Raw genomic sequence first — 461,373 nt, forward strand, 5'->3', positions numbered from 1 at the left:
CGGAACAACAGGGTAGTCAATCTCTCTGGGCAGAGGATCCAAATCTATTGTTTTTTTGCCGAACGGATTCATTTCTATAGTAAAACTGATTGGAAAAGAAATGCGTCTGGTAAGAAATTCGACGACGGCGGTTGCTTTGTATTTGTTTATATAATAAATATAACCGTCCTCTTTTGAAATGGACTTTAGCTCCAGAACTTTCATATTTTTTAATGATAATCCTATTTTAATAAAAAAACAATATCGGACGGTACTTCATTAAGTGCACCCGATTCCGCATAAAGTCTGTTAAGCCCCAAGATATTTTGAAATAGATTCTGCAAGCGACATAAGACGCGGGGAAATTTCATATTCGCACAAATCGCCTATGGTAACAGTATCTTTTGAAGACATGGCCTGTTCCAAGTCTGCAATTATCGGTGCAAAATCTTCAAAAAACTCGCCGGCAGATTTTCCGTCAAATTTGATTTTTTCGTATTCTTCGGGGAACAGCGCGCACAGTGTCGTTGTGTGGCAGAAAGAGTCAATTCCGTCTGCAAGATTTGTTATGATTTGGTCTGCATACTTGTCGTCGCCTGACTGAAGTTTTGCTGGAATTTCCAGAAGCTGTTCAGAAAGGGATTTGAGATTGTTTTGAGAGACTGATAATGCATCACGTATTTCTGCAAGACTTATAACACGCAGTTCAATGAGTGTGTCTTCTTTTATCGGATTTTTTGCCGCTTCGTCAAATTCTTCTGCGCTTACCGGCATTCCGTCTATTTTTATAGAAACAGTTGTTGCATTGTTTTTTGCGGCTTCTGCTTCAAAAGATGCAAGTACGTCCCCAATGGTTTTTTCGTTTTCTAGAGTTATGTCAACATCCTGTCCGTTTACTTTGAGTTGCATTTTTTTACCTCATTCAGATTATCGGCTAGCGAGAGCCGTTTTGGTTAGCGAAATTCTTAAGGCTTGACTGCTGTCCTTCCAGACTGTTCAATGTTCCTTCCATAGAAGCATATTTTCTTCTGAGTTCAGCTTCCTTTTGGTCCAGCTGTGTCTGAAGCCTTGAAATCTTTGAGTCAGAAGCCTTTATTCTTGTATCAAGAGAGCTTGTTTTTGAAGAAATTATTCCGCCTGACTGAACCCATGACGTGAGCTGTTTGTCCATTTTGAGTGCGATTCCGTCATCTATGATCAAATCACCGTCGCTGTCATAGCCGAAAAGATTTTTTATGCTGTCAAGATTGTTTTCTATTGCTTCGTCCAGTTTTTTTTCATCAACTTCAAGATAGCCGCGCATTTGTGAAGCTCTGTAGCCGCCTGTTCCTGTGCTTGCGTTTGTAGAAATTCCAATCTGGGAAAGAAGGGTAATAGCAGCTTCTTCTGAACTTCTGTATGGTGAAGTAACAATTCTCTGGAGGGAAGCTTTTCCGTTTGTAAGGGTAAAATCTCCCTGGAATATACCCAGTTTTTCCATTGCAGCCTCACGCTCTGTGTCTGTTAGGTAGTCAAGTTCAGTTACGACTTCGGGCTTGTTTGTAGAAAGAATCGTCATTTCTGCTACAGCCTGATTGTATTTTCCTACAAAAGTGATAATGGCGTCTTTTGCGGTTTCCTTGTCGGGTTCAATTTTTACAGTAGCCGTTTTTTCTGTCTTGTCATGAAGATGCAGCGTTATGTGCGGAACAACGTCGTCTATGTCATTTTCAGGACGTGTGAGTGTAATTCCTTCATATTTAATTTTTGCATCATCGGCTGTCGTAATTGCGTGAACAGGTGCAAAACCAAGATTTTTTGAAGAATCGAACGACTCGGGAACAGAAACTGTAATATTTTTGCCTGTAGAAGAATTTCTTACAACAAGGGACTGTGCACCTGGAAAGTCTGAAAGTTTTATTGCAGCCTTTGTTGTTCCGTCTTCGTTTTCAGAAAAATATTCTTTTCCTACTGCAGTTTCGGTTCCGTCGGCATTTTTTATAAAAAACAGATTTTCACTGTCAGAAGGAATGGGTTCAAGAACTGTTTTTTGCTGCTGCGGAATTTTCGGAAGGGAAGTGAGGCTCTGGTTGTTTTCTATGGTAATTCCGCCAAGTCTGGCTTCTCCTGGCGAAGGAAGAACAGGCTCTGAACTGCGGCTGTTTATTTCTTTTGTTATGTCTTCTGTTTCCTGCGAAGAAAAGTTGAATTCAATTGTGTCAGAAGGGCCTGTTTTGTCAGGAAATTTTATTCCAAACCCGCTTCGTGGGGGAACGGTTATGTTTTTGCCGTCAGATTTTACGCTGTTTTTTGAGATTTGCGGCATTCCGTTCTGAACAACTGTGTCTTTTGTTTCTGCGTTAAAAAAAGAAGATTCCCGCGAACTGAATTTTGTTTCTTCGGACTTAACTGCGGTAACCATTTTGATTTCTTTTGCAAAGTCGAGCGCTTCGTTTTCAAACTTAAGGCGGTTCTGTGCACCGGTTTTGAGGCTTTCTATAAGAAGTGATTTTTTATTGGCGCTTATTCCTATAAGGCTTGCTTTTATTGTTTCACCGCCACGTCTGTTGAGGGCTGTTACAAAGTCAGAAAGTTTGCCGCCTTTCCAGTTGAATTCAATTTTTTTTTCGCCTGCAGAAAATGTGTATTTACCGGCCTTTACTTTTGTGTCCGAATCAATGTCTGCACTCAAAAAACGGTCTGCTGTTGCCGGCTGAATAACGTCAATTTTAAAGGAACCGTATTCTGCTTCACGCCCTGCGTCTACTGTTACGGCGTTTTCTTCAGAAGAAGAGGCCAGTTTGTTGTTGAACGGGTTTTCAAATGAATAAAGGTTTTTTACGCTTTCCCTAAGTGTGGACATTTTCTGGTTAACATCCCGCCATGCTCCCTGTTGCTTTTTGTAGCCTTCCAGAGCCTCTTCTTCCCTTTTGAGCGGAATACGTTCCACTTCCATAAGGGAATTTACGAGATCGTTTGTCTTGTACCTGTCTGTTACTCCGGGTATAGTTAGTCCGTCTGCCAATTTAAATCATTTCATCGAAGAGCAGACCGATAGCCTGCTTCATGTGGATCTGGATTTTCTGCAGATCCTCCGATGGTATTTCCCTTATTATTTCGTTCGTCGAACTGTCAATTACCGTTACGACGACTTTGTCAAGTTCATTGTTTACGTTGAACCTGAGTTTGTGACCTTTTACAATGTCGGACAGTCTCTGAAGATCCTGTGCCATAGCCTGTGTGTCTGCAATTTTGCTTTCGATGTTTGCAGAAACTTCCGCCGCGCTGTTGGGCATGTTTCCTATCTGTGCCGCAACTTTTGGTGCCTGTTTCTGCTTGTCAAGAGCGTTAAAGTAGCCGTCCATGGCTTGTGTCTGCCCAATCGTACTTATTGTATTCATGGTATTTTCCTCCTGAACAAAGAAAAAAGAGAGGGGAAGGGGGCGCACCCCTCCTCACTCTACGTACGTGCTGTCAAAAGAAGACATCCAGATTTCTCTTGCCGGTACGCACGGTTTAATCTACTGAAGCAGAGCAAGAACGTTCTGTGACTGGCTGTTTGCCTGTGCAAGCATGGCCGTTCCTGACTGTGAGAGAATCGCGTTCTTAGTATACTCGACCATCTCTGCAGCCATATCAGTATCACGAATGCCTGACTCGGCTCCCTGCATGTTTTCTGCAGCCACATTGATTCCTTTTGAAGCCATTTCGAAACGATTCTGATAAGCACCAAGATCCGCTCTCTGGCGTGAAACCATCTTGAGTGCACTGTCAATTGTTCCGATAGCCATGTTGGCCTGGTCTGGGCTTGCAATGCTGATCTGTTCATCAGAACCCTGTGTTCCGCGGAGTCCGAGAGACTGTGCGGTCATTGTTCCGATAAATGCTGTTACGCTCTGATCCATGTTTGCGCCAACCTGGAATGTCATTACCTGATTTGTTACAGAATTCTGTGCAAAACGACCGGTAAGAATGTTCATTCCGTTGAACTGTGCCTGTGAAGCAATGCGGTCTACTTCAGCAACAAGCTGGGAAACTTCAACCTGAATCTGCATGCGGTCTTCTTCGCTGTAGATGCCGTTAGCGGACTGAACGGAAAGTTCGCGAACTCTCTGAAGAATATCTGTAGTTTCCTGAAGATATCCTTCTGTTGCCTGAATAAAAGAAATTCCGTTCTGGATATTTCTGTTGGCCTGATTAAGTCCGCGGATCTGGCTGCGCATCTTTTCAGATACTGCAAGTCCCGAAGCGTCGTCACCGGCACGGTTGATTCTTTCGCCTGAGCTGAGCTTTTCAATGCTGCCCATAAGCTGGGAGTTTGAAACTCCGAGTGTTCTGTTTGCAAACATTGAACTCATGTTGTGATTAATAACCATAAAATTGTCCTCCATGATTCTGTACAAATGCATCATGCATTCGTCCTTTCCGTACGGGCAGTTACAGGTTTTTGCGCCCCCTGGAACCGTCTTAGACCCTTACGGCAGGAACCGTTATTCTTACCTTGATATGAATAACCGTCCACGCCGTTTACGTGATATGGAGAACTTTTGTCAAAGAGCATTCTGCAGATTGCAGTTACCATGTCTAAAAATCATGGTTGAATGCCGACTGAAAAAACGGATTGATTTGAAGAGGATTTTATGAAAAGCAATAAATCGTCCGCACAACCGGCAGAAAATAAAGCACACACTTTATTTTCTGCCGATAATTATACTACACTATTGAAGCAAAGACAAGACGCTCTGTGACTGGCTGTTGGCCTGTGCGAGCATAGCTGTTCCTGCCTGAGTGAGTACCTGGTTCTTGGTGAATTCAACCATCTGTGATGCCATGTCTGTATCGCGGATTCTTGATTCTGAAGCCTGTGTATTTTCGGCTGCAATATCAAGTCCCTTTACTGCATAGTCAAGACGGTTCTGGTATCCTCCAAGATCCGCACGCTGTTTGTTGATCTTCTTGAGAGCTTCGTCAAGCGTACCAATTGCGCGGTTGGCTTCATCCGGTGTCGCAATGCTCATGACTTCTTCAGTGCCTACGTTTCTCATTCCGAGGGCCTGTGCTGTCATGGTTCCAATGTAAACGCTCATTCTCTGATCCATGTTTGCGCCGATGTGGAGCCACATAGATGCAGTGGGAACGTTCTCTCCGGTTGCCTGTGCGAATCTTCCGGTAAGCATATTCATTCCGTTGAACTGAGCCTGTGATGCGATGCGGTCTACTTCCGCAACGAGCTGGCTTACTTCAACCTGAATCTGCATGCGGTCTTCGTCGCTGTAGATACCGTTTGAACTCTGAACGGCAAGTTCCCTGATGCGCTGAACGATGTCTGTAGTTTCCTGCAGATATCCTTCAGTTGTCTGGATAAAACTGATTCCGTTTGAAGCATTCTTTGATGCCTGATTCAAACCGCGTATCTGTGAGCGCATCTTTTCGGAAACTGCAAGTCCCGAGGCGTCGTCACCTGCACGGTTGATTCTTTCTCCTGAAGAGAGTTTTTCCATATCCTTCTGAAGAGATCCGTTTGTTACTCCCAGAGCGCGATTAGAAAACATTGCGGACATGTTGTGGTTGATAACCATAGTTTGTTCCTCCGTGGAATTGTAGAAAGACAGAATCCTTTCCGTCTTTTTGTAAAAGATTACATCTGAGTTACAAGGCTACATCTGCAATCTTTTACATGAAGAGTCTGACTGTTATCTTCATCGAAGTAGAGCGGTCATGGTTCTTCAATTTGTTTATCGGTACACGTAGCAGCAGACTTTAGTTTTTTTTAGATTTTTTTTTCGGTTTTCCCGAATTATTTTTCCAGAAGTTCAGTTACTATCTTCTTTATTATTACCGAAGCCTTTCCCCTGTGACTTATGGCATTTTTCTGTCCTTCTGTAAGTTCTGCCGCGGTCTTTTTTAACTCGGGAAGGTAAAAAAGCGGGTCGTAGCCGAATCCTCCTGTTCCGCGAGCCTGGGCGGTTGTTTCTACAAGGGCACCTTCCATGGTTTCTTGGGCTACATAAAGTCTTTCAGGGCCAAGATAGAGTACCATTGCGCATACATATCTTGCACTTCTGGGACCGTTGGGGTAGGTACCTGGGGGAAGAGGTTTTCCTGAAGAAAGTGCTTTGTTTGTCTGTTCGATGATAAACCTGTTCTGTTCACTCTGCGGCGTTTTTGTTCCGTCAGCTCGTCCTTTCGGAAAGTCGGGGCCTGCATATCTTGAAGAATAAATGCCGGGTATTCCGCCGAGTGCGTCTACGCATATTCCCGAGTCGTCTGCCAGAACGGGGGAGTGAACTATATTCCACAGGGCACTGGCCTTTATGAGGCTGTTTTCGTAAAAGGTTGTGCCTGTTTCTTCGGGGTCAAATTCAATTCCCTCGTCCTTTGGAATTACAATTGTGTGGTTCGGAAAAAGTTCCGACATCTCGCGTTTTTTATTCAGATTTCCTGTTGCCAAGTATATTTTCATGCGGGACAGAATACCATTTTAGCGATATGTTGTCTATGTTTTTGGCTGCTCTGCGGATTATGTACGAAATCTGCCTTTCATCCATTCCGGTTATTTGTGCTATGGCTTTGTTGCTTGGGGAAAAAAAGCATTTCTTTTTATTGAGCATTTCCAGTGAACGTTCCCATGTGCTATTCTTGTTTTCAATTTTTTTTGCAAGAAGTTCACATTTGTATTTGTCGCCGCGTACTTTGAGTTTTTGAAGCATGTATTTCCTTCTGAAAAAAAATGCGCTGTTTCTCCTGAGTGTGAGCTTGTAAAGACTTTCCCGTTTTTCTTCCAGACTCTGGTGCGCTTTTGCAAGCATTCGGCAGAGTTCGGTACGTTTTATTCCAGTAATGAGGGCAACACGGTCGATCATCCTTTCGTTAAGGTACAGGCACGATTTAAGCGCCAGAATAAGAACAGCCATTTTCCTGTGTTTTCTTTCCTGAAGTTTTTTTGACAGAATAAGTCTGTATTTTATGGGTTGCCCTGATTTTTTATCATCATCCAGAAACAGCTCTTCTTTGACAAGTTCTTCAAGCGTGTGTTCGTCTGTTTCTGCATTTACTTCCAGAGAACTTTCGCTGCATTCATACCGGTGTTTTTCTTCTTCATAATCCAGTCTGGAAATATCGTCAAAGCAGACTTCGCTGTCTTTTTTCCTGTAACTTTGTTTTATCCGGTAGCGCATTGTATTTTTCAGTACCGTAAGAAAATAAGTCATAAAAGAACCTTCATGGCAGTTGTAGTTCCTGAGAATTTTTTCGAGTTTTGAGTGAAGGAAAATAAGGAATTCCGAAAATGAGTCTTCGTCAATCCATCCGAATCCAATGTAATTTTTGTTGACAAATACATATTCCATAAGTCTTGAGACTGTTTGTTCTGTTCCTGCAGTTCCGTTTGAAAAATCTTTGTAGATTTCTTCGATTTCTTTCATTTTTTGTTGCTCCGGTAAATTGGTTTTGACACCACCGTTGCCTGCAGTTTCCCGGTGAAGTCATGCTGAATTAATAGCAAATACCGTGCCAAGCCTTTAGAAATGTTGAAAATGGATAAAACAAGGCTGTTTATGCAAAAAAAATGCTGATTTATGAAAGTTTATACAGAAAGCCGTTTTTGTAACTGAAAAAACTAGTCAATACTAGTTGGAATTTGACTAGATTCAGTTAGTTTCTATTCAAAACTAGTCAAAAACTGATTAGTTTTAGTTAGTTTCTAGTCAAATCTAGTTAAAAATTGACTAGATTTGACTAGATTTTTTTAACGTAAGAGGCAGTGTTCAATGTGACAGAGCGTTCGTGTAGGGAACAGAACGTCGTTTGCGGTGACATGATGGGAACTGACGTTTTCGCGCTAGTGTGTGTGGGTGGGGAAGAAGAAGTTTTTTTGGGAAAATAATTTTAGAGGACTTTTGCGAATTCTTTAAGAATTGCAGGAACCAGAGTTTCTATTTTGCCTTCAGTGCTGGCACCTGCTGCGTTTTTGTGTCCGCCGCCGCCGAATTTTGCGGCAATGGCACTTACGTCACAGTCTTCACGGGAACGTAAACCAAGTGTGCATGAATGTTCTGTTTCCTGTCTTACAAAAAGTACGGCTTCTATTCCTTCTACATCAAGCATAAGGCTGTAAAGGGAGTCGCTGTCCCTTCCGTCCTGACCGTATTTTTTTGTATCTTCCATGGTTTCCCATGTGACTGCAAGTTTGCCGTTATAGTAGCGTTCTGCGCGTTCAAGCATAATGCCCAGAAGTTTTCTTGTATTCCAGGCTTTTCCGCCGGTCATCATCTGGTATGTTACTCTTGGGTTTGCACCGTCTTCTACGAGTCTTGCGGCTCCACGGAATACTTCGGCACTGTCTTCCTTAAGGAATTTAAAATAGCCGGTGTCAGTTGCAATTCCGAAGAAAAGGGTTTCTGCCTGTTCTTTGTTTGGTTTTCCTGCTACGGTTTCAAAAAGCTGCTGTACAAGACATGCTGCTGCAGGTGCCGTCGGGTCAATTATAGTGTTTTTACCGCTTGCGTCTGCAGTTTTGTGATGGTCGATTATAAAAGTGTCAAATCCCTTAAGGTCGCCGTCTATGTCACCAAGCCGTTCAAGTTCCGAACAGTCGGCAATGATAAGACCGCATTCATCCCTTTCTCCCTGTGTCATAAAAGGAAGGGCAGAAGAAAACTTTTCGGAAAAACGCTTTATTTCGTTTCTTTTGAAAGGGCCGGCACTCAGAAGAATGTATGGCTTTTTAAGGTAATCCAGAATATATGAAATTCCCATGCAGCTGGAAATACAGTCCCCGTCAGGCTCTTTGTGTCCTGCAATAAGAAATGTTTTGTGCTGTTTAACAAAATCAAGAAAATTCTGTACTTTTTCCCTGCTGATGAGAGTCATATATTCCGCCTGAAGATTTTATTTAGAGATGTCCTTTAGTATTCTATTGAAAGAGTTTCTGCGTCTGCCCCGGAAACGGTGGTTCCGTTTGGAGCTACTCCCCAGACAGGATCATTTCTGTTGAGAGGAAGCGTCATGCGTACAAGAAGAAATTCTCCGTTCTTTTTGATTACTGTCATATAGGGGCTCAGTCCCTTGGGCTTGTTGCGGATGTCAAGTTTTCTTGGTGTCTGTGCTGACCAGGATTTTGGCACGATTGTTGTTCCGACTTTCATTCCCTGTTTTGCATACATGACAATATATGCGTCTTTGTGGTCGAGAACCTTGTAAATAAATACGTTCTGGTACGATAGGTCAGAAACGTTGTCTCCGTGGTCCCAAACCGGTTTTGCAGCCTGTGCGTCCTGTGCCATAACCGAAGCAGCCGTAAGTGCGGCTAGAATGACAGATATAAGGAATTTCTTCATGATTGCCTCCTGATTTTTCTATGCTTTAGATAAGAGCCAGCATTATGGCTTTTATCGTATGCTTTCTGTTTTCGGCCTGATCCCAAACTCTGCTTGCAGGTCCTTCAAACACTTCTTCTGTTACTTCCTGACCTGTTACGGCCGGCAGACAGTGAAGGAATATTGCGTTTTCCTTGCCTGTAGCCTTCATGAGTGCAGCGTTGACCTGATAGGGCTTGAGCAGCCTTGTGCGTTCTTCCTTGAGTGATTCTTCGCCCATGGAAACCCAGACATCAGTATAAAGACAATCGGCGCCTTTTACAACAGACTGGTCGTCAGAAATTGAAATTTTTGCTCCGGTGGCTGCTGCGAACGGTTCGCAGATTTTTATAATGTCCTGTGCCGGCTGCAGTTCCTTTGGTGCATATACAGAAAAGTTGATGCCGAATTTTGAACAGATGAGCATGAGTGAGCGGGCCATGTTATTGCGTCCGTCACCGCAGAAACAGAGTGTAAGTCCCTTGAGAGTGCCGAACTGTTCTTTTAATGTCATTATGTCTGCAAGAACCTGGGTAGGGTGGTAGTCGTCCGTAAGGCCGTTTATTACCGGAATGCCCGAATACTGAGCCAGCTGTTCCACATGACTCTGCTTGAACCCGCGGAATTCAATTGCACTGAACATTCTGCCCAGAACCCTTGCCGTGTCCTTTACACTTTCTTTTCCGCCAAGCTGGATATCCTGTGTTGACATAAAAACAGGGTGGCCGCCTTCTTCGCCGAAAGATGTTTCAAATGAAGATCTTGTTCTTGTGGATCTTTTTTCAAATATTAGGGCAATTGTTTTTCCTACAAAGCGCTGGTGGATTTCGCCTGCATGTGATTCAGCCTTTACCTGAATTGCCCAGTCAAGAATCTGGCTTATTTCTTCACTTTTCCAGTCAATCCAGTTTAACAGACTTCTGCCTTTGAAAGGACTATCAAATTTTTCTGCTACCATAAAGTTTTTCCCCGGATCTGAAGCGATCCTCTGCTTTGTGAAATAAAAAACATTCAGAAGTATACTGACTGGCCTTTGCTTTGTCAAAGCAGGTCTTTTTAAAGGCAAGCCGTTCTTCGCAAATAAAAAAAGCACCTTCTTGCGAAAGTGCTTTTATAGTGGCAAGTGGGATCGAACCACTGACATACGGAATATGAGTCCGTTGTTCTACCATCTGGACTATGCCACCGTTTGAATGATTGGATAATAACAGTTTGCACCGTTTGTGTCAACAGGAAAAGTCCAAAAACTTAAAAAATTTCTGAAGATTTTATCATATCTTTTATTTCTTCTTCTGATGCTGCCCTGCAGATTTCTGTTCCGTCGGAATCAGACAGAATAAGTGTCGGTGTAAGAATAATGCATTTTGAGGCTGCAAAGGTTCTTCCTGTTTTTGATGAGGCATCAACTTCTTTGAACTGAAGGCCGGCCTGCTTGAGCATTTCTTCTGCTTTGCGGCATTTGCTGCAGTTTTTCTGGGTAACAAGGGTAAGAAAGCCTTTAGTCACTGTTTTTTGCCTCAAGACGGTTTACTTCATTTACAAATTCATCCAGGTCGTTAAAATGTTTGTAAACACTTGCAAATCTTATGTATGCGACTTTGTCTACATCGTGCAGTCTGTCAAGAACAAGTTCCCCCAGATCGGTGGTTGAAATTTCGCGCGTAGACTTGCCCTTTGTATAAGCCTGGTCTTCTATTTCATTTACAATCTGTTCAATCATTCCTGTAGAAACAGGACGTTTTTCAAGGGCTCTTTCTATTCCCTTCGAGAGTTTTTCAAGATCAAACGGTTCCCTGCGGCCGTCTCTCTTTATTACCATAAATGGTTTTTCTTCAATCCGTTCGTAGCTTGTAAAACGGTATCCGCAGCTTAGACATTCGCGTCTTCTTCTTATGCTTTCGCCGTTTGCCATTGTTCTGGACTCTATAACCTTGTCGTCAAGGCTTCCGCAGTATGGACAACGCATTTTGTACCTCGTAGATCAGGGTAGCCTATAAGGCCACCTTCCATAAAAAGTCAATGAGTAAATCTTCAGACACTTATTTTACTTGAGTTTTATATAACAATCAACCTGTGCTTTTGTGGCTTTCTTTTACTTCTTTTGACGCGCGGTTTTCTTTTGTTTGAGTCTCTGTACAGCTTCGTCTGCTTCTTTTTCAAGGGATTCGCTCGGGTAAAGGAGTGAGGCTGCCGCAGGGCGCAGTAAAAGTGCCAGAAGTGAAGTTGCTGCCGTCATTGCCGTGAAAATGAACGGTCCGGAACGGGCGGCCTGGGAAACAAGGCCTGTTCTGAAACATATGTACAGTGTAAGAAAAGCCGCGGCATAACCTGCAGCTGATGCAAGTACTGTTCTGGCAAATCTTTTTGTGCTGAATTTTTTTTCTGTAACATAGGGCGTTCCGGCACCCAGTCCTGAAACAAATGCGGCTGTAAAGGCTGCAAGAACGCAGGCGCAGTAGTCCTGTGAAAAGAATTTCAGTCCCGTAAGCGTACCTGTTCCAAGGACTGGAAGGCCTGCGCACTGTAATATTACCAAAAGCCCCAGCGCACCGGACCCCGTAAGTCTTCCAAGAACTGCGGCAACAGTTACTGCCGCCGGAACAAGAAATTCCGTACCGTAAACAGGCTGTATTTTTGAAGCCAGTGCACAAAGTACTGCAGCACCTGCCGTGGCCGAACTTCTTGCGAGTGTCATTTTTGCCGTCTGGTTCATTTTTTACTGTCCTTTTTTCCTATGGTTACCGTTATCTGTACAAAATGCGGCAGCGAAAGTTTTTTCTGTTCAAAAACGTTTTTTGCGGCTGACCATGCAAGGTACAAAAGAACTGCCGCCGCAGCAATGTACACAAGCCAGTCTCCTGCAACGGAATAAAGAGTCTTTGTGTATTTGTAGATGGGTACGCTGAATCCTACAGAAGCTTCTTCAAAAAGCGGAAGGTCTGCAATTATTTTGCCGTTAGGCGCAACTACCGCAGAATAGCCCGAGTTTGTGCATCTTACAAGAGTCGTCCTGTATTCGACTGAAAGAAAGCTTGCAATGATAAAATGCTGGTATTCGGCGGAGTCTGTCTTGGACCAAGAGTCGTTCGTAATGTTCATGAAGACTTCGCTTCCCATATTGTGCAGGCGACTGCTTACTGAGGGGAATGAGTCTTCAAAGCAGATTGGTGTTGTGAAACTTATAAAGTTTTTTGGGTTTTCGGCTTCGTTTACCGTGTATTCCTTTGTTTTTTTGGGGTCTGATCTTCCGTTTTTGTCCAGTTCAATTAACGATTCCTCTGGTCGGGCATAACTGAACGGTGCAGGCGTGTTTTTATTTTCCTTGATGGGAACTTTGAACAGCACGTACTGGAAGCCCGATGTAAGCCCCGAGTACATTCCCACTACGTCTTTCATAAATTTTTCCATAAGCGGGTTATCTGAATAGGGAATTTTTTCTGCAAAGGGAACCAGCTGTATCTTGCTGTAGTAACCCGAATATTTTCCGTCAGAGTCAAAAAGAATTGCGCTGTTTGCATATTTGTGCTTATCCCTGTCAAAAGTCGTTGTTCCGCCTATGATGAAGGGAGTGTCTGTCTTTTTTATAAAGTCAGAAAGGCTTTCATCCTGCGGGAATGTTTCGTACCTGAATCTTGCGCCGGGGAATGTTTTTGAAAGAACGCCTTCGCTCCAGAGTACAAGGTCTGTTTCGAGTCCGCGGTCGGAAAAGCTTTTTATTCCTTCGAGCGTGAGTTTTTTTGAGATTTCTATCGATTTCTGTTCTCCGCCTTCCCACGGGTCAATGTTCTGCTGGACAATTACTGTATTGAGTTTTTTTTCTGGAATGCGCGGCATAAAATACTGTACTGTTCCGTATGCAAAAACTGCCGCAAAGACAAGTGCCAGTGATTTTGCTTCGGTGCGGACTGTTCTGTGTTCCGTAATTGAAGTGACTGCTTCTGCGGCAAGGGATGATGAAAGTGCAAAAAGAAGCGTTATTCCCCAGACGCCTGTAAGGTCTGCTATCTGGATTACAGGTTTCAATGCGTATGAAGACATGAAAAGTGTTCCCCACGGATAGCCGAGTGCTCCTGTTGACTTTATATATTCGTAGAGTGTCCAGACGGCCGAAAACCACAGCATTCTTTTTGTTGCGCCCGTTTTGTTTAAGCCGGAACATTCTGCCATTTTTTGTGTTTCTGTAAGAGAAGCGGGGTATGCGTGCATTATTATTCCCATTAAGGCGCCTTCAATGGCTGTTCCCAGTGCGCTTGCCCCGAGTGTAAAGACTGCAAAACCGTGGAAATTTGCCAGCCAGTAGCTTGAAAGCAGGTGTGTCACAAGAATCTGCAGCCCCATGATATAAAAGGATTCTCTGTAACTTTTTGCCCGATATACGGCTATATATAGTGGAAGAAGGCAAAACAGTCCAAGAAGAGGGGATCCTGCGTTTGTTATTTCGTTGGATATAGACAGCGCTTCCATAAAAGCGGAAAAAATTGCGCAAAAAACTTGTAAAATAACTCGAATCATTATATTATTCTATTATCTTATATAGAAAAATTCAACATTGCTTTTTATGAATGTATTTTTAAAAGGTCGGGAAGGGGAATAGTATGGACGAAATTATCAGTGCCCACGAGGCTGAATATGGTGTAAAACCGGAATGCATTGCGAGTGCTCCGGGGCGCTTTCACCTTGTGGGGGAACATACTTGGTTTTTCAAGGACAAGACGCTTTCAATGGCCGTTAATATCCCCGTTTATGTAGCGGTATCTTCAAGAAGCGATTCCAACTTTCGGTTTGAATTTGCACAACTCAAGGAACGCAAACGTTCTGCAATATCTACACTTAAGTTTAAGAAAGAAGACAAATGGGCAAATGCGGTAAAGGCTGTTCTCTACGGATTTTCTGCAGGCGGCTTTACTCTCAAGGGCATGAACTTTACCATCTGGTCAGAAACTCTCCCTTCTGCAGGCTTCGGAATAACAACCGCGGTAAAGGTAGCTTCTGCCTGGGCAATAAGGGAACTGTGCGGTTTCAGGTGCACGCAGGAACAGATGCTTCAGATTCTTGACCGCGCAAACAAGCTTTTTCTTGGTACAGACACACACCGCGCCGACAGTTATGCTGCCATTTATTCAAAGGAAAATTCACTGCTTCTTACGGACTATTCTTTAAATACCTTTGACATTATTCCGTTCAAGCTCAAGAACAGGTCTGTCATTCTTACTGACGCTCGTGTTCCCCGCATTGTGACATGGAACGAAGAAAGCCTGCAGCAGCCAGAAAACGTACTTCTTCTTGGTGAACTCAAGGAGCGCAAGGCAAATGTATACGGGGGCTGGCAGTATGAGGAAAACCACGCAGAAGTCAACGAAGTTCTGAGTGTTGTAAGCGAAGATACAAAACGCCGCCTTATATGCATAATGCAGGAACACAAAAATGTTCTTGATGCCGTTACAGCAATAAACAAGGCAGACTTTGCTTCTTTTGCGCGTGCCGTAAACAGAAGCCATGAAATAATGCGTGACATGTACGATATTTCATGCCCCGAAATTGACTGGATTCTTAAGCGCGTGCAGGAACTTGACGAAAACCCCGATGACTACCGCAACCCCGTAAACTGCGGGCGCATTACCGGCAAGGGATTCGGACGTTGTGTGTATACAATCATCAGGGACTGCGATATAGAAAAATACAGGGCAAAACTTGCTGAATACGAACGTATCTTCGGCTTTAAGCCCGAATGCCATATTGTAAAGCCGGCAAAGGGAGTCAGGCTTATATGAGAATCCTACTTACGAATGACGACGGAATAGACGCCAGGGGTATCTGCATTCTTGAAGAAGTCCTTTCTGAATCGCACGAAGTATGTGTAGTGGCTCCCTGTGCAAACCGTTCGGGTTCATCGTCATCAATAAGCATGTATTCCGACCAGAAACTTGTAAAAAAAAGTGAAAAAAAATTTTCCCTTGACGGAAGCCCCGTTGACTGTGTTATTTCTGCACTGCGCGGCGGGTATATCCCGTTTGTTCCTGAAGTTGTCATTTCGGGAATAAACAGCGGTGCAAATCTTGGAACTGACATTATCTATTCTGGAACTTGCGGTGCTGCAAGACAGGCAAGCCTTTACGGGGTCCCGGGTCTGGCACTGAGCATTGACTTTTCATACGGCGAGTGTTCCTTTACCGGTTCACTTTCAGGAGAATCAGAAAAAAAAGATTCTGCCTACCGTTCCCTTTCTTATTATGTCAGGGACAACATGCGCTCTCTTTTGCCTCTGTGCGGAACAAAGGACAGTCGCTCGGGGTCACTTGAGTGCTTTGTAAATGTAAATGCACCTTTTTCTGACGAAATACGCGGTACAAGGCAGGCTTCTGTCTGTTCAAGGGTATACGGTGACAGGGTAGACGTAAGTTGTGGTTGCGGTACACTTTACAGCAGCTGCCGCGGCGGCGGGAAAATTGCTTCTCTCGGAGATGCCTGCGGTGACGGAATTCTTGTGGAAAACGGGTTTGTTTCGGTAAGTGCTGTTTATGCGCAGCCTGTTGCCAAATATTTTTCCTCGTTTTCTCTGAATTGACTTTATGGAGGCGCAGATGGCGGACTCAAATCTGATTGGCGAAGGAATAAATCTTTACAGACAGGGAAACTATACCGGAGCCCTGACATATTTTCTGTCACTTCCCGAAGACTGCGGTGTAAGTACCGTGAAACTTGCCTATTACCTTGGCCTGTGCTATGCAAAACTGGGCCGTTATGATGATTCGCTCCTCTACCTTGAGCAGGTTGTTACTTCTTCTGACATGGACGACAGCGAGTCCTCAGAAAGAATTCTGCAGTGCCGCTATCTTCTTGCTATAATATACTGTCTGAGCGGCCGCAAAAAGCTGGCAGACTTTGAACTAAACAAACTTCTGGAAACAGGATACAAAAAGGCTTCGGTCTATGCTTCAATGGCCTATGTTGCGTGGGAGCAGGGAGACTCTTCGGGCAGCAAGGAACTTTATACACGCGCTCTGGACGAAGATCCGCAGAACCCCACGGCTCTTAACGGACTTGGCTATGTGCTTGCCTGCGAGGGAACCGATCTTGCAAAGGCTCTGGGCTGCTGCAAGCGTGCAGTGGGTATGTGTCCCGAAAGTGCTGCCTGTCTGGACAGCCTTGGCTGGGTATACTACAGAATGGGGCTGTTCAGCGAAGCAAGAAAATTTCTGGAACGGGCACTCAAAATTGCCCCTGACAATGCTCTTATTTCTGAACATCTTAAGAGCGCGCAAAAGGATTACGAATGAGACGTTTTTTTTATTCAGTTATGGCTGGAGTCCTTGCCATTTCGACGGTTACCGCAGCTTTTTCACAGACAAATCTGACCGATACGGTAAGAAAGCCTGAAGATACAGTAAGGTCTGCAAATTCTGGTTTTGCAGAAGAGGAATTTCGCAGGGGAGTTCAAAGCTATTACCGCGGTGCATTTAACGAAAGTATTCTTGAGTTTGAAAAGGCACTTTCATATCTTCCCGGGGAACCGCTTATACTGGACTGGCTGGGAAAGGCCTATTACCGTTCTGGAATAGAAGGTGCGGCGTTGCAGCAGTGGAAATTTGCTGCGGATCTTGGCTATGGCGGAATGCTTCTCCAGAACAGAATAGAAATTGTAGGCGACAGGCGCATTGTAGACGGCGGTTACGGATTTACGCAGCGCTTTACAGAGTCGGGTTCGATTCCGCCGGTAGAAGGTGACATACTTATTTACAGACAGCCTGTTTCTTCACTGGCAAATTCTGACGGAAGCATCTGGGTTGTCGCTTACGGTTCCAACGAGCTTTTGAAATTTGATGTAAACGGCGTGGTTACAAGAAGACTGCGCGGGCCGCTAAACGGTTTTGACAGGCCTATGGACATTATAAGGCTTACTGACGGTACTCTTCTGGTAAGCGAAAGTGCAGGTGACAGGCTTGCACACTTGGACAGTGAAGGAAGTTTTCTTGGCTATTACGGAACAAAAGGCCGAGGTCCGGGGCAGGTTATTGGCCCGCAGTACCTGGCACAGGACAGCTTTGGCAATATTTACGTTACCGACTTTGGAAACGCACGTGTTGTTGTTTTTGACGCTGCAGGAACACCGCTGCTAGAATTCGGGCAGCAAAACGGGGCTTTCCGGGGCTTTAAGTCACCTACGGGAATTGCCTGCATTGAAGACAGAATTTTTGTTGCAGACAGCGTTTACGGCGCAATTTATGAATTTGACCGTGCAGGAAACTATATTGGAATTCTGGTAGAAGAAGGAACTTTTTTAAGACCGGAATGTCTTAAGAACTGGAACGGATATCTTCTTCTTACAGATTCAAATACCGTATCTACAGTGGATATTTCTACAGGTGCGGTTTACGAAAATGCCAGAACAGGAAACGCCGGATCGCTTATTACAAGTGCCGTGCCTGATGCAAACGGAAACCTCGTTGTAACTGACTTTAAGGCAGATGAAATTTATGTCATGGCAAAAATGACCGAGCTTGTAGGCGGCTTCTTTGTTCAGATTGAACGCGCAGATGCTTCTGCCTTTCCCGAAGTTGTGCTTGAAGTGCGCGTGGAAAACCGCAAAAGACAGCAGGTTGTGGGGCTTAAGAAGGAAAATTTTCTTGTTACAGAAAAAAAGCGTCCCGTGCTCAATATGGAACTTACAGGTTCTGCTTCGAACAATGACGTGGCGGACATTACAATTCTTATTGACAGAAGTGAGGGCATGAGAGCTTCTGCTGCAAAAACAGAGACTGCCGTAAGGGAAATTGCCGCTTCCATGAATGGAAAAGGAAGTGTAAAAATAATTTCTTCGGGCAGTATTCCTGTAACAGAGTTTGAAGGCTCCCCTCTGGAACTGGCTGAATTTTCTGTTTTGTCCCTTAAGTGCCCGTATACTGACAAACCTGCTCTGGATCTTGGAATAAGGCTTGCTGCAAACGGACTTATCAATGCCGAGTGCAAGAGGGGAATTGTTTATGTTACCGAAGGAAAGTCGGGATTCGGATCGTTTGACAGATATGCTCTTTCTGATCTGACTGCTTTTCTGAACAACAATGCTGTTTCATTCAGTACCGTGCTTCTTTCTGAAGGAACGGCAGACAGCGGCATTTCTTATATTACAGACAGTACGCCGGGGAAAAGCTATTACGTTTACCGGAGTGAAGGACTTTCTGCCGTTGTGCGTGACATAACAGGAATTCCGTCTGGACTTTACCAGTTGAAGTATACGTCTTCTCTGCAGACCGAATACGGAAGAAAATATCTTCCTGTAGAAGTGGAAGCCTATCTTCTTAACCGTTCCGGCCGTGATGAGACAGGGTATTTTGCTCCGCTTCAATAAGCCTTGCCTTTCTTAGCTTTAAGGCAGGGTTTTTGCTTTCCATTTCAAAAATGGCTTTTTCTACAATGCTGAGTTTTTCATTTCTGGAATTAAAGAGTTCGCCCTGTGAGGGAAGGTCTTTGCTTTCTACTTTTTCGCATGCAATTCCCAGAAGCCTTATTCCGCGGCCGTCCTGGTATTTTTTTTGCAGCAGCCGCCGGCATCTCTCGTAAAGGTCATCTGCGTTTGCCACTGGGGAATCTGAAGTTTCCTGAACCGAAACTGTAGTAAAGTCTTCATAACGTATTTTAAGCGAAACTGTTTTTGAACGCACGCCGGCTCTGTGCATTCTCCAGATTACAGTCTGCGCAAGTTGCATAAGGGCTGTTTCTATTGTATATCTGTCGGTAAGGTCAAATTCGTATGTTGACTCTGCGCTGAGCGAGCGGTTTTGTGGATCATCGCCGAATTTCATTTCCTTGTTGCCGCGCATTGCGTTGTAAAGAAAAGTTCCTGTGCAGTTTCCGAAAATCGTTGTAAGCGAAGCAAGACTTTTGTCCCTGAGCTGTGCGGTTGTACGTATGCCTGCATTTTTTATGTGCGCGATTGTTTTTGTTCCGGCTCCCCAGACTTTTTCGAGCGGAAGGGAAGTCATAAACTTTTCTTCATCACCGGACGGAATGAGCGTAAGGCCGTTTGGCTTTCTGAAGCCTGACGCAATCTTTGCAACATACATTGTAGAAGCAATTCCTATGCTTACTGTAAGGCCGGTTGCCTGCATTACACGCTCTTTTATTTTTGCTGCAAGAACTTGTGGCGGGCCAAAGAGCCGTTCGGTTCCGGTTGCGTCTATAAATGCTTCGTCAATTGACATCTGTATTACGGTGGGTGAATAGTCTGCAAAAATGTCCATTATTGTTTGAGAAACTTCTGAATAACGTTTCATGTTGCCGCGTACAAATACTGCATTGGGACAAAGACTTACGGCTTTAAAAAGAGGCATGGCCGAATGTACACCGAATCTGCGTGCTTCATACGAGGCTGTTGAAACTACTGCTCGTCTGTCACCGGGAAGTCCTCCTACAATTACAGGTTTTCCGCGGTATTCGGGATGATCATGCTGTTCAACCGAAGCAAAGAAAGCGTCCATGTCTATGTGCATAAAAACCGGAACTGTATTTTCACTCATTGCGGTTTCCTGTATCAAGAATTTTTGTTTCTGCTATTATGTAGTTTCTTTCACTCTGAATGTATGCGGTAATTATAACCTGTTCGCTTTTGTTTTTGTCTGTTGTGTAAACAATGTCAATTTTTTGCGGAGGAAAGTCAGGAATCTGTATTACGGCGTTTTCGTTGTTTTCTATGGAATAATTGTAGTTGCATTCATAAAGCGGAATAGTTTCGCGGGATTTTACGGTAACAGTATACCTGATAACATTTCTTGACGAAGTTATGCGCACGGTTTTTGTGTTCATGTCCATCAGGTCAGACTCTGTGATTTGTGCTTCAAAAGCATTTGTTCCGCTACTGTTGATTACAGCAGGAAGAGATGCTTTGTCTGTTGAAGAAGAAGAAGCTTTTGCGCAAAGAATTATAAATGCGATTAAAAGAACTGCCGCCGCCGTGTATGAAGCAACAGAAACTGCGCATTTTGAAAGAAGTGTTTTTTTTGGGTCGGATTTTTTGATTGCTTTAAGTGAAATTACTACGCGTGTCGTCTGGATAAGAATCGGGAACATGATTGAAGAAATAGTGACGTTTCCCCAGAAGCCGGTTTTCATTGTTTTTGCAAGGTTTTCATAATCTGAATAACGCAGGATATCGTACATAAATGATGCCAGCGGAATGACCAGCAGAACAAGACAGACAATATTTGCAGCAAGTGACTTGCGCTTTCTGAAAAAGAAAATGATGATATACTGAACAAAAAAAATGAACATAAACGACAAATCTGCTGCCGTCATGATAAAAATATTAAGCGCTGCAACTATAAGAATCTGGTAGCTTGTAGAAACCAGCGTGAGCCTTGTCCTGAATGCCAGCTGGTATACAAGAAAAATAGATGCAAGAAAAGTAACTGCAGTAATTTTTATTGCAAAGAAAAGCTGCGCCCCGGCATTAAACGCAGAAAGAGCTGCCTGAACAAGTATAAGAGCGACTGATGTACCCAGAATAAAAGCCGGAATAAAATACCACGTGCGGGAAAGTTCGCGCAGAAGTTTTTTGTTGCCTTCTGAATTTGTAAAAGAAGAAAAGCAGAGTGACAGAAGCGTTATGAATGCAAAGGCAATGAAGGTTGCCGCAAAGAAAAATTCGTCCGTCCATATTCCGTTTTTTCCTGTCGGAATATAACTGTAATGCCTGTCCCAAAGACCGCCCCTGCTGTCAGAAAAATCCTGAGCCAGTGTCTTTAATACCATAAGGTCGCTTTCTTCGTGTCCCAGATACAATCCGGCCGCAGGAATTCCGTGTTCAAGAAAAGCGGCAACCCTTTGGTTTTCTTTTATTGCCTTCTGTCTGTAAAGGTACATGAATGCAACGGGAAGCCTGGCACTTTTTTTGTAAGAAGCGCATGCAGCCTTTATTTTCTGCACAAGCCATTTTGGCGAAATATCACCGGCTCCGCCTGCCGTAATTGTTCCGTCATTATATTTTGAATCGGTAACAACAACTGAACAGATTTTGTCTGCTTCATAACATGACTGGGCAAACACACGGGTACTGCCGGAAACAGAAGGTTTTTGCGGAACAGTGTCATAGTCAGAGTCGGCAGAAAGCAGAATTACAGTCGTGAAGGGCAGTTTTTTTTGGGTAAGATAGTCTGCAAATTCAAAGATAAATTCCGGGGAAGCGGCAAAAAAGTCTTGGGTAAAGGCAAAATTGACCGTTGTTATTCTGTTTGTTGATACTTTGCTTTTGTCTGAAGGAATTTCTATGAGAATGTTTTCTTCAAATTCATCCTGTACCGTCGGAACTATGGGCTGAAGCTCGCAGTTAAAGTTTCTGCTGCTGATTGATTCATAGAATGACAGTGTGCGCGCGAAACTGCGTCTTTTTGCGGTTGCGGCTGTAAGTTGTGGCTGGCCCGCAAGGGAGGTGGCAATAAATAAAAGTGCGCCTAATAAACTGACTGTTTTTTTTGCAGGTAATGCGAGCATAATGTATAGTATAAAAAAATCAGATTTTCAGCAAGGATAGCGGGGCAAAGATTCCTTCGGAATGGCATGCAGCAATTACATAGAATTACAAAAGGGACTGTACATTTAGACAAATCTTGCTTATAATAGAAAATATATATAGGAGTTCGGCCCGGCAATGTGTGCGGAAAAAAAGAAATTTATATTGGATCTTCCGTTAAAGGTTATTCTTACAGAAGAAGGCACGTCCCATTTTCTTAGCCATAAGAAACAGTTGCTGAACCTTAGACTTGCAGATAATCGTTCCGCCCACGGAATCAGTATGGAGCATTTTTCACCCAGTTCCGTTCAAAGCATGATTCTGCTGGATTATATTTCTAAGATTGAAATTTCCATGCCGGAATTCGTAACCCACCGCCAGGAAGTTATGGATCTTTCCAAACTCATTGTTTTTTCTATACTTTACAAACAGTTTGACCGTGAAATTTTTGCCGCCCTTATTCAGTGTGATTGTGTAAGAAGACACAACCGCCTTAACCCGTCTTCACTTCTTGACGAAAAGACCCAGATTCCCGAAAAACACTTGCGGGCACAGCTTTCAATGAAAGACAATGTTATTCAGCAAGCGCGCCAGGCAATTCTGGATCCTGTCTGGAAAAGCATTATGGCAAACACCGACTATTCTCCTGAAGAAAAAAATATTTATCTTCTTATGACAGAAAAGTTCCTTAACCGTCTGAGCCTTATGAACTGGTATATTATAACAAAGTTTTATAAAGCCGACGGATTTTCCGAGATTGTTACAATGTTGCGTCAGGAACTTGCATCTTATATGAACAAGTCAAAGGTTGCCGAATATATTTCTGTTATGGTTATGGAACTTGCCCTTAACTGCGAAAACAACAACATCAGAAAAGAGACAAAAATTCTTTACCAGGGAATAGAAAATTCAGATACACTTATTTTTGATCCCGAAATCAGGGCAAAAATTGTTCAGGAACTCGAAAAAAAACATGAACTTGTGTTCCTTTCGTGGACTTTGGGAGGAGGTTCTACTGCAATAGGAAAGCAGGGGCTTCTGCAGATTACGCTTTACAACAAGGATGACGAGTTCCAGGAAGTCAAGGAAAATATAGAAAGTAAAATGGCCGCCAATTTAAGCAAAAAGTCCCTTATTGACTTTTATCGCCAGATGCCCGACGGTCAGGAAGGAACTGATCTTGGTCTTTACTATCTTTCTTATCTTGAAGATGCGTGCAAAAAGGTTAACGTCAAATTTGAATCTATTGTAAACCAGTCTTCTGCCAGTGACCTTACCGTTATTAACCTTAAATTTAACTTTTAATATATGAAGCATTTGCTAAGTCTGGCAGCCGTTTTCTGCGGAATTTGTGTTCTCGTGTCCTGTTCTAACAGTGTGCCTTCTGTTTCGTCTGTTTCTTCTAGTGTGGTGTTTGATTACGCTTCTGAAGATGCACAGCCGTCTGTAAGGCTTTCTTTATTTGCCCTTGCCGAAAGCGATTTTTTGAGGGCTTCAAAGATTAACGTTTACAATGAAAATACAGGCCTTGAATGGGAATGCAGTTCCTTAAGAAAAATTTCTGATGAAGGCAAAAACAACTGGGCAGGCTATTCCAATTTTGTATCTTCTGACGGTGTTCAGATTCCAAAGGGTCGGTATTCACTGGTTTATGAGGATGCTTCGGAGCGTGAATGTGAAGTTCCGTTTTATGTAAATTATGACAGTGCCCTGTATGAAAGTCGGCCTAAAGATTTTCCCGGGGTATTGAGCGGTAACAGAATGCAGCGGCTTGCCGTTTACGACAAAGACGGAATGTTGCTTTATTTTGGGGAACGCAAAAACAACTGGTCTGATGACAAAAAAATTCTTTTGGATTTTGCAAATGCAGACACTTTCAGAATATGCTGGCTTTATGCCGGGAATACCGTTATCTGCATGATGCCGTACCAGAGTTTAAAGTAGCATACACTTTTAATATTTTTCATAATGAAGATTCAGGAATAAATTTTTATAGGAGTTTAAATGCCTGCAGATTTTAATGATGAACAGAACTTCGCAGAAAGCAGCGATGTTCCTCAGACAGATGATCCTGTTCCGGTTGCGGGAAAGGAAGACGGTGTATCACTTTTTCGCCGTACAATAAAAACTTATGTAATCCGTGCAGGACGCATGACAGAAAGCGAGCGACGCAGTTATGACGAACTGCATCAGGTCTGGTGCGTACCTTTTGAGCACAGAACACTTAACTTTACCGAGTTGTTCAATAACACAAATCCCGTTATAATGGAAATTGGCTTTGGCATGGGACAGGCTACCGCACAGATTGCACAGGATAACCCTGGAATGAATTACATTGGCAGTGAAGTGCATGTTCCGGGAGTAGGCCGTCTTTTGAGTGACATAAAGAAAAGACAGCTCAAAAATCTTTACATAATAGAATACGATGCACTCGAAATTTTAAGGACAATGATTCCCGACGACTCGATTGCAGGCTTTCATGTATTCTTTGCCGATCCCTGGCCTAAAAAGAAGCACCACAAAAGACGCCTTATGCAGCGACCCAATACAGATCTTCTTGTAAGCAAACTTTCGCCCGGCGGATACATTTATTTTGCAACCGACTGGGAAGAATATGCCGAAAACGCACTTGAAGAACTGGAGTCAACACCGGGACTCCATAACAAATACGAAAAATTTGCCCCGCACCAGCAATGGCGCCCAAGGACAAAATTTGAACAGAAGGGAATAGATGCCGGCCGTGAAATTTTTGAGCTATATTTTGTAAAGGACGACCCGGATCATTCAGATATGCCGCAGGAAAACAGGAGCCTTTAATATGGATCTTTTTGATATTGCAGAAGCAGAAGAAAAAAACAAACGCATTAAGTATCTTGTGCCTCTGATAAAAAAATATCAGAAATCATATTATGACGGTGAAGGTGAAGTGTCAGATGCAGAATTTGATGCGCTCTGGGATGAACTCAAAAGCCTTGACCCGTCAAATCCTGTTCTTCAGAAAGTGGGTGCAGACAGCGCAAACTTTGAAAAAGCCCTTCATGTCATGCCAATGGGAAGCCAGGCAAAAGCAGCCTCACCAGAGGAATTTCTTGAGTGGGCGCAGAAACACGTTTACCCTGAATATCTTGTTGAATATAAACTTGACGGTGCCAGCCTTGAACTTCAGTATGAAAAAGGCCGTCTTGTAAGAGCCGTAACGCGCGGTGATGGTACAACAGGCGATGTAATTACACAGAATGCCATAAAGATGAGCGGTGTTCTAAAAGAAATTTATTCTGCTAAAGGAAAACCCGTTGACTTTACAGGTGGTGTGCGCGGCGAAGTTATAATGACCCATGAGGTTCACAAAGAAAAATTTTCTGACAAAGCCAACTGCAGGAACGCTGCCAACGGTCTTATGAAACGAAAAGACGGCAACGGCTGCGAAAACCTTACTTTAATAACATACGATGTCTGGGCAACAGAAGGAAACCAACCCTTTACAGACGAAGAGTCAAAGATAAACTGGCTTGTTTCATGCGGTTTCAATTCTGTTCCGCTCAAAATATGCCGTTCTCCTTCAGAAGTAATAGAATACCGCGCCGAAGTAATGGAACTGCGGCCTTCTCTGGAATATGACATTGACGGTCTTGTAATAAAAGAGCGCACGGTAAACCACGAAGACGCAAGCCGTGCAAGACCCGACAGACAGATTGCATTTAAATTCAGTCTGGAAGAAGCAGTATCTATTGTACGCTCTGTGGAATGGAACGAAGCGGGTGCCACATACACGCCGGTTGCAGTTTTTGATCCGGTAGACCTTAACGGAACAACCGTCCGCCGCGCAAGTCTTGTAAACCCCAATCTTATACGCTCGCTGGGACTCAAAATAGGAAGCCACGTTGTTGTTGTAAAGCGCGGCGAAATTATTCCAAAGATAGAGTCTGTCGTACAGGAGGCCGGCGTTCAGTCTTTAAAGGACATAGAGTTTCCTGTAAAGTGTTCTTCATGCGGAACAGAACTTGTAGACGAAGGAACAAGGCTTTACTGTCCGCAAAAATCGTGCCCAAAACGCATTCTGCACCGCCTTTTAAAATGGGTTTCGGTAATAGACATACGCGATTTGGGAGAAACACTTGTAAAGTCACTCTTTGAAAGTGGAACAGTCAGGTCTGTGAGTGATATTTACAAACTTGACGAACAAACACTTGCGCCGTTTTTCCTTAATGAAGAAAGCTTAAGTCAGGAAAAAAAGTCTTTAGGCGCGCATAAAGTTGCCCTTTCTATACAAAACCACAGAACGGTTACGCTCCAGAAATTTATTGCCGGCTTTGACATAGAGGGAATAGGCGAGACTGTTGTAGAAAAACTTATAGACGCCGGTTTTGACACTTTTGAAAAAATTACTGCAGCCACAGCAGAACAGATTGCCGGTGTTTACGGCTTTGCAGAAATTCTTGCCGCAACCTTTGTTGAGGGAATGAAAGAAAATGAAGATGAAATGCGCTACCTGCTTGAGGGCGGAACAATAGAAATTTTAAGCACAAAGAGCGGGCCTCTTGCAGGAAAATCCTTCTGTTTTACTGGAGAACTTTATGCTTTAAAGAGAGCCGACGCGCAGAATATGGTAAAAGCTGCAGGCGGTTCTGTAAAATCTTCTGTTGTCAAAGGCCTGGATTATCTTGTAACAAACGACACTTCGAGCGGTTCATCCAAAAACCTTAAAGCCGCAAAACTTGGAATTCCTGTAATTAATGAAAAGGAATTTCTTGCAATGGTAGGAAAATGAAAATAAAAACAAGAGACAGTGCCGTTCATATTATTGCAGCCTCTGTTCTTGCAGCATTTTTTATTGCCGTCCTTGTGTTTGCATACAAATATTTTATCTGTTATTATGCAGCTTCCAATCTTGAGTCATCCCTGTACTATGACTGCGCAAAAGTGCTGGTTTACGGGTCGGGTGATGATTCTGTAAGTGCTTCAATAACATTTACAGACAGCGACTCAAACATTGTGGCAGAATTTGAACGCTCGTGGAATGCGCCTTCTGTTTCTGTAGATTTTGCCTGCGTTACATTCCTTGGAAAAAAATCTTATTTTCCGTACAGAATATATGCGTCAGACAGTCCCGGTGTAAATTCAGGCGTAATGTTAAGAAAACATCTGTTTTCAAAAGGACGCTTTGAACTTCTTGGAAGCAGTTGGACTGATGAACAGAAAAAATATGCGGGAATGATTGCAGATTTTGCACTTACTCCCGCATTTTCTATTTTTTCATCACACCTTACATATTATTCAGTAAACCTTGGCGGCTGTGTTCCGGGTAAAGAATACAGACTTTTTGTAGGAAGCCGCGGACCTGGGATTTCTGCCTACTGAAGGCTTTCAAAGGCAAAATTGTTCAAAAAGAAATCAGGGCTAACGGCTGCCATATTGAGCCTTACTTCCCAGTGAAGATGAGGTCCTGTTGCAAGTCCCGTAGAACCGCTCAGCCCAATAAGGTCTCCCTGTTTAACGGTGTCGCCTTCTTTTACATTAAGCGAACTCATGTGGTAGTAAAGGCTGTAAAGCCCCGGAAGATGTTCTATTACAACGCTCCAGCCCGTAGAAATTCTTGACTTGGCAAGAACAACTTTTCCGGCTGCACATGAAAGAACATTTGTTCCTTCGGGAATGCCGTAGTCTATGCCGTTGTGAAGGCTTGTTGAAGATTTACCGTTTGTATAGGCATAAACACGCCTGTCTGCAAAAAATGATGTTCTTCTTGTTGAATCAGTCGGGGCGGCAAACGAAGTTGTCTGGTAAACGGACTGCATATCTGTTGTGGCAAGAATGTCATTGAGTTCTGCTATCTGCCTCATGCGTTCGGGACTTGTGTCTGTTTTGATCATCGTGTTGTTTTCGTCAAGATCCAGAGTTTCGCTAACAAAAGTTTTTGGTTCAATTTTGACTGGAAGGCTGAATTCATACTTTTTCTGTCCGTAAAGACTGTATGTTATTTTAACGGAATATTTTTCTTCGCTGTCAAGCCACGACGAAAGCGGAATCCCAGAGAGCATTGTCAGAACCGTGCGCGAACTGCTTTTCGGAAGTTGGTAGAACTGTGACTGCGAAAGTTTATTTTCACCTGCAAAAAATTCCATAGAAGCTTCTGTCGAGCCGAATTCGGTGCGGGAAACTTTGTTTTTGCGGCTGGTCTGCGTAAATTTCATTCTTACAAAAACAGCATCTCCAGGACACGCGCTGTCATTGTAGCTGAGTTCAATGCTGTAGTCTTCGCCTTCGAAAACCGCTTCTTTTGAAAATGCGCATGCAATTCCCGCTATAAAAACTGCCACAAAGAGCGCTGCTTTTTTTATACAAAATCTCATATTGTCCCCCGGTTTATTCATTTTAGAGATTGTCACTTTTTTTAATATCCACAAGATTTATCTGCGGAGTTTCTATTCTGTTGAACACATTGCGTTCGACCCTAAAAATAAAGTCAACCCTGTCGCCAACGTTAAAGTCCCTTCCAAGCCGCTCGCCTTCGTTCCAGAAGATGCACGGCCATTTGTATTTGCCGCAGTCGACTGTAATTTTCAGATGCATTTTTTCGCCTTTTCCCATGCGCTGGCCCGAAGCAACCCTTATGTTTTTTGCCATAAAAAGCAGCTGAGGGTTTTCTTCACCGTACGGCTCGAATCTGTCAGAAATATCAAGAAGGGCAGGTGTAAGGTATTGGGCCGGAATTTCTGCATCTATGTCGCCGCCAGTATCTTTTGTGTCACCGAGTTTAATTTCTGAAGAAAGGGTTTTTATTCTTTCTTCGAATTCTGCAAGCCGTTCCCTTTTAAAGCTGAATCCTGCTGCAAAATTGTGCCCGCCGTGATTTATAAATAGATCGTCCATTTTGTTAAGAAACTGCGTTACATCATAATCTCGGCAGCTTCTCATTGAACCGATTGCAATTCCGTCTACAATAGTAACGGTCATGGCAGGAACATTGTATGTAGAAACAAGACGTCCTGCAAGAATTCCGCTTACGCCCCTGTTTATTCTTTCATCTATTACGACACAAAGTTTGTTGCTGTGAAGTGGGATTGACGCTTTTGCCTGAATGCCGGCATAGTTCCACGCGTCTACACAAAGCTGCTTGCGTTCTGCGTTAAGTTCAATAATCTGTTTTGCGGTTTCGAGGCGTTCATTCTGACTGTCTGTAATAAAAAGTTTTGCCGCAAGTTCCGGCTGGCCAAGTCTTCCTGCTGCGTTAAGGTGTGCTACAACAACCCAGCTTAAGTCAATTGAATTAATGCGTTTGCCGGTAAGATTGAGTTCTGCCATAAGTTCACGCAGACCCGGTCTTATTCTTCCCGAATTGATTGACTTGAGGCCGTTTTTTACGAAGATTCTGTTTTCGTTTTTCATAGGCATAATGTCTGCAAGAGCCGCCAGTGCCACAAGCTGCAGATCTTTTTCTTCGGCCTTTGCAAAGGAAGGAAAGTCTTTTGCAAGCGACTTCTGTACCCATGTTACAAAAATATTGTAAAAACCGCCTATTTCTGTTGGCTCGTGGTCGCCGTACTTTGCCATTTTTGACATGCCCTTAAGCTGGGTAAGTGTCATTGACGCAAATTTTGGAAAAAGTTTAGCCGCCTCTTCCCTTATGTCTACCAGGTTGAACTGCGCACCGTCACCAAAAAGAGACTGCAAATCCTGTGACAAAGTTTTTGCATCCCATGCCAGAAGAAGCTGCCCCTGCAAATAGGAAGGAAGATTTGTGTCAGAAAGAGAAGCCGTGTTTTGGTCAATGGTTTGTGTAAGGCGGCTTACCGGAACAAGATTGCGCACTTTGACGCATTCTACGGCAGAATTTTCTTTATTTACGTTAAGAAGGGTTACGTCCTGCTTGTACCAACTGCTTTGGCTAAAGCGGATTGCGCTTACAAGTTTATATACAACCGCGCAGCCCGAAATGTCGGGGAACGGGTAGCCTGAATTTTCTGTCTTTGGATCAATGATTATGGCCGGTGAGGGCAGTGTCTCTGGAGCATTGTGATGGTCAACAACAATTACGTCCAGTCCAAGTTCTGCAGCTTTTGCAATTTCTGCGTTGTTCGAGATTCCGCAGTCCACGGTAATAATGAGCGAACCGTAATTTGCCGCAAATTCTTCTACAGCCTGTATTGAAAGTCCGTAAGCATCATCGCCGCCCGGCAGTTTGTACGAAACATCAATTCCCATAGAAGAAAGACAGTCGTACAAAACAGTAGTAGAAGTAACGCCGTCTACGTCTCTGTCTCCAAAGATAAGCACCTTTTCGTTTTCTTCCTTTGCGTCAAGAATTCTGTCTACGGCATCTTCCATGGCGGCAAACATAAAGGGACTGTGCTGAAACCGCAAATCGTCTTCTATATAATAGAGAATATCGCTGCCGCTCGTTATTCCCCTTCTGACCATTATGCTTGCAGTGATGGGGTCAAGTGAATATTTTTTAGAAACAGATTCTACCTGAGTTTTTGAAATTTGTTTTTTGAACCATTCAGACACTATTTTATTTCCTTTAATATCAATTTGTTTTGTGTAATTGTTGTTTTTGAATATGAAACGGCTTTTTTAAGGGCTGCAACGCCTTCTTCAAGGGATTTTTCATCCTTTGCGTAAACGTCCATAATTTTTTGACCCGCTTTAACGGCTTCACCCTGAACTTTTGAAAGAATTATTCCAGAGTCGGCATCTACCTTGTCAGAAGTTTTGTTTCTTCCGACGCCAAGATTAATGCATGCAATTCCCGTTTTGTAAGCGTCTATTTTAAGGTAACCGTCACTTTCTGCATTAAGCTGTGCGTGGAAAGGAGAACGGCGTTTACCCTGCTGTTCAAGAAGTTTTTTGCTGTCACCGCCCTGGTCATCTACGTTTTTAAGGAATTTTTCAAGTGCACGGCCGGAATTTACTGCTTGTTTGCAAAGTTCAAGTCCTTCTTCTATAGAAGCGACTTTGCCTGCAAGAAGTGCCATGCGTGAAGCAAGAGCGTATGTAAGTTCCATTACGTCTTTTGGCCCGTTACCCTGAAGGCATTCAAGCGACTCTTCGATTTCGAGGTAGTTGCCGGTTTTTAGACCAAGCGGGGTTTCCATGTCTGTAAGAAGCGCCACGGCTTTTTTGCCCATAGCCTGCGCGGTTTTTACAAGGGATGTGGCAAGATTTTCTGCTGCGGCCGGTGTTTTCATGAATGCACCCGAACCATATTTTACATCAAAAACAAGAGCGTCACTTCCTTCTGCGACTTTTTTTGAAAGAATGCTTGCTGTAATCAAAGGAATGCTTTCTACGGTACCGGTCACGTCCCTGAGCGCATACATAAGACGGTCAGCCGGAACAATTTTCTGTGTCTGGCCAGTCATGGCGTAACCGTTCTGTGCAATGAGCTGTTCAAACTCTTGTGGCGAAAGGGCAACTTTGTAACCGGTAATTGACTCCAGCTTGTCCAAAGTGCCGCCTGTGTGTCCCAAACCCCGGCCGCTCATCATGGGAATCTGTACTCCAAGACATGCTGCAATTGGCGCAAGCGGAATACTTATTTTGTCTCCTACACCGCCGGTTGAATGTTTGTCTACAAAAGGTCCTTTTAAACCAAGGTTTTCCTTTCCGTGAAGGTTTATAATTTCTCCTGAATGAAGCATGCAGTCGGTAAGGGCAGCAGTTTCTTCAAAAGACATTCCGTTAAAATATATTGCCATAAGAAAGGCAGACATCTGGTAGTCGGGAATTGTCTTTGCAACATAACCGTCTACCATAAATTGAATTTCTTCTTTTGTAAGGGGTTGCGGAGTGGGGTTTCCTCTTTTTTTTATGATAATGTCAGCAGCTCTCATGACCCGTAACCTCCTGTTTTTTTATAAGACTTAATTTGAAGACTTTATTATAGCACATTATGCCGTTGTTTTCTATAATAAATGTATTTCTACAAGATACCGGCACCTGTTTCGAGTGTACGCAGTTTTGTTCCGGAGGCTTTTTCTATAAGATAGAAGACAAGGCGCTTCATCTGGTAAAGGCTTTCTTCTTTTATTTTAATCTGCCGAACTTTTCCTGGGGCAAGTTCATTTACTGCTGCAAGATAGGTGAGTGCATCGCCGTCTGCATAAATTGTTTTTGATTCTGCATGGGAAGTACAGTCTTTGCATGTAAAGGAAGAAAGTTCGGGGGAATAATAGGAGAGTGCATTTTTTGCAAGAAGATTTGCACCGCATGAAGCGCATTCGTGAAGGGGTGGCTGTACTCCAAGAAGTCCCAGGTAGCGCCACAAAAAGCGTATTGTTCCAAGCCGCGCACCGTCTTCGTCACTTGCGTCTGTTCCGTCTGCAAATGCTGTAAGAAGGCGGAATGTCTGGAACGGGTCTCCGGCGCATTTTGTTGTTATTGCTAGTTCGCATGCAAGGTTTACGGCCCAGAGTTTGTAAAGGCTTGTTCTTAAAGAAAGATGGCAGTTTTTTGCGTCAAAGTCGGTAATCTTTTTTGAATGCCGCGCCTCATCGTTGTAGATGTACATTGTTCCGCTGTAAAAGGGCTGAACCATTGCGCGCAGTCTGCTTTTTGGGCCGCCGTAAAGTGTTGCATAAAAAATACCCAGGTCAGGTGAAAGCGCGCGCACACTGCGGTTGTTTTCACCCTGCGCCGTAACGCTCAGAATAATTGCCTGTGTTTTTAAATTGCGCTCACCCATGATTTAATAGTAATATTTTTGGAGCGCAACGGCAACTGGAATCTTAAGGGAAAGACTATGGTATTTTAAAGTAAAAACCATTGAAAAGTAATATGAATCGTGTTATTCTTAAGTAAGAAATTCTTACTTTTGGAGGTTGATATGGGTGTAGAGGTTTTAACAGTTTCATCAAAAGGCCAGATTGTACTTCCAGTCAAAATGAGAAGAACTATTGGTATTACAGATGGTGATAAACTTGCAGCCTTTGCTTCTGACGATGGAGTAATAATGCTTAAGGTCGTAAAGGTTCCGACTGTTCAGGATTTTAAGGTACGCCTGGACGAAGCCAAAGATTGGGCTGAATCTGTCGGTTATAAAGAAGAAGATATCAGTGATATTATCAAATCTGTAAGGCTGGCAAAGCGTGAAAATAGTAATTGACACTAATGTGGTTATATCCGGAACTTTCTTTGGAGGTAATCCAAGGAAAATTCTTGAATCTGTAGTATCACATGATTTGGATGCCTCTGCCACAACAGAAATTATTGATGAATATCAGGAAATCGTTGACGAGATGATTGTACGAAAACAAGGTCATCTTCGTAAAGATTTGCTGGTTCCTTTTATCAATAGTCTTGATTTGATTGAACCTGTTACAACAACTGATGTTTGCCGGGATCTGGATGACAACAAGTTTCTCTCGTGTGCCAAAGATTCTGATTCCCTTTATATTGTTAGTGGCGATAAAGATTTACTTGAGTTGCATACATTTGAAGGTATTCAAATAATTACCGCAAAGAATTTTGTGGAAATGTATCTGAATACTTGAAAATAGTTTTTTGTGCAGTGTTAAGTACAAAATTGACAGAATAAAACAGATTTGGTATATTGAATGAAGGAAATGCCCGAGCATTTGGTCATCTCCACTATGTACGATAAGCCGTCCAAGCTTCGAAAACTAATGGGCGGCTATTTTTTTACTCTTTACTTTTTAAGGTAGGTGAGTATTGCTATAACTGTGGTAATTATTGTGGCAACGCAGGTTACCAGTGAAATAACTACTTCTATAGTCATAGACAAGCCTCCCAAAATCAAATTTCGGTAAAAACCGATTGAGTATGGGAGATAACCGCCTGTTCAGGCATTTCCTATATATTAAATATAACATATTTTAATAAGTTTGCAAAGTGGTTTTGCTGCATGGGTTCTCGCTTACACTCGGGGGATTACTCTTTTTAGAGGTAATGCGACGCTACGCACTTGCAACCGCCTTAATATGGATATTGAATAAACTGATATTTTTGAGTATTCTAAGAGAAAAACATGATTGAACACATTTATATTGATAATTTTAAGGCTTTTAATGAAGCTGACATATACTTTTCTCCCGTAAATATTATTGTAGGAAATAATGGTGCTGGGAAAAGTACGCTTCTGCAGATTTTAAGTTTTTTATCATCAGTGACGCATGAAGATTTTTCCAGTGTTCTAAGCAGAAGACAGCTTAAGGTGGAAAATATCAGATCAAAACTTAGTACAAAAAAAAAGATTAAGTTTGTAACCGATTTTAGTTTGGATGTAGACGGGAAAAATAAAAAACTCCGATGGGGACTTTATCTTACTCCAAACAGTGGTAAAAATATCCTAGAGTTGACAGAAGAGTGGGTAGAGGATAATCCAGATGTATACGATTCTGGAAAAGATTATCTGCGCTTTAAATTTGCTTCAAAAGAAGCATACAGACTTAAAAAAAGTGGAGAGACGGAAAACATTACTGTATTTAATTACACTTCATCAATTCTTAAACTTATAGATACAGACAATAATGACTTTCCTGAACTTGCATCTGTTAAAAGATTTTTAGATTACTCATATTCATATGACTTGCTTAATCCTGATGAAATGAGAAAAAGTGGACGTGGAACAGCGGAAATGATTGGTGAAAAAGGAAGATTTTTAACTTCCTTTATAAAAGGACTTTCCGAAACTCAAAAGGCAGATTTAAACAAACGGGTTAACATTCTTACAAATACAATAAAGGAAGTAGACACAAAAACATCAGGACAGCCGGGCTGGACTACAATTGTTACGACAGAAAATTACGGCGGAAAGAATATAAAATTTGATTCAAAAGACATTAGTGACGGAGATTTAAGGCTTATAGCCTTTGCTTCTTTGGCAGAAGTAGAAAGTTCACAGGGCTTTATTTTGCTGGATGAAATAGAGAATGGCATAAATACTCAAAAAGCAAAACTCCTTATGGAATGGCTTTTGAATTATTCAGTCAAATATAATAAACAAATGTTTGTTACGACCCACAGTACAGTTTTTGTTGATTATGTTCCGCCGGAAAGTATTTCTTATATTTACAGAAATAAAGATAATGGTTGGGTAGTTTGTGAAAAATTATTTGAAACAGATGCCATGAAAAATAAGCTTGAAGACTTTTATCCCGGTGAAGTTTTATTAAATATGAGTGAAAGTCAGATAATTGATGCTCTGCTTAAAAAGGACTAAAAATGACAGTTGTAATTACAGGAGAAGGTGTAACTGATTATGGCTGGAAAGATTTTGGAAGCGATGTTTGGAATGAAGGTTCTGCGGCAAAGTTTTGACAGCTTTTGCAGGAAGATAGAAAAATACTTTGAAGGCTCTAGTCACAAAATGACAGAATAAGATAGATTTGGTATATTGAATGAAGGAAATGCCCGAGCATTTGGTCATCTCCACTATGGATTATAAGCCGTCCAAAGCGTCGAAAACTAATGGGCGGCTATTTTTTTTACTTTCATAAAAAGTCAATGAGTAAATCTTCAGATTATTGTAGACTTATAATGGCAGGTTTAGTATACTTTTAATGCGTGGAGGTAAATTATGGAACTGGCATTAGATAATATGTATGATTCTCTTTCTTTACCCATGAAAAAAAAGGTTATGGGGTATGTTTCAAAATTGTACAAACGTTCTATTGCTGATTCTGACAAAGGTCTTTTAACAGATGAAATTCAGAAAATGGTAGAGTTTTCCCGTGTTTTACCTCATGCAACCTGCCATGAGTCCTGGACAAGGGAAGATATGCACCGTGGATAGAGTTTTCATTGATACAAATATACTTTGCTACACAGTTGATGCAGCTGATATTACAAAACAGAACTTTTGTGCTAAAATTTTAAGCAAGTTAAGTCGCTCAGGAACTGGAAGAATTTCTACTCAATCTTTGCAGGAGTTCAGTAATGTGGTTATTAAAAAATTAAAATTTCCTCCAGAAGTAACAGTTGAATTTTTATCTTCATTGATTAAATCATTCAAAATTTATAACAATAAGCCCAAAAATGTTCAGGAAGCTGTTCGAATTTGTGGAAGGTATCAACTTTCTTTTTGGGATTCTTTGATTATTTCTGCTGCAAAGGCAAGCAGATGCAAGATTGTTTATTCAGAAGATTTGACTGACGGTCAGATTATAGACGGCGTAAAAATAGTAAATCCTTTTAAACTAAATGATTTATAACGAAAGGGATTATCCGTGCAAATACTGTAATGCTTGAAAATGACGATTTGCAGAAATATAACGGCTCAGAAGTTGTAGTGACTGTTCTTGATAAACAAATGCCAAAAGAACAGGCCCTTGAAAAAAAAATTTCCAAACTAGAAGAAGGCAGAAAGTCAGCAGAAGAGCAGGGATGGATTTCTTCCGAGAAAGTACGTGAAATGCTTGCGATATGACAGTCAAAGTAAATAGGTAATGTGGCTCTAGTCACAAAATGACAGAATAAGATAGATTTGGTATATTAAATTAAGGAAGTGCCATAACATTTGGTCTTCTCCACTATGTATGATAAGCTGTCCAAGCTTCGAAAACTATTGGGCGGCTATTTTTTTACTTTCATAAAAAGTCAATGAGTAAATCTTCAGATTTTGGAATGACTTTTTAAGTACATTAGCAACAAAGTGAGAATGTACAATTTGATCAGAACGTTTGCAAAGTGGTTTTGCTGCATGGGTTCTCGCTTTCGCTCGGGGGATTACTCTTTTTAGAGGTAATGCGACGCTACGCACTTGCTTGCGTCTTATGTTTTAATAGTGAACATTTTTTTTGTAAACAACTTGACGGCACTCTTTTACAATAGTATAATCTTTTTTACATTAGTTGTAACTGTTTACGAGGGGCGAGGTTGGCCCATAAATAAGTACTTCGATCCGGTGTCTTGTTCTGCAGATGAGAGAGCTGCAGATGGTATGGAAGCCATGCTTACCAGAAAGGGCGAAAGCGTAGAATTGGGGGAATGTAAACGGTGGTTCTGGAATAATTCTCTTCTTTTGGAATAGTAATTAAATTTCTTCAAGTCCAATAGACGGTCGCAAGCTGCATTACATGCTCACCGCCGAAGGTTTTACTGTTTTGACAAAAAGAAGCATTTCATTCATGCAGCGAAACTTTACACAGTTTTACAATTATAAGAAAAATATCGACAACCACATAGAACAGGCCAAACAAGCCGGAAAATCAAAAGTAGTTTTTTATAATGGAAGAAAGTTGTCAGGCAGTCGGAGTTTGCGCTGGCGAGAGGGCGAGGGGAATAGTATTTCTGAAAAAAAACATAAAATGATATTAATCAACATATAAAATCTATGTATTATTTTTGAAATAACGTTATGAAAAAAGAGGAGATGTGTAAATGATAGTAGAACAGGATAATGAATCACAAAAAATTTAAAAAAAAGAATCGGAAGAATTTTTGAGAATTGTGCTGGGGCAAAAAAATAAAAGGAGATGTAAAAGTATGAATGGAAATCAAGTTCGACCAGAAAAATGGACAAATGTTATTGATTTATATGATAACGGTTGGTATTCATATATTTGGGGAAATTATGACGGTGGCTCTGATAAAAGTCTTGGAGCTAGATGGAACGGCGGAAAAAACGTTGGATATCCAAATCAAGGTGCTTATCCAACTTGGTATGTCGAACCTGATTTTGTAACAAATGATATTTTGTTTTCTATTTATAGAGATGTTCAAATTAATCCTCAAAATGGAAATTTAAATAATATAAAAACAGCAATTATGGAGAATATTTAATGTTTGATAATTATGATGAAACTCCAAAAATCTCATGCATTGTTCCTGTATACAATGTAGAAAAGTATCTTCGTCGTTGCGTTGACTCAATACTGATGCAGATATTTATATAGTAGGAAGTGATCAGGTTTGGAACCCGGCTTGTTGTGGGGGAAGTACTCTAGAACAAGCAAAGCTTCCTCTTCATGCTTACTTCTTGGATTTTGGAAAAGATTCTACAAAAAGAATATCCAAGTGATTAAAAGACTATAAATAGCCTTGTATTGGAAGAGGAGGAGAGAGATGGAAACAAAAATTTATTATGGCGAATATTCTTTGTTTCATTGGATAGAACTGATTGTTACAAAAAATATAATTCTGCCACCTTATCAACGAAGTTTTGTCTGGGCAGAGGAACAGGTAAAACATTTGATTTCGTCTTTTAATGAGAATAATTTTATTCCTCCGGTTACTATTGGTGCTTTTAAAGAAAATAATAAAGTAGTAAATTATATTCTTGAATATGAATTAACTCATAATACAGAACCTGGAGAGCACTTATTCAATTACTGCGATGAACCAGCTTATGATATGAATAATTTGGTCTTTGGCGTAAATACATTCTTGGGTCATCCGAAGAAACAACTTTTTCATTGGCGTATGCAGTGTAGTTCGTTTTTTATTTTAAATAAATTTACAGCAAATCCTAGAGTTATGTTTGGAGATTTAAAATGCTAACTTTTAAAGAATTAAAGCAAAATATAAAAAAAGATAATTCCTCCTTGCCAACATTGAAAGTTGCTTTGCTTGGTGACACCGCAACTCAATTCCTGAGTACTGCAATCAAAGGTCTGGGAGTTGAGTATGGATATAATATAGATTTGTTTGAGGCTGAATATAATCAGATTGAGCAGCAGGTATTTAATCCTTCTAGTGATTTAAATTCTTTTAATTCTCAGTTTGTCGTCATTTTTCAATCTACCCACAAACTTTGTGAAAAATATAGCCTAATGAAGGCCGAGAATTGGGATTATCTGGCAGATGAGCGAATTGACTTTATAAAATCAATATGTGAAGTAATTAAAGTTCCTGTTATCTATTTCAACTATCCGGAAATAGATGACTCTGTATTCGGAAACTATGCCAATAAACTTTCAATTTCTTTTTTGTATCAAGTGAGGAAACTGAATTATGAGTTAATGAATTTAACCCAGAAATATTCAAACTTGTATATCTGTGATTTAGCAGCTTTACAAAATAAAGTCGGAAGAGACTTTATGTTTAATCCAGCGGTTTATACGAGTACAGAGATGGTTTTGTCCTTGGATGCTGTTCCCATTGTGGCATCAAGAGTAATGGAAACCATTGCTTCCTTGCAGGGTAAGATTAAGAAATGCTTGATTCTTGACTTGGACAATACGCTTTGGGGTGGTGTCATTGGAGATGATGGTATTGAGGGGATTCAGTTAGGGCATGGACTCGGCATCGGGAAAGCATTTGTTGAATTCCAAATGTGGATAAAGAAACTTAAAAACAGGGGAATAATAATTTGCATTTGTAGCAAAAATGATGAGCAGAAAGCAAAGGAGCCGTTTTTAAAACACCCGGATATGGTTCTTAAACTAGAAGACATTTCTGTGTTTATGGCAAACTGGGAGTCAAAAGTTGATAATATCCGAATGATTCAGAAGATATTGAATATTGGCTTTGATTCTATGGTATTTATTGATGACAATCCTTTTGAACGTAATGTCATTCGTGAAAACATTAGCGGAATAACAGTTCCAGAATTGCCTGAAGATCCGGCTTACTATCTGGAATACTTATATTCTCTCAATCTTTTTGAGACGGCTTCATATAGCATCACCGATAAAGACCGAACGAAACAATATCAGGTTCAGGCAGAACGTGTTGCATTTTCCAAAACATTCGAGAACGAAGATGATTATTTAAAATCACTGAACATGATTTCTACGGTTGGAGGCTTTAACAAGTTCAATATTCCTCGTGTCGCACAGTTATCTCAAAGAAGCAACCAATTTAATCTTAGAACCGTCAGGTATTCTGATTCTGACATTAAGTTATTATCAGAAAATCCCGACTACATTTGCCTTGCGTTTTCGCTCAGCGATAAATTTGGAGATAACGGCCTTATTGCTGTTGTAATCTTAAAAAAACAAGATGCAGAAACACTTTTTATAGATACATGGCTTATGAGCTGCCGCGTATTAAAGCGTGGTATGGAAAATTTTACGCTAAACAAGATAGTTTCGCTTGCAAAAGGAAAAGGATTTAAAAAAATAATCGGCGAATATTTACCGACTGCAAAAAATGAAATGGTGAGAGAACATTATTCAAACCTTGGTTTTGTAAGACTCGATAATTCTGCAACAGCGAGATTTATTCTTGATGTTGAGAATTATGAAAGCAAAACTTGTTTTATTGTGGAGAAATAGAAATGGCAAAAATTGACTTGTTCAAGGATTTTGAAAAAAATATTTCCTTTGTAATTTTAGAGGAAACTTATAAGACTTTTCAATTGTGTTCTAAGGATTTGAACCCGCTTCATACTGACGAGAAGTTTGCAAAAGAAAAAGGGTTTTCTGGATGTGTAATGTACGGAAATATTCTAAATGCCTTTATTTCTTATGCTATCGGAATGGAATTACCGACCAAAGATGTGATGCTTCAAACTCAAGATATACAATACAAGAAACCTGTTTTCTTGAATGACAAGTTGGTGTTGAATTTACGGACAGAGGAAATCCACGAGGGAGTTCATGTCGTCATATTTGTTTATAAGTTCTTGAATGAACAAAGCAAAGTCGTTGCAAAAGGTCGTGTCCAGATAGGGATTTTTGAATGAATATTTTGATAACAGGCGGGTCGTCCGGACTGGGAAAATCTATTGTTGAAATGGCGGCAAAAGAGAACCACACTGTATATTTTACATACAGGAATCATAAAGAAAATGCTGATTCGATTTGTTCTCAATATTCAAATTCAATCTCATTGAATTGTGATTTTGCAAATTCGAAAAACCTCAAAGAGTTTTTAAATAAAATACCAGATTTTAATCTCGATGTCTTGGTGAACAATGCATATTCTGGAATTACGCTTGGTCAGCATTTTCATAAAACTTCTATAACGGAGTTTCAAGAGGCATTTCAGAACAACATATTGCCTCTTATTTCTATAACTCAAAAATGCCTTGAAACCTTTAGAAAGAAAAAATCAGGAAAAATAATTACTGTCTTAACATCAGCTTTGGTAGGTACGCCGCCAATGGGTTATTCAGTTTATGCTGCAACAAAGGCATATATTGCCCAGCTTGTAAAATCATGGAGTAGGGAATATATAAAACTTGGAATTACGAGCAATGCTGTTGCGCCGGACTTTATGGAAACCGCTTTGACAGAAGAAACAAATGATTTTGTGAAAGATCAGATAAAGGATGGCAACCCCTTAAAAAACATCTTGACAACAGATGAAGTGGCAAAAGTTGTAATGAATTTAATGGATGCTTCGCCGCAACTTAATGGTGTGATTATTCCTGTGAATGCAGGCATAAATATTTTATAAAACTTGGAGGAACTGATTTATGGAAAAGCCAGAAATCTTAAAAGAGATGCAGGACATCTTCATTGATGTTCTTGACAATGATGAAATTGTGCTGACGGAAGACACTTCTGCAGAAGACATAGAGGAGTGGGATTCACTTTCTCATATTCAGCTGGTTGTAGGAATTGAAAAGCATTTTAACATCAAGCTTACCTCCAAAGAAATTATGGAATGCTCAAATGTCGGAGATATGGCTGATTGTATAAAGGGGAAACTTGCATGATTAAAATTCTGGACAAGAAGAACTGCACGGGGTGTTGTGCCTGTGTAGATATTTGTGCAAAGTCTGCAATAACATTGCAAACTGATAATGAAGGTTTTTGGTATCCTTCAATTAATGAGTCTCTGTGCGTAAATTGCGGTCTGTGCAACAAGGTTTGTCCAGTAGAAAACATTCCAAAGGCAAAACAGGAAAATTTTGAAAAGCCTGCTTGCTTTGCGGGTATAAACAAGAATCTCTATGTGCGTTTTGACAGTACTTCTGGCGGATTGTTCTCTGCTTTAGCAGATAGAACTTTCCGTGAAGGAGGTCTCGTTGGTGGAGCAATAACTGATGAAGATTTTAATGCCACTCAGGTTCTTATTGACAAAAAGAGCGACCTCGAAAAACTCCGTAGCTCCAAATATTATCAGAGTAATGCCAGTGGCTTTTATAAGAGCGTAAAAGCTGCCTTGCTCTCCGGGAAAAAAGTCCTTGTTTGTGGTATGCCTTGCCAGATGGCGGCCCTCAGAAATTTTTTGGGAAAAGATTATGAAAATTTAATTATTGTTGATTTGATTTGTCTTTGTATTCCATCCCCGAAGGTCTTTAAGAAATATATTGAAGATGTAGGCGAAAAATATGGTTCGCCTGTTGTGGCAACGAAGGCGAAATGCAAGGAACTTGGATGGCGAAAATTAACTCAACTTTTCATACTTGAAGACGGCAGACATATCTATCAGCCCCATGATGAGAATCCGTTCCAGTTTTTCTATATGAACACAAAAACAAGTTGCCGCCCATCTTGCTATGACTGTAAATTCAAGGGATTTCCCCGTATTGCTGATATTACAATTGGCGATTTCTGGGGTGGTAAGAATAACCATGTATATACAAAAGAATTCAAGAAAGAATTTGACAATGACTTAGGAACTTCCGTTGTTATAGTCAACTCGCAGAAGGGGCTTGATTATTTGAATGCTTGTCGAAGTTCCTTGAAAATTAAGGAAATACCTTTTGAGACAGTATTGCCAGGTAATGTTGCCTTGTTACATTCAATCCCGTCCTCAACAATAAATCGAGAGGAATTTTATGAGAATTTGGACAAACATACCTTCACAGAACTTTTTAATATCTACAATAAGAAAAATTTGTCGGGTAAACAACGGCTAAAGAAAATACTAAAACGATATTATGGTTTATTTAAACATTATAAATTTAATGTGTTTTCGTATTTTAGGTTGATAGTTTTTAACGGTTTTGTAAAGACTTTCTTCTCTGACAAAAATTTGATTATTCCCCTAAAAAAGTCAATTTGTCGCTTCGCAAACAAAAAGAACATCAATCTCAATGGTGGTGATTTAATAATCGGAACGAAAAGGGTGAAAGGATCAAATCTGGAAACAAGGTTTATAGTTGAAGGTTCTGGAAAAGTTGATGTAAAGGGAAAAGTATCTGTTGGCTATGGTGCTGACATAGAAGTATTCGATGGCGGACATCTTGAGATGGGCTACTGCTGGTCTAATATAAACAACGAGATTATTTGTGCGAATAGCATAAAAATTGGTAATTATGTTGGAATGGGACGCAATGTCTGTATTCGGGACAATAATGGTGGGCATTTTATAAACAGACCTTTCTATAAAGATTCAAGGCCTGTCATGATTGAGGACAAGGCTTGGATTTGCTCAAATGTCACCATTATGCCAGGAGTTACTATCGGGGAGGGCGCGATTGTGGGGGAGAATTCTTTTGTTACAGAGAATGTTCCGCCTTATACAATGGTTTCTGGAAATCCTGCAAAAATTGTAGATACGGATGTTCTGTATAAAATGTGAGCGATAATACTATGATCGAAAAAAAGAGAATTGCAATAAATACTCTGATGTTGTACTTTCGCATGGTTCTGATTATGGGAGTTGCCTTGTATACCTCCCGAATCGTGCTAAAAGTATTAGGGGCCGCCGACTATGGACTTTATAATGTCGTTGGCGGTGTTGTTTCAATGTTTTCATTCTTGAATGGTTCTTTGAGTTCTGGAACTTCACGATTCATCACTTATGACATTGGAATAGGCAATGAAGAAAGATTAAGAGAAACCTTTAACGTGGCATTCATGTCTCATTTGATTTTGGCATTTATAATATTGCTATTGACAGAAACCATAGGACTTTGGTTTGTAAACAACAAGCTGGTTTTTGATGAAAGCCGAAGATTTGCGGTGAACATTGTCTATCAATTCTCTGTTCTGACGCTGATGTTACAATTAACGCAAGTGCCTTTCGCTGCGGACATAATAGCGCATGAAAAGATGAATGTTTATGCTTATGTCAGCATTGTGGAAGTTTTATTAAGGTTGGCTATGATATTCTTATTGCAGTTAAACAGCTCTATAGACAACTTGATTTTTTATAGTTCCATTTTATTCTTTGTTCAATTCATAATTTTAGGAATATACAGGCTTTATTGCAGAAAATATTTTTCAGAGTCCAGGTTTCAGTTCTGTAAAGATAAGACTCGCTATAAAGAAATTTTTTCGTTCTCAGGTTGGGATGTAATTGGCTCTTTGAGTGTTCTGTCACAAGGGCAGGGGATAAATATTCTACTGAATATGTTTTTTGGACCTGTCGTAAATGCGGCGCGGGCAATAACATATCAATTGGAAGGTGCGGTTTCACAGCTCACAAATAATTTTATGACAGCTGTAAATCCCCAGATTGTAAAAAGTTTTGCCGCAAAAAAATACGATGAGATGATTGATTTAATAGAGGATGCTTCTAAATTTGGTTTCTTTTTATTATCAGTGTTTCTTATTCCGATTCTGTTTAAACTCGATTACATATTGCAATTATGGTTAAAGGATGTTCCTGAGCAAACTGAGATTTTTGCTAAAATAATTCTTACAATGCTGATGATTAGAATTATTGCTCGCCCCGTTATACATGGTATTCATGCGACCGGTCATATAAAGCGGCTTAATCTTATTGCCGGTTTGGTAGGGCTTTTGCCTCTTCCAGTGACTTATATTCTTTTTAAATTGGACTTTCCCGCTGTATGGGCATTCTTGACACTTTTTATTTGGGGTGTGACTGCAAACATACTGGAAACGATTATTTTCAAGATGGAGATGAAAACATTTAAGCTTGTTAAATATTTTATGGAAGTATACTTCAGATGTTTTGTTGTCGGCCTTGTTTGTTTTGCCCTTGATTATTTGTTGGCAAAATATATAGTTGGAAACTTCTTTATATTTTTATTATTTTATGGTCTTTCTGTATTGATGAATGCAGTAATCGTATTTTGTCTGGGCTTTGATAAAAACAAGCAAAAGAAAATTATTGGTTTTATAAGGGGTAAGTTTCATGCAAAGACGAATGCTCAATAACGGGGTTGAAATTCCGTCAATTATTTTAGGAACGTCGATTTGTGACAGGCAGTGTTTTTCTCGCTTTGGAAATTATGTATCCGACAAAGTGTTGTTCAAGCAGATGTCAGATGGAATGATATATGCCATAAAGAACGGTGTGACAGGAATAGATACTGGACGCGATTATAACAATGAGTCATTGCTCGGTAAAATTTTTAATGAACTTTTTAGGAATAATATTGCAAAGCGCGAAGAATTGTTTATTACAACAAAAGTTGGGAATGGGCAGCAACGGTTGAGAGATATGGAAAAGGAAATAGACATTTCCCTAAAGGCGATGAATCTGGATTATGTAGACCTTTGGATGCTTCACTGGCCTTTGCCCGATTTTTATATTGAAAATTGGAAACAGCTCTGTAAGATTTATAAATCGGGAAAGGTAAAGTCTATTGGAATGGCAAATATCCGTGAACGACATTTGCTGGAATTAGAACAAGCTGGTGTAGAATTAATGCCGCAAGTTGTTCAAGTTGAATGTCACCCATTTAGGACAATAACTGGATTAAGAGAAATGTGTAAAACTCGCAATATTCAAGTTGAGGCTTATACTGCAAACTGCGCGATGCTTCCGTTTGTCCGTGAGAATCTTGTCTTACAGCAGCTTGCTCAAAAGTATGGAAAAAGCATTACTCAAATAATTATGAGATGGCATGTGCAACAGGGGGTGGTTCCGATTTTTAGCTCAAATAATCCCTCCCATATTAAAGAAAATGTTGATGTCTTTGATTTTTCTTTAAGTGAAGAAGATATGCAGCTTATATTTGGGTTGAACATTGACTATAAGTATCATCCAGAATCTGTAAACTGTCCGGGGTATTAATATGAAAAAGAAATTAAAAATTTTGTCAGTTTTATATATTGGCTGTGCAATTGCGCTTATTCCGTTCTGCTATTTATTGAGCATTTTGATGCTGGCTTTATTTTCTATTTTTTGCATCGTGTCAGGATGTGTGTTGGTCACAAATAAAATGTATAAAAAGACAAATCACTGGAAGAACCAGTTTTTGTTTGAAAAGAGTTTTATAAGCAATGCAGGTTATCGCGACAATCTAGGAAGAAATTTTGATGTGGTGAACCTGGGCAGTAATCCGGCTTTGTTTGGCTTCTTTTACGAGAATGTGAGGGGGCAGAACTGGGCGACAGGCTCGCAGGGATTCCCGATGGATTTTGAAATCCTAAAATATTATCACAGCTATGTAAAAGAGGGGGGGTATGTCCTTATACCTATAATGCCATTTTCTTCAATCTCAAATTTCCTTGAAACAAGACCCGCATATTGGTCTGATGGCTATTATATGAAGTTTGCTAGAATTCTTGATTCCTCTCAGATCGTGAAACTTCCAAATTATAATAAATTTCGCTTAAAGATGCGGTTTCCTGTTATTTTTAATCCTAAATTGATATTTTATATTTTTCATGATGTCCCTGTAGATACAAGGTTGAATGTAGCGGAGCAGACGATGCAAAAAGCAGAACTTGAATATGATGCAAAACTATGGATTAATAATTGGAAAAAGGAGTTTGATGTAAAAAATTATGAGGATTTCTGGGGTGAAAAATTTACCCTGTATTATGAATCTGGAATAAAGATGCTTTCGGAAATGATTGACTATTGTCAGATAAGAAATTTAAGGCCTGTCATCGTCACTATACCAATATCCTCATGCCTAGCAAGGGAATTTACACCAGAATTCAGGCAGAAAATGATTACAGACTTTGTAAATGCGGCGAATATAAAAGGCGTGAAATTCTTAGACTATATGTTTGACGAAAGATTCTCAAAATCAGAGCTTTTCAATGGTAGTTTTTTCTTGAATCTGCAAGGACGCAAGATTTTTTCTAGACAAGTTATGTCAGATTTGGGACTGTAGTTTACTGACAGTTTTTTATCATTGTTTGACGGGATTTTCTTGGATTTTGATTTTTCAAAACAACTGATAAATGTTACAATGTTCAAAAGATGAACGAAACGCAGATAAACAGGTTATAATGAGTTTGTTTTTCAGTATAAGGCGGTAAACACTAGATGAAAATAGGAATCCTTACATTCTGGTGGAGTGAAGACAATTACGGGCAGCAGCTCCAGGCTTATGCTTTGCAAAGATATTTACGGGACGCAGGGCATGATGCGTTTTTGATTAGGTATAATTCGTTGGGAGACTTTCCAAAAAATAATCCAATAAAAAAAATATATAAGGCATTTAATCCGGTTAAGTTGGTAAGATTTTTCATAAATTTGCGAAATAAAGCAAAACTTAAGGCCGAATATAATGAACATTCACGTCATTTTGATGAGTTCCGTTCAAAATATATAAATATGTCTGAACATGTATACAACAATTTTTCGGAATTGCAACAAAATCCACCTGAAGCAGATATCTATATAGTAGGAAGTGATCAGGTATGGAATCCGGCTTGTTGCGGGGGAAGTACTCTGGAACAATCAAAGCTTCCTCTTCATGCTTACTTCTTGGATTTTGGAAAAGAATCTACAAAAAGAATGTCATATGCTGCAAGCTGGGGTATTAAAGATTTGGATGAATCTTTTGTAACAGAAATAACTCCTATGCTTAAAAGATTTAACGCTATAACAGTTCGCGAAAAATCGGGTACAGAATTGTGTGCTAAATGCGGACGCAATGATTCAAAATGGGTATGTGATCCAACGCTTCTACTAAATGCAGAGGAATATAGAAGTTTATATAAATCAGAAAATATAACTCAAAGGCAAAAACCATATTTGGTCTTTTATTATTTGAATAATGGGAAATTCAATGCCCAATCTGTTTACGATTTTGCCACTTCAAAAGGATTGGATGTTGTTTATATTACAGGAAACGGTGTCGTTGACAAGTTTGAAAAAACTTATGCAACTGTTCCTGAATGGCTTTCTTTAATTGATAATGCTCAATATGTAATTACAAACTCATTCCATTGTTGTGTATTTTCAATTTTATTCCACAAGCAGTTTGCTTCAATTAAATTGCAGGGGCAGAATGCCGGAATGAATGAACGACTTACAAGTTTGTTTGAGTTATGCAAAATGGAAGAAAGATACTGTACGGATAGGAATTTTGCGGTATTGGAAAAGTATTACGAGAGTGTATTGCCGGATGGACAGGCTGTTCTGAACGAGATTTTGACGAAGATTTAAATAAAGAAAATAAAAGATATTATGAAAAAGCAGAAAATTTTCAATAAAAATAAAACTTCTCACGATAACAGTGTTAATCATTTATTCTTTTTATCTGAGTATATTAATTTAAATAAAAGTCAAAATTAAGCTATGAAAGTAAAAACTCTAGATTCGATAAAAGCATTCTTTTTAATTTTTCTTCTCGTTTTTAATATTAAAATTAGATTTATTCCTGTTTTTACCTCAAATATTCTGTTGGGATTGTTAGGAGCTGCATTAGCAGTTGTTTTATTAAGTCATAATTTTAGAAATATTTTTATATCTAAGAGATTGTACTTACATTTATTATTTTTTACTTTTTTACTCTTTTATGCAAATGCAACATTAATGGTAAACCTTTCAACTGATTTATCTTTAATTAAACTTTTAGTAATAAATAATACAATAAGTATTTTAGCCGCGAACTTTGTTGCATTTTATTTATATAAGAAAAATATACCATTACGCAGATTTTTTAAAATATTTGTATATGTGTACTTTATACAAATGATTATTGTCGCAGTTTTTTTCTTTAATAGAGATATTTGTCGTACTGCATATACAATAATAGATATGGGGGATCGTATTAATGGTAAGTTAGAGGATTTAATAGCATACCGTGCGTTCGGTATCTCTTTTGGGTTCGATATGGGTACAGCTGATTTAACAGTAGCAATGATATTTTGTGTTTATCTATATCTTACTGAAGAGAACCATTATAAACATTGGCTTATTATTTATGTATTTTGTTGTGCTATGGGTATCTTGGTTGCCCGAACAATGTTCCTGGGAATTGGAGTTTCTGGATTGTTTTATATATTTTTCCCTAATGCAAAGGGTAAAAGAAAAAGAGAAACTTTGTTTTCCTTAATTTTGTTGATTGCAATTGTTGTAGTTATATTTTTTTTATTTTTTGATGTTGAAAAATATATGAGAACCATTTGGTGGGTAACAGACATTTTCGTTCAAATGTTTTCTTCTAAAGGGTTGAATCATGGAAGTTTATATGAGCTTACTAAAGGGGATTTTGTGTTTGTTCCAGAAACAAGAACTTTAATTTTCGGTGAAGGGAAGTTTGCTGATAATTTAGTTTCCCGTTATACAGATGTTGGCTATATTAGATTGTTAATGTATTTTGGAATTTTAGGATTTATTATTTATTTTTTATATATTTTTTCAAGAACTACTTTGTTTTTTAGAGAGAAGAAAGATACTCAATTAAAATACATGAGTTTTTTCCTCTTCCTTTTCCAGTTTATTTTCTTTTGGAAGATTTATTATCCGATTACATCTTATCCATTACTTATGTTGTATGGCCTTATGCCATATTTAAATTCCAAAATAAGAATTAGGAATAACTCAAATGTTACGTCAGTTTATTAAATTTTGTATATCAGTATTAAAAAAAATGACCTTTTCATTTAGAAAGACTAACTTTCATATTTCTTCCTATTTTGGAAAGAATGTTTTAGCAAATCATTGCAATGTTGGTCGTTATAATTATATTGCTTGTAACTGCGTTTTGAATAATGTGGATATAGGAAATTACTGTTCGATAGGTCCGGCTGTTCAAATAGGGGGCATGGAGCATCCTTATTGGGAAATTTCTACATCTGCTTGGTTAGGTAGATGCATTTCAAAACGAACGTTATTGGGAGATGATGTTTGGATAGGTGCTGGTTCTATTATAAAACAAGGCATAACCATAGGAAATGGAGCCGTAATTGGAGCAAATTCATTTGTTAATAAGGATGTTCCTCCCTATGCAATTGTTTTTGGAAGTCCAGCTAAAGTGTGGAAATATCGTTTTAAGGAAGAAAAGAAAGAATATATAGAGGAAAATATTGTCCCGCTATACACTTGTACCCCCCCCCCTATTGTTGCGGCGTAAAATTTTAGAATGTTTAGAGGATTTGAAATTACTAGATGATTAGCATAGCAATGACTTCCTATAATGGAGAGAAATATATTTCTTCTCAATTAGATTCAATTATTGGTCAGACAGTCAAGGATTTTGAATTGTTTGTTTGCGATGATTGTTCACAAGACAACACCTATTCCATTTTAAAAGGATATGAAAAAAAAGATTCTCGTATTCACGCTTTTCAGAATATAAGTAATTTAGGTTTTGCAAAGAACTTTGAGCATGCGATTCAGCTGTGCAAAGGCGATTATGTTGCACTTTGTGACCAGGATGATATCTGGCGGCCTAATCATCTAGAAATTTTATTGAATGGAATAAAAAATAAAGACGCATCTGTTGGTAATTCTCAAATTATGGACGGAACTGGAACGTTGAAAGAGAATTTATTATCTGACGGTGACGGATATTTTGTAGATGGGAACGATAATGATAAAATGTTCCGTGTTTTGTTTTATGGAAATCCATTTCAGGGAACATCTGCTATGTATACGAGGGAACTCTTAGAAAAGGCTCTTCCTATCCCTGCTGGAGTGGAGTATCACGATGCATGGTTTGCAGTTTGTGCTTTAGCGTCAAAGGGAATTAATTATACTTTTGAGACGATAACTAATTACCGGATTCATGGAAATAATGCTTCAGGAAATCATAAGACATCTTTTATTGATCGCTTGAAAATTACGTTGAAGCGAAATGGTTTTAAAACAGACAGACTTATATTTTGTGAAGAACTTCTTGAAAGATTTCCTGGTGCGAATGAAGATATAAAAGATATCATATATAAAGCTAAAGATTTCTTTGAAGCCAGAAAGGCAGGAAATAAAATAAAAGTTCTTGGTTATTCTATAAAATATTATAAAAAAATTTATGCAACAAATAGTCTAAAATACCTCTTTCCTCGATGTTTGGGGATTTTGATAAAAGGGTAAAATAATGAATAATGTATTAATTTTTGCCGGTGGTTCCGGCACTCGTATGAACAGCCGTGCAAAACCTAAGCAGTTTTTGCAGCTTTATGGAAAAGAGATCATAATTCACACTTTGGAGAATTTTCAAAATCATCCTGAAATTGACAATATTGTTGTTGTCTGCAAGGAAGATTGGATCAAAATTCTTTGGAAATTATTGGACAAATATGATTTGGACAAAGTAAAATGGGTCGTCCCTGGCGGAGAAACCGGCCAGATATCTATTTACAATGGGCTTGCAGAACTTGAAAAGCACTGCCCGGCAGATTCTATTGTTTTGGTCCATGACGGAGTTCGGCCTTTTGTAAATGATGATCTTATTTCAAATTGTATAAAATCTGTAAAAGAATATGGTTCTGGTATTACAGTTGTTCCCGCTATTGAGACCATTGTTACTACAGAAGACAATAAAATCAAAACAATTACAGACCGTTCAAAATGTTCTTTAGCCCGAGCTCCTCAGAGTTTTTATTTGGGAGAACTTTTGGAAGCTCACAGAAAAGCACAAAAAGAAGGCAAAATCAACATGATAGATTCTGCCTGTCTTATGCAGTATTACGGACATGAACTTTATACAGTTCCTGGCAATTTCGACAACATAAAAATTACAACCCCCGCTGATTTTTATACTTCACGAGCTTTATATGAAGTGCGTGAGAATCAGCAGATTTTTGGTTTATAGGAAAAAATTATGTGGACAGAAAATAAAGTATTCAAAGAAGATTTAGATTATTGCGTAAACGCTTCTTTTATTCCGTGGGCAGATTTCAATGATAAAACTTTTCTTGTAACCGGAGCAACAGGTTTAATCGGATATACATTCACTTGCGCTTTGTTATACCAATCGATTACAAAGGAATCCAGAATAAAAGTGCTTGCTTTGGTTCGTGATTTGGAAAAAGCAAAGGCACAGTATAAAGAAGTTCTTGCAGATGGAGTTCCTTTAACTTTTGTTCAAGGTTCTGTGGATAAATTGCCTGAAATCAATGAAAAAATTGATTACATTATGCACGGAGCCTGTCCTACAGCGTCTGCTTTCTTTACAGAACATCCGGTAGAAACTATTAAGACAATAATTGACGGCACTGACAACATGTTAAATCTTGCTAAAGATAAAAAGGTGAACGCAATGGTTCATCTTTCAAGTATGGAAGTCTTTGGTGAAATTACAGATAAAAGAAAACTTTCAGAAGATGATTTGGGCAAGATAGATTTAACTTCGTCTCGTTCAAGTTATCCTGAAGCAAAACGTCTGGCAGAAAATCTTTGTGCCAGCTATGCAAGTGAATACAAAGTTCCTGTCCGTGTAGCACGTTTGGTTCAAACTTTTGGTCCTGGCGTAAAATATGAAGATAATCGTGTATTCGCTTACATGATGCGTTGTGCTTTGGAAAATAAAAATATCGAGCTTAAAACAGCCGGAACAAAAGAAAATTCTTATTTGTATACAATGGACGCTGTAACAGCTATTCTTACTCTTTTAGCGAAAGGTGAGATTGGAAAAACTTATAATGTTGCAAATGAAGACACTTACTGTTCTGTAAAAGATATGGGTATGTTAGTACTTAAAACTTTTGGTAAGGATAATTTAGAGGTAAAAACAAATGTCGGTAACGAAACAACTACACAAATATACTCCCTCCCTAAGTTTAATGAATCTGGAAACAGATGCAATAAAGAATCTGTCATGAACGGTAAAAACATCACTTGCTCAAATGTATTCAAAGATGCATTAAGCGCAAATACAGGATTCCGTCCAGATGGGTATTTAAATGTAGATACTGCTATTCTGAAAGATTTAGGTTGGAAAGCTGTAATTAACTTGTCGACTGCTTATAAAAACACTGCAGAATCTTTGGAGAAATAATAATGAATCTTACAGAGTTGCTTTTGCAATCTGATATCCCACTTAGGGAATTAAAAGAAGATGAAGCTCAAAAACTTAAAACTACTCTTCTAGGAATGTTTCTTGATATTCAGGAAGCCTGTGAAAAAGAAGGTTTATCTGTAATGTTGGGAGGTGGTTCTTGTTTAGGTGCTGTGCGCCACAAGGGTTTCATTCCTTGGGATGACGACTTGGATCTAAATATGCTTCGAAGTGACTATGATAAGTTTCCTGCAGCATTAGAAAAACATTTTCCTGGAAAATATAATCTTGTAGGACCAGGTGTAAGTGAAAACTATAATCTTCCTTTTATTAAAATAGAAAAGAAAGGCACTGTAATTAAAACAGTTTATGAATTCTCTGAAGAAAATCCAGCTATTGGTATTGATTTGTTTCCGTTAGAAAATGTTCCCAATGGAAAAATTGCCAGACTTTGGCATGGTTTTTGGAATAATTTTTATCAGTTTGTAGGAGTTTGTACAAAACTTTATCAGCGGAGAAACTGCCCTGTAACAAAACTTCTAACTTCAACTAAAGAAGGAAAGAAGTCTATGAGTAAAAGACTTTTTATTGGCCGTCTTTTTTCTTACAAATCATACCAAAAATGGTATGAGAAATGTGATAAAGTAGCGAAAAAATATTCTAAAAAAGAAACAAAATATATTACTGTTCCGACAGGACGTGCCCACTATTTTGGAGAGATTCAAAATAGAGACGATATAGTTCCTCCGGCTGAATGCACATTTGAAGGACATAAAGCCTTTATTTGTAAGAATTACGATAAGTATCTTTCTTCTTTGTATGGAGACTATATGCAGATTCCACCAGTAGATAAAAGAGAAAAGCATTTTATAGTTGACTTAAATTTCGGAGAATAGAATGAGTGAAAAAAAAATAAATTATCCAAAGTTTTCAGCTACTATTGGTTGTTATAAAAATGACAATCCTGAAGATTTTGAAAAAGCTTTCTTAAGCATATATAACCAGACTGTAAAACCGAACGAAATTATAATTACAGTTGATGGTCCAATACCAAAAGAACTTGATAAAAAAGTTACGCGCTTTGAGCGCGAATTCCAGGCCGTTATTTTGCGCAGTGCGCAAAATAACGGCCAGGGCATGGCACATGCCCTGGCCGTTGATCATGCGAAATATGAATATATTGCAATAATGGATGCAGATGATATTAGTGTTCCTGACCGTTTTGAAAAGCAATTAAAAGTAGCGATGGAACATCCGGAATACGATGTAATTGGCGGTCAAATTGAAGAGTTTATTGACAATCCAAAAAATGTAGTTGGCAAAAGAGAAGTCCCTCTTGAAGATCACATGGTTAAAAGGTACCTCCGAAGGAGGTGTCCTTTTAACCATATGACTATACTGTTGCATAGTCATATGGTTAAAAAAGCCGGGAATTATCAGGATTGGCATTATAACGAAGATTATTTTTTGTATTGCCGAATGCTTTTACAAGGCGCTGTTTTTTGTAATATTCCAGACACTTTGGTTTATGTACGAGTTGGTAAGGAAATGTACAAACGCCGTGGTGGTTGGAAATATTTTAAAAGTGAAGCAAAACTTCAAAAATGGATGCTTAATCACAAAATAATTTCATTCCCAATGTATTTGGAAAATGTCTTTATCCGTTTGTGTGTTCAAGCACTTATGCCAAATTGGTTAAGAGGTTTTATGTTCCAAAAATTATTTCGTAGTAAAGGTAATAAGTAGCGATGCCAGAGTTTGTCTATTATAACCATGCTTATATTCTAAAAAATCCAGAAGTTCCGGTAAAAGAAAATCTGACTTTTAAGAAAATAAAAAATACTTTACAAACGAACGGGGGGGGGCAGCAGTCCTTGTTTGCATCCTATATTACTGATTTTGATGTAGGAAAAGAAACTTCCTGGTGGTTTACAGTAAAAACAGATGCTTATGATTTGTCTTTGTTGCCATCAAAAAAACGCTACGAAATTACTAAAGCCAATAAGTTCTGTTACGCAAAGTCAATAAATCCTGCCGATGAACTTGATGCTATGTTCGAAGTTTACAAAGCATCTTTTGATGGATATGACGAGAAGGAAAGACCTAAAGATGTTAATAAAGAATCATTTGAATCATATATTCAAAGTCTTTTATTAAGTGGCAATCATGAATTTTACGCCTGTTATTTAAAAGAAAATGACCAAATGGCAGGTTGGACTATTCTAGAAATTCGGGGAAAAGTTATAGGGCTTATGCAGCAAAAGACAATCCCGTACTTTGAAAAATACAATACAAATGCAAGTTTGATAGATTTTTTTTTAACAAAGTGGAATGACCGTTTAAGTGCTGGAGATGTCATAATTTCCAACGGTTCAAGAAACATTAGACACATTACTAATTTTAATGCCTATCTTGAAAAATATTTTGGTTTCAGGAAGGCCTATTCAAATCTTAAAATTGCTTATCGTTTTCCTATAGGAATAATAGTAAAGCTATTAATGCCATTTAAATGGATTTTGGGTAAATGCTCAAATCCTTTTTTATATAATGTTTATTGCATGTTAAAAATGCAGGAATTCAGTTCTTAAAGGAGTAACAAAATTATGTCAGAAGAACATAAAAAGTTTATACCTCTTTCAGTTCCAAATTTTGAGGGGAATGAACAAAAGTACGTTGATGAAGCTGTAAAAACCGAATGGGTTTCTACCGGCGGTGCTTATATCACAAAAATGGAAGAGCAGCTTGGAAAATTTCTTCATGTAGAAAATGTTGCATGCGTTCAGAGTGGTACTTCAGCTCTTCATTTGAGTCTTGTTGATGCCGGTGTAAAACCTGGAGATATGGTGCTCGTTCCGCCGGTAACTTTTATTGCGGCGGTAAACCCTGTTAAATATCAGTTTGCAACACCTCTTTTTATTGACTGTGATGATACATTGACAATGGATCCAATCAAACTTCGTTCTTTCTGTGAAGAAGAATGTAATTTTACAAACGGAAAATTAGTTCATAAGAAAACTAATAAAATTGTAAAGGCAATTGTTGTTGTTCACGTCTTTGGTAATATGGCTGATATGGAATCTATTATGGATACAGCAGCCAAATACAATCTTAAAGTAATTGAAGATTCTACAGAAGCTCTTGGAACACACTATACGGAAGGCAAATATAAGGGCAAGTTTGCAGGAACTATTGGTGACTACGGCTGCTATTCCTTCAACGGTAATAAAATTATAACAACAGGTGGTGGTGGAGCTATTACTTGTCGTGAACCTAAAATGGTAGACCATCTGCGCTATCTTTCAACACAGGCAAAAGATGATCCGCATTATTATATCCATAATGAAATCGGGTATAACTACCGTATGACAAATCTTCAGGCTGCCCTTGGTGTTGCCCAGATGGAAGAACTTTCGGACTTCATTGAAAGAAAGCATAAGAACTATGACCGGTATGTAGAACTTTTTAGGGATTATGAATACGGTTATTTATTGGGATTTCGCAAAGGAACATATTCAAATCAGTGGTTTTATTCTTTGGTTCTTGATATGGATAAACTCCACAATGTTGAAATGCGTACAGTAATTACAAAACTTGGTGACAAGGGGATTCAGACCCGTGCAATCTGGGGCTTGATTAATGAACAGAAACCCTACCTTGGTGAAGAAACATACAAAATGGAAAAATCTGTTTATTACGCCCGTCGCGTTTTGAATATTCCGGCTACAACGCAGCTTACTAAAACGGATATTGAATACACGGTTCAAACTATAAAAGAAGTTTTATCTGAAATTGCTAATCAATAAAATATACTCTTAAAAGGAAGTTCTATGACTCGATTCTTTGACATTTTATTTTCATTTTTTGCAATTGTAATTTTATTTCCATTCATGATTCCGATTATGATTGGTTTAAAACTTACCGGTGAGCATGATATATTTTATGGTCAGACTAGAATAGGAAAGGGTAATAAACCTTTTAAAGTTTTAAAATTTGCAACAATGCTTCGCAACAGTCCCAATATGGCTGGCGGTTTGATTACTGCAGATCATGACCCTCGTATCTTGCCAATGGGTAATTTTCTACGTAAAACAAAGATAAATGAACTCCCGCAGTTGATAAATATTTTTATCGGACAAATGAGTGTAATTGGGTACAGACCTTTCGTTCCAAAGCATTTTGCACTTTATAATGAAGAAGTTCAAAATACTATGGCAAGAACAGTTCCCGGGCTTTCTGGTATTGGTTCAGTAGTATTTCGTGATGAAGAAGATATACTTCATAAAGTAGATAATCCGGAATATTTTCATGACAAAGTAATTACTCCATATAAAGGCCAGCTTGAATGCTGGTATGTTGAACACAAGACCCTTGGTAATTACTTCAAACTAATCTTAGCAACAGTTATTGCGGTATTAAAACCAAAATCAAGTGTATGGCAAAAATGGTTTAAGGGACTTCCTCCTGTACCCGAAGAACTTAAACCATGGATTTGCTAAATCGGGGATATGAATATGTATTTATACTACAAGAAATCCGCTAAAGACGTGGTTCCATGTACTCTGTTATCAGATTTTGAGATTAGAAGAACTTCTTGTAAATTGTGGGGGGGGGTACAAAAATATAGCATTTGTTATTCTGCATAAGATTTTATGCGGAAAAGAATTTAAGCGTTATGGCTTATTCAATAAAAATGGAATTGAAGTTTCTTATTGCTATCAAATGACTAAGAATCTTAGATTTCCATATATGGAAAAAAATACATTACAATTTGGTCCTTGTTTTACACAAAAAGAATATAGAGGAAATGGATTCTATCCATTAATGCTAAATTATTTAATGTGTAAGCAGGTTGATATGTATAAAGTCTTTTATATTTTTTGTTGTGATGATAATACAGCTTCAATGAGAGGAATCTCCAAAGCAGGTTTTTCTCTCTTTGGAAAAGGAAAGAAAAAGTTTTGTAAGTATATCATCACGGAATATCTCTGTAAGGAAAATAAATTATGATTGATAACATTCTCCCTTTTATTGGACGTACAGCTCCTTTATTGGAAGCAGACATTAAAACTAACGAAAAAGTTCTTTCTGAAATTGTAAAGAATTCAAAGTTCCTGGTAATCGGTGGAGCCGGCACAATAGGTTCTGCAATTTGTCGTGAAATCTTTGTCCGCAATCCTAAAGTTCTGCATGTTGTAGATATTTCAGAAAACAACATGGTTGAACTGGTTCGCGATATCCGTTCATCCGTGGGATATGGTGACGGAGAGTTTGCGACCTTTGCACTTGACTGCGGTTCTGATATTTTTAAGGCTTTTATTGAAAATCAGAAAAAACGAATCGGCGGTTATGATTATGTTTTTAATACATCAGCCTTAAAGCATGTGCGTTCTGAAAAGGATCCCTTTACTTTAATGCGAATGATAGACACAAACATCTTCAATACAGATTCCACAATGAAGATGGCTCACGAAATGGATGCAAAAAAATATTTCTGTGTTTCTACCGACAAGGCTGCAAACCCAGTAAATATGATGGGTGCTTCAAAACGTATTATGGAGTTTTACCTGAATCGCCGTTCAGTAGAAATGCCGGTTTCAACAGCACGCTTTGCAAATGTTGCATTCAGTGACGGTTCTTTGCTTTACGGATTTAACCGCCGCTTGGAAAAGAATCAACCACTTTCTGCTCCTAATGATGTCCGCCGTTATTTTGTAACTCCTAAGGAAGCTGGTGAACTTTGTATGATGTCATGTCTGCTTGGAGAAAACCGCGATTTGTTCTTTCCGAAGTTGGACCATGATTTGAATCTTGTTACATTCAGCTCAATTGCAGAAAAATATCTAAAGAATCTTGGATATGAACCTGTTCAGTGCGCAACCGAAGATGAAGCCCGTGCAAGTGTTTTAGAACTTAAGGCAAAACATAAGTATCCGGTTTATTTTTTTAAAAGCGATACAACCGGTGAAAAAGATTTTGAAGAGTTCTACACAGCAAACGAAACAATTGTATTGAACCGCTTCGAATCACTTGGCGTAATCAAGAATGGAGTAAACTATGACGAAAAGTTACTTCAGCATTTTACAGACACAATAGTCTCAATGAAAAAGAAAGGTGAGTGGACCCGCGGGGACCTGATTGATTTGTTCAATGAAATGATTCCGAATTTTAATCATAAGGAAACTGGAAAGTTTCTTGACGGAAGGATGTAATAGATTATGGTTACAGAGTCTCTTATTTCTATTATTATTCCTGTTTACAAGGTAGAAAAATATATTGATCGATGTATGAATAGTCTTGTTAATCAAACATGGAAAAATATAGAAATTATTCTTATCGATGATGGAAGTCCAGACAAAAGTGGTATACTTTGCGATAAATGGGCTGAGAAAGATAAACGAGTAAAAGTTCTTCACAAGCTAAATGGTGGAGTTTCTTCTGCGCGAAATGAAGGCTTAAAAATTGCTCAAGGGCAATATGTAGGTTTTATAGACCCTGATGATTTTGTCGAAATTGATACATATGAATTTTTATATAAGACTTTAACTGATAATGATGCTCTAATCTCTGTTGTTGGTTGGGATAATTATTTAGAATCTGATAATGATAGATTAGATCTTCTGTCTTGGAAACCAGTTTCTTTTTTTGATACTATAGACTGTATTAATGCAATTAACAGAGAAATTTATAATCGAATATCTCTTACATGGAATAAACTTTTTAGTAGAACTGTAATAGATGGACTTTTTTATGATGAAAATTATATTAATGGAGAGGATAGACTTTATTGTATAAAAGCTATAGCAAAAGGAGCTGAACTTGGCGGTAAAATTGCCTACAATATGCTTCCTAAATATCACTATTTACAAAGAAAAAATTCTGCTGGAAATAAAAATTTTACTCCAAAAGACGCAACTTTAATACCGCTTTGTGAAGAAATTATTGAAATAGTTAAGCGTTATGCTCCTAGTGCGGTTTCTGTAGCAAATGCACAACTTAGCAATTCCTATTTTCAATTAATAAATATGCTTGATAAAACGCCGAATGCGTATCCTGAAATTCGGGATGAATTGATGAAAAATTTTCGAAAGCGTTTTCCGAGATTTTTATTAGAAAAAAATAATTTTAGAAGAAAAATTGCATTGCTTTTATTTTTTATTAATCCGACTATCTATTCTAGTTTGGGTAAAATATACAGAAAAATTAAAGGCATTAAGAGTTTCTAAAAAAGTTACTTAATGTCTTGCAATTATTAGTTAATATAAAAATATGTTTATTTTTATATTAATCACTCAATTAGTTCTTGTATTGAAATAATCTGGAAAGATATACAGAGTTATTGTCAATTGTTGTGGATTGAAAAAAAGTGTCTTTTTCATCAGGCAGCCTTCATTTGTTCACCGTCCACAAAAATTATATTTTTGGCGACAAGTTCAAGTTGTTTAAATCCCCTGAGCCGTCGCCAGTTTTTCTCTGCCTGAAGACAAAGCTTGAAAGCCATTGCAACAGAAGCAGCGGAAGAGCCGTTTCCTTTTGTTGACTTGTGGAACCAACATCTCTGAATTTTTAGCTGGCCCCAGATTTCATCAACTGCATTTTGAAACCCAAGCGCTCCGTCGCAGACTGCCAATTTTGGCGCTTTTGTCAGTCCGCGGAATTTCAAATCAAGCAAAACTCCACGCCAACTTTCCGTTGACTCACGAATTCCGGCCTGTACAGCCACAAGTTCTTTTTTGCCTTCAACAGTTACGCCAATTATTACCAGAAGGCAGGTCTTTTCACCGTCAAGCCGGGACTTTACGTAAATTCCTGCAAGGTAGGCAGCGGAAAGTATTGCTTCTACTGTCGGAGTTTTTCTTGCAAACGGAGGAAGGACTTTGCTTACAAAGCGATCCTTTTCTTCAAGTGCACGGTCATCAACTCTGGGAAGCCTGACTGTAACGTAACCGTTTGTAGTAAGAATTGTCCGTTCTTTGTGAAAGCCGTTTCTTACTACAAGTTTGTTTCCGGTTTTGTCTACGATAGAAGAAGTTTTATTAAGAAAACGCTGAACTTCATCCTCGTAAAGACTTTCAATTACTTCACGTGCTCTTGCGCGGATTGCTTCTTCAAGCAAATCAATCGTTGGACTATTGGAATTTTCTTCAATTTCCAGTATTCTTTTCATAAGAGGTCTCCTTCGGTGTTTATTTTTTTTCCAAAGAAAACTATACCTTAGACAGACCTCTTTTTCTATGCCTTCTCAGGCAATCCACAACTTTTGATTATAACTCTCAATACCTCTTGCCTGATGATATTCTAAGAAAAAGTTCTGTTTCATCACTCCCCAATCAGATTCAATGATGTCCCGTTTTTTTAGAATATTCCATTCTTCTTGAGATATCCCGCATCTGCAAAAAATCTTCCTGTCATCTTTTCAGTAAGTTTTTCAACTGTCTTACTGTCATTTGCATTGCCACTTGTAAAATAAACCGATTCAAGAAGTCCATTTTCACTGCAAACTTCATGAAGTTTCAGTCCGTAAAACCATCCTTTTGTGGATTTTCCACGAGAAGTAATGATTTTTGTCACTTCATGATTGAAAATTCGTCTGTTTAAACATGTTGTCAGCAGTGTTGAATCCAAAAATGAACATCCGTTTCATTCAAAGCCCTGTTTTGGGCAAGTAGAGCCTGCAGAAACAGAACCATTACCGGCAAAGCTTTATTTGAAGCTTTCAGGAAGTTTTCATAATTTGTAAAAGTCAGATAAATAAGGTTGAAGTTGGATATAAAAAATGAGCAATATTGAAGAAATTGTAAATAATGAAATTAATAAAATAAAAAAATCATACTTTGATTCGGTAGATAGAATTATAAGTGATTATCAAACTTCGCAAGCATTTACGACCGATTATAAAGGCCGCCAATTATATGAATTAATTCAAAATGCAGAAGACCAGGCCACCGAAGAACAGGGGCAAATAAAAATTGAATTAAATGCCAATGTTTTAAGAATATCGAATACTGGCAAGCCTTTCTCGTCAAAAGGCGTAAAATCAATTCTTTATGTTTGTAACAGTTCCAAATTTCATGGCGGAGGAACTATTGGTTATAAAGGAATTGGTTTCCGCTCCCTGTTGAATTGGACTAATGAAATAAAAATAATTTCAAATGATTTTACCTTGTCATTTTCTGAAAAAATAACGAATGGTTGGTTGAACGATATTTTGGCCAAACATCCAGAATATGAAGATGAATTAAAAAACATTGCACCTTGCCCAATTGCAGTTCTTTCATGTCCTGATACAGCGAATAAACTGTCTCCTGAAAAAGGCTTTACTACCACAATTGAACTAACAGTTAATACAGATATTGCTGATTCTATAAAAGAGCAGATTAATTCTTTAGAGCCAGAAGTATTATTATTTTTGAGAAAAACTCGAAAGATAGAATTAATTGAAAACGGTAGAATTAAGATATTTGAGAAAAACAAAAAGAATAATTTAATTACGCTATCTGAAACGAAGGATGGAACTACTACAAATACTGTTTGGACTTTATATTCAACTCCAGCTGGAAGTAAAACTGAAAAAACTGATAAAGAATACGAAATTACTATTGCCTACGATAAAGCCAATAAGAAAGCAGCAAATGTTTTATATACATATTTTAAAACAGATGTAAAAATTTCATTTCCGGCTTTTATACATGCTACTTTTGAATTGACTTCAAACCGTAATGAACTTGTAAAAGATGATGAATACAACAGAGAATTAGTAGAATTGTTGGCAAAATTCTTAGCTTCTACGGCTGTAGAAATTGCAAAAGAAAAAGAAAATGGAATTGCAACGTATGACCCTTTAAAACTATTACTTACAAATGAAATAGACACCTCTTTGGAAGCTTATAAATTTAATGGAAAAGTATATGAAGAATTAAAAACTGCAAAAGTTTTCCCAACAATAAACGATGAGTACATTTCATTAACTGATGGACCAAAGTTTTCAGCATTGATAAAAGATAATTGTACTTATGCGAAATTACTTGATAAGAATACTTTTAGCACATTATTAAAGGATAGCCAGAATGAAAAAGTAATTTCAGATTATATTACTGGTATAGCAAATCTAAAATTCTATGATAAAGCAGATTTTCAAGAAAAATTAAATTCTGCAATTGATTCTGACACAAATCATCAAGTTTATACAATTGAGAAAAAAAGTTACTTGATTAGACTTATAAACTCTGATTCTCAGGTCTCAGGTGAAGGTTATAAGCTCCTTTCTGATGAAGATGAAAATCCGATACCCCTTGGTATTCAAACTTTTGCTCGGCCTAAAGAAAAAGCTAATTTTATCGAGCCAAATTTTCCATGGCTAAAACTGCGTTTCTTAAATAGAAAAATGCAAAATATCCTATTGCAAGATGTCAGTCAAGATGTACAAGAAACTACATATAAAAGTTTTTCATTGTTTAGATACAGGTTTGTTAATTTAGTTCGAAACGTAGTAAGAGATTTAAATGATAATCTTACAGAAAATAATGTAATTCTTGTTCTAAGATGGCTTTATACTTTCTATACTACACCTTCAAAAAATGATGAAGAAACAGAAGAACGTGAATTGGGAGAAGTAAAAGTACCTGTAATTTCTCGGGATAATAAATTTGTAAAAGCCACAGAATGTTATTTTGGAAAGGAATATGGTAATGAATCTCTTGAAAATATTATTTCTATTTATACAGATAACTTCTTAAAGTATGATTTAGAATTATTTGGTGATGATGATAAAAATAAAGTTATAACATTTTATGAATGGCTTAAAGTTTCATGGTTTCCTAGAGAAGAATCAAAGAAACTTACTATAAATTCTGAAGAATCCAGAAAATATATTAATTTCTGCTTTACCAAAAGACAATACTTTGTATCTGAAGGATATTATTCAAGAAGTGACCTTTATGATTATGGATTCCGTTTAATTCAAGTTTCTACGATAGAAAATTATAAAAAAATTATCGAAGAAGGTAATATCGATGACTTGATAATCTATTTTTTAAAAGATTCTAAAATCCGAGAATTAATAAGTTCTGAACATGAATTAAATCCAGAATCAAAAATTACTTATGCTCATGGAAATATGTATCTTAGAACATTTAACAAAGAACAAATGGCACCATATTTCCTTTACCAGTTGAAAAATACACCTTGGCTTCTTACCGAGAAAGGCAAAAAAGATGTCTCACATTGTTGTTTAGAAAAATTATCCGTTGATGATGTTATATTTATGCCAAAAATCAATTATGACTATATAAAATCAAAATGTAATACTTCGGACAGTGAAATTAATGGACTGCTAGTTAAGCTTGGTGTTGCCGAAACCTTTTCTGACATACCAACAGATATCAAATATGAATTGTTCATGGAATTACCTAGACTTGACTCTGAGCATGTTATTGGTAAATCAATATACAATAAAATGAAGGGCACAGCATCAAGAGTTTTATTGGAAAAAGGTTCTAATTATACGAATTTTATAAAAAATGGTAGTGTTTTAGTCAAATATCAAGGTAGTTATGATTATAAACCAATAAAAGAAGCCAGGTATTTATATGCAAAAGTATTCAGCGATAAAATTTTAGCAAATTACAAGATATTTTGTTTTGATACTAAAGAAGGAAGAGTTGATGATTTATTTGGTATTAAGAATTTGGAATTAACAGATTCTCATATTTCAGCAAAATACCAGATAAATGATGAAAAAATAAATACGGATTTTTCAGCTGCTTTACAGGAATATAAACCTTATATTCTTGCTTGTAGATTGCTTTCAAGCGAAAAAACAAATGACGCAAGTAAATTAAATAATACCCAAATTATATTAGGCAATAATATTCACGTGACTTATTATGTGAATGATGTTAAACATGAAGATGACTTAAATGATTTTGATACTGTTTATTTAGGGCTAGGAAATGAAAATGAAGAAACAGATCAAAAGAAAAAAATCGCCTATGTAAAAATATCTGACTATTGTAACGATTTCTCAACATTAAGATTTGACTCACATTTTGCAGATGCCATCGCTGATATCATAACTATAATATTGAATGTATACAAAGAAAAGCAGTTCTTTAGTCAAATATTTGAAGCAACATCAGAAAGACGTGATGAATTATTGTCTGATTATAAGGGAGGAGCTGCAAAAGAAACAATAAAAAAAGCCCGGGAATTATTAAATAAAGACTTTGATCCCTGTTTAGACTTTTGGTTAGCTATTACAGAATGCAAAAAAAAGACTTTTGAAGAAGACTATACTGCCTCTCAAATCGCTGACTATTGGGGAATTGATAAAGAATACTTTAATAAATTGAACTATGACAATATTAATGAAGAGAAGAATTTTGAATTAATTATTGTTCTGTTTGGTAAATTGAAAATCGACATTGAAGACTTCAATTCTTATTCAGCCATTAATCTAAATATCCAAAAATATTGGAAAAATAAATTTGATGTTCGTAAAAGAGAATTACGGTCTCTGTATAATGTTTATTTGTATAATAAGTATAAAGAGTCAAAAGACATTAAAAATTATGAATTGAAGAGAACTGGATTTTTATCAACTCAGCCTATAATTCAGAACTCAATTTCTGTCGATGTCGATAAACTATTTGAAGAAAGCTTTTCTGTTACGATTTCAGAATTAAACAGCTTTAAGCCTAATGACTTGGAAGAAATTATAGCTGGTAAAAAGCAAAATAATAAATTTTATGAATCATTAAAAGATAAGCTACCTGAAGAAAAATTAAATTTGTACTTGTTATTTGACTCATTAGATAAACTCGAAGAAAGACAAACTGAAAATCAAACTCCTAAATTCAAACCAAAAAGTCAGCAAGAAATTAATGAAGAAGCAAAAAAACTTGCAGAAGGTGCAGAGTACGAGGAAGGAATTCAGACTGAGAAAGTTGATGTATCAGAAAGTCACAGCCATGTGAAGACACAAAATGGTCATAATTCTTTCGATAGAAATTATCAGACTGAAGACGAAATCAAACAAATTAATGGTCGGGCAGCAGAGCTTGCTGTTTATGATAATTTATGTAAGAAATACGGAAAAACTAATGTAGATTGGTTATCAAAAAATGCAGAATATTTTGGAGTAACTGAAGTCGGTAATGATAATTTAGGCTACGATATAACATATACAAATAGCAATAATCAGCAAATCAATGTTGAAGTAAAATCCGTTCAAGATAAAATTGAATTTAATTTATCTCGAAATGAACTTGATACTGGTATGCAAAATCCAAACAACTATGAAATTATCGTTTATTCTTTACCACAGAAAAAAGTAAAAAACTTAGGAAAAATATTTAAATTTGAAAAGCCTGACGAAACACCCTTCAATAATTCAAAATTTACAATTCATTACGATACATATTTGGTAAGTGCTAAAGAGGTCGGAAAAGAAAATGATAATTAATACTTTAGCAATTTTAACTAAGAAAAATATTCTCGGTCCTTTCTTCTTTAATTTACAATGAAATTCACCTATGCTGATTTGATGTTTGATATTTTTTTTAGCGGTGACACTCCCTGTTATGTCAATTTTTATATTTTGTTGGTAAACTTGGCAAAAATAATTTACAAAAAAATTAATTTTTTAGACAACAAATCGGAACAACTAAAATTCCATCTTCTCTTTTATACGCATAATCTCCAACAGCCGTAAGAACCATTAAAAATGAAGGTTCTTTCATTTTTGTTGTGCCAATTTTTTGAGAAAGAGATTTTAGTGTTTTTATTCCTTCAGAAATTAAATGTTGAGTTATTGTCAATTGTTGTGGATTGAAAAAAAGTGTCTTTTTCATCAGGCAGCCTTCATTTGTTCACCGTCCACAAAAATTATATTTTTGGCGACAAGTTCAAGTTGTTTAAATCCCCTGAGCCGTCGCCAGTTTTTCTCTGCCTGAAGACAAAGCTTGAAAGCCATTGCAACAGAAGCAGCGGAAGAGCCGTTTCCTTTTGTTGACTTGTGGCGCAACCTGACTGTTGCAAATGTCGATTCAATCGGATTCGACGTTCTAATGTGAGCCCAATGTTCCGCCGGATAATCATAAAAGCGGAACAAATCTTCCTTGTCTTTTTCAAGACATTCCGTTGCCTTCGGATATTTTTTTCCGAAAGTTTCTATAAATAAGTCGCAGGCTTTCAAGGCGTTTGCACGTTTGTCTGCCTGCCACATATCCCGAATCATTTTTGTGGCCTGAGTCTGCACACAGTCAGGCAATTTGTCCAGAATGTTCATGGACTTGTGGAACCAGCATCTCTGAATTTTTAGCTGGCCCCAGATTTCATCAACTGCATTTTGAAACCCAAGCGCTCCGTCGCAGACTGCCAATTTTGGCGCTTTTGTCAGTCCGCGGAATTTCAAATCAAGCAAAACTCCACGCCAACTTTCCGTTGACTCGCGAATTCCGGCCTGTACAGCCACAAGTTCTTTTTTGCCTTCAACAGTTACGCCAATTATTACCAGAAGGCAGGTCTTTTCACCGTCAAGCCGGGACTTTACGTAAATTCCGTCTGCCCAAACATAAACGTATCCCTTTCCGGAAAGATCACGTTTGCGCCATTCGTCATATTCAGCCTGCCATTTTACAGTAAGCTTTGTTATGACTGACGGACTCAGGCCCTTTGCTTCTTCACCAAGAACATCATGGAGCATGGCTGAGAACTTGTTTGAAGAAATTCCTGCAAGGTAGGCAGCGGAAAGTATTGCTTCTACTGTCGGAGTTTTTCTTGCAAACGGAGGAAGGACTTTGCTTACAAAGCGATCCTTTTCTTCAAGTGCACGGTCATCAACTCTGGGAAGCCTGACTGTAACGTAACCGTTTGTAGTAAGAATTGTCCGTTCTTTGTGAAAGCCGTTTCTTACTACAAGTTTGTTTCCGGTTTTGTCTACGATAGAAGAAGTTTTATTAAGAAAACGCTGAACTTCATCCTCGTAAAGACTTTCAATTACTTCACGTGCTCTTGCGCGGATTGCTTTTTCAAGCAAATCAATCGTTGGACTATTGGAATTTTCTTCAATTTCCAGTATTCTTTTCATAAGAGGTCTCCTTCGGTGTTTATTTTTTTTTCCAAAGAAAACTATACCTTAGACAGACCTCTTTTTCTATGCCTTCTCAGGCAATCCACAACTTTTGATTATAACTCGTGTTTTTGACAGAGATACAATTGTCGAAAAAGGTATGTCTGAAGATTTAAAAAAGCAGTACGAAAAAGCTTTGTCTAAAGGTATTCATTTTGCTGATTCAATGCCGGCTTTTGAGGTTTGGTTTTTGCTTCATTTTGCTATGCCCGAACAGTTTTATTCTTCTCAAGATGGTGTTATCAAAGAATTACGAAAGTATATTCCTTATTATGAAAAAGACCAGAAATGGCTTTCGTCTGTAAATCTTTATACAACGCTTAAACCTCATTTTGACGAGGCAATGAAAAAAGCTGCAGAATTGGATAAGAAAAAAGAAGATACTGGAAACGAGAATACTACAATCAGCCATGTATATAAACTTTTCGAAGAATTATGGAAAGAAACAAAAAAATAATTTTTCCAGTGTCGCTCAATGATACCGGAATGCCTTATACTATATAGAAGATAAAACTGGAGAAAATAAATTGAAACTTTCACTTTCGGCATTAGAAACATTTTTGAAATCACAGTGCGATGCACTCCGTACAAGTATGGATGCTGCAGAATATAAAGATTACATCATTGCCATGATTTTTTATTAAATGGGCAAATGACAATTTTGCTATTCAGCAGCAGAAATATGCTGAAAAACTCTGTTCTGAATATCCCGATATGGAGCAGTCAACAATCCTATCTGAAGTGGAAGAGAACAACTTTGATGTTTACAGTTTTTATGTTCCTGTTGAAGCACGTTGGAAGATTGATTCTTTGCATGGGGATTATGAACTTGAAAAAATCAAAGAAACTTCCGGAAATTGTAGAAAAAGATGAATTTGCAGTTGTTGGCGACAGTGTTTGGACTGGCTAGAGGATTTTAAAGAAGTAGATAAATTATAATTTCTGCTATATAATAGAGTTATGAATATTCGAAAGCTCCCGATAGGGATTCAATCATTTGAAAGTCTCAGAAAAGAAAATTATCTTTATGTTGATAAGACTGAATTTATTTGGAATCTTGTAAACCTTGGAAAAACTTATTTTTTATCTCGTCCACGTAGATTTGGAAAAAGTCTTTTAATTTCAACATTTAAGGCATATTTTGAAGGAAAAAAAGAATTATTTGAAGGCTTAAAAATTAGCGAACTTGAAACTGAATGGAAAAAATATCCTGTATTTCATTTTGATTTTAATGGAAAAGATTATTCAGGTTCTTCTTCACTTGCAGCTGTAATAAATTCTCACCTTGAGTCTTGGGAAAAACTTTATGGTGATGAAAAAAAAGAACGTTCACTAGAAGAAAGATTTGCATATTTACTTGAAAAAGCTTACGAAAAAACAGGACTTGGATGCGTTGTTTTAGTTGATGAATATGATAAATCTTTGCTTGAAAGCGAATCTGAAATTCTAGAAAGTAATCGCCGTCTTTTTAAAGGATTTTTTGGAAATTTAAAAAAATGCGATGAGTTTTTAAAATTTACTTTTATTACTGGTGTTACAAAGTTTAGTAAAGTTTCAATTTTTAGTGATTTAAATCAACTTCAAGATATTTCTCTTTATGATCAATATTCTTCAATTTGTGGAATTACTCAGGAAGAGATGGAAAAAACTTTTGTTCCAGAAATTCAATTGATGGCACAAAAAAATGATTTAACTTTTGAAGGTTGCTTAGAAAAATTAAAAGAAATGTATGACGGTTATCATTTTTCTCGGATTTCAGAAGGAATGTATAATCCGTTTAGTTTAATTCATGCATTTGCTTCTTGTGAGTTTGAGTGTTATTGGTTTTCAACAGGAACGCCGACTTTTTTAGTTGAAAAAATTAAATCTGTAAATTTTGAACCAAAACTTTTAACTTCAGATGAACTTGCAATTGATACAAATTCAATTTCAGATTACAGAAGTGACAATCTCGATCCGCTTCCGCTTTTGTATCAAACCGGATATTTAACAATAAAAAAATATGATAAAGAATATCAACAGTATTACTTAGGTTATCCAAATAAGGAAGTAAAATATGCTTTTTTAAAAAGCTTGGTTCCAATTTTTTATTCTCCCGCTGATACTTGTGATGCTCTTTTCATTGTAAATTTTGTAAAAGATTTACGGCTTGCAAAAATAGATGAAGTTTTAAATCGATTAAAATCGCTTTTTGCACGGCTCCCATATTCAACAAAAAATGACGATTCAGTAATAGAACAGAATTTTCAGAATGTGATTTACATTGTTTTTATGCTTATGGGACAATTTGTAAATGTTGAAGAACATTATTCATTTGGTAGGGCAGATTGCGTAGTTCAAACAAAGGATTATATTTTTATTTTTGAATTTAAACGCGACAAATCAGCTCAAGAAGCATTAAATCAAATTAACGAAAAAAAATACGCTGAAAGTTTTAATTGTGATAAAAGAAAATTATTTAAAATCGGCGTTAATTTTTCTAGTGTAGAAAAGAATATTTGTGAATGGATTGTTGAGTAAGGGTTAGGTGTGATAGTTATGCGACAAATGAAAATAAAAAATTTTGGTCCAATAAAAAATGGATTTAATGATAATAACGGCTATTTTGAAGTAAAAAGAGTAACAATTTTTATTGGTGATCAAGGAACGGGAAAAATTACTGTTGCAAAATTATTTTCAACATTTTCTTGGTTAGAAAAAGCAATTTATCGTGGTCAATATTCGCAGTTTATAAAATGCGCTATTTAGTCAACACAAAAATTTTACAGGTTTAAGGTGTAAAAATTTATGCAGCCCGTTTTCTTTCCAGTTCATTGTACTGGAAGCATTTATACATTTCATCAGGCACGTTGTAATCCAGAGACTGATGAAACCTCGCTGTGTTGTAGAAGTTGAAGTAGGCATCAATGCCGGCCTTCAAGTCTTTCATTGTCTCATAGCGTTTAAGGTAGATGTCCTCGTACTTGAGGCTTCTCCAAAGACGCTCAATTCTGATGTTGTCCAAAGCCCGGTCTTTTCCGTCCATGCTGATCTGGATGTCGTAATCGACAAGAACTTTGATAAAAACATCAGATGTAAACTGGCTTCCCTGGTCTGTGTTGAAGATTGCAGGACAGCCGTATTCTTCGATTGTTTCCCTCAGAAGATTTGCATACTGCATCGCATCCATCGTGTTGAATACGCGCCAGCTCAAGACCTTCCTCGAGAACCAGTCGATTATTGCCATCAGGTAAACATTCCCTGTCGGCAGCTTTATGTAAGTGATATCCGTTGACCATACCTGATTCGGATATCTGATTATCTTGTTTTTCAGAAGATACGGATACTTCTTGTGATATTTACAGGCCTTGGAAAGATTCTTGCCCGGAAATACCGCCGTAATCCCGAATCTTCGCATTACACGGCGTACAGTTGTTTCTGTAGTGTCTCCGCCGTTTTTGTTTATTTCTCTCCAGATTCTGCGGTAGCCGTAATACGGATGCTCAATCTGGACTTCCTTGATTTTCACAAGCAGATTGAAATCTTTTTTCATCATGCCCTGGACCCGGTTCGTAATAATACCGGCTCCGTGAAATCCCAAGCAGCCTGCACTGCCTTGAAATGCTTAAAACCTTGTAAGCAGGTTCTACAAGATTGGATCGTAGCCGTATATCTGCTTGTACTTTTTTTTTAGAAAATCAATTTCGACTTTCTGTTCACCGATTGTTTTCAGAAGACTGTCTTTTTCCTCTTCCTGCTTTCTCGTTTCTTCTGACTTCTTGTTCGGCCGTTCAAAAATGTCAGCCATTCCGGCAATCGCCTGCGCTTTCCATTGGGAAATCTGATTCGGATGAACGCCGTACTTTACTGCAATTTCCTGAATCGTAGATTCTTCTCGTAATGCTTCAAGTGTAACTTTTGCCTTGAAATCCTTGCTGAATGACTGTCGTTTCTTTACCATGTGCTAACCGCCTTGCTTAATTTATCGGCTGTTTGCACCTTAAATCTGCTCCTTTTTCTGTGTCGTTTTACACACTCATTTTAGTCTCATTCCGTTTACAAATTCAGGCATTAACAGTCACTCCTTTTGCATTAAGGAATCTTTCTACATCTTCATAGACGCCTTCATCTCCTTCTAAATGAAGAGAATCAAAACATTGGCGTATAAAATTTAAGGCACCGTTTTCGTAAAGTAAAGAAGCGGCCTGGGAGATTGAATTATTCATTTTTTGTGCAAACATCCTTATTATGCGAAGCTGCATAAAAGTAATCTGCATAGATTCGTTCATATAGTTTAATATACTATAAAACACAGTAGCAGTCTATATTTTCTCCCTCATACACCGCATCATCGTGTGTATTTAAGTTCCACCACTTTGAGGTCATGAGAGTTGGTTGTCAATAAAATTATAGACAATTTGTTTTTTGTATAGTATATTAGAGAATGTAAGGAGGTAACTATTATGTATATTTCTGTTGGAAGTGATTTTGTTCAGCCTAAGATTTTGTTGCATGGTTGCAAAGGTCGCGAGGTATATGAACGTATTATGACAGAAAAACTTGTTCCTACCTCTGCTATGTTGTCTTATTCAAAACGCCGAGAACAGGCTTTAAAAAAATTAAAAGCTGTTAGAAGGCAAGCTGCAAGTAAGTAATGAAGGCAACAATTAAAACTCATCCAATTATTGAAACAGAGATTTTTTATTGTGAAAGTGTTTCTTACGCTTCAGATTATGAACTTGGCAGATTCATTCCGCAGTATGATGAAAAAGTCTTAAGTGGATATTTGACAAAAAAAGCTAAAATTCACGAATCAGAAAAACTTTCAAGGACATATATTGTTCGTGATAAAGAGGATGCTGTTCTTGCAGGTTGGTTCAGTTTAGCAGCTGCAACCTTGCCTTATCAGGAAAATGATGTTGAATTTCAAATTCCAGCAATTAATCTGTCAAATTTTGCAGTCGATAAAAAATACAAACAGTTGCATGGAAAAGATTTTCAACCCGCAACAATTGGCGAGTTTATATTCAATGATTTTATAATTCCTATTTCAACTGTAGTTTCAAAACTTTGTGGTGCTAAAGAAATTTATATTTTTTCTTTAAAAGAAGACAGTTTGATTGAACATTATAAAAGCACATTCGGTTTTATAGAAGAAAATGACATGGAATCAATGATTCTTCTTCCGCAGCCGCATTATTACAATAATAATTCTGTTTTGTTTTTGCACCGTCCGTTAGCAGAGGAACTTTCAGTAATCCCGGGAAAAATCAATCTTCATGATGAACAAGTCACTATGGAAGTTATTGTGTAACATGTCCGCTATGCAAACAAAAGATTGACAGTATCTCAATAGCACCCATTCTCCCTCATACACCGCATCATCCCGCATCCCGCCCTTAACATTCCTCACGTTTTTAGCTATAATGTTTGTAAATTAAACAATCTGTAGAGGTATTGTATGCAGCCTGATCTGGCACTTTTACAAAATATTTCTGATACTCTCGAACAGGACTCGCTTGCCAGTCAGAGAAAGCTTGCAGAAGGTTCGGGTATTACCGTTGGCTCAATGAATGCTGTTCTAAAGCGTTTTGTTGAACGCGGCTGGATTATGTTTACGAATGTAAATAAGAGAAAACTTGCATACGCTCTGACTCCAGCAGGACTTGAAGAACTTGCACGCCGGGGCAAAACATTTGCTTTGCGTACGTTGCAGATTGCAAACAATTATTCCAATTCAGTTGTACATTTGTTCAATAAAGTTCGCGCAGAAGGGAAAAATGAAGTTATCCTTTACGGAACAAGTTACATAAAATTTGTATTTTCATATGCGGCAGGTGAAGTAGGGCTTAAGTTTTCGCAGGTTTCAGCAGATGCAGAAGTTGAACAAGACGCATATTGTATTGCAGGTGAACTTAACGCAGAAGACGTGCAGAAAGATTTGGTCAATAAAGGCTGCGTAAGTGTTTATGACATTATAGAAGATGACCGGAATTTGATTTCAAAGGCAGGGAATTAGACCATGGAATTTTATTGTTTAATGGTTCTGACCGGTCAGGAAGAGTCATTTAAGAAAGAAGCTGCAGATAAACTTTCAGAAGAATTTGCCGGAGCAAAATTTTATTTTTTTAAGCGCAAGTTAAGAACAAACCAGGGCAAATATTTTGACCAGCCGCTGTTTCCCGGTTATTTGTTTTTTGAAGTAGAGGAACTTTCTGAAAAATTTTTTGACATTATAAAACGCGTTAAAGGTTTTGTTAAGGTTCTCTTAAAGAATGACCAGCCGACAAAAATTTGTGGAGTTTCACTTGAAGAACTTAAAACTTATATCAGAAACGGTGAAACCTGGGGCATTTCAAAAGTTCTGTTTTTGCCCGGTCAGAATATCCGGGTAATTTCGGGCCCGCTCAAAGGTCTTGAAGGAAATATTTACAAAATAAACAAAAAGAAAAAGCATATTACGGTTATTTCGTCCCTGAGTCCCGACGGAAAAAAGTTCGACCTTCTGTACGAAGACGCCGTTGTAGTAGAATAAATTCTGTCAGTTAAGAGATGTCCCGCTTTTGCTCGGATTTCATCTTTTTAGAGGTAATGCGGTGCTACGCACTTGCTTGCACCTTATAATTTGACAGAATTAGATAGATTTGGTATATTGAATCAAGGAAATGCCCGAACATTGGGTTATCTCCACTTTATTGCGATTAGCCGCCTAGTGTCGAAAACTTAAAGGCGGCTATTTTTTTACTCTTTACTTATGTTTAAAGTAGGTGAGCGTTGTTATAACTGTGCTGATTATCGTGGCAACGCAAGTTACCAGTGCAATAATTGTATCACAAGTCATAGACAAGCCTCCCAAAATCAAATTTCGGTGAAAACCGATTGAGTATGGGAGATAACCGCCTGTTCAGGCATTTCCTGTATGATAAATATAACATAATTTAATATATTTGCAAAGTTTTTTCGCAGTTTTTTTCGCTTCCTATACTACAGCATTTAAGTACCCACAAAACTTTTTTCTGCACATTCTGCAAAGTCATGGTATAATTAAATTTACTCATGAACATTTATAGGAGTGAGTATAAAAAATCCGCCAAAATGGCGTCGGCTTTTTTAACTTAAAGTTTGCGTTGCAAACTTTTTTATTAACTGTACATTCTCACTTTGTTGCGAATGTACGTAAATGTTCATTCCTAAATCTGAAGATTTACTCATGAACATTTATAGGAGTAAAAAAAATGGACGAACTTAAAAACTATGATCCCACTGCTTTTTTGGATGAATTCCGCGGAAAATACTTTGAAGGCGAGTGGCCCACACTGCCGCAGATGTTTGACATAACCGTTGCCCGCTATCCAAAGCGCCCTTGTTTTACTGACTGGGACACAGATGACGGTTCAAAGCGCACTTACACGTACGAACAGTCCCATAAAATGATACTTACTCTTGCAAACTGGATGTGCTTTGCTGGAGTAAAGCCCGGCGACCGTATTGCAGTTTCGGGCAAAAACTCACCGGAATGGGCTGTAGTTTATCTTGCCGCCCTTTATGCCGGAGCAATTGTATGCCCGCTTGATTACGCGCTTCACAACGAAGAACTGGACAATCTTTTGGCAACTGCTCAGCCTGTAATGTTTTTTGTAGATGAAGAAAAATATTCTTATTTTTCCGGCCGCAAAAGCAAGTACAAAGTCTATTCTCTCTGCAGAAGACAGGGCGACACTTACGTATTCAATCTTGTTTCAGAAAAAAAAGTGCAGAATACACAGCCTAGTATAGAAGACACTGCGGCAATTCTTTTTACAAGCGGAACAACCGGTACACCAAAGGGCGTTATGCTCAGCCACAAAAATCTTGTAAGCGACTGCTATATTGCCCAGACCCACATGAAAATCTATTCAACAGACGTATTTTATGCACTTCTTCCAATCCACCACGCCTATACAATGCTTGCAGTATTTATAGAAGCAATTTCTGTAGGTGCCGAAGTTGTATTCGGTAAGAGCATGGCCGTATCGCGTCTTATGAAAGAGCTTAAGGAAGGCGAAATAACAATGCTTCTGGGAGTTCCGCTTCTGTTCAATAAGCTTGCAGCAGGAATTCTTAAGGGAATAAAATCAAAAGGTCCTTTTGTCTACGGAATTATGAAATTCCTTATGGGACTTTCGTTTATGATAAAAAAGACTTTCGGTGTTAACCCTGGCAAGCACATCTTTAAGGCTGTACTCAAGCAGGCAAATATTTACACTATAAGAATTGCAATCTGCGGCGGCGGTCCTCTTGCAAAGAGTGTGTTCAGGTTTTACAACGAAATGGGCATAGATTTTGTTCAGGGTTACGGCCTTACAGAGACTTCACCTATTATCACGCTTAATCCCATACACCACTTTAAGATAGAAAGTGTAGGCAAATACTTTGTCGGAAAAATGCAGATGAAAATTGACAGCCCCGACAAAAACGGAATAGGCGAAATTCTTGTCAAAGGTCCCATGGTTATGCAGGGGTACTACAAAATGAGCGAAGAAACTGCAAAAGTGTTTACAGAAGACGGCTGGTTCAAAACAGGAGACCTCGGCTGGATAGATGACGAAAATTACCTTATGCTGAGCGGTCGTGTCAAAAACATGATTGTTACCGAAGGCGGAAAAAACGTCTACCCCGAAGAAATAGAAGACGCCTTCCAGCTCGAAACCGACATCCAGCAGATTACGGTACAGGGCTACATTGCAGACACAGAGCACCAGTCCGAAGAACTCGAAGCGCTTGTTTATCCTTCTGACGATCTTTATTCAAGGCTGAATATAAAACGCGAAGACTGTTCAGAAGAAGAACTTTCTTCTATAAAGAAGGCTGTCAGCGAAATTGTAGACAAAATCAACAAAAAACTGCAGCCATACCAGAGAATTACAAAAGTCACTGTTCTTGAACAGCCGCTCGAAATGACCACCACGATGAAAGTAAAGCGCAATTACAGCAAATAGTCCGCGTGTGGACAAAAAACGCTGATTTGTGTTAAATTAAGGCTCTAAATTTTTTGCAAGAGGTAATTTAAAATTATGTCAGAAATAGATTATGACTCAAACAAGACTTTTGCTGCAGCCGTTGAACGCAGTAAAAAAATAGAAGAAGATATTGCCGTAAACCCAACAAAATACAGGGTTCTTACTGGAGACAGACCTACAGGAAGACTCCACATAGGCCATTATTTTGGCTCTCTGCAGAACCGCGTAAGGCTTTCAAAGATGGGTGTTCCCACAATGATTCTTATTGCCGACTATCAGGTTCTTACAGACCATGATGCATTCCAGGAGATAAGCCAGAATACAAAGCAACTTGTAATAGATTATCTTTCTGCCGGAATTGAACCTTCAGAAAACGTAATAATCTACCCGCACAGTTATGTTCCGGAGTGCAACCAACTTATGCTTCCGTTCCTTACTCTTGTAAGCAATGCCGAACTTTCAAGAAACCCGACCGTCAAAGAAGAAATCCAGAGTGCGGGTCTCAAGAATGTAAATGCAGGAATGTATACGTACCCCATTCACCAGGCATGTGACATTCTTTTCTGTAAGGGTAACGTTGTTCCTGTAGGAAAAGACCAGCTTCCGCACCTTGAGCTTACAAGAACAATTGCCCGTCGTTTTAACGAAAAATTCTGCAAAGACCGCGATCCTGTTTTTCCCATGCCGCAGGCTCTTTTGTCAAAGACACCAAGCATTCTTGGCCTTGACGGAAGCCAGAAGATGAGCAAAAGCCGCGGAAACGCAATATTCCTTAGCGCAACAGAAGATGAAACCGCCGCTCTTATCAAAAAGGCAAAGACAGACGCAGACCGCAACATTACATACGATCCTGTAAACAGACCTGAAGTTGCCAATATTCTTATGCTCATTTCGCTGTGCACAAAAGAAGCTCCCGAAGCAATTGCACAAAGAATAGGTGACGGCGGCGGCGGAATGCTCAAGAAAATGCTTACAGAAGCCCTTAATGAAGAACTCAGACCTTTGCGCCAGAAACGTGCAGAACTCGAAAAGAACCCCGACTACATAAGACAGGTTCTTCTTGACGGTTCCGAACGTGCACGCGCCATTGCGGTAAAAACACTTTCAGAAGTGCGCGAAGCCATGAATATGGTAATATGATTCAACAAGATTTATGACAAAGAATTTAACTGAAGGAAACCCGTTAAAGCTTATTCTGCTTTTTTCACTGCCGCTTCTTGCAGGAAACCTGTTCCAGCAGGCTTACAACCTTGTGGATGCTGCAATTGTAGGCCGCTATCTTGGAACAATGGCTTTGGCCGGGGTAGGGGCTTCGGGTTCCGTTAACTTTTTGGTTCTTGGATTCTGCATGGGAATCTGCGCCGGTTTTACAATTCCTGTTGCACAGAAATTCGGAGCCGGTGATTATTCAGCCATGCGCTCCTACATTTTTATTGGTGCTGTATCGCTTGCACTGTTTTCTGTAGTTGTTACCGTAGTCTGTTCCCTTTTATGCCGCTGGGTTTTGGGGTTTATGTCTACTCCGGCCGACATCTTTGATAACGCGTATATTTATCTTCTGATTATTTTTCTTGGAAGTCCTTTTACGCTTATGTACAATTTTTTGTCGGGAATTCTTCGCGCTATAGGAAACTCAAAGACACCGTTTATATTCCTGGTTGTTGCTACAATAGTAAATATTGTGCTTGACCTGACTTTTATTATTGTATTCAACATGGGCGTTGCGGGTGCTGCTCTTGCAACAGTTGCGGCACAGGCTGTGAGTGGCATTCTCTGTCTTGTCCACATAATGCGCAGGTATGAAATACTCAGGTTCAGAAAAGAAGATCTTGTCTGGAACTGGAAGAAACTTTCTGTTCTGTTCGGAATGGGTATTCCCATGGGACTGCAGTTTTCAATTACCGCAATAGGAAGCATGGCTCTTCAGGCTGCAAACAATTCTTTGGGAAGTGTATGTGTTTCGGGTTTTACTGCCGGAAGCAAACTCAAAATTCTGTTTATAAGCCCCTATGATGCCATAGGAACAGCGGTGTCTACTTACGCAGGGCAGAATCTTGGCGCACAGAAATTTGACAGAATCAAACAGGGTATTCTTCTTGGAACCGCAATCTCTGTTCTTTACGGAATAGCGGCAAGTATTTCCCTTATTGCATTCGGACGGCCGCTTTCGCTTATGTTCATTGACTCTTCTGAAACAGAAGTACTTAATGCTTCTGTACAGTATGCGGCCACAATAGGAATCTTTTACTGGGTTCTTGGAATACTGAATGTTGTACGGCCATCTCTTCAGGGGCTCGGGTTTACCAGCCGCGCAATTTTTTCTGGCGTTATAGAAATGTTTGCAAGGTGTATCGTAAGTTTTGGTCTTGTTCCAGTAATCGGTTATAAAGCCGTTTGTTTTGCAGACCCGTGTGCGTGGGTATGTGCTGTAATCTATGTTTCAATAACAATGGTCTGGTGCCTGTCAAAAATAAAAAAAGCGCCCGACTCTGTCTGCTAGAATAAAGGGCTGTTCGCAGACCGTACGTTTTCACGGCTTTAAGAACACCACTGTTTGTTTATGTCCTGAATTTTTCGCGAAAAATATTTTTTGCAAGTGCCAGAAGTTTTTCTTTTTCATTCATTGCCGGTGATTCCGTAACGGTTTCAAACAGTTCATTCAGAATCATGCCCATGGCTTTTCCCGAAGGTATTCCTTCCTGTATCAAGTCCCGCCCGTTAACGGCAAGGTCTTTTATTCCCAGAGCCGACTTTTTTTCAAGAACAGATTCAATTCTTTTTCTGAACTCCAGCAGAATATTCCATGCAGGGCTTCCTTCTTTAAGAGGCGTTCTGTGCATTCCGTAAATGTCTGCAAGCCTTAAGGCAAACAGGTTTTCGATATTTTCGGGTTTGACTCTTATAATGAATCTTCTTACGGCAGCGTCTGACCACGAGTGTTCGTAGTAAAACATATGTTCCTGAACAAGGTGAACAACATTTTTTATTGTTTCATTGGGGAACTTGAGGGCCGTCATAGATGCAAGTGCTTTCTGTGCAGACTTTGTTTCGTGCCCGTGGAAGTGTACGCGTTCTTCTCCATCAACAATTTCTGTAGTGCGGCATTCTGGCTTGCCTATGTCGTGGTAAAAGGCTGCAAGTTTTACTTCGAGATTTCCTTTCTGAGCCCCGTCGCAGGCATATAAAATGTGGTCGGCAACATCAAATTCGTGGAAGCCCCTTGAATCTTTCTGCGAACAGTTTCTGCATATGGCAAATTCCGGTATAAAAATATTCAGAATTCCGGTTTTTTCCAGAAGTTTAAGACTGTCCGACGGTCTTTCACAAAGTAGCATCTTGCAGAACTCGTCCCTGAATCTTTCTACAGAAATAGAAGCCGTTTTTTTTAATACTTCAGGCTCTGAAAGGGCAGCAAGGGTTTTTTCTTCTATACTGAACCCAAGCTGGCCCGAAAATCTAACTGCACGCACCGGCCTAAGCCCGTCTTCAGCAAACCGTTCCTGCGGTTCTCCTACAGTGCGTATTATTTTGTTTCTTATGTCTTTCTGCCCGTCGAAAGGATCTGTCAGTTCACCGCTTTCCAAATCTGCCGCAATTGCATTCATTGTAAAGTCACGGCGCGAAAGATCTTCTTCTATTGTTGTTGCAAATTTTATGCTGTCGGGGTGTCTTCCGTCTGTGTAGTCTGCTTCGGTACGGAATGTCGTGGTTTCTATCTGCATTCCGAAGATGTGTATTGTTACCGTTCCGTGTGCAATTCCTGTAGGAATAACTTTTTTGAATATTCCCATTACCTGCTTAGGCGTGGCATTTGTTGCAAGGTCGTAGTCGTGGCCTTTTTTACCCAGAATCATGTCGCGGACAGCCCCTCCCACAAGATAAGCTTTGAATCCGTTTTTTCTGAAAATTCCGCCGATTTTTACCAATTCTTCAGGTATTTTTACACATTTTATTAAAGACATGATATAATAATTGTATCAACTTTTTAAGGAAAAATCTATTATGCATGCAGTTATTTTTACAGGCGGCGAGGCACCTCTCCCGCAGAATACAGCATATTATTTTGCAGGAACTCCGCCGATTGACTACATTGTTGCTGCAGATTCCGGTCTGGACACTCTTGAAGCCTACCGCCATTTTTACGGCAGTACCGTTAATTTTAAACCAAATTTTATTCTGGGAGACATGGACAGTTTAAAAGACAAATCGCTTCTCGAAAAATACAGTGGCGTAAAATCCGAGATTTACAACCGCGATAAAGACTATACCGACACAGAACTTGCCCTTATGCAGGCAGTAAAAGTAGCACCGGACAGGGACAACGATACAGTTACACTCATTGGCGGTTCGGGCGGCCTTATGGATCATTGTCTTGGCGTTTTTGAAACATTTGCACAGAATTACCATGCCGACGTGTGGCTTACAAAAGAGCAGGTTGTCTGCTGCCTTGAAGAAACTTTTGCAATAGAAATGTCAAATCTTACTCCCAAAGACAGAATTTCTATTGCGCGTGCACCGTATTTTTTTACCGGAGGAAAGCTCAAGTCAGAAGGGCTTGCGTGGGAATCACCGGGATTCAGGGAAAGCGGAATGCCCAGCATTTCAAACAGAATTGCACTGGACTATTACCAGGAAAAACGTCCCGTTAAGCTTATGGCCCAGGAAGGAAGATTTCTTGTATTTATTCCGTTCCACACACACGTTCATCATCCCGAGCGTCTGCGTACAGAAAAAAAGATTGTTCCGGGAGTAGTGGATTTTTAACCCGTTTTGAGCTGAATTCGGGCGCATTTTTTCTTATGTTGAATTTTTCAGCTGTAAACTTCAGATTCCGTCGGCAAGAAAGGCTGCAGTGCGCATAAATAAAAATACTGCTGCCGACGGAAGTGCCGTAAAAATGCAGAGAGTAAAGTAAATCCAGTACCGGCGGCCTCCGTGAATAAAAAAAAGCGCAACACTTTCAATCATTCCGGCCAGACAGAAAAATATCAGTATAATTGAAGTTATTGAACACAAAAGCATTATAAAACGCTGTGTTCTGTCCAAAAAAAGCTGGAAGTTTCCGCAGGCATAAAAAAGAAAAAGAACAACCGTCATCATTGCAAGAAAAAGAATTGACCGTCCTATAAGCCTGTACAAAACGGAACTGTCTATTTTGGTAAGGTCTGTTTCTTTTTTCTTCATAAAATCCCCGGTGAAAGCTTCAGATTGAACAGTCTATTGAAAATCAAGGTTAATTTAGTATACAATATCTTTGGGTTTTTGTTAATCAGACTCAAATCAGACTTGAATTCAACAAGGTAAGTGTATGACTGTAAAACGATTTTTTGCAAACATTATAGTTCTTGCCGTTTTTGCGGCCGCAGTTTTTTTTATAGGCTGGGTTCAGTTTTTTGTAAAACCCAGGCATTGTGCCGTAATGCAGTCAAAAACAGGCGGAATCTATTCAAAACCGATTGTTCCGGGAAGTTTTGAGTGGAGATGGGAACGTCTTCTGCCTACAAACGTAACGCTTACTGCGTTCAGCACGGAGCCGGTAAACTCTGTGCTGGCAGTTTCTGGAACTTTGCCCGGCGGAGAAACTTATTCTTCACTTCTCGAAGGAAACCCCAGTTTTTCTTATTCCATGACTTTGCAAATTACGGCTTCTGTTGCCCCCGAAGACATTCTTGAACTTTTTTCGGACAATAAAATTTCTTCGCAGAAAGATCTTGACGCTTATATACAGGCAGCTGCAAAAGCCGCAGCATCTTCACTTGCAGAAAAGGCCCTCAAAAGCAGCACTTATGTTTCTTCTTATTCTGTTTCGCCTGCCGATGTAAGTTCTGCAATGACAAAGGCCGGCTTTGGCGGAATCACTGTTTTGTCTGCTTCGGTAACAGAACAGAATATTCCTGACATGCAATCTTATGAAAATGCACGCGCTCTTTATGCTCAGTATTCAGAAACCCTTTCTGCGGAACTTGCAAAAAAAGCTCAGGAACAGGCTGCTATAATAGCAGAAGAAGACCGTTCCATGCAGAAACTCGAAAAGTTTGCGGAACTTCTAAAAAAGTATCCCGAACTTCAGGAAATTTCCAAAAGCGGTGATATTACAAAAATTATGGATGCACTCGGTGCTTTGCGCTGATTATGCTTAATAAACAGAACAAAATATTTTCAGGATTTTTTTATGAAAGACAAAAGACTTTTTGCAATACGCGGGGCAACCACTTCAGAAAATACAGCTGAATCAATACGCCTTGCCGTAGAAGAAATGTGCCGTGAGATTTTTATGCTCAATTCTGTAAAGGCACAGGATATTGTTTCTGTCCAGTTTACAATGACACCCGATCTTGACGAGCTTAACCCCGCCGCTGCCCTCAGAAAAAGCGATACAGGCCTTGATACATCAAAAATTGCTCTCTTTGCTATGCCCGAACTTTATATAAAGGGAATGCCGCCAAAAACAATACGTGTTCTTGTAACAACTTACTTGGACTGTGACGCAGCGGTTAAGCCTGTTTATCTTAACGGTGCAAAATCGTTAAGGCCGGAATTTGCCTTGGGGAACTGAATATGACAGTCTGGCTTGTTTCAAGGGAATACGCCGGAATTGCAGAGGCGGGCGGTGTAAAAAATGTTGCATGTTCACTTTCTGAAAGTCTTGTAAGGCTCGGTAACCGCGTAATTCTTTTTATTCCGCTTTATGCGTGCACCGATATGTCTTCTGTAAAAGACTTCAGGTGTCTGTGGCACAAGCCTGTAAAATTCACTGTCTGCGGTAAAGGTATAACGATAACTTATAGTCACGGAATGTGTGGCGGTGTAGAAGTTGTTTTTGTAGGCAACCGCGCTTTTTCTGAAAAACGTGCTGTCTATACCTATACGCCTGCTGACGAACAGGAAAACCCTTCCCATAAAACCGGCTGCGGTCATGAAGATGCACCTTATCTGAATACTCTTTTTCAAAAAGCCGTGGCCTATTACTGTGCTGTCTGCGAAGAAAGTGAACGGCCGCACATAATCCACTCGCAGGACGCAACCGCAGCACTTGTTCCTGTTTTTGTACATAACCTCATGTCTTTTAACGGACTGGCCGCCTCTTTTTATAAAAATACAAAATGCGTAGTTACAATACATAACGCAGGCCCCGGTTACCACCATGAATTTTCTTCGGTAGAAGAGGCGGCGCGCTTTACTTCGCTTCCTTTAGATGTACTGCGGCGGGGGCTTTGCGGCAGATATGTTGAACCGTTCCTTCTTGCTTCTGAATATGCCTGTATTACAACTGTCTCGCCTGAATATGCGCGTGAAATACAGGAAGGCAGAACAGATACAGCCGGTCTTTCGCAGGAATTCAATGCCCGCGGAATAAGCATAATCGGTATTACAAACGGAATAGACTTTTCAAAATATGACCCGTCAGACACAAAAAAATCGCTGCTTCCCTATGCCTTTGACCCTCAGAAAAAGGACCTTGACGGAAAGTATGCGTGCAGGACTTTTCTGCTGGAAAACGCGGACACTTACGGAACAAAGCGCTTTGGCAGAATATGCGGCGAGGGAGGGGCATTTGTAGTTTACCACGGCCGCGTTGTAAGACAGAAGGGAATTGATGTCATGGTAAGGGCAGCAGATGCACTTCTGTCAAAAAATCTTCCCGTCAAGTTTATTTTTATGGGACAGGGAGAGCGTGCCCTTGAAGAAGACCTTGCCCGCTGTGCCCAAAAGTATGAAGGAAAATGTGTCTACTACAAAGGGTACAACCGCAAACTTGCAAGGCTTGTTGTAGCGGCTTCTGACTTTTCATTGCACCCGAGTAATTTTGAACCGTGTGGCCTTGAAGATTTTATTTCGCAGACTTTCGGAACTCTTCCCGTTGCACACAGAACTGGCGGTCTTTCCAAAATTATAGATGATGAAACAGGTTTCCTTTATTCCCCCAATTCTTCAGAAGTTCTGGAAAAGACCCTTTATTCTCTTTTGAAAATCATGGCTGCTGCAGGAAACTCAATATTTTCGGGAATGATTTCTTACGCAAGCCGTTATATCCACAAAAAATATTCGTGGGATCTCGTTGCGCGTGAAAGCTATATGAAACTGTATGCGGCTCTTTTGAACGGACAGAGTTTCACTGATTTATGATTGGGTTGCCGTTTACAAAAAAAATAAAAAAAATTATTAAAAAATGAAGATTTGTTGTTGACACAATTTTATGTTTATTATATAGTCTAACACATCAGCAGCAGTACACAACACTTCTTCTGATACAAAATAAAAAAAATGCTGCCTTAGCTCAGCTGGTAGAGCACGTGATTTGTAATCTCGGGGTCGTGGGTCCAAATCCTACAGGCAGCTTTTCACGGGGAGTTTCCCGAGTGGTCAAAGGGGACAGACTGTAAATCTGCTGGCTCCGCCTTCGTAGGTTCGAATCCTTCACTCCCCAGAAGAGCATTGGTTTTTCCCGATGCTCTTTTTTTTTGCCTTAGTGGTAAACTTGTCAAGAACGCATTCTTTGTGTTAAACTTATAGTAACGAATCCTTTGTTTTGGGGAGGAACACAACGTGCTGATACATTTTTGGGGTGTAAGAGGATCCCTGCCGTCGCCCCTGACAGGAGATCAGATTCAGGCAAAAATTTCTGCAGCAATTGCAAGAATGTCGCCCAAAGATGCACGGGACGAAGATTCCAAAATGCGTTTTTTGTCTTCCCTTCCAGACTGGATTTACGGAACGGCAGGCGGTAATACTCCCTGTGTTGAACTCAAGGCGTCAGACGGCAACTCTTTTTTGCTGGACTGCGGGTCCGGTATACGCATGATGGCAAAATACGGTGTCCAGCCCAAAGATTCTGTTTATAATATTTTTCTTTCACACTTTCACTGGGACCACATACAGGGGCTTCCGTTTTTTGACCCTATATTCCGTCCTGCATCAAAAATAAACGTCTATTCAGTCTACCCCGATATGGAATTTTATGTCAGCGGCCAGAGTTCGCTTCCTTATTTTCCTGAAAATGCCTGTTACCCGGCTATGCGTGAAAGATTCAGTTTTCATCTTCTGGATGAAGATTCAGAGATAAGTATTGGTAATGTAAAAATCCGCTGTCATAAGATGACTCATCCGGGCGGTTCCTGTGCATTCAGGTTTACCGAAAACGGGCGTTCTGTAGTTTACTGTACCGATGCCGAACTTCAGGGTTCTGACTTTGACGAAACTGCTGCCAATTCAGCATTTTTTTCGGATACCGACGTTATAATTATTGACAGCCAGTATACAAGTACAGAAGCCGTAAGCAAGGAATACTGGGGGCATTCGGCTTACAGTACGGCCATTGATTTTGCAGAAAGGTGGAAGGTGCGCAATCTGTATATGTTCCACTACGATCCCACGTATGATGACAGAAAGCTTGACTCCATGCTTCGGGCCGGTATTGTCTACCAGAAATACAATTCTGACAGTTCTACAAAAATTTATCTGGCAAAAGAGGGGCAGGAAATTCAAGTATGAAAACTAAACATATTTTCGCAAAAGTTATTGCCTGGTTTTTTGCTGTCCTGGCTTTGTGTGTTACAGCCGGAATTTCTGTCTTTTTTGCAGCAGTACGTCCTGTTTCTGACAGCAAAGATGCAGCTTCCGTAAAAATACGTGTTCCCTCCGGAATGAGCGTAAAAGAAGTGGCTCTTGAACTAAAAAACTCGGGTGTTATCCGTTCTGACAGGCTTTTTTACCTTGCGGCAAGATTCGGTATTTTTGACGGTGGACGCCCTTTTGCCCTTAAAAGCGGTGTTTACAGCGTAAATGCTTCCATGTCCATGGGCGAAATTTATGGGCTGCTTCAGTCCGGAATGCAGGAATATATTACCGTTTCTGTTCCGGAAGGGCTTACTGTTTCAAAAATAGCCGCTCTTCTTGAAAGAGAAGGTGTCTGCAAAGCGTCAGATTTTATACGCGAATGCCGTTCTTCACAAACTGCGGCAAAATATAATATTCCGGCTTCTTCACTTGAAGGCTTTCTTTTTCCCGACACATATTTTCTTATTCCCGAAATGGATGCCGCGGCTGTTGTTCAGAAAATGGCAGACACTTTTTTTGAAAAGGTTTCAGAAATTCCGTCACTTAAGGACAAGTCGCCGGCTCAGCTTTTTGACACCGTTATTCTTGCTTCCATTGTAGAAAGAGAATACCGCATAGAAGATGAAGCGCCTGTAATTGCAGGTGTTTTTGCAAACAGACTGCGCTATAATATTGGGCTTCAGTCCTGTGCTACAATTGAATATATAATTTCAGAAATAAACGGCAAGCCCCATCCAGAACGCATTACTTACGATGACCTTAAGATAGACAGCCCTTACAATACATACAAATGGGCAGGGCTTCCGCCTGGACCTATTTCAAACCCAGGGATGGTTGCACTTAAGGCTGCCGCTGATCCTGCAGAAACACCGTATTATTATTTTGTGCTTTCTGACCCCAAAACCGGACGCCATACATTTACAAAAAATTTTGACCAGCACCGTGCGGCGGAGAATATAGAAAAATGGCAAGCTTTATAACACAGGAGTCCATTGACGAAGTTTCTGACAAGACAGACATTGTGCGTGTTGTGGGTGAATATGTTCCTCTTGTCCAGAAAGGCGGCGACTGGTGGGGTTGCTGTCCGTTCCACAATGAAAAAACACCTTCGTTTTCTGTAAGTTCATCAAAAAAATTCTATTACTGTTTTGGCTGTCATGCAAGCGGCACCGTATTCAATTTTATCATGAATATGGAAAAACTCAGTTACCCCGAATCAGTGGAATTTCTTGCAAAAAGGGCAGGTGTAAGGCTTTCGTATACAGACGGCGGTTCAGAAACGCAGCGCACCGACCCGAATGCAAAGCTTAAGGATGAATACAAAAATCTCTATACAAGGGTTGCCGGTTCTTTTCATTACATGCTTACCCAGACTGAAGGCGGAAAATTTGCTCTTGATTACATTTGCAAACGCGGCATAACGGCAGAAACGATAGAAAAGTTCAAGTTGGGCTACAGTCCGGCAGACAGAAAGTGGCTGCGCAAATTTCTTGAGTCAAAGAATTATACAAAAGATTTTCTTGACAACTCTGGTCTGTTTAGTAAAAAGTACCCTGAATTTGCCTTTTTTTCGGACAGACTCATGTTTCCTATTTTTGACAGAAAGGGCGATGTTGTGGCAATGGGCGGGCGCTTTTTAAGGGGAGACGCGTCAAAGTCACCGAAGTATCTTAATTCAGGCGACCTTATACAGTACCATAAGGGCGAAACGCTGTATGCGTTCAACTTTGCCAGACAGGCAGTCCGCGAAAAAAAAGCTGTAATTTTCTGCGAAGGCTACATGGACTGCATTGCCTACCATCAGTGCGGAATAGAATGGGCTGTTGCACCGCTTGGAACGGCTCTTACCGAAGAACAGGTGCGTATGGTCAAACCCTTTGTAGAAACAGTTTATCTTTCTTTTGATGCAGACGGCGCCGGTCAGAATGCTACAAAAAGGGCAATTCTCATGTGCCGCAGAATGGATATTACCGTAAAAGTAATCCGTCTTCACGGCGGAAAAGATCCTGCAGAAATTATGCTGAATTTTGGCGCTGATTACTTGACAAATGATGTAAATAATGCTATTATTGACAATGATTATCTGTTATCTAAACTGCAGGAAATGTTCCCGAAAGATACTCCGGAGGGAAAGACAAAAGCTTCACTTGCATTTTTTGCTTACATAGATGCGCTGCAGTCAGATGTACAGAAGCAGGCGTGCCTTGACCAGTTGTGTCAGGTTTACGGCATAGAAAAGGAGGCTGTCAGAAAGGATTACGGCAACCGTGAGCAGCTTTCACGGCGCTACAAAAAGATGACTGAACAGCAGACTGAACCTTCTGAAAAACAGCCGGTTAAAGTTGATGCAGAACTTAAGGCTGTAATTACCGCAGTTGCTGACAATGTCTCTCTTTTTCAGAATATGCGCAATGAGATTTCTGCGGACGACCTGGATAATCCCGATGCCAAGGAATTGTTTAAAATCATGGAAGAATGTCTTGATGGCGGTAATTTTTCCGTGAGTGCCATACTGAACAGAATTGGTTCCGACGAACTTAAAGCTCTTGTTATAGAAGCAACGAATATCTATTCAAATTGCGCCGAGTTATCAGTTTCAGACAGTATAAAGCTTCTCAAATTTCATGCCATGGAAAAAAGGCGTGCACGTGTTCTTGAGAGAATCTCGGAACTGTCAAAAAGCGCCTTGAGCGAAGATGTTGCCCAGCTTAACGAGGCTATTCAGCTTAAGATGCAGTTGGACAATGACATAAAAAATATAAAGGATCGATAATGACCAAAAAGTCACCTGAAAAGAAAGAGTCAGTTAAAAATGAAGATGTTAAAAAGACCGCCACTGCAGAACCGCGTGCCGAATATACCGAAAGCGATGTTGCTGATGATCCTCTTGTAAAAAAACTTCTGGATGTCGCCTCTCAGAAACCCTTTGTTTCATGGGAAGAAATAACTGATGTCCTTACGCAGGATTTTGTAAATTCGCCAAAAATGGAGCCTGTTCTTTCTATTCTTCAGAAAAACAATATTCAGATTCTGAGTGAAGATGAACCGTTTGATGAAGATGAAGACGATGAGAATTTGGACGATGATGACGAAGAATCTGCAGGAATTGCAGAAGAGTTAAAGGATGAAGACTCCGGAAAACATCGCCTTGTGGCAAATGACAAAGACAGTTCAATTGACGATCCTATAAGACTTTATCTTCGCGAAATAGGAAAGGAAAATCTTCTTACCGCAGAACAGGAAGTTTCTCTTTCAAAGAAGATGGAAGACGGCCAGAATATTATAAAGAATGTTATCAAAAACTCCGGAATGATGGTTCCTGAATTTTATAAGATTGGTCTTAAAATTTTCAAACGCTTTGACCAGCATGAACCCGGAAAGGCACGCAAAGAAATAAATGAAGAAATGGCCGAACGCCGCAGACTGCGATCAGCTTACCTTGAATGCATGAAACCTGTAAAAGAGCAGATGAGTGAATATATTGCCCTCAAGAAAAAGCTTCACGGCGATGATCCTACTGTAAATATTTTTAAGGATGTACAGCTTCAGAATCTCAGAACCGTTATTCTTGCCAGTTTTGAGAATATGGATATCAAGACAGAAGAAATTGAATACTTTAGTTCTAAATTTATTGAAGCTTCCAAAAAGATAAATGAGTATCACCTTGTTCAGGAAAAGCGCATGAAAAAACTGCACATTACAGATGCAGCAGGTCTTCGCGGAATAGGCCGCCGTCTTGCCATGCATAAGGAATGCGTAAAGCTTGAAAATGAACTTGGGCTTACTGCAGATGAAATAAGAACTGACTATACAGAAATCCAGAAAATTGAACGCAAGCTGCGCGAACTTGAATATAACTTTGAAAATTCTGTAGACGAAATAATTGCAATGAAAAAAGAAATAGAAGACGGACGCCTTCAGATGGAACAGGCCAAAAACCGTCTTATCAATGCAAACCTTCGTCTTGTAGTTTCCATTGCAAAAAAATACACAAACCGCGGTCTTCAGCTTTTTGATCTTATTCAGGAAGGAAACATTGGTCTTATCAAGGCTGTAGAAAAATTTGAATACCGCAAGGGATACAAGTTTTCTACTTATGCTACTTGGTGGATTCGTCAGGCTATTACAAGATCTATTTCTGATCAGGCAAGAACAATCCGTGTTCCGGTTCATATGATTGAACAGATTAACAAGGTTGTGCGCGAAAGCCGCCAGCTTGTACAGAAACTTGGCCGCGAACCAACTGACGAAGAAATTGCACAGCAACTTTCATGGCCGGTGCTCAGAGTAAAGCAGGTTAAGAATGTTGCAAGGGAACCTATTTCTTTGGAAACTCCTATCGGAGAAGAAGAAGACAGTTCACTCGGAGATTTTATCGAAGACAAGGAAGTTGAAAATCCGGCAAACCAGACCGCCTATACTCTTCTTCAGGAACAGCTTCACACTGTTCTGAGTTCCCTTCCTCCAAGAGAACAGGAAGTTCTTAAAATGAGATTCGGTCTTGATGACGGTTATTCCCTTACCCTTGAAGAAGTCGGACTTTTCTTTAACGTCACAAGGGAAAGAATCCGTCAGATAGAAGCCAAGGCACTCAGAAGACTGCGCCACCCAAGACGTGCTTCTGGTCTTAAGGATTTTATGGATTTTTAGTCCGCTGGATTCCAATCCTTTGCGGGTGAGGGGTCTGTGGTTATAGACACAAGACTTTAATTCGTGTATATTGTTACTTTAGAGCAAAATACGTATGCTATGCGTGTTTGTATTTTTTAACGAGGTTGTTACCAATGCAGATGTCAGAAGAACTGGACAAACTTAAGAGTTTGCAGGAAGTGCTTGCCGAAAAGTACGAAATTGAGGCCAAGGTAGAGGAATTACCAAAGACTCTTGACGGAAGTACAGAAAGTCTTGAGCGCTTCAAGAAAGAATATATAGAAAAAAACAGTGAGTACGAAGCCGAAAAGGCAAAGGTTGCCGAACTGCGTACACAGCTTGACGAGGCTCAGAAATTACGCGAAGAAGGTGAGAAGGGAATGGATTCTATTACTACCCACCGCGAGTATGAGATTCTTGACAAGCAGATCAACGAAGCCCAGGAAAAAGAAAATTCAATCCGCAAGGAACTTCAGAAAGAAGAAAAGGTTCTTGCAGAACTTAATGATATTCTCAAAAGCGAAGAAGAGCTTATTGCTTCTACAGAAAAAGATGTGCAGGACTCAAAAGAAAACCTTGACAAAGAAATTGATTCCTACAAAGAAAAGCTTGCGTCCCTTTCTGCACAGGAAGAGCAGATGTCAGAAGGTATTGATGCCGAAACAATCATCAAGTTCCAGCGAATCATACGCAGAAACCACAAAGGTATTGTTGCTGTTAAGGGAAACGTTTGTGACGGATGCCATATGATTCTTCCTGCACAGTTTGCAAACGAAGTACACCGCGGAACAAAAATTCTTTTCTGCCCGTACTGCAGTCGCATTCTTTATTACGAAGAATCAGAAGCTGGTGCATCAAATTACTTTACTCTTGACGATGCAGGCAGTCTTTCTGATCTTGATGATGAAGACCTCCTTGATGAAGACGGAATCGATTCAATGTCAGATGAAGATGACGATTCTTCAGATGTAAAGTCAATGGATTTTGACGATTAATTTGTAATTATTAAAGGATATATGGCCGCGCGCATATTTTCTGATGATAGATTGTATGCGTGAGGTAAAGTCCGGGCTCCACCGGAAAAGATGCCGGGTAATAACCGGGCGGAAAATGTAAGTTGTCTTAGTTGGATTTTTCCAGACCTGGCATAACACATTCTTCCGACAGAAAGTGCTACAGAAAATAACCGCCTGTATGGGTAAGGGTGAAAAGGCAGGGTAAGAGCCTACCGCGTGTCCGGCAACGGGGACGGCATAAGTAAACCTCATCTGGAGCAAGAGCGTATAGCAGTTTGGTTTCCGGCCTTATGCTGCGGGTAGCTCGCTGGAAAAGACAGGCGACTGTCTTTGCGGATAGATGACCATGCGCTTCTTTGGAGCGTACCAGAACCCGGCTTACTGTATCCTTTTTTTTATTTTAAATAGTTTTGTGGCAGGTTGTTTGTTAAATGAAGGCGAAGCGAGTTTCAGAAAAAATTGTCCGCAGAAAGAATATGATTGTTGTGCGGATTATTCTGCTTGCCGGCATTTTGTCTGCCGTTGTTTTGGTTTCATTCTTTTCTTATAAAGCAATCCACCGTTATCTTTTTGCTTCTTCTTCTGTTTCGGCAATGTACGACAACTGGGAACTTCACAGCCGCCAAGGATATGAAAAGGTTTACGAGATTTCAGAAAATATTATTCAAAAAAAGAATTTCCACAATTCTGCACGTACTTTTCGCGGTTACAGTGCCTTTATGTTGGCCGAGTACGAAACAGACAATGCAAAGTCACAGACTTATCTTGACGAAGCCGTTTATAACCTTAGAATAGCCCTTCAGAACTGCAGCAAGGATGCTTTGCCGCAGATAGAATACATGCTGGGCCGCACCTATTTTTACAAAAACAAGCTTTCTTCATACCATTACTATTCCGACCTTGCAGTAAAATATCTGAACCTTGCCCTGGACCACGGCTACAAGTCAGATGACATTCCGCTTCTTCTGGGACTGAGCTATGCTTCACTGGGGCAGACCGACGAAAGTATTGCTGCTTTTACCGAAGCTCTCCTTGTAAGGGAAACGGACACACTTCTTTTTGACATAGCAAAGCAGTATTATAATAACGGACAGGGTTCTGCTTCAAAACAGTATCTGTACCGCGTTATTTCTACCACTCGGAATGAAAGTCTTCTTGAAGAAAGTCGCATTCTTCTTGGGCAGATTTATACTGACGAAGGCGCACTTTACGATGCAGAAAAAGAATTTACGGCAATTCTTGAAAAAAACGAAAATTCTGCTGACGCGCACTATGGACTTGGTGTATTATATGAAAAGCGCGGTGACGCTGTAAGGGCAAGAGCTGAATGGCGCAAATGCCTTAAAATAAAATTTGATCATCCCGGTGCATTACAAAAAATGTCCGAAGCAAAATAAAAAACAGAAAACAAAATGGAGGATTCTTTATGAGTTTCTTTGATAATTTTACGACAGATATTGGTATAGATTTAGGAACCTGTAATACGTTGATTTTTGTACGCGGGCAGGGAATCGTTATTGATGAACCTTCTGTAGTTGCAGTAGAAAAGGGTACAGGAAAGGTTGTCGCCGTCGGAGCAGAAGCAAAAAGAATGCTTTGGAAAACTCCTGGAAACATCGAAGCCATTCGCCCGCTAGCAGACGGTGTTATTTCTGACAGCGATTCTACAGAGAAAATGATTAAATATTTCATTTCAAAAGTTGTTCCCAAACACCATCTGTTCAAGTCCATAAGAATGAAAATCGGTATTCCTTCATGCATTACTCAGGTTGAACGAGATGCAGTTATGGCTGCTGCTCTTAAAGCCGGTGCAAAGGAAGTTGAAGTTATAGAAGAAAGTCTTGCTGCTGCCATAGGAGCCGAAATTCCTATCTACGAACCGGCAGGACACATGGTCTGTGATATTGGCGGCGGTACAACTGAAGTTTCTGTTATTTCTTTGGGAGGCATGGTTATTACAAGTTCTATCCGCACAGGTGGAAACGAATTTGATGAAGCCATAATGAAGCATATTCGTGCCGTACACAATCTTATTATAGGACAGCAGACTGCCGAGCGACTTAAGGTAGAAATAGGCAATGCTACTGCAGACAAAAATATAGAAAAAATGGAAATCAAGGGAACAGATGCAATTACAGGTCTTCCAAGAAGACTTGAAGTAGACTCTGTAGAAGTACGCGAAGCCCTTAAGGAACCTATTACAAAGATTGTAGAAGAAATCAAAAAGACACTCGGACGCACACCGCCTGAACTTGGTGCAGATATTGTTGAGCGCGGAATTGTTATGTCCGGTGGCGGTTCCATGCTTAAAGGACTTCAGAAACTTATTTCTAAAGAAACAGGTGTTCCTGTTATTCTTGTTGAAAAACCGCTTGAATGTGTTGCAAGGGGTGCAGGTGAGGCATTTGAACTGTTCCGCAATATGTCGTCCAACCGTTCAATTTACGATAATCTTAACGACTAGACGGTTTTTGTCCTATGGGTGGAAGAGTAAAGTCACCGCTTCATTTCAGACTTTCTGAGTGTGTCCTTGTTCTCATGATTGCCTTCAGCGGAATTTCTCTGGGATTTTCTGGGGGCGGCTTTATTGTTAATTTTGACAAACTTGGTTTTACAGTTTTCTCTTCTCTGCAGAAAGCCGTGCATGCTGTTGAAAATGTGTTTACGGGAACAGTTACTGCTGTCCGTGATATGGCGCATCTTCGCAGCGAGTACCAGCAGCTTACCGAAAAACTCAAGGATTACGAATTCCTTCAGCGCAACAATACAGAAATCCGCAAGGAAAACGAGCGCCTTAAAGAACAGCTGGACTTTGCGACAGAAATCAAGTACAGGAATATACCTGCCCAGATTATAGGCCGCAACCCCGACAGCCAGTATTCGGGTATAACGCTCAATAAGGGCGCACGTAACGGAATAAAAAAAGGAATGCCTGTTATTGCCGTGCAGGCAGGAAACGTTGGTGTTGTAGGAAGAATTATTACTGTTGGTGTCGGAACAAGCATGATGATGCCTGTTTATGACGTGAGATGTAATATTTCATCGCGCATTCAGAATACAAGGGATCTTGGTATTGTTTCTGGAAACGGTTCTTCGGACGGCGCACTGAGCCTTAAGTATATTCGTAAGCGTGTAATGGATGATTTTAACTATGGTGACATTGTGGTTACCAGCGGTGAAAACGGAAACTACATGCGCGATATTCCGGTTGGAAGAATTTCAAAAATTACTGTTTTGGACTATGATTCTTCTTTAAATATTGAACTTGATCCTATTATAGATTTTAACCGTCTTGAAAACGTTCTTGTTATAGACCAGTACAATGAAAATGACAGGGAGGCACAAAAATGATACGCTCCTTTTTTTCAAGTGCACTTGTTCTTTTGTGTACAGCACTGGTCGAAACGGCGGTTTTTTCAAACATTACTTCGCTTCCGGCTATTCCGGATCTTTCTTTAATCTGCGTGCTTTATCTTTCGCTGAGCAATGGAAAACTTTTGGGAGAGACTACGGGTTTTGTTTCGGGGTTGCTCCTTGATTTTTTAAGTGCAGGTCCGTTCGGTCTCAACTGTCTTTTAAGAACAATAATCGGGTATCTGGGCGGAATGTTCAATAAACTTCTTAATACTGAAGGTTTTTTTATTCCGCTGGTTCTGGGACTGTGTACAACTCTTGTAAAGGGAATTCTTCTGTGGATAATTTCGATGCTTTATCCGTCTTCAGTTATTCTTCCTTACAGTCCGTTTACTTTTCAGTTTCTTTTTGAACTGGGAATCAACAGTATTCTGACTCCTTTTGTGTTCAGATTTCTTCATCTTTTCAAGAACTCACTGATTATTGGTCCGGAGAGCACAATCTGATGAATTCTGAAAATTTTCAAAATCACGGTGAAGATTCCTTAAGAAAGAATTATAAGCTTGCATTTCTTGTTGCGCTTCTTATTGCTATGCTTGCCATTTATACGCTCAAACTTTTTTCAATGCAGATTGTTGAAGGCGCAAAATACAGAAGCCAGTCGGTTTCTATTTCAAGTACGGTAACTGTTATTCCTGCTCAGCGCGGAGAAATTTTTGACCGCAATGCAAATTTGCCTCTTGTTATCAACACTGACTCTTTTGCCATTGATATTATTCCGGGTGAAATTCCTGAGGGGTATTATGACACTGTTGTACTCAAACTTTCGGAATATCTTGGAATTGACAAATCGGTTATTGATAAAAAAATCCCCAAAAGACTGAGACGTACTTTTTCTTCAATAGAGGTTCGAACGAATGTTCCGTTTAATATAATCAGCAATATTGCAGAAAATGCAGCAGACCTTCCGGGGGTTTCATGGCGGAACAAGCCTGTTCGAAACTATGTAGAAACAGGTTCGATGAGCCATATTATCGGTTACGTAGGTGACATTACAAGTGAAGAACTTAATCTTATGTACAACCGCGGTTACAGCCGCAATTCTATTATTGGAAAAACTGGAATTGAAAAGCAGTATGATGAACTTTTGCAGGGAAAGCCGGGAAGAGAAAGCCGCACTGTTGATGTCCACGGACGAATTCTGAGCGATACTCCTATTCTTGAGCCTCCTCAGAGCGGAAAAAATCTTGTCCTTACGGTAGATACTACAATTCAGAAACTTGTAGAAGAAGCACTTGGCGAGCGTGTAGGAGCAGCAGTTGTTCTTAAGCCTGCAACGGGTGAAATTCTTGCAATGGTTTCTTACCCTTACTTTGACTCGAATATTTTTTCTACTGCTGAATATTCCGCAGCGTATACCAGGCTTACAAATGATCCCAACAAGCCACTTCTTAACAGAGCTGTCAATGCCGTTTACCCGCCTGCGTCTACATTTAAGACGATTATGGTAACTTCGATTTTGAGTGAACACGCAATTGCTGCTGAAAAGAAAATAGAATGTCCTGGACGCATTCTTTACGGAGACCGTGTATTCCGTTGCCATGTTGGTTATCCCGGACACGGAAACCTTGACTTAAAGAACGCTCTTGCACAGTCCTGCGATGTTTATTTCTGGGTTGTCGGTCGTGATAATCTTGGTGTCGAAACAATTTCGAGTTATGCAAAGGAATTTGGTTTTGGCCAGAGCCTTGAAGTGGATCTTCCTGCACAGAGTGACGGTTTTGTTCCGACTGCGCAATGGAAAGAAAGGCGCTTTCATGAAAAATGGCTTGGCGGTGATACGATGAATATGTCTATCGGTCAGGGTTATACTCTTGTTACTCCGCTTCATGTAGCGAACATGATGGCTATGGTATGCAACAGCGGTAAAATTTACAAGCCTCATCTTCTTAAGGAAGTAAGGGATCCTGCCGCGGGAAATGCCGTAATTCAGAAAGTAGAGCCCGAGGTTCTGCATGAGTCCACTGTTTCTCCTGAAGTATGGAAAGAAGTGCAGGCTGACTTAAGATATACAATTACCGACGGAACTGCAATTTATCCTATGCATAACAAAACTGTTCAGATTGCAGGAAAAACAGGTACTGCCGAAGTTGCAGGTTATGCAAAGGACCACTGGCATTCGTGGATGGTTGCTTACGCTCCTTACGATGCACCGCCTGAAAATCAGGTTGTAGTTGCAACACTTGTCGAAGCCGTAAACAAGTGGGAATGGTGGGCTCCGTATGCTACAAATATAATAATTCAGGGTATATTCAATGACCAGACATACGAAGAAGCCGTTAATGCACTTGGATTCCGCTACCTTATGAAGCAGAGAGGACGCCGCGAATGAAAAACAGGATTCTCAGCAAATTTGATTTTATTCTCATTGCCTGTGTGCTTATTCTTACTTCAATAGGAATAACTTTTATTTACTCTTCGGGAATCAATTCTGACGGAATTCTTGTTTCGAACGAATATATAAAGCAGAGTATCTGGACTGGAATTGGCCTTGTAATAATGCTTTCAGTTGCACTCATAGACTACCGCAAAATTTATCGTTACACACCATATCTTTTTGCGGCAGCACTTGCAGTTCTTGTTTATACACGCTTTTTCGGGCGCTATGTCAACGGAGCACGCAGTTGGATTGGTATCGGTGATCTTGGAATTCAGCCTTCTGAAATTACAAAAATAATTTTTATTTTATTTCTTGCATCTTTTCTTGACAAAAATTACAACGAAAACCAGCGTAAACGGTTTTTCTTTTCCCTTTTGATTCTTATTCTTCCCATGGGAATAATTTTGCTCCAGCCTGATTTGGGAACAGCGAGTGTTTTTCTTCCTATTTTTATCTTTATGTGTTTTATGGCAAATGTTCCGGTCAGATACATAATGATTGTTATTCTTTCGGGATTTCTTACAATTTTTTTTACGGTTCTTCCTATTTGGGAAACAGAAATTTACCACGGCTCAATCCCAATAATCCGGGCTTTGACAAATTTCCGCTTAAGAATGCTTATTATTGCGGCGTCACTTGCGGTAACTGTTGCCGGTATTCTGGGCCAGATTTTTTTTAAGAAAAAATATTTCTACTGGATTACATACGTCTTCGGAATAATTTCTTTTTCACTGCTGGCGTCGGCCGGTGCAGGCAAGGTGCTTAAACCCTACCAGATTCAGCGTCTTATTGTTTTTATTGATCCTTCAAGTGACCCCAGAGGTGCAGGCTGGAACATCATCCAGTCAAAGATTGCCATTGGTTCGGGGCTTTTGCGTGGGCGTGGTTTTATGCAGGGAACACAGAGCCATTACCGTTTTCTTCCGCAGCAGAGTACCGACTTTATTTTCAGTATTTTTGCCGAAGAAACAGGTTTTATAGGCGGAATTTTACTGTTTGCGGTTTTCTTTTGTATTTTGTTCAGAATTGTATACATAATGAAACAAACAACCAACAGGTTCGGATACCTTATTGCGTCAGGAATACTGGGGATGTTTTTCTTTCATTTTATTGTCAATGTCGGAATGGTTATGGGTATTATGCCTATAACCGGAATTCCTCTTCCGTTCCTTTCTTACGGGGGGTCGGCACTTTTGACAAATATGCTTGCCGTTGGCATCTTGATGAGCATAAACAACAGACGGCTGGATTTTAAAGTTGCCCTATGATGAAATTAATTGATCCCCTTAAGCAGTTTGGCAGTGAGCTGAACAGTGTACAGTCACCTTCGCGTTATATTGGCGGCGAATATGCACTTACTGTAAAACCACATTCCGGGCAGGATGATTTTTTTAATGTAGGAATTGCATTTCCCGATTTGTACGAAATTGCAATGTCCAATCTTGCCGTTAAGATAATTTATAACGGACTTAACGCACTTGACGGGATTCGCTGCGAACGCGTCTTTGCTCCCGACACAGATTTTGAAGCTTTTCTTAAGCACCGCAAAGTTCCGCTTTATACTCTTGAGACAGGTATGCCTTTAAAAAATCTTGACATGCTTGCTTTTTCAATAGGATATGAACTTGGAATTACCGAAGTGCTTGCTATGCTTGAAACCGGCGGAATTTCCCTTACCGTTCAGGAACGAACTGAAGATGAACCTCTTGTAATTGCAGGCGGCTGCGGTGTAACAAACCCGGCTCCGTTTGCAGATTTTTTTGATGCAGTAATGATCGGTGAAGCAGAAGACGAACTTTTTAATCTTACAAAAGAACTGCGTGACTTAAAGAAAAACGGGGCTTCCCGTAAGCAGCTTCTGGCCCATATTGAATCAAAACCCTATATGTGGACACGAAACAGTTGCTCTGAAGGAAAAAAAATTGCCCGACGTTCAGTTCAGGGAAACTTTGGTCTTGTTCCATCTGTTCCGTCGTGGTATCCAATTCCGTCAATAAAACCTGTTCAGGATCACGGCGTTGTAGAAATTATGCGCGGATGTCCCAACGGCTGCCGGTTCTGTCATGCAGGAATTTATTACAGACCAACGCGCGTAAAAAACCTTAAACTTATTATTGATGAAATTGATCATCTTGTTTTTGACGCAGGTTACAGGGAAATAAGCCTTAACTCGCTCAGCAGTGCAGACTTTCCTGATGTAGAAGGACTTTTGGATCTTCTTAACAAAAGATACGAAGGATACAATGTTTCCTTCCAGCTTCCGTCACTTAAAGTAAACAGTATGTCGCTGGGAATCCTTGAAAAACTTTCTGCAGTACGTAAAAGCGGGCTTACCTTTGCTGTTGAAACTCCTGAAGAACTCTGGCAGTTGAGTCTTAATAAGGAAGTTTATGCACAGCATCTCGAAGATATTGTGCGCCAGGCAAAGGCAGCAGGCTGGACAACTGCAAAATTCTACTTTATGATAGGTCTTCCTTTGGGCGATTATTTTGCAGAAAACAAAGACTCTCTTGCGGTGGGTTCTGAAGGAAGCGAAGAAAAAGTCATCGTGGACTTTCTGCTGAATCTTCAGGCCAGAACAAGAATCCAGTGCAATGTTAACGTTGGTATTTTTATTCCAAAACCGCATACGGCATACCAGTGGGTTACCCAGATAACACCGGAGCGCGCCCAGAAGAAGATGGAATGGATTTTCCAGAACCTTCCGCGGGGTAAATTCAGGCTTGGCAGACACAATTATGATGCTACAATTCTTGAAGGTCTCATAAGCCGCGGAAACTTTGACACTGGTAAAGTAATTCTTGATGCATACAAAAGGGGCGCACGTTTTGATGCATGGGATGATCATTTGAGAGAAAATATGCAGTTCTGGAATGAAGCCTTTGACAATGCAGTCTGGGACGTCAAAAAATGGATTTTCAGAAAATGGGATTTGGATGAAAGTCTTCCCTGGGACGGTGTTTCGCTTGGTACATCAAAAGCATTTTTTAAGAATGAATGGAAAAAATCCCTGTCCCACGAGCTTACAAAAAGATGTGCTTCTGACTGTGACCACAAATGCGGAATCTGTAATTCCAAAGAAAAGGTAAGCGTACATACAAAAGAAGAAATAGAAAGTGTATCAACATGTATAAAAAATAAGACAGTTGCTGTTCCTGAACAACATCCCGAGAGCAATATACCTATTCTTTACAGAGTTGTTTTTAATTTTACACGGACCGGCGGCGGTGAATATATTGCTTACCTTGCGCAGGTAGAAAGTTTTCACAAAGCAATTTTGCGTAGCGGACTTCCGTTTGTTTTTTCTTCGGGCTTTAATCCGCTTCCGAGAATTGAATTTGCCACTGCAATGACACTGGGCATTCCTTCAGAAGAAGAAACTGCTTCGTGCTGTCTTTATTCCCCGGTGGATGAAGATCGTTTTAAGGAAGTAATGAATTCGGTACTTCCGCAGTCTTTTAGGGTTACAGATGTAATGATATTTCCTGTTACAACTCTTAGAAAAAGGGAATCATTAAGTCAGGGGTTATGGGGGTGTATATATAAGTATACATCTTTAGAAAGTTTCGATTTACGCGCCTTCCTTTCTTCGCAAGAATACAAAACTCTTCGTGAACAGAATCCTCAGATAAAGACTGAGTGGAAGGAAGACTCGCTTTTTGTAACGTCCCCTTCGAGTGACAAAGCTTTTAGAACGGCACTCGAAGCTTTCTGTCAAAAAAAATGGTATGAAGTCTGCCGTATCGTCAAGACAGCAACTCTTGCCAAACCGCAGATTTCGGGCTGGACTGTACGTGACGAACAAAACTGGCGCTGTGACAACAAAAACTTCAAAAAAGACGAAACTCTTTTGACCCCGGCAGACTCAAGTCCTGTTCCGTTTATGGAGCTTTATGCAAAAATTGCCGCAATAAACGCTGAACTCATTGACCAGCGCGAACAAATGGATGAACTTAAAAATGCCAACACCCTTGACGACAATAACTTACCTCATTAAAATGGTTTCATTGTGTTGATTCGTTATTCGGCAGACAGCAAAGGAAAGCCGGTTCAAAAAGCTGTAATATATACTAAGACAGAACATAACATTTCTCTAAAATCAATTGACCCTGATGCGCTTTACGTAATAAGTCGCCTGCGTGAAAATTGTTTTGATGCATATATTGTTGGCGGTGCAGTAAGAGATTTGATAATCGGCAGGACGCCCAAAGATTTTGATATTGTTACTGACGCCACACCCAGTAGAATAAAAAAGATATTCAGAAATTCACGCATTATAGGCAAAAGATTCCGTCTTGTGCACATTTTCTTCGGACAAAAGATTTTTGAAGTAAGCACATTCCGCTCTACGGTAGACGGTTCTGTAGGCAATGCTTTCGGAACAATGGATGAAGACGTTATGCGCCGTGATTTTTCACTGAACGCGCTTTACTATGATCCAATCAAAGAACACGTCATAGATTATGTCGGTGGAGTAAAAGACATCAGAAAGGGGATTGTGCGCCCGGTAATTCCCCTTAACCGCATTTTTATAGAAGATCCGGTCAGAATGCTCAGGGCTGTAAAATACGGTGCTACTACCGGATGTAAAATTCCGCATTCGCTCAAAAAAAAGATACGCAGTTCTGCACCTCTTTTGGCACCTGTTTCCCCGTCACGCCTTACCGAAGAGCTGCTTAAAATAATCAACAGTGGACATTCTTATGACATTGTTTCGGGAACACTGGATACAAATCTGTTCGAATACCTGCAGCCTTCAGCTACAAACATGATGATAGAAGACCGCAAGTTTGAAAAAGCATATCTTCATAGTTTAAAAGAACTGGATGCGGCCGCTGCGGCAAATCCCGGAATGAGGCTTGGGGACAGGCTTTTCTATATTTTGAGGGATTTTGTCACAAATCTAACGGACTGGAGCAGGGAAGAAAAAATTACTTCAATTGCCGCGGAACTTTACAAAAGAACCTGGGCCAGCTGCAGAAATTTCATTCTTCCCATGAACCCGCAGAGAACTGAACTGGATTATGCAGTAAGAAAAATTCTTCTTTCTCTGGGAGTCCAGCTCAAGCAGAGAAAACCCCGCAAAGTCCAGCCAAAAAATTAAACCGAACAGGCAGTGCACTAGGCATTTTGATTCAGAAAGTCAGTACATCCCTGGCGGCTTATTTTTGCTTAGTTTCTTTTGGGGCAACACCGGTTATCTTGTCTATGATAATGCTTACTTCTTCTACAAGAATACCGGTAAAGCGCTCGATATTTTCTATAATGTACTGTTGTAGATTGTGAATTTCACCTGTAAGCTGCTTTCCGAAAGGAACGTCGATTGTAATTATGAGTCTGTAACCGTGGCTGTCTGTTTTTATCGTAAGTTTTTTTACCCTTATATCAGAATCAAATTCACTTACGCAGTGCATGGCCATCTGGCTTAAGGCGGCTTCTGAAATTTCTATGCGTCCTTTTTTGCTGAATTCCGGGGTAACAATTGATTTTTCAGAAAGGGAACCGTCTTTTTTAAGGATTTTAATTTTGCTCTGACCCTTTGAAAGAATTTCGCGTATTGATTTATAGAAAATCTGTGAATAACTCTTTTTAACTTCAATTGCCGGAACGGGAATAACGTGTTTTCCTTCTATCTGGCGGCTTCTTATTGCTTTTTCTATTTCTTCCCGTGTAGAAATGTCTTCTATCTTGATTATTTTGGAAGGAGGAGGCAGCTGAAGTCTCATTGCTATCTTTCCGACCATTTTTTCACTTGTTCCAAGAATAAGTATTTTTTTGATTTTGTTTTTCTGAAGAACACGCGCCACTTCATCTCTGTGCTGCTTGTCGTCAAAAAGAGCAATGCGTACAGCACCCATATAGGTCTTTTCGTGCTTTGCTGTCCTTCCGGCAAGAATTTTGTCATCTTGAATGAGAAGTCCGTCATCTATAAGGGCGTTTATTCCGTATTTCTGTGCAAGAAGTTTTGCTCTGAAACTTTTGCCTGTTCCGCTTTCGCCGACAAGTGCAAATACTGTTATTCCGTGGTTTGATAATTTAGAAAAAATATTCATATATATTATTAAATTATAAGTTGTCTGTCCCAATTTATCAAGGCTGAATGCATAAAATCGTTGAATTCGGCAGGAGGGTCTGCTTTTATTATCTGGGGAAGTCCAAGCGGATTATCTTTCGGGAAGACAAGTGCCGCTGCATGAAGAAAAAAACGGCCGTTTGTGCGGCTTTTGTACGCACTGTCCCCATAAAGCGGGTGTCCGTGCAGACTGCTCTGGGCGCGGATCTGGTGTTTTCTTCCTGTTTGTATGTTGAACTGAACCAGTGTTACCTTAGTGTTGCCGGCTGTTCCGTATGCGAGTGGAATAACAGAAGTTACCGCTTCCTTTGAAGTGCTGCCTTTTTTTTCAGAAGCTGCAGTTACCGTGTGGAAGGCTTTGCCGTTTGTGGTTTCATCACATTCAATATAGTCTGTCCAGAGTTCACTTCTGGAAATCTGACCTTCAACTATTCCTATATATATTTTTTTTATAAGATGCGTTTTTATTCCTTCTGAAAACCATCTGGCTCCTTCTGAACTGACTGGAAAAGCAATCATTCCTGAAGTTCCGCGGTCAAGACGGTGCAGGGGGCCCGGCTTGAACGAAAGGGACTTTTGTACTCCCGACGCTTTGTATTCTTTAAGAAAAGCCTCAGCAAGAGATGTTCCGCCGCCGCTTCCTGGCTGGACATTTATGCCGGCGTCTTTGTATACAATCTGCAGGTGTTCGTTTTTGAATATTGTGTTTACTGCAGGGTACCCGGCATTGTTTTTTTGAAGCGGTGTCTGCTGCCTTGTGTTCTGTTGCGGCGCTTTCAGTAAAAAAGATGCAACTGTTATTTTGTCACCGCATGAAACTTTTGTATCTGCAGAAGTTTTTTTTCCGTTAAGGCGTATAAGATTTTTTCGGATTGCAGAATGTGCGTCTGGAATTCTGCCGTTGGATACAGTTTTTATTATTCTGTCAAGTCTTCTTCCGGCGTCATCCTGTGATGCAGTAAAATCAGTGAAATCCATGCGCAGATTATAGAACAATTTTGCATCATGTGCTATACTGGAGAATATGGCAAACGCAAAAGAACAGTTGAACTTATTTCTTTCACAGCCGGTTTTAATGTCGTGCATTTTCAGTTGGCTTTCGGCCCAGCTTATAAAGACTCTCATAAAGCTTTTTTCAGGCAAAGTCCACAGTATCAGGGAACTTTTTGAACTTCTTTTCTGGAGAACAGGAAGTATGCCTTCAAGTCATTCGGCTCTTGTTGCAACTCTTTGTACTACAATAGGCTTCCGTTCTGGAATTGACAGCGATGTTTTTATTCTTTCGCTCGGATTTTTTCTCATAACAATCAGGGATGCCGTAGGTGTAAGGCGCGCCAACGGAATTCAGGCCAGAATGCTCAACAAAATTGGCCGGGCTCTTGGCGACAAGGGTATTATAGATTTTAAACCAATAAAGGAAGTGCAGGGACATACTCCGGCAGAAGTTTTTATGGGATGTCTTCTCGGATTTTTTATAGGTCTTGCATTCAGCGTATTAAAATAAATGAAGACTCAGAAATCTCTTCTTTTTTGTGCGCTTACTGTTCTGGCGTCTTTTTCTTTTCTTTTTGTTCTCAGAACCATTCCTATAACACGTATATGGAACGATTATGCTGTGGTTTATGCAGACAAGTCTCTTTCCGAAGATTACGTGGCTTCAGTTTTGGAAGATTCAGGCTGCTCGGGTATTGTAAGGCTTGGTGTACAGCAGGTTCCTGTCAAAACAGATTTTCTCAATGTGATTCCAGATTACGAAGATTCGTATATTTCAAAAAGAGCCGGCTATTTTTATGACAAAACCGGAGCATTCCGCGTTTTTTATGTTCCGTCTTCCTGTGATGACGCGGCGGTAAAAGCTGTTTCCAAAATAATCCGCGAGACCGGAAAAACTGTGGGTCTTGACGGAAAGGGGCAGTTTCCGTGGCTTGTTCCTGTTATTGCACTCTCTGTTGCTGCATTTTTTCTTGTATTTACTGTTTCAAAAGGTGTTTTTGCAGCCGCCGCTGTTCCTTTTTTGCTGCTGTGTTTTTCTGCACCGTTTTATACTGTTGCTGCAGCTTCCGTTCTTTTTATGCTCTCTGTTTTTCTGATTGTTCCGCTTTTGGGTCGGCGTAATTTTATTAAGGCTGTTTCAAAAAGCGCATATATTCTTGTGCCAGCCGCGATGTCTCTGGTTATACTTGCGGTTAACTCCTGGCGTACATGTATTCTGGGAATATTGTGTGCGTCATCTTCTGTTGCACTTGTTTGTCTTGTACTTAATGCACCCCGGCGTTCTTATGCCGCAGTTTGTTTTTCCTATATTTTTTCTGCAACACAGATTTCTGTAGTAAACGCAAAAAATTCAATGAGGGTTCTGTTTTGTGCAGTACCGCTTTTTCTTATTTTTATTTCATTTATTCTTTCATCAAGAATTTCTGTTCCGGCGGCAAAAATGTCTGCCCTGCTTCCTGTTCCGGTTTCTTCTGACAAAGAGTCCGAACTGCCGCTTTTGGATGATTTTTACAAGTGGTCGTGGTATGCAAAGTCCCTGCCTTATGTAAGCATGAATGATGTTTCAAAAGCTCTTTCTGTCAGGGACGGGGACACAATTTCTGTTCCGCGTTTTTCCTATGCAGACGGCCATATATCCGAAAGTGAGTCTGTTGTAATGGAATACGGGCCAAAGTTCCGCAGCGGTATTGACGAAGAAGTTTCAGACTTGTCTTACGCTTCTTTGGAAAAGTTTTTGCTCAAACAGGATGACGGTATTTCTGTTGTATACGGAAGTTACGGTTCAAAGGGTCAGCGTCCCGACATTCTTTCACTTTTGCTTATTGCTGCAGGTCTTGCTGTTCCTGTAGTTCTGTTTTTATATTATAATCTGTTCGGAAGAAAAAACTATGAGATATGTTAGTAATTTTGTGCGTTCTGAAAGGCAGATGTTCAAAACGTGTGTAAGGGCTTTTCTGCCTCCATTTCCTGTTGTTGCATTCAGACAGGGTAAAGGTTCTGACTGCAGTGCTGTTGTTTCAGAAGGTGATGCCGTAAGGGAAGGTCAGCTTATTGCCGTTTTGCCTGATGGTGACAGTGTACATTCTCCTGTTCCCGGAACGGTCGATTCAATTTTTCAGACTACGCTTCCTGACGGTAAACTTGGTACTTCTGTAAAAATACGAACCGGCGGCTCTTTTTCTTTTTTGGGAAAAAAGGATGTTGTAACAAACTGGCACACTCTATTAAAGTCAGAAATTCTTGACGCAATAAAGTCGTGCGGGGTAGTAAATACTTTTTTTGAACCGGAGCCTCTTTTTGAAATTATAGAAAAATCTTCAGAAATAAAGAATAATTTTCTTGTTGTAAGAATGTTCGACGAAGACCCGGGAAGACTTACTGACTCTTTTGTTGCACAGTTCTGTCTTTCAAAAGTGACGGAAGGTGCGTGTATTACAGCAAGGGCAATGGGAGCTGCAGGAATTGTTTTTGTTCTTGACAAGAACCAGGAATTCAATCCCTCCCTTTTGAATGATTCTGTTCCTTTCTGTGCAGTAAGAGTTGACGCTTCAAAATATCCGGCAGGCTTCAGGGAAAATATAATCACTGCTGTAAGAAAAAATGCACGGCTTCCTGAGTACAAGTTCTTTTCGGCAATGAGCAGAAAGAGCATTTTTATTGACCCCGAGACAGCACTTTCTGTATATGAAGCGGTTGTTCTTGGAAAACCTGTTATAGAAAGATTTGTGCATGTTACCGGAAACTGTCTGCGTTCTGCGGCGATGATGAAGGTAAGAATTGGAACATCAATTTCATCTCTTGCAGAACAGTGCGGCGGTTTTAAAATTGCGCCTGCAAAAATTGCCGTTAACGGTCTTATTACAGGAAAAACTGTTGCCGACCCCGAAGTCTGCATTACCAAATCCATAAAGTCAGTTTCTTTTATTCCGTCATCAGAACTGTTCAACCAGGTTTTGAGCCCGTGTATACGTTGCGGTAAATGTCGTTCTGTCTGTCCGGAACATCTTTATCCCGACTTAATGTACAGAAGCGCAACAGAAGGTCTTGCCACAGGAAATGAACTTAAGAAAACTGCAGCCCTTTGTTCACTTTGCAATCTCTGCAGCAGTGCATGTCCGGCAAGACTTCCGTTAAGCATTGGCGTACGTCTTCTTCAGGAGAAATAAATGAATACAAATATATTGAAAAAATCATGCCGTGAAAGTGTTCCGCACCCTTTGTGCTATATAACAAATTCTGTCGGAACAGTTGCTGTCGCGGTTCTTTCTGCGCTTGTTGTTCAGGTAATAATGCTTTGCGTTACAAAAAGTTTTCAGTCCCTTGTAATTGTGCTGTGCGCAACGGTTGCTTCTGTTCTTTCAGAATTTCTTTACAGGCTTGTCCGCGAAAAATTTTCCTATTCATGGATTACTTCCTGCATACAGGGAATTCTTCTGGGACTTCTTGTTCCGTCTCAGTACCCGCCGGCGGCAGTTTTTATCACAGCGTTTGCAGTTTTTTTTATTACCAAATATGCATTCGGGGGATTCGCCGGCTCATGGGTTAATTCTGTTGCACTTTGTGTAATTATCCTTTACTTCATGAACGCAGATTTTTTTCCGGCATTTATTCTGGAGGCAGAAGATTTTCAGGTAAGAAATGCAGCACAAACTCTTATTTCAGGCGGAAGCGTTTCTATTCTGCCGTGCGATTCATCTGTTACGGCCTTTTTGAACAGAACTGTATTCAGGCTTATGGGAATTTCTATTCCTGAAGGTTATGTTTCCCTTTTCTGGGACAACGGTGCTTCAATTCCTGCATTCAGGTTCAATCTTATTACACTTATTTCTTCTATAGTGCTTCTTTCGCTTGATGTTGTAAACTATGAGATTCCCCTTTGTTTCCTTGCCGTGTATGCCGTGCTTGTACGCTTTGTTTCACCGTTCTTTACGGGATGTGCACCAATGCAGGGCGATATGCTTCTTGCTTTTCTTACAAGCGGAACCCTGTTTTATTCACTGTTTATGCTGCAGTGGTACGGTACTGTTCCCATGACTAAGGCCGGAAGAATTACTTACGGAATTATTTCAGGTCTGTTCGGTTTTCTTCTGCTTGGACCGGGAACATCATCGTCTGGATTTATGTTTGTAATTCTTGTCATGAATCTTATCTCTACGGTAATTCAGTTTGCAGAAGATGCAGCGGTAAAAAAATACGTTAACAAAAATCTGATTCCTGCAATGGAGGAACCCAATGTCTGACTCTTTTGACAATGAAAGCAAAGTTTTTTACAAAAAGCTGTTGATAAAATATGGAATTCTTACCGGAATAATTGCGGTTATGTTTGGACTTCTGGTTTTGTTTTGCCTTATTTCACGCGGTTCATGGAAAAGGGGTCTTTCTGCTCAGGTAAATTCTGTTTTGGAACGCTGCGGTGAAGAATACAGAACTTTTGAATGGATACCCTCTGACAACGGATTTTCTGACAGTGCTTCTTTTTACTCACTTTCAGCCGGAGAACAGGGCAGAGAAAAGGATATGTATGCTGTAATTATACGTGTTACAACAATTTACGGTCCCCTGCCGGCAGTTTTTGTATATAATGCAAAGTCAGACAGTTCAAGTTTTGCAGGGTTTGCAGACCTTGAAGGACCTGTTGCAGACAAGATGACAGCCATTGCAGAACCGTCAGTAATTGAATTCTGGAAAAAAAGAATTCCTTCTATTGCCCAAACATTGAAGCATGAAAAAGCGGAGCGTTTGTAAAATGAAAAAAAACAGTCTTTATACATACATTGCATCTTCACTTATAATTTTGGTTCCGGTGCCGGGACGTCTTTCATACGGAATAATTCTCATTCTTGCCCTTAATGCATTGACAGCCCTCGGAATTTTATTCAGGCATCTGACAAAAAAACTTTCAGTCGACGAATACATGCCGGCTTTGATGACAGTTTTTCTTATAGGCCTTTGCATTATTTTAAAGCAGCTTCTGATTCTGTATTCACCGCTTACAGCTCTTACGCTGAGTTTTGTAATTTATGCACCGGTTCTTTCTTCTTTGATGATTTCTTCGCTCTATGAAAATACAGATATGTCTCTTTCCAGGGATTTGTCTTACAATATGAAGAAAACGGCATATTTTTCTATCTTTGCTTTTATAATATTTTTGTTCAGGGATATTTTCGGCTACGGAACAATTTCTTTTCCTGTTCCCTCGGGAATACATGAAATTGCACTGTTCAAGAATCTTCCTTCTGCCTTTATGGGTTCATTCTGGGCTTCTGTACCCGGCGCACTCGTTATTCTGGCGGTTGCATTTGTTGTAAATTACAATGCGATAAAAAAAATAAAAATCGCAGAAGCAGTGTTTAAGGAGGAAGAAAACTAATATGATTGGAATGCTTTTGTACTATCTTATATTTGCTTCTCCTCTTTTGGTTTATGGAATCGGGCTTAACAGAGCTTTGGTTCTCGGAGACTCAGATAAGGGTGTTGCCTTAAGTTGTCTCAAGATGCTTATCTGTGTAGTTTCTTCTGCAACTTTGACTTATCTTTTAAATGTGAATCTTCTAGCAAAGGTTTCTCTTCACGGAATTTATCCTTTTATGGCTGTCCTTATTTTTGTAGTTATTTCTATTTTTATAGAATCAATTTTCAGAATTACGGCAAAATCCGGTACATCAGAATTTTCAGTTTCAATACTGATTATAATTCTGACAGTCAACGAAAGCATAAGTCTTTATGAATGCGTTTTCTTTTCATGTGTTGCAGTGTTGTCTTTTTATCTTTTTATTCCTGTTTTGCGTTCTGTTGTCCGCAGAATGGATTATAACAAGCCTGAAGTAAAATCTGCAAATACCGGATTCATCCTGATAAGCATAGCAGTTATTGTACTTGCACTGCTTTCGTGGAATGTTACATGGCTTAACGGGGAGGCTTTCAAATGGTAGCCACAATAATTTTTACTCTGCTTTTTATAATTATTTTAAGCGCATTGATAGTTTTTATATTCAACATACTCATTCCGGCTTTAAAACAGAGACAGGTTAATTTTTCAGAACCGCTTTTTTCTCCTTCTGAAGTTGAACTTCTAAAAACACGCCCCGAAAAACTTGCTGTTTCAGGTAAAAGGGCTGTTGTAAAATGCTCGCCCCACAGAACTTCCGGTGCCAGAAGATTCTTATATAACGGTCCAAAAAACTGTGCACTTTTTTCTGAAGTCTGTGACTGCGAAGATGACTGCCGCTGGGGTTGCTGCGGATTCGGCAACTGTGCAAAAGCATGTCCTCAGGAGGCAATTTCCATCCAGAATGCAACAGCTGTTATAAATGAACTTTGCATCGGCTGCGGAAAATGTATAGACGCGTGTCCAAGAAATCTTATTGTTCTGGTAGATGCCGAATGCAAAAAAAGCGTATTGTGTTCGGCCCCGAACCCCTTGCCGCCAAATTGTTCTGTTTCCTGTGACAGACTGGCAAAAGAAGAAATAATTGAAATAAAATCAAAGAAACTCTTTCAATTATGGAAAAAGTGCTATACAATACTTAGATAGTCTTTATGCGTATGACAAATGTTTGTCTGATTTTATCTGCCGATGAAGAAGGAAACTGCAGCCCGCAGACCTTTGAGAAAAACTACGAGGCAGTTTTCAGACCTTTGCTGACATTTTTATATTCTCATCCAAAATTTCCTCTTGCGGTTTCCTTTTCAGGACTGCAGCTTGAATGGTACGCTTCAAAACATCCCGAAGCAATTCAGGTTATGCGTGACCTTACTTCGCGCAAACAGGTAGAAGTTCTTGGAGGAGGCTATTATTCTCCTATTTTTCCAATACTTTTCCCGGTAGACAGAAGCGGTCAGATAGAAAAAATGACGTCACTTCTTCGTTCCACTGTCGGCAAGCGTCCGTGCGGTATGTCTCTGTACGGCAGCATCTGGGATCCCACACTTGTAACAACGTTTCAGTCCTGCGGAATGGAATATGCGCTTCTTGACAGTACTCTGATTCCTGCCAAAAACCTGTGTGCCCATCCTCTTATTACAAGCGAACAGGGTAAAACCTTAAAAATTCTTCCGACATACAAAAATCTGATTCCCGAAGAAGACGAATCTCCTGAATCCTGGATTGAGAGAATAAATAATTTTGCAAAAAAGAAACGTTCCCAGGCAGAATTTTTTGATTCAGAAAAAGTAGTTTCAATATGCTTTTCATTTGAAAAATTTGCTTCTTTTGTAAAAAGCCGCTGTTTTGCATACATTGCTTCATGCTTTGACATCTCAATGGAGTCAACATCCGGAGTGAATTTCGTTTTACCCCAGACTGTTGCCAAAAATTCCGACTATTTTGAGCGTACCTATATTCCGGCTGGAATGGACTGGCAGATAGCAAGGCGCGCAGTTACTCCTTTTGAAACTGTAGAAAACAAAAGCCGTTTTCCCCTGACAATACATGATTATTTGAATGCTTATCCGCAGAACAGACGCCTTTACCAGCGTATGATGTACATAAGCATGCTTGTAACCCAGTGCAAGGGCGGCGATAAAATGCGTAAGCTTTCTGCTTCTGAAAAGCTTTGGGAAGCCCAGAGCGGATTCAACTTTGTTACAATGCCCTGCGGAATTCCGCCTACGGAACAAAAAGTGCAGGAATCTTACCGCGCTCTTAACGAAGCAGAACGTCTGATCCGTGATGCAAAAGAATTCAAAGAATCGCTTACCAGTTTTGACTATAACGGTGACGGCAAAAATGAGTACATCTGCCAAATGGAAAAATATCACGCGGTAATTTCACTTAATGCCGGTCAGATTACAGAATTTGATATTATACGTTCATGTGCAAATTATGCGGCCAACCTGTCAAGAATAGCCAAATTTGACGGCTCGAACGACCTTTACCAGCGCGGAATGTTTATTGAACATCTGATTGAACCTTCAGAAATTGAAAATTTTAAAAGCAGCGGCACTTCTTCAGGGCTTTTGTTTTCAAACATGCATTTTTCTGAAAAAAAGTTTGACAGCAAGCGCAATGAAATACAAATGGAAAGCAGGGGAGAGTTCTCTTCAATTAAACTTCCCGTGCAGTTAAGAAAAAATTATATTGCCTTTTCAAGCGGAATCACAATCCAGTATATCTTAAAAAACGAAAGTCCCATGGAGCTTGATGCATATTTTGTTGTGGAACTGAATTTTGCAAAAACAAAATTTTCTTCACTTAAATCTGCATCACAGTATTCTGTTGAACTTATCCACGGCGAAAACAGAGAACAGGTTCCCGAAAGCGGAATTTTTTCTGCCGCAGACGGTGTATCCTTTTTTCAGATTACAGACAATTCGGACAAAAAAACATTTGTTGTCGAGCCCAATGAAGACTCAGGTCTTTGTACCAGGGAAATTGTCTTTTACAGACCTGATGAATATGAAAAAACGACAGAAAGTTCAAGGACTATGTGCGTAAGTCTTTACTGGCATGTTCAGCTAGCACCCGGAATGGAAAAAGAAAAGACCATAAATCTGAGTGTAGTGCAGGCAAAGAAGAAGAACTGATAACAAATGCCGATTAGCGGCCAATGAGTTTCTTAAGGAACTTTTTGTGCCACCACGCACGTATTTTTTCTGCTGCAGAATACAGCGAATACATTACAGACCTTAAAGGAACATCTATACTGCCTATTCTGTGTATCTCCTGTCCGCCGAATCCTGTTTTAAATAGATAAAGACCGTGCATCGGGTGATTTTCTGCATCTGTCGGGGGAATACCGTAAAAATCATATTCCGGGCAGCCATATTTCTTTGCATCCTGAATGGCAGTCCACTGAAGAAGATATGCCGGCATTAGATTGCGCTTGAGGTTTCCGCTTGCTCCGTAAAGATAAACAGCTTCCCTTTTGCAAAAGAGAGTAATAATTCCGGCTAAATAATCATCTTCATGTTTTGCCAGGTACAGCCGGATTTGTGGTCCGTCTGAGCAAACAGAAGGTTTTCCGCGTTCAAGCAGGTCTTTATAGTAACTTTTTGCATGAAAATTTACACCGTCACGCTTTCCGGTAATTTCAAACAACGAATAGAACTGGTCGAATACAGTTTCAAATTCAGGGTTGTCGGCCGTGTAATAACTGACTTCTACACCTTTTTTCTGAGAGAGACGAATATTGTATCTCCACTTGCTTTTCATTGCGGCAAGAAGTTCATCACAGGACTTGTTAAGACCAAGAATTGTTGTATCAGGCGGCTGCACACAAACAGAGGCCGGCCGGGCTTTTGTATTGCGGTTGTGCCTTAATTTTTCTACAGCTTCATCGCGTTCTGTTGCTGTTGCAAAACCGACAGGAGGATCAAATCTTATATAAACCGTATTCTTCGGAAGATATTTCTTTAGGTTTGCAGAGACAGTTTCAATAAATTCAAGATTAGCGCATTCCGGTGCCATGGGAACATATGCTATATAAAATGCAGTAAACTTAAGAGAAAACTTTCTTACAAGAACAGAAAGAATAGTCCTGTCTGGTGCACACTGGTTTTCACTGTTCCTCTCACTTACCGTTCCGTCGGGTGATAAAATGAAACTGTATTTTTTCCAGCCGTGTGCCGTCTTAAAGTCAGCCCAAAAATCTGTCTGAAGAAATCTTTGGGCCTGTTCCTGTCCGTTCATTTTACTGAACATCCCCATTTTGAGCATGTACAGACCTGATGTTCTTTCCTTCGGCTGTCATTTTTGTTCCACAGACAGAAAGACAACCGTCTTCTATTTTTAGTGCAACCTTAAAGAATTCATCTGCTGTAATTGAATCTGGCTTTTTGAAGTTTGCATCTGCTCCTTCAAGTATTACTTTTGTTCCTGGTTTTGCCCATGGAGCTTCGAGCGGTTCAACGCAGTTTTTTCCTTCACTGTCTTTGTAATGTACAGCAAGAAGCATACCACGGCTTTCTATTCCGCGCATTAGTCTTGGTGCAAGATTAGAAGCCAGAATAATATGCTTTCCAAGAAGTTCATCTGCAGATAGATAATCCCTTAACGCACTTTGAATTACACGTTCCTGACCGCTTCCGTCATCAAGTGTTTCTACATAAAGCTTTTCGCCTTCGGGGTTTGTGTCTACTTTTGTAATTTTTGCAACAGTAAGCTCTATGTTTTTATTGTAGAATTCAATCTGGTTTTCGGCGAGTTCTATTTTTTTTGGCTCTTTTTTTGATTTTTTCTGCTCTTTTTCCTTACGAGCTTTCTGGCTTCCTGAAAACTTTTCGCGGAATGCATTGGCTGTGTTCACATCAAGCGGTGTAAAATAAACGGAAGGATTCTTGACATCATAAAGTCCTTCTGTTTCACCAAGATTTTTCCATGAAAGACCTGTTTCTGTAAAACTTTCACCCAGTTTTGGTTCGGAAATTGTTTTGCCAAAATAAGACATGATTGTTTCTGTAAACTGAGGCATGTAGGGGTGTGCCATTATCATAAGATCCTTAATCATGTAGCACAGGTTGTGAATTAGTTTTGCAGCTTTTTTCGGGTCAGTGGTTCTTGTCTTCCACGGCTCGCAGTCCTGGAAAGCCTTGTTTCCAATGTCAGAAATGGCAAAAATTTCATGGAAGGCATCTTTGAGGTCTGCCCATTCAAGTGATTTTGTAATCTTGTCTTCATGGGCGCGGATATTTGCCCACATTTCTTCATCAACTTCTGAATCGGGAATTATTCCGTCATAGTACTTTGTAACAAAAAGAAGTGTTCTGTTTACAAGATTTCCCAGATTACCTATGAGTTCTCCATTGTACTTTTCACGGAATTCTTTCCATGTAAACTGGTAGTCCTGCTTTTCGGGTCTGTTGTAGAAAATATAGAATCTCCATGCATCAGCCTTAATACCGGAATCTTTTGCATCTGTTCCGAATACACCAACACCGCGGCTCTTGCTGAATTTTCCGTCTTCGTAGTTAAGATATTCTGTAGACGACATATGGAAGAGTTTTGTCCAGTTATGTCCACTTCCAATTTCACTGCAGGGGAACACGACTGTATGGAACGGAATGTTATCTTTTCCAATAAACTGGAATAAATCTACCGGAGCTTTGCCTTTTGCTTCTTCGCTTTCTTCGGGTAGCCACCAGCTTTTCCAGTCAAAGGATTTTTTTCCTGCAGCAGTAAGTTCGTTGGCAAATTGTTTTGTAATGGACATATATCCGATCGGGGCATTGAACCATACGTAGAATACTTTGTTTTCATATCCTTCTTTTGGAACAGGAATTCCCCACTTCAAATCCCTTGTAATTGCCCTTTCGTTAAGACCGTCACGAATCCAGGCTTTTGTTATGTTTATGGCATTGTCGGACCATTTTCCTTCTATACTGGCTTTTTTCATCCAGTCATCAAGTTTGCCGCTGATTGCAGGTAAATTAATATAAAGATGCTTTGTTTCGCGGACTTCAGGTGTGCTTCCGCAGGTATGGCAACGCGGTGCTTTAAGTTCAATAGGGTCAAGAAGCGATCCGCATTTGTCGCACTGGTCTCCGCGGGCATCTTCGTAGCCGCATTTTGGGCAGGTTCCTTCTACAAAGCGGTCAGCCAGATACATATTGCATTTGGGGCAGAAAAGCTGCTTGTTTGTATGCTCTGTTATGTAGCCGTTTTTGTCCAGGTCTTTGAAAATTGACTGGGTTATTTCGGTACATTCCTGGTTTGAAGTTCGGCCAAACTTGTCAAAAGCTATGTCAAACCATTTGTAGATTTCATCATGCTGCTTGTAGTAATAGTCGCAGAGTTCGCGCGGAGTCTTTTTTTCTTCTATTGCACGCGTTTCTGTTGCAGTTCCATATTCGTCTGTTCCGCAGACATAAAGTGTATCATACCCGCGGCTGCGGCAAAAACGTGCGAAAACATCCGCACTGAGCATTTGTATAAGGTTTCCCAAGTGGGGAATATTGTTTACATAAGGAAGGGCTGAGGTAATTAATCTTCTGTTCATAATTAACCATTATAGATTTTTACAGCCCAATAGTCAACGCAAGTATAGGCACAATAACAAACATGCACCGGCTTATGTCTGTTATTTTTCTTCCAAAACTTTCTGCTTTTGAATAACTGCCCTGTTTGCATAGTGAATTGCGCAGAAAAATACATTTACTCCTGCAAATGTACAGATAAGCAGAACAAGTGCTGCTGTTCCTTTTAGAGCCATTGCAATTCCGCACATTATGCATATTACAGACTGAAGTCCAAGCAGAATAAGCAGAATTTGTCCTACGCTGCAACCCATATTCATAAGCTTGTGGTGAAGGTGGGAACGATCCGGACTCATTATTCCTCTGTGATCACGGATTCTTCTCCAGATAGCAGCAATGCAGTCAATAAGCGGAATTGAAACCAGGTTTATGACGATAAAAAACTTGTTTGTTTCGAAAGTAGCCGTTGTCTGGTAAAGGGGAAGGGCGGCTATCATAAACCCAAGAAACTGACTTCCGCCGTCTCCCATAAAAATCTTTGCCTTTGGTTTGTTGTAAAGAAGAAAACCGCAGATTGCAGCAATCAGAATAAAACAGGCCGCAGCGGTATCTGTTACTGACCTTGAATAAATAATCCCGAGTGCAAGAAGGGTTATGGCGGAAAGTCCACCGCACAGACCATCTACTCCGTCAATAAGATTGTATGCGTTGATTATGCCTATTATCCAGCAGAATGTAATCAGGTAACCCAGGGGAGCTGGGATTGTCCAGATATAAAACTGCTTGAACCTGAATCCACCGATCAGAACTATAAGAGCTGCTATTATTTGAATAAAAAGTTTGACTATTGCCCTTAGATCAAGAAAGTCATCAATAATTCCAAAGACAAAAATTACAAATCCCGCAATAACAAACGGAATCATTGTTTTACTGGAATCCCTTACAATAAGAACATATACAGCCATCATTATTGTAAAAGCAGGAACAAAACCCATGCTTCCAAGTCGCGGTATGTTTCCTTTGTGAACTTTTCTTGCATTTACGCTGTCATACCAGCCGTGTTTTTTGCAAAGTTTTATTATAATAGGAATAAAAACTGAAGAAAGTACAAAAGATGCAAGACAGCAAATCCAGATAAGGGGATTTTTTACTATAAAATCTGACAGCATAAGAAAAAAATCTTTAAGCATTTGCATTAGATTTTCTCCTTAATCTGTTTGACAACTTCCCTCATCATTCCGCTGGAACCTTTTTTCATTACAAGTGCGTTTCCGTTCTTTATTACAACAACAAGATCGTCAACTCCGCACAGAGCTACAGGTATATCGGAATATATAAAGTTATTTTTACTTGCGATCTGAACCGTTTTTCCTACATTTTCAGAGAACAGCCGTTCAAAGGCGTCCCAGCTGCCTACATCATCCCAGTTGAATGTGGCGCGTACGGCAACAGCGCGTTCTGTACGTTCTGCAATGGCATTGTCTACAGCAATTGCTTTTACTGTAGCATAAGCTTCTTCCATTGGCTTCCATTCGCTTACATATTTTACCGAGTTAAGTGTTTTCTCAGGAGGAAGAACCGCTTTGTCAAAGGATTTGAAACTGTCTGCTATTTTGGGCTCGAACCTGTTTATTTCTTCTTCAAAGAAACTGGCCGTAAATCCGAACATTCCGCTGTTCCACCAGTAATTGCCAGAAGCAAGATAGGATTTTGCAGTTTCAAGATCAGGTTTTTCCTTGAACATATCAATTTTGAATACACCGTCCTGATTTTCCAAAGGTGCACCGGATTTGATGTAACCGTATCCTGTTGAAGGTTCTGTAGGAGCAATTGCAAAGCAGACAAAGTTACCGTCAAGTGAAACTTTTGCGGCTTTTTCACAGTCAGAAACAAATCTGTCTGCAGGGCTTATTACATGGTCGCTTGCAAGTACCAGAATATTGTTTTTTTGTGTTTTGGAGGTTAGTTTGAGAAACTTGCAGGCAAGAAGAAGCGGTGCACAGGTATGGCGTGCACATGGTTCCGCAAGTATATACAAATCTTCTGAAATTTTATCTGCATCTTTCTGGTTAAGTGTAAGCTTAAGAGAATGAACCTGTTCCGCTACAGAAGCAAGGAGGTCTTTTCTTGTAATTATAAGTATTTTTCCTGCAGGTTTGACTGCAATTGCACGCAATATTGAAGTCTGCATAAAGGAAAGGCCACCCTCAAGCGAGATAAACTGCTTTGGATAATCGGGTCTTGAAGCAGGCCAGAGTCTTTCTCCGAATCCGCCGGCAAGAATAACAACGTCAGTAAAATTTGTAGAATCCATACGGGTAAAATACCCCCCCCCTCTAGACAAAATACAAGTGTTTATGACTTAAACACACATATTTATATTATAGTTTAAGAATAAATATTTGTCAAATGAAAAAAAATATTTTGTTATTTTCTTATTCAGTCTGAATTTTGTCAAAGAAATAGAGGCAGAATGTTTTGATTCTGTTCATAAACGAAACTTCTATTCTCTCACGCAGAAAAAATATGCTCGGAGCCTTTACTGCACCTATTCCGTATAAAACCCACCTGTCGCCGTCTTTGAATACACAGATCAAAGACTTCATCTTGCGCGGTGAAACACAGTCAAATTTGTCATAATATCTGAGTTTTGAAAGATTTGTTGACTCATAGTAAAGGGATTCCGGGTTATTTTTAAGAATAATTTCAGTTTCAATAAGATCAAAGGGTTCCATTACAAGGTCTGCCCTGATTTTCTGGCCGCCTTCAATTTTTTGTGCAGAAAGAATTTTTGCTTCGGAATACAGATCATACCATTTTTCGGCACGTTCCGAATAATAAGGAATTCCAGCATAGGAAGGAACATCTACAAGCAGGGATTCAAGCTGCTGCGGAAAATCTTCATTGCCTTCAACAGGGTAAAATTTAATGATTTCGGCAATATAAGCGGGCTTAAGTTCCCTGGCGGTTTCAAGTACGCTGTCCAGAACAGGGTTTCCGCCTTCTGCACAAAGTTTTTTTATTGAAGAAAGGTTTTTTATAACTGTTCCGCCGTTTTCAAGGTTTTTAACATCTTCGGCCGTCAGGTTTTCGTTAAAGACAGAACCAGCACAGGCTGGGGAAATGGCAAATGCAACTGTACAAAAAAATATTGAAATCATCCTAAAAAATTTGTGGTTTATGTTCATATTTTACTCCAGAGTTTCCGCATTGTAGCGGATTTTTTTACAAGTTACAACATTCTCATTTGTGTAAACCATTAAACAGTGATATAATTACAAAAAATATTTCCTAGAGGAGTATGTATAAAAAAACCGTCGGAATAGCGCCGGCTTTTTTAACTTAAAGTTTGCGTTGCAAACTTTTCAATTTAACTGCGTTTTTCACGTTGTTGCAAAACGCAATAAAAACCTTTTCGACTGTTGAAACAGTCTTCAAATGTTTTTATGAGGAGTATGTATAAAAAATCCGTCGGAATGGCGCCGGCTTTTTTAACTTAAAGTTTGCGTTGCAAACTTTTCAATTTAACTGCGTTTTTCACGTTGTTGCAAAACGCAATAAAAACCTTTTCGACTGTTGAAACAGTCTTCAAATGTTTTTATGAGGAGTATGTATGGCGATTTCAACATATATTAAGGAAACAATGACCAGCAGGGCTTCGGGCGTTATTCGAAAGATGTTCGAAGAAGGAATTCAGCTTAAGGCAAAGTACGGTGCAGAAAATGTATTTGACTTCAGCCTCGGAAACCCCGATCTTGACCCGCCTGAAAGCGTATTCAAAGCCGCTGAAGAACTGGCAGAAGTTCGGGAAAGCAATTTTCACGGTTATATGCCCAATGCAGGTTATCCGTTTGCAAGAAAAGCCATGGCAGAAAAGACTTCGGCAGAACAGGGCGTTCCCGTTGATGCAGACTGCGTTGTTATGAGTGTAGGGGCTGCCGGTGCACTTAACAGCCTTTTAAAAGCCATTCTTAATGAAGGAGATGAAGTTGTTGTTCCGGCTCCTTTTTTTACAGAATACAGACATTATGTAAAAAACTTTGGCGGCAAACTCATCGAAGTTCCTGCGGCAAAAGATTTTTCAATCGATGTAAATGCCATTGCTGCTTCCCTTACAGACAAAACAGCCGCAGTTATCATAAACAGCCCCAATAATCCTACTGGCCGGGTTTATCCAGAAGAAAATATTCGTGACCTTGTCTCTGTTCTAAATGCACATGCAGCTTCGGGCAAAAGAAAGCCTTATCTTATATGTGATGAACCTTACCGGGCAATAATTTATGACAATAAAAAAGTGCCTGCGATTTTTCCGCTTTATGACAGTGCAGTTGTTGTAACTTCTTTTGCAAAGAATTTAAGTCTTCCTGGTGAAAGAATAGGCTATATCTGCGTAAACCCAGTGTGCCCGGACAAAGATGATGTAGTTGCAGCCTGTACGTTTACAACACGCATTCTTGGTTACGTTAATGCACCTGCGTTTTTTCAGCGCGTTGTAAGCAAATGCTGGAATGCCTATGTTGACTATTCACTTTATGAAAAGCGGCGCAACGAACTTATGGAAGTTTTGGACGCAGCCGGAATAGAACATCTGGTTCCAGAAGGTGCATTCTATATGTGGTGCAAAGTACCAGACAATTTTGACGGTGACGATATGGAATTCTGCGATTATTTGAAAAAATATCTTATTCTCGCAGCTCCAGGCAGCGGTTTTGGAGGAAAGGGCTGGTTCAGGCTGGCATATTGTGTTGCTGAAAGCTGTATTTTGAATTCACGTTCCGCATTTAAAAAAGCGGTAGAGGATTTAAAGAAATAAATCCAAGTCATTCATATCAGAAGGCAATTTGTCTTCGGGAGGAAGTATGAAAATTCTAATGGTTTCTGCAGAGGCTGTACCTTTTGCAAAGACTGGCGGGCTAGCAGACATGGTCAGTGCTCTGGCCATTCAACTTTCAAAGATGGGACATGACGTAAAGATTGTAATGCCGCGCTATTATAAAATAGACCGTGCCAAACTTCAGAAACTTGAAGGACCAATGGCAATTTCGGCAGGCATCCAGGAAACATGGTCTGCCGTTTATACTACAGCAATGCCCGGTTGCGAATCTCTCAAAGTTTATTTTATTGACCATGAAGCCTGTTTCGGAAGGGACGGTGTTTATGGTGTTGCCGGTGAAACCGATTTCCATGATAATCCGTACAGATTTGCCGTTCTATGCCACGGAGCGTTCCAGCTGTGCAGAAAACTCGGCTGGTTTCCTGATATAATACATGCCCACGACTGGTCTGCCTGTCTTGCGCCTGTTCTTCTGAAACATGTCTGCCGTTACTGCGGTTTTGAAAAAACAGCCAGTGTACTTACAATCCACAACCTGGGCTATCAGGGACAGTATTCCAAAGATTCATTCCCGGCGCTTGGAATTGACTGGGGACTTTTCTACGGTGCAAGCTTTGAACACAACGGAGGAATCAATTTTCTTCAGGCAGGAATTTCTTCTTCAGACATGATAACTACTGTTTCTCCGACTTATGCGCGTGAAATCCAAACTCCCGAAGGAGGATTTGGAATGGACGGTCTTTTAAGAGAACGTTCTGCAGTGGTTCGTGGCATTCTTAACGGAGCCGACTTAACGCAGTGGAATCCTGCTACTGATAAAAAAATTCCCTTCCGCTATTCTGCAAAGGATATGTCCGGTAAAGCAAAATGCAAGGCCGAACTTCAGAAAAAAATGGGGCTTCCTGTAAGGGAAGATGTTCCGGTCATTGGAATTGTAACCCGGCTTGCCGAACAGAAGGGTATAGCAGAAATTTTTGCTCCCGGCTATGGTTCAATGTACGATATGTGTACAAAGATGGACGTACAGTTTGCAGTTTTGGGAAGCGGTGAAAGCTGGTGTGAAAATGAGATAAATGTTCTTCAGTCCAAGCTCCCCAACATGCGTGCTTATATCGGGTACGATGACGCTTTAAGTCATCTTATTGAAGCAGGAAGTGACTTTTTCCTTATGCCTTCAAAATATGAACCGTGCGGATTAAATCAGATTTATTCAATGCTTTACGGAACTCTTCCTATTGTAAGAAGAACCGGCGGTCTTGCTGATACAGTCGCAAACTACAATGAAAACAATGCAGACGGAACAGGTTTTGTTTTTGACAACCTTACACCGCGTGCAGTCTTTGACACTGTAGGCTGGGCGGTTTGGGCGTACTACAACAAAAAGCAGGATATACGCAAAATGCAGCTTCGTGGTATGGATACAACGTTCAGCTGGGATTCTGCGGCAAACGGATATCTGGAAGTATACAAAGAAGCTCTTTCACGCGGTTGCGGAATATAAAAAAACAACCACCCGTCTTGCGGGTGGTTGTTTTTTTATATCTATCTTCAGTATAGACTGGAAAGAGACTTAGAGTTTTTTTAGAATTCAAACCAATCGCCGTCAACAGTAAGATACCAGTCTTTAAGGATGGTCTGTGAATTCGGTGCGTACCAGGAAATGCTTCCGTTGTGGTTAAGGACAGCAACTCTTTGTGAAGTACATTCAGCCTTAACCGGCATGGAAGCAGAGCGCCTGAGTGTCATATTCTGCCTTGTATTGATGTTGCAGACATAAACCTGGTTGCGCCCGATGTTTGTATAAAGATAAGGTGCATAAAGCGAAGTAAATGCAGAAGTGTCTTCATCTGAAAGTCTGAGCATTGCCTTATAGAGTTTTGAAGAAGGACTGTAAGAAAAAACTTCTGTAGACGGGCGGCCGTTAAGTGTCTTGATTGCAATTCCGTATACAGGGGAATTAGGTCTTTCATAGTCATAGCTTAAAGAAAATGCTACGTTGCCGGTAAATTTAAGCGGAACAGTTTCCTTTGTCTGAATATTTACAGAAATAAGCGGGGAATCATTGCTACCGGTACTTGTCTTTGCAACATAAAGTGTGTTGTCATCAATAAGAGCCGCATCCTGAATGGATGTTCCTGAATAAACTTCAGCGTTTGTGCGGGAATCAATGTCAAAAATTCCGACAGAAGATGTTCCGAGAATATAAACTATTTTATTTCCAAATACCCTGAGTGTTCTTATTTCATTTTGCGGGGTAAGAAGCGTTTCTGAAGGAGCCGTACTGTCAGAAAGATTTGCAAGCTGCACAGTTTTTTTTGTGTTTTTTGACCAGAGAATTGCATAGTCATTGTATTTAATCAGATTTGTATAACCTGAATTTCTGGAAAGCCTTTCAATAGTTTTTGAATATGACGTTCTGAAAATAGAGTCACGTGTAAGAATATAAAAATCGGTTCCGTCGGTGTCCAAATCATATATTTTTTCATACATTTTTTCTGTAATAGGAAAAAGTGAATATGTTTCGGATTCGGGAATATCTGTCATTGTATAAATGTTTCCGGACTGAGTTCCAAGAATTACCGAACCTGAATTTTTTGTTCCGCAGGTAAAAGTATCACGGCTTTTTAGTCCCGTAAAATACTTTACAAGAAGAGCCGCCGGCGGGTTAAATATCTGTGAAGAACCCGCGCCAATCTGTCCTACAAGCGTTTGGGCATTTACCATCATCAGCGAATAGTTGCGTCCGTTGTTTGTGGTAAAATAAAGTCCCTGATCATCTTCGCCGTCCATGGGTGAAGAAAAAATAATTGGATCTTTGGCCGAATACTGGGCAATTGTTTTTCCGTTGGTTGCATCAATTATATAAATGGCATTATCTCTGACGCCGGCAAAAAATCTGTTCTGGAGTTTTCCTGAACCAAACAGAACCGGCTGCTGAAGTTTGCTTTCAGTAGAAAACTTTCTGATAAATCGCATTCTTGTCAAATCGTAATAAATCAAAGAACCTGTAGGCGAGTACATGACGGCTGTTTTTTCAGAAGGACCTGTCTTTGCCATAGTTACAACACCGGTAATGTCATTTGCCCTTTTTGAAATTGAACCTGTACGTGCATTGATTATATATGTTCCGTTTACAGAAGCTGTTCCGACAATAAGGTATGTACCTTTTTCTGAAAATGAAATCGATGTAACAGAGTCGGTAAAACGTTTTGTGTAGCGTCTTGCAAACGTTTTTGAATTCAAAACACTCACACGGTGAACTGAAATTCCGTCAGTGTCATATACTGCAATATCACCTGTTGCAGGATTGCGAACAACCATCTGAAGCTGCATGTCAGTAATCTGGTAGTGTTCGCCCATTCCGTCGTCGGCCCATTTAATAATAAAGCCGTCATTTCCTATTGAATAAAATGACTTGTCCTGTGACGTTTCGCTTTCAAAGGGAAAAAGCATATTTACTTTTCCTTCATGCGACTGCGTTGAAGTGTATGGTTGTGCAACTATATTTGCAAAAAAAGCACAAAATAAAACCAGGGCAGACAGAATTTTTTTCACTTGGAGCCTCCTGTAAAGTAGAAAATGTCGCCTGCCAGAGCAAAAACTACAAGAGAGCCTACAATGACAAGACCGACAAACTGTATATAATATAAGAACTTGGGATGCAGTTTTTTTCCTGAAACCCATTCAATAAAGGCAAAAAGAATGAGTCCGCCGTCAAGAACCGGAACAGGGAGAAGATTCGTTAGAAAAAGGGAAATGCTTATAAGAGATAAAAGTTCAAATGTGCTGGCAAGTCCTTCCCGAAATCCTGCGGAAAAGCCTTCTTTTATTCCGTCACCAAGAATTGTTGTAATTCTGACAGGACCTGACACGGCATTTGTTACATCGACGCCTTTGAAAAGTGTTGAAACCGACTTTACTGTCAGAATAAGAATATCTGCGGTTCTTGAAAAACCTTCTGCAAACGCCTTGAAAATATTTCTTGGCGGATATTCCCGTTTGACTACAGAATCGGGGTCCGAAACAATTCCTATTTTACCGCCGCCTGAAGTTTTATCAAGTTCAGATTTTACGTCAAAAAACAATGTAGTGCCGTTGCGGTTTACTTCTATCCTAAGCACTTTGTCCGGACTGGAACCGACAATTTCATAAATCTGTGAAAAGTCTTCAGTTTTCTTTCCGTCTATAGAAATAATTTCGTCACCGGACTGCATGCCGGCAATATGTGCAGGCGAAACAGTTCCTTCAAAAACTTCATCTGCCATGCTCACTTTTGTTCCTGCACTGTAATAGGAATACCCCACGCAGGCAACAACGGTAAGTGCAAGAAAAGAAAACAGTACATTTGCAAAAGGGCCGGCAAATGCAATTGCAAGCCGCTTAAGAGGATGAACACCGTAAAAAGAGTCCGGAGCTCCGTTTATGCAGGAAGACTTGGATTCGATTGCATCCTGAAAATCTTTTTCACCCTTCATGGAACAGTATCCGCCAAGTGGAATAAGTGAAATCCTGTAGTCGGTGCCGCCATTTTCTTTATGAAAAAGAACCGGTCCCATTCCTATAGAAAAAGCTTCTACAGTAACACCGCAAATTCTTGCAGCAATATAGTGCCCCAGTTCATGAAAGAAAACAAGAAAACCAAGTCCTAGAATTCCCCATAAAACAGACATCAAAAGCCTCCGTTAACCGAAAGCAGAATTCCGCGTGCCGTTTTCCGGGCCAGTTTGTCGGCTTCAAAAACATCATTTACAGAAAGCGGAACAGCCGACCAGTCTTTCTGTAGCGTAAGTTCCGTAATTTGTGCAAGCTGCCTGAACGAACATTTTTTTTCTATAAAAGCCTGAACAGCAATTTCGTTTGAGGCATTGAATGCTATAGGGTAGGAATTGCCTTTTTTTGCACATTCATAGGCATATTTCAAAAGCGGAAAAGATTCTGTCCGTGGCTTAAAGAAAGACATTTCGTTTCCAGCCAGATCAAACGGCTCAAGATAATTTTGTGCATATTCAGGCCAGACCAAAGCGCCAAAAATAGGATGCCTCATATCCGGATTTGAAATCTGCGCATAAAGTACGCCGTCTTTTGTTCTTACAAGTGAATGAATAAGGCTCTGCGGGTGAACCACAACCTTTACATTCTCTGCGTCAAATCCAAAAAGTCTGCAAGCTTCAATTACTTCAAGGCCTTTGTTTGCAAGTGAAGCACTGTCAATTGTAATTTTGGGGCCCATGTTCCAAGTAGGGTGCTTTAACGCCTGCTCAACGGTAACATTTGCCAGCTGTTCATCTGTAAAATTCCTGAATGGACCACCGCTTGCAGTTATTACAAGTTCCGAAATATTTTCAGAACCAATTTTTTGCGTAAGATTGAATACAGCTGAATGTTCACTGTCAACCGGAATTATAGAAGCGCGTGATTTTCTTGCAATACCAAGAATTACAGGCCATGCCATTACAACAGTCTCTTTGTTTGCAAGGGCAAGATCTATTCCAGCTTCAAGAACCATAACAGACGGTTCCAAACCTGCAGCACCGGCTATTCCGTTAACAGCAATATCAGCATTTGAAGATTCAATAAGGTTTTTAAGACCTTCTGTTCCGTCAGAAGAAAAAACAGTCCCCTTACAGCCGAATTCCGAACACAGTTTTTCTACTGCCCTTGCATTATGACCTGCTGCAACGCCGCAAAGTTCAAAGCGTTCAGGCATATTCCTTATAATATCAATAGTCTGCGAACCGATAGAACCTGTGCAACCTAAAACAAGAACTCTTTTTTTCATTAAATACCGTACAAAATAGAAATCATCAGATAGAAAACAGGGGCAGACATAAGAATAGAATCTATCGAATCCAAAACACCGCCTCTACCCGGAATAACATGTCCCGAATCCTTTACGCCCGCAGAACGTTTGAAAATAGATTCCGTAAGGTCACCTACAATAGAAGAGAATGCAATACATATTCCCATAAAAATTATTTTTAAAATTGAACCATGAAAAATATTCGGCCAGAGAATATATCCCAGAACACCGGCCGCAATTGAACCTGCAAAGCCGCCTATAAATCCCATAACACTTTTATTTGGACTAGCCTTTACGACCCCGCGGTTGTTTTTTCCAAGAAGCACACCGAATAGCCATGCCAGACTGTCGCACATAAAAACCATAAGCAGAAAAACAGAAACCAGTGGTGTAGTAATATTATTACCGCCAATTTCAATAACAGTCATTCTTGAAATAAATGTAATAATATAACCTGAATAAAGTACAATAAAAACAGAAGACGCTATTCGGGTATTTGAAGTTTCAAATGTTTTTGCCGTAATCACTTCTGAAAAAAGCAGAAGAAGAAAGTCAACTATAAGCGCGTATGTAATAATTTCCTGTCCAACAGGGAAAGACTTTCCCGTAACAGCAGGAAGAACAGCATAAATCATTCCGATAACCGGAATAAAAACAGAGCATCCGACAATCAGTTTTTTTGACAAAAGCGGATGATTTATCTTATAAATATCATAAAGTTCTGTTGCAGCAATAAAAGTAATCGCACAAATCAAAACATGAAGTGCAAGATGATTAAAATAGGGAAGGCAAACAATTAGAATAACAAGAGGAATGCCGACAAAAAAAACAAATAACCGAGATAATATTTTATTCATACCGGTACGGCTCCAAATCTTCTGCTACGTTTTTGAAATTCTTCTATATTGATAATAAACTCTTTTTCAAAATAATCAGGCCATAATGTATCTGTAAAAACCAGTTCAGCATAGGCCGCATGCCACATTAGAAAATTACTAAGACGCTTTTCTCCGCCAGTACGGATAAGCAAGTCAGCATCAGGAAGTTCCGGAATATCCATTTTTTCAGAAATGAAAGCATCATTAATTGCATCTGACTTACAGCCTGAATCAACAATTTTTTTTACAGCCCTGACAATTTCATCCCTTCCACCATAATTAATTGCAAGCGAAAGAGTCAAACCATTAAAAACTCTGGTGTCGTTTTGGGCAGCAGTAATATCAGTCTGAATATCAGAAGGAAGTCCAGTAATATCACCAAGAAGACGTACTCTGATATTATTTTCTTTATAGAACTTAAGTTCCTGCCTTAGATGAGTGTGAATCAGGCCCATTAAAAACCCGACTTCCTGCTGGGTACGCTTCCAGTTTTCAGTAGAAAAAACATAAAGCGTAAGGTACTTTATACCCATGTCAGCAGCAGCCTTCGCAATTTCTTTTGCACGCTTTAAGCCTTCAAGATGACCGTTTGTGCGAGGTAAATTACGATTTTTAGCCCAGCGCCCGTTTCCGTCCATAATAATTCCCACATGAACAGGTACGGCCGCTGAATTGTTTATTAATGAGCCGTCCACAGAATTATTCCATTATTTCTTTTTCTTTGGCTTCGTAGGCCTTATTTATTTCTTCTATATACTTGTCTGTAAGTTTCTGAAGTTTATCTGACTCAAGCTTAAGCTGGTCTTCTGTAATTTCGCCGGCTTTCTGCTGCTTCTTCAGATCTTCGTTTCCGTCTCTTCTTACATTGCGGATTGTTGTACGATAATTTTCAGCAGTAGCTTTTGCCTGTTTTACAAGATCCTTTCTGCGTTCAGCTGTAAGTGGCGGAATAGCGATGCGGATTACTTTTCCGTCATTACTTGGATTGAGTCCAAGTTCGGCTTTCTGGATTGCCTTTTCAATAGCGCCAATAAGAGATTTGTCAAAAGGAGAAACAACAATCATGCGCGCTTCAGGAATAGAAATTGTTCCAACCTGGTTTAGAGGTGTAGGGGTTCCGTAATAATCAACACGAACCTTGTCAAAAATAGAGGCGCTTGCTCTTCCTGTACGAATTGAATTGTATTCTTCCTTTAATGCGTTAACCGTTTTTTCCATGCGGCTTTCGTTATCGCCTGCCATATTTTCCCCCTGTGGAATTTAAAATAAGGAACAGGATGTTAAAAAACTTTTGTACCACAAAATATGCGCTTCAAAAAACTTTTTAACAAACCTGTTCCTAAAATGGAATTATTTTCCCAAAAGCAAAAGATCTATTTCACCGAATTCAAGCTTGGCTCCGACATCTTTACCGACTTCTGCGAGCTTTTCTGTAACTGACTTTTTGTCATCCTTTACGAACATCTGGTCTACAAAACAGATTTCTGCAAGATGCTTGTTGATCTTACCCTGAAGAATTCCGTCCTTAACATTCTGTGGCTTTGATGCCATCTTCGGATCCTGATCCATCTGAGCCTTAAAGATATCCTTCTGCTCATCGATGTAAGACTGAGGAACATCTTCCTGCTTAATGTAAGAAGGTGTGAATGCTGCAAGGTGCATACAACAGTCGCGTGCAAATTCCTTAACCTTGTCGTCTGTAGAACCCTTAACGATTGTAACTGCTGCTGTCTTAAAGTCTGTATGAATGTAGATTCCGGCAACTGAGTTTTCAGGAACATCGATTACCTTAATCTTTGCAAGAGACATGTTTTCGCGTGTACGTGTTGCAAAGTCAAGAAGTGTATCAGAAAGTTCCTTCTCGATTGTTGTGTATCCCTTTTCGAAAATTTCATCAAGAATCTTTTCACCACAGGCAATGAATTCCTGATTTTTGGCAACAAAGTCTGTTTCGCAAACAAGTTCAACAACTGCAACTTTATTTCCGTTCTGGCGGATAAAGATGCGTCCTTCACTGGTTGCACGCTCTGCACGCTTGGCAACTGCTGCAAGTCCCTTTTCCTTGAGAAGTTTTGCAGCTGCGTCAAAGTCACCGTTTGTGTCAACAAGTGCCTTTTTGCAATCCATCATGCCAGCGCCGGTCTGTTCGCGCAGGTCTTTTACCATAGCTGCTGTAATAGCCATATTTTACTCCAAAAAGAATTAAAAATTCCGGCCAGAAAAAACTTTGACAGGCCGGATAGGGGAGACAAATTTATTTGTTATAAACTTTGTCTTCGTCGATAAGATCTTGCTCGTCTTTCTTGTCTGCTTCAGCATCCTCTTCTTTTGTTTCAGTAGGAGTGTAGTTTGAATAATCGACGATTTCTTCATCTTCTTTCTTTGTAGAAGCATCTGTTGTAATGTCTTCTTCGTCACCGAGAGTCTCAATAATCTTGAGTCCCTGTTCGTTGTCTGCTTCAATAACTGCATTTGCAATGATAGAAGTAAAGAGACTGATTGCACGGATAGCATCATCGTTACCAGGAATAGGATAATCAATTCCTTCTGGGTTGCAGTTTGTATCTACAATAGCAATAATAGGAATACCCATGCGGTGAGCTTCTGCTACAGCGATCTGCTCTTTGTGTGTGTCAATAATGAAGATTGCTCCTGGGAGTTCCTTCATATCTTTCATTCCGCCGTAATTCTTTGTAAGCTTTTCTTTTTCCTTAAGAAGACCGGCAACTTCTTTCTTTGTAAGATTGTCGAATGTACCGTCAATCTCCATTTTTTCGATTTTCTTAAGTCTGAGAAGTGATTTCTTTATAGTAGAGAAGTTTGTGAGAGTACCGCCAAGCCAGCGGTTATTTACGTAGAACATTCCGCAGCGCTCTGCTTCCTTCTGGATAGCCTGCTGTGCCTGTTTCTTTGTTCCTACGAAAAGAACTGATTTTCCTGATGCTGCGACCTTGCGAATCTGATCATAACTGTCTTTAATAGCAGTGATGGTCTTCTGAAGATCAATAATATGGATTCCGTTGCGTTCTGCGAAGATATACTTCTTCATGCGGGGATCCCAACGCTTTACCTGATGTCCGAAATGTACGCCGGACTCAAGCAGACTTTTCATGGTTACAACTGCCATGAGTAACTCCTTCACCGGAAAAACAATTAAGTTTTTCCACCTAGCCTTTTTTCTCGTGACCGACCCCTTAAAGCCGGTCCGGAAGATTTCGTAACAGATTACTGCAACTAACGGTCCGCAATCTGCCCGACAGAACTTCATTTATAAAAATGGGTAGCCCTGTTCCTTGAGAATATCATAAAGCTCATAAATAGGCAACCCCATGACAGAACTTTCAGTTCCTTCAATCTTCTCAATAAAGCACGAAGCCAGACCCTGTATCCTGTATCCACCGGCGGCACCGTGCCATTCCGCTGTTCTTACGTACCAGTCTATTTCCTTTTCTGACATTGGGGCAAATGTAACCTTATTTATACTTGTTCTGGTACTTATGTCATGAATTTTTCCATTAAAAAGGGCAATTCCTGAAATAACTTTGTGGGTTGAACCCTGAAGATCTGTTATAAACTTTTTGGCTTCATTCTGGTCAGAAGGCTTGCCGTAAATTCTGCCTCTGTAAAGAATGAGTGTATCTGCCCCAAGAATCCATCCGGGATTCTGTTCCTGCTGAAGACGGTGTGCAACTGCGTCAATTTTTCTTGATGCAAGATATTCTGCCGCATTTTCTTTTTTGATGTCTTCAGGAATTGTTTCGTCAATTTCTGCCGGGTTTACAATAAACGGAATATTAAGGCTGCGAAGAATTTCCTGCCGTCTTGGTGATGATGATGCTAATATAATTGGATCCATAATGTTGACAATTTTGATGTTAAACTATATTCTTTTTTTCATTAAAGGGAAGTTCTGGAAACAGAAGTTTTCAGAGATTACCAAAAGAAAAAACTTAAACTGAGAGATTGGCTCAATTGGATAGAGCATCGGCCTCCGGAGCCGAAGGTTGTGGGTTCGAGTCCCGTATCTCTCAAAAAAAACAGAGCGGCGCAGGTTAAGCAAGTACTTGCGCCGCTTTTTTTGATTACTGTAATTGTATATTATTTTGCAGCAGCAGTAGAGTTTGACTTTGAACCGCCACCCTGCATATCACGCAACAGCTGCAGAGCCTTTGTTCTGACAGGTGTTACATAATGATAATTTGTTCCTATTTCACTTATTGACTGAATCATTGCACTCTTGTCCTGAACTGTAGGAGCAAGTTTTTCATATGCATTGAGAACTTCAAGGGCAAGTGAACTGGTAGGGTTGAGTGCAGCATACTTTTTGTGAACAAACTGAATCATACTTACAACTTCGTCATTGTCATTGATACCGATGTTTCCGAGTGCACGGATTGCTGATGTAACAACCATAGGTTCTTTGTCGTCAAGGGCAATGGTAACAAGAGTATTCTTTGACTCTTCTGACGGAAGTTCACCAAGAAGGTCACAGGCTTTTGCACGGATATCGGGGTAATTGTTCATTACACGGCCGTTTGTACGTGACTGTTTTGTTATTCCTTCACCTGCAAGTCCGTTAAGGGCTGTAATCATATCGGGAGAAGAACGTCCGTTTTCAATTGCGTTTTCAAGATACTGAAGCGCCACAAGTTTGTTGTCATATTCATCGGAGGCAGAAAGCTCCTTTATAATAACATCTTCAACACTGCTCAGATACTCATCTTCAACGGTTGTTTCGGAACGCTGCTCTGAAGTCTGCGCAAATAAAATTCCTGTAAACAACGCGCAGAATGCGGCTCCCGTTATAAGCTTTCTAAAATTCATTATTTTATTCCTCCTGATGGAATCTTCATTATATTCTAATATAAAGTATACAAAAAATCAATCTGTTATAAAAACAGGAATCAGTTGTCAATCGGTGGCAGTGAAAGTTTCCATTTTCCGTCAATCTTGTGAAAATTATAATAAACAACATCAGTTTCATCAGAAACCTGGACTGCCTTTACAAGACTTTCCGTTTCGTAACGGATTTCGTCAACTGTATGTCCTGCCCTTGATGGAACAAAGACAAACTTAAAGTAATCCTGAAGGGAGTTCAGCTTGAGACCTTTTACAGGAAGACGAGATGCTGCTTTCTGAAGGTTGGCGCGTCTTGACCAGTAAGCGGCACTTTCTTCATCCAGGTAGGTAACCCATGCCCCGTAATCCATTTCCTTCATTATTACATCAAGATCTGCAATTATATCGAGAATTTTCTTTTTGTCATCTGTAAAAACTTCTTTACTTACGCTGACATTGGAAGTAGAGCGGGTGTATTCATCATCTTCCGAAACAGAACCGATAACTTCTTCATCTATTATGACATCTATAGAAGATTCTTCTTCTGTTTTCTGTACGGGAGCCGGCTGAGGTTCAACTTTCGCAGATTCACATCCTGTAAGACCTGCAGCTGCCGCGACAAAAAGTCCTGCAATTTTAATTAATTTATTTGTTTTCATGAAAATTATTTTAATACGATTATCAACTTTGGTCAATTTTTTATTGTTTAAATTGCTGAATTCTGATAAACTTTTCCCATGACAACTGCTGTTTTTCCCGGATCTTTTGATCCTCCAACATACGGTCACCTTAATATTATAGAAAGAGCAAGCCGGCTTTTTGACAAAATTGACGTTCTTATTTCTGTAAATCCCGACAAAAAATGCCTTTTTACCGAAAAGGAACGTTTTAACATGATTTCTGAACTTACAAAAAACTACAAAAATGTTACAGTTCACTGCTGGAACAAACTTGTCGTAGACTACTGCAAGCAGACGGGTGCAAAAGTTCTCCTGCGCGGAATAAGAAATTCAATGGATTTTTCATATGAATTTGATCTTTCCCTGCTGAATAAATCCCTGGACAGTGACGTGGAAACACTTTTTGTTCCGACTGAACAGAAATTCTTTTTGATACGTTCCAGCAGTATAAAAGAAGTTGCAAGATATAACGGTGACGTAAGTGCCATGGTTCCACCAGTTGTTGCCGAAGAATTAAGAAAAAAGTATTGTCAAAAGGCTGATTAACCAGGAAAACAGCTTAAAATCAATTATTTTGACAAATTCTGTGATTTTGTCAGATTTTTTTATTGACATTTAGCACAAAATGGCTATATAATTCTTGACATGAAATAGGAATCTGTAGTAATATAAGCAACGTTATACAGACGACTAAAAATTATAGCGAGGTTATATATTATGGCAGTACCTAGATCGAAAACTTCAAAGGCCGTAACAAAAAGAAGACGCGGTGTTAATATGCATCTCGACACACCACACCTTGTTGCTTGCAGCAATTGTGGAAACCTTGTTCTTCAGCATCATGTTTGCCAGAAGTGCGGTTTCTATCGTGGACGTCAGGTGATTACACCGGAAGTTAACGGCTAATAATTCAGGAGAATAAAATGGACGAACTTTTTGAGAAAATTCAGAAGCTTATTGCAGAGAAACTTGATCTTGACCCAGCTAAGGTAACAATGGAATCTTCATTCCGCGGAGACCTCGGAGCTGACAGTCTTGATACATACGAGCTTGTTTATGCCATCGAAGAGGAAATGGGAGTCCAGATTCCGGATGACAAGGCTAACGAGTTTGAAACTGTAAAGGATGCTTACGACTTTATCCGCTCACAGCAGCAGTAATTTTCGTAGTTTCTTTAAGGGAGGCACTGTATTAAAAGTACAGTGCTTTTTTTTATTTAAATAATTGGGCAAAAAGAATGAATTTAAGAGACATATTTTACGAATCAAAAAAACTGGACGGCAAAAGACGCCGTATGCTTGAGGAATTCTGCAGAAATCTTAACCTTAAATTCAAAAGTCTTAACCTGCTTGACCTGGCTTTTCACCACAGATCCTTTTCCAACGAAAACAGCGAATACAAATGCTACAATAACGAACGGCTTGAGTTTCTTGGAGACAGTGTTCTGGGGCTTGCAACTGCTGCGTTTTTATATGAAGACATGATGGACAACCCTGAAGGGGACCTTGCAAAAATCAAGGCAAATGTTGTAAGCGAAAAAACTCTTGCCCCGATTGGTCTTGAAAAAATGCATATTGACCGTTACCTGATTATGGGACGGGGAGAGGAACTTTCGGGCGGAAGGACAAAAAAGGCAATTCTTGCAGATGCAGTTGAAGCGGTTATAGGTGCGCTATATCTTGATTCGGGATATGAAGCGGCAGAAAAATTTGTACTTGAATTCATTGTTCCTGAAATCCGCAAAGTGCAGAATGACCGTGGAACAAAGGATTACAAAACAATTCTTCAGGAATTTTACCAGAAAAAAATGCGTTCCTGTCCATTGTACAAGCTGGAGCGTACTTCAGGCCCTGATCACGACAGAACATTTTATATTTCTGTAAGGCTTGGAGATGTTGTTTACGGTCCTGCTGCAGGAAAAAACAAAAAGTCCGCAGAACAGGCAGCGGCAGAACAGGCATGTATGGCACTGGGACTGGAGTGATTTTTGCAGATTCCAATATAAGTTGCAATTAATGAATAAAAATAGTATAATTATTGAAATTTATTTTAGGATTTGCAAATGATTTACACCGATACCCGTGATAAAAAAGTAGCCGTTGATTTTAGAACGGCAGTGATGAACGGAATGAACTCCGAAACCGGGGGACTTTATATTCCGGTTGAATTTCCAAAGCTTGATTCAGCATTCTTAAATAGAACACCTGAGCCTTCGTTCAGGGAAATTGCCTTTGAAATGGCAAAACCGTATGTAAAAGGTGAAATTCCGGATTCAGATTTGGAATCAATTATCCAAGATGCATATCCTTTTTCTGCACAGATTGTTCCGATTGATCCTGTTACATATGTTCTTGAACTGTTTCACGGACCTACATGTGCATTCAAGGATTTTGGTGCCAGATTCATGGCCCGCGTAATGTCTTATTTTAACAGGGGTGAAGACACAAACCTGCATATTCTTGTTGCTACAAGCGGCGATACAGGATCGGCTGTTGGAAGTGCTTTTCATAATGTTCCAGGAATTGATGTAACCATTCTTTACCCCGACGGAAAAATTTCTCCTCTCCAGGAAAAGCAGCTTTCTACATTTGACGGAAACGTGCGTGCTCTTAAGGTAAAGGGGACTTTTGACGACTGCCAGAAACTTGTCAAAACAGCATTTACCGATACCGAACTCAGAAGCAAATTCAGGCTTTCATCTGCCAATTCAATCAACATTTCACGACTTTTGCCTCAGAGTTTTTACTATATGTATTCTTCTCTGGTTGTAAAGAACAGAATTCCGCATGACAGCAAAATTGACAACGCATCTATAATTGCTGTTGTTCCGAGCGGAAACTTCGGAAATCTTACAAGCGGTCTTATTGCTGCAGAAATGGGTGCTCCTATAGACGGTTTTGTTGCGGCTACAAATTCAAACCACACTGTTCCTGACTGGATTTCTACAGGTGAATACAAGGCACGTCCTTCTGTTGCAACACTGAGCAACGCTATGGATGTAGGTGCACCGAGTAACTATGAACGAATCAGTTCTCTTTATACACTTGAGCAGGTAAGGGCTAAATTTGCTTCTTACTGGACTGACGATGCAGGTACACTTGAAGCCATCAGAGCCTGTCACGACAAAACCGGTTATATTATTGACCCGCACGGTGCTGTTGCATGGAAGGCATGGAATGACATTCGTAGCGGTGATATGGAAAAACTTATGGAAGGCAAGCTGGATACTGACCCTGCAAAACCTGGTCTCAGCAACAATGTTCCGGAATGGGCACAGAGCGTTGCTGATAAAAAAGCAGTCGGAATTGTTCTTGAGACGGCACATCCTGCGAAATTCGGTGCAACTGTAGTAAATGCGATTGGCCGCGAACCGGGAATTCCTGACAGACTTGCAAGGGTTATGTCTCTTCCTGACCATGCAATTCCTATGGGAAAAGATTACGAAAGCTTCAAGTCATGGCTTTGTGAAAATCTGTAGTTTGGAATCAAGTTGACAAAAGCGGCTGTCCGGTAAGAAGACAGCCGTTTTTTTTATAGAATTAAAGAATAACATCTATGCTTTTCAAATAGGTTTCGGTAACTGTTATATTTGCGTGGTTAAGAAGTTTTGATACCCTGTAAATATCATGATCCTTTGCATATTCTGTTGCGGCAAAGTAGTGGCGGAAGTCATGTGCCGAGTAGGGTGCATTTATTTCGCCTGCAAGATACATTTTTTCTACTTCATATTTTATCTTTGACTTAAGGCTTACGGTATCAAGATCTGCAAATGGTGCAGTAAGAGGCAGTTTCTGCGCTTTAATCATTTGGATTATCTGAGGCGAAAAAGTTCCTTTGTATTCTTTTCCTTTGCTGACAGTCTTGAAATTGCATTCACGTATTGAAATACCCTGAAAAGCACCGATTCTGAGTCCGCGGTGTGCAATAATGTAGACAATCAGAGAAAGTTTCTTGTCTTTCAAATGGGAAATTATGTATTCAACTTCTTTTTCGGTAGGGTAAGCGCTTGGCCTGACAGGTGTTTTTTTTGGTCTGGCACGTGTTCCGCGGAACGGGTTTGAAATTCCCTTGTGGCGCCGCTCAAGAAATGTAAAAAAACTTGATACAGCCGCAACATCACGTCTTATTGATGCAGGAGCACGGTTTTTCTGTGAATAGATGAAATCGTCGGCTTCGGCAGGTGTAAATTCCAAAAGCGACTTATCCAGGGTTGCTGCATATTCTTCTGCAAAATTTATTGACCTGCAGTATGCGTCGCGTGTGTCATCACTTTTGAATGTATCCAGAAACAAATCTTTTTCGCCGTCGTATTCAAGTTTGGAAAGTTTGATTTTGCGGTTGAATGCTTCCTGCCGTTCAGCTTCTGTGTATTTTTGGAAACGCTCCAGAAATTCCTGTGCAGATATATTAGTTAAATCTGTCGCCTTGTCTGACTGGGATTGAATAAATTCCCTGAGAGAATCCTGTGTCTGTGCAAGGGAATGCAATGCTTTTTCTTCCATAAATTGTATTATCGGCAGAAACGGCAGGTTATATTACATATCTTCCACATAATCGTTCTGTTTCAAAACGTAACAATTTTTTTCGTATAAATCCGTAATTTTAATAATAGCAGCAAAATAAAAAGAACAATAAGCCTTATATATGTTATGATAAACATATCAACTTAAAGACGGATGTTATCAGAGATGAAAAAAAGTACAACTCAATAATTATTGTCTTTGGAAAAGTTGCCTGAAAAACTTGTGCTGATTGGAGCCGGCTATATCGGAATGGAATTTGCTTCACTTTACGCTGCTTTCGGTTCAAAAGTATTGGATTACGGAGTATTCAGAATTTTATAATTACAGACTGCAGGTTCAGAATGTGCATTTTCGTGAAGGTGAATTCCGTTTCCAAGGCAGTTGTTCCAGTTGCGGCATTTTTTACAGCGTCCGGTTTTTGCCCACGAATGATCTCTCATGTTACAGAATTTTTTGTTCCAGATATCCATAAAATTATCTTTGTAAATGTTGCCCTGGATAAAATCTTTTGCACGGACAGAAAGACAGGCGCTTATATCACCGTTGCACATTACCGAACCAATTGAAATTCCAGCCTGGCAGAAAAAGAAATAATCGCGTACTTTGAGTTCGTATTTTCCAAGATATCCTTCACAGGAATAATTTACATGGATTCTTTTATTCTGCTGGGTTTTAAATTTTCTCGTAGAAGAAATAAATTCTATCAGTTGCTTGTATTGTTCTGCAGAAAGAAAAAGTTCATTGTTTTTTGCACGCCCTTCAGGAAAAATAGAAAAAATCCTCCAGCGTTTTACATTTTCTGAAATCAAAAAATCACGCACTTCATTAAGTGAATTTATATTGCCCGGATGCACGCATGTTATTACATCAAAAATAAATGACGGAAATTTTTTTTGAAAAGTAACTGCTGTACGGATTGCATTGACGACTTTTTCAAAACTATGTTTGTTCCGGCGCAAGTAATTGTGTTCGGCTTCAAGCCCGTCCATATCAAAACTGATTGAAGACATTCCGGCTTTTACAAGAGAAACAAATCGCTCATTGGTAAGCAGCATTCCGTTTGTGACGATTCCCCAGTTGTAACCGCGTTTGATAATTTCCTGTCCTGCCTGTTCCAGATCATTTCTAAGTAAAGGTTCGCCGCCTGTAATGCAGATAAATAAATTTTTAATTCCACCGGCTTTAATTTCATCAAGAACTTTTACAAAATCTTTTAAAGGTGTGTCAGGAGTTTGGGAATTCTTTAAGCAGTCGCTTCCACAGTGAAGGCAATCCAAATTACAGCGCAAGGTACATTCCCAAAAGAGATAATTCAATTTGTGATTTTTAATCTGAATATTTCGCCATATTCTGAATACTGACTGACGGAAACTTTTCAGGAACATTTTAATTATCTTTTTCCATTTTGATCAAATCGCCGTCATAAACGGATCTTTTGATTTTTTTTGTTTTAAATTTTCCGCCGTTTTCTTCGCCGTCGGTATCTTCAATTAAAAGTGTTCCTTCTTCCATATTTTGCGATACAATAAAATAGAAGTCTCCGTTTTCATCTGTTAGGATAGTTTCTGAAGTATCTTCAAGTTTAACAGATAGTCCTTTTATTTCTTCACCCTCATCATAACTTGAGTTATTGTTTTCATCAAAAAAAATTCTTCCGCCAATTGCATTAATTGGAACACCGTAGCAGGCTACAAATGTTGAGGAAATTCCGAAAAAACCAAGTATGGTTGCGATGATTCTCAAAATACGTGCTTTTAAACTCTGCATAATAAAATTATATCATGGTGTTATCATGTTTGTCCAGTAAATGTTATGAGAGTTATATTTTCAGAATTCAGCAAAATCTCTTCCACATGATACGGTGTTGTAGTAAAATTGTAACAATAATAATTTCACAAATACAAAAAATTATGGGAGAAAATATGGCAGTACAAATATTCGGAACAAGCAAATCTTTTGAGACAAAAAAAGCGGAACGTTATTTTAGTGAACGGCGAATTGCGTTTCAGAAAATCGATCTTAAGGAAAAGGGACTTTCAAAAGGTGAACTCGAAAGCGTAATTTCTTCTATTGCAAAAAGGGCAGGGGACAGGCAGGCCGCGATTGATTCTCTTGCCGACAAAAAAAACAAAGACTACGCTTCATTTGCATATCTTGACGACAGTGAAAAAGAAGAAAAACTTTTGGACAATCCGCTGCTTTTGGTTCAGCCGATTGTCCGTAACGGAAAGACTGATGCAACTATCGGGTATCAGCCGGACATCTGGAAAAACTGGAATTAATTTTTTTAGCAAAGAGGATTTTTATGAAAAGCATTCTGATTAAAGACACCACAAAAGAAGAGCGCGCAAAAATTGTAGCCGACTCCCTTGGTGATGATTACGAACTGGGTTGCGGTTACGAGTCTGCGGGAATAAACTATGACTTGTATATAGAAGGAAAAAAGGAACTGCGCGAACTCAACAGTGAAGCCCGCTGCGGATTTGAAGTAGCATACCCCGAAGAAAGTTACAGTTCGAGCTGCATGAAGTTTTAGTTTTTTGGATTTATGATGTTGATTCAAAGCGGTCATTACGCAATCGCAGTGCTATATATGTTTTTGTCTTTTGCCGTATTGTCTTGTCTGGCAGGCTGTTTTGGCGGCTTTGAAATCGCAGGCAAGTTGTGGTAACCTGCACAAACTATTGTGGGTTGTACAGCCTGATTCATTTCCCTCAAAGACATTCAAGTAAACTGCCTTGGGATTTCCACATAAGACACTATTATGTGGAAAAATGACATGTATAAGTCTGCGGGCTGGTCCTGTTTGATGGGTTCTGCCACATTCCCATGCTTTTTACATAACGCACATTATTTGTATGATTTGTAAAATCAGTGTCGCTGGCAAAAATTTTCTGTGAATAAACACAATCATTTTCTTCAAACTCAGTTTTAAATTTTGCAAATTTATATTCGTGTATCTTTTTTTTCCCTGCTTGAATCATGTAATCATTATAGGAAATTTCAACGTAAATTAAAAGAGTACGGATTGGGAAACCTATGAAAATAAGTATAACAAAATTATATATCAAAATGTCAATACAGCCTGCTGTAATTACTATGTCAAGTAACTACAGCAGGCTGTCAGATTATGTTTTTAAGAAAAATACCGTTTCAAATATGTTTATTCTTCGTAAACTGAAATAGATGTTATTTCTTTTAGTAACGTACCAGGAGTATTGATTGCTTTTAATATTCCTTTTACCTCAAGTTTATCACCTTTGTTCATGTCAATATATTTATCATCATTTGAATATAATTTAATAAAAACAGATTTTCTAAAATTAGATTTATACGAGTTATATGATTTTTCACGCAATTCTTTTGTACTGTAGAACTCTCCAAACGACTCACTCATTAATTCCTTGTAGCCTTCCATCAGGTCTACAAAACCATCGCCAGGGAAATAACTAAAACCTGCTAAACACTCAATGAGGTATTTATATTCCGGAATATTACTTTCTTTTACAGCACAAACTTCAAAAGTGTTATCAAATTTTGCATCTGTTACCGTTTCTTTATATTTGTTGAACCATATTTCACTTTTATCTTTGTTTAATTTCCATACCAGTGAAGGAACACTGCAAAGCATCGGATAATTCATAGCAAGTTTTCCCAAAGCATCTGCATCAAAATAAGTGATATTTACGTCATCTGAAAAGAATGCAACCAGAGATTTTGAAAGCTCATCATCAGTCTTGTTTAATTCAGCAATCAAATCTTTTTCAACCTGTTCAGAAACAGAGTCTAAAATCTTTTTTTTATTTAAAATAGCAGCCTTTGTCCATTCATACGAAACACCTTTAACATTAGGTGTGCGCCGAATTTCTGATCCATCAGCATTTACCGATCTAAAATAAATTTCATTTTCGATATTCGTAACAAGCTTTTTTGCTCCGTTCTCTTCAGAACTTGTAATATTCAAGAAGCATTTATACTGTGTATAAGTTTTTGACAATAAAATTTTTGTTTCCTGCATCTAAGTATAAGTAAAGTAGGTCAAATCGTTACTTACTTCATAATCAGTTAATTCATAACTGACATCTTTTCTGTTTTGCTGAAGTGAAATAACTCCTTCAACTGCAAGTTTTTTTGAATCAAAAGTTTGTGCAAATAAAGATCCTGCCATTAAACTTGCACAGATAAAAGTAAAAAGCTTTTTCATTTTTTTATAACTCCTTTAATAAAGTAGTTAATTTTACCCCCCCCTTCACTTTGTCAATATTTTTATTTACATTTATAAAAGTTATTTTTTCAGAAATATTTTTTTTCAATAAAAAAAATCCCGAAACAAGTTCGGGATGGCAATCTGGGGCTTACTCGCAATCTGGTAACTCCTGCAAGTTTTTCTTCATGCAAGGAGCTGTTCCAGTTTTTCTTTGATAAAGTCACTTTTGGACTTTAGGTCTATGGACTTAGCTTCAAGAATAATTTTGTTGGGCTGGGCAGGATCCAGTTTTACACGTCCGGCGCTTGTCTGAATGAGTTTTAATATTTTATTTACGCTTATCTTTGACACATCAGAAAATTCTACATAGACAACACCGCGTTTTTCTTTAAGCGAACTTATTGAAAGCCTGTTGCAGATTATTCTGATTTTGGCCAGATTCAAAAGACTTGCCACTTCGTCGGGAACAGGACCGAATCTGTCCGAAAGTTCATCCCAGACTGAATCAAGATCGGCCTGTGTCTGAACGCCGGCAATTTTTTTGTACATTTCCATTTTTGTTTCGGCTTCACGGATATATGTGTCCGGAATAAAACCGGAATATTCAAGTTCAAGAAGGACTTCATCAGGTGCATGCCAATTGCTGTTTGAAAGACGCTCGATTGCAGAATTAAGCAGACTCAGATACATTTCGAACCCGACGGCATAAACTTCACCGCTCTGGTCTCTTCCCAAAAGGTTTCCTGCACCGCGTATTTCCATATCTTTCATGGCAATTTTAAAGCCCGAGCCCAGTTCTGTAAAATCGCTTATTACCTGAAGGCGTTTCATTGCAACTTCACTCAAAGCCTTGTTTTCGGGATAGAACAGATATGCATAGGCTTTTCTGTCGCTACGGCCTACTCTTCCCCTGAGCTGGTAAAGCTGGCTTACACCGTACATATCTGCGCGGTCAATGATTATTGTGTTTACGTTGGGAATATCTATTCCGTTTTCGATTATTGTAGTTGCAACAAGTACATGAAAGCCGCCCATCTTGAATCTTCTGAAAATATCATCCAGTTCTTCACTTGTCATCTGGCCGTGTGCTACATCTACAAGCATTTCAGGAACGAGGTTTTCTATTTTTCTGCGGGTATCTTCAAGTGTTTCGACACGGTTATGAAGATAAAAAACCTGCCCGCCCCTTTTTACTTCTGCACGGATTGCCATTGCAACTTTTTCGTCGCTGTATTCTTCTATTGCAGTTTCTATGGGCTGACGGTTCTGGGGCGGTGTTGTCAAAAGCGACATGTCTCTTATCTTGAGCATACTCATGTGAAGTGTACGCGGGATAGGTGTTGCACTCATGGCAAGACAGTCTATGTTTGTCTTCATTTCCTTGAGTTTTTCCTTGTCTTTTACACCAAAGCGCTGTTCCTCATCAATTATGAGAAGCCCCAGATCCTTGTACTTAACATCTTTCTGAAGAATCCTGTGCGTTCCGACAAGAATATCGACTCCTCCGGCAGAAAGACTTGCAATAATTTTTTTCTGTTCTGCAGGCGGAACAAATCTTGAAAGCTGTGCTATTCTTACCGGAAAATTTCTGAAGCGTTCAATGCAGTTTTCATAATGCTGTTCGGCAAGAATTGTTGTAGGCGCAAGAAAAGCAACCTGTTTTCCGCCCATGACGGCCTTGAAGGCTGCTCGCATAGCTATTTCTGTCTTTCCGTAACCTACATCGCCGCAGACAAGCCTGTCCATTGGAACGGGTTTTTCCATGTCTTCCTTGATTTCCTGTGTTGCAGAAAACTGGTCGGCGGTGTCTTCGTAAGGAAATGCAGCCTCGAATGCAGCGTTCCATTCAGTGTCTTTTGGAAAAGCATATCCGCGTGAAGCCTGTCTTTTTGAATAAAGGTCAATGAGCTTTTCTGCCATCTCCTCTACTTTCTGCTGAACTTTTGCCTTTCTTGCACTCCAGCTTTTTGAACCTATTCTGTCCAGCCTCGGGTGTTCGCTTTCACTTCCGATATAGCGCTGAACCATGTTTACCTGCTCAATCGGAACAAAGGCAAATTCTTCGTCGGCATATTCAAGTTTTATGTAGTCACGTTCGGTTCCCATCGCCTTAACGCGCTCAATGCCTTTGAACAAACCTATTCCGTAGTTAACGTGAACAACATAATCACCGGGGTTCAGTTCAACAAAAGTATCTATTGCCTTGGAACGGGCTTTTCTTATTGACTTTGGTGCGTTTCTCTTGCGTCCGAAAATTTCGTTTTCCTGAATGACAAGAATTTTTTCATCGGCAACAGAAAATCCCTGTGAAATGGAAAGCGGAAAAACTCTTACAGGAAAAACAGAAGTATCTGAAGGTTCTGTATAGTCTTTGATAATTTCATTTATTCTTAAAGCCTGATTGGGGTTGTCTGCAAAAACATAGATATTCCATCCTTCTTTTTGCAGTGTCGAAATGCGTTCCTTAAGATAATTGATGTTGCCGAAATAACTCTGCGGTGATTCAGAAGAAAGATGCAGTGAACTTTTGAAATAGTCATTGCCCAGAACTTCTGAATCCTGAACTTCATTTTCCATTCCACCGAGTTCTGATATTCCGTCAAGACTCTTGAATGCAAACGAACGTTCGTGTGTTTTTGCCAAAGAGAAAAAGTCAAAGAGCATGTAAGCAGGCATAAGAACCGGAATTGTCTGTCTGGCTGCCCTGTATGACTTGGAATATTCGTTTTCCATAAGACGCATTGCATTTACAAGGCGGTCCCAGTCATAAAAAAAGACGTAAGAAGAGTTTCCTGCGTAGTCCAAAAGCGAATACTGTCTGTTCCAGAGAACTCCGTAGAATAACTCTTCGCCTTCTGTCTGGCGTGCTACCGAAAGTTCGGTAAGAATATGGTCTTTTTGGGCACGAGACATATCTGTAAGCGCCAAATGAACGCTTGTACTACCAACTGTTCGTAAGTTATTTACACCGGCAAAATCACCAAAAGCATTTTCTAAACTATCGTTAGTTAATTCCAACGACCGTTCGTTAGTATATAAACTACCGTTCGTTTGACATTCTGTCCCTAGAACAACGGCTCTTCCCTTTCTGCGCTGTTCATCAAAGCCTGCAAAATCATTGATTATTCCGTCTTTGTCTTCCTGGTCAAGTATGTTTTCGAGCTTTTGGGTAAGTTCATCTGTCCATACAACTTCCTTCATGGGATAAACCAGAAGATAATCTATGTTTTCTTTTGAAGACTGCGACTCAAAATCAAATACTTTAATCTGGTCAATCACATCAAAGTCAAATACGACTCTGTGCGGGAACTGTTCACCCGGCATGAAAAAGTCCAGAACTTCACCGCGTACGGCAAATTCACCCTTCATTCCAACTCTGGGAACTCTTGTATAACCCAGGGCCGACAGCTGTTCGGCAAGTTTTTCTATATCGTATTCACCGCCTTTCCTTAAGCTTATGCTCAGAGAACGCATATATTCAGGCGGCGGAACAGGTGTAAGAAAAGAACGCTCGGGTACAATAAAAATGCGCGGCTTTTGCGACCGGCTGTTTTTGCATGCCATTTTTGACAGAACACCTGCACGTTCACCAAAAACAGACGAACCTTTTGCGGCCGGCCTGTAAGGAAGTGTTCCCCACCACGGAAGCTTGTGTATTTCAAATTTTGATTCGGTTATAGTCTGAAGATCCGACTCGCACTCATCTGCTTCTTTCTGCGTGGAAACAACAATATACATATCTCTGACATCCGCTTTTCCGCCGCCCGAATACTGCTGGTCGTGTATTGCGTTAAGTACAGTTCTGTCCATAAACTGCGAGACAAAAAATCCCGGAAGGCTTCCGCGCAGTCCGTTTATCTGTACCGGTGACTGAACTGTTCCGTCTGCAGCTGCAATTACTGCATCATGCATTTCTTTCCATGCAGAGACAAGCGCTATAAGAGAATTTGTGGATTTTGCAGATAATGAATTCATGTTAATATTCCGATATAATAGAAAAGCCGGCTTAAAATTCCAGCGGCTCTTACAGGAGATTTTACCGTGAAACGCACAGTTCTTGCCATTATAGCCATTTTTAGTATTTTTGCCCATAGCGTAAGTGCACAAAACAATATTCCGCCGGACGCGGATGTTTCGATAAAATTTTACGACAGAACAATGTATTACCCCGGAGAAGTAGAATCAAATCCTGTTTATATACACGTAACCGTAGCAAACAACGGCTCTGATACCTTAAGGTTCAAACTAGCCGATGACCGTATGTTTTCCATAGATTTTTCTGTTTTTAACGTAAGAAATTCACGTCTTTCAGATACCGAAGCGCTGACAAGAAAAAGAACAACAAACAGAACAGTATACTTCCGCGAGATTTCACTGGAACCGGGTGAATCCTACTCTTTTGTAGAAAACCTCAAGCATTATGTTCAGATAGACAATCCTTCGGTCTACTATGTTGAAATGAATTTCTACCCTGAACTTTACCGCAACAAAACAAATTATGTTTCTTCAAACCGCCTGAGTCTTGAAATAAGACCCTCGCCTTCTGCTGCTGCTTCTACGGCAATTCCCGTACACTCTTCAAGTGCTGCCGTTCTGCGTCCGGAAGAAATCGGCCCAGACAAGGTTGTTGAACAGACGATTATTGCAAGACAGAAAAGTCTCTGGGACCAGTTTTTCCTGTATATAAACCTTGAAGAAATACTCAAAAGGGATCCTTCAAGACGCCGCAGGTACAACAACGTAAGCGCCGATGAACGTGAAAGAATGATTGCTTCATACAAGGCAGATCTTATGCAGCAGCGCATTGATCACGACATTGTTGCCATTCCGTCACGGTTTGAAATTGAAACTACAATGTATTCCAAAACAGATGGTTCTGTCAAAGTTCTGGAATGGTTTGACAACAATACCTTTACCGAAAAAAAACGCTATACCTATTATGTAAGGCAGCGTGACGGAATCTGGGAAATTTACGATTACACAGTTGACAATCTTGGAACAGAATAATGGCTTCAAAAAAGAATGATTCTGCAAAAAAAGCCAAATATTTCTGCGAAAACTGCGGTTCTGAAGTAGCTGCAAAAGCAAGATTCTGCCCTTCGTGCGGAAAATTTTTTGCGGCAGTCAGATGCCCTTCATGCGGCCACACTGGAACTGTAAAAGACTTTGCTTTGGGCTGTCCTGTATGTCACTATGCAATGAGCCATTCTGAAATTTACGGAGACGGCGACAGTGAAACTTCCCTTGATGCAAGAAAACACAGACTTTCGGGAAAGTCGCGCCGCGCAATAGACAGGGCATTTTCTGAACATGAAAAAAGAACCGGTGGAAACACAGACAGCGGCGCTCCAGCATGGCTTTTTGTAGTAACTATTGCCGTTCTTATAATAATGTTTGTGCTTTTGTTTTTTAGATGCAAAGAATTTTAATTTTCTGATGCGGAATAAGGCGACGGTTATTGACAGACAAATGCATTTTGTGTTAAAATAAACGCACTTGCCCGGATGGTGGAATTGGTAGACACGCTAGTTTCAGGTACTAGTGCCTCACGGCATGCCTGTTCAAGTCAGGTTCCGGGCAGATTCAAGACTCCGAAAGGAGTCTTTTTTTTTATGTCTGCGTGTTTTTTTATTTACCCAGCATCGTGGATTTGGATTTAAACAAGGGAAAATATTTCTTTTTTACCTGTTACCGGATTGGGAAATTCAATTTTTACCGCACTAAAATCAAAGCTTTCTTCTGGGGTACAGTCCGGGTTATAACAGGGGTCGTACAATGGGTCGTTTCTGACGGGAATCCCCAGCCATGCAAGGTGACAGCGTACCTGGTGTCTGTAACCGCTTGTAATTGAACAGAATATCTCTGCAGTATCTGAAGCCAGGCATTTCTTTGCACAAATTACGGTACTGTATTCTTTGCCGGACGCTTTTTTTCTTGCGGCTTCACCAGAGTATTCTGTAACAGGGCGCACCTGCTTTGAGCCGGCAGAATAAGGACGAAATTTTGATTTCACCGTATAATTTTGTTTACATGTTAAGAAACTTTCTATATTAAAATCATGCGGTAAAGGCGCAAAACCGCACTGCTCCTGTCCTTTAAGCTGACGGCAGACTGCCCTGTATGTTTTTACAAAAAGACCGCTGTCCTGGGCCGTAGAAAGACTTTCGTATGCAGCCTGTGTCGACGCAACAAGAAGCAACCCACTTGTAAGAGTGTCAATTCTGTGCAGAAGGCCGTGTTCGCAGGGCTTTTTTCCATTTACACCAAGTAGAAAAGGATAAACCGCCGCTGCCCGTGTAAACGCGCTGTCATCACCTTCGTAAAGAGGCGCTGAGGGTAAAAAACGAGGTTTGTCTATTACTGCGAAAGGTTCATCGTCTGAAGGCACATGTATAATTCTTATATCACCCATCATTTTATTTTTCTTCTGGAATTATTGCCTTTTTGAAATCCCTATGCAGGACTTTCAGAACTTCTATAAATCTTTTTGGAGTCGGTGATTTGAAGAATGAAAGTTTTTTCTGGCCGGGAAGTCTTATTCCAAGCAGGGCTGCATTAAGCATGAGCGTTGCCTTTGGAAACTTTTTGTCGGGTTTTGAATAGATTCCGTCTCCAAGGATGGGACAGTTAAGGTACTTCATGTGTACCCTTATCTGGTGCGTGCGGCCTGTAGCAAGGCGTACTCTTATGAGCGAATATTCCCCGTAACAGCAGATGCATCTGTATGCTGTCTCGGCATATTTTCCTTCACCGGTTGCAGTAACCGCTTTGAAACGCCGCCTGTTTTTTGGATCCCTTATAATCTGTGTTTTGATTACACCCTGTCTGTGGGCGGGACGGCCGGTACAGATGGCAATGTATTCCTTGACCATATGGCGGTGGTCACGGAACTGGGCAGAAAGCCATTCTTCACTGTCGCGGTTTTTTGCAGTAATGATAATGCCCGATGTTTCTTTGTCCAAGCGGTGTACAATACCGGGACGGCGGTTTGCAAGAATAGCCGAAGGGGGGCCTTCCAGAAGTTCAGGGATTTTCTGGCGGCCCCAGTGGAATAAAAGTGCGTTTACAAGTGTTTCTGTCCAGTTTCCGCAGGCGGGATGTGTTACCATGCCCTGCTCTTTGTTAACGACACAGACATTTTCATCTTCGTATACAATATTAAGGGGAATATCCTGCGGTTCTATATCGTCCGGAATCTGGTCTTCCCATTCTATGTCTATCTGGTCAGAGGCCTTTATTTTGAACGAAATTTTCTGTTTTTTTCCGTTTACAAGAATGTTTGTAAGACCGCTTTTAAGACGGCTTCTGTTCATTCCGTTGGGAAGAGAAGCTATATATTTGTCAAGACGCTCACCGCCCGTGTAGTCAGGGGGAACTTTTGCAGAAAAATACGGCATTATTCAGACAATTCCCCGCTGTCCTGTGGCTGTGGCGGTTCATCAGGTGGCGGCAGCTCTAAAGGCGGCGGGTCAACAGGCTGTTCCAAAACCGGGTACACAGGTGTAACTGTAATGGAAGATCCGTTCAGTTCTGCATTGCGGCGGCTGTTATTGATATTGATTATTCTGTTTATAATAAAATCGACAATTCCGATAACGCAACTGATTCCGAGTGACATTCCGAAAATTTTAAGTTGCTCTTCCGAAGAAAATGAGTTGCCGCTTTTGTCCAAGGGATTCGGAAAAGAAGATGTTGAGCCCGTAAAATAAAGGTAGGAACCATAACCCATGGTAACACCGATTGTAACAAAAGGGAGCGAACCGAACGAGACTATTTCTGCACGGCGCAAATCCTTTGACCACTGGGGAAACTCATTTTTATCATAAGGGACAGGCTCCGTAGAAGAAGCTGAATCAGGGAAAACAGGTACATTAATTAAAAGAAGAATAGCCGCCACAATGACAGCAGTTCGCTTTATCATGCGCTGTACTCCCTCTCGCCAAAAAGTGCCGTACCTATTCTGACCATAGTACTTCCTTCTTCGATGGCAATTTTATAGTCACCGCTCATTCCCATGCTCAGTTCATTGATATTAAGTGCGGGAAAAAGAGATGCGAGTTTTTCTTTTAACAGCCTGAGTCTTTCAAACGATTTTCCTATAAGAATTTTATCTTCTGTAAAAGGAGCCATCGTCATAAGCCCAGCCGGAACAATATGGGAAAAGTCTCCGTCGGCAATTTTCTGCACAGACTCAATAAGTTCGTCTTCCGAACCGTAACCCGACTTTGAGTCTTCGGCCGTGTGAAGTTCAAAAAAAACATTAATTTTTTTGTCCAGCTTGGAACACTGCTTTTCTATTTCTGAAAGAAGTTCTTCGCGGTCAACAGACTGAATGCACGAGGCAATCTGAACGGCTTTTTTTACTTTGTTAAGCTGAAGGCTTCCTATTATGTGAAGCTGCGGCTGCAAAAGGGTCCCGTCTGTAACCTGGGGCAGACTCCGGATCGAATTGAATTTTTCAAAAGCTTCCTGAACACGGTTTTCGCCAAAAAGTGTCTGGTGACATTCGAGGGCATCAACTACACTTTCCAAAGGGTGGAATTTGCTTACTGCACAAAGCTTTACACTTCCTGGAGCCCTGCCTGAGTTAAGCTCGGCATTTTTTATGTCTTCTCTGATTTTTGAAAAATTATCTGCAATCTGCTGTTTTGTCATTCTGCACTCCGGCTGTCAATTATAGCAGAAGCGACAGTGTCGGACAAGCGAATAAAATCCTGCGCCGAAAGATTTTCTGCCCTGTCCGAACCTTTGACACCTGCTGCTGCAAAAAGCGGTTCACTGTCCATTCCTTTTGGAAGAACGGCTTTTATGTTGTTTGCAATGGTTTTTCTTCTGCTGGCAAAAAGTGCGTGAACAAGTTTTGTAAACATTTTGGGATCTTTGCACTCATACGGAACGGCCTTTTTTGTCATGATAACAGACTGCGAAGCAACATTCGGACGCGGCCAGAAGTTACCTGGAGCGAGTTCTATTCCGCATCTGACGTCGTACCCCCACTGGCAGAGCACGCTGAACGAAGAATAGTTTTCTGTTCCCGGAGCGGCAGCCATTCTCTGTGCCACTTCTTTCTGTACTGTAAAGACGCATCTGTCAAAAACAAGTCCGCCGGTAATTGTGTCTGCAATAAAAGTTGCGGCAATATTATACGGAAGATTTCCCGAAAGTTTAACCGGCCGTTCAGATTCCTGAAGCTGCTTTTTCCATGTTTTAAGAACATCACCTTCAACTATTCTGAAAGTATTTTTCTTTGCATAGTCCGAAAAGAATTCCCTAAGCATTCCTATAAAACCGCGGTCAATTTCGAATACAGTAAGATTTGAACCGCGCTTAAGTATATCTTCTGTCATGCAACCGAGGCCGGGCCCTATTTCCCATACAACTTCCCCTTCTGACGGAGAAAGTTCGTCAATAATTCTTTTTCTTGCGGCAGGATTTACCATGAAATTCTGGCCGAATTTTTTTTGCATTGCCATTCCGTTTTCATCAAGCAGCTTCTTGAGGGCGGAAGGTGAATTGTAGTCAGGACGGTTCATATTTTTTCCAACTTAATCAGATTTCAGGTAATCTCTACAGGCGGAACCATGGCAAAAAAGCGTACCATTCCGCAGATTACAGCATATATAAGTCTTATTATAGCGCCAAATGGGTATGAAAGAAAAGGCATTAAAAGGCATAAAAGTACCGCCGCTACAGATACTGTCAAAAAAACACTTACTGCCGGAGTCACCGCAACCGAAGCGATTATTCCTACAGGCATGAACATACCAAAAAGGCTTATGCTTACAGGAATTGTCGCAGTCTGGGCTCCGACAGAAGCAGAAAGAGAGTCTGCGATTGGCACTGGAAGAAACCACCTTACAAAACAGGACAAACAGTCTGCTGCCAGAAGTATTCCCGCAAGTGCACCGTATGAAAGCATAAAGGCCGCAGAATGTACGTCAGACGGAACAGCAACCGTGTGGACAAGAAAAGATGCACCAAGAACGGCAAGAGAGTCTACAGGTCCGCAAAAAACAGCACTGCATAAAAGCGTCAGAAGCGAACACAAAAGAGCCCTGAAAAGCGACGGTGAAAGTCCTGCAAACCACACAAAAAAAAGAATACCTGCAAGACGAGCAAAAAGCAGATATCTTTTTCCGAAAACCCGGCGGCCGCTCCCACCCGTAAGTCCTGCAAAAAATGAAAGATGCATTCCGCTCAGGGCAAGAACATGTGAAAGACCTGCAAGCTTAAAGTCATCACCGACACTTTTATTTACATATTCCCGCGAACCCGACAGAAGTGAGAGCACAAGGCCGCCGGCATCTCCCCACGAAAACAAAAGTCTTTTTAAGGCAAGACGGCACAGCGAGCGGAATCTGAGGATTTTTCCCTTAAGCCCCGGAGAATGTCCCAGAGAAGCAGCTTCTTTTACAAGAAACATTCCTGAAGAAGAAAGCCATTTTCCAGAACACGCAATTTTTTCACCGGACTCAAGCAGAACGCTTTTGTTTGAAAGTGAATAAAGTTTTCCGGGGTAAACGGCTTCTGCGATTTTTGAAGGAACAAGAAGCTTGATTTTTCCGCGGGCACAAAGCTGAATGTCTGTTTGTGAAACGGCGGCCGTGGCACTGTCTGCGCAGAGCATCACGGAATAATACTTTCCTGACGAAACAACAGAAGCATTCGAAGCAACAGTTCCGCAAAGGGAAGTAACACTTTCCATTCGGGCAGGAACGTAAAAAGGCGGCGTAAGCGGGCTTTTTACAAAGCCTGAATAGATGAAAACGGCACAAACAAATGCCGCAATTATCAAAGGATTGGCGAATCTTGCTTTTAGTTTTTCTACCACTTAAGCTTGGCTAGGGCTTCTCTTGCTGCCGTCGTTACAGTTTCAGGATAATCAAGATACGTTACATAAAGCAGATAGTCGAAGGCAGATTTGTCGCCCAGACCTCCCAGAGCATTGATTACGGAAAGCACAACGGCTTCAACAGGAGCTTTATTCTGTTCTGTGCTCTTGTTAAGAAAATCCAGATAGGACGAAAGAACCTGGCCGGTATCGCTTGTAGCAACCGCAGCAATATTTGTGATTGCCATGGCAAATTCCTGTGCCGTAACAAGATTCTTTTCGTATTCCATTCTTATTGCAGAAAAACTGTCTGTTGCAAGCTTTGCAGCCCTTGTCCACTTTGTCTGTGCTATTGTAGAAAGCGAAAGAAGCTGCAGTGCAATCTGCTCTGAAGAAATTTCTGAATCTTCCCCTAAATTATATATAGCCTCTGAAAGTGCATTTTCGGCAACTTCTCCGCAAATTTTTTTTGAAATCTGCGGATTTGTATTCATTTTGTCAAGAACAACAAGTTTTTTTTCTACCGGAACAGCAGAAAGTATGTTAAGTATTTCTTTTTCACTGTCTTTTGCCAGTGCGCCGTAAGAATCAGAAAGTGTGTCCTTAAGTTCGGGCCAGACATCAAGAATATCTGCTATAAAAAGAATATTAAAGGAGTTTCCGTTGCCCAGTATTTTAAGGGATTCAACGGCTTTTACAAGAACAGCATCAGAAGGAGAGCCGTCCTGCATTTTTTGCGAAACATAGGCATTTACCATAGAAACATTCGCTGCAGAAGGAAACATCGGCAGTGTTTCAAGAACAGCTGTCTTTATTGCGGCAGAAGAAAATGTCCTGAACGCGTCACCAAGTTTAAGTGATATTTCCTTGTCAAAAGAAAGCCCTATTCCCGTAGAAAACACGCGCACACATTCCCCGGCAAGAAGATTAAGTTCTTCATCATCACCAAGGGTTTTATGTGATTCAAGTGCAAAATCCATTGCAGAAAGAACAAAAGCGCAGTCACCGACAGATGCAGCTTCTTTTACGCTGTGAGTTTTTGCCGCAAGATCACCGCGCACAAATTCAATCCTGTAGGAAGGAATTTTCTGTACAGCATCCTGCGCAAATGCAGAAAAAACAGTACAGGCGGCTGACAAAAGAAAAACTGCAACTTTTTTGGAAAATATAATAATTCTTTTCATCTGCTGTAAATATTACTCCAGGTCTTTACAAAAGTCTATATCAAATCAGGACTGAGCCGAATCAGGTTTTTCAGAAGGATTGTCTTCTTCCTCTGTCGCAAGTTCAAGGGCATCATGAACGTCTTTCTGTTCCTGCGGAATAATATTGTAAACGTAAGTCAGAATTGAATTGCGCATCGAAGGGTCTATGTGGGTACATTCAAAATGAAGCCGCGACTGGTTCAATGCCGCATTGTATTCAACATCACGGACTACCCCATACATCATTATAAGTATTCCTTCAAGCTGGAACTGAAGTTTTATTCTTACGTTCTTGTGTCCTTTTCCACCGGTTCTGATGAGTGCACCGTCTTCGCTTATGTCTTCAAGAAGGCACTTGAATCCATCCTGGGTATCTACAGCACTGTAGTCAGTAACTTCGCTCTTTATTATAAAAAGCTGCGCATATATTTCGCATTTACACCTTATTGACTGGCGTTTCTGCGAGCGTACAAGATCTGACGACTGTTTCAGAAAAAGGACACTTTCGCTTCTGAAAAATCCAGACCCCAGAACTGTAGTCGTAAACGAATAGGCTGCATCTTCCTTTCGCCAAAGGTATACGGAAATGTCTGCAAGCTCCCAGTCTTTTCCGGGAATAACCACCGGAACACCGCTGCCCTTTATTCTCTGTGACGGAAGGGTTACGGCGAGTTCGCGTGCACTGTTTACTACTTTTGAATTGAATACGCCCTTTCCCTTGAGGATTATACTGAGCCGCTGTCCCGGAACCAGATATTTTGTGCTTTCAAGGCCGTGCTTTTTGTCGGAAGCAAGGGCTATCCTTGTACGGAATTTATAGAGATTTTCAAGAAGTTTCTGAACCTTGAAGGTATTTTCTGTTCCGTCGCGGCGTGATTTTGCTATAAGCAAGGAGATGCATCTGTTCATAAGCGGAATGGAAACAAACAGGGACTGCGGATCTTTGATTTTGCACTTTTTTGCCAGCTTCCACATGGTTGAAATTTCTACATGGAGAAAACCGTAGTCATAGCCTTTTGCAAAAAATTTAATCTTGTCGCTGAATAAAACACATATTCTTGCAAGAACCGCTACGACAGAGAGTGTAACGATGATAGGAACAAAAATATTCAATTTGACGTCTCCAACACTTTATTGTATCATATTCCGCATGAAAAAAAAATATCTTGCCGCTGAATTTGCCGCAATTTTTATACTTTTTGCACTCCCGCCGCTGTTTGCAAAACAACCTTCATCTGCTGTAATTCCATGGAAAACCGGGCTCAACACGCTTGTCCAGCTTGCAGTGGCTGCACTTCTTGACGTTCAGTGCGGCCGTACAAAGGCTTTTTTCAAAACAAGAGGCTTCAAAAGTGCTGTTTCACTTCTTGTCTGGTGGCCGCTTTCTTTAGGAACAATGATGCTGGTCTATGCCGCCGTATGCCTGGTCTGCGCGCTTGTTCCGGGTGGAAAAATGTTTTATGCAGCACAGTCTGTTCCTTCGGCTGCACTCCAGTGGGGTATGCTTGCGGTAAACCTTGCGGCCGGTGCTTTTTATGAGGAAGTTCTTTACCGCGAATTTCTTCCCGAAACTGCCATTTTGCTTGGAGCCGGCGGCAGGTTAAGAATTGCGGCTGAAGTTACGGTAATTGCTGTTTTTGCGTTTTCACACCTTTATATGGGAATTCCGGCCGTGGTCAATGCGGCACTCTGCGGTACGGTTTTGCGACTGTGCTTTGTAAAAACAGGTTCTGTTGCCGCGGGATTTCTGGCACACTTTACATACAATATGCTTGTTATGGTTTTCTGCGCCCTTGTCTAAAAGCCGCTGAAGGTACAGAAAGGCCGTTTTTTACAAACGCGGATTTTTTTTTGTTGTTGCATAATTTGTGCATTTGTCTAAAATGTAAATTATTATGAGAGCAACAAAAGCAATTATTCATCTTGACAACCTTAAAAGCAATATAAAGAACATAAAGTCCTTTACAGATCCGTCGCATACAAAAATGTGTGTTGCAGTCAAAGCCGATGCATACGGTCACGGTGCCGTACAATGCGCAAAGGCAGTACTTGAAGCAGGAGCTGACTTTCTTGCGGTTGCTACAGTCGATGAAGGTGCAGAACTCAGGCAGGCAGGAATAAAAGCCCCTGTTCTTATGCTGAGTCTGTGCTGTCCCGAAGAAGTACCGCAAGCCGTAAAAAATGACATTACCCCGCTGGTGTTTGACACGGACTATGCAGAGCTTTTTTCAAAAGAAGCGGTGGCACAGGGAAAAGACAATTATGCCGTTCACCTTGCTGTAGATACAGGAATGGGCAGAATAGGCGTTCTTCCTGAAGATGCGGGAAAAGCGGCAGAAGCAATCCTTTCATACAAAAATCTTTCACTCGGCGGAATGTGCACGCATTTTGCGGTAAGTGACTGTACTGACGAAGAAAGCCGCAGGTACACAAAGCTTCAGTTTTCGCGTTTTGAGGAAGCTGTCGGCAATGTAAAAAAAAGCGGTATTGACCCCGGAATAAGACACTGTTGCAACAGCGCGGCTACCCTTGACCTTAGGGAATGCCACCTGGACATGGTAAGACCCGGAATCATTGCGTACGGATACTACCCCGGAGACATGAACAGCGATTATTTTACACAAAAAGGAACACCGGTAGAACTAAAACCCGTAATGACCCTTGAAAGCAAAGTCTGTGCCGTAAGGCCTTTCACCAGCGGAAAAAGCGTCGGTTACGGAAGAACATGGACGTCGGACAGCGAAACAGACATCGGTGTCCTTACGCTTGGATACGCAGACGGTATGCTCAGAAAATTCTCTTCAGCCGGAATATGCGTGGCTGTAGACGGAAAGGTATACCCTGTAAGAGGAAGAATATGCATGGATCAGTGCATGATAGATCTGGGACTGAACTCCGGTGTAAAAAGATGGGACAGGGCCGTAATCTTCGGGGACAGGCGCGACGGTGCTTTACAGACAGCAGACGACATTGCCCGCCTTACCGGAACAATTTCCTACGAAATCACATCATGCATCACAAAACGTGTTCCGCGGGTTTATACTGAATAAAACAGGTTTTCTGTTCCTGAAAAAAAATTGTCTAGCAGGTGCACTTAAGGCCCGAAAGGTATTTTTTGACTTCGGCAACAAGATAAAAAGAGCCGGTAACCAAAAGGGTTGCGCCTGAATGACAGGCCTTTTCCAGGGCAAGTTTTATGGCTCTGTTGTAGTCCGAACAGACCGTACACTCTTCATTTGCCGCATTAAAGGCAAGTTCGGCTCTCTTGACGTCAGAAGCCTTTGCATCGCCCGGTTTTGTTATGATAATGTCAGAAAATTTTCCTGAAAAAAGAGGCGCGATGTCTTCAACATCCTTGTCGGCGGCACATGCAAAAAGAAGATGTGCAGTACTGCCGCTTTTGTTTCCGAACAGTTTTTCAAACGTATCCACGGTAAACGAAACACTTTTTACGGTATGAGCCCCGTCCAGAATAATCTGCGGTATGCGTGAATAACATTCCGGGGCGTGTGTAATTTCAAATCTTCCGGGAAGAACAGCTTCTGAAAGACCTTTTTCTATAACAGATTCGTCCAGTTCGGGAATAACGTATTTTACTGCAAGGGCAGCAAGTGCTGCATTCTGTGCCTGGAATTCACCCAAAAGCCTTAAATCTACAGAAAGCGGCCTTTTGAATTTGTCAGAAGAGATTACATTGTGCATGAAAGTATGGGTTTTGCCGTTTTCCTGTCTGGTTTTATAGACGACTTCAGAAACTTTCGATACTTCATCAACAAATTCTATTTCTGCATTTTTTTCACGGGCAATCTTTCTGAATACATCCTTTACAGAATCTTTCTGGCCTGCAACAATTACCGGTATCCCATTTTTAATTATTCCGCCTTTTTCGAAGGCAATTTTTTCTACCGTATCGCCAAGGAATTCCGTGTGTTCCAGTTCTATAGCAGAAATACAGGAACAGACGGGTGTGATAATGTTTGTAGAGTCAAGTCTTCCGCCAAGACCTACTTCGTAAACTGAATAATCTGTACCCGCGTTTTTAAAGCAAACCATTGCAAACAGAGTAACTATCTCAAACCATGTCAGAGACCTTTCACCGGGCAAATCAGTTTTCATGATGGAATCAATTCCGCCCATTACTTCTGAAGCAGACTTTGCGTATATTTCTTCTGGAAAAACACCCTGTACTGTTCTTATGCGCTCTGAAAAATCGACAATATGCGGTGAAGAATAAACACCCGTGTATTTTCCAGCGGCTGTGAGTATTGACGCAATCATTGCAGAAACAGAACCTTTGCCTTTGGAACCGGCTACATGAAAAGACGGGCAACTGTTCTGCGGATTACCGAATCTTTTACACAGAAACTGCATTGTATCAAGCCAAAAGATGTTTTTTTGCGGCGTTTTTTCAAAATTCAGGTAACCGTCAACCCATTCGCAAAAAACAGACAATGCCGATTTGTTTACCATATTCAACGAAGCTCCAGAATTTTTGCACAAGTCCATGCGCTAACACTGTACCTGTAATTAAAGGATGAAAGCAGTTTTTTCATTTTCTCTGAGTCGGATGGATCTGCTGCAAAAACCGGAATGATTACAAACTCATCATTTTTGGGGTACACCGCAAGGGCTGCCGTTCTGCCGCTGTCGGAACGGACTTTTACAACTTCCTGCGGTTTGTTTGATTCACCGGGTGAAATAGCCAGAAGTTTTCCTCTTCTTAATTCAACGGATGTTCCGTCTTTTGCAGTATAGGTACCAAGACATTCAGGTATTATAAGAGGATCTGCCCAGAAGGAGGGGTCAGAAGAAAGATACAGTTCTATACCTGAATCTGCATCCCAGACTGTCTGTTCTTCCCAGGTTCTGAACGGAGTCCGGCGCGTAATAGGATCCATTGTTCCGAAATAAAGAGACGAAAAGATTTCTCCTTCAGGGCCGTAAAAACTGATGCTTCGGGCATTTTTTTCATCAAGTGCAAAAGACTTCCATACGCGGGCACTGTCTGATTTTTTATACATGCTCTGAACTTTTATAGCATAATCAATAAGATTCTGAACAGTTTTGGAATCTGCCGGCCACAAAAACATATCATTGGAGTCAGAATCTGTACCCGTCCATATTCCAGACTGCTTTGTCAAAGTAACAACGGACCTTATTCCATGCTCTGGGGTAGAAACCACGATTTTTGAAACTGTCTGCACGTATTTAGGATTCAAAAGAGCACTCTGCTGTGACTGTGGCCCCTTTTCTTTTTTTGCAAACGGAAGAAAAGAAAGCGCCAGTACAACCAAAAGTATGATGTCAAAAGAATAGAATAACAGAAGGGCTTTACCCCTGCTTAACTGTTTCATTTGTTGAACCTCCGTCTTTTAATAATGAATATAACTGCGGCTGCAATAATTACTGCAAGCGGTATAAGAACTGACGACGCAACTGCTTTTTTTGCCGTTTCTGCAAGATTTTCTGCAGGAATTTTATACAGTGTTTTGTTAAAACTGTTTTTGTTTTTAAGAGCTGCAAGCGCCTCTTCTGCATTCAGTTTAAGGACGCTGTCAGAAAGGAATTCAAGACTTCTCATGTCTACAACAGAAGACGAACTATACGCAATCATTCCTGAATGAAGCGCATACTGGTCTCCAAAAACAATAAGCGACGGCACACTGTCTCCGCGTTTTACGGCCTGTACAGCTACAGTAAACGAAGATTTGGGCTGGTCTTTTCCTGCCGCTTTTGCTGCAAAGAAAGGATTTGTTGTAAACGTCTGCGATTTTATGTCTTCCTGCCAGGACGCGTGTGAAGTGACAAGAAGCGGTGACAGACTGTACCCTTCCATTGCACCCGTTTCTGTATCCATAACTGAAGCTGACGGCCAGAAAAGTGTCATTCCGCGGGGAGCACAAGTCTGCGACAGAAGAACCGGCCACTGTGAGTAATTTACGTATTCTGTTCTGGACTCAGTGCCTGTTCCGCCTGCCCTGGTGTCACTTGTCATCGTGAGCCTGAAGTTTGAAACATCAGATGTTACGCTGTCCATAAGGTTTATTCCGAATATGCCGAGCATCTGCGAAAAATAACCGTTGTCCTGTGTAATCTGCCAGTCATTTTTTATGTCAACAGTATATGGCTGGACTGCCGCAAATGCCCTTCCGCCTTCAAGAACAAAATCGCGGAATGCATCACAGTCGCTTTCTGTTGCTTCTGATGCGCCAATAACTACAAGAGGAATATTGGGATAAGAAACAAAAGACGAAACATAAGCTGACGACATGGAAGGAAAAGCCGTTCTCAAAACAGAAAATCCCTGTGACTCAAGCCACGGAATTATATAGGAATAATCTTCATCAAGCGAAAGTCCGTTACCGCATGCAACCTGAACGATACGTACTTTTTCATCTGCGAGAGCCGAAATTCTTCCACCAAGATCATATTCCAGGGTATCTGTTCCCATAACAAACGGAATTATTTCTGTACGACCAAGGTAAGATAAGGTTACTGCCGAATATACAGTTTCAAAAGAAGTTCCGGTTTCTCCTGCAGTCTGAATAGTTCTTCCGGCAATTCCCGCGGACTCAAGCTTCTGTGCCGTACCGTTTTTTGACGGATTGTGTACAAGAAAAGAAATTTTCGGATTAAGCGAACAGTACGATGCAAGATAGTCTGTTACATCACGAACCTGCGGGTAAAGGGATGTAAGGCGCGGGCTTAAATAATAGTCTACAGAAAGAGGTTCAGTAACACGCGATACAAGGCTTTTACTGTATGCGCTTATGCTGAATTTCTTGGACGCTGTTGTATCTGTACGGAAGTAAACGCGGGGAGAAACTGCAAGAACAAGTACGAGACCTGCAAAAATAAGGTTGCGCTCTTTTTTGAAGAAAGGACTTGCGCCGCCCCTCCGTGATTCCTGCACGCAGACAGAAAACAGGTACAAAAGGCCCGAAACCGCCGCATAAAACAGAACGTCACGGCTGTCAATTATTCCTTTACCGAATGTGTCAAACCTCCATGCAAAGGAAATACTTCTTAAAAGCGAAGATGCAAACGAAGGAAGCCTTACGTAAAGAGGCAGAAGATGTGCATAGTTTGCGGCGGCAAGAAAGAGTGCGCAGACCGGAAAAGCCGCAGCCCCGCTTTTGAAAAACGAAAGCGTAAATACACAAAGGGAGACAGCGCAGATTAAATAAAGGCATATTCCGAGGTAACCGCAAAGAACCTGGGCACATTCCACGTCTCCGAAAAAAGATGCCGCTACAGGAATTGCACAGGACAGTACAAGCGGAACAGAAAGCACTGCAAGCACAGAAAGTATTCTTGCAAAAACAGGAGTCCATTCACCGTAAGGCAGTCCCAGGTCTTTGTTCCACGAAGGAAGAACCGCCGCAAGAGCCGGAACTGCAAGAACACAGGCCTTTGGTATGGAAGCAAAAAAAGCGCGCATATCTGTTGTTCCCGCAGAAGAAAAAAAACGTCCCGCGGCAAAAAAGTCAAAGGAAAAGTAAAGGCACGAGACTGCGCAGACAATGTATGAAAGCGGGTTTGAAAGCAGTGAAAATACATATCTTTTGAAAAGAGCTTTCATTCTTCAGAACCTCCGCCGGCATTTGTTCCACAAAGCTTCAGATAGGCTTCTTCCAGGGTTGAACAGCCACATGATGTAGAAATTTCTGCTGCAGTTCCCGAAGCAAGAACTGTTCCGGCTGAAAGAATGTATATTTTTGAACACAAACGTTCTGCTTCTTCTATTCTGTGCGTAGAAAGAATTACCGCATTTTTTTTTGCATAACAGGCAATCGTTTTTCTTACCGACGCAGCCTGGGCCGGGTCAAGTCCGCCTGAAAATTCATCCAGAATCAAAAGACGCGGATTATGGCACAAAGCCTTTGCAAGACTTACGCGCTGGCAGTAACCCTTTGACAGGGAAGATATCCGTTTTGAAAATACGTCACCGAGCGAACATTCTTCCGTAACTTTTTCTACAGACCGAACTGCTTCATCTTTTTCAAGACCGTACAACGCGGCTTCAAAAAACAGCGTTTCTTTTACGGTAAGAGAACGGTCCAACTGCGGCACTTCGGGAACAAAACCGGCAGTTTTTCTAATCTGAGCGGGTTCTGAAAGTCCGAATACAGACACAAAACCCGACGTTGGGTAATGAACACCTGACAATGCTTTAAGAAGAGTTGACTTCCCTGCCCCGTTCGGTCCGAGAATTCCTGTTACCGAACCCGTGTCCGCGCTGAAGTCAAGATTATCGCAGGCAGGACGTGTCTTTGCGGAATAGATTTTTGTAAATGAAGAAACGCAGATGCTCTCATTCAACATAGGGAATCTCGAATCTCATCCTGTCTTTTGTAAGTTCTGCGGCAGGATAAACTTTTTTTGCCTGTGAAAGAAGAGTTTCAAGTTCCCTGTCATTGTATCTTGGGCTGTAATGTATCATTGCAAAACGTTTTACTTTGGCATCTCTGGCAATTGTGGCAGACTGGCGTGCAGTCATATGTTTTTTTTCTTTTGCCTGGTCAGAACAGTCGTCGGCAAACATTCCTTCACAGATAAGAAGGTCGCTGCCCATAACTTCCTTTGCAATGGAAGGAAGATAAAGCGTGTCCGTAACAAAACTGAATTTGCGGCCACTGCGGTTTTTACCTACAACCTGTTCCGGCGAAACGGTTATCCCGTCTGCGTTGACAACAGATTCACCGTGCTGAAGCTTTCCCCAAAGCGGTCCCCTTGGAACATTGAGTTTTTGTGCCTGTTCCGGATTGAATTCACCGGGGCGGTCAAGTTCTTCGAGTGTATATCCTACACATGTCTTTGTATGCTCAAGGGGAAAAGCCCTTACGTAAAAGCCGTCACCGGAATAAACTGCACCTGGTTCTGTAATTTCTTTTACTATAATGGGATAATTGATGTACATATCCAAAACGCGGCGGCTTGTTTCTATATATTCTGCAATTTTTGGCGGACCGAATATGTAAAGGGGCTCCGTACGTTCAACCTGAGATGAAAGCATAAGAATTCCGGGAAGACCGGTTACGTGGTCTGCATGCGTGTGTGAAACAAAAATGGCATTTATTTTCTTCCATTTTAAGTTGAGCCGCCTTAAAGAAACCTGGGTTCCTTCACCACCGTCGAATAAAAACAAATCACCGTCCCTTCTCAAAAGAACCGATGTAAGATGTCTGTAAGGAAGAGGCATCATGCCGCCGCATCCGAGTACAAAAGCTTCCATATTCATATCTTTAAAGTATAACGCAAAACAGCCCTATTATGGAAGTAGCTGGCAAATGCACATATCTAAAGTAATATATATTCTACAAATGTAAAAAAATTGGCGCGCAAAACAGACTGTACCATTGAACATGACAGAAATTTCATTTATAATGAAACATTATGAATGAAGAGATACAGTCACAGAACACAACCGATGACGAAATCAGCCTGATTGACCTTTTTGCAGTTCTTCTGCACTACAAGCTGCTCATTATTATTACAACAGTTGCTGCAATGATTTTTGCGGTTACAATTTCGGTTATTTCACTTAAGCTTCCGGCAGAAAAATCCTTTTTACCGAATGAATACACGCCGAAAGCCCTGCTTCTTATAAATGACACAACCGGGGGCGGAGTGAGTTCTTCTATGTCAAGCCTTGCAAGCCTTGCGGGAATCAATCTTTCTTCTTCAGGCGGAGGAATTTCCTATTCAAGCCTTGCAACTTATCTTGCTGGAACAGATTCTTTTTTGGACTCGATTGTTGATGAATTTAACCTTATAAACAAGTGGAAAATCGAAAAACACGTAAGGACCGAAAGCCGTAAAGTCCTCAAGAAAAAGCTGGTTGCCAGTTTTGACGAAGACAGCGGTGTTTTTTCAATAAGTTTTACCGACATTGACCCGAACTTTGCATGCGAGGTCGTGGAATATGCTGTTTCCTACATGGAAAAAAGATTCCGTGAACTGGGCGTAGACAAAAATGAAATCAAAAAGGAAAACCTTGAAAAAAATATTACTTCCACCTATTCAGAAATTGAACGTCTGCGTTCACAGATAATGAATCTTGAAACAGAAGCACAGGGTTATTCAGGCTTTAATATTCCGTCAATTACAATGGAAACAACCAGAATTGAAATGGAAATTACCGCTCAGACAGAAGTTTACAAGCAGATGAAAACCCAGTATGAACTTCTTAAAGTAGAAATGCAGAGCGAAACACCCATTCTGCAGGTTCTCGAGCATGCATCCGTTCCCGACCAGAAATCTGGACCAAGCCGCGGTACACTGTGCATAATCATTACTTTTGCAGCAGCGTTTATTTCTGTGTTCCTGGCGTTCCTTTTGAATGCACTCAAAAACATAAGAAATGATCCTGAAGCAATGGCAAAACTCCGGTCTGGAAAATAACAGACACAGTAATCTTATTTTATACCTTTACCTTACATTGGAGAAATTTTATGAAAGGAATTATTCTTGCAGGTGGTTCTGGAACCCGTCTATACCCTATAACAAAGGCTGTTTCAAAGCAGATTCTTCCGCTTTATGACAAGCCCATGATTTACTACCCGATGAGCGTACTCATGCTTTCGGAGATAAAGGAAGTTCTTGTTATTTCTACCCCGCGCGACATTACGCTTTTCAAGGAACTTTTTGGTGACGGTTCATGGCTTGGAATGAAAATAGAATATGCTGTTCAGGATAAGCCGCGCGGACTTGCAGACGCATTTATTGTAGGTGAAAAATTCATCGGAAATAACAGCGTGGCTCTTGTTCTGGGAGACAATATTTTCTACGGCCAGTCTTTTACAAGCACACTCAAGTCTGCTGTAAAGAAAGTAAACACTGATGGCGGCGCCGTTATTTTCGGATATTTTGTAAAAGACCCGACTGCTTACGGTGTTGTTGAATTTGACAAAAACGGAACTGCACTCGGAATTGAAGAAAAGCCAGCAAAGCCAAAGTCAAATTACGCTGTTCCGGGACTTTATTTTTATGACAATTCGGTAATCAATATTGCAAAAAATGTTAAACCTTCTGCACGCGGTGAAATAGAAATTACTGCGGTAAACAATGCTTACCTTGACGAAAAAAAGCTTAAGGTAGAACTTATGGGACGCGGAATGGCTTGGCTTGACACGGGAACATACGACGGGCTTCTTGAAGCATCAAACTTTATTGCCACAATACAGAAGCGCCAGGGTATGTACGTAAGCTGCCTTGAAGAAATTGCATACAGAAACGGCTGGATAAACAAAGAACAGCTTCTGGAACTTGCAGCCGGTTACAAAACCAGTTACGGTGAATATCTTAAATTTATTGCGGAGCAGAACTAAAATGGCTTTTGAATTCAGAAAATGTTTTATTGAAGGACTTTACGAAGTACAGCCCAAAGTATTTGGTGACAACCGCGGTTACTTTTTTGAAGTATACAGCGAAAAGGATTTTTTTGAAGCAGGCCTTTGCATGAAATTCGTGCAAGACAACCAGTCTTCAAGTTCCAAAGGTGTTCTGAGAGGACTTCACTTTCAGACAAAACATCCGCAGGGAAAATTAGTGCGCGCAGTTGAAGGCAAGGTTTATGATGTTGCTGTAGATCTCAGAAACGGTTCACCGACTTTTGGAAAATATTACGGTGTCGTACTCGATGCAGAAAAGCAGAACCAGTTCTATATTCCTGAAGGATTCGCGCACGGTTTTTATGTTTTGAGTGAACATGCAGTGTTTGCATACAAGTGCACGGACTTTTACCATCCAGAAGATGAAGGCGGAATAATGTGGAACGATGCCACTGTTGGAATTGAATGGGACAAGATTGCACCGGGACTGGAACCGCTTCTTTCTGAAAAAGACAAGAAACATCCTTCATTCAATACAAGTGAAAAATATTTTGATTTGAACGCAAAATGGATTGGCAAATAAGAGGTTTACTATGATTTGGCTTATCGGAAGCAAAGGTATGCTCGGAAGCGAAATAGCCCGACAGCTTACCGAAAAACATATTTCCTGGGTGGGAAGTGACCGCGATGTAGATATAAGCGACCCCCAGGCTCTGCTGAACTTTGCAGACAGTCACGACACTTCTGCCGGTTGCACCGGACGCACTGCAAGCAACGGAAAGGTTCCTGAAAAAATTACATGGGTAATCAACTGTGCAGCCTACACTGCCGTAGACAAGGCAGAATCAGATGCGGAACTTGCAAAAATTCTTAACGAAGACGGTCCGCGCAATATTGCCCGTGCCACAAGAAAAATCGGTGCAAAGCTTATCCACATTTCTACTGACTACGTGTTTGACGGAACAGGTTCTGTTCCATATACAGAAACTATGGAAAAAAAGCCTCTGGGCGTGTACGGTGTTACAAAAGCTGCAGGTGAAGATGCTGTAGAAAAGGAAATGACGCAGTATTATATTCTAAGAACAGCGTGGCTTTACGGGTTTGACGGCAAAAACTTTGTCTACACAATGACAAAACTTATGAATGACCGCGATGCCCTTAATGTAGTTTCTGACCAGAAGGGAACTCCGACATGCGCTATGGATCTTGCTGCAGCTATCATTAAAATAATAGAAACTTCTGACAAAGCACCGGGACTTTTTGGAAAAAAATCTGCAATTCCGTATGGAGTGTATCATTTTACAAACCTGGGCGAAACTACGTGGTTCGAATTTGCACGCAGAATTTATGAACTTGGAAAAAGATTCGGACGCATTCAGTCTGACTGTTCAGTTAACCCCTGCACTACAGAAGAATACCCGACTCCGGCAAAACGCCCGGCATATTCTGTTCTTGACAAAAGCAAAATTCAGAATGCACTCAGGATAAAGATTCCGTCATGGGAAGAAAGCCTTGAGAAATTCATCAAAAGCCCGCGCTTTGAAATAAAGTAAGGCTCTAAAATAAACTGTTCTTTGGAGGAATTTATGTCTGACAGAAAACTTAAGAATATACTTGTTACAGGTGGATGCGGATTTATCGGAAGCAATTTCATTAACTATATGTTCGGCCAGAGTGCTACCGGCAGCAGGGAATTTATGGATTCAGGATTTGACGGACGCATCGTTAACGTTGACTGCCTTACATACGCAGGAAATCCAGATAATCTTTCAGGTGTGCAAAAGGCATTCGGCGGAACAAGATATTTCTTTGAAAAAGCCGACATCTGTGACAGAAGTGCCATTGAGCGCATCTTCAAACAGTATGATATAGACACCGTAATTCATTTTGCGGCAGAAAGCCATGTTGACCGTTCAATTCTGGGACCTGAAGCATTTATTAAAACCAACATTATGGGAACATATACACTTCTGGATGTTGCCAGAAAATTCTGGAACGTGTCTTTGGACAACCAGCGTGACGATGTTCTTTTTCACCATATTTCTACTGATGAAGTTTACGGTTCCCTCGGAGAAACTGGATATTTTACAGAAACAACTCCTTATGATCCGCGCTCACCGTATTCGGCAAGCAAGGCTTCCAGTGATCATATTGTTATGGCATACTACCACACTTACGGACTTCCTATTACGCTTTCTAACTGTACAAACAATTACGGTCCGTACCAGTTCCCCGAAAAGCTTATTCCGCTTATGATTCTGAACATGCAGGAAGGAAAGAATCTTCCTGTTTACGGTGAAGGCAAGAATATACGCGACTGGATTTATGTAGAAGATCACAACCGCGCTGTCTGGCAGATTGTCAAAGACGGAATTACAGGTCAGAAATACAATATCGGTGGCGAAAACGAATGGCAGAACATTAAGCTTTTGGACAAACTCATTGAGCTTACAGCCAAAGAAGCAGGCCTTAACGCTGATGATGTAAGAAAAACAATTGTTCATGTAAAGGACAGACCCGGCCACGATGCAAGATATGCAATTGACTGCGCAAAGATAAAGAAAGAACTCGGTTGGGAAAGAAAAATGACTTTTGAAGAAGGCCTTACCCTTACCGTAAAATGGTATCTTTCACATAAGGAATGGATTGAACGCGTTCAGTCCGGGGAATACCTTAAGTGGATTGACAGCAATTACGCAGGAAGAAAATAATTAATAAATTCTGACTGACAAAACAAATAGGCTTCCCCGCAGGGAAGCCTATTTGTTTTGTTGTAAATATTTATTTGACAGATGGAACGGTGTTGGTTGCCTAAATGGTCTATTGGTTCTTGTTACGACCTTTACAGAAAGAGAGCGAATAATAATTATCTCAGTTCAAAAAGCAGACAATAACTTAAAGGAAGTTTATTATGATTACATCAAAAAAATTAACGGCTGAACGAATTGCAGAAATTGAAAAGACCCCAATAGTATACGATGAGGATTCTCCTGAATTTTCAAAAGAAGAATTACAGGAATTTGTTCCATACCATAAAGAATATTTTGATATTACTCCAAAAAAAATTTTAATATCCATAAAACTTGATGCCGATCTTTTGGCAATGATGAAAGCAACAGGAAAAGGATACCAGACCCGCATCAATAAATGCCTTCGTGAAGCAGTAATATCAGGAAAATTCTGACTGACAAAACAAACAAACAAGGGGTTGTATCACTTTTGAGACAGCCCCCTTGTTATTACACTTCTGTTCCGCGGCCGATGAAACAGGCGATTCCTTCTGTTATGAAAAGTTTTCTTAACTTTACTACAATATCCTGAATCTTTTTTGCCTCGTCGTCGTCACAGTATATTATGTACATTAAGTTGAGCTGTGGCCAGACTGCATCTCCAAGATGAGGATTACTGTAGCCGGCGCCCATTACCGGCGAAATTTTTGTGTAACGTTTTGCAACACCTGCGTTTTTGAATTCCTCATTAAAGTCTTCCTCCAGCGCCTGCGAGCAGATAATTTCTATGCGAACAAGATTTTTTGAACTTGAATCATTTACATTTTCCTGCATAACCTACTCCGTTTTCTGTGAATGAGCCTTGTCATAGGCTTCTATCTTTCTCTGGTCAGCTTCTGCTTTCTTTGCAGCCTTCTTCTGTGCACTCTTCATGCGGCGTGAATTTACTATGCAGTAAATAGCGGGCATAAGAAAAAGTGTCATAAAGGAACCGAACGTCATTCCGCCAAAAACCGTAAGGCTTATGGGCTGCATCATTGACGAACCTTCACCCGGGAAGAAAGCCATTGGTGCAAGGGAAATAACTGTTGTAAGCGTACTCATAAGAATCGGGCGCAATCTGTTTCTTGCGGCTTCAACACACGCTTCTTCGAGATTGTAGCCTCTCTTTCTTAAAAGATTCGTGTAGTCAACCAGAACAATTCCGTTATTGACTATTGTTCCGACAAGAACAAGCATTCCCATTACGGTAATAATGTTAAGCTGTTCACCGGTAATTGCATAAATTGCTATAACACCGATGAACGAAAGCGGTATTGTAAGAATAACAATAAATGGATCTACAAGAGATTCAAACTGACTTGCCATGACAACAAATACGAGTGCCGCCGCCATAAGGATAATTAGCGAAAAGTTAGAAACGGCATCAATCATATCTTCATAGTCACCGCTGAATGAAATTGTAACTCCTTCATCCTTAGGAATATTGTCATTTATAAGTTTCATTACCTGCGACTGAACTTTATCAAGCGAAAGACCCGAAACAGGTTTTGCAGTAACATGGGCAATACGCGCTTGGTCTTCACGCAAAATAGAAACCGGAGCAAGATTTTCTTCATAACGTGCAAAGCTTGAAAGCGGAATGCGCTGTCCCTGTGCGTTAACGACAGAAATCTGGTCAAGGTCTGCCAGTTTGTTTTTGTCCTTTTCGGAAAGACGGACTATTACATCGATGTCATCGCCTTTTTCTGTATAGCGGCTGGCAGTTGTTCCGTTAATGGCCGCGTTGATTTCTGCACCAACGTTGTAAATATTCAGTCCAAGTTCATACATTCTTTCGCGGTCAACAATAATTTCGGCCTGCGGAAGTCCGCTTTCTATATCACTTGAAGCTTCTGTTACGACATCCTGGCCTTTTGTTTTCAAGACTTCTTCTATCTGGGCAGCCGTTGAGCGTACAAGATCAAGATCATCACTGCGGATATTAATGCTTAGTCCGCCGCTGGAAGCACTGTTCATATTGCTTCCAAAACTGAGCGTTGCGCCAGGGAACGAATTAAAGTATTTTCTGAGTTTTGCCTTTGCAGACTTTTCGTTATCCCAGCCTTCCTGTCTTTCTTCTGAAGAATAAAGAGAGAATGTAATTGAACCCTGGTTTGTGTCAGAACTTGAAGAGAACAGGCCGCCGCCACCGACAGTAACCGAAGTATACTTAACACCTTTAAGTTCCTGTCCTGCAATCTGCTCCATTTCGCGTACGGTTTCTTCTGTAATTTCAAGAGGTGTTCCCTTCGGAAGTTCAAAGTTCAGTGTAACAGAATTCGATGCTGATTCCGGCATAAAAATAAAGCCGATAAATTTTATTGAGAAAACCGAAACTACAAACAAAACAACCAGCGTAAGAATAAACGGCTTTTTGTGCCTGAGCACGAACTTAACGCCGCGTGCATAAGCATTGTCCAGATTATAGAAGAACTTATTGAATGCACGGTTAATTCCGTAAGCAAAGCCTTTCTTTCCGTCGTCAACAATTTTATCTATAGGAAGATATGTTGAACACAAAACAGGAACAAGTGCAATGGCAACAACCAGAGAACAAAGCAGAGAGAAAATAATTGTATAAGCAAGGTTATTGAACAGCTGTCCCATCATGCCCAGTTTTTTCTGGAACAAAAGCATAGGAAGGAAGATACAGACTGATGTCAGCGTACTTGAAGTGATAGATGAAATCATTTCCTGCGAGCCAAGAATTGCAGCAACCTTGGGCTTTGCATCGCGCTGTCTGTAAGAATAAATATTTTCAAGAACAACAATTGAGTTGTCAACAAGCATTCCTATTCCAAGAAGAAGACCTGCCATAGAAATTATGTTGATTGAAATTCCCTTGAAGTACATGAGCATAAGGGTTATGAAAACCGAAATCGGAATTGAAAGTCCGATAATAAACGTACTCTTGAGGGATCTTAGGAATATGAACAGAACAGCAACTGCAAGAAGCGCACCCTGAATAACGGATGTTACAACTTCAGAAATTGTCTGTTCAATAATGTCAGTAGTATTGTTTGTTTCTATAATCTGAATATCACCCGGAAGTTCTTTGCGGATTTTATCAATAGCCTTGCGTGCATTTTTTGCAGCAGTTACAGAATTCTTTCCGCTCTGTTTCTGAATATTGAGCATAACACTCGGCTGTCCGTTAAGATAAGCAAGAGTACTCTGGTCTTTGTAGCCTTCATAGACGTCCGCTATGTCCCGAAGGCGCACTGTAAGAAGAGCCGGTACGCTGAATCCGTCAGAAGCCGCGGCTTTGTAAGTAATTACAGTATTTTTAATATCTTCAAGGCTCTTGTACTTGCCGTTTGTTTTTATCGTATAGTTTGTGTCGCCGCTTGTAATTACACCGCCCGAACTCTGAATATTCTGAGCACCAATCATCTGTGCAACAGTAGAAATTGAAAGTCCGTAAGCTTCAAGTCTGTCACGCGGAATATCAACATTGATTGACTTTTCGCGGCCGCCTATTACGTTTGCAGAAGCAACACCGTCTACCTGTTCCAGTTTTGGCTGGACAACATCTTCTGCAAATTTTCTGAGTTCCTCCGGAGTACGCTCACCCTGAACACTGAGCATCATGATAGGCATCATGGAAGGATCCATTTTAATGGTAATAGGCGCTTCTGCATCATCAGGAAGATAACCGCGCACAAGATCTATTTTGTCCCTTATCTCGTTGGAAGCACTGTCCAGGTTTGTTCCGTAATCAAATTCAAGAAAGACAAGGCTTAAACCGGAATGAGACTGTGACTGCATTGTTTTGAGTCCGCTCAGTCCCGAAAGAGTGCTTTCCATTGTTCTTGTAACACTCTGCTCTACTTCTTCAGGACCGGCGTTTCTGTAATTTGTATAAACAACCATGTACGGAAGCGTCATGTCAGGAAACATATCAACCGGAAGACTGAACGTACAGAATATTCCGAGTGCGATCATTATAATAAACGTAAGCAAAGTCGTTGTAGGCTTATTTACGCATTTTTCAGAAAAAGTCATTTATTCTCCTTAAAAAAGTCATGAGTAAATCTTCAGATTTAGGAATGACTTTTTTTGTACATTCGCAACAAAGTGAGAATGTACAGTTAATAAGAACGTTTGCAAAGCGAACGTTAAGTTAAAAAAGCCGACGCCATTTCGGCGGATTTTTTATACTCTCCTGTAAAAAAGTCATGAGTAAATCTTCAAAGACTGTCAGAAACAGAAATTATATTTACGGTAGAGCCGTCATTGAGAAGGCCCTGTCCTTTAACGACAATTTCGTCTCCGGCAGTAATTCCGGAAATTACTTCTGTGCGGCCGTCAACAGAAATTCCGCGCGTAATTTCTGATATCCTAACAGTAGGTTTTTCTGATTCTGATACTGCAGGTACAATTATAAATACATTGTCTTTTGCGTTACGTGTAACAACAGATGCTTCAGGAATTACAATTGCATTTTTGCGGGTATTTGTAACAAGCCTTACGCGCGCATACATTCCCACGCGTATTCTGGGGTCTGCAGGTTCAACACGGAGTTTTATTGCCATGGTTCTTGTTGTAGTATCAAGTACAGGGCTTACTTCAAAAACCTTTGCAGTAAAGGAAACACCCGGGTAAGCATCGAATGTAACGACTGCAGTCTGACCGTCTGATATGCGGCTTATGAAACGCTCGGCAACATTTACTTTTATCTGAAGTTCGTCAGTGTCTGCAATCTTTGCAATTGACATGGACTGCGATACCATTGTTCCTACCGTAGGAGCAAAAGACGTAATCCTTCCGGAAATCGGTGCCTTGACCGGACTTGCGCTGTAGTTCATTCCTGGACGGCTTGCATCTACGTAAGCGATGATCTGGTCTTTCTGAACCATATCTCCTACAGAAACAAGAATCCTTGCAATTTTTCCGGCCATGTCAGGCAGAACGTCTACTGATGAAACAGAAGAAACATCACCGCCGAATTCAAGATATTCATCAAGACTTCCTTCCGAAGTTTTATAAGTGTTTACGGCAAACATTGTTTCTGTTTCTTCTGCTGCTGCAGGGGCTGCCTGTTTTTGTTTGCATGATACGGCCGAAGCACAGAAGATTATTCCGGCTGCACTTAATACGGTAATCAAAGCCGCATTTTTTTTATCAGAGTATTTCATTTATTGCCTCCCTCATTTTTTGCGGATGTCAAATTTATGTTAAGCGTTTTCTCAAGATCAAGAAGCGCGCTTATATAATTGAATTTCTGGTTTGCAAGTCCCAGTTTTGCCTGGTCAAGCTGTGACTCTGCATCCCTAACGTCAAGAAGTTCTGTTGTTCCGTTTCTGTAGGAACGCATTGTCATTTCGTACGAACGCTGGGCAAGTTTGATATTGCGTCCCATTGCGTCTATCTGCTGTCTGGCCTGTGTAAGAGTGTCAACGGCTTTTCTTACTTCCACCTTCTGATTTTCTACAGCCATCTCGCGGCTGAGTTCAAGTTTTTTAATATTGGACTCAATATTCTTTGCATTTTGTCTGTTTGACGACCACGGCAGAAGATTTGTAAGATTCCACGCAAGTGTTATAGAAAAAGAATTGCTGTCATTCCAGTTGTCTGCATCTGTGTATCTGTCAAAGTCCAGTCCGTAAATAAGTGCAGGCTGAAGCGAATAGTTCAGTGCAAGTGCCGGTGTATACGAACTCAAATTTATTGCAGAAAGATTGTCTTTTAACGAACTGATTGTTGCGTCAAGGTTTTTTATATCAAGGCTTGAAGCTGAATATTTTTGGATAAGTGTGTCTACATCCACATCAACGTATTCAGGCTCAATGCTTCCGTCAAGGACTATGTTTGTTCCTACGGGAAGTCCTATGATAAACGCAAAGGTGTCCAGCTGCTGCCTTAAAAGACGGTCGGCCTGTTCTACTTCGGGACGCTTGTTTTCGTAGGAGACCTGAGCCTGAAGCATTGACAGTTCGGGAACAAGACCGTTTTTGAAATTTGTTTCTGTCTGGACAGCGCGCAGTCTTGCATTTTCCAAAGAAGCCTTTTGTATGCGGATATTTTCCTGCTGCAATAGAAGCCCGTAAAATAATTTTCTTACATTGACTTCAGTTTCACGCACTGACTTTTCGTAAGTGATTTTTCCGCCTTCGTAGTCTGCCTTTGCCGCTTTTATCTGGCCAATGTAAGCAAGACTTAAGTTCCAGCTTACACCAAGGTTTCCTACTGTTGTCCAGTGGCCGCTTTCAGTGTCTTCGTAACCCATTCCGCCAAGAATCTGGTTGTACAAGGCTGCCTGATCACCAACAGAAAGAGGGCGGCTTCCTTCTTTTTCCAAAGCATTTTCCAAAGCACCGACTCTTGCAGAAAGAAGTGCGCTCTGTGCTGCGGCTTCCATAGAAGAATAGCTTGAAGTTCCTGAACGCGACAAGGTTCCGCTTGCCTGAACAGTTGGCAGAAGAACATTCCACGCATTGTCGCCTGCACGTTTTTTTATTTCAAGATCTATTGCGGAACTTTTTATTGAAAGACTGTTTTCAAGTGCATATGCCACGGCAGAATCTTCTGTAAGAGTTACAGTCTGTTCATCTTTGTCTGACTGAGCCTGGCACAAACAAACTGCAGCTGCAAACAGAGCCGCCGTTAAAATACATTTTTTCATTTTAACCCCCTATTTTATTTAATCTCACCAATTATATCTGTATTAAAATTACTATTTCTGGATTCAACACCGCCACAGACAAGGGAAAACAAAATCCTTAAAATACCGCACATCGTTTCTTTTGAAAACCTGTGTATGCGCCCCTGCACAACAACAAAAACCGGCATGGAAAAAAGCCACGGAATATAAAAAGGCGACATATCAGAACATACAACTTTTCTGTTTTTTTCTATTAATCTGGAAAGCCTGACCAGATTTTCAACTCCCTCACAAATATGACCTTCAGGAAATATTTTTATATTCTGAAGCTGAATCCACTTGAATACATCAAGGGTTTCTGGGCGTGCAATAAGATATTCCAGACAGGTTTTCAAAAGAACATATATTTTTTCCTGCGGCTCATTTACAAAAGACAAATTGCGGTTAACAAAAGAAATCATAGAACCCATTTCATTGCGGATAAGCGTAATAATCATTTCAGATTTATTGCTGAACCATGTATACAGGCTGCTTTTTGCCATTCCAAGTTCCTGTGCAATTGCTTCTACTGTCACTCCAGTAAATCCATTTTTTGCAATAACACCGGACAAAGCCTTTAATATTCTGTCTACCGGTGCAAGACCGCCAATATCTTTTATACAAAGTTCATCAAGTTCGACAAGTCTTTTTTCATCCGATGGAATAAACCCTGCGCCCCTGTATACAAGATCTGCAAGCCCTGAAGAAAATGAACGGTCATCCTGCGAACACGAATTAACACGTCCACCTTTTCTGCCAAGAATAAAAGGCACAAAGGTTGTGCAGACAAAAATGCATGTAATGTATTTGGGCATGCTTTTGATGAAACAGTCTGCGCCGATAACATCATCGAGTCCTTCTACACCATGCCGCTTGAATTCCAAGAGAAGTGTGTCTACAGAAATGCAGGGCGAACTCATTATAAAAAATGACAGGAATTCAATATGCGATACAAAAAATTCTGCAATTGCCGCCATTGATTCCCTTGAAAGAAGGTCGGGATCTTTTTTTCTGAGGGCTGCCAGTTCGGCCTGGGTTGTGTCATAAATATAGTCAGACATTGCGCGTTCAAGATCTTCCCTGCCCGAAAAATGTTTGTAAATTGCAGCCTTTGTTATTCCCACACGTGCAGCTATTTTTGACAGGGACACTTTTTCCATAGACGGATTTTTATAAAATGAGAAAGCTGCTAGAATAATTTTTTCTTTTGTGTCTGTCTTTTTTGACATAAAAAAATACCGTCCGAAAGCAACCGAAGTCACCGGAAAATTACTTTAAGGTTACCGATTGTTCGGAAACCTTAAAATCAATATAAATATTACGTCACTTCAAGTCAATAGAATATGAAAAAAAAATGTTGACAGCAATGTCAGTAAGCTAATGGTTCAAGATTGAAAAAAAAGCCTTTATGTACTATTCTATGTGCATGGAGGCTTTTATGAAAATCGCAGTCGCCGGAACAGGATACGTCGGACTTTCAAACGCAATACTTCTTGCACAGAACAATACTGTTTTTGCAGTAGACATAATCAAAGAAAAAGTTGAATTAATCAATTCAAAAAAATCACCAATAGCAGACAAAGAAATAGAAGAATACCTTTCAGAAAAAAAACTTGACCTTACTGCCCTTACCGACGGAAAGGCTGCATACAAACAGGCAGATTTCGTAATTATTTCCACACCCACAAACTACGACCACGAAAAAAATTATTTTGACACTTCTTCTGTAGAAGCAGTTCTCAAAGAAGTGATTGAATGCGGTTCAAAAGCAACTGTCGTAATAAAATCAACAGTCCCTGTCGGATACACAGAAAAACTCATTAAAGCAACCGGATACAAAAGCATTCTCTTTTCACCGGAATTTCTGCGCGAAGGACATGCTCTTTACGACAATCTTTACCCGTCACGCATAGTTGTAAGTTATTCAAAAGATGATGAAAAAATGAAAGAAAAAGCAAAGATATTTGCCGGTCTTCTGCAGTCAGGTGCAATCAAAAAAGAAATACAGGTTCTTTACCCTCACTGCACTGAAGCCGAAGCAATAAAGCTTTTTGCAAACACATACTTGGCGTTAAGGGTCGCATACTTCAACGAACTTGACACCTATGCCGAAACACGCGGACTTGACACAAAGTCCATCATAGAAGGTGTAAGCCTTGACCCACGAATAGGAAACTTCTACAATAACCCGTCGTTCGGTTACGGCGGATACTGCCTGCCAAAAGACACAAAACAGCTTCTTGCAAATTACAGTGATGTTCCGCAGAATCTTATACAGGCAATCGTAGACTCAAATATAACCAGAAAAGATTTCATTGCTTCACAGGTAATTGCAAAAAAACCGTCCACAGTCGGAATCTACAGGCTTACAATGAAGGCAAACAGCGACAACTTCAGACAGAGTTCAATTCAGGGTGTAATGAAAAGAATAAAGGCACGCGGTATTCCTGTTATAGTTTACGAACCCACATGCAAAGAAGACACATTCTTCAATTCAAAAATTGAACGCAGCCTGGACGCTTTCAAAAAAACATGCGACGTTATTATTGCAAACAGAATGACAGAAGATCTGCTTGATGTAAAAGACAAAGTTTACACACGCGACCTCTACAGCAGGGACTGAATGGAATGAACAGAATTTTAATCAACGGAAACTTTCTGTGCCGCAATCTTACCGGAATAGAACGCTTTGCATGGGAAGTTCTTGCAAGAATGGATAAGTGTATAAAAGACGAAGATATTTCCATTTATATTCCAGCAAATGCAAAAGTTTTCCCTGAATACAAAAATATTCACATTGTGATTTCAGAAAAACAGATTCGCTCTTTTCCTCTCTGGGACCTTTTTTATTTTAAGGGTGCATGCAAAAAACTTAAGGCAATCGGGCTTAATTTTTCAAACACGGCTCCGTTGGGCAAATACTGCGGCTTTGCATTTTTACATGATATTTACGCAAAGGACTATCCGAAAGATTTTGCCGGTTTTAAAGACAAACTCATTAAAATTTACTGCAGGCTCAACTACAGGAACATTGCAAAAAATGCAAAAAAAGTTCTGACAGTTTCAGAATTCAGCGCCGCAAGAATAAAAAAAGCTTACAAGGTTCCGGATGAAAAAATTAAAATTATTCCAAACGGCTGGGAACATTTCAAAGACATAATTCCTGACGGAACAGTATTTGAAAAATTCCCTTCGCTTAAAAAAGGCAGCTATTATTTTACACTGGGCAGCCTTTCCAAAAGAAAAAATCTCAGGTGGATTGCTGAATATGCAAAAGAACATCCCGAAGAACATTTTGCAGTTTCGGGTAAAGCAATATCGGGTCTTGTTCCGCCTGAACTAAAAGACCTCCAGACACTCAAAAACGTTACACTTCTGGGATACGTTTCTGACGCGCAGGTAAAATGCCTTATGCAGAATGCCGCGGCTTTTATTTTCCCGTCATACTACGAAGGCTTCGGAATTCCGCCTCTTGAAGCCCTTTGCTGCGGAACTCCAGCTGTAATTTCAAAATCTGCAAGTCTTCCCGGAATTTACGGAACAGCAGCCCATTATATAGACGCAGACAGCACTAACTGCAGCATTTCTGATCTTCTAAAAGAACCGGTATCTTCACCTGATGAAGTTCTTGAAACTTACACTTATGAAAATGCAGCAAAAAAACTGCTTGACATTTTACAATCTTGTTAAGATGTTAAAAATGTGTTAAAATAATTTAATATCGTCCTTAAAATACGTTCGTTAAAATTGAACGATTGAGCAAGTATCAACTTGCGATTGAGTTCAATTAGTGCGCTTGAGCGCACACGTAAATAAAACCAGTTGCGTAGCAACTGAAGTTTTCAGGAACGATGGAATCTCCAGCGTTCCTGAAATACGTTCGTAAAAAAAAGACCGCCAATTACACTGGTCTGAATCAGGAGAATTTAATGTCCTTTGCAAATATACTTTATTCGGTAATCCTGTACCCGCTTGTTCAGGTTATAGAAATTGCATTCAAACTTTTTGACAAAGCTTTTTCCAACACAGGAATTGCAGTTATCGGAGTAAGCCTTACTGTAACGCTTTTGTGCCTTCCGCTCTACATTGTTGCAGAACGCTGGCAGGAAACAGAACGCAAAATCCAGCTTAAACTTAAACCCGGAATAAAAAGAATCAAGGAAGCCTTCACTGGTGACGAGCAGTACATGATACTGAGTACTTTTTACGCACAGAATCATTACCACCCTATGATGGCCCTGCGTTCCAGTTTTGGTCTTCTTATCCAGATTCCGTTTTTTATGGCGGCCTATTCATGTCTGTCTTCACTGCCGGCCCTTCAGGGAATGCCGTTTCTTTTTATAAAAGACATGGGAAAGCCAGACGCTGTTTTTTCAATAGGTTCGTTCAACATAAATATTCTTCCTATAGCAATGACTGTAATAAACTGCATTGCCGGAGCCATTTATTCAAAAGGTCACGAACCGCGCGAAAAAGTTCAGATTTACGGAATGGCGCTTCTCTTTCTTGTAATTCTTTATAACAGTCCCGCAGGCCTTGTTCTTTACTGGACGATGAACAACGTTTTTTCACTTGTAAAAAATGTTTTCTATAAACTCAAAAACCCGCTCAAAATACTTTACATTCTTATGTGCTCGGCGATTGTTTTTGTTTCTGTATTCATTATGTTCATCTATGACGGCGGGGCTTCCTTAAAGAAACGTCTGCTGGTCACGATGGCTCTTCTAGCGCTCATTCCTCTTCCAATTTACATAAAGTTTATAAATTTTATTTACAACCGCTTTATGACACCGATTGCGCAGAATTCAGCCCTAAGAATAAAAACATTTATTTTTACAGCCGCAGCACTTTGCATACTGTTTGGTCTTGCAGTTCCTTCGGCCATTATATCTTCTTCTGTTCAGGAATTTTCAAACATTGACTCTTATACAAACCCTGCAGCATTTTTACAGACTTCCTTTTGGCAGAGTTTCGGCGTTTTTATTTTCTGGTCACTTTGTATTTTCTTTCTTTTTGGAAAAAGAATTCAGACTATACTTTGTGCAGTGTATTCAGTTTTACTTTACTGCGGAATAGCTGACGCCTATATTTTTGTAGGAGATTATGGTTCAATGGACGCAACACTTACGTTCATTGAGGGACTTGTTTCTCCTTCAAAAATGTTTATTCTTGCAAACCTTGCTGTTCTTGCAGTTCTGTCCGTTGCGGCAGTATTTGTAATGACACTCAAAAAGAAAAAACTTTGTTCAAGCATTGCGTGCGTTTCCGTTATTGCACTTTCTGTTTTGACATGCATTAATGTATTCAAAATAAATTCAGATTACGCTGACTTTAAAAGAATAAGTGAATCAGGACAATCAGGCGAAACTTTCGGAACAAAATTCAATCTGTCAAAAGAAAAGCAGAATGTAATTATCTTAATGCTGGACCGCGCAGAAAGTTCTTACTTCAACGACATCTGCAAAGATCTGCCGCAGATTGCTTCTGCAATGGAAGGTTTTGTCTTCTACCCAAATACAGTTTCTTTCAACGGGCATACTCTTATGGGTTCCCCTCCACTTTACGGCGGCTACGAATATACACCGGCTGCAATTAACGAGCGCAGTGAGGTTACGCTTAAAGACAAACACAATGAAGCCCTTCTCACACTGCCGCGAATCTTTACCGAACAGGCCGATTTTACAGCAACGCTTTCTGACACTTCATGGGGAAACTACAGTTATGTTTCTGACATGTCATTTACAAAAAAGTACGATAAAATAAACGGAATCAAACTTCTGGGACGCTACACGGGCGACTTCAAGAAAAACTGTCCGGAACTCGAAAGCACTGCAAGTCTTTCAAAAAGCATAGAAAGAAATTTAATCTGGGTTTCAATTTTCAAGGCAGTACCGGCAGCACTCCGCCCTGTTGTCTATTACAAGGGAAGCTGGTGGGCAAGTGAAACTGCGGCTGACTTTGACGAAGTCCTCAACTGGTATTCTGAACTTTACTATCTGCCAAAGATTACAGGTTTTGATTCCCCTACAGGAACACTTTCTGTCATTACAAATGAAGTAACACACAGCAACGAAGACCTTTCTTTCCTTAATCTTGTAGACAAGTCACGTCTCTCATACAAAGAAGAAGCATACTATATAAACTGCGCGGCATTAAGTTCAGTCTGCGACACACTTTCTTACCTTAAGGAAAACGGTGTTTATGACAACACAAGAATTATTATTGTTGCAGATCACGGCGTAGGTTACGGCTCTACGACAAACAAATACTACACAAAGAAAACACAGGTCGCAGGTTACGCAATGGATCACCTTAACCCGCTGCTTCTGGTAAAAGACTTCAACAGCCGCGAACATCTAAAAACAGACAGCACGTTTATGACAAACGCAGATGTCCCGTCTATCGCACTTGAAGGAATTGCAGACAACGCGGTTAACCCGTTTACAGGAAAGCCAGTCAACAGACAGGTCAGTGCAGAAGAAAAGAAAAAAGGAGTGCTTGTTACGGTCGACAACATTTTTATGCCGCACCACAGTTCAAGCAAAAACACATTTACAGTATCAAAAGATTCCTGGTTCAGGGTAAAAGAAAATATCTTTGACTCCGACAACTGGACTCAGGAACAGGCAAAGGAATAAACCAAAAGTGATTGGATAAGAGGTACACAAACAGTGCTGCTTTTATTCAATTAAAGTTTGCGTTGCAAACTAATTTATATTTTTTTAATCAGGACTGATTATGTTACTTTATATAGATCCCGGTACGGGAAGCATGCTTTTTTCTGTTCTCATTGGTGCAGCGGCCACTTTGTTTTTTCTGGCAAAAGCTCTGGTATTAAAACTCAAGCTTATTTTTTCAGGAAGAAAAGGTGAACTTGTAGTCGACAAATCCTATAAGCCGTATGTAATCTACTGCGAAGACAAGCGCTACTGGACTGTTTTTAAAAATATTCTGGATGAATTTGAAAAAAGGCAGACCGAAGTTACATACCTGGTTTCAAAAGAAGATGATCCTGTATTTGCACAGAACTACAAATATGTAAAAACAGAAGTTATCGGAGAAGGAAACAGAGCCTTTGCAAAACTCAATATGATGAGTGCCGGAATAATTCTTATGACAACACCGGGGCTTCAGGTTTACCAGCTTAAAAGAAGCAAAAATGTAAAACATTACTGCCACATACTTCACGCTTCAACAGATGCCACAATGTACAGACTGTTCGGGCTGGACTATTTTGATTCTGTTTTGTGTACCGGCGACTATCAGTTTGAAGATATACGTGCACTTGAAAAAATGCGCGGTCTTCCCCAAAAAGAGCTTGTCACCGTAGGCAGCCCTTATCTGGACACACTGAAAGAAAAAATGAAAAGTATTCCGGAAGAAAAAAAAGAAGCATTTACTGTTCTTGTTTCACCAAGCTGGGGAAAGAGCGCACTTCTTTCACTTTACGGGGAAAAGCTTTTGGACCCGCTTTCACAGTCAGGATTTAAAATTATTGTACGTCCGCACCCGCAGAGCAGAATCTCAGAAAATGATGTTCTTGAAAGACTTCAGAAAAGATATGAGTCAAACAAAAATGTTGAATGGGATTTTGAACGCGACAACATTTATTCCATGAAAAAGTCAGACATAATGATTTCTGATTTTTCGGGAATTATTTTTGACTACACATTCCTCTGCGACAAACCTGTAATGTATGCAGCCGCAGATTTGGATTTAAAGCCTTACGATGCATACGATCTTGACCACGAAATATGGCAGTTCCGCATGCTTAAAAAAATGGGAATAGAAATAAAAGAAAGCGACTTTGCAGACATAAAAAACGTAATCCAAAATGCTACAGACAGTGCAGAACTTTCACACGCACGCGCACAGGCAAAAGCAGAAGCGTGGCAGCATGAAGGAGAAGCAGGAAAGCTTACTGCAGACTTTATGATAAATAAGCTTAACTCCCTTAACGGGGGCAGTCTATGAAAACAGCAATTGTGCATGACTGGCTGGTAAACTACGGCGGGGCTGAACGCGTTGTTGAACAGATGCTTCTTCTCTACCCCGATGCCGACATTTACACACTTGTATATGATGAAAAAAAGATGGGAAAGATTTTTCCAAAAGAAAAAGTCCATACGTCATCGCTTCAGAAAATTCCTATGGCTGAAAAATTATATACAAAGTTTCTAAGCCTTATGCCAAAAGCATTTGAAGAGTTTGACCTTACTGGATACGATCTTGTCATTGCAAGTTCTTCATGTTGTGCAAAAGGTGTAATAACATCTCCTACAACTCCTTTTATTGCATACATTCACAGCCCTATGCGCTATGCATGGGATCTTTACTACGACTATCTTAAAAATTCAGGCCGACTTACAAAGTTTTTCATGAAGCGCTGGATGCCTGACATACGCAAATGGGATTACATCTCAAGCCAGAGAATAGATACTCTTGTTGCCAACTCCTCATACATTGCACGCCGTATAAAAAAATTCTGGAACCGTGACGCGGCTGTAGTTTACCCTCCAGTAGATACAGACAGACTTTCTGTTTCTGATGAAGCCGCAGGTGACTACTTTGTCGTCTTCAGTAGATTTGTTCCCTATAAAAGAATTGATCTCGCAATTTCTGCCTGCGCGCGGCTTAACAAAAAGCTTATAGTAATAGGTTCAGGCTCGCAGGAAAAAGAACTCAAATTACTTGCAGCATCCTGTAAAAATGCAGACATAAAATTTACAGGAAGAATAAGCGACAGTGAAGTTAAGGCATATTTACAGAAATGCCGCGCCCTCATTTTCTGTGCAGAAGAAGACTTCGGCATAATTCCGGTAGAAGCACAGGCCTGCGGAAGACCGATAATAGCTTTCGGTAAAGGCGGTGCACTTGAAACCGTAGTCAATGAAAAAACAGGAGTTTTCTTTGAAGAACAGTCAGTCGAAAGTCTTGTAAAAGCGATTGAAGAATTTGAAAAGCTCGACAAAGAAAACACTTTCAATCCCAAAAAAATCCGTGAACACGCAGAGAAATTTTCTGCAGAAAACTTCAGAAAAAATCTTTCGGAACAAATCAGGTTAACAGAAGATAAAGTCAGGAACTATATATGAAGACCGGCAGAATAGTGCCGTCCTTCAATTTCGAGGAATGTATTTTGAGGATTGTATTTTAAGGATTGTATTTTAAGGATTGTATATGAAAATTGCAGTTGACTGCAGGATGAGCGGTAAAAGCGGAATAGGTACTTTTCTTGACGGAATACTTCCCTACCTTCTCGCAACAGACAATGAGTTTCTGCTTCTTGGCGCGGACAGCAGATATTTTTCCAAAAAGAATGTAAGCTGCATTCCCTGCCCGGTAAATGCATTTTCACTTTCAGAAACATTTTTCTTTCCTAAAAAAATCTCCAGTGAAATAAACAGATGTGATATTTATTTTTCACCTTACTGCAACGTTCCTTCCGGAATCAAAATTCCTGTTTACACAACAATCCACGACATAGTATTTCTGGACATAAAGGGGCTTTCTGGAAAAGCCGGAACCTTCGCAAGAAAAATGTTTTACAAAAGAGCCGTAAAAAAATCCCGTGCAGTGTTCACTGTTTCACAGTTCAGCCGTGAACGCATAATAGAAAAACTTTCATGCAAAAAACCGATTTTTGTAGTCTACAACGGAATTCCTTCCTATCTTCAAAACATATCCAAAGTTCCGCAGGAACAAAAAGATGCGTCAATTATCTTTATAGGCAACATAAAAAAACACAAAGGACTCGGCTGCCTTCTTGACGCACATTTACTTATGCTCAAATCCGGCGAATTTACAGGAAAAGAAAGCCCAAGACTTCTCATTGTAGGTGCACGCGACAACTTCAGAACACAGGATTCATCAATAGAAAAGAAAATCGCGCTTATTGACAGTCTTTACCCCAGCAGCATAGAATTTACAGGTTTTGTAGAAAACGAACGCCTTAAACAGCTTCTGGCAAAAGCACGCGTACTTGTTCAGCCTTCACTGTACGAAGGGTTCGGTATTCCGCCGCTGCAGGCTCTTTTATGCGGAACACATGCAGTTATCTCTGACATTCCCGTCTTTAAGGAAATATACAAAGATTTTCCTGTAAGCTATTTCAGAACAGGGGACAGCAGTGATTTGTACGAAAAACTCAGAAAAGAATGGCTTTCAAAAGAAGAAGTCGGTCCTGTTCCTGACATATATTCTTACAAAAAAACTGCACAACTTGTTTTAAGAGGATTGGCACAATTCAATTAATTGAACATATTAACCGCATTTCATAGACAACAGGCGAAATTTATTATATAATAAATAAAATGTCAGAAACTAATTTCCAGCAGGCTATCCGTGCACAGTATAAATCAACAAGTTCTTTTCTTTCAGGTTTTGCGCTGATGTTCGTAGACGCAGCCGCACTGATTATCTCAATCGGTGCAGGTTTTTTCATAATAAACGCTATTGACCCAAGTTGCATAAACTTCAAGTCTTTTATAAAGTATACCATTTTCTTTCCGTTTATCTTCATTATATTTTACATTTCTAACCTTTATCCCGGAATTCTTATTGCTCCAGAAGAAGAAATAAAACGCTTTTCATTATGCACATTCTGTTCGTTTATGGGTGCTGCAATATGCATGACAACAATAAAAGCAACGCGCGACTTTATTCCAATCGCACTTGCACTTGCAGCGGCATGGCCTGTAGCAACTTTTCTGCTTCCTGTAGGACGCGAAATCGGCAGAAGAATGTTCAGCCGTCGGAAATGGTGGGGTGTTCCGGCAGTAATTTACAGCAAGGGAACAAGGGCAAATGTAATTGTAGACAGACTTCTTTCGCGGCCAAATCTTGGTTACAAGCCTGTTCTTATCATAACAGACTCCCCGCTTCATCAGGAAACATACAACGGTGTTCCGGTAAGGGAAAGAACCCCTGAAGTTCTTGAAACAATCAAAAACCTCAATATCAAAGTTGCAATACTCTGCGGCTATGACAGCAATGTAGAAAAAATCCATACTTATTACAGATACGTTATCCGTGTTCCGCACAACCAGTTGAACACAAACATGTCCCTGCACATGAAAAACTTCGGCGGAATTCTGGGCTTTTCGTTAACAAACTACCTTACAAAACGTAGCTCACTTTTGCTCAAAAGATGCCTGGACATCTTCCTTTGCCTTATTGCAGCCCCTATAGTTCTGCCAGTTTCGCTTGTAATAGCCGTTGCAATAAAAATAACTTCACCGGGACCAATTTTTTACGGGCACAAACGAATCGGAAAAAACCATACCCAGCTCAAATGCTGGAAGTTCAGATCAATGTGCATTGACGCAGACAAAAAACTCAAGGAAATTCTTGCGACAGATCCGGTACGTGCGGCAGAATGGGAAAAAGACAGAAAATTTACCGATGACCCCCGCGTCACAAAACTGGGCAAATTCTTAAGAAAAACAAGCCTGGACGAACTTCCGCAGCTGTGGAACATATTCATAGGTCAAATGTCCTTTGTAGGCCCGCGTCCTGTTACCGAACCAGAGCTTTCAAAATACGGCCAGTTTGCAGACTACGTTCTTTCTGTAAAACCAGGACTCAGCGGAATGTGGCAGATTTCGGGAAGAAGTGACACCGGCTATGAAGAAAGAATTACGCTTGACACATACTATATTCAAAACTGGTCCATGTGGCTTGATATATGGATTATTATAAAAACTATATGGGTAGTAATTAACGGCAAGGGAGCCTACTAAATGATTTGTTCAAAAAAAATCGCTGCAATAATTGCTTTTTTAATGACAGCATGTTATTCCTTCGCACAGGAAGCAACCCCAGAGGAAAGCAAAAACTACAAAATCCGGTCAGTTGAATTCAATTCGCAGGATAAAACAAAAGTTTCGGCATTAAAGAAGAACATAGCAGACATTAACTACGAAAAAATCTTTGCTACAAAGGCTGAATTTGAAACTTATCTTGAAGAAATAAAGCAGGAACTTATAAACACAAGAACTCTCGAAAATATCTCATACAACTATTCCGCCGAATATAATTCTGAATCAGATACAACGCCGGCAGATGTTACCTACACCTTCTCTGATTCAACATCAATTCTAGTATTCCCGAAGCCGTCCTTTGACTCAAACTCCGGTATAGAAGTAAAACTAAAACTCAAGGACACAAATTTTCTGGGACTCTTGAATACACTTGATGCGGATTTCAACATAAATCTTGGAAATGAAGATGCCCCGACTGATTTTTCCAAAGTTACAACAGGAATTAATTATGCCTACGACTACCCTTTTGACATAGGAATTACACAGAACAGCTGGAACAATGACTTCACGTTCAACTGGACAATCGGCAGCGATTCCCCTGAATTTTCTTACGATACCGGCATTACTGTAGGAATCCCGTTCAAGCACAACAAAATAAATTTTTCGCTCACCCAGTCAGTTGTCAAAGAAAATGACTATGCACAATACGGCGACAGCCTCTACTTTACAGAAAAAGCCGCTGTTTCAATGCCTCTTACTCTGGGCTATCTTGGAAACACGACAGAAGTTTCTTACACACCGACCATTCAGATTCTGCAAAGATGGGACAAAGACGGCATAAATGAAGACAACAAGGACTTAAGGCAGACACCGTTCCTTCAGTTAAGCCAGACAATCGGTGTAAGCAAAATAGACTGGAGAAACGACAACAGTTTCAGAAACGGATACTCACTTTCCACAACACAGACAATAGGATGGGACTTTCACTCGACAAGTGTAGATGACATTGTTGTACCGACAGTAGAAGGAACAGCACAGTTTTTCAAAGGCTGGAAATATGCCGGAATCGCCGCACGCGCCACTTTCTATGCAGGAACCAACTCCAATACAAAAATTGGCGGTAAACTAAGGGGCGCTCTTGACAACCAAACTTTTGCAGAAAGCATAACACCTGTAGACGCAGACAATTATGCCCTTGAAACACCAACAGCAGTTGTATTCAATATTGATGTTCCTGTCCACATAATTACAACACACTGGCTTGACTGGAGCCGCGCGCTTTTTGGTCCGTATGAAGAAAAGTCCAAATTTGTCCAGACACTGGCTTACGTACCGCGTAAACTGTTCAAATACCTGGACTTTGAACTGCAGCTAAACCCGTTTATGGACATTGCACTCCTTAAAAACCGCGGAACAGATACTTTCTATGACTACAAGGAAGGCATTTACACGGCAGGACTTGAAGTTCTGGTATATCCTCTAAAATGGAGAAGCTTTGTAGTAAGAATGAGTCTGGGAACAGACATCGGAAGCAAAGTTCTGGACGGAAAGTTCGGAATAGACAACTCATGGCGCAACCCGTCATCCCTTACAGAAATATACTTTGGACTGGGGTTGCAGTTCTAGTCAACAAGTCTTTTCGCTGCTACCTTGCGCCAGTATGGTTCGGGAACACAAACAGAAAGTTCACCATACATTTTTCTGGCAAACAAAAGGTAGCCGGCAGAAGCGGCAGAATCTGCCAGATTAACAAATGCATTCCATACACCGCTCTCATTCCCCCAATTTACAATATCTTCAAAATCAGCACAGCGTACAAATGCATCAGAAAAAGTTGTAAAAGAATAGTCCGTAACCCTTCTTTCCAGAACTTCTTCGAGTTTTGTAACAGAAATAATAGCAGCAAGTGCATTACATCTGAGTGCTTTGACTCCTTCACCCTTTTTTAAATAAAAATCACCAAGTTCAACAAAAGCCCTGAGAGTCTGCGGCTGGCCGGCTCTGTAAAGTTCAAAGAATTTTTTTACGGCAACATCAGTATCTTCAGAAATAATCCTGAGCATGGAACGCATAAAGTTTTCGTCCATAAAGCGTTTGTTGTCTCCTGCAGCAAGAAGAAGATAAGCTTCATAGTCGTCAAAATTACCGGTATCTTTTGAAAGAGATGCCAAATCATACAGAATACCATATTTTTCATCGGGAATATCAAGATTTATGCTGTTTTTTAAGGCACGCTTCAGATAATCAGAAGCAATCGTATATTCCCCCTCGTGAATATAGATATTACCTATAAGAGAGTCGGCTTCGGGATACTGAATGTAGGAAACAACAAATTCAATAAGGGCAGAATATGAATTTTTAAATAAACCTTCACCGAATTTGTCAAAGTAGCGTCTGACAATCTGCAATTCGTCAGTCATTCCGTCTTTTTTGAATACGGCAATAATGTTCGTCAGATTGTCATTTGCCAGGCGCACGGCCTTCTTTTTAAGCGCATTTTCAAGAACATAAGCCTGCCAGGTACATTCCTGTTGTCTTGAAGCTCTGCTTTTTTCTGCATAATTCAGGGCTCCGCCAAAGTCCTGTGCATAAAACAAATCTTTGGCTTCGTTCAAAAGCCGCCAGTCTTCTTCCCCGACCGCAATTCTTCTGGGAACCGACTGGGAAAAAAGAGAATATGCTGTAAAAACTCCAAGAGCAAGAAATAGTAAAATCTTTTTCATAAAAATAGCGCCACCCACACACCTACAGGGATTCAAGTTCCTCCCTGAATACTTTATCGGCATCTTTGGAGTCGACTGTGCGCACTATTTTTCCTTTTTTAAAGATTATGACTTTGTCTTTACCGCCCGCAATACCAAGGTCAGCGTGTTTTCCTTCGCCGGGACCGTTAACGACACAACCCATTACGGCAACTGTAATATTCTTTTTCATACCAAGCAGTTCATTCTGCCATCTGTCTACAAAAGAATGCACGTCAAACCCGATTCTTCCGCAGCGGGGACAGCTTACAATAGAAACACCGCCTTCACGCTTTCCGCATTCATGCAGAATTTCCCTTCCTGCAATAATCTCATTTTCAGGAGAAGAAGAAAGGCTTACCCTGATTGTAGAACCAATCCCTTCGTTCAAAAGTGTACTGAATGCAAGAGTAGACTTTACAATACCGCCAATAAGAGGACCGGCTTCAGTAACTCCAATGTGCAACGGAATATCAGAAACTTTTGCAAATGCTTCATTTGCATCTACAGTCTCTTTTACAGAAGAAGCTTTCATGCTTACAACAACATTTGCAAAATCAAGGGAATCAAAAACTTCTGCTTCCCTTAAAGCAGTCTGTGCAAGAGCTTCTGCACGTGTAAGTTCCTTAAGTTCAACCTTATGTTCCAGATCAGACGGAAGGCTTCCGGTATTTACACCGATTCTTATCGCGCATCCTTTTTCTTTACAGCCGTTAACTACAGCTTCTACACGTTCCCTGCTTCCTATATTACCGGGATTAATTCTTATTGCAGCAACAGGCCCTTTAAGGCATTCAAGTGCAAGACGATAGTCAAAGTGAATGTCTGCAACCAAAGGCATTTCTGTATTGGCAGCAATAAGACAAAGAGAGCGTGCACTTTCCATATCGGGAACGGCAAATCTTATTATATCACATCCGAGATTGCGCATTACGGATATACGCTCCAAAACAGAACGAAGGGCACCGCTATCCCCTGTAAGGTTAGCAATGCCCTCCTTCCACATTGTCTGTATAGTTACGGGATTATTGCCTCCCATAACTACAGAACGTACACCGCAGGCTCCTCCCAGTGTTACAATTCGGGGAGTCCTGTACATAATTTTAGCAGGCAATCATTCCGAATACCATGCTGAACAAAGCGATTGTTTCGCAAAGTCCGACTACCATGATATACTGTGCAAATCCCTTTCCTGTTTCTGCAAGAGCGTCAGAACCTGCAGCTCCGGCTTTTCCCTGAGCAACGGCAGACATACACATAGACAAACCACAGGCAAGTCCCAGTCCAAGAAGGAACAGAGGATCAGCAGTTGAAGTTCTCATTGTATTCATCAAAAGAAAACCGTAAATTGTCTGTGTAAGAGGTGCACCGGCAAAAACAACAAGAAGGAAAGGAGCAGGCTTATTGTTAAGATAACATCTTTTCCATGCTCCGATAGCACCCTGTCCGGCAATACCGATACCAATTGCGCTTCCCATAGCAGCAATACCCATTACAATACCAGCACCAATCATTCCCCAGTTCATAATTACTCCTTACGGAATTTTCCGCAATATTAAATTCTTTTTTTTAAGGCAGACAAAGCCGCCGTATTCACATTTTATTTTTCGCTGAACGGACTGTATTTTGTTCCGCTCCAAGACATACCAAGATGCTGCGAAAATTCCAGCGTATTAAGACGCACACCGTGTACAATAACAGACAGAAGATTCAGAATAATATTGAGTCCGTGTCCGAAACACAAAAGTACAACTCCAAACACAACAATTGTAAGCTTTCCGAACATAGGTCCGGCCATTGTGTTTATGGTACTGCTTATTGCGGCACCGGCAAGTGCGACTGCCCAAAGTCTTATGTAAGATACGATGTCACTGAACACATTTACAATGCCCAGAAGAACGCTGATTATATTCCTGCAACTTTCCAGAACAGAGTCTTTAATACTTCCGCTGTAGTTCGAGAAAATGAAGTTCAGCGCAAAGCCTGCAAGAAGAACAGCAATAGCCACGTAAGGTACAGGCAGGTAATCAACACCAAAGAAATACAGTGTCTCGGGCGTAATTCCAAGCGGATACTTTACTGCGTCTACAACCATATCCATTACAACATAGAACATTCCCCACAATTCCAGCATGGAACCAAGTTCACCAAGACACCTCAGCGAATGCCTGTAACGGATTACGCCTTTAAGATGCGCAATGCTCAGCTGGATAATTGCAAGAATAAAACAGAAAATCTGCTGGTTGGTATTTGCGGCATCAGAACCAATCTTTGCAGCCGAAATTGGGGCAAACGAAATGTCCACCATCCATGAAGGAAGCTTTGAAGATTCTATGCCGAACCATGTGCAGGTAAGGACACCCCATGCCATTGTACATAATCCAAGAAGAAGTACAAGAACGTTAATGGGAGCCAGAGCCTTGCCTGACTTTGCACCCTTTGCCATCATGATAAATGCGATAATGCTTACAAGTGCACCGTAACCCGCATCACCAAAAATCATCGCAAAGAAAATGCAGAAAAACAGAAGGAACCAGCCCGAAATATCATACTCGTTGTATCCCGGTGTAACGTCAAGAAAGTTCGTAAGCGGGTAAATAAGACTTACAACCTTATTGTTCTTAAGCTTAGTCGGAACAGGATCATCTTCGGCAGGATCACAGGATGCCATTGCCCAGCCATACTCAGAGCAGGCTTTCTTAAGGCTGTCCATAGAATCTACCGGAACATAACCTGTAAGCCATGCCAGATTGCAGTCACCGGGTTTTTCAGAAGACTCATGTTCCATTCCGCTACAGACATTTTCAAATTCAATATCAGAAGCAAGCAGGGATCTGTAATTACGGAGTGCATCTTCATACTTTTTTGCAGTAAGAATATCGTGGTCAATTCTGGAAATTTCCTGTTCTGCACTGCGTATACCGTCTGCAAGAGCCTGAGTAGATTCAGCAGGCAGAGGAACAGCGTATGCTTCAGGCGGAAGTCCGGCCGGTCTTTCTTCTACAGGTTTTTCGCTTACCAGAAGAAAACGTGCAGTTTTTGAAACGGTATTCACCAGAACAGTTTTGCACTCTGAACCAATAAGCAAATACTTTTCTGCAGGAATTTCGTACATATAAAGGTACATTCCCTGCGGAACAAAAGACTGCAGCCAGGCAGGATCGACAGCCCCCCATCCGTCAAAGCGCGAAAGTTCAACAGAATCCTGTGACATTGAATCAAACAGGGACTTTTTGCGTTCAGTCAAAGCAACAATTTCTTTTGCCTTTGCAGCCGCTTCTGCCTTGTCAAGCGTTACCTGGGCAACAGGATGCTTTTTTGAAGTCTTTGTTTCTTCAAGAATTGCTATAGCCTTGTCGGTTTCAGAAGAAGACTCCCTGTAGGCAGAAAGAACTGCACTGTTGCCTTCCATCTTTTCCAGATGAACAACACCAAGCTTTCTGAGTTTTTTAAGGGAATCCTTCTTTGTCGAGTCAACAACAACCAGGGAAACCTTTTTCATCTTAACTATCATTGGTCGGCCTCCCCTGAAACGACAGCCGCAGCCTGAAGTTTCTTCTTTGAAATCTTGGAACGGACAACGGCGTTAACCTGCTCATCACCAAGAAAAATTCCTATGCGTTTGATATTCGCTTTTGTTTCAGGAATCTTAACCTTTTCAAAAAGATTTACACGCTGAGTAGTAGTCCTGAGCTCTTTTGACAAAAGTCTGACCTGTTCGTCAAGAACCTCTGCCTCAAGATCAAGTTCAAGGGCTTTTTCCATTCTGTCGGCAGCAAGATCAATCCACAGAGGGGTTGAATACAGATTGTAGTCTCCGCGGCTAAAATCTGCCCCTTCATAAACAGGAATCTTTACTCCGGCAATGTTACCCCAGCCTTTGCGAATATTTTTTACAGTAACCATATCGGGCCTGAATACATCTTTTTCGCCAAAGACAGAAATCCATTTGCGGAAATCTTCTTCGAGCGCAAGTTTGCGGGCCCTGACAGCCTTAGCCTTTTCATCTATAATACGGATTTCGGACTGTAGCTGCTGTTTTTTGAGAGTAAGAGTCGGAAGATAGCGCTGGTACATTTTAAGCGCATCTTTTTGAGTCTTCTGCTCATTTTTTGTCAGCTTTATCTTTGCCATTAAAATCCCCGTCAGTCAGCAGGCCAGAACTGCTCTACCAGTTCAGACTTAAGTCCGGTTTCCTGTTTTTCAAAACATTCAGCCAGAATCTTCCATCCGTTATCAAGTGCTTCTTCGAGCGGAATATTTACACTAAGATCCATCATCTGCTCTTCGAACTTTGCACCGTATTTAAGGAGTTTTTCATCCCATGCGCTCATGTTGAATCCCATGCTCTTCTTTTCAAGTGTATCCTTGTACTGGGCATAAAGACGGATCATGGCATCCATAAGTGCGCGGTGGTCCTTTCTTGTTTTTGAGTTAACCTGCTGCTTAAGGCGTGAAAGAGAACCGAAAGGCTCAATGTGACCGCCCTTAAGATAGAACTGGCCTTCTGTAATGTATCCTGTATTGTCAGGAACAGGATGTGTAACGTCATCACCAGGCATTGTAGTAACTGCAAGAATTGTTACAGAACCCTGGTCAGCAAAGTCAACGGCTTTTTCATAGCGTGATGCAAGCTGTGAATAAAGGTCTCCAGGGTAACCGCGGTTTGAAGGAACCTGTTCCTGTGTAATGGCAATTTCCTTCATTGAGTCAGCAAAGTTTGTCATATCTGTAAGAAGAACAAGAACATCCTTTCCCTGAAGAGCAAACTGCTCTGCTACTGCAAGGGAAAGATCCGGAATCTTCATACATTCTACTGTAGGATCAGCTGCAGTATGAATAAACATAACAGTCTTGCTCAAAGCACCACCTTCTTCAAGAGTCTTCTTAAAGTAAAGGTAGTCATCGTATTTAAGACCCATTCCGCCAAGAACAATAACGTCAGCCTGAGCCTGCATTGCTATGCGTGCAAGAAGCTGGTTGTACGGTTCACCTGAAATTGAAAAAATAGGAATTTTCTGGCTTACAACAAGAGTGTTGAACACGTCAATCATAGGAATATTCGTGCGCATCATTCTGTTGGGAAGAATACGCTTTGAAGGGTTTACAGAAGGTCCGCCGATTGCAACAAGATTGTCTGTCAGCGAAGGACCGTGGTCGCGTGGCTCTGCAGAACCGTTGAAGATTCTTCCAAGAAGATTTTCGCTGAATGAAACACGCATATCGTGTCCCAGAAAGCGGATCTGGTCATTTGTAGCAACACCGCGCCCGCCTGCAAATACCTGCAGTGAAACAAGGTCACCGTCAATTTTGTTTACTTCGGCAAGTGACCGTCCAAAGCGTGTGGTTATCTCTGCAAGTTCGTTAAGTTTTACGCCCTTTGCACGAACTGTAATAACGCTTCCGTTAATGCTCTCTATTTTACTGTATACTTTGTTCATTACTCACCATCCTTAAGAAGGGCCTTTACATCAGAATCTACAGAAGCTCCCTTTTCGGCAAGGATTCCGTCGATTTTCTTTTCTGCATCATAGAAATCCTTTGAACCGAACGTTTTGTAGTTCATATCAATAAAGTTCTGTCTGAGCATGTTAAAGAATCCGCGGGCTTCTTCCTTTTCTGAAATTTTGAATGAAGAGCCAAGAATTGAAATTATCTTGCTGAATACGTACTTCTGGCGGTCAACACCGGTTGCACCTTCAACATCATCAAAACTGTCCTGCTGCATGTAAACGGCATCAAGGAATTCGCTCTTAAGATAAAGAATAAAGTCATCAAGACTTGTTCCTTCTTCACCGACAACCTTCATCATCTGATTGACTTCTGCACCTCTCTTGTAGATTTCGCGTGCATATTCAACCAGGTTTCTGCTGATAATTGATTTATACTTTGACCATGAATCAAGAGGGTCAATAGAAGGATAGCGGCGTGCATCGGATCTCTCTCTTGAAAGACCGTGGAATGCGCCGACAACCTTAAGTGTAGCCTGTGTAACAGGTTCTTCAAAGTTACCGCCGGCAGGAGAAACTGTTCCACCGATTGTAACAGAACCTACATTGCCGTCCCTTAGGCGTACAATACCCGCACGCTCATAGAAAGAAGCGATTGTAGATTCAAGGTAAGCAGGGAATGCTTCTTCACCCGGAATCTCTTCAAGACGGCCTGACATTTCGCGCATAGCCTGGGCCCAGCGTGATGTAGAGTCAGCAAGAAGAAGAACGTTAAGTCCCATCTGGCGGTAATATTCTGCAAGTGTAACACCCGTATAAACAGAAGCTTCACGGGATGCAACAGGCATTGAAGAAGTATTGCAGATGATAATTGTTCTTTCCATAAGAGAACGGCCCGTTCTGGGGTCCTTGAGTTCGGGGAATTCCTTGAGTGTTTCTACAACTTCACCGGCACGCTCACCGCAGGCAGCAACAATAACAATGTCAACGTCTGCATTGCGGCTGGTTGTATGCTGAAGAACAGTCTTTCCTGCACCGAACGGTCCCGGAATACAGTAAGTACCACCCTTTGCAACAGGGAAGAATGTATCAATAAGGCGAACTTTTGTAACCATAGGCTCTTCAGGACTCAAACGCTCTGCATAACAGTTTACGGCGCGCTTTACCGGCCACTTGAAACTCATGCAGATATTGTGTGATTTACCCTTTTCGTCAACCAGTGTTGCAATTGTGTCATGAATTTTATAGCTTCCGGCTTTTGCAATCTTTTTTACAGTATAGCTTCCTAGGAAACCGTAGGGAACCTGAATTTTGTGTGTAAAAGGACCTTCTGGAACAGTTCCCACGCTGTCACCGGCAAAAACTACATCACCTTCTTTTGCTGTAGGAGTAAAATCCCACTTTGTATTTTCATCAAGTGCAGAAAGGTAAACACCGCGTTCAAGGAAGTATCCTGAATGTTCTGCAAGAAGAGGAAGCGGATTCTGGAGTCCGTCATAAACCTGACCCAAAAGTCCCGGTCCTACCTCTACGCTAAGAAGATCTCCAGTAAATTCAACATTACAGTCAGTAGAGATTCCGTTTGTCATCTCATAGATCTGCATCTGTGCCGTATTTCCGCGGATTCTGATAACCTCACCTTTAAGGCTCTGTCCTCCGACCTTAACATATCCTACTTCGTTCAGGGAAACTTTTCCGTCGAATTCAACGGAAACCATGTTTCCATTAACGGCAACAACCTTGCCTTTTGTATCTGTCATTTGTCTTCTCCAAGAATCTCATCATAAATTTTATGGTAAGAAGCCAGACCTTCGTCTTTATCAAACTTCTTCATTCTTTCTGCCAGCATAAGCCTAAGCCCGTAATTGTATACGGAATCAGCCGAAAACATATCCAGCGGAGTCATTCTGTCCAGCACGCCCAATCTGTACTGGTTAAGAAACTGTTCGGCTCCTAGCGGATTTTCCATTCCAACAGCGGTTCTTGCAGCCTGAACCACATCACCGTCATTGGGCAACGGAAGATTCTTTGTTTCCTTCTTCATTTTAAGGGCGCGAAGCTGTGCCAAAGCAAGCCTTAAGTTTCTTTCCTTATCATACCAGGCATCCAGAAAAACAGATCCTGTAGGCTTAACTTCAAGAGGAGGTTCCAAAGAAAGGTTTCTGGCTGTTTCTGCAGATTTTGCCGACATAAAGCGCCCGCACAAATCCTTGAAATAGTCCGTTGTTATGGGAAGCTTGTAATTCGCGTCATCACTGGAAGAGAATGCCGGAAGCTGCGCCATAAGATAGTAAAGATGTTCCACTATTTATTGTCCTTTGCGGCGGAAGTTCTTTTTGCGGCTGTTTTTTTAGGGGCAGCCTTTTTAGCTGAAGTCTTCGCAGCAGTTGTTTTTGCAGAAGTTCTTTTTACCGGAGTCTTTTTTTCAGCGGCAGGTTTTATTTTAGGTGCTGCTGCTTCTTTTTCAGAAAAATCTTCTTCTGTTGTCTTTACGCTAAGGGCTGCAACTTTCATAAGCTCAGTCGTGCGCGGATTAAGATATGAACTGAACAGAGAAGCAACTTCTTCTGCACTGAAGTCATAGAATGAACTTCCGTTCTTTGTACCGATTCTGAAGCCTGCAGAAAGTGAAGAATCACCCTTTATCTCAAGGCCCTTTGAAATTCTTGCCTTAAGGGCAGTTCTAAAACCTGTTTCGAGAGCCTTCAAATCTTTTGCAGGGAGAATAACTGAAAGTTCCCCCTCTTCGGGATTTGCAGCCCAGGCTTTTACAGTCTCGGGGACAAGTTTCTTTAACATATCCTTGTCATAGGCCTTTTCTGTTTCTGCATTTACAAGTGCAGAAAGTTCCCTGTTTATTCCGTCACGGAAAGAAATAATAAGATTGCGTCCGGCCTGAGTAATGGAATCTTTGCTTGCGGCTTCCATTCTTTCTGTTTCAGACTTTGCATTTCTTATGATAGAGTCAGCCTTTAATTCAGCCTCTTTTATTATAGATGCTGCTTTTTTTTCGGCCTCTGCAATAATTGACCGGGCAGAAACCTCTGCACTAGCCACTCCGTCCTTTTTAATTCTGTCGATTAATTCCTGCAACTGGACGTCCATTATAACCTCCGTATTTTTACTTTTATGGGAAAACCTTTTTAAATATTCGGCTTTCGGAAAAATTCATTCATAAAAAACAGGCCTCCCGTTTTTTTACGAAAGGTCGATCTGTTTATTAGAAACCAAACTTATAGACAGTAGTCTCGTGATAGGGCTTTTCGGGGCGCACTATGCAGCTCGGGAAAGACTCCTTGTTCGGTGCATCAGGGTAAGCTTCTGTTTCAAGACAGACGGCATCATGCACATGGTGAATATGTCCGTTCTTTCCAATCTGTCCTTCAATAAAGTTTGCCGTATATACCTGGCATGCGGGAAGAGTAGTAGAAACAGTCATTGTGCGGCCGCTTACAGGATCTTTCATTACGGCAAATTTTCTTACCTTGCCGTCAACCGGGGCATCAATACAGAATGCATGGTCATAGCCGAATTCAGTATTCTTCATGTCCTTTCCGAAAGTTTTTGCCTTGCGGAAGTCAAATGCCGGGGCACTGCTTACGTCAACAAGTTTTCCTGTCGGAATAAGGGCTTTGTCTACTTCAAGGAAGTGGCTGCAGTCAAGCTGAAGTTCCTGATCTTCAATTGTTCCGCCGTCATAACCCTTGAGGTTAAAATATGCATGGTTTGTAAGATTTATTGGAGTTGCTGCATCTGTTTTTGCAGAATAATCAAGGGTAAGTTCATTGTCTTCGTTAAGGGTGTAAACTACCTTAAGCTTAACGTTACCAGGCATTCCCTGTTCACCGGCAGGACTTGTTCTTGTAAATTCAATTCCAATGCCGTTATTGGTTCTGATTTTTTTTGCATTCCAGACTTTTTTTTCGTAACGGTCAAAGCCGCCATGAAGACAGTTTTCACCGTCATTTTTGTCAAGGCTGTATGACTTTCCGTCAAGAGTAAACGAAGCATTGCCTATACGGTTTGCAAATCTGCCTACTACAGTGCCAAAACAGCAAGAACTGCTTGCATAACCGTCCAGAGTTGAACAACCGAGCAGCGCGTCAATACATTTTCCATCTGAAGAAGGAAGCAGAATACTTGTAATAGTGCAACCGTAGTCTGTGGTGGAAAAACTCATTTTACCGTTGGAAACAGTATAAATGTGAATCTTAGTTCCGTCGTACAATGTGCCGAACTTAGCTTTTGATATCTTTAAATTTCCCATACTAAAAATATACTCGCTATCAAATGAAATTTCAAGAATTACTTTCAATATATGAAAAAAAACAGATTAAAATTCAGCGTAATTCCAGTGCAAGTTTTACTTCCTGAATACTGCGACCTGTTTTTGCAACAATTTCAAAAACGTTGAACCCCAGCCCTGAAAGTTCTTTGACCTGCTCGTTAAAATCCTTTTTGGGAACAACTGGCTTTTCGGCCATAAAAACTTTGGGTTCAAAAACAGGAACTTTTACAGTAGAATTTGATGAAGATGATGAAACTGCAGCCGGTTTTTCTTCCTGCGCGGTAAAAAGATCTCCCTGTACGCTGTCTTGCGGTCTTGAAGGATAAGGGGAACGTATATCGCCGATTGAAGAATTTGAGCGGGTATGCTTTTTTTTGTCGGCAAGTTTTTCCTTAAAGACGGCCCCGGCCTGTAGTGAATTGAGTTCCTTCTGCAGAATAAGAAGATGTCTGTCTGCTTCTGCGCTTACTGCCTTTATCTGTCTTATGCGGTCATCCATAAGCGTAATGTTTCTGTCTGCATTACGGTTAAGCTCAGTGAGCATTGAATTAAGAGAGTCCCTTGTTTTTTTAATTATGTCTTCAGTAGAAAAAAAACTGTTGAATCTGGCAAGAAGAACAAGCCACATCGCCACGTTGAATATGATAAGAACAGATACGGTAATGAGAATTCCCATGTCTACCCCATTATGTCAATAAAATTTCCGGTACGCGGGTCTTTGAGTTCAGTCTGGCGCGGTTTATCCCCGGCATCCTGTTCATCTTCCTTTTTATGCTGTTCACCCGCATCCGTAAAGTCAGAAGAACCACCGCCTTCATCTTTTATTCCGTCTGCAAAAGAGTCGTCAGAAGGTGTTTTGTTAACGGTACGCGTCTTTGCAAGATCTGCACGTGCTTCTCCTGCAAGGTTCTGCTGTGCTGCAAGCTGGGCCGACTGGTTCTGCATTGCACTGAATTTTCCTATATTGTCCAGCTGGGAATAGATTGTGGAAAGATCAATTGGTTGTATAGCCATCAGCTCCTTCCTCCCCGTCGTTCTGGGACGGGCTGTATTTGTCCATTCTCACAAATCCCTTGTCATAGAAAAAACTGACAGCCTTGTATTCATTGGGCGGTTCCAGAATGGCATCCCTGACCGTAATTTTTACCCCAGGATACACTGTTCCGGAAGCACTTACCCTGCCTACTACCTTGAGTTCATGCAGGTGACTCTGAATCTTCTGGATTTCTTCATCCTTGTCACCAATCTGCTGCTTGAGTTCTTCATTTTTGGACTTGAATTCGTTGAGCTTTTCTTCTTTTTCTGCCGGAAGTGAACGCCGTATCTTCTTTTGGTTTTCAAGCGTTTCTATATTGAGTTTAATTTCTTCCTGTTCTTTTTCAAAGTTGGTTTTCATTGCAGAAAGTTCGAGAAGACGCTTTTTGGCTTCGGGGTCAAATCCTACTTCAAGAAGGGTTTCGTTTCCGCCGCCGGCAGAACCAATGTCTTTGGCAAGAATTTCTTCTGTTGCAAAAAGATGGCCGCCTTTTATAGAAGCACGCTTTCCCTTAAGGATAATTTTCTTTTTTGCAGACACTTCACTGTTGATTATACTGTCATTTACGACGACATTTTCACCGGCTTCAACTTTTGCATTCTGAATGAAACGCGCCCAGAGAGTTTTTCCGCAGATGATTTCACCTTCGTCACGGCCCATAACTCCCTGCGAAATAACAATATCACCGTCGGCTTCAAGATGGCACTTCTCTACGGAACCGTACACTTCTATATTTCCTGCAGCCTTTATGCTGTAACCGTCCTGAACATCACCCTTGCAGACAACAGTACCCATAAAGTCAATGTTACCTGTCTTGCTGCCGACACTTTTGACTTCATAAACCTGCTCAACCGTAATCTTTCCAGAAACCAGCATTACGTGTCCTGCACATTCTGCAACAATGGTGCGTCCATCAGAGTCAAGTTTTACATTCTGTCCGAGGGGAATATTTATGTCCTTTCCGTTCTTTGCTTCGAGGTAGCGTCCCAAAACTGTTTTGCCGCCTTTACCGCGCTGTGGAAGCATTTTTGTGGCAAGAGGCTGCCCGGCCACAACGTTCTGGATAAGATTGAGTTCCTTGAAGTCAACCTGTCCGTTACCTGTTTCCTTAAGCTTGAGCTTTGACCTGTCAGTTTCAAAATTGTATGCAATATAAGCATCGCGGCCGTTTACAGGCTGAATTGCAGATGCCACAACATAAGGCTCGTCATAAACAGGTGTATCTACATAAGCGTTTATTCTTTCTTCGTCAATGCCTGCCTGTACACCCTGAATGCGCAGAGCGTTGTGTATATTTTCTGCAGTAATTTCAGAACCCTGAGGCTGCGGGGCAGAAACACATATTGTAGCTTCCATTTCATCCTTTGAAATATCAACCGCAAGAATAGCGTCGCAGGCATCCCGATGATCATAGGAACCAATTTCAGAATACTTGCCGTCAGTTCCATTCGGAGCCATGCACAGGCTTTTTACAAGAGACTCGTCGAATTTTGCACTTTCACAGTAATTTATGACAGAAAGCACATCTTTTTCGGCAACACTCTTTCCCTTTCCGACGGGAGGAACAATTTTAAGGTACAGATGGGAACCAAAGCGGTGAACATAAAATGCGCCGTCAGTATCAACAACAACAGGAGCGATCTCAAGTTCATTGTCGTCAATTCCAAGTTCACCCTGTTCTTCTTTCTTTTGCCGCACAATTTCAGGATTTTCGTAAACAAGGATTTTCCATGGTTTTTTCATAAGACCGATGATTCCGACAGAACCTTTTTCAAGAACTTCATATTCAAGATTGAGCGTTTTTGTTTCGAGCTGAACAGAAGCATCTGCAAGGCATTCTTCAAGAGTGTCGGCCCTGACTTCTATGGCATGGATATTCTTGTCCTCGGTGAGTTTTTTTTTCATAAAAGGACGAATGCCGTCTAATGTAACCAACGCTGGCCTCCGTAAAGCAGTGTCTAGAAAATACCCTTTCTAAGGCTTGTAAGTTTGGCGCGCAACCTGAGGTTTGCCTTTGTGTGAAGCTGGCTTATACGGCTTTCGCTTACATTCAGAACCTGTCCTATTTCCTTAAAGGTAAGATCTTCATGGTAATAAAGAACAATAACCATCTTTTCATTTTTGGGAAGTTCGTTGATAGACTGAATAATTACACGGCGTATTTCTTCGCGCTCTACAATTACATCGGGGTTAAGGCTGTTGGGTGCTTCTATGCTGTCACCAATCGAAATATGCTCGCTGTCATCTCCGGAATACCATACGTCATTAAGTGAAAGCACACTGGTTCCGCTTACCTTCATTACCGTTGTCTGGTACTCGTTTTCTGTCATGTTCATTGACTTTGCAATTTCTGCGTCAGTGGCAGTTCTTCCGAGACGTGCTTCGAGTTCAACAATGGCATCTTCTATTTCTTTTGATTTTTGTCTTACCGAACGCGGAACCCAGTCAAGTTCACGGAGCTCATCAAAAATAGCACCGCGGATTCTTGTTACGGCATAAGTCTTGAACTTAACATTCTTGTCGGGATCAAATTTATTGATGGCGTCCAAAAGTCCAAACTGACCAAACCCGACCAAATCATCAAATTCCACGCTTTCCGGCATGCCTGTAGATACCTTTCCTGCGACATACTTTACAAGAGGCATATACTGCCTTATAAATTTGTCTCGAATCGCTGAGGACTTTGTTTTTTTGAACTCATTCCAAAGTTTTTCTTCTTCTTTTTCGTCTAATCCCAGACTTGCCATTCTCCACACCCTTTTTAAAATGAACCGGCAGTTTTGACCGCCCGTCCGTTATTTTAAATTTACCTATTCTTCTCTCTTTAAAAGCGTTCTTATTGCGCTTGCTATTGTAGTTGCATCGGTTCCTTTTACGGCAGCCTCTGTTTTTGAAGAAACACCTTCGACAGAAGGCAGACTTCCCCCGCCGACAAATTCCGTATCTTCAAGAACAGAATCATCATATTTACCCTGTTCAGTGCCTGTCGGGGTAAAATCAGGAAGATCTTCTATTTCCTGTACTTCCTGCATCTGTGTCATGGAGGAAGCTGCACCGGCCTGGTTTTCGGCAGCTATCTTTTCGGCAGCACTCTGGCCTGAACCTGCGGCAGTACCTGAATCAGGGCTGCTTTTTGCAACAGGAGCGGCTGTTTGTACAGCAGTAGACGGTTCGGGAACTGAAGTTTCCTCTTCTGAAAGCCTGTGCACGTTGTCAGACACAGAAAAACTCGGCGCATCATTATCCTGGGTAAGATTTTCATCGTCTATTGTAATATCAACGACACTTCCAGCCGGTTTTGAAGGATTTTTGGAAGACTCCTCCAGAACATCAGATACACCGTCATTCAGAAAACGGCTGTCCAGAAAACTGAACACGATTCCCAGAACAGAAAAAACCCCGCCGAACACAAGCGCACGCAATAATGAACTGGAAAATTTTCCTGTTGAGACAATGCTTATAAAAAAAGACAGCACAAAGCCCGCCGTAAACGGAAAAATTATGTTTTTAGGCTTGAGCATGTACAGTCCTCCACGTCTGTCCTATAAGAGTACGGCAAAAAAGCATTACGGTCAAGGTCAATCACTGGTTTTTTTTGAACCCAAGAAATTTCCCGAGAAAATTCATTACGCTAGAACTTTCTACAGGTGCAGTATTTTCTATTCTGCCTACAATATGGCTCAGACAAACAGAAGGCTTTGATGTAGGATTTACTACAAAAAACGGCTTCTGTCTTATAACCGCAGCCTGGACTACAGGATCATCGTAAACGAATCCCAGAAATTCAACCTTGTAATTAAGAAACTGTCCTACAATAGTAATAATTCTTTCTGAAATGCGCTTGCTTTCTTCTGCTGAATGAACCTTGTTTACAAGAAGCTTTATGTTTATCTGCCTGTCTACAAGTTCAGTTGTAATTATCTTGATCATTCCGTATGCATCGGTTATTGCGGTAGGTTCCGGTGTTGTAACTACATAAACCTCATCGGCAGCCGCAACAAACTGAAGAACATTATTTGAAATACCGGCGCCAGTATCGATAATGATTATATCTGCATCTGAAAGGGACGCAAATTCCTTTGCAAAATATTCAAGTTCTTCCTTTGAAAGATTGGCTATCTTTGAAAACCCGTTTGCACCGGCTATAAACTTGATTCCGTATTCAGAGTCAAGAATTATTTCTTTCATTGTCTTCTGGCGGTTTATTACCTGCATGAGATTGTACTGCGGAACTACTCCAAGAAGGACATTTACGTTTGCCATTCCAAGGTCCCCGTCTATAAGAATGACCTTTTTTCCGACTTTTGCGTATGCGATTGCCATATTTACGGCAATATTGGTTTTGCCTACACCGCCTTTTCCGCTTGTAATTGCAATAATTCTTGTCTTATGCTTCGGCGCTTTTTCTGCAACCCTGTTCATAATGTTACGAAGCTCTTTTGCCTGTTCTTCCATATTATTTGCTCCTTGGGTTTGCCCTTCTATCTGTTTTCTATATCGTCCGTCGTTTCGCCGAACTTTTCTCTAAGATGATCCATGTCTACGTTAAAGCCCCTGAGTCCACGCAGAAAACGGATGCGGTTTCCACGCTCTATTGTGTGCAGAACTTCCTGGCCGCTGGTAATCCAGGCTATGCTCTTGTTCTTTTCTGAAAGCACGCTCAGTACGTTGCCGTAAGTTGAAGTTTCGTCACACTTTGTTATTATGACGCTTTTGAAATTAAAGCCTTCATAATTTCTGATGATGTTTTCAAGATCGCGCGCATTTATTCCAGCTACGATTGCAAGATAAACAGTTTCCTGCATGTTTTCTACATTGAGTATTTTTCTCATGCGGGCAATGTTCTCAAAATCGTTGGGACTGTATCCCGAAGTATCTATAAAAATGTAGTCCGCATTCCCGCTGTAATTGCGGTATAGAGTCTGAAGGTCAGAAGAACTTTCGGCCTGGTCTACATTGACGCCTATAATTTCGGCCCAGTGCGACAGCTGTTCAACCGCGGCGACACGCATCGTATCTATTGTAATCATGCGGATTTTTGGAGGAACTGCATCCGGCGAATTGTTCTTTGAAGAAACGGCTATTCTTGCGGCCATTTTTGCAACAGTTGTTGTCTTTCCTACACCGGTTGGTCCTACAATGACAATAACTTTTGGTGTTCTGCGGGAATTGTCACGGTCAATGAGGATTCCTTCCCCAATCCAGTCAACAACCAGAGACTGAACTTTTTCAAAGTCATCCAGTTCGTCAAGACTCAGTTCATTCTTAAGACGCGCACACATTTTTTCTATATAAGTGCGGGTAAATCCGTTGTCATCAAGAAGATCCTGAATTTTTTTTATATTCTTGTGCTCTTCACCGGACATTGTTGCCTGCTTGATGGAGTCAAGATTTTTTGACATGTTCTCTATCTGGTTAAAGAGTTTTTTAAATTGAATGTTGCTTGTGTCAGGAGCATTGTTCAATATTTCTGCCCTGGAACGCATAAAGTCTGCAGAAGAAGGACTGCCGCTGCGCTGCGGTGCTGAATATGCATTGGCGTACTGACCCGAAAGAGACATTCCGTAAGGAGAAGAGCGCAGTTCGGGAAGATTTTCGGCATGATACTTTATCTCGACATAGTCTTTCTGGATACCCAAAAATCCCTTGCGCAAAACAGTACGCATTCCGTCTATGGTATAGTTTTTCCCGTATTTGTCAAAGATTTTCTTAATACATTCATCTCTTGTACGTCCGAGAACCGTTTCTATTATTCCCGGAGGAGTAATACTTTTACTGCTCATTTATTTCTCCTAGAGCCTCAACTTTTATATCAGGACCGGCGGCCATTACTTCACCTATCGAAAGAACTACCAGACCGGGAATTTCTCTTTCCGTTGCCGATTTTACAAGAAGCCTTACTTCGTCAGGGCACAGCACAATGGGAAGAAAATTTCTGTCTCTTACTGCAGATATATATTTTCCCATTGCCGAAATAAAGCGTCTGGCATCTACAGGGTCAAAGGCAACAAACGGCTTTTTACCTGGAACTTCTGCCCTGTGTTCCAGAATCTTCTGTGAAAGTTCCTGCGAAAGGTTCATTACATGAAGCACTTTGTTTTCGTCAACGTACTGGCTGCAGATCTGTGCACCCAAAGCTTCGCGTACCTTTTCTGAAAGTTGCCATATATCGCGCGTAATCTTTCCGTAGTCGCCGAGTGTCTCAAGTATAGTAACCATATTGCGTATGCTCACCTGTTCGGCAAGAAGGTTCTTGAGAACGGCTTCGATTTCACCGTAAGTAAACTTGTGTTCACCGGACATGACTTCGTCAACAACAACAGGATTTGATTCCCTGATTTTTTCGACAATGTTCTTGACTTCCTGGCGGGTAAGAATATTTGCCGCATGCCTTTTTATAAGTTCGGTAAGATGCGTTGCAAGAATTGTGGGAAGATCAATAACGGCATAACCGGCTTTTTCTGCCTCAAGCTTTCTTGACTCGGGAAGCCATATTGCTTCCATACCAAAAGCCGGATCCCGCGTCTGTTCACCTACAATAATTTTGTCTTTCGGAACATTGCCGGTGTTAAGACACATGTAGTAACCTATCTTAAGCCGGCTGCGTCCTACTTCGATTCCCCTTATCTTGAACGAATATTCTTCGGGTTCAAGTTCCATCTGGTCAATGATGTGAATGGGCGGAACTACAAGTCCAAGATCATGCGCTTCTTCACGGCGGATTTTTGTAATGCGCTCAAGGATTTCTGCCCCCTTTTCTTTGTCTACCAGAGGAAACAGCGCGTATCCTATTTCGAGCGAAAGTTCATCAAGTTTGACTACAGGTGACAAATCTTCCGGACCGCCGCCTGTCTGTTTTTTGAAACGGGACTCTGCTTCTGCCGCTTTTTTTGCCACAGCCTGGGTTTCCTGGCTTTTTTTGATGCGCGCACCGAAAATAACAAGCACAGCACCAATTCCGACAAGATAAAATGTAGAACCGTTATGGAACGCAAACCCAAGAACCGCAAGGGCGGCACCGACAATGCAGTAAATTGTACCGTCAAGCGAGAACTGCTTTTTGAGCTGGTCCGAAAGAAATTCCTCGGAACTGCTTCCTGTAACAAGAAGTCCTGTAGAAAAAGAAAGCAGAAGAGCCGGCAGCTGTGACATAAGACCGTCACCAATTGTAAGCTTTGCATAGCTGTTGAGCGCGACCATCGGGGAAAGTCCGGCCATAATTCCGGTAATCATTCCTCCCACAAGATTTACTACTGTAATGAAGATTCCGGCTTTTACGTTGCCGCTTACGAACTTTGAAGAACCGTCCATTGCAGAATAGAAATCTATTTCCTGCCTGAGCTGTGCTATTTTAAGGTTGGCTTCGTCTTCTGTAATTGAGCCTGACTGCATCTGGTTCTGGATTACAAACATCTTGCTGTTCATACTGTCGAGTGTGAATCTTGCAGAAACTTCTGAAACACGGTCGGCACCTTTTGTAACTACAAGAACCTGGACAACAATCAGAATAATAAAAATTATGAAACCGATAATGACATTGTCACCTGCAACGATATTTGCAAAAGCCTGGACCATCTCGCTCTGGCCGGTCATTATTCCCGAAGGAGAAACCGGATTCATAAGAATGTTTCTGGTAGAGGCGACATTTATTGCAAGGCCGAAAAGCGTAACAAGAAGAACAACTCGCGGGAACGAAGAAAAGTCCGCCGCCCGCTTCATGTAAACTACAGTAAGAAGAATTACAAAAGAGACCGCCAGATTGAGCACCATCATAATGTCAATTACAGTCTTTCCCAGCGGAATAAACATGAACATAACGACAACAAGTGCCGCAACCGGCAGAATGTTTGACGTAATAAACGAGAATATTGTTTTTCCTAGAGTTTGTTTTTCCGGCATTGAGTCCCCACCCACCGAATCAACAGTCCAACTGCAGGCAGCAGATTTGTTGCTTCATTAACTATTTTTTATTTTGATTCTTGTCCATATAACCGATCTGTGCATAAACGGTCGCAATGGCGCGAAGATAATCTTGGGGTATTATATCACCAACTTCGGTATCTGTATAGAGACCTCTGGCAAGCGGACGGTTCTCTACAACGGGAACATCATTTTCTGCAGCGATTTTTTTCATTCTCATTGCGGTAAGATCTTCACCTTTTGCAGTAACCTGTGGAGCGTCGGAATTTTCCCTTACCCACTGGAGCGAAACGGCATAATGCGTAGGGTTTGTAATAACCACGTCGGCTTCTTTTACCGCGCGGGGCATACTCTGCTTTAGCATATCACGCTGGGCAGTTTCGAGATGGCTTTTAACTTCGGGGTCTCCTTCCATCTCCTTGAATTCCTGCTTTACTTCCTGCTTTGACATTTTCATGCTTTCCAAAAACTGCCGGCGCTGCACAACATAGTCAACAATGCCTATCGCAAGAAGAACAAGAGCTGTAACAACAAGAAGCTTTGCTGTCATGGAACCTATCTGACGCAATGCAAGTTCCGGGCCGCCTGTTCTGAGCATGGCAAGCGTATCATCCAGATCGGAACGTATCATTGTCCATGCAATAACAGCAATAAGTACTACTTTAAGAATGGACTTGGCCACATTGAAAAGCCCTTCACGCGAAAAAAGAGTCTTTTTGAAATACTCGCCGAATTTTGGAACGATCTTTGAAAACTTGGGCTCAATAGTTTTTGTAGTAAAAAGAAATCCCCTGTTCTGGACAAGATTAACCGCAACGCCCGCAACAATTCCCGCAATGCTTATAGGAAGGACCATCATTAAAAGATAGCGAAAAAAAATCATATAAAGAGCAGCACCTGAAACATTGTCAGAAGAAGCCCTGGTAAAATAAAACAGAAGTATTTCCCTGAATTTTCTTTCCATCCAGGGTGCTGCAATAATCAGAACAACAATTGCAAAAAGATAAACGACAATTCCGTTAAGTTCCTGACTTTTTGCAACACGCCCCTCTTCACGTGCCTTGCGGAGTTTATACTCTGAAGGTTCCTCTGTGCGCCCTTCATCTTCGGCGGCAAACCACTGCAGGTCAATCATACACTTCCGCCCAGCTTAAGAAAAAATTTTTCGAGTTCGCGGAAACCTTCTGCAAAACACGACACAAAGAATTCGCACAACTGCGGAACAAGGGTCACAATAATATAGAAAGCTGTAAGAATAAGAATTGGAAAACCTTCTGACAGAAGATTCATCTGCGGTGCGGCTTTTGAAAGAATACCCATCGTTACGTTTATAAGAAAAAGTGTTGCCATAATGGGCAGGGCTATAACAAGCGCATCCCTAAACAAAAGGGTAAGTCCGCGTGTCATAAAAAGTGCAATTGTGTTTCCGCTTTCTATAATAGAAAAAACATTCAGGCTTTTGAAGCTTGTCTCGAGTGCACCGGCAAAAAGTGTTGCAAACCACCTGTTTTGCAAAAAAATAAGCATTGCAACAAAGTTAAGAAACTGTCCCATAAGAGGATTTTCAACCTGGCTCAAAGCATCATAAACTTCACTGGCACTGAATCCCATCTGAAAGGCAAAAAACTGTCCGGCTGTACTGAAGGCAGCAAAAATAATCTGAATAAAAAAACCCATCACAATACCGATGAGCGCTTCCCCAAGAAGAAGAAAAACATATTCAAGGCTAAAGTTCCCTGAAGAGGAAATATATGTTGAATAGGAACTATATGCACCCGAAGCAAGTGACATCCGCGGAAAAATAAAACAAGCCAGACCGCCTGCAAGTGCAATCTTTGCCATTTTTGGAACAGTTTTTGAAGAAAAAAGCGGAAGAGTCATTATAAGCGCAAAGCACCTGGCTGCAACAAGAAGAAAAACGGGCGCTCCAGCAACAATATCATTCAGCATAGATTACAGCCCGGAAAGTCAACCTGTCACACGCGGAATTGCACGCAGAATATCGGCAAAATAATCACCCGCCTGTGAAAGCATCCATGCACCAAGAAGTGCAATTACAAGAAGAATAGTTACAAGCTTCGGAAGAAAAGTAAGAGTCTGTTCCTGAATAGAAGTCGTAGCCTGAAAAATGGCAACAATAAGTCCTATAACAAGGGCCGCACCAAGAACAGGGGCACAGAGTTTAAGAACAAGAAAAATTCCCTGCTGGATAAGCATAAACATTTCGCCGTTACTCATCTATTCCTCCTGCACTACTGAAGAATGGGCCTTATACTGCTGAAAAGATTCTGTGTAAGAAGACCCCAGCCGTCCACAAGAACAAACAAAAGCAGCTTGAACGGCATGGAAATCTGTACAGGCGGAAGCATCATCATACCCATACTCATAAGAATACTGGCAACAACCATATCAATTACAATAAAAGGTAGATAAAGCATTATTCCGATTTTAAAGGCAACTGTAAGTTCATTGAGAATATAAGCCGGAATCAGAACGTATGTCGGAACAGTACTCAAATCGTTAGGACGCCCAAGACCGGCCATTTTCATAAACGAACCGATATAGCCGCCGTCGGAAGGCAGCTGCCTGTACATAAACTGGCGCATTGGGGTTTCGGCATTGGTAACGGCCTGTTCCAAAGTAATTGCATTGTCGGAAAGCGGCTTGAACGAATTGTCATAAACAAGTCTGAACGTAGGCCACATGCAAAAAAGAGTCATGAACAAAGCTATTCCATTAAGAACTGCCGTAGGAGGAACCTGCTGGAGTGAAAGAGCCCTCTTTATAAAGTCAAGAACAATTGAAAACCGCAAAAAACAGGTCGTCAGAATAAGAATGCTGGGTGCCAGTGTCAGAAGCGTAAGCAAAAGTAGAAGCTGAACGCTGAACGCAACTTCACTTCCCGACCTGGGGGCTGTGGCACTGAAGGTTATATTAGGAAAATCAAGGCCTGTCATGCGCCTGTCCATTTCTGTACGCCCGGATGTACTGCCTTCGGGAAAACCGCTGTTCTGTGAAGACTGGGCAGAAACGGTCATTGAGCACATAAAACCTACAAGAACGGCTGCAAACACGCGCAGCAGATTTTTTCGCATTCTGTTATTCCCCGTCCCTTTTTTTTTCTTCTTTTGGAAGATGTTTACTTCCGAGTGAATCTATCATGTCATCTGTAGAAGAATCAAATACAGAAGCATTTTTTTCTTTTCTTGAACTTGAACCGGGCATAAAAATATCAAGAACTTCGGCAAAATTACGCGGCTTTTTTGAAGAAGTCTTTTTGTCATTATAAAGGTTCATTGCATCAACAAGGTCTTTGTCATCAATTTTGTCTATAAGATTTACACCGGACTCAGAAACGCCCAGCATATAGGCCTTGTCAACAAGAGTTACAATATGAACGGACTTGCCCGGAGACAATGTAACGCCTGCAACATTTCTTAGAAAAGTATCATCATCAGCAGCCGGCGCACCGCTTTTTCTGAGGAATTTAAAAACAAACCAGACAGCGGCCACAACCAGGGCAAGTACCAGAACCATGCGCACCAGTACCCATGCACCTGAAGAAGAAGATTCATTCTGTGCCAAAGCTGAAGTTCCGTTGTAATCAAAAGTAAGTGTCGTCTCATCGGCAGGAACTCTTTCTGCGGAACCTGTCTCCTGCGCAAAACAGAAGGCAAATCCCGACAGAAGAAGCAGAAGTACAATTTTTTTTACATTTTTAACAAAGAAAAATTTCATTGAATTCCGCACCTGCCTTGACTCAGATTGAAGACGCAACATGATCCATTGCCGGAAGAATCTCTGTAACACGTACGCCGAAACTTTCGTCAATAACTACGACTTCTCCCCTGGCTATGGTTTTATGGTTTACAAGAATATCAACAGGTTCACCGGCAAGTTTGTCAAGCTCAATAATTGTTCCTTCGCCGAGTCCAAGTATATCTTTTATTGTCTTTTTGGTGCGGCCAAGTTCTACGGTCATTTCCATGAAAACGTCCATGATAAGACCAATATTGCCCTGCTCGCCACTCGGAACCGACTGCTGGAAGTTGGGGAACTGAAGTGCCTGTACGCTTGGAGGAGTCTGCATCTGCTGCATTCCCATCATTGGCTGCTGCATACCCATCATCGCATTCTGCTGCATTCCCATATTGGGCTGCCCCATTCCCATCATAGGATTCTGCTGCATTCCCATATTAGGCTGTCCCATACCCATCATCGCACTCTGCTGCATTCCGGCCGGATTCTGTGCACCCATCATAGGCTGCTGTGAGAAACCTGCCGCAGCTGCCATAGAAGCCGCAGACATGTCAGGAGAAGCTGCCTTCTGTGTTCCGCCGCCAAGAGCCTTTGCCATTCCTTCTGCAACAGAACCGCCGACTGCTTCCCACAAAGTAAAGGGCTCACCGTCAAGGGTTCCGGAATAAGTAAACAGGGCAAATGTCCCCTGCGGTATTCTGATCATTGCCTTGGGCTGGTTGACTGCTTCTGGCGGGTTTGTTGCAAGACCGGGAAGTTTTCCATCTTTGCTGAGTTCAGTAATTTCTGCACCTGAATGTGAAGATATAACTTCTGAAACAACAGAAAGTCCCATGTCATCAAGGGCAGGATTTTCTTCCTGATTGATAAGTGAAACAAGCTTTGTTGCAAATTCAGTAGACATCAAAAAGAGGTGGTCACCCGTAAGCCCTGCAGAATAGTCGGCCATTACCGCAACAACAACTTCAGGCAGGCGAGCCAAAAGCTCATCCCTTCCGAGTGCGTCAACAGTTGCACCGTCTACAATGACATCTTTCTGTGTCATGCTCTTTATGATTTCTGCCAGTTTTCCCTTCATTCCGTCAGAAAATTTCTGAAGGGTTGCTGTATCTATGTTCGTATCCGGTACAGAGGAAAATGAACCTCCCGAACCGAGACCGCCCATGTCAACACCGGACAACAATGCGTCAATTTCTTCCTGAGATATAGATCCTTCGCTCATATGGTTTCGTCTCCTTCTGGGGTTAATTCCTCAAAGTCTTCATTTTCATGCTCTTCGATTTTGCCTATTATTTGTACGGCCATTTTTTTGCCCACAACTCCGGGCTGGCAGTAGAATTTCTTTTTGCTGCCTACGCTCAGAGTCAGCGGCTCTCCGACCCTAATATTATCAAGTCTTACAACGTCCCCTATGCGCAGTGCAAGAACATCCCTGATGGGAACGTTGATTGAACCTATGTCTGCCACAAGTTCCATTTCTACATCGGCAAGCTTTTCTTTAAGGGTTCCAAGATACTGTGTAGTAGAACTTCTTCTTACCGAACTGAACCAGAACTGCGATGACAGTTTTGAAACAATCGGCTCTATTGTAATGTAAGGAATACATATGTTCATCATTCCTGCTTCCTCACCGATTTTGATTTCGAGGGTTACAAGAATGACCATTTCGTTGGGCGGAACAATCTGCGCAAACTGAGGGTTTGTTTCTATCTGCTGCAGACGCGGTCTGAGGTCAATAACCTGTGTCCACGCTTCCCTCATATTTGCAAGAATTCTTACGATAATACCTTCCATAACGGACTGTTCAATATCTGTAAGGTCACGGTTTACTTTTCCGCCGGTATCTCCCGAGCCGCCAAAAAGACGGTCAATGATTATAAACGTAATTTCAGGCGCAATCTCAAGAACTGCATTACCCTTAAGAGGGTCCATATTGATTACTGCCAGCGTTGTAGGCGTTGGTATGGAACGGATAAATTCCTCGTAGGTAAGCTGGTCAACTGACGCAACATGAACGTGAACAAGTGTACGAAGCTGTGCAGAAAGGCTGGTTGTAGTAAGACGCGCAAAAGTTTCGTGCATATTCGAAACAGTACGTATCTGTTCCTTTGAGAACTTGTCAGGTCTGCGGAAATCATAAATTTTTATTCGACGGGTGTCATTAACCGGCTTATAGTCATCGGCTTCACTGTCACCGGAACTTATAGCCTGAAGCAGCTGGTCAATTTCATCCTGGGAAAGAACTTCGTTCATGCCTTAAATCCACCCTGCATCACTGTTGAACAATATCCTTCGCCGTAAACCTTACGTCGCGGATCCGCGAACTGCTTAAAATATCATCATTTATCTGGTCACGTATCTGCTGGCGCAAAACTTCTTCATTTTGCGGTCTGAGTTCTACAGCAAGTTTTTCAGAGAAAAATCTTCTTAAAAAATCTATAATCTCTATTCTTCTTGCCGTTATTTCTGCAGATGCAGCCTTGTCATCCTTTTTGTAACCAAGTGCAATTGTAACACTTACGCTTGCAGGTACAGGGTCGCTTGTAGAAGTTCTTATCTGGTCAAGTGAAGTATACCAGTCGTAAGTTTCCCTCTGTACCGTATATTCTTCACTGTAGGGAATAACAGTCTGTGACCTACCGCCTTTGTTAAGGACAATGGTTGTAATAACAACAATTGTAACGATAAGAATTACGGCAGCAATTCCGATAAGTATAAACTTCAGAAGCTGGGTAAAAGCACCCTTTGCGCCACTGTTTTTTGTTGCTGTGCCGCCACCAAGGTCTTCTCCACCCAAATCATCAGCTGCGTTTTCATCTGCCATAGATTCCTCCGTATATTATTTAAATCCTTACTTTTTTATCGGTATTTTTAAATTTTACCTTAGCATTGAATTGCAGTCAAACTAAAAATGACCGTCATCCAGAATAATGACATCCACACGGCGGTTGTATGCCCGTCCTTCTTCGGTGTCATTACTGAGTTTTGGCCTTGTGTTGGCATAACCGGCTATTGAAAACTGATTTTCGTCAACGCCAAAGTCGCACAGGTAATGCAGAACATTTGCGGCTCTTGCTGCAGAAAGTTCCCAGTTGCTTGCATAAGGACCTCCTGCCGCAACAGGAGTATTGTCTGTATGTCCCTCTATGCGCCAGCGCTTTCCCTTGACTTCGGGAGCCGAAAAAAACGATGCCAGTTTCATGAGCATATCACGGGATGCTGCTATATTAAGTTCTGCACTGCCGCGCTCAAAGAAAGTGTCCGAAGCAAGCGAAATAATCAGACCGCGTTCGTCACTTGTAATTGTAATTTTGTTTGACTTTACCTCGGGCGCAAAACTGCTTATGGCTTTTTTCATTGCAGGTCCTAAAGCCTTGCCCTTTTCTATAGAAGGAAGAGCACTCACTATATTGCCGAGGTCTGCAAGAGTTCCGGGACTTACAGAGATTCCGCCGCCGGGATTATTGTTTGAAAGCGAAGCTGCGAGTGCTGCCATCTGAACGGCATCTGACTCTGAAGGATCGTAAAGCATAACAAAGAAGCAGAGCATGAGTGTAATCATGTCTCCGTAGGTTCCCTGCCACGCGGTTGATGGTTTTGCAGGCTCTTTCTTTTCTCTTTTTCCCATCTAAAACACCTCAGTCTTTAAGAACGTCAGCCTCAATGGACTTGCGCGTTTTGGGATCAAGATAGGTAAGAAGCTTTTGTGCCAGAATACGCGGGTTGTCTCCCGACTGGATTGAAAGTATTCCCTCAAGAATCATCTCTTTTGAATTCATCTCGCATGAATTCTGCCAGATGAGTTTCGCAGCAAGAGGACCAAACAGCCAGTTTGCAAGCATTGATCCGTAAAGTGTCGTAATAAGGGCAACAGCCATGTTGGGACCAAGAGAACTTTTATCTTCAAGGTTATTCAACATACCGATAAGACCGATAACTGTACCCATCATACCAAAACCAGGAGCGTATCCGGCCCATTGTATAACAATATTTGCCCATTCCATGTGGCGGCTTTCTGCCTGTGCCATTTCGTTTTCAAGGATTGCCCTTATCTGCGAGCCGTCGTTTCCGTCGACCATAAGTCTGAGCCCCTCCTTAAGGAACGGGTCATCAAGATCATCAAGACCTTCTTCAAGGGCAAGGATTCCTTCACGGCGGGCCTTTTCACTCAGTGCAACCATATTCTGCACGGCATTCTTTTCACCGTAATCGTATGTTTTGAAACACCTTCTGATAATACCGAAAATTCCCACAGCCTCATTCATAGGCGCACAAATCCAGAGCGAAAAATAAGATCCTCCGATTGTAACGAATATTGACGGAATATCAATAATACCCATGATGGATCCACCTGAAGTGAAAACACCGACCATCATCATGGCAAGTCCGCCGACGAAACCTATAATTGTTGCTATATCCATTCAACGCTCCTGAACAAATTACCCAAAAACCCTTAGTCATCCTGCGAGTTTATGCCGATTTTTTTACGGTATTCAACTATGCGGGAAATTATCTCTTCGGGGGTTTCCTTCACGACAACACTCTTTCCTGAAAGCATTGTCAGAGTAAGATCCGGCCTGCACTCCATTGTTTCAATCTGATGCGGATTAACCCAATATTTTTTTCCGTTTAGCCGGGTAACTTCTATCATATCTTTATATAATGTACGGTATTGGCATAACCGTCAAGTAGGTTTAGCGCAATTTCCAATTAATTTGTTCAACATAAAATTCTGTTATTAAACGTTGAATATAACAAGAATAATATTGTTTTTACATCAAAATGGGATTAACCTTGAAAATATGAAGAATGAGATATTGATTATTGAAGACGTTCCTGAAATGTCACAGCTTATATGCATGTATCTGGAAAACTCCGGTTTTTCTACAACAGCCTGTGAAAATGCAGAAGCAGCACTTGAAAAGCTTTCTACCGGCTACCTTCCCGACCTTGTACTTCTGGACCTGAATCTTCCCGGAATGAGCGGTTTTGACTTTCTCAAAAAGTTCAGGGGTGAATACAAAGCTTCAATTCCTGTAATAATCGTTTCGGCAAGAGACGCAGATGAAGATATAATTGCCGGTCTTGGTTTCGGAGCGGACGAATTTGTTACAAAGCCGTTCAGTCCCAAAGTTCTTGTGGCAAGGGTACAGGCAAAACTCAGCAGACTGAGCGCAACAGAGGCTACAGTAGAAGAAACGCTCCAGTTTGGCCCGTACATGCTTTTCTGCAACAGTTGCGTACTTAAAAAAGGAAACCAGAAGATTCCTCTTTCTGCAAGGGAATACGATGTTCTGGAATACCTTGTTCGCCATGCAGGAGAGCCTGTAAGTCCCGAAGTAATTTACAACAATGTCTGGAAAACACAGTACGGTGACATAACTGCCGTTGCAGTTTACATCCAGAGACTCAGAAAAAAGATTGAAGACGATCCTTCAAGACCAAGATACATTACAACAATGTTCGGAATGGGATACAGATTCGATAAATGAAAATAAATTCGCAGTTCACGATTCTTATTGCAGGAATTCTATGCCTGCCGCTTCTGTGCATGCTGGTGCTTCCGGTTTACATGTACATGACTTCATCGCAGCGCTACCTTATGCAGAATTACAACGAAATGAGAAACGTGAACCTGCAGAATTTAAGCGACAATGACTGGAACGAGATGAAAAAGCATCTCGAAAACACTCCCCCGAACACGCAGATTTTAATTTACTACAATGACACCGCAATTATTTCCAATATGAAGGAGATAAAAAACGGAGCAAGACTAACCTCTGACAATCTGTTTGACTTTGTTCGTTCAACAAGCGGAATTTTTGACTACCAGTTCCGTGCAATATGTTTTGAAAGCAATGATTCAACAGGAAGGGATAACAACAAAGGTCTTGTCGTAAGCCGCTACCCCATTGCCGGTAACAAAACAAAGCACAAACTGCCATTCTTCTTTCTGCCGATGTTCCTGTGCCTGATTGCATTTGAATCGTTTACAGTAATAATCGTAATTAAAATTTCAAAGTCAATTTCTGTTTCTATTCAGGATCTTGAAAAATCAATGCAGAAAATTGCCGACGGCGAACTTGATACCAAAATAGATATTCCCAAAAAAGGCCGGCGCTCGAACGAAATTACGTCTCTTATGGAAAACCTTGAACGCATGAGGGTTTCACTCAAAGACAATCAGGAAAGGCGCACAAAATTCATAATGGGAATAAGCCACGACCTAAGGACACCGATTGCGCTTATAAAAGGATATACCGAAGCCATAACCGACGGCGTTGTAAGCGACATGGACAGCATTAAAAAAGCACTTTACATAATCCACTCAAAAACCGACCAGTTTGAAAACATGATCAACGACCTTATAAATTACGTTAAACTCAGCAGCACGGACTGGAGAAAAACACTTGAACCGACAAGCCTTGAAGCCGTAATGAATGATTATGCAAAGAGCCTTGGACTTACTGCAGATGTATACAACAGGGGTATTTTTACTGAAGTCAAAATAGATCCGGAACTAAAAATTCCACTGGACAGAAATCTTTTTAACCGTATGTTGGAAAACCTCTTCAGCAATGCACTGCGCTACACAAAAGAAGGTGACTCTATTACCGTAAGCGGTGTACAGACAAAAGATGACGTACGCATAACTGTAGCCGACACCGGATGCGGAATAGCACGCAAAGATCTTGACCACATTTATGACCTTTTCTACAGGGGAACAAGTTCACGCCGCGAAAAAGGATTTGGAATTGGTCTTTCTGTCGTTAAGACAATTGTTGACACAATGGACTGGAAAATTCAGGTTGACTCAGAAGAAGGCGAAGGAACAGTATTTACGATAATTATTCCGCTTTCGCAGCAGAACGAAAAAAAAGCTTTAGTTCAAACTGTATAGCCTCTTCATCATCTGCACTGAATGTCTTTGCACCGGGAATTCCACGCATAAAGGTGTACTGTTTTTTTGCATAGTGCCTGCTGTCGAGTTTTATACGCTCTTTTATTTGTGCGGTGTTCAGGCCAGGTATAAAAAATTCACTGTACCCTATTGCCTTCATTCCGGGTGAGTCTGCTCCGTAACCTTTTTTTACAAGGGACCGCACTTCATCTTCAAGTCCTTCACTGAACATTTTTTCTACACGCTCATCTATTCTTGAAAAAAGTTCTTCCCTGGGACGGGTTAAAATAATTGTAAGAAAATCATATTGTTTTCTTGGTTCGGACGGAAGAGCAAACGAACTTAACGGACGGCCGCAGGTATAATAGACTTCGAGTGCGCGCAGAATTCTGTAGTTGTCATGGGGATTTATTCTTTTTGCTGACACGGGATCTGCGATAGTAAGTTCTGCATATAGGGATTGTGAACCTGATGATTCAAGACGCTGTTTGAGAGACTGTCTTATTGCAGGGTCGCTTGCAGGAGTTACAGGAAGTCCGAGCAGAAAATTTCTTATATAAAAGCCGGTGCCGCCTGCCAAAACGGGTATTTTTGAGCGGGAATATATGTCTTTGCACGCGCGGTCTGCATATTCAATAAACTCGCCTGCCCCAAACTGTTCTGAAGGGTCTGCAACATTTACAAGATGATAGGGAATCTGTTCCATTTCACCGGCGGAAGGTTTTGCGGTTCCGATGTTCATGCCGCGGTAAACGGACTGACTGTCTGCACTGATTATTTCTGCGCGGTCTTTAAAAACAGCAAGGCCGCCCTTACCGAAAGTTTTCTCGATTAAGGCGGTCTTTCCGCACGCAGTTGGTGCGAATATTACAACTACCGGTATTTTAGTGTCAGTTCTTGGGCGCATCGATGCGGTACTGGACTTCTCCGGTAAAGAGCTGTCTGGCGGCAAGGCTTACTACCTTTCCGTCGTTCTCGTCTACAAGAGGATCCTTTATCATGGCGAGCTGATACGCACGGCGGCTTGCGGCTACCGTAATTTCGTACATTCCGCCCTTAAACTTTACCAATTCTTCAAGTGGAAATATCATTTTTATTACCCCTCTATATAAGTCTGAATATTATAGCATTTTAAGAAAGATATGTCTATATGAAAGATGACGCAGAACCAGACGTCATGTTTTGGAAAAGATGCGTCTTATTGTGAAACTTCAATTGAATAATGCATTTACCTTATCCAGAATGAGTTCATCTGCAGGGAGCCATTTTACAGTTTTCAAATTGTCTGCATTCAGCCATTTTGCATCTTCGGCTTCAAGCAAAGTAAGTTTTCCTTCGACAAGTTCACATCTAAAACATTCCATTTTTAAATGGAACTTGGGATAGTCCCATTCAACAGTCTGTATTTTTTCATGAACTTTAATTTTTGAATCAAGTTCTTCATGAATTTCGCGGATTAAAGCTTCTTCTGGAGTTTCAATTTCGTTGCCTGATTCATCGTGCTCGATTTTTCCGCCGGGAAATTCCCACCAGCCTTTGTAGTCTCCATAACCGCGGGCTGTTGCAAAAACTTCTTTTGTTCCGTCATCGGTTGTTCTGAAAATTACAGCTGCACTTACGTGAATATTTTTCATTTTGTTTCCTCTTCAATTTATTTTTTTGTAATTCTTTCCAATTCGACTGTAGAATGGGCATCAACTCCATAAATGGATGAGCAATATTCATTTCTCCTATTTTAAAATATTTACATATCTTCCATGCTTAAGCCTACAATATTAAATGTAAATCCGCTGACCTCAGATTTTGCAATAGCCTTAAAATTCTCAGTCTTCTTTTCCAATAAATCCATATCAAGCTTTTTTGCCTGACGCTTTACTTCATATACATCGCAGGTCTTTTCCAATTCATTTACTGCAATTATATCAATTTCATTTTCGCCTTTACGGTCCCACCAGCCGCCAATTCTTGTAAGCTCCTTTTCCTCGTTTATTTTTGCTGTGAAATACTGTTCCAGTGTTTTTCCTGTGAAAGTTTCATAATCCCGGAGAATTATTTTTTTCAGCAAATCAAGCTGACCAAGTTCAATAAGGCTTTGGTTTGCATTTATAAATCGGAAATAAAAACGTAAATAGCAGTCTGTAATCTGCCATCTGGCATTGCGGCTTTCTGACTTTGAAAAAACAGGTTTAATTGGTTTTATGACATTGAATTTTTCAGCAAGATTTGTAAGATAGGCTCCGGTATTTTTTTGAATTACTGAATCAATTTCATTCTGAGCAGTCAGTCCCCGTGAAATCAATGCAAGAATTGAAAAATAAACTCCGTAGTCTTTTCCAATTTCTGATACAAGAATATCCTTACCGTCAATCAGAAATGGGGAAGTGATACCGGTAACATAGTCAATCATTTTTTCTTTTGTTACGCTGCCGCTTTCCATGAGAAGAAATATATATTTTGCAACTCCACCGGAAAGCATATAAAGGCAAAGAAGATCTTCGCTTGTATATGACGGATTAAAATCAGACAATATCTTTTTGCAGACAGAAGGAGTAAAAGGCTTAAGATTGATTTTTGCCGTAGAACGGCCAAAGAGAGGTTCCTTTGAATCTTCAAAGATTTTTATCATCATTGAATAAACAGAACCGCAAACTATGAGATTTATTTTTGATTGGTCTTTAGCGGCATCCCAGATATTTTGCATCTGGCTGAAAAAAGAAGAATTGATTGATTGCAGATCCTGAAACTCATCAATTACAAGAATAAAATGTTCCTGCTTTGAATAGTTCATAACCTGCTCAAAAAGGTCTGCAAGTTTAGTAATTTTTCCGAATATATTTAATCCAAGACTGTCAGACAAGGCTTTCTGCCACTGCTCACACAAGATGGTCTCTGAACTGCGGCTTGTAAAAAGATAGCAGCTTTTCTTATTGCCGATAAACTTCTTAAGCAATGCAGTTTTACCAATACGGCGGCGACCTGTCATAACAGTGAAATTAGCCGTTTTCATAGAATTAGTTTCTATCTGTTCAAGAGCTTTAAGTTCATCCTTACGGTCATAAAATTTAGACATATCGCCTCCAGTATTTTAATAGTTATTAATTTAATGGCTATTAAAATAATAACATACAATATGTTTTTTTTCAATCCTATTTCTCCTTAATTGGCGCAACGTTGTGACTTAAAAGATATGTATTGAAAAGTGTATACAAAAGAAATTGATGCTGTAAAGAGTTCAGCATGACAGAGACTTTTATTAATGGATGAGCTAATAAAGAAAGAAGTCTTGACAGAAAGCTCTTTCAGACTGTATTTTATAGTTATGGCTAATTCCGAATCCTAATCGGAATTAGCCAAAGGAATAATTTATGGATTATATCAATAGAGCTGCTGAAAAACTTGCAAAAGAAGCTGTAGAAACATACAAATCAATTCTTGTTACAGGTGCAAGACAGACTGGAAAATCAACGATGCTTGAAGAACTTTTTCCCGATAGAAAAGTCGTTACTTTTGATGACCAATTTGCAGAAGACCAGGCAAAAAATAATCCTACAGAATTTATTGACTTGAATCCTCCTCCTGTAACTTATGATGAAGTCCAGTATGTTCCAAGTCTTTTCCGCTATATAAAAATTGCATGTGACGCGTCGAAGGATACAGGCCTTTTTTGTCTGACAGGTTCACAGCCTTTTAAACTGATGAAGGCTGCTTCTGAATCCCTTGCAGGCCGTGTTTCTATAATTGAACTTTCTACACTCTCTTTGCGTGAAATGCAGAAAACAGATTTTGACCAGTCTTTTGTTCCTACAATGGAATATGTAAAGGCCAGACAAAAGTCCGCAAAAAAGCCTGAGAATATCTGGAGCATAATTCACCGCGGCGGATACCCTGCTTTGCAGAATCCAAAAATGAACTGGGAAAGATTTTTTTCTGACTATATAAAAACTTATCTTGAACGTGATGTACGCGCTCTTTCTGCCGTTCAGGACCTGGACACATTCCGCCGCTTTATGATTGCCTGTGCAGCCCGTACCGGCCAGATGCTCAATTATTCAAATATTGCATCAGAAATTTCAAAAGACGCAGATACAGTAAAAAATTGGATTTCAATACTTGAAACTTCAGGTATTATTTATATTCTGGAACCTTACTGCCCTTCTGTACCTATTATGGCAGCTACTTCCAACTTGATGGATTCCATCGGGAATCCCAACGGCCGCGTGTCCGTCAAATTACAGCGCAATTATTTTTCGAAAGACTCTACAGACAAGTATGTCGGCAGGGCCATCCGCAACACTCACACTGTAGGAAACGTCCTGCAGCTTGTCGCCAACAAAGTCCCCCAGCTGGACATTGGCACCGTCTACTCAGTCTGTGACGCTTTGGAAAAAGTTGTTACAGAATCCTTAGGCGGCGGAAATTCTGTAAACTGTCTGAACCTTGGACTTTTCTACATATCCTGTAAAGGTTCAACAGACGGAAAGTCTTCAACTCCTGAAATTACTGTAAAGTTCATTCCTTCAGATTTGACTAAAACAGCAATTTCAAAAGTCACTGTTGAACAAACTGGTTATTCTGAACCTCAGGCAACAATTGCACAGATTCAGGACATTGACACAGGTGGAACAGACAGAGTCTTAACAATTAAAGGTTCCGTCCAGATTACAGGCAAAAAGCTTTTAATCGGCGGCGATGATTCCGGGATTTGGTTTGCACCTGCGACTGGAGACAATTATGTAATCGATGAAACAGGAGCAGACTGGGTAAAAGTTACAGCAACACTTTCGGTAAACAAACCTGGTACACTTCTTTTTCCTTTGCCCAAAGAACTTACTGCCGGGAATTACCGCATTGTCCTAAAGACCCGGTGCACTTCTTCTTTGCATTACAAGCGCAAGGAATTAGTTACAACAATTTCTGATGCAGTAACAGTCAAGGAAGCCTCATAATGGGCTTAAGTCTTAAGCAAGGGAAAACCGGCCGTTTGCAAGGCTCCCTTGCTTTTGATAATCAAATACAAATTAAGAGGTGTAATAGAGGGTTGAGCCGTCAGGCTAAGTGCGGAACGTGCGACTGCAGTTTACCGCCGGAACAGCCATGTTCTGTTCTCATTCTCGCATCATCTCCATCATCGCTTTTGCATTCTTCGCGCCGTTGCCCTTGGGGTGGTTATTAAAGAATACCTGCGGTCGTTTTCCTTCAACAATTGCGGCTTTGATTACCGGGACAAATTCTTTGAGTTCACTTTCCGAATATTCATAATCGTATCTTGATGATCCGTTTGGAGAATCATCCTTTGCGTACCAGGCATCTGCATTCCGCCCGTGCAGACGTATGTAAGCAGTATTTCCAGTAAAGGGAGTGGCAAAGGTCTGACCGTCCGGCAGATTTTTCAGCTGAGGCATATCACAGAAAACAATTCCGGTTCCGCGTTTATCAAGTCCTTCAAAGACAGATTCTTTTATCCATTCGCGGTGACGGAATTCGATTGCACCGGGAAAGCCTTCAAAGTTTTGCAAAAGAGATGAAAGGTAAAAACGGTTTTCTTTTGTGTAATGAAAACTCTGCGGCAGCTGAAAAAGAACTGCACTCAAAAGACCTTTGTCATTCAGTGGCTGGACAGCATTCTTAAAATCTTCTGCTACCGTCTGCCAGTTCCGGTCAATATCGTGAGTAAGAAGTCTGTTTGCTTTTATGCTGAAAAAAAGGTTTCCGCCGGATCTGTCGTAAAAGTTCTGCATTCGTTCCGCTGTAGGCATATTGTAAAAGGTATTGTTCAGTTCTACGGTATTGAACTGTGTTGCGTAATAAGAAAGAAAGTCCTTGCGCGGTAAATCTTCGGGATAAAAGACACCCTTCCATTCGGGGTAATCATAGCCGGAAGTGCCGATAAGTATGTCAGTCATTGTTGCAGCCTTTTGAATTAATTTTATTCATACTTTAAGTTTACAACTTTTCAGAATTTAAATAACAGAGTAACTTCTGTTTTGGCTGTCTTGTAATCCATAGATTCAATATAAATCAATCTGTAAAGAATAGCTAGTGTTACTCAAGCCGATATGTATCTTATTTATAGACGAAAAGATTGCGTTTTTTATAGACCTTGCAAAACTATCACTTTGGTAGTATATTTTAATCAGATAGAAAACTATCACTATGGTGATAATTTGGAGGCTTTATGGCAGAAATGACTTTATATCATGGCTCTCTTGATTTGATAAAAAAGCCTGTCTTTGGATATGGAAAAACAAACAACGATTACGGTCTTGGCTTTTACTGCACTCAAAACCTTGAGCTTGCAAAGGAATGGGCTGCCCAGGACCCTGAAAAAGACGGCTGGGCAAATGAATATTCAATTGAAATTGACGGTCTTACATCACTTAATTTGAACGGTAGCGAATATACAATTTTGAACTGGCTTTCTGTTCTTGCAAAATACAGGGATTTCAGAGTTTCAACACCTCTCGCAAGGCATGGTAAAGATTATTTGATTGAAAACTTTTATGTTCCTGTTGAAAACTACGACATGATTGTAGGATATCGGGCTGATGATTCATATTTTTCTTTTGCCCGTGCTTTTGTGAACAATGAGATTTCCATTGCCCAGTTGGCTAAAGCGATGAAACTTGGAAAACTTGGTGAACAGTATGTTTTAAAAAGTCAGAAGGCATTTGAAAAACTTCATTTTAAGAAAACACATAAGTCACCCGCTGATGAATATTTTTCAAAACGAAAAGACAGAAACGAAAATGCAAACCTGGTATTCCGCAAAGAAGCAGAAAATGTTGATTTGGACGGAATATTCATGCGTGATATTTTGAGGGAGAAAATCAAAAATGATGATGAACGCTTACGATAGTATTTACCTTGATTCAGCAATGGAAAATCTCGGAGACGCTTTTGACTATGCAGTCAATGTCTGCAATATTTCTCTTTCAGATTTTTGTTCATACTTCATTGCCTGTGGTCTTGCCCGTCAGTACGGGGAAGGAAATCCCCGCTTTGTAATGGGCTTTTCCGGCTCTGAACTTGTTCAATATGCGGTTGAAAATGTAGGCTTAAAAATGGATTTTCCCCGACTGGATGCGCCATTTGATAAATCAGCTGAATATTGGACAGGCTGGATTCTGGCTTACATCCAGTGGAAAACCGGAATGCCATTTGAAGAAATTTTATCATACTTTTCTGTAAATGACTTAAGGAATCTTTACCCGACACTTCACGAAGCTCCTGAAGACAAAGCTGTTGATGTCTTTATTTCAATCTACAACTCCCGTAAAGAACCTACAAAACTTTATAAATACCGCAAAATAAGACATTACTCTCAAGTCCAGCTTGCAAAAAAAAGCGGCGTCAATCTGCGCTCAATCCAGATGTATGAACAGCGGCGTAAGAACTTGAATAAAGCATCTTTTGAAAGTGTTTATGCATTGTCCCGTGCATTAGGTGTAACGATGGAAGATTTGATGGAGTACGAAGTGGCATAAAGTTTCTTTAATGCTGATGATTATACTGCTTGAAAGACATATTGGAACCGGCCCAAAGCTTTCATTCAAGAAGAAGTTTCTGGTAGTAATTTACAGCAAGCTTTCTTTGCGTGCAGCCGGTACTTTTTGCTGTTGTAAGCGTTCCGTCAGGCTTGTAAGTCTGATAGTAATAAATCTTTCTACCGGATGGCATTGTCCTTTTAAAGACGAAAAAAAGTCCTCTCATAATTAAACCTCCAAGATAGAACTGTAGAGATTCGGACCTTCTGTCGCCTTTCAGTTTAAAAAAGGATTTCATTTTACTGACAATTTACTGACAATAGACAAAATTCATTAAAATAAAAAAACTAACCCGTTGTATTGCAATGAGTTAGTTTTGTTCAAAAAGAAGCGGCAGAAGACATTTTGCGTTAAGAAATCGCGCAGGCGATTTTAGCAAAATGCCCCTCGGCGCTGGCCGACGAGGGGTAGAACCCGCAGGGTTCGACTCCCGTGTCAGCACAGGAAAATTGCCTGCAAATAAAAAAAGCAAGTCTTAACTAGAAAGACTTGCTTTAGAAAAGAGCGGCAGAAGGGAGTCGAACCCTCGTCTCCAGCTTGGAAGGCTGGGGTAATAAGCCGTTATACGACTGCCGCATTCGCTGTTGATGTTTACACTATATATTTTGGTAAAAAAAATGTCAACCGGTTTTTGAAAAAAAAATGAAAAAAATATTTATTTTTTTAAGAATACGGGTTTGTTTATTCACTTAAGGCACAATTAATGGTATAATACTACATATTTTTTTGGAGGATTCTCTATGAACAGCTTCTTCAAACTTCAGGAACGGGGCACAACCGTTTCACGAGAGATTATTGGTGGAATAACAACCTTCCTTGCGATGGCCTACATTCTTGCCCTTAACCCTACTATTCTGGCAGACTCTGGAATGAACTGGGATTCGGTATTCACTGCAACAGCTATTTCTTCTGCAATTGCAACTCTGGTAATGGCATTCTGCGCAAACCTTCCTGTAGCACTTGCACCGGGACTTGGACTCAACGCATTCTTTACCTACACCGTTGTAATCGGAATGGGATGTACCTGGCAGTTTGCTCTTACTGCAGTTCTCCTTGAAGGAATTCTCTTTATAATTCTTTCTGTTTTTGGAATAAGGGAAGCAATCATCAATTCTATTCCGGCCGGAATGAAAAAAGCTGTATCTGTAGGTATAGGTCTTTTTATCACAATCATCGGCTTAAGCAATGCCGGAATCGTCGGAACTGACACCGGAACACTCATCGGCTTTCACAATCTTAACATGGACCACTCCACTGCCCTTGTTGCCGTAATAGGACTTATCATTACAGTTATTCTTTACATAAACAAGGTTCCAGGTTCTATTCTTATAGCAATCGCTGCCACAACAATAATCGGAATTCCGTTTGGTGTAACAAAAGTTCCAGAAGCATGGAAACCGATTTCACTTCCTGCAGCACCGTATTTCTTTAAGTTTGAATTTGCAAATATTCTTTCAGTAAAGTTCCTGGTTGTATTCATTACATTCCTGTTTACCGATTTGTTTGACACTTTGGGAACACTTATGGGAATTGCAGAACAGGCAGACCTTAAAGACGAAGATGGAAACATTTCAAACGCAAAGGGTGCCCTTCTCTCTGATGCAGTCGGAACAGTTGTCGGTGCATGTCTTGGAACTTCAACTGTAACAAGTTTTGTAGAAAGTACTTCAGGTGTTGCCGCAGGAGCACGCACAGGACTTGCATCTGTTGTAACCGCAATTCTTTTTGCACTCTCACTCTTCCTTGGACCTGTATTCGGCCTTATTCCGTCTGCTGCAATTGCACCGGCTCTTATCTTTGTAGGATTTTTGATGATAAAGTCAGTTACTGCAATTGACTTTAACGATCCCACAGAAGGAATCCCGGCTTTTGTTACAATAATGACAATGCCTTTCTCTTATTCAATTTCAAAGGGAATTTCATGGGGAATCATTGCATACGTTATCTGCAAGATTTCAGGAAAGAAAGCAAAAGATATTTCTGTTGTAACATGGATTCTGGCAGCCGTATTCCTGGCCGAAATTATTTTTGAGTCAGTACGCGGTTAATCAACCTATAAAAGTTTCAGAACGGGTTTTTGTCTTAAGCCTTCGGGTAAAAAACGGAACCTGTTCTGAATGAAAGCAATTAAATTCAGGAATTTATGAGCAATTCAGACGAAAAATACAAGCGCCCGACATGGGACGAATACTTCATGGAAGTGTGCCGCACAATTGCAAAACGCGCAACATGTGACAGGGGACGTTCGGGTTGCGTAATTGCAAAGGACAATCGCATTCTTGTAACAGGCTACGTTGGCAGTCCCGCCGGCCTTCCTCACTGTGATGAAGTAGGTCACTTGATGAGAAGCATGATTCACGCAGACGGCTCAATAACGCAACACTGTGTAAGAACCGTACATGCTGAACAAAACGCAATCTGCCAGGCTGCAAAACGCGGCATTCCAATAGACGGAGCGACCGTTTACTGCAAGATGACGCCCTGCCGCACCTGTGCAATGCTTATCATAAACTGCGGAATAAAACGTGTTGTCTGTGAAAAGCATTACCACGATGAAGCTGACTCAATGCAGATGTTCCGCGACGCAGGTATTCACATTGAACACCTGGAAGATTCTGTACAAACTTACGAAAATATGTAAGCCTTACTGAATTCTTGATTCAACCCACAAAAGAACATCTTTCATAATATTAGCGCCGTTTATTTCATTAAGAAGTTCATGGCGCGCATCCCCGTAATAAATAGCGGTTGCGTCTGTAAGCTTAAGTTTTCGTGTATAAATGTCAAAAAGTTTTTCTACAGTTTTTGCATAGTTTCCTACGGGGTCTGCTGTTCCTTCTATAAATAGGACCGAAAGAGACTGTGGTATTTTTTTGAGGTTTGACTTTTTGTGAATAAGTGAAAGTCCTTCAAAAAGATCCCTGAAGAATCCGGTTGTGGGAATAAATGTACAAAAAGGGTCTGCCATATACTGCGCAACTGTTTTTGCATCGCGGCTTATCCAGTCAGACTTTGTTGCCGGATTTTTAATGCGCTTGTTGTAGGAACCGAACACAATCTTGTCCAAAAGTTTTGCCACATGACGTTTTCCAAAAAGCATTGTCATGTTGCGGCCAAGATGTTTGGCAAACGCAATGGTCAGCGGTCGCGGGCCGGCCGTTCCGCATAGAATACAGCCGTCCAGATCTGCACCGTATTTTTCTATGACGCACTGTGAAACAAAAGAGCCAAAGCTGTGTCCAAAAAGAAAAACCTTTTTTGAAGGCCATCTTTTTTTTGCAAGAAGAATCTCTTCGTGAATATCGTCTGCTACCCTTTCAAAACCTTTTTTTTCTGCAAGAAAACCGAACATTCCGCTTTTGTCCTGCGAGGCAAGTTCCGCTGTTTTTCCGTGGCCGCGGTGGTCTTCTGCATAAAGTGCAATTCCCCTTTTACAGCATTCGGCGGCAAACGGTTCATAGCGCGCTGCATGTTCCACCATTCCGTGGCTTAGGACAATCACGGCTTTTGGTTCTGTGTCGGGAAGCCAGCTGTGAAGAACATTTTTGTTGGAATCTGACATTACAATTGTTTCCTGTGCGTATTTCATTTTCTATAAAACCTCATGCATTGTATTCAATTTTTTTATTCAACTATATTCTATTGTAGAATTTTCACTTTATTTTTGCTATAGTATTCTTTATGAAAACAGCCACAATTACAGCAGAAAAAATGGTTTTTGGAGGAGACTGCATTTCCAGAATAGACGGAAAAACGGTTTTTGTACCGCTTGCGATTCCGGGTGAAAAACTCGAAGTAGAAATTACGCAGGACGCAGGTGACTACTACAAGGCACGCATTCTTAATGTACTTGAACCATCTCCCTACAGAACAATTCCATTCTGCCCGCTTTACGGAAAATGCGGCGGATGCAACATGCAGCATATCACAAACGAATACCAGACTGAACTCAGAAAATCCATACTAAAGGACGCTTTTGCACGAGAAGGCGTTGAAGTTCCCCAAATTGAAGTTGTAAGTGCCGCTCCAACCGGCTACAGATCACGCTTTCAGTTCCACGACGGAGGCTTAATGGAACGGGGCAGCAACAATTCAATAAAGCTTACAGCATGCCCCTGCGCAACACCAGAAATAAACCGCTACCTTTCAGAAGTTGCGCCCGAAGAAAGACCTGCAGGCCGTGTACATGTATTCGGCTCTTCGCGCATAACATCTATTCCTGAAGGATACGACAAAATAATCATAGCAGACGAACCTTTGGAAAAACAGGTGCAGAAAGAACAGAAGCGCCAGTTGCGTACACCCGGCGGAAGAAAAATTGGCAAATACAAAGAAATAAAAAAACGCTGGGCCGGTGCTGCAGAAAATCCAAGGAACACCTGCTCAGTTAATCTCTGCGGAAAAGAAATTTCTTTTGATGTACTGGGATTTTTCCAGTCAAACCTTGAAGTAACCGAAAAGGCTGTTCCGCTTGTAACGGGAGGACTTTCTGGCAAAAACGTTCTGGACATGTACAGCGGGGCCGGAACATTTTCTGTATTCCTCGCCGACTCTTTTGAAAACGTAACTTTGGTTGAACACAACAAGTCTGCCCTTATCTATGCCGAAAAAAACATGGCCGGAAAACCGCACGAAAGTTTTGGTGTGAGCGGCGACGTGTGGATCAAATATCATGCACAAAACTGCGAACAACGCTTTGGAAAATACGATGCAGTTGTAATTGACCCGCCCAGACAGGGAATGGAAAAGTCGGTCTGCCAGTGGCTTCAGACATCGGAAATTCCGCATATAAGAAGTCTTTCCTGTGACACGGCAACTCACGCACGCGATGCAAAGTTTTTGACAAGGTCCGGCTACAAGCTTGAAAAACTTTTTCTTCTAGACTTTTACCCGCAGACAGGTCATATAGAAAGTCTTGCATGGTTTGAAAAGGATTAACACTTAGTATGAATCTTAAGAAGTCTACTTTTGTATACAGTTTTTTGCTTTTCTGTACACTTTTTTGCTTATGGGGACAGAATAAGGGTACAGATCTGTCACGCAGGCAGCCAGACTGGGTTGCAGTTCTGGGCGGAAACCTTCTTTGCGAACCGGTACAGACAGAGGAAGGCTATGTTGCAGTGGGTGAAGGAAAGATGCTGCACTCATTTACAGGAGACGGAAAAATTCTCTGGCAGAAAGGCTTTTCAAAAAGACTGTCTCCATTTGTAACAAGTGGTGTCGGCGGAATGCTGTATGTAGTAACAGGCGGCTCAAAACTCGACATGCTCAACCCCGGCGGAACACCGCTGTGGACTTCTGACACAGGCTTTAATATAGAAAACGCACCGCTTGCCGGACGCGACGGGCGGGTCTTTGTACGAGGACACGATGCACTTGCCTGCTACGGCCTTAACGGAAAGCGCCGCTGGATTCTTAAAATAAAGGGACAGAATATACAGCTTCCTGTCACCACACTCAATGACGGTTCGCTTCTGGTATTTCTGGACAGGACAGCAGAAGGAAACAAATCTGTAGCCATAACTGTAACCCCGTTCGGGGACTCAAGCGAAGAAATTACGTTTGCAGGCAAAGTGATACAGTCTGTACCCTGCAAAGACGGAGCACTTCTTTCTTTTTCTGACTCAAGCCTGGGAATGGTTTCTTCTGACAAAGGAAAGGCTTTTTCGAAGTGGACTCTTCCGTCACAAAAAAGCGGAATAACAGGACCTGCAAAAATTGCGTGCTGCCCCGGCGAAAACAAAGCGTGGGCAGTATGGGGAACACCAGCTACACTCACATTGTTCAGGACGGCCGACGGTACAGTTTCAAGAACATTCACCAGTTCAGTAAGAAGCGCAATATCGCTCAAAATGTACTCGCCTCTTTCAAGAAGTATTGTTCTTGCCGACGCAAACAGGGCTGCATGTTTTGATGAACAGGGCGAAACCTTGTGGAACATAGACAGACTTCCCCCAAAAGACTGGAACTTTGCGCTGTTTACAGATACAGGATACATTACACTTTGTACCCGCAGCTGGGTCCTTGAAGGATACAGAATAGTCCAGTCACTGTCCACTCAAAAACCAAAAGCACCCAAAAAAAATGTAAGTTCCTACAGGGAATTTTATGACAAAACCCCGCCTAAATCTGACTCGATAACGGGAGCCGCAATAAACGCAGACAAAGCAAAAGAAATAGAGCGTGCTTTTTCAAAGGGAGACTTTGGAGAAAAAGAACACGAATGGCTTGCAGTTTTGGAAGCAGAAATTTCAAAAATGAGAAGCGACTGGCTTTCAGAAAGCTGGGACTACACAGTACAGAAACCTTACTTTAAGGCAAACGTCCCCTACAACGCGACAATACTTTCTTTATGCGCAAAAAGCGGAATCAGCCTTGGCCAGGAAAACATTCCGTCTCTGTTAAAATCATGTGACGACCCGACCGTTATGATTTCTCTGGTACGGTATGCTGCAGAAGCAAAATTTGATCCCGAAGGACAGATTCTCTACACGCTTGACTATATTGCACGCAACAAAGCCCGCTCAGATGACAGCACCCTTTTGTGCGAAATAGCCGCAGCCTGTACACAGATATGTCTCTTTATGGGAAGACCGGCTTTTTTTTCACAGGGACGCGCTCTTCTTACCTACATGATGTACCCGCAGTTCAGTTCAAAAGTAAGGGATACAGCACGAGCCTGTCTTGAACAGATTGCTTCTTCGGGACTTTGACTTTTACCGGACTGCACAAGTCTATTATTGAACGAGATATTTATTTTTGCTACAATAGGAATATTATGAAAAGAGTTTACATCGCGCTGGCAGCATCTGCGCTGCTTTTTAACACGGTCACCTTCGCCCAGGAAGCATTGAAGTCGTCAGAAGAAAATTACTATGACTTTCTTTCACTGCAGGGACTTGTAAAACGCCCCACGCTAAATTACAGAACGCTTTCTGATTCAGTCTGGAGCATTTCTCCCAGTACAGAACATGCATGGCAGCTTAACAATCTTGGAACAACCTACACACTGCTCGACACATCTGACAGCATGCAAAACGCATTTCTTGACGGCTCTGTAAACGGAATAAAAGCACGCCTTTACGGACCGCAATGGTTTAATTCGTACAACACGGCAGCCCCATACGGAATGAACGACGGCGCACTCTGGCAGGGAAAAGGATACAACACTTCACTTACAGCAGGCGCACGGCTTGAAGCTTACGGACTGGAACTTACGCTTAAACCACAGTTTGTTTTTTCACAGAACCTTAACTTTGAAATAATGAAGTCACACTCAGACAGCGAATACGGTTACTTCTGGGGATACGGTGAAAAAAACAACGGGGCCGACATTCCGCAGAGATTCGGTGACGAAGCGTTTTATTATTTTGACTGGGGCGACACCGAAGTACGCTATACATGGAAAAACCTGACGCTTGGTTTTGGAACACAGGCAATTTGGCTTGGACCTGCACAGGTAAACGCGATTCTGCATTCAAACAATGCACCCACCTACCCCAAATTTGACGCTGGTCTTAGAAGAACAGAAATACATATTCCGTGGCTAAACTGGTACATAGGCGACATTGAAGCGCGCATTTGGACAGGAAAACTTACAGAGTCAGACTACTACGACAGTGACGAAAGCAATGACAACAACATGATTCACGGACTTGCACTTGCCTACGCGCCGTCTTTTGTTCCGGGACTTACGCTTTTTGCAAACAGAACATGCCTTGTAAAATGGGACTGGGCAAATTTAAAATACATTCTGCCGGTAGAAGCAAATACCCATGAAGACCAGAAGATGTCATTCGGAGCAGACTGGATTTTTGCACCGGTTGGACTGGAAATTTACGGCGAACTCGGGCTGGATGATTTTGTTCCGAATTCATTTCCAATCGGTTACATAAGATATCCTCTTCATACACTTGTATATACTCTTGGACTCAAGAAAACATTTACTCACAGCGAAGAAAAAAAGATATACGGCGAGTTTACAATGGAAATTAACAGCACTGAAATGTCACAGGACTTTCAGCTTCAGTGGCCGTACAATTTTGGATTCCACCACCAGATTACACAGGGTTACACAAACCGCGGACAGTATCTTGCAAACGCAACAGGCTACGGCGGAAATCTTCAGTATATTTCATATTCAGTTTTCTACCCTAAAGGAAAAACAATGCTGACTGTTGCAAGATGGAATCCCGACAACAATTACATTTACAGTGTTGCGGTAAACTCAGTTGCATATGATAAAGAAAATAATATTGATCTTAACAAAACACATTTCACTTCGTGGAAGGCAAATTTTATTTTGGGAGCTAATACTGAATATTTTATAACGCCAAATCTACTTCTCAATGCAGGAGCATTATACAACCTCATTATTAATCCACAGTACCAGAATGATTCAACAAAACTTCACAACTTTCATTTTGAACTCGGAATAAAATACAATTTCTAGGAAAAGCAGATGGCAAAGTCAATCAAGAAGAATGCATTTTACAGCTTTCTGAAATCCTTTATGACACTGTTCTTCCCGCTTATTACGTTTCCGTATGCGTCAAGAATTCTGGGACCCGAAGGAATTGGAAAAATCAATTTTGCAGGAAACGTAATTTCGTACTTTGCCATGATTGCTGCATTAGGAATTGGTTCTTATGCTACAAGACAGGCTGCAAAAATAAGGGACGATAGAATTGCACTTTCAAAATTCGTAAAAGAAATTTTTTTAATCAACATTGCTTCTACTGTTATTTCATATATTCTGTTTTTTGTTGCAATAATTTATATAAGAAAATTTGATGACTACAGACCACTTCTGTACGTTTGCTCGCTGCAGATTTTTTTTAACACAATCGGATTCAACTGGTTCTACACTGCACTTGAAGAATTCAAATACATAACACTGCGTACAATTTTGTTTCAGATAATCGGAATCGGATTCTTATTCGTTTTTGTAAGAACACGCGGCGATTTAGTTAACTATGCAATTTTCGGAATAATTACCGGTGTTGGTTCAAACATCTGCAATTTTTTTTATCTTAACAAATTCATAGACTGGAAAATAAAAGCAAAACTGGAAATAAAAAAACATCTTAAACCAATTTTCATCTTTTTTGGAATGTCTGTTTCTATTACAGTTTATACAGCGCTTGATTCTGTAATGCTTGGTTTTCTTACAAACGACAAGGAAGTCGGAATTTATTCAGCAGCAACAAAACTGAACAAAATGATTCTTAGTCTTCTCACTGCAGTAATAAGCATTTTACTTCCACGCCTTTCGTATTACTTTGAACAAAAACGGACACAAGAATTCAAATCACTTGCACAGAAGGGAATCTGTTTTGTAATGCTTCTTTCTTTCCCGATGATTGCAGGTTTAATAATTCTCTCGCCTTCACTGATTGCTCTTTTTTGTGGAAGCGAATACAGTTCTGCAATTATACCCATGAGAATAATCACACCGGTACTTCTCATTATTTCTACAGCCTACATGACAAGTCAGGTTTTGTCTGCAACTGAAAAAGAAAAGTTTTCGCTTGTATCTTACATATCCGCCGCTATACTCAATTTGATTTTGAATTTTATTTTCATTCCAAAATTTGGTGCCTCAGGTGCAGCACTGGGAACAGTTTTTGCAGAACTAACCGCAACAACAATTCAAATGATTATTACAAGAAAATATTTTTTTACAAAAAAAACTTTTATCTGCATCATCCAGTCTCTTGCTTCTGTCTGTGTAATGAGTGCGGCAACAATTTTTGTATGCAGTCTGATTGAAAATACAACCATAAAACTTGTTGTCGGAACACTTACCGGAATTTGTACCTACGCCTTTATGCTTTTGCTTTTAAGAAACGAATATTTTACAGAGATACTTAAGCAGTTAAAGAGTAAAATTATGGGAAGGATGTCAGTTTAGGTAACGTATCTGCGGGTTGGGGAAATTATTGAAACATTAATAAAAAAATAGGAAACAGAATACGTATCTGCCACAGATACATAATCATAAAAATGAGAATTAATTCAGTATAAACATAGGTTGATTTATATCATATTTGTTGGTAAAATTGCTATGAGGTTAAATCATGTTTCATATAGCTTTTTGCATCAACAATAAATTTACAATGCCGTGCGGCGTTTTTATACTTTCAATTTTGCACTACAATAAGTTCCCGCTTTGCTTTCATGTACTTCACAGAGACCTTACAGAAGAAAATATTGATAAACTTAAACAGACAGTTTCTTCGTATTCAAATGCACAGATAGAATTTCACAAAGTAGATTCCAGTTATGACAGCAAGTTAATTGTACGTGAAGGAGAAAGACTTTCTGTAGAAACCTATTACAGATTTTTTATACCGGAACTTTTACCGAATGTTGATAGAGTTTTATATTTAGATTGTGATATGCTCTGTTGCAATGATTTTTCTGATATCTTTAATATTGATATTGAAAATATACCAGAAGCAATGGTAATAGATGAAAAAACAAAAGAAATTTCAAAATACAACAGACTTGATTTGGACTTTTCAAATGACTATTTTAATGCCGGAGTAATGTATATAAACCTGGATTACTGGCGAAAAAACAATGAAACAGAAAAACTTCTTTCCTTTGTCACAAAAAATCCGGAACTCTGTGTATGCCATGACCAGGATGCAGTTAATAAATTACACGAAGGTAAAATTCAATACATGCCTTTAAAATATAATTGTCAGCGTGCATTTTTTAGATATTATTTCTGGGTTAATCCAAAAAAATACCCTGTTTCTTTATATACAACAGACACAATAGAAAAAAAGAGATGGCCGCAGGTAAAAGATGCAATAGAGAACCCAACTTTTGTTCATTTTTCAGGATGCGACAAACCCTGGTTCAAGGAAAGTACTATTCCATATCTAACACAATGGTTGGAATTTCACAACATCTCTGTATGGCAGAATGAAAAGCTCAAAAGTCGTTTTGAATCAAATAAGAAATTGCTGTTTAAAATACACCTAAAAAAGTTTCTGTCTATTTTTAAATTAGCAAAGCCGTTCAAAACAAACGATGTTTATCCGGAAGAAGCCTATATAAATACCCCCCCCCACAGCTATACAAATAAATGGATAATATCTAATTACATTAATGCTGCTTACTCCCAAACACATAAGGAATTTGCAGCATGAATAAAAAAACATTCGTAAATATTTATATTTTTAATTTAAAATATTTTTTCGGGCGATAAAACTATGACTTATTTCTCAATAATCGTACCGGTTTACAATGTCGAAAAATATCTCAAAACATGTATAAATAGTCTTTTAATTCAAACTTATTCTGAGTTTGAGTGTATTTTAGTAGATGACGGTTCAACTGATGGATCAAATTTAATTTGTGATTCAATTTCAAAAGAAGATAAAAGATTTAAAGTGATCCATAAAAAAAATGAAGGCGTTTCTATCGCAAGAAAAACAGGAATAGAAAATAGTAAAGGCTTATACATTCTATTCCTTGATTCAGATGATAAATATAATCAAACTCTTTTAGAAAAATTATTTTACAAAATACAGGAACAACAGCCTGATTTATTAATTTTTGGTTTTAAAAGAATAACAGAAACTGATGGATGTGTTATTAAAGAGGTAATTCCTTCCAATACATTAAGTATTAAACAATTACTTACTGATCAAATGGAATTAACTTTTTTATTATGGAACAAATGTTATAAAAAAAATTTATTTAGTGAAATTGATATAAATCAAATAAACGGCATTACTTTTTCAGAGGATTCATGGTTAAGTTTTAATCTTATTTATTTGTCGAAAAAAATAATTTTTTTACCATTCTGTGGATATAATTATCTTTGCAGAAAAACATCAGTAACACAAACCATGTCATATAAAAATAGAATTGACTATATAAAATCCATTTCCTTATTGGATAATTTATATACAGAAAAAAAAGAAGAACCAGAAGTATTACAGAAAATAAAATCAAAAGCAAAATTTGCTCAAATTAATCCTGATTATGATTACTCAATAAAAGATTTTATTATTGGATGTAAAATTTATAATAAAAATTTTTTAGATGTAAATAAATCAACATTAAAATTTGCACAAACTAAATTAATGAAATTGTATTTAGTTTTAATTGAATATAGATTATATATTCCAGCTTTTATTTTATACAAACTCAGAAAGAGAAGGAAACAAAAATGAAAACTATCCTAATAGCTTCAATACATGGACTAAAAAATATAGGTGGCCTCGAAAGAGTAAATCAATATTTATATGAAATTTTATGTTCGAAATATAAAGTTAAAGTAATAACAGGCACAAAAAAACCTTTTAAACATGGAAATTGGATTCTTCAATCTATAATAGTAAGTTTAAAATTATTTTTTATTCCTCACAATTTTGTAATAGGAACTTCGTGGCATTCTTTTCTTTTCCCATGTGATATAACATTTCATCATGGAACTATGAAAGGTATTCAAAATCATATTGGTGGAGATCCTGTATATTCAAAACGGATTGGAACAATGGAGAAAATAAGTGCCAAAATCGCAAAATTAAACATTGCTGTAGGAGAAAATGTAAAAGATGAATTAATAAAATTATATAATATTCCAACAGCAAAAATAAAGGTTTTGAATAATTTTGTTAATGATTCATTTTTTTACCCGAAAAATGAATATAACAATAAAGAAAATAAAATAAAAATTCTTTTCGTAGGACGAACCGAGCAAAGAAAAGGAATTTCTGAATTAGAAAAATTATCAAAATATTTAGATTCTCATTCAGAATTAAATTATGAACTACATATTGCATGCCATACGAAAAATACAGATATTTTTGACAATCATAAAAAAACTTTTCTCCATATTAATCTTTCTCCTGATGAAATAGTGAATTTTTATAATTCAGGAGATGTTTTTTATTTTCCAACAAAATATGAAGGTTTTTCTATGTCTACTTTGGAAAGTCTTAGTTGTGGAACTCCTGTTATTGGTACATCTTGGGCAATTGGAAAAGAATTAAGAAATTTAAAAATGTGTAAAATTATAGAAAGCAATGATATACCATATTTACTAAATCAAATATCACAATTAAAACAGAAGTTTACATTCAAAAGAAGTGAAATTCATTCTATAATAAAAGAAAAATTTGGAAGAGAATCTTATGAAAAAAAAATATTTGAATTATTAAAATTTTAAAACCAAAATACAATTATAAATGATTAAACAAAATAAACTTTTTTATCTGTCAACCCCCTTTATTTAAAAATTAACAAAATTTACTAAAGTTTTTTCTATATGTGTTCGAAAATTGAACCGGGTGGGTCTTTTTTGGAGGAAATATGAAAAGACCGAATCTGCTTGAACTTAAAAAGAAATACATTCCGCTTCGTGCAGCCGGGAAAATCACAAACAAGGAACTTGCCTTTTATCTTCATATGACAGTACAGCACTGTTCTGTTTTGGTTTCCAGATACAGGAAGGAAGGAGACTCATTCTTTGTCAACGGGCACAAAGGGCTTCATTACAACAAAAACCGCGTAAAGCAGAACCTTCGCGATAAAATTGTTCAGCTGTATAAAGATGAAGGTTGTACAGCAACATTCGCCAATTTTGCACGTGACATAAAAGACTTTTACCATATCAACTGTTCTGCACGCGTAGTAGTTTCTGCATTAAAAGAAGCAGGAATAAAATCCCCCAAAGCAAGAAAAGTGCAGCCTACAAAAGCCAGTCACCGCCCGCGCCCGGAAAGAAAACACAAAGGAAGTCTTGTACAGGTAGACGGAACCCCCTATGATTTCTTTATGGACGGAACAAAAGTTACTGCAGTGGGTGCTATAGACGACGCATCCCACTCCCTTTTGGGAATTCATTTCAGTATTGCCGAATCCCGAATGTCTTATTTTGAACTTTTCCATCAAATGGCAGAAAAGCATGTACTTCCGGAATCCTTCTATACCGACTGGTCAAGGAACTTCATTTCTGTTGCAAGAAACAATGCCAAAATGTCGGTAGAAGAAAGAATTGAATATGCCAAAGAACACAAAACCGAATACATGAAAATCTGCGAAAAACTCGGAATAAAAACAATCTTTGCACTTTCTCCCGAGGCAAAAGGCCGTGTTGAGCGTATGTGGCAGACTCTGCAGCTTAATCTTCCCATGATGTTCAAAAGGCGCGGAATAAGTACAATCGAAAAGGCAAATGGTTTTTCCCAGGATATATGCGAATGGTGGAACAAATACTTTTCAATAGATCCCCTCGAAGAAGAGGAACGGTACATAACTCCACCGTCAGACATTGACCTTGAAGACCTCTTTTCAGTCCACAAAGAAGTAACAACAAGGCATGACGGTATATTCTCTTACTGTGAGCACGATTTCAAGATAGACGGTCTTTCATGGGGCGGAGAGAAAATCAATCTTTCAATCAGTTACAGAAACGGCTTCCGTGTCTTCTGGCACAATTCCTGGCGCCGTGCAAGACTCCAGGACGGACTCCAGCGTACATACGGAGACACATTGTCAAACACAGAATATGAACTTCTTGCAAAGACACTGGACGCAGACATGCATACAAACTGCGTGTGCGTGTAAAAAAGCCCCGGGCAATTCCGGGGCAATTGATTAGTTTAATATTGAATCAATAATAAATCTACTTACTGACTTGCCAGAAGCCGCCGCGAGTTTTTTAATCTCTTCTACTTCACTTTCAAGGCAAGATATAACTATTCGCCCGGTATTATAACCAGTTTTTGATTTTGAAGCAGTTTGGCTCCCCTTAGGTCTGCCTTGTCCACTTCTTTTACCGCCCCGAGTTATTGTCAATTGTTGTGGATTGAAAAAAAGTGTCTTTTTCATCAGGCAGCCTTCATTTGTTCACCGTCCACAAAAATTATATTTTTGGCGACAAGTTCAAGTTGTTTAAATCCCCTGAGCCGTCGCCAGTTTTTCTCTGCCTGAAGACAAAGCTTGAAAGCCATTGCAACAGAAGCAGCGGAAGAGCCGTTTCCTTTTGTTGACTTGTGGCGCAACCTGACTGTTGCAAATGTCGATTCAATCGGATTCGACGTTCTAATGTGAGCCCAATGTTCCGCCGGATAATCATAAAAGCGGAACAAATCCTCCTTGTCTTTTTCAAGACATTCCGTTGCCTTCGGATATTTTTTTCCGAAAGTTTCTATAAATAAGTCGTAGGCTTTCAAGGCGTTTGCACGTTTGTCTGCCTGCCACATATCCCGAATCATTTTTGTGGCCTGAGTCTGCACACAGTCAGGCAATTTGTCCAGAATGTTCATGGACTTGTGGAACCAGCATCTCTGAATTTTTAGCTGGCCCCAGATTTCATCAACTGCATTTTGAAACCCAAGCGCTCCGTCGCAGACTGCCAATTTTGGTGCTTTTGTCAGTCCGCGGAATTTCAAATCAAGCAAAACTCCACGCCAACTTTCCGTTGACTCGCGAATTCCGGCCTGTACAGCCACAAGTTCTTTTTTGCCTTCAACAGTTACGCCAATTATTACCAGAAGGCAGGTCTTTTCACCGTCAAGCCGGGACTTTACGTAAATTCCGTCTGCCCAAACATAAACGTATTCCTTTCCGGAAAGATCTCGTTTGCGCCATTCGTCATATTCAGCCTGCCATTTTACAGTAAGCTTTGTTATGACTGACGGACTCAGGCCCTTTGCTTCTTTACCAAGAACATCATGGAGCATGGCTGAAAACTTGTTTGAAGAAATTCCTGCAAGGTAGGCAGCGGAAAGTATTGCTTCTACTGTCGGAGTTTTTCTTGCAAACGGAGGAAGGACTTTGCTTACAAAGCGATCCTTTTCTTCAAGTGCACGGTCATCAACTCTGGGAAGCCTGACTGTAACGTAACCGTTTGTAGTAAGAATTGTCCGTTCTTTGTGAAAGCCGTTTCTTACTACAAGTTTGTTTCCGGTTTTGTCTACGATAGAAGAAGTTTTATTAAGAAAACGCTGAACTTCATCCTCGTAAAGACTTTCAATTACTTCACGTGCTCTTGCGCGGATTGCTTTTTCAAGCAAATCAATCGTTGGACTATTGGAATTTTCTTCAATTTCCAGTATTCTTTTCATAAGAGGTCTCCTTCGGTGTTTATTTTTTTTTCCAAAGAAAACTATACCTTAGACAGACCTCTTTTTCTATGCCTTCTCAGGCAATCCACAACTTTTGATTATAACTCTACCGCCCCAGTTTTTATGTTCAACTGTTTCCATTTTTCTTATCCTTAATTTTTAGAATTATTCTTGTAACAGTGCATATTGTTGACAAAGCAAACAAAATACACAAAATAATTTGTAACGAATTACTCATAATTGACGCTCCTTATAAATAACAATATAATATAAGGGCAAGTCTACGAAACTTGCCCTTGTTGATTACCGTTTCTTGTATCGGTCAATCAACTCAAGAATAAATCTTACGATGTTCGTTATTGTTTCGACCAGTGCGAACACCGTAAGAACTTTTTCAAGGATTGTCATATTTTATTACCTCCTGATCAACTCTTGATAATTCTATATTATACTATTTGTTTAATTTTGTCAATAGCAAATCAAGATTTATTCAAAAACTTTTTTGTTCTGAGATTTCATTGGAATGAGTAAAAACAATTAAAAAAAACGGTTGCAAAAGCAAATATGAAATTAACAGAATATATAATTTACCTTGCAAAAAATAATTAAAAAAAAACAGCCGCATTTTTCGTGCGGCTGTGTCAGTTGGTAAAAGCAATACAAATTTAATTAAAACATTTTTCAAGAATGTATTTACTTACAGAAAGATTATTTTCTTTTGCAAGCTGTTGAAGCTTTGTTTTTTCTTCAGTAGTACACCTTACATAAATACATTCTTCTTTTTTATCTTCTTTTTGAGTTTTATTTAAACTCCCCTTTGGTCGTCCGGAACCGTGCCTACTTCCACCGTGATTATTCATTTTTTTTACCTTTTTTAATTACAAAAAATACAATTAACCCAATTATAATACCAATAATAATACCTTTTAAAATTGACATATTACCTCCAAACTTATTAAAATTGATTAAAAGCAAGGCGGGTATTTATCCCGCAATTTGCTTGTTTTACTTGAACCTTTTGTCAATCCATTTGCAGATTAGGTAAGTTATAACACCTGCAAGGATTGGCAACACAAGGTTCTCAAAAAGGCTTTGAGCCATCGCTTTACCTCCTGACAAATATAAGTATATTGTATCTTGATTTATTTGTCAAGCGGATTTTATCAAAATTATTTATTTACCATTTTTTTCAACAGGTTCTACTTGGTAAATCCTAAAGTTTGAATGTCGCTCTTTCTAATGAATAACTTTCTAACACGGTTTCTTTTTCCGGCAAAAGATAAGTTTTTACACATAAATTAATGTTCCTATAAAATATACAGGGTCTATGTACACATCTCCGTTATTGTCAGTAAAATATAATGGAAGATATTTGACTTGACTACCGTCAGGTAAAAACTGATATAAAGGGATTCCCGACCTTGCATTTATTTGGAATCGAGGGTCTGTATTTCCAGGTTTATAACTGGCAATATTACTAAGCACAGGAGCTGTCCCGTTGTTATTAACTTCCTTGTCTCCGCAGTAATGTGTAATAAGGCGTGGTGCGCCTCTTACTAAGTCTGGTGTTGGAATAGGTATTACATATATTCCCTTAGAAAACCTATATATTCCTTCATAGATTGAATTAGAGCAAGTGATTTTCCATGTATCGGCGTTCAACTTCTTTTGTATTACGATTCTAGTAGCAACCCAAAAATTGGTTCCTTGCATAATTGAGCCTTTGAAATTGAGTTATAATCAAAAGTTGTGGATTGCCTGAGAAGGCATAGAAAAAGAGGTCTGTCTAAGGTATAGTTTTCTTTGGAAAAAAAAATAAACACCGAAGGAGACCTCTTATGAAAAGAATACTGGAAATTGAAGAAAATTCCAATAGTCCAACGATTGATTTGCTTGAAAAAGCAATCCGCGCAAGAGCACGTGAAGTAATTGAAAGTCTTTACGAGGATGAAGTTCAGCGTTTTCTTAATAAAACTTCTTCTATCGTAGACAAAACCGGAAACAAACTTGTAGTAAGAAACGGCTTTCACAAAGAACGGACAATTCTTACTACAAACGGTTACGTTACAGTCAGGCTTCCCAGAGTTGATGACCGTGCACTTGAAGAAAAGGATCGCTTTGTAAGCAAAGTCCTTCCTCCGTTTGCAAGAAAAACTCCGACAGTAGAAGCAATACTTTCCGCTGCCTACCTTGCAGGAATTTCTTCAAACAAGTTTTCAGCCATGCTCCATGATGTTCTTGGTAAAGAAGCAAAGGGCCTGAGTCCGTCAGTCATAACAAAGCTTACTGTAAAATGGCAGGCTGAATATGACGAATGGCGCAAACGAGATCTTTCCGGAAAGGAATACGTTTATGTTTGGGCAGACGGAATTTACGTAAAGTCCCGGCTTGACGGTGAAAAGACCTGCCTTCTGGTAATAATTGGCGTAACTGTTGAAGGCAAAAAAGAACTTGTGGCTGTACAGGCCGGAATTCGCGAGTCAACGGAAAGTTGGCGTGGAGTTTTGCTTGATTTGAAATTCCGCGGACTGACAAAAGCACCAAAATTGGCAGTCTGCGACGGAGCGCTTGGGTTTCAAAATGCAGTTGATGAAATCTGGGGCCAGCTAAAAATTCAGAGATGCTGGTTCCACAAGTCCATGAACATTCTGGACAAATTGCCTGACTGTGTGCAGACTCAGGCCACAAAAATGATTCGGGATATGTGGCAGGCAGACAAACGTGCAAACGCCTTGAAAGCCTACGACTTATTTATAGAAACTTTCGGAAAAAAATATCCGAAGGCAACGGAATGTCTTGAAAAAGACAAGGAGGATTTGTTCCGCTTTTATGATTATCCGGCGGAACATTGGGCTCACATTAGAACGTCGAATCCGATTGAATCGACATTTGCAACAGTCAGGTTGCGCCACAAGTCAACAAAAGGAAACGGCTCTTCCGCTGCTTCTGTTGCAATGGCTTTCAAGCTTTGTCTTCAGGCAGAGAAAAACTGGCGACGGCTCAGGGGATTTAAACAACTTGAACTTGTCGCCAAAAATATAATTTTTGTGGACGGTGAACAAATGAAGGCTGCCTGATGAAAAGACACTTTTTTTCAATCCACAACAATTGACAATAACTCTTTGAAATTTCCCCCGTTCGCAACAAGATTGTTGCATTCAATCTGCCCGGTCTCTCCGTTCAGCATAAATCCGGAAGCAGCACCGCTTACGAAATCCTTTGTCTGAATAAGTCCTGTGGTTCCCATTGTAAGAGACTTTTCTATTTCTGCATCCTTTGTTTTGAAAGCAAGTGTCTGAATATCATCAGCCGAAAGAAGTTCTGTTTTGATTTTCCCGCCGTCAATTATCGATGTCGAAGTTCCGCCGTTGTTAAATACAACCTGTTTTGCGTCAATATTAAGTTCCCCAACAGCAACCTTTATCTGGTCTGCGGTTAGTTCAATCTGGCTGGCAAGAAGGCCGCCTTTGACACACGCGTCCCACAGTGGCTTGACTGCCGCCTCCGGGTCAGCATTCGCTTTGATTGCGTAACTACCTTTAATCGCAGTGCCCGACGCGTCTGCAAGCTGTTCATACACTGCCGCAACAGCCGATTCCGAAGATTTCTTCACCATTTTGGCACGCGTGTCAGAGTCAATAACAACAGGCAGTTCAAGAGAAAGCGACATATGCCCTTCCTTGCCACCGCCTCGGACCATAGCACCAACGTATGAGCTCTGTACAGAAACTGTTGACTGTAGAGTAGATATGTTTGTGTTTGCGTCTTCCAAGTCCGACTGGTCAGCCTTTGTCTTAACGGTAGCCGATATTTCTGTCGCAGTCTGTTGCAGAGTAGATATATTCGTATTCGCTTTATCCAGTGCCGACTGGTCAGCCTTTGTTGCAACGGTAGCCGATATTTCTGTCGCAGTCTGTTTCAGAGTAGATATACTCGTCTTTGCTTCGTCCATGACGACGTTCATATCCTCGTCTTTGATTTCTGTCATTGAATTGGCAGTTTTCAGCGCTTCATCTACCTTGGCAAGAATAGCGTCAACAGATGTTCCGTCAAAGTCTATTTTGTGCACATTCGTAAAATGGTTGCCGTGGGTCATTGCGTTGACGGCTTCCTGCGCCGCATCAATTCCGCCCTTTTCTGCTGCCTGTTCGGCAGCCTTTATTACACCGTCAAGAATATTGCTCTGGTCTGTTGTTCCGCCGGTCTTATTGGGTCTGTTTGTTACATTCGATGTATAGGCGGGTATTGTTCCGTATTTGTACATTTCGGGAACATAATCTTTGAGCGTAAGAATATAATTCCGTCCGTTCGGTTCCGCGTCCATAATCTTCATGCGGCTTCTTATCTGCGTAAACTCTCCGTCAGTGTCGAGCCGGCCGAAAGATATTGTATCGCCATGCCCCGGAAGAACATTGTCGCTTATTGAAACATTACTTGTAACCTTAAGTGTATGGGTTCTTGCAGTGCCTTCCGCATTGCTTACCTTAAGATAAAGAACGCCCCTTTCAGTTCCTGCGCACGCATTCACGATAATTCCACATGCGCTGTCTGTAGGGAAGTCTACAAATCCGTCAAGGTTAATCTTTGAAAGAACCCCGCCCGAATACTCCGCGCTCTTTATTGTTGTACTTCCAAGTCCTATGGCAAGAGCTTTGTGCTGTACGTCCACACAGTCAAAAATAGGATAGTATGCACCGACAGGGCCCACGTTTACCGTCATGGTTCTTGGCTGTGCACTTTCTGCCGCCATTTCGCGCCATGCGTACTTGTAAATATGGTCGTGCGTTGTAATGTAGTCACGGCTCAACTTGGTCAGCGTGTCTGTTGCCGGATCATAATCTCCGCCGTCACGCATGAATGTTTCTGTGTCCGAACTGTATTCTGCATCCGAGTTAAGATAAGTACAGCGTCTTCCGTCTGTCTGTCTTTTGAACTCCTTGCTCATCTGGAACGAGATTATATTGTCACTGTTAAGAAGTGCAACCGCATAGGAGCGCGCACTGTCTATTACAACTTCAATCTTGCCTGTAGACGGGTCATAGACAAGAGCGGCATTTGCATTCTGTAAAAGTGTCTCAATGGTATTCTTCTTTGTGGTGCCGTCAAGAATGGCGCCGTCTGCATAAAAATTGTTTGACTTACAATATTCATAGAACGCGCCAAAAGAGTCCAGATCCAGTTCCGAGTCTTCGTATTTGCTCGGTGAATGAGTATCACTCGTAAGCACTTCAAGAACCCAGGAAGCAAGGTTCCGCGTCGGTGTTTTGTCTGTACTCCAGGATGTTCCGTTCCAGGTTCTTGCGTAGGAAGTGCAGGTCACATTGAAGGCGTCAAGATTGTCTTTAGTGTTTGTGTTTGCAATCATGCGCAGTGCAATGCGCGTACACTTGTCAGAAAGATTGTCTTCGAGAGGCTTTGCCGCAACCAGTGCCGACTTGCTGCTCTTTTTTGCATCATAGCATTTTGTCTGTACGGCAAGAAGGTAAATCGTGTCATTTGCATTGCTTTCAGCTTTCGCCGTTGTGCGTTTTACCCTTACAGCCATATTCGAGCCGAACGCCTGTTCCGCGGTGAATGTCTGTGTTGCAACAAAGCGCATCTGTTTCTTGGTTCTGTAACTGAATGTATTCGAGTATGTCCCGTTCTGGTTAAAACCTTTCGAGAACCTTTCCCATACAGGATTGCTGGCGTCTGTACAGTATTCCACTGTAAGCGTAATGTCCTGATTCTTCCACCCGTCGTCATATTTACGGCAACCGTCAAGAAGAACTACAACTTCAACCTGCATTGCGTGTTCCGGAAGATTTTCAACAACGCCTGCTTCCCACTCTTCCTGTATCTCCTTACCTTCATCAGCGTCAGATCCGTCAAAATATCTGTGCGGTATTTCTGTATTAAGTTCGTTGCTCACCCATTTCTCGTTGAACCTCGAATCGAGCGTGAAGCTTCCGCTCTGTATAATTTCAACGCGGTTTTCACTGTCCCCGTATGTTCCTTCGGCTATGGTGGCCGTTCCGCTCAATTTTCCGTCAGCCCATGACTTAAGGTCCGTCGTCCCCAGCGAGATTTTGTTGATTGCGGTTTTTGCATATCCTATTTCCATGACTGCATTGTAATAACTCTTTGAACCGTTTGCTCCGCCGAAAGTATAGAATGGCGAAGAAAGAAGATACGGCGTCATAAGAGTCTTGCCTATAATGAACGGCAGCGTATTGCCTGTAGCAATCTGGTTTTTTGAACCTTTGACAAAAGGAAGCTTCGCGCGTGTCTCTGCCGCCGCCTTTGCAGCTGCAGCCTGTTTGTCCATTTCTGCCTGCATTTTGTCGTTCTTGTCTTTCTGCTCGAGTGCAGTACCGAATGCGCAGAATCCGAGTATCGCCGCACCGCCAACGACAATGGCAGTGACGGGGTCTTTCGGCAGACGGCGAATAAAGATAACGTCATCTTTTTTTGCGACATAATCTGCCTTAAGTTTTTCACCCTTGCTTATAATAAGACTTTTTTCTAAATCAATGCCTTTTACAATGTCGCAGATTTTTCCGTCATTATTGTAAATGTCGCAGTCTTTGCCGACTCCGTTATAAACGTATATCAATGCCATAAATATTCCTTACCGGGAGTACCCCGATTCTGTTTATGCGGCTTCCGTTCCGCGTTTCATGTATGAATTCTTTATTATTAATACAGATCCCTATATGCAGGTTTCCGTTATCCGCCGTCATCTCCAGAAGCGCACCTTCCCGCGGTTTTTCTATTCTGTGTACATTCAGAGTGGGGGCGTACACGTCTGCAAGTTCCGCATTGTGGTTTTCATATACCACATCATTCAGCTTGTACCCGAATCTTGCAGCTGCTTCTATCGCAAGGCCGTAACAATCCATGCCGTTATGGTCTCTTCCGTGGTCCTTGTACGGAATGCCAATAAGGTCGTCAATATCTGCCGTCATTACGCATTACCCGGATTGTTTTCGTTGTCAAATACCACCGGCGGAAACGTCATCGAAAGTCTGTCGTCATTCGTGAAGCTCATCTGCATCTGGTATCCGTTGTTTATGGTAACGCTTCCGTACTGGTGTCTGTAAAAAGAAAGCGGTTCTACGTCAGTCCCGTTTTTGAGAATGCCGACAGCATTTACCGACATCGTATGTGTCGCAAGATCTGCCCATGCAGAAAGAGAATTGTCTGCAACAGAAACGTCAAGGCTTCCGCCCTGAACAACTCCGCCCCTGACCTTTGGCGGTGTATATTTGAATGCCGCCGCCTTGTACGTCTTGCCCAGATAAACAACGTCTTCATTGTTGTTTACCAGGTAAATTGTCTCATAGCCCGGCGCAATAAACTGAACAAGATACGGCAGTGAAAAAGAACCGCCTTTGTCCAGCGCGTCGTATATATCTCTTTCCGTCATGCTTCCGTAAACTCCATAGCCCATTCATTGTATCTCTGTCCGCTCCCTTCCGGCACAGAAGACAATCTGTATTCGGTATTATAATCACCGCCCGAAAGGTCCCTGAATAAAAATGTTCCGGCACCACCGCCCAGACTTATTCTGAACCATGTGTCAAAAAGTTTTTTCTCTGCTTTTGTCCATCTGAACTTTACGGAGAATTTTCTTATTGTTCTTGTATTCCTCGCATACGTGACAATGCGGCCGCTGTCATATTCCTGTGACTGCGTGTTGCCCACATAACCGACTGTTACTCCGTATGCCTTATTGTTAACGCCCGAAGGCCATGCAATCGCACTCATAATATCACCGTTCCCGCCTGTCTTGTATTCATACCTGCTATTCCGCCGTCGTATGAACCGTTGATAAAGCCTTCGTTTATATGTTTATCCAGTATGTCTATCACAACAGAATAGTCATTTTTCTGTCTGGCAATCGCATTTACCCTGTCGCTCTGGCTGTTGTTGATTGTAATGTCCATTCCCTGTCCGCGGCCTGCCATAAGTCCCAGAGCTTTCATCTGTCCCTTCGTGAATATACCTTCGCCCGAATTGACCATAGCGGGAACTTTGTCACCGCTGTAACTCGTACCAGGAACAATACCACCCGTTGCAAACTTCGGCGGTGTAGGTTTGGACTGTGCAAGGGAAGCAAGCTGTACCGCCCCGGACACTCCAATCAGAGCGCCGTTAATAATTCCCATAGGGTATCCCTGTGCAAGCGCCTTTGTAATACCTTCCGCAATGTTGGCTGTTGCCGTCGCTACACTCATAGTCCACTGCGCCATTTTAACCTTGTATTCTTCCTGCGCCGCTTTCTTCTGAATCTCATTCAGCCTGTCGTAGTATTCCTCTTCATTCAGTTCGCCGCTGGCATACTTCTTTTCTGCTTCCGCGGTTTCAAGGTCCGCCTGTGCAGAAATATTGTCGCTCATCATTTCGCAGGCACCGTCCACAATATCCTGTGTCTGCTGCATTACACTTGCAATGTCTCCTGCAACTTCCGAAATCTTTTCCCTTTGCTTGTCCAGGGACTCGTTATTTGCATCTTCTATTTCCTTAAGAATTGCCTTGTGTGCTTCTGCCCACTCTTTGTCAATTTTTGCCTTCTCTTCGGCAGTAATCTTTTCTTTATCAAGTTCTGCATCAAGAAGGGCAAGGTCTGCTTCAAGGGCGGCTTTCTTTGCTTTATGCTGTGCACTTTCGGAATACTGCGACTTCACGTCCTCCGCACTGCGTTCAGCCTCTTTTGTAGTGTCTTCAACTTCGGATGCAGCTTTTCCCAGATCCTGAATTATCTTGAGCCGCCTTCCCACCGCGTCTTCAAAACTCATTCCCTGGAAAGCCGGGTCTTTCATCATATCAAGAACTACAGCCATCGCCGCTGTATATTTTCTCTGCGCCTTTGTTTTCTCATCTATCTGCTCTGTACTCGCGATTTCTTCTCGCCTTATGTTTTCGGCTTCTTCTGCAATGGCCGCGTCTATCTTTGCCCTGTATGCATTGCGTGTTTCAAGGGCCTGTGCCTTTTCTGCCTCGCTCTTTTTAGTTTCTTCTGCTTTTTTCTGCGCTTCATTTTCAAGAGCCAGCTGTTCTTTCTTTGCTTTTGTTTCTTCAACAATGGCGTCATATCTTCCGGTTTCATTGGCTTTGATAACGCCGCTATAATATGCAAGCTTTTCTGCATCCTCTCTGGTCATGTCATAGAAATTTGCAATATCAGAAATTCTCTGCTCATTAAGCTGGTCCTGAGGCATGTAATTGTAAGTCATTGAGTCAAAAACTTCCGATATTTCTTCTGACATTCGTTCAATTTCCGTTGCAGAAAATTTTCCCGAATTAAGAAGTGCCTGTCCGGCAGACTCTGCAAATATTGACTGAATACTTGCGGCCGCTTCTTTTGCCGCCTGTTCCGCAGCCCTTTTTGCTTCCTTTGCCGCTTTCTTTGCGCTCTCCTTCGCTTCTTTCTCTGCCTTTGCAGCTTCTTCTACAGTCTTTCCGCTTCCGCCGTTTTTCCCGTCCAGAATCTTTGCAAGTTCAACGCCTTCTGCCTGTGCTTCAATAATCGCCTGTTTTGTTTCAACAGACTTGTTCATCGCGTCAACAACATTCGTCAGAAGTGTCTGTGCAGAATTTTTTACATTGTCCACGGCAGGAGCAAAGTTTCTTCCAAGTGCTTCCTTGAAGTCTCCCCACGTATTTGAAAGTCTTTGGGAAGAACCTGTTGTCTGTGCAACACTTTCGGCCATACCCTTGTATTGCCCCGCAATAACCTTTACTGCCTCACCGTTCTTTAACTGTTCCGTTGTGAGTTCTTTAATTTGCGGAATACTTTCTCCCAGTTCTCCTGAAAGTCCTCCATAAGTTTTGTTAAGATTGCGCACCGCACTTTCAAGGCTCATAGTACCGCTTGCAGCAACATTGATTGAAGCGGCCATAATGTCCATAATTTCCTGTTCCGTTCTTCCGCTTGCGGCAAGCTGTGCCATAAAAGGAAGAAGTTCTTCATCGCCAAAAGTAGAAACAGACTGCAGTTGTGAAGCATAAGCTTTAAGATTTTTTACAGACTTTCCGTCAAGATAAGGATTATTCTGTGACGCCGTTTGAAGCTGTGTTTCGGCCCCAATCTGTACACGGTAAGCGTCATTTACAGCTTTTATTCCGGAAGCAACTTTATTAACAGCTGTTGCTGCTGCGGACATTGCGGTTCCTATCGCACCGCCTGCAATCCCTATGTTTCCAAGTCCTTTAACTATCGAGCCGTCGCCAAGTTTTTTTAATTTATTTGATAATCCTTTAATTCCTTTTTCAGCACCGCTTGTATCAATTTCAGTTCCAATGCTTACTTTTCCGTCGTCTGCCATTATCTTGACTTCTCCTTATATTGTGCTATACTCACTTTAGTGAGGTTGCCTATGAGTTCTTTTATTTTCTTTACGGGCATTGCTGTCATTGTCATACTTTATCTTCTTATGCATAACAAAATTGACTAAAACACCAAAAAGGAACGTGAATTATGGTCACTTTCATTTCAATAATCATTACCGCAATCCTTGTTAAACTCGCTTATAATTGGTGCAAAAACCACCTTGATGATGATGTCGAAGGCTTTGCCGACTAAAACAGCGCATTAAACGCGTCCAGCTTATCCTGCTCGTCATCAGTAAGCTCGTCGTCCAAACTCCACGCCTCGCGCAATCGTGTCATCGTTGTTTCATATTTTGTTCTGTCATAAGGATTAAAACTTCTGTAACCTATAACATCAGTCAGCTTGCAGTCTTTCAACCCCGCAACAAGAGCGCGAAACTCATACCAGTGCATATCTGCATTCAAAAGATTTATTCCGTAACATTGCAAAAAGGCAGAATAAATCAAATCGCTGTCTGCCGTGTAAGCAAAAACTTTTTCATCGTCGTTTGAGCCAGTCTCTTTTGGAAATTCAGTTTTTTTACAATAAAAGTCATACAGAGCCTCAAAACCTTTTATTAAGTCTTTCGGTTTTTCAAACTTATACAAAAACATAAATTCACTCATATATTTTTTTTCAGCCATAAGACGGTAAAACATAAGACCGTACCTGAACGAAGTTTGAATTTCGTAACTTACGCCGTCAATCAATACGCATTGAGCCTGTTTGCTTTCAACTTTTGTAAGGTCAATTAATCCCATATACATATAGTCATTTTTAAACAAAAAAAGCCCTCCGGCACAAAGCAGGAGAGCCTTTTTACACTTTTTTTAATTTTAACTTTTTTTACAAACCGCTGCCGTCAGCAGTATAATAGCCTTCTGTAAAGACCGGAGTACCGTCTGTAACAGTAACGTAGCCTTTTTCAATGCCGCCGTTAAAGTACAAATCACAAGTCAAAGTCCCTGCAACACTGTCAAGTTCGTTTGCAACAAAGCGCGCATTCGGTGCCTGCCAAGCCTTAAAGTGAGTTTGTTTTTCTGCTTTGGGATCCAATCCTTCCTGAAAGAACACAATAAGAACAGGCATAGAAGCGTCGCTTCCAACGTCCATATTGAAGAACTTCGGAAAAATCTTTTCATAATCCGGTTCGCCTTTGTACATAGTCAAAGCCTGGTTCAAACTCGGTGCATAGTGATCAAGTTCCGTAGTCGGTGTTTCGTCCGCTATGTAGTCAAATTCATTTGTAACCGGATTCATCGAAAGATTGAACGCAGTTGATTTTCTGATTCTTGTCCACGAAGTTTTGCCTTCTGCAGTGTCACCTACAAAAAGCGCAATCTTGTGTTTTTTAATGAGTTCACCCATTTTTTTATTCCTCCAATTCGTTTATATCATACTGGCAGTCTATCGCCGTAATATAAGTTGAATACTTTTTTTCATCAGTCCCCAAAAACTGTGCAGTAACTTCATCTGCAAAATCAATGTCGCTTCCGTCTTCACTTACAAGCGTCATTCCGCTTAAGTCAGTAACAATTTTTTCAACAAGGTTTCGCGCCGTCGTTGCGTTTTTCATACATACAGAAAAGTTTATATTGCACGTTACGCGTCTGTCCGGAGCGTCCGCTTCATCATCAATAAATGCTTGTACAGAAACAGGCAGAACAGAAATCACAATCGAATCAATTTCACCTTCCGGACGCATGTCATTGAAAATCTTTATCTTTTCCGGAACAAACTTTTCAATATGCTTTTTTATAGCCTTGAGTGCTTTAGATGTATTCATCTATAAGTTTTCTCCATTTTTTCAAAAATCTTGCCTTTGCCGCCTCAAACCACCGTGAACACGCGTTCGGGTTATCCTGCTTTGAATGGTCAAAATCATCTCCATAATATTGCGCTTTTGCATAAGGTGTGTGCCAGATAACTTTACCGCTTCCCGGAACAGTATTCATAATTCCAGACTTTTTGAGCGTCCCCGTGTAAACAGGAATAAAATAATTGGAATCCTTGAGCACCTGACTGTCGAGCGCTTTCTGTGCCATTGTTGCATTTTCTGCCACACGTTCCATAATGCGCTTTTCATCAACATCAACTTTAATATTTGAAAAAACAATTCTGCGCTTATTCATACAAGAGTAGCCTCATAATGGTGTATAACTCCCATTACCTTAAACGGAACAACACTTTGAACAGTGTACTTTGTGCCGGTCCAGGTAATTCCCATATCAACTTCCGGAACAAAACAAGTGCCGTCAGCCCACTTTGCGCGCCCATCACAAATCAAAAGCATAGAATCAGTAAAAATCTTGCCGCCGTTACCGTCAGAAATAGTCTTTCTTATATTGGTTACCGCAACATTCGCCACATTTTCCGAGACTGGTACTCTGTTCCGATCCTCGTCATAAGTCCAGCTTTTTTCTGCAAGAACACTATCGCAAAGCCATTTTTCGGGAATAAGTTTTGCCATTATCTCACTCCAGGAACATAATCGCAGTAAAGGCGGAGCCACTTCATTTTCTGCTCGGCAACGCTCTTTGCATTCTTGTCAACAAAAGAATCAAAAACTTTTCCGCCGGTAGAGTAGGAATAAGCGCCAAGACTTTCAGAAGCAACCGCATTGTCAGCCTTACCGCTTTCAATAAGAGAAGCCTTGTAATCAACTTCACACATCATACAGACCGCGCTGTCAATCCCGTTTTCTTCACGCTCAAAAACAAGACCGTCAGCAACAAGATTTTTTACAAAAAGAATATTTTCAGTCTTGTAAAGGTCAAAGGAAGCCTCATCCGGAACAACAGCCCGCCCCAAAGTAGAAGAGTAGAAAGTATAATTTACATTGTCGAACTGTGCCAAAATAAGGCCTCCTTTTTTTATTTCTTTCCTTTGTCCGATTTGTCATCAGACTTGGAAGGTCCGTTTGTTTTCGGTTTGCCGGGTACAGAAACCCGACCTATAACTTTCGCCATAGGTCAGCCTCCTTACGCTACAGAATGCAGATAAATACCCGCAGTCTTGTTTTCGTAAACATCGCAGAGAGCGTAGTTTCTGTAATTGAACTTCCAACCGTCCGCGCTCTGGTTTTCTTCCGGAGAGAAAACAGAAGGAACAACGTGTTTCTCAAACTGAATGACTGCCGATTTTTCAACAATCATAAAGTTGATGTTCTGACCGGCGGCAGTTTCAGGATCTGCAGTAGCCGCGTGTTTTACATAACCGCCCTCGGTCTCTCCGGAAGTAGTACCGTCAAGCTGGTCAATTGCCGTGTAGAATCTTGACTGCGGAACAGTTACAAGACGGCTTCCGAAATTTGCGATAATTTCACGGCTCTTTGTTGTGTCCATTGCTTCAATCAATCTCTTGATTGTTGGTGTCACAAAAAGAATGCGGCTTTCTTCCGGAACTTCATCGTCGTCCATTTTGCTCATTGCAGCAGTGATTGCTTTAATTGCATCTTCACCGGTAGCAAGAACACCCTTTGCAGAGTTACCTGCTTTTCCTGCATACACAGCAAAACGGAAAGCGTCAATTTCAGGAACAACCTTTACACGAATGAATTCAGAAGAAAGGCGTCCGAAAGCAACACCGGCTGTTTCTTCATTGTCCATAGCGTCAATCGTAAACGAACGGCCGCGGTCAAAGTTTGCCTTGATAGTTTCGTTGGTAAGCGTAACATCGCCTCCAACGTAACCCGAATTTCTTGAATAGTCCGCAAGTCCCTGCATAGAGATTTTCGGAACAATAAACTCATTTGCGCCGGCACCGTTTGCGATGTTGGCAGCATTTGAATCAAGAACAGCACTTTTTGAAGCGTTCTTGTAAACTTCATCAAGAAGCGAAATATACTTCTTGAACAATGCAACTGCATTTCCCATTTTTTACTCCTGTTATTTTAACGGCGGCAATCCCATAATTTCGCGTGTTCTTGCCACATCGTCATCTTTTCTGTCAGCTCCAGTCTGCGTCATACTCGGTACAGTAGGAGGAGACGGTTTGTTTTCATCAAGCAAAATGTTCTTCTGGTCCTTAATCAGTCCGCCAAAAATATCGTCAAGACTTTTGCCCTTGCTTTCGTTACCGTTCAGAGCTTCTGCAAGTTTACCTGCAATAGCGTCTCTCGTAATAGAATTGACAAACTTCTTTTCAGAAAGATAGTCTTTTACTTTTGCCTGTGTTTCCATTTCTGCAATACGTTTTGCAGAATCCGCTTCCTGTGTTTTTAACTTTTCCGAAAGTTCAGCAATCTGCTTTTGCAAGTCTTCCGGCTTCAATGCTTTGAATGCTTCAAGTTCTTTAGTCGCGTCTGCAAGATTCTGTTTGAGAGTGTCCCTGTCAGAATACTTTGCTTTTTCGCGTTCAATGTCCTTGCCGCTTTCTTCCTGAATCTTGGCAATAACTTCTTCAGTAAGTCCAAGACCTGTTAAAAACTCTTTTGTCATTTTTCCTTCCTTGAGTTGATTTATAGAGCGCCACTGCAGCGCTTTCGAAGTAAGAAAAGTTTTGAGCCATTCTCACGGGCTTATATATATAGTCATTTTTGTTTCAAAGAATCAGATTCAGCCAATAAGGAATCTTTACATTGAGTTTGATTCTTAAAAATATCAGACATATTCGTATAATTATCGCCATTGTAAGTGCCAGCGCCGCTACCGTTATTATCTTCGCTCTGGTCGCCAGCTTCTTTTCGTATACGCTCAATGTCACACTGTAATCGTTCAACTTCACGTTCGTAGCCTGTAAAGAGGTATTCAAGTTTTTCAATTCCGTCTTCAATACTTCTACTTGTTTCGATGAGCTTTCCAATTCGTTCTCTGCTAGAAGAAGTTGCTCCGTCAAGTGCGTTGACTGTTGCTTCAAGTTTTCCAGCTGTTCGTGAATTTCCGTCGACAATGTCTGTATGGGTGATTTCTGTACTTCTGCACCCTGTGCAAAACAAACAGAAGCAAAGAAAAAAAACAGACATAAAACTAATTTTCTTAAACATCTCATTTTGTCTCCCTTTTTGTAAAATAATATTTTTGACTTGCGTCTACATTTCATTGTTCTCTTTCCTTTTTTCCTGCAACTTTCTGAACAACATTACCGCCAATATAGGCAATAAGTTCAGTCCCAAACATAAGCCCAAGCCCCGTAAATCCCTCCGGCAATGAAAAATCCATAAAAACGGCAATTCCCTCAATTACAACAACAAGCGTTGCAAGAATCCCGCACCAAACAGTCAAAATCCATTTTCTTGACACATACTTTTTCTTTTCTGCGTCAGAAAGACATTCTTCAATTTTCTTGTATTCTTCGTAAGTCTGCTCTGCCATTTATGCTTCCTTTTTGTGCGGCTTTAAAATACGCTGGGACGCAATCTTCCCGTATTTTGCCGTAAGAGAATTTTCAATCGGCTCAAAATCTTTCCGCTGGAAGTGAGACAAAACATTTCCTGTTTTTTTTCGTTCCCACCTTTGAACACAATACTCACCGTCCTTCGTTGCGTAAAAAGCCGCTTCTTTCCTTACATCCCACTTTACGCCCGTCATCATCTCAAGAAACAATCCCGGGTATTCAACAAAGAAATTGTTATCGTCGTTTCTGTCGTCCGCGTTGTAATGAATGTAGCCTCTGTCTACCGCGTCAAACAAAGAATCAAGAACATCAATATGCTTTCCGGAATATTCTTCTGCAATATCAATAAGACAAAGCGCATAACACCCCGCTTCTCCCGCTTCCGACAAAAAAGTCTGTATTCCGTTTCTTAATCTAGTTTTTGACATTTAGTTGCTCCGTAAAGTCTTTCAATCATTTTGTCCAGTTTAAGGTTCATATGCTGAACTTCCGTTTTTGTGTCTGCTACCGTCTGTGCCATAGAATCAATCTTCGTAGAAAGCGTCGCAATAGCCGTATTGTGAACATTCACATCATGATACAGCCCCTCAAACTTCACGCGCGTTTTTTCACGTTCTTCTTTGTCACGGCTTTCATTTTCTGCAACACGCTGTTCCATTTTTCCGAACCTCACCGAAAGACGCGCCATTGTGCCGAGAATTGATATAATGAATCCTGCCACCGCAATGGCACAGGAAATAATCGCAGTAGTACTCACTTGTTTCTCCCACACTTATAGTCATTTTTACATTGCTGCAAGTTCAGCCTGTCACGGCACAATCAAAGCATGTTCCATGCTTCTGTCGTGATATATTTCAGGGTAATTTGTTACTACTTTATAGTCTGTATCAAAACAATTATTGTCTGACATATACATAAACGGTCTGCCCCAGAGTTCAAGACAGTCTCTTATATCTGAAGCTGCAAGTTCAAATCCTTCAGGTGCTTTCTGACAAAAAGCGTCAAGTATGACTTTTTTGTCAACAGGTTCATACATTGATACATCTGTATCTTTAAGTTTTACTGAATCATAAAAAATAATCATTTCAGTCAATTCCTTTCATATAGTTTGCATACAAAACAGATGATACATCTTCATTTGATTTTAATTTATTGTAGATTTCTTCAAACAAAGACTTGTCAAAGTTTGGTTTCTTTTGGAAGTGTACAGTATTGCCTAGATGTGCCACACCCTTAATTTCAAGTGGTGATAAAGTATCAGAAAAACAGTCATTCAAAATTATCTCATCTTGAAAAATTGCTCCTGTTTCAATAATAGGCAGATTTTCAAGTTTTTCAGAAGCATTTACGATATTCCCGACATAACACAAACTTCTTGTGTAAAATGTTTGACCGTTATCACCTTTGACTGCTTTGCAAGCCAGTTCAGTTGTATTGCTGAATTCTATCGGTGCAAAACAAAATACATCGGTATCAAAGAAAAGAAAATCATTGTCTTCCTGCATGGCACGGAATAGATTATATATTCCTGTCCCCGTATAAGAATATGATTGTGTAAGTTTTTTTGAAAAAGTATCGCTCCAGTCATCAAGAATAAAGTTAAGATTTACTCCATCGAGGTATTGCAGAAGCGTTTCTTTTGTTTCTTCCGTATCGTAATAAATATTAAACTGGGTGTCAGGGTTATGAATATGTACAGACAGTATGCTTAAAACTGCATCATAAATCCATTTTTCAGAAATAAAATTGGCAACTGAATAATATATTTTCATATAAATTTTACTCCAACATCAAAGTGATGACTGTTATTATCAAGAGTTTTGTAAACTACTGTTCGTCTAATAGTTTTGTTTGTTGCAGTGGAATATACTCCATCTACTGCAATAATATAATTGAACCTTAATTCATAATGTGGACGAAAACCTGATGAGTTTTCTACTTTTGTTAGTTGAATATAATACAAACCTATTAACGGACCCTCAAAATGATACGAATCTGGGAAAATATCTTTGATATAATCTGAACCAATTTTTATCGGTCGCATGGCTCGTGTTGTTCCTGAAGGTATGTAATTGACAAGAATATTTACAAGCTGTTCTGTTGTATAACTACCAGCCGCAATATCAGGTACCTCACCATGAAATTGTGTAACATATTTCCAAAGTTTGTCCAGTTTCGTCTTGTCTGCTGCACTCATCAATCCTGCTTTTGTAGTAGTGGCTACATCAGTAACACCGGGTACCCCCTGCTTTCCCTGTGGTCCTTGAGGGCCTGTCGCACCAGTTGCTCCCCGTGGCCCAGTCGCACCTGTCGCACCCTGCTTTCCCTGTGGCCCTTGAGGCCCTGTAGCACCTTTAATTGAATAAGACGCAGTACAAGTAATACTTACATTTGTTCCGCTTACCGCAGTAACTTTCCAATAACAAATCGAAGAGTTTCCTGCACAAAAATTAAATGCAGTTTCTCCTACAACCGGTGTTCTGTTGAATTGTGATGTAGTTGCTACAGCGGAACTGTCTTTTGAATAGCTGCCAATAAAGTTAACAGTCAACGCGAGCCCTGTTTTTCCAGTATCACCTTTCGCGCCAGTAGCGCCTGTTGCTCCTTTCGGTCCCTGCGCACCTGTATCACCTTTCGCACCAGTAGCGCCTTTTGGCCCCTGTGGCCCTGTCGCGCCAGTTGCTCCACGTGGTCCTGTCGCACCAGTGCTTCCTTTGGAACCGTTTTTAACGCTGAATGTGCTTGTTGTGCCGTCTGTCTTTTTTACAGTGATAACGTTCGTACCACCGTCAGCAGTGCTTGCCGTAGTCTGTTCTACAGTCTTTATTCCCACACCTGTTGCTCCTTTCGGTCCCTGTGCACCTGTTGCTCCACGTGGTCCAGTATCACCTTTCGCGCCAGTAGCGCCTGTTGCTCCTTTCGGTCCCTGCGCACCTGTATCACCTTTCGCGCCTGTAGCACCACGTGGTCCTGTCGCGCCCTGCTTTCCGTTTCTCACATTAAGCAAAGATTGCTGTCCGTCATGGAAAGTTGCAGTCCACGTGTTTATGCCTCCGCTTTCTGTACTTTCCACTGTCTGTTCAAGTCTGATTGTTTTTTCATTGTAAGAGCGCGGGATCAGAAGATTGTCCGCTCCCGCTCCTGATATAACACTTGCCATACATTACCCCACAAAACAAACGTTTATTCCGGTCGCTCCGCTTTTTCCTGCATTAAAATCTATGCAGCGAACACGAATACCGGTTACAGAGTTTGCAATCATCTTCACGCGTGACGATGTATATGTTGCACTGTCACTTTCTACAGGTGACCAGTACACCGTAGCCCCGTTTGACCCGTTCCCATCCGAACCCAGATTGTCTACAAGGTTGCCTGTAACTTCGATTGCAAATGTTGCACTTGCCCCAGTCGGAATATTTACAAACACGCTTACAGCTGCAATCCTGTCGGGCGGAGAACACCATATGCATTTGCCTGCACCTATGTTTCCTTCATAAGAAATACCTGTCGTTCCGTTTCTGGAACGCGGCGTTACTCTCGAATAGTCCATTAACTTTCACCTTCCTTTTTTTCTGCCGTTGTTTCTGGTTCCGCTTTCTGTGCATTCAGCAAAGCATGAAACAGCTGAACCCCTGTATCTTTCTGCAGAAGATAATTGATAATCGCAGAATAAGTCTGCTCGTTTATAATTCTGTCCATACACCTATAGTCATTTTTAAAAATTGACTATAAGGGCAGAGGTAAAGCAAATGAAAAAAAGCACCGAAACTATTTGTATGAAATCTTTTTCGAATATTTACAAAATCTTAAAACGCCTGGATGATATGCTTGATTTACCGGAAGTAGACAATGAAAAAATCAGTGCAAAAACACTTGGTATAACAGAATTAAGGCGCGCACGCTACCTTATAATGCTTGAAAACGGAGGGTATATTGAGGGGTTAAAAGTATTTGACGAAGACGAGCCCGACATTGGAACAGAAAATCTCCATATCACACTAAAAGGAATAAAATGGCTTGCAGAAAATGCCGCGTTAATTAAAGCAGCGAATATCATAAAAGAAGTAGGAGGTGCGGGCGTAACAGCTGCTGTTAGTGCTGTACCTAATTTATAATATCTTTTATTCCTTTTGCAGTTTTATACATTCTCTGCATAATTGAGTTTTCACTTAAATATTCCAAACCTTTGATAGTTATCAGTGGATTTTCTGCGATTATGTCAATTTCGCCTGTTATATTTTCTCTAAAACTTATTCCACTTAAATAACCGGCATTTACAAGCATTTGAAAATATTTTGTCAGCCTTGTTTGTGATATTCCCAATTTGTCGGCAGAAATCTCATTTAAATCAAAATCGCTTATATCAAGAGACTTTTCAAAAGCCGTTAAGATTTTATATATAATTTTGAAGTTATCGGTCATTCTTCGTCTTTGTCACGTGGGTACACAAATTCTAATGGGGCTTGAATGACTCTTGCATTTTTTTCAAGTTTGAACCCAATGTCAGAAGGTAAAGTATATTCTTTGATTGTCCCATTTTTTTTGTAAACAACAAACATAGGATAATAATCTCCAGGAATTGGAAGTTCCTCGTTATTACTTTTATCAAATCCGATTAAATAATAATCTTTACCTTCCTTTAGTTCAGTGTTTATATGAAAAGAGGTATCATTAAGTTTGTTAATCGCTATTTCACAAGCCTTTTTTAAATCTATCATGTATTGCCTCCTTCACAACAACCTGCAATCCAATCTAAAGGCTTCAGATTGTCTATTCTTGAAATCATTATACTACCAGGTCTTCCCATAGTCAAATAATACTCTACGTCTTTCTCCCCATTTTGTGGGTCGAGAAACTTAATATTTCCTTTGACATTTTCTACTGCAAAAACATGTGCTCCGCCTCTTCTCCAGCGTATATATATTTCTGCTCTGGCTCCGTCTCCCCATGACTTCATTTTTGTTAAAATATCTTTCTTACCAGTTCCTGAACATGTTTGCCATGATTGATTTTCAAAAATATTTTGCCAATTAGAAGCAATTTTATCTGTTATATTGTCGGGTCTACCTTTGCTATCAAGGATTCGAGCTTTTGCCGTTACATTATAACCTCTTCGTCGTAATTCCCAGGTGGGAACACACCTTTGACAATTCGCCTTATAAGCCTCTCCACTTGTAGTATAACTTGGATTTGTACCCTTTGTGTCTGTTATAATTGTGTGTTTTTCTTGCTTTGCAAAATATTCTTCTGGTTCAGTAGGAACACTACTATAAATAGTCGGAGCAGTTTTTAATGGTATTGCAGTTTTTGTTTCTTTTGTTTTTGTGGCAGAAGTTGGACTCGCAATCCCTCTCGGCTGTTTCCCGCTCTTCGTGCCGATATACTCTCGTTCGTAATCTCTTTTTAATCCTGTTTTGTCCGTAAAGTCCTGTGCAATTTTCTGCCATTCACCGAGCTTTACGCGTGCGCTTGTATCGTCCACGCCGCCTGCTCTTTGAATATCTGCCGTGCGTTTCCACTGCCTTATCTTTCGTTCAATCGCTCTCTGCTTCTGCCGTGCCTCGTACTTCGTCATCTTTTTGCCGTTGTACTCAACATCTTTTTTGTTCATTTCCTTTAAATCTTTTCCGTCATAGTGTTTTTCCATTCCGGGAAAGTACGGGTAATAAGAATGTCGGCAGTTTATTCCGCAAATACCTGTTGCAGTTCCGGGTTTACAAACTTCTTCAAAAGAATCATAAAACACACCGTCAACTTCTCTTGCTTTTCCGCGCACATAAACTTTTCCCTGCCATGCTGCGTGTTCAGGACGTGCTCCCTCGTGTGCGTCAACTTCAACAAGTTCAACACCCAAATCTTCACAATTGCGTTCAGTAATTTCTGCACAGGTTTGGTTTATTCCTGTCATAACATTCATTCTTACAGCCGCTTCAATCGAAAGACTTCTTGTTTCTTTTTTGTAATTGTAATTTACGCTTGTCCTGTCATTCTTCGCAAGTGAGTTTACGCTTTGCTTTATTGCACTGTCATAATCAAAAGCCCCGGAAGCAACTTTCATATAAGCACTGTTGCATTCTTCAACAAAACGGCTTTCCGCATTGCTTGCAATCGTCTGCGTAAGACGCACAAGACCTTCATAATCTGCCTTAAACTGATTATTGATAATGTCAGTAGTAGCCGCGCCCTTTGCAATCTTCCCGTCAGAAAGTTTCATGACAGTAGCTTCAAGGATCTGCTTCTGGTTGTCGCTCAAATGTGCTTTATTGTACTGCGCCAAATCTTTCTGTGCAGATTTCTGTACAGCTTCTTCAAAAAGCCTTTTGAGTTCTTTCTGTGCCTGTGCATTGTATTTTACAAGAGCCTTGTTGATAGATTTTTTAAGACTTCCCAGCTCGTCAAGAATCATCATCTGCCATTGTGAAGCGTCAGTAACCTTACCGAGTTTTGAAACACGGCGCGCAATATCGCACGCAATGTCCGCTTCAAGTTGAGAATAAATCTTTACCATTTCATCGGGAAGTCCTGCAAGATAAGACGGAGTAAGCATTCGTTATTCCTTTCCGAATATATCTTCAATGCCCTGTGTCTGTGCCTGCGGAACATTTACTTTTGCAGTTTCTTCATCTTCGCCCATAAAGTCGCGCCTGTATTCCCACGGAGCGCGTACTCCGGAAGCAATTTCCTGAAGTTCAATCTGTTTTGCGGCAGTAATATCTTTGCGTGTCGCGTCATCATTCCATTTGATTACAATAGTTGAATCAGCACTTCCCAAACCGTAAGCGGCTGCCATATAAGCAAACACATCAGCGCAAGTCTGGTACTTCACTTCAATTTCATCTTCAATCTTGTCAACGATTGCGTAAAGTTCCTGTCTTCCGCCGTTGTACTGGGTAGCCGTCTGCTGAACACTTTCCGCGTCAGAAATAGTTCCCTTGCCGATATTCATTGTAAGTTCAATGCGGCGCAATATCTGCTGGAACATTGCATTCTGTTCAGCTGTACGAAGAGTAGGAGAGACTTCTTTTACTTTTGCATAATCAAGAGAGCCGTCACCTTCAACCTGCATAATAAGACGGTTTAAGTCTTCGTTTCCTGTAATATACGAACCTACAACCTTGTTGCCTTTTTTCTCGCGTTTAACAAACAAATCACGATCCGCCCACATTTTGCGTTCACCCGATTTCTGCTCCCAGTTCATTCGCTCAAACTGTTCATCTGCACATTTTACCAGGTAAGGAACGCCTTCCGCTCCGATAAGAGCAACAGGAACATTTGAACCGTCAATCTTGTTTACACAGTGGCTTCTGAATTCAATAATCATCGGCTGTTTTACATTATGCCACGTATATTCTTCTGTAAGATTTTCAGTCTGCGGACAACTTGCAAGCGACACTTTGCGCAAAGTCTGCTCATCATTATTATAAAGAGTGCATTTTACAGAGTGATTTTCGTTTTCATACAGATGTTCTTCAGTCAGCAAAAACTTGTGCTGCCCGTTGATAATCTGTTTCAAAATAAGAGCACCTGTAAGCGTTCCGTCAAAATCGTATCTTGTCGGAAGATAATTCCCAAGCGGAATAAGCTGATACTGCAACTTCCCGTTAGAAAAAACAGGACGCGCCACGCAACCGCCAAAAAGCGTAATATAATCGACAATCTTGTCAACATTGTCATTAAGATGATACATCGCTTTTTCAATAGCAGGATTATTCACTTCAAGCCCAATCTCACGCGACACCATCATGTGAAGTCTTCCTGCAATCTGATCAAGTATTCCGCAAGAAGGAGACTTTTCGTTCCAGGGCGCATGACCGCTTGCCATATCTGCCCACAGATTGATTGCCCTGTACATCTCATTCGTGATGTTTGTTTTTATTCCTGTAACTTCTTCAACAGTGTATCCGTGAAAAGCATTCAGTATATTCATAAAAAACCCCTTAATCTTCTCAAACATATAGTTCCTCTCTGTTTATAGTCATTTTAACCGCCTCTTCTTCTCCAGACAGATTCCATTGCATAGCGCACCGCCGACATACAGTGGTCTGCCTGTCCTTCCGGGTATCCGCTCAATATTTCGCCAGACTTTCTGTCAATTTCATATTCATACAAAGAAAACTCATCTGCACTATGCGGAGCCCTTGCAGGATCAATTACAATTTCATTAAGACTTTGAAGCCATTTGTAGCCCGGCTCTCTACTGTGCGGTCCTTTGATTGCAGCTTTGATATTCCAGCCGTAAAGAATAAAATCTCCGATACTCTTGTCTTCCGCACTGTCGACAACAATTCTGTCATTCTTGTAATTCACTTTACAGTGCCCGTTTACATCAGTTCCGTACCAATTCAAAAGATGTTCTTCAAGCGCGTTGCTTGCCTGTTCGTTTCCGTGCTTCAAAAGTTCAAGTTCATCAAAAATGTAAAGCGTTTTCTTTGCAGGATTATAAGCCATCTGAACATAAGCAAACGGGTCAGGGTAATATCCCCAGTCAATGCCGTAAAAACAGTAATCAAAAGAATCAATCTCTTTCTGCGTAATTTCACGGAGTGTTACATTTTCAAAAACGTTGCGCCCTGTTCCTGTCGGCTCACCCAAAAAAATATTTCTGTACGCTCTTTCATTTCGTTCTTTAAGAGAAAGCGCTTCTTCAAAAAAAGCCTGCCCAAGCCATTCCTGTGGAACTCCGCGGTAGTCTGTCCTGTGAATAAGAGTGTTTTTCCGAGACGATTTGAACTCTTTATTGCACCAGTTTCTTGCAGAAGAAGGAGGATTAAAACTGTAGAAAATCCAAAACTTATCCCCACCGCGCATTGTTGAAAGTTTAATAGTTTCCACATCTTCGGCAGAAAATTCTGTAAGTTCTTCAAACCACGTAATCGCAAAATAACCGCGCTTAAGTTTTATCGATTTGATTTTCTTCGGCTCATCAGCACCACGGAAAATTATTCTTTGCCCTGTCTTTGTGTAAATAATTCTAAGAGGTGACTTTGTAGCCTTAAAACGGTCAGTAAGTCCCAGCACATCGATAGCCCAAAGCAACTGTTCATACACAGAATCAGAAAGAGTGTCTGCAACCTTACGCAAAACAAGCGCGTTAAAGTCGGGATTGTTTACCATAAGCCAAATAATCGCAATCGACAAAAACGACGACTTACAAGAACCGCGTCCGCCTTTTTCGCAGTATTCTGTAAACTTGTGATTTACAATATCGCGAAAATCATTGTTGAACATTGTCGGAAAAATAGTGTTTGAATCAATCGTCATTATTCTTTCCCGTCAACAAGCCTTAAAACAAGTTTATCATCGCTTTCTTCCGTTTCTTCAAGCTTTGCGTTTTTACCCGTCATTCCGTTTATTTCAGCTGCAATCTTTACAGCCTGAACACGCGTTGTATTGTCCGGAACTTCTTTTTTTTCCGGTCTAATTACAAGTTTAGTCGCTTTCATCAAATGACCGAGTTCTGCAAGAGTAGTTTTCTTTCCAACGTTGAACAAATCACACTGGCGCGAAAAGGGAAGTGAATCAAAAAGTTTTTCACCATTGCGGAAATAAAGATAAGCCTTTGTATTGGCAGTTGAATCTGCGCAGTTCGGGTGAGATTCTTTATATATTTCTACCTGGCTTTTTTCGTCGCCTGTTCCTTTTGCAAGAAACCAGCGTACATAATCTGCCAGAATATCCTCTTTTTTGCTCATTCTTTTCCGTATTTATTCCCGTAAATTCATTGAATTTTTCGTTTTTTTTGCGTATTTCTACAGTTTTTTCTGCTTATTTATAGTCATTTTTGTCAGGTTTTCGCGTTTTTTGGTGTATTCGTTTTAAGCCATTTTTCTTCAAGTTTGCGTGTCTCAATACTTTTGTAATGACTTGAAAAATGATAACCGCCGCAGAAAATGCATTTATAAATTGCTTTGGTTTTTTTATTCACATGACTTATGTAGGGCAAATCGCCGTTTGCTTTGCGCTGGTATTCAGAACCGATTGATTTTCTTCGTATTTTGTTTTTTCTGTTTACATACCTGGAATATTTAACGCAGTCATTGTAAGAAGAAAATATTTTCTTTTTTGTTATTTCGCAGATTCCGACTTCACACTTCATGGATTTCAATTCCGTACTTTTCAAACATCCATTCGCGCTTTACCAGGTATTCTTTAGTGCGGAATCCTTTTACATCTTCCACGACTTGCCGTTTGTTAATGCAGTCGTAATAGACAAAGTCGGCAACATATTTCTTGCCGGAAGTCATTCTCTTTTCGCCAGTCCTGCGATGAGCTTTTGACAAAACAAAAGGCACCTGCAACTGCAAGTCAGAAATCTTCCCAGCGCGTGCAAGTACCTTAAGTTCACAATATCGGCTTCCTTCCTTTTGGGAAGCAAACCGTATTCCGTCGATTGTTACAGGTTTTGCATGATATTTACTAAAGTTCAAAAGTTTCCTCCTGAACTTATAGTCATTTTTCTTTTAACTCCCATTCCGAATATTCTGAATCACATTTATCATAATGACCTTCTTCCCTACTAGCATATTTACAGTTGGTACAGTTCTTCATTTTTGCATTCACGCCATCTACAGCACGGCAGTGAAGTTTTAATTCTTCAATCTGTTGTGCAAGCTCTGCATTTTCTTTTTCTGCCTCTTCAAGTCTTTTGCAAATAATTTCAAACCCCAGTTGAGTATAAGCCTTTTTTAACTCCAACGAGATTTTATTTTTCAAATATTCCAGTTCTTTATCAGTCATTTTCACAATCCTTACAATTTTGCGTGTCTAAATCCAGATCCTAAAATCTTTTTTGAGTTTTGATCTTCCTGTTCCGTTAACAATCTTTTTATTATACCGCCGTATAATATGCGGGCTTGCCCGGAATAACGCCCCGGGAGCTGACAGCTCCGCGGCCAGTGTTTCCGCTTCCTGTTGTGAAAATCCGCAACGAAATACCCACCAATGACCGTCCCTGAACTCATCGACTTTGTAAAACTCCATGCGTGGGCGTACTTTTATTTCTTTTTTTTCACTGCTGCTATTTCCCTGATGTTCTTTTTCGCTACTGGCTACAAGCTTATTTTTTAACCAATCTTTCAACTTTGCGAAGTCTGAATTATTGATCCAGCCGCGCCGGTTTTTTCTGAATGTTTTAATTTTCAATTTATCTGCATAGTTGTAAAATGTTGAACATGGCAAACCTAAACGCTCTATAGCTGTAGAAACCGGCAGCGCGTCAAAATCTCCGGCGGCATCAGCCTGCATTTTTTCAAAATCGGAGCGCTTTATATATTTCACGCGTCCGAACAATTCGCATTTTATTCCGGCTCTATTAATTCTCTGATAGAGCGCGCCTCTGTCTATTCCCAATTGGGCCGCAGCATCGTTTATGCCGATACTATCCGGGCTCCGCTTATATATCGCCTTCAACTTTTCAAAATCTTCAAGCGATATACTACTGTAAGCTTTGCCCATGATTTTCTTTTGAGCAACCATTTTAAACCCGCGATTTTTGCAATAATAATATAAATTATTTTTTGGCACTCCCAGCTCGTTCGCCGCTTCCTGCAATAAAATATATTTATTCATGACGCCCCTCTTTTTTATATTCCTCGAAATTCCTTTTCACTTTTCTTTTTTCGTCCTCGGAAAGCAAGAAAAAATTTATGTTGTTTTTTATACAGTAATCCTCCAGCTTTTGGGCTTTTGTCTTGCTGTACATCGTTTTTTTTACCTGAAGATACAGATACGCTATAAAACTGGTTCTTATCTTCAGCCTGTTTTTTAATATCTGCTCAATCACAAGACTTGCGCTGTCTACAGCCAGCTCTTCCTTATGATCAATACAAAAAATCAGCTTCTTTTCCTTCGCCTCCTTGCTTATGATTTTTCTTGCAATCTCCAACAGAAGCAGGAATATCTTGTCAATCTTTTCCGGCATTCCGTGGTAGTATTCATACTGCAAATTCATAAGCCTCTGGTTGTCATTTTCCGGGGCGGCAAAAAAGAGCAAGTCATCAATCTCTTTTTTCTCCTCCTGCTCATAAAAATCAAAGTCAAGAAAATACTGAAAACCGCATTCTGTTTTCTCTCCTCTCATCTTTAATTTCCTGTAAGTTTTGCAGCCTCTTCCCTGAACACCTTGCAGCACATCCTGCACTTGCAGTATTCCCAGTCCTCCTTGGCGCAAGTGTAGAAAGGGTTTCCGAACATCCGGCAGTATGATTTTTCCTGGCACTCAAAGCATCTTCCGCCACCGCGATAGAATTTGTCCGACAGGTCTTTCGGAATCGGATAGTCTACGTTAAGCCGTATAAAATTGCCTGGTAATTCATACCCGCATTTGAAGACAAGGCTTTTGGAAAAACGGCTTTTGAGCAGGTTTCCTGTTTTCTCGGCATCGTCAGCTTTCGCTCTTCTCCAGCAGGTGTAGCAGACTGTCTGGCTTACCGGGTAACTTGTGCCGCAAACCTTGCATTGCTGCCATGCCATTAGTTTGACTTCTTCCTGTCCGTTTTCAGTTGCTCTTCTGTCCGCCATAGCTTCCTCTCATTTCGTTTTCAAAGTCTGACTTCAGCTTCTGTCCGTAGCCTGAAAGGCACTTCTCGTACTGGAATCCAAAATAACTTGCGCCAGTCGGCATTCCTCTCTCGACCCATTCGTTGTGGTAATGCTCAAAGATTTTTGGAATAAAGCGCGGATCGTCTTTCATTTCATCAAGAAGCTGTGTCTCTATCTGCTCCGGCGTTTTCCGTGTTTCTTCCTGGTTGTTGGTTCGGACTCCAAACCTGTTTTTGTCAAAATTGGCAGGGAGAAGGTCATAGAACCACTGTTTTTGCACAAGCTGGTAGAAGCCAATCTTCTGCCTGAATCCGCAGTACGTGCCGGGGTTTGAGTAGATGTCCGTGAAATTCCTGCAAGCCTGGATTATGTCGTCGCTGTGCACGTTCTGGAGCTCTTCCTTCCTGTGGATTACAGAAAGTGCGTTCTTGAAATCAGTTTGCAGAAATGAGATTTCGTTTTCTCTTGCGCACGGAAGCCTGGCTTTTTTGAAAATCTCAAATATTTTTTTTGAATATTCAGTTTGAGAAGGAGAGAGAGAGCCAAAAACAACTTCGCTTGCATTAAGATTATGATTCTCTCTCTCATTCCCATTACCATTTAGATTATCATTATGATTAAGATTATGATTATTAAGGGTTGTTTGGTTGTTTTCGGGTTGTTTTGGTTGTTTTTCTTCAAAACAGGTTGTTTCGGTTGTTTTTAGGTTGTTTTCAACTTTTTCTAGTTGTTTTGGTTGTTTTTCATAATTTGAGTTGTTTTTAGAAAAATCAGTTGCTTCGTTGTTTTCTTCATTATTGAGATTCTTTCTTTGTGCGTTCTGGTTTCCGCTGGGTGCGCCTCCTTTTGATGATTTTGAGTTGTCGATAAGGTCTTTCATAGGGAGCCATATAATCATCTCTATCTCATTAAGGTTTTCCGGCTCAATTCCGAACATTCCATAGTTTGTGACCGCCTCGTAGAATTTCAGTTTCATTTCCGGGGTCGGCATTAAGTCAATCTGTTTTTTTGTTGTCTCTGAAAAAACAAAACTTTTAAATTTATTCATTTATTTCCCCTTAAAATTTTTTTATTTCTTTTTCCACAATTTCCTTTACAAGACGCAGGCATTTGCCTGGATTATTCCCGATGTTGCACAGTTGATTACATCCAAGACTGCATACAATCGCTATGTTCATCGGGTGGTCGATAATCCACGCTCCCCATTTCGTCCTGTTCGGCTTTGTGTTGGCTATCCTGTGCGCTCCCTGCCAGCCGTTCTGTGAAAGCTGCTTTCCGCATACTTCGCACCTTCCGTCACAACTTGCAAGTGCTATAAGCCTCTGTTGCTTTTCATTTTCGTTCACCCGATTACTCCTTCAGTACAATCTGCCAGTCCGCTGCCAGAAGGTGCGCCGCTTCTATCAGCTTTGCGCATTCCTCCGTGTTGCATTCGTGCTCGCTTTTCGGCAGAAGGTAGCCGTTGATTATCGTGTAAGGGTACTCAAGGGCTTCAACCGCCTTCATCTTTACGCAATACTTTATTTCTTCGTAGCTGTGTTGCGTTATGTTGCACAGTTGCACTATGTGTCCGTTCAGGTGGTGGTTCTGGCTTTTTGCTCCTGTTGTTCTGGGTTTGTATGGCGGTTTTATCGTAACCTGCACAAAGTCGTTGTATTTCTCACGGCAGGAAATAAGAATCTTTTTCAGAGCCTCCCGGATTCCCTCGTCTTCTGGAATCTCAAGGCACAGAAATCCTTTTCTGAAAACTCTTTTCATTGTGATTCTTATTTCCGCCATGATTCTTTATCTCCTGGAACGGAAGGTCTTCCGGAAATTCTTCAGCCGGAGTGTTCTGTTGCGTCCGTTCGGTGTAAAGCTCCGAGAGATAATCAATGACCTGCCTTGCAGTCCGGATCTGTCTCCATGTTCCGACCTTCGCGCATTCCTCCTTGGAGAATACAAGCGAGCCGTCGGAGAATTGCTTTCCGAGAAGGTCGTTGATAATCTCCCTTTCTTCCTGCGTGTCAGGGCCGCCTTTCATCTGTGGAGTTGCCTGTGTTGCCTGTCTTTGCAGTTGCGGCTGACTTGAACGGTTCGGGCTGGTGTTGTTGCTTGGCTGCTGCTCCTGCGGTGTGTCCTTGTACTTCAAGCCGTCCCAGCGTCCGGCGTATATGTCGGCCGCAACGCCCAGCATTTTAAGGCTTGTACTGAACGCGTCTGTAACCGCCATTTTGTATCCTTCATCGTTGGATTGCAGTCCCGCGTTGAATGCGTTCACCAGCTTGCTTCCGCCGATTCCGACTATAGCGTCTGACCATTCCTTTGTGTCCGCATTTCTGATGAACACCGCCACCTGCGCAAATGCCAGGACTTCATCTTTCGCTCCTTTTTCTGTCCACAGTTTCTGGATTTCATATTTCCAGCCGATTCCTACAAGTCCGAATTTCTCGGTCATGGCCTCATACCGCCACTGCGGATTTATATCCGTTTTTCCTTTTAAGTTTCCGGCTGTAATCTGCCTTAAGGCTGTTGCCGGCGGCTGACTCAATGATCTGTATATTTCTATTGCGTTCATTTTATCTCCTCAATCTCAAGGATTCTGTATTCGCACTCATCTAAGCCGTAGATTTTCTTGCATTCCGCTACGCTTCTTACGGTACATTCCTGTTGGCTCCATTCTCCGTGAGTCCATTTATCGCGGTATTCAAAAACAATTCTTACCATTGCTGTTTCTCCTTAATTTCCGTAGTATCCGTAGTCGTTGTTCTGATGCTGGCTGTCGTTGCCGGAGTTTCCGCCAAGAAGCTGGACGTTTTCCGCGCCGACTGTCACACGGCTGAAATTCTGACCGTCTTTCTGCCACCGCTCCTGCTTTAAAAAGCCCTCGACCGCTATCTGCTTTCCTTTGGTCAGGTAGGGCCGGAGGCTTTCCGCCATTTTTCCATAGATTTTCACATCAAAAAAACTTGCCTCATCGACCCACTGGCCGTCCTGTTTCCGGCTTCTGTTCACGGCGATTGACATGTTGCCGATGGGCGCGCCGCTGTTCGTATATTTTATGTCGATGTCTTTAGTCAGTCGTCCTACAAGGACTGTCTTATTTATATCTGTCATATAAGCTCCTTCTGTCGGGCAAAAGCGCCACACAAAGTTTTAAAGCCTTGTGTGTCCTTAGGTTTTACCCTGACTGTCTTTCTATTTTGTGTACACTCCAGAACCCTTGTCCTGAAGCTCCGAGTAGGTTATACCGTGGTCGGACATATAGTTACGCAGGTCAAGAAACTGGCTGCGTGTAAGGGTGAAAACGAGGGCGTATTCCTCCAGTGCCTCCGTTTTCTCCGGCTTTATCTCAAGTCCGAGCGCGGCGCTTGCAAGGTCGGAGGATTCATTCTCGCTTTCCGCCTTTTTTCTCCTCCTTCCATTCGTCCTTTTTCTGCTCCTGGATTTTCTTGAAGCGTTCTACTTCCTCGCGCTCCCTCTGCTCTCTGGCGAGCCTTTCGCGGTTCGCCTTGAGCTGGTTCGCTTTCTGCATGGCTTCTGTTATGGACAGTGTGTCAAGGTAGACCGTCTTAAGAAGTGATACGTCTTCCTGCGGGAACTGTTCCAGAATTTTGAGTTCATCAAATGTTTTCTTCTGGATTGCGTCGATTTCGGCAAGAACATCTTTCAGCTTCGCGGTCTTGTTCGTCCATTTCTTGATGTCTGTTATCTTGGCTAAGTCAGTAATGTCGAAGAGAGAGAAGCCTGTTTTATTCCAGTAGTCCTCTATTTTCTCCCATTTTTCGCCGCGCTCCCTTTCTTCCTCCGCCTTGACAATCTCATCAAGACCGGCACTTGCGGCTTTTATTGCCTTGCAGGTTTCTGTGATTGTGATCTTGAACTTGTTGAACGGCTCCATGTACTCGCGCTCAAGTTCAAGCCTTTTTGAATTCAAGGCTTTGTCGGCTTTCGCCTCGTCAGCCCTTCCGATGTAGTTCTCCGGTGTGTAGTCTTTAAGGTGGGTCAGGACAACCTGCCTGATTGCCTCTGCGTTGCTTTCCAGCGTTCCAATTGTGAGGCGGCTCTGCAGCTCTAAGTCTTTACTTTCAAGCATGTACAGCCTCCTTGATGTTACTTTTCATACAGTAACCTCCTGTTTTGTTTTTTTTTGAATGCGGGTGGCCACCTTTATTCAATATCCTGCGCCCCGGAGCGGCCGGGCAAGAATCCTCTTACGCAGAATTTTTTAAATAGGGATTTAAATCTCTTTTTCCCCTTCCTCAATCGTTAGATTGCGTGCCTTTTCTTTGAATCCGTTGCTTGCGTTTTTGTGGAATTGTGCGAGAGCTTGCTCGCCTTTTTTTGCGAACTCGATAGCGATTTGTGTCTCTTTGTCGCTCTTGTTCATGTAGTATTGGTATTTTGTCATTTTCCCCTCCTTAACCCTGGGAATAAAAAAAGACTTCATGGTTGTTGGATTACCATGAAGTCTTAACTATCCGCTGGGATAGCCTCTTGCAGAGGGGCCAGCGACCTTGGTTAAGAAAGCCGCTGAAAAATCCAACACATTTCAGCAGCTCTCGCCTGATGTGTTAAGAATAAACCAGTCTGCGTATAAATAAACTTTTTTATCTTGAAATTTAGTAAAATTGTATATAAAATAATGAATTATGAACGAAAGCATATGTCTTTACATTGCCAACTTTATTTACAAATTTGGCGGAACAGAATCTTACACCGCCAATTTAATTGAGGCACTTCAAAATATAAATTCTCAATTTAAAATAACTGTTATAACAGAACACTTCAAAAATACAAAAAAACTTACAGTAAAGGAATTGGCAGATCGGACCAATAATGCTTATGGAACAAAAATAAGTTCTTCAAATTTTTATATAGAATATATACTTTCAACGGATAAGAAAAGTCGTCTGGATTATTTCCTTTTTGAAAAAAAACTTCAAAAAATTACAAAAAAATATGACATATTCTTTTATTGTTCCAGAGGCCTACTAACCGGAAAAGCAAAAACAAACATTGCAATTATTCATTTTCCAATGGATAAAAAAGAATCATTCCCGGCCTATCAAAAATTTAAACTTTTAAAACCCATAGCAAAAATTACAGATAATAATTTTAAAAATTCTTATTCCTACTTTATTCCCAACTCAAATTTTACAGCATATTGGTTAAAAGAAAAATGGCAGATTCCAGAATCAAAAATTAAAGTACTATATCCACCAGTAACAATTGTTGAAGGAAAATATAATAAAATACCTTATAGCATTTTTATTTCTTCGAGAATTGAAAAATCAAAAAAAATTGAAGAACTTATACAGGCGTATACCAAGTCAGAATTTCTATCCCAAAATTGCACACTTACAATTGCCGGTTCAATAAAAAATGAAGCCCCAGAATATAAGGATTATTTAACAAAACTTAACCCAAAAGTAAATTTCATTTTTGAACCTGATCGAAACCAAATAGAAGAATTATATAAAACTTCCGTTGTTTTCTGGCACGCAAAAGGTTATAAAGAATCAAATCCGTATAATATGGAACATTTCGGAATAACTACAGTAGAAGCAATGAGTGCAGGCTGTATTCCTGTTGTAATAAATAAAGCAGGACAAAAAGAAATTGTAACTGATGAATGCGGGTTCAAATGGGACACAACGCAAGAGCTTGTTTCAAATACTGAATATATTTTTTCTCATCCCCAAGAGGCAAAATTACTTTCAGCTAATTCCATAAAAAGAAGTAAAATATTTTCAAAAGAAAACTACACAATACAAATGAATTCTTTTATTAATTCATTAAACAACGAGGACAAATGAAAAACCCAATATCCAAAATTAAAATGCAATTCCGTAATCTTCTTAATAAGACAATTGAATACAATATAATAAAGCAAAATTTAATCAATAACGCATTAACAAGGACAGACAGCGGTGTTGATGAAAACTCTCCGCTTATTGTAAGTCTTACAACTTATGGAAAGTACATAAATGACGTATATATTGTAATAGAAAGCTTACTGGAACAGACTGTAAAACCAAAAAAGATTGTTTTATGGATAAGTGATAAAACAGAAGATACTGATATCCCGGCAGTTTTAAAATTACAGGAACAAAGAGGTCTTGAAATAAAAAAAACAAAAGATATCCGTAGTTATAAAAAACTTATACCAACCTTAAAAGAATTCCCGGATAATCCAATAATAACATTTGATGATGATTGTATATACCCTTTCGATGCAATAGAATCACTTTACAAAAACTATTGTAAAGATCAAAATAAAATTTTTTGCAGAGTTGCCAGAAGAATGAAAATAAAATCAAAAAATTCTTTTATGCCTTATAAAACTTTTCCAAAAGAATATATTAAGGAAGAGTCAAATCTTGTATTTCCTGTTGGCTGTGGAGGAACACTCTACCCTCCTCATTGTTTTGATGCCGAAGTATTTGACGAAAAAACTTTTCAAGAAATTTGTCCACTAGCTGACGACATTTGGTTTAAAGCTATGTCATTAAAAAATAGCGTTCAAAGTGTGTGTGTTCAATTAAATAAAGAGCCTTATATAGATTTGGATATTTTTATGCAAAACCAAAATGGAAGGCTAAACGCATCAAATGTGGACAAAAATAAAAATGATATTCAGCTAGCGGCCGTCTGGAACAAATTCAATCTTTGGAATAAAATGTAAATTTACACGACCTTAAAATACCCCATTGCTACAATTTGGCCGGCTTCAATCTATAATTAGTTCCTCACCCATTTAACAAGTTTTCTTTCTTCGGAATTAAATTCCGCACCGATTTTTACAATGCGTTTACCGCATGTACTGTACTTATCTGCATAACCAAGTTCGTCAATTTGAGCAAGGGCATTCTCTGCAGAATCATTGGTTTTGAATTCAAAAATATAAACTGCATCCTGAGTTTCTACCACAGAGTCAGCCCTTCCCTTTATTGAATGAACTTCGCATTGGGTAAACTGTCCCATAAGCGTAAATGTCAGATAAACCGCAACCTGGAAATTATATTTCAGCATTTCTAGAGTCTGATTTTTTGCGTCAGTCGGATATGGCAAACTTGCAATAATTGACTGAAGCCGCGTCATAAATGCATCAACATTTGCAGAACGAATATCTTTTACAAATTTGCGTACATCAAAATCAGAATCAAAAGAAAAACTTTTAGTACCAATAAAATCCGGCGAAAGAAAATTCAAAAACCCATATTTAACTTCTTCATTCGGCAATTCTAAATGATAGGTATCAAATTCTTTATCGTAACCTTTTATTGTCAAATAACCGGACTGCACAAGAATCGGAATCGGGTTTGTTCCGCCAACGCTGTATTCTGTAAGCCGCTGAGAATCTACATCAACGCCGTCAATTAATTTTCGTAAATCGTAATTGTTACGCTTGATTTCCTGTACCAAAAAAGTCGGAGTACCAGTCTGGAACCAGTAATCACGCATTTTTGTTGACTGTAAAGTATTCAACAAACTGAACGGATTGTAAATTCCTTCTGTATCTTCACAAAAATGGTAACCGTCATATTTTGCTTTAAGAAAAGAATAACATTCGTCAACAGAAATTTTATTTGTAGCCGCAAGATTTTCTACTTCTGCATTTAAATTAGCATGAAGTTCCTCTTCTGAAATTCCACAGACAGAAGAATAAAAAGGATCCATTGTTATATCCTGCAGATTATTCAAATCGCTCCAGACAGAAACCTGACTAAATTTTGTAACACCAGTCAGCATTGAAAAACGCAGGCTTGCATCTTCACTTTTTAAAACGCCGTAAAAAGCTTTTAGCGTCGCACGATAATCGTCAAAAAGCTCCGGTTTATCAATCGTCTGCAAAAGAGGTTTATCATATTCGTCAACAAGAACTACAGCCTGCCGACCAGTTTTGTTATAAGCATCACGAATAAGATTTGCAAAACGAACGCCAAAATCTATTCCGGGTTTTTCTGTTGAATATTTTTTTTCATAAGCTGATAACTGAAAATCCAAAATTCTTTTTAACGAATCTTTGTCTTCATATTTCTGGCTGTTCAAATCAATATAAATTACAGGATGCTTTACCCATGCAACTTTATCAAATGAAGTCGGATTTTCGTTTTCAAGTTTTTCAATTGCAAGACCTTTAAAAATATCTTTATTGCCCAAAAAATATTGTTTTAAAGTTGAAAGCAGAAGACTTTTTCCGAATCTACGCGGGCGGGATAAAAAATAAACTTTCCCCATTTGAGCAAGGCGGTAAACATATTCAGTTTTATCAACATAAACATATTTGTTCCTTCTGAGATCTTCAAAATCTTGCACGCCAATCGGCATTTTTCTTATTTCTTGCATAGTTTTATTTTATACGATTTTTTTTAATTTGTATAGAATGAAATATCTTTATTTCCTCACCCATTCAACAAGTTTTCTTTCTTGAGTATTAAATTCCGCACCAATTTTTACAATTTTTTTATTGCTGGAATTGTATTTTTCTGCATAACAAAGTTCATCAATTTGAGCAAGTGCGTTTTCTGCAGAGTCATTAGTTTTGAATTCAAAAATATAAACTGTATCTTGAGTTTCTACAACTGCATCTGCGCGTCCCTTTATTGAATGAACTTCGCACTGAGTAAACTGTCCCATAAGCGTAAATGTTAAATAAACCGCAACCTGGAAATTGTATTCAAGCATTTCGACAGTCTGATTCTTTGCGTCAGTCGGATAAGGCAAACTTGCAATAATTGACTGAAGCCGCGTCATAAATGCATCTACATCACAGGATTCAATATCTTTAACAAATTTTTCAACATCAAAGTCAGAGTCTGAATTTTTCTTTCCTAAAAAATCAGGCGACAAAAAATTCAAAAAACCATACTTTACTTCTTCATTGGGAAGTTCAAGATGATATTTTTCAAATCGTGGTTTATATTCTTTGATTGTCAAATAACCGGACTGCACAAGAATTGGAATCGGATTATTTCCGCCGACACTGTATTCTGTAAGCCTCTGAGAATCTACATCAACGCCGTCAATCAATTTTCTTAAATCAAAATTATTGCGCTTTATTTCTTCTACCAAAAAAGTCGGGGTACCTGTCTGGAACCAGTAATTACGAAAAGCTTTGTCTGCAAAAACATTTAAGACACTGAAAGGATTATAAATTTCCGGTGAGCGTTCACTAAAATGATAGCCGTCGTAATTTTCTTTTAATTTAAAAAAACATTGTTCATAAGTCAAATTATTATGTTCGGCAAGTGCCTGAATCTCGATTTCAAAATTTGTTTTTAATTCTTTTTCTGTAATTCCGCAAATTCCTGAAAATTCTTCTGATAATGTTATGTCACGAAGATTATTCAAATCGCTCCAAACAGAAACCTGACTGAATTTTGTAACACCTGTGAGCATTGAAAATCTTAAACATGCATCTTCACTTTTTAAAACACCGTAAAACGCTTTTAATGTTGCGCGGTAATCATCAAAAAGTTCGAGCTTATCGATTGTCTGTAAAAGCGGTTTGTCGTATTCGTCAACAAGAACTACAGCCTGCCGACCTGTTTTGTTATAAGCATCACGAATAAGATTTGCAAAACGAACGCCAAAATCTATTCCGGGTTTTTCTGTTGAATATTTTTTTTCATAAGCTGATAACTGAAAATCCAAAATTCTTTTTAACGAATCTTTGTCTTCATATTTCTGGCTGTTCAAATCAATATAAATTACAGGATGCTTTGCCCATGCAACTTTATCAAAAGATGTCGGATTCTCTTCTTCGAGTTTTTCTATTGCAAGCCCCTTAAAAATGTCTTTATTGCCCAAAAAATATTGTTTTAAAGTTGAAAGCAAAAGACTTTTTCCAAATCTGCGCGGGCGGGACAAAAAATAAACTTTACCCATTTGCGCAAGGCGGTAAACATAATTAGTTTTATCAACATAAACATATTTGTTTCTTCTGAGATCTTCAAAATCTTGCACGCCAATCGGCATTTTTCTTATTTCTTGCATATACGTATTTTATACTCTTTTTTTGAATTTGTATAGAATGAAATATCTTTATTTCCTCATCCATTCAACAAGTTTTCTTTCTTGAGTATTAAATTCCGCGCCGATTTTTACAATTTTTTTATTGCTGGAATTGTATTTTTCTGCATAGCAAAGTTCATCAATTTGAGCAAGTGCGTTTTCTGCAGAGTCATTAGTTTTGAATTCAAAAATATAAATTGCATCTTGAGTTTCTACAATTGCGTCTGCACGTCCCTTTATTGAATGGACTTCGCACTGAGTAAATTGTCCCATAAGCGTAAATGTTAAATAAACCGCAACCTGGAAATTGTATTCAAGCATTTCGACAGTTTGATTTTTAGCGTCTGTCGGATAAGGTAAACTTGCAATAATTGACTGAAGCCGCGTCATAAATGCATCAACATTACAAGATTCGATATCTTTAACAAATTTTCTTATATCAAAATCAGAATCAAAAGAAAAACTTTTAATACCAATAAAATCAGGCGACAAAAAATTTAAAAATCCGTATTTAACTTCTTCATTCGGCAATTCCAAATGATAAGTATCAAACCGACTGTCATAACCTTTGATTGACAAATATCCGGACTGCACAAGAATTGGAATCGGATTATTTCCGCCGACACTGTATTCCGTAAGCCTCTGAGAATCTACATCAACGCCGTCAATTAATTTGCGTAAATCGTAATTGTTGCGCTTTATTTCCTGTACCAAAAAAGTCGGGGTACCTGTCTGGAACCAGTAATCATTGAATTCCAGTTTATCAAAAGTATTCAGAAGGCTGAACGGATTGTAAACTTCTTCTGCTTTTTTTGAAAAATGATAACCATCATATTTTTGTTTTAATGTTAAAAAACATTCATTTTCTGATAAATCATTTTTTTCTGCAAGGACTTTTATTTCTTCAGCAAATTTTTCTTTTAATTCTTTTTCAGTTATTCCGCAGATTCCACAGTATCTGTTATCCATTGTTATGTCATTTAAATTATTCAAATCGCTCCAGACAGAAACCTGACTGAATTTTGTAACACCTGTGAGCATTGAAAATCTTAAATTTGCATCTTCACTTTTTAAAACGCCGTAAAAAGCTTTGAGTGTTGCGCGATAATCGTCAAAAAGTTCAGGTTTGTCGATTGTCTGTAAAAGCGGTTTGTCGTATTCGTCAACAAGAACTACAGCCTGCCGACCTGTTTTGTTATTTGCAGCTTGAATTATTTTTATAAATCTTCCTGATAAAGTTTCATTTCCGGGTTTTAGATTATATTCATTTTCAAGAGGTTCTAACGAACGATTTAAAGCCTTTTTTAATGAGTCTAGACTATCATATTTTTCAGAATTCAAATCAATATAAATTACAGGATGCTTTGCCCATGCAACTTTATCAAATGAAGTCGGATTTTCGTTTTCAAGTTTTTCAATTGCAAGACCTTTAAAAACATCTTTGTTGCCTAAAAAATATTGTTTGAGCGTAGAAAGCAAAAGACTTTTTCCAAATCTGCGCGGGCGGGACAAAAAATAGCAGTTTCCTTGAGCCAACTGATAAACGAATTTTGTTTTATCAACATAAACATATCCGCCCAAAATGAGTTTTTCAAAATCTTGCACGCCAATCGGCATTTTTCTTATTTCTTGCATATATGTATTTTATACTCTTTTTTTGAGTTTGTATAGAATGAGAATTGATAAGCCTTTTAACAACCAAAAAAATCAGTACAAATTTTATTATAGATTTATTTCGAAAAAAAGATTAAAATAATAAAAAGAGACTAATATGAAAAAAATTACTTTTTTAACAGGACACAATTGGAAATCAAACCGTTTGGGCGGATTTCATAAATTTGCAGAAGAAGCAGTAAATCAGGGAATTGATGTAGTTTTTTTCAGCTTTCCCCGACCCTATTATTCTTATTTTCAGCATCAGGAGCTTTACAATAAAAAAACAATCAAACAACTTCAAAAAGGAATTGTTTACAACTACGAAAAAGCAACTTTAAAAAATGTAACTTTTTCAACATTCAAATTACCGAATTTTTTTAATAAATTTTTGTCTGATTCCGCAATGAATGCTTTTGAACGATTTTCCATTAAATCTTTTAAGAAATTTGCTCTTGAAAATTTCAGCAATACAGACGTTTTTGTATTTGAAAGCTGTGACGGAATGATTTTCCTTAAAAAACTTAAAAAATTATTTCCTAATGCAAAATTTGTTTACAGACCAAGCGATCCCTTGATGTTTGACGGATGTTTAATCCGCTATTACAAAAATGAAAAATACATGATTTTAAATGCTGATTTAAATATAATTGTAAATCAGGAAGGATTGAATTTATACAAAAGAAAAATTCCTGATTTTGAAAAAACTGTAAAATACACTTTACTTTCAAATGGCGTTGACATAGAAAGCTATCAGAAAAAATATCCGATACCGGAACTTTTGCAAAGACCAAATACATTTTTATATGTCGGCGCATGGGAAGTTGAATGGAATCTTTTATTTGAATCTGCAAAAACTCTTCCTGATTTTAATTTTATTATTGTGTGTCCGAATTATCCGGAAGAATCAATTGTCCAAAATATTAAAAATTATTCAAATTTATTTTATGTTCCCGGAATAAAACCGCAAGAGGTTCCTGCATGGATAACTAATTGTTCAGTTGTTATCGTGCCTTATGTTACAGATTTTTATAAAAACAGGCCTTTGGGAATAACCGCAAAATATTACCAGGCCATGGCAGCCGGTAAACCGATTGTCGCGTATTGCGATACACCAAAATTAAAAGATGAAGGAATTCCCGTAACTTATACTTACAAAGATTTTATAGAAGAATGCAGAAAATCAATTGAAATAAAATCTAAAGCATATAATTTTGACTTAAAAGACAGACAATGGTCAAATATTACCAGGAAGTTTATGGAATTATTAAATAGTTTAGAATAAAACCAATTAATCAAGCACAAAAAAAGCGAATATACTTTTAACCTGCGGTTTCTTTCTTTTTCTTAAAGATAAGAAATTTGCTAAGAATATAGTTTACGACAACGACAAAAATATTAATGCAAATCTTTACAACAAGCTCAAATACTTTTGCAGAAGAGTCACTTATCAAAAGCGTCATTCCAAGAACATCAACGACTCCGCTTGCAAGACGTGCAAAAATAAAAAGACAGAATTCTTTTATCAAAGCAAGTACGGTCTCATTCCTTGACTTAAAGACAAAAATCTTGTTTGTAAAATAAGCGAACAAAACAGAAAGAATCCAGGCAACAGCAGTGGCAGGTGTAACGTCCATAAAAAAGCGCGCACACCAGTAAGAAACAAGATTTACAAGCGTCGTCAAAAAACCAGAGATCAAATAAAGCAGAATTTCTTTGTAGCGGATAATCAGATTTTTAATATTCATTTTTCATCTTTTGCAATATACAAAGGTCTCTGCTTGGTTTCAAGATAAACTTTAGCAAGATATTGTCCCAGAATTCCTGTACAAAATAGCTGAATACCGCTAACAAAAAGAATTATGCATACAAGGGATGGCCAGCCTGCAGTAGGATCTCCAAACAAAACTTTGCGTACAATTATAAAAATTATAAATAAAAATGACAGGAACAAAAATAAAATTCCGGTTATACTTGCAAGAACAAGCGGCTTTGTAGAAAATGCAACAATTCCATCGAGCGAATACAAAAAAAGTTTTCTGAAATTCCACTTTGTTTTACCTGCACTCCGTTCAACATTTTTGTATTCAAAATACTTTGTTCTAAAACCAACCCAGGCAAAAATTCCCTTAGAAAATCTTCCTCTTTCTGAAACACTCAAAACAGCATCGACCATTGTTCTGGACATCATTCTAAAATCACGTGCCCCGTCAACAATATCAATGTCAGAAAAATATCTCATCAGTTTGTAAAACAGACGTGCAAACATTGACCTTACAGGAGGCTCACCCTTACGGTTTGTCCGTCTTGTTGCTGCACTGTCAAATTCACCGGAACACACAGCAGACAGCATTTCGGGAATCAGCGACGGAGGGTCCTGTAAATCCACATCCATAATCACTACATAATCTCCGGCTGCTTTTTTAAGACCGGCATACATTGCAGCTTCTTTTCCAAAGTTTCGCGAAAAACTTACATAATGAACACCTTTATCTTTTTCAGAAAGTTCTTTAACCTCTTCCAAAGTTTTATCAGAAGAACCGTCATCAATAAAAATAATTTCGTATTCAGCCTTCAATGTTACAAGTATTTTTTTAACTTCATTATAGAAAATAGGCACTGCTTCCTGTTCATTAAAACACGGTACAACAACCGAAAGTTTGCAACTGTTCATTAAAATTCCTCTTTCAACACTACATGAAAATGATTGCCCTGCGCGTAAATATCATGATACACCGTTGAACGCAAAAGCGGCCATTCAGGTTTTACAGCAGAACTATTTTCTTCTATTTCTATATTATGGAACTTCATAAGGTCATCATTCCAAATTGAATTTGCGCTGGGCAGAACCGTAACAAGTTTTCTGATAACCGGATAATTTTTAACAGCAATTTCATTTCCATTGCACATTCCGATTGTTCCAGAGAAAGTCAAATCAAAATCTTTGTCAGAAACAATAAAATCATCAAGGTCAGACATTAAAACCGACATTCTGAATGACTGGTATTTTTTCTGAACACTCATACAGTTTCCCAATGTAAACAGAAACACCATGCATCCGTACAACAAAACAGGAACAAAAATACATTTGATAAGACGTGATTTTTTTTCAAAAAATAAAACCTGTTTTACAAGTACAAAACACACAACTGCAACAAAACAGTTGAATCCCATAAAAGCTCTTGGTTCATAAAGTGGCTGCTTAAAGACCAGGTAAGAACCAAAAGAAAGTACCAGTCCCAAAATATATGCAGCAACTGCAACAACAGATGCAAATAATTTATTGCATTTTGAATTCTTAACACAAAGAATTATAGCCAGAACCGAAACTACAGCAAAAGAAAATTTTGTAAAAAAACCGCCAAAATCTTTTGCACATAATTCAATATAATCTGCCACATTCGGAATAATGGAAGTTACAGAAATCTGTGCGTCGGCATAAAAGTTCGGATCAAAACTTTTGCTGTTTACAAAAAGTATTTTATACAAAACAAGGGCTGACGCAAAAGAAACAACGCTCGCAGCAAGAAAAACCGCAAGTTTCTTTTTTTTCTTGGGAGTGGCTGATAAATCTTCAGAAACTTCATCCGAAAGAATTTTTGAAGCAACAAAGAAAATTGCCAGAATTATGTAAACAGAAGTTCCTGCCTGGTACGACATGCAGTCAAGAATCAAAAACACAATTGAAGAAAAAACAAACGCCGGAATATTATCCCTGAACAAAAAAGGAATAACAGGAAGCAGAACGGCAATTACCATATAAACACAATCGTATCTGTAGGAAAAATTCTGCGCAAAGAAAGGTGAAATAAAAACCGGAGTCAGAGCCAGAGCCGGAATAAAATCAATTTTTTTTCCGTTAAGAATATATGTCAGAAGTACAGTGGTGAATGACATTATAAAAACAGAAATAATTTGCGGTAACGGGGCTATATCCTGAATCTCAATATTGTTGTGAATAAGGATTGAAAGAAATTCAGAAACATATCTTCCAAGTCCAATCCACGAACGGCTTCCTTCAGCAGCTCTCCAGATATCGTCATGGTAAAAAAAGTCTGCTAAAATTATACGGGAAAAACACAGCAGGTAAAAAACAAAAACAACTGCAGAAACAAAAATTGCCCTGCTCATTTTTAATTCTTTATGGAACAGACCGTATTCGTTTTTTATATATCCGGCTATTTTTTTTCCAAGTGAAACAAATGAAAGAAAAGCTGTTATAAGCACAGCAAAAATTCCAATAAATGAACAATGCATAACAACTTCCATCCAGCGCGGAGCATCACGCAGTGTTCTTCCCAAATACTTTTCTGCAACAGATACTGCAAAATTTCCAAAACAAGGCAGAGAACAAATTCCAAACAAAACCATTGCCGCTGCAAGAAAAATCTTAAATCCCAAACTCTTAACTTTCATAAAAAACCCTTAATTAAATTATTCTATATAGATATCAGACAACAGTTTGAACACTTTGTTGCTAGAATAAAAATATCTTCATCCAAATCGTCCCAATGAATTTCTATTCCGCCACAGCTTAGTAACGTCCATAAAAAAAACGCACACACCAGTAAGAAACAAGATTTACAAGCGTCGTCAAAAAAAACAAAGATCAAATAAACCAGAATTTCCTTGTAGCGAAGGATCAGATTTTTAATATTCATAATGAGTTCTGCATTGAATTATTTTAAGCATATCATTTTCTACAGTGTAAACCAATCTGTTTTCTTCATCAATTCTACGCGAATAATAACCAGACAATTCATGTTTCAATGGTTCAGGTTTGCCGATTCCTTTATTCGGACCGTTTGATTCTATATCTTTTAGAAGAGAATTTATTTTTTTAAGTGTGTTTCTATCCTGTCCCTGCCAGTAAACATAATCATCCCAGGCAGAATCATCCCAAACTTTAGTCATCTTCAATTATTTCGTGGACTTTGCCAAAACCTTTATCCATTCTTTCCTTCGCTTCCCGCAAAAGACGCTGATTGTACGGATTGTAAAATCCTTCACCAGTTTTGGTTGTTATATTAAAAGGAATTCCTCCAACACGCAATGACTGGCGAACAAAAATATTGAATGCTGTTGTCATATTCATTCCCAATTGGGCAAACAACTCTTCAGCGCTTTTCTTTGTAGCGGTATCCATACGAATATTAACACTTGTTTGTGCCATATTAAAACCTCTTTATATACAATATAAAGTAGTTTATATACACTGTCAATAAATTTTAATAATTCACAAAAAAAATAATACTGCATTTACCCTATATTGAACAATAACCCCAAAAAAGGTAAAATATATCATTATGTCACAAATTATAACCTTACCGACAGTTTCAGATGATAGAGGAAGTCTTACAATTATTGAAAAAGTTCTGTCTTTTAAAGTAAACAGAATTTATTATATCTATAATGTAAATTCTAATGATATCAGAGGCGGTCACAGACATAAAACAAATATTCAGGCTCTTATATGTGTGGCTGGTTCATGTCGAATTAATTTAAACAACGGTTCTGTAAAATCAGAAGTTATTCTTGATAATCCAAATAAATGTCTTATTGTTGAACCTGAAGATTGGCACACAATGGATAATTTTTCTAAAGATGCAGTCTTGCTTGTTCTTGCTTCTGAATATTATGATGCATCTGATTACATAGATAAACCTTACAGCAATCAATAAAAAAGAGAGAGAACATGAACAGAACTGTTGATTACGAAAAACTTTCACTTGTAAACAAACCTTTTGAAGATGAATTTAAAAAAGCCTTTTCACGATTTCTTGAAAAAGGCTGGTATGTTTTAGGAACAGAAGTTTCTGATTTTGAAAAGGAATTTGCAAAGTATCTAAACCGGGAAGATGGATATTGTATAGGTGTAGCTTCTGGTCTTGATGCTTTGATTATATCTTTGGAATGTCTTAATTTGCCTAAAGGAAGTGATGTACTTGTTCCGTCAAACACATATATAGCTTCTATTCTTGCAATTATCAAAGCAGGTCTTAATCCAATTTTAGTTGAACCAGAATTATCTACTTATAATATTTCCCCATCTGAACTAAAAAATAAAATTACTCCGAATACAAAAGCTGTGCTTGTTGTTCATCTTTATGGAAAAGCTTGCAATATGCAGGAAATTTGTACATTCTGCAAAGAAAATAATCTAAAACTAGTTGAAGACTGTGCACAAAGTCATGGAGCAAAATTCAAAGGACAGACAACAGGAACTTTTGGAGATGCTGGTGCATTCAGTTTTTATCCTACAAAAAACCTGGGCGCATTGGGGGATGCAGGACTTATCTGGACATCAAATAAAGAAATAGCAGATAAAGCTCGTGCCATCAGAAATTATGGTTCCCACGAAAAGTACCATAACAAATACCTTGGAATGAATTCACGTCTTGATGAACTGCAGGCATCTTTTTTAAGAATCAAGCTTCGCCATATGGAAGAAATCACTCAAAAAAAACGTAAACTCGCATCTTTGTATTTACAAGGACTGGATAAAACAAAATTTATTTTACCAGTGGTTAATCCTGATTATTTTGATGTCTATCATCTTTTTACAGTCCGGACAAAAAAGCGGGATGAACTAAAAAAATACCTTCTTGATAACGGAATTAAAACTGACATTCACTACCCTCTTGCCCCAAACAAACAGGAAGCCATGAAAGGTATTCTGGACATTCAGAATCCAACACCAATTGCAGAAGAAATTCACAACACAATTTTAAGTCTCCCATGTTCATTTGGAAGTTCAGAAGATGATGTCAAATATATTATAGAAGTAATGAACAGGTTTTAATATGAAGCTTTCAATTTGTATTCCGGTTTATAACGGAGCAGACACAGTAGGAACATTAGTCGAAGAAATTATCAAGGACTATAAAAATCATGACATAGAAATTGTTCTTGTTAATGACTGTAGTCCAAAAGATAACAGTGCACAGGTCTGTATTGAACTTGCAAAAAAATATAATTTTGTAAAGTTTATTGACTTAAGAAAAAATTCAGGCGAACACAATGCTGTTATGTGCGCTTTAAATTATTGTACAGGTGATTATGCCGCAATAATTGATGACGATCTACAAAATCCACCGCTGGAGATTTTAAAACTCGTTGATGAAGCACAAAAAGGTTATGATGTTGTTTTTGCAAAATACCACAAAAAAAAGCACAATATATTCCGAAATTTTGGAAGCAAGATAAACGATATTTTTGCAACTTGGCTTTTGGAAAAACCCAAAAATTTGTATTTGTGCAGTTTTAAACTTATCTCCCGCCCTGTTATAAACGAAATCATAAAGTATAAAGGTCCGTTCCCCTATATAGACGGTCTTATTCTTCGAGTAACAAGAAATTTTAGTTCAGTATTCGTTGAACATAAATCGCGTGAAAACGGGAAGTCAAATTATACTCTGGGAAGGCTTGTTCACCTTTGGCTAAGCATGTTCGTCAATTTTTCAATAAAACCTATGCGCCTTATTATGGGACTTGGCTTTTTTACAATGATAGCATCACTGATACTTGGAATCTATTTTGTAATAGACAAAATTCTTAATCCCCAGATTTCAGTTGGATGGACTTCTTTAGCAACGCTTATTTTATTCTTCGGAGGTCTACAAAGTCTTATATTGGGTTTCATTGGCGAATACATAGGAAAAAATTACCTTGACCAAAATGGAACACCCCAATATACAGTAAAAAATGAATACAATACAGATATAAAACAATAAGACTTAAGGAAATCAAAATGAACACTTTTTCAAAAAAAACAGATAAAATTTTATTAGTTTTATCAATTGTAGGTCTTGCAATAGGCACTGGATTAGTTCTTTTTTCTGGAAATTTATTATACGGAATTCAAGAAGTTCTTGAAAATTATGTATTTCATAGAGAATTTAAAATTGAAAAATGGGCAGATACAATTTTATCTTTAATTGCATTTCCTATATTTTTTGTAGTTTTATTTGATTCTATATTTTTTGTTAAATTTTCAAATAAAACAAAAATTATTTTATGTTCTGTTTTATTTGGTTTAGCAATTTTATCTGTTTCATATTGTTCATTTGTAAGAGTAAATTGTTACACGGATTCTGATATGGCTTCAGATATTCTTCTTGCAAAAGAATGCTGGCTAAAGAAAAGTTTTTGGCCCACAACATGGATTTATTCAACAGAAATACGAATGCTAAGCACTCAAATTATTGCGGCTCCGATTTTTGCATTTACATCTAGTTTAAATTTTGTAAAAGCTCTTTCAGCAGTATTAATATCTCTTCTTTCACCTATTTCACTTCTTTTTCTCCTGAATCAACTTAAAATAAAAGAAAACTGGTTAAAATTCGCTTCATGTATTGTTGTATTTTCACCATTTTCAGTCTTACTTTGGAAATACTTTCAGTTCGGAAGTTACTATATTCCTCATGTTGTCTGGGGCTTTATAGATGCAGGTCTGTTTATTTCACTTGCATTCAATGATAACTCAAAAAGAAAGACAAAGGTTTTTCAAGTACTTTTTTTCATGCTTTCATTTATATTTGGACTTACAAGTATAAGATATATAATTCAGTTCATATTTCCAATTACACTTACTGCAACTGCATTTAGAACTGTTAAACTAATTAAAAATAATGAGTCTTTTGATTTCAAAAAATTTTTTATCAAAGACAAAACTTTATTTTATAGTTGGATAAGTCTTATTCTTGCCGCATTTGGATACCTAGCAAATAATATTATTCTTCAAAAGATATATTCATTTTCACAATACAACACAATAACATTTAATTCATTTGGAGATATTCCATTTTCAACTTGGTTTGGAGATATATTAGCAAGTTTTGGCTATACAAATATGGTTTCTGTATTTACCCCTGCAGGAATTAATAACATTCTTTTATACATAGGACTTGCATTTTTTATTCTATGTACAATAGATTACATAAAAATTTCAGCCAAAAAAGAAACCATTTCTCCACGATATTTTTTTGTAACATTTTCACTTGTTGCTGAAATATTTAATTGCTTTGTATTTATAAATAGTGACTACTACGCCAGATATCTTGCAATAACAATGCCTCTTTTTATTCCATGCATGGCTATTTTTATTGAAGAAGGACAGATTTTCTCTGTAAAAAAATATTTAATGGCTGTAATACTTTTTTCAGTTACTCTGTCAAATTCTTTCATTACATATGAAAAAGTTTTAAGTAAAGACGAAAACACAGACAAAGCAGCCGTTACACAATTTCTTGACAAACAGGGCTATACCCTTGGCTACGGAACTTTCTGGAACGCAAATGTTTTTACACAGCTGACCGACGGCAAAATAGAAATGTGCAACATCCGCTACGAAGACGACCCGTGGCTTACAACTTCACGCTATTACGCACCAGATTACAAGGCCGGACAAAAAACATTTATAATTCTAAGCCAAAAAGAAATTGACAGCGATCCTAAACTCAATTCAATTCAAATTGGAACAAAAGTCTACAGCGACAAATACTATACAGTTTACGAATACCAGGACAAAGCTCTTGTACAAAAAGAACTGCACTCTCCGGTCTTTGAAGACTTTATAGACGCAAAAACAATAAAATGAACCAAAAACCGCTCGCCTTTATTTTCATGCATGCCGGATTTCTCATCTACAGTTTTTACACCGTGCTGGGAAAGCTGGCGGCGCAGTACAACTTTCTTTCGTTCAGGTGGTGCGTTTTTTATGTCGCGCTTATTCTGATCCTTTTTATTTATGCCGTTATCTGGCAGCAGGTTTTGAAACACATTAAACTTTCTGTCGCAACTGCAAACAAAGCCGCAACAATTGTCTGGGGAATGCTCTGGAGTGCACTTTTTTTTAACGAAACAATTACGCAAAAAAAAATACTCGGTGCACTTGTAATTCTGGGCGGAATAATCCTTCTTTCCACTTCAAAGGACGTTCCCAATGACTAGTGCTAAATATACACTTCTGCTTTTGCTCTCGGTTTTTGTTTCGGCACTGTCGCAGATTCTCCTAAAAAAGTCTGCACTCAAATCCTATAAGTCCCGCATTTTTGAATACCTTAACCCGCTTGTAATTACGGCATACATCATGTTCTTCGGGGCAGTATGCATTGACCTTGTGGCGCTAAGGTTTGTTCCGGTTTCATTTGTTCCGGTAATAGAAACTTCCAGTTACATTTTTGTAATGCTTCTTGGTCGCCTTGTTTTCAAAGAGCGCATTTCAAAAAAACAGCTGCTTTCCATGGCTCTTATCATAACCGGAATTTTCATCTACGTTTCCTGACAGGACATCTTTTTCAAAAAATACCGCTGTAAATAAAATGCCACTTCCATTTGCACCCTTTAGGTGATATAATCATAGAATATGCCAGTAATTTGCGGAGGATTTATGAAAAGACAATTAATTGCTGCTGCCTTGGTCAGTATGCTTGCGGTATTCGGAGCAGCCGCCATAGAAGTCAATGAAAACGAACTTAAAAGTACCGGTGGTGCCGACACAATCGTATTCCAGAACTACACGGGCCCACACTCTGTAATAGAGTCCGCAGAAACAATCAGTGCAATCGGAACGGGCCTTGGAAGACAGGTTGCATCTTCACAGGGAGCCGCCACATTCGGACAGGGTGAAAAATACACTGTAATCCACGCAATTGACCCTTCATCACAGGGAAAACTCGACGCAGACATTATTCTTATAAACAAAAATGCAACTGTAGACCACATACGTAACCTACGCAGAATAATTGCATCATATCTTTCGGCCGCATACGGCTACAACAAACAGGATGCATCTACGGTAGCAACATTTGTTACGGTTTACAACGCCGTCTACCGCTCAAAAATGGACAATTTCACTTCAAAATACAAGGAAATCGTTACAAAAAATCTTGACCCGGCAACATGCGGACTTTCAACCAAATGGAATGAATGGCCCGGAAACTCCCAGATTGTAATTCCGCTCGGAGACCTTTCAAGCGACATTTCTGCAGTAGATACTTCTGTCATAAGCGACAAAAAAGTAGTTGAATCCATGCAGGAACAGGACGACAAGGGTGTAGACGAGCGCAAGAATATGGTAGACATAAAAGAGCGCGAAGCCGAAAAAGCCACAGAAAAAGCACAGGAAGCAGCAAAAAAGTCAGCACAGGAAAACAAAAAGCTAGAAGAACAGAAGCAGGTTCAGAAAGAAGCAGAAAAAAAGGCTGAACAAAAGCAGGAAGAAGCCGTAAAGGCACAGGAAGAAGCAAAAGCCGACCCGCAGAATGAAGAAAAACAGCAGGCCGCAGAACAGGCCGCACAGGAAGCACAGCAGGCTGCAGAGACAGCACAGGAAGAAGCTGCAAAAACAGAAGAACAGCAGCAGACTGCAAATGAAGCGGCACAAGAAGCCCAGGCACATCAGCAGGTTGCAGACAAAAAGCAGACAGAAGCCCAGACTGAACGCACCGCAATTGCAAAAGACCAGCAGGAAATTATACAGAACACAATTGCAGAAGCCACAAACACAAACACTGTAATAGGCCTTAAGATAACAGACAGCGCCAATAAACTCAGTACAATGGTAAAAGTAGACGCTGCAAACGGAGACATCATAAGAGAGTCCCCTGTTACCGTAATACGCGCAAGAACAATGTATCCTGTATCTGACCCTGTAGTTCAAAAAGCAGACGCTGCATTGTCACAGGCCACAGAAGGCGCCGCTTCAATAGATGCAAATCTTTTCTATATGGCAATTTGCGGTGAAAACACAAACAACGGAGCCGTAAAACTTTGTCTTCTGGACGCCTACAAGATGGAAATCCAGAAAGAAAGTACAGAAACAGTCGCCGAAGATTCTGTTCTTGTAAACAGTGGCGACAGTTACTACTGCATAATCCAGAATGGCTCAAACTGGGTTGTAGGAAAGTATGACAAGTCACTTAACCTTCAGCTCAAAAGCCCTGTTTCTGTAGCACCCGAAACACCAATAACCGTAACTCCAAAGGGAATCATCGTAACCTCAAAGTCCGGAAACATAACACTCCTTAAGACAGAAGACCTTACCGCAATTCTCGACACAACAGCAGCCAAATAAGAAAAGCTTCAACCATCCGCATGAAGGGTGATTGAAGTTTTTACAAGTCATAAAAAAGGTCCCCTGAACACAGCGCATTCAGGGGATTTTTTTATTCTCTTTCTTTGGATTTATTTTCAAACTTTGTATACGAAGAAAGGAACAGAACGTCAACGTCACCAATAGGACCGTTACGTTGTTTTGCCACAATCAGTTTTCTGTCCTGAACAGGATCATAGCCTTCATTTGAAGACTTGTTTTTGTTTCTGTCTCCATGAATAAACATAACCATGTCCGCATCCTGTTCAATAGAACCCGAACCGCGCAGTTCGGCAAGTCCTGGCTCATTTCCTTCTGCAGTGCGGGCAACCTGGCAAAGTACAACAATCGGAATGTCAAGTTCGCGGGCAAGGCTCTTCAAAGACTTCGAAATTGCAGACTGCTGTTCATAAACCGGCGCATCAGTATTTTCGCTTGTAATAAGACCAATATAGTCAATAAAAATAATTTCAACTTTTTGGTTAACACGCATACGCCTTGCCATTGCCCTAAGGTCCAGAAGCTTCATGTTGGGAACATCTACAATGTAAAGCGGCGCATCATAGCACTCACCACCCGCATCCTGTAGTTTTTTAAAGTCTTCTATCTTGAGCATACCGTTTCTGAGTTTTGTACCCTGAACCCTTGCTACCTGCGAAAGAAGACGCTGTCCAATCTGAAGGCGTGACATTTCAAGGCTAAAAAAACCGCACGGAATTTTTCTTTCAATTGCAATATTCTGAATCATCGAAAGTGCAAGTGCAGTCTTTCCCATTGAAGGGCGCGCACCTATAATAATCATTTCACTGTTCTGAAAACCGCTGGTCATGCTGTCCAAATCTGTAAATCCCGACGGAATTCCCGAAAATGAATTCTTGTTCTTGTAGCGCGTGTCAATAAGTTTAATGGTTTCAGGTATAATATCGCTCATCGGAAGAACACGCGAAGACTGGTTTACATCAGTAAGTTTAAAAATCTTCTGTTCAACTTCTTCAAGAACCATACGGCTTTCTTTTGTTTCGTCAAAACTTTCTGCCTTAATTTCAGAAGAAATCTTTATAAGGCTTCTTCTTACAGACTGGTCAAGAACAATTTTTGCATAATAATCTACGTTCGCACTTGTAGGAACCTTGTCGGTAAGTGAAGAAACATATGCCATTCCGCCGGCAGCATCTATTTTGCCGCTTTTGGTCAGATCGTCAATAAGAGTAAGAAGGTCGCCCTTTACTCCTGCAGAAAACAGGTGCAGCATTGACTCGTAGATTGTCTGGTTCTGCAGGCTGTAGAAATTGTCAGGTCTAAGAAAAGTAACCACATCATTGACGGCAGTCCAGTTGAACAAAAGAGCTCCCAAAACTGCCATTTCTGCGTCCAGGTTGTGCGGCGGTATTTTATCCTTTAATTCCATATTTCCTCCTGCAAAAAACAAAGACCCGCCGGAAAATGCGCTCCAACGGGTCTTATCTGTGCGGCTGACCGATATTCATTTATAAAAAGAACCGGCAGCCAGTAAGAAAATTACTCAGCCTTTGCTTCTGCAGCAGGAGCTTCCTCTGCGGCGCTCTCTTCTGCCTTAACATCAGCTTTGGCTTCTGCCTTAGTCTCGTCAGCACCCTGAGCCTTTACAACAAGGCTAACTTCGGCAACTGTTGACTCATAAAGGTGTACCTTGAATGTGTATGTTCCAACGTTCTTTATTGTAAGACCGGCAATAGAAATGCGCTTGCGCTCAATATCAAAACCGTTCTTTGTATAGAAGTCAGAAATAGTCTGTGTAGTAACAGCACCGTAAAGCTTGCCGTTGTTTCCTGCAGGCATTGTGATAACAACTTCGAGAGCTTCGAGTTTTTCCTTAAGAGAAGCGCTGTCTGCACGTTTCTTTGCCTTGCGCTCTTCAATTTCGGCCTTTCTTGTCTCAAAGTATGCTACTGTCTCATCTGTGTAAGGAAGAGCATATGCACGAGGAAAAAGATAGTTGCGTGCGTATCCGTTTGCAACATTCTTTACATCACCCATTTCACCAAGGTGTTTTACATCTTCATTAAGAATAACTTTCATTTTACAAGCTCCTATTGATTGTAATAAGTATAGTTTCCAGCGCGTCACCAGGAGTTGGATCGCGCCAAAAAAACAGTTTTAGTCTGCTACGTACGGAAGAAGACAGATTGAACGTGCGCGCTTGATAGCAACTGCAAGTTCTTTCTGGTGCTTTGAACATGTTCCGGTAATGCGACGTGGAAGAATCTTACCGCGCTCAGTTGTAAAGCGGCGAAGTCCGTCAGCGTCCTTGTAGTCAATCTTTGCCTTGTTTGCACAGAAGCGGCATACCTTCTTGTGGAAGAAAGCCTTGCCCTTTCCATTGCGTCCGCCACGTGCTTCATCTTCACGTCCGGAATCCTGAAGCTGTTCCTGACTAACAGCATTTTCTTCTTTAACATCTACAGATTCAATTGTTTCGTCTGCCATTTTATTGCTCCTAAAATAGAGTTTTTGAAACCGCACAAAAACAGTACGGCATCAGGGATTAGAACGGAATATCTTCGGGAAAGCCCGTAGACTCTCCGCCGAATGAATTCTCAACGGCTGCACCTGACTGTGGTTCAAAACCGCCTGTTTCCGCGCCCGAAGAACGACCGGCACCGTAGTCGGCACGCGGCTGATAACCCCCAGAAGGAGAGCCGTAAGACTGCTGTCCTCCGTTATCAGACCTGCCTCCAAGCAATTCCAGTGAATTTACGATTACGCGTACTTTGCTGAATTTCTGTCCGTCCTTTTCCCAGCGATCCTGCTTTAAGGATCCCTGTACAGCAATCTGCTTTCCTTTGGTAAGATACTGTTTTACAGCCTCTGCGGATTTTCCGTAGTAAACCAAATCAAAATAATTGACTTCGCTTACAAACTGATCACCCTCACGGCGGCTGCGGTTAACAGCAACGGCTAAAGTAACGGCCGCAGTACCACTCGCCAGATATGCAATCTCTGCATCACGGGTGAGACGTCCGACCAAAGCAACTATGTTCATATCAGAACCAGCCATTCTTTCCTCCGGTAAAATCAGATTTTATGAAATTAATTCAAGAATTACGCTTTCTTCTCTTCTACGAGTACGAAAAGGTACTTGAGAAGGTTTGTGTTAAACTTGAACTGTGCGTCCAAGTCAGCAATCTTAGCGGGATTAGACTTGATTGTAAGAAGAAGGAATCTTCCACGCTTCTGCTTTTTTACTTCATAGGTAAGATCGCGGTCACCGAAAGGCTCTTCCTTTTCGATTTCAACGCCAAATTTTGCAAGGTCAGCACGAAGTGTGTCCAGTCCGGCCTTGTACTTCTCATCCTCGAGAGGATAGATAGTCATAAGTTCATACTTTCTCATTTGTATGTTCTCCTTATGGTCAAATTAGGGAATCAAATACATGATTCCAAGGGGATTTATATCTTACCAGCAACCGTACTTTTAGTCAATATTCAGCAGGGCCGCCAGCCGCTTTTCTGTTTTTCCAGCCTTTATTCATTTTATTCCGTGTTGAAAACATTAAGAATAAAATATATACTTAAGCCACTGTAAAAAAAAATTACTCTAACTTAAATATAATATCAGCAAAAGGAGTCATCATGAGACTTTTTATTCTTTTTCTCAAAGGAATTATAATCGGTATGGCAAATGTTATTCCGGGTGTTTCAGGCGGAACAATTGCCGTTGTATTCAACATTTATGACGAATTTGTAAATGCCATTACACTCAACGTAAAAAAACTCTGGGCAAACAAAAAGTTCCTTATTCCCCTTCTTGGCGGAATGGCACTCGGCGTACTTCTATTCAGCAAGTTTGTTACTATTTTATACGAAAATTTTCCTGTCCAGACAAACTATGCATTTATGGGACTTATAATAGGAAGTATTCCGCTTATTTTTAACTATACAAGAAAAATTTCCCAGCAGAAAAAAGCCGGTCCCCTGTTTGTTGCAGCACTTGTTCTTTGCGCCGTAGCAGGATTTGCAGTTCTCATGCTTTTCTCATATTTTGAAGGAAAAGTAGACAGATCAGCAGTAGAAAATGCCATTATGCCAGTCTTTACTGCAAAACTGGGGTTCAAGATTTTCTTTGCGGGAATTCTTGGTGCAATAACAATGATTATCCCGGGAATTTCAGGTTCTCTCATCATGCTCATTATGGGCGTTTACACTATTGTAATTACAAGCATTCCGGCTTTATTCCATGCAGAAACATTCGTCCATGCACTGACCCTTCTTCTTCCTAACGGAATCGGTGTTCTTACAGGACTTCTAGTCGGTGCAAAACTCATAAGTCTTCTGTTGAAGCACATTCCTAACCATACATACGCTGTAATTCTGGGACTTTTGGTCGGTTCTGCCGTTACAATATGCCCGGGCTTCAAACATATTGACTCTATACCGACTGCACTTTCCTGCCTGCTCAGTTTACTTGGCGGAGCAGCACTCGCCTACTTCAGTTCAAAGTCAGAAAACAAATCAGACAATGGTTCCGTTGTCAAAACCGAAGACAAAACAGAGTCTGCACAACAGTAACAGCGTTTTTTCCTATTGTTTTTTCTAAAAAACTGCCTTATAATTTTAAGGATATGGAAAAATTCAGCATAAAAAAAACAGTACTTATTCTGGCGCTTTTTTCTGTTGCATACGTTCTTTTTGCAGCAGAAAAAAACGACTATATGCAGCTCGCAGCGACCGGAAGCGAAAAAGAAATAGAAAAAGAACTTTCGTACAACTCAAGGCTTGCAACACAGGTATTCGGTTCAAACAGGGAAACCTTTCTCATGCTTGCCCTTTCAAGCGACAGGCCTGTCAAAATAATAAAACTCTGTCTTATGGCAGGTTCAAACCCCACGGCAAAGGCAAAAGACGGGCGCACTCCGGTAATGTATGCGGCAAATTTCTGTTCTTCTGCCGACACGGTAAATGAAGTAATAAAAGCCGGTGCCCTTTTCAAATCTTCAAGGGTAAAACGTCTTACAGCAAAGGCAAAAAACGGAAAAACTGCTTACGATTATGCAAAAATCAATCCTGTAAAAGAAATATACGAACTTTTGTGCAGCTATGCAGCCGACCCGTCTGCAAAAGAAGATGCTTTGCATGAAAAAGGACTTACGGCAGAAATAACCTTTAAGCCTGCAGAAAAAACACAGGAAATCCAGCCGGAACAGTCTGCTTCTGAAACACAGGCCGCGGCAGAAAAAGACACGCCCGCTATTCCCGCAGAAGATACAGTTTCAAAACCGGCAGACGCTTCTTCTGCAACCGCACAAAATATTTCCGTTTCTCCTGCTGCAGAAAAAACAGATGAAGAAACAGTTCCAAGGGTTTCTGCCGAAAACACCGCTTCAAAAACAGCGCCGGCAGTTACCGTTAATCCGGTTGTTGAAAAACCTGCAGCCAATATTCCGCCGGAAACACAGAACAAAATCAAAAAAGATATTGCCGCAAAAACAGAAACTGCTGCTGTACCTGAAACAACGCCTGCACATCTGGAAAAACTATCTCCTTCAGAAAGAAAAAACCAGATAAAGCAGTACACACAGACTTTTCTCTATGACTATGCCGAAGAAGATGAAGAGGAAAGCAATACAGAAGAAAAAAAGCCCACTATTATAGAAAACCCTGACCGTGCAGACGAAAACGGCGTTACACTTTTGATGAAAGCAGCAAAGGCCGGAAACGACTGGGACGTAAAAAAGCTTATCCAGAGCGGTGCAAATGTACAGAAACGTGACGCAGACGGATGGTCGGCACTCATGTATGCAGTAAGGTACCAGAACAACGCTTCCCTTGTAGAAACACTTATCAAAAGCGGCGCACACATAAGGGTAAGAAACAAGTACAACACAACACCCCTGCTTCTTGCCGCGGACTATTCAAAAAACCCCGACATACTGGCTATGCTTCTTAAAAACAGAAACAACTACGAAGATGAAGTTTTCAAAGCGTTTATTCTTTCAATCACAGGAGAAAATGTCCCGGAACACGCGCGCCAGGCAAAAGTGCAGCTCTTTCTGGATATGAAAGTCCCTGTAAACCGCATCTGGAAAGGAAAAACACCTCTTATCTATGCAGCCCAGTACGGAAAGTCTACAAAAATAATACAGCAGCTTATTGACGCAGGTGCAAAGACTGAATTAAGGGACAGTTCGGGAAAGATGGCCTTTGACTACGCAAAACTCAATGACAGCCTTGAACACGACAACTCTTACTGGCTTTTGAATTCAGCACCGGAGAGCGCCAAATGAGAATTACCGGAGGAAAACTAAAAGGCCGCTACACAGACACACCAAACGGAAAAATGGCAATACGCCCGGCCATGGACAGAATGAGAGAGTCGCTCTTTGACATAATAGGACGTGATCTTCCCGGAAAATCTTTTCTGGACCTTTTCAGCGGGTCTGGAACAATAGCGCTTGAAGCAGTTTCACACGGAGCAACAGAAGTTACTCTCTGCGAAATGGACAAATCCAAGGCAAAAACCGTATTCAACAACGTTAAAATGGCAGAAGAAATCGGTGTAAGGGTAAAATGTCATTTTATGGCCGTAGAACTTTTTCTAAAAAGATGCAAAAAACGCTACGACTACATCTTCTTTGACCCGCCTTTTCCGTACAAATTCAGACAGGAACTCATAGAAACAACAGCAAAACGCAACCTGCTTTCTGACGGCGGAACACTGATGATCCACTACCCTGCAGAAGACGCGCTTCCGGACAAAATCGAAAATCTTGTTCTGACCGACAAGCGCATATACGGCCGTTCAATTGTCAATTTCTATAAAGTTGAACAAAATTCACCAGATTCAGAAAATTGAAACTTGACAAATGACCATATACAATTACAATTATAATAATGAATAATGATTTAAAAAAGCAGATAGACAACAAAAACAGCTCTTTTGGTTTTATAAAAACTACAGACGCGCCACTACAGGAGTTGTCTGACCAGCAGAAAGTTGCACTCAACAGAAAGGCAAACGCATTATTTAATGAAGGAAAGACCGATCTTGCAGAACGCATATTCATTACAACTGGCTATTCTGACGGACTTACAAGAGTCGGCGGCGTTTATGAAAAAAAATCCGAATTTATAAAGGCATTAAGGCTGTATCTTCTTGCCCACAACAAAAGAAAAAGTGAACCTATAATAAAACAAATTGCCGGAACGGTTTCCGCAATGCTGAAAATGTAGTTAAAAACACATGGGAGAAGAAAAAAGTGAGTGAAATTAAAAAAAATGACGTTCTGTTTGACATGACAGAAGCCTCTGAATTCGACCCCCCGAAGGCAGATGATTCGACAGCTTCAGAAATAAGCGAACTGTCAAAAAAAGGCTACAATCTTCTTAAAGACAACAAAACAAACGAAGCCGTTGCCAGTTTCAGACAGATTCTTGATATAGAAGAAAACAACAACTACGCTCTTGTAGGACTCGGTGACAGTGAACGCAAGCAGGCCCACTACAAAAACGCAATAGACTACTACACAAAATGTCTCTCCTATCACCCTGGAAACAATTATGCCCTGTTCGGTCTGGCGGACTGCTACAAAGCCCTCAACAATTATCATAAAGCCATTGCTATCTGGGAACAGTATCTTGTTCACGATGACGGCAACATAACGGTTCTTACCAGGGTTGCCGATGCATACAGAAAAATCCGAGACTTCAAGAAATCAAAGGAACTTTACCGCAAGGTTCTTGAAATGGAAGAAAACAATGCCTACGCCCTAATTGGTCTTGGTCACCTGCACTATGACTTCAAGGAATACAAGGACGCACTTTTTTACTGGACAAAAATGCTCGAAGCAAATCCCGAACATACAGACATAAGGGTTTTGACTTCAATAGGAAACTGCCACAGAAAACTCAAGTCTTTTGATAAGGGGCTTATTTACTTTGAGCACGCACTTGAAATGGACCCCAAAAATTTCTATGCCCTCTTCGGAATTGCCGACTGCTACAGGGGAATGAACCAGCAGTTCCGCTCCATTGAATACTGGAACAGAATTCTTGAGCTTGACCCAAAAAACAAAGTAATTCTTACACGCGCAGGAGATGCTTACAGAAATACCGGTGACTACAAGACGGCTGCAGATTACTACAACCGTGCCATGGACATAGACTTTGACATTTATGCAGCACTTGGTCTTGCACTCATCTGCAAAGGTGAAGGCAAATTTGACGAAGCTATAGAACGCCTTGAAAAACTCATCCGCGATGACAAAAAAAACCACCGTCTTTACATTGACCTTGCCGACTGCTTTTTGAAGACAGGAAGAAAAGACAAGGCAGCAGAGACTCTCCGTTCTTTCCAGAAACAGGGAATAAGAAACCAGGCCGTTAACGAACTTCTTGAAAAATTCGAAGCAGGAAAAATCTAGTCATGGAAGAAAAAATATCCATAACGGGACTTCTGCCTGCAGAAATTTGTTCTGCGCTTGAAATAAAGCCGGCCTTTAGGGGAAAGCAGATATTCAGCTGGGTTTCAAAAGGTGCCGTTTCTTTTGACGCAATGACAAATCTTGACAAAACCACGCGTGCAGCCCTTTCAGAAAAAGCGTGCATTTATACTTCAAAAGTGTCAAAGGCTCTTCACGATCCCGACGGAACAATAAAGCTTCAGATAACACTCAAAGACGGGCGTGCAATAGAAACTGTTCTTTTGACTGACCGCGAAGGAAGAAAAACGGCGTGTGTAAGCTGCCAGGCCGGTTGTGCAATGGGCTGTGCCTTCTGCCAGACAGGAAAACTTGGTTTAGGAAGAAACCTTACGGCAGGCGAAATTGTAGAAGAATTCCTTCTTATGGAAAAAGAAGCCGGAACCTTGGACAACATTGTCTTTATGGGAATGGGTGAACCGCTCCAGAACATTTCTTCAATAAGAAAGGCCGTGGAAATTCTTACCAGCAAAGACGGGCGCGCACTCAGTTCCAGAAGAATTACTCTAAGTACATGCGGGCTCACAAAAGGAATTTACGATCTTGCAGACAACGGACCTTCCATGAGACTTGCTGTTTCCCTTACTACGGCCGACGAAGAACTCAGAAAAACACTTATGCCTGTTACACTCGGGAACCCGCTACCGGAACTAAAAAAAGCCATTGCCTACTATATAAACAAAACAGGAAAGCGCGTCACACTTGAAGCAGCACTTCTTGCCGGAACAAACACGACAAAAGAAAGTGCACAGCGTCTTATAGAATTTGCTTCGGGAATGGACGTTTACATCAACCTTATTCCGTGGAACCCTGTTGAAGGAATGGAATTCAAGACTCCTTCACAGAATGAATGCCGCTTTTTTGTACAGTTGCTTGAAAAAGCCGGCCTTAACGTAAGCATGAGAACACGCCGCGGTGTAAAAATAGGCGGTGCATGCGGCCAGTTGGGACGTTCGGTTTCGCAGCATAACAAAAATTGCGATTCCGGCAAAGAACAGAAAAATTAAACTTTAAACGTATCCTTACACAACTGCAAAAAACTCTCTTGAAAATTTCACTGTTCATGATTATAATGTAACTATTGATTTTTTGCGGGAGCTAACAGATGCAAAAGAAGATTTATGTAACTGGAATGGATGATGATTCAACTGCGGCAAAAGTAGATGAGGCAGTAAAAGCTGTAGCCGGAGTTGCTTCCGTAGTATCATCTGCAGCCAAATGCCAGGTCTGTGTAGACTTTGACGAAAGTGTTGCCGGTATAGAAGACGCTATAAACAACGCAATCAGTTCTACCGGTGTCATTGCACTCGGCTGAATTTTGTCTATGAAAATTACAATTCTTGACGGCAATGCGCTTAATCCGGGCGACTTGTCTTGGAAACCGCTTGAAGAATTCGGTTCAGTAACAGTATATCCGCGTACAGAACAAAAAGATGTTGTTTCCAGAATAGGAGACAGCGATGCAGTTCTTCTTAACAAAATAAACATTACAGAAGAAATACTTGCGGCCTGCCCCTCCCTGCGCTACATCGGCGTACAGGCAACCGGCTACAATGTGATTGACCTCGAAGCATGCAGACGCCACAATGTTACGGTAACAAACGTTCCGACTTACAGTACGGCAGGCGTTTCTCAGCTTACATTTGCATTCATCCTCGAATTTGCATGTAAAACAGCAGAACATTCGGCAAGTGTTATGGCCGGTGACTGGGTAAAAAGCAAAGACTTCTGTTACTGGAAGCACGCTCCGGTCGAACTTGACGGCAAAACACTCGGAATCTTTGGCTACGGCAGCATAGGTTCAAGGGTTGAATCAATAGCAAAAGCTTTCGGAATGCGTACAATTGTCTGTACAAGAACCCCGAATCCACTTATAGAAAATCCTGTAGATGCAGAACAGCTTTTCAAACAGTCAGATTTTCTTACTCTCCATGCACCTTTGACAGAGGCAACGCGCGGAATAGTCAATGAAAAGAACATTTCACTCATGAAAGAAACTGCAGTAATCATAAACACTGCAAGAGGTGCCCTTGTTGACGAAAATGCCGTAAGAAAAGCCCTTGACACAGGCAGAATAGCAGGTTATGCCGCAGATGTAGTCAGCGAAGAGCCAATGAAAGCAGACAATCCCCTTCTTGGTGCACCCAACTGCCTTTTAACTCCGCACATTGCGTGGGCTGCAACAGAAACCAGACAGAGACTTCTTGACATTGTAATAGCAAACATACGCTGTTTTATTGCCGGCTGCCCACAGAACGTAGTAAGTTAAGACAAACACATTACTGTTTTTGATGTAGTTTTCAATATTGACAGTTTTATAAATACTGTATAAACTTCAGTAGTATTTAAGTTTTTACAGAAAAGAGGTAACCTATGGGAAAAACAATAGCACAGAAAATTTTTGCCGCTCACATGGTTGAGCAGCCGTTTGAAGGAACAAATATTCTTAAGTTGGACCGTGTATTCTGCCACGAAATAACAACCCCTATTGCCATCAACGACCTTGTAGAAAGAGGAAAAGACAGGGTTTTTGACAGCACAAAAATCAAGGCAGTAATAGACCATGTTACACCTGCAAAAGACAGCAAATGTGCAATGCAGGAAAAAATATTGCGCGAATGGGCACGTAGAAACGACATAAAGGACTTCTTTGACATAGGAGCCAACGGTGTATGCCATGCCATATTCCCCGAGAAAGGCTTTGTAAGACCGGGCTTTACAGTAATCATGGGAGACAGCCATACCTGTACACACGGTGCTTTCGGTGCATTTGCAGCAGGAGTCGGAACAACTGACCTTGAAGTAGGAATTCTTAAAGGAGTATGTTCATTCCGCGAGCCAAAAACAATAAAATTTGTTCTTAACGGAAAACTTAAAGAAGGCGTTTTTGCCAAAGACGTAATTCTCTGGCTTATCGGTCAGATTGGTGTAAACGGAGCTACAAACTGCGTAGTTGAATTTACAGGACCCATAGTAGATGCCTTCTCAATGGAAGAGCGCATGACAATCTGCAACATGGCTGTAGAAGCCGGTGCAACAAGCGGTATCTGCCTTCCTGATATGACAACAGTAGAATACCTTTGGCCGTTCATTCAGGATGAATTTGCATCAAAAGAAGCAGCCCTTGCTGAATATTCAAAGTGGAATGATGATGCAGATGCAGAATATGAAAAAATTTACACTTTTGACTTGTCAAATCTTGCTCCTGTTTGTACTGTTGAATATAAGCCTGACCAGATAAAAGCTGTTTCTGACATGAAGGGAACAAAAGTTGATCAGGTTTACATCGGCAGCTGCACCAACGGAAGAATAAGTGACCTTCGTGTTGCCGCTTCTATTCTTAAGGGACACAAGATTGCAGACGGCGTAAGGGGAATTGTTTCTCCTGCAACACCAAAGGTTTACAAAATGGCTCTTGATGAAGGTCTCATTGACATTTTCATGGATGCAGGTTTCTGTGTTACAAACCCAACCTGCGGTGCCTGTCTTGGAATGAGCAACGGTGTTCTTGCAGAAGGTGAAGTCTGTGCTTCTACCACAAACAGAAACTTTAACGGACGCATGGGCAAAGGCGGAATGGTTCACCTTATGAGCCCGGCTACGGCTGCAGCTACAGCAATTGCAGGTACAATAACAAATTCAAGCCTTTACAGAGGCTAAATGCGCATTGCGGCTCCGTGAACTGAGTTTTTCTTGGTTCACAGGAGTTACAATATATGAAATTAACAAAGAGGAAAGCTATGAAACAGTTCGGTGGTGAAGTTCTTTTTCTGGACCGCTCAGACATTAATACTGACGAAATTATTCCAGCAAAATATCTTACGGAAAATACCAAGCAGGCTTTGGCTCCCTATCTTCTGGAAGATTTAAAGCTTGAAGGATTTAATCCCAAGACAGACGTTCCCGGAAAAAAAGTTATCATTACACGCGAGAACTTCGGTTGCGGTTCCAGCCGTGAACATGCTCCGTGGGCCCTTGAGGTAAACGGAATCTACTGTGTTATAGCAGTAAATTTTGCACGCATTTTCAGACAGAACATGTACAACTGCGGCCTTCTTGCTCTTGATCTTGACAAAAAAACTATAGAAGATATGTTCCATACATTTGCCAGCAAAGATACAGAATGTAAGATTGAGCAGAAAGAAGACGGAACATGGAAAGTCAAGCTTATTGCCGGTTCACTTTCAAAGAGTTACCCGTTCAACCTGGAAGGTTTTGAAAAGGCTCTCATAGAAAATGACGGCTGGATTGGCTACGCAGACAAAAAATATTGAGTTCATAAAAAAGCGGCTGTCTTATAAGGGGGACAGCCGCTTTTTTTAGTCTACCAAACCGCGTTGTTCCAGTTCGGAAAGGATTTGTTCAACAATCTGCTCCGGAGTATATTTTGCAGTGTCAATTTTCATGTCTGCAAAAGCATAGTCACTGTTGTCTATTCCGTAAAGTTTTTTATAGCGGCGGGAATCTTCACTGTCGCGCATGGCTGTAAACGCCTTGATCTGTTCAATATCCCCTCCTTCGCGGTTAAGGATTCTTTTTGCCCTTACATCATCATCTGCTATGAGATAGACTTTAAGATCTGCCTCTTTAAGCATCCATATTGCGAGGCGGCTTCCCAAAACGCAACTTTCACTTCTGGCAAGTTCTACCTGCCGTGTATCTACGGTAACATCATAACTGTCATCTGTTTTTGCATTTTCTATTACCTGCGCAAGAGTAAGATTTTTTTCGGCCGCAAGCTGTCTGAACGTAAAGTTAATGAGTTTTACACCGAGCTTCTGCGCCAGAAGAGTGCTTACAGTTGTGTTGCCGCAGCCAGACCTTCCGCTTATGGCGATTCTAAGCTCTTTGCCTTCGGGAATTGCATAGTTTTTCATAACGAACTTCCTTTATTCAACTTTATTCAACATTTTTGGACTGCTCGCGTATGTTTTCAAGAGCATCCTTTGCTTTTATTACCATTGCGCCGACTTCTGTAAACTGGTTTTTGCTGCCGATTGTGTTTATTTCACGGTTTGCTTCCTGACATATAAAGTCAATGCGCTTTCCCGGAACAGGATTTTCAAGGAATTCCTTTCTGAGTGCCTTGAGATGGCTTGCAAGACGTATAATTTCTTCATTTATTGTATATTTTACAAGCATTGCCGCTGTTTCTTCCATTATGCGGTTTTCGTCGGCATGGTCTCCAAGAAGTTCTCTAAAACGGCCTTCAATCTGAGTGCGGAACTTTTCTTCCATTTTGGGCTGCCATTCCTTAAAGAAAGCGGCGCACGAGTCAAGCACGTCAAGTTTAGCAAGAAGATCGGCCTTTAGATTTTCACCTTCACGCTTTCTGTCAGAAACAAACTGCGCCAGAACTTCACCGAGTATTCCGTTTATTTTATTCCAGTAAACTTCGGCATCATAATCGTGCGAGACATTAAGGACGCCTTCCTGCCCGACAACAAGTGAAAGCGGAATATTTTCTTTCTGAAGACCAATTGCATCTGCTATCTGCGAAATTGCGTCATAATACATTTTTGCAGCCTTGGGATCTGCTGTTACCGTTGCCGTAGAGTTCAAGTCGCGCACACGGATGCTCAGATCAATTTTGCCGCGTGCAATGCTTTCTGTAACCAAAGAGCGTATTCTTGCTTCAAGTGAGTTAAGGTAGGAAGGAATGTTTACATTAAGGTCCATAAACCTTGAATTTACCGAGCGGATTTCTACACTTACCTGAGTTCCGTCAACGACTGTTTCTTTGTAGCCGTAGCCTGTCATGCTGTTCATAATTTAACCTCGCATCCTAAATTCTTAAGCTTTTCTAAAAGAAGTTTTCCTGCCTTCCAGTTGTCACCGGCACCCATTGTTACAAAAACGTATCCGTCGGGATATTTGGGGCCGCTGGGAACAGAAAGTTTTTTAAGCGCACACTCAGCCGCTTCTTCAAATTCGGCGGCATATGTTACGTCGGGGTGTTTTTTTGCTGTATGTTCTGCAAGAATTTTTCCTGTAACCGGCGCAGCACTCGCGTCTTCTCTGGCACTGGCATATATTTTGTTTATGATTACGCTGTCTGCAGAAGAAAAGCTTGAAGCAAACTCATCCAGAAGTGCCGCCGTTCTAGTATAAGTGTGGCTCATAAAGTCTACAATTATTTTGTGTCCGCGGTAAAAGTCCCTGTAGCCTGCCAGTGTAGAAGCAACCGCAGTCGGGTGATGGCCGTAGTCGTCTATTACAATAATTTCCTGTCCGCATGGAGAAACAGCGCGGGCAACAATTTCGCTGCGTCTTTTACCGCCGCGGAATTTTTCAAGTGAAGCGGCAATTTTTTTTGTATAGTCCGCTGGATTTTTTTTGTCTTCTGCAAGAAGTTCACGGCAAAGTGCTACGGCTGCAGCGGCATTTCTTACATTGTGGTCTCCAGGAACACGTATGCTTAATTCACCTGTACAGGCAAGACTGAACGCATGTTTTCCGGCGCTTACCTTTCCAATTTTTAAGGAATAATCGCCCTGTGCCTTTTCGCCATACGGAATAAAACGTATGTCGCTTCTTTTTGAACGGGCAATCTCTGCAGTTTCGCATGCACCCTTGTCGTCTGCGCAGTAAATTAAAGTTCCGCCGTGAGGAAGACGCATTATGTAGTCTACAAAAGCATCCCTTATGTCATTGTACGTCGGGTAATAATCCTGATGGTCGCTTTCTACTGAAGTAAGAATAATTTTCTGCGGAAAAAAAGCCATAAAATGACGCTGATACTCGCATGTTTCGGCAACAAAATAATGATGGTCAGAAGATTTGCACAACGGAGACGTCATTGTACAAGAATTGCCGAACGAAGCAATTACACTTCCTGCAAGAACCTGCGAAGGAAGATCCAAATCTTCAAGAATAGTACCGCAAAGACCTGTAGTTGTAGTTTTGCCGTGAACACCGCAGACACCGCAGCTGTATGCCGTTCTGCTTATTGCACCCAGGGCCTCGCTGTAAAGCATCATTGGAATACCGCGGGATGCAGCTTCAATAAGGTCGGGATTTTTTTCTGCAGAATATGCGCTTGAATAAATTACGTAATTTACAGAAGGTGTAATATTGCTTCGGGAAAAAGGAAGTGCTTTTATTCCAAGTGAATCAAGAACGTCGTCGGTATAAAAATGTTCAGAAACATCACTGCCGGTAATTTTTGCACCGCGGGAATTAAGAATTTCCACAAGTGCAACCATTCCGGTTCCCTTTATTCCTACAAAGTGGAAGTGAACTCCCCTTAGATTTTCGGGAAGTGTTTTTTCGTTAGTCATAATACAAACAGATTACAACATTTTTGCATTTTATGGAAGTTAATGCAGATATATCAGCGCAGTCCCGCCATTTCTATGTAAATCTGGTCTGCAAGTCCAAGACCGGCATTTTTTGTAATTGACTCGGCAACGTTGTCGTACATCATATCTTCATACATGTCACGCGCATAGGAATTTTCTTTTCCGAGCAGATCGCTTTTCTGGATTGTATTGCGCATTGAAGAAAGCATCATCTTTACCATGTAATTTTCGAGTTCAAGTGACTGTTCGTAAAGTTCCGAAGTTTTGTCTATGGTAATTTTTTTTGAACCTTTGGAAGCGGAATTTGCGGCGAATCCTTTTGGAGCAGCATTTTTGTCTGACTCAGAAGTAAAGGCATTGTAAAAGCCGTTTGTATAGTCGCCGTTAAGCCTGCGTCCCCTTTGAATCTGGGACGAAGACACTCCGGACACAGTTTTGTCACTGGAATCACTTTTTGCAGACATTTCGCGTACAAGTGAAAGAAATTTGTTTTCTTCTCCTTCCCTGCGTGCGTTTCTTACAGATTCTACCCCATTGGAAAGGGTTCCCGTTATTCCAAGTCCTGAAAGTCCGTTAACAGCCATATTTTAACCTACCCTTAGCGCTTTAAAGTTGCTGCAGTCTGAAGCATATTGTCGCTTGTCTGAATAGCTTTTGAATTGAACTCATAGGCGCGCTGGGCAACAATCATCTGAACCATTTCGTTAACAACAGAAACATTGCTCATTTCAAGGAACTTGTGTTTTGTAATTCCCATTCCTTCAAATCCGGGTCGTCCTGCAATTGGTTCACCCGAAGCGTTTGTTACTTTATAAAGATTGTCCCCTGTATTTTCAAGACCAACGGCATTGGGAAACCTGTAAAGTTCAAGCTGTCCAACCTGAACAGGATCAAGTTCACCGTTTACCTTTACATTTACGCGGCCGTCATCACTTATTGCAAGTGTTTCAAGCTGGAATCCTTCGGGCATAATGATTTCGGGCATAACACGAAGACCGTTTGCAGTTACAAGCTGGCCTGTTGAGTCTACTTTAAAAGAACCGTCCCTTGTGTAGGCCCAGCTTCCGTCGTACTGCTGCACGCGAAAGAATCCGTCACCAACAATAGCAACGTCTGTATCTACATTTGTAGCCTGAAGCGATCCCTGTGCCATAATGCGCTGCGTTGCGCCTACTTTAACACCGCTTCCCATCTGAAGGCCCACCGGTGTAACAGTATCTTCTGTAGCCGGAGTTCCCGCAAGCTTTACAGTCTGGTACATAAGGTCTTCGAATTCAACACGGTGTTGCTTGAATCCGGTTGTATTTACATTGGAAAGATTGTTCGAAATTGTATCTATATTTGCCTGCTGGCCGTTCATTCCGGTTGCCGCATTCCATAAACTTCTTACCATAAAATTACCCTGCCTTAAAAATTAGTTTTCAGTTCTGCCCGTAAATTACCTGTTGACAGTCACAACCTTTGACCACAGTGTGTCCATCATCGTATCCTGGGTCTGAACACTCTTCTGGTTTGCTTCATAAGCTCTGTTTATTTCTATCATCTGAACCATTTCGTTAACGATATTGACATTGCTTGTTTCGGTATAACCCTGCAGAAGACGCGGCCGCTCGTCACCTTCGGCAATATGTGAAGGTCCTGAAATGTCGGTTTCTGTCCACATGGAGTTTCCGACTTTTTTTAGGTAGCGCTCGTTGTCAAATCTTACAATTTTAACCCGGTCAATGAGAGTGTTGTCTTCGGCAGAATAAATGAGGCCGTCTTCATTAAGAAAGAATTTGTCGTTTTCTACATGAATCGGTCCGTTTTCACCCATAAGCGGGTACCCGTCTTTTGTAAGAAGAATGCCTTCTTTTCCAAGAACAAAGTTTCCGTTGCGGGTATAGCGCTCGCCTGCAGGTGTATGTACTGTAAAAAAGCCTTCGCCAGAAAGTGCAAAGTCTGTTTTTGTCTCTGTAGATTTGAATGATCCCTGTTCAAAGTCAGTATAAAGCTCGTTTGTTTCTACCCCAAGCCCTATTCCGCCTATGATCGGTGCTGCATCTGCCGAACCGAACGGAGTTTCGTACACTCCGTCTGCAGCAGTGCGCCTCAGGAGAAGATCGCTGAACGATTTGCTTACAGGAATATCTTTTTTATATCCCGTAGTATCAACATTTGCGATATTATTGGAAATTGCATCCAGTCTGTTCTGCTGGGCATTCATTCCACTTGCCCCGATGTACCAACCTCTTATCATAACTACCTCATATACATTATCGGAATTTCGCCGTGGCATTTAAGATTTTTTTTTAGCTTTGACAGTACTGCCTGTACAGGAATGAATTTGCGGATTCAGAAATAAAAATACAGCCCCATAACAGCACCAAAATGCTTAAATAAGTCTTGAATTATTTCTGTTTCAGACTTATAATGAAAATTAAACTACACTTATGAAAAGAAAATCCGTTACAACAAAGACTTTACTTCACATTGCAGCAATTGCGGCGATTTTTTTGATTAACAACGCACCACTTAAGGCTCAGACAATTTTTCCGTCCCCGGCAATTTCAAAAAACGAACAGCCACAGAAAATAACATTTACTCAGGAAGAAATACAGTTTATAAATTTGAACCCTACACTTAAGATTGTAGGCGACCCGTCATGGCCACCTTTTGAAATATTAAAGACAGATTCTGCCGGGAACAAAACATACGCAGGTATTAACAAGTCAATTCTTGACGCGGTATGCAGAAAAATCGGGATTCAGCCCCAGTATATTCCTACAAAAAACTATCAGGAAAGCATACGTTATATTCAGGAAGGTACAGCCCAGATAATCATGGGTTACACAAACAGAATTCCACCTTCCAGCCAGATAAAATACACAGAAGGAATCTACACTTCTGCAATTTATCTTGTTTCAAGAAGTGACCGGCTTCCAAAAAAAGGCGATACTATATGTCTTGCCGACTTTAGCCTTACGGAACAGAATCAAATAAAAAGATATTTTCCGCAGGGAACTGTTTTTGAAATAAGTGAAGACCCGGTAAAAGTTCTGGATAAATTCATAAAAGGTAAAACAGACTTTATTATTATAGGACAGTTTGAACTTTCGTATGCAAACTTTGTAAAAGACTGCAAGATTGTTCCACTGGACATAAATTATTACCAGAAATTCGGAATACGCGAACCTTATGCAAAAACACTTGTCCCCATTTTCAACAAAGTACTTAAAACCATTAACTGGAAAGAATTGACTACAGTTGTATTTGAAGAGGAGCTTAAATTTCGTTCAGAGCATACACTTCAGGACTTAAAGCAGAAAAAAGAAAACAGCATACTACGGATTGTCCTTACAGTCACACTTGTTTTTGTATTCTTCATTTCACTGTTTCTTATTCTGCTGCTCAAGAAAAAAACACGCATCATTGAATATGACGAAATTGCCGGTATGTCTACTTTCAACAAGTTTCAAACCGATGCCCGTGCCATTCTTAAAAATGCAAAACCCAGGGAATATCTTATTCTTTCAATAAACATAGACAACTTCAGGCTTATAAATGACAGTTTCGGCGTTTCAAAAGGAAACCAAATTCTTACCGAACTTGGAAAACATTTTGCGGGAGAAAAACGTGAAGACGAACTTGTATGCCGCTATTATGCCGATGACTTTGTCTTTTTCATGAAAAGCCCGGACTTTTGGGAACTCGAAGACAGAGTATTCAAAATGTCAAAAGTCGATGACCATATAGAAAAACTTCTGCCAGAACGCTACAATCTTACGTTCAGTTCAAGCGTTTACTATATAGACGCGCCCAATGCCGACATCAGCGGCATGATAGACAAGGCAAACCAGGCGCAGAAACTGGGCAAAAATTCCTATGCCACACACCGCGTAATGGAATACACGACAGAAATGAAAACCGAAAACGACTGGAACCGTGAACTTACGCTTTCCATGAACAAGGCTATAGAAAACAGGGAATTTGAAGTTTACTACCAGCCGAAAATAAGATTTTCCGACGATAAAGTTATAGGTGCAGAAGCGCTCATAAGATGGAACAATCCGCAGAAGGGATTCCTTTTACCTGGAAAATTCATACCGCTGTTTGAAAATAACGGTTTTATTGAGAAGATAGACAAATATGTTCTGCAAAATGTATGCAGCTTTTTGGACTCGTGGAATAAAAACAGCCGTTCAAAAACATTCGGCGAACCTATAACCGTTTCATTCAACCTTTCGCGATACAATCTGTACAATTCAAACCTTACACCGACCCTTAAAAAAATTGCATCGCAGTATGACATTGGCCCCAACAGTGTGGAAATTGAACTTACAGAAGGAATTGTATTCGACAACAAAAAGAAACTTATAAATGTAATAAACAGCCTCAAAGAAGCCGGATTCAAGGTTTCTGTAGATGACTTTGGTTCAGGTTATTCTTCACTCAATATTCTTAAGGATATGCCGGCAGACGTAATAAAACTGGATAAGGAATTTCTTTCGAGCGTTCCCGAAAATACGAAGGAAAGCATAATAATTACGTCGGTAATAGAAATGGCAAAAAAACTGAATATTACAACAGTTGCAGAAGGTGTTGAAACAAAAATCCAGTCGGATCTTCTGCGCAAGATTGGCTGTGATATTGCCCAGGGCTTCTATTACGCAAAGCCCATGCAGGAAAAAGATTTTCTTAAAGTGCTTGAAAACGGTGGAATTAAAACCGTGTAAAAAAGTATTTAAATAGAACATTATCGCACATTTTTGTTGCAAAATTCCCCAAACAGATTTATAATTTTTTATATGGAAGTTCAATAATTCTCGGTTCTTCCACGATAGAAACTCAGGAGGAATTTAATAATATGTCATCTGAAAATTACGAAGAGCCAAGAGTTCTGGCCATTATTCTTGGAGGCGGAAAAGGTACACGTCTTTACCCCCTTACAAAAGAAAGATCAAAACCTGCGGTACCTTTCGGTGGCAAGTACCGTATTGTAGATATTCCTATTTCAAACTGCATCAACAGCGGTTACAAAAAGATTTATCTTCTTACACAGTTTAACTCTGCTTCACTGCACCTTCATATTATCAATTCCTACAATTTTGACCGTTTCAGTCGCGGTTTCGTAGAAATTCTTGCTGCAGAACAGACACTGGAACATTCAGGCTGGTACGAAGGAACCGCAGATGCCGTAAGAAAAAACTTCGGTCACTTTAAGGTACAGCGCCCTACCCACTATATTATTCTTTCGGGCGACCAGCTTTACCGCATGGATCTTAAGAAATTCATGGACCAGCACTTGAAGAGCGGCGCAAACATCACAATTGCTGCAAAAGCCGTAAACAGAAGTGATGCTTCGGGCTTTGGAATAATGCAGGTAGACGAGTCAAACACAATTACTGCATTTATGGAAAAGCCTGCAAAGGACATGAACATTGACGACTGGAAGATTCCAGAAGCTGCGAGGGAGCCTGAACTTCCTTCAAATCTCGAATACCTTGCTTCGATGGGTATTTATATTTTTGATGCCGACACAATGGAAGAAATGCTTAACAATGACTACAATGACTTTGGAAAAGAAATTATTCCAATGGCAATAAAGTCAAAGAAAGTAAGCAGCTACATTTTTAACGGCTACTGGGAAGACATCGGAACAATACGTTCGTTCTATGAAGCTACACTTGACCTTACAAATCCTATTCCGCAGTTTAACTTCTATGACGAAGACAAGCCTATTTATACACACATGAGAAATCTTCCGCCAAGCAAAATAAATCATGCAGAAATGGTTTCTACCCTTGCAAGCGAAGGATGTGTAATAACCAATTCTCGCATTCAGCATTCTGTAATTGGTGTTCGTTCCGTAATCAATGAAGGCTGTGATCTTGAAGGCGTTATAATGATGGGTGCCGACTTCTACGAGACAGAAGCTGCAAAGAAAGACAACAAGGCAAAAGGTGTCCCGAATCTTGGAATCGGCAAAAACTGTAAGATTAACAAAGCCATTATTGATAAAAACGCCCACATTGGCGAAAACTGCTGTATAAATGTTAGCGGAAGAAAATACGAAGACGGAGACCACGGTCTTTTCTACAGTGCAGACGGAATAATTGTAATCAGAAAAGGTGCAGTAATTCCCAACGGAACTGTTATTTAAATTTTCGAATTATCTTTAGCTGCTTTTTTTGGCGGAATCAGAGCTTGGAGGTTGGCTTTGGTTCCGCCTTTTTTATTGTTCAAGGAATTTCATTATAAGGGTAAAAGCTTCTACAACCTGCCGTGTCTTGTCTGTTGCAATTTTCTGCATTACGGCATTTACGGTATGACGGTCAGGGTGGTAGTATTTTATTTTTTCTTTGTATGCTTTTTTTACGTCTTCTGTTGTGGCGCTGAATGTTATGCCCAAAAGCCTGTAGGCGCGCGCCAGTTCGGGGGTGATTTTTTTTACGGCAGAATGGTATACGAAAGACTGTCTGTTTTCGTGGGTGGCGGTGTTTTCGCGACGATTGGCGGTGTTCTCACGGCGGGTGGAGGTGTTTTCGCGACGATTGGCGGTGTTCTCACGACGGGTGGCGGTTTGGTTTTGTTCTGCCGCGGAACGGAGCTTTTGTTCTGTATTTTTTTTGCGCGCGCCGTCCTTCACTTTTTTACCGGGGGCGGCGGTTTTTACAAAGCCTGTTTCGAGGGTTTTGCTCAGTAAATCACCGAGTCTGTCATACATTGTCTCCGAGCTCATCGGCATTCTCCGGCGTTTCTATTCCCCAGTCCACAATTTTTCTCTGAAGGGTCTTGCGACCTATTCCAAGAATTTCTGCTGTCTTGCTTTTGTTGTTTCTGTTTGCCGCAAGATTCTGCTGTACAATAACTTTGTCTGCTTCATCAAGCGTTATTCCAAGGGGAATAACTATGCTTTCTGTTCCTGCACTCCTGCTAATAGAAGGTGGCAGGTCGTCCAGTCCAATTTCATCACCCGAACACATTACCACGGCACTTTCCATGCAGTTGCGAAGTTCACGTATGTTTCCAGGCCAGTCGTATTTGAACATGGCAGACTTTGCCCTGCTGTCTACTCCTTTTATGGACCTTGAGTTTTCGCGGTTGAATTCTTCCAGAAAAGAAGCCATCAGTAAAGGAAGATCGTCTTTGCGTTCTCTCAGCGGCGGTACATGTATGTGAATTACGTTAAGCCTGAAGTACAAATCTTCGCGGAAATTTCCTTTTTTTATTTCTTCTTCGAGATTGCGGTTGGTAGCTGCAATTACACGGACGTCTACATCTATTGTCTGTTCACCGCCTACACGCTCAAACTTTCGTTCAGCAAGCACACGAAGAATTTTTATCTGTACATTCTGGTTTATTTCGCCTATTTCATCCAGGAAAATCGTACTTCCGTGTGCAAGTTCAAAGCGCCCTTTCTGAAGATGGTCGGCTCCTGTAAATGCACCTTTTTCATGTCCGAACAGTTCGCTTTCAAGGAGCGTTTCACTGAGTGCCGCGCAGTGCACGTTTATCATTGTCTTGTTTTTGCGGGGCGAAAGTTCATGTATTGCCCTGGCGACAACTTCTTTACCAACACCGCTTTCGCCTGTAATAAGCACGTTTGCCTTGGAAGATGCCGCTTTTTTTATAGTTTCCATTATCTTAAGCATAGCCTGGGACTTTCCAATCATTCCGCTCAGGACATTTTCGCCTTCTATTTCTTTTTTTAACTGCTGGTGCTGCAGGCTCATTTCACGGCTTTCCAGGGCACGCTTTACAATCATGTCCAGCTGGTCAAGATTAAGCGGCTTCGTAAGAAAATCGTAAGCTCCGTGCCTCATTGCATCTACTGCAGAATCTATACTTCCGTGTCCCGTAAGTATAATTACAGGAATTCCCGGTGTTTCTGCCGTGACTTTTCTAAGGACTTCTTCGCCGCTTATTCCGTTCATACGAAGGTCTGTTATGACAAGATCTATGTCCCCTCGTTCAATGAGTTTGAGTCCTTCTTCACCACTGGCTGCTGTTTTGACATTGTATTCTTCGAGTTCAAAATTTGCAGCAAGCCCTTCGCGTATGTTTTTTTCATCATCAATTATTAGAATTGTAAATTTCATTTTTTATCTGATTCCCCGCCTGAAGAAAGAAGCATTGTTCCGTTTTGAGGCACCGGAATTGAAATAGTAAAAACAGTACCTTTTCCTTCTACAGATTTTACATTGATGTCCCCGCGGAACTCTTTGATTATTTTGTAAACCATCGTGAGTCCAAGCCCGGTTCCGTCTGCCTTTGTCGTATAGTACGGCTCAAAAATACGTTCGGAAGTTTTTTCATCCATTCCTATTCCGTTGTCTGCAACCGTAAGAATATATTTTTCACTTTTGACAAGGGAACGCACGACAAGTTTACCGCCGGAATTGTTTTGGTACCGTGAAACCATCGCTGCAAGGGCATTCTGCACAAGATTGACAAGCACTTCCCTGAGCAGTTTCTGGTCAATAAGAAGCCGCGGACTGTTTTTGCAAAGATTTACGTCTGTCTTAATGCTCTTGCTTTCAAATTCAGGCATAAAGAAGTCCATCGTTTTTTCTACTATTGAATCGGGCTCCAGAAGTTCAAGATTTGTCTGTACAGGGCGCACGGCAAACAAAAAGTCCAGAACTATTTTATTAAGATTGTCAATTTCTTCGTTGACTACCGAAAGATATTTTTCCATAAACTTTTCGTCAGGCAGCATTCCGTCTGTTTCACGCGACTTTTTGATTGCTTTCTGAAGAAGCTGGATATGAATGCTTATTGCCCCAAGCGGATTTTTTATCTCATGTGCAACAGAAGCTGCCAGGTTTGTAAGACTTGCAAGGCTTTCCATTCTGTGAATAAGAATTTCCTGCTTGCGGCGTTCAGTTATGTCGTTGACAGAAATAATTGTTCCGCCTATGGTTTCTCCTGTTACAAGAGGAATAAGTGTCAGCATCACAAATTTTACTTTGTCATCGTTAGCAATGGAAAATTCTTCGCCGGTATTTGTATTCTGCTTTTCGGCACTTTTTTTGAGAAAATCTGCAATTGATGTATCGTCAATGAGTTCCCAGATTGGAATTGCTTCGTTTTTGTCACGCGCCCTTACACTTAACGGAATATTGCGTTCTGCGGCCTTGTTAACCAGAATTATATGCCAGTCATTGTCTACGATTATAAGTCCTGTTGAAAGGCTTTCCAGAATTGAAACCAGTGTGTCATTTTCTGAACGCAGAGAATTCAAAAGCATTCCGACCTGTTCGGTAGAAAGCTTTGGTATTTTTTCTGAAACCTTCTTTACAAAATCTGTCATGCAAAAATCTCCTGAATAACACCCCCGCTCAGATGGTTTACCTGAAGTACGCTTCTTGCAAGAACTTCAAGCGCGGCCTCGGGGTTCTGGTTGTATACAGAAACATCGTTATATGCTTTTCTTACAGCGGCCATTATGCGCGCAGAACACTCGGCACCGGCTGCGGTTTTTGAAAGCGGCTTCTGGCACTCAACTATTTCCTGAAGGAAAATTTTTAACAGAACCCTCGGCTCAAAACGCAGGCATCCCGCGCAGACAGAAACAGTGTCAGGAACATGGCCTTCAGAAAGCATCTTAAAGAAAGAAGCTGCATATTCTTTGACAAGTTCAGGTTTTACCGGAAGATATGTCTGCAGAAAGCCGTTTACACTTTCCACGGGGGCATCGCCTGCAAACGGAACATAATGAAAAACTCTTGTAACAACATTGCGCTGCTGTTCCACCGTGCGTTCAAAAAAATTGTATGTTCTTACACGCGAAAGGATTGTAGGAAGAACAGCCCCTCTTTTTGCCGTCGTTAAAATAAACATTGTGTTTTCGGGCGGCTCTTCAAGTATTTTTAAAAGCGCATTGCGTGAGCTGTCTGCCATGCGATCGACATTTTCTATAATAAGAACTTTTTTTCCTGTATTTGACGTAAGATGTGCCCATACAGAAAAATTTCTTATCTGCGAAACAGGAAGCGAATCGTACAAAAAGGAGGATTCCAGTTTTTCGCAGTTTTTGTCTATTTCGTCAAGTATTTTTTCAAGTTCATCACCGTCGGGAAGCGTCCGTCCCGGCGACAAAAGCTCCAGGTTTTCATCTATAGCCTGAATAAGCGGCGTAAACTTTGCAAGCTTGTCTTCACCTTCCCACAAAACAGGGCTAAACCTTACGGTAAGTTTTCTTACAGCGCGAATGTAAAGATAGCGTGCTGCCTCTAGATGACTTGAATTCTGTGCATTCTGAAAAAGAAGCGTATTTCTTGCGGCAGAAATCTCGAGTGTACAGTCACCAGGCCCTGCTACAAGTACATTGGGGCTTACCATAGCTTTGTGCCTTAAACAACTGGGGCATGTACAGTTCCACGCGCCGGGAACTTTGCCGCGGCAGGACAGGACGCGGGCTGTTTCAAGGGCTGTTGTAAGTTTTCCCGAAGATTCCGGTCCCGAAAAAAGTATCGCGCCCGGCAGCTTTGCACTCTTAATGTCAGAACTTAAAAGGTCTGCGGCGCTCTGGTTCAGCACATTGTCAAACATTTTTCCACCTGAACAAAAGCGGTTGCATCTGTTATCTTCTCAGAAATTGCATTAATGGGAACCGAAAGAAACGGGCTGAAAATGCGCATAAAAAAACTTCCGTCCAAAAGACTGTCTGTCGGGAACCACGGCTGAACTACAAGAACAATAATTATAATTCCAATAACGGCAAGCCCTTCAACAATGCCTATTACAAAGCCCAGAAATCTGTCGAGCTGAAGAAAAATGTGTCCGCCAAAAATATTCTTTATAATCTGCTGGACAATCTTAAAGATAACGAATGAAATTATAAAGAAGATAAGGAACGAAAGAATAACTGCAAGAACATGAATCTTTATGTAAGTTTCAAGCGGCGTCACAAGATTTTTGTATAGAAGAAGCGAAATCCATATAGAAAGAAAAGGTGCTGCCTTTCCGAAAATTTCGTTTATGAATCCGTTTATCATGCAAACAATGGCAGCAAACAGGATTATTCCAAAAAAAATCAAATCAATCACGGCAAACGGCATTATATTCCCCCAAGAATTGTTTGTGCAATTATGGCTGCACTACTGGTTTTTGCGCAAAGTTCAAGACAGGCTTTTGAACACTCTACACGTTTGTTTTCGTCAGAAAGTTCTTCGAGTGCTTTTTTTAAATGGGCTGAATCTGCATCGGGGCCTGCAAGAACCAGGGCACATCCTTTCTGTTCAAAGAAACGTGCATTGTCTACCTGATCGCCGCGTGTTCCCGAACCGCACAACGGAACAAGTACCATGGGCTTTCCGCAGACGGCGCATTCCCACAAAGAATTGGCCCCCGAGCGTGAAAGAACAACGTCAGCAGCCTGGATAACATAAGGCATTTCCTTGTATATAAAAGAATAAGGCTTATATGAATCGTCATCAATAAGCATAATTTCGGGGTGTTCAGAAGCAAAGGCCGCACCGGTCTGGTGAACAACAACAAAGCGTTCCTTTAGCCAGCCTATATTTTCTTTGACAAGACTGTTAATCTGGCGTGCACCAAGACTTCCGCCAAGAACCAGCAGAACAGGTTTTGTCTTTTTTTCTATCTTAAGAAACTCAAGCCCCTTTGCTGAATTGTCCTCATAGAAAATAGGACGCACGGGGTTTCCCGTAACAATGCATTTTGAACGCAAAGACGGCTTTAAATATCCGGCCGTACGCTCATACGAAAGAAGAATGGACTTTGCACCTCTGCTGTTTATTCTGGTAGCAAGTCCCGGAGTAAAGTCACATTCATGCGTGTAATACGGAATATGCAGAATTTTTGCAGCCGCACACGGGGGAACGCTCACAAAACCGCCCTTTGAAAAAAGCACATCGGGTCTGAGTTTTGCAAGAATAAAAAGAGACTTCACAAAGCCTGCAATAATTTTAAATATATCGGTAAAATTTTTAAGCGAAAGATACCGTCTTAATTTTCCGCATGGAATTCCGTAGAAGGAATCTATACTGCCGCCTTCAGAAGAAAGATTTTTTTCTATAATATCTTTATCCATTCCGGACTGGTTTCCAATCCAGAAAATTTTTACGCTTTTACCCTGAGTACCGGCAAGCCTTACAAGTTCATCTGCAACTGCAATTCCTGGGTAAATATGGCCACCGGTTCCGCCGCCGGCAAATACTATTTTTATGGCACAATCACTTTTATTCATTGCAATTTTTCTCCGCAGGAGGATATTTTTTCATAAGTTCAATCATTTCCTGATTTTTGAACAGAACGGCATATTCGCGGGCACTCATACCCATGCTGTCCTTAGCGTCGGCATCTGCACCGGACTCAAGCAGAAGTTTTACTATCTTAATGTTTCCGTTTCCTACTGCAAGAACAAGAATTGGCTGGCCGTCAGAACTTATAAAATCAAGATCGGCTCCCCTTTTTATAAGAAGCTTTGTCAGGTCAAAATTTTTTCTCCAGACGGCATCCATTACGGCAGAATAACCGCGGTCCTTTGACACGGCATTGATGTCTGCACCGTTTGCCAGAAGCCATTCAACTTCTTCTGTACAGTCACTTCTTGTTGCACAGCACAAAAGAGGAACACCTTCAGAAGTAAAGGCACTCATAAGCATTCCGGCCTGAAAGAACAATTCACACACGTCTTTTTTGTCATGTTCGAGATAGTATGCAAAACTGTCTGCCGTAAACGGAATTCCCATCGTCATGAGTTTAACAAGGGCGTTTTTCTGGTTTTCTTCTGTTTCGTAGGCAATAAAATCCTCCTGAATTACATCCAGAAGATCTTCCATTGTGTCAAAGCACTGCAGAAACGAACTTTTGCTTCTGTCCAGAACTTCATAACGCCGGTTATAAAGGGAATCTGCATGAATAAAAGTACGCACCCCCTTGCCGGACAGACACCCGAGAATAAAATTATAGTCAGAAGATTTCTGCAACGAAGAACCGTCAACGATTATGCAGTGGGTTGCCTTTGAAACACAGTTCATACATTTTTCAAGCTCTGCACAATCCATTGTTCCAGAAAAAAAGAATTCCTCTACTTCACAAATTGATGTTCTGTCCAGAAAGTCTTCTACAGGTTTTAAATCCTTATTTTTTAAATCAGATGCCAATATCAACCATTTCATTCTTAAGATTATATAATAAGAAAGGAAGTTTAACAAGAATTAATAAGCGCTTTGGGGAATTGAACTTGAATTGAACTTGTTTTTAAGCTGGACTGCGGACATAAAAAAAGAGGCTGTCAAAAACAACCTCTTTGGAATGCCAGCGGTCAGAATCGAACTGACGACATAAGGATTTTCAGTCCTCCGCTCTACCAGCTGAGCTACACCGGCATTTGTAAGTGATGTTTAGATAATATACTCATTATGCATTTGTGTCAATAACATTTGCCTGTTTTTTTAATATTTTTCTGATTTTTTTCAAAACAGCCATAAACACCTGCCAAACTTGAATTAGTAATTTTTATGCATTATAATAGAGAAAACAAGAGGTTTTGTCAGAATCAAAAAGCTTTACATTACAGGAGGAACTTATGAAAAAAACAAAAACACTCGCGGCTGCATTTGCAGTCATAGCACTGGCTTCTGCTTCTCTTTATGCAGAAGATATTGAAATCCCTATTTCAGAAAATAAGAAAACTGAAATTGCAAACGGTCTCAACGCATTTGCAGGAAACATTCTTGTAGCGGCACCGCAGGCAGCAACACAGCAGAATGTATGGGCAGACGCTTATATTGGCAAACTGTTTCCGTCACTCCCGCCTCACTTTGGTGTAGGTATTTCTCTTGGCGGAACAAAAATGGACATGACAGGACTTAAGAATGCAGCAACAGCATTTGAAGGAATGATCAATGACTTTGTTCCTGATTCAGGCAGCAGTTCTATTACAGATCAACTTAAAGGAACTGTAGACTTCGGTTCAATTCCTGACATATTTGTAATGCCTACTGTTTCTATTGATGCAAGAATCGGCGGTATATTCCTTCCGTTCGACATCGGAATCAGTGCAATGATGACAAACCCGTCTCTGTTCAGCGTAGATCTGTCTGACCCCAACTCAATCACATCCATGAGTGCACCCATGAACTTCAACGCATTCGGATTCAATGGTTCTGCAGACTATCTTACATTGGGCATTGATGTACGCTACTGCGTTCTTGACGGCGGTGTAATTCTTCCAAAGGTTTCTGTAGGTGCCGGATACAATATCACAAAGGGATCTTTCGGAATAAGTTCAGACCAGAGCGGTGTTGATGCAAACATGAACCTTTCTTTCAACACACAGGTTATCTACGTTCAGGCCGAAGTTTCAAAGAGCATAATGATTGCAACAGTATTCGGAGGAGCAAGAGCACTTGTTTCAAACACTTCTACCAGCTGGGCTTGGAATATCAAGGGAACAAAAAGCCTTGGAGGCAACAATCTGATAATTTCAGGCGAAGACAGCGGTTCACGCAACGCAGACACTACAAGCAGCACTTACCAGGACGGAAAGTGGGATTTCAGCGGTGTTCAGCCTCAGCTTTATGCCGGTGTAGGATTCAACTTCCTGGTATTCCAGACATCTCTGAGCGTTTGTGCAGATATCAGAAGCTTTATGGACAGGACAAATTACGAAAAAGCTCTCTGGAGTGGCGCCTTCTCTTTCCACGTAAAGTTCTAAAAAACTGCCATTGTTAAAAAAAAGGCTGCCCTTTGTTCTTGAAGGGCAGCCTTTTTTTATATACTTTTAGAACTAAAAATTAAATTCGGGTTCTGCGGCTTCTTCTACTTCAGGCTCATTTGAACTTATCATCATACCTGAAAGCTTTTCCCTGAGGGTTGCCTTTTAACAAACTCCTATTAAAATAATATAAACATCTTAATTATAGATACGAAACCAATAAAAAAAGCAAAGACAAAAAAAAAGACCGCATAAACCGGGTAGAAGTTCATGCGGTCAAGGCATAGTTATGATAATTAGAGCGAGGTAACTCTATTAGCGTTTAAGGTTGATTACTGTTTCAAGCATTGAGTCTCCGGTCTGGATAGTCTTGGCATTTGACTCGAATCCTCTCTGGGTTACAATCATGTCAGTAAGCTGCTCGGTAAGGTCAACGTTACTCATTTCAAGGGTTCCGGCAAGCATGCTTCCTTTTCCCTGTGTACCGCTTTCACCGATATTTGCCATACCGCTGTTTATTGATTCTGCATAGGTATTGTCGCCTTTCTTTTCAAGACCGCCCTGGTTTGTAAAGCTGGCCATGGCAACCTGTCCGATTGTTCTTACGGAACCGTTTGAATAAACACCAGTAATTGTTCCGCTCTGGTCAATCTTAAAGTTGTCAAGATAACCGAGCTTGTATCCGTCCTGGAAATTGGCTTTTGTTGTACTCTTTGAAGCAGCCTGTGTAATTGTATTTTCCATAGAACCGATTGTTCCGAGGCTTAAGCTGAATGTATGTCTGTACGGGTTTCCTGCGGCATCTGCATTACTGTCAGCAACATTGTATGAAGCCTGGAGAACAATTTCACCTTCAGGATTTGAAGTATTTCCGGCGCTGTCTGCAACAGAAAGAAGCTTTCCGGTATTGTCAAAGTTAAGTGTATATGTATTTGCAACACCGTCTGTTGTTCCGAATCCAATGCGTGTCTGTGTAAATTCTGCATTGTCAGGATCTACGTTTACGCTTACGTTCCACTGGTTGGGATTTCCCGGAACTTTAGAGAAATTCATCTGAACCTGGTGTGCGTTTCCGTAAGTATCGTAAATATTGATTTCTGTCTGCCAGGTTCCTTCAAGGAGCTGGTCTGCAGTTGGGTTTTCGGGAATTTCGGGTGTATTTTTGTTAAGGTTACAGAAATAGCGTACATTTTCCGTAGCTTTCGGCGGGTCTTTCTGTCCTACCGGAATTACAATGTCTGTAGGAGTAGCCGAAGTGCGCACAATCTGGCGGCCGTTTGCATCTTCTGCCATCCATCCCTGAACGCGAAGTCCGTTTGCCGGGTTTACAAGTGTTCCCTCTGAGTCAACGCCAAAAACACCGGCTCTTGAATAGAAAGTTTCATCTCCGTTTTTAAGAACAAAGAATCCGTTTCCCTGAATGGCAAGGTCTGTAGAAACACCTGTTGTCTGAAGATTTCCCTGTGTAAAAATCGTATCAATGGAAGCGACACTCATTCCGAGTCCTACTTCCTTGGGGTTAACACCGCCGACTTCTTCTGTAGGACGTGCAGCACCGTTAATCTGCTGGCTTATCATGTCCTGGAAGCTTACACGGCCGCGCTTGAATCCGTAAGTGTTAACGTTGGAAATGTTGTTTCCTATAACATCCATTCTGGTCTGATGGTTCTGAAGTCCGCTGACTCCAGCATAAAGTGATCTCATCATAATTGCTACCCTCTAAAATTATTCACCGTAAACGGCCGAAATCTGTTTCATATCATAATACATATTGCCGATGCGCACCTGCGGATTGTTTCCGTAAGTTACCGCGTCAACAGTACCTGTAGTCTTTACGCCGCCAACATCAACATCGACGGTTTTTCCGATTGTTCCGACAGCCTGTGAAGAAACCAGCATATTGTTCAGCTTGCCGAATTCCTGGTTCATGTTGGTCATCTGCTCAAGTGAACTGAACTGGGCCATCTGTGCAATAAACTGCGTGTTGTCCATCGGAGACGTCGGATCCTGATTTGAAAGCTGTGTTATCAGAAGCTTAAGAAAATCATCTTTTCCGAGCGACTGCTGCGCCTGTCTTCCGTTTACCGCAAGAGATTTGTTGAATGTGTCGACCTGCATATTGAGCTTGGCCTTTTCCTGCGGACTCATAGCCGTGTTAAGCTGAACGGAGCTTTCCATAATTCACCTCGTTAAAATCAGTCTGACGTCTTAGGCGACGACATTTATCCTGTAATCTGCAGAAGCTTCGTAGGACGTCTGGTCCCCCGCACTTACTGCAGAACCTGAATTAGAATGTACCGCATAATCACCGTATGTCTTTTCAGAAAGGAACTGTTCCGCGCTCTGCTGCCTTTCCCCTCCGAACATTCCGCCCTGTGAATTATTTTGGGCAATGCTCAGCGTAAAGGTTGCATTGTCGAATCCGCTCTGCACAAACGCTTGTCTCAGAGTGTCAAGATTCTGGCGAAAAGCTTCGAACGCTTCCCTGCTTGCTACGGTAATATGACCGGATACTACTTTATCGGAAAGTTCAAGAGTAATCTTAACATTTCCCAAAGCTTCAGGCTTAAGTGCCATATTTATTGTTCCAGTATTATTGTCCTTTAAAACTATGCTTCCGGCTTTTACAAAATCGGGCGCACTGGCTGCAATCTGCTGTGAAACCATCTGCTGGAACACCGAACCGCTTGCCTGGGCCGACTGTGTGTCTGAAGAAAGAATATTTTTTGCTGCATCCTGCGGCATGTTAAGAACAGCATTTACACTTGTTTCGCCGGCCGAACCTGAATGCGCACGCGATATTTTCATGCTGCCACTGTCATATTCAAGTTCAGATTCCGGAACAGTTACCGTGCGCTCGTCTGTAAGCGAAAAAAGTCCGTTAAGAACGCTTTTCTGTTCAGTTTTCTTTTTCTGGGGAATGCTATCTGAAAGGCCGTCTTTTGTTTCTTCACCACTCTGCGCAAGATTCAAAAATGATTCACCTTCGCTTTTGTCTGTCATGTTAAGAGCCGCAACGATTGTTCCTTCGGAAACTGCTGCCGCCTGTACCTGTGCTTCAGCGGAATTTTCCAGCAACGCAAGGAACTGTCCGGGATTGTCCACAGAAACCTGTGCTGCGGCCAGAAGACGTTCCTGCTCTGCAGACTGTGAATTGAATTCTTCTGCCGAAGTCAGCAAAGATTCAATATTGTCTTTAACGGAAGATGATTTGAGATAAGTTATATCCTGTTCTGAAAGAGGTTCTGCGGCAAAAACGGCAGCGTCTTCTTTTGAAAGGGGCGCATTTTTTGTTTTGGGCTGTTCCTGTACAAGGGCTGCATTCTGGACCGAAGTTTCTTCTGCAGTTTTTTCAGAAACATTCTGCGGAATATCTTCTTTGTCATTTAGAGATTTATTGCCTTTTTTGTAAGAAACTTTCTGTTCTTCTGCAGCAGGCTTTTCTTCTGCTGTCCGGGCAGCCTCAAGCATATCCTTAAAAGAAGAGTCCGGGCGCGGTTCCTTCAGCTTTTGTGACTGAACTTCGGGCAACCCCTGTGATTTTACGACCTGTATGTTTGAAGCAAGCATGGCGACCTCCGAAACTACCGGACAGCCGCCACAGCCTTAGTTTATGGAAAGCGGTTTGTTTGCCATTTTGCGCTGTATCTCTGCCGCACGTGAAGCGGGCATAAGTGACAGCCAGTAGGCACCCATGGAAGATGTTCCTGCACTGGCGGCAATTTCTTCGGCACGGCGCAAAACGTCTATTACGTCCTGGTCATCCATGTTTACAAGAATTTCCACTGCTTTGGCAGGCTGCATTCCGTTAAGGTTTTGCACAATCTGTTCGATGTTTACACTTCTATCATCGTACTTTTTTACCAGATTGTTAAATGTTTTTTCTCTTTCTGACTGTGCATTCTCTTTGTCCGCAAGTTCCTGAGCAACCTGGGCATTTGCATCTTCCTGAACCTTTACGTCAGCCTCGCGCTTATCCAACTCCTGCGTGCGTACGTCAAGGGCTTCAAGTCTTTTTGCAAAGCGGTCATCATCAAGGTTTGCAGGAACAGAACCTGTTCCGCCTGCCACAGAAACCGAAGTCTGCGGTTCTAGCCCGAACAGTCTGTAGACAGGAGCAAACATTTTTTTTGCCTGAATTACCCCCAGATAGTCAAACCAGAGCAGTCCGAACAGTACAAGAATAACAATGAGAAGAATTAAAAGTATTGACTTGGCAAGAACCTTTGTGGAACGCACTTTTATTCACCGATAAGACCGCCGATAGCGGCTCCAAGAGTAATGTCATTGTCGCGGCTGATTATGTCATAATACAGTCCCTTTTCGCGTACAAGCACATCTTCAAGATAACCCTGTACACGGGCAAATATCTTGTATGTCTTGAAGAATGTTGTTCCATTGCAGAGAATACAGACAGGCTCGTCGGAAGAAGTACCTGCACCGCTCTTGATTACACAGGCCGCAAGAATTGAAGTGGCAAGACGTGCACAGCGTTCTACAAGTGCGTCAAGAATCTGGAACAGACGGTCATAATCTTCTTTGGTGGCACATCCGGCAGCCTTTGCTCCAAGAACAGAAGCCGTTGAATACGGAGAATGAAGGAAGGCATCCATTTCTATAAGAGTCATTTCCTTTATCTCAAGGAGTTTTTTTGCAAATGCGTCAGTAAAAAGACCTTCTTCTGCAGCAGTATGAATCATTTCAAAACTTACGGGACCAAGATATGCACCCGAGCACATTTTTTCCATGCGTGAAGTTCCAGGTTTTACGCTTTTTGCATCAAAGGCTTCATCAAAGTCAGATCTTGCAACCTTGTCGAATTTTCCGCTTTCGCAGACAACAATCTGTCTCTTGAGTCCCTTGTACGCTGCGTCTTCAGGCTGGATATAAGCGCCGTTCATTCCTGTTCCGAGAATAAAACCGATGTATGAAGAATACTTCATTCCTTCGTCCGGGGCGGCGGCACCTGCAAGAAGTGCTGCAACCGTGTCGTTAAGAAGAAGAACATTCATTTTATTCTTCCAGCCGTGGTCTGCGAGAGCCTTTTTGAGTTCCTTTCCAACCCTGCAGCCGGCTACTTCGGGAGCCTTGATTTCTTTTGAAAAGCCAAGAAGGATTCCGTCGCCGTCATCTGTAATTGTCATCGGGTAAGAAAAACAGAAACCTATATTGCAGGACTTGTCCTTGAGGTGTTCAAGATTTTCTGCAAACTGATTGAAGAATTCAGTACGGGAAAGTTCCTTTTCTATTCCAGGCATCTTTGTCTTTTCCATAAAGTCAATGGAAGGCTTACCTGTTGAATCAAAGGTAACCAGGCACGATCTGAAGTTTGTTCCGCCTGCATCAATTACAATTACACTTTTTCCTGCAGCTGCCTTTGACGGTGGATTGCTGTAAGTCAAAATCATATCCTGACTGGCAGGACGACGGCACAGACCTTCGTGCATATCTGAAAGAAGTGCATCTGTTACGGAATTTATATCAACATGATGATTAAAATTGTGTTTTCCCAAAAAAGCCGCAACTGCTGTATTCATAAATTACCTCTGATCAAATTTAAAATAATTCTTTATATATTTTACCATACTACATCAAAAATTCAAGATATAACAGGCTCAGGACAGATATATTTTGGGCATATATTTCGCTCAGGATTGAAAAAAAATACATATGAATATAAAATAACTGCCCTATGCTCGAAGATACTCTTAAAGACCAGCTTAATCCGGAACAATACAGGGCCGTAACTACCATAAATGGTCCTATACTTATAATTGCAGGTGCCGGCAGCGGAAAAACACGCGTAATAACCTACAGAATAGCAAACATGCTCGAAAAGGGAATTCCGCAGAGTCAGATTCTGGCCCTTACTTTTACAAACAAAGCCGCAAAGGAAATGGAAGACAGAATAAAAAGCCTTACAGGAAGAAAACTCCAGAACCTTACTGTAAGTACATTCCATGCATTCGGCGTAAGGATTTTAAGGCAGGATATAGACAAGCTGGGCTACAGACCGAATTTTTCAATCTATGACGAAACAGACAGAAAATCTCTCATAAAAGAAACAGGCCGCGAGCTTCAGTTTACGGCAGATGCAATGGATCTTTTTAAAATAGGTGCACTGTTCAGCGACGTAAAAACCGGCAGAAAAGGCTGGCAGAGCGACAACGATATGTACAGGCAGCTTTACGAAGGCTATCAGGAAGGACTCAAGCTTTATAATTCCGTAGACTTTGACGATCTTATTACCCTTCCCATAAAGCTTTTCAAAGAGCACCCCGAAGTTTTGGAGCAGTACAAAAACCGCTACAAGTACATAATGGTAGACGAATTCCAGGACACAAGCCACCAGCAGTACGAACTCATGCGCCTTCTTGCCGACAAAAACGTTGCTGTTGTAGGTGACGATGACCAGAGCATTTACAGCTGGCGCGGTGCCGACTACCAGAACATTGTGAATTTTGAAAAGGACTTTCCCGATGTACAGGAAATAAGGCTCGAACAGAACTACCGCTCAACAGGAACAATTCTTGCAGCCGCAAACGGTGTAATAAAGCACAATACAAACAGAAAGGACAAGGAGCTTTGGAGCGGTAACGGCAACGGCAAACCCATCGAAATCTACATGCCCGAAAACGAAGCGGCAGAAGCAGACTTTATTGCAGAAACAATCCAGGGAATCTGTGCCGAAGAAAAACGGAATTACGATGACTTCGGTGTACTCATGCGTGCAAATACACAGAGCCGCGCAATAGAAGAAGCCTTTCTTGAAAGCAACATCCCCTACACAATGAGCGGTGGAACAAGTTTTTTTGAGCGCAAGGAAATAAAGGATATCATAAGCTATCTGAGAGTTATCTCGAACCATGACGATGACATAAACCTTCTTAGAATTATAAATACGCCGCGCCGAGGACTGGGAAGAACCACAATAGAAGCCGTAAACAAGGTTTCTGACACAATGGGATTTTCACTCTGGGAAGGAATAAAGGCAATAATCGAATCTTCTACCGAAGAATGTCCGGTAAGCGAAAAAACAAGGGCAGATCTTGGTGCGTTTATATCACTTATAGAAAGCTACAAAACCATGCTCAGCGGAAAAGGATTGAGTAAAAAAGTGCGCGCACTGGTAGATGAAATTGCCTACTTTGACTACCTGATCAGCGAAAATCCCAAAAGCGAAAAGGCTGCCCGCTTCAAGTACATGAACATTGAAAGCCTCATAAAAAGTATGGAACAGTGGGAAAACAACCCCGAACACGAAGACACAAGTCTTTTTGCATACCTTAACCGCATTACCCTTCTGTCGCGCGATGATCTTGACGACGGGGAACAGGACAAGGGAAAAGTAAATTTAATGACAGTTCATGCAAGCAAGGGACTTGAGTTCCCTGTAGTTTTTATTGCAGGAGCCGAAGAAGGTCTTATGCCCCACGCCCGTGCAGTAGAAGAAGGCGGTGAACAGGCTATAGAAGAAGAACGCAGGCTTTTTTACGTGGCAGTTACAAGGGCAAGGGACCGTCTCTTTATTTCTTCATGCCTCAAAAGAAGAAAAATGACAGCCACTGTAGAATGCGCTCCAAGCAGATTTCTCGAAGAAATACCTGAATCACTCGTAGAATACCACGAACCGTCAAAGGAAGTCTCTGACGAACAGGCTCATGAACTTCTGCAGAATATGCTCAAAAACATGTCACGCCCGAGGGTTCCGAAACTGTAATATTCCGGCTCGGTTGCAGTACAAAACTGAAAAAATGTGCTATACTGTAATCAAAAGTTCCCGGAGGATTTATAAATGAATAGAAAACTCGGACAGGCATTTCTTATTGCAGCAGCATTTGTTTTTTTCTCATGCAAAACGCTGGGCAAAACCGACACATATCCAGAGCCTTCAGTTATTCTGGAGCCGCCAGTACCGCAGACAAATCTTCCCGTCATAGAATTTTCGGGACTTGGAATAAAATACGAATTTGAATCAATGCTTCTGAACCGCTTTCTGGTAATTCAGGATACAGATGCCAGCGGAAAATTTGCAGCACGTTTAATGGACGAAACTTCGTGGGCAAAAGTACGAATACTTTTGCCTGCCGGAACTTACGAATGTCTTGCCGCAGAAAAATCATTCAATCCGGACCAGGCAGCATTTTACATTTACATAGATGAAGAAGCACACAGGGTTTATCCCAGTAACCCTCCACTTGGAAAATGGGAACTTACTACAAGAAGCCCCATCTATTTTACACTTGATGCGCCCAAAGAAGTTCTGGTAACGGTACAGGCAAATTCAAAGGACCGTCTGGGCGAAACAGGAATGGATTTGGACTACATTCAGTTTGTAAAAAGAAGATAATCTAAAAAACCTGGGTGATATTTATTTGCCCAAATCAAGGACGCGTCTGTTGTAGTCTTTGGGCGGGTTTTCTATAATGCTCCAGTCAAAATCAAGAACACCGTGCGGCGGGAAAAGCGGCTTTGGAGCAGGCATTTTTTGTGAATTCATTTCTTTGACAATCTGTTCAATCGTTTCACTTCCTGAATGCAGCGTAAGGTAAGGTTCACCGAACGCACAGATTGTTGAAGTTCTTACATTGTAAAAAACTTTTAATCCGTCAGAATTTGTGCGCTCTTTTTTTACTATTACGGAATTCATGCGGACCGTTTTTGGAAAAGAGCCTGAACGTTCTATATTTCTTATGCGCGTTCCCTTTCCGTTAACGCAGGTAAACGTCTGTCCTGCAAAGCGCAGATGCTTCGGAACGCTGTACTCTGAATCTGCATCACGGAATACAGCCTGTGCCAGAGAGTCAAAATCCATGTCAGAGCGCCAGTATCTTATGTGGTATATTTTATCAGCGTCAACAAGATACGACAGAAGTTCTGTTTTGTAAAAGGGTTTTGAAAGCGTAATGCCCGAAGCCCTTCCTGCATCGTACCAGAAACCGTCAGCAGGATGTTCTGAAGAAAGCGTTGTTCCGTTTAAGGCAGAAGAAGAAGCAACATTGTCGCTGTTTTCTTCCCTAAGCACAAAGTCCAGGTACAGATTGTTTCCAATTCTTGCAACCGGAACAAAGACATCTTCTTTACCGTAGCGCAGTTTAAGTATCCAGGCACCGGAAGATTCATTTTCAGCTAAAAGTACATCACCGTTTGCCTGAACAACGCCGTTTGAATCCCCTGCGGCAAGTTCTTCTGCAAGGGGAATACATTCTATTCCTATAACATCTGCTGCAGAAGATGAAGTAGCACTGTTTCTGTCACGCACATTTTCTTTTGTATAGACGGAACTTTCTGCAGCGCGGTCAGCATAACGGCCGTAAAAGGGCTTGAGCACAATCTGAATTGAATCCAGTCCTGTATCAAAGACAACCATGCGGTCTGCGTTTTCCCAGATTCCCCCAAGAAGCGAAGAAACCGGAGATGCCGCAAGGGTTGCAAGAGAAAATAAAACTGCAGCAAAAAAAAAGTGCTTTTTCAATCTTATTCTGTCTTTTTTATTCTTTAAGAATGCAGTCTCCTGTCTGCGGAACAAATTTCTTTGTTGCCCATTTTGAACCTATTTCATCGCGTAGAGAAAAGCGCATAATTTTTCTGTCTTCAAAGGCCTTCTGCACAAGTTCGTCTATCTGCATGGAATCATAAATGGCTTTTGCTTCTTCTACAGTGGCCCGCAGAATAGGATGCTTTGGTGTAAAGAGTACGCAGCAGTCTTCGTAGGGAAGAATGGAAATGTCAAAAGTTCCTATTTCTTCTGCCGTAGCCGTAATTTCTTCTTTGTCAAGGCCAACAAGCGGGCGCAGAAGAGGATATTCTGCAAAGCTTTCTGTTACAGTAAGGTTTTGTATAGTCTGGCTTGCTACCTGCCCGAGGCTTTCGCCCGTAATAAGACAGTCTGCATGTACACGTTCTGCAAGGAGATTTGCACACTTCATCATGCACAGGCGCAGCATAAGTGTTGTATATGCTTCGGGAGACTTTGCCTTTATTTGCATCTGAACGTCTGTAAACGGAATTATGTTAAGATGAGTGTCTACTCCGTACTGGCCTATTATTCTTGCAAGATCTTCTACTTTTTTCTGCGCTTCTTCAGAAGTGTACGGGTACGAATGGAAGTAAATGCATTCAACCTTCATTCCGCGTCTCATCATGCGGTATCCGGCTACAGGACTGTCTATTCCGCCACTCAGAAGAAGAAGGCCTTTTCCGCTTACACCGACCGGAAGACCACGGCAGGTCTTTCTCTGTGCACAGTAAACGTAGCATTTGTCACGTACTTCTACATTTATTACGACATCGGGATTATGTACGTCAACGCTCATTGTTCCGTCATCAAAAAGAACACCTGCGGCGCCCGAACAGATTTCGTATGAATTGAGCGCAAAGCTCTTGTCTTCACGGCGCGCGTCTATTTTAAAAGTTTTTGCACCTGATGCTACAGCGGCTTTTCCCTCTTCTGCTACTGCCGCGCGGATTGCTTCCATTGTTTTTTCTACAACACGCACTTTTGCCCAGCCGGTAATTCCGATAAGCCTGTCGAGCGCATATTCTGCTGCAGGAACAGAATCTTTTGTACAGGAAACATAGAGCCGCCCTGCCTGTGTCCAGACCCTTGCTTCTACGCTCTCCAGCGCGAGCCTTAAATTCAGTACCAGCTGTTTTTCAAAGACGCGCATGTTTCCGCCTTTGAGTGTAAGTTCCCCTACTTTTCCAAGATAGGTTTCGGTATAATAATTAAAGTCAATGTCGTGTTTCATAAATTCCTCTGAAATTGAATTACCGGCGGATTCAAACCTGTGGCCCGGTTCAGCTTAAAATCTTACGGTGATTCCTGCTGTATAGTAACTGTTTATTTTGTTTACGAGAGATGATTCCCATTCGCTGCGTGCAAGGGACACGATCTTTGAAACGCTTTCGGCATTTTTTGGGTAAGAAATACCGTTGTAAGTATAATATTTTTTATCTTCAGAAATAGTTACACTTCCACCGGGGTACATATTTGTATTGACGCCGTAACGCTGGATGTACTCGAACGTATAGCCTGCCCTGAACGAAACATGTGTCTTTTTGCGTGTGGCAAATGTATATTCAGCCTGAATTCCAGTCTGGATAACGTACATTGTATGTTCCTGATTAAGGAAATTGAGTTTGTCCCACGCAGTATCTACATGTGTTCCGTTGGAAGATGAAGAGTCGGCCATCATGGAATGTGTGTTTACACTGCCGTCAGTCGAATAAACGCCGGGTTCTGCGCACAGGTAGGCAAAAGCTTCATCGTCTGTAAGGCTTTCGCATACATTTGCATGACGCATGAAAGTAGATGAAACTTTAATTCCCAGCCTTGAAACAGGCCTGAAGTCGAGCGTAAGGTTTATGGCGTCGCTGTTCGGTGCAAAGGCCGTTCCCATGTTTATTCCATTGTTCGTATAGTTCTGGTAATTTTTTGTTCCGGCAGAAATTGACGCTGTTTTTTCGTCATCGTATTCCCAGTGCGAATATGTGTACGGTGTAACAAACGTGTAGTTTAAATTTGCCCTTGTGCAGAAAGAATTTTCGGGGGTATAAACAAGGCCGGTCTTAAAGGCAATCCTGTTTTTTGAGTCAATGCTGAGCTTTGCAAGCTTGTTTACATCTATGTCGTCTACAAAAATGTCTGTTGCCCAGAGCACGCCTTTTACCGGGCGGTACTTCAGGAGAATTCCCATCTGAAGGTTGTCGTTGCAGCCGCCTATTCCCTGCGCTACCATAAACGGAACAGGAAGAAGGTACGAAGCGTCAAAACGTTTTCCGTAAACTATGGTTTCGTAGTATGAAGCAGAAAATTGGTCTGTAAAGCCGTATTCAAGTGCATGGAAAGCAAGTATTTTGTCCGGGGCAAGTGTTCCGCTGTCACCGCTGTACGAAGAAGTGGCACCTATCATGGAAAGCTGATGGGCATAGGAAAGCCGGCCGTTCATGTATGTAAACGAAAGATTTGCACAATGGTATGCGCTGTCGTTGAGAGCCAGTCCCTGATTAAGGTAAGGGCCGTATCCTGTTCTGTAAATTCCGGCCTGCATGAACATATTTTTCTTTCCTACTGCAAGACTGTTGTTCATATCCAGATATACGTTCATGGGGCCTATAGATGCCGGATCCTGAATGGAATCGTGCATTGAATTCGTATAGATGGGAAGAAAACGGCTTTCGTCTTCTATATTGCGTGCAGCCCAGCCAAGATGGTATCCTACAGAAACAAAGTCGTCAAAGAGATAGAAATCGCCTTCGAGGGCCGGGTACACATAGAGCATACTGTCAAGTTCGGCAGGATCCGAATCTTCCTTTTTCTGGCTTAAAGCATAGTCTGCACCTGCTTCTACATGCCATGAATGTTTGAAAATATCTTCGTACAGAAGATTGGCAATTTCTGTATCATATGCATCCCCGTTTTTTATAACGGTATCAAGAATTTCCTTTACATTCGCAAGCGGATAAGGTCTTATCGGGGGAACTTCATTAATTATTCCGCGTATTCCCCAGCTTTCTACCATTGTATAAAACTTGTCGGAAGGATCAACGCTTACCTGTGAAAACAAAGGCAGAGAAAGAGCTGCTGTCAGTACTGCCAAAATCGAAACTTTTTTATTCATTGGAACATCCTTACAGGCCGGAACGTAACTGAAACAGCTGTTTCCAGACCGCATTTGAAATTATCGCTTACATTGCCAGAATTGAAAATAAAGACGCAGGCCGGCCTTACAGCCAGTGTAACTGCACTTACGGGCGACCACTTGGCACACAAAGAGATTCTGTTTACGTACTCGGGAATACCGCTCGGTGTTACCAGTGACTGTTTTCTCTTAGCTTCTTCAAAACCGTCTTTTGAAGTGTCGGGGTAAATCCACTTGTCAAGATCGGGCACTCTGTCCTGACCACCCCAGTCGCAGTCATTTTTACCCTTAAAGACTTTTGTCCCTGAATATTCACCGCAGGCCTTGAAAAGATAGCCGGCAGTTATGCTCCAGTTGTCGTGTTCGTAGCCGAAACTCAGCTGGGCAGCTGCAGTATCGGGGCCATAGGGACTTCCTATCCACTCGTAGAAAACAGCCTGTTCCCCCATGTTTTCGCTGAATGTACCAACAAGGCTCCAGTTGGGGCTTTCCTTTATGTAAAGGTACGGGTCTGCATAATAGCCTTCAAGCCACGCATGAAAACGGCCGCCCCGGAACGGAACATAGGATTCTATTCCAAGCTGTGCGCCTATTCCGTTTGGTGTAACATTGTCGGGCCAGTTGTCCATCTCGTACTTTGTCTGGAACTGATCCTGGGCAAAATTTGCATAGAGGCGCAGATTTTTTACCGGCACATACTGAAGCTTAAAGCACATGTATGCGCATGTATGTCCTTCAGAATCATCTTTATCGGGCTCATAGTCACGCCAGGGGCTCATTCCGTGGTAGATTGTCCACGGGTTCAGAAAGCGCAGTTCCAGCGGTGCATTTACAAAAATTGCTTCTATTGCAGAAAATGTAAGTTTTTTGAACAGGCGCACTTCGAGCTGGTGCATGTAAAGATAGCGGTCAACATTGAACTGGTTAACATTCATGCAGTAGCGTACATCCGGTGAATAAAATGAAAGAGATGCAAAAGAAGTGGTTGTAAGATATTCGCTCATGATGACACTTCCGCCGAGAGAACGCCCCACACTTCTTTCACCAAGCCCAATCTGGAAATTCATTCCGGCTGTGTCTGTAAAAGAATAACCCGTGCTAAAATATGCCCTATGCGGAAAATTGGTGTCAAACTGTGAAGCCTCAAGCGGAATATTCGTAAAGGTTGCGTCTCTGAGCGCATACCCGTAGTTCTGCCTTAAGTCGAGTTCGGTATACATTGTAAACAAATCTTTGGCCTGGAACTTGACCGGGAACGAAATAAGGGCAAGTCTGTCTTTTTTGCCATAAACCCAGTCAATGTCATCTTCGGATTTGTACATTCCCTCAAGGTTTACAACAGGGTCTGCTTCAAGGCTGAATATTCCAGCCTCAAAAGAAAGCGGATCTTCTGCCGCATAAGCTTTAATTCTGTCGTAAAGGCTTTTACCGCTACTGCTTAACGAACTGTAGTCCGCTTCTAAAAGATAAAGAAGGATTTCATTTATGGAAAGAGGCGCGTTATCTGAAAAATCTGCACGGCCTTCTTCGAGCGCTATTGCTGTAAGTGCATCATAAACCCAGCTTCCTGCCGGAACAAGTTCCTGTTTTCCTCTTGGGGCAGCATACAAAGCCCCTGCTGAAAGGAGAAAACAAAGAAGTGCCGAAAAAATTTTTCTGAATAGTGTCAATTCTGATCTGCCGATTTAACGGCCCCCTCAAGTGTTTTGGACTGTATTTTCTGCGGCCAGGCTGAAAGAACCGCATTGTAGAAAGCAACCGTGCGCTTTCCGTGTTTTTCAAGGGTAAATCTCTTTGAAATTTCACGGCCTTTTTCGCCCATCTGCGAACACATTTCGGGATTGTCAATAAGAGCGTAAAGATATGAATCCATGGCGTTGTCAGAGTCGGCAAAATAACCGTTTACCCCGTGGAAAATAGTATCGCTGAAGCTTGTGTCCCGTCTGCACACTGCCGGAAGTCCCAGGGAAAGCGCTTCAAGAACAGTCATGGAATGCATTTCGGAAAGGGATGCCGTAACATATATATTGGAAATGGCATAGTAAGCGTAAACTTTTCTCCAGTCAATAAAACCCGTAAACAGAATTTTGTCTGCAACACCTGCCTCGCTGACCTTTTCCTTAAGGATTTCCAGTGCACCGCCCGAACCGACAAACAAGGCTTTTGCATTATCACGGCCTCTTACAACTCTTATAAGTACATCTGCAAGTTCAATTACACGTTTTTCTTCTACAACACGCCCCACGCAGATAATAACACGGTCTGTTTCTGCAATGCCCAGTGACTTTCTGAGGGCAACCTTGTCTTCTTCTGTTACATGGGAACCTATAAATTTCTGCGTATCTATTGCATTCGGAATAATTGCAGAAGGAGTTTTTGGCAGGCAGAACGGTGATGTAAAATAGTCGTGTGCTTTTTTTGAAACATTGATAAGGGCATAGAACTTTTTGTACATAGTCTTTACCATCTTTCTGACAAGACGGCGGGGAATAAGTTCACCCATAAAAAGATAATAGCGGTAATAGTCTTCCCACATTGTATGAGTTGTGGCAACTACCGGAATATCGAGCATTTTTCCGACTATAACGGCCATCTGTCCCAAAAAGAATTCTGTATGGGAATGTATAATCTGGATATTGTTTTTCTGAAGAAATTTGGCAACAGCCTTTCTGTGAGGAAACCCGATGTACTGGCCTTCGCCGAGCGGGGATAAAATGGACATAACCCTCATGATATTGGGGTCGGGTTCTTCTTCATAATCTTTGTCATTTGATGAAACAGTCACTATTACAACATGATGTCCCATTTCTTCAAGTATTTTTCTAAGCTGAATAACAACAGTAACCACACCACTTTTTGTAGGCAGATAACTGTCTGAAAACAATGCTATATTCATAGACTTCAATTTTACTTCATTATTGCGGAACGTTCAAGTATAAGATATAATGGGCAAACCACGGAGTAAGGATGACATCTGAAGAAAAGCAAAGCATTTACAGTCTTCTCAAAACAGTTTCCTCTTGGACTGCAGGGTTTATTCCCGCGGAATACAGAACAGAACCGCCGGTGTTTACTGACGATATTACAGTACCAGCCGGCGTACAGACCAAAGCAGCAGAAAAACCGCAGCAATCTTCTTCTCTCGAACAAAAGCCAAAAACAGAAGAAACAGGACACCTTACACTGGATTCCCTTTACAAAAAGATTTCGGAGTGCACAAACTGCATACTGGCATCAAAAAGAATTCACGCTGTTCCGGGTGAAGGCTGTGAAAAACCTTATGTTCTTGTTATCGGTGAAGGCCCAGGTGAAGAAGAAGACAAAACAGGCCGCCCGTTTGTAGGAAGAGCAGGACAGCTTTTGGACAGAATGCTTGCTGCCATAAGGTTAGACCGCAAATCAAACTGCTACATTGCAAATATAGTAAAATGCCGCCCGCCCATGAACAGAACGCCCATGAGTGATGAAGCCGCGGCCTGTTCAGGTTTTCTGCAGGCACAGATTCACATTCTAAAGCCAAAGCTCATTCTTGCAATGGGACGAACAGCCGTTCAGAATCTTATGAAAACCGATGCCGGAATAAATGCGCTTAGGGGAAAATGGCTGGATCTTAACGGAATTCCTCTTTTGGCAACATACCATCCCAGTGCTGTTCTGAGGGACGAAACGCTCAAAAAACCTGTCTGGGATGACCTGAGGATATTCGGCGCAAGACTCAGAAACGAGTATCCCGAATACGATAAAGACTTTCACTTTACGCAGGGAAATTCCTGACACATGGGCAGATACATTGACGTTGCCCTTAACGTCCCGCTCAACATGGCGTTCACTTACGAAGTCCCTGCCGGATCTAACACGGGCAGCCCTTATTTCGGAAGAAGAGTCGAAGTAAGGTTCGGTAGCAGAAAGATGACGGGTACGGTTGTAGCCGACTACGATAGCATTCCTTCTACATGCGGTGTAACTGCCGACAAAATAAGACCTGCAGTAAGATTTCTGGACGACATACCCCTTTTAACGCAAGAACTCTTTGACATAGCAAAGTTCATGTGCAGCTACTATATTTCTCCCATAGGGGAATGTGTTTCTGCTATGCTGCCTTCGGGAAGACGCGAAACAGAATACCAGGGCTTTCCTGCGGCAGATACTGACGAACTATTTACGCCTCGCACTCCCAGTGAAGAACAGGAAGAGGCAGTAGAAGGAATTCTTTCCCCAGACAAAGGTCCTCTGGTACACTATCTTTTCGGACCTACAGGAAGCGGTAAAACCGAAGTCTTTCTGTCGGCTGCAGAACGTGTACTTAAAAGCGGCAGGGGTGTAATCTATCTTGTTCCCGAAATAGGACTTACTCCGCAGGTTGCAGAGTCAGCCATTGCAAGGTTCGGGAACACAGCTGCGGTAATACATTCAGAACTTACGCCAAGCCAGAGACTTGGTGAATGGAAGCGCATACTGCGAAAAGAAGCGCGCATTGTAATAGGAGCAAGAAGTGCCATATTTGCACCTGTTCCCGACCTGGGGCTTGTCATAATGGACGAAGAACATGATTCTTCGTACAAGTCAGGCTCTTCCCCCCGTTACCATGCAAGGCAGATTGCCATGAAAAGATGTTCCGCACTTAAAATTCCCCTTGTAATGGGTTCGGCAACACCTTCTGCAGAAGCCTGGTATTCAATGCAGAAAGGAACAATAAAGCGGCATGTTCTTACAAAAAGACTTTCCGGCGGAAAAATGCCCGACATAGAATGCGTAAACTTAAGCTCGGGGACGGCGGGAGACAGCTGCATTTCAAAAGAGCTCGAAACCGAAATAAAGCGCGCGCTGCACGACAAAAGGCAAACGATTCTTTTTCTTAACAGACGCGGCTTTACGCACTTTTTCAGGTGCATGACATGCGGGTATGAACTCAAGTGCCGAAACTGTTCTGTTCCCATGACATACCACAGAAGCGAAAACCGGCTGCGCTGCCACTACTGCGGATTCAGCATGGAACCACCCAAGCAGTGTCCCGAATGCGGATCCCTTGACGTAGGCTACAACGGCTTCGGAACAGAATACATAGAGGCCGAAGTCATGGCAAAATTCCCTTCGGCAAAAACCATAAGGGTAGACACAGACAGCCTCAAAAAGCGCGGTGAACTGCAGGAAAAACTTGATGCATTCCGCAGGGGGGAATATGACATTCTTCTTGGAACACAGATGGTCGCCAAAGGGCTGAACTTTCCCAACCTGAGGCTGGTAGGCGTTGTTCTGGCAGATACTTCCCTTCATCTTCCCGACTTCAGGGCTTCTGAACGCACATTTTCGCTTATTACGCAGGTTGCAGGACGGGCAGGAAGGTTTTTCCCGGACGGAAAAGTTATTGTACAAAGCTACAGTCCCGACCGCGAACCGATTGCACTTGCCGCAAAAGGTGATACTGAAACCTTCTACAAATCAGAGCTTTCACAGAGGGAACTTCTTGGCTTCCCGCCGTTTACAAGGCTATTAAGGCTGGTATTCCGCTCTCAGGTACCTAACGCGGCCCAGACCGCTGCAATGGCTGCTGCTTCCATTATAAAAAGCGTGTCTGCCCCGGAGGAAGTTGAAGTTCTTGGCCCTGCAGAATGCCCGCTTGAAATGATAGCCGGAAACTTCAGGCATCAGATTATTTTAAGGGGAGACAGAATAGCGCCCCTTGTAGATGCTGCAAAAAAACTCGTATGGGGCTACACTTCACCAAAAAACGTATATATCGAAGTAGACGTTGACCCTGTCTCAATGCTTTAACTTCAGCGGACTTAAGAGTGGCGTCTTGTTCCGTCAAAACTGATTTTCCAAAGAAAAAGTCCATCGGGAGGGGCTGTCATTCCAGCTTTTGACCTGTCGCAGCTTTCAAGAATATTCCTAAAGTCCTGTGCACCAAGCCCTTTCTGTTCGCACTGGATCAGAGTTCCGGTAAGAGAGCGCACCATCTTCCACAAAAAGGCATTTGCTTCTATCTCGAAAACAAGAAGGTCTTCCTTTTCGTAAAAAAAACGGGCTCTGTCAATATAGCGCCTGGTAGAAATGCTCTGATCTCCGGCTGCAGAAAAAGTTGCACAGTCGGTTTCCCCTGAAAGACACGCGCACATTGAATTAAGCGCGTTTGCATCAGGTCTGTTCGGAATGCACCACACGTACCTTGAGTCCCTTGCCTGCGGAACAGTGCCTGCCTGTATAAAATACCTGTATGTACGTGAAGTTGCGCTAAACCTTGAATTAAAGGATTCCGGAACTTCGGCTGCCTGCATTATTCTTATGTCACGCGGAAGAAAGCCGTTGAGTGCCCTTACATAGTTTTTTGGAGGAATTGATTCCACCGGGGAAGTAAAATTTGCCGCCTGTGCCGTTGCGTGAACACCGCTGTCTGTTCTGCCGCTTCCGTAAAGGTTTATTTTTGTCCTGAACATTTTTTCAAGTGCTGTTTCTATTTCGCCCTGAACTGTACGAACGGGTTTACCGCCGGCCGACTTGTCCTGTCTCTGCCAGCCGCAGAAATCTGTTCCGTCATAGGAAATTGTCAAGAGAATATTTGCCATTTATTCGTCCACACTGAATATATTGTTTGCCGAAAGTTCTGCGGCCAACTTGTCATAAAGGTTTTTTGCAACTTCAAGAAGCGGCCCCGGCTTGTTCTTGCTGGATTTTCCCAGACCAAAGATGCGCGCAATGGCCTTTTTGTATTCGTCAAGTTTTTTGAGGCGCAGTTCACCGTCGTCACGCTGGCCGTATTTGTATTCCAGAAGGCCGCAAAGGTAAATTACGCCGTCGTAACCGTAGTTTTTGTCTGTATCGGGACCAAAGTTTGAAACAGGTTCAATTGACTCTATGCGGCCGGTTTCGTTGATGAGCGTCTGCTGGTAAAAGAAAAGTGCCTTTCTGTAAAAGACCTGGGCAACGTATTCGTAGTTGTGTCCGGGGCATACTCTGTCCAGATCCTTGCACAGCCAGGCAAGCCTTAACGAAATCATTGCCCTTTTGAAAGTCGGGGCATAGGCAATATCAAGTTTTTCGTAGCACAGAAGCGCAAGATAGTACATTGCAGCACCGTCAAAAAGCGTGCGTTCCCTGTCAAGATTGTAGTAAGGGAAAATATCGGACACTGCCTTCTTGCGGTGTTCTTCGTCCTGCAGAATTCTGTCAAAGGAAACACTGTCCTTTACATCTGTAAAATCCTTCCAGAAAAAGGCAGTATGGCATTTGGGACACGAGCCCACGTCATAAATCATGGGATATACCCTTCCGAATTTCTTTGACGGTTCAAAAATTCTATGAAGCTCGTCGGTAAGGTTTCCTGCAATCATGCGGCCGCCGCCCTTGTGCATGACTTCCTGCCTGAATTTGGCGCGGCATACGGGACACACAAGTTCTTCTTTTGCCCAGTACGAGACAGAAACCTTTTTTTCCTCTTTGGGAGCCTTATGATAAGAAGTCTTGACCGCCATTTTATTATCCTCTCAAATTTGTTGAAATCCGCAGTGTGCAAAAATACACACTGCCGGAACTATCCTTCTATTACTACAAAAGCCATTGCGTATTCTTTTTCATGGCTGAGCGAAACGTGAACGCTGCAGTTTTTTCCGCAGATTTTTTCAAGGACTTCACGTGCACGTCCCTGAACGGCAACAAACGGCCTTGAGTTTTTGTCCTTTACAATATAAACATCGCGCAGATCAAAACCCGAAAGCCCGGTTCCCAGTGCCTTTGAAAAAGCTTCCTTGGCGGCAAATCTTACGGCATAATGCTCGCAAAGCCGCTGTTCCGAAGCAGAAGAATCATAAAGAATTTCTTTGCTATTAAAAAACCTGGCAATCATTGCAGGTGAAGAAACCCATTTTCTGAACCGTTCCACTCCGGCAATATCACATCCTATTCCGAGAACTGAAGACATCTATACTCCCTGGATCTGCGGTTCCGGAACGGCATCACTTTGCGGAATATCAGTCACATCTTCGGGAACAGCTTCCATTTCTTCCTGTGGCTGCGTATTTTCTGCATCTTTTTCTTCACCGTCATTTACTGCAGAAGAATCGGGAAGAGTCTCTTCGGGTTTAAGCACAACGTCCAGTGACAGTGTTTCACGGCTTTTTGAATTTACCGTAAGTCCGAGCGGAACAGTAACTGAAACTGGAACTTCATAATGCCCCGGTGTAAGTATAAACGAACAGTCAACAGAACCGCGCACAGAATCTGCCGAAAGTTTTTCTATATCAAGCAGCTCGCCTTCTACTATTACATCAACAAAAACAGGCTCTCCCGAAACTGCAAGGTCATCCCTTAAATTGTCAAAACTTACGGGAATATCAGAGAAAGTCTTTACCATTCCCTGCGGAACAATTCTTGCATTGACAGAGAAAGTACCCGTTCCGACAGAAATAAGCGAATTGCGGTTAAGCACACTGACTTTTTTTGTAACATCGGATGTAGCATTCTGAACCGAAACTTCTTCTGTAGGCATATATGTAATTTTGCTTACTACCGAACGCGGACCTTCTACCCTTACAGTTGCAGGATCTGACGTAATTTTTGAAAGGGTATATCCGTGTGAAGGAATTCCCGAAACAGAAGGTCTTATTCCGACAAATTTTACATCCCTTTCCTCTATTGAAAGCGGAACAGAATCCGGGGAAGCAGTTATTTCAAGCGGGTCCATAAGAAGAATGCGCTCTTCCAGGTCAAGAAGAACAGGAAAATTGTGCTGTCCTGCAGAAGACTGGGAACTTAAGTCCACATAAGCTCTTAAATCTTTTTCTGAAACAGACGCCAGCTGTTCTGCCCTTGCCCTGACAATTATTTTTACATTGCGGTGGCGTTCATAGCCTCCTGACAAAACCATTGCCCCTTCAGACTTTACTTCAAGCGGAACAACAAAGGTCTTTTTGTCTATGGTCGAAATCTGGTGAAAAAAATAAATCAGGACAGCCATGACAAAGCAAGTTACCTTGACCGGCCAGTTCTTAAGGATTTTGTCAAGAAATTGTTTTATGCTCATCTATCGTGTCCTCTATTTTCTGTTCATCGGGGGTAATCTCGAGCTGGCTTTCAAGAATTCTCGTAAGCTGTTCCATTGAAAGGTCGTAGTGAAGTTTTGAGTCGTATGCAAGGCTTATTGCCCCGGACTCTTCACTTACTACAAGAACAACGCTGTCGCTTACTTCACTCAGTCCGAGTGCTGCCCTATGGCGGGTACCGAAAGTCTTTTTTATATCATACTGTTCGCTTACAGGAAGAAAACATCCTGCAGCAATGAGTTTGCCGCCCTGAATAAAACAGGCTCCGTCATGAAGCGGTGTGTCGTGCCCGAAAATCGTAACAAGAAGGCTTGACGAAAGATCTGCGTTTATGCGTGTTCCCGTTTCGATTATGTTGTCGAGTTTTGTATGCCTCATGAATACGGCAAGCATTCCCCTGCGCTGTTTGGAAAGTGTTTCGGCTGCTATGAGAACAGAATCAACATAAGTGTGCTTTGACCTGGAACCGAACGCAAACCATTCTGTCTGTCCCAGCTTAAGAAAGATTTTTCTGAGTTCAGGCTGGAAAACAATTGCAAAGGAAATAAGAAGCCCCGGAGCCATTATGTTGAATACCCACAGAAGTGTCTGAAGCCTCAGAAGGTATGCTACAACATAGGCCATGGCAACAAGAACCGCAGCCTTGATGAGCTGCATGGCGTTTGTTCTGGTGATAATCTCGTATGCCTTGTACAGGAGAAATGACAGAACCCCTATATCAACTACAGATCCTGCATAATTATATATTTTCAAAAGACTGCTAAACGTGTCCAAGGCACACCCCTTCTCAGAAATTGACTAAACCGCTGTTCCGGAATGATTGTAACACGGCAAGCGTGTCTCTGCAAGAAGCAACATCATGAACACGCAGCATGGAAGCTCCCCTAAGGACAGAAACAAGGTCTGCTGCAAGGGTTCCGTAAAGCCTGTCTTTTATGTCGCGGCCCGTCATCTGCCCTATGCATGTTTTTCTGGAAAGTGCCATAAGTACAGGGTACTGCCCTGAACAGAGCCGTCCGCATTCAGCAATAAGTACTTTGTTTGACTCAAGGTCCTTTCCGAAACCGACACCAGGGTCAACTATTATTTTGTCACGGCTTATTCCGCAGAGGGCTGCATAGTCTGCACGCTCCGAAAGATAGGCGCTTACTTCTGCAAAAACATCGTTGTACTTTGTGTCGCCCTGCATTGAAGAAGGGATTCCCCTTTTGTGCATGAGAATTACTGGAATCTTTGCGCGGGCCGCAAACGAAGCCATTGCAGCATCATCTTCAAGTGCAGAAACATCGTTAAGAATATCTGCCCCTGCAGTTACGGCAGCTTCCATAACAGACTTCTTTCTTGTGTCTACAGAAACAGGAATATCAGATACCTTTCTTATTCCTTCAATTACCGGAATAATCCTGGCTGTTTCTTCTTCTGCACTTACATACTCAGAGCCCGGACGGGTTGACTCGCCTCCAACATCTATTATGTCTGCACCTTCTTCTATAAGTTCAAGAGCTCTTTCAAGGCCACCACGGCTTCCTTCAAAAAAACTGTCAGGTGTGCAGTTTACTATTCCCATAATCAAAGCGGGAAGTTCCGTAGAAACCGTTCTGTCTGAAAGGCAAAGTTCAATTTTCTTTTTCATGTCAGTTCTCCGTAAGAGTGCGCGCAAGGGCCGCTATTGTGTCAGGGTCAAGACCTGCTTCTTCAAGAATCTGCATACGGTTTCCGTTATGTAGGAATCTGTCTGGAAAACCGGTCGCTGCAGTTTTAATTTTTGGAGCATAAGGCGACCTGAGCAGAACAGACTCAAGGTTTCTTCCGATTCCACCGGTAAGTATGCCGTCTTCAACAAAGACAACGGCATCGTAGGAAGATGCAAGTTTTACAAAATATTCTTCGTCAAAAGGTTTTATGAAGCGCAGGGAATAAATGTCTGCCCATATTCCGCCAAGAAGAAGGGAACGCGAAGCAACCAGACACTCACTGAACATTCCGCCGGTACACACAAACAGAACCTTTTTGTTTTTTGCGCCGTTAAGTTCGGACTCATCTGCAAAGCGTGCCGAAACTGCAGGAGCAAATTCTTCGGCCCCAACAAAAAGGCCTCGGCCAGCTTCAACCGGTGCCGCAAACGAAGCGAGTTCTGACGGGCATGACATTTTTGGCCAGCGTATTGCAACAGGCCCCTTTGCGCACGAAACGGCCCAATCAAGGCATAAATCAAGATCGACCCTGCTTGCGACAGACATAATGCACATATTCGGAACGGGAAGCAGCATGCTTATGTCAAAGATTCCCTGGTGTGTTTCACCGTCCGAAGGAACCGCCCCTGCCCTGTCCATTACCAGAACGGCATGTCTTGAAGGAAGTGCTATATCTTCTACAATCTGGTCAAAGGAACGCTGCATGAATGTAGAGTAAATTGCCGCAACAGGAACCATTCCTCCGGCTGCGAGTCCCCCTGCAAAAGTTATGGCATGTTCTTCTGCTATTCCCACATCATAAAAACGCCTAGGGAACCTGCGGGAAAAAGCATCAAGTCCTGTACCCTTTGACATTGCTGCAGTGACAGCCGCGATTTTAGGATTTTCTTCGGCAAGTGAAACAATTTTTGAACTGAATGCTTCGGTAAAGCTGAGTGCGTCGAATTTTTCTACAACACCGTCACTTGTATTGAAAGGTCCCACCCCATGGAATGCAGAAGGATTGTTTTCTGCCGGACTGTATCCCCTGCCTTTTTTTGTAACAACATGGATTACCACAGGGCGCGGAATCTTTGCAGCCTTCCGCAAAACCCGTTCAAGCTGTTCTATATTATGGCCGTTAAGCGGCCCCACGTATTCAAATCCAAGGTCTACAAAAAGATTATTTGTAAGAAACATTCCCTTAAGGCCTCTTTTGAGCCTGTAAATCAATTTTCCGATATGGCGGTTGATGTAAGGAATGTAGTCCACTGCCCTGTCAAACTTGTAGCGGAATGACTGGTAGGCGTCTGTCATCGTAAGGCGCGAAAGATAACGTGAAAGTGAACCTACGTTGCGACTTATGGACATCTGGTTGTCATTTACAATTACAATGAGATTTTTTGCAAGCTGGCCGGCATGACTCAGTCCTTCAAAGGCCATTCCCCCTGTAAGGGCACCGTCACCTATTACGGCAATAACCTTTCCGTCCTTTCCTGTCTGCTGCCATGCAGAAAGAAGTCCCAGTGCAGATGAAATGGAAGAAGAAGCGTGTCCTGCATCAAAAAAGTCATGAGGGCTTTCTGTAATTCTTGTAAAACCCGAAATTCCGTCTTTTTCCCTAAGAGTATAAAAATTTTCAAGGCGGCCTGTAAGAAGCTTGTGCGGGTAACACTGATGGCTTACGTCCCAGACTATTGCATCATGGGGACTGGAAAATACCCTGTGAAGCGCTATTGAAAGCTCTACTACACCCAGATTACTGGCAAGATGGCCTCCGTTACGGCCTACGACATCTATAATTTCGCGCCGCATTTCCGAAGCCAAAGCCGGAAGTTCTGATTCTGGAAGGGCCTTTAGGTCATCTGGTGAATGTATATTCTGAAGGATCAAAAAAAACTCCTAAACTGCGCGGAATTCTGTACCGCCATGCAGATATAAAAAAAACCGGGGTTTTCTCCCGGCCGGACGCAGCGTGCAAAATTTCCCCTGCAAAAAAAAGACCGCAGTAAGTCCGAAAACAACCGCGGTCTTTCAAGGGAAAAAGGCCAAGATACAGTCTTTCGAACTGTTACTTGCTCTTATGCCGATTTCTTCTAAGCTTCTTCTTTCGCTTATGTGTCGCTATCTTTGCGCGCTTTCTTTTCTTTCCACAAGGCACGATAGAACTCCTTAATTAAGTAAGTATTTGTAATTATCGTTTTTTTTGGTAATTACGTCAAGTACCATACAGTATTTTTTTGTTTTTTTCTCAATCAAGTTCCACCAGAAGACGGTTCAAAAAGAGTATCCCCTTTTCGTTGAGGGCATAAAATGTTTCACCGCCGCAGGAAGAATAAACATTTGTCATTCCTTCATCATAAAACCTGCGCCACACCCCGTTTTTTTCACCAAGCCTCAATGAAAGATTTCCGTTCCATGGAGACACACCGGAATACAACCTTTCATATTTCTGCGCGCTCACCCCCTGTCTTGTTCTGAGTCCCATCATAAGAAACTCAAATTCCATTGTTTTTGCATCCAGATTTTCTGTTTCCAAAGGGACATCGTCTTTGACAAGCTGTTCAAAAGACAGACCGTCGCACGAAGAGGCGCTGTATGTTTTCCAGAAGTCAATGTAGGCTTTTACATCTTTTTTGACATTCCATCTGAGCCCCTCAGAACCGCAGTAAACTGTTCCCGAAGCACCGGCTCCGGCTCCTATATAGCTCTGCTGCTGCCAGTATGCGCTGTTGTGACGGCTTTCTTTTCCCGCAAGACAGAAATTTGACACTTCGTACTGTGAAAATCCATGCGAAAAAAGAATATCGCGCCCCAAAAGCCACTGTGAGTCAGCTTCATCTGCATTCCATTCCATTCCATTGTCTATTTTTTTGCAAAGGGGTGTACCTTCTTCTACCGTAAGCGTATACAAAGAAAAGTGCTGCGGTCCATAGGAAAGCATTTTTTTGAGCGAAAGGGCAAATTCTTCACTGTTCTGGGCTGGAAGTCCTGCAATGGCATCCAGACTCAGGTCGTTTTTCCAGCATTTTTTTACGAGTTCAAGTGCCTGCTGTGCCTTCTGTACAGTGCAGTTTCTTCTTACCGAAAGCAGCGCTGCGGAATTAAGGCTCTGTATGCCAAGAGAAAGTCTGTTGACGCCGCAGGAATCGGCAGCAGAAAGCAGTTCTTTATCAAGGGATTCGGGGTTCATTTCGACAGTAACTTCTGCACCGCAGGAAATTCCGCATTTGCATGACTTTTGTATTCCGTCAAACAGGCTGTTCAACTGAACGGGTGACAGAAGGCTTGGTGTTCCACCGCCGATATAAACTGTATTCCACTCCTGTACACCAAAGATCCGGGCATAAGTTTTCACTTCCTTTACAACGCAGTCCACGTAGTCATCGGGAACAGATTTACACAAACCTATGCCCGTGCTGAAAAAGTCGCAGTAGTCGCATTTTGAGGTACAGAAAGGAATGTGCACATAAAGGGAAAATTTTCCCATCAGAAAAGTTTTATTCTGTTAAGCGGAAAAAACTGAAGGACGGCACTTCCCTTGAACATGGAAGATTTTACGGGACCGTAACCCCTTGAGTCTACAGCTTCAATTCTGTTGTCTGCAAGAAGGAAATACTCGTCACTGCCCAGCACGGTTTCTGCCATATCACCAATACAGCCCATTCCGTCCCACTCAACCGGAACAGAATAAATACTTACGTCATAAGGCTTTGAGGCAAGTTCAAATTCTGTCAGAAAAAGATTCTGTCCTGCAGGCTTTACGTAAAGAACATAATCCTTCATGTAAATTGTATCTCCGGGAAGCGCCACAACGCGTCTGAGTGTTTCCTTACCGCTCATTTTGTGCGTATAACCGAACGGAGCATATTTCTGAAGTGTAAAGAAACTTACCGAAGTATTTATGAATCTCTGAAAAAAAGAAAGTCTGCGGCCGTCAGTTCTGGACAGAAGAACAACGCTGCCTCTTTTTGGACTTTTTGCAAGCGGGCACACAAAGACCATTCCGTTTTCTGCAATCCCCTTTTCCATGGAATCTGAGCGTACATAAACCGGAAAAAGCACATAATTCAGGAAAAGCGATATAAAAAGAACAACGGAGGCAACAAGAATAAAACATCTTGTAACGCGCCTGCGTCTTTCACGCCTCATTTCAAAGGAATAGTCATATACATTCTGTTTCATTTATAAACAATAATACCACATACAGCAGGTGCTTTCAATCCCCGCAAAAAACGCGAGCAAAAGAGACAGCTGGCACCAGACGGCGGGCAGCATACAACTGTAGACTTTTGGCCGATGCTTTGATATTATGGAAGATATGGCAGAAAGTCGCAAAATAATAGCACAAAACAGAAAAGCTCACTTTAACTATACAATCGAAGATAAAATTGAATGCGGAATAGCCCTCGAAGGAACAGAAGTAAAATCCGTAAGGGACGGAAACGTTTCGTTCAATGACAGTTTTGCCCTTATAGAAAACGGTGAAGTCTGGGTTCAGAATTTTCACATTGCCGAATATATGTTTTCTTCTGTGTTCAACCATGACCCCGACAGAAAAAAGAAGCTTCTTCTGCATAAAGAAGAGATTAAAAGACTTCAGCGCAAGGTAGAAGAAAAAGGATACACGCTTATTCCGCTTGATTTTTACCTTAAGAACGGGCTTGTAAAACTGACGCTCGGTGTCTGCAAAGGAAAGAAACAGTTTGACAAGCGTGCAGACATAAAGGACCGTGACGTAAAGCGCGAAATTGCAAGGGAATTCCGCTCCAACCTGAACGGATAGGAAAAGCCATTGCACGCAGGAAAAATTCTTCTTGGAATACTGATGCTTCTCTATTCTGCTGCATACGCGGCCACAACCGTAGACTTCTATGCAACAGTTTCATCTTCTGATGATGAAAACATGATAAAAATGACGACAGACCTTTTTTACAGCCAGTTTCTGTCAATAAACGGTTATGCAGTCAACGACAGAAGGGACACTGCCTACCCGCCGCAAACACCTTCGCCCAACATCGCCTTTTATGCAGAAATACAGGAAGACTCAAACGGAAGCTGGATCTGCACGCTGAACGCAATTGACAGTTCCCGGGAAAAATCTGTAAACGCAACAAAAAAATATGCTTCTTACTATAAAATTCTTCTTGACGCAAAGGCTTCACTTGAAAACCTGCTTAAAAATCTGAGTACGGGGGTTTCCGGTACGGCAGAAGAAAGTACCGCGCAGGAACCTGCACAGACTGCTGTACCGTCAGAACCTGACACAGAAAAACAGACAAGCCCTATAGAACAGCTTGCAGGAACATGGAACGGTGAAGACCATATAGAAAAAATACTGATTCTACGCAGCGGAAGAGGATTCGTAATCTTTGAAAACGGTGCGAGCATGAATATTTCTGTAGAAGAAGCAGGCGGTTCAGTAAAGATAACGCAGACTTCAAGGCCGAATGCTTCTTTCTTTCCGGAACTGCCCAGAGCCCTTGCCCTAAAAAATGCAGCCCAATCACAGCCTGTCGAATGGAACCTTACCCTTGCAGAAGACGGTTCACTCAAAGGTTCAAAAACTACTCTGGTAGAGTCCCGCTCTTCTGACACGGGTGTAAGCCGGGGAACTGTCGCCGTAGAATGGAAAAGACGCTGAAATTCAGACTGTAACGGAACCCTGACGCAACACTTCTATTTTTTCACCGTTTATGCGAACAAGTGTAGAAGGAAGGCAGCCTTTTTTGTCACCGTCTTCTACAATAAGATCTGCTTCACTGCCGAATTCATCTTTTATTGCACTGATTGTATCCAGAACAGGACTGCCGCTTCTGTTTACGCTGGTACTGTATACCGGGCAGCCGCACAGCTCAATCACTTTTCTGATCCATTCATCACCGGGACATCTGAAAGCCACGCACGGTGTGTCACAAAACAGCGGCACATCTTTTTTGACAGGTACAATTACCGTAAGCGCGCCGGGCCACTTTGACATGACAGCCTGGGGAATTTTAACATCTGTATAGAGATAAATATCTTTTGGGGAAGCAATAAGTTCAATAAGGGGCTTGCTTTCCGAACGGCCTTTTATCGCGCGTATTCTGTCGTCTGAATAAAACCTTTTTCTTCCAGGAACATCAACTGCGCCACTGAAGCCGTAAACGGTGTCTGTAGGCAAAACTGCAACACCGCCTTTCAAAAGACATTCCGCGGCGAGCTTAACGGACTCACAATCACACTTACTGACAGTCATATACGACAGTTCCTCCCATAGAAGCAGATTTTTTTGCAAAACGGGGTAAAATTATGTAGCCGCGCTGAATGTCGCAGACAACCATAATTGCATAAATAAGAAACATAATTGAAAATCCCGAAACTTTGCAAAGCCATTCCGGAATATAGGTAACAGGAGAATGCCTTATAACCGTTCCCGGGTCAAAAACATGGGTTTCCCTGGCTGCAAGACCTGTAATCTTTACAAGTTTTTCACCTTCAGAAACGTAGCCGAGTTTTCTTGCATAAGCGGCAATAACATCCGCGTCCTTCTGGAGGGCAAGTTTTTCAAGAGTAAGTTCATCAAACGTTTTTTCAATTTCGGCGGTGTGTGCGCTCATAACTCTCTTCTGTTCAAGAAGCTGGTTCATTGCCCAGATACCGTCGCGGCCGCCTATTACAGCCATGGCAACATAAAACATTGTTCCAAGACAGGCGGCAACAAGTAATCGACATCTTCTCATTATGCTTTTTTTTCGGCACAAATTCAAAGTTTCTGAATTTAAAAGGTGGAAAAAAACGCCGCATTATAGTAGAATAGTATTGTTTTGCAAATAGTTTGTTTCTTTTAAGGGAGACTTCTCAAGAAACACGCGGAATATGCCGATAAACAAAACTAGAGAACCGTCAAAAAAACTCTTGCATTCTTTTACAGAGGACGTTTCGCGTACTTTTCTACAATTTTAAGGGGAAAATATGAGCGATATTTCAGAACAGAACAAAAACCTGGCAGACAGCGAGCTTGATGAATACGGCGTTTGGGTAAAAAACCAGCCGCAGACGGCTCCGGAAGAAGAAATTCCTATTTCGGATGATGAAGAAAAACTCGACAGCGCCCTCCCCGACTTTTCGTTTCTGGACAATCTTGACACCAGTGAACCCCCTGTCAAAGCAGAAGACGCACCCGACGGAGAGATTTCACTGGATGAATTCATTACGGACGGTTTCAGCGACGGTTCGGCAGAAGACAAGCCTGCAGAAGAAATTACACAGGCTGCAGAAAGCGAAAAACCGCAGGAAAGTGTACCGGTAGCAGAAAAAAAAGAAGATGAACTTCCCGACGGAGAAATCGATTTGGACAGTTTTATGGGCAGTTCTGACAGTCCGGCAGGTGACTCTTCAAAGGAAAGCCACAGTTCAGGAACACAGGATGTGGATCTTTCTGAATTCGGACTGGACGGAGACATTCCCCTTGACGCATTTATGGATATGCCGTCCGAAAGCGCACCTGAAAAAAATGATACTGTAGAAGATTCAGAACCGCTTGACATAGACCTTTCGTTCAGCGATGAACCTGCTGCACAAACCGAAGAAGACGCACAGGAAGAAACTGTTTTTGATGACTTTGCCGGAACAGAACTTGCCGGACAGACAAAAGATTCCCCCAAAGAAGAAGAAACAGAAGATTTTGACGCTCTGTTTGACAGCATTGTAGACGAAACCCCTGAACAGAAAGAAAGTGTTCCGGTTGTTCCCGAAGCTTCATCTGATTTTTCAGACGACACACAGACCGTTGACCTTTCTGAATTCGGTTTGGATGACGACGATTCCAACCAGAATCCTGTTCTTGGAAATGAAAAAGAAAAAGTTTCGGAAGGCCCCGTTGACTACGTTATGAATGTTGACACAGATGATTCTGACGGAACAGAAAAAGATACACAGAGCGCAGCGGCTTCTGTAGAAACAGATGACGAAGATGATAATGTCATAATAGAAATGGATGAAACTGCAAAACCTGCCGGTGACAAAAAGAATGACGAAGATTTTGGTGCACCTGACAACGATTTTGATATAGATTCAATTTTGAACAGCGTACAGGATGAAGGCGGAAACACAGTTGACCTTTCTTCTGCCGCAGATACTTCTTCAAAAACAGAAGATGCACCCGAAGATAAATTTGCGCTTTCTGCAGAAGAAACGGCTGTAAGCGCAGATGACTTTACCCTTCCTGTAGAAGAGCCTGCTGCCGGTGCAGATGAATTCGCACTTCCAGAACCAGACTCTGATTCAACAGAGAAAGAGCCAGCTGTAAGCAAAGACGAACTGGCAATTCCCGAAGAACCTGCTGTAGTAGAAGATAACTTTACCCTTCCCGAAGAAGAAACTTCTGTTAACGAAGATGAAATTGTTCTCCCGAAAGAAGAAAATTCCGCCGGTGAAGAAGAAAGTGAAGTAACTGAGGAAGAGCCTGTACTTGACGAAGAAGACAATGCATTCAAAATAGACGACTTTGCCCCTGGCGAAAAAGAAAATGCCCTTAAAGATGAAGATACCGCTTCTGGAAACGAATCTGTGGACATTGACGACTTTATGAACGGCGAAGGATTTACCGACGGCGGATTCGGTGTGACAGGACCTTATGACGAAGAAGGAAACCAAATTCACCCTATTCCGACTGATGATGACGAAGAAGATGTTGCGGCTGAAGATTCAGATGAACCACAGCTGGCTGATGCTTCGGTACTGGCAGAAGAGTATGAAATAACCGCAGATGATACGGCTGTTGCTAAAGAAAATGCAGAATCTGCTGTTGAAGAATCTGAAGAAACTCCTGCAGAAGAAAGTGCAGAATCTACAGAAAATACAAAATATTCCGTAGAAGAAAATGATTCTGAAACCCAGGAAACAGTACCGGAAGAAACTTACAGCGTATTTGAAAAGAAAGAAGATGATGTCACGGAGGACAAATTGAATACAATGGAACCGGTAGAAGATATAAGCGGTGCAGCTATTCTCAAGCAGATTTCAGCAGAGCTTGCAAACCTCAGAAACGAAATAAGTTCACTGAAAACAGAATTTGAAGACTTGAAGAAAAATCCCCCGAAGACAGAAGTTGCTGAAGTTGAGCAGCCAGTCGGCACAGAAACTGCTGTTCCCGAAGAAAATGCAGAGCAGGTTGCAGAAGTTTCAGACACGGTCAGTAGCGATGGAGGATTCTTCAGCGAAAGTGATGAGGATGATACAATAGCCCTGAGCGGTGATGAACTGAACAACATTCTTACAAGTGCACAGTTTACCGCAGAAAACATAGAGCCGCAGAATCCGGACCTGGATGAACCGGTGGACTTTGGCGGTAAAGAGCTTGAGGAACCTGTTTTTGACGAAACTGAAACCGAGCAGGAAGAAACAGAAGAAAATATTCCTGACGAAATAAGCGTTCCAAAGGCAGATGATATTCTTGTGGAATCTTCTGCAACAGACATGATGGATGCTCCTGTAAGAACAGATGAAACTGTTACCACAGAACCGCAGGATTTTTCCGCAGAGCCTGAAGAAGTTGAAAGTGCAGAAAAGCCTGAAGTAATTTCAGAAGATATTCCTGAAGCACAGGAAACTGCATATTCATCTGCAGAAGAAACTGTTGAAAAAGAAACTGAACAGCAGCCACAGGAGACAGGTCTGGAGTCGCTTTCAAAGCCGATTGACGTGTTCAAGGAAGACGATGAAGTGCTTGAAAAGGGAATCGGTGAAGAACCTGTAGGCGAAGTATTCTCAAACTGGCAGTCAAAGGACGAAACCCCGGACACCGAAGATATTCCTGAAACAGAAGATGTTGCCGATAAAGAAGAAAATCCTGCACCGGCAGCAGAAGAAAAGAATGATAACTCTTCAGATATTCCGTCAGACATGAAACAGGAAATAAAGTCGGTTCTTTCTTACATGGATCAGCTTCTTGAAAATCTGCCCGAAGAAAAGATTGCAGAGTTTGCACGGTCTGAGCAGTTCGAGACATACAAAAAACTCTTTGCAGAACTTGGACTTTCTTGACGCTGCGGACGGAAGCAAAACATGTTCCGCAAACGGAATACGGCTGCATTCGTTTTACAGTCCCGAAAAAGAGGCTGAACGTTTTGCAGACGGAATTCCGTGTGACTTTAACCCCAAGTATATTCTCATAACAGAACCTGCCCTTTCCTACTGCGCGCCTTTTTTGCGCAGACGGTTTGCACATTCAGTTTTATGCTGCACAAGATTCTGTGCTGACTTTTCACAAACCGACAATCTGTGGGACAAAGTATTTTATTCAGATTCAGCATTGGGAGAAGCACTGTTTTCTTTTATGGGCGATGAAGGAATTGCCTCCTGTCTTTTTGTGTCATGGAAACCTTCTGAAAAAGCTTTTCCAAAACAGTCTGCTCTTGCATGGAACGAAATAAAGGCAGCTGTTCTTAAAAGCCGCAATGTTTTGTGTACAAGAAAACACTTTGCAAAAAGATGGGCAAAAAATGCAGTAAGGCTTTCACTTTTTGCAAAAAATATTTACGGAATAAAAAGCGGAACTTCACCTGTTGTTGTCTGCGCGAGCGGCCCGAGTCTGTTTTCTTCACTGAAAAAAATCCGTGAGTACAGGGATTCTTTTTTTCTTATCGCCGTTTCTTCGGCGCTCTCTCCCCTTGTTAATGCCGGCATTGTTCCCGATTTATGCGTTTCTACCGACGGGGGATTCTGGGCAAAAATGCATCTTACTTTTGCCGAAAAAAAATTCCATGTTCCGCTGGCTGTTCCCGCAGAAGGAGCCTGTCCCGGCGAAGCTGCCGCCAATGAAAAAATAGTTCCGCTTTTTTACGGGGACGGAATTGGTGATGATATTCTTCGTGGTTGCGGAATATGCGGTTTGCGCTCACAAAGAAACGGTACTGTAAGCGGAACTGCCGCCATGCTTGCCCTTTCTATAACAAGCGGAAACGTATTTTTTTGCGGACTGGATCTTGCTCCTTCCAAATCTTTCTGCCATACACAGCCCAACGAACTCGAAAAAACAGATTCCCTTTGTGACGGAAGACTCTGTACACAGGAAACACGGCTTGCACCGGGAGGATTCACTTCGCGCGCGCTGGACATTTACCGTTCATGGTTTTCTGCAGCTGATTTTGGAGGACGCCTTAAAAGACTTTCCAACCACTTTGACTACAAAAATACACTTGGAAAAATACAGGACACAGACTGGGAGTATTTTGCAGAGCGCAAAGGAACAGGAATAAAACCTGAACTTTACAAACAGGACATAAAACCGCTTTATGTTTGCCGCGAAGAAGCTGTAAGGCGGACGATACACGAAAAGATCGGCAATCAGGAATGGATTTCGTGCGCTCTTCCGTCGGAGGCTGTTGTTCTGGAAAGAAGTTCGGGAACTCAGTTTGAAGAAAATGCAAAACAAACAATCCAAAGCGGAATGCAGGATTTTTATGCTTCACTGATAAAATCTGTTCCTGACAGAGGCAGAATATGATTTATTCCGGCATAATAACTTCAAAAAACGGCTCTGAAATTCCCCTTTTTACTGACGGGCTTCCGATGCATTCAAAGTACAATCCGGAGCGTGAAGCTGTTCAGTTTGCAGAAGGTATAACGGCAGGATTTGCGCTTGTTATCGGAATAGGCGGTGCATACCATATAGCAGCCCTTCTTAAAAAAAACACGCGCATTCACATACTGGCAGTTGAGGCAGACAGAGAAAGCCTTTCTTTTTGCAGACAGATTGAGTGCGCCACCAAAACCGAAAAAGACAGCCGGGTTACCTTCACAGATGCTGCAGGAATGCAGAGGGCACTAAGGGAACTTTACAAACCTGCAGTTTACGGAAACCTTTGTGTACTTTTTAACAGGGCATGGGAAAATGAAAACAAGGCGGCGGCTCAGGAAATACGTGAAAATGCAAAGCGCGCCCTTGAAGAAATTTCGGCGGACTATTCTGTTCAGTCACATTTTGGAAAAATCTGGCAGGAAAATATAATACGCAATTCTGCTTTTGTACACAACACAGAACCTTGCGACGCAGACACGTCAAAAACAGCGGCGGTTATTGCAGCGGGACCTTCTTTGGACAATAGTTTTTCAAAACTGCGCGATAACAGAGACAAATATTACATTATTTCTACAGATACTGCATTCAGAGCACTGTGTTCACGCGGAATAAAAAGCGATGCCGTTGTTTCGGTAGATGCGCAGATGGTAACTACAGGCCATTTTATGCCGTCCAGACAGGTGGAAAAGTCAAATTATTTTAAAAACACAAGATTTGTCATGTCACTTTCATCCCCTGATTCAGCAGTACGGCAGATTATGGCAAAAGGCGGAACTGTTGAATTTGTAACTACAGGACACCCGCTTGAAGCCTTGTTTATAGAAGAAAACAAAACTTATATGCCAAAACTCGACTGCGGTGCGGGAACTGTTACCGTAGCAGCATGTGACTTTGCACGTCAGGAAGGCTTTAAAAAAATAGAACTGTTCGGAGCAGATTTTGCGTTCAGTCTGGGGAAACCCTACACGCGCGGAACCTATCTGGACGCAAATCTTACAGGTACGGCAGAAAGGCTTGAATGTGCAGAACAAAAATTTGCTTCCCTTATGTTCAGGACAGAACTTTTGTCTGACAATAAAAAAACAACAACGACCTCACTTAAAAACTATGCACGCTCGCTTTCGGAATGGGCAGAAAAAAATGCCTACTTTTTTATTGAAGAAAATCTGCTGTATTCCGAAAAGCCTGCTGCCGGGCCGCGGAAATTTCTTAAAAAAAATTGCAGCTTTTACGGTGCAAAGGATTTTATAAAAAAAATCCAGAAAGAATTGCAGAAAATCTGTTCCGCCGGGAAGGAAGAATTCAACGGTGACAATAAAAATACCGCTCCTTTTCTGCCGCTGGTTGCCTGGATCAAAAAAAATACGCCTGAAGGAAACAATATGGACGTTTTGGACTGCATGAAACTTGCATACAAGATGTCTCTGCGTTATAATTGTATACTATGAAAGCAAAAAGAAACTATTTTACAGTCACCGTCTGTACGGTATATATCGCTGCGGTTCTGGCCTTTGCAGCTTCACTTATTTTTGAATATTCAGGCGGAACAAAGCGCACGCAGGAAAGATTTACTTCCCTTACAAAAGATTTGAGCCGCAACCTTAAGGAAAACGACATCGGTTCGGCTGAATTTAGCAGGGCAATTCTTGAAAGTCTTGGGAATGTTTCTGACATTGCTGCAATTCAGGTAAGTTCTGATGGTAAACTTTTGTTTTCTTATCCTGTAAGCATTGATGAAAATAAAACGGCTTCTTCACCGCTTATAAAACAGCTTTCAACTTTGGTAAAAGGCGGAGAAAATTCGGCAGTTCTTACGGCAGCCCTCTATACATTAAAACCCTCTTCTATTTATTACAAAGGCCGAGTGGCTTTTCTTGTAATTCTTGCTGCAACACTGGCCGCTGCCCTAAACTTGATTATTGTTTCCAAAAAAGATCCGGACACAGACGGACAGGAAGATACAGATGCAGAAAATGACGGCGCAGAAGATTATTTTTTTGAAGAAGAAATGCCCGATTATGAAGATGTAGCCCGTAAGGGAACAGATGCAGAAGAAGATGCTACTGTTTCTGGAAATGACGCAGAAGAAGAAGCGGCTGTTAGCGAAAGGACGGATGCAGAAGAGTCGGCTGTTACCCGAAATGACGTTGCAGAGGTTGCTGCAGTTGCTGAAGTGACGGCTGCAGAAGATACCGCTATTAGCGAAGTGACGGCCGAAAACAATGCTGTTGCGGAAGAGAATTCTTACGGAACAGAAATTGATTCTGACAAAACACTGGACTTTGAAGACCAGACAGACATTGAAGAAACAATACCTTCTGTACAGGAAAAAGAGCCTGTTTTGGAAAACGGCCAAAATGCCAGCGAAGAAGAAGGTGCTGCTGCCGAAGATGCAAGTTTTGCAGAAGAAATTCATGAAGAGCCTTCCCTTGCAGAAAACAATGTAGCACCGGTCGGACTCTTTGATGAAAAGACTGGTTTCGGCTGGGAACAGTACATGCCTACAAGACTGGACAGTGAACTGATACGCGCTGCTTCAAGCGAACAGGATCTGGCCCTTTTTACAGTTAGAATTCCCGGCATAGACTGGACAACACCTGAAGGAAAAGAAACGGCTTCCATTATAAAAGACTGGGTTAAATTCAATGATTTGGTATTTGACTATGGAAGCGACGGATTTACTGCAATTTTCCAGAACCAGAATACAGATGCAGCACTTGCAGAAGCAGAAAAAACGCATACAGAAATTGTTTCTGTCCTTAAAAGAGCAAACAGCAGCGCAGAGACACCTTTTGTAGGAATTTCTACGCGTTCATTAAGGCTCATATCGGGCAAACGTTTGTTCAATGAATCAGAGCAGGCACTGTTCCATGCAATGGAAGACAAGGACTCTCCTATTGTAGCATTCAGGGTAAATCCCGACAAATACAGAAGTTACCTTGCAGGCGAAGCTTCGAAACTTAAGGAACGAACTCAGGATTCAGGCGAATCTGTAGTAACGCTAGACTGAGAATTTTCGTCGGTCTTTTCTTCAGATTTTGGGGCCGACAGTTCCTGAAGTTTTTTTTCTATTCCGGAAATATCAGCATCATCGGGAAACTTTTCTTTAAGTACGGCCAGTTGTACATTTGCTTCGTCAAACATACCGCGAGCGCACAGTACAGAAATGTAGTTTTTAAGTATAGACACATCGGTTGAATTCTCTGAAACCAGAGTGGAATAAAGCTGTGAAGATGCTTCCAAGTCACCGCGCATGGCCATTATATATGCAAGGGAAATTTTTATATTTGTGTTGGAAGGATCCTTTTTAAGAATTTTTTCAAATCCTGCCTGTGCATTATCCCAGTCTTTTAAAAGTGCATAACAGCGTGCAATCTTGTATTCAGAAGAAGCCCGCATTTTTTTATTTTTTTTTGCAAGATTGTAGTAGTCTATTGCTTTTTTATAATTTTTAAGTTCTTCGTATGAAGACGCAATCGAATAATATTCAACAGAAATATTGGATTCGACAGCATTCTTTTCCCCCGGAACAGGTAAATGTGCCGTACCCGAACAGGAGAAAAAGAGAAAAACTAAACTTAAATAACAGAAAGTGCTTTTTTTCATCCAAGAACAGTCTGCTCTATTTTGCGGAGCTGTGAACGGTAAAGGCCTGCAATTCCGGAACCGTAGTCTGCAATAAGCTGGATAATATTTCTTGGAGTTTCATGATTGTCGCATCCGTTCAGTCTGTCACCAGCATCACCGAGTCCCGGCATAATGTATGCTTTTTCGTTAAGGACAGGATCCATCCAGAGTGTATAGCAGGTACAGTTTTCAAGAGCGCGTGTAACACGAAGACTTCCCTTAAGAGCCGAAATTACGTTAAAGAACTTGATGCTTTTTGGCTTGATTCCCTGGGACTGAAGGTATTTTACAACAGTAACAAGCGAGCCTCCGGTTGCGTTCATCGGATCGGCAAAAATAAGGTCTTTTCCGTCAAGATCTTCAAGGTTAAAGAAAGAATTTTTAAGATTAAGGATATACTGCATGTTGTTTTCCATGCGGCTGTCATCGCGGTTAATCTTAAAAAGAGCAAACGGTGTAACGTATCCTGAAGAAGAATATTCCTGAATCTCTTTTGACATAATCATGCTGGGAAGAAGTGCACCACGGAGCATTACGCACATAACTGTGTTTTCAATTTTGTCGTCAATGTCCGGAATTTTATGGACTGCATAATTCTGAACAGGGCTGGAAACAGGAGTCTTTACAAAGATATGATTTTTTTTGTCATAATGTTCGTCTGTATATGCGAGGCGGAACAGCATTTCGTATGCACGCTGGCTGTAGTAAAGAAACTCTTCATGTTCAGTCTTTACATCACGGAGCTTTGAAATAACACGGCTGGCTTCGGCATGGGCACCCTCTTCTGTTACGAAAGAATAAACCTTGATGTTGGGATGCTTTGCGCATATTTCCTGCATTTTGTGTCCCATAGAGTCAAAACTGGAAACGATTGCATCTTTGTTTACAGGATTAAAATGAGAAAGCGTATCTTTGTACATAAGTTCAAGACTTTTCAAGTCATTCTGGTCATCGGCCGTAAGATAACCGTCCAAATCTTCTGCCTTAAGGATTATTTTTTCATCACTCATAATTTAACCTCATTCTTTGATTATTTTGTCGCCGACAACTTTAAAATGCTTTCCGGTAACTGGATCCCTCATAAACAAATCTTCAATCTGCTTTTGGGTTATCTCTACATCAGAAATTTCTATTGTAAAGTCATCAGTCTGTGTTATTTTTGCGCCCATCATTCCAAATGAAAGCGAAAGAACAGAACGGAAAGCCGCTGCAGCCCTTTTGTCCAGAAGATGAATTCTGAACATCATGGAATATAGTCCGGAATAAGAGTCAGGATTCTTTTTTGACGGAATATATGAAAGGCTTCCGTAAATTGCATCTGTTCCGATAGAAACACTCTGCCCTATAAGATTTCTAAGATACTGGCCGGGACGTGTTATATAGAAAAGAATATCTGAACTTTGCTGTGATACCCAAGAACTGTAGCTTGTAGCAGAAAGATCTGCATAATCTGAATATTCTGCATACCGGTTAAGAAGCGGTTCAACCTTTGCCGCAGAAACAAAAACAGAAGGAGACGGAAAAGAAACGCTCAACTCGCCTGCAGAAGGATCATATACAGTAAATGAACCGTTTTTTTCTACTGCGTCAGTTGTTTTTGCATTGTACGTACGTTTGCTCCAGCCGTGCTTTTTGGAAAAAACAGTTCCAACGGCAACCTGCGGAATTGAGGCAGAAGAAGCAACCTGTATTCTTGAGCGGTCTTCTACTGTTCCGATTCCAGCGTAAAGTTCGCTGACCCTTTGGGCAAAAGAGCGCGCATCTTTTTTTGAAACGCCGTCAAAAGCCGAAGAAAGAACAGCGGAAGTTAAGTCCACATGTGACGAAACCGGAATGCGTACATATATACTTGAGTCCTGTTCCAAAAGGGCAAGTACATTTACCTGCTCTTCTACTGCAGGAGACGTTGTTTTACAAGAGGCCAGGATAAATATCAATGCAGCCAGTAAAAGCGCGCTTCTTTTTCTCATTATGCCTTCTTTACAAGAACCTTCCACTTGGATTCATCTGCATCTACGACTGTACCGCCTGCAATGTCTGAATTCCATTCAATTGAAGACGCAAGTGTCTCGCCTGAAATAAAATCTTTGAACATGTCAAAGGCGTTTTTAAGCGAAGCGTCTCCGCCTACAGTAAGAATAATTCTGTCTGTTACAGAGAAGCCGCTTTCCTTTCTGAGATTCTGTACACCGCGGACAAGGTCACGGGCAAAACCTTCATTTTTGAGGTCATCGGTTATCTTTGTTTCAAGACCAACAGTAAGAGTTCCGTCGTTGACAATCTTGAGATCCTCTTTTTCTATTCTGTCTACAAGAACATTTTCTGAATCAAGAACAACGTCTTCACCGTCAACTTTGATTGTTACAGTCTTGCCGTCAAGAATCTGTTCAATCATTTCTGTAGAAATCTTTACAATCTCTGCAGCGGCGGCTTTCATCTTTGGTCCGAGCTGTTTTCCCAGTACGCGGAAGTTTGCCTTTGCCTTGTATTCAACAAGTTCGTCTTCACGCTCATGGAATACAACTTCCTTAACGTTAAGTTCTTCGACGATTGTGTCCTTCATGTCGGAAAGCACTTTCTTTTCGTCGGCATTTCTTGTAACAAGGGCAACACTTGCAAGCGGCTGGCGGTTCTTTATGTTGAACTGGTTGCGCAGGCTGCGTCCCATTGATACGGCTTTCTGAACTGTCGCCATCTGGAACTCAAGCGTTTCGTCACGGAAGCGGCTGTTGTAAACAGGATAATCCATGAGATGAACGGACTCTTTATCATCTGAAGTTTTGAGATTCTGCCACATTTCTTCTGAAAGGAACGGAATAAACGGAGCTGCAACAAGTGTAAATGTCTTGAGGGCAGAATAAAGTGCTCCGTAAGCTTCGAGTTTGTCACTGTCATTGCCTGACTTCCAGAAACGGCGGCGGTTGCGCCTGATGTACCAGTTGTTGATCTGGTCAATAAACGAAAGCATCGGGTCAATTGCAGAACTGAGGTCGTAGTCATCGAGAGCCGCTGTAACGTCAGAAACCATCTTCTGGGCAACAGAAAGCAGCCAGCGGTCAAGCGGATTTGCAGGAAGTTTCTCGTCAAATTCATGGCCTGTGCATTCAACGCCGTCAATGTTGGCATACTGCACAAAGAAACTGTAGCTGTTCCAGAGAGGAAGAATTATGCTTTTTATAACATCGCGTACACCTTCGTCTGAATAGCGGATTTCATCTGCCTTTACAACTGCTGAATGCATGAGGAAAAGACGGATAGCATCTGCACCGAACTTGCCGATTGCTTCGTTGGGATCGGTAAAGTTGCGCAGGCTCTTTGACATCTTGCGGCCGTCACTGGCAAGAACAATACCGTTAACGATACAGTTCTTAAAGGCGGGCTTATCAAAAAGATTTGATGCAAGAACCGTGAGTGTATAGAACCAGCCGCGTGTCTGGTCAAGTCCTTCGCTTATAAAGTCTGCCGGGAAGTGCTTTTCGAAATATTCTTTGTTTTCGAAAGGATAATGCTGCTGTGCATAAGGCATAGAGCCTGACTCAAACCAGCAGTCAAAAACTTCTGGAATACGGTGCATTGTTCCGCCGCACTTTTTGCAGGGAATAGTTACTTTGTCTGCAAACTGCTTGTGAAGGTCGTCCAGATAGACACCGCTCAAATCCTTGAGTTCCTGTCTTGAACCTACACACAAAGTGTCACCGCAGTCAGAACACTTCCAAATTGGAATAGGGTTTCCCCAGTAGCGGTTGCGGCTTATTGCCCAGTCACGTGCGCCGGCAAGCCATTTACCAAAACGACCTTCCTTTATATGGGCCGGCTGCCACTTGATCTGTGAATTGGCGCGCAGAAGACGCTCGTGCTCATCTGCAACCTTAACGAACCAGGATCCGATTCCGCGGTAGATAAGAGGGGAACCGCATCTCCAGCAGTGCGGGTACTGGTGAAGTACAGTGTCACGCTTTACGAGTTTGCCCTCTTTCTTGAGGCGGTCCATTATTTCTTTATCGCAGTCCTTTACAAAACGGCCGACATAGTCAGACACTTCTTTTGTAAACTTGCATTCTGCGTCCATGGGTTCAACTGCAGGAACACCGCTTCCTTTGAATACCTTGCTGTCATCTTCACCAAAGGCCGGTGCTATGTGAACAATACCGGTTCCGTCTTCTGTAGAAACATAAGCGGCATTGAACATTCTGAATGCACCCTTTTCGCACTTCTGTCCTGAAATTTTTGTACATTCTGCAGGGTCTGAAAGATTTGCAAAGTAAGGGAAAAGCGGCTCGTAGCAGATTCCCACAAAGTCACATCCCTTGCGGCGGTAGATAACTGTATAGGAATCTTCGCTCTTATAATAGGAAGAAAGTCTTGATTCCGCGAGAATATAGAAATCACCGCTGTCTTTGTCCTGGATTTTTACATAATCGATATCAGGACCCATACAAAGACCAAGGTTTGACGGAAGAGTCCACGGTGTTGTAGTCCATGCCAAGAAGTAACAGTTACCTGCGGCAAGCGATTTGTCTTCAAAAGTGTCAGGAACCGAAGTGATTTTAAATCTTATTGTAATGGCCGGATCCTGCTTTTCTTTGTATCCCTGTGCAAGTTCGTGAGTGGAAAGAACAGTGGCACATCTGGGGCAGTACGGAAGAATATACTTTCCTTCGTAAATCATTCCCTTGTCCCACAAAGATTTGGCTACCCACCAGATTGATTCCATAAAGTCGGGGTTCATTGTCTTGTAGTCATTGTCAAAGTCTACCCAGCGGCCCATGCGTGTTATTGTCTTGCGCCATTCCGAAGTGTATTTCAAAACTGAAGCGCGGCATTTGTCGTTGAAATTTGCAACTCCATAAGCTTCAATTTCGTGCTTGGAGTTAATGCCCAGTTCCTTTTCTATAAGGTTTTCTACCGGAAGACCGTGGCAGTCCCAGCCGAAACGGCGCGAAACGTACTTACCCTTCATTGTCTGGTAGCGCGGAATTATGTCTTTAATTGTAGACGGAATAAAATGTCCGAAGTGCGGGAGGCCTGTAGCAAAAGGAGGACCATCATAAAATACGAATTCGTCAGCTCCTTCACGCTGGGAAAGTGACTTTTTGAAAACATCATTTTTTTCCCAAAACTTTAAAACTTCCTCTTCCTGACGGGGAAAATCTGCCTTTGGATCTACGCTCTTATACATAAAATTATTCCTTATTACAGTGATTAATCGCAAAATTATAGCACAACTAAATAAAATAATCTATAGAAGATGTTTTTTGAATTTTTATAATAAAATATTTGCTATTTATAAAACATTTTATTATATTAATTATAATGAAACATATTTTGATACTTTTAGCAATACCCTTTCTTTGGATTCAGAGTGTTTTTGCGCAGAATCTCAAAGGAATTGAATTCCGCGAGCAGAAAATTACTGACATTCTGACAGTTCTTGCCGAAGAAACAGGAATTTCTGTAATCACGGACGACACTGTAGACGGAACAGCCTCATTTTTCTTTTCAAAAACAAGTGCGGCTGATGCTTTGCAGAATTTTCTTGGTGCAAACGGGCTTTATTCTACAGAAAGCGGCGGTGTTCTGAAGATTTCGCGTATAAAGTGCGAGGCAGGCACCATAAGTGGCACTTTTTCACTCAGCGCTGATGATGTTCCGCCTGAAAAAATTCTTAAAGCGCTTGCAAAAAAGGCTAAGGTTACGATACTGACAGATACACTTCCTGGAACAAAAATTTCTATTGATGCAAAAAACATGAGTGTTGAACAACTGATTGATGTTTGCATAAAAAAATTTGATGATTACACCGCAGTTAATGAAGAAAACTGTCATTATGTAAAAAAAATTACGACAGCCGACAAAAAGACTGCGGTTTTGGAAAAGAAAAAGCAGCCCTGCATAAAACGCGACGGTGAACTTTACTGCGCAGATACGGAATATGCCCTTCTTTCGGAAATTCTTAAGGAACTGATGGACTGTGCACAGAAAGAATATTCGTGTTTTTTTTCGGAAGATGCGCAGATTACAAACCTGCACTTTGCAGACAAAGATTTTGAAACAATGCTTTCACTTATTCTGGAACGCGCAAAAGCAGACTTTGCTGTTTCTGACGGAATTTACTATATAATTGATTCTTCGCGAAAAGGAATAAGAACCAGGGTTCAGTCAGCACAGATATTTACGCCGGTGTGGATTTCTGCGCAGGATATTCCGTCCTTTATCAGATCTGATTCTGACGGGGCCGGAATCATTGTCTCGAAGACGGGGAATTCTGTTCTGCTTACGGGAACGAAGAGCGAAATTGAATGTACAAAACGGTTTATAGAAAGCGTGGACAAACCGTCTGAAAACATGTATTTTGAGCGACTTGAACTAAAGCACCTTAAGGCAAGGGACGCGGTTGCGCTTATTCCGCAGAAATTCCTTGTAACACAACCTGTGAATATTCCCGGAACAAATGCACTTCTTCTTTCGGGTAGCCGCGAAAGCATAAAAAGAACTGCCGATTTTTTAAAGACAGCGGATGTTGCACTCACAAGTGAAGCAGTCACGCTCAAGTACATTCAGTCTGCGGAACTTTTGGAAAACCTGCCGCCTTCTGTGCAAAAAGAGGATATAAGGGATTCAGGTTTTCCGAACACGGTATTTTTTACAGGAAGCCTGGAAAGCCGTGAGATTTTTCTGAAGGAACTGGAACACATTGACCGCCCCAAACCGCAGATTCGCTACCAGATTCTTGTTGTTCAGTACAGTAAAAACAAGTCGGGCTCTTACAGACCTGATATGTCGGTTTCATACGAAAAGCCTCAACAGAATTCTGTCCAAAGTACAGCAGAAAGCTTTATCTTTGCGGGCGATTTATCAAATATCATGGCGCTGAGTTTTGATGTAATTTCAAAGTTCGGCTACCAGTTTGCGGCTTCACTGAATGCACAGATTGGCAACAGCACTGCAAATATTTTTACAGACACGACACTCACGGGCATTTCGGGACAGGAAGTAAGGTTTCAGAATACCGACACTTACCGCTACATGGAATACGAATACGACAAATCTACTGAAACTGCAACGGCCGGAACAACGCAGCATATTACTTCGGGACTGATAGTAGGGCTTAACGGCTGGGTTTCGGGCGACAACATGATTACCATAAATGTAAATGCAACTGTTTCAAAGCAGAATACTGACTCGTCTTCAGGAAGTTCTTCGCTCACAGCCCTTCCTTCGACTTCTGAACGGGTTGTAAACACACAGGTGCGCACGCCTTCCGGGGAGCCGGTCATAATAAGCGGCCTGATAAAAGACGATACGGTAAAAACAGAAAACAAAACTTCCCTGCTTTCGGCTGTTCCGCTTTTGGGAAAACTGTTTACGCAAAAGGCAGAATCCAGGGAAAAAACCGAAATTGTAATCTACATTGTTCCGCATCTTATACACGATTACAAAGACACTTGTGTTGAAGAAAGGATAAAGCGTTACTACAAAAATGCGGCGGAAAAAATCCATGCTTGAAAAATACACAAATATTCCGTCTGGAAGCGAACAGTACTCGCCGGAATTTATAGAAGAAAACGGTGTACTTCTGCTTGAAAAAAAAGATAAATATACACGAATAGCTGTTTCTGAAAAAACAACGGAAAAAATCAGAAATACACTGCTTTTATTCCACCGGGGAAAAACATATTTTGTCTTTGTACAGTCAGAAGAAATTTCTTCATGGCTGGCACGTGAACTGGGCAAGGAAAGAGACAAACCTTTGTTGAAGGAAAGCGGAAAAAATGCAACTCTTATAGACAAAGTGGCAAACGATGCACCGGCAGTAAACTTTGTAAATGCTGTATGCATGGACGGAATACGCGGTGGGGCCTCTGACATTCACATAGAATCGGGAATAGAATACGCGAGGGTTCGTTACAGGATAGACGGTGTTTTGAAAACAGTTGCGGAAATAGAAAGCGGGCGTTTTGAAAGTATAAGTTCCAGAATAAAAATTATGGCGAACCTTAATATACTTGAAAAAAGACAGCCCCAGGATGGACGCATTACCGTAGCACTCGGCAATGAAAAAGCAGACCTAAGGGTTTCAATAATTCCTGTTTCCTGCGGAGAATCAATTGTTCTGCGTATTTTGGGAAAATCATCGTCACTTCTGAAACTGAATGATCTTGGATTTTCAAAAGAACAGCTTTGCGACATTTATTCGATGATGAAAATTCCGCACGGTCTTATTCTTGTAACAGGACCTACAGGAAGCGGAAAAACCACAACCCTTAATGCAATGATGAGAGAAATGTCTGATGAAAAAATCAAGATAGTTTCCATCGAAGATCCGGTTGAATTTGTTGTAGACGGTGTAAACCAGATTCAGATTAACGAACAGATTGGTCTTGGTTTTGACTCGATTTTACGGAGGGTACTCAGACAGGATCCGAATGTAATTATGGTCGGAGAAATTCGCGACAGGGCTACAGCAGAACTTTCGGTACGTGCCGCCCTTACAGGACATCTTGTTCTTTCGACGATTCATACAAATGATGCAGCCGGTTCCATAACACGACTCAGAGATATGGGAATAGAACCTTTTCTTATTGCATCAGTTCTTAAGGGAACAATTGCCCAGCGTCTTGTAAGAAAATATTCGGCAGAAAAAGAAAAGTTTGAAGGCCGCATAATCATATCGGAAACATTCAGAACAGATGATAAACTTTCAGAAATAATTTCAACAGACTGCAGGGAAAAAGCAATCAGGGATTATCTTGCAGAAACAGGAATGTGTTTTTTGAAAGATGATGCGCTCAAAAAAATTTCACTAGGTCTTACGACACGGGCCGAAGCTGAAAGGGAAATTATTTTTTAGTTTACGGACGAACACAACTCTGTCCGGGGAGGCAATTATCAGCAACTACAAATGCACTGTAAGTGATATTTCAGGAAAAATCCTTACAATATATAGAAATGCAGAGTCGAAAAATGAAGTAGAAAATTTTATTTTTTCACAGGGAATGTTTCCGCTGAAAATATGCACTTTTACCGAACGTTGGGTTTACAAGAAAAAACAAATTGGAACAAAACGGCTTCTTGAGTTCACCGAAATTATGAACCAGTTGATAGAATCTGGATTATCAATAAGGGATGCACTGGAAGTATCGGCAGAAATAGAAAACACGGATAAAACCGAAATAAAAATCGCACAAAAACTATTATCAATGATTAACAGTGGCAAAACATTTTCAGACTCAGTCAACGAACTTACATACATCTTTCCTGAGTTCTACCGCGGGTTCGTTTTGATTGGTGACAAAATAGGTTCTGTAGAAGAAATATTCCCCAGGCTTATGTTGTATCTTTCTGAATCAAGAAAAATGCAGGAAAAAATTACAGGTGCACTTCTCTATCCTGCATTCATTCTGACTGCAGCATCCTTTGGAATTGCAGGACTTGGAATATTTGTACTTCCAAAATTAACACTTATGTTTCACGAACTTGGTGAAGGAACAGAAAGCATTGAACGCGGCCTTTTTAAAATCAAAGCCGGCATCATCTTTGTACTGGTCGTTATCACAGTCGGAATACTTATTTGTAAAAGTCTTTCGTTTATTGCCAAATATGAACCCAAAGTAAAAGAATTTATAGATAGAGCAAAAATTTCACTGCCGGTTATCGGAAAGATAATTACTGATTTTGAATCGCTAAACTTTTCGTTTGCAATGGAAACTTTGACTTCGGCAAATATTTCTATTGAGCATGCAATTGAACAATCCATGAAAGTAATAAAAAATTCAGCCTATTCAGGAGAATTAAAAAAAGCAAACGAAAAAATAAAAAAAGGCCAGTCAATGGCACAGTCATTCAGCTGCCAGAAATATTTTCCCGGCTATATGCAAAAATGGATAGAAGTAGGAGAAAAGTCAGCAAATACTGAACAGGTATTCTCACAGATACGCAAACATTTTCAGAACAAAATAAACTCACTCACCCAAAGGTTTTCATCCCTTGTTGAACCGGCTGTAATTTTGCTTCTTGGTTCCATAATTCTTGCTGTTGTTGTTACAGTAATTCTGCCTGTATTCAATATGTACGGAAACCTTCTGTAAAAGAAATTAACAAATGTTCAGCAGCCGGTATCAGTGAAATTGATTTTGCAATAAACGATCCTGCGAACATAAACGGAACAAAAGGTATCTTTATATTTACCCCGTCGGATTTTTGTCTTTTAAGCAACAGAATAAACAGTATAAAACACATGCTTAAAACAGAAGATAAAAAAATGGCAAAAAAGCATACTACGGGCCCGCAAAACAAGCCGCAGAAAATGCTGTAGTGTAAATCACCCATTCCCAGTTTCCCCTTTACGACCATTCTGACAATACAAAATATGAACAATAAAACAAATGCACCGGCGGATATTTGGACAATTGAATTCGGTTCAGTCAGCAGAACACACAGTACAAAAACAATTATTCCAGTATAATTTACACGCAGGGGAATATGCATGTATTTTATATCAGATAATGCCAGACAGAATGAAAAGAAAAAAAATACGGAATAAAAAATCAGATTATTCATAATGAATCATACCGTAACTGAACTGAAGAATCACTGATTTTGGATAAAAACTCCTTAAGATAATTTTTGGCAGGAACCATACTGACATACCCGTACTGATAAATATCGGCAAGAAGAAGATATATGTAAGGATTATCGAAACCTAATTCCAGAAGTGACAAAAGTTTTTCTTCTGCAGTTTTATATTCTTTTAACGAACACAAAATCAATGCTTCCTGAAAAAAAACCGACAGAGTATCGGCTCCTGCTTCAGACGCATGTTCAAGAACAGAAAGTGCATCCTGTACAGCTCCATCAGAAAAGAGACTTTCAGCCTTATACAAAAGCTGTTCTTGTGAATACATTTTTATATAAGCAAGATTACCGGCACCGGATACGCCGGCCGTAAATGAAACAGTTTCATATCCTTGCTTTTTGACAACAAGATTCACGCAGAAACCTGATTTTTTGTTTTCGATTGTAAAGTGGCCGTAAACATCAGTTCTGCAATACTCCTTTCCGTCAACAAAGACAGAGGCCCCCTGAACAGGCTCATTATAAAAATCATAGACCATTCCGTTGAGAGAAACTTTCTCTGTCTTCATGGTTGCACAGCTGCACAAAACAAGACTAAAAAATATAGCCGAAAGATTTTTTTTCATAAAATACCTACCTTGAATTTGTAAACAATGACATCAATTAAAATTTGGAACAGTTATTTTTTGTTCATTCATGAGAAGAACTATTTTGTCTTTTGAAACATTCAGAACATTCTGCGGGGAAATTTTCAGAATATTCCCCTGCTGATTTTTTATATAAACACATACATTACCCTCCATTCCTGAAAGAATACTTATTAACTTATAGTTTTCAGAATAGGATTCATTTTTTACTTCTCTTTCAATTTTCTTTACAGGAAGTTTTTCCTCAGAAGAAACAACTGCTGCAGGAATATTTTGTTCTTTTTTAAAAAGATTTATAAAACCTTTCGTTGGGTTTTTTATACAATCTAGATTCCGAACCCTGATATTTTCAGAAGGAACAAGTCTCAACACAATATCAAGAAAATCACGAGAACTTTTTAATGAAATATAATTTATTATAAAACAAGAAGATAAATCAGATTCCGACTCTAAAAGCTTGATAATTGATGAAACTTCGCTTTCGGGAACACGAAGAATAACTTCGGCACAAAACCCAGAATCACCGGACAGAGTTTTTGTACAATAGGATATAATTTCTACATTCATTCTTCTGATCTTTGCAACAGACTCTGCCAGAAATTTATTCCGGTCTGTTTCTGTTACGCGTGGAATACAAGAGTCTTTTGGTTCAAGTTCATGAAGCTGTTTTTTTACAGATGAAATCTGTTTGTCAAATTCAGTGATTTGTGCCCGTATGACATTTATTTGCTTTAGTGCAATACAAAAGAAGAATAAAAAAAACGGTACCGATATTAAAAAGAAAATTTTATTATTCATTGACATTTCCTTTCAGGGAAATTTCTTCAAGAGAATTGCCTTTTGAAATTATTTTTTCATATTTAATGTTATGGATTCTTTCAGAAAACTCCAGCCTGTTTATAAAACCAACAGCGTCTTTTGTTTCTGCAGTAATATAAAAATCACCTCCTTCTACAGAAAACTTGGAAATATAAAGTTGATTATCTGCAGAAACTAATTCATCCAGCAGGTAAAGAACAGGTTCCCTATTTTCAAAAACAACCGGTAACTTCGAGTCTGTACGCTGCTCTTTTTTGGCTGATAATTGATTATTTATCAAGGAAAGAATTCTTTTTCTTTCTTTTAATTTGTATGATAAAGACATAAAACAAATTGCAAAAATACACAACATCAACAACACAAACAGCAAAAAAAATCCGCACACATTGTTTGACGTCTTTTTTTTGTGTGAAAATATGCAGTTTTTCATACAGAATATCTTTTTTGAACCAGAGGAAATTTCAAGTTTAATAAAATATTTAAATATGGACTCAATAAAAGAAATTATATCAGACGGGACGTCATCTGTTATGAAAAACTTTACCCTATCAGAAAAGGAATTCAAATTCCATTTGTCAAGAAATTCGATTAATTTGGATTTATCTGAATAAACAGAACTTTCTATAATATTCTTTTCTGCATTAAAATATAAGACGGAACTTTTTGTAATAATCATAAACTCATTCATTTTATAGTTTCTGATTACAAAGGCAGGCAGAGAAATCAGCATAATATTGTCAGCATGGAATTTATTTATATAATCTGACGGAGCCACAAATACAATGAGTTTCTTTTTCACGACAATAAAATCAGACACAATTTTTTGATCTGTAAACGGGTAATATTTTCTAAGAAGCAAAGGAATAGCATTTTTTATATCTGAGTTTTTTATTACGGGACAGTCAAAAACAAAATATGAAATATTTTCTGGAGAACTGATTTCAAATTTTATTGTATTCATTTTTATAAATACTCCCAATTAATTTCTTCAATAGAAGTTTGACTCTTTTTATTTTGGGATACAATCGCACTGCAACGTACATATATTCCGCAAAGATTAATTTTCCAAAACCAGGTTCTTGTTCCGAGTTCAGATTTAGACAAATCAGAGTTATATCCCCTGCAGATATTTGTTAAATCTTCAGCAGTAATTTCTTTTTGACTTCTAAGCCGGATTAGATTTTCTGTCTGCCCTGTAGTCAAAATCGATTTAAGAATCTTTTCATCTGCAAAATTTACATTAATGGGAGCATTTATTGTAAGAATATTTTTAAGATCGGAATAATAAACTCCAAGTAACAATTTAAATTCAGTTTCAGTCATAATCTGCTGATCGTTTTTTCTAAGAGTTAATGTTTTATTCCATAAAGAATCTGCAGTCACTCCTGAACATAATGATGAAACAATAAGTTTAAACGGTTCTTCTTCAACTGTATTCAAATTGGCAGTTCCAAAATAAGTAAAGTAGGAAACATTATTTGTACCCAAAAGCTCAAGAAGCCCTTCATCAGAATATACAAGTCTGTTCTGGGATTTTCGGCTGTTAATTATCATAGAAATATCGCCATCTGATAATCCATTCATGCAGGACAGAACTTTTTGAAGCATACGGTCAGAAACAAAATTTATGTTTAATTTTCCTGATAAATCTTCAAGACTTATATTAATTCCATCTGATGTTTTTCCGTGATAATTCCAGATACTGTCAAACGGGGACTGGCTTTCAGGAGAACCATCAAGCGAAAGTTCCTTTGAAATAGTGTAAATCATTTTTTCCATTTTCAGTTTTTCCTCACTTTCCAGTTTTGATTTGGCAAGGCTTTTATTGGCATACAAAACAGAAGCCACAATCCCGACACATACAGATTCAATTAACAGAAAGAGAATTATTGCAGACAAAGTTCCGAACCCATTTGAATTGCTTTTAATATTAAAATTCATCTGTATCTCCATATCCCGAAGCAAATATCTGGATCAATTTATTTCTCTTATTCCTCAGTTCATATTCACACAAAAGTCCGACTGATTCATTCTGTTTGCATATCAAACTACATGATAAAATGCGTATTTTTTCAGGAAGGTCCAGTTTGTACTCGCAAAAATCATCCTGTTCTGTGTAAATTACAATTGAGTGATTGCTCCATGTTAAATTTATATTTTTTTCATTAACCCAGGGAGGTATTTTTATTTGCTGAATAAATTCCCTCAAAATTCTGTCAGAATTAATTAACTCCAGATTACTGCGGACATTTTGTTTTGCAAAAACAACAGAATGCATACATGACGAATATGCAAAAACTATAGCAGGAATAGCTGAACTCATAACAGCAATGGAAACAAGGCTTTCCATAAGAGTAAATGCATCATTTTTACATATCTGTACAATAAGTTCATTCAACTTTGAGGCCGTATGTAATTTTATTTTCATTTTCATTATTCTCTCTTTCTATATAAGAATGTGTACGATCAGAAAGTGATGATGATGATTTTACAGCAACTGCAGCAAGAAGAATTGTTCCCGAAACAACGGTACCTGTAATAAATAAAACCACCATACTTTCCAGAAGTCCGAATCCTTTATTGCCATGAAGTAATGTCTTTAGAATCATCATCTCCTCCCTTATACCCGTCTTTTCCGTAAGACAATACAGAATACGCAAGTCCGTTGTTCCCAGGAATTTCATAAACATAGCTGTTTCCCCACGGATCCTGTGGAATTGCCTTTGAAACATACGGCCCATTCCAAAACACACCGCTTTCCAGACCGAACGGTTTTATCCACAATGCATCCAGCCCTTCATTTTCAGTAGGATATCTTCCTGTATCCATATAAAACGAATCGAGGGCAACGCAGAAGCTTTCTATCTGCGTTCTGGCTGTTACGACACGTGCTTTGTCTATCTGCTTAATGGAACTGAATCCTACAGATGCTGTTAGAACAAGAACAATTGCCATAACGACAAGAGTTTCCATAAAGGTCCAGCCTTCATTTGCCTTATTTTTTTTGAATTTCATGTTACCTCCAGATAAAATTTTCAGTTAGCGATAAATCCCATGCATCTGTAATATGATTCATTCCTTTTACATCAACCTGCATTACAGAATAATTCTCCAGGGTTCCTGCAGGTGAGCGGAGTTCATACACAAACTTAACCTTCTTATCTTCCCTTACCAAAGGAATTCTATATATATTTCCGCCAAGCGGAATCTTTGAATTACCGGATATTACAAACCATGTTCCCGTCATTGGAACAGTTGAAACCCCTTCTCCAAAAATCTTTGCAGAAAGCAGAATTGATTCACCGGCATTGTAGGTTGTAAAATATCCTTTTTTTAAATAATTCAAGTCGGCGACTTTTCCATTAAACAAAGCAACACTTAATTCAGGAACATCGACTGCGCCTACAACCGGTATATGTTTGTTTTCACCAACATCAAAAGAAACAAAAGTTCCTGAAAGAATCTTCGCTGTAAACAATGCAGATTTCATTCCAATATTTTTTTGGAAAACAAAGTCTTTTCCCGGCAAAAAATCCCTGTCACATATCAGATAAACAAAAGAATCCCGTGATATATAAAAATCAATGGATTTTCTTTCTTTCATGCACAGATCATTTTTTGACCAGCTGATAGTTTCTGATTCAAGAATGTACCCAGGAATATCAGAAGAAGATATTCCTGTTTCTGACAGGTACTTCATAAAGGAAGCCTTTTTCATTGAACGCTCCACACTTCTTTTTACTCCGTTTATTTTCGGGAAAAGAATAAGATCATCTTTTTTTCTCAGGGATTCCCAGACAAAAACAGATACCTTTTTCCATTCGCTCGTCTTACCGGTATTGTCAACAGAACGGAATTCAAAATCATGTTGTCCTCCGTCCATAATCAGAAGCGAAGATTTGTATTCTTTTATCACACCGTCTTTTTCTTTATATTCGATTCGTTTTATACCTGATGCTTTGTCATATCCCTTTGCACTGACTACCGCAGAAGACACTGAGTTTCTGACTTCAAGATCTATTGAAGGTACATCAATATCAATATTTATAAAAATACTTTTGCGTTCGCTTTCATTACCTGCAATATCAAGGGCATAATATTCAAACTCAGCGATTCCCTCTTCTGATATAAGAACCGGTGAAGAATACACCTCCCCGTTGAGTTCCATAAAATCTATTCCTGAAAGATTGTCAGAACCGCTTAGACTTACATAAACAGAACCGTCATACCATCCGCTGTCCGTTTTTTCTCCTTCCAAAGAAACAGAAACTTCAGGCGGAACATTGTCTGATTTATATTCAGAATAAACGGCAGGTCCAGTCTGACCAGAATTATCAATACCATAGGCGCCGATTCTGGCTTCAGTTCTGTCAGGAGTAATCGTATTTTCATAAGATTCCCATAATCCTGACACATTCACTTTTGTTTCTGCAACATATCCGTCTTTGTCAGTGCAATTAATTTTTACGGAAGGAATGTTTTTGTACCAACCGTTAACGCCGTCAGGACTCCTTGGAATAAATTCAATTTCGGTTTGGGGAAGAAATTTATTCAGTTCGCCACCTGCACACACAATTTCACCGTTTGTGCAGGAAACAAAGATTTGTTTATTGTACAGAATAAAATCCGAAGCCAATGCTTTGTCTTTCCATATTACATTTCCATCATATTTATTAAGGGCCGCTATTCCAGAGTCCAGCAGAACAACAATTTTATTTTCTGCGGTTGCAAACGCACGTACTCCTTCACAAATTTTTCTGTTGAGTTCCAGTGTTTCCGAATCAAAATCATACAGGCTGTCATCAGCCAGAACATAAACTGAATCATCAGTTACCGAAACAAAAGACTTTGAATTCTGCATACATGAAGACTGTTTTTGTATTTTAAGATTCTGATCAACTGTATAAACCGATGATTCAGTTACCAAAACAGTTTTTCCATAACCGCCCGCTGTTCCTGTTATGCTAGAATCAAGAAGAATATGTTTTCCAGTATCTTCAAGTGAAACAACTTCTTTTCCCGCGGGCAAAATACCGTAAAACTGTCCGTTTGAATAAAATGCATCTTCAAGACAGATATTTTTTTCAGCAAGTTTCTCCCCAGTATTTGAGTTTAATTCGGTAATCTTATTCTTTTCAATAAACAGGACAGAATTGTCACCTGATACAAAATGCAAAACATTCTCACTTCTAAAATCAACAGCCGGCATTCTGTAGTCAAACCAGCATACGGAGTTGTCGCTGAACAAAACGAACAGGTAATTTCCGCTGATTTGAGCATCAGAAACTGAAGACTCAAATTCTCGTTTCCATCTCAAATTTGCAGAAAGTGTATAAGAGCTGACAGATTTTTCCCCGACAAAAATCAAAGTTGAATCACAGGCCAGAATCTGATTGATTTGAGTATTTAAATTCAAACTCCATTTTCTGACAAACTCGGAAGGTATATCAAACCCCACAGTCTGATTTTTATCAGAACGTACTGAAGAGCAAGTCCATGAATTGTCCTTTACAACAAAATTTACTTCCTTTGTAACAGAATATCCCCCGTTATACAGAACACCAATTGTCGCACAGGTATTTTCAATTCTTTCGGGTACACCGTAAACAATTCCGTTTTCATCAAGCGAAAGTCCCGAAGGAAGATTTCCGCTTTCGACGAAGAATGAATCTGCAGGATATTCTGAATCACAATACAGGGCAGCTCTGTACGGAATATTAACCGTTGCATCATAAACTGCAGAGTCGTCTATTTTCGGCAGGCCGCAGGTTTTTACAATAACAGAAGCATAGGAATTAAAATTATCACTTTTTCCCGAAACAACAATCTGCCACTCCCCGCTTTTGAATTCCTTCTTTGGAATCAGTTTGAGTGAATTTTCGCAGTCAGGCACAACAGTTTTTTTCTGAAGTTCCGCGGTAAACGGAGCATAATCGGGAACACAAACTGACAGTTCAACACTCTGTCTGCTTCCTGCAACAAACAGACGCACGTCGGACACAATTCCATCTGCAAGGGAAACAGACGGCTTACACTGAATTGAAAAACCTCTTTCAAGAACATAGAACAAATATTCATCAGAATAATATTCACCGTTTTTAACACGAAGTTTTCCACTGCTCATTTCATCAGGCACTTTGAACTTTATACATGAAGAATTTATTTCAGAAACAGCAATACTCCTTCCATCCAGCAGCAAGACTGATTCCTGATTAAAGTTACTTCCATAAACACAAACTTCATCCCCGGCATAAGCAGAGAACGGAACAACCGAGGCAATACAGGGATTTACTTCGTTTATTTCTGATACAATCTGTACGGTTACATACATACTTTCACCGGACTCGTCTGTAAATTTTACATCATACGTTCCCGGCACAGTAGTATCTGCTGCCGTAAAAACAAATTCCTCAACACCTGAAGAAATAACGTCAGGTAATCTTACCTCAAGCCCGTCACAGAGACCTTCTATTCTGAACACAGGTGCATCAGCAGAGTTTGCATTACCGGTAAAATCAACAGGCAGTATTCCGCTTTGACCAGGGGCAAGAACCAGCTTTTCCTGACACGGCTCAAAAGTCCAGATGTCTTTAGACACAGGAATACAGTATTCGGCACAATCCCCTGAAGGATTTTCTATTCTGAGTATTCTTGATTTATTTGACATAAGATCTCCGCTGTACACAAGATGCTTTGACTTAACATAAGCAACTTCACTTTCTTCTGCAAACAATTCACTGCCATCAAGATAATATCTACTTCCGTTGACGAAGCCCTCTCCGTACACGTATAAATCCGGACCGCATTCTTCTGTTATTACAGAAGGTTCAGTTCTGTAAATTGCAAGCTTCGGGTATTCAACGTTGATTCCAATTGAGTAATCATCTTCGAGCGACGGGTTTCCACGGTTAAAAATTTTTCCCTGAAGGATATATTTTCCTGGTGTACATCGTTCTGATACAGAAACATAACAAACAAGTCCTGCAGTGTCCCGTTCAATTTTTACGGAAGAATCAAAATTTGCTTTTATAAATTCAGAAGCGTCATAACCGGTTCCATCCATATTGATTTTGTCAACAGTTCCGTAAAAGTACGAATATGCATCATCTGTTTCTTCAAAATTGTTTACAGAAGTTTTTATTCCGAAAGAATCTGTTTCACCTGAACGGAGTATAATTGCATCCGGATTTTTTTCTATAACAGGCAGATTGATTTTTTTTGATACGCTTTCACTGTCAAATGATATTTCTTTTGAAAAATTACTTTCCCTGCCGTAAACATCAACAGTTTTAATCCGTGCCGAAAAATTGCCCTTTGGAATTGATGTAGTATATGCAGACACTTTTCCCGCATCAATCAAAGTGGTTTCTTCATCAGATATTTCAAGAACGTATCCACGAATATTCCCCAAAATATTTTCGTCCCATTCAAAAATACATTCACCATCAGAGTTTTTCCAGACTCGGAATTCTGAAGGAGGATTCAGAACAGCATTCTCTCTATTTAAGTGAATCAAAGGTGAAAAACAGGAAACCTGTTCCGGAATTCCAGATGAATCAAAAGCTGAAACTCCAAGCGTGTAATTTGCATCGGCCAGTTGTTCAATGGAAATATTTTCTACAAAACTTCCGTCTTCATTTACATCAACTTCAGCCAAATTAACATAAGTGCCAGTTTCCTCCGAATAAGCGTTTAAACGTACTTTTTTGGTATAACCCGATACAATTCTTCCTGAAACCAAAACTGCTCCGTCTGTATTTATTTCCCCGGAAGGGCTGTCCAGAACAATTTCTGCTTTCTTTTCAACAGTAAGTGCATCAACAGAATACATTCCCTTTTCTATTCCTTCGACTATAAAATTCCAGTCACCGTTTTCGGGCGAAAGAACCGTAAACATCACGCAGTCTTCGTAATAATATGTTTCGACATTTTCATCCCCGGCAATATAAATATGTCCTGAAGGTGACACAGCCTTGAAAGTCGGATTTCCTTCGGCATAAGCACATACAAAAACTATTCTGTCGAGTCTTGCTTTTGCCTTTTCATTTTTCTGAATTATATTGCGCTCAAAATACAAGCCCTGCCCGCTCTCTTCTTCTGAAATAATCCTTGAATGAAGATTTTCAGAAACCTTAAACGGATGGTTATTGATTCCTGATTCAACAGTTTCATTTACATTCAAATTGAATTGTGAAAGAGGCATATTATAATTCTGTTTTTCATAATTCAAAGAATAATTTCCGGATCTATTTGAAAATGAATTTGCAGGTCTTACAATTTTATAGGTAGATACATCTCCGATTTTCATTCCATTGTCAGATACAAAAACACCGAAGGTTCCGAAACCGTCAAAATATGCAGAGGCCTTAAACCCGCGTTTCCCGTTACTGAAATCCCCGAATTCAACTCCTGTATTCCCAAGATTTATTTTACATGGCGGAATATCTATAGTTATTCTTTTCCAAAATATCTTGAAAGAAGTATGATAGAGGCTGCCCTTTTCAAGAGAAAGACCGACATTGCCTGTTCCCGAAAACATTGTGCGTCCGTTCCGTCCGAAAATGTACAGTTCAATCCGGCCTTTTATAAATGTAAGATTAACATTCACTTCTGTGCTTAAGCCCGCCCTGGAAAAAACAGCGCTTGCATTTGCAGATAAATTCAGGCTTCCTTTCAAAACAGTTAGATTTCCCTTGAATGCCCATGTCAGATTTTCAACATCAATCCAGGTATCAGGAGTCATTTTTACAAGAGAGCCTCCTGTTTTGTCTGCAACTGTAAGTCCAAGCTGAATGCGTATTCCTTTTTTAAACATATGTCTTATATCAGACGGAACTTCATCCGGTGCCCCATAGGCAAGTCCGCCACGGATTCCACTCATATAAAGTCCGGTGGTACCAATTGGAATACCTATAACTCCCTTTGCAGTTTCAAAACTAAAATACGCTCTTTTCAAACCAATCGGATACTCGGAAGATGGATTTGTAAAACTTATCAGTGCAGCCATTTCCCCGGCATTCGGCACAGACATTCTTGCAGTTCCATAAACAGACCAAATACCGTTATTGTTTCCAAACTCTGCACGGACTCTGCTGAATCCTATTTTTCCTCCCAAAGAAAAGTCCGGGAGAGAGAAACCACCGCCGGAAAATGAAAGTCCTGAAGAAGGATTTATTTTTACATTGGAAAGCGCAATCATTGACGAATTCAAAAGTGCTGGACCAACCAATTTTACAGAACTGAATTTTATTGAATTGTCGGAAAAGTCAAACCGCGGACTTTGTATCTTCAATGCAAAACCTGCAATATTTATTTCCAGAACAGAAACGGCAAACACACCGGTAAACTTTCCGTTTTTGAAAGAAGCGTTTTCTACCTCCATAGATGTTCCGCTTAAGCTTCCCATATTTGCAGGAAATACAACCTTACATTTCTTAAGGCAGATAGCAAAACCGTCAGAACATTTATCATCTTTAATGAAATTCAATTTTTCAATTGAGCCCTTAAATCCGGCAATTTCAATATCCATGGAATCAAGACCGCCGTTTATGTCAAGAATTTTTCCGTTCCAGGACATAGCAAAATTATTGAGTAAAAAAGAAACACCTTTCATAGGTCCCTGGAATTTCATTTCTGAAAGTGCAGAACATGTAAATCCTGAAGAACTTAGAGAAAGTGATTTGAGTGTTAAATCCAATCCTTGAAGCACCGTAAACTTCACAGGACTTGTAAGAGCGGCATTGAATGACAGCATTCCTTTGGTTGTAGAAAACCGCAAAGTTTTGATATTGAGTTTTGAATTCTTGAGACTGTCAGGAACACCGGCAGCTGTTATCTCAAGTCCGCCACCGACATCTACGATAATATCACCTGCAGTTCCTTTTAAAAGAAAGAGTTTTGGTGAGACAATCCTGACTGCATTGAACAAACCGAAGTTTCCTGCAGATGCACTTGCCTTTAAATCCAATAATGTTCCCGAAGAATTGAATTTCAAAACATCAATTACGAATGTGGAAGAAGCGACAGCCTGCGGGAGTTTTGTTTCTGGAGCAAAAGAAAGATTTCCGGTAAGGGAAACTTCAATAGAACTGTTCTCTGTCTTCCTGATTCCGATCCAGGCATTTCTTGTAACAAGGGTATTCAAAATTACCCTGTCACTAAGGCTACATGAAGCATCAAGATCCAGTAATCCGGTTGAGTCAAACGACAGTTTTGCGTCAAGCGATGTTCCGCCAAGTCCAGAAGGGAAAGTTTTTTCATCAAGAAAAATCCCCGAATCTATTTTGAACAAAACATCACTGCCCGTATACTGCGCAAGAATATTTGTTTTCTTAAGGTACAAACCTTTTAAAAGCGACAAAACTTCATCTGTAATATACGAAGCAGAAAAAGCTTTTACACTTCCGTCAAGGCCCAGCGTAAACTCATCGAGAGAAACTTTTGTTCCACCGAGATCCCCTGGAAGAGCATCCGGTAGCACCAGATTGCCCGTAAAAGAAACAAAGCCCTCATCTTCACAGGAAGTCGCAACATATGCTCCAGCATCACAAAGTCGTACCCCACCGAAAGAAAAAGCCATACCATAAGCACCGGCCTTGAACGAACGAATTGTTCCGGAATTCGCATCTACAATAAATTCATCTATTTTAAGCGACAGGTTTGCCAGATCTTTAGGAGCATGTTCCGTAAAACCTGCCTCTCCTGAAACATCAAGAATGAATTTTTCTTCACTGTCTTTTTCAAAAAGAATATCTGCATTTTTTACAGCAAGAGCATAAATTCCGCTTCCGATAGTTCCGTGGATATTTTGCGCAGCAACCCGACATTCATTTATTGAACCGTCAGATGCAAACTCCAGATATGCATCGGGAATTTTTACACTGCGCAAAAACTCCGGAAACTTTTCGTCATCAAACGAGGCACCACCGTGGAATCCTACACTACCAGAACTGTGTACGGTCAGTTCATCAAAGCTAAAACTAACACCACCGAAAGTGAAATCAATATCTGTTTCTGCACAAATTGAATCAAACAAAACAGTCCCGGAAGAAAGATTCATCTTTATATCACTGACCGAAACTTTTGAAACAGCAAATCCAGGCGGAAGAATAAGTCCGCATTGTTTAAAACCAAGTCCGGCATCATTGTTGTTTGCAAACACATTAAATTCTGAAAAGGCAATTTTCCAGTCACCAAACAGAGGAATAACATATTCACCGGTTGCTGTAGCATCGATTTTTTCCAGACCGTTTGTCCAGTCAATAAAAAGTTCCTTTACATATATTCTTCGCTCAGACAGAATACCTGGAAAATCAGAAGGAAGAGTCATCCAGGCACTCAAAGAAATTCCGTTGCCGGTAATACCAAAATTTTCAATAGAAAACCAGCAGTTCCATATTTCAAAAGGAGTAACAGAAGCCTGTTCCATATTTACGATGCATCCGTTTTCTATAAAAAGTTTTCCTATCGAAACGGAAACCCCGTCATCAATGCCGGAAAAAAATATATTGCAGTCAATAAGCATTAGTCCATTGGATGAAAGAGAAATTCCACCTATCTCAAACTCAGCCATTCCCAGTTCAAATGAGAAACCCTTTATAGAACCAGAAGAAGAACACGAACCGTCCGGAAAAATTTTTACACCAGGATAATCAAAAGTTTGGCTGCCTAAAGAAGAAGGCATCGAAACCCGGAATCCGGCTACAATTCCATTTTTTGTAAGTTTGGTTTCATACAGGATATCATTTTGGGAAGAGAAACTTATTTTAACATTCTGTTCGTTAACAACTGTTAAAGCCTGTCCGTCTGCATCAAACTTAATTCGTCCCAGATTGAACCGAACGTCACGGAACGTTACATAATTTTCTTCTATAATAGTATACTCACCGTCATTTGAAAAACCGACACCTTCTATTTCCCATCCTGCATATTCATAAGTAAAAGTGTCACCCGACTGCGAATCAGGAAAAACGGAACCGTCTGCAAAAAAACGTATTCTGAAATCATTGTATTCACAGCATCCACTTATTTCTGTTGACACAAGAATACCCTTGAATCCGATTCCTGAATTATCCAGTTTTACGCCCGAAGCGTTTACAGAGTAACCGTTAGCAGAATCAAATACAAAATCACGGTAAACTGCATCTGACTCAATACTGCCGTCACAAGAAATTTTAGTGTTTCCAAGTATGATAGAATCTATTCCCGACATTTGGAAATCCAAAACGGGCGATGAACACTGTACAAGGCTGTTATTTTCTGACTCCTGAATAAAACGGCTTGAGCATATATAAACAGGAATAGAATTAATTACAAGTATATTTTCTTCTTTAACAGAAGTCGACAGACCACTCAAAAAGCTACCGTCAGGTTTTACAACAAAAGAATTGAAGGCAAGATATAATTCACCTTCCTCAAATTCTTTATATACACTTCCTGAACACTGCAAAGCGCCAGAGACGAAGAACATTTTATTTATACTCAGTTCCCAGTTCCCAGAAACATAACTTAAACCTGATTCTTCAAATTCAGGTGATGCCGTCATTGATGTGTAAGTAAATTCTGCCCCGGTAAAAGTGATACTGTCCTGTCGTTTTCCATCATACATCAAATTCAATTTTGAACAGTCAAGAAACCCTTTTTCTACAAGAAAAGATTTTCCGTCAAAAACAAATTCACGTACAGCAAAAGAATAATTCCCGTAAAAAACTTTGACAGGGACTTCATCATCAGAATATTTCCTGCGTGCAGAAAAACTTCCGTCACTTTCCAGTAAAACAGAATTAACGCAAACAGGATTTTCTGAAAGTGGAACAGGTATTTGAAGATTACAGGTAACACCATTTTTACTGACTGTTCCTTTGTCAAACCTGATATAAGTTCCATAATCCGTGTGTAATTCAAAATCAAATAAAATTTCACTCTCACAAATGATATCATTAAAATCACAGGTATTAACGCACAGTCCACCAACGGCAATTTTTTTATCAAAAGCAGTAATAAATCCCTTTTTGACAAGCAGACCGCATTTTCCATTGACTGCAACAACAGACGCATCAGATATTTCAAGAGGGAATCCGAATACGCTTGAAGAAACTGAATTGATCTTTGATTCAGAAAAATCAATTTGGCCGGCATCGAAATAAATATCACTGACAGAACAGATTTCATTTTCACCGTCAGTTAATGAACCAGAACAAACAATTTTCCCGTTTGAATCAAAATGAACATCTTCGGATTTTATATAAACATTTCCAAAATTTATTTTATCTACAATATCGCCTTTTTCATTTCTGAATGTAAAATTGGAGTATGAGAAATCAGCCTTACCTGAAGATTCATCAAGAACAAAATCATGTACATAAATATCAAAAAAATCACCTGAAGAATTTTTTACAACAAAAGATGCCGTATTGACATTAATGCATGAGCTCAAGACGAAAGCATCTGCAATACACATTCTTATATTGTTTTCTGTAATATAAAATGATTTTGCGGAATCAGTTTCTGCATGCAGACTTTTATTATCCACGGAAACAGAAATATTATGCAGCGGAATTTTCTTTTCATTTTCTGAATTAACTATATTCAGTTTTGCCGGCACAACATAAGCATTTCCGTTAAAATATTTTTTTTCATCAGATAGTTGAACTGAATCAATATCTTTCACAGTAAATGTGTCAGTCTTTACAGACAACAAATTTGTCTTTGCAGCTTTGCTTTCCGGAACAAATTCTGCAGGGAAACCTGCTGTGACTTTATCAAAATAAATTTCCTGATTACGTCCAGAAGATGTCTCCTGAAAATAAGATACATCATAAAATACGAATCCTTCTGAAATTGTAAATCCAAAAGAACGGCATTGAAACTCCCAGTTGCATGCAGAAACAGTATATTTATTTTTCAAAGACGGTTCTACAGCTACACATTCCTGTATTTCCCCTTCAGAAATTTTTATCTTTGAAACATCAAGAGGAACAGATTCAATTTTTTTATTTTCACAGTCCACTGAAAGCATACCGGGAACAGACAGCGATGCATTCACAACTTCGAAATTTTCACCTGAAACACTTTGCCTCATTTTACCCGAAACACAAATACCTTTTATATTCTGGTTAAAATCAAATTCAAAAGTTTCATCTTCCCTCATATGTTTTCCAGCAAGAATAAACATTTTCTTTGAACTGTTTCCTGCTTTGTCAAAGGCATAAACATTTATACAATATGACTTATTTTCATCAAGATCCTTAAGCACCGCTTCCTTTACTGTTGCAGAAAGTGTAACGTTATTCCCGGCACCATAATCAATCAAAATATAGTCCATACCCGAACCGCGATCACTCACATCTCCCCATTGGATTTTTGCATCATCCATGTTCTGGCTGCTTTCAGAAACATACGTTTTTCCACTCCACTGAACACTTCCCTTACCCGTTGCAAATTCTGGTGGAACAACATCAATCAGACATTTTTGAACAAGAACATCTTCATTTCCGGCCTTATCAAAAATCTTCAGAGAAATTTCAGAACTTTCAAAAACTGTAATTTTTTTCTTCATAAGCCCGTTGTTTTCTATTTCAATCCATTCGGGTTCTGAAACAGATTCACTTTGTAAAACAGGTTTAACAGAGTAAGCGAAGTTTTTGATTCCAGTATTGTCAGTTCCCTGACACCAGTTAATGTTAACAGAACTTTCAGAATACCATTTTGCAGAATCGATCTGAGGGGTAAGCCACATTGTAAAATTCTTTGGCGGGGAAGTATCAATTCTGAAAACATATTCGGCTGCCCGGCTGCATCTTCCATTCTTTCCTACAGAATATGCTCTGAAACAGTAAAATTCACCTTCCATATTGTCATCCAGATTTTCAAAATAAATTTCTTCACGCAGTTTTCCTCCTGTTTTAATGTCAGACATATTTTTATAAACCACAAGAGAACTTTCATTTATTTTTCCGGAAGAATTCAAAGACCCTTTATAGAAAGACCATACAATGTCACTTATATCAGAATTTGCCGTTCCTCCATTTATGCTGATACATGCTGTCTTTTCACGCGAGCCTTCTTTTGAATTGTAAGACATTTTGTGGGTCGAACTTTTTACCGATGGCTCAAGCGGAACTGCACTGTTTTTAATAAACACAAATTCTTTGACAGAACTTTTGTTACCTGCATTATCAACTGCATAAAAGCCAATAATATTTCTTCCTTCAACAAAAGAATCTATAGAAAAATCAGGATTAACCGTGGCAACAGCTTTTTTCCCGTTCAGAATATAATAAAAACACGAAATTCCTTCCTGACCGCATACTTTTTTTTCTTCTGCATTAATACTTGTAGTTAAAGAAAATGACGGGTTTACCGTATTTAAGTCAGTATCAGAATCCGCAACAAGATAATCGCCGCTGACAATTCGTTTTCCTGCAGAAATGAACTCAACATCTTTCAAGACAGGAGGCGTTTTGTCTTTTACAAAAGAAATACTTTGTTTGGAAATATTTCCGCATCCGTCATCTGCTTCTACAGAAACTTCGTGCAAACCTTCTTTCAGGGAAGAAATGTCCAGTGAATACTCATTTTGAGAAACAAAAATCTGCTTTTTCGGAAGAGAATCCATAATCAAAAATACAGACGGCTTTTGTGAAATCGAATCTTTAACAGTAAAATTTTTCAATAAAAGTGAATCTGACGAAACAAATTTTTGTGCAGTAAAACTCAATTCAGGAGGAACGGAATCAACTTTTAAATTGAAAACACTGCATCTGCTTTCATTGCCGGCAATATCACGAACCTTAAAAACCACGCTGTGTATTCCGTGCTCTTTTATAATAACAGAATTTCCTTTTACAAAATTTTTCCCGTCAAGACTGTATGCCCACGATTCGTTATCTACACCTGAAAGAGAATCAGAAGCAGAAGCCATAACATTTATTTTCTTTTTCCAGACTCCACCCGAATCTTCAGATACACTCAGTAAAGGTTTTGTCTTGTCAATTCTTACAGTCTTCACGGGAAAATCAAGTTTATTTCCTGCAAAATCGCAAATCGAAAACTGAACATTATGAATGCCCTCTTTGCTTATATTCAAACTACGTCCCGAACCAAAAGAATTTTTCCATGAATTCAAATCAATTCCTGAAATACTGTCTGCGGCAGAAGCAACAAGTTTTACATCAGAAGTGCTCCACTCTCCATTTGAAGAATCAATTATCCCTGAAGAAACCGGACTCTGGGAATCAATAGAAATATATTTTGTAACAGTTGTCGTATTTCCAAGCATATCCGTTACACACACAGAAAACGAATGGTTTCCCTGGGTATCAAAAGTCACCGTCGGTACTGTTGACGAAAAATTGGATAAAAATGGAGGTGTATACGGATTTCCGTCTTTATAATATTTTATACTGCTTATTCCACAACCCGCAACAGAAGGAACGTCACAAATGTCTGTAGGAATTCTTACATTAAGTGAAACACTTTCTTTGTCAGTGAATTTTCCGTTAATCAAAGGCGCACTTGTAGAAAAAACCGGAACACTTACTTTGTTATCATAGTATACTTTTGCGTCAATTGATGGATTCGCCTTCTGCCATGTAAGGATAAAGGTTACGTCAAAAGCGCATGAAAAAGTCAGCCTATTGTTGCTGTAATTCGGTCCGCTTCTGTCCCTTGTAGTCCAGCCTTTTGCAGAATAAGTGCTGGCGTTAAAACGCATACTGTTTCCCTTGACCCAGGCCGTATTGTCCTGCACATATTTTGCCTTGCAGTCAGTAATGTCTATGTAAACAAGATTGTCTTTATCTTCACCCTGAAAGTCAGAAGCAAATAAAAATGAACAGAACAAAGACTGAACAAGTGTAAAAATCAAAATAATTTTTTTATAAATCTGAACCATTATCTTCTCCCATTCATACTTTTGAAATTGCTGCTGCAATATTTTTTTACATTAAGTCCATCCTCATCCCTTAAGACACAAAAGCACGAACCGTTGACAAGAGAAGAAACACAGAAAGAGTCCGAAACAGAAAAGTCTGCGCGGCCGTCATCAAAATCAAGAGCCAGCATATTTCCTGAAAGATTAATCAATGCCTGCTCTGAATATGAAAAAAACATCTGCGCATTTACCGTTTTATTTTCCAGACTTTCATTCATAAATGTTTTAAGGCTGTCGCTACACAAAAGTTCGTACGTTTGTTTTAGTTTTGTTTCATCAAGAAAAATACATTTTATGGTATCCGCATTTCTGTCATAAAAAGCCGCGCCGAGTCCGTCATGTTCAAACAAAGAAATATAAGAACAGTTTTCAAAACAAACAGATTCTTTTGCTTTCCATGAATCAGAATATGTTACAGGAATTATTTCAGTTTCTGTTCCGTAATCGGCAATAAAATAGTTTTCGTTTTTATTGTAAGGAAGAAAAACAGCACTGTGCAAATCCGTTCCGCAAAAAACCTGATTATTTTCGTTACCCAAAAAGACTTCCATAGAATCTGCTCCATTATCATACACCAAACAGAAAAGAGGATTGTCATTTACAGCTGTTCCAGAAAACGATTTTAAGGGCAAATTTGTTTCAGATGAAAATACACACTTTGTTTCGTAAGCCGGGCAGTCAAATATCTTCGTTCCTAATCCGCTTTCATTTACGCAGACCAGAATTTTTTCACTTGTGTAAACTGCACTGACACGGGGCTGATTAAAAAGATTTTCTTCAACAACCGCAGAATTTACTTCACTGCCGTTTCTGAATACTGAAAGAACAGCGTACCTGCCTGACTTGTCAAGCAGAGTGACAGTTCCTTTTCCGACATCACTAAAGCGGGACAAGTCAGATTCACAGATTTTCTTATATTTTTTTGAAACTTCAAATATCTTTTTTGCACTAATACTTTTGTCATTGGTATTTACAAAAACTTCTTCTATAAATATGTCAGTAAAGCAAACAAAACCCAGCGTTCCGTTTTCAAAATAAAAGGGCAGAATTTTATTTATATCAGATTTGCATTCGTAAAAAAAGGGCACAGGTTCATTGCTTTCATCTGCAAAAAAAACAGTTGCCCTTCTTCCTTCACCAAAACAGAAAAACCCTCCGGACGCATTTTCAAAAAAGGTTCGGACAGTACATTCAGAAATTACAGAATCAAAATTCAGTCTGTTAACAGAAAGCGAACCGTCTGCATGATAAAGCTGAACTTTTTTTTCATCGGTTTCAAAAACAAATGCCCCGTCTTTTCTGTCGTGAATCACACCGAGCGCACCTGCAAAAATTTTTCCGCAGATAACCATAACCAGAATAAATAAAAAACGCTTTTCCATTACCCTTCCTCTTTTATAAAAACAAAAAAATAAATTTTTAAACTTGCTATATATTAATTGCATTTGTTTTTTCAAAAAGTACAAAAAAAATAAAAAAAAACCGCCAAAATTGAGAAAATTCTCGCATTTGGCGGTTTACAGGTAATGGTATTTTAAAACTTTATTTAAAACTGCATGGATAGTTACAAATCTATCCCTGAAAAATTATTTTATCTTTCTTACAAACGCATCCTTGAATCCAAAGTCACGGAATTTGGCAAGTACAGCTCCGTATTCGTCAACAGTCAGCGGTCCGGCCAGAACTTTGTACAGTCCCTTTGCAGTTTTTACAACACAAAGCGGGAACTTTGAATAACGTTCTTTTGCAGCGTAAACATTTTTTATATCCCCGAACGTAGCAAACTGGATATAATAGCCTTTCGCAAGTTCAGATTCAGACTCAAGAATATTTTCATTGTCATTTGCTTTGACTTCAGAAACTTCTTCTTTCTTTTCCTGAACTTCTACAGGCTCAAGAACAATAGGCTCTTCTTTTTCTACCACAGACATAGCATTTTCTGCAGTCTCTGGAACAGGGGCTTCGGGTTCAGCCGGAACAAGAATAATCGGTTCGTAAGCTTCAGTCTCATCTTCTGCTATAACAGCGTCTTCTGCGCTTTCTTCCGGAACTTCGGTAACCTCAGGTTCTTCTGAAACTTCAGTGCTCTGTTCTTCAATATCTTCTGTAATAGCGTCTTCAATCGGCTCGGCTTCAAACAGCTCTTCGGCTACGGCTTCTTCTTCGGCATCAAAAGCAACTTCGCCTTCAGCCTCCTCAGGTGTTTCATCAGGTTCAACTGAAGCTACTTCTTCACCTTCCATGTCGCCTTCAAGAACACTTTCCTTTTCTTCTTTAGGCATCTCTATAACAGCGTCTTCAACTGGTTCTGCTTCAAACGGCTCTTCGGCTACGGCTTCTTCTTCGACATCAAAAGTAACCTCGCATTCATCTTCTGCAGGTGTTTCATCAGGTTCAACTGACGCAACTTCTTCTCCTTTCATGTCGCCTTTAAGAACACTTTTCTTTTCTTCTTCAGACATCTCTATAACAGCGTCTTCAACCGACTCGGCCTCAAACGGCTCTTCTGGCACAACAGTCTGCGGCTCTTCTTCTACAGGTGCGCTTTCTTCGACAGAAATGGCTTCTTCCTCTACAGGAGTACTCTCTTCTGCGGGCACTGGTTTTTCGGCAGAGGAATCTTCATTCTGCATTTCTGCACGCTCGGCAGGAGATGCCATTTCTACATTATTTTTTTCTTCTATAAAATCACCGTCGGTTTCGATATATTCTTCATACTCGTATTCGCTCTGTTCAGGAACGACAGTTTCTTCGGGAGCAATATTTTCTTCGGTTTCTTCTTCTGGTTCAATCTGAACAGCGTCAATATCTTCGGGAATAGGTTCTGCAACGGCAGTTTCTTCTACAGATTCAGTCTCTTCTGCAGGTACGTTTTCTTCGGCTGCAACTGCTTCTTCAACTACAGGTGTGCTTTCTTCTGCAGCAGCTTCCTTAACAGAATCAGTTTCTTCTTTGACAGCCGTTTCTATTGCAGCAGTCTGCGCGCTTTCTTCTTCCGGTACCTTTTCTTCTTCAAAAGTACGCAAAGACAGAATTGCACTGCCAGACACAGATTCGTCAAAACTTCCCGACCTTGGAGCAAGCTTAACCTGCAGTTCGGTGCCTTTTTTTATACCAAGCCGTTCAGCCGACTCGCCCGACAAAAGAATTGCCACACCTTCTGCCTGATCAATTGTTCCAAGATTAAGCACCTGTAGAACAGAACCGTTGGCAGGATTCGTAATCGTAACACTATCCCCTGGAAGATAACCGGCAGTTTTTGCAAACAATCCGGAAGGAAGTTCCCCTTTGGAGGCAACCGCAATGCGCCCGTCAATAGACGAACCGGACGCAAAAAGAAGCGTTGCCGAAAGTAAAATAAATACTGTGCTCAGAATTTTCTTCATATATCCTTCCTTAAAATTGAACGATTGAGCAAGTTTCAACTTGCGATTAAGTTCAATTAATACGCGTAAGCGTATACGTTATATAAGACAGTTGTGCAGCAACTGTAGTTTTGAAGGATGGCGCTAATTCCGACATCCTTCATATATCCTTCCTTTAAAAATCACCGGCGGCTTGTCCGGAAATTTTTCCTTATTCCATTAAAAATATCAGCGGCAATTTCAAAGCCAAAATCTCTGACTGACTGCGTGCTGTCTGTAATTTTAGAAGTCCCTTGAGGAATTTTCTTTCCGCCAAAAAGAACTTCATCCTTATCTATATCAATAACTGTATATGAAAAAGAACTTATATTGTCCAAAAGGGCTCCCGACGGATTTGTTGAGTCCGAAACATCAAATTCCCCAGTCAGTTCAACAAACAAATCTGTTCCGCTTTCACGCGCTTCATCCAAAGACTTTCTGAAAACTGAATCAAATTCTTTTGGATCAGAAGAAACTGGCGGTGAATTCGAAATTATAATTCCGTTTGAAAAGAATGTATCAAACAGCGCATCCTCAATGATGTAGACACAATTTCTTATTTCATCACCCGAAGGATCATGCTGGATAATCTGAAACCCCACAGAAGGAAAAGCCGCCGCAAAACACGGGGCAAAAAGCAGCATTGCAAACAAAAGAGCTGTATTTTTTCGTTCCATAAAGTATTTCATCAGAATCTCCGCAAAACAAAACTTGTCTTCATATAAATCATCGGAATTTCATTGATTCAGTTTAGTTTTTTCTTATTTTTCCTGCGGAATTGAAGAAAACGGCAAGGTGTGGTATCATTTTTGAAATGAACAAGGTTGACAGCAGACTTTATATAATAGGAGCCGGATTTGCCGGTCAGATGATAGTCCGTGATCTTAACAGAAAAAAAGTTTTCGGTACAGTTACGGCTTTCCTTGACGATGATAAAAATCTAATAGGAACAAAAATAGACGGAATTCCAGTTTTGGGGCCTATAGACAGCATGGCCGATGCACTGCGCGTAAATCCTGTAGACCAGGCCGTAATTGCCATTCCAAGCGCACCGGTAGAAAGAATACGCTCTATTTACAACGTCCTAAAAAACTGCGGCTTTATGCAGATAAAAATTCTTCCCTCAATAAGCCAGATTATAGAAGAAAAGGCCCACTTTATTCAGGCAAGAGATATTAATCCACTGGACATTCTCGGCAGAACACCGGTTGTAATTCCGCTAAGGGAAAGCCTTTCCTACCTCAAAGGAAAACGCGTTTTGATAACAGGTGCCGGCGGTTCAATAGGCAGCGAACTTTCCAGACAGCTTTTGTCAGGCGGAGCAGAACGTCTGTACCTTTTCGGGCACGGTGAAAATTCCATCGTTAACATTTACCGCGAGCTTCATTTACTTCAGTGCGAAGGCGTCGGCGAAAAAGCAACAATTGTTCCTATTATAGGGGACATGCGTGACAGAAATTACGTAAAATACATTATCTCGCACACACGGGCAGACGTTATTTTTCACTGCGCGGCATACAAACACGTTCCCATGATGGAAGAAAATCCTGTTGCAGCAATAGAAAACAATGTTTTGGGAACAAAAAATCTTCTTGATGCTGCCCTCTCATGCGGAACAGAACGTTTTGTTCTTATTTCAACAGACAAAGCTGTGGAACCAGTAAGCGTTTACGGAGCGTCAAAGATGCTTTGCGAAAGACTAGTTGTAAATGCAGCAGACAAAGCCACCGCCAGCAAGGCATTTATGTTCGTAAGATTCGGCAATGTACTGGGTTCAAGGGGCTCTATTCTTCCTATTTTTACCGAACAGATAAAAAACGGAGGCCCGGTTACCGTAACTGACCCTGCAATGGAGCGCTATTTCATGACAATACCCGAAGCATGCTCTCTGGTTTTGCAGACCGGCGGCGTAGGCAATAACGGTGCTTCATATCTTCTGGACATGGGCGACCCGGTAAAAATAATAGATCTTGCCAGACAGATTATTACTTTCAGCGGTTTCAGGCCAGACAAAGACATAAAAATCCAGATTATAGGTGCGCGCCGCGGTGAACGTCTGGTAGAACCGCTTTGGACACCCGAAGAAAACCCTACCCCAACGCAATACCCCAAAATACTCACTCTGACCAATGCAAGACGTGACTGCTTTAATCTTGACAATCTAATTGATTCCCTCATTCCTATATGCAACTATATAGAAGAAAAAAGCAGCCTTTACAGAAACAGTGAGCAGCTTCTTAAAATACTGCGCGCGGCTGTTCCCTCACTGGACGCTTTCTACAAAGAACAGGAAGCCGCCAAGTCCCGGCCGCAAACAAACAGAGCGGCAGCTTTATAAAAATGACAGCACGGCTTAACAGGAGACATATATATGGAAGAAAATACAAATATTCCTTTTTTTAAGGCATCAATAAACGAACAAGACGAACAGGCTGTGCTTTCTGTACTCAGAAGCGGATGGCTCACTACAGGAAAAGAATGTCTTGCCTTCGAGAAAGAATTCGCCGCTAAAGTAAAAACACAATATGCACTGGCAGTAAACAGCAATACAAGCGGAATGATTCTTGCCATGGAAGCCTGCGGTGTTGCTCCCGGAACAGCCGTAATTACAACGCCCTACACTTTTGTTTCAACAGCAGCCTGCGCAAGGCATCTGGGTGCAGATGTACTTTTTGCAGACATAGAAAAAGACACATACTCCATCGATCCTGACTCAATAGAAAAAATATTTGCACAGAATCCGCAAAAAAAGATTGTGGCAATAGTTCCCGTTCACATAGGAGGCAATGTCTGCAACATGGAACGCATAATGCGCATTGCAAAAGAACACAAAGTGCGTGTAATAGAAGACTGTGCGCATTCCTTTCCCAGCAGAACAAAACTCGGTTACGCAGGTTCTATCGGTGACTGCGGAATCTTTTCTTTCTACGCAACAAAAACCATAACTACGGCAGAAGGCGGAATGGTCACAACAAATGACGAACAGCTTTGCAAAAGAATGACACAGATGCGCCTTCATGGAATGGACAGAACTACATGGGACAGATACACTTCCCCAAGAGCCTCGTGGGAATATGACATCATTGCGCCCGGATACAAGTTCAACATGCCGGACATTCTTGCAGCATTGGGCCGCACACAGTTATCGCGCGCCGACGAATTCGACACAAAAAGAAAACAGCACGCTGCCTTCTACAACAGAGCCTTTGCAGACACAGACTTTGTAGAACTTCCGCCTGACTCAGAAGGAAACTCCTGGCACCTTTACCTTATGCGCCTTAACAATGAAAAACTTGACTGCGACAGAAACACTTTTGCAAAAGAACTACAGCAAGCAGGAATCGGAATAAGCGTTCACTTTATACCGCTTTTTCAATTTACCTACTGGAAAAATCTTTACAAAGACTTTACAGCAGAAAATTATCCCAACGCAATGAAAGCCTACAGCAGAACAATTACCCTTCCACTCTGGCCCGACATGACGCAGCAGATGCTCGAACGTGTCGTACAATGCGTAAAAGAAACCGGGGAGCGACACCATGCCTAAAGCAGTAAGAAAACGTTCATCAAAAATCTCTTTCCAAAAGGAATTCTACAGCGACCTTTCCATGAGCGACATGATAAATGCCGTAACAATAAGAAGCCCTGCCCAGAAAGGAATTCTTATGGCAGTATCACATCCCGATCTTCCCGAGGGATATACGATAGTAACGGCAAGAGATGTTCCGGGAACAAATTTCATTGATACTCCCTGCGGAAAAGTCCCTGTATTCTGCGACGGAAACATTTCCTACCTTGGAGAGCCGATCGGACTTCTTGCAGGCCCGGATCTTTCAAGACTGTATGAAATTCTTTCGGAACTTAAAATTTCTGTAGACGAAAACCCTATAGAATCATTCCTCCAGGATGTACAGGACGTTCAGGAAATACCGGCAGCAGACGGCACGGCTTTGCAAGACGCAATAGAAGACCTGCCTTCAGATGATTTGTTTTCTACTGTTATTGCACGCCGCGAAAAACAGTACGGCCCCTGTTTTGAAAAAGACAAAGAAGGAAAAATCCCGGGAATAGAAAGTGTACTGGACTCGGCACCGCACCTTATAAAACGATGCTGGCAGTATTCCATGACCACGCCCTACTACGGGGAACCGAACGGAGCTTTATGTGACTGGAAAGACGGTGAAAACCTCACCATTTGCACACCTACACAATGGCTTTCCAGCTTAAGGCAAATTGCAGCTTCGGCTCTTAACATAAAGACAGAAAACATTACCGTAAAAAAAACATCATCTTCAAATACAGGAACAAACGGAATCTGGTTCAACAGCATTCTGGCCTGTCAGGTCGCCATTGCATCAAAAAAAGCACACAAACCTGTAAAACTGGTATACAGCCGTGACGAACAGGAAAAATTCCTTGACTCAATGCGCCCAATCACAATAACACATGTAACGGCAGCAGACGACAGCGGAAAACTTCTTGCAATGAAAATAGACATTGATGTAGACGCAGGCTTTTCAAACCCGTTCGCACAGGAAACAATAGACAGACTTGTCATTGCCTCATCCGGAATATACCGTCCGCAGAACCTGAGCGTAACTGCAACAGCATACCGTTCATTAACCCCGGCTTCATCAGTTGACGTACAGATAATAGATTCCGCAGCCCTTTTTGCCCTGGAAAACCAAATGAACGAAATGGCTGCCGAATGTTCCCTCCTTCCTGCAGAAATAAGGGAAAGAAACATAATAGCGGCAAAAAAGAACATAAAAAACCAGTACCCGTTCACGTTTCAGACAGAAAATTTCCATGACCTTGCGCTTGCAATAACACAGGCCAGTGATTTGAACAGAAAATATTCAGCATACCACCTCGAGGCAAAAAACAGAAAAATTAGGGGAAACGACACTGAATATGACGCTGTTTACTCTTCTCCCCTCCGCGGAATCGGATTTTCCTTTGCATTCGAAGGTTCCGGTTATTACGGCTCCAATGTCTACGGAAACGACCAGTCACTTGAAGTAACGCTCGAAGCAGACCAGACGCTCACAATACACTGCCCGCCGGTTTCAAGTACAGTAGAAGAAATCTGGTACAAGCTCGCGGCCGACGAATTGGGAATAAACCAGTCCGCCGTAAAGATAAATTCTTCCTTCAAGGCAGACGAAGAGCCGCCGCTGCCCGAAAACGTATACAGCAACATCAGCGTCATGACGGTTCTCTTAAAAAAGTGCTGCGCCGCAATAAAAAAAAGAAAAGAAGGAACAGCACTTCCATACACCGTAAAAAAGAAAATAACTCCGGCGCAGAAAAAAGAATGGAACAAGGAATCTTTTTCGGGAACACCGTTCCACAGTACATCATTTGCGTCGGCAGTTGTAGAAATAGAACTGGATCCATGTACCTACAGAGAAATAGTAAGAGGTATTTCGATTGTAATATACGGCGGCCAGATTCTTAACCGCAAGGCGGCAGAAAGCAGAATCAGGCTTTCAATACAAAAAGTTCTCTCTTCGCTTGTTTCAAACGATACAATCGACTGCAAAAACATAAAGGTTATGTTCATGAAGTCAAATGAAAGCCCCATGCAGATAGGCGAAATAGCATACAATGTAATACCTGCAGCCTACACACAGGCTCTCTCGCAGGCACTAGGCTGCACAATGACATCCCTTCCGCTCCAGACAGATTCGGTTTATTACAAACTATGCGAGCAGAAAATCTACGAAAATGCAGAAAATGTAGCAAAAAAAATGGGGGAACAGGTCAAGGAGGAAACAACAGATGACAATAACTCTGACAATAAATGAAAAGAAACATGTAATTTCGGCTGACCCGTCAGAAAAGCTCCTGACAGTTCTAAGAAAAGAAAAACTCTTCAGCGTAAAATGCGGCTGCCAGAAAGGCCTCTGCGGAAACTGCATGATTCTTCTGGACGACAATCCTGTTCCAGCGTGCCTTGTTCCAATAGGAATCGTACGTGACAGCAAAATAGTAACCCTGGAATACTTCAAAAACGACCCGTGTTATCAGGACATAATTACAGGGTTCAACCAGGCCGGAATTCATCTCTGCGGTTACTGCAATGCCGGAAAAATTTTTACAGCCTATGGAATTCTCAAAGCCAGTTTCCGTCCCGACAAGGCATCACTTTATTCTGCATTAAGAGGACTTGCCCCGTGCTGTGCAGACAGTGACAGTCTTGCCGCCGCAATAATGTACGCCGTTGCAGCAAAACACACGCGCGAAGGAAGACACAATGCAAAAAAATAACCGAACCGTTGAGCTTACAAAAAATCTTGCAGACGTATTCTACAATCTGCGCTCGGTAAAAAATATACAGATTCTCGGCGGCTGTACAGAAACAGGAATTACGGCAGAAAAATCAATGACAATAAGGGCCATTCCCGAACTGTCGTCAATAGAAAAGCGTGAACGTTTTATAGACTTCGGGCCGGCAGTAACGCTGTCACAGATGATTAAAATCGGCAAGGCAAACATGCCGGCAGTACTTTACGATGCTCTGGAATCCATTGGAACAGAAGCAGTACGCAACATGGCAACACTGGGCGGAAACATCTGTTCCCCAGGAATAAAACACACGCTCTGGGCTCCGCTTCTTGCACTCAATGCGCAGATTGAAGTAAGAAACCAGAACGAAACAAAATTCATACCATTTTCAAAATTCAGCGGCGTTCCCAAAAGTTTTGTAATGACAAAAATCAGGGTTCCGTTTGATGAATGGGGAATAGAAATATTCCGCAGGGTCGGCCCTTCAAGATTAATTAATCCGCTTTCTGCAGCCTTCGTCTTTCTTGTAGAAACGCAGAAAGGAATAGTGGCAAACATACGCATCGCATTTGCAGGAAGCATAGTTTTTTCTTCACAGGAACTTGAAAACAAAATAATCGGAATAAAACTTCCAATCGCAAGACGCGACATAGATACTCTTATCCAGGAAACAGAACGCGTCTATGATGAAAAATTTTCGCTGCTACAGGCAAAGCCAATTCTTAAGATCCAGTTTCTGAATCTCCTGCGCTATGCCCTGGAACAGTTAATGTAGTTTGAAAAACTTTCGTTCCACGAAAGTTTTTCAAACGTCAAGAACTGCCGTGCCGGCAGTTCTTGCACCTTAATTATTTTATATAACAGATCAAATAGTTTGAATACACGCCGCCTCACGGAAGTTATCCAAACTATTTAATCAGCATGCAGTCGCCGTAAGAAAAGAAACGGTATTTTTCTTTAACGGCTTCGTTGTATGCATTAAGAATATTTTCCCTAGTACTGAATGCGCTTACAAGCATAATCAGCGTAGACTCTGGTGTGTGAAAGTTTGTAAACATCTGGTCCACTACCTTGAACTTGTATCCCGGGTACATAAAGATATGCGTTTTTCCCGTTCCGCCAGAGACAACACCGTTTTCATCACAAGCACTTTCAAGTGTGCGCACGCTAGTTGTTCCGACTGCAAGAACAGGCCGACCTTCTTTTTTTGCTTTGTTTATCTTTTCTGCAACGTCATACGGAACAGTATAAACTTCTTCATGCATTTTGTGTTCTTCAATATTTTCTGCACGCACAGGAAGAAAAGTTCCCAGCCCTACATGAAGCGTAATCCATTCAAGTTCGGCGCCGCGCTCCCTTAGTTTTTCAAGCATCGGTTCTGTAAAATGAAGACCGGCTGTAGGACAGGCGGCACTTCCGGTTTCCTTTGCATAAACTGTCTGGTATCTCTCACCGTCAACTTCGGTATCTTCACGCCGTATGTAAGGAGGAAGGGGAATATGTCCGTTGCGCTCAAACCACTCTTCCGTAATTCTGAACGTAAAGCGTATTGTCCTGAACTCAGTACCAATGTCATCGGGGTTATCAACAATTGTACCTTCACTGCCGTCAGAAAATTTATAAAGGCCGCCAACCTTGACTTTCTTTGCGCCTTTTACCATTGTATTCCACGTGTCGCCTTCAGGGCCCATTTGATGAAGGAACATAAATTCCTGTTCGCGACCGGTAGCGCACTTGATTCCGTAACAGCGGCTTCTTCTTACCCTGCTGTTGTTAAAAATCATCAGTGTACCCGGTTCAATAAGAGACGGAAGATCCTCCATCATTTTATGTTCAACAAGTCCCGATTTTCTTCCCAAAAGCATCAGACGGTCTTCGCCGCGTTTTCCCGAAGGTTTCTGCGCTACAAGTTCCTGTGGCAGATCAAAATAAAAGTCGCTGGTTTTCATTGTTTTTATTTTCCTTTCCCGGAGCAATTCCGAGATGTTCATATGCTTTTTCAGTAACGGTCCGGCCGCGCGGAGTTCTCTGCAAAAGCCCGCACTGAATCAGATAAGGCTCATAATAATCTTCAAGGGTGTCCATTGACTCGCCTATAGAAATGGCAAGTGTTTCTGCCCCGACAGGTCCGCCACCAAAGTTATTGATTATCGAAAGTAGAATTTCCCTGTCATAGCGCTCAAGACCAAGACAGTCAATTCCAAGCCTGTCCAGACCATCTTCTACAATAGCCTTCGTAATAATGCCGTTCCCTTCTATCTGCGCAAAATCCCTCATGCGCCGTAAAAGTCTGTTTACTACACGGGGAGTTCCTCTTGAACAGCCGGCCATAAGATCCGCAGCATCGTCTTCTACCTTAACATTAAGAATAAGTGCCGAACGCCTTATAATTCCAGCAAGTTCTTCCTTTGAATAAAAATTAAAGCGCTGTATAATTCCAAAACGGCTTATAAGAGGTGAACTTACCATTCCGGCCTTGGTAGTGGCTCCCACAAGTGTAAAATGCGGAATAGGAATACGCACGGTTCTTGCAGCAGCGCCCTGTCCTATTACCCAGTCCAGCTCAAAATCTTCCATTGCAATATAAAGCATTTCTTCTATTGCAGGCTTAAGGCGGTGAATCTCGTCAATAAAAAAAACTGTACGCTCGGTTATCGTAGAAAGAATTCCCGCAAGATCCTTGGGCTTGTCCAAAGCAGGAGCACTTGTAACTTTAAAGTCAGCACCAAGTTCGTTTGCCGTTATCTGCGCAAGTGTAGTCTTTCCCAAACCAGGCGGGCCTATCAGAAACAGATGATCCAGAGACTCCTGTCTTTCACGGGCTGCATTTATAAAAACAGAAAGATTTTTCTTTATTGCCGTCTGTCCCTGAAAATCAGAAAGAACCCTGGGGCGCAGTCCGCCTTCCTGCACATCATCTTCAGAAGTAATGTCGGCCCGCACTATGTTCAAGTCAGAAGCGCCGGTGTCACCAGCACGGAAAATTTTTGTAGAACCGCCCGCAGCCTGAGAAGCCAGCTGTGCAACAATGTTCATTTCGTCACCGCTTTCCCTTTCGTAAGAAGACTTGTGCGTCACACTTTTGTTCATCTTGCAAGCTCCACAATAGCCGTGCGGAACAGAATTTCTTCCTTCTGGGCATCTGTCTTTCCTTCAAAAGAACCGTCTTTGGTCATGCGCGAAACTATTTCAGAAACAGTTTTTTCTGCACTCTTGCGCTCGTATCCCATTTCAGAAAGTGCACTTACCAAATCAGCATAAGGGGAATCAGACTTTGCAGCAGAAGAAGAGTCTATTTCAGAAAGAGTAAGTTTTCCCTTAAGCTGAAGCAGCATCTTTGCCGCAGTCTTTTTACCCACACCGGGAACTTTCTGCAACGCTTCCAGATCCCCGCTTTCAAGAATGCGTGCCAAATCAGAAGCACATATACTTCCCATAATCTTTATTGCGCCCTTCGGACCAATACCGTCAACCTTAAGCAGATCAAAAAAAAGTGAACGGTCAGAATCAGAAGCAAAACCAAAAAGATTCATCAGAGCGTCAGTATGCTGAAGCCAGGTAAAAACACGGCACGGCTGCCCAACCTGTGCAAAAGCCGCAGAAGAACTGTCAGGAACCGTAATGTCCCATTCTATTCCGTGAGTATCAATAAAAATTTTCTGAGGAAGTTTGCCGGTTACAGTACCGGTAAGGCTGTTAAACATTATTCCATTATATCACATTTAAACATGTAAAAACAAGACAGCCCCCAAAACGTATCAAAAAGAGTACAACAAAAAAAGCACAAAACGTTTCAAAGGGCCGCTTGCTTCGGGAACATCACAAAGCTTAACTTGCCGGATGTTCACCTTTTTTAAACATTGAACATATTCAGATGCTCACTAATCACGCGGATAGCATCATCCATTTCGTCAGAAAGAACAGAAAGCGCCTTTTGGGTATCATTCATTCTGCGTCCGTCAGCCTTCATTTTGTCCATTCCGTCCTGCATTCTGCACGAAGTATCCTGAAGATTGTGAATCTCGTCAAGAATAGATTTGTTTCCAGCTTCCATCTCAGAAGAAGCGGTTTTGACTTCAACAGAAGAATCACGCAGCGTATCAAGAGCACCGTTAATCTGCTTTGAACCTACTTCCTGTTCTGCCATGGCATTTTCTATCTGCTGAACCAGTGTATTTGTATCTTTAATCTTGTCCGAAACATTCCGCAAAGTCTGTGCAGAATCTTCAGACACGCTCACCATCTCTGAAATAGAATTCTGAATATTCCGCAACTTCTGTCCTATAGATTTGGATTGTTCTGAAGAAGTCTCGCTCAGCTTGCGTATTTCATCAGCAACAACACTGAATCCTTTGCCAGCCTCGCCTGCATGTGCTGCCTCAATAGCGGCATTCATCGCAAGAAGATTTGTCTGTTCTGCAATTGACGAAATAACAAGGTTCGCTTCCTGCAACATCATAGACTCATTCTGGATCTGCGAGATTCTGGTATTGACTTCATCCTGTTTTGCAACACCCTCGGCAGAATCATTTTCGAGTTCTTCAAAAGATTTTCCCAGTTTTTCAACCGAAGAGTTAACAGACATAATGTTTCCAAGCATCTGTTCAACTGCAGCAGAAGCTTCCGAAACACTTTCACTCTGGGTTGAAATCATCTTGTTGAGTGACGAAATATTGGAAGAAATTTCGTTGACAGCCCCGGCCGTATCAGAAACACTAGCCGACTGACTGTCAATTCCGCTTCCAAAAGTATCAATACTCGTAAGAATTCCGCCAATGGAATCCAGCGTATCTGCCGTACAGTCCTTAAGTTTTGCGCGCGACTCCTCAAGACTCTTTTCAGATTCCTTAAGATCAGAAACCAGCTCCTGGATTTTTTCTATAAAAAAATTGAATCCTTCAACAAGCTTTTTTATAACAGGAATCGTAGTCCTGCCAAGCATGTCAATTCTTCTTGTAAGATCAGCATTGCCCGATGAAATCTGCGTCACCATTCTGCAAAGTGCGTTGAGCGGCATAAAAATCCTGAAAGCCATCAAAACCATATAGAAAACAAACACCGCAAGAAGAATAAGTCCAACCGGAATATAACAGCTGGCGCAGAATGCCTCAAGGGTAAACGGCTTGTACAAAACCAAAGTCCATCCAATAAGTTCAATCGGAACAAACATGCTGCTTCCTTTAAGAGAAGGAATAAATTTCTCTTCCTTAACTTCACCTGCTGCTGCGGCAGACGGAATCACAGAAGAAATCAAAGCCTTCTTTTCTACAAGAGTCTTGTCTGCGGCCCCCGTAATTTCCCCTGCGGAATTATACATGAACATATTTACGCCAGGCTCTGACTCAAGCGAAGAATAAATCTCATCAATAAAGTTTCCTATAGGAATTCCGGTTCCGGCGATTGCGACAGGAACACCGCTTTCATTGCGCACAACGGCATTTATCCAGAGGAACGTATTCTTAAGATCAGGATTGTAATTTATGTTAAAGTTGTAAACTTCCGTTTCCTTAAGTGTCATTTTGTACCAGTACTGCGCCGGATCCTCCGGGTCAAGGGTATAGGCATACTTTCCGTCAGACATGAATTTGCGGTCGGCTGTAGAAATCCAGAACGAACTTTTGCTCAGAAAAGAATTCCGGTACTGTTCAAGTTCGGCAAGGGCAAGGTCTGCCTGTCCATAACCTTCGGGATTTTCCATATATTCTTTGATAACAGGAGAAGATGTCATCTGAAGAACAAGTTTTATCTCTGACTTGATCTGGGACTCAAACCGCAGAACCTGCATTTCAGAAAGTATGCCAAGCGATTCAGACGATTTTTTTGTAAACACAGCTGCCGAACCAAAAAAAAGTATGGCTACATCGACAGCAATTGCAGCAGCTACGGCAACTACTTTTACCAGAACAGAATCTTTTTTCACAGAAATCCTCCATAACTATAAATTATAGTTTAATCCTGCATAATGAAATAGTCAAATACAAACGAAAAAAAATAAAAGAAAAAAAAATAAAAGGAATTTCACTTGTTTTCACGGCCGCTCATAATGTCAAAAACAGCCTTGAGTCCCTTTATGGTCAAATCCTTGTCCACATTGGTAAAAGCATCGGTCAGGGGCTTGAGCACGCTGTTCAGTCCGCCGGTCGCAACAACTTTTACATCAGAAGGCCTGTCTCCCGAAACCTTGAATAAATCTTCCTTTATATTTGCGACCAGATATTCTACAAGCCCTTTGTACCCAAGAACAACGCCGGCCTGAATAGCTTCTTTTGTAGTAGAACCCAGCGAACTTGCAGGAGCTTCAAGAGGAACAAACGGAAGCTGTGCAGTATTCGTCGCCAGAGCCTTTACAGCCGTTCCAAGACCGGGGGAAATTGTAAGACCGCGTATAATCCCTGCGGAATCAGTAACTGTAAGGGTAAGAGCCGTTCCGAAATCAACTGCGATATTTGCCTTTCCGCCAAAAAGTTTCCATGCAGCTACGGCATTGCACAGAAGGTCTGTTCCCATTTCGTGTGAAGAATTTTCAGGAAGTTTAACAGGAAGGTCGCCCGAAAGTGCAAGCGATGAACGCATTACAAAAGGATTTTTTCCGCAGAGATGCTGGCAGACAATAACAAACGGTCCTATAAGTGCTGGAACAACAGAACTTATAATTGCATTTTCAATATTCCGCACGTCAATTCCTGCATCACGGGCAAGTGTAAGGATTATGGAAGTATACTCATCCCCGGTACGCCTCACGTCACTTGCAATTCTCCACTGGACAAGAATTCTGTCGCCGTCAAAAACCACCGCCACTACATTTGAATTTCCTATGTCTACTGCAAACAGCATTGAAATTAACCCCTTAAAACTGTAATATATCACTTATGGAAACACTTATTCAACCTAAAGTATTAAAAGGATTCAGGGATTTTCTGCCGCAGGACGAAATACTGCGTGCCGGTCTTATCGAAAAACTTACAAACACATACAGGGCCTACGGTTTTGTACCCATTGACACTCCCGTACTTGAATATACAGAAATTCTTCTGCGCAAAAGCAACGGCGAGACAGAAAAACAGGTATTCCGCTTTGAAGACAACGGCGGTCGTGATGTAGCAATGCGTTTTGACCTTACAGTTCCGTTCGCAAGATTCACCGCAGAACACCGTGAAGAACTGTATTTTCCGTTCAAGCGCTACCACATAGCAAAAGTATGGAGAGGTGAAAAACCGCAGGCAGGCCGTTACCGCGAATTCGTTCAGTGTGACTTTGACACAGTAGGAAGCGACAGTGCCAGTGCCGACTTTGAAATTCTTTCACTCATGAAGGCAGCACTTTCTTCAATCGGTGTCGACGACATAACAATCCACGTAAACCACCGCGGAATTTTCAACAGATTCCTTACAAAAACAGGCTGTTCTGACAAATCAGAAGACATTCTGCGCATTGTAGACAAAATAGCAAAAGTCGGCGAACAGGAAGTAAAAGACGAACTTACAGAAGTAACAGGCAGCACTTCCTCTGCGGAACAGATTCTTGACTACATAAAACCGTGTGACACTTTCGCACAGACTCTGGATAAAATCGAAAAGCTTGCCGGCGGACCTGCAGAAGACTCAAAAAGAATGAGGGACATCTACGCCATGATGGTTGCTGCAGAAATAGACAAAGCCTATGTTCTTGACCCGTCCATAACACGCGGTCTTGACTACTACACAGGCGTTGTTTACGAAACCTTCCTCAACAAACTGCCGTCAATCGGTTCGGTATGCTCCGGCGGCCGTTACGACAACCTTGCAGGCCTTTACATGAAAGACAAGGTTCCGGGTGTAGGTTCAAGCATAGGACTCGACAGACTCATTGCAGGACTTTCACAGCTGGGACTTGCCACACAAAAAGGAAGCTACCTCGATGCAGAAATCTACAACACAAGCGCAGACCTGAGCATTTACTACCAGAAAGTTGCCGGTCTTCTTAGAAAAGCAGGTGTTGCAGTAGAAGTATTCCCGGACAGTGTAAAAATGTCAAAGCAATATGCTGTAACCGACAAAAAAAATATTCCGTGGGGAATTCTTATTTCTGCAGAAGAAGCCCAAAACGGAACGCTTACGCTTAAAAATCTTTCTACAAGAGAGCAGTTCCAGGGCATAACAGCAGAGGAAGCAGCTCAAAAGATTTTGGGAAAATAAGACAATGACTGCGATAATCATCATAATTGCAATAATCGCCGTAATAGTAATTGCATTATTGATCCGTACATCAATAAACGGCGATGCTTACACCGAATACGGCTTTTTCGGCGCCCGTTATCATGATTTGGGTGAAGGCAGTTATTCTGATTATCCACGCCAAAAAAAGGAATCTTCAGGTCCAATGAAGTGGGATGACATTCCCACAGCAGAACAGGACTACGAAGATTCCGTTATTGACCAGTTTCCCGAGGCAGACTTTGACGATCCCGACACTTTTGACGATGACCTCGGATAATTGTATTTTAAGAACGGCGGAATTCCCACCATTCTTAAAAACTACTTTTCTTCATCGTCACTGCAGTAAGGGTCGTCCACGCATATAACGCATCTTACATCGCTGCAAAGCCTCTCTATTCTGGAAGCAAGTTCTTTCTTAAGGGAAGCACGGTCTTCACAGCAGTCAAAAGGTCTTACAACATCAAAAATAAGATTCGTATGGCTAGGACCGGGAACCATTCTCACGTCATGTACAGAAAGCCTTGTGTCAATCTGTTTTGCGCATTCAGAAGCAATTTTATGCAGTTCCTTAAGGCGTTCATTTTTTGAGTCAACAGGATCCATATGAATCACTGCGGAACACCCCAGCTTTTGGGAAAGTGAAATCTCTGCATTGTCAACAACGTCGTGAAGTTCAAAAATATTCTGGTCACCGGGAACTTCTGCATGCAAAGAAACCATCATGCGTCCCGGACCGTAATCATGTATGACAAGATCGTGGATGCCGATTATAGGCTTGTGTGACATAACTTCGGCTTCAATAGCTTTAACAAGTTCTTCTGAAGGCGGTGTACCCAAAAGAGGACGCAGAGTTTCCTTGGCAGACTCAAATCCTGTTCTTAAAATAAAGACAGCAACAATTATACCGCCAATGCCATCTACAGGCAGACTGCAGAATTTTGAACAGATTACCGAAACAATTACTACGAAAGTAGAAATCATATCAGAAAGACTGTCCATAGCCGTAGCTTCAAGTGCCACAGAAGAAATTTTCTTTCCTACGGAATGATTGTAAAACCAGATATAAAATTTTACAAGAATCGATGCGCACAGAATAAGAACAGGAACAAGCCCTCCCGAAACAGGCTCCGGGTTGATTATCGCTTCAACAGAAGTTTTAATAAGTTCAACACCCATCATAAGAATCAAAAATGAAACAATAAGCCCCGAAACATATTCCATGCGGCCGTGGCCAAAAGGATGCTCAGAGTCAGGCTTTTTTGACGCAATCCTAAATCCAAGTATAGAAACAAGAGAAGAAGCAGCATCGGAGAGGTTGTTGAAGGCATCTGCAGTCATGGCAACAGAACCGGCCAGAGTTCCGGCAATAAATTTTGCGGCAAAAAGAACAATATTCAGAAAAATACCAAACGCACCGCACAAAACCCCGTATGCTGTTCTAACAGACGGTTTTGAATAATCACGGCTGTCTTTTATAAAAATGCGCGAAAGCAATGAAATCATAATCCACTCCTGTAAGGCCAGGCTCTAAAAAATTTCTGCTTAAAGAGCCGGCTTCAGTCGTTAAAGACTGAATGCCCATTATAGAACTTTGCGCACAAATTGTAAATTAAAAAATGGCTGTCAGGACACATACAGCAGTCCTGACAGCCATAAAAATTAATTTCAGAAAAATTACTCGGTTACTTCAGGAGTCTCCGGGGGGAACAAAACTGCTTTCGATTTTTCAATAAAGTCATAAACTTTGTCAAATCCGTCTAGTTCAACCCAGTTGAATGCAAACTGGTCATCGAGTGTATAAACGTCCACCTTGATCTTTGCCGCAGAAACAAGTGCACCAAGCTGTTCTTTGGTAAGAGAGCCCATTTCACCGGCCGCAGCTTTGTCTGCTACAACCTGCATTTTACCCTTGTCTGCAGAAACAGCATATGAAACATTGGCAACAATTTTACCGGCAACCTTGCTTCTTTCAAGAACAAATACCATACCTGAACCGGCCCTTGCAGCCATACTCATATTTCCAGAGGTAATGTTAAGAGAAGTAGAAGTTGTTTCCCCTTCAGGAACCATATCAGTAGTAGCCTGCATATCACCGTTCAGACTGCCCGAAGCATTAAAAACTGCAGACTTGAATTCAGTTTCAGTCTCAGGATCAAGTTTTGTGTAGTCAACAGAAAGTTTTCCCGAAGCACAGGCATTTGCAGACGCCTTTATTCCTAACGGTTCTGTCTCTGTTGTCGGAATAATTAATTCAGAATTCAAATAAAGTTTAAGTTCCGGAATTACAGCAGAAACACCGTCAGGAAGTTCTTCTATATTTCCCGGTGCCTTGTTAATGTTCAGCTCAGCTTTTCCATTTTTCTGAAGATCTGATGAAAACTTGTCAAACTGTTTATTCATCTCCTCAAACATTGTAGTCATTTCTTCAACAGTAGTACGTGAAGTATCTTCAACAACCGCTCCACTGAAATCAGGAATCAGTGTCTTTCCCGAAGTCGTAAATGCAATTTTGAGTTCTTCAATAACCGCTTCCCTGTTTTCTTCAGACGGGGCAGTATACTCTGACTTGTTGACAGACTCGGGAACAGTTACATCAGAAGCCGTTGTCTGTGTCTATGTAGTCTCCTTGGTATCCTGTGACGGACAACCCAAAACCAGAACGCTCGAAAGAACTATTCCGGCAATTGCAAATAAGCTGGTTCGAATTTTTTTCATAAAATCCCTTCCTAAACAATAAAATAATACCGGTCCAAACTGAACCGCTTCTATATTCTACCCCCCCCCTTGAGTTTCTGTCAATCAAAATATTATAAATTTGTTATAAATTAAAAAGACTCTGAATATTAAATTGCTCCTGAAAATAACACCCGGATGCAAAACAGCAAATTCTTTTCTATTGTATAAAGGTAATCAAAGCGGTATAATTATTGAAATCATCTTTATTTTTAGGGGAAAAAAATGCTTAGCTACTTGGCAGGAGTCTGCTCCTCGTCGCTTTCAATCATTTTCATCATTTTCATCATCGGCGCGCTGGGATTCATGCTCGGCGGAGTAAACGTAAAAGGAATCTCACTAGGAACAGCCGGTGTCCTCATCGTAGCCCTCGCATACGGTGTACTCATCCACTACTTTCCTACATTTTCAATTGTCGACACGCAGATTACTTTATGGGGAGACTCAATAAAGTCAAAATTCGCTCTTGTTTCCAATATCGGAACAGCGCTTTTCGTAACGGCTGTAGGACTTATCGCAGGACCAAAATTCTTCCGCACATTCAACAGAAAATCTCTTGCATATCTTCTTCTCGGAGTAATAATCATAGTTTTGGGAGCAGTAACTGCAATTATCTGCATATTATGTGACGAAAACCTTTCTTCAGAAATGGCTGTAGGTCTTCTTACCGGCGGCCTCACAAGTACACCGGGATTCAGTGCCGCAAAGGAAGTTCCGGGAGTAGACCAAGACGCAATAAGTGCAGGCTACGGAATTGCATATCTTTACGGAGTTCTTGGAGTAGTTCTTTTCGTTCAGCTTGTACCAAAACTTCTTAAAGTAGACATGGCCAAAGAACGCGAAAATTTCGTTGCCGCAAACTCTGTAACAATTCCTGAACCAAAGGGAACACTTGTTCAGCTTGATGACTTCGGATTCTTCCCCTTCTTCCTGGCAGTAGCTCTTGGCTGTATAATCGGTGCAATAAAAATTCCGGGAGTAAACTTCTCACTGGGTAACTCAGGCGGAACACTGGTTGCAGGACTTATTATAGGACACTTCGGAAGGATAGGAAAAGTTGACTGCAGAATAAGCAAGCAGACCCTAAACTTCATGAGGGAACTGGGACTTGTACTCTTCCTTATCGGAGCAGGCGTTCCCGGTGGAGTAAACTTTGTTTCAAACGTTAAGGTTTCATACTTTATCTACGGAGCCATCATGACAACCGTACCTATGATTGTGGGATACCTTATTGCACGTTTTGTATTCAAGCTCAATCTCTTCAACAACCTCGGTTCAATCACAGGCGGAATGACAAGTACACCGGCACTCGGAACCCTCATTGCCACAACTGGAACAGATGAAGTATCTTCTGCCTATGCAGCAACATACCCGCTGGCACTCGTTTCCGTTGTTCTTGCAGCAAAAATCATAGTAATGCTTTTCTAAGACATTTTGTGTATCAACTAAAAAGACCGTTTTCCAAAAGGAGAACGGTCTTTTTTTATAATATAAAATACAGACTATTGTGAAGGCATAAAAAAAGGGCTCCTGAAAGGAACCCTGACATCTCCTACGGGAATTGAACCCATGTTGTCGGGATGAAAACCCGATGTCCTAACCACTAGACGAAGGAGACATACACACTTAATGTGGTATGTTTAGACTATATCATAAACACATATTGTATGTCAATATCAAAATGTAAAATTTAGTAAAAAAAATTAAAAAAAAACAAACCTCATTTCATGTCAAACTTATCCAAAATCTTAGCCTTAAAGGCCTTCAAATCATCATTATCAAGGCCAAGATTTTCCGCCTGCTTCAAATCCTCCAGTGAATCATCATATTTGCCCAGTGCAAAGTATGAAAGAGAGCGCCTGAAGTAAACATGACTCTGGAATGAATTGAGTGCAAGAGACTTGCCGAAACACTCCACTGCCCGCTCATGTTCTCCCTGAAGGGCATAAACAATCCCCTCGTAATAAACAGACCGTTCACTGTGCGGGTTAATTTCAAAACTCTTTTTAAAGTCAGCAAGCGAACATTCATAATCGTTCCGGGCAAAATATGCCATACCCCTGTGCTTGAGAATTACAGAACACACAACATCAGAGGGGGTCGGTTTTGACTCAAGAATACGCGAATAAATGGCTATAGCCTTGTCAAAATTGCCCTGGTTGTGCTCATGCAGAGCTTCCAGAACCAGATCGTCAATACTGCCCTTTTCAAAAGGACTTGAAAGTTCCCTGACATTCTCTTTACGGTGGTTTATATTCATTTCCCTGTCAGAAATGTCATCTACCATGTCATAAAAGTTTTCCCGGCGCGTACCAAGCTCTTCCTGAAGTCTGTTCTGATAGTCCCTTATTTCCTGAAAAATCATGTCTGCAAGCGTCAGACTGGCGTTTATGGAAGCAAGTTTTCTGCGAAGAGGTTTGTCAAACGGATTGAATTCAGACTTGTAAATAAGCTCATGTTCCACTTCGGCCCAAGCGTCCTGAAGAATAGTTCTAACCTGAATTTCGCAAACCAGATTACCGGGAATCTCAAGTCCCTGCAAATCTTCTGGAATACATTCCTTTGGAATCGAAACAAGAATATGAATTGACTCATAGCCGAACTCCCTGAACGACTGCTCGGCACCCTTCTTTTCTATTTCCCTGACTTCAAATGCATCCTGTATCTGCTGCTGTACAACACCAAGATCTTCCAGAAAAGCGCAGATTACCCTTATTCCGATCATGTCTGTCAAAGTAACAAGGTGATTTCCTTCACATGCCTCGGCCGATTTCTGGCGCAGAATCTTTTTATAATAGCTTGAAAAAGACTTGACCCGTGTCTTGTAAGTAGGATTTGACGCAAGATAAATGGTTTCACGAAGTTTATGTTCTATATTTTCCAGAATTTTTGTAAAAAGAAAAGAATAGGAATCATAACAGGCCTTAATTTTATTTTTGTCAGGCATCATAAGCAAATTTTTATTCATATCGTAAACCAATAATTGTAAATGTTAAGAAAACTTCAGGGCATAAAAAAAGACCGTCCTGAACAGGGCGGTCCTTCTTAGTCATTCAAGACTTATTTTGCAGCGTCAGTAGCCTGAGCGTTTGAATCAGATCCTGCTTCCAAAGAAGAACTAAATGTTTCTTCGGTAGCCATCTTTTCCTGCTCGATAAAGCGGTTAACCTGCTTGTTTCCAAAGCGTGACATCTCGTTGTTCTGGCGAGCCTGCTCTTTCTTTCCGATAATGCCCCAAAGGTCTTCATCATCAATGTCGCGGTCTGCAGAAAGAACTGCGAGGTCGTAAATAATCTTTACATCCTTGAAGTAACCGATGAAGTTGTCACCAATGTGAGAAGCATCGCGTGTTACCTGGAAGCCGCAGAACTTTACGAATGGAAGTCCGCGCGGGTAAATCGGATAAACACGAATCTCGCGTGTGCGAACTTCTGAAATATAGTCAGGGTTGTTCCACTGAAGTGTTTTCCAACCATCAAAGTAAAGATTTCCCATAAGGTAGCGGCGCTCTACACCGTCATTGTCCTTAAGAAGTACATAAAGCTGGTGCGGATAGTTCATACCCATTGTTGTAACAGCGATTGACTTGAGTGTTCCAACATTCTTTACGAGACCGTATCCTTCTTCGAAAAGATATTTTCCCTTCTGCTCGTCTGTAGGCTGCAAGCGGTTTCCGTTCTCGTCAGCATCAGAAAGAGGCTCGTAAGCCTGAATTTCAAACGGGGGAACGATTCTGGCATTTGCGTTGTTGTTCCATGTCGGGAATATAACACGTACACCCATTACGTTGCTTCCTGCAAAAGGAACATCAGCAGTGTCTTTTACAGGAGCTGCTACTACCTGTGAATAAGCAACAGCCTCAACATTTCTTGCAGAAGAGTTAAGCTCTACTTCCCAGCGAGGAAGAGCAAGCGAAGTCTTCATAAGTGATTTCTGATCGCTGGTGAATGTTGCACCGGCGGCTACAGAATAATCCATTACAGTTCTGCTGTTTTCTGTAGGATTACCGTTTTCGTCAGCAACAGTGTCTGCATCGAGCAAAGTAAAGTCGATGAGCGTTGATTCCTTAGCGAAAGCGAATGTACCTGCCAGAAGCATGACAGCGGCAGTTAAAAATAAAGTCCTCTTCATTCGAAGCTCCTTTTAATACACATTTGATGTAGCCTTGTAGTATATAGTATCTAACAAGATAGTCTTTTTGTCAACTTGTTTTGATTATTCAGGCTGAAAATTTAACTTAAAATCAAAAGATATAATAAATTAAAAAATACAGTCACTATTCGCCTGCAGGACGTCCCCCAATGTATATGTGAATTTTTTTTATATTTGTGAAATTACTCACAATATTTTTTTTCAAAAGTTCCACTCCGTCGGGTATGGAACAGGTCTCGGAATCAGGCTTAAGGGCCTGCGCTGTAAGACCAAGGTGAAGTTCTTTTCCCTTTTTTATGCAGAATTCGACGGAAGTTCCTGGTGCAAATAAAGGCTTGTATCTGTTTGTAATGGGTCCCAGAAGAATGTCATCTATATAATATTCAAGTTCACCGCTTTCGGGCTTTGCGACTGCCCTTCTTGTTTCAGAAAATACAGAGTCTGAATCAAAAGAGCGGAAGTAATAAACTCTGTACGGCTGAATTCCGCTTATCAAATACATGCATACCGAAAACAACATGGAGCCAAAAAAAATTCCAAGCGCTATATTCGGAAGAAACTTTTTTTTAAGTTCTGTTTTCATTTTATTCCCGTGAATCCTCTTGAGCGTTCAAAATGTGTTACAAATGCCTGCAGTCCATTATATATCCCGAAAGAGAGTTTCTGCAAGTACTTGTCGTCAAGCAGGAGAGCCGCTTCTTTTTTGTTTGAAAGAAATCCTGTTTCTATAAGTACGCTGGGCATTTTTGTATTTCTTACGACAAACCATTCTTCAGCCTTTATTCCGCGGGCTTTGCTTAAGTTTCCTACCTGCGCTCCTATTCCTTCAAGTATAAATTTTGCAATCAGGATTGATTCTGTAGTGTATTCTTCTTCCATCATGCTGTTCAATATTGTGGAAAGTGACTTATCGTCGGTTGTTTTTGAATCTATAACCTGCCTTCTGTAACCGGGCGAAAGATACCAGACTTCATAACCCGAAGCAGACTCGTCAAAATTTGAATTTACGTGAACTGACACATAAAGAATTGCTTCGTTTTCGGCAAGTTTTACGGAATTTGCTATTTCTGTACGCTGCGCAAGTGATATAAACACATCTGTATTGCGCGTCATGAGAATTTTTTTATCTGGATAGGACTTTTTGAGGTAGTCATACAGTTTTAATCCTACGCTCAGGTTTACGTCCTTTTCGCGGATTGTACGCTTTTTACCGTCGATTGTATGTGTTGCCATTGCACCGGGGTCTTTTCCGCCGTGTCCGGGGTCTATGAGGATTGCACCTATGCGGTAGGGACTTTCATCGCTTTCGGTCTGAAAGAAACTGTCCGCTGAGCGCATAAAACTTTCTGTTGCCAGAAGTGTTCCGTTTTCTACCTTTGGTGCATCTTCGGTAACTATTGTCTTGTAATCGCGCAGTACAAAACCGTCGCCTGCCCTGAACGAAATCTGGTGTCCGTTTTTTTCAAGAACGCCTGACTGCGCCAGCGGATCCCAGTAAAGGCACATTCCTGCTTTTTTTGCAGATTCTACCGCGTTAACCCATTTTGTCTGGGAAAAAACCGCATGGGAAGACAAGAGGACTGCCGCTATCAAAACAAAAATTCTACGATTCATAAGATACTCCATCGCTTACGTAAAGCATTCCCTGGATTCCACCTTTAAAAAGAGCACGGGAAAAACTTCTGCCTTCTATATCCTGATGGTTCGGACAAAGCTGGTCGTACTGTTCAAGTGTTACAGTAAAACTTTTTTTATTCCAGTCGTACTGCCCTTCCATAAGCGGAATAATCTGTGAAAAATATACCGATGCTTTTGTTCCTGTTTTGAATACAGGACTTTCACCAAGCAGTCTGTCAAGGGCCGCTTCTGTTTTTTCTGTGCACGCAAAGGCTGGCGGCGGAAAATTCTTTTCAAAAGGAAGATCCTGTCCAAAAAGAAAACTGTCTGTTTTTTCTGAATGTGGCTTTAACCGGAGTGTCAGTTGCGAAACAGCATATTCTGCTGCAGAACGAGCGAGGGCTGCACTTTTTGAGCAGGATATTGCATTGCCGCACTTTTCTACATTGTTGCGGGGGAATTCTGCATCTGAGCCTTCACCGCACCTGAACAGAAGGTTTTTTACAAAAGGAGAAGACGATGCCGTATCTGTTCCGTATACAGAAGAAACTGTTCCCGGTATGGAAATAAATGCGCGTTCTGCACTGGTTTTGTCGCATTCAGCTTCATAAAGCACAAAATTGCCTGAAGTTATACCAAGCGGCTTTCTCTTTTTTACAAGTTCTACAGGTTCTTTTCCTGCAGCTATAAGGAGAGCCTGTTCCGTAAGGTTAAGTGAAGATGCGTAAGGGTATGTCCAGCCAGACATATAGCCACCTGAAAGACGACCTGCAATTTCTCCTATCATAGGGCCGTTTTTTGTGTACTTGATGTCTGCTTTTGCCGCCCCTTCTGTAAGTCCAAGAGATGCCGCACCCTTTGCAAACGCTTCAATGAGTTCAAGTTTTATTTGCGGCGGAACACAAGACGGCATTGTGTGTCCCATTTCTATAAAATACGGTTTGTAAAAAATATGGCGGTCTGCAAATCCTGTAACGGTAAATGTTCCGTCATGTACAAGCGCATCAATGGAAAATTCGGGGCCTTCCATATAGTCTTCAACAATTACCCTGCCCGAACGCGAATTTTTTGCCGCTTCACAAAGTGAGTGTTCAAGTTCGCTTCTGTCACGAGCAAGACGGCAGCCGCGTGCCCCCATGTTGTCTACAGGTTTTACAACTTTGGGAAACTCAAGTTCAGCGCACTCTTTGGAAGACAAAAAGTCCTGTATTGCGCTTTGTTCTATCTGCATAAAATCGGGGGAAGGAACGTCTGCCTCAAGAAAACATTTTCTCATGCGCACTTTGTCACTTGCGTTTTCTGCCGCTTCAAGAGTATGTGAAACAAGGCCGCACTTTTGTGCAACAAATGAAACTGATGAAGAAAAATCTGTTCCAGCTGTAAAAACGGCTTTAAGATTTAATCCGAAAGACTGTGCAAGTTTCAAAAGCCCTTCGCGGTCCTTTAAGTCTACCGGAGCAAAGATGTCGGCAAACGGAACACACACAGCTTTTGGATTGGCATCTGCAACGACGGCCGCAAAACCAAGTTCCCTGGCAGCTTCAATGGCCGGCCTCTGCATAAGACCTGCTCCAAGTATGAGAACATATTCTTTATTCTGCGCATCGGCTACGGTTTTATTTGTATTCTGTAAAGGCATTTTATATTTTCCTGCAGTAAACTTCGAATGTATCGCCAAGCCGCATCATTTTTGCAGCCATTCCCAGCAGTTTGAATTTGAGCGATTTGTCACTTAAGTTTTTGTTTTTGACGCACGGGAACCGTTCCGGGTGGATTCCAGTCGGAACAATTTTTACTACTTTGAATCCGTACCTGTGAAGAATCTGCTCTACCCTTCCTGTTTCCCACAGTGTGTAGTGGTCGGCCGGGCTTGATGCATAAAATTCTTCTGTATTGAATTTTGCACTTATTCCCGAAGCAGAAGGAGTGCTGAATGCAAAGATTCCGCCTTTTTTCAAAAGGGATGACACGGCTTTTAAAACTGCATCTGCATTTTCAAAATGTTCAAGAACATACCACATTGTTACGGCATCGAATTTTTCTATTCCGAATTCGGCACTCAAATCTACATCGGGGAATGAACCGCACACAGCAGGATAATTGAGTGTCTTCTGCACATAGTCAACGGCCTGAGCAGAAATGTCTGTTCCGAATACCTGCCAGCCCGAATCGTTTGCTGCGTCCAGAAACGGCCCCATTGCGCATCCTACATCAAGAACAACAGGTGTTACAGACGAATGCTGTCTTCTGTAAATAAAGTCAATGATGCTGACTCTTCTTACACACTGTGCTTTTATTGAAGCAAAGTCATCGAGATAGGTTTTTCCGTATTGTTTTTTGTATTCTTCGGTAAAATAAGATCTTCCGTAAATGTCCGGGTGGGAATAAGGCTTCCATGACATGTAAATTATTCCGCATGAAGAACAGCGTCTGAATGTTCTTTCGGGAACGCGTGCTACAACAGCATCATCATGTTCAGGACGGCTGCGGCATACAGGGCACATAAGTCTTGTTCCTTTTGAAAGGGAAATGATGCACTCAGAAAGAGACTTGCCTCCTTCTGAAAATGCGCTGTTTACGAGGGTTGCCGGGTTTTCCAGAAGGGATGCAAATTTTTCTTTTGTAACCGAAGACGGTGCAAGACATGCAAAAGAATATTTTTTAGCAAGTTTTTCGTGAAGCGGTGAAGTTCCAAGCAATATGACAGGACATCCTGCAGCCGAAGCTTCAAAAGCAGTAAAGCCGTAATGCGTTACTACAAGATCATAGCCGAAAAGTTTTTCGCGCAGATTTTCTACCGGCGGAACAAAGGCAATAAACCCAGCCTGTTCTGAAGAAATTCCGTCGGGAATATCAGAAGTCTTTTGTGAAGGCATTACCGCAGTAACATAAATTCCAAGTTCTGCAAGAGCCTTTGCTGCAGGAACAGTAAGGTTTGACGGGTCTTCACCGCCAAGAACCACAATTGCTTTTTTTACACATGATGGTACACTGTTGCGTCTGTTAAGTGGAAGTTCCATATAAGAAGGATCCGAAATATTTACAACGCGCTCGCTGTCTGCAGAAGGAATTACATCTATAACAAAATCTGCGTACGAAGTGTCTGTGCGGCCCTCATCCAAAGCAACAATTTTTATTCCGCGCGGGATTTTTTTAAGAAGTGAATCAGGTGTTTTGAACATATCCGTCACAACCATGGAATAATCCTGGACAGAATCAAAATTACGCACAATCTGCCATTCAAAGAGTCCGTTTTTTCTGGCCTCGTCCAAAAGTTCTTCTGTTTCGGCAAGAGTGCAGTTTTCGGGAATATAAACATCAGAGATTGTTTTTTCTGCAAGTTCCAGACAGCGGCGCAGATGACCTGTTCCCCTTCCGCATTCAACTGACGGAATAAAAAGAACAGGCGAAGAAATACAGTAAGAATCAAGCCCCTGCAGAATCTGTTCGCATGTATAAGGCTGGTCACACTTACCACCTTTTGAAACTGACTGAACCACGGCAAGCGCACGTCTGTAGTCGGCGGCAGTATCTATTGTAGACCTGAGTTCGGGACGGCAGAATCTCGCGGGTGCACGTACAAAAAGACTGTTGAAACTGTCGGGATGGTTGTACAAAGCAGGCCCCACGTGTTCATGATCATAGTCCAAACTGGTCATGGATGCGGCTTTCAAAAGAGAATGTGCATTGAACATTTCCACGCCGCTTCCGTGTGGAAGTCCTGTATATGTTATGTAGTCAACATTGGCAGTTGAATTGCGCAAATCGTATTCTTCTGCAAGAGACTGCGCCGCTTCATAAAACAAAAACGGATTGTCTGCAGTGGCACGTATTACAGTGTCTGCCTTTGACATTTTTATTACATTGCAGAATCTGTCCAGAACATCTGTTTCGGAGCCGGCAAAAAAGTCCCAGCCGCATTTAAAAGCAATAGGAGCCAGCTGTTCACAGCTTTTTTCGTCAACTGCGAGATAATAGCGGTCAGCCTTGACTTTTTTCATGGAAGCAAGAACCCATTCCAAAACAGTTTTTCCGCCAAGGGGAAGAAGTGCTTTTCCGGGAAGCCTTGTTGAAGAAAGTCTGCACTGAACTATAAGAACGGTTTTATTTCTTTTTCTGTTGAATAAATCTCTAAGTTTCATTTTTCTACACCCCAGTTTTCAATAAGGGAAACTGCATCCATAGCAAAACGGTATTTATTGCGCGAAACCCAGCGTCTTGCATTGTTAAACTGCTTTACCGACTCAGAGATTCCGCATGAACTTCTTGAATTGAATGCAGCAAACGACGAAAGCGGAATAACTGCAGCCCCGTTTTTTACTACAGGAAGAAGGTTTTTAAGATAAAACCTCAGGTAAGAAAGGTCAACAGTCTGATCCTGTTCCGGAGTGTCAAAACAGTATGTAAGTTCAAAAGGGAAACTGATCAGAGTCCGTTCACCCCAAAGCCATGAACGAAGAAAAAGATCTGCCTTCTGCCAGTATTCTGACGTTATCGTGTAGTCCGCTCCTCCAAGCTGAATATATTTGTCCCTGTCATAAAAACCTGCCAGATCTGTAGCAAAAAGTGTTTCTGTTCCGTCGTCGAGTCTGGTTCCGTTTTCTACGGTAAAAACAGAATTCCTTACCGAAGGACAGAATACAGTAGGAAGAAGCCTGTATTCCCCCGAATAAAGTCTGGGCGCACAGCAGAATACATTTTTTGAAGAAAGAACTTCTGCAAGTCTTGGCGTAAAAGAAAATTTTTCTACGCACATGTCATCCTGCACAACAAGAACACAGCGGTTTCTTGATTCGGCCATGGCAATATTCAGAAGGTCACCCTGTGTAACATCTTCGAGTGCCGTCATAAACTTGATTGAGGGGTACATGCGCGCAAGATCTCCCGCAGCATTTCTTTCGCCTTTGTGTTCAACGCTTATAACCTGGTCAAACCCTTTTGAAAGAATGTTGTCAAACACACGCGGCCGGTACTGTCCTTCTATTCTGTTAAGAACTACGCAGGTTACCGGAACAAGTACTTTGCGCGCACTTTCTGTTCCGCCGACTGAAGTGTAATTTATATGACGCTCGTTAAAAATTAAAGGTATAGTATTCATCGCATTTACCACATTTATCTTTTTTTGAAACAGATGTTCCGTCAGAAGAAAGTTCTATTTTATTCCAGACGGACTGCACGCCTTCTTCAAAAACATTTCCTGCAGGTTCTTCACCGATACATTCCTGGCACAAAGGAACGCTTCCGTCACATAGTACAATCATGTCGCGCCTCAAATGCCAGCAGGGACATCTTTCCAAAGGAGAAAGGTCTGCAGGTTTTCTGTCAGGAAGTACTGCACAGCACGAGTCATATTTTTTTACAATAAGTTTTCCGCCTGAAGGAGAATCCTTTTCATGCCAGAATCTGTAGAATTTTTCAAGTTCGTCTTCATTTTCATTAACGCGCGTAAACTGCGGGTAAACGCATGAAGGAAATCTTCTTCCAAGAATCTGAACAGCATTTACAGCCGCAGCAAAGTTTCCGCCGTGCCTCATAGAAGAATACTTTTCTTCTGAAAAAGCATCCAGCATAACAATCCACGTAACAGCAGATTTTTTTACGGCACGTGCAGGTGCATTTTTTAACGCAACAAGAATTTTATCTGCAAGGGTTTCGGTAACAAGTGTTCCGTCAGTTTCTACAAGCACTGAAAGTCCTGGAAAACTTAAAACAGATTCTATATAATCGCACAAAGAATTTACTTTGAGCGGTTCACCGCGTGCAGAAAGTCCTACAACAGCCGTTTCTGAAAATTCTGCAATCTGCGAAAGAAGAGCCCTGAATTTTTCGAGCCCCATATTTTCCATTCCGCCGGTGCATTTCAAAAAAGCAGGGGCATAATCTGCAACTGAAGCATCTTCTGCCGAAATCTGAATATTGTAAAAAGCAGGCACTGTCTTTAAAATGTCAGGACGTTTTTCTGCAAAGTCAGAAAGAGATTCTGCCTTAAACGGAATTCTTTCGTCCAAAGCCGCCTTGTAAAGATTTTTGCATGCCTCAAGATTTATTCTGCTGCAGCATGAAAAATCAAGCCGCAAAAGGCGCCAGTCTTTCGGGGCTACGACACATTCTATTTCAAAAGAATTTATATCGCCTTTAATAAGATTCCACAGGCATTCAGAAGAAACAGGTGCGTCTCCGGCCTCTTTGAAACGGTCCTGGGCAAGTGATGACAGAATTGCCAGAGTTCCGGCGTCAATTACTTCGGGGGCAAAACCTTTCGGGTAACCGTCGGCAAAGGTGTATTCCGCAAGATATTTTGAATGGCAGTCCATAACTTCCTGCGTAAGGGCGCTGTCAAGAAACGGTCTGTCTGCCGCTGAATAAACTGCACATCCGGCATTTTTTGCGGCACAGGAAGAAGCCATTGCCTGAACAAGGGAAAGGGTTGTCCATGACGGCTTTGAAACAACAGAAACATTTTTTAAGCCGCAGGCCTTTACCGCATCCTTTACAAAACCTTCTGTTTCGGGAACAGCCGCAATAAAAATATCAGGGCTGTCTTTTATTCCGCAAGCCCAGACAAGACATCTTGCGAATGCCGAAGAAGAAGAAAAAACTTTATCAAAAGCGTGGCTCTGCCTGAACCCCGCAAAAAGGAATACTATATTTTTCATCCCTTCAATTATCGGAATTCTCTTGTATAAATTAAAGCGAATGTTTACAATCAACGAATGACTTCTGCAGAACAAAATAACGACGCGCTAAGTGTCTCCCAGCTTACAGGTCTTATAAAAACCATGCTGGAAGGTTCCTTTTCAAATATTTCTCTCAAAGGCGAAATTTCAAACTTCAGGCCCAATGCATCAGGCCACCTTTACTTTAGCCTTAAAGACAGCGACGCCCAGATTTCTGCAGTTATGTTCCGCGGAAGAGCCGCATCCCTTGATTTTACCCCGAAAGACGGAACTCTTGTTGTCGTAAAAGGTTCCGTAAGCGTATATGCACCGCGGGGTAATTACCAGATAATAATTACTTCAATGACAAAAGCCGGAGCCGGTGATATTCTTGAAATGATTGAACAGAGAAAGCGTCAGTTTGCACAGGAAGGCCTGTTTGACAGTTCAAGAAAAAAGAATATTCCGTTTTTTCCCGGTACGGTAGGTATTGTCACAAGCCCCACAGGAGCTGCCCTACGCGATATTCTCCAGATAGTAAGGCGCCGCAATGACAAAGTAAGCATAGTAATTCTACCGGCTCTTGTTCAGGGAGAAGAAGCTGCACCTTCCATAACAAGAATGATTAAAATTGCAAACACTTATTCACTCTGCGACGTACTGATTGTAGGACGCGGCGGCGGTTCTCTCGAAGATCTGCTTCCGTTTAGCGAAGAATGTGTTGTAAGGGCAATTGCAAACTCAGACATACCCGTCGTCTCGGCTGTAGGTCATGAAATTGACTGGGCATTAAGCGACTTTGCCGCAGACTTAAGGGCCTCGACTCCAAGCGCAGCTGCCGAACTTACAGTTCCCGAAAAACGTTCGGTAACAGAAAGCATACAGAATGCCGTCACCGACTTAAAGACAGAAATAGACAAGCGCATTAAAAACATGAAACTTCTGTTAAAAACCTTCACGCCAGAAAGCATGGAACTCCAGTTCAGAAACATAGAACTTCCTGTTCTTAACCGTTTTGACACTGTACAAAAACAGCTTGAACAGAACATGCAGAATTATATAGAAGAAAAACGCCGTAAAATTGCACAGTGCACACAGATTCTTGAAAACTGCAATCCGCAGACAATCTTTGACAGAGGATATTCAATGGTTTGCGACGCAGAAACAGGCCGCGTAATAAGAAACGCAAGTGACACGGCTTTTGGAAAAAAACTTTTGATACGCCCCTCAAAGGGATCCATATACGCAGAAGTAACAAAAACAAGCGAGGTAAGCGAACAATGAAAAACTTTGAATCAAATCTGGAAAGACTTGAACAGCTATCTGAAAATATAAAAAGAAGCAATATTACCCTTGAAGAAGCACTCAAAAGCTTTGAAGAAGGAATAAAGCTTGCAAAGGGAATGGAAAAAGAACTTGATTCAATAGAAGGACGCATTCAGATTCTTATGAACGGCGACTCGCTTCCCGAAGAAAAAAAATCTTCAAAGAAAACTGCAGGTACAGAAGAAGAGCCTGTTCTTGACCTCTTCAGCGGAACAACAGAGCTTAACGGAACCCGCGCCTGACTCATATTATGGAAGAAAAAACGATTTCACAAAAACGCCGTGTAAAAGTGCTGTCTCCTGAAGTAGCAAGAAAAATTGCGGCAGGAGAAGTAATTGACCGCCCCAACGCCATTGTTCGCGAACTTATGGACAATGCAGTAGACAGCGGCGCAGACAGAATACGCGTAGAAATAACCAGTGGCGGAATAGAAAAAATCAGAGTAATAGACAACGGCCGCGGCATGGACAAAGAAGATTTGCAAAACTGCGCCCGTCCCCACGCAACAAGCAAAATTGCCTCAGAAACAGATCTTCTTAACCTGCATACTCTCGGATTCAGAGGAGAAGCCCTTTCGTCAATGGCGGCCGTATCACGCCTTACGGTAACAAGCGGCGGCTGGAAAATGCGTGCTTCGGTAACAGAAGACCACATTATGGAACCAACTGCAGAATACCGCGGAACAATCGTTCAGACAGAAGGACTTTTTGAAAATTTTCCGGCAAGAAGGCGCTTTTTGAAAAGACCTGCAAGTGAAGGAACACTCTGCCGTTCAACCTTTGAAGAAAAAACCCTTCCCCGCCCCGACATTGCCTTTTCAATAAGCATGGACGGCGAAGAAAAACTTTCACTTCCTGCAGGCCAGACACTAAAGCAGCGTTTTGTCCAGGCAATGGATTTTTTTGAATCAGAAGACCTCTTTTATGATGTTAAAGGTTCTGACACAAATTCTGAATGGAATTTTGACCTTATAATAGGGGAACCGTCAGTAACCCGCAGCAACAGAAAAAATATTTACATTTATATAAACGGGCGCCGGGTAACGGAATATTCGCTTGTCCAGGCTATAGAATACGGAACCCAGGGCTGCTTCCCCAACGGTACACATCCTGTAGCATGTCTTTTTGTAAACATAGACCCGTCACTTGTTGACTTTAACATTCATCCGGCAAAGCGCGAAGTGCGGTTCAAGGACATTTCGTCACTTCATCACGGCGTAAGTTCAATTACAAAGGATTTCTTCAAAAAATATACGCTTTCCTTAATGGACGAAAAATCGCAGAACGACACGGCCCTTGAATTTATGGACACCTCTTTTGCAATGACACAGACAGAAGAGCCGGCTTACGAAGAGCACAGGGATACTTCATTTATAAAACAGTATATGCCCCCGCGCCGCTCGGACACAAGAAGCAGATTCTTTTCGAAAGCCTCTGTAGAAGGAAGAATCACAAAGCCAAACTACATCCAGTCTCTTGCAAAAACCGCCGCAGACCTTCCGCAAAATGCAGGAACAGATTCAGAAACATTTGCACAAACTCAACCGGAACAAAATGCACAGAATAAAAATGATGGCTTTCACTTTGTTGGAATTACCCTCGGAACATTTATCATTGCCGAAAAAGATGACATTCTTTACATAATAGACCAGCACGCGGCACACGAAAGAATAATCTACAATCAGATTATGGCCGACGCAGGACAAAAACAGGAACTTATTGTTCCCTACACTGTCTATACAGACGGAAAAGCCGACGACAACTACCTTGAAGCGCTTCTTCCCAAACTGAATGAAGCAGGCTTTACAGGAAAAAACTGCGGGGATGGAAAATGGGAATTCAGTTCGGTACCGCTCAGATGGAAAGGAAAAGAAGCAGACCTTGCAAGGGATCTTTTGGACAGAAGAATCAATCCCGGTGACATGATAAACGCTGCTGCTGCCTCAACAGCCTGCCGTGCCGCAGTTATGGACGGAACAGTTCTGGATGAAAAAACAGCAGAAGAAATTGCAAGAAAAGCGCTGGAACTCCCTGACCCGCACTGCCCGCACGGAAGGCCTGTATATACGGCAATCACGCGCAGGCAGCTCTTTTCGCTGGTCAAAAGAATTTAGCACTTCTGTTTACTGCTTGATTGAAGACAAAAGCGAAGCAACGGTTGTAGCCTCAAATGAAGGATTTTTTTCCTGAAGATATACCAGATATTTTTCAGCAGAAACATCGTCCTTAAGTGAGATGCATATTTTTGCAAGTTCAAGCCATGCATTCCAGTTGGATGAATCTGCCTTTACGACATCTTCATAAGTTGCTCTGGCGCTGTCATATTTTTCGGCAGAAGCAAATGCTTTGGCAAGATTTTCGCGCACGGTAGAATCTTTTGGCTGAATCTTAAGCGCATTCTGGTAATACTTTATTGAACTGTCGTAATCTTCCTTTATTCTGTATGCATTTCCAAGATTATTGTTTACTTCAAAGTTTGAACTGTCCTGGGAATAAGCGGCAAGCAGAAATTTTATTGCATTGTCTGCATCATTCTGTTCAAGGCAGAGTACACCAAGATTTGTGTTTGCCTTTACATTTTTTGGATCTTCCGTAATAACTTCGCGGTAAAGGTCAATTGCCTTTGTAAAGTTGCATGCTTCTTCATTCATAAGGGCATAATTGTAAACTATGCTTGAACGTGCTGCCTTTCTTCCTGCATCTTTGTTTGCATAGGCAAGAGCGGCATATTCCAGCGCAGACTCCCTGTTTCCCTGCGCATACATTACGGTAGACAAATTATAGTACGTAAGCGGGTCTTTGTTTGACGGATCCATGTAGGCAAGAGCTTTTTTAAAGCAGTCTTCGGCCTGTTTGTATTTTTCCAGTGACGAATATGCAGAACCCATTTCCTGGTAAGTCCTTGCATTTGAGGGATTAACCCTTACAGCAGATTCGTATGCAGAAACCGCACCATTAAAATCATTCTGCCTTGAAAGGATTCTTGCCGCGGCGATATATGCATTTTCATAGTCAGGATTAACGGAACTTGCCCTTCTGTATGCACCAAGAGCCTGTGAGTTGCGGCCAAGTCGTTCTGAAACAAATCCAAGATTGTAGTAGGCAGGAGCAAAATTTGAGTCATATTTTACAGACGACTGGAACGAAACAGATGCGGCATCATACTTTTTCTGCTGTGCCTGTGAACGTCCAAGTTGGTAATAGTACATGGCATTGTCAGAATCTTTTGAAATTGCACTCTTGAGCTGCTTTTCTGCTTCGGCATAATTTTTTGACTCAAGTGCCTGCATTCCAAAGATGTAATGTGAAGCCGCGTCTGACGGGTCTTTTGCCAGAGTCTCTCGTGCATAGGAAAGAGCTGCGGCTTTGGCTTCATCGCTCTGCGGATTGCCTGAATTTTCAGAAGCAGCATAAAGTGATTTGGCCATGTCGCTCATGCGTGACGAAACAAATTCCTTGTTCTGCGGATCATCATCTTTTGGCATCAATGACGAAGCCCTGTCAAAATGCTTCATGGCTCCGGCTATATCACCTGCGTTAAGAAGGGCTTTTCCCTTTGCAATTTCATCATCTATAGAATTGCGCAGTTTCTGTGCTGCAGCGGCGGCCAGTGCCTGTTTTTTGGTTTCTTCGGCTTTTTTCTTTGCTTCGTCTGCCTTTTTCTTTTCTTCGTCGGCTTTTTTCTGCTCTTCAATTTTCTTTATTCTTTCATTTTCTTTTCTCTGAAGTTCCTGTTTTTGTTCTTCCTGTTTTTTCTGTTCAAGAAGGTCATTGATAACTTTGGCATTTGCTTCTGCCTGTCTGCGGCTTTCTTCCTGCTGTTTTGCAAGTTCGCTTTTAAGTGAATCTATGCTGGACTGCATTGCATCTTCTATTCCGCTGGCATCTACACTTACAGACACGCTGTCCCGGGACTGTTCGTTTTTTGTCTGTTCGGCACGGTTTTTGAGTTCCAGAGCACGGTCAAGAAGGCCCTCTATTTCATCATCCAGGGACTCTTTTATTACAAGTCCGTTCAGCAAAGAAAGAGCCTGGTCGTAATTTCCCCTTTCTATATAACTTTTGGCAAGTTTAATTGTATTCTGCCTTTCGCTTGAAACAGATTTTTCTGCCGCCCCGGAAGAATTTTTTACAGCCATAAAAACACCTGCACCTCCAAGAGCAAGAAGCACAAGAATAGCCGCAATGAGTATAATGAACTTTTTTCTGTCCTTTTTTTCGGAATCATCACGAACTTCGTGGTCTCGTGCCTGAGTCCAGAAAGTAAGATCTTCTTCTCTTTTCACAACTTCAGGTTGAACACTCTTTGTTTCCTGTTTTGCCCCGTCTGCTGCAGAAGGCTGTTCAACTGATGCACTTTTTTCTTCGGCTGGGATCGCTTCCGGTACAACAGTTTCAGAAGCAAATACCTCTGTTTCGTCGGACATAGTTTCTTTTACCTGCATTGCGGTTTCAGGAACAAATATTTTTGTTTCTGCGGCTACAGAATCTGCGGGCGCACTTTTCTTCACCGCGGTCTTTGTTGCGGTAACGCCGGCTGTTTTCTTAGCTGCGGTCTTTGTTGTGGAAGCAGCAGCTGTTTTCTTAGCCGCGGTCTTTGTTGCACCAGAAGCGACTGTCTTTTTAACCGCAGTTTTTGTTGTGGAAGCAGCAGCGGTTTTCTTAACCGCAGTCTTTGTTGCACCAGAAGCGGCTGTTTTTTTAACCGCAGTTTTTGTTGCACCAGAAGCCGTTGTTTTCTTAGCCGCGGTCTTTGTTGCACCAGAAGCGGCTGTCTTTTTAACCGCAGTTTTTGTTGTGGAAGCAGCCGTTGTTTTCCTGGCTGCGGTCTTTTTTTCTTTTATTTCACTATTCGAGTTCTGTTTCGTAGTCATATTCAACTGTTCCTTCAGCACCTGCTGACATATTTTCTGTTTCTGTATTCTGCAAAGATGCGGCTACATCTTCCAAAAGTTTTCTGCGGCGCGCAGCTTCTTCTGCAGCAATACGTTCGGCTTCTGCCCTTGCAGCCTCTTCCTCAGCGGCTTTCAATGCAGCCTGTTTTTCTGCCTCAAGCCTTGCAGCTTCTTCTTCGGCAGCCTTCTGTTCGGCAATTCTTGCTTCTTCTTCTTTTATGCGCGCCTCTTCCGCAAGACGGGCCTCTTTTTCACGCTCCGCACGTGCCTTTTCTTCGTCCAAAAGCAAAAGAAGTGCTTCTATCTTGTCTTTCTGCGGATCATCCGGGCAAAGTTCAAGATAGCGTCTGTAATCTGCAGCACACTCATCATAACGCCCAAGGCTGAGTCTGGCATTTGCCCTGTTAAGGACAGGAACAGCATAAAGCGGGTCTGCAGCACACGAAAGCGAATACCAGCGGTCTGCTTCCCCAAAGTCTCCGGCGGCAAAGGCAGAGTTCCCTGCATTAAAGGCAAGAACCTTTTTGTCAGTACCCGGAACAGACATTCCCCTTTCACAGGCATCAATACTTTCTGCATACATTCCAAGCTGGTAATACGCAACCGAAAGATAAACAAAAGCCTTCGGGTAAGAAAGAGAAGCAGCAGCCTTTTCAAGATACACGGTAGCCCCGCGCGGGTCATTCTGCCTGAAAAGCCTTTCACCTTCAGCAAAATCACCGGACTGGCAGAAAGCACCTGTACAAAACAGAGCTGCACAGAAAAATACCGTCATTTTACGTAAAAAAATACTTTTCCCCATATCTATATATATCTGTAAATTTTCAGGTCAAATTAAGCAAAATTATTCAGACAGCACTAAAACCCAGAAACTACTTTCCTTCAATTAATAAAAATAACCGCAAATTGACATATTTTAATAAAAAGGCTAATCTTAATTTAGGGAGTGTTTAAAAATTACAGTTTTTAGAGACAACTTGGAACTCGACGGCTATCTCTAAAAAAACAGTTTATCGATTTTTAGAGATGCCCTATAAAAAACTGAATTAAGGTGGAATAAATGAACAGCCTGGTTACAGTTATAATAACCGGAATACTTGTAGCTTTTATAGTATTCATGCTCGTCTTTGTACTCAGAAAAGTGAACGCTCCGTCAAAGGTTGACTCCATACAAAAACTCCTTAAAGAAGGAAAAATCCAGGCAGCGCAGCGTGTAGCAAAATCAATCATCTCACGTGACCCGCGCAATTATCTGGCCCACTACTGGCTCGGACGCTCATACCTTGCAGACAGAAAGCAGGAACTTGCTTTTATGGAATACAAAACCGTAAACCAGAATGCACTCTTCAACGGTGAAATTCCCGAACTTGAATTCAGAAAGCAGATGGCCGAACTCTATTCCAAATTCAACCAGCCGCAGGAAGCCCTTAAGGAATATCTTCTTCTTACAAAACTTGAACCACAGAATGCCGAAAACGACTACAACGTCGGAAAAATATACGAATCCCAGGGAAACACGGGTCTTGCAATGGGCTTTTACCAGAAAGCTATTGCCGTAGACAAAAAAAATGCAAAAGCCTACAGCGCGGTAGGTTACCTGCTTTACAGAAGCAAACAGTATACAGAAGCAAAAAAAAGCATAGAATACGCAATAAAACTCAGCCCCGAAACTTACTCAAACTACTACTATCTGGGCAAAATACTCAAGGAAATGCAGGAACTTCCGGCTGCAATAAAAGCTTTTGAAAGATCTCTCAGATCGCCGGAATTCAAACAGAAGTCCATGATAGAAAGGGGCGCCTGCTATATGATGGCCGGTCAGAACGATCAGGCAACAATAGAATTCGAAAACGCCGTCAAAAACTCAAAAAACCCGTCGTCACAGGAAACACTTTACGCCCGTTACTTTCTTGCAGCCTGTCATGAAAAGAGCCGTCGCATAGAAAAAGCCATCGAACAGTGGGAACAGGTATACCAGGTAAACCCCAAGTTCAAAGACGTAGCCTCCAAGCTCAGTATGTACAAAGACCTTGAATCCAATGACGGAATGAAAGAATATCTCACTGCCTCGAACCAGAAATTTGCCGAAATCTGCAAAACCGCAGCCGCAGTAGGATTCAACCTTCAGTGCCAGAAACTTGACATTACGCCGTTCGGATGTTCAATACTGGCAACAGAAAACAAAAAAGACAACTGGATGAACGTAAGGCAGAAAATATTCCTCCTTCAGTTTTACAGGGATACAGAACCCCTGGAAGATACAGTCGTAAGAAAAGTAGTAGACACTGTAAAAACACAGAACTACGTTAAGGGAATAATCTGCACAAGTTCAGAATTCACAAGAACAGCCGTAAGTTATGCCGAAAACCGCTCTGTTGTACTCGTTACAAAAAAGCAGCTGGAAGCCATCTTCAAGAAAGCAGGCATGTAGAATGAGAATTCTTTGCGTTTCCGACCAGATAGACCCGTTGGTTTACTCCTCGCAGGTAAAAGAACGCTACAAAGACGTAGATGCAGTTTTTGCCGCAGGAGACCTTTCCCTGGAATACGTGGACTATATAGTTACCACAATGGGAAAACCAACCTATTTTGTATTCGGAAACCATAACTTAAAGGAATTCAAATTCTACAAAAAGGGCACACACACCGAAAACTTCTACGAAAACCCCATCACACAGATACAGAACCACGGTCACGGTGCTGACTATGCAGGAAACAAGGTTATACGCTGTCGCCATCTGGGTTTCAAAACACCGGCAGGAAAAACAACACCTCTTCTTATAGCAGGGGTTTCAGGAAGCCTCAAATACAACAACGGTCTTGCCCAGTACACGGAATTCCAGATGTTCCGCCAGTTGCTCGAAATGGTACCGGCCCTTCTCTGGAACAAAATACGCTACGGAAGATACTGCGATATATTCCTTACACATGCATCCCCAAGGCATATTCATGACAGAGAAGACCAGTGCCACAAAGGTTTCGAATGCTACAACTGGTTTATAAAAAAATTCAAACCCGCGCTTATGATTCACGGACACATACACCTTTATGATTTGCAGGCAAAAAGAGTTACAAAAACCGGCGAAACTACGGTTGTAAATGCCTACAGTCACCTGGTTTTAGATTTATCAATGGACTTTGATTCCAAAGGAGAAAAAATTGGCTCGGACGTATCTATCCACCCAGACAGATGATGACTTCAACAAGGCCAGAAACAAGGCACTTTTCAACGAAATACAGCATTTTCTCAATCCCGAAGAAGCTACGCTCATTTCATTTTCAGACATGAAAAAACTTCTCAAACCGCGTAATGAAGTATACAAAGGAATGCAGGTTGTTCCGGTTTCCCTTATAGTCGGAAGCGAAGGACGGTTCAAGGACTTTGACAATCATTTCTTCCCAAAGAGCAATTTCCTCAAAAGCCGCTGGGAACACGTAGACATGGCACATCTCCAGGATATATCGCTCCCTCCGATAACACTTTATGAACTTGGCGGACTCTATTTCGTAAGGGACGGAAACCACAGGGTCTCTGTCGCAAAGCTTCAGGGTGTAGAAAACATAGATGCAGAAGTCGTAAGCCTTCAGAGTGAAATCAAACTCAAACCCGGAAGTACAAAAGAACAGATGATAAAACAGGTAATAGACTACGAAAAAAGGGTATTCTATAACGAAACAAACTTCGGTGACATAACGGACTACTGGTGTCTGGATTTTTCTACACCGGGCCAGTACGACATAATCTACAACCACATACTTATCCATAAATATTATATAAACCAGGACAAAAAAGAAGAAATTCCAATGGATCAGGCCATTTTATCATGGTTTTCAAACGTATATCTTCCTGTAATAAAAGCCATAGAAAAATACAGAATAATAAGAAAACTCAAGGGACACACTATTTCTGACCTTTATCTCTTCCTTATAAAATACTGGGATGAACTCAAACAAAAGTTCGGTAACGACTTCAGTCTGGACAAAGCAGCAGAAAATTTCAAAAATGAATACACAAAAGAGCACCATTTTCAGACTATAAAGAATTTTCTCGCAAAGCTCAGAATGAAAAAAAATCTCCAAAATTGCTGATTTTTGACCTCTTTTGAACTTTTTTGTGCCTGCCAAACCTTGACGGTAGTATATTTCGATGTTAAAATAATAAAAGGTGTTAAAAGACAAACGCCATAAAAACACGCAAAACAAAAAAGAGCCTTAAACAGGGAGCAGTTATCTTGATTTTTAACGATATTTATGCATACATTCCTCTTTTCTCAATTACGGCAACCGCTGCAGTTGTATTTATTCTTCTGCTTGCAATAAGAAAAAAAAGTACTGCCCGCGTAAGTTTTATAGCACTTTTGTCTACAATTCTTGTTGCTGCAGGAAGTTTTATTGCGGCAGTCCACAGTCTTGGCAACGAGTCCGCAGATGATTCACTTATGGTTTTCGCCACATTCTGTCTTGCGGCATTTATAATAGTAATTCCATACTGTATAATACTCTGCACCTTTGAACCAAAAAAAATCGACAAGCTTGTTCCGCACTCTCTCAATGTCGCAGCAAAAAAAGCAGAAGTAGCACAGGCAGAAGAGCCCCAGAAACATACCGAAGCAACACAGGAAGATGTAAAAATTCTTGACATAAGCAAAATTTTTATGGCAAAGGCAACAGAAGCCGTTTCTTCAGAAAACGGAATGAATTCACTTCTTGACTATGTAAACGAAACAATCCGCAAGGATATCAAGGCAGACGGAGGCGCAATTCTTCTTGTAGATGACTTTGATGATATTATTACCGTAAAATCCTTTGACGGAGACTTCCCTCCCCCGTACAAGTTGCCGAACGACATGCCGCACAAACCTATAAGAGTTGCAACAAACTTCAAATTTGCTTCTTTCCCCCTGCGCGACAATATTTTTGGCGAAATTGCCATTTCTGGCAAGCCTGAACTTATTACAAAGCCCGAACTTGACGACAGAATTTACCAGAACGGACCTGAAGAATTCCTTGAAATCGGAAGTTATATCATTGTACCCATGAAAATTCAGGATACAGTTATAGGTGTAGCTGCTTTCTCCCGAAATCATGGAAACACTCTCTTTACGGAAGATGACCTTAAAGCCGCAACAACAATTGCAGACTTTGCAGCAGCAGCAATAAAGAGCGTTGTTTCGGTAAAGGATGTTATCGAGCACAATTCACTTATAAACGAAGCAAATACAGCCTCCAGCATTCAGAATCTGCTCCATCCTGCAAAACTCCCTGTAATAAGCGGAATGCAGATCGGAACAATCTGGAACCCGTCAGAAGGCGTTTGCGGTGACTATTATGACATTATTCCTTCAAGAAAAGACCGTGTATCCTTTGTAATAAGCGACATTGCAGGAAAAGGAATAAACAGCGTTATAGTTATGTCAATGCTTCGTGCAATGATAAGACTTGTTGTAAACACCAAACAGTCTGCAGGTACAATTCTTGAATGGGTAAACCACGGCATTGCAGGTGAAAGTTTCAGTACAGACCACTTTGCGTCATGTGCACTTATAAATTACAATCCGGTTTCACATTCATTCGAATTTGCAACCGGCGGAACAACACCGATATTCTACTATGACAGCGCAAGTGCCAAATTTACAAAACTGTCACACTCAAGCGAGCCAATAGGAGTTGATAAAACTTCTCAATATAAAAATACAATCCAGAATGTAAAGTCTGGAGACATTTTGGTGACTTACACCGACGGTTTGGTCGAAGCTTTGAATGAACAGGGCCAGCAGTATACAAAAGAATCATTGCTCAGAGTAATAACAGAGCATCATGCTTCTTCTGCCAAAGATATTGCAAACCTTGTCAAAGCAGATATCAAAAAATTCAGCGGAACAGTAAGTCAGCACGATGACCAGAGTTTGCTGGTAATTAAATTTTAAGTAATTTTGGGCATTAAGGAGACAAACCTATGGAACTTAAAATAAGGAAAAACGGAGATGTCTACATCATTGATGTAAATGGTGAGATGGATTTGTACAATTCCTACAAACTCAAGGAACTTGTCATGAAGATGCTTGAGAAAAATGTAAAGTCATTCATTATAAACCTTGAGCAGGTTGACTACATTGACTCTTCTGGAATCGGAGCGCTCATTTACATCTGCTCAACCATCAAAAAGATGAATCTTAAGCTTTATATTTCCAACATTCATGGCTCAGTAAAAAAGGTTATTGAACTTACAAAGCTTATGGGCTACTTCCCTATTGCAAACAGCGTAGAAGAAGCGTTGCTTATGATTAATGAGTAGAGGTTAAGAAGATGGAAGAAATTAAAGAGTTGCGTTCAGACGGAAACGATCCGTTGTTTGACAAAACCAATATGCTTTACAAAGCGTTTCCGTCAAACTTCAGACAGATCCGCTATTTTACACTTCTTATCGTTCAGTCTGCTCCTCTTGAAATAAAGGAAATCAACCTTTTGGAACAGCAGATAAGCGAAGTTATCAAGAATGCTGTAAAACATGGAAATCATTGTGATATAAACAAAAAGGTTCACATATGGTATTCTTTCTCTGCAACTCATGCTCATCTTATTGTTGAAGATGAAGGAGAAGGATTCAAAGACCTCGAAAAATGGAACGAATTCAACAAAAAGCGTCTTGAGTGTCTGCACAATTCAAATTTTGAAGAACTTTCAAACTATGTTTCATTCAGAACAAAAAAATCTGATGATCAGGACGGCGGTAACGCATTGTTTGCAGCACTTGAATACTGGAACGGCGGATTTGTTTACAACGACAAAAAGAACGGAGTAGCAATGCTCAAGCGTTTCCAGCAGAAACGTCACGGCGTTACAGTTGACGCTGAATAGTTTTTTTATTAAATTAGTATTAATATTTATTGATATTAATCCGGGGGTGCACCGGTTTCGACAGGAAGGAGAAATCTTGTGCTGCAGGTGGGCGTGAAGGTGCCCTGAACTGACAAAATAATAACTGCAAAACGTAGAGAAGACGAAGAGTCTTACAACGAACAGTTAGCACTCGCTGCTTAAGCAGTGCCGGAACTTCAGTTGTGCTGTTCCTAACAGCTGGATGTTCTGTCACAAACAGGGACTTGCTCTGCATTATGTTCGGGTTCTGCAGGGGACTTTATCCGGAATAAGGAGACGACGCCTTTGAAGCCGCTACCGTTTCCCGACAACTACCTCGCTTCAATAAACCTGTAGAGGCGCCTGGTTTGCCTACTTGGACGCGAGTTCAACTCTCGCCATCTCCAATGTCAAAAAGTATACGTTATGCTTGTCTTTCTGACATCTGGGACCCGGAATATTCCGGGTCCCTTTTTTTACTCCTTTTCCACTCCCCTGTTGCATGTAAAATTATTTGTCAAAGGAAATGTAAATATTTTTTACTATTTTACCGGCCGTTGTCAGTTTGGGAAGGTCAGATTTGTTTATATCCCCATCTGTTCCGTCAAGGGAACCGGTTCCGCAGAGTTGCAGTTTTATTTCGCTGACTTTGTCTTTTTCCTGGGGAACTGTAAGGGTTCCTGAATAAACGCAGGACGGCTGTCCGTTAACGCCGGAGTTTTTCTTTGTAAAAGACTCGTTGTAATCAAAGCTCTGGTTTACTTCGGCATAGAAAATATAAGTACGGCCGGCTTTAAGTTCAAAGTCACATTCAGCAGTAAGACCTTTTTTTGGTGTAGCACCGCTTACCGCATCAAACCTTGTTCTGTCTGTTTTTGAAGGATCTGTTCTGCTCGCTGCATACCATACAGGAAGTGAGTCCGGGCGGCCGTTTTTTGGAGAAAATTTCCAGCCTTTTTCTGAGGCTGACTTTGTAACGTACAGCGTCTTTTCGTATCCGGACTGTTCATTATGTACCCAGACAGCAATTTGGGGTGCTCTTTTATTCCAGACTTCGCCCGGTTCTATATAAACCTTTACTTTTTCACAGAAAGTCGGTGAACACGCTGCCAGCAGCAAAAACAAAACGGTAAATTTAATTGTAAACTTCTTCATAAAAAAACTATAACCCGTATTGCCCCGCTTTTCAATTCGAAACTATCTTTTCTGCGGCGGACTGAGCTTTCAGTTTTGTGTCGTATATTGTTACGGAATTCTGGTCCAGCCAGCCTTTGTCAAATTCGTACCAGAGTATTTTTTCTGAAGACGCGACCGTTTTTTTCTTTGAAGTGTTTTCATCGGCTTCTACCGGAATTTCTGCAAAACGGCTTCCCTTAACAAGAAAAATATCACCATTGCGTGCGTGACCGGTAATTGTGTCAGAGTATCCGCAACCGCTTCTGAAGGCAACATACGGAACCTTTACTACAGCCCATTCGTAGCCCGGAGCAAGATCAGAATAGCTTTCGTGGGAAAGATCTATTGTCTTTGATTTTGAACATCCGGCAAAAAAAACAGCGGCCGCAAAAAAGAACAGAACAGTAACCGAGCGCCTCATTTTTTCACTGACTCCGCGTATTCCCTTACTTTCGGATACAAAAGCATGTCGCTGTCAACAAAATTCAATTCTTTTATTTTGTCAAAAGTTACCCACTTATATTCCGAATGTTCGGTAAGCTTATACTTTCTGAAAATACCGCGGTGCGGCACAAAAATTCTGTAAGCATGAAGATTTACATCGGTTCCGTTATGCGCAAAAACAGCAGAAGCAACAGCATCCCCAACTTTTACACAGACCCCGAATTCTTCCTGAAATTCACGTACTATAGCCTGTTCATCAGTTTCCCCTGCCTCTACTTTTCCGCCAGGAAATTCCCACCTGCCGCCCATCTGTCCAACCAGATTTCTGTGGGCAACAAGAACTTTGTCCTTAAAAAGAGCAATACATGCAATTGACGTTTTTGACATAACAACCTCTACTTTTTCTGACCGGTGTTTTTCTACAGAAGCATAACCTGGGGAAAGACAAAGTGCAGAAGTCCGGCCAAAAGACAGAAAACTCCTATATATTTTCTTGAATCGATAAATACAGTCTGAATATTATCCGGAATCGTTGAATCTGCAGCAGAAGAAGATACATAGTATTCAACAAGCAGAGCGGCACCTCCAGCAAGTCCGGCCAAAGCGGGAACAAGGTCTCCTATTACCGGAATGTCGTTTCTGAATACAGAAAGAATTTTCATAATTCCTACAAAGACGGCAAGTATTCCGACAACAAGACGGAATGTTCTGTTTTCAAAAGTTCCGTGAATTGCGTCATAAGCCACAGAGTCTTTTGTCGTGGCATTTTCAGCCCCGTCAGATTCAGCGGTGTCAAACAAATCATCACCAGAAACAGAAATCTCATTTTTTTTCTGAACAAGGCTCTTTCCATATACCAGAACAAGTCCTGCAAGAATATTCAGCAGAACCGACAAAAAATAAAACTGTGCCATAGAATTTCTCCCATAAAAAGTCCACGCAATCCCGATGGATTTTTTATACTTCTATAATATATCTTATATTTTATCGGAAACAGGCAGAATTGTCTTTAGAAAAGTTCACCTTGCTTCAACAGAAACGCTCAGTTCCGCACTTTCGCCTGAAGAAGAAACCGTGCACTTTACGACAGCAACATCATAGTCGTTGAACGAAGCCCGCAAAAATCCGTCCTGGCCAGAAGAAAATTCCCCTTGAGACAAAAACTTGTCGCAAACCGCACCGTCTGTATTTACAGCTTCAAAACTTGCCGAAACCAAAACTTTTTCTTCACTTTTGACAGAAAGACTTGCATATACTTTCCCTTCGAACGAAAACGCACTTAAATCACACAAAGCTGTTCCGATTTTGTCAGATCCGGATCGTGAACTCAGAATAAATATTATAAAACAAAGGGCCGTACACATAAGAAGCGCAAAAAACATCATGCGGTTTCCTTTTGTGGCTACAAGTGTCCTGAAAAGTCCTTTGCTTGTCTTTGTCTTTCCCGTGGCAAGATTTCTGTAAATTTCGTTTTCCCGGTTTCTGAAAGAGCCGCGCTTGTAGTGAAAGACTATATTTTCTTCATCTGCGGGATAACCGTCAGTTTCGTTTTCCAGAATATCCATTAATTGTTTATCACCGACTGAATCAAAGAATCTGTTCGCCACCAGCCCACTTTTGCACTGTCTTTCTGAACAAGAAGTGCAGAAATTATTCCTGTATTGCTTAAACTGAATGTATAATAAAGATTGTCTGTTCGGCTTACGGGAATCTGCCTTTTTAAAATACGCTGACCGTCAACCTGAACCATCTGCACATTCATTCCGTCTTCTGCATTTACAATAAAAAACATCCAGTTGTTTTCGGTAACTCCAAGAAAATCATAGGGAATTTCGTATTCAACCTTGGAAAAACCCTGTGCAATTTCTTCTGAATAAGCCGGAATAGCAACTGATTTTTCGTATTCCCCTGTTTCTACAGAAAGCGGATGCACAAGAGTACACTTGTAGTCAATGCCTGACTGAACCCTGCTGGCCTCATCGGTATAACTTTCAAAATAGTCGGCCTTAAGATACAGTTTTCGTTCGTTGTAGTCGGGAACAATATTTTCTACAGAAAAGAAAGTGTCATTTTTTTCATCCTTAAACGGATTGGGAACATTTTCTTTTTTTACCGGCACCGCATACATAAGATAGCCGTCGGTAGAAAACCAGTATACCTGGAATCCGTCGCCTGTCGTGCAGACTACAACAAGTTCAGATGCATTTGTCGTGTAAATGTTCTTAATGAAAGGAAACGGTGTTCCTCCCGGCCCCTGCTGTCCTATGTAGTCAAGAAATTTTCCCGAAGCATCAAAACGCAACACTACCTGAGCAAGGGACATTTTCTTTTCTTCATCATATTCACGCCGTTCCTGCGGAAGAACATCCACCGCATAAAGGTATTTGCGTGAATCAACAGAAACGGCCTTTATGTTATTGAACGGATAGGATACGGCTTTTCTTGTTGCGCTGGTACCGTCTGTTCCTTTGGAAAAGGATGGAACAGGATTGAAATCTTCGTTGTAGTAAATTGTAAGAAGATCTCCGTAGCTGTTAAGTTCCATTATCTTTTTTGACTCACTGTTTGCTATGTAAAAAAATCCGTCACGCATTGCAATTGAAGTGTCTATGCTTCCAACGCGTGAAACATCAAACATATTTATCTGATTGTCAAAATTACCGTATTCAAGTTCAAAAAGAACGTCACTTTGAACCGATGAAATTCTTTTTGAGCCGCCGCACGAAACAAAGGCCGTACAAATACCGCAAAGAAGCGATGTATATACGGCAGTATATTTTGTAAAAGAAAACACTTATTCATCCTTAAATATAGCAAGGCAATCGCCAGAAAAAAACAGCAGTGCCTTTATATAATATATATAATATAATAGAATAAAGTTTATATTGTCAATGTAACAAAAATAAAGTATATTTATGTATTATGTTTGATAAGATATTAACGTTTTTTCTTGGATCCAAAAATGATAGAGATGTAAAGGCACTTAAGCCTATAGTCGCCGCTGTAGAAGCAAAAGAAAGCTGGGCTCAGTCTTTTTCTGACGAACAGTTTCCCCAGCAGACACAGATTCTGAAAGACCGCCTCAATAAGGGCGAAACTCTGGATGATATTCTGCCCGAAGCATTTGCACTCGCAAGGGAAGCAGCAAGACGTGTTCTGGGAGAAAGAGCCTACCCTGTTCAGATTATGGGTTCTCTTGTTCTTAATTCAGGCCGCATTACAGAAATGAAGACCGGAGAAGGAAAGACACTCATGTGCGTTTGTGCTGCGTATCTTAACTCTCTTACAGGAAAAGGCGTTCATATAGTTACCGTCAACGATTATCTTGCAGAACGTGACTCTGCCTGGATGGGACGCGTCTACAAATTCCTTGGCCAGAGCGTTGGCTGCATTCTAAGCAACATGGACAACGAAGCAAGACGCGCGGCCTATGCATGCGACCTTACTTACGGAACAAACAACGAATTCGGCTTTGACTACCTGCGCGACAACATGCAGATAGATCTTTCAAGAAAGGTTCAGAGAGGATTCAACTTCTGTATCGTTGACGAAATTGACTCTATTCTTATTGATGAAGCAAGAACCCCGCTTATTATAAGCGGCCAGGGCGAAGACGACACTTACAAATACCACGAAGTAGACAAATATGTAAACCAGTTTACCGAAGTTGCAAAAGACCCCAAGACAAACGACTATCCTGATGAAGTGGACATGACTCCCGAACAGAGAGCAGCTTTGGAAGGCGACTACAAACTGGACGAAAAGAGCCGCAGAGTTTCATTTACCGACAAGGGTATGAACAAAATAAATGACATTCTGCACCAGCACAACCTTATTTCAGAAGATTCTACTGTTTTTGACGAGCAGAATTTTGAGTACGTTCACTATTTTACACAGGCTGTCCGTGCACATACACTTTATCACAATGATGTTGACTATGTTGTAAAAGACGGTCAGGTTCAAATTGTAGATGAATTTACAGGACGCATTCTTGAAGGAAGACGCTACGGTGACGGACTTCATCAGGCAATAGAAGCAAAGGAACACCTGCGTATTGCACAGCGCAACAGAACACTTGCCACAATTACATTCCAGAACTACTTCAGAATGTATGACAAACTTTCCGGAATGACAGGAACAGCTGCTACAGAAGCTGTTGAATTCAGCAAAATATACAACCTTGATGTAGTTGTAATTCCTACAAACCGCCCTGTTGCAAGAAAAGACGAAGATGATGAAGTATACCTTAACGAAAGCGACAAGTGGAACGCAATTGTAAAGGAAGTTGACGAATGCCACAAAAAAGGACAGCCTGTTCTTATCGGTACAGTTTCTGTAGAAAAGTCAGAGCATCTGTCTGCCCTTCTTACACGCAGGGGAATAAAGCATGAAGTTCTTAACGCAAAGAACCATGCACGTGAAGCAATGATTATTGCAGAAGCCGGTGCAAAGGGAGCTGTAACAGTAGCCACAAACATGGCCGGACGCGGTACAGACATTAAGCTTGGCGGAAACCCCGAAATGAGGGCAAGAAAGCGTGTCGGAACAGAAGCTTCCCAGGAACAGTTCGAGGCAGCACTCGCCATAGAAAAGGAACAGTACAAAAAGGACTATGAAGAAGTAAAAGCCCTCGGCGGTCTATATGTAATAGGTTCAGAACGCCATGAATCCAGGCGCATAGACAACCAGTTACGCGGACGTTCGGGACGTCAGGGTGACCCAGGAAGAAGCAAATTCTATATTTCAATGGATGATGATCTTATGAGACTCTTCGGCGGGGAACGCATGAAGAAAATCATGACCAGCGTCGGTATGGAACCCGGTGAACCAATAAACCATCCATGGCTTAACAAAAGCATCGAAAAGGCACAAAAGAAAGTCGAAGAGCGCAACTTTGAAATAAGAAAGAACCTTCTTGACTATGATGATGTTCTTAACCAGCAGAGAAAGTTCATCTATGAGCAGCGTGACGAAATTCTTGCAGACAACAATCTTTCCGGACGCGTTATGGACAATGCAAAAGAAAGTGTTGCAGCTATTTTTGAAGAATACGAGGCAGAAAAACGCCACTCAAAGGCAAATTCCCAGTCGGCACTTGCAGACAAAATCAAGAATACATTCGGACAGATTGTTCAATATGACAGTCTTACAAAAGAAGGTGTCACGGCAATCCTTCAGAACGATATTACCCAGAAGGAAATGCTTGTAGGCAAGCCCAATCTTAATATGTTTATACGCTATCAGTATATCCAGATGATAGACAAAAAGTGGCTTGACCAGCTTGAATACCTCGACGGTCTCAGGGAAGCCGTACACCTGCGCTCTTACGGAAGTAAAAATCCTCTTACCGAATACAAAATTGACGGTTTCAATACATTTGATGCCATGCTTGATGACATAAGGGATTCTGTTACCAGCCGTGTCTTTAAGGTAAAGATTCAGATTCAGCCGGCAGAACGCGAAATAAGGCAGCAGAATGTTCATATGAATGCACAGCACCAGGAGGCGCAGTCTGCTATCGATTCACAGACAAGATCAGCCCAGCAGGCAGCACAGAATTCTGCAATGAGAAGCGGCAGACAAGGTCAGAGTATAACAGTAACAAGGGCAACCCCAAAGATAGGAAGAAATGATCCCTGCCCGTGCGGTTCCGGAAAGAAATACAAGAACTGTTGCGGTAAAAACTAAGCTTAGAACAGGACATTCTCCAGTACAAAGAATGTCCTGTTTAATTAGTTGAATAAAAAAAAGAACCACCCGTTTGTAACAGGTGGTTCTTTTTTTTATTCTCATTTCCGGGAATCAGGTATTCCTATTCTGTTAAGCGGCCAGAATCTGAAACTGGCTTTACCCAGTATTCTGTCACGTTCAACATACTGCGGTGCCATATTGGAATAATATCTTATCGAAAGCGGATCGTATGCAGTTACATTCACAAGTGCCTGTTTATAGCTGTGGCGCATATCAAGTGAATTATAGCGGTTGTCTCCCATCATCATATATGACTTTGCAGGAATAACAGCCATGGTTCCGTCAGAATTATTTGGAGGGAAAACCGGCATATTTCTCTGGTCCATACGCAGAATATAGTCATTCAAAGCTTGGGCAAATACAAGCTGTTCCATTCTCACAGGACTTGCGGCCACTTCAGAAGAAGAAGCACCGGACTCAACAAGACGTGCCGTTTCGACAACAATGCGTCCGAACGCAAGTTTTGCCATAACATTCAGCCTAAAGCACGCGTCAGAATACATATCTCCTCCAACAAGGAAAGCATCCAGAACTGAAGAATTTTTGTGCCAGCCGTTCATGAACATGTCAAACCACTGCGCTCCTCCGTCAACAGTCAAAAGGTTAAGCGCATGCGTGTTTACAGAACTGAACAGGTTGTAAATAAAAAGATCTGCGGAATTAAGAAGACCGGCGGCAATTTCTGCACTGACTGTTCCGCCTTTGGCAAAAGATGCAAATTGTGCAGAAAGACGCTCACACTCAGCAGCAGCAGATTTAAGGTCAAGCGCGCGTCTTTCACTTTCTATATAAAGAGTGCTATCATAATCACTTTCGCTCATAGGAATCCATTCTATTTTGTTTTTGGTTTCTGAAGAAAGGCCGTTAAGGTTCCATGCGGCCCACTTTTTGTCATCTTCCACGACTTTGAATTCAGGATTTGCCCTGGTTCTTGAATAAAGGTTTCCGTCAAGCATTACAAGCTGCTCGCCTTCTGTTCCGACAATTCTTTTGACAAGAGGATCTGCCTTTATTTCACCGTTTTCGTCGGTATTTGTTTTAAGAAGTGTAAGCGAACACATGTAAATAAACTGGCTGAAAAAAGTCTTTACTTCGCTTTTTCTGTCATTTCCATAATGTGGATTCCTGAATACTACAATATCGCCCCTTTTGTAATCCTGAATGTAGGGAATTCCGGCCTGACTAAGCGGAAACTTTGGTCCTGCAAGAGTCTTAAACACAACAACCCTGTCTTTAACAAGAAAAGTCGGCACCATGCTTTCAGAAGGAATTTCATAAAGTTGGAATAAAAAAATATTCAGAAGAATAATGGTAAACACAGCCTGAATAAGCGCGTCAACCCACTCAAGGATTTCCCTTAAAACAGCAGCGGCTCCGTGCAGGGAAGACTTGGGAAAGTTCTGGACAAGCGCCCCCCACTCTTCGTTAAGGGAAACAATGCGCTTTTCGGACAGAATGTGCTGGATATAAAACGAAATGAGCATGGTTACAGTCCACACAAGTGCACACATAATGTCCAGTGCGAACGGCATTCCTCTGTTACCCGAACGCTGTATTACAAAAGCGCTTATAAAAACAAAGGGCTCATACTGAAAGACGCGCCTTATAGCCGTAAGATGACGCAGATTTGATTTTTTAAGAAGCTGAATGTTTCCTGAATAAAATAAAATTGCCGTAAAAACTGCAGCAAGAGGGAAAGCCAGAAGCGAAATATCGGCATGGAAAGAAAGGCTTAAAATACTGAAAAGTACAGAAAGCACAATGTTTATGTAAATGCAAACAGTTAGTTTTTTCATGCCTTGATTATATCAAAAATACTGATATAATACTACTGTATGGCTCTTGCATTTAATATAGACAAAGCACTTTCTCTTCTCGGAGGCGAACAGGATCTTCTAAAGGAACTTCTTGAGTCGTTTGTAAGGGATAAAATTTTTGAACCAAAGAAACTGGAACAGCTCGAAACCCTGGATGACAAGTCCGAAGCCGTAGCCTATGTCCATTACTTTAAGGGTGCCGCAAGACAGCTTTCTGCAGAAACCCTTGCCCAAACAGGACAGGAACTTGAAGACATTCTGCGCAACAAAAAAACAGGCAGTCTTGAAGAGCTCAACAAAAAATTCTATCTTGACTACCAGAATGCATACAAAGCCTTTACTCATGCCCTGGAAATATTATAGGCACTGCAAAAGTTTTTTTCTGTCACATACTGAATTTCCTGCAGACTGCATTTTCTGATTGATGCGGCAGTTTCATAAACATTTTTAATGGCACAGGCCTTTGAATATTTTTCTCCCCTCTGTGTCTGAAAAGGTGCATCTGTTTCAAAAAGAATTCTGTCTGCAGGAAGTTCTGCTACGCATGAAATATTTTTTTTGTTTCCCCTGAAAATTCCGCTTCCGAAAGAAAAGTATGAGTTTATTCCGCGAGAAAGAAGGGAAGAAGCCTCGCGCACACCGAATGCAAATGAATGAAAGACCACTGACCTTAATGAAGAAAGTTCGCGGGTGTACGAAAACAGAATATCCAGCGCCTTTCTGTCATGAATTATAAGCGGAACACCATATTCCAAAGCCTTTTTGACCGAAAACTCCCAGGCCAGAATCTGCTGTTGTTTTTGCGACTTGAATTCAGGGGTAAAAAAGTCAAAGCCACTCTCGCCTATTGCAGAAATCTGACCTGTTTCCAGAAGTTCACACATAAACTCTGAATCACAAAGATCTGGATTCTGCGGATGAAAGCCGTAAGACTCAACCACAAAGGCATTTCTTTGTTCAGAAAGAATTTTTGCAGCAGCTTTCTGTTTTGCAAAGTCATCACTGGAATGCGCACAGGAACAAAGCATAAGTTCTTCTTCTTTTTCAAGTCCGGCATAAATTTCCTGCGCACCAAAAATTTCTGCACACTGACCAAGATGAATATGGGCGTCACAGTACATAATACCTCCGCAAAATAAGTTCCTGCACTTTAGTGCCAACAATAAAAAAGTCTAAACACTTTCCGTGTAATTCCGAAAATATAATTACAGGGTGAATAACAAAACAGTCCCCTGTTACAGGAGCAGAACATGGGAAGTTACACATTAAAAAGCATCGGAAAGGCAAGTGACTACATGACAATCCTTCGTGACACGGAGGACGGATTTGTCGTAAGAATTGTCCGCGACAAGGACGGCTACGATGAAATAACAACTGACTTTATCTCAAAGGCTCTTTTTGACAGCTGCATAAGAACAGGCTACCTTACAAAGATTGCAGACTCCGAGCAGAAACTCGCAGTTAACGCTTAGGTTTTTACCTGAACTATTCAGTTTACAATACATTGTCTTCTATAAGCTGTCTGGCAGCATCAAATCTGGCTTTCCTGTCACTTGTCCGGGGAAGCCAGTTTATTTTTACACCTTTTCGTTCCATTCCGCGGAACCAGGTTTCCTGGCGTTTTGCAAACTGACAGATAGCATGATAAAGTTCATCTGTCATTGTCTGAACAGAATCTATCTTACCTTCCAGAAACAAACTCACATATCTGTATTCAAGCCCCAGTTTTTCAAGACGTTCCCAGGAAAATCCCTGCTCATGGAGTGAAGAAACTTCTTCTATCATTCCGGCTTCAATACGTTCAATAAGCCGTAGCTTTATATTCTGCCTGAGTACATCCCTTTCAAGGGTTGTTCCTATTACAAAAGAATCAATCTGCGGACGCGGCCCGGTTCTTTTTTTTAATTCTGCACATTCGGGACTTTGTCGGAAGGTTTCTATTTCTATAGCCCTTACAACGCGTTCCCTTATCAGAAGATCACTTTTGTTATGAAGATTTGGTCTGAGCTCAAGAAGTTTTTTTCCAAGTTCTTCAAGGGAAAGTTTGTCAAGTTCTGCACGCAGGTCTTTGTTTTCTTCTACCGGAACAAAATCATAACCTCTTACAACAGAGTCAACATACATTCCTGTTCCGCCAACAATAAAAGGCATTTTTCCTTCTGAACGCATAGTTTTGAACAGAGAATAAAAATCCTGCTGGTAAGAAAAAACATTGTATTCACTGGCCAGCGTTGTAATGTCAATCAGATGATACGGTATTTTTTTTGAACCGGCGGAATATTCGCTTAGGTCTTTTCCGCTTCCCAAATCAAGTCCTTTATAAACCTGCCTTGAGTCTGCAGAAATAATTTCCCAGCCGTACTCTGCCGCAAGCTGTACTCCAAGAGAAGTTTTTCCTACGGCAGTCGGTCCCAGAAGAACCACACAGTTGGGCTTTAAGGAATTTACAGGACTCTGCATATTGCGCACTTGAGGTATTCGCTCTTCGGATAGCCGAGAAGAACAGGATGATCGGGGCCTGCTCCTCTTTTTTCAAGAACCTGCACTCTTTTGTGACTGTCCATTGCAGCATGCATTATCATAGAATAGAATGTATTTTCATCGAAGTAATATGAACAGGAACAGGTTACAAGAATTCCGCCTTCATTAAGAAGTCTCATTGCCCTAAGGTTTATTTCCTTGTATCCGCCGTAAGCTTTTTGGATAAGTTTTGCACTTTTTGTAAAAGCAGGAGGATCCAGAATTATTACGTCGAATTTTTCCCCGTCGGCTTCATACTTTTTAAGAAGATCAAAAACATCGCCACAAACAGCTTCCATTGTTTTGGATGCGTTGTTCAGCTTAATATTGCGGTTTATCATGTCTACCGCTTCTTGGGAAATGTCGGCACTTACAACTTTACGGGCGCCGGCCTTTACTGCATTGAGTCCAAAGGCTCCTGTATGTGAAAAAGTATCAAGGACTTTTTTTCCTTTGCAGAATTCAGCAGCACGGGCACGGTTGAATTTCTGATCCAAAAAATAGCCTGTTTTCTGACCATGGGCAATGTCTACATGAATTTTTACGCCGTTTTCGGTAATTGTAATTGTTTCGTTTCTTTCGGCTCCAATCCAGCCTGACTTTTCGGCAAGTCCCTCTTTTTCACGAACAGAAGCGTCACTTCTTTCATAAATTCCGTAAGGAGAACAGACGTTCTTCAAGGCTTCAATTATTTCATCACGGAACACTTCGCATGCAAGGGCAAGGAACTGGACAACAAGATAAACCCTGTCATCCTCGCAGTAACGCTCAACGATAAGACCCGGAATAAAGTCTGCCTCGCCGAAAATAAGCCTGTAGCTGTCAGAGTCAGAATAATTGAGTCTGCGTATATTTGCTGCATCGCGTACAATTTTTTCCCAGTAAGATCTGGTATCGGCAGCAATAATATCTGCATGGGCGCATCCTATCATGCGTACTGTAATGCGTGACTTGCGGTTTATAATGCCTGTTCCAAGAAAGCCACCTGCATTGGTACATACTTCAACAAGAGAACCGTCAGAAACTTTGCAGTCAGCAAGAGAAGTAGTTTTTATTCCGCTTCCGTCGGCCGCTGCAAATTTAACAGAGTGAATCTCATTGTCAAAAACCCAGGGAAATCCCTGAGCAATTTCTTTATCTTCCTTTGGCTTCAATAATATTCTTGCAGTGTCAGTCATTTTTTACCTCACAGTGTGAAACAGAACCTTGTCCGGCAGATTTTCCGTTTCCGAGCATTTCCTGCATGGTGTGCCAGCCCAAAACCGCGCATTTTACACGTGCAGGCATAAAACTTATGTTTTTGAGTGAAGCAGCCTCATCCAGTTCTTCCAAAGCTTCTCCGTCTGCCTTACCCTGAATCATATCCATAAAAAGGGATGCAAGCCTTAAAGCTTCTTCGCGAGACTTTCCTATTACATCATCCAGCATCATGTCAACAGAAGCCTGGCTTACGGCACAACCCGACCCGTTAAAGGAACCGTCAGTTATTATTCCGTTTTCGTCAATTTTAAGCTGAAGGTAAATGTTGTCTCCACAACTTGGATTAACCCCCTGAAGTGTAAGCGAAGCGCCTTCTGTAACCCCCTTGTGACTGGGGTTCAAATTATGTTCGTTAAGAATTTCCTGATAAAGCGATTTTAAATCCATTTTATAACTCCGTGTTTTAGTCTTTAAAACCCATCCATCCGCGGATTTTTGAAACTTTTTCTACAAAGCGAACTGCTTCGTCCTGCGTATTGTAAAAATAAGCACTTGCTCTGGCTGTACTTCCGACCCCAAGCTTCTGCATCAAAGGCTGAGCGCAGTGGTGACCGGCTCGTATTGCAACATGTTCTGTATCAAGAATAGATGCAATGTCATGCGGATGAACACCATCTATTGTGAAAGTAACAATTCCGCAGTGTTTTGCGCTGTCAGAATTTCCTATCACATGAACGTGCGGAATGTTTGAAAAGCCGTCCATGATTATTTTGGCAAGATTATTGTCGTTGCGCTCAATATTTTCGAGACCGACTTCATCAAGGTATTTTACAGCGCGCGCAAATCCCACTGCATCACCGGCATTGACTGTTCCCGCTTCAAACTTGTGCGGAAGTTCGGCATATGTGGCACTTTCGCGGGTTACATATTCTATCATTTCACCGCCCGAAAGGAACGGAGGCATTGCGTCAAGCAAATCTTTTCTTCCGTAAAGCGCGCCAATTCCCATAGGAGCACAAAGTTTGTGGCCGCTCATCGCAAAAAAATCTGCTCCAAGCTGCTGTACATCTATCTTCATATGCGGGGAACTCTGCGCTCCGTCTACAACAACAACAGCACCCTTTCCATTGTCACCGACGCGGTGTGCAAAAGCAGCTATATCAGAAACGGGATTGGTAATTCCAAAAACATTGCTTACCTGCGCAATCGCAACGATTTTTGTCCTGGAATTTATTTTGCCTTCATATTCTTCTTTTGAAATAACACCGTCATCAGAACTTTCCAGCCACACAAGCTTTGCTTTTTTTGCACGGCATACCATCTGCCAGGGAAGAATATTGGAATGATGTTCCATGCAGGAAACAACAATTTCATCCCCTTCATTTACAGAATTCATACCGTAGCTGTATGCAACAAGGTTAAGGCTTTCTGTAGTATTCCGTGTAAATATAAGACATGAAGAGTCCGGCGCATTTATAAAGTCCGCAACAGTTTTTCTGGAATTCTCATAAAGATCCGTAGCTTTAATACTTAACGAATAAAGACCGCGCAGAGGATTCGCATTTGACGTTCTGTAAAAATCAGAAACGGCTTCTATTACACAGTCAGGACGCTGGGTTGTTGCAGCACTGTCAAGATAAACCAAATCTTTATTTTCAGGAGCAGAAAAAATTTTAAAATCTTTTCTAAACTCATTTGCAGCGCTATTCATCAAAGACTCCTTCGACAAAATTATTTATATCGTTTACAAGAGCCGAATCGCAAATAAATCTGCATACGGCCGAAATTTTTGCCCTTACCATAAGACGGCGTGCAGTTTTTTCATCGATTCCCCTGCTCTGCATATAGAACAGAATTTCGGGAGCGAGTTTTCCTATTGATGCACCGTGTCTGCCTTCAACGGCTTCTTCATCGCACAGAATAACCGGCAGAGTTTTGTTGACTGCTTCAGGGCTCAGCAAAAGAACATTTTCCTGTTCATCACCACGGCTTTCGATACATCCGCGAACAAAATCAATTGTTCCCCTCCAGACTTTGCGTCCGTCTCCTGTAACAACACCGTCTGCAAACATTCTGCTCGAAGTAGAACGTCCCGTCTGTCGACTAATATAATTCATGTCAAGTGACGACTGCGGCCGTGTAATATAACCGCATCTTCCCTCAAAGGATGACTGGTACCCCAAAAGATTCTGAAGGTTTCCAGAATAGACACGCTTTCCGCCAAGCTCAAGTTCGGTAAATTCAACTTTGGAAGAATCAGCGACCACAGAGCCCAGACTAAAGAAACATGTATCTTTTTTTGAAACCATATTTACAAAAACGATATTAATAAGGGAATTCTGCGCGGCACACACCCGTACCCTTAATCCGAAAGTTCCGGTTGTTTCACATTCATCTGCAGAATTGCGGCAGTCAAAAATAAAAGTACAGTCACTTTGTTCAGCGGCATCTATAACAACATCACAGGCAGCGTTATTCAAAGAAGCAAGATCAAATGACAATCTTACAGAAGACGGCACTTTTCCCGAAACAGAAAAAACTTTCACCAAAGAACCAGCTGCATTCATTCCGCTGTCAAAAGCAGAATCAAATTCAGTTCCCATACCGGTCTGAATATTTTTATAAGTTCCGTCCAGTTCACCAAAGGGAATATCTTTTGTACAAACACCATCTGGTATTGTGGCAGTACCAGGCACATTGCAGAACGAAACTTCAGCGTCCATTCTGGCTCTGTTGATATCAAGAAAATTCCACGTTAAACTTGGAAAAGGGTTTACATAAGCATTTATTTTTGATTGCGCCATCACATTGTTCCTTTCATCTCAAGCTGAATAAGATTATTCATTTCTACGGCATACTCAAGCGGCAGTTCCTTGCTAACAGGATTTGCAAAACCGCTAACTATCATTGCACGCGCATCCTCTTCTGAAATACCGCGACTCATAAGATAAAATACAGCCTTGTTGGAAATGCGCCCGATCTTTGCTTCGTGCCCGACATCACAGTCGTCAGTCATAATGTTCATTGCGGGAACAGTATCAGAGCGGCTTTCGGCATCAAGCATAAGACTTGAACAGTCAACGCTTGCCTTTGAATGAAGTGCGCTTTTGTTTACAACAATGGAACTGCGGTAAGTGCATGTTCCGCCCGACTTGCTTATAGACTTTGTATTGATTACCGTAGATGTATTTTTTCCTATGTGAACCATTTTTGCGCCGGTATCAAGATTCTGTCCCTTTCCGGCAAAAGTGATTCCGGTAAATTCACATGAAGAACTGTCGCCCTTAAGAATAGTAGAAGGATAAAGGTAAGAAATATGGCTTCCGAAAGAACCGCTTACCCATTCCATGCGGCCACCTTCCTCTACAATAGCTCTCTTTGTGTTAAGATTGTACATGTTTTTGGACCAGTTTTCGATTGTACTGTATCTTAAGCGTGCATTCTTTTTGACATAAAGTTCAACACAACCGGCGTGAAGATTGGCAACATTATACTTTGGAGCCGAACAGCCTTCAATAAAATGCAAATCAGCACCTTCATCCACAATAATAAGCGTATGTTCAAACTGACCGGCACCGGCAGCATTCAGGCGAAAGTAAGACTGAAGAGGAATCTTTACCTTAACGCCTTTAGGAACATAAACAAAACTTCCGCCGCTCCAGACTGCACCGTGAAGAGCTGCAAATTTATGATCCGTCGGCGGAACAAGATGCATGAAATACTCGCGCACCATATCTGCATATTCACCCTTCAACGCGCTTTCCATGTCTGTATAAACAACACCCTGTTCAGAAACTTCATCTTTTACGTTATGGTAAACAAGTTCACTGTCATACTGCGCACCTACTCCGGCAAGGCTCTGTCGTTCAGCTTCGGGAATACCAAGTTTTTCAAAAGTGTCCTTAATATCCTGCGGAACATCTGCCCACTTTGCAGCCATTTCTGTCTTTGGCTTAACATAAGTAACAATCTTCTGAATATCCAGATCCTTGATATCGGGCCCCCAGTCAGGTTCCTGTGTTTTATTGAATATTTCCAGCGACTTCAGACGGAATTCCTTCATCCACTCGGGATCCTTTTTTTCTTCGCTGATTTTATTTACAATAGAAGAATCAAGTCCCGCGCGGATTTTATAGAAGTCACGGTCGTTTTCCTCGTAGCGAAAATCGTATAAAGAACGGTTAATGTCTGCTACCTGAGTTTTCGCTTCTTCCATATCAGAGACCTCCGTTGGCGGCATTTGCTTTGACAGACTCCATCGCGGCTTTTGCTGCAGCAGCAAGTCTTTCACGACGCTCTGCATCCTTGATTTCTGCAGGAATAAACTTGTCAAATCCGTTTTCGTTTATTTCGTTAACCAGTGTTCCGTCACCAGAATGAACAAGATGTCCCTTAACCATAACATGTGTTCTGTCTACATGAAGGCTTTCAAGAATTCTGGTTGAATGTGTAATAATAAGAAGAGAACCGCCCACACTTTTCTGGTATTCTTCTATTCCTTTGCTTACAGTGCGAACAGCGTCTACATCAAGACCGGAATCAGTTTCGTCAAGAATTGCAAGTTTTGGTTTAAGCATCAAAAGCTGAAGGATTTCTGACTTTTTCTTTTCACCGCCCGAAAATCCTACGTTAAGGTCACGGCCGGCGTAGGAATGGTTCATGTTAAGAATATCCATTGCTTTTTCAAGTTCCTTCTGGAAAGAAAACAGTTTTATCTTCTGGCCTGAAACCTGCTGCATTGAAGAACGTATAAAAGACTCAAGCGAAATACCCGGAACTTCAAGCGGTTCCTGAAAACTAAGAAAAATTCCGGCCTTTGCGCGTTTGTCTGCTGAATAAGAAGTAATGTCTTCACCGTCAAAGAAAATATGACCACCGCTGACAGAATACTCAGGGCTTCCCATAAGCGTGTAACCGAGGGTTGACTTTCCGGCTCCATTCGGCCCCATAAGTACGTGAATTTCACCGGGGTTAATCTCAAGCGAAACGTCATGCAAAATAGTCTTATCGCCAATACCAGCGCTCAATTTCTGTATCTGTAGCAATTTGTCTGCCATAAAAAGCCTCTTTATATACAATTTCTATTAAAATAGTAGGAATTTACAATTCCAATATAACATTTTAAGCTAAAGTCGGCAAGAAATCTTTTGAATTTCCATTAAACCGCACGCAAGTCTAGCATATATTGTAAATAAAATAAAGTAGAGGCAAAAAATGAAAAAGCAAAAAAAAAGACTGCCCTTTTTTGGACAGTCCTCATGACGCATGGCAGACTCGAACTGCCGACCCTCTGCTTAGAAGGCAGATGCTCTAATCCAGCTGAGCTAAAGCGCCAAGTGATATTTATCATACACCAAGTTACTATTTATTTCAATAGCAAATACCTATCTTTTAAAAATATTATGTAAAAAAAATGTCGGTCCGAAAAACCAAACCGACATTTTTTAAAATGCACTCTATTCAGAAACTTTTCTGTCAGGAGGAATAACAAGGTTAAGAATTATTCCGACAACAGTAGCAAGGGCAACAGAGCCTAACTGGAATGTAAACGGGTTACCGCCGACATTGATATTGAACTTAAGAAGTCCGCCGCCAATTCCAATAACCATTATTACAGATGAAATTGTAAGGTTTCTCTTGTTCTGATAATCTACACCGCTTTCTACAATTGTTCTGAGTCCCGAAGAAGCAATAAGTCCGTAAAGAAGAATACATATTCCACCCAGTACTGGCGTCGGAATTGTCTGTATAAGAGCTCCGAATTTCTGGCAGAAAGAAAGAATTATAGCTATAACTGCAGCACCGCCTATAACCCAGACTGAATAAACCTTGGTAATAGCCATAACTCCGATATTTTCACCGTAAGTTGTATTTGGCGGACCACCCCAGAGAGCTGCCCACGCTGTAGCAAGACCGTCGCCGAGCAAAGTTCTGTGAAGTCCCGGATCTTCGTAGAAATTCTTTCCTACAACTTTGGAAGTTGTAAGAACATCGCCCAGATGCTCACACATAGTTGCAATGGAAACGATTACAAAAGTAAGAATTGCAACAAGATTAAACTTCGGGGCCATATAAAAATACTTTCCGTTTTCGTCAGTATGAAGGAAAGGAAGACCAAACCAGTTTGCGTCACGTACAATATCAAAATCGATGAGCTTGTACTGGGGGAAAATTAAACCCATAATAAGAGTAAAAATATAACCGCCAACAAGTCCGATCAGAATGGAAAGCGTGTTAAAGAAACCCCTGAAGAAAATCGTGGCAATAATTGCAACCGAAAGAGTTACAAGTGCAATGCTTCCGTAAACGAGGCTGTAATTACCGTTATTATAGAGAGCTTCACCAATTGCAGTCGGTGCAAGGCTCATTCCTATTACAATAATAACAGAACCAATAACTACAGGAGGAAGAACTTTGTCAATCCATTTGCGTCCTGCAAGCTTAATAATCAAAGCAACAAGAGCGTAAAAAAGACCGGCAAAAATTGAACCTCCCATCGCATATTCAGGACCGTAATTCTGTCCAATGGCAATCAAAGCCGGAATAAAGGCAAATGATGATCCAAGATAAGAAGGCACTTTTGCGCCGGTCACAAGAATGTAAAGCAGTGTTCCCGTACCCGCAGTAAAGAGAGCCGTAGATGTACTAAGACCCGTCAGAAGCGGAACAAGAATAGTAGCTCCAAACATTGCAAAAACATGCTGAAAACTCAGCGGAATCCAGCGGCCGATCGATGGTCTGTCGTGCGGTCCAAGAATTTCATTAGTGGAACTCACATTATCCTCCAGTCAATTCAGTTTAACAGCGGAACTTCCGCAGTCGCAAAAGTATATCACAAAATTATTTTTAGTAAAAGGCGGTGAATAAGCAAAAATTTACAATTTGACGCATAAAATTGTAAAAAAAAGGCACAGTTCATTATTAAATTTTAATTGTATTCGTCGTATTCTGATTCCCTGACAGTAATTGAACCAAGATGCAGAACTTCGCTGTAAGAAGTCGTAAAGCTTGTATCACGGCCTACAGAAACAGCATACATGTCAATGTACCAGCAGCCTTCTTCTGTAGCAGTGTCTGACCATGTAACGTCTTCATCACCGTTTTTTGGAACAGGGCTATTTTCATCTTTTGAATTGAAATTAAATCCGTATGAAGAATTTATATTGCGCCGGGGAAAATACACATCCACTCCTGAACCTTCTGTATTCCATGAAGAGTCATATTCTTTCATCTGGGTGCGTCCTGTGCAGACTACGTTTGTATAGGGATTATCTTCTGACTCACCCTGAAAATGATTGAGCCTTATATAAACATACCTTGGAGTTTGAGCATCTTTAACAATAGAAACCTGTGACCCAGGAGAAATGAATCTTAAGGTTTTGTAACCGTAACTGTCAATAAGCTTTTCAGCAGCCGCAGAAGCATCTGTTCCGTTGGTAATACTTGAAATAGAACTCTGGCAGCTTGTCATGGCAGATGAACTTCTGTAAATCTTGTAATAGACTTCAGTTCCCAAAAACTCAAATTCGCCCAAAGAAATATTCGGTTCGGAACCTTCATTTGTTCTAAAAGAAAAATAATCAAGAGTTCGGTCAGAGTTGGTATAAAGAACAAGCCTGTCTTCCTGCGGCGGGTCCAGATAGTAAAAAGCTTCAAGTCCGCATGAAGCAAACAAAAAAAGGCAGAAAGTAAAAAGCATAAAAGACAATCCTCTTACAACTTTCATTTTTCCGCCTTTCATAAAGTTACAAATTTTTATTTCTTAAAACTATTCGATTTTCCCGGCAATCTTAAGTGAAATAAGCCTAGTCTTTGCAATATCAGTCCAAGAGTCAGAAGGATATTTTTCTTCAAGTGTTGAATAGAATTTCTTTGCACCTTCAAAATCCTGAAGGGACTCGCTTACACGGCCTGCGCTGAAAATTGCATGTGTTCTGCGAAGAAAATCCTTGTATTCAGAAGCTTTTTCGTAGTACTTAACAGCATCTTTGTTGTTACCTGCCTGCTCGTATGAAACGGCTGCATTAAAGAAACAAAGCGGTGCTGTATAAGAATCTTCGCCACAGTCAGCAGCAGCAAGATAAAATGCAGCGGCTGCAGAATAATCCTCTTTCTGGAAAGAAATATCAGCAGAAAGCATATTGGCACGGACACCGACAACGTTTTCTTTTGTTGTATAGGCAGCCAGTTCTTTAAGTGCAGTTTCACGGCGTTCCGTAGCAGCAGCTTCATCAAGACCGTCAGAATCTTTTACAAAAGAAAACTCTATGGCATCAACAGCAGCAAGTCCCTTTTTAATTCCTGATTCAGAAACAGCAAATGCAACACAAAGGGCAACAGCAACAAGAACAATTATAGCAATGATTGCGATTAAAATCTTGCGGTTATTACCAATAAAATATTCCAACTTTTTTCCAGTATTTTCTTTTTTCTCATTTCCAAATGAATTAACAGTAGCCATTTTTTACTCCAAAACGATGTTTTTCTATTATATAGATAAAGGATTTTTTTGTCAAAACAAATCAGACTATTATGCCTAAAAAAAAATCAATTTCGTATTCCAAGTTCAGAAATAAGCTTTGAAACATACGTTCTCTGTATTCCGAGAGCCTTTGCCGCTGCAGTCTGATTCCAGCCGTTTTCTTCAAGAATCTTAAGAACATACTTTTTCTTGAACGCATTGAGTGCATTTTTTAGCGAAACATCTTCTGAAGAAGCAATTTCAGATACACAATTCTGAATCTCACCCTGAATTCCAGACTCAGTTTTTTTAACAGGAAGTCTCAAGTCTCCAACCTGAATAAACGGCGGACGGCCTATTATGCACGCACGTTCCACGGTATTTTCAAGTTCGCGGATATTTCCGGGCCAGGAATATGAATAAATTTCAGAAAGCGAACTTTCAGAAAATCCTTCAAAATTTTTGTGCGTTTCTTTTTTGAACTTATCAAGGAAAAGTGCGCACAAAGGTTCTATTTCTTCTTTTCTTTCCCTTAGCGGAGGAACATTAAGAGTAAGAACATTTAATCTGAAATACAAATCGTTTCTGAATGTCCCTGAATGAACCATATCCTCAAGATTTCTGTTTGTAGCAGCAATTATACGCACATCAACAGAAACTGTTCTGGAAGACCCCACACGTTCAAATTTTCTCTCCTGGATTACACGCAAAAGTTTTGACTGGAGCGCAAGCGGAAGTTCTCCTATCTCGTCAAGAAAAATTGTTCCGCCGTCGGCAGTTTCAAAACGGCCTTTTACATCACTGACGGCATCGGTATAAGCACCTTTTACATGACCAAAAAGCTCACTTTCCAAAAGTGCCGGGCTTAAAGCAGCGCAACTTACCCTTACAAAAGGCTTGTCCCGGCGCAAACTTCTTAAATGCACCTGCTCTGCAAACAGTTCTTTTCCTACACCGCTTTCACCGATAATAAGTACCGAAGAATTTGTAGAAGAAGCTTCGTCTATGTTGTCAAGAATGCTTAAAACAGCAGGGCTTTTTGCAATAAAGGTATGATAATCGCGCCCGGCATTCATTGCGTTATGAAGCGCGTCAATTTCAAACAT

Annotated in this window: 434 protein-coding genes, 9 tRNA genes and 2 other RNA genes (2 of these 445 cut by a window edge); 187 read left to right on the forward strand and 258 right to left on the reverse strand. The window is 40.9% G+C overall.

Annotation, left to right across the window (positions count from 1 at the left end):
• The 16 genes from IWA51_RS05770 to lnt all read right to left on the reverse strand — a co-directional run.
• A protein-coding gene (locus IWA51_RS05770) for a hypothetical protein (protein ID WP_177527915.1) crosses the window boundary here: on the reverse strand, positions 1-204 show its 5' portion. Its footprint begins 60 nt before the window's first position; the window shows 204 of its 264 coding nt (coding positions 1-204); the start codon lies at positions 202-204; the stop codon falls past the left edge of the window.
• 84 nt (positions 205-288) lie between these two features.
• Complete coding sequence (locus IWA51_RS05775; RefSeq protein WP_198443552.1) at positions 289-888, reverse strand: hypothetical protein; 600 nt, start codon at positions 886-888, stop codon at positions 289-291.
• A gap of 25 nt (positions 889-913) precedes the next feature.
• Positions 914-2,983 (reverse strand): flagellar filament capping protein FliD, encoded by a 2,070-nt coding sequence (gene fliD, locus IWA51_RS05780; protein ID WP_198443553.1) that lies wholly within the window; start codon positions 2,981-2,983, stop codon positions 914-916.
• 1 nt (position 2,984) lies between these two features.
• Positions 2,985-3,359 (reverse strand): flagellar protein FlaG, encoded by a 375-nt coding sequence (locus tag IWA51_RS05785; protein ID WP_177527918.1) that lies wholly within the window; start codon positions 3,357-3,359, stop codon positions 2,985-2,987.
• A 120-nt stretch (positions 3,360-3,479) separates the two neighbouring features.
• On the reverse strand, positions 3,480-4,334 hold the full coding sequence (locus IWA51_RS05790; protein ID WP_177527919.1) for a flagellin N-terminal helical domain-containing protein: 855 nt from the start codon (positions 4,332-4,334) through the stop codon (positions 3,480-3,482).
• Positions 4,335-4,676: 342 nt separating this feature from the next.
• Complete coding sequence (locus tag IWA51_RS05795) at positions 4,677-5,537, reverse strand: flagellin N-terminal helical domain-containing protein (protein ID WP_198443554.1); 861 nt, start codon at positions 5,535-5,537, stop codon at positions 4,677-4,679.
• Positions 5,538-5,755: 218 nt separating this feature from the next.
• On the reverse strand, positions 5,756-6,421 hold the full coding sequence (locus IWA51_RS05800) for a non-canonical purine NTP pyrophosphatase (RefSeq protein WP_198443555.1): 666 nt from the start codon (positions 6,419-6,421) through the stop codon (positions 5,756-5,758).
• Entirely contained in the window at positions 6,387-7,382 is a 996-nt protein-coding gene (locus IWA51_RS05805) for a hypothetical protein (RefSeq protein ID WP_198443556.1), read from the reverse strand. The genes IWA51_RS05800 and IWA51_RS05805 overlap by 35 nt, the downstream gene beginning before the upstream one ends.
• A 463-nt stretch (positions 7,383-7,845) precedes the next feature.
• Complete coding sequence (locus tag IWA51_RS05810) at positions 7,846-8,829, reverse strand: DHH family phosphoesterase (RefSeq protein WP_198443557.1); 984 nt, start codon at positions 8,827-8,829, stop codon at positions 7,846-7,848.
• 35 nt (positions 8,830-8,864) lie between these two features.
• Entirely contained in the window at positions 8,865-9,296 is a 432-nt protein-coding gene (locus IWA51_RS05815; RefSeq protein WP_177527924.1) for a hypothetical protein, read from the reverse strand.
• Positions 9,297-9,321: 25 nt separating this feature from the next.
• Positions 9,322-10,272, reverse strand: a complete 951-nt coding sequence (gene argF / locus IWA51_RS05820; RefSeq protein ID WP_198443558.1) for an ornithine carbamoyltransferase — start codon at positions 10,270-10,272, stop codon at positions 9,322-9,324.
• 156 nt (positions 10,273-10,428) lie between these two features.
• Positions 10,429-10,501, reverse strand: a tRNA-Met gene (locus tag IWA51_RS05825).
• 61 nt (positions 10,502-10,562) lie between these two features.
• A complete protein-coding gene (locus IWA51_RS05830; protein WP_198443559.1) occupies positions 10,563-10,820 on the reverse strand; it encodes a thioredoxin domain-containing protein in 258 nt (85 codons plus the stop codon).
• A complete protein-coding gene (nrdR, locus tag IWA51_RS05835) occupies positions 10,813-11,280 on the reverse strand; it encodes a transcriptional regulator NrdR (protein WP_177527927.1) in 468 nt (155 codons plus the stop codon). Before nrdR ends, IWA51_RS05830 begins: the two co-directional genes overlap by 8 nt.
• 126 nt (positions 11,281-11,406) lie before the next feature.
• Positions 11,407-12,027 (reverse strand): hypothetical protein, encoded by a 621-nt coding sequence (locus IWA51_RS05840; protein ID WP_198443560.1) that lies wholly within the window; start codon positions 12,025-12,027, stop codon positions 11,407-11,409.
• Positions 12,024-13,826, reverse strand: a complete 1,803-nt coding sequence (gene lnt / locus IWA51_RS05845) for an apolipoprotein N-acyltransferase (RefSeq protein ID WP_329601794.1) — start codon at positions 13,824-13,826, stop codon at positions 12,024-12,026. Before lnt ends, IWA51_RS05840 begins: the two co-directional genes overlap by 4 nt.
• Positions 13,827-13,909: 83 nt before the next feature.
• On the opposite strand from lnt, the gene IWA51_RS05850 reads away from it, so the two are divergent.
• From IWA51_RS05850 to IWA51_RS05865, 4 genes are read left to right on the forward strand one after another with little or no spacing between them, the layout of a single operon-like run.
• Positions 13,910-15,085 (forward strand): galactokinase, encoded by a 1,176-nt coding sequence (locus IWA51_RS05850; protein WP_177527930.1) that lies wholly within the window; start codon positions 13,910-13,912, stop codon positions 15,083-15,085.
• A complete protein-coding gene (surE, locus tag IWA51_RS05855) occupies positions 15,082-15,879 on the forward strand; it encodes a 5'/3'-nucleotidase SurE (protein WP_198443562.1) in 798 nt (265 codons plus the stop codon). Before IWA51_RS05850 ends, surE begins: the two co-directional genes overlap by 4 nt.
• A 16-nt stretch (positions 15,880-15,895) precedes the next feature.
• A complete protein-coding gene (locus IWA51_RS05860; RefSeq protein WP_177527932.1) occupies positions 15,896-16,591 on the forward strand; it encodes a tetratricopeptide repeat protein in 696 nt (231 codons plus the stop codon).
• Positions 16,588-18,660 (forward strand): NHL repeat-containing protein, encoded by a 2,073-nt coding sequence (locus IWA51_RS05865; RefSeq protein ID WP_230402725.1) that lies wholly within the window; start codon positions 16,588-16,590, stop codon positions 18,658-18,660. Before IWA51_RS05860 ends, IWA51_RS05865 begins: the two co-directional genes overlap by 4 nt.
• Here IWA51_RS05865 and dinB read toward each other — a convergent pair.
• Positions 18,611-19,828: a DNA polymerase IV gene (gene dinB / locus IWA51_RS05870; RefSeq protein ID WP_177527933.1), complete on the reverse strand. Its 1,218-nt coding sequence runs from the start codon at positions 19,826-19,828 to the stop codon at positions 18,611-18,613. The genes IWA51_RS05865 and dinB overlap by 50 nt on opposite strands.
• A complete protein-coding gene (locus IWA51_RS05875; protein ID WP_198443563.1) occupies positions 19,821-21,797 on the reverse strand; it encodes a hypothetical protein in 1,977 nt (658 codons plus the stop codon). The genes dinB and IWA51_RS05875 overlap by 8 nt, the downstream gene beginning before the upstream one ends.
• A 157-nt stretch (positions 21,798-21,954) precedes the next feature.
• Between IWA51_RS05875 and IWA51_RS05880 the strand changes: the two genes are divergently transcribed.
• From IWA51_RS05880 to IWA51_RS05900, 5 genes are all read left to right on the forward strand, one after another.
• Positions 21,955-23,121: a DUF8084 family protein gene (locus tag IWA51_RS05880; protein ID WP_177527935.1), complete on the forward strand. Its 1,167-nt coding sequence runs from the start codon at positions 21,955-21,957 to the stop codon at positions 23,119-23,121.
• A 3-nt stretch (positions 23,122-23,124) separates the two neighbouring features.
• Entirely contained in the window at positions 23,125-23,760 is a 636-nt protein-coding gene (locus IWA51_RS05885) for a hypothetical protein (RefSeq protein WP_198443564.1), read from the forward strand.
• Between the two features lie 207 nt (positions 23,761-23,967).
• Positions 23,968-24,633, forward strand: a complete 666-nt coding sequence (gene trmB / locus IWA51_RS05890) for a tRNA (guanosine(46)-N7)-methyltransferase TrmB (protein ID WP_230402742.1) — start codon at positions 23,968-23,970, stop codon at positions 24,631-24,633.
• Between the two features lies 1 nt (position 24,634).
• The gene (gene ligA / locus IWA51_RS05895; protein WP_198443565.1) at positions 24,635-26,584 is read left to right on the forward strand and encodes an NAD-dependent DNA ligase LigA; all 1,950 of its coding nucleotides are present in this window, start codon (positions 24,635-24,637) and stop codon (positions 26,582-26,584) included.
• Complete coding sequence (locus IWA51_RS05900; RefSeq protein WP_198443566.1) at positions 26,581-27,174, forward strand: hypothetical protein; 594 nt, start codon at positions 26,581-26,583, stop codon at positions 27,172-27,174. Before ligA ends, IWA51_RS05900 begins: the two co-directional genes overlap by 4 nt.
• Here the strand turns inward: IWA51_RS05900 and IWA51_RS05905 are convergent.
• From IWA51_RS05905 to recO, 4 genes are all read right to left on the reverse strand, one after another.
• Complete coding sequence (locus IWA51_RS05905) at positions 27,168-28,166, reverse strand: M23 family metallopeptidase (protein ID WP_230402726.1); 999 nt, start codon at positions 28,164-28,166, stop codon at positions 27,168-27,170. The genes IWA51_RS05900 and IWA51_RS05905 overlap by 7 nt on opposite strands.
• A 22-nt stretch (positions 28,167-28,188) precedes the next feature.
• On the reverse strand, positions 28,189-30,324 hold the full coding sequence (gene recJ / locus IWA51_RS05910; RefSeq protein WP_198443568.1) for a single-stranded-DNA-specific exonuclease RecJ: 2,136 nt from the start codon (positions 30,322-30,324) through the stop codon (positions 28,189-28,191).
• Positions 30,324-31,649, reverse strand: a complete 1,326-nt coding sequence (locus IWA51_RS05915; RefSeq protein WP_198443569.1) for a thymidine phosphorylase — start codon at positions 31,647-31,649, stop codon at positions 30,324-30,326. The genes recJ and IWA51_RS05915 overlap by 1 nt, the downstream gene beginning before the upstream one ends.
• An 89-nt stretch (positions 31,650-31,738) precedes the next feature.
• Entirely contained in the window at positions 31,739-32,500 is a 762-nt protein-coding gene (gene recO / locus IWA51_RS05920; RefSeq protein WP_198443570.1) for a DNA repair protein RecO, read from the reverse strand.
• A 141-nt stretch (positions 32,501-32,641) separates the two neighbouring features.
• Here recO and IWA51_RS05925 point away from each other — a divergent pair, with 141 nt between their 5' ends.
• From IWA51_RS05925 to IWA51_RS06070, 32 genes are all read left to right on the forward strand, one after another.
• A complete protein-coding gene (locus IWA51_RS05925) occupies positions 32,642-32,920 on the forward strand; it encodes an AbrB/MazE/SpoVT family DNA-binding domain-containing protein (protein ID WP_177527944.1) in 279 nt (92 codons plus the stop codon).
• Positions 32,904-33,308, forward strand: a complete 405-nt coding sequence (locus IWA51_RS05930; protein ID WP_177527945.1) for a putative toxin-antitoxin system toxin component, PIN family — start codon at positions 32,904-32,906, stop codon at positions 33,306-33,308. The genes IWA51_RS05925 and IWA51_RS05930 overlap by 17 nt, the downstream gene beginning before the upstream one ends.
• A gap of 494 nt (positions 33,309-33,802) precedes the next feature.
• Positions 33,803-34,996 (forward strand): AAA family ATPase, encoded by a 1,194-nt coding sequence (locus IWA51_RS05935; protein WP_198443571.1) that lies wholly within the window; start codon positions 33,803-33,805, stop codon positions 34,994-34,996.
• A gap of 357 nt (positions 34,997-35,353) precedes the next feature.
• The gene (locus tag IWA51_RS05940; protein ID WP_198443572.1) at positions 35,354-35,569 is read left to right on the forward strand and encodes a hypothetical protein; all 216 of its coding nucleotides are present in this window, start codon (positions 35,354-35,356) and stop codon (positions 35,567-35,569) included.
• Positions 35,562-35,987, forward strand: a complete 426-nt coding sequence (locus IWA51_RS05945) for a PIN domain-containing protein (RefSeq protein WP_198443573.1) — start codon at positions 35,562-35,564, stop codon at positions 35,985-35,987. Before IWA51_RS05940 ends, IWA51_RS05945 begins: the two co-directional genes overlap by 8 nt.
• A 29-nt stretch (positions 35,988-36,016) precedes the next feature.
• Positions 36,017-36,202: a hypothetical protein gene (locus tag IWA51_RS05950; protein WP_198443574.1), complete on the forward strand. Its 186-nt coding sequence runs from the start codon at positions 36,017-36,019 to the stop codon at positions 36,200-36,202.
• 477 nt (positions 36,203-36,679) lie between these two features.
• A complete protein-coding gene (locus IWA51_RS12785; RefSeq protein WP_268969608.1) occupies positions 36,680-36,805 on the forward strand; it encodes a hypothetical protein in 126 nt (41 codons plus the stop codon).
• Between the two features lie 455 nt (positions 36,806-37,260).
• On the forward strand, positions 37,261-37,557 hold the full coding sequence (locus IWA51_RS05955) for a hypothetical protein (RefSeq protein ID WP_198443575.1): 297 nt from the start codon (positions 37,261-37,263) through the stop codon (positions 37,555-37,557).
• Positions 37,557-37,670, forward strand: a complete 114-nt coding sequence (locus IWA51_RS12845) for a glycosyltransferase (protein WP_329601795.1) — start codon at positions 37,557-37,559, stop codon at positions 37,668-37,670. The genes IWA51_RS05955 and IWA51_RS12845 overlap by 1 nt, the downstream gene beginning before the upstream one ends.
• Positions 37,671-37,839: 169 nt before the next feature.
• Positions 37,840-38,274 carry a DUF262 domain-containing protein gene (locus IWA51_RS05960; RefSeq protein WP_198443576.1) on the forward strand — a complete coding sequence of 145 codons (435 nt, stop codon included), beginning with the start codon at positions 37,840-37,842 and terminating at the stop codon, positions 38,272-38,274.
• Positions 38,268-39,992 carry an HAD-IIIC family phosphatase gene (locus tag IWA51_RS05965; RefSeq protein WP_198443577.1) on the forward strand — a complete coding sequence of 575 codons (1,725 nt, stop codon included), beginning with the start codon at positions 38,268-38,270 and terminating at the stop codon, positions 39,990-39,992. The genes IWA51_RS05960 and IWA51_RS05965 overlap by 7 nt, the downstream gene beginning before the upstream one ends.
• Before the next feature lie 2 nt (positions 39,993-39,994).
• On the forward strand, positions 39,995-40,402 hold the full coding sequence (locus IWA51_RS05970; protein ID WP_198443578.1) for a MaoC/PaaZ C-terminal domain-containing protein: 408 nt from the start codon (positions 39,995-39,997) through the stop codon (positions 40,400-40,402).
• A complete protein-coding gene (locus IWA51_RS05975; protein WP_198443579.1) occupies positions 40,399-41,118 on the forward strand; it encodes an SDR family NAD(P)-dependent oxidoreductase in 720 nt (239 codons plus the stop codon). The genes IWA51_RS05970 and IWA51_RS05975 overlap by 4 nt, the downstream gene beginning before the upstream one ends.
• Positions 41,119-41,137: 19 nt before the next feature.
• Positions 41,138-41,380: an acyl carrier protein gene (locus tag IWA51_RS05980; protein ID WP_198443580.1), complete on the forward strand. Its 243-nt coding sequence runs from the start codon at positions 41,138-41,140 to the stop codon at positions 41,378-41,380.
• On the forward strand, positions 41,377-43,194 hold the full coding sequence (locus tag IWA51_RS05985) for a Coenzyme F420 hydrogenase/dehydrogenase, beta subunit C-terminal domain (RefSeq protein WP_198443581.1): 1,818 nt from the start codon (positions 41,377-41,379) through the stop codon (positions 43,192-43,194). Before IWA51_RS05980 ends, IWA51_RS05985 begins: the two co-directional genes overlap by 4 nt.
• A gap of 11 nt (positions 43,195-43,205) precedes the next feature.
• Positions 43,206-44,741: an MATE family efflux transporter gene (locus IWA51_RS05990; protein WP_198443582.1), complete on the forward strand. Its 1,536-nt coding sequence runs from the start codon at positions 43,206-43,208 to the stop codon at positions 44,739-44,741.
• Positions 44,719-45,603 (forward strand): aldo/keto reductase family protein, encoded by an 885-nt coding sequence (locus tag IWA51_RS05995; RefSeq protein WP_198443583.1) that lies wholly within the window; start codon positions 44,719-44,721, stop codon positions 45,601-45,603. The genes IWA51_RS05990 and IWA51_RS05995 overlap by 23 nt, the downstream gene beginning before the upstream one ends.
• A gap of 1 nt (position 45,604) precedes the next feature.
• On the forward strand, positions 45,605-46,654 hold the full coding sequence (locus IWA51_RS06000; RefSeq protein WP_198443584.1) for a hypothetical protein: 1,050 nt from the start codon (positions 45,605-45,607) through the stop codon (positions 46,652-46,654).
• 155 nt (positions 46,655-46,809) lie between these two features.
• Entirely contained in the window at positions 46,810-47,937 is a 1,128-nt protein-coding gene (locus IWA51_RS06005) for a polysaccharide pyruvyl transferase family protein (RefSeq protein ID WP_198443585.1), read from the forward strand.
• A 132-nt stretch (positions 47,938-48,069) separates the two neighbouring features.
• Entirely contained in the window at positions 48,070-49,341 is a 1,272-nt protein-coding gene (locus tag IWA51_RS06010) for a hypothetical protein (RefSeq protein ID WP_198443586.1), read from the forward strand.
• Positions 49,322-49,849: a CatB-related O-acetyltransferase gene (locus IWA51_RS06015; protein ID WP_198443587.1), complete on the forward strand. Its 528-nt coding sequence runs from the start codon at positions 49,322-49,324 to the stop codon at positions 49,847-49,849. The genes IWA51_RS06010 and IWA51_RS06015 overlap by 20 nt, the downstream gene beginning before the upstream one ends.
• A gap of 35 nt (positions 49,850-49,884) precedes the next feature.
• The gene (locus tag IWA51_RS06020; protein WP_198443588.1) at positions 49,885-50,808 is read left to right on the forward strand and encodes a glycosyltransferase; all 924 of its coding nucleotides are present in this window, start codon (positions 49,885-49,887) and stop codon (positions 50,806-50,808) included.
• 4 nt (positions 50,809-50,812) lie between these two features.
• Positions 50,813-51,529, forward strand: coding sequence for an IspD/TarI family cytidylyltransferase (locus IWA51_RS06025; protein ID WP_198443589.1), 717 nt, complete (start codon positions 50,813-50,815; stop codon positions 51,527-51,529).
• Positions 51,530-51,538: 9 nt separating this feature from the next.
• Positions 51,539-52,714: an NAD-dependent epimerase/dehydratase family protein gene (locus IWA51_RS06030; RefSeq protein WP_198443590.1), complete on the forward strand. Its 1,176-nt coding sequence runs from the start codon at positions 51,539-51,541 to the stop codon at positions 52,712-52,714.
• Between the two features lie 2 nt (positions 52,715-52,716).
• Positions 52,717-53,610, forward strand: coding sequence for a LicD family protein (locus IWA51_RS06035; RefSeq protein WP_198443591.1), 894 nt, complete (start codon positions 52,717-52,719; stop codon positions 53,608-53,610).
• Position 53,611: 1 nt separating this feature from the next.
• The gene (locus tag IWA51_RS06040; RefSeq protein WP_198443592.1) at positions 53,612-54,460 is read left to right on the forward strand and encodes a glycosyltransferase; all 849 of its coding nucleotides are present in this window, start codon (positions 53,612-53,614) and stop codon (positions 54,458-54,460) included.
• 2 nt (positions 54,461-54,462) lie between these two features.
• Positions 54,463-55,302: a hypothetical protein gene (locus IWA51_RS06045; protein WP_198443593.1), complete on the forward strand. Its 840-nt coding sequence runs from the start codon at positions 54,463-54,465 to the stop codon at positions 55,300-55,302.
• Positions 55,303-55,317: 15 nt separating this feature from the next.
• On the forward strand, positions 55,318-56,517 hold the full coding sequence (locus IWA51_RS06050; RefSeq protein WP_198443594.1) for a LegC family aminotransferase: 1,200 nt from the start codon (positions 55,318-55,320) through the stop codon (positions 56,515-56,517).
• A 24-nt stretch (positions 56,518-56,541) separates the two neighbouring features.
• Complete coding sequence (locus IWA51_RS06055) at positions 56,542-57,210, forward strand: sugar transferase (protein WP_198443595.1); 669 nt, start codon at positions 56,542-56,544, stop codon at positions 57,208-57,210.
• Positions 57,211-57,286: 76 nt separating this feature from the next.
• On the forward strand, positions 57,287-57,721 hold the full coding sequence (locus IWA51_RS06060) for a hypothetical protein (protein WP_198443596.1): 435 nt from the start codon (positions 57,287-57,289) through the stop codon (positions 57,719-57,721).
• A complete protein-coding gene (locus IWA51_RS06065) occupies positions 57,718-58,923 on the forward strand; it encodes a UDP-N-acetylglucosamine 4,6-dehydratase (protein ID WP_198443597.1) in 1,206 nt (401 codons plus the stop codon). The genes IWA51_RS06060 and IWA51_RS06065 overlap by 4 nt, the downstream gene beginning before the upstream one ends.
• Positions 58,924-58,929: 6 nt before the next feature.
• Positions 58,930-59,937, forward strand: coding sequence for a glycosyltransferase family 2 protein (locus IWA51_RS06070; protein WP_198443598.1), 1,008 nt, complete (start codon positions 58,930-58,932; stop codon positions 59,935-59,937).
• A gap of 152 nt (positions 59,938-60,089) precedes the next feature.
• Here IWA51_RS06070 and IWA51_RS06075 read toward each other — a convergent pair whose 3' ends face one another.
• Both IWA51_RS06075 and IWA51_RS06080 read right to left on the reverse strand, forming a co-directional pair.
• Positions 60,090-60,878, reverse strand: coding sequence for a transposase (locus IWA51_RS06075; RefSeq protein ID WP_198443599.1), 789 nt, complete (start codon positions 60,876-60,878; stop codon positions 60,090-60,092).
• A 188-nt stretch (positions 60,879-61,066) separates the two neighbouring features.
• Positions 61,067-61,336, reverse strand: coding sequence for a transposase (locus IWA51_RS06080; RefSeq protein WP_198443600.1), 270 nt, complete (start codon positions 61,334-61,336; stop codon positions 61,067-61,069).
• A gap of 151 nt (positions 61,337-61,487) precedes the next feature.
• Here IWA51_RS06080 and IWA51_RS06085 point away from each other — a divergent pair, with 151 nt between their 5' ends.
• Positions 61,488-66,173 (forward strand): protein NO VEIN domain-containing protein, encoded by a 4,686-nt coding sequence (locus IWA51_RS06085; RefSeq protein ID WP_198443601.1) that lies wholly within the window; start codon positions 61,488-61,490, stop codon positions 66,171-66,173.
• A 172-nt stretch (positions 66,174-66,345) separates the two neighbouring features.
• On the opposite strand, the gene IWA51_RS06090 is transcribed toward IWA51_RS06085, so the two are convergent.
• Positions 66,346-66,561, reverse strand: a complete 216-nt coding sequence (locus IWA51_RS06090) for a hypothetical protein (RefSeq protein WP_198443602.1) — start codon at positions 66,559-66,561, stop codon at positions 66,346-66,348.
• Positions 66,561-67,799 carry an IS256 family transposase gene (locus IWA51_RS06095; RefSeq protein ID WP_198443603.1) on the reverse strand — a complete coding sequence of 413 codons (1,239 nt, stop codon included), beginning with the start codon at positions 67,797-67,799 and terminating at the stop codon, positions 66,561-66,563. The genes IWA51_RS06090 and IWA51_RS06095 overlap by 1 nt, the downstream gene beginning before the upstream one ends.
• Before the next feature lie 94 nt (positions 67,800-67,893).
• On the opposite strand from IWA51_RS06095, the gene IWA51_RS06100 reads away from it, so the two are divergent.
• From IWA51_RS06100 to IWA51_RS06115, 5 genes are all read left to right on the forward strand, one after another.
• Positions 67,894-68,298, forward strand: a complete 405-nt coding sequence (locus IWA51_RS06100) for an RloB family protein (protein WP_268969617.1) — start codon at positions 67,894-67,896, stop codon at positions 68,296-68,298.
• A gap of 70 nt (positions 68,299-68,368) precedes the next feature.
• On the forward strand, positions 68,369-68,485 hold the full coding sequence (locus IWA51_RS12565; protein WP_215905263.1) for a type I restriction-modification system subunit M N-terminal domain-containing protein: 117 nt from the start codon (positions 68,369-68,371) through the stop codon (positions 68,483-68,485).
• An 8-nt stretch (positions 68,486-68,493) separates the two neighbouring features.
• On the forward strand, positions 68,494-68,751 hold the full coding sequence (locus tag IWA51_RS06105) for a hypothetical protein (RefSeq protein WP_198443605.1): 258 nt from the start codon (positions 68,494-68,496) through the stop codon (positions 68,749-68,751).
• A gap of 50 nt (positions 68,752-68,801) precedes the next feature.
• Positions 68,802-70,361: an ATP-binding protein gene (locus IWA51_RS06110; RefSeq protein WP_198443606.1), complete on the forward strand. Its 1,560-nt coding sequence runs from the start codon at positions 68,802-68,804 to the stop codon at positions 70,359-70,361.
• A 27-nt stretch (positions 70,362-70,388) separates the two neighbouring features.
• A complete protein-coding gene (locus IWA51_RS06115) occupies positions 70,389-70,589 on the forward strand; it encodes a hypothetical protein (RefSeq protein ID WP_198443607.1) in 201 nt (66 codons plus the stop codon).
• A 37-nt stretch (positions 70,590-70,626) separates the two neighbouring features.
• On the opposite strand, the gene IWA51_RS06120 is transcribed toward IWA51_RS06115, so the two are convergent.
• From IWA51_RS06120 to IWA51_RS06130, 3 genes are all read right to left on the reverse strand, one after another.
• Complete coding sequence (locus IWA51_RS06120; protein ID WP_198443608.1) at positions 70,627-71,376, reverse strand: IS3 family transposase; 750 nt, start codon at positions 71,374-71,376, stop codon at positions 70,627-70,629.
• Between the two features lie 90 nt (positions 71,377-71,466).
• Positions 71,467-71,781: a transposase gene (locus IWA51_RS06125; protein WP_198442301.1), complete on the reverse strand. Its 315-nt coding sequence runs from the start codon at positions 71,779-71,781 to the stop codon at positions 71,467-71,469.
• Between the two features lie 103 nt (positions 71,782-71,884).
• Entirely contained in the window at positions 71,885-72,109 is a 225-nt protein-coding gene (locus IWA51_RS06130) for a DUF3791 domain-containing protein (RefSeq protein ID WP_198443609.1), read from the reverse strand.
• Positions 72,110-72,283: 174 nt separating this feature from the next.
• Between IWA51_RS06130 and IWA51_RS06135 the strand changes: the two genes are divergently transcribed.
• The 7 genes from IWA51_RS06135 to IWA51_RS06165 all read left to right on the forward strand — a co-directional run bounded on the left by IWA51_RS06135 (position 72,284) and on the right by IWA51_RS06165 (position 79,319).
• Positions 72,284-72,475, forward strand: a complete 192-nt coding sequence (locus tag IWA51_RS06135) for a hypothetical protein (RefSeq protein ID WP_198443610.1) — start codon at positions 72,284-72,286, stop codon at positions 72,473-72,475.
• Entirely contained in the window at positions 72,475-73,134 is a 660-nt protein-coding gene (locus IWA51_RS06140) for a hypothetical protein (RefSeq protein WP_198443611.1), read from the forward strand. Before IWA51_RS06135 ends, IWA51_RS06140 begins: the two co-directional genes overlap by 1 nt.
• A gap of 147 nt (positions 73,135-73,281) precedes the next feature.
• Positions 73,282-73,839: a winged helix-turn-helix transcriptional regulator gene (locus IWA51_RS06145; protein WP_198443612.1), complete on the forward strand. Its 558-nt coding sequence runs from the start codon at positions 73,282-73,284 to the stop codon at positions 73,837-73,839.
• A 3-nt stretch (positions 73,840-73,842) separates the two neighbouring features.
• Positions 73,843-74,355, forward strand: coding sequence for a transcription termination/antitermination NusG family protein (locus IWA51_RS06150; protein WP_198443613.1), 513 nt, complete (start codon positions 73,843-73,845; stop codon positions 74,353-74,355).
• Positions 74,356-75,055: 700 nt separating this feature from the next.
• A complete protein-coding gene (locus IWA51_RS06155; protein WP_198443614.1) occupies positions 75,056-76,798 on the forward strand; it encodes an AMP-dependent synthetase/ligase in 1,743 nt (580 codons plus the stop codon).
• A 75-nt stretch (positions 76,799-76,873) separates the two neighbouring features.
• Positions 76,874-77,959: a tryptophan--tRNA ligase gene (trpS, locus tag IWA51_RS06160; RefSeq protein WP_177528696.1), complete on the forward strand. Its 1,086-nt coding sequence runs from the start codon at positions 76,874-76,876 to the stop codon at positions 77,957-77,959.
• A 13-nt stretch (positions 77,960-77,972) separates the two neighbouring features.
• A complete protein-coding gene (locus tag IWA51_RS06165) occupies positions 77,973-79,319 on the forward strand; it encodes an MATE family efflux transporter (protein WP_198443615.1) in 1,347 nt (448 codons plus the stop codon).
• A gap of 58 nt (positions 79,320-79,377) precedes the next feature.
• On the opposite strand, the gene IWA51_RS06170 is transcribed toward IWA51_RS06165, so the two are convergent.
• On the reverse strand, positions 79,378-80,781 hold the full coding sequence (locus tag IWA51_RS06170) for a CCA tRNA nucleotidyltransferase (protein WP_198443616.1): 1,404 nt from the start codon (positions 80,779-80,781) through the stop codon (positions 79,378-79,380).
• Between the two features lie 40 nt (positions 80,782-80,821).
• On the opposite strand from IWA51_RS06170, the gene IWA51_RS06175 reads away from it, so the two are divergent.
• Positions 80,822-81,583, forward strand: coding sequence for a motility associated factor glycosyltransferase family protein (locus IWA51_RS06175; protein ID WP_198443617.1), 762 nt, complete (start codon positions 80,822-80,824; stop codon positions 81,581-81,583).
• A 60-nt stretch (positions 81,584-81,643) separates the two neighbouring features.
• Here IWA51_RS06175 and IWA51_RS06180 read toward each other — a convergent pair whose 3' ends face one another.
• Positions 81,644-82,003, reverse strand: a complete 360-nt coding sequence (locus IWA51_RS06180) for a hypothetical protein (protein ID WP_177528692.1) — start codon at positions 82,001-82,003, stop codon at positions 81,644-81,646.
• Positions 82,004-82,127: 124 nt separating this feature from the next.
• On the opposite strand from IWA51_RS06180, the gene IWA51_RS06185 reads away from it, so the two are divergent.
• From IWA51_RS06185 to pcnB, 19 genes are all read left to right on the forward strand, one after another.
• Positions 82,128-82,949 carry a hypothetical protein gene (locus IWA51_RS06185; RefSeq protein WP_198443618.1) on the forward strand — a complete coding sequence of 274 codons (822 nt, stop codon included), beginning with the start codon at positions 82,128-82,130 and terminating at the stop codon, positions 82,947-82,949.
• A 42-nt stretch (positions 82,950-82,991) separates the two neighbouring features.
• Complete coding sequence (locus IWA51_RS06190; RefSeq protein WP_198443619.1) at positions 82,992-83,375, forward strand: chorismate mutase; 384 nt, start codon at positions 82,992-82,994, stop codon at positions 83,373-83,375.
• Between the two features lie 2 nt (positions 83,376-83,377).
• Positions 83,378-84,946 carry a glycogen synthase gene (locus tag IWA51_RS06195; RefSeq protein WP_198443620.1) on the forward strand — a complete coding sequence of 523 codons (1,569 nt, stop codon included), beginning with the start codon at positions 83,378-83,380 and terminating at the stop codon, positions 84,944-84,946.
• 140 nt (positions 84,947-85,086) lie between these two features.
• Positions 85,087-85,159, forward strand: a tRNA-Thr gene (locus IWA51_RS06200).
• A gap of 6 nt (positions 85,160-85,165) precedes the next feature.
• Positions 85,166-85,247: transfer RNA gene (locus tag IWA51_RS06205), tRNA-Tyr, on the forward strand.
• 119 nt (positions 85,248-85,366) lie between these two features.
• Positions 85,367-86,311 carry an MBL fold metallo-hydrolase gene (locus IWA51_RS06210; protein WP_198443621.1) on the forward strand — a complete coding sequence of 315 codons (945 nt, stop codon included), beginning with the start codon at positions 85,367-85,369 and terminating at the stop codon, positions 86,309-86,311.
• On the forward strand, positions 86,308-87,357 hold the full coding sequence (gene mltG / locus IWA51_RS06215) for an endolytic transglycosylase MltG (RefSeq protein ID WP_198443622.1): 1,050 nt from the start codon (positions 86,308-86,310) through the stop codon (positions 87,355-87,357). The genes IWA51_RS06210 and mltG overlap by 4 nt, the downstream gene beginning before the upstream one ends.
• Positions 87,342-89,150 (forward strand): DNA primase, encoded by a 1,809-nt coding sequence (gene dnaG, locus IWA51_RS06220; RefSeq protein ID WP_198443623.1) that lies wholly within the window; start codon positions 87,342-87,344, stop codon positions 89,148-89,150. Before mltG ends, dnaG begins: the two co-directional genes overlap by 16 nt.
• Positions 89,150-91,027 carry an RNA polymerase sigma factor RpoD gene (gene rpoD / locus IWA51_RS06225; protein ID WP_177528685.1) on the forward strand — a complete coding sequence of 626 codons (1,878 nt, stop codon included), beginning with the start codon at positions 89,150-89,152 and terminating at the stop codon, positions 91,025-91,027. Before dnaG ends, rpoD begins: the two co-directional genes overlap by 1 nt.
• Positions 91,028-91,161: 134 nt before the next feature.
• Positions 91,162-92,022 (forward strand): zinc ribbon domain-containing protein, encoded by an 861-nt coding sequence (locus tag IWA51_RS06230; RefSeq protein WP_198443624.1) that lies wholly within the window; start codon positions 91,162-91,164, stop codon positions 92,020-92,022.
• A gap of 11 nt (positions 92,023-92,033) precedes the next feature.
• An RNA gene (gene rnpB, locus IWA51_RS06235) (RNase P RNA component class A) lies at positions 92,034-92,440 on the forward strand.
• Between the two features lie 34 nt (positions 92,441-92,474).
• The gene (locus IWA51_RS06240) at positions 92,475-93,440 is read left to right on the forward strand and encodes a tetratricopeptide repeat protein (protein ID WP_177528683.1); all 966 of its coding nucleotides are present in this window, start codon (positions 92,475-92,477) and stop codon (positions 93,438-93,440) included.
• A gap of 29 nt (positions 93,441-93,469) precedes the next feature.
• A complete protein-coding gene (locus tag IWA51_RS06245; RefSeq protein WP_177528682.1) occupies positions 93,470-94,507 on the forward strand; it encodes a rod shape-determining protein in 1,038 nt (345 codons plus the stop codon).
• A 14-nt stretch (positions 94,508-94,521) separates the two neighbouring features.
• Positions 94,522-95,394, forward strand: coding sequence for a rod shape-determining protein MreC (gene mreC, locus IWA51_RS06250; RefSeq protein ID WP_177528681.1), 873 nt, complete (start codon positions 94,522-94,524; stop codon positions 95,392-95,394).
• Entirely contained in the window at positions 95,391-95,903 is a 513-nt protein-coding gene (mreD, locus tag IWA51_RS06255) for a rod shape-determining protein MreD (protein ID WP_177528680.1), read from the forward strand. Before mreC ends, mreD begins: the two co-directional genes overlap by 4 nt.
• Entirely contained in the window at positions 95,903-97,789 is a 1,887-nt protein-coding gene (gene mrdA, locus IWA51_RS06260) for a penicillin-binding protein 2 (RefSeq protein ID WP_177528679.1), read from the forward strand. The genes mreD and mrdA overlap by 1 nt, the downstream gene beginning before the upstream one ends.
• Complete coding sequence (rodA, locus tag IWA51_RS06265; RefSeq protein ID WP_198443625.1) at positions 97,786-99,105, forward strand: rod shape-determining protein RodA; 1,320 nt, start codon at positions 97,786-97,788, stop codon at positions 99,103-99,105. The genes mrdA and rodA overlap by 4 nt, the downstream gene beginning before the upstream one ends.
• Positions 99,102-101,834: a TIGR03960 family B12-binding radical SAM protein gene (locus IWA51_RS06270; protein ID WP_230402728.1), complete on the forward strand. Its 2,733-nt coding sequence runs from the start codon at positions 99,102-99,104 to the stop codon at positions 101,832-101,834. Before rodA ends, IWA51_RS06270 begins: the two co-directional genes overlap by 4 nt.
• A gap of 12 nt (positions 101,835-101,846) precedes the next feature.
• A complete protein-coding gene (pcnB, locus tag IWA51_RS06275) occupies positions 101,847-102,941 on the forward strand; it encodes a polynucleotide adenylyltransferase PcnB (protein WP_198443626.1) in 1,095 nt (364 codons plus the stop codon).
• Between the two features lie 58 nt (positions 102,942-102,999).
• On the opposite strand, the gene IWA51_RS06280 is transcribed toward pcnB, so the two are convergent.
• Positions 103,000-103,890, reverse strand: a complete 891-nt coding sequence (locus IWA51_RS06280; RefSeq protein ID WP_177528676.1) for a hypothetical protein — start codon at positions 103,888-103,890, stop codon at positions 103,000-103,002.
• A gap of 8 nt (positions 103,891-103,898) precedes the next feature.
• Positions 103,899-104,888, reverse strand: coding sequence for an RluA family pseudouridine synthase (locus IWA51_RS06285; RefSeq protein WP_198443627.1), 990 nt, complete (start codon positions 104,886-104,888; stop codon positions 103,899-103,901).
• Between the two features lie 46 nt (positions 104,889-104,934).
• On the opposite strand from IWA51_RS06285, the gene IWA51_RS06290 reads away from it, so the two are divergent.
• Genes IWA51_RS06290 through IWA51_RS06330 form a run of 9 tightly spaced genes read left to right on the forward strand, consistent with a single transcriptional unit; the run spans position 104,935 to position 113,429 of the window.
• Positions 104,935-105,414, forward strand: a complete 480-nt coding sequence (locus tag IWA51_RS06290; RefSeq protein WP_177528674.1) for a divergent PAP2 family protein — start codon at positions 104,935-104,937, stop codon at positions 105,412-105,414.
• Positions 105,415-106,806 (forward strand): hypothetical protein, encoded by a 1,392-nt coding sequence (locus IWA51_RS06295; RefSeq protein ID WP_198441815.1) that lies wholly within the window; start codon positions 105,415-105,417, stop codon positions 106,804-106,806.
• Complete coding sequence (locus IWA51_RS06300; RefSeq protein ID WP_198441816.1) at positions 106,793-108,070, forward strand: 4Fe-4S dicluster domain-containing protein; 1,278 nt, start codon at positions 106,793-106,795, stop codon at positions 108,068-108,070. The genes IWA51_RS06295 and IWA51_RS06300 overlap by 14 nt, the downstream gene beginning before the upstream one ends.
• Complete coding sequence (locus tag IWA51_RS06305; RefSeq protein WP_198441817.1) at positions 108,071-109,144, forward strand: RnfABCDGE type electron transport complex subunit D; 1,074 nt, start codon at positions 108,071-108,073, stop codon at positions 109,142-109,144.
• Positions 109,137-109,649, forward strand: coding sequence for a hypothetical protein (locus tag IWA51_RS06310; protein WP_177528670.1), 513 nt, complete (start codon positions 109,137-109,139; stop codon positions 109,647-109,649). The genes IWA51_RS06305 and IWA51_RS06310 overlap by 8 nt, the downstream gene beginning before the upstream one ends.
• Position 109,650: 1 nt before the next feature.
• A complete protein-coding gene (locus IWA51_RS06315) occupies positions 109,651-110,274 on the forward strand; it encodes a hypothetical protein (RefSeq protein WP_177528669.1) in 624 nt (207 codons plus the stop codon).
• Between the two features lies 1 nt (position 110,275).
• Positions 110,276-110,836 (forward strand): hypothetical protein, encoded by a 561-nt coding sequence (locus IWA51_RS06320; protein ID WP_198441818.1) that lies wholly within the window; start codon positions 110,276-110,278, stop codon positions 110,834-110,836.
• Positions 110,830-111,438 (forward strand): 4Fe-4S binding protein, encoded by a 609-nt coding sequence (locus IWA51_RS06325; protein WP_177528667.1) that lies wholly within the window; start codon positions 110,830-110,832, stop codon positions 111,436-111,438. Before IWA51_RS06320 ends, IWA51_RS06325 begins: the two co-directional genes overlap by 7 nt.
• Before the next feature lie 5 nt (positions 111,439-111,443).
• Positions 111,444-113,429, forward strand: a complete 1,986-nt coding sequence (locus IWA51_RS06330; RefSeq protein WP_198441819.1) for an alpha-amylase/4-alpha-glucanotransferase domain-containing protein — start codon at positions 111,444-111,446, stop codon at positions 113,427-113,429.
• Between the two features lie 13 nt (positions 113,430-113,442).
• Here IWA51_RS06330 and IWA51_RS06335 read toward each other — a convergent pair whose 3' ends face one another.
• The 5 genes from IWA51_RS06335 to IWA51_RS06355 all read right to left on the reverse strand — a co-directional run bounded on the left by IWA51_RS06335 (position 113,443) and on the right by IWA51_RS06355 (position 120,004).
• Entirely contained in the window at positions 113,443-114,534 is a 1,092-nt protein-coding gene (locus tag IWA51_RS06335; protein WP_230402618.1) for a lipid II:glycine glycyltransferase FemX, read from the reverse strand.
• Position 114,535: 1 nt separating this feature from the next.
• A complete protein-coding gene (gene metG, locus IWA51_RS06340) occupies positions 114,536-116,839 on the reverse strand; it encodes a methionine--tRNA ligase (protein ID WP_177528664.1) in 2,304 nt (767 codons plus the stop codon).
• 81 nt (positions 116,840-116,920) lie between these two features.
• Entirely contained in the window at positions 116,921-118,006 is a 1,086-nt protein-coding gene (locus IWA51_RS06345; protein WP_177528663.1) for an MraY family glycosyltransferase, read from the reverse strand.
• A gap of 5 nt (positions 118,007-118,011) precedes the next feature.
• Positions 118,012-119,130: a mannose-1-phosphate guanylyltransferase gene (locus IWA51_RS06350; protein WP_198441821.1), complete on the reverse strand. Its 1,119-nt coding sequence runs from the start codon at positions 119,128-119,130 to the stop codon at positions 118,012-118,014.
• A gap of 121 nt (positions 119,131-119,251) precedes the next feature.
• On the reverse strand, positions 119,252-120,004 hold the full coding sequence (locus IWA51_RS06355; RefSeq protein WP_198441822.1) for a DUF6675 family protein: 753 nt from the start codon (positions 120,002-120,004) through the stop codon (positions 119,252-119,254).
• A 425-nt stretch (positions 120,005-120,429) separates the two neighbouring features.
• On the opposite strand from IWA51_RS06355, the gene IWA51_RS06360 reads away from it, so the two are divergent.
• Positions 120,430-121,629 (forward strand): pyridoxal phosphate-dependent aminotransferase, encoded by a 1,200-nt coding sequence (locus IWA51_RS06360; protein ID WP_198441823.1) that lies wholly within the window; start codon positions 120,430-120,432, stop codon positions 121,627-121,629.
• A 46-nt stretch (positions 121,630-121,675) separates the two neighbouring features.
• The gene (gene glgA, locus IWA51_RS06365) at positions 121,676-123,151 is read left to right on the forward strand and encodes a glycogen synthase GlgA (RefSeq protein WP_198441824.1); all 1,476 of its coding nucleotides are present in this window, start codon (positions 121,676-121,678) and stop codon (positions 123,149-123,151) included.
• Positions 123,152-123,231: 80 nt separating this feature from the next.
• On the opposite strand, the gene IWA51_RS06370 is transcribed toward glgA, so the two are convergent.
• The 9 genes from IWA51_RS06370 to IWA51_RS06410 all read right to left on the reverse strand — a co-directional run bounded on the left by IWA51_RS06370 (position 123,232) and on the right by IWA51_RS06410 (position 132,184).
• Entirely contained in the window at positions 123,232-125,205 is a 1,974-nt protein-coding gene (locus IWA51_RS06370) for a hypothetical protein (protein ID WP_198441825.1), read from the reverse strand.
• A complete protein-coding gene (locus IWA51_RS06375) occupies positions 125,202-126,320 on the reverse strand; it encodes a M50 family metallopeptidase (protein WP_198441826.1) in 1,119 nt (372 codons plus the stop codon). Before IWA51_RS06375 ends, IWA51_RS06370 begins: the two co-directional genes overlap by 4 nt.
• Positions 126,320-127,429, reverse strand: coding sequence for a 1-deoxy-D-xylulose-5-phosphate reductoisomerase (dxr, locus tag IWA51_RS06380; protein WP_198441827.1), 1,110 nt, complete (start codon positions 127,427-127,429; stop codon positions 126,320-126,322). Before dxr ends, IWA51_RS06375 begins: the two co-directional genes overlap by 1 nt.
• A complete protein-coding gene (locus IWA51_RS06385) occupies positions 127,429-128,307 on the reverse strand; it encodes a phosphatidate cytidylyltransferase (RefSeq protein WP_177527985.1) in 879 nt (292 codons plus the stop codon). Before IWA51_RS06385 ends, dxr begins: the two co-directional genes overlap by 1 nt.
• Complete coding sequence (uppS, locus tag IWA51_RS06390; protein ID WP_268969347.1) at positions 128,304-129,023, reverse strand: polyprenyl diphosphate synthase; 720 nt, start codon at positions 129,021-129,023, stop codon at positions 128,304-128,306. The genes IWA51_RS06385 and uppS overlap by 4 nt, the downstream gene beginning before the upstream one ends.
• Before the next feature lie 4 nt (positions 129,024-129,027).
• On the reverse strand, positions 129,028-129,570 hold the full coding sequence (gene frr, locus IWA51_RS06395; RefSeq protein ID WP_177527986.1) for a ribosome recycling factor: 543 nt from the start codon (positions 129,568-129,570) through the stop codon (positions 129,028-129,030).
• Positions 129,571-129,678: 108 nt separating this feature from the next.
• Positions 129,679-130,512, reverse strand: coding sequence for a translation elongation factor Ts (tsf, locus tag IWA51_RS06400; protein WP_177527987.1), 834 nt, complete (start codon positions 130,510-130,512; stop codon positions 129,679-129,681).
• Positions 130,513-130,582: 70 nt separating this feature from the next.
• On the reverse strand, positions 130,583-131,455 hold the full coding sequence (gene rpsB / locus IWA51_RS06405; RefSeq protein WP_177527988.1) for a 30S ribosomal protein S2: 873 nt from the start codon (positions 131,453-131,455) through the stop codon (positions 130,583-130,585).
• A 141-nt stretch (positions 131,456-131,596) separates the two neighbouring features.
• Positions 131,597-132,184: a Maf family protein gene (locus IWA51_RS06410; RefSeq protein WP_177527989.1), complete on the reverse strand. Its 588-nt coding sequence runs from the start codon at positions 132,182-132,184 to the stop codon at positions 131,597-131,599.
• A 101-nt stretch (positions 132,185-132,285) separates the two neighbouring features.
• On the opposite strand from IWA51_RS06410, the gene IWA51_RS06415 reads away from it, so the two are divergent.
• Positions 132,286-132,359 (forward strand) — tRNA-Arg (locus IWA51_RS06415).
• 67 nt (positions 132,360-132,426) lie between these two features.
• Here IWA51_RS06415 and IWA51_RS06420 read toward each other — a convergent pair.
• Positions 132,427-133,152, reverse strand: a complete 726-nt coding sequence (locus tag IWA51_RS06420) for a HEAT repeat domain-containing protein (protein WP_177527990.1) — start codon at positions 133,150-133,152, stop codon at positions 132,427-132,429.
• An 80-nt stretch (positions 133,153-133,232) separates the two neighbouring features.
• Positions 133,233-133,826, reverse strand: coding sequence for a hypothetical protein (locus IWA51_RS06425; RefSeq protein ID WP_230402619.1), 594 nt, complete (start codon positions 133,824-133,826; stop codon positions 133,233-133,235).
• Positions 133,827-133,904: 78 nt separating this feature from the next.
• On the opposite strand from IWA51_RS06425, the gene coaD reads away from it, so the two are divergent.
• From coaD to thrC, 5 genes are all read left to right on the forward strand, one after another.
• On the forward strand, positions 133,905-134,393 hold the full coding sequence (gene coaD / locus IWA51_RS06430; protein ID WP_177527992.1) for a pantetheine-phosphate adenylyltransferase: 489 nt from the start codon (positions 133,905-133,907) through the stop codon (positions 134,391-134,393).
• A gap of 171 nt (positions 134,394-134,564) precedes the next feature.
• Entirely contained in the window at positions 134,565-134,753 is a 189-nt protein-coding gene (gene rpmF / locus IWA51_RS06435) for a 50S ribosomal protein L32 (RefSeq protein ID WP_177527993.1), read from the forward strand.
• 17 nt (positions 134,754-134,770) lie between these two features.
• Positions 134,771-135,007 (forward strand): acyl carrier protein, encoded by a 237-nt coding sequence (acpP, locus tag IWA51_RS06440; RefSeq protein WP_177527994.1) that lies wholly within the window; start codon positions 134,771-134,773, stop codon positions 135,005-135,007.
• A 77-nt stretch (positions 135,008-135,084) separates the two neighbouring features.
• A complete protein-coding gene (gene rnc, locus IWA51_RS06445; RefSeq protein ID WP_198441828.1) occupies positions 135,085-135,831 on the forward strand; it encodes a ribonuclease III in 747 nt (248 codons plus the stop codon).
• 78 nt (positions 135,832-135,909) lie between these two features.
• Entirely contained in the window at positions 135,910-137,325 is a 1,416-nt protein-coding gene (gene thrC, locus IWA51_RS06450) for a threonine synthase (protein ID WP_198441829.1), read from the forward strand.
• A 61-nt stretch (positions 137,326-137,386) separates the two neighbouring features.
• Here thrC and IWA51_RS06455 read toward each other — a convergent pair whose 3' ends face one another.
• Positions 137,387-138,349, reverse strand: coding sequence for a site-specific integrase (locus IWA51_RS06455; RefSeq protein WP_177527997.1), 963 nt, complete (start codon positions 138,347-138,349; stop codon positions 137,387-137,389).
• 219 nt (positions 138,350-138,568) lie between these two features.
• Between IWA51_RS06455 and IWA51_RS06460 the strand changes: the two genes are divergently transcribed.
• A complete protein-coding gene (locus IWA51_RS06460; protein ID WP_230402620.1) occupies positions 138,569-138,691 on the forward strand; it encodes an FAD-dependent oxidoreductase in 123 nt (40 codons plus the stop codon).
• Here the strand turns inward: IWA51_RS06460 and IWA51_RS06465 are convergent.
• Both IWA51_RS06465 and IWA51_RS06470 read right to left on the reverse strand, forming a co-directional pair.
• Positions 138,667-139,686, reverse strand: coding sequence for a TIGR04133 family radical SAM/SPASM protein (locus tag IWA51_RS06465; RefSeq protein WP_230402621.1), 1,020 nt, complete (start codon positions 139,684-139,686; stop codon positions 138,667-138,669). The two genes, IWA51_RS06460 and IWA51_RS06465, sit on opposite strands and share 25 nt — an antisense overlap.
• Positions 139,687-139,756: 70 nt before the next feature.
• The gene (locus IWA51_RS06470; RefSeq protein WP_177528000.1) at positions 139,757-140,137 is read right to left on the reverse strand and encodes a hypothetical protein; all 381 of its coding nucleotides are present in this window, start codon (positions 140,135-140,137) and stop codon (positions 139,757-139,759) included.
• A gap of 155 nt (positions 140,138-140,292) precedes the next feature.
• Here IWA51_RS06470 and IWA51_RS06475 point away from each other — a divergent pair, with 155 nt between their 5' ends.
• Complete coding sequence (locus IWA51_RS06475) at positions 140,293-140,652, forward strand: arsenate reductase family protein (protein WP_198441831.1); 360 nt, start codon at positions 140,293-140,295, stop codon at positions 140,650-140,652.
• Positions 140,653-140,675: 23 nt separating this feature from the next.
• Entirely contained in the window at positions 140,676-140,906 is a 231-nt protein-coding gene (locus IWA51_RS06480; RefSeq protein WP_198441832.1) for a hypothetical protein, read from the forward strand.
• A 226-nt stretch (positions 140,907-141,132) separates the two neighbouring features.
• On the opposite strand, the gene IWA51_RS06485 is transcribed toward IWA51_RS06480, so the two are convergent.
• The 4 genes from IWA51_RS06485 to mfd all read right to left on the reverse strand — a co-directional run bounded on the left by IWA51_RS06485 (position 141,133) and on the right by mfd (position 146,552).
• On the reverse strand, positions 141,133-141,354 hold the full coding sequence (locus IWA51_RS06485; RefSeq protein WP_177528002.1) for a hypothetical protein: 222 nt from the start codon (positions 141,352-141,354) through the stop codon (positions 141,133-141,135).
• 179 nt (positions 141,355-141,533) lie between these two features.
• On the reverse strand, positions 141,534-142,334 hold the full coding sequence (locus IWA51_RS06490) for a hypothetical protein (protein WP_198441833.1): 801 nt from the start codon (positions 142,332-142,334) through the stop codon (positions 141,534-141,536).
• A 54-nt stretch (positions 142,335-142,388) separates the two neighbouring features.
• Positions 142,389-142,574: a hypothetical protein gene (locus IWA51_RS06495; RefSeq protein WP_198441834.1), complete on the reverse strand. Its 186-nt coding sequence runs from the start codon at positions 142,572-142,574 to the stop codon at positions 142,389-142,391.
• A gap of 186 nt (positions 142,575-142,760) precedes the next feature.
• Entirely contained in the window at positions 142,761-146,552 is a 3,792-nt protein-coding gene (gene mfd / locus IWA51_RS06500; RefSeq protein WP_230402622.1) for a transcription-repair coupling factor, read from the reverse strand.
• A 66-nt stretch (positions 146,553-146,618) separates the two neighbouring features.
• Here mfd and IWA51_RS06505 point away from each other — a divergent pair, with 66 nt between their 5' ends.
• The 3 genes from IWA51_RS06505 to IWA51_RS06515 all read left to right on the forward strand — a co-directional run bounded on the left by IWA51_RS06505 (position 146,619) and on the right by IWA51_RS06515 (position 148,157).
• The gene (locus tag IWA51_RS06505) at positions 146,619-147,584 is read left to right on the forward strand and encodes a hypothetical protein (RefSeq protein ID WP_198441835.1); all 966 of its coding nucleotides are present in this window, start codon (positions 146,619-146,621) and stop codon (positions 147,582-147,584) included.
• Positions 147,584-148,006, forward strand: a complete 423-nt coding sequence (locus IWA51_RS06510) for a zinc ribbon domain-containing protein (RefSeq protein WP_198441836.1) — start codon at positions 147,584-147,586, stop codon at positions 148,004-148,006. The genes IWA51_RS06505 and IWA51_RS06510 overlap by 1 nt, the downstream gene beginning before the upstream one ends.
• 69 nt (positions 148,007-148,075) lie before the next feature.
• A tRNA-Leu gene (locus tag IWA51_RS06515) sits at positions 148,076-148,157 on the forward strand.
• A gap of 76 nt (positions 148,158-148,233) precedes the next feature.
• Here the strand turns inward: IWA51_RS06515 and IWA51_RS06520 are convergent.
• Genes IWA51_RS06520 through IWA51_RS06555 form a run of 8 tightly spaced genes read right to left on the reverse strand, consistent with a single transcriptional unit; the run spans position 148,234 to position 155,726 of the window.
• A complete protein-coding gene (locus IWA51_RS06520; protein ID WP_177528006.1) occupies positions 148,234-148,992 on the reverse strand; it encodes a pseudouridine synthase in 759 nt (252 codons plus the stop codon).
• A 1-nt stretch (position 148,993) separates the two neighbouring features.
• The gene (locus IWA51_RS06525; protein WP_177528007.1) at positions 148,994-149,974 is read right to left on the reverse strand and encodes an RluA family pseudouridine synthase; all 981 of its coding nucleotides are present in this window, start codon (positions 149,972-149,974) and stop codon (positions 148,994-148,996) included.
• Positions 149,974-150,498 carry a hypothetical protein gene (locus tag IWA51_RS06530; protein WP_198441837.1) on the reverse strand — a complete coding sequence of 175 codons (525 nt, stop codon included), beginning with the start codon at positions 150,496-150,498 and terminating at the stop codon, positions 149,974-149,976. Before IWA51_RS06530 ends, IWA51_RS06525 begins: the two co-directional genes overlap by 1 nt.
• Complete coding sequence (locus IWA51_RS06535; protein WP_198441838.1) at positions 150,495-151,232, reverse strand: YggS family pyridoxal phosphate-dependent enzyme; 738 nt, start codon at positions 151,230-151,232, stop codon at positions 150,495-150,497. Before IWA51_RS06535 ends, IWA51_RS06530 begins: the two co-directional genes overlap by 4 nt.
• Positions 151,229-152,110 (reverse strand): 16S rRNA (adenine(1518)-N(6)/adenine(1519)-N(6))-dimethyltransferase RsmA, encoded by an 882-nt coding sequence (gene rsmA / locus IWA51_RS06540; protein WP_198441839.1) that lies wholly within the window; start codon positions 152,108-152,110, stop codon positions 151,229-151,231. The genes IWA51_RS06535 and rsmA overlap by 4 nt, the downstream gene beginning before the upstream one ends.
• A 23-nt stretch (positions 152,111-152,133) precedes the next feature.
• The gene (locus tag IWA51_RS06545) at positions 152,134-153,408 is read right to left on the reverse strand and encodes a ComEC/Rec2 family competence protein (protein ID WP_198441840.1); all 1,275 of its coding nucleotides are present in this window, start codon (positions 153,406-153,408) and stop codon (positions 152,134-152,136) included.
• Entirely contained in the window at positions 153,402-154,592 is a 1,191-nt protein-coding gene (locus IWA51_RS06550; RefSeq protein ID WP_198441841.1) for a hypothetical protein, read from the reverse strand. The genes IWA51_RS06545 and IWA51_RS06550 overlap by 7 nt, the downstream gene beginning before the upstream one ends.
• A 45-nt stretch (positions 154,593-154,637) precedes the next feature.
• Entirely contained in the window at positions 154,638-155,726 is a 1,089-nt protein-coding gene (locus IWA51_RS06555) for a PilZ domain-containing protein (RefSeq protein WP_198441842.1), read from the reverse strand.
• A gap of 37 nt (positions 155,727-155,763) precedes the next feature.
• Here IWA51_RS06555 and IWA51_RS06560 point away from each other — a divergent pair, with 37 nt between their 5' ends.
• Positions 155,764-156,414, forward strand: coding sequence for a CPBP family intramembrane glutamic endopeptidase (locus IWA51_RS06560; protein ID WP_198441843.1), 651 nt, complete (start codon positions 155,764-155,766; stop codon positions 156,412-156,414).
• Positions 156,415-156,508: 94 nt separating this feature from the next.
• Complete coding sequence (alr, locus tag IWA51_RS06565) at positions 156,509-157,663, forward strand: alanine racemase (RefSeq protein WP_198441844.1); 1,155 nt, start codon at positions 156,509-156,511, stop codon at positions 157,661-157,663.
• Between the two features lie 31 nt (positions 157,664-157,694).
• Here alr and IWA51_RS06570 read toward each other — a convergent pair whose 3' ends face one another.
• From IWA51_RS06570 to IWA51_RS06590, 5 genes are read right to left on the reverse strand one after another with little or no spacing between them, the layout of a single operon-like run.
• Positions 157,695-159,083, reverse strand: coding sequence for a bifunctional folylpolyglutamate synthase/dihydrofolate synthase (locus tag IWA51_RS06570; protein WP_198441845.1), 1,389 nt, complete (start codon positions 159,081-159,083; stop codon positions 157,695-157,697).
• A 2-nt stretch (positions 159,084-159,085) separates the two neighbouring features.
• Complete coding sequence (locus IWA51_RS06575) at positions 159,086-159,967, reverse strand: hypothetical protein (RefSeq protein WP_198441846.1); 882 nt, start codon at positions 159,965-159,967, stop codon at positions 159,086-159,088.
• Positions 159,964-162,195: a DUF7088 domain-containing protein gene (locus tag IWA51_RS06580; protein WP_198441847.1), complete on the reverse strand. Its 2,232-nt coding sequence runs from the start codon at positions 162,193-162,195 to the stop codon at positions 159,964-159,966. Before IWA51_RS06580 ends, IWA51_RS06575 begins: the two co-directional genes overlap by 4 nt.
• Positions 162,192-162,938 (reverse strand): ABC transporter ATP-binding protein, encoded by a 747-nt coding sequence (locus IWA51_RS06585; RefSeq protein WP_198441848.1) that lies wholly within the window; start codon positions 162,936-162,938, stop codon positions 162,192-162,194. The genes IWA51_RS06580 and IWA51_RS06585 overlap by 4 nt, the downstream gene beginning before the upstream one ends.
• Positions 162,928-163,854: a ribonuclease Z gene (locus IWA51_RS06590; protein WP_177528020.1), complete on the reverse strand. Its 927-nt coding sequence runs from the start codon at positions 163,852-163,854 to the stop codon at positions 162,928-162,930. Before IWA51_RS06590 ends, IWA51_RS06585 begins: the two co-directional genes overlap by 11 nt.
• 155 nt (positions 163,855-164,009) lie before the next feature.
• Between IWA51_RS06590 and IWA51_RS06595 the strand changes: the two genes are divergently transcribed.
• The 6 genes from IWA51_RS06595 to IWA51_RS06620 all read left to right on the forward strand — a co-directional run bounded on the left by IWA51_RS06595 (position 164,010) and on the right by IWA51_RS06620 (position 169,130).
• Positions 164,010-165,017: a GumC domain-containing protein gene (locus IWA51_RS06595; RefSeq protein ID WP_177528021.1), complete on the forward strand. Its 1,008-nt coding sequence runs from the start codon at positions 164,010-164,012 to the stop codon at positions 165,015-165,017.
• A 50-nt stretch (positions 165,018-165,067) separates the two neighbouring features.
• A complete protein-coding gene (gene rfbA, locus IWA51_RS06600; protein ID WP_198441849.1) occupies positions 165,068-165,943 on the forward strand; it encodes a glucose-1-phosphate thymidylyltransferase RfbA in 876 nt (291 codons plus the stop codon).
• 1 nt (position 165,944) lies between these two features.
• Complete coding sequence (rfbC, locus tag IWA51_RS06605; protein WP_198441850.1) at positions 165,945-166,529, forward strand: dTDP-4-dehydrorhamnose 3,5-epimerase; 585 nt, start codon at positions 165,945-165,947, stop codon at positions 166,527-166,529.
• A gap of 10 nt (positions 166,530-166,539) precedes the next feature.
• Positions 166,540-167,499 carry a dTDP-4-dehydrorhamnose reductase gene (gene rfbD, locus IWA51_RS06610; protein WP_198441851.1) on the forward strand — a complete coding sequence of 320 codons (960 nt, stop codon included), beginning with the start codon at positions 166,540-166,542 and terminating at the stop codon, positions 167,497-167,499.
• A gap of 33 nt (positions 167,500-167,532) precedes the next feature.
• Positions 167,533-168,657, forward strand: coding sequence for a dTDP-glucose 4,6-dehydratase (gene rfbB, locus IWA51_RS06615; RefSeq protein ID WP_198441852.1), 1,125 nt, complete (start codon positions 167,533-167,535; stop codon positions 168,655-168,657).
• Positions 168,658-168,857: 200 nt separating this feature from the next.
• The gene (locus IWA51_RS06620; protein WP_177528026.1) at positions 168,858-169,130 is read left to right on the forward strand and encodes a BrnA antitoxin family protein; all 273 of its coding nucleotides are present in this window, start codon (positions 168,858-168,860) and stop codon (positions 169,128-169,130) included.
• Positions 169,131-169,185: 55 nt separating this feature from the next.
• On the opposite strand, the gene IWA51_RS06625 is transcribed toward IWA51_RS06620, so the two are convergent.
• The 5 genes from IWA51_RS06625 to IWA51_RS06645 all read right to left on the reverse strand — a co-directional run bounded on the left by IWA51_RS06625 (position 169,186) and on the right by IWA51_RS06645 (position 176,589).
• Positions 169,186-169,509 (reverse strand): PG0541 family transporter-associated protein, encoded by a 324-nt coding sequence (locus tag IWA51_RS06625; RefSeq protein ID WP_198441853.1) that lies wholly within the window; start codon positions 169,507-169,509, stop codon positions 169,186-169,188.
• Between the two features lie 3 nt (positions 169,510-169,512).
• Positions 169,513-172,722 carry an efflux RND transporter permease subunit gene (locus tag IWA51_RS06630; protein WP_198441854.1) on the reverse strand — a complete coding sequence of 1,070 codons (3,210 nt, stop codon included), beginning with the start codon at positions 172,720-172,722 and terminating at the stop codon, positions 169,513-169,515.
• Positions 172,723-172,907: 185 nt separating this feature from the next.
• Positions 172,908-173,855 (reverse strand): efflux RND transporter periplasmic adaptor subunit, encoded by a 948-nt coding sequence (locus IWA51_RS06635; protein WP_177528029.1) that lies wholly within the window; start codon positions 173,853-173,855, stop codon positions 172,908-172,910.
• The gene (locus IWA51_RS06640) at positions 173,852-175,342 is read right to left on the reverse strand and encodes a TolC family protein (protein ID WP_198441855.1); all 1,491 of its coding nucleotides are present in this window, start codon (positions 175,340-175,342) and stop codon (positions 173,852-173,854) included. Before IWA51_RS06640 ends, IWA51_RS06635 begins: the two co-directional genes overlap by 4 nt.
• Before the next feature lie 14 nt (positions 175,343-175,356).
• A complete protein-coding gene (locus IWA51_RS06645; RefSeq protein ID WP_198441856.1) occupies positions 175,357-176,589 on the reverse strand; it encodes a TetR/AcrR family transcriptional regulator in 1,233 nt (410 codons plus the stop codon).
• 209 nt (positions 176,590-176,798) lie between these two features.
• On the opposite strand from IWA51_RS06645, the gene IWA51_RS06650 reads away from it, so the two are divergent.
• The 8 genes from IWA51_RS06650 (at position 176,799) to IWA51_RS06685 (ending at position 188,748) form a co-directional block, all read left to right on the forward strand.
• On the forward strand, positions 176,799-177,983 hold the full coding sequence (locus IWA51_RS06650) for a nucleotide sugar dehydrogenase (protein ID WP_198441857.1): 1,185 nt from the start codon (positions 176,799-176,801) through the stop codon (positions 177,981-177,983).
• Between the two features lie 5 nt (positions 177,984-177,988).
• Positions 177,989-179,050 (forward strand): glycosyltransferase family 4 protein, encoded by a 1,062-nt coding sequence (locus tag IWA51_RS06655; RefSeq protein ID WP_198441858.1) that lies wholly within the window; start codon positions 177,989-177,991, stop codon positions 179,048-179,050.
• Positions 179,051-179,289: 239 nt separating this feature from the next.
• Positions 179,290-181,998 (forward strand): YidC/Oxa1 family membrane protein insertase, encoded by a 2,709-nt coding sequence (gene yidC, locus IWA51_RS06660; RefSeq protein ID WP_198441859.1) that lies wholly within the window; start codon positions 179,290-179,292, stop codon positions 181,996-181,998.
• Between the two features lie 94 nt (positions 181,999-182,092).
• The gene (locus tag IWA51_RS06665) at positions 182,093-183,334 is read left to right on the forward strand and encodes a CDP-glycerol glycerophosphotransferase family protein (RefSeq protein WP_198443680.1); all 1,242 of its coding nucleotides are present in this window, start codon (positions 182,093-182,095) and stop codon (positions 183,332-183,334) included.
• The gene (locus tag IWA51_RS06670) at positions 183,331-184,455 is read left to right on the forward strand and encodes a glycosyltransferase (protein ID WP_198441860.1); all 1,125 of its coding nucleotides are present in this window, start codon (positions 183,331-183,333) and stop codon (positions 184,453-184,455) included. Before IWA51_RS06665 ends, IWA51_RS06670 begins: the two co-directional genes overlap by 4 nt.
• A gap of 85 nt (positions 184,456-184,540) precedes the next feature.
• Positions 184,541-185,614: a glycosyltransferase family 4 protein gene (locus IWA51_RS06675; protein WP_198441861.1), complete on the forward strand. Its 1,074-nt coding sequence runs from the start codon at positions 184,541-184,543 to the stop codon at positions 185,612-185,614.
• A 59-nt stretch (positions 185,615-185,673) separates the two neighbouring features.
• Complete coding sequence (gene wbaP, locus IWA51_RS06680) at positions 185,674-187,101, forward strand: undecaprenyl-phosphate galactose phosphotransferase WbaP (RefSeq protein ID WP_198441862.1); 1,428 nt, start codon at positions 185,674-185,676, stop codon at positions 187,099-187,101.
• Entirely contained in the window at positions 187,102-188,748 is a 1,647-nt protein-coding gene (locus IWA51_RS06685) for a BamA/TamA family outer membrane protein (protein ID WP_198441863.1), read from the forward strand. It abuts the gene before it with no gap.
• Here IWA51_RS06685 and IWA51_RS06690 read toward each other — a convergent pair.
• From IWA51_RS06690 to IWA51_RS06830, 29 genes are all read right to left on the reverse strand, one after another.
• On the reverse strand, positions 188,745-189,845 hold the full coding sequence (locus IWA51_RS06690; RefSeq protein WP_198441864.1) for a tetratricopeptide repeat protein: 1,101 nt from the start codon (positions 189,843-189,845) through the stop codon (positions 188,745-188,747). The two genes, IWA51_RS06685 and IWA51_RS06690, sit on opposite strands and share 4 nt — an antisense overlap.
• A gap of 22 nt (positions 189,846-189,867) precedes the next feature.
• Positions 189,868-190,962 carry a (E)-4-hydroxy-3-methylbut-2-enyl-diphosphate synthase gene (gene ispG, locus IWA51_RS06695; RefSeq protein ID WP_198443681.1) on the reverse strand — a complete coding sequence of 365 codons (1,095 nt, stop codon included), beginning with the start codon at positions 190,960-190,962 and terminating at the stop codon, positions 189,868-189,870.
• Between the two features lie 4 nt (positions 190,963-190,966).
• Positions 190,967-191,389 (reverse strand): V-type ATP synthase subunit K, encoded by a 423-nt coding sequence (locus IWA51_RS06700; protein ID WP_177528041.1) that lies wholly within the window; start codon positions 191,387-191,389, stop codon positions 190,967-190,969.
• 74 nt (positions 191,390-191,463) lie between these two features.
• Positions 191,464-193,377 (reverse strand): V-type ATP synthase subunit I, encoded by a 1,914-nt coding sequence (locus IWA51_RS06705; protein ID WP_198441865.1) that lies wholly within the window; start codon positions 193,375-193,377, stop codon positions 191,464-191,466.
• On the reverse strand, positions 193,374-193,997 hold the full coding sequence (locus IWA51_RS06710; RefSeq protein ID WP_177528043.1) for a V-type ATP synthase subunit D: 624 nt from the start codon (positions 193,995-193,997) through the stop codon (positions 193,374-193,376). Before IWA51_RS06710 ends, IWA51_RS06705 begins: the two co-directional genes overlap by 4 nt.
• Positions 193,998-194,008: 11 nt before the next feature.
• Complete coding sequence (locus IWA51_RS06715) at positions 194,009-195,304, reverse strand: V-type ATP synthase subunit B (protein ID WP_177528044.1); 1,296 nt, start codon at positions 195,302-195,304, stop codon at positions 194,009-194,011.
• Entirely contained in the window at positions 195,304-197,073 is a 1,770-nt protein-coding gene (locus IWA51_RS06720) for a V-type ATP synthase subunit A (protein WP_177528045.1), read from the reverse strand. Before IWA51_RS06720 ends, IWA51_RS06715 begins: the two co-directional genes overlap by 1 nt.
• On the reverse strand, positions 197,070-197,618 hold the full coding sequence (locus IWA51_RS06725; RefSeq protein ID WP_177528046.1) for a DUF2764 family protein: 549 nt from the start codon (positions 197,616-197,618) through the stop codon (positions 197,070-197,072). Before IWA51_RS06725 ends, IWA51_RS06720 begins: the two co-directional genes overlap by 4 nt.
• Complete coding sequence (locus IWA51_RS06730) at positions 197,618-198,418, reverse strand: V-type ATP synthase subunit E (protein ID WP_177528047.1); 801 nt, start codon at positions 198,416-198,418, stop codon at positions 197,618-197,620. The genes IWA51_RS06725 and IWA51_RS06730 overlap by 1 nt, the downstream gene beginning before the upstream one ends.
• A 115-nt stretch (positions 198,419-198,533) precedes the next feature.
• Positions 198,534-199,580 carry an aldose epimerase family protein gene (locus IWA51_RS06735; RefSeq protein WP_198441866.1) on the reverse strand — a complete coding sequence of 349 codons (1,047 nt, stop codon included), beginning with the start codon at positions 199,578-199,580 and terminating at the stop codon, positions 198,534-198,536.
• A 73-nt stretch (positions 199,581-199,653) separates the two neighbouring features.
• Positions 199,654-200,277, reverse strand: a complete 624-nt coding sequence (locus IWA51_RS06740; protein ID WP_198441867.1) for a hypothetical protein — start codon at positions 200,275-200,277, stop codon at positions 199,654-199,656.
• A gap of 2 nt (positions 200,278-200,279) precedes the next feature.
• On the reverse strand, positions 200,280-200,615 hold the full coding sequence (locus IWA51_RS06745) for a hypothetical protein (protein ID WP_177528050.1): 336 nt from the start codon (positions 200,613-200,615) through the stop codon (positions 200,280-200,282).
• Positions 200,596-202,572, reverse strand: a complete 1,977-nt coding sequence (locus IWA51_RS06750) for a FapA family protein (protein ID WP_198441868.1) — start codon at positions 202,570-202,572, stop codon at positions 200,596-200,598. The genes IWA51_RS06745 and IWA51_RS06750 overlap by 20 nt, the downstream gene beginning before the upstream one ends.
• 23 nt (positions 202,573-202,595) lie before the next feature.
• Positions 202,596-203,384 carry an RNA polymerase sigma factor WhiG gene (whiG, locus tag IWA51_RS06755; RefSeq protein ID WP_177528052.1) on the reverse strand — a complete coding sequence of 263 codons (789 nt, stop codon included), beginning with the start codon at positions 203,382-203,384 and terminating at the stop codon, positions 202,596-202,598.
• Between the two features lie 63 nt (positions 203,385-203,447).
• On the reverse strand, positions 203,448-204,158 hold the full coding sequence (locus IWA51_RS06760; RefSeq protein WP_198441869.1) for a hypothetical protein: 711 nt from the start codon (positions 204,156-204,158) through the stop codon (positions 203,448-203,450).
• Between the two features lie 61 nt (positions 204,159-204,219).
• Positions 204,220-205,092, reverse strand: coding sequence for a MinD/ParA family protein (locus IWA51_RS06765; protein WP_198441870.1), 873 nt, complete (start codon positions 205,090-205,092; stop codon positions 204,220-204,222).
• A gap of 26 nt (positions 205,093-205,118) precedes the next feature.
• Positions 205,119-206,420 (reverse strand): flagellar biosynthesis protein FlhF, encoded by a 1,302-nt coding sequence (locus IWA51_RS06770; RefSeq protein WP_198441871.1) that lies wholly within the window; start codon positions 206,418-206,420, stop codon positions 205,119-205,121.
• A complete protein-coding gene (locus tag IWA51_RS06775) occupies positions 206,410-208,536 on the reverse strand; it encodes a flagellar biosynthesis protein FlhA (RefSeq protein ID WP_198441872.1) in 2,127 nt (708 codons plus the stop codon). The genes IWA51_RS06770 and IWA51_RS06775 overlap by 11 nt, the downstream gene beginning before the upstream one ends.
• A 61-nt stretch (positions 208,537-208,597) precedes the next feature.
• Positions 208,598-209,692, reverse strand: coding sequence for a flagellar biosynthesis protein FlhB (flhB, locus tag IWA51_RS06780; protein WP_177528057.1), 1,095 nt, complete (start codon positions 209,690-209,692; stop codon positions 208,598-208,600).
• Complete coding sequence (fliR, locus tag IWA51_RS06785; protein WP_177528058.1) at positions 209,689-210,507, reverse strand: flagellar biosynthetic protein FliR; 819 nt, start codon at positions 210,505-210,507, stop codon at positions 209,689-209,691. The genes flhB and fliR overlap by 4 nt, the downstream gene beginning before the upstream one ends.
• Before the next feature lie 18 nt (positions 210,508-210,525).
• A complete protein-coding gene (gene fliQ, locus IWA51_RS06790) occupies positions 210,526-210,795 on the reverse strand; it encodes a flagellar biosynthesis protein FliQ (protein WP_177528059.1) in 270 nt (89 codons plus the stop codon).
• A 14-nt stretch (positions 210,796-210,809) separates the two neighbouring features.
• Complete coding sequence (fliP, locus tag IWA51_RS06795) at positions 210,810-211,652, reverse strand: flagellar type III secretion system pore protein FliP (protein ID WP_177528060.1); 843 nt, start codon at positions 211,650-211,652, stop codon at positions 210,810-210,812.
• Between the two features lie 4 nt (positions 211,653-211,656).
• The gene (locus IWA51_RS06800) at positions 211,657-212,295 is read right to left on the reverse strand and encodes a flagellar biosynthetic protein FliO (protein ID WP_198441873.1); all 639 of its coding nucleotides are present in this window, start codon (positions 212,293-212,295) and stop codon (positions 211,657-211,659) included.
• Positions 212,296-212,317: 22 nt separating this feature from the next.
• A complete protein-coding gene (gene fliN / locus IWA51_RS06805) occupies positions 212,318-213,538 on the reverse strand; it encodes a flagellar motor switch protein FliN (protein ID WP_198441874.1) in 1,221 nt (406 codons plus the stop codon).
• Positions 213,535-214,569 (reverse strand): flagellar motor switch protein FliM, encoded by a 1,035-nt coding sequence (gene fliM / locus IWA51_RS06810; protein ID WP_177528063.1) that lies wholly within the window; start codon positions 214,567-214,569, stop codon positions 213,535-213,537. The genes fliN and fliM overlap by 4 nt, the downstream gene beginning before the upstream one ends.
• Before the next feature lie 19 nt (positions 214,570-214,588).
• On the reverse strand, positions 214,589-215,140 hold the full coding sequence (locus IWA51_RS06815; RefSeq protein ID WP_177528064.1) for a flagellar basal body-associated FliL family protein: 552 nt from the start codon (positions 215,138-215,140) through the stop codon (positions 214,589-214,591).
• 81 nt (positions 215,141-215,221) lie between these two features.
• Positions 215,222-215,944, reverse strand: a complete 723-nt coding sequence (motB, locus tag IWA51_RS06820; RefSeq protein WP_198441875.1) for a flagellar motor protein MotB — start codon at positions 215,942-215,944, stop codon at positions 215,222-215,224.
• A gap of 10 nt (positions 215,945-215,954) precedes the next feature.
• On the reverse strand, positions 215,955-216,737 hold the full coding sequence (locus IWA51_RS06825) for a motility protein A (protein ID WP_177528066.1): 783 nt from the start codon (positions 216,735-216,737) through the stop codon (positions 215,955-215,957).
• 32 nt (positions 216,738-216,769) lie between these two features.
• Positions 216,770-216,967 (reverse strand): flagellar FlbD family protein, encoded by a 198-nt coding sequence (locus IWA51_RS06830; protein ID WP_177528067.1) that lies wholly within the window; start codon positions 216,965-216,967, stop codon positions 216,770-216,772.
• Positions 216,968-217,118: 151 nt separating this feature from the next.
• On the opposite strand from IWA51_RS06830, the gene IWA51_RS06835 reads away from it, so the two are divergent.
• On the forward strand, positions 217,119-217,808 hold the full coding sequence (locus tag IWA51_RS06835) for a response regulator transcription factor (RefSeq protein ID WP_177528068.1): 690 nt from the start codon (positions 217,119-217,121) through the stop codon (positions 217,806-217,808).
• Complete coding sequence (locus IWA51_RS06840; RefSeq protein WP_177528069.1) at positions 217,805-219,217, forward strand: HAMP domain-containing sensor histidine kinase; 1,413 nt, start codon at positions 217,805-217,807, stop codon at positions 219,215-219,217. Before IWA51_RS06835 ends, IWA51_RS06840 begins: the two co-directional genes overlap by 4 nt.
• Here the strand turns inward: IWA51_RS06840 and miaA (IWA51_RS06845) are convergent.
• The 4 genes from miaA (IWA51_RS06845) to IWA51_RS06860 all read right to left on the reverse strand — a co-directional run bounded on the left by miaA (IWA51_RS06845) (position 219,165) and on the right by IWA51_RS06860 (position 222,287).
• Entirely contained in the window at positions 219,165-220,124 is a 960-nt protein-coding gene (gene miaA, locus IWA51_RS06845; protein WP_198441876.1) for a tRNA (adenosine(37)-N6)-dimethylallyltransferase MiaA, read from the reverse strand. The genes IWA51_RS06840 and miaA (IWA51_RS06845) overlap by 53 nt on opposite strands.
• Entirely contained in the window at positions 220,108-220,308 is a 201-nt protein-coding gene (locus tag IWA51_RS06850) for a DNA-directed RNA polymerase subunit omega (RefSeq protein WP_177528071.1), read from the reverse strand. The genes miaA (IWA51_RS06845) and IWA51_RS06850 overlap by 17 nt, the downstream gene beginning before the upstream one ends.
• A 120-nt stretch (positions 220,309-220,428) precedes the next feature.
• A complete protein-coding gene (locus tag IWA51_RS06855) occupies positions 220,429-220,851 on the reverse strand; it encodes a (deoxy)nucleoside triphosphate pyrophosphohydrolase (RefSeq protein ID WP_198441877.1) in 423 nt (140 codons plus the stop codon).
• A gap of 110 nt (positions 220,852-220,961) precedes the next feature.
• A complete protein-coding gene (locus IWA51_RS06860; protein WP_198441878.1) occupies positions 220,962-222,287 on the reverse strand; it encodes an ATP-binding protein in 1,326 nt (441 codons plus the stop codon).
• A gap of 295 nt (positions 222,288-222,582) precedes the next feature.
• Between IWA51_RS06860 and IWA51_RS06865 the strand changes: the two genes are divergently transcribed.
• Positions 222,583-224,163: an AAA family ATPase gene (locus IWA51_RS06865; RefSeq protein WP_198441879.1), complete on the forward strand. Its 1,581-nt coding sequence runs from the start codon at positions 222,583-222,585 to the stop codon at positions 224,161-224,163.
• A 159-nt stretch (positions 224,164-224,322) separates the two neighbouring features.
• Here the strand turns inward: IWA51_RS06865 and IWA51_RS06870 are convergent, their stop codons facing one another.
• Positions 224,323-225,120 carry a DUF72 domain-containing protein gene (locus IWA51_RS06870; RefSeq protein ID WP_198441880.1) on the reverse strand — a complete coding sequence of 266 codons (798 nt, stop codon included), beginning with the start codon at positions 225,118-225,120 and terminating at the stop codon, positions 224,323-224,325.
• A 272-nt stretch (positions 225,121-225,392) separates the two neighbouring features.
• On the opposite strand from IWA51_RS06870, the gene IWA51_RS06875 reads away from it, so the two are divergent.
• Positions 225,393-226,073: a DUF3990 domain-containing protein gene (locus tag IWA51_RS06875; RefSeq protein WP_198441881.1), complete on the forward strand. Its 681-nt coding sequence runs from the start codon at positions 225,393-225,395 to the stop codon at positions 226,071-226,073.
• Positions 226,051-226,701, forward strand: a complete 651-nt coding sequence (locus IWA51_RS06880) for a helix-turn-helix transcriptional regulator (RefSeq protein WP_177528085.1) — start codon at positions 226,051-226,053, stop codon at positions 226,699-226,701. The genes IWA51_RS06875 and IWA51_RS06880 overlap by 23 nt, the downstream gene beginning before the upstream one ends.
• 61 nt (positions 226,702-226,762) lie before the next feature.
• On the opposite strand, the gene IWA51_RS06885 is transcribed toward IWA51_RS06880, so the two are convergent.
• Together IWA51_RS06885 and IWA51_RS06890 are read right to left on the reverse strand one after the other, a co-directional pair.
• Positions 226,763-226,927 carry a hypothetical protein gene (locus tag IWA51_RS06885; protein ID WP_177528086.1) on the reverse strand — a complete coding sequence of 55 codons (165 nt, stop codon included), beginning with the start codon at positions 226,925-226,927 and terminating at the stop codon, positions 226,763-226,765.
• 337 nt (positions 226,928-227,264) lie between these two features.
• A tRNA-Gly gene (locus IWA51_RS06890) sits at positions 227,265-227,337 on the reverse strand.
• A 164-nt stretch (positions 227,338-227,501) separates the two neighbouring features.
• Between IWA51_RS06890 and IWA51_RS06895 the strand changes: the two genes are divergently transcribed.
• Together IWA51_RS06895 and IWA51_RS06900 are read left to right on the forward strand one after the other, a co-directional pair.
• On the forward strand, positions 227,502-228,809 hold the full coding sequence (locus tag IWA51_RS06895) for an NCS2 family permease (RefSeq protein WP_198441882.1): 1,308 nt from the start codon (positions 227,502-227,504) through the stop codon (positions 228,807-228,809).
• A gap of 95 nt (positions 228,810-228,904) precedes the next feature.
• Positions 228,905-229,402, forward strand: a complete 498-nt coding sequence (locus IWA51_RS06900; RefSeq protein WP_177528088.1) for a deoxycytidylate deaminase — start codon at positions 228,905-228,907, stop codon at positions 229,400-229,402.
• A gap of 3 nt (positions 229,403-229,405) precedes the next feature.
• Here the strand turns inward: IWA51_RS06900 and IWA51_RS06905 are convergent, their stop codons facing one another.
• Complete coding sequence (locus IWA51_RS06905) at positions 229,406-230,350, reverse strand: alpha/beta fold hydrolase (RefSeq protein WP_230402623.1); 945 nt, start codon at positions 230,348-230,350, stop codon at positions 229,406-229,408.
• Between the two features lie 92 nt (positions 230,351-230,442).
• Here IWA51_RS06905 and IWA51_RS06910 point away from each other — a divergent pair, with 92 nt between their 5' ends.
• The 8 genes from IWA51_RS06910 to IWA51_RS06945 all read left to right on the forward strand — a co-directional run bounded on the left by IWA51_RS06910 (position 230,443) and on the right by IWA51_RS06945 (position 241,353).
• On the forward strand, positions 230,443-231,699 hold the full coding sequence (locus IWA51_RS06910) for a class I SAM-dependent RNA methyltransferase (RefSeq protein WP_198441883.1): 1,257 nt from the start codon (positions 230,443-230,445) through the stop codon (positions 231,697-231,699).
• An 8-nt stretch (positions 231,700-231,707) separates the two neighbouring features.
• Positions 231,708-233,474: an outer membrane protein assembly factor BamB family protein gene (locus IWA51_RS06915; RefSeq protein ID WP_198441884.1), complete on the forward strand. Its 1,767-nt coding sequence runs from the start codon at positions 231,708-231,710 to the stop codon at positions 233,472-233,474.
• Positions 233,475-233,539: 65 nt separating this feature from the next.
• A complete protein-coding gene (locus tag IWA51_RS06920; RefSeq protein WP_198441885.1) occupies positions 233,540-235,213 on the forward strand; it encodes a capsule assembly Wzi family protein in 1,674 nt (557 codons plus the stop codon).
• Positions 235,214-235,222: 9 nt separating this feature from the next.
• Positions 235,223-236,674: a flippase gene (locus tag IWA51_RS06925; RefSeq protein ID WP_198441886.1), complete on the forward strand. Its 1,452-nt coding sequence runs from the start codon at positions 235,223-235,225 to the stop codon at positions 236,672-236,674.
• A 166-nt stretch (positions 236,675-236,840) separates the two neighbouring features.
• Positions 236,841-237,923 (forward strand): glycosyltransferase family 8 protein, encoded by a 1,083-nt coding sequence (locus IWA51_RS06930; protein ID WP_198441887.1) that lies wholly within the window; start codon positions 236,841-236,843, stop codon positions 237,921-237,923.
• 63 nt (positions 237,924-237,986) lie between these two features.
• Positions 237,987-238,955 (forward strand): glycosyltransferase family 2 protein, encoded by a 969-nt coding sequence (locus IWA51_RS06935; protein ID WP_198441888.1) that lies wholly within the window; start codon positions 237,987-237,989, stop codon positions 238,953-238,955.
• Positions 238,952-239,953 (forward strand): glycosyltransferase family 4 protein, encoded by a 1,002-nt coding sequence (locus IWA51_RS06940; protein ID WP_198441889.1) that lies wholly within the window; start codon positions 238,952-238,954, stop codon positions 239,951-239,953. Before IWA51_RS06935 ends, IWA51_RS06940 begins: the two co-directional genes overlap by 4 nt.
• 143 nt (positions 239,954-240,096) lie before the next feature.
• Entirely contained in the window at positions 240,097-241,353 is a 1,257-nt protein-coding gene (locus tag IWA51_RS06945; protein WP_198441890.1) for a hypothetical protein, read from the forward strand.
• A 30-nt stretch (positions 241,354-241,383) separates the two neighbouring features.
• Here the strand turns inward: IWA51_RS06945 and IWA51_RS06950 are convergent, their stop codons facing one another.
• From IWA51_RS06950 to IWA51_RS12570, 4 genes are all read right to left on the reverse strand, one after another.
• Positions 241,384-241,617 (reverse strand): ribbon-helix-helix domain-containing protein, encoded by a 234-nt coding sequence (locus IWA51_RS06950; RefSeq protein ID WP_198441891.1) that lies wholly within the window; start codon positions 241,615-241,617, stop codon positions 241,384-241,386.
• Positions 241,617-242,855: an IS256 family transposase gene (locus IWA51_RS06955; protein ID WP_198441892.1), complete on the reverse strand. Its 1,239-nt coding sequence runs from the start codon at positions 242,853-242,855 to the stop codon at positions 241,617-241,619. The genes IWA51_RS06950 and IWA51_RS06955 overlap by 1 nt, the downstream gene beginning before the upstream one ends.
• Positions 242,856-243,520: 665 nt before the next feature.
• A complete protein-coding gene (locus IWA51_RS06960; RefSeq protein ID WP_198441893.1) occupies positions 243,521-243,715 on the reverse strand; it encodes a plasmid mobilization protein in 195 nt (64 codons plus the stop codon).
• A 427-nt stretch (positions 243,716-244,142) separates the two neighbouring features.
• Positions 244,143-244,568, reverse strand: coding sequence for a hypothetical protein (locus IWA51_RS12570; RefSeq protein ID WP_215905250.1), 426 nt, complete (start codon positions 244,566-244,568; stop codon positions 244,143-244,145).
• A gap of 125 nt (positions 244,569-244,693) precedes the next feature.
• Here IWA51_RS12570 and IWA51_RS06965 point away from each other — a divergent pair, with 125 nt between their 5' ends.
• Complete coding sequence (locus IWA51_RS06965) at positions 244,694-245,932, forward strand: IS256 family transposase (RefSeq protein ID WP_198441892.1); 1,239 nt, start codon at positions 244,694-244,696, stop codon at positions 245,930-245,932.
• Between the two features lie 17 nt (positions 245,933-245,949).
• Here the strand turns inward: IWA51_RS06965 and IWA51_RS06970 are convergent, their stop codons facing one another.
• The 22 genes from IWA51_RS06970 to IWA51_RS07085 form a co-directional block, all read right to left on the reverse strand.
• The gene (locus tag IWA51_RS06970) at positions 245,950-249,456 is read right to left on the reverse strand and encodes a phage tail protein (RefSeq protein ID WP_198441894.1); all 3,507 of its coding nucleotides are present in this window, start codon (positions 249,454-249,456) and stop codon (positions 245,950-245,952) included.
• Entirely contained in the window at positions 249,434-249,802 is a 369-nt protein-coding gene (locus IWA51_RS06975; RefSeq protein WP_198441895.1) for an NlpC/P60 family protein, read from the reverse strand. The genes IWA51_RS06970 and IWA51_RS06975 overlap by 23 nt, the downstream gene beginning before the upstream one ends.
• Entirely contained in the window at positions 249,802-250,263 is a 462-nt protein-coding gene (locus IWA51_RS06980; RefSeq protein WP_198441896.1) for a hypothetical protein, read from the reverse strand. The genes IWA51_RS06975 and IWA51_RS06980 overlap by 1 nt, the downstream gene beginning before the upstream one ends.
• Positions 250,260-250,604: a hypothetical protein gene (locus IWA51_RS06985; RefSeq protein WP_198441897.1), complete on the reverse strand. Its 345-nt coding sequence runs from the start codon at positions 250,602-250,604 to the stop codon at positions 250,260-250,262. The genes IWA51_RS06980 and IWA51_RS06985 overlap by 4 nt, the downstream gene beginning before the upstream one ends.
• On the reverse strand, positions 250,601-253,165 hold the full coding sequence (locus tag IWA51_RS06990; protein ID WP_198441898.1) for a hypothetical protein: 2,565 nt from the start codon (positions 253,163-253,165) through the stop codon (positions 250,601-250,603). The genes IWA51_RS06985 and IWA51_RS06990 overlap by 4 nt, the downstream gene beginning before the upstream one ends.
• A 253-nt stretch (positions 253,166-253,418) precedes the next feature.
• Positions 253,419-253,976, reverse strand: a complete 558-nt coding sequence (locus tag IWA51_RS06995) for a Gp15 family bacteriophage protein (RefSeq protein WP_215905251.1) — start codon at positions 253,974-253,976, stop codon at positions 253,419-253,421.
• Between the two features lie 79 nt (positions 253,977-254,055).
• Complete coding sequence (locus IWA51_RS07000) at positions 254,056-254,577, reverse strand: hypothetical protein (protein WP_198441900.1); 522 nt, start codon at positions 254,575-254,577, stop codon at positions 254,056-254,058.
• A gap of 4 nt (positions 254,578-254,581) precedes the next feature.
• Positions 254,582-254,995, reverse strand: coding sequence for a hypothetical protein (locus IWA51_RS07005; RefSeq protein ID WP_198441901.1), 414 nt, complete (start codon positions 254,993-254,995; stop codon positions 254,582-254,584).
• Positions 254,982-255,341: a minor capsid protein gene (locus tag IWA51_RS07010; RefSeq protein WP_198441902.1), complete on the reverse strand. Its 360-nt coding sequence runs from the start codon at positions 255,339-255,341 to the stop codon at positions 254,982-254,984. The genes IWA51_RS07005 and IWA51_RS07010 overlap by 14 nt, the downstream gene beginning before the upstream one ends.
• Complete coding sequence (locus IWA51_RS07015) at positions 255,338-255,679, reverse strand: hypothetical protein (protein ID WP_198441903.1); 342 nt, start codon at positions 255,677-255,679, stop codon at positions 255,338-255,340. Before IWA51_RS07015 ends, IWA51_RS07010 begins: the two co-directional genes overlap by 4 nt.
• On the reverse strand, positions 255,679-256,065 hold the full coding sequence (locus IWA51_RS07020) for a hypothetical protein (RefSeq protein ID WP_198441904.1): 387 nt from the start codon (positions 256,063-256,065) through the stop codon (positions 255,679-255,681). The genes IWA51_RS07015 and IWA51_RS07020 overlap by 1 nt, the downstream gene beginning before the upstream one ends.
• A gap of 125 nt (positions 256,066-256,190) precedes the next feature.
• On the reverse strand, positions 256,191-257,084 hold the full coding sequence (locus IWA51_RS07025; protein ID WP_198441905.1) for a hypothetical protein: 894 nt from the start codon (positions 257,082-257,084) through the stop codon (positions 256,191-256,193).
• Positions 257,085-257,096: 12 nt separating this feature from the next.
• Positions 257,097-257,648 carry a phage scaffolding protein gene (locus IWA51_RS07030; RefSeq protein WP_198441906.1) on the reverse strand — a complete coding sequence of 184 codons (552 nt, stop codon included), beginning with the start codon at positions 257,646-257,648 and terminating at the stop codon, positions 257,097-257,099.
• Positions 257,649-257,740: 92 nt separating this feature from the next.
• On the reverse strand, positions 257,741-258,193 hold the full coding sequence (locus tag IWA51_RS07035) for a hypothetical protein (protein WP_215905252.1): 453 nt from the start codon (positions 258,191-258,193) through the stop codon (positions 257,741-257,743).
• A gap of 52 nt (positions 258,194-258,245) precedes the next feature.
• The gene (locus IWA51_RS07040) at positions 258,246-258,521 is read right to left on the reverse strand and encodes a hypothetical protein (RefSeq protein WP_198441908.1); all 276 of its coding nucleotides are present in this window, start codon (positions 258,519-258,521) and stop codon (positions 258,246-258,248) included.
• The gene (locus IWA51_RS07045) at positions 258,522-258,971 is read right to left on the reverse strand and encodes a hypothetical protein (protein WP_198441909.1); all 450 of its coding nucleotides are present in this window, start codon (positions 258,969-258,971) and stop codon (positions 258,522-258,524) included. It abuts the gene before it with no gap.
• Positions 258,953-259,300, reverse strand: coding sequence for a hypothetical protein (locus IWA51_RS07050; protein WP_198441910.1), 348 nt, complete (start codon positions 259,298-259,300; stop codon positions 258,953-258,955). Before IWA51_RS07050 ends, IWA51_RS07045 begins: the two co-directional genes overlap by 19 nt.
• Before the next feature lie 51 nt (positions 259,301-259,351).
• On the reverse strand, positions 259,352-259,627 hold the full coding sequence (locus IWA51_RS07055) for a hypothetical protein (RefSeq protein WP_198441911.1): 276 nt from the start codon (positions 259,625-259,627) through the stop codon (positions 259,352-259,354).
• 1 nt (position 259,628) lies between these two features.
• Positions 259,629-260,315 carry a hypothetical protein gene (locus tag IWA51_RS07060; protein WP_198441912.1) on the reverse strand — a complete coding sequence of 229 codons (687 nt, stop codon included), beginning with the start codon at positions 260,313-260,315 and terminating at the stop codon, positions 259,629-259,631.
• On the reverse strand, positions 260,312-261,703 hold the full coding sequence (locus tag IWA51_RS12790) for a collagen-like domain-containing protein (RefSeq protein ID WP_215905253.1): 1,392 nt from the start codon (positions 261,701-261,703) through the stop codon (positions 260,312-260,314). Before IWA51_RS12790 ends, IWA51_RS07060 begins: the two co-directional genes overlap by 4 nt.
• Positions 261,704-261,706: 3 nt before the next feature.
• Complete coding sequence (locus tag IWA51_RS07080) at positions 261,707-262,093, reverse strand: hypothetical protein (protein ID WP_198441913.1); 387 nt, start codon at positions 262,091-262,093, stop codon at positions 261,707-261,709.
• Positions 262,093-262,242, reverse strand: coding sequence for a hypothetical protein (locus tag IWA51_RS07085; protein WP_198441914.1), 150 nt, complete (start codon positions 262,240-262,242; stop codon positions 262,093-262,095). Before IWA51_RS07085 ends, IWA51_RS07080 begins: the two co-directional genes overlap by 1 nt.
• Positions 262,243-262,319: 77 nt before the next feature.
• Here IWA51_RS07085 and IWA51_RS07090 point away from each other — a divergent pair, with 77 nt between their 5' ends.
• Positions 262,320-262,658 carry a YjcQ family protein gene (locus tag IWA51_RS07090; protein WP_198441915.1) on the forward strand — a complete coding sequence of 113 codons (339 nt, stop codon included), beginning with the start codon at positions 262,320-262,322 and terminating at the stop codon, positions 262,656-262,658.
• On the opposite strand, the gene IWA51_RS07095 is transcribed toward IWA51_RS07090, so the two are convergent.
• The 19 genes from IWA51_RS07095 to IWA51_RS07190 all read right to left on the reverse strand — a co-directional run bounded on the left by IWA51_RS07095 (position 262,648) and on the right by IWA51_RS07190 (position 275,473).
• The gene (locus IWA51_RS07095; protein ID WP_198441916.1) at positions 262,648-262,965 is read right to left on the reverse strand and encodes a YjcQ family protein; all 318 of its coding nucleotides are present in this window, start codon (positions 262,963-262,965) and stop codon (positions 262,648-262,650) included. The genes IWA51_RS07090 and IWA51_RS07095 overlap by 11 nt on opposite strands.
• Positions 262,962-263,261 carry a hypothetical protein gene (locus IWA51_RS07100; RefSeq protein WP_198441917.1) on the reverse strand — a complete coding sequence of 100 codons (300 nt, stop codon included), beginning with the start codon at positions 263,259-263,261 and terminating at the stop codon, positions 262,962-262,964. The genes IWA51_RS07095 and IWA51_RS07100 overlap by 4 nt, the downstream gene beginning before the upstream one ends.
• On the reverse strand, positions 263,258-265,090 hold the full coding sequence (locus IWA51_RS07105; protein ID WP_198441918.1) for a phage minor capsid protein: 1,833 nt from the start codon (positions 265,088-265,090) through the stop codon (positions 263,258-263,260). Before IWA51_RS07105 ends, IWA51_RS07100 begins: the two co-directional genes overlap by 4 nt.
• Before the next feature lie 3 nt (positions 265,091-265,093).
• The gene (locus tag IWA51_RS07110) at positions 265,094-266,470 is read right to left on the reverse strand and encodes a phage portal protein (protein ID WP_230402624.1); all 1,377 of its coding nucleotides are present in this window, start codon (positions 266,468-266,470) and stop codon (positions 265,094-265,096) included.
• Between the two features lie 53 nt (positions 266,471-266,523).
• Complete coding sequence (locus IWA51_RS07115) at positions 266,524-267,804, reverse strand: PBSX family phage terminase large subunit (protein WP_198441920.1); 1,281 nt, start codon at positions 267,802-267,804, stop codon at positions 266,524-266,526.
• The gene (locus IWA51_RS07120; protein ID WP_198441921.1) at positions 267,804-268,235 is read right to left on the reverse strand and encodes a hypothetical protein; all 432 of its coding nucleotides are present in this window, start codon (positions 268,233-268,235) and stop codon (positions 267,804-267,806) included. The genes IWA51_RS07115 and IWA51_RS07120 overlap by 1 nt, the downstream gene beginning before the upstream one ends.
• Before the next feature lie 92 nt (positions 268,236-268,327).
• Positions 268,328-268,639 (reverse strand): hypothetical protein, encoded by a 312-nt coding sequence (locus IWA51_RS07125; protein ID WP_198441922.1) that lies wholly within the window; start codon positions 268,637-268,639, stop codon positions 268,328-268,330.
• On the reverse strand, positions 268,629-268,970 hold the full coding sequence (locus IWA51_RS07130) for a DUF1064 domain-containing protein (RefSeq protein WP_198441923.1): 342 nt from the start codon (positions 268,968-268,970) through the stop codon (positions 268,629-268,631). The genes IWA51_RS07125 and IWA51_RS07130 overlap by 11 nt, the downstream gene beginning before the upstream one ends.
• A 22-nt stretch (positions 268,971-268,992) precedes the next feature.
• On the reverse strand, positions 268,993-269,280 hold the full coding sequence (locus IWA51_RS07135; protein WP_198441924.1) for a hypothetical protein: 288 nt from the start codon (positions 269,278-269,280) through the stop codon (positions 268,993-268,995).
• A 27-nt stretch (positions 269,281-269,307) separates the two neighbouring features.
• Positions 269,308-270,111, reverse strand: coding sequence for a helix-turn-helix domain-containing protein (locus IWA51_RS07140; RefSeq protein WP_198441925.1), 804 nt, complete (start codon positions 270,109-270,111; stop codon positions 269,308-269,310).
• On the reverse strand, positions 270,104-270,760 hold the full coding sequence (locus IWA51_RS07145; RefSeq protein WP_215905254.1) for a hypothetical protein: 657 nt from the start codon (positions 270,758-270,760) through the stop codon (positions 270,104-270,106). Before IWA51_RS07145 ends, IWA51_RS07140 begins: the two co-directional genes overlap by 8 nt.
• A 279-nt stretch (positions 270,761-271,039) precedes the next feature.
• On the reverse strand, positions 271,040-272,131 hold the full coding sequence (locus IWA51_RS07155; protein WP_198441928.1) for a DUF6291 domain-containing protein: 1,092 nt from the start codon (positions 272,129-272,131) through the stop codon (positions 271,040-271,042).
• Positions 272,132-272,141: 10 nt separating this feature from the next.
• On the reverse strand, positions 272,142-272,429 hold the full coding sequence (locus IWA51_RS07160; RefSeq protein ID WP_198441929.1) for a hypothetical protein: 288 nt from the start codon (positions 272,427-272,429) through the stop codon (positions 272,142-272,144).
• Between the two features lie 4 nt (positions 272,430-272,433).
• Positions 272,434-272,862 (reverse strand): hypothetical protein, encoded by a 429-nt coding sequence (locus IWA51_RS07165; protein WP_198441930.1) that lies wholly within the window; start codon positions 272,860-272,862, stop codon positions 272,434-272,436.
• Positions 272,804-273,640, reverse strand: a complete 837-nt coding sequence (locus IWA51_RS07170; protein ID WP_198441931.1) for a hypothetical protein — start codon at positions 273,638-273,640, stop codon at positions 272,804-272,806. The genes IWA51_RS07165 and IWA51_RS07170 overlap by 59 nt, the downstream gene beginning before the upstream one ends.
• Positions 273,637-273,789, reverse strand: a complete 153-nt coding sequence (locus IWA51_RS07175; protein ID WP_198441932.1) for a hypothetical protein — start codon at positions 273,787-273,789, stop codon at positions 273,637-273,639. The genes IWA51_RS07170 and IWA51_RS07175 overlap by 4 nt, the downstream gene beginning before the upstream one ends.
• Before the next feature lie 12 nt (positions 273,790-273,801).
• Positions 273,802-274,179 (reverse strand): single-stranded DNA-binding protein, encoded by a 378-nt coding sequence (locus IWA51_RS07180; RefSeq protein ID WP_198441933.1) that lies wholly within the window; start codon positions 274,177-274,179, stop codon positions 273,802-273,804.
• A 271-nt stretch (positions 274,180-274,450) separates the two neighbouring features.
• The gene (locus tag IWA51_RS07185) at positions 274,451-275,158 is read right to left on the reverse strand and encodes a DUF1351 domain-containing protein (protein ID WP_198441934.1); all 708 of its coding nucleotides are present in this window, start codon (positions 275,156-275,158) and stop codon (positions 274,451-274,453) included.
• A 144-nt stretch (positions 275,159-275,302) separates the two neighbouring features.
• The gene (locus IWA51_RS07190) at positions 275,303-275,473 is read right to left on the reverse strand and encodes a hypothetical protein (protein ID WP_198441935.1); all 171 of its coding nucleotides are present in this window, start codon (positions 275,471-275,473) and stop codon (positions 275,303-275,305) included.
• 241 nt (positions 275,474-275,714) lie between these two features.
• Between IWA51_RS07190 and IWA51_RS07195 the strand changes: the two genes are divergently transcribed.
• Complete coding sequence (locus IWA51_RS07195; RefSeq protein WP_198441936.1) at positions 275,715-276,881, forward strand: glycosyltransferase family 4 protein; 1,167 nt, start codon at positions 275,715-275,717, stop codon at positions 276,879-276,881.
• Positions 276,878-277,750 (forward strand): glycosyltransferase family protein, encoded by an 873-nt coding sequence (locus IWA51_RS07200; protein ID WP_198441937.1) that lies wholly within the window; start codon positions 276,878-276,880, stop codon positions 277,748-277,750. The genes IWA51_RS07195 and IWA51_RS07200 overlap by 4 nt, the downstream gene beginning before the upstream one ends.
• 56 nt (positions 277,751-277,806) lie before the next feature.
• Here IWA51_RS07200 and IWA51_RS07205 read toward each other — a convergent pair whose 3' ends face one another.
• From IWA51_RS07205 to IWA51_RS07215, 3 genes are read right to left on the reverse strand one after another with little or no spacing between them, the layout of a single operon-like run.
• Positions 277,807-279,414 (reverse strand): ATP-binding protein, encoded by a 1,608-nt coding sequence (locus IWA51_RS07205; protein WP_198441938.1) that lies wholly within the window; start codon positions 279,412-279,414, stop codon positions 277,807-277,809.
• 48 nt (positions 279,415-279,462) lie between these two features.
• Complete coding sequence (locus tag IWA51_RS07210) at positions 279,463-281,064, reverse strand: ATP-binding protein (protein WP_198441939.1); 1,602 nt, start codon at positions 281,062-281,064, stop codon at positions 279,463-279,465.
• Between the two features lie 48 nt (positions 281,065-281,112).
• A complete protein-coding gene (locus tag IWA51_RS07215) occupies positions 281,113-282,717 on the reverse strand; it encodes an ATP-binding protein (protein ID WP_198441940.1) in 1,605 nt (534 codons plus the stop codon).
• Between the two features lie 136 nt (positions 282,718-282,853).
• On the opposite strand from IWA51_RS07215, the gene IWA51_RS07220 reads away from it, so the two are divergent.
• On the forward strand, positions 282,854-284,020 hold the full coding sequence (locus IWA51_RS07220) for a GumK N-terminal domain-containing glycosyltransferase (RefSeq protein ID WP_198441941.1): 1,167 nt from the start codon (positions 282,854-282,856) through the stop codon (positions 284,018-284,020).
• Positions 284,021-284,057: 37 nt separating this feature from the next.
• Here the strand turns inward: IWA51_RS07220 and IWA51_RS07225 are convergent, their stop codons facing one another.
• The 5 genes from IWA51_RS07225 to IWA51_RS07245 form a co-directional block, all read right to left on the reverse strand.
• Positions 284,058-284,483, reverse strand: coding sequence for a GtrA family protein (locus tag IWA51_RS07225; protein ID WP_177528312.1), 426 nt, complete (start codon positions 284,481-284,483; stop codon positions 284,058-284,060).
• Positions 284,480-285,409: a glycosyltransferase family 2 protein gene (locus IWA51_RS07230; protein WP_198441942.1), complete on the reverse strand. Its 930-nt coding sequence runs from the start codon at positions 285,407-285,409 to the stop codon at positions 284,480-284,482. The genes IWA51_RS07225 and IWA51_RS07230 overlap by 4 nt, the downstream gene beginning before the upstream one ends.
• Entirely contained in the window at positions 285,409-287,151 is a 1,743-nt protein-coding gene (locus IWA51_RS07235) for a glucosyltransferase domain-containing protein (protein ID WP_198441943.1), read from the reverse strand. The genes IWA51_RS07230 and IWA51_RS07235 overlap by 1 nt, the downstream gene beginning before the upstream one ends.
• A 234-nt stretch (positions 287,152-287,385) precedes the next feature.
• On the reverse strand, positions 287,386-287,649 hold the full coding sequence (locus IWA51_RS07240) for a Txe/YoeB family addiction module toxin (protein WP_198441944.1): 264 nt from the start codon (positions 287,647-287,649) through the stop codon (positions 287,386-287,388).
• Positions 287,642-287,908: a type II toxin-antitoxin system RelB/DinJ family antitoxin gene (locus tag IWA51_RS07245; protein WP_177528308.1), complete on the reverse strand. Its 267-nt coding sequence runs from the start codon at positions 287,906-287,908 to the stop codon at positions 287,642-287,644. The genes IWA51_RS07240 and IWA51_RS07245 overlap by 8 nt, the downstream gene beginning before the upstream one ends.
• A gap of 133 nt (positions 287,909-288,041) precedes the next feature.
• Here IWA51_RS07245 and IWA51_RS07250 point away from each other — a divergent pair, with 133 nt between their 5' ends.
• From IWA51_RS07250 to IWA51_RS07280, 7 genes are all read left to right on the forward strand, one after another.
• Positions 288,042-288,416 carry a sugar 3,4-ketoisomerase gene (locus IWA51_RS07250; protein WP_177528307.1) on the forward strand — a complete coding sequence of 125 codons (375 nt, stop codon included), beginning with the start codon at positions 288,042-288,044 and terminating at the stop codon, positions 288,414-288,416.
• A 14-nt stretch (positions 288,417-288,430) separates the two neighbouring features.
• Positions 288,431-289,537 (forward strand): DegT/DnrJ/EryC1/StrS family aminotransferase, encoded by a 1,107-nt coding sequence (locus IWA51_RS07255; protein WP_198441945.1) that lies wholly within the window; start codon positions 288,431-288,433, stop codon positions 289,535-289,537.
• A 1-nt stretch (position 289,538) separates the two neighbouring features.
• Positions 289,539-290,468, forward strand: coding sequence for a glycosyltransferase family 2 protein (locus tag IWA51_RS07260; RefSeq protein ID WP_177528305.1), 930 nt, complete (start codon positions 289,539-289,541; stop codon positions 290,466-290,468).
• 17 nt (positions 290,469-290,485) lie between these two features.
• Positions 290,486-292,333, forward strand: a complete 1,848-nt coding sequence (locus IWA51_RS07265) for a hypothetical protein (protein ID WP_198441946.1) — start codon at positions 290,486-290,488, stop codon at positions 292,331-292,333.
• Positions 292,330-292,686, forward strand: a complete 357-nt coding sequence (locus tag IWA51_RS07270) for an EamA family transporter (protein WP_177528303.1) — start codon at positions 292,330-292,332, stop codon at positions 292,684-292,686. Before IWA51_RS07265 ends, IWA51_RS07270 begins: the two co-directional genes overlap by 4 nt.
• Complete coding sequence (locus IWA51_RS07275; protein WP_198441947.1) at positions 292,679-293,020, forward strand: EamA family transporter; 342 nt, start codon at positions 292,679-292,681, stop codon at positions 293,018-293,020. The genes IWA51_RS07270 and IWA51_RS07275 overlap by 8 nt, the downstream gene beginning before the upstream one ends.
• Before the next feature lie 105 nt (positions 293,021-293,125).
• Positions 293,126-294,811 (forward strand): P83/100 family protein, encoded by a 1,686-nt coding sequence (locus IWA51_RS07280; protein WP_198441948.1) that lies wholly within the window; start codon positions 293,126-293,128, stop codon positions 294,809-294,811.
• A 91-nt stretch (positions 294,812-294,902) separates the two neighbouring features.
• Here the strand turns inward: IWA51_RS07280 and dnaB are convergent, their stop codons facing one another.
• From dnaB to rpsF, 5 genes are all read right to left on the reverse strand, one after another.
• Complete coding sequence (dnaB, locus tag IWA51_RS07285) at positions 294,903-296,237, reverse strand: replicative DNA helicase (RefSeq protein WP_177528300.1); 1,335 nt, start codon at positions 296,235-296,237, stop codon at positions 294,903-294,905.
• Between the two features lie 110 nt (positions 296,238-296,347).
• Complete coding sequence (gene rplI, locus IWA51_RS07290) at positions 296,348-296,887, reverse strand: 50S ribosomal protein L9 (RefSeq protein WP_177528299.1); 540 nt, start codon at positions 296,885-296,887, stop codon at positions 296,348-296,350.
• A gap of 78 nt (positions 296,888-296,965) precedes the next feature.
• Complete coding sequence (gene rpsR, locus IWA51_RS07295) at positions 296,966-297,295, reverse strand: 30S ribosomal protein S18 (RefSeq protein WP_177528298.1); 330 nt, start codon at positions 297,293-297,295, stop codon at positions 296,966-296,968.
• A gap of 58 nt (positions 297,296-297,353) precedes the next feature.
• Positions 297,354-297,866 carry a single-stranded DNA-binding protein gene (ssb, locus tag IWA51_RS07300; RefSeq protein WP_198441949.1) on the reverse strand — a complete coding sequence of 171 codons (513 nt, stop codon included), beginning with the start codon at positions 297,864-297,866 and terminating at the stop codon, positions 297,354-297,356.
• Positions 297,867-297,910: 44 nt separating this feature from the next.
• Positions 297,911-298,201, reverse strand: a complete 291-nt coding sequence (gene rpsF / locus IWA51_RS07305) for a 30S ribosomal protein S6 (RefSeq protein ID WP_177528296.1) — start codon at positions 298,199-298,201, stop codon at positions 297,911-297,913.
• A gap of 239 nt (positions 298,202-298,440) precedes the next feature.
• Here rpsF and IWA51_RS07310 point away from each other — a divergent pair, with 239 nt between their 5' ends.
• From IWA51_RS07310 to IWA51_RS07355, 10 genes are all read left to right on the forward strand, one after another.
• The gene (locus IWA51_RS07310) at positions 298,441-299,376 is read left to right on the forward strand and encodes a DUF368 domain-containing protein (RefSeq protein WP_198441950.1); all 936 of its coding nucleotides are present in this window, start codon (positions 298,441-298,443) and stop codon (positions 299,374-299,376) included.
• 53 nt (positions 299,377-299,429) lie between these two features.
• The gene (locus IWA51_RS07315) at positions 299,430-301,091 is read left to right on the forward strand and encodes an ankyrin repeat domain-containing protein (protein WP_198441951.1); all 1,662 of its coding nucleotides are present in this window, start codon (positions 299,430-299,432) and stop codon (positions 301,089-301,091) included.
• Positions 301,088-301,660: a 16S rRNA (guanine(966)-N(2))-methyltransferase RsmD gene (gene rsmD / locus IWA51_RS07320; RefSeq protein WP_198441952.1), complete on the forward strand. Its 573-nt coding sequence runs from the start codon at positions 301,088-301,090 to the stop codon at positions 301,658-301,660. The genes IWA51_RS07315 and rsmD overlap by 4 nt, the downstream gene beginning before the upstream one ends.
• A 38-nt stretch (positions 301,661-301,698) precedes the next feature.
• Positions 301,699-302,037 carry a hypothetical protein gene (locus IWA51_RS07325; protein ID WP_177528292.1) on the forward strand — a complete coding sequence of 113 codons (339 nt, stop codon included), beginning with the start codon at positions 301,699-301,701 and terminating at the stop codon, positions 302,035-302,037.
• Positions 302,038-302,099: 62 nt separating this feature from the next.
• Positions 302,100-303,227 carry a tetratricopeptide repeat protein gene (locus IWA51_RS07330; RefSeq protein ID WP_177528315.1) on the forward strand — a complete coding sequence of 376 codons (1,128 nt, stop codon included), beginning with the start codon at positions 302,100-302,102 and terminating at the stop codon, positions 303,225-303,227.
• Positions 303,228-303,229: 2 nt separating this feature from the next.
• The gene (gene rlmN / locus IWA51_RS07335) at positions 303,230-304,291 is read left to right on the forward strand and encodes a dual-specificity RNA methyltransferase RlmN (RefSeq protein ID WP_177528291.1); all 1,062 of its coding nucleotides are present in this window, start codon (positions 303,230-303,232) and stop codon (positions 304,289-304,291) included.
• Positions 304,292-304,389: 98 nt separating this feature from the next.
• On the forward strand, positions 304,390-304,599 hold the full coding sequence (locus IWA51_RS07340) for a cation transporter (protein WP_198441953.1): 210 nt from the start codon (positions 304,390-304,392) through the stop codon (positions 304,597-304,599).
• Positions 304,600-304,608: 9 nt separating this feature from the next.
• Positions 304,609-305,553, forward strand: a complete 945-nt coding sequence (locus IWA51_RS07345; RefSeq protein WP_177528289.1) for a D-2-hydroxyacid dehydrogenase — start codon at positions 304,609-304,611, stop codon at positions 305,551-305,553.
• A 104-nt stretch (positions 305,554-305,657) separates the two neighbouring features.
• On the forward strand, positions 305,658-306,944 hold the full coding sequence (locus IWA51_RS07350) for a 3-isopropylmalate dehydratase large subunit (RefSeq protein ID WP_198441954.1): 1,287 nt from the start codon (positions 305,658-305,660) through the stop codon (positions 306,942-306,944).
• Between the two features lie 80 nt (positions 306,945-307,024).
• The gene (locus IWA51_RS07355; protein ID WP_177528287.1) at positions 307,025-307,558 is read left to right on the forward strand and encodes a 3-isopropylmalate dehydratase small subunit; all 534 of its coding nucleotides are present in this window, start codon (positions 307,025-307,027) and stop codon (positions 307,556-307,558) included.
• A gap of 45 nt (positions 307,559-307,603) precedes the next feature.
• On the opposite strand, the gene cmk is transcribed toward IWA51_RS07355, so the two are convergent.
• From cmk to flgF, 6 genes are read right to left on the reverse strand one after another with little or no spacing between them, the layout of a single operon-like run.
• Positions 307,604-308,161: a (d)CMP kinase gene (gene cmk / locus IWA51_RS07360; protein WP_177528286.1), complete on the reverse strand. Its 558-nt coding sequence runs from the start codon at positions 308,159-308,161 to the stop codon at positions 307,604-307,606.
• A 22-nt stretch (positions 308,162-308,183) separates the two neighbouring features.
• Positions 308,184-309,053, reverse strand: a complete 870-nt coding sequence (locus IWA51_RS07365; protein WP_198441955.1) for a YicC/YloC family endoribonuclease — start codon at positions 309,051-309,053, stop codon at positions 308,184-308,186.
• A complete protein-coding gene (gene murC, locus IWA51_RS07370) occupies positions 309,050-310,564 on the reverse strand; it encodes a UDP-N-acetylmuramate--L-alanine ligase (protein WP_198441956.1) in 1,515 nt (504 codons plus the stop codon). The genes IWA51_RS07365 and murC overlap by 4 nt, the downstream gene beginning before the upstream one ends.
• 53 nt (positions 310,565-310,617) lie before the next feature.
• The gene (locus IWA51_RS07375) at positions 310,618-311,169 is read right to left on the reverse strand and encodes a rod-binding protein (protein ID WP_177528283.1); all 552 of its coding nucleotides are present in this window, start codon (positions 311,167-311,169) and stop codon (positions 310,618-310,620) included.
• A gap of 14 nt (positions 311,170-311,183) precedes the next feature.
• Complete coding sequence (flgG, locus tag IWA51_RS07380; protein WP_177528282.1) at positions 311,184-311,978, reverse strand: flagellar basal-body rod protein FlgG; 795 nt, start codon at positions 311,976-311,978, stop codon at positions 311,184-311,186.
• Positions 311,979-312,023: 45 nt separating this feature from the next.
• A complete protein-coding gene (flgF, locus tag IWA51_RS07385; protein WP_177528281.1) occupies positions 312,024-312,824 on the reverse strand; it encodes a flagellar basal-body rod protein FlgF in 801 nt (266 codons plus the stop codon).
• 193 nt (positions 312,825-313,017) lie between these two features.
• Between flgF and IWA51_RS07390 the strand changes: the two genes are divergently transcribed.
• Complete coding sequence (locus IWA51_RS07390) at positions 313,018-315,300, forward strand: EAL domain-containing protein (RefSeq protein ID WP_198441957.1); 2,283 nt, start codon at positions 313,018-313,020, stop codon at positions 315,298-315,300.
• A 131-nt stretch (positions 315,301-315,431) separates the two neighbouring features.
• Positions 315,432-316,727, forward strand: a complete 1,296-nt coding sequence (locus tag IWA51_RS07395; protein ID WP_198441958.1) for a glucose-1-phosphate adenylyltransferase — start codon at positions 315,432-315,434, stop codon at positions 316,725-316,727.
• Positions 316,728-316,799: 72 nt separating this feature from the next.
• Here IWA51_RS07395 and IWA51_RS07400 read toward each other — a convergent pair whose 3' ends face one another.
• The 8 genes from IWA51_RS07400 to IWA51_RS07435 form a co-directional block, all read right to left on the reverse strand.
• Entirely contained in the window at positions 316,800-317,306 is a 507-nt protein-coding gene (locus IWA51_RS07400) for a J domain-containing protein (RefSeq protein WP_198441959.1), read from the reverse strand.
• Positions 317,284-318,666 carry a sigma-54-dependent transcriptional regulator gene (locus tag IWA51_RS07405; RefSeq protein WP_177528825.1) on the reverse strand — a complete coding sequence of 461 codons (1,383 nt, stop codon included), beginning with the start codon at positions 318,664-318,666 and terminating at the stop codon, positions 317,284-317,286. The genes IWA51_RS07400 and IWA51_RS07405 overlap by 23 nt, the downstream gene beginning before the upstream one ends.
• Complete coding sequence (locus IWA51_RS07410; RefSeq protein ID WP_177528826.1) at positions 318,663-319,880, reverse strand: two-component system sensor histidine kinase NtrB; 1,218 nt, start codon at positions 319,878-319,880, stop codon at positions 318,663-318,665. The genes IWA51_RS07405 and IWA51_RS07410 overlap by 4 nt, the downstream gene beginning before the upstream one ends.
• Positions 319,877-321,121: a DNA polymerase III gene (locus IWA51_RS07415; RefSeq protein ID WP_198441960.1), complete on the reverse strand. Its 1,245-nt coding sequence runs from the start codon at positions 321,119-321,121 to the stop codon at positions 319,877-319,879. Before IWA51_RS07415 ends, IWA51_RS07410 begins: the two co-directional genes overlap by 4 nt.
• Positions 321,103-321,630: a CvpA family protein gene (locus IWA51_RS07420; protein WP_198441961.1), complete on the reverse strand. Its 528-nt coding sequence runs from the start codon at positions 321,628-321,630 to the stop codon at positions 321,103-321,105. Before IWA51_RS07420 ends, IWA51_RS07415 begins: the two co-directional genes overlap by 19 nt.
• Positions 321,630-322,781, reverse strand: coding sequence for a UDP-N-acetylglucosamine--N-acetylmuramyl-(pentapeptide) pyrophosphoryl-undecaprenol N-acetylglucosamine transferase (locus tag IWA51_RS07425; protein WP_177528829.1), 1,152 nt, complete (start codon positions 322,779-322,781; stop codon positions 321,630-321,632). The genes IWA51_RS07420 and IWA51_RS07425 overlap by 1 nt, the downstream gene beginning before the upstream one ends.
• Entirely contained in the window at positions 322,774-323,715 is a 942-nt protein-coding gene (locus IWA51_RS07430; RefSeq protein ID WP_198441962.1) for an ankyrin repeat domain-containing protein, read from the reverse strand. Before IWA51_RS07430 ends, IWA51_RS07425 begins: the two co-directional genes overlap by 8 nt.
• Before the next feature lie 137 nt (positions 323,716-323,852).
• A tRNA-Phe gene (locus IWA51_RS07435) sits at positions 323,853-323,925 on the reverse strand.
• Between the two features lie 200 nt (positions 323,926-324,125).
• On the opposite strand from IWA51_RS07435, the gene IWA51_RS07440 reads away from it, so the two are divergent.
• Complete coding sequence (locus tag IWA51_RS07440) at positions 324,126-325,256, forward strand: hypothetical protein (RefSeq protein WP_198441963.1); 1,131 nt, start codon at positions 324,126-324,128, stop codon at positions 325,254-325,256.
• Positions 325,257-325,571: 315 nt separating this feature from the next.
• Here IWA51_RS07440 and flgE read toward each other — a convergent pair whose 3' ends face one another.
• Genes flgE through IWA51_RS07465 form a run of 5 tightly spaced genes read right to left on the reverse strand, consistent with a single transcriptional unit; the run spans position 325,572 to position 330,793 of the window.
• The gene (gene flgE / locus IWA51_RS07445; RefSeq protein WP_198441964.1) at positions 325,572-326,963 is read right to left on the reverse strand and encodes a flagellar hook protein FlgE; all 1,392 of its coding nucleotides are present in this window, start codon (positions 326,961-326,963) and stop codon (positions 325,572-325,574) included.
• 18 nt (positions 326,964-326,981) lie between these two features.
• The gene (gene flgD / locus IWA51_RS07450; protein WP_177528833.1) at positions 326,982-327,434 is read right to left on the reverse strand and encodes a flagellar hook assembly protein FlgD; all 453 of its coding nucleotides are present in this window, start codon (positions 327,432-327,434) and stop codon (positions 326,982-326,984) included.
• A 30-nt stretch (positions 327,435-327,464) separates the two neighbouring features.
• Entirely contained in the window at positions 327,465-328,826 is a 1,362-nt protein-coding gene (locus IWA51_RS07455; protein WP_198441965.1) for a flagellar hook-length control protein FliK, read from the reverse strand.
• A 36-nt stretch (positions 328,827-328,862) separates the two neighbouring features.
• Positions 328,863-329,495, reverse strand: coding sequence for a periplasmic-type flagellar collar protein FlbB (locus IWA51_RS07460; RefSeq protein WP_177528835.1), 633 nt, complete (start codon positions 329,493-329,495; stop codon positions 328,863-328,865).
• A 2-nt stretch (positions 329,496-329,497) separates the two neighbouring features.
• Positions 329,498-330,793 (reverse strand): hexokinase family protein, encoded by a 1,296-nt coding sequence (locus tag IWA51_RS07465; RefSeq protein WP_177528836.1) that lies wholly within the window; start codon positions 330,791-330,793, stop codon positions 329,498-329,500.
• Positions 330,794-330,948: 155 nt separating this feature from the next.
• Between IWA51_RS07465 and IWA51_RS07470 the strand changes: the two genes are divergently transcribed.
• Positions 330,949-332,976 (forward strand): ATP-dependent helicase, encoded by a 2,028-nt coding sequence (locus tag IWA51_RS07470; RefSeq protein ID WP_177528837.1) that lies wholly within the window; start codon positions 330,949-330,951, stop codon positions 332,974-332,976.
• Positions 332,977-333,051: 75 nt separating this feature from the next.
• A complete protein-coding gene (locus IWA51_RS07475) occupies positions 333,052-333,606 on the forward strand; it encodes a hypothetical protein (protein WP_198441966.1) in 555 nt (184 codons plus the stop codon).
• 21 nt (positions 333,607-333,627) lie between these two features.
• On the opposite strand, the gene IWA51_RS07480 is transcribed toward IWA51_RS07475, so the two are convergent.
• Genes IWA51_RS07480 through IWA51_RS07500 form a run of 5 tightly spaced genes read right to left on the reverse strand, consistent with a single transcriptional unit; the run spans position 333,628 to position 340,796 of the window.
• The gene (locus IWA51_RS07480; RefSeq protein ID WP_198441967.1) at positions 333,628-334,731 is read right to left on the reverse strand and encodes a hypothetical protein; all 1,104 of its coding nucleotides are present in this window, start codon (positions 334,729-334,731) and stop codon (positions 333,628-333,630) included.
• Between the two features lie 16 nt (positions 334,732-334,747).
• Complete coding sequence (gene thiI, locus IWA51_RS07485) at positions 334,748-336,007, reverse strand: tRNA uracil 4-sulfurtransferase ThiI (RefSeq protein ID WP_198441968.1); 1,260 nt, start codon at positions 336,005-336,007, stop codon at positions 334,748-334,750.
• 54 nt (positions 336,008-336,061) lie between these two features.
• Positions 336,062-337,879, reverse strand: a complete 1,818-nt coding sequence (locus tag IWA51_RS07490; RefSeq protein ID WP_198441969.1) for a hypothetical protein — start codon at positions 337,877-337,879, stop codon at positions 336,062-336,064.
• Entirely contained in the window at positions 337,876-339,570 is a 1,695-nt protein-coding gene (locus tag IWA51_RS07495; RefSeq protein ID WP_198441970.1) for a hypothetical protein, read from the reverse strand. The genes IWA51_RS07490 and IWA51_RS07495 overlap by 4 nt, the downstream gene beginning before the upstream one ends.
• The gene (locus IWA51_RS07500; RefSeq protein WP_177528843.1) at positions 339,567-340,796 is read right to left on the reverse strand and encodes a glycosyltransferase; all 1,230 of its coding nucleotides are present in this window, start codon (positions 340,794-340,796) and stop codon (positions 339,567-339,569) included. The genes IWA51_RS07495 and IWA51_RS07500 overlap by 4 nt, the downstream gene beginning before the upstream one ends.
• A gap of 71 nt (positions 340,797-340,867) precedes the next feature.
• Here IWA51_RS07500 and IWA51_RS07505 point away from each other — a divergent pair, with 71 nt between their 5' ends.
• Entirely contained in the window at positions 340,868-341,674 is an 807-nt protein-coding gene (locus tag IWA51_RS07505; protein WP_198441971.1) for a uracil-DNA glycosylase, read from the forward strand.
• Positions 341,675-341,677: 3 nt separating this feature from the next.
• Complete coding sequence (priA, locus tag IWA51_RS07510; RefSeq protein WP_198441972.1) at positions 341,678-343,672, forward strand: replication restart helicase PriA; 1,995 nt, start codon at positions 341,678-341,680, stop codon at positions 343,670-343,672.
• Between the two features lie 11 nt (positions 343,673-343,683).
• Here priA and truA read toward each other — a convergent pair whose 3' ends face one another.
• From truA to lepB (IWA51_RS07555), 9 genes are all read right to left on the reverse strand, one after another.
• Positions 343,684-344,463 carry a tRNA pseudouridine(38-40) synthase TruA gene (gene truA, locus IWA51_RS07515; RefSeq protein WP_198441973.1) on the reverse strand — a complete coding sequence of 260 codons (780 nt, stop codon included), beginning with the start codon at positions 344,461-344,463 and terminating at the stop codon, positions 343,684-343,686.
• Positions 344,464-345,369 (reverse strand): DUF2225 domain-containing protein, encoded by a 906-nt coding sequence (locus IWA51_RS07520; RefSeq protein WP_198441974.1) that lies wholly within the window; start codon positions 345,367-345,369, stop codon positions 344,464-344,466. It lies immediately after the preceding gene.
• Between the two features lie 59 nt (positions 345,370-345,428).
• Positions 345,429-345,815, reverse strand: coding sequence for a holo-ACP synthase (acpS, locus tag IWA51_RS07525; protein ID WP_198441975.1), 387 nt, complete (start codon positions 345,813-345,815; stop codon positions 345,429-345,431).
• Positions 345,816-346,916 carry a CdaR family protein gene (locus IWA51_RS07530; RefSeq protein ID WP_198441976.1) on the reverse strand — a complete coding sequence of 367 codons (1,101 nt, stop codon included), beginning with the start codon at positions 346,914-346,916 and terminating at the stop codon, positions 345,816-345,818.
• Positions 346,894-347,709: a diadenylate cyclase CdaA gene (gene cdaA / locus IWA51_RS07535; RefSeq protein ID WP_177528850.1), complete on the reverse strand. Its 816-nt coding sequence runs from the start codon at positions 347,707-347,709 to the stop codon at positions 346,894-346,896. The genes IWA51_RS07530 and cdaA overlap by 23 nt, the downstream gene beginning before the upstream one ends.
• Positions 347,710-347,722: 13 nt before the next feature.
• The gene (gene folP / locus IWA51_RS07540) at positions 347,723-348,568 is read right to left on the reverse strand and encodes a dihydropteroate synthase (protein ID WP_198441977.1); all 846 of its coding nucleotides are present in this window, start codon (positions 348,566-348,568) and stop codon (positions 347,723-347,725) included.
• A 1-nt stretch (position 348,569) separates the two neighbouring features.
• Positions 348,570-350,501: a 1-deoxy-D-xylulose-5-phosphate synthase gene (dxs, locus tag IWA51_RS07545; RefSeq protein WP_198441978.1), complete on the reverse strand. Its 1,932-nt coding sequence runs from the start codon at positions 350,499-350,501 to the stop codon at positions 348,570-348,572.
• Positions 350,502-350,859: 358 nt separating this feature from the next.
• Positions 350,860-352,098, reverse strand: coding sequence for a radical SAM family heme chaperone HemW (gene hemW / locus IWA51_RS07550; protein WP_198441979.1), 1,239 nt, complete (start codon positions 352,096-352,098; stop codon positions 350,860-350,862).
• Positions 352,098-352,793, reverse strand: a complete 696-nt coding sequence (gene lepB, locus IWA51_RS07555) for a signal peptidase I (protein ID WP_198441980.1) — start codon at positions 352,791-352,793, stop codon at positions 352,098-352,100. The genes hemW and lepB (IWA51_RS07555) overlap by 1 nt, the downstream gene beginning before the upstream one ends.
• A 136-nt stretch (positions 352,794-352,929) precedes the next feature.
• On the opposite strand from lepB (IWA51_RS07555), the gene smpB reads away from it, so the two are divergent.
• Together smpB and IWA51_RS07565 are read left to right on the forward strand one after the other, a co-directional pair.
• On the forward strand, positions 352,930-353,394 hold the full coding sequence (smpB, locus tag IWA51_RS07560; protein ID WP_198441981.1) for an SsrA-binding protein SmpB: 465 nt from the start codon (positions 352,930-352,932) through the stop codon (positions 353,392-353,394).
• A 9-nt stretch (positions 353,395-353,403) separates the two neighbouring features.
• Positions 353,404-354,252, forward strand: a complete 849-nt coding sequence (locus tag IWA51_RS07565; RefSeq protein ID WP_198441982.1) for a TP0183 family DNA metabolism protein — start codon at positions 353,404-353,406, stop codon at positions 354,250-354,252.
• Between the two features lie 3 nt (positions 354,253-354,255).
• Here the strand turns inward: IWA51_RS07565 and IWA51_RS07570 are convergent, their stop codons facing one another.
• The gene (locus IWA51_RS07570) at positions 354,256-354,846 is read right to left on the reverse strand and encodes an L-threonylcarbamoyladenylate synthase (protein ID WP_198441983.1); all 591 of its coding nucleotides are present in this window, start codon (positions 354,844-354,846) and stop codon (positions 354,256-354,258) included.
• Positions 354,833-355,330, reverse strand: coding sequence for an FtsB family cell division protein (locus IWA51_RS07575; protein WP_177528858.1), 498 nt, complete (start codon positions 355,328-355,330; stop codon positions 354,833-354,835). The genes IWA51_RS07570 and IWA51_RS07575 overlap by 14 nt, the downstream gene beginning before the upstream one ends.
• Positions 355,331-355,562: 232 nt before the next feature.
• On the opposite strand from IWA51_RS07575, the gene IWA51_RS07580 reads away from it, so the two are divergent.
• Genes IWA51_RS07580 through IWA51_RS07595 form a run of 4 tightly spaced genes read left to right on the forward strand, consistent with a single transcriptional unit; the run spans position 355,563 to position 363,181 of the window.
• A complete protein-coding gene (locus IWA51_RS07580; RefSeq protein ID WP_198441984.1) occupies positions 355,563-358,634 on the forward strand; it encodes a midas domain-containing protein in 3,072 nt (1,023 codons plus the stop codon).
• A complete protein-coding gene (locus IWA51_RS07585; RefSeq protein ID WP_198441985.1) occupies positions 358,612-360,096 on the forward strand; it encodes a 6-hydroxymethylpterin diphosphokinase MptE-like protein in 1,485 nt (494 codons plus the stop codon). Before IWA51_RS07580 ends, IWA51_RS07585 begins: the two co-directional genes overlap by 23 nt.
• Entirely contained in the window at positions 360,093-361,619 is a 1,527-nt protein-coding gene (locus IWA51_RS07590; RefSeq protein WP_198441986.1) for a 6-hydroxymethylpterin diphosphokinase MptE-like protein, read from the forward strand. Before IWA51_RS07585 ends, IWA51_RS07590 begins: the two co-directional genes overlap by 4 nt.
• On the forward strand, positions 361,616-363,181 hold the full coding sequence (locus IWA51_RS07595) for a nucleotidyl cyclase domain-containing protein (RefSeq protein WP_198441987.1): 1,566 nt from the start codon (positions 361,616-361,618) through the stop codon (positions 363,179-363,181). Before IWA51_RS07590 ends, IWA51_RS07595 begins: the two co-directional genes overlap by 4 nt.
• Here the strand turns inward: IWA51_RS07595 and IWA51_RS07600 are convergent.
• From IWA51_RS07600 to ileS, 4 genes are read right to left on the reverse strand one after another with little or no spacing between them, the layout of a single operon-like run.
• Complete coding sequence (locus IWA51_RS07600; RefSeq protein ID WP_198441988.1) at positions 363,145-363,777, reverse strand: tetratricopeptide repeat protein; 633 nt, start codon at positions 363,775-363,777, stop codon at positions 363,145-363,147. The two genes, IWA51_RS07595 and IWA51_RS07600, sit on opposite strands and share 37 nt — an antisense overlap.
• Positions 363,774-364,808 carry a uracil phosphoribosyltransferase gene (locus IWA51_RS07605; RefSeq protein WP_177528864.1) on the reverse strand — a complete coding sequence of 345 codons (1,035 nt, stop codon included), beginning with the start codon at positions 364,806-364,808 and terminating at the stop codon, positions 363,774-363,776. Before IWA51_RS07605 ends, IWA51_RS07600 begins: the two co-directional genes overlap by 4 nt.
• A 9-nt stretch (positions 364,809-364,817) precedes the next feature.
• A complete protein-coding gene (locus IWA51_RS07610) occupies positions 364,818-365,768 on the reverse strand; it encodes a hypothetical protein (RefSeq protein ID WP_198441989.1) in 951 nt (316 codons plus the stop codon).
• The gene (gene ileS / locus IWA51_RS07615) at positions 365,768-368,977 is read right to left on the reverse strand and encodes an isoleucine--tRNA ligase (RefSeq protein WP_198441990.1); all 3,210 of its coding nucleotides are present in this window, start codon (positions 368,975-368,977) and stop codon (positions 365,768-365,770) included. Before ileS ends, IWA51_RS07610 begins: the two co-directional genes overlap by 1 nt.
• A 134-nt stretch (positions 368,978-369,111) precedes the next feature.
• Between ileS and IWA51_RS07620 the strand changes: the two genes are divergently transcribed.
• The 3 genes from IWA51_RS07620 (at position 369,112) to IWA51_RS07630 (ending at position 373,886) form a co-directional block, all read left to right on the forward strand.
• Entirely contained in the window at positions 369,112-371,304 is a 2,193-nt protein-coding gene (locus tag IWA51_RS07620) for a hypothetical protein (protein WP_198441991.1), read from the forward strand.
• On the forward strand, positions 371,297-372,649 hold the full coding sequence (locus IWA51_RS07625) for a GspE/PulE family protein (protein ID WP_230402625.1): 1,353 nt from the start codon (positions 371,297-371,299) through the stop codon (positions 372,647-372,649). The genes IWA51_RS07620 and IWA51_RS07625 overlap by 8 nt, the downstream gene beginning before the upstream one ends.
• 145 nt (positions 372,650-372,794) lie before the next feature.
• Complete coding sequence (locus IWA51_RS07630) at positions 372,795-373,886, forward strand: type II secretion system F family protein (RefSeq protein WP_198441993.1); 1,092 nt, start codon at positions 372,795-372,797, stop codon at positions 373,884-373,886.
• On the opposite strand, the gene IWA51_RS12925 is transcribed toward IWA51_RS07630, so the two are convergent.
• The 12 genes from IWA51_RS12925 to IWA51_RS07690 form a co-directional block, all read right to left on the reverse strand.
• Entirely contained in the window at positions 373,861-374,358 is a 498-nt protein-coding gene (locus IWA51_RS12925) for a prepilin peptidase (RefSeq protein ID WP_198441994.1), read from the reverse strand. The two genes, IWA51_RS07630 and IWA51_RS12925, sit on opposite strands and share 26 nt — an antisense overlap.
• Positions 374,355-374,999, reverse strand: a complete 645-nt coding sequence (locus IWA51_RS07640) for a peptidase associated/transthyretin-like domain-containing protein (RefSeq protein ID WP_198441995.1) — start codon at positions 374,997-374,999, stop codon at positions 374,355-374,357. The genes IWA51_RS12925 and IWA51_RS07640 overlap by 4 nt, the downstream gene beginning before the upstream one ends.
• A 33-nt stretch (positions 375,000-375,032) precedes the next feature.
• Complete coding sequence (locus tag IWA51_RS07645) at positions 375,033-375,818, reverse strand: hypothetical protein (RefSeq protein WP_198441996.1); 786 nt, start codon at positions 375,816-375,818, stop codon at positions 375,033-375,035.
• A complete protein-coding gene (locus IWA51_RS07650; RefSeq protein ID WP_198441997.1) occupies positions 375,811-376,800 on the reverse strand; it encodes a hypothetical protein in 990 nt (329 codons plus the stop codon). Before IWA51_RS07650 ends, IWA51_RS07645 begins: the two co-directional genes overlap by 8 nt.
• A gap of 2 nt (positions 376,801-376,802) precedes the next feature.
• Complete coding sequence (locus IWA51_RS07655) at positions 376,803-377,738, reverse strand: hypothetical protein (RefSeq protein ID WP_198441998.1); 936 nt, start codon at positions 377,736-377,738, stop codon at positions 376,803-376,805.
• A 31-nt stretch (positions 377,739-377,769) separates the two neighbouring features.
• Positions 377,770-378,273 (reverse strand): hypothetical protein, encoded by a 504-nt coding sequence (locus IWA51_RS07660; RefSeq protein ID WP_198441999.1) that lies wholly within the window; start codon positions 378,271-378,273, stop codon positions 377,770-377,772.
• Positions 378,230-378,448: a type IV pilus modification PilV family protein gene (locus IWA51_RS07665; RefSeq protein ID WP_198442000.1), complete on the reverse strand. Its 219-nt coding sequence runs from the start codon at positions 378,446-378,448 to the stop codon at positions 378,230-378,232. The genes IWA51_RS07660 and IWA51_RS07665 overlap by 44 nt, the downstream gene beginning before the upstream one ends.
• The gene (gspG, locus tag IWA51_RS07670) at positions 378,417-378,854 is read right to left on the reverse strand and encodes a type II secretion system major pseudopilin GspG (protein ID WP_198442001.1); all 438 of its coding nucleotides are present in this window, start codon (positions 378,852-378,854) and stop codon (positions 378,417-378,419) included. Before gspG ends, IWA51_RS07665 begins: the two co-directional genes overlap by 32 nt.
• A 1-nt stretch (position 378,855) precedes the next feature.
• A complete protein-coding gene (locus IWA51_RS07675; RefSeq protein WP_198442002.1) occupies positions 378,856-392,733 on the reverse strand; it encodes an OmpL47-type beta-barrel domain-containing protein in 13,878 nt (4,625 codons plus the stop codon).
• Positions 392,733-394,154 carry a hypothetical protein gene (locus IWA51_RS07680; RefSeq protein ID WP_198442003.1) on the reverse strand — a complete coding sequence of 474 codons (1,422 nt, stop codon included), beginning with the start codon at positions 394,152-394,154 and terminating at the stop codon, positions 392,733-392,735. The genes IWA51_RS07675 and IWA51_RS07680 overlap by 1 nt, the downstream gene beginning before the upstream one ends.
• Before the next feature lie 204 nt (positions 394,155-394,358).
• Positions 394,359-396,158 carry an SPOR domain-containing protein gene (locus IWA51_RS07685; protein ID WP_198442004.1) on the reverse strand — a complete coding sequence of 600 codons (1,800 nt, stop codon included), beginning with the start codon at positions 396,156-396,158 and terminating at the stop codon, positions 394,359-394,361.
• A 161-nt stretch (positions 396,159-396,319) separates the two neighbouring features.
• Positions 396,320-396,865 carry a hypothetical protein gene (locus IWA51_RS07690; protein WP_177528881.1) on the reverse strand — a complete coding sequence of 182 codons (546 nt, stop codon included), beginning with the start codon at positions 396,863-396,865 and terminating at the stop codon, positions 396,320-396,322.
• Between the two features lie 125 nt (positions 396,866-396,990).
• Between IWA51_RS07690 and IWA51_RS07695 the strand changes: the two genes are divergently transcribed.
• Genes IWA51_RS07695 through IWA51_RS07715 form a run of 5 tightly spaced genes read left to right on the forward strand, consistent with a single transcriptional unit; the run spans position 396,991 to position 403,242 of the window.
• On the forward strand, positions 396,991-398,514 hold the full coding sequence (locus IWA51_RS07695) for a polysaccharide biosynthesis protein (protein ID WP_177528882.1): 1,524 nt from the start codon (positions 396,991-396,993) through the stop codon (positions 398,512-398,514).
• A 33-nt stretch (positions 398,515-398,547) separates the two neighbouring features.
• Positions 398,548-399,723, forward strand: coding sequence for a DegT/DnrJ/EryC1/StrS family aminotransferase (locus IWA51_RS07700; protein WP_177528883.1), 1,176 nt, complete (start codon positions 398,548-398,550; stop codon positions 399,721-399,723).
• A complete protein-coding gene (locus IWA51_RS07705; protein WP_198442005.1) occupies positions 399,716-401,986 on the forward strand; it encodes a xanthine dehydrogenase family protein molybdopterin-binding subunit in 2,271 nt (756 codons plus the stop codon). The genes IWA51_RS07700 and IWA51_RS07705 overlap by 8 nt, the downstream gene beginning before the upstream one ends.
• Positions 401,961-402,449, forward strand: a complete 489-nt coding sequence (locus tag IWA51_RS07710; protein WP_177528885.1) for a (2Fe-2S)-binding protein — start codon at positions 401,961-401,963, stop codon at positions 402,447-402,449. Before IWA51_RS07705 ends, IWA51_RS07710 begins: the two co-directional genes overlap by 26 nt.
• Entirely contained in the window at positions 402,436-403,242 is an 807-nt protein-coding gene (locus IWA51_RS07715; protein WP_198442006.1) for an FAD binding domain-containing protein, read from the forward strand. Before IWA51_RS07710 ends, IWA51_RS07715 begins: the two co-directional genes overlap by 14 nt.
• A gap of 133 nt (positions 403,243-403,375) precedes the next feature.
• Here IWA51_RS07715 and queA read toward each other — a convergent pair whose 3' ends face one another.
• From queA to IWA51_RS07740, 5 genes are all read right to left on the reverse strand, one after another.
• The gene (gene queA / locus IWA51_RS07720) at positions 403,376-404,416 is read right to left on the reverse strand and encodes a tRNA preQ1(34) S-adenosylmethionine ribosyltransferase-isomerase QueA (RefSeq protein ID WP_177528887.1); all 1,041 of its coding nucleotides are present in this window, start codon (positions 404,414-404,416) and stop codon (positions 403,376-403,378) included.
• A complete protein-coding gene (ruvB, locus tag IWA51_RS07725) occupies positions 404,391-405,557 on the reverse strand; it encodes a Holliday junction branch migration DNA helicase RuvB (protein WP_230402626.1) in 1,167 nt (388 codons plus the stop codon). The genes queA and ruvB overlap by 26 nt, the downstream gene beginning before the upstream one ends.
• A complete protein-coding gene (gene ruvA / locus IWA51_RS07730; RefSeq protein WP_198442007.1) occupies positions 405,554-406,171 on the reverse strand; it encodes a Holliday junction branch migration protein RuvA in 618 nt (205 codons plus the stop codon). The genes ruvB and ruvA overlap by 4 nt, the downstream gene beginning before the upstream one ends.
• Before the next feature lie 149 nt (positions 406,172-406,320).
• Positions 406,321-408,387 (reverse strand): methyl-accepting chemotaxis protein, encoded by a 2,067-nt coding sequence (locus IWA51_RS07735; protein WP_198442008.1) that lies wholly within the window; start codon positions 408,385-408,387, stop codon positions 406,321-406,323.
• 98 nt (positions 408,388-408,485) lie between these two features.
• Positions 408,486-409,301 (reverse strand): type III pantothenate kinase, encoded by an 816-nt coding sequence (locus tag IWA51_RS07740; protein WP_198442009.1) that lies wholly within the window; start codon positions 409,299-409,301, stop codon positions 408,486-408,488.
• 35 nt (positions 409,302-409,336) lie between these two features.
• Between IWA51_RS07740 and hisS the strand changes: the two genes are divergently transcribed.
• Positions 409,337-410,641, forward strand: a complete 1,305-nt coding sequence (gene hisS / locus IWA51_RS07745) for a histidine--tRNA ligase (RefSeq protein WP_198442010.1) — start codon at positions 409,337-409,339, stop codon at positions 410,639-410,641.
• A 4-nt stretch (positions 410,642-410,645) separates the two neighbouring features.
• Positions 410,646-410,939, forward strand: coding sequence for a hypothetical protein (locus tag IWA51_RS07750; protein ID WP_198442011.1), 294 nt, complete (start codon positions 410,646-410,648; stop codon positions 410,937-410,939).
• Positions 410,940-410,980: 41 nt separating this feature from the next.
• Here the strand turns inward: IWA51_RS07750 and IWA51_RS07755 are convergent, their stop codons facing one another.
• The gene (locus IWA51_RS07755; protein WP_198442012.1) at positions 410,981-412,165 is read right to left on the reverse strand and encodes a cation diffusion facilitator family transporter; all 1,185 of its coding nucleotides are present in this window, start codon (positions 412,163-412,165) and stop codon (positions 410,981-410,983) included.
• Positions 412,166-412,336: 171 nt separating this feature from the next.
• Positions 412,337-413,062, reverse strand: coding sequence for a hypothetical protein (locus IWA51_RS07760; protein ID WP_198442013.1), 726 nt, complete (start codon positions 413,060-413,062; stop codon positions 412,337-412,339).
• Positions 413,063-413,620: 558 nt separating this feature from the next.
• Between IWA51_RS07760 and IWA51_RS07765 the strand changes: the two genes are divergently transcribed.
• Complete coding sequence (locus IWA51_RS07765; protein ID WP_198442014.1) at positions 413,621-414,823, forward strand: aspartate-alanine antiporter-like transporter; 1,203 nt, start codon at positions 413,621-413,623, stop codon at positions 414,821-414,823.
• A 118-nt stretch (positions 414,824-414,941) separates the two neighbouring features.
• Here IWA51_RS07765 and IWA51_RS07770 read toward each other — a convergent pair.
• The 9 genes from IWA51_RS07770 to IWA51_RS07810 all read right to left on the reverse strand — a co-directional run bounded on the left by IWA51_RS07770 (position 414,942) and on the right by IWA51_RS07810 (position 425,820).
• Positions 414,942-415,013: transfer RNA gene (locus tag IWA51_RS07770), tRNA-Glu, on the reverse strand.
• Positions 415,014-415,115: 102 nt separating this feature from the next.
• Complete coding sequence (locus IWA51_RS07775) at positions 415,116-416,363, reverse strand: (p)ppGpp synthetase (RefSeq protein ID WP_198442015.1); 1,248 nt, start codon at positions 416,361-416,363, stop codon at positions 415,116-415,118.
• Positions 416,364-416,455: 92 nt separating this feature from the next.
• On the reverse strand, positions 416,456-417,526 hold the full coding sequence (locus tag IWA51_RS07780; RefSeq protein WP_198442016.1) for a flagellar filament outer layer protein FlaA: 1,071 nt from the start codon (positions 417,524-417,526) through the stop codon (positions 416,456-416,458).
• Between the two features lie 145 nt (positions 417,527-417,671).
• Positions 417,672-418,130, reverse strand: a complete 459-nt coding sequence (locus IWA51_RS07785) for a hypothetical protein (RefSeq protein WP_198442017.1) — start codon at positions 418,128-418,130, stop codon at positions 417,672-417,674.
• On the reverse strand, positions 418,127-419,161 hold the full coding sequence (locus tag IWA51_RS07790) for an N-acetylmuramoyl-L-alanine amidase family protein (protein ID WP_177528900.1): 1,035 nt from the start codon (positions 419,159-419,161) through the stop codon (positions 418,127-418,129). Before IWA51_RS07790 ends, IWA51_RS07785 begins: the two co-directional genes overlap by 4 nt.
• Positions 419,151-420,803, reverse strand: coding sequence for an ATP-grasp domain-containing protein (locus IWA51_RS07795; protein ID WP_198442018.1), 1,653 nt, complete (start codon positions 420,801-420,803; stop codon positions 419,151-419,153). The genes IWA51_RS07790 and IWA51_RS07795 overlap by 11 nt, the downstream gene beginning before the upstream one ends.
• 1 nt (position 420,804) lies before the next feature.
• Entirely contained in the window at positions 420,805-423,306 is a 2,502-nt protein-coding gene (locus tag IWA51_RS07800; protein WP_198442019.1) for a cytidylyltransferase domain-containing protein, read from the reverse strand.
• The gene (locus tag IWA51_RS07805) at positions 423,303-424,262 is read right to left on the reverse strand and encodes a hypothetical protein (RefSeq protein WP_177528903.1); all 960 of its coding nucleotides are present in this window, start codon (positions 424,260-424,262) and stop codon (positions 423,303-423,305) included. Before IWA51_RS07805 ends, IWA51_RS07800 begins: the two co-directional genes overlap by 4 nt.
• Positions 424,237-425,820 (reverse strand): spiro-SPASM protein, encoded by a 1,584-nt coding sequence (locus IWA51_RS07810; RefSeq protein WP_198442020.1) that lies wholly within the window; start codon positions 425,818-425,820, stop codon positions 424,237-424,239. The genes IWA51_RS07805 and IWA51_RS07810 overlap by 26 nt, the downstream gene beginning before the upstream one ends.
• 57 nt (positions 425,821-425,877) lie before the next feature.
• On the opposite strand from IWA51_RS07810, the gene xseA reads away from it, so the two are divergent.
• The 3 genes from xseA to mutL are packed head-to-tail and all read left to right on the forward strand — an operon-like array spanning position 425,878 to position 429,259.
• On the forward strand, positions 425,878-427,104 hold the full coding sequence (gene xseA / locus IWA51_RS07815) for an exodeoxyribonuclease VII large subunit (protein WP_198442021.1): 1,227 nt from the start codon (positions 425,878-425,880) through the stop codon (positions 427,102-427,104).
• Positions 427,101-427,388 carry an exodeoxyribonuclease VII small subunit gene (gene xseB / locus IWA51_RS07820; RefSeq protein WP_177528906.1) on the forward strand — a complete coding sequence of 96 codons (288 nt, stop codon included), beginning with the start codon at positions 427,101-427,103 and terminating at the stop codon, positions 427,386-427,388. The genes xseA and xseB overlap by 4 nt, the downstream gene beginning before the upstream one ends.
• 8 nt (positions 427,389-427,396) lie before the next feature.
• Positions 427,397-429,259, forward strand: coding sequence for a DNA mismatch repair endonuclease MutL (mutL, locus tag IWA51_RS07825; RefSeq protein ID WP_230402627.1), 1,863 nt, complete (start codon positions 427,397-427,399; stop codon positions 429,257-429,259).
• A 9-nt stretch (positions 429,260-429,268) separates the two neighbouring features.
• Here mutL and IWA51_RS07830 read toward each other — a convergent pair whose 3' ends face one another.
• Both IWA51_RS07830 and IWA51_RS07835 read right to left on the reverse strand, forming a co-directional pair.
• Positions 429,269-432,019, reverse strand: coding sequence for a tetratricopeptide repeat protein (locus tag IWA51_RS07830; RefSeq protein ID WP_198442022.1), 2,751 nt, complete (start codon positions 432,017-432,019; stop codon positions 429,269-429,271).
• The gene (locus IWA51_RS07835; RefSeq protein WP_177528908.1) at positions 431,994-432,815 is read right to left on the reverse strand and encodes a tetratricopeptide repeat protein; all 822 of its coding nucleotides are present in this window, start codon (positions 432,813-432,815) and stop codon (positions 431,994-431,996) included. Before IWA51_RS07835 ends, IWA51_RS07830 begins: the two co-directional genes overlap by 26 nt.
• A gap of 285 nt (positions 432,816-433,100) precedes the next feature.
• Between IWA51_RS07835 and IWA51_RS07840 the strand changes: the two genes are divergently transcribed.
• The 7 genes from IWA51_RS07840 to ssrA all read left to right on the forward strand — a co-directional run bounded on the left by IWA51_RS07840 (position 433,101) and on the right by ssrA (position 439,308).
• Positions 433,101-434,471: a tetratricopeptide repeat protein gene (locus IWA51_RS07840; RefSeq protein ID WP_198442023.1), complete on the forward strand. Its 1,371-nt coding sequence runs from the start codon at positions 433,101-433,103 to the stop codon at positions 434,469-434,471.
• Between the two features lies 1 nt (position 434,472).
• Positions 434,473-435,234 carry a metallophosphoesterase gene (locus tag IWA51_RS07845; protein WP_177528910.1) on the forward strand — a complete coding sequence of 254 codons (762 nt, stop codon included), beginning with the start codon at positions 434,473-434,475 and terminating at the stop codon, positions 435,232-435,234.
• The gene (locus IWA51_RS07850) at positions 435,200-436,129 is read left to right on the forward strand and encodes a transcriptional regulator (protein WP_177528911.1); all 930 of its coding nucleotides are present in this window, start codon (positions 435,200-435,202) and stop codon (positions 436,127-436,129) included. Before IWA51_RS07845 ends, IWA51_RS07850 begins: the two co-directional genes overlap by 35 nt.
• Before the next feature lie 143 nt (positions 436,130-436,272).
• On the forward strand, positions 436,273-437,967 hold the full coding sequence (locus IWA51_RS07855) for a PP2C family protein-serine/threonine phosphatase (RefSeq protein ID WP_198442024.1): 1,695 nt from the start codon (positions 436,273-436,275) through the stop codon (positions 437,965-437,967).
• Positions 437,968-437,996: 29 nt separating this feature from the next.
• Positions 437,997-438,335: an anti-sigma factor antagonist gene (locus IWA51_RS07860; RefSeq protein WP_177528913.1), complete on the forward strand. Its 339-nt coding sequence runs from the start codon at positions 437,997-437,999 to the stop codon at positions 438,333-438,335.
• Positions 438,336-438,346: 11 nt separating this feature from the next.
• Positions 438,347-438,898 (forward strand): ATP-binding protein, encoded by a 552-nt coding sequence (locus IWA51_RS07865; RefSeq protein WP_177528914.1) that lies wholly within the window; start codon positions 438,347-438,349, stop codon positions 438,896-438,898.
• Positions 438,899-438,940: 42 nt separating this feature from the next.
• Positions 438,941-439,308: a transfer-messenger RNA gene (ssrA, locus tag IWA51_RS07870) on the forward strand.
• A gap of 100 nt (positions 439,309-439,408) precedes the next feature.
• Here ssrA and IWA51_RS07875 read toward each other — a convergent pair.
• From IWA51_RS07875 to IWA51_RS07900, 6 genes are all read right to left on the reverse strand, one after another.
• The gene (locus IWA51_RS07875; protein WP_198442025.1) at positions 439,409-440,053 is read right to left on the reverse strand and encodes a DUF2271 domain-containing protein; all 645 of its coding nucleotides are present in this window, start codon (positions 440,051-440,053) and stop codon (positions 439,409-439,411) included.
• A 31-nt stretch (positions 440,054-440,084) separates the two neighbouring features.
• A complete protein-coding gene (locus IWA51_RS07880) occupies positions 440,085-440,495 on the reverse strand; it encodes a hypothetical protein (protein WP_198442026.1) in 411 nt (136 codons plus the stop codon).
• Complete coding sequence (locus IWA51_RS07885; protein WP_198442027.1) at positions 440,492-440,905, reverse strand: (deoxy)nucleoside triphosphate pyrophosphohydrolase; 414 nt, start codon at positions 440,903-440,905, stop codon at positions 440,492-440,494. Before IWA51_RS07885 ends, IWA51_RS07880 begins: the two co-directional genes overlap by 4 nt.
• Before the next feature lie 32 nt (positions 440,906-440,937).
• On the reverse strand, positions 440,938-441,432 hold the full coding sequence (locus IWA51_RS07890) for a hypothetical protein (protein WP_198442028.1): 495 nt from the start codon (positions 441,430-441,432) through the stop codon (positions 440,938-440,940).
• Positions 441,433-441,537: 105 nt separating this feature from the next.
• Entirely contained in the window at positions 441,538-442,083 is a 546-nt protein-coding gene (locus IWA51_RS07895; RefSeq protein WP_198442029.1) for a hypothetical protein, read from the reverse strand.
• On the reverse strand, positions 442,083-443,312 hold the full coding sequence (locus IWA51_RS07900) for an LIC_12708 family protein (protein ID WP_230402628.1): 1,230 nt from the start codon (positions 443,310-443,312) through the stop codon (positions 442,083-442,085). The genes IWA51_RS07895 and IWA51_RS07900 overlap by 1 nt, the downstream gene beginning before the upstream one ends.
• A 128-nt stretch (positions 443,313-443,440) precedes the next feature.
• On the opposite strand from IWA51_RS07900, the gene secA reads away from it, so the two are divergent.
• Positions 443,441-446,206, forward strand: coding sequence for a preprotein translocase subunit SecA (gene secA, locus IWA51_RS07905; protein ID WP_198442030.1), 2,766 nt, complete (start codon positions 443,441-443,443; stop codon positions 446,204-446,206).
• A gap of 101 nt (positions 446,207-446,307) precedes the next feature.
• Here secA and lepB (IWA51_RS07910) read toward each other — a convergent pair whose 3' ends face one another.
• Positions 446,308-448,065, reverse strand: coding sequence for a signal peptidase I (gene lepB, locus IWA51_RS07910; protein ID WP_198442031.1), 1,758 nt, complete (start codon positions 448,063-448,065; stop codon positions 446,308-446,310).
• A 39-nt stretch (positions 448,066-448,104) separates the two neighbouring features.
• Between lepB (IWA51_RS07910) and IWA51_RS07915 the strand changes: the two genes are divergently transcribed.
• Positions 448,105-448,449: an Hpt domain-containing protein gene (locus tag IWA51_RS07915; RefSeq protein WP_177528922.1), complete on the forward strand. Its 345-nt coding sequence runs from the start codon at positions 448,105-448,107 to the stop codon at positions 448,447-448,449.
• Here the strand turns inward: IWA51_RS07915 and IWA51_RS07920 are convergent.
• Positions 448,428-449,207, reverse strand: coding sequence for a TatD family hydrolase (locus IWA51_RS07920; RefSeq protein ID WP_198442032.1), 780 nt, complete (start codon positions 449,205-449,207; stop codon positions 448,428-448,430). The two genes, IWA51_RS07915 and IWA51_RS07920, sit on opposite strands and share 22 nt — an antisense overlap.
• Before the next feature lie 129 nt (positions 449,208-449,336).
• Between IWA51_RS07920 and IWA51_RS07925 the strand changes: the two genes are divergently transcribed.
• A complete protein-coding gene (locus tag IWA51_RS07925; RefSeq protein WP_177528924.1) occupies positions 449,337-449,558 on the forward strand; it encodes a hypothetical protein in 222 nt (73 codons plus the stop codon).
• Between the two features lie 22 nt (positions 449,559-449,580).
• Here the strand turns inward: IWA51_RS07925 and miaA (IWA51_RS07930) are convergent, their stop codons facing one another.
• The 12 genes from miaA (IWA51_RS07930) to IWA51_RS07985 form a co-directional block, all read right to left on the reverse strand.
• Entirely contained in the window at positions 449,581-450,546 is a 966-nt protein-coding gene (gene miaA / locus IWA51_RS07930) for a tRNA (adenosine(37)-N6)-dimethylallyltransferase MiaA (RefSeq protein WP_198442033.1), read from the reverse strand.
• Positions 450,531-451,784, reverse strand: coding sequence for a class I SAM-dependent rRNA methyltransferase (locus IWA51_RS07935; RefSeq protein ID WP_198442034.1), 1,254 nt, complete (start codon positions 451,782-451,784; stop codon positions 450,531-450,533). The genes miaA (IWA51_RS07930) and IWA51_RS07935 overlap by 16 nt, the downstream gene beginning before the upstream one ends.
• On the reverse strand, positions 451,777-452,253 hold the full coding sequence (sufU, locus tag IWA51_RS07940) for a Fe-S cluster assembly sulfur transfer protein SufU (protein ID WP_198442035.1): 477 nt from the start codon (positions 452,251-452,253) through the stop codon (positions 451,777-451,779). Before sufU ends, IWA51_RS07935 begins: the two co-directional genes overlap by 8 nt.
• A gap of 16 nt (positions 452,254-452,269) precedes the next feature.
• The gene (locus IWA51_RS07945) at positions 452,270-453,517 is read right to left on the reverse strand and encodes an aminotransferase class V-fold PLP-dependent enzyme (RefSeq protein ID WP_177528928.1); all 1,248 of its coding nucleotides are present in this window, start codon (positions 453,515-453,517) and stop codon (positions 452,270-452,272) included.
• Positions 453,510-454,610, reverse strand: a complete 1,101-nt coding sequence (locus IWA51_RS07950; protein ID WP_177528929.1) for a SufB/SufD family protein — start codon at positions 454,608-454,610, stop codon at positions 453,510-453,512. Before IWA51_RS07950 ends, IWA51_RS07945 begins: the two co-directional genes overlap by 8 nt.
• Positions 454,610-456,022 (reverse strand): Fe-S cluster assembly protein SufB, encoded by a 1,413-nt coding sequence (gene sufB, locus IWA51_RS07955; RefSeq protein WP_177528930.1) that lies wholly within the window; start codon positions 456,020-456,022, stop codon positions 454,610-454,612. Before sufB ends, IWA51_RS07950 begins: the two co-directional genes overlap by 1 nt.
• Before the next feature lies 1 nt (position 456,023).
• Positions 456,024-456,863 (reverse strand): Fe-S cluster assembly ATPase SufC, encoded by an 840-nt coding sequence (gene sufC / locus IWA51_RS07960; RefSeq protein WP_177528931.1) that lies wholly within the window; start codon positions 456,861-456,863, stop codon positions 456,024-456,026.
• A gap of 202 nt (positions 456,864-457,065) precedes the next feature.
• Positions 457,066-457,140, reverse strand: a tRNA-Arg gene (locus IWA51_RS07965).
• 122 nt (positions 457,141-457,262) lie between these two features.
• Positions 457,263-458,582 (reverse strand): uracil-xanthine permease family protein, encoded by a 1,320-nt coding sequence (locus tag IWA51_RS07970; protein ID WP_198442036.1) that lies wholly within the window; start codon positions 458,580-458,582, stop codon positions 457,263-457,265.
• A 152-nt stretch (positions 458,583-458,734) separates the two neighbouring features.
• On the reverse strand, positions 458,735-459,532 hold the full coding sequence (locus tag IWA51_RS07975; RefSeq protein WP_198442037.1) for a hypothetical protein: 798 nt from the start codon (positions 459,530-459,532) through the stop codon (positions 458,735-458,737).
• Positions 459,533-459,574: 42 nt separating this feature from the next.
• Positions 459,575-460,267, reverse strand: a complete 693-nt coding sequence (locus IWA51_RS07980) for a tetratricopeptide repeat protein (RefSeq protein ID WP_177528934.1) — start codon at positions 460,265-460,267, stop codon at positions 459,575-459,577.
• Between the two features lie 86 nt (positions 460,268-460,353).
• Positions 460,354-461,373: the 3' portion of a sigma-54-dependent Fis family transcriptional regulator gene (locus tag IWA51_RS07985; RefSeq protein ID WP_198442038.1), read on the reverse strand. The gene runs 525 nt beyond the window's last position; 1,020 of the gene's 1,545 nt are visible here — the last part of the coding sequence; its start codon lies beyond the right edge, outside the window; its stop codon occupies positions 460,354-460,356.

The sequence above is a fragment of the Treponema peruense genome, assembly GCF_016117655.1.
GTDB lineage: Bacteria > Spirochaetota > Spirochaetia > Treponematales > Treponemataceae > Treponema_D > Treponema_D peruense.

Excerpts from the sequence above, each read along its gene's own strand:
- IWA51_RS05775 (WP_198443552.1), bottom strand. The coding sequence starts at position 888 with ATGCAACTCAAAGTAAACGGACAGGATGTTGACATAACTCTAGAAAAC.
- IWA51_RS05785 (WP_177527918.1), bottom strand. The coding sequence starts at position 3,359 with ATGAATACAATAAGTACGATTGGGCAGACACAAGCCATGGACGGCTAC.
- IWA51_RS05790 (WP_177527919.1), bottom strand. The coding sequence starts at position 4,334 with ATGGTTATTAATCACAACATGAGTTCAATGTTTGCAAACAGAACACTC.
- IWA51_RS05795 (WP_198443554.1), bottom strand. The coding sequence starts at position 5,537 with ATGGTTATCAACCACAACATGTCCGCAATGTTTTCTAATCGCGCTCTG.
- IWA51_RS05800 (WP_198443555.1), bottom strand. The coding sequence starts at position 6,421 with ATGAAAATATACTTGGCAACAGGAAATCTGAATAAAAAACGCGAGATG.
- IWA51_RS05805 (WP_198443556.1), bottom strand. The coding sequence starts at position 7,382 with ATGAAAGAAATCGAAGAAATCTACAAAGATTTTTCAAACGGAACTGCA.
- IWA51_RS05810 (WP_198443557.1), bottom strand. The coding sequence starts at position 8,829 with ATGACTCTCATCAGCAGGGAAAAAGTACAGAATTTTCTTGATTTTGTT.
- IWA51_RS05815 (WP_177527924.1), bottom strand. The coding sequence starts at position 9,296 with ATGAAGAAATTCCTTATATCTGTCATTCTAGCCGCACTTACGGCTGCT.
- argF (WP_198443558.1), bottom strand. The coding sequence starts at position 10,272 with ATGGTAGCAGAAAAATTTGATAGTCCTTTCAAAGGCAGAAGTCTGTTA.
- nrdR (WP_177527927.1), bottom strand. The coding sequence starts at position 11,280 with ATGCGTTGTCCATACTGCGGAAGCCTTGACGACAAGGTTATAGAGTCC.
- IWA51_RS05840 (WP_198443560.1), bottom strand. The coding sequence starts at position 12,027 with ATGAACCAGACGGCAAAAATGACACTCGCAAGAAGTTCGGCCACGGCA.
- lnt (WP_329601794.1), bottom strand. The coding sequence starts at position 13,826 with ATGATTCGAGTTATTTTACAAGTTTTTTGCGCAATTTTTTCCGCTTTT.
- IWA51_RS05850 (WP_177527930.1), top strand. The coding sequence starts at position 13,910 with ATGGACGAAATTATCAGTGCCCACGAGGCTGAATATGGTGTAAAACCG.
- surE (WP_198443562.1), top strand. The coding sequence starts at position 15,082 with ATGAGAATCCTACTTACGAATGACGACGGAATAGACGCCAGGGGTATC.
- IWA51_RS05860 (WP_177527932.1), top strand. The coding sequence starts at position 15,896 with ATGGCGGACTCAAATCTGATTGGCGAAGGAATAAATCTTTACAGACAG.
- IWA51_RS05865 (WP_230402725.1), top strand. The coding sequence starts at position 16,588 with ATGAGACGTTTTTTTTATTCAGTTATGGCTGGAGTCCTTGCCATTTCG.
- dinB (WP_177527933.1), bottom strand. The coding sequence starts at position 19,828 with ATGAGTGAAAATACAGTTCCGGTTTTTATGCACATAGACATGGACGCT.
- IWA51_RS05875 (WP_198443563.1), bottom strand. The coding sequence starts at position 21,797 with ATGCTCGCATTACCTGCAAAAAAAACAGTCAGTTTATTAGGCGCACTT.
- IWA51_RS05880 (WP_177527935.1), top strand. The coding sequence starts at position 21,955 with ATGTGTGCGGAAAAAAAGAAATTTATATTGGATCTTCCGTTAAAGGTT.
- IWA51_RS05885 (WP_198443564.1), top strand. The coding sequence starts at position 23,125 with ATGAAGCATTTGCTAAGTCTGGCAGCCGTTTTCTGCGGAATTTGTGTT.
- trmB (WP_230402742.1), top strand. The coding sequence starts at position 23,968 with ATGACAGAAAGCGAGCGACGCAGTTATGACGAACTGCATCAGGTCTGG.
- ligA (WP_198443565.1), top strand. The coding sequence starts at position 24,635 with ATGGATCTTTTTGATATTGCAGAAGCAGAAGAAAAAAACAAACGCATT.
- IWA51_RS05900 (WP_198443566.1), top strand. The coding sequence starts at position 26,581 with ATGAAAATAAAAACAAGAGACAGTGCCGTTCATATTATTGCAGCCTCT.
- IWA51_RS05905 (WP_230402726.1), bottom strand. The coding sequence starts at position 28,166 with ATGAGATTTTGTATAAAAAAAGCAGCGCTCTTTGTGGCAGTTTTTATA.
- IWA51_RS05915 (WP_198443569.1), bottom strand. The coding sequence starts at position 31,649 with ATGAGAGCTGCTGACATTATCATAAAAAAAAGAGGAAACCCCACTCCG.
- recO (WP_198443570.1), bottom strand. The coding sequence starts at position 32,500 with ATGGGTGAGCGCAATTTAAAAACACAGGCAATTATTCTGAGCGTTACG.
- IWA51_RS05925 (WP_177527944.1), top strand. The coding sequence starts at position 32,642 with ATGGGTGTAGAGGTTTTAACAGTTTCATCAAAAGGCCAGATTGTACTT.
- IWA51_RS05935 (WP_198443571.1), top strand. The coding sequence starts at position 33,803 with ATGATTGAACACATTTATATTGATAATTTTAAGGCTTTTAATGAAGCT.
- IWA51_RS05940 (WP_198443572.1), top strand. The coding sequence starts at position 35,354 with ATGGAACTGGCATTAGATAATATGTATGATTCTCTTTCTTTACCCATG.
- IWA51_RS05950 (WP_198443574.1), top strand. The coding sequence starts at position 36,017 with ATGCTTGAAAATGACGATTTGCAGAAATATAACGGCTCAGAAGTTGTA.
- IWA51_RS05955 (WP_198443575.1), top strand. The coding sequence starts at position 37,261 with ATGAATGGAAATCAAGTTCGACCAGAAAAATGGACAAATGTTATTGAT.
- IWA51_RS12845 (WP_329601795.1), top strand. The coding sequence starts at position 37,557 with ATGTTTGATAATTATGATGAAACTCCAAAAATCTCATGCATTGTTCCT.
- IWA51_RS05960 (WP_198443576.1), top strand. The coding sequence starts at position 37,840 with ATGGAAACAAAAATTTATTATGGCGAATATTCTTTGTTTCATTGGATA.
- IWA51_RS05965 (WP_198443577.1), top strand. The coding sequence starts at position 38,268 with ATGCTAACTTTTAAAGAATTAAAGCAAAATATAAAAAAAGATAATTCC.
- IWA51_RS05970 (WP_198443578.1), top strand. The coding sequence starts at position 39,995 with ATGGCAAAAATTGACTTGTTCAAGGATTTTGAAAAAAATATTTCCTTT.
- IWA51_RS05975 (WP_198443579.1), top strand. The coding sequence starts at position 40,399 with ATGAATATTTTGATAACAGGCGGGTCGTCCGGACTGGGAAAATCTATT.
- IWA51_RS05980 (WP_198443580.1), top strand. The coding sequence starts at position 41,138 with ATGGAAAAGCCAGAAATCTTAAAAGAGATGCAGGACATCTTCATTGAT.
- IWA51_RS05985 (WP_198443581.1), top strand. The coding sequence starts at position 41,377 with ATGATTAAAATTCTGGACAAGAAGAACTGCACGGGGTGTTGTGCCTGT.
- IWA51_RS05990 (WP_198443582.1), top strand. The coding sequence starts at position 43,206 with ATGATCGAAAAAAAGAGAATTGCAATAAATACTCTGATGTTGTACTTT.
- IWA51_RS05995 (WP_198443583.1), top strand. The coding sequence starts at position 44,719 with ATGCAAAGACGAATGCTCAATAACGGGGTTGAAATTCCGTCAATTATT.
- IWA51_RS06000 (WP_198443584.1), top strand. The coding sequence starts at position 45,605 with ATGAAAAAGAAATTAAAAATTTTGTCAGTTTTATATATTGGCTGTGCA.
- IWA51_RS06005 (WP_198443585.1), top strand. The coding sequence starts at position 46,810 with ATGAAAATAGGAATCCTTACATTCTGGTGGAGTGAAGACAATTACGGG.
- IWA51_RS06010 (WP_198443586.1), top strand. The coding sequence starts at position 48,070 with ATGAAAGTAAAAACTCTAGATTCGATAAAAGCATTCTTTTTAATTTTT.
- IWA51_RS06015 (WP_198443587.1), top strand. The coding sequence starts at position 49,322 with ATGTTACGTCAGTTTATTAAATTTTGTATATCAGTATTAAAAAAAATG.
- IWA51_RS06020 (WP_198443588.1), top strand. The coding sequence starts at position 49,885 with ATGATTAGCATAGCAATGACTTCCTATAATGGAGAGAAATATATTTCT.
- IWA51_RS06025 (WP_198443589.1), top strand. The coding sequence starts at position 50,813 with ATGAATAATGTATTAATTTTTGCCGGTGGTTCCGGCACTCGTATGAAC.
- IWA51_RS06030 (WP_198443590.1), top strand. The coding sequence starts at position 51,539 with ATGTGGACAGAAAATAAAGTATTCAAAGAAGATTTAGATTATTGCGTA.
- IWA51_RS06035 (WP_198443591.1), top strand. The coding sequence starts at position 52,717 with ATGAATCTTACAGAGTTGCTTTTGCAATCTGATATCCCACTTAGGGAA.
- IWA51_RS06040 (WP_198443592.1), top strand. The coding sequence starts at position 53,612 with ATGAGTGAAAAAAAAATAAATTATCCAAAGTTTTCAGCTACTATTGGT.
- IWA51_RS06045 (WP_198443593.1), top strand. The coding sequence starts at position 54,463 with ATGCCAGAGTTTGTCTATTATAACCATGCTTATATTCTAAAAAATCCA.
- IWA51_RS06050 (WP_198443594.1), top strand. The coding sequence starts at position 55,318 with ATGTCAGAAGAACATAAAAAGTTTATACCTCTTTCAGTTCCAAATTTT.
- IWA51_RS06055 (WP_198443595.1), top strand. The coding sequence starts at position 56,542 with ATGACTCGATTCTTTGACATTTTATTTTCATTTTTTGCAATTGTAATT.
- IWA51_RS06065 (WP_198443597.1), top strand. The coding sequence starts at position 57,718 with ATGATTGATAACATTCTCCCTTTTATTGGACGTACAGCTCCTTTATTG.
- IWA51_RS06070 (WP_198443598.1), top strand. The coding sequence starts at position 58,930 with ATGGTTACAGAGTCTCTTATTTCTATTATTATTCCTGTTTACAAGGTA.
- IWA51_RS06075 (WP_198443599.1), bottom strand. The coding sequence starts at position 60,878 with ATGAAAAGAATACTGGAAATTGAAGAAAATTCCAATAGTCCAACGATT.
- IWA51_RS06085 (WP_198443601.1), top strand. The coding sequence starts at position 61,488 with ATGAGCAATATTGAAGAAATTGTAAATAATGAAATTAATAAAATAAAA.
- IWA51_RS06090 (WP_198443602.1), bottom strand. The coding sequence starts at position 66,561 with ATGAAAAAGACACTTTTTTTCAATCCACAACAATTGACAATAACTCAA.
- IWA51_RS06095 (WP_198443603.1), bottom strand. The coding sequence starts at position 67,799 with ATGAAAAGAATACTGGAAATTGAAGAAAATTCCAATAGTCCAACGATT.
- IWA51_RS06105 (WP_198443605.1), top strand. The coding sequence starts at position 68,494 with ATGACAATTTTGCTATTCAGCAGCAGAAATATGCTGAAAAACTCTGTT.
- IWA51_RS06110 (WP_198443606.1), top strand. The coding sequence starts at position 68,802 with ATGAATATTCGAAAGCTCCCGATAGGGATTCAATCATTTGAAAGTCTC.
- IWA51_RS06115 (WP_198443607.1), top strand. The coding sequence starts at position 70,389 with ATGAAAATAAAAAATTTTGGTCCAATAAAAAATGGATTTAATGATAAT.
- IWA51_RS06120 (WP_198443608.1), bottom strand. The coding sequence starts at position 71,376 with ATGATGAAAAAAGATTTCAATCTGCTTGTGAAAATCAAGGAAGTCCAG.
- IWA51_RS06125 (WP_198442301.1), bottom strand. The coding sequence starts at position 71,781 with ATGGTAAAGAAACGACAGTCATTCAGCAAGGATTTCAAGGCAAAAGTT.
- IWA51_RS06130 (WP_198443609.1), bottom strand. The coding sequence starts at position 72,109 with ATGAACGAATCTATGCAGATTACTTTTATGCAGCTTCGCATAATAAGG.
- IWA51_RS06135 (WP_198443610.1), top strand. The coding sequence starts at position 72,284 with ATGTATATTTCTGTTGGAAGTGATTTTGTTCAGCCTAAGATTTTGTTG.
- IWA51_RS06140 (WP_198443611.1), top strand. The coding sequence starts at position 72,475 with ATGAAGGCAACAATTAAAACTCATCCAATTATTGAAACAGAGATTTTT.
- IWA51_RS06145 (WP_198443612.1), top strand. The coding sequence starts at position 73,282 with ATGCAGCCTGATCTGGCACTTTTACAAAATATTTCTGATACTCTCGAA.
- IWA51_RS06150 (WP_198443613.1), top strand. The coding sequence starts at position 73,843 with ATGGAATTTTATTGTTTAATGGTTCTGACCGGTCAGGAAGAGTCATTT.
- IWA51_RS06155 (WP_198443614.1), top strand. The coding sequence starts at position 75,056 with ATGGACGAACTTAAAAACTATGATCCCACTGCTTTTTTGGATGAATTC.
- trpS (WP_177528696.1), top strand. The coding sequence starts at position 76,874 with ATGTCAGAAATAGATTATGACTCAAACAAGACTTTTGCTGCAGCCGTT.
- IWA51_RS06165 (WP_198443615.1), top strand. The coding sequence starts at position 77,973 with ATGACAAAGAATTTAACTGAAGGAAACCCGTTAAAGCTTATTCTGCTT.
- IWA51_RS06170 (WP_198443616.1), bottom strand. The coding sequence starts at position 80,781 with ATGTCTTTAATAAAATGTGTAAAAATACCTGAAGAATTGGTAAAAATC.
- IWA51_RS06175 (WP_198443617.1), top strand. The coding sequence starts at position 80,822 with ATGCATGCAGTTATTTTTACAGGCGGCGAGGCACCTCTCCCGCAGAAT.
- IWA51_RS06180 (WP_177528692.1), bottom strand. The coding sequence starts at position 82,003 with ATGAAGAAAAAAGAAACAGACCTTACCAAAATAGACAGTTCCGTTTTG.
- IWA51_RS06185 (WP_198443618.1), top strand. The coding sequence starts at position 82,128 with ATGACTGTAAAACGATTTTTTGCAAACATTATAGTTCTTGCCGTTTTT.
- IWA51_RS06190 (WP_198443619.1), top strand. The coding sequence starts at position 82,992 with ATGAAAGACAAAAGACTTTTTGCAATACGCGGGGCAACCACTTCAGAA.
- IWA51_RS06195 (WP_198443620.1), top strand. The coding sequence starts at position 83,378 with ATGACAGTCTGGCTTGTTTCAAGGGAATACGCCGGAATTGCAGAGGCG.
- mltG (WP_198443622.1), top strand. The coding sequence starts at position 86,308 with ATGAAAACTAAACATATTTTCGCAAAAGTTATTGCCTGGTTTTTTGCT.
- dnaG (WP_198443623.1), top strand. The coding sequence starts at position 87,342 with ATGGCAAGCTTTATAACACAGGAGTCCATTGACGAAGTTTCTGACAAG.
- rpoD (WP_177528685.1), top strand. The coding sequence starts at position 89,150 with ATGACCAAAAAGTCACCTGAAAAGAAAGAGTCAGTTAAAAATGAAGAT.
- IWA51_RS06230 (WP_198443624.1), top strand. The coding sequence starts at position 91,162 with ATGCAGATGTCAGAAGAACTGGACAAACTTAAGAGTTTGCAGGAAGTG.
- IWA51_RS06240 (WP_177528683.1), top strand. The coding sequence starts at position 92,475 with ATGAAGGCGAAGCGAGTTTCAGAAAAAATTGTCCGCAGAAAGAATATG.
- IWA51_RS06245 (WP_177528682.1), top strand. The coding sequence starts at position 93,470 with ATGAGTTTCTTTGATAATTTTACGACAGATATTGGTATAGATTTAGGA.
- mreC (WP_177528681.1), top strand. The coding sequence starts at position 94,522 with ATGGGTGGAAGAGTAAAGTCACCGCTTCATTTCAGACTTTCTGAGTGT.
- mreD (WP_177528680.1), top strand. The coding sequence starts at position 95,391 with ATGATACGCTCCTTTTTTTCAAGTGCACTTGTTCTTTTGTGTACAGCA.
- mrdA (WP_177528679.1), top strand. The coding sequence starts at position 95,903 with ATGAATTCTGAAAATTTTCAAAATCACGGTGAAGATTCCTTAAGAAAG.
- rodA (WP_198443625.1), top strand. The coding sequence starts at position 97,786 with ATGAAAAACAGGATTCTCAGCAAATTTGATTTTATTCTCATTGCCTGT.
- IWA51_RS06270 (WP_230402728.1), top strand. The coding sequence starts at position 99,102 with ATGATGAAATTAATTGATCCCCTTAAGCAGTTTGGCAGTGAGCTGAAC.
- IWA51_RS06280 (WP_177528676.1), bottom strand. The coding sequence starts at position 103,890 with ATGAATATTTTTTCTAAATTATCAAACCACGGAATAACAGTATTTGCA.
- IWA51_RS06285 (WP_198443627.1), bottom strand. The coding sequence starts at position 104,888 with ATGGATTTCACTGATTTTACTGCATCACAGGATGACGCCGGAAGAAGA.
- IWA51_RS06290 (WP_177528674.1), top strand. The coding sequence starts at position 104,935 with ATGGCAAACGCAAAAGAACAGTTGAACTTATTTCTTTCACAGCCGGTT.
- IWA51_RS06295 (WP_198441815.1), top strand. The coding sequence starts at position 105,415 with ATGAAGACTCAGAAATCTCTTCTTTTTTGTGCGCTTACTGTTCTGGCG.
- IWA51_RS06300 (WP_198441816.1), top strand. The coding sequence starts at position 106,793 with ATGAGATATGTTAGTAATTTTGTGCGTTCTGAAAGGCAGATGTTCAAA.
- IWA51_RS06305 (WP_198441817.1), top strand. The coding sequence starts at position 108,071 with ATGAATACAAATATATTGAAAAAATCATGCCGTGAAAGTGTTCCGCAC.
- IWA51_RS06310 (WP_177528670.1), top strand. The coding sequence starts at position 109,137 with ATGTCTGACTCTTTTGACAATGAAAGCAAAGTTTTTTACAAAAAGCTG.
- IWA51_RS06315 (WP_177528669.1), top strand. The coding sequence starts at position 109,651 with ATGAAAAAAAACAGTCTTTATACATACATTGCATCTTCACTTATAATT.
- IWA51_RS06320 (WP_198441818.1), top strand. The coding sequence starts at position 110,276 with ATGATTGGAATGCTTTTGTACTATCTTATATTTGCTTCTCCTCTTTTG.
- IWA51_RS06325 (WP_177528667.1), top strand. The coding sequence starts at position 110,830 with ATGGTAGCCACAATAATTTTTACTCTGCTTTTTATAATTATTTTAAGC.
- IWA51_RS06330 (WP_198441819.1), top strand. The coding sequence starts at position 111,444 with ATGCGTATGACAAATGTTTGTCTGATTTTATCTGCCGATGAAGAAGGA.
- IWA51_RS06335 (WP_230402618.1), bottom strand. The coding sequence starts at position 114,534 with ATGAACGGACAGGAACAGGCCCAAAGATTTCTTCAGACAGATTTTTGG.
- metG (WP_177528664.1), bottom strand. The coding sequence starts at position 116,839 with ATGAACAGAAGATTAATTACCTCAGCCCTTCCTTATGTAAACAATATT.
- IWA51_RS06345 (WP_177528663.1), bottom strand. The coding sequence starts at position 118,006 with ATGCTTAAAGATTTTTTTCTTATGCTGTCAGATTTTATAGTAAAAAAT.
- IWA51_RS06350 (WP_198441821.1), bottom strand. The coding sequence starts at position 119,130 with ATGGATTCTACAAATTTTACTGACGTTGTTATTCTTGCCGGCGGATTC.
- IWA51_RS06355 (WP_198441822.1), bottom strand. The coding sequence starts at position 120,004 with ATGAACATAAACCACAAATTTTTTAGGATGATTTCAATATTTTTTTGT.
- IWA51_RS06360 (WP_198441823.1), top strand. The coding sequence starts at position 120,430 with ATGGCGATTTCAACATATATTAAGGAAACAATGACCAGCAGGGCTTCG.
- glgA (WP_198441824.1), top strand. The coding sequence starts at position 121,676 with ATGAAAATTCTAATGGTTTCTGCAGAGGCTGTACCTTTTGCAAAGACT.
- IWA51_RS06375 (WP_198441826.1), bottom strand. The coding sequence starts at position 126,320 with ATGTCTGTTTTATGGGGAATTCTAGGACTTGGTTTTCTTGTTTTCTTT.
- dxr (WP_198441827.1), bottom strand. The coding sequence starts at position 127,429 with ATGAAAAAAAGAGTTCTTGTTTTAGGTTGCACAGGTTCTATCGGTTCG.
- IWA51_RS06385 (WP_177527985.1), bottom strand. The coding sequence starts at position 128,307 with ATGAATAAAATATTATCTCGGTTATTTGTTTTTTTTGTCGGCATTCCT.
- frr (WP_177527986.1), bottom strand. The coding sequence starts at position 129,570 with ATGGCAGGCGATAACGAAAGCCGCATGGAAAAAACGGTTAACGCATTA.
- tsf (WP_177527987.1), bottom strand. The coding sequence starts at position 130,512 with ATGGCTATTACAGCAGCTATGGTAAAAGACCTGCGCGAACAGACCGGC.
- rpsB (WP_177527988.1), bottom strand. The coding sequence starts at position 131,455 with ATGGCAGTTGTAACCATGAAAAGTCTGCTTGAGTCCGGCGTACATTTC.
- IWA51_RS06410 (WP_177527989.1), bottom strand. The coding sequence starts at position 132,184 with ATGGATCCAATTATATTAGCATCATCATCACCAAGACGGCAGGAAATT.
- IWA51_RS06420 (WP_177527990.1), bottom strand. The coding sequence starts at position 133,152 with ATGAATTTTAGAAAGCTTATAACGGGAGCCGCATTCTGCGCGTTGTTT.
- IWA51_RS06425 (WP_230402619.1), bottom strand. The coding sequence starts at position 133,826 with ATGAAAACAAATAAATTAATTAAAATTGCAGGACTTTTTGTCGCGGCA.
- coaD (WP_177527992.1), top strand. The coding sequence starts at position 133,905 with ATGACAACTGCTGTTTTTCCCGGATCTTTTGATCCTCCAACATACGGT.
- rpmF (WP_177527993.1), top strand. The coding sequence starts at position 134,565 with ATGGCAGTACCTAGATCGAAAACTTCAAAGGCCGTAACAAAAAGAAGA.
- acpP (WP_177527994.1), top strand. The coding sequence starts at position 134,771 with ATGGACGAACTTTTTGAGAAAATTCAGAAGCTTATTGCAGAGAAACTT.
- rnc (WP_198441828.1), top strand. The coding sequence starts at position 135,085 with ATGAATTTAAGAGACATATTTTACGAATCAAAAAAACTGGACGGCAAA.
- thrC (WP_198441829.1), top strand. The coding sequence starts at position 135,910 with ATGATTTACACCGATACCCGTGATAAAAAAGTAGCCGTTGATTTTAGA.
- IWA51_RS06455 (WP_177527997.1), bottom strand. The coding sequence starts at position 138,349 with ATGGAAGAAAAAGCATTGCATTCCCTTGCACAGACACAGGATTCTCTC.
- IWA51_RS06470 (WP_177528000.1), bottom strand. The coding sequence starts at position 140,137 with ATGCAGAGTTTAAAAGCACGTATTTTGAGAATCATCGCAACCATACTT.
- IWA51_RS06475 (WP_198441831.1), top strand. The coding sequence starts at position 140,293 with ATGGCAGTACAAATATTCGGAACAAGCAAATCTTTTGAGACAAAAAAA.
- IWA51_RS06480 (WP_198441832.1), top strand. The coding sequence starts at position 140,676 with ATGAAAAGCATTCTGATTAAAGACACCACAAAAGAAGAGCGCGCAAAA.
- IWA51_RS06485 (WP_177528002.1), bottom strand. The coding sequence starts at position 141,354 with ATGATTCAAGCAGGGAAAAAAAAGATACACGAATATAAATTTGCAAAA.
- IWA51_RS06495 (WP_198441834.1), bottom strand. The coding sequence starts at position 142,574 with ATGAAAAAGCTTTTTACTTTTATCTGTGCAAGTTTAATGGCAGGATCT.
- mfd (WP_230402622.1), bottom strand. The coding sequence starts at position 146,552 with ATGAATTCATTATCTGCAAAATCCACAAATTCTCTTATAGCGCTTGTC.
- IWA51_RS06510 (WP_198441836.1), top strand. The coding sequence starts at position 147,584 with ATGGCTTCAAAAAAGAATGATTCTGCAAAAAAAGCCAAATATTTCTGC.
- IWA51_RS06520 (WP_177528006.1), bottom strand. The coding sequence starts at position 148,992 with ATGATGGGTGATATAAGAATTATACATGTGCCTTCAGACGATGAACCT.
- IWA51_RS06525 (WP_177528007.1), bottom strand. The coding sequence starts at position 149,974 with ATGCCGTATTTTTCTGCAAAAGTTCCCCCTGACTACACGGGCGGTGAG.
- IWA51_RS06530 (WP_198441837.1), bottom strand. The coding sequence starts at position 150,498 with ATGATAAAGCGAACTGCTGTCATTGTGGCGGCTATTCTTCTTTTAATT.
- IWA51_RS06535 (WP_198441838.1), bottom strand. The coding sequence starts at position 151,232 with ATGACAAAACAGCAGATTGCAGATAATTTTTCAAAAATCAGAGAAGAC.
- rsmA (WP_198441839.1), bottom strand. The coding sequence starts at position 152,110 with ATGAACCGTCCTGACTACAATTCACCTTCCGCCCTCAAGAAGCTGCTT.
- IWA51_RS06550 (WP_198441841.1), bottom strand. The coding sequence starts at position 154,592 with ATGAAAAGAATTATTATATTTTCCAAAAAAGTTGCAGTTTTTCTTTTG.
- IWA51_RS06560 (WP_198441843.1), top strand. The coding sequence starts at position 155,764 with ATGAAAAAAAAATATCTTGCCGCTGAATTTGCCGCAATTTTTATACTT.
- alr (WP_198441844.1), top strand. The coding sequence starts at position 156,509 with ATGAGAGCAACAAAAGCAATTATTCATCTTGACAACCTTAAAAGCAAT.
- IWA51_RS06570 (WP_198441845.1), bottom strand. The coding sequence starts at position 159,083 with ATGGTAAACAAATCGGCATTGTCTGTTTTTTGCGAATGGGTTGACGGT.
- IWA51_RS06575 (WP_198441846.1), bottom strand. The coding sequence starts at position 159,967 with ATGAAACAGTTAAGCAGGGGTAAAGCCCTTCTGTTATTCTATTCTTTT.
- IWA51_RS06580 (WP_198441847.1), bottom strand. The coding sequence starts at position 162,195 with ATGAAAGCTCTTTTCAAAAGATATGTATTTTCACTGCTTTCAAACCCG.
- IWA51_RS06585 (WP_198441848.1), bottom strand. The coding sequence starts at position 162,938 with ATGTTGAATGAGAGCATCTGCGTTTCTTCATTTACAAAAATCTATTCC.
- IWA51_RS06590 (WP_177528020.1), bottom strand. The coding sequence starts at position 163,854 with ATGAATATGGAAGCTTTTGTACTCGGATGCGGCGGCATGATGCCTCTT.
- IWA51_RS06595 (WP_177528021.1), top strand. The coding sequence starts at position 164,010 with ATGAATGAAGAGATACAGTCACAGAACACAACCGATGACGAAATCAGC.
- rfbA (WP_198441849.1), top strand. The coding sequence starts at position 165,068 with ATGAAAGGAATTATTCTTGCAGGTGGTTCTGGAACCCGTCTATACCCT.
- rfbC (WP_198441850.1), top strand. The coding sequence starts at position 165,945 with ATGGCTTTTGAATTCAGAAAATGTTTTATTGAAGGACTTTACGAAGTA.
- rfbD (WP_198441851.1), top strand. The coding sequence starts at position 166,540 with ATGATTTGGCTTATCGGAAGCAAAGGTATGCTCGGAAGCGAAATAGCC.
- rfbB (WP_198441852.1), top strand. The coding sequence starts at position 167,533 with ATGTCTGACAGAAAACTTAAGAATATACTTGTTACAGGTGGATGCGGA.
- IWA51_RS06620 (WP_177528026.1), top strand. The coding sequence starts at position 168,858 with ATGATTACATCAAAAAAATTAACGGCTGAACGAATTGCAGAAATTGAA.
- IWA51_RS06625 (WP_198441853.1), bottom strand. The coding sequence starts at position 169,509 with ATGCAGGAAAATGTAAATGATTCAAGTTCAAAAAATCTTGTTCGCATA.
- IWA51_RS06630 (WP_198441854.1), bottom strand. The coding sequence starts at position 172,722 with ATGACTTTTTCTGAAAAATGCGTAAATAAGCCTACAACGACTTTGCTT.
- IWA51_RS06635 (WP_177528029.1), bottom strand. The coding sequence starts at position 173,855 with ATGAAATACTCTGATAAAAAAAATGCGGCTTTGATTACCGTATTAAGT.
- IWA51_RS06640 (WP_198441855.1), bottom strand. The coding sequence starts at position 175,342 with ATGAAAAAATGTATTTTAACGGCGGCTCTGTTTGCAGCTGCAGTTTGT.
- IWA51_RS06645 (WP_198441856.1), bottom strand. The coding sequence starts at position 176,589 with ATGTCAAAAAAGACAGACACAAAAGAAAAAATTATTCTAGCAGCTTTC.
- IWA51_RS06650 (WP_198441857.1), top strand. The coding sequence starts at position 176,799 with ATGAAAATCGCAGTCGCCGGAACAGGATACGTCGGACTTTCAAACGCA.
- IWA51_RS06655 (WP_198441858.1), top strand. The coding sequence starts at position 177,989 with ATGAACAGAATTTTAATCAACGGAAACTTTCTGTGCCGCAATCTTACC.
- yidC (WP_198441859.1), top strand. The coding sequence starts at position 179,290 with ATGTCCTTTGCAAATATACTTTATTCGGTAATCCTGTACCCGCTTGTT.
- IWA51_RS06670 (WP_198441860.1), top strand. The coding sequence starts at position 183,331 with ATGAAAACAGCAATTGTGCATGACTGGCTGGTAAACTACGGCGGGGCT.
- IWA51_RS06675 (WP_198441861.1), top strand. The coding sequence starts at position 184,541 with ATGAAAATTGCAGTTGACTGCAGGATGAGCGGTAAAAGCGGAATAGGT.
- wbaP (WP_198441862.1), top strand. The coding sequence starts at position 185,674 with ATGTCAGAAACTAATTTCCAGCAGGCTATCCGTGCACAGTATAAATCA.
- IWA51_RS06685 (WP_198441863.1), top strand. The coding sequence starts at position 187,102 with ATGATTTGTTCAAAAAAAATCGCTGCAATAATTGCTTTTTTAATGACA.
- IWA51_RS06690 (WP_198441864.1), bottom strand. The coding sequence starts at position 189,845 with ATGAAAAAGATTTTACTATTTCTTGCTCTTGGAGTTTTTACAGCATAT.
- ispG (WP_198443681.1), bottom strand. The coding sequence starts at position 190,962 with ATGTACAGGACTCCCCGAATTGTAACACTGGGAGGAGCCTGCGGTGTA.
- IWA51_RS06700 (WP_177528041.1), bottom strand. The coding sequence starts at position 191,389 with ATGAACTGGGGAATGATTGGTGCTGGTATTGTAATGGGTATTGCTGCT.
- IWA51_RS06705 (WP_198441865.1), bottom strand. The coding sequence starts at position 193,377 with ATGATAGTTAAGATGAAAAAGGTTTCCCTGGTTGTTGTTGACTCGACA.
- IWA51_RS06710 (WP_177528043.1), bottom strand. The coding sequence starts at position 193,997 with ATGGCAAAGATAAAGCTGACAAAAAATGAGCAGAAGACTCAAAAAGAT.
- IWA51_RS06715 (WP_177528044.1), bottom strand. The coding sequence starts at position 195,304 with ATGAACAAAGTATACAGTAAAATAGAGAGCATTAACGGAAGCGTTATT.
- IWA51_RS06720 (WP_177528045.1), bottom strand. The coding sequence starts at position 197,073 with ATGACAGATACAAAAGGCAAGGTTGTTGCCGTTAATGGAAACATGGTT.
- IWA51_RS06730 (WP_177528047.1), bottom strand. The coding sequence starts at position 198,418 with ATGGACGTCCAGTTGCAGGAATTAATCGACAGAATTAAAAAGGACGGA.
- IWA51_RS06735 (WP_198441866.1), bottom strand. The coding sequence starts at position 199,580 with ATGGGAAATTTAAAGATATCAAAAGCTAAGTTCGGCACATTGTACGAC.
- IWA51_RS06740 (WP_198441867.1), bottom strand. The coding sequence starts at position 200,277 with ATGGGAATTCTCATTACCGTATCTGTTCTTATCATATTCAACGTGGCG.
- IWA51_RS06745 (WP_177528050.1), bottom strand. The coding sequence starts at position 200,615 with ATGGCTATACAACCAATTGATCTTTCCACAATCTATTCCCAGCTGGAC.
- whiG (WP_177528052.1), bottom strand. The coding sequence starts at position 203,384 with ATGGCAAGTCTGGGATTAGACGAAAAAGAAGAAGAAAAACTTTGGAAT.
- IWA51_RS06760 (WP_198441869.1), bottom strand. The coding sequence starts at position 204,158 with ATGCTCAAGCCTAAAAACATAATTTTTCCGTTTACGGCGGGCTTTGTG.
- IWA51_RS06765 (WP_198441870.1), bottom strand. The coding sequence starts at position 205,092 with ATGGAAGAACAGGCAAAAGAGCTTCGTAACATTATGAACAGGGTTGCA.
- IWA51_RS06770 (WP_198441871.1), bottom strand. The coding sequence starts at position 206,420 with ATGAGCAGTAAAAGTATTACTCCTCCGGGAATAATAGAAACGGTTCTC.
- IWA51_RS06775 (WP_198441872.1), bottom strand. The coding sequence starts at position 208,536 with ATGCCGGAAAAACAAACTCTAGGAAAAACAATATTCTCGTTTATTACG.
- flhB (WP_177528057.1), bottom strand. The coding sequence starts at position 209,692 with ATGATTGACCTGCAGTGGTTTGCCGCCGAAGATGAAGGGCGCACAGAG.
- fliR (WP_177528058.1), bottom strand. The coding sequence starts at position 210,507 with ATGCTGAATGATATTGTTGCTGGAGCGCCCGTTTTTCTTCTTGTTGCA.
- fliQ (WP_177528059.1), bottom strand. The coding sequence starts at position 210,795 with ATGAGTAACGGCGAAATGTTTATGCTTATCCAGCAGGGAATTTTTCTT.
- fliP (WP_177528060.1), bottom strand. The coding sequence starts at position 211,652 with ATGCGAAAAAATCTGCTGCGCGTGTTTGCAGCCGTTCTTGTAGGTTTT.
- IWA51_RS06800 (WP_198441873.1), bottom strand. The coding sequence starts at position 212,295 with ATGAAATTTTTCTTTGTTAAAAATGTAAAAAAAATTGTACTTCTGCTT.
- fliN (WP_198441874.1), bottom strand. The coding sequence starts at position 213,538 with ATGAGCGAAGGATCTATATCTCAGGAAGAAATTGACGCATTGTTGTCC.
- fliM (WP_177528063.1), bottom strand. The coding sequence starts at position 214,569 with ATGAACGAAGTTCTTTCCCAGGATGAAATTGACCAGCTGCTTCAGGCT.
- IWA51_RS06815 (WP_177528064.1), bottom strand. The coding sequence starts at position 215,140 with ATGGCAGATGAAAACGCAGCTGATGATTTGGGTGGAGAAGACCTTGGT.
- motB (WP_198441875.1), bottom strand. The coding sequence starts at position 215,944 with ATGGGAAAAAGAGAAAAGAAAGAGCCTGCAAAACCATCAACCGCGTGG.
- IWA51_RS06825 (WP_177528066.1), bottom strand. The coding sequence starts at position 216,737 with ATGGATATAGCAACAATTATAGGTTTCGTCGGCGGACTTGCCATGATG.
- IWA51_RS06830 (WP_177528067.1), bottom strand. The coding sequence starts at position 216,967 with ATGATAGAAGTTACCCGGCTAAACGGAAAAAAATATTGGGTTAATCCG.
- IWA51_RS06835 (WP_177528068.1), top strand. The coding sequence starts at position 217,119 with ATGAAGAATGAGATATTGATTATTGAAGACGTTCCTGAAATGTCACAG.
- IWA51_RS06840 (WP_177528069.1), top strand. The coding sequence starts at position 217,805 with ATGAAAATAAATTCGCAGTTCACGATTCTTATTGCAGGAATTCTATGC.
- miaA (WP_198441876.1), bottom strand. The coding sequence starts at position 220,124 with ATGCGCCCAAGAACTGACACTAAAATACCGGTAGTTGTAATATTCGCA.
- IWA51_RS06850 (WP_177528071.1), bottom strand. The coding sequence starts at position 220,308 with ATGATATTTCCACTTGAAGAATTGGTAAAGTTTAAGGGCGGAATGTAC.
- IWA51_RS06855 (WP_198441877.1), bottom strand. The coding sequence starts at position 220,851 with ATGAAAAATATTCACGTAAGTGCAGCTGTAATTTTCAGAACAACCGAT.
- IWA51_RS06860 (WP_198441878.1), bottom strand. The coding sequence starts at position 222,287 with ATGTCTAAATTTTATGACCGTAAGGATGAACTTAAAGCTCTTGAACAG.
- IWA51_RS06865 (WP_198441879.1), top strand. The coding sequence starts at position 222,583 with ATGGATTATATCAATAGAGCTGCTGAAAAACTTGCAAAAGAAGCTGTA.
- IWA51_RS06870 (WP_198441880.1), bottom strand. The coding sequence starts at position 225,120 with ATGACTGACATACTTATCGGCACTTCCGGCTATGATTACCCCGAATGG.
- IWA51_RS06875 (WP_198441881.1), top strand. The coding sequence starts at position 225,393 with ATGGCAGAAATGACTTTATATCATGGCTCTCTTGATTTGATAAAAAAG.
- IWA51_RS06880 (WP_177528085.1), top strand. The coding sequence starts at position 226,051 with ATGATGATGAACGCTTACGATAGTATTTACCTTGATTCAGCAATGGAA.
- IWA51_RS06885 (WP_177528086.1), bottom strand. The coding sequence starts at position 226,927 with ATGAGAGGACTTTTTTTCGTCTTTAAAAGGACAATGCCATCCGGTAGA.
- IWA51_RS06895 (WP_198441882.1), top strand. The coding sequence starts at position 227,502 with ATGAACAGCTTCTTCAAACTTCAGGAACGGGGCACAACCGTTTCACGA.
- IWA51_RS06900 (WP_177528088.1), top strand. The coding sequence starts at position 228,905 with ATGAGCAATTCAGACGAAAAATACAAGCGCCCGACATGGGACGAATAC.
- IWA51_RS06905 (WP_230402623.1), bottom strand. The coding sequence starts at position 230,350 with ATGAAATACGCACAGGAAACAATTGTAATGTCAGATTCCAACAAAAAT.
- IWA51_RS06910 (WP_198441883.1), top strand. The coding sequence starts at position 230,443 with ATGAAAACAGCCACAATTACAGCAGAAAAAATGGTTTTTGGAGGAGAC.
- IWA51_RS06915 (WP_198441884.1), top strand. The coding sequence starts at position 231,708 with ATGAATCTTAAGAAGTCTACTTTTGTATACAGTTTTTTGCTTTTCTGT.
- IWA51_RS06920 (WP_198441885.1), top strand. The coding sequence starts at position 233,540 with ATGAAAAGAGTTTACATCGCGCTGGCAGCATCTGCGCTGCTTTTTAAC.
- IWA51_RS06925 (WP_198441886.1), top strand. The coding sequence starts at position 235,223 with ATGGCAAAGTCAATCAAGAAGAATGCATTTTACAGCTTTCTGAAATCC.
- IWA51_RS06930 (WP_198441887.1), top strand. The coding sequence starts at position 236,841 with ATGTTTCATATAGCTTTTTGCATCAACAATAAATTTACAATGCCGTGC.
- IWA51_RS06935 (WP_198441888.1), top strand. The coding sequence starts at position 237,987 with ATGACTTATTTCTCAATAATCGTACCGGTTTACAATGTCGAAAAATAT.
- IWA51_RS06940 (WP_198441889.1), top strand. The coding sequence starts at position 238,952 with ATGAAAACTATCCTAATAGCTTCAATACATGGACTAAAAAATATAGGT.
- IWA51_RS06945 (WP_198441890.1), top strand. The coding sequence starts at position 240,097 with ATGAAAAGACCGAATCTGCTTGAACTTAAAAAGAAATACATTCCGCTT.
- IWA51_RS06950 (WP_198441891.1), bottom strand. The coding sequence starts at position 241,617 with ATGAAAAAGACACTTTTTTTCAATCCACAACAATTGACAATAACTCGG.
- IWA51_RS06955 (WP_198441892.1), bottom strand. The coding sequence starts at position 242,855 with ATGAAAAGAATACTGGAAATTGAAGAAAATTCCAATAGTCCAACGATT.
- IWA51_RS06960 (WP_198441893.1), bottom strand. The coding sequence starts at position 243,715 with ATGAATAATCACGGTGGAAGTAGGCACGGTTCCGGACGACCAAAGGGG.
- IWA51_RS12570 (WP_215905250.1), bottom strand. The coding sequence starts at position 244,568 with ATGCAAGGAACCAATTTTTGGGTTGCTACTAGAATCGTAATACAAAAG.
- IWA51_RS06965 (WP_198441892.1), top strand. The coding sequence starts at position 244,694 with ATGAAAAGAATACTGGAAATTGAAGAAAATTCCAATAGTCCAACGATT.
- IWA51_RS06970 (WP_198441894.1), bottom strand. The coding sequence starts at position 249,456 with ATGGCATTGATATACGTTTATAACGGAGTCGGCAAAGACTGCGACATT.
- IWA51_RS06975 (WP_198441895.1), bottom strand. The coding sequence starts at position 249,802 with ATGACGGCAGATATTGACGACCTTATTGGCATTCCGTACAAGGACCAC.
- IWA51_RS06980 (WP_198441896.1), bottom strand. The coding sequence starts at position 250,263 with ATGACGGAAAGAGATATATACGACGCGCTGGACAAAGGCGGTTCTTTT.
- IWA51_RS06985 (WP_198441897.1), bottom strand. The coding sequence starts at position 250,604 with ATGAGTGCGATTGCATGGCCTTCGGGCGTTAACAATAAGGCATACGGA.
- IWA51_RS06990 (WP_198441898.1), bottom strand. The coding sequence starts at position 253,165 with ATGGCAGACGACGGAAAAGTAAGCATTGGAACTGAAATTGATACAAGC.
- IWA51_RS06995 (WP_215905251.1), bottom strand. The coding sequence starts at position 253,976 with ATGTATATGGGATTAATTGACCTTACAAAAGTTGAAAGCAAACAGGCT.
- IWA51_RS07000 (WP_198441900.1), bottom strand. The coding sequence starts at position 254,577 with ATGGGTGAACTCATTAAAAAACACAAGATTGCGCTTTTTGTAGGTGAC.
- IWA51_RS07005 (WP_198441901.1), bottom strand. The coding sequence starts at position 254,995 with ATGAATACATCTAAAGCACTCAAGGCTATAAAAAAGCATATTGAAAAG.
- IWA51_RS07010 (WP_198441902.1), bottom strand. The coding sequence starts at position 255,341 with ATGAATAAGCGCAGAATTGTTTTTTCAAATATTAAAGTTGATGTTGAT.
- IWA51_RS07015 (WP_198441903.1), bottom strand. The coding sequence starts at position 255,679 with ATGGCAAAACTTATTCCCGAAAAATGGCTTTGCGATAGTGTTCTTGCA.
- IWA51_RS07025 (WP_198441905.1), bottom strand. The coding sequence starts at position 257,084 with ATGGGAAATGCAGTTGCATTGTTCAAGAAGTATATTTCGCTTCTTGAT.
- IWA51_RS07030 (WP_198441906.1), bottom strand. The coding sequence starts at position 257,648 with ATGACAAAAGAGTTTTTAACAGGTCTTGGACTTACTGAAGAAGTTATT.
- IWA51_RS07035 (WP_215905252.1), bottom strand. The coding sequence starts at position 258,193 with ATGTTTAAGAAAATTAGTTTTATGTCTGTTTTTTTTCTTTGCTTCTGT.
- IWA51_RS07040 (WP_198441908.1), bottom strand. The coding sequence starts at position 258,521 with ATGGCAGAGCAGACTTACGAAGAATACAAGAAAATTGAAGAATGTCTT.
- IWA51_RS07045 (WP_198441909.1), bottom strand. The coding sequence starts at position 258,971 with ATGTCAAAAACTAGATTAAGAAACGGAATACAGACTTTTTTGTCGGAA.
- IWA51_RS07055 (WP_198441911.1), bottom strand. The coding sequence starts at position 259,627 with ATGATTATTTTTTATGATTCAGTAAAACTTAAAGATACAGATGTATCA.
- IWA51_RS07060 (WP_198441912.1), bottom strand. The coding sequence starts at position 260,315 with ATGAAAATATATTATTCAGTTGCCAATTTTATTTCTGAAAAATGGATT.
- IWA51_RS12790 (WP_215905253.1), bottom strand. The coding sequence starts at position 261,703 with ATGGCAAGTGTTATATCAGGAGCGGGAGCGGACAATCTTCTGATCCCG.
- IWA51_RS07080 (WP_198441913.1), bottom strand. The coding sequence starts at position 262,093 with ATGGACTATTCGAGAGTAACGCCGCGTTCCAGAAACGGAACGACAGGT.
- IWA51_RS07085 (WP_198441914.1), bottom strand. The coding sequence starts at position 262,242 with ATGGACAGAATTATAAACGAGCAGACTTATTCTGCGATTATCAATTAT.
- IWA51_RS07090 (WP_198441915.1), top strand. The coding sequence starts at position 262,320 with ATGAAATCTTTTTCGAATATTTACAAAATCTTAAAACGCCTGGATGAT.
- IWA51_RS07095 (WP_198441916.1), bottom strand. The coding sequence starts at position 262,965 with ATGACCGATAACTTCAAAATTATATATAAAATCTTAACGGCTTTTGAA.
- IWA51_RS07100 (WP_198441917.1), bottom strand. The coding sequence starts at position 263,261 with ATGATAGATTTAAAAAAGGCTTGTGAAATAGCGATTAACAAACTTAAT.
- IWA51_RS07105 (WP_198441918.1), bottom strand. The coding sequence starts at position 265,090 with ATGCTTACTCCGTCTTATCTTGCAGGACTTCCCGATGAAATGGTAAAG.
- IWA51_RS07110 (WP_230402624.1), bottom strand. The coding sequence starts at position 266,470 with ATGAATATACTGAATGCTTTTCACGGATACACTGTTGAAGAAGTTACA.
- IWA51_RS07115 (WP_198441920.1), bottom strand. The coding sequence starts at position 267,804 with ATGACGATTGATTCAAACACTATTTTTCCGACAATGTTCAACAATGAT.
- IWA51_RS07120 (WP_198441921.1), bottom strand. The coding sequence starts at position 268,235 with ATGAGCAAAAAAGAGGATATTCTGGCAGATTATGTACGCTGGTTTCTT.
- IWA51_RS07125 (WP_198441922.1), bottom strand. The coding sequence starts at position 268,639 with ATGAAGTGTGAAGTCGGAATCTGCGAAATAACAAAAAAGAAAATATTT.
- IWA51_RS07135 (WP_198441924.1), bottom strand. The coding sequence starts at position 269,280 with ATGACTGATAAAGAACTGGAATATTTGAAAAATAAAATCTCGTTGGAG.
- IWA51_RS07140 (WP_198441925.1), bottom strand. The coding sequence starts at position 270,111 with ATGAATAAATATATTTTATTGCAGGAAGCGGCGAACGAGCTGGGAGTG.
- IWA51_RS07155 (WP_198441928.1), bottom strand. The coding sequence starts at position 272,131 with ATGAATAAATTTAAAAGTTTTGTTTTTTCAGAGACAACAAAAAAACAG.
- IWA51_RS07165 (WP_198441930.1), bottom strand. The coding sequence starts at position 272,862 with ATGGCGGAAATAAGAATCACAATGAAAAGAGTTTTCAGAAAAGGATTT.
- IWA51_RS07170 (WP_198441931.1), bottom strand. The coding sequence starts at position 273,640 with ATGAACGCAATAGAAATATACAGATCATTGAGTCAGCCGCCGGCAACA.
- IWA51_RS07175 (WP_198441932.1), bottom strand. The coding sequence starts at position 273,789 with ATGGTAAGAATTGTTTTTGAATACCGCGATAAATGGACTCACGGAGAA.
- IWA51_RS07180 (WP_198441933.1), bottom strand. The coding sequence starts at position 274,179 with ATGACAGATATAAATAAGACAGTCCTTGTAGGACGACTGACTAAAGAC.
- IWA51_RS07185 (WP_198441934.1), bottom strand. The coding sequence starts at position 275,158 with ATGCTTGAAAGTAAAGACTTAGAGCTGCAGAGCCGCCTCACAATTGGA.
- IWA51_RS07190 (WP_198441935.1), bottom strand. The coding sequence starts at position 275,473 with ATGACAAAATACCAATACTACATGAACAAGAGCGACAAAGAGACACAA.
- IWA51_RS07195 (WP_198441936.1), top strand. The coding sequence starts at position 275,715 with ATGAACGAAAGCATATGTCTTTACATTGCCAACTTTATTTACAAATTT.
- IWA51_RS07200 (WP_198441937.1), top strand. The coding sequence starts at position 276,878 with ATGAAAAACCCAATATCCAAAATTAAAATGCAATTCCGTAATCTTCTT.
- IWA51_RS07205 (WP_198441938.1), bottom strand. The coding sequence starts at position 279,414 with ATGCAAGAAATAAGAAAAATGCCGATTGGCGTGCAAGATTTTGAAGAT.
- IWA51_RS07210 (WP_198441939.1), bottom strand. The coding sequence starts at position 281,064 with ATGCAAGAAATAAGAAAAATGCCGATTGGCGTGCAAGATTTTGAAGAT.
- IWA51_RS07215 (WP_198441940.1), bottom strand. The coding sequence starts at position 282,717 with ATGCAAGAAATAAGAAAAATGCCGATTGGCGTGCAAGATTTTGAAAAA.
- IWA51_RS07220 (WP_198441941.1), top strand. The coding sequence starts at position 282,854 with ATGAAAAAAATTACTTTTTTAACAGGACACAATTGGAAATCAAACCGT.
- IWA51_RS07225 (WP_177528312.1), bottom strand. The coding sequence starts at position 284,483 with ATGAATATTAAAAATCTGATTATCCGCTACAAAGAAATTCTGCTTTAT.
- IWA51_RS07230 (WP_198441942.1), bottom strand. The coding sequence starts at position 285,409 with ATGAACAGTTGCAAACTTTCGGTTGTTGTACCGTGTTTTAATGAACAG.
- IWA51_RS07235 (WP_198441943.1), bottom strand. The coding sequence starts at position 287,151 with ATGAAAGTTAAGAGTTTGGGATTTAAGATTTTTCTTGCAGCGGCAATG.
- IWA51_RS07240 (WP_198441944.1), bottom strand. The coding sequence starts at position 287,649 with ATGACTAAAGTTTGGGATGATTCTGCCTGGGATGATTATGTTTACTGG.
- IWA51_RS07245 (WP_177528308.1), bottom strand. The coding sequence starts at position 287,908 with ATGGCACAAACAAGTGTTAATATTCGTATGGATACCGCTACAAAGAAA.
- IWA51_RS07250 (WP_177528307.1), top strand. The coding sequence starts at position 288,042 with ATGTCACAAATTATAACCTTACCGACAGTTTCAGATGATAGAGGAAGT.
- IWA51_RS07255 (WP_198441945.1), top strand. The coding sequence starts at position 288,431 with ATGAACAGAACTGTTGATTACGAAAAACTTTCACTTGTAAACAAACCT.
- IWA51_RS07260 (WP_177528305.1), top strand. The coding sequence starts at position 289,539 with ATGAAGCTTTCAATTTGTATTCCGGTTTATAACGGAGCAGACACAGTA.
- IWA51_RS07265 (WP_198441946.1), top strand. The coding sequence starts at position 290,486 with ATGAACACTTTTTCAAAAAAAACAGATAAAATTTTATTAGTTTTATCA.
- IWA51_RS07270 (WP_177528303.1), top strand. The coding sequence starts at position 292,330 with ATGAACCAAAAACCGCTCGCCTTTATTTTCATGCATGCCGGATTTCTC.
- IWA51_RS07275 (WP_198441947.1), top strand. The coding sequence starts at position 292,679 with ATGACTAGTGCTAAATATACACTTCTGCTTTTGCTCTCGGTTTTTGTT.
- IWA51_RS07280 (WP_198441948.1), top strand. The coding sequence starts at position 293,126 with ATGAAAAGACAATTAATTGCTGCTGCCTTGGTCAGTATGCTTGCGGTA.
- dnaB (WP_177528300.1), bottom strand. The coding sequence starts at position 296,237 with ATGGAATTAAAGGATAAAATACCGCCGCACAACCTGGACGCAGAAATG.
- rplI (WP_177528299.1), bottom strand. The coding sequence starts at position 296,887 with ATGAAAGTTATTCTTAATGAAGATGTAAAACACCTTGGTGAAATGGGT.
- rpsR (WP_177528298.1), bottom strand. The coding sequence starts at position 297,295 with ATGGCAGACGAAACAATTGAATCTGTAGATGTTAAAGAAGAAAATGCT.
- ssb (WP_198441949.1), bottom strand. The coding sequence starts at position 297,866 with ATGGCTGGTTCTGATATGAACATAGTTGCTTTGGTCGGACGTCTCACC.
- rpsF (WP_177528296.1), bottom strand. The coding sequence starts at position 298,201 with ATGAGAAAGTATGAACTTATGACTATCTATCCTCTCGAGGATGAGAAG.
- IWA51_RS07310 (WP_198441950.1), top strand. The coding sequence starts at position 298,441 with ATGAGACTTTTTATTCTTTTTCTCAAAGGAATTATAATCGGTATGGCA.
- IWA51_RS07315 (WP_198441951.1), top strand. The coding sequence starts at position 299,430 with ATGGAAAAATTCAGCATAAAAAAAACAGTACTTATTCTGGCGCTTTTT.
- rsmD (WP_198441952.1), top strand. The coding sequence starts at position 301,088 with ATGAGAATTACCGGAGGAAAACTAAAAGGCCGCTACACAGACACACCA.
- IWA51_RS07325 (WP_177528292.1), top strand. The coding sequence starts at position 301,699 with ATGAATAATGATTTAAAAAAGCAGATAGACAACAAAAACAGCTCTTTT.
- IWA51_RS07330 (WP_177528315.1), top strand. The coding sequence starts at position 302,100 with ATGACAGAAGCCTCTGAATTCGACCCCCCGAAGGCAGATGATTCGACA.
- rlmN (WP_177528291.1), top strand. The coding sequence starts at position 303,230 with ATGGAAGAAAAAATATCCATAACGGGACTTCTGCCTGCAGAAATTTGT.
- IWA51_RS07340 (WP_198441953.1), top strand. The coding sequence starts at position 304,390 with ATGCAAAAGAAGATTTATGTAACTGGAATGGATGATGATTCAACTGCG.
- IWA51_RS07345 (WP_177528289.1), top strand. The coding sequence starts at position 304,609 with ATGAAAATTACAATTCTTGACGGCAATGCGCTTAATCCGGGCGACTTG.
- IWA51_RS07350 (WP_198441954.1), top strand. The coding sequence starts at position 305,658 with ATGGGAAAAACAATAGCACAGAAAATTTTTGCCGCTCACATGGTTGAG.
- IWA51_RS07355 (WP_177528287.1), top strand. The coding sequence starts at position 307,025 with ATGAAACAGTTCGGTGGTGAAGTTCTTTTTCTGGACCGCTCAGACATT.
- cmk (WP_177528286.1), bottom strand. The coding sequence starts at position 308,161 with ATGAAAAACTATGCAATTCCCGAAGGCAAAGAGCTTAGAATCGCCATA.
- IWA51_RS07365 (WP_198441955.1), bottom strand. The coding sequence starts at position 309,053 with ATGAACAGCATGACAGGCTACGGCTACAAAGAAACAGTCGTTGACGGA.
- murC (WP_198441956.1), bottom strand. The coding sequence starts at position 310,564 with ATGACTAACGAAAAAACACTTCCCGAAAATCTAAGGGGAGTTCACTTC.
- IWA51_RS07375 (WP_177528283.1), bottom strand. The coding sequence starts at position 311,169 with ATGGCTGTTAACGGACTTTCAGGACTTGGAATAACGGGAACCCTTTCC.
- flgG (WP_177528282.1), bottom strand. The coding sequence starts at position 311,978 with ATGGTAAGAAGTTTATGGAATGCGGCAACCGGAATGAACGGCCAGCAG.
- flgF (WP_177528281.1), bottom strand. The coding sequence starts at position 312,824 with ATGATAAGAGGTTGGTACATCGGGGCAAGTGGAATGAATGCCCAGCAG.
- IWA51_RS07390 (WP_198441957.1), top strand. The coding sequence starts at position 313,018 with ATGAAAAGAAAATCCGTTACAACAAAGACTTTACTTCACATTGCAGCA.
- IWA51_RS07395 (WP_198441958.1), top strand. The coding sequence starts at position 315,432 with ATGTCATCTGAAAATTACGAAGAGCCAAGAGTTCTGGCCATTATTCTT.
- IWA51_RS07400 (WP_198441959.1), bottom strand. The coding sequence starts at position 317,306 with ATGAGCTCGGAGACAATGTATGACAGACTCGGTGATTTACTGAGCAAA.
- IWA51_RS07405 (WP_177528825.1), bottom strand. The coding sequence starts at position 318,666 with ATGAAATTTACAATTCTAATAATTGATGATGAAAAAAACATACGCGAA.
- IWA51_RS07410 (WP_177528826.1), bottom strand. The coding sequence starts at position 319,880 with ATGACAGATTTTGTAAAGAAGGTTTCAGAAAAAATACCAAAGCTTTCT.
- IWA51_RS07415 (WP_198441960.1), bottom strand. The coding sequence starts at position 321,121 with ATGTTTGACAATGTGCTGAACCAGAGCGCCGCAGACCTTTTAAGTTCT.
- IWA51_RS07420 (WP_198441961.1), bottom strand. The coding sequence starts at position 321,630 with ATGCCGTTTGCCGTGATTGATTTGATTTTTTTTGGAATAATCCTGTTT.
- IWA51_RS07425 (WP_177528829.1), bottom strand. The coding sequence starts at position 322,781 with ATGAATAAAAGTGATTGTGCCATAAAAATAGTATTTGCCGGCGGCGGA.
- IWA51_RS07430 (WP_198441962.1), bottom strand. The coding sequence starts at position 323,715 with ATGAAATGGTTGATATTGGCATCTGATTTAAAAAATAAGGATTTAAAA.
- IWA51_RS07440 (WP_198441963.1), top strand. The coding sequence starts at position 324,126 with ATGAAAAAAACAAAAACACTCGCGGCTGCATTTGCAGTCATAGCACTG.
- flgE (WP_198441964.1), bottom strand. The coding sequence starts at position 326,963 with ATGATGAGATCACTTTATGCTGGAGTCAGCGGACTTCAGAACCATCAG.
- flgD (WP_177528833.1), bottom strand. The coding sequence starts at position 327,434 with ATGGAAAGCTCCGTTCAGCTTAACACGGCTATGAGTCCGCAGGAAAAG.
- IWA51_RS07455 (WP_198441965.1), bottom strand. The coding sequence starts at position 328,826 with ATGCTTGCTTCAAACATACAGGTCGTAAAATCACAGGGGTTGCCCGAA.
- IWA51_RS07465 (WP_177528836.1), bottom strand. The coding sequence starts at position 330,793 with ATGAATACAGCAGTTGCGGCTTTTTTGGGAAAACACAATTTTAATCAT.
- IWA51_RS07470 (WP_177528837.1), top strand. The coding sequence starts at position 330,949 with ATGCTCGAAGATACTCTTAAAGACCAGCTTAATCCGGAACAATACAGG.
- IWA51_RS07475 (WP_198441966.1), top strand. The coding sequence starts at position 333,052 with ATGAATAGAAAACTCGGACAGGCATTTCTTATTGCAGCAGCATTTGTT.
- thiI (WP_198441968.1), bottom strand. The coding sequence starts at position 336,007 with ATGAAACACGACATTGACTTTAATTATTATACCGAAACCTATCTTGGA.
- IWA51_RS07490 (WP_198441969.1), bottom strand. The coding sequence starts at position 337,879 with ATGAATAAAAAAGTTTCGATTTTGGCAGTACTGACAGCAGCTCTTTCT.
- IWA51_RS07500 (WP_177528843.1), bottom strand. The coding sequence starts at position 340,796 with ATGAATATAGCATTGTTTTCAGACAGTTATCTGCCTACAAAAAGTGGT.
- IWA51_RS07505 (WP_198441971.1), top strand. The coding sequence starts at position 340,868 with ATGACATCTGAAGAAAAGCAAAGCATTTACAGTCTTCTCAAAACAGTT.
- priA (WP_198441972.1), top strand. The coding sequence starts at position 341,678 with ATGGGCAGATACATTGACGTTGCCCTTAACGTCCCGCTCAACATGGCG.
- truA (WP_198441973.1), bottom strand. The coding sequence starts at position 344,463 with ATGGCAAATATTCTCTTGACAATTTCCTATGACGGAACAGATTTCTGC.
- IWA51_RS07520 (WP_198441974.1), bottom strand. The coding sequence starts at position 345,369 with ATGGCGGTCAAGACTTCTTATCATAAGGCTCCCAAAGAGGAAAAAAAG.
- acpS (WP_198441975.1), bottom strand. The coding sequence starts at position 345,815 with ATGTCTTCAGTTCTCGGAATAGGATGTGATATTGCCGGAGTGGAACGG.
- IWA51_RS07530 (WP_198441976.1), bottom strand. The coding sequence starts at position 346,916 with ATGAGCATAAAACAATTTCTTGACAAAATCCTTAAGAACTGGCCGGTC.
- folP (WP_198441977.1), bottom strand. The coding sequence starts at position 348,568 with ATGAAAAAGAAAATTGAACTTTGCCTTTCAGACAGAACGGTTTCTACG.
- hemW (WP_198441979.1), bottom strand. The coding sequence starts at position 352,098 with ATGGGAAAATTTTCCCTTTATGTGCACATTCCTTTCTGTACCTCAAAA.
- lepB (WP_198441980.1), bottom strand. The coding sequence starts at position 352,793 with ATGAAACAGAATGTATATGACTATTCCTTTGAAATGAGGCGTGAAAGA.
- smpB (WP_198441981.1), top strand. The coding sequence starts at position 352,930 with ATGGCAGAAAGTCGCAAAATAATAGCACAAAACAGAAAAGCTCACTTT.
- IWA51_RS07570 (WP_198441983.1), bottom strand. The coding sequence starts at position 354,846 with ATGACTGTCAGTAAGTGTGATTGTGAGTCCGTTAAGCTCGCCGCGGAA.
- IWA51_RS07575 (WP_177528858.1), bottom strand. The coding sequence starts at position 355,330 with ATGAGAAGATGTCGATTACTTGTTGCCGCCTGTCTTGGAACAATGTTT.
- IWA51_RS07580 (WP_198441984.1), top strand. The coding sequence starts at position 355,563 with ATGAGCGATATTTCAGAACAGAACAAAAACCTGGCAGACAGCGAGCTT.
- IWA51_RS07590 (WP_198441986.1), top strand. The coding sequence starts at position 360,093 with ATGATTTATTCCGGCATAATAACTTCAAAAAACGGCTCTGAAATTCCC.
- IWA51_RS07595 (WP_198441987.1), top strand. The coding sequence starts at position 361,616 with ATGAAAGCAAAAAGAAACTATTTTACAGTCACCGTCTGTACGGTATAT.
- IWA51_RS07600 (WP_198441988.1), bottom strand. The coding sequence starts at position 363,777 with ATGAAAAAAAGCACTTTCTGTTATTTAAGTTTAGTTTTTCTCTTTTTC.
- IWA51_RS07605 (WP_177528864.1), bottom strand. The coding sequence starts at position 364,808 with ATGAGTGATGAAAAAATAATCCTTAAGGCAGAAGATTTGGACGGTTAT.
- IWA51_RS07610 (WP_198441989.1), bottom strand. The coding sequence starts at position 365,768 with ATGAGAAAAAGAAGCGCGCTTTTACTGGCTGCATTGATATTTATCCTG.
- ileS (WP_198441990.1), bottom strand. The coding sequence starts at position 368,977 with ATGTATAAGAGCGTAGATCCAAAGGCAGATTTTCCCCGTCAGGAAGAG.
- IWA51_RS07620 (WP_198441991.1), top strand. The coding sequence starts at position 369,112 with ATGAAACATATTTTGATACTTTTAGCAATACCCTTTCTTTGGATTCAG.
- IWA51_RS07625 (WP_230402625.1), top strand. The coding sequence starts at position 371,297 with ATGCTTGAAAAATACACAAATATTCCGTCTGGAAGCGAACAGTACTCG.
- IWA51_RS07630 (WP_198441993.1), top strand. The coding sequence starts at position 372,795 with ATGTTTCCGCTGAAAATATGCACTTTTACCGAACGTTGGGTTTACAAG.
- IWA51_RS12925 (WP_198441994.1), bottom strand. The coding sequence starts at position 374,358 with ATGAATAATCTGATTTTTTATTCCGTATTTTTTTTCTTTTCATTCTGT.
- IWA51_RS07640 (WP_198441995.1), bottom strand. The coding sequence starts at position 374,999 with ATGAAAAAAAATCTTTCGGCTATATTTTTTAGTCTTGTTTTGTGCAGC.
- IWA51_RS07645 (WP_198441996.1), bottom strand. The coding sequence starts at position 375,818 with ATGAATAATAAAATTTTCTTTTTAATATCGGTACCGTTTTTTTTATTC.
- IWA51_RS07650 (WP_198441997.1), bottom strand. The coding sequence starts at position 376,800 with ATGAATACAATAAAATTTGAAATCAGTTCTCCAGAAAATATTTCATAT.
- IWA51_RS07660 (WP_198441999.1), bottom strand. The coding sequence starts at position 378,273 with ATGAAAATGAAAATAAAATTACATACGGCCTCAAAGTTGAATGAACTT.
- IWA51_RS07665 (WP_198442000.1), bottom strand. The coding sequence starts at position 378,448 with ATGATTCTAAAGACATTACTTCATGGCAATAAAGGATTCGGACTTCTG.
- gspG (WP_198442001.1), bottom strand. The coding sequence starts at position 378,854 with ATGAAATTCAAAAAAAATAAGGCAAATGAAGGCTGGACCTTTATGGAA.
- IWA51_RS07675 (WP_198442002.1), bottom strand. The coding sequence starts at position 392,733 with ATGGTTCAGATTTATAAAAAAATTATTTTGATTTTTACACTTGTTCAG.
- IWA51_RS07680 (WP_198442003.1), bottom strand. The coding sequence starts at position 394,154 with ATGGAAAAGCGTTTTTTATTTATTCTGGTTATGGTTATCTGCGGAAAA.
- IWA51_RS07685 (WP_198442004.1), bottom strand. The coding sequence starts at position 396,158 with ATGAAGAAAATTCTGAGCACAGTATTTATTTTACTTTCGGCAACGCTT.
- IWA51_RS07690 (WP_177528881.1), bottom strand. The coding sequence starts at position 396,865 with ATGAAATACTTTATGGAACGAAAAAATACAGCTCTTTTGTTTGCAATG.
- IWA51_RS07695 (WP_177528882.1), top strand. The coding sequence starts at position 396,991 with ATGAACAAGGTTGACAGCAGACTTTATATAATAGGAGCCGGATTTGCC.
- IWA51_RS07700 (WP_177528883.1), top strand. The coding sequence starts at position 398,548 with ATGGAAGAAAATACAAATATTCCTTTTTTTAAGGCATCAATAAACGAA.
- IWA51_RS07705 (WP_198442005.1), top strand. The coding sequence starts at position 399,716 with ATGCCTAAAGCAGTAAGAAAACGTTCATCAAAAATCTCTTTCCAAAAG.
- IWA51_RS07710 (WP_177528885.1), top strand. The coding sequence starts at position 401,961 with ATGACAATAACTCTGACAATAAATGAAAAGAAACATGTAATTTCGGCT.
- IWA51_RS07715 (WP_198442006.1), top strand. The coding sequence starts at position 402,436 with ATGCAAAAAAATAACCGAACCGTTGAGCTTACAAAAAATCTTGCAGAC.
- queA (WP_177528887.1), bottom strand. The coding sequence starts at position 404,416 with ATGAAAACCAGCGACTTTTATTTTGATCTGCCACAGGAACTTGTAGCG.
- ruvB (WP_230402626.1), bottom strand. The coding sequence starts at position 405,557 with ATGAACAAAAGTGTGACGCACAAGTCTTCTTACGAAAGGGAAAGCGGT.
- ruvA (WP_198442007.1), bottom strand. The coding sequence starts at position 406,171 with ATGTTTAACAGCCTTACCGGTACTGTAACCGGCAAACTTCCTCAGAAA.
- IWA51_RS07740 (WP_198442009.1), bottom strand. The coding sequence starts at position 409,301 with ATGCTGTTTGCAGTAGACATAGGAAATTCAAATGTAGTGGCGGTGGTT.
- hisS (WP_198442010.1), top strand. The coding sequence starts at position 409,337 with ATGGAAACACTTATTCAACCTAAAGTATTAAAAGGATTCAGGGATTTT.
- IWA51_RS07750 (WP_198442011.1), top strand. The coding sequence starts at position 410,646 with ATGACTGCGATAATCATCATAATTGCAATAATCGCCGTAATAGTAATT.
- IWA51_RS07755 (WP_198442012.1), bottom strand. The coding sequence starts at position 412,165 with ATGATTTCATTGCTTTCGCGCATTTTTATAAAAGACAGCCGTGATTAT.
- IWA51_RS07760 (WP_198442013.1), bottom strand. The coding sequence starts at position 413,062 with ATGAATAAACAGTTTGACAAGTTTTCATCAGATCTTCAGAAAAATGGA.
- IWA51_RS07765 (WP_198442014.1), top strand. The coding sequence starts at position 413,621 with ATGCTTAGCTACTTGGCAGGAGTCTGCTCCTCGTCGCTTTCAATCATT.
- IWA51_RS07775 (WP_198442015.1), bottom strand. The coding sequence starts at position 416,363 with ATGAATAAAAATTTGCTTATGATGCCTGACAAAAATAAAATTAAGGCC.
- IWA51_RS07780 (WP_198442016.1), bottom strand. The coding sequence starts at position 417,526 with ATGAAGAGGACTTTATTTTTAACTGCCGCTGTCATGCTTCTGGCAGGT.
- IWA51_RS07785 (WP_198442017.1), bottom strand. The coding sequence starts at position 418,130 with ATGAAAACAGAACTTAAAAAAAAGTTTCTTCCGAATATAGCGCTTGGA.
- IWA51_RS07790 (WP_177528900.1), bottom strand. The coding sequence starts at position 419,161 with ATGAATCGTAGAATTTTTGTTTTGATAGCGGCAGTCCTCTTGTCTTCC.
- IWA51_RS07795 (WP_198442018.1), bottom strand. The coding sequence starts at position 420,803 with ATGCCTTTACAGAATACAAATAAAACCGTAGCCGATGCGCAGAATAAA.
- IWA51_RS07800 (WP_198442019.1), bottom strand. The coding sequence starts at position 423,306 with ATGAAACTTAGAGATTTATTCAACAGAAAAAGAAATAAAACCGTTCTT.
- IWA51_RS07805 (WP_177528903.1), bottom strand. The coding sequence starts at position 424,262 with ATGAATACTATACCTTTAATTTTTAACGAGCGTCATATAAATTACACT.
- IWA51_RS07810 (WP_198442020.1), bottom strand. The coding sequence starts at position 425,820 with ATGAAAAATATAGTATTCCTTTTTGCGGGGTTCAGGCAGAGCCACGCT.
- xseA (WP_198442021.1), top strand. The coding sequence starts at position 425,878 with ATGACTTCTGCAGAACAAAATAACGACGCGCTAAGTGTCTCCCAGCTT.
- xseB (WP_177528906.1), top strand. The coding sequence starts at position 427,101 with ATGAAAAACTTTGAATCAAATCTGGAAAGACTTGAACAGCTATCTGAA.
- mutL (WP_230402627.1), top strand. The coding sequence starts at position 427,397 with ATGGAAGAAAAAACGATTTCACAAAAACGCCGTGTAAAAGTGCTGTCT.
- IWA51_RS07830 (WP_198442022.1), bottom strand. The coding sequence starts at position 432,019 with ATGACTACGAAACAGAACTCGAATAGTGAAATAAAAGAAAAAAAGACC.
- IWA51_RS07835 (WP_177528908.1), bottom strand. The coding sequence starts at position 432,815 with ATGACGGTATTTTTCTGTGCAGCTCTGTTTTGTACAGGTGCTTTCTGC.
- IWA51_RS07840 (WP_198442023.1), top strand. The coding sequence starts at position 433,101 with ATGAACAGCCTGGTTACAGTTATAATAACCGGAATACTTGTAGCTTTT.
- IWA51_RS07845 (WP_177528910.1), top strand. The coding sequence starts at position 434,473 with ATGAGAATTCTTTGCGTTTCCGACCAGATAGACCCGTTGGTTTACTCC.
- IWA51_RS07860 (WP_177528913.1), top strand. The coding sequence starts at position 437,997 with ATGGAACTTAAAATAAGGAAAAACGGAGATGTCTACATCATTGATGTA.
- IWA51_RS07865 (WP_177528914.1), top strand. The coding sequence starts at position 438,347 with ATGGAAGAAATTAAAGAGTTGCGTTCAGACGGAAACGATCCGTTGTTT.
- IWA51_RS07875 (WP_198442025.1), bottom strand. The coding sequence starts at position 440,053 with ATGAAGAAGTTTACAATTAAATTTACCGTTTTGTTTTTGCTGCTGGCA.
- IWA51_RS07880 (WP_198442026.1), bottom strand. The coding sequence starts at position 440,495 with ATGAGGCGCTCGGTTACTGTTCTGTTCTTTTTTGCGGCCGCTGTTTTT.
- IWA51_RS07885 (WP_198442027.1), bottom strand. The coding sequence starts at position 440,905 with ATGTCAAAAACGTCAATTGCATGTATTGCTCTTTTTAAGGACAAAGTT.
- IWA51_RS07890 (WP_198442028.1), bottom strand. The coding sequence starts at position 441,432 with ATGGCACAGTTTTATTTTTTGTCGGTTCTGCTGAATATTCTTGCAGGA.
- IWA51_RS07895 (WP_198442029.1), bottom strand. The coding sequence starts at position 442,083 with ATGGATATTCTGGAAAACGAAACTGACGGTTATCCCGCAGATGAAGAA.
- secA (WP_198442030.1), top strand. The coding sequence starts at position 443,441 with ATGTTTGATAAGATATTAACGTTTTTTCTTGGATCCAAAAATGATAGA.
- lepB (WP_198442031.1), bottom strand. The coding sequence starts at position 448,065 with ATGAAAAAACTAACTGTTTGCATTTACATAAACATTGTGCTTTCTGTA.
- IWA51_RS07915 (WP_177528922.1), top strand. The coding sequence starts at position 448,105 with ATGGCTCTTGCATTTAATATAGACAAAGCACTTTCTCTTCTCGGAGGC.
- IWA51_RS07920 (WP_198442032.1), bottom strand. The coding sequence starts at position 449,207 with ATGTACTGTGACGCCCATATTCATCTTGGTCAGTGTGCAGAAATTTTT.
- IWA51_RS07925 (WP_177528924.1), top strand. The coding sequence starts at position 449,337 with ATGGGAAGTTACACATTAAAAAGCATCGGAAAGGCAAGTGACTACATG.
- miaA (WP_198442033.1), bottom strand. The coding sequence starts at position 450,546 with ATGCAGAGTCCTGTAAATTCCTTAAAGCCCAACTGTGTGGTTCTTCTG.
- IWA51_RS07935 (WP_198442034.1), bottom strand. The coding sequence starts at position 451,784 with ATGACTGACACTGCAAGAATATTATTGAAGCCAAAGGAAGATAAAGAA.
- sufU (WP_198442035.1), bottom strand. The coding sequence starts at position 452,253 with ATGGATTTAAAATCGCTTTATCAGGAAATTCTTAACGAACATAATTTG.
- IWA51_RS07945 (WP_177528928.1), bottom strand. The coding sequence starts at position 453,517 with ATGAATAGCGCTGCAAATGAGTTTAGAAAAGATTTTAAAATTTTTTCT.
- IWA51_RS07950 (WP_177528929.1), bottom strand. The coding sequence starts at position 454,610 with ATGGCGCAATCAAAAATAAATGCTTATGTAAACCCTTTTCCAAGTTTA.
- sufB (WP_177528930.1), bottom strand. The coding sequence starts at position 456,022 with ATGGAAGAAGCGAAAACTCAGGTAGCAGACATTAACCGTTCTTTATAC.
- sufC (WP_177528931.1), bottom strand. The coding sequence starts at position 456,863 with ATGGCAGACAAATTGCTACAGATACAGAAATTGAGCGCTGGTATTGGC.
- IWA51_RS07975 (WP_198442037.1), bottom strand. The coding sequence starts at position 459,532 with ATGAAAGTTGTAAGAGGATTGTCTTTTATGCTTTTTACTTTCTGCCTT.
- IWA51_RS07980 (WP_177528934.1), bottom strand. The coding sequence starts at position 460,267 with ATGGCTACTGTTAATTCATTTGGAAATGAGAAAAAAGAAAATACTGGA.